Raw genomic sequence first — 341014 nt, 5'->3', positions numbered from 1 at the left:
TTTGTGACGGAGACGATTGGGATCGAGGACGTGGAGAAGGCGTTCGCGCGGATGCATGAGGGCGACGTTCTGCGTTCGGTGGTGGTGCTCTGATGGCGGCGCGCATCGAACACCTCGTCACCTCCGGCACGTTCTCCCTCGACGGGGGCACGTGGGACGTCGACAACAACGTCTGGATCATCGGGGACGACAGCGAGGCGATCGTCATTGACGCGGCGCACGACGCCGACGCCATCCTGGAAGCCGTGGGCGGCCGACGCCTGTTGGCGATCCTCTCCACCCACGCGCACAACGACCACATCGACGCCGCACCCGAACTCGCCGAGCGCGCGGCTGCCCCCGTCCTGCTCCACCCGGACGACTGGCCGCTGTGGAAGCAGACCCACCCCGAGCGGCTGCCGGACGGCGAGCTGGGGGACGGGCAGATCTTCACGGTGGCCGGTACGGAGCTGACCGTGCTGCACACGCCGGGACACGCGCCGGGTGCCGTATGCCTGTACGCGCCCGCGCTGGCGACCGTCTTCACCGGTGACACGCTCTTCCAGGGCGGGCCGGGCGCGACGGGCCGCTCGTTCTCGGACTTCCCGACCATCGTCGAGTCCATCCGCGAACGGCTGCTGAGCCTCCCGCCCGAGACGAAGGTGCTGACCGGGCACGGCGACAGCACCACCATCGGGGACGAGGCACCGCACGTGGAGGAGTGGATCGCCCGCGGCCACTGAGCCGCCACCGGCTCCCTCGTACGGACCGCTGCCGCTCCCTCGTACGGACCCGGCACCGCTCCCTCATACGGACCCGCTACCGCTCCCTCATACGGACCCGCTACCGCTTTCTCACGCGGGCCCGCTGCCGCTCCCTCACACGGACCCGCAGGACGTCAGCCGCTCCACCCGCCGCATCACCTCGCGGCAGAAGCGGCCGACGTCCTGCGGGTCGTCGGTGAACTGGGACGGCTTGATGCAGAACGTGCTGAAGCCCTGGGCCATCTGTTCCGGCACGCTCTCCAGCGCGCGGCCCAGGTCCGCCACCGCGTCCGGCCCGGGGAAGACCGCCCGGGTGCCGCCGACCATCTCCAGCTCGTCCATCGAGCGTCCCGCCTCCGCCATCGCCGCGCGCAGCTTGTCCAGCTCCTCCGGGGCCGGGCGGCCGAGCGGGTTGAAGCCGTGGCCGTGGCGGACCAGGCGGCGCAGCAGCGGGCCGTGCAGCGAGCCGCCGCCGAACCACAGCTCCGGGCCGCCGGGCCGGTACGGCTTGGGCTCCAGGTAGACGTCGGAGAAGGCGTAGTGCTCGCCCTCGAAGGTGGCGGGGGAGGGGCGCCAGAGGGTCTCCCAGGCGGCCAGGTGCTCGTCGAGCAGCTTGCCGCGCCGCGCGAACGGCACGTCGAGCGCCGCGTACTCGTCGCGGCTCCAGCTCACCGTCGGGAGGACGATCAGCCGGCCCTTGCTGAGCAGGTCGAGGGTGGCCAGCTCCTTGGCGAGGACGAGGGGGTGGCGGAGCGGGGCGAGGATCGCGCCGGCGACCAGCCGCAGGCGTTCGGTGACGGCGGCGATGGCGCTGAGCAGGACGACCGAGTTGGGCCACGGGGTGTGCGGGGCCTGGTTGCCCGGGAGGGCGTACTCGCGCGGGTTGGGCATGACGCCGAGCGCGCCGGAGTCGGGCCCGAGGACGAGGTGCTCGCTCAGCATGACGGAGTCGAACCCGGCGTCCTCCGCCTCACGGGCCCAGCGGACGAGCGCGTCGAGGTCGCAGCGGCCGCCGGTCATGGTCCAGTTCTCGCTGAGCACGAGCAGCATGCGGGGGGACGGCATACGCGGCCTCCAGGGCGGCATCGTTCGGCGTTATTGTTTGAGGTCAAACAATATGTGGGGGAGGCGGTGTGCTCAAGGGGGGCAGGCGTGCGGGCGTCGGTAAATTTGATCCCAAATGATTAGCCCGATGAGTCGAGTGAGGTTGCCGTGACGAAGCGCGCCCTGGTCATCGCCCACGATCACCTGTCCACCGCCGGCCATGTCGGAGACCGGCTGGCGCAGCGCGGATACGCGCTCGACGAGCTGCTCGTGGTCCCCGCGGAGCGGTACGCGACCCCGGACGTCGAGCCCCGATTTCCGTCGGTCGCCGAATATGACCTGATTCTGTCGCTCGGCGCGCCCTGGTCCGTGAACCGCATGAACGCCTGGATACGGGCCGAGCTGGACCTGCTGCGGGACGCGCACCGGCTGGGCGTGCCCGTGCTGGGCATCTGCTTCGGCGGGCAGCTGCTGGCCGCCATGCTCGGGGGCTCAATTGAGCGCGCCCCGCGCTTCGAGCTCGGCTGGACGGAGATCGAGGCGGACGAGCCGGAGCTGCTCGGGCCCGGCCCGTGGTTCCAGTTCCACGGCGACCGCTGGCTGTTGCCGCAGGTCGAAGGGGGTGGAGCGGGGGCCGCGATCCGGGAGCTCGCACGTAATGAGGTGGCTTCCCAGGCCTTCGTGTGCGGGCGCTCGCTCGGCGTGCAGTTCCATCCGGAGCTGACACCGGAGGTGCTGCAGGCCTGGTTCGACGGTGATGACGAGGGGACGGCGGACGAGGTCGGGGTCGATCCCGAGGCGCTGGTCAAGGAGGTGCGGGCGGCGCTTCCCGAGGCGCGGGAGCGGGCGTACGCGCTTGTGGACGCCTTTCTGGCGAGGGTGGCGGGCGGAGGCGTGTCGGCGGAGTGACGTCGGCATGACACGTCCGCCGGCGGGTCCGGATCGTGGGATCGGGGGTCGCCCCGGCGCGTGATTCTCGCCACCCTTGATCAGGGGTCCGCTCAGATGAGCAGTTGGCAAGGTGCTCCATCTCCTCAAGGCTGGCACTGGGTGCCAGCCTTCATTGATTCAGATGATTAAGATGTGCATCGCTCTCCGTAGAGAATCGGCCATGATCCTCCGCACTCTGCGGAGTCATTCCTTCGAAAGATGAATGCATGTCGCCAAGATCGTCAACTTTCGATCTGTTGGCTGACGCCGGGTTACGGGCGTATGTCGACCGAGTGGACGTACCCAGATGCCTTCGATCTGGGTATGTTCCTCGCCGTCAGGGCAGCCCGTCCGCGAGGAGTTCAGTCCCGTGTCGGAAACACAAGATCCCCACGTAACCCAGTCGGCCGAGGCCGTGAAGTCGACGAAGTTCGTCTACGACTTCACCGAAGGCAACAAGGATCTGAAGGATCTGCTCGGCGGGAAGGGTGCGAACCTCGCCGAGATGACCAATCTGGGACTTCCCGTCCCGCCCGGCTTCACCATCACCACCGAGGCCTGCAAGGAGTACCTCGACAGCGGTGCGGAGCCGGCGGCACTGCGTGCCGAGGTCACCGAGCACCTGGACGCGCTTGAGCGCCAGATGGGCAAGAAGCTCGGCCAGGCCGACAACCCGCTGCTCGTTTCGGTGCGTTCCGGTGCGAAGTTCTCCATGCCCGGCATGATGGACACCGTCCTGAACATCGGGCTCTCGGACGAGTCGGTCAACGGCCTCGCCCAGCAGGCCGGTTCCGAGCGCTTCGCGTGGGACTCGTACCGCCGCCTCATCCAGATGTTCGGCAAGACCGTGCTCGGCGTGGACGGTGACCTCTTCGAGGAGGCGCTGGAGGAGGCCAAGCAGGCCAAGGGCGTGAAGGTCGACGTCGAGCTGGACGCGGCCGACATGAAGAAGCTCGTCGGCCAGTTCAAGGAGACCGTCTCCAAGGAGACGGGCCGGGAGTTCCCGCAGGACCCGCGCGAGCAGATGGACCTCGCGGTCCGCGCGGTCTTCGAGTCGTGGAACACCGACCGGGCCAAGCTGTACCGGCGCCAGGAGCGCATCCCCGGCGACCTCGGCACGGCCGTCAACGTCTGCTCGATGGTCTTCGGCAACCTCGGCCCGGACTCCGGCACCGGCGTCGCCTTCACCCGCGACCCGGCCAGCGGCCACCAGGGCGTCTACGGCGACTACCTGCAGAACGCGCAGGGCGAGGACGTCGTCGCCGGTATCCGCAACACCGTTCCGCTCGCGGAGCTGGAGCAGCTCGACAAGAAGTCGTACGACGAGCTGATGCAGATCATGGAGACGCTCGAAACGCACTACAAGGACCTGTGCGACATCGAGTTCACCATCGAGCGCGGCAAGCTCTGGATGCTGCAGACACGCGTCGGCAAGCGCACCGCGGGCGCCGCCTTCCGCATCGCCACCCAGCTCGTCGACCAGGGCCTGATCGACGAGGCCGAGGCGCTGCAGCGGGTCAACGGCGCGCAGCTCGCGCAGCTGATGTTCCCGCGCTTCGACGAACAGGTAGCGGGAAGCGGGGAGGTGCGCCTGATCGGGCGCGGCATCGCCGCCTCGCCGGGTGCGGCCGTCGGCAAGGCTGTCTTCGACTCGTACACCGCCGTGAAGTGGTCGCGTTCGGGCGAGAAGGTCATCCTGATCCGCCGCGAGACCAACCCCGACGACCTCAACGGCATGATCTCCGCCGAGGGCATCCTCACCTCGCGCGGCGGCAAGACCTCGCACGCCGCCGTCGTCGCCCGCGGCATGGGCAAGACCTGTGTCTGCGGCGCCGAGGAGCTGGAGGTCGACACCAAGCGGCGCTGCCTGACCGCGCCCGGCGGTGTGGTCATCGAGGAGGGCGACGTCGTCTCCATCGACGGCTCGACCGGCAAGGTCTACCTCGGTGAGGTGCCCGTCGTGCCCTCGCCGGTCGTGGAGTACTTCGAGGGCCGGATGCACGCCGGCGCCGACGACGCCGACGAGCTGGTCAAGGCCGTGCACCGGGTCATGGCGTACGCGGACCGGGTACGCCGGCTGCGCGTACGGGCCAACGCCGACAACGCCGAGGACGCCGCGCGCGCCCGCCGGTTCGGCGCCCAGGGCATCGGCCTGTGCCGTACCGAGCACATGTTCCTCGGTGAGCGGCGCGAGATGGTCGAGCGCCTGATCCTCGCCGACACGGGCGAGGAGCGCGAGGCCGCGCTCTCCGAGCTGCTGCCGCTGCAGAAGGGCGACTTCGTCGAGCTCTTCGAGTCGATGGACGGGCTGCCGGTGACGGTGCGCCTCCTCGACCCGCCGCTGCACGAGTTCCTGCCCGACATCACCGAGCTGTCGGTGCGCGTCGCGCTCGCCGAGTCCCGCAAGGACTCCAACGAGAACGACCTGCGGCTGCTCCAGGCCGTCCACCGGCTGCACGAGCAGAACCCGATGCTGGGTCTGCGCGGCGTCCGCCTCGGCCTGGTCATCCCCGGCCTGTTCGCCATGCAGGTACGGGCGATCGCGGAGGCCGCTGCCGAGCGCCGGGCCGCCAAGGGCGACCCGCGTGCGGAGATCATGATCCCGCTCGTCGGCACCGTCCAGGAGCTGGAGATCGTCCGCGAGGAGGCCGAGCAGGTCATCGCCGAGGTCGAGCGCGCCCACGGTGTGGACCTGGGGCTCACCCTCGGCACGATGATCGAACTGCCGCGTGCGGCGCTCACCGCCGGGCAGATCGCCGAGTCCGCCGACTTCTTCTCCTTCGGCACGAACGACCTCACGCAGACCGTGTGGGGCTTCTCCCGGGACGACGTGGAGGCCAGCTTCTTCACCGCGTACCTGGAGAAGGGCATCTTCGGCGTCAGCCCGTTCGAGACCATCGACAAGGACGGCGTGGGCTCGCTCGTACGCAACGCCGCCGAGGCCGGCCGGGCCACCCGTCCCGACCTCAAGCTCGGCGTCTGCGGCGAGCACGGCGGTGACCCGGAGTCGGTGCACTTCTTCCACGAGGTGGGCCTGGACTACGTCTCCTGCTCGCCGTTCCGCATCCCCGTGGCGCGGCTGGAGGCGGGCCGCGCGGCGGCCGAGTCCAAGGGCAGCGACAGCCGCTGACCCGAGGACGAGGGCAGCGGTGAGCCGCTGACCCCCTGAGCACGTCTGCCGGTCGGTGCACGAAACACCGGCCGGCAGGCGGTGAACGGCCGGTTCGCCGGCCGTGGACGACCGGAGCCGCTGGATGGGCCCCCGACCCTCAGCCCGATCGAAGGGGCTCCGGTTCGTGCGAAACGAGGGCGGCACCTGTGCGGAGGTGCCGCCCTCGCCTTTTCCGGACTCCCCCCTCGGGAGCTGCCGCCGCCAGCTCGGCCCGGGCGGCGGCCTTCGGCGGGTAGCGGGACGGCCGGTGATGGCTCGTCACCCCCCACGGGTCCGAGCAATCCGTGCCGTCCGTATCGCCGCCGAATTGAGTATCAGCATTCCGGGAGTTCGGTCCCGGCGCGACCCTTTTCAAGACTGGCCAAAAGGACGTGGTGACGCCGCGTGGCCGTGTGCATACTCGGGTGCTCGGGGGCCGACGACTGATGGCGATGGTGGGGTTTCGGTGCTGCGCGTCCATTTCAGTGGACCGGATCTGGCCCGCGTGCGGATTGCCGCACGCCCTGATGTGCTCTGGGAGACCGTTTTAAGTTTTCACCGACTTCGTGACCGGCAAGGTGGTACGGCGCTCAACGAATGGCGTACGGAAACCCGCTCCCGGTTGAATGGTGAAACACGGTACCTCGCCCCGCTGATACCGGCCAAGGGATATTTTCCCGATTTCCTGACGCCCCCCGAAGGGCTGCTCGGAATCGATGACGCACTCGACGCGCTGAAGGCCACTCCGGCCCCGCGGCTGCACCGGGACCTCACCCGGCTCGCCGACGGCCGCCCGCCCCAGCCGTGGCTCGCCGACCTCGCCCAGGGCGACACCCGGCCGCTGCACCGGCTGACGGGCGTCCTGCGGCACTACCACGACGCGGCCATCGCGCCGTACTGGCCGCACGTACAGGCCCGGATCGAGGCCGACCGCGCTGCCCGCGGCCGGGCCCTGCTGGACGGCGGCGCCGACCGGCTGCTCGGCTCGCTGCCGCCCATGATGCGCTGGCGGCCGCCCGTCCTGGAGGCGGACTACCCCGTCGACCGGGACCTGTACCTGGACGGGCGGGGGCTGCTGCTGGTCCCGTCGTTCTTCTGCCGGCGCACCCCGGTCACCCTGTACGACCCGGACCTCACGCCCGTCCTGGTCTACCCCGTCGAGCACCACGCGCCGCGGCCCACCACGGCGGCGGCGCCGGGCCGTTCGCTCGGCCGGCTGGTCGGCCGCACCCGCTCCGCGATCCTGCGGGGCATCGGCGGCGGCTGCACCACCAGCGAACTGGCCCGGCGCGCCGAGGTGTCGCTGGCCTCCGCCAGCCAGCACGCGACGGTCCTGCGGGAGGCCGGGCTGCTGGTCACCCTGCGGCAGGGCAACGCCGTCCTGCACACCCTGACCCCGCTGGGCGCAGCGCTCATCCGCGGCGGCGCCGAGCCCGAGGCGCCGGTGGCCGTGCCGCTCGCTACGCCCGGAACGGTCCGGTGACCTCGTAGGTGATGCCGGCCGACGAGCTGTTGGTGGTGCCGCGCTGGCTGGAGAAGTACAGCCGCTTGCCGTCCGGCGAGAAGGCGGGGCCGGTGATCTCCGAGCCGGAGTGCCCGTTGATCCGCAGGAACGGAGCGACCACGCCGTCCGGCGTGATGACGCAGATCTCCATGTTGCCGCCGTCCTCGGCGATGAACAGGTCGCCCGAGGAGGCGCCGGTGACGTTGTCGACACCGGTGAGCGGCGCGCTGCCGCCGGTGACCAGGGAGTCGTCGTACGCCAGCTCGTACGTGCCGCTCGCCAGGTTCAGCCGCCAGACCCGGTTGTCGCCCTTGGTGGTGAACCACACGGTGTCGTTGGCGTAGTGGCAGCCCTCGCCGCCGTTGAAGCGCTTGGCGCCGGAGACCTGACGGCGGGTCACGGTCGGCGAGCCGTCCGGGTCGGGCACGTCCGCCCAGCCGAACGAGCCGGCCGTGGCGGACCCGGCGGTCAGCACCTGGAGCCTGCCGGCCGACAGATCGCCCCACGTGGTGGGCAGGAAGCGGTAGAAGCAGCCGTCGGTCTCGTCCTCGGTGAGGTAGACCGCCTTGCGCACCGGGTCGGCGGCGGCCGCCTCGTGCTTGAACCGGCCCAGCGCGTCCCGGCGCACGGCAGCCTTCGCCCCGAACGGGTCCGTCTCGTACACCGCGCCCAGGCTGACCTCCTCGCAGGAGAGCCAGGTGTTCCAGGGGGTTCTGCCGCCGGCGCAGTTCTGCCGGGTGCCGGACAGGATGCGGTACGCGCCGGTGATCGCGCCCGTCGCGGCGAACTTCACCGCACTCACCCCGCCGCCGGGGTTGATCTCGGAGTTGGACACATAGATCCAGCCTGTGCCGTCGGCGAAGCAGGCCCCGCCGTCGGGCGCGCTGTGCCAGGTGTAGCCGGTGCCGGCCACCTGCTGCCCGGACCGGGCGATGACGCGGCTGCCGAAGCCGGCCGGCAGCTGGATCCCGTTGGCGTCGGCCGCGCCGAGCGCGCCGTACGGGCCGGTGCCGGGCTGTGCGGGCGCGGCGTAGGCGGCGCCCCGCATCAAGGTGCCGCCGAAGGCGGCGGCCGAGGCGCCGATGACTGCTCCGCGCAGGAAGGTACGACGTTCCACGGTCACTCCACGTGTGGTGGGGGCCGCGCCCGCCGGGCGGCGGGCGCGGTCGCGCGAAGCGGACTGTAGAAGCGTTGAGTTGACGCGGATACAACAACCGGTGTCCGGCAGCCGGACAGTGCCGGAGCCGGTTACTCGGGCCGGTCGCCCGCGATGGCCACCCGCTCCGCCACCCGGCCGTGCGGCGCGTAGTCGGCGACCGCGTAGTGCTGCGTCGCCCGGTTGTCCCAGAAGGCGATGTCGCCCGGCTGCCAGCGGAACCGCACCTGGTACTCCGGCACATGGGCCTGCTGGAACAGCAGCCGCAGCACGCGGTCGCTCTCCGCCCGCTCCCAGCCCACGATGCGGGTGGTGAAGGACGTGTTCACGAAGAGCATCTTCCGGCCGGTCTCCGGGTGCCGGCGCACCACCGGGTGCTCGACCGGCGGGAACTGCTCCTGGAGCGGGGCGAGCCGCTCGGCCGGGTAGAAGCGCTCGAAGCCCGGGATGAAGTCGTGCACCGCGCGGGCCCCGTCGATGCGCTCCTTGATGTCACGCGGCAGGTTGTCGTACGCGGCGGCCATGTCCGCCCACATCGTGTCCCCGCCGAACGGCGGCACCTCGCGCAGCTGGAGCACCGCACCCAGCGCGGGCCGCTCCCGGAAGGTCACGTCCGTGTGCCAGACGTTCTCGAAGGTGGGCGCCGTGGGGTCCTTCTTGTCGAACCGCACCACGTCCTCGGAGTCACCCCGCGCGAGCAGCGGGTTGGTCTCCAGCTCACCCCAGTTGCGGGCGAAGTCGCGCTGCTGGGCGGAGGTGAGGTGCGCGCCGCGGAAGAAGAGCACCTTCCACTCCAGCAGTGCCCGGTTCAGCTCCGCGCGCAGCCCGTCGTCCAGCGGGCGCGAGAGGTCGACGCCGCGCAGCTCGGCGCCGATGGTGCGGCCCTGCGGGACGACCTCGAAGCGCTCGTACGGGCGCTCCTCCCAGCCGCCGGGCAGCCGGTGCAGGACCCGGTTCCCTTCGTAGAGGCCGTCGGCGGGGATGCGGTGGTCGCGCAGGAGCGGGGCTGCGGGAGCGGTGGTGGGTTCGGCGATGGCCGTCATCTGATCCTCCTTGGGAACAGGGAAACGCGGAGGCGTGGTGAACGCGGTGAACGCGGTGAATGCGCGAAGAGACCGTGACCGCGGTCAGCGGGTCACGGGTGAAGGGGGGCGGTGAAGCGGAAGATCACCGACAGGAGCGGGCCGGGGGAGACCCCACCCGGCCGCGGCGGCGCAGGAAGCTCAGGCCGCGGGGCGCGCACTCACCGTGGGGGCCGCTGTGTCGCGGACCCGCCTCACGGGAAAAGGAAAGCGCCTGCATGCCGTGCACCGTACAGCAATCTCCGGCGCCGGCGCGATGGCGTCCGTCACGGCCGGCGGGGTCAGTCGTCGATCCCGGTCCGCTCCACCCCCGCGACGATGTACCGCTGGAGCAGGAAGAACACCAGGATCAGGGGGAGGATCGAGACCGCGGCCGCCAGGAACAGCTCGTGCAGATTGACGTTCTGCGCGGTGGTGAACGTCGACAGCGCCACCTGCACCGTCCACGCCTCCCGGTCCTGGCCGATCACCAGCGGCCACAGGAAGGCGTTCCACGCCCCGATGAAGACGATCGTGCCGACCGCGGCGAACACCGGCCGCGAGTTCGGCACCACCACCCGCCAGTACGTCCGCCAGTACCCCAGCCCGTCCACCCGCGCCGCGTCCTCCAGCTCACGGGGGAAGCCGAGGAAGTACTGCCGGAAGACGAAGCAGGCGAAGGCGGAGAAAAGGGTGGGGATGATCAGGCCGCGCAGGGTCGAGATCCAGCCGAGGGAGGAGACGAGGACGAAGCTCGGTACGAAGGTGACCGCGGCCGGGACCATGAGCGTGCCGAGGATCGCGTAGAACACCGCGTTCGCGTGCCGGTACGGGATGCGGGCCAGGCCGTACCCCGCCAGCGAGGCCAGCAGCAGTGTGCCCAGCGTCGTGGCCACCGCGATCACCGTGGAGTTCAGCAGCGCCCGCGCCATCGGCAGGTTGGGGTCCGCGAACAGCTCGCCGATGTTGCCCCACTGGAGCGAGCGCGGGAAGAACGTCCAGTCCGGGGCCGTGATGTCGGCCTCGGTCGCCAGCCCGTTGCGCAGCAGGAGGTAGAACGGGATCAGGAAGAGCAGCGCGAGGGCGGTCAGCAGGACCAGCCGCAGGGCCCGGCCCGCCCGGATGAGTGCCTGGTCCACCGGTCAGTCCTCCTTGCGGCCCAGCCCGAACCAGCGGGCCTGGACGATGGTCGCCACCGCGATGATCAGCGCGAGGATCACCGCGCCCGCGCTGCCGAGCCCGAGGTTCTGCTCGCTGCCGAGTGCGATGTAGTACAGGTAGACCAGCGGCGGCCGGGCGTACGGCGGGTAGCCGCGGGAGTCGGAGAGCAGGTTGTAGAACTCGTCGAACGCCTGGAAGGCGTTGATGACGAGGAGCAGCACCACCGCCACCGAGGTCGCCCGCAGCTGCGGGAAGGTGATGTGCCGGAAGACCTGCCAGCCGGGCTTCGCGCCGTCCACCGCGGCCGCCTCGTACAGCCGCGGCGAGATCCGCTGGAGCCCGGCCAGGAAGAGGATCATGTAGAAGCCGGCCTGGAGCCAGAGCCGTACGGTGACGATCACCAGCCAGTACCAGGGCGGGTGGGTCGTCGACAGCCACGCCGTCTGGTCCGCGCCGAGCCACCCCAGCACGGTGTTGGCCAGCCCGAACCGCACCCCGTTGAAGATCGACAGCTTCCACACCAGCGAGGCGACGACGTAACTGCACGCGGTCGGCAGGAAGAAGACCGACCGGAAGAACGCCTGCGCGAACCGCACCCGGTTCACCATCAGGGCCAGCCCCAGCGACAGCGCGTACGTCGCGGGCACGATGAACGCCGAGAACAGCAGGAACGTGCCGAGGCTGCGCAGGAACGCGCCGTCGCCCAGCATCGAGGCGTAGTTGTCCAGCCCGACGAACTCCGTGGGCGTGACGGTGTTGTGCGCGTCGAAGAAGCTGAGCCAGACGCTCCACACCAGCGGTACGTACGTGAACAGTGCCAGCCCGACCGCGAACGGGCCGACGAACACCCAGAACCACAGGTTGCGGTTCTGGGGTCCCAGCAGCGTGCGGATCACTTCTTCTTGACCCGGTCCAGCTCGGTACGGGTCTTCCGGACGACCGCCTTCAGCTCGCTCTCCGGGTTCGCGCCGTCCTTGATGATCCGGCTGACCGCGTCCTGGTAGGCGGTCTTCGACGCGGTGGTCCACAGCAGCGGCTCGGCGTGGCCGAGGTCGGTGGCGTAGGCGACGGCGTCGGCCGCGGGGCCGGAGCGCAGCTCCTTCGCCTTCTCGGCGAGCGAGATCCGGGCCGGGATGTGGAAGCCGTAGGACAGCGCGAAGTCCCGCTGGTGGTCCGTGCGGTCGATCCACAGCCACTTCGCGAAGGCCGCCGCCTCCTTCTTGTGCTTGCTGCGCGCGCTGACCGCCGAGCCGTACGCGCCGACCGGTACGGCGTTCTTGCCGCCGGAGCCGTCCTCGGGGAACGGCAGCACCCCGAAGTCGTCCCCCAGCGCCTTCTTCACCTGCGGCAGCGCCCACAGCCCCGACCACTGCATCGCGGTCAGGCCCTGCGTGAAGGCGGCCGGGTCGGACCAGTCGGTGGGCGCGCCGAGGAGCAGCGACCTGTCGGCGTACAGGGCGTGGATCTTCGCGAGCGTGCGGGCCGCGGCCGGGTCGTCGAAGCCGACCTTGCCGTCCTCGGTGACGATCGAGAGGCCGGCGGCGTACAGGGGAGTGCCGCCGAGCGCGCCCGCGCCGCCGTCGTTCCCCAGGAACAGCCCCTTGACCTTGTCCTTCTTGCCCTTGGCGGTCAGTTCGCGCGCCGCGTCGACCAGTTCGTCGAAGGTCCGGGGCGGCTGCACGCCGGCGTCCTTCAGCATGCTCTTCCGGTAGTAGAGCAACTGCATGTCGACGACCTGGGGAATCGCCCAGATCTTGTCCTGCCAGATCTTCGGCGCGAGGACGGCCTGGTTGAAGTCGTCCTTGACGGGCTCGACGGCGGACGTCAGATCGGTGACCTGGCCGCCGCGGATCTGGTCCAGCGTCGGACCGTTGACCTCGAAGACGTCCGGGCCCGAGTCGGTCAGCAGGGCGGCGGAGGTCTGCCGGTCGTAGTCGCCCGGCCGCCACTGAACGGTGACATCGGCCTTGTCGTACGCGTCGGCGTACCGTTTCACCGCCTGTTCGGTCCCGGTCTCGCCGTACTGGTGGTACCACTGGCTCAGCGCGGGTCCCGAACCACCGCCACCGCGCCCGGTGTTGGAGCCGCAGGCCGCCAGGGCGCCGGTGAGCGCGATACCGCCGCCGGCCGCCAACAGCCGCCGTCTGCCGATGTCCGTCATGCCTGCTGTCCCCCAGCGCTCGTCAATGATCGACCGGTGCGGCGACCACTCTGCCGCACCGGTGTGATGCACGCATGGCAACAACGTGAAACGCGCGGGGGATCATTCCGGCCGGGGCGGTGACACCCCGGGGCGCGCACGTCACTCCAGCTCGGCCAGCACATCCTGGGCGATGCCGAAGGCGGTGTTGGCGGCCGGGACGCCGCAGTAGATGCCGCTCTGCAGGATCACCTCGCCGATCTCCTCGGGGGTCAGGCCGTTGCGTACCGCGGCCCTTACGTGCATGGCCAGTTCGGCGTGGTGGCCGTGGGCGATCAGCGCCGTGAGCGTGATGCAGCTGCGGGTACGGCGGTCCAGCGTGGAGCCGGTCCAGATCTCGCCCCAGGCGTAGCGCGTGATGAAGTCCTGGAAGCGCGCGGTGAACTGCGTCTTCTTCGCCTCGGCGCGGTCCACGTGCGGGTCGCCGAGGACGGCTCGGCGGACGGCCATGCCCGCGGCGCGGCGGCCCGCGTCGTCGGCCGGGGCCTCGGCCGCCTCGGCAGCGGCGTCCGGCTCCGGCGCGAAGTGCGCGGCCAGTGCGGCGGTCACCGGTCCCGGCCGGTCCACGCCTGCGAGGTGGTAGGCGCCGCCGACCTCGGTCAGGCTCGCGCCGGGGACGGAGTCGGCGATCTCCCGGGCGTGCGCGGGCGGCGTCGCCGGGTCCTCGCGGCCCGCGACGACGAGCGTGGGCACGGTGATCCCGGCGAGCCGGTCCCGGACGTCGTACGAGGCCAGCGCCTCGCAGCAGGCGGCGTACCCGGCCGGGTCGGTGTCCAGCAGGTCCTTGATGAGCGCCTGCCCGCGCGGCGCGGCGGCGAACTCGGGTGCGAACCAGGTGCCCGGACGGCTCGCCGCCATCGCCTCCGTCCCCTCGGCGCGGACGAGCGCGGCCCGCTCCCGCCAGGTGTCCGCTCCGCCGAAGCGGGCCGAGGAGCACACCACCGCCAGCCGGGTCAGCCGCTCGGGGTGATCGGCGGCCAGCGTCAGGCCGACCGCGCCGCCGATGGAGATCCCGGCGTACGCGAAGGTGTCCCAGCCCTGCGCGTCGGCCAGCCCCAGCACGAGGCGGGCGAGGTCGGTCATGGCCGGCTCGTCGGAGACCAGCCCGGCCGCCGAGCCGCCGTGCCCGGGCAGGTCCCAGCGCAGCACCCGGTGCGTCCGCGTCAGGGCCGCCAGCTGCGGCTCCCAGACGTCGAGCGAGGTGCCGATGGACGGGCCGAGGATCAGCGGCGGGGCGTCCTGCGGTCCGTCGAGTCGGTGGTGGGGGAGCTCGGTCACGGGGTCTCCTCGGGGGAGTGACGGGTACGGGTGGGGAGAGGCTGCCCGGCGGGGCGGCGGTCAGGCGGCCGGGCCGGGGCGGCGTAGGGCCCGGTCGGTGAGGAGGGCGGCCGAGCCGGTGTAGGCGGCCGGGTCGGCCAGCGCGGCCAGCTCCTCCGGGGGCAGCGCGCCGGTCACCTCCGGATCGGCGCCGAGCACCTCGGCCAGCGTGCGGTCCTCCTCGACGGCGGTGCGGGAGGCGCGGGCCAGCGCGGCCTTGGCGGCCTGCCGGCCGAGCGCCGGCGCGAGCGCGGCCGACAGCCGCTCGGCTGCCATCAGGCCCTTGGTGCGCATCAGGTTCGCGCGCATGCGGTCGGGGAAGACCCGCAGGCCCCTGGTCAGCTCCGCGGCCTGTTCGGCGGCGCCGCCGGCCAGCCGCAGGAGTTCGCGCAGCGGCTGCCACTCGGCGTGCCAGGCGCCGGCCGGGCGTTCGTCCTCGGCGGCCAGCGAGCCCAGTACGGTCGCGGCGAGGTGAGGCGCCTGCCGGGCCGCGGCGGCGAGCAGCGTGGCGCGTACCGGGTTGGCCTTGTGCGGCATCGCGGAGGAGCCCCCGCCGCTGCCCTCGGCGGCCTCGCCGCACTCGGTGCGGGAGAGCACCAGCACGTCCGCGGCGATCTTGCCGAGCGCGCCGGTGGTGAACGCGAGCGCGGACGCCAGGTCGGCGACGGGCGTGCGCAGTGTGTGCCAGGGGAGGGCCGGCTCGTCGAGCCCGGCCTCGGCCGCGTACGCGGCCATCAGCCGCGCCCCGTCCTCGGGCGCGAAGGTCTCCGACAGCGCGCCGAACGCGGCCAGAGTGCCGGCCGCGCCGCCCAGCTGTACCGGCAGCCGGACCGCGGCCAGCCGCTCGTGCGCGTCCAGGACCAGCGCCCGCCAGCCCGCCGCCTTCAGCCCGAAGGTGGTCGGCACGGCGTGCTGGGTGAGGGTGCGGCCCGGCATGACCGTCTCGCGGTGCGCGTCCGCCAGCCCGTGCAGCGTCTCCGCCGTACGGGCCAGATCGGCCAGCACCGTCGCCACCGTCCGCCGCGCGACCAGCATCGCGGCGGTGTCCCAGATGTCCTGGCTGGTGGCGCCCCGGTGGACGTACCCGGCGGCGTCCGGCGCCGACTCCTTGACCGCCGCGGTCAGGTCGGCGACCAGCGGGATCACCGGGTTGCCGCCGGAGCGGGCGCGCAGCGCCAGGTCGCGCACGTCGAACCGGTGCACGTCGGCCGCGGCCGTCACGGCGTCGCCCGCGGCGCCCGGGGCTTCGCCGAGCGCGGCCTGTGCGCGGGTGAGCGCGGCCTCCGCGTCCAGCATGGCCTGGAGGAACGCGGTGTCCCCGGTCGCGGCCTCGGCGGCCGTGCCGGCCCGGACGGGGGCGAGCAGCCCCACGTCCTCCGGCGCTGCAGCCGCGGGATCAGTCGAAGGCAAGGAAGACCGTCTCCTTGTCGCCCTGGAGGTGGATGTCGAAGCGGTACGTACGGTGCTTGTCCGCCTCGGACCTGGCGAGAAGAGTCTCCCGCCGCGCGGGCTCCAGACCCGACAGCAGCGTGTCGCCGGCGGGTTCGGCGAGGTAGGCGCGGGTGAAGAGGTGGTGGGTGAGGCCGCGCGCGAAGACGCAGACGGAGAGGTACGGGGCGCCGCCCGGCGGCAGCGTGCGGACCGCGTAGTGGCCGTCGGCGTCGGTGGGCACCCGGCCGAAGCCGGTGAAGTCCACGCCGTTGCGGCCGTAGTGGCCGCCGGTCACCGGGTCGCGGCGGAGCGAGCCCGGCGCCCCGGCGAGCGAGCCCGAGGGGTCCGCCTGCCAGAACTCCAGCAGCGCGTCCGGGACCGGCTCACCGGCGCCGTCGTACACGCAGCCGTGCACGGTGATCGTGTCCGGGTGGCCGGCGGGCGCGATCTCCCCGCCGTCGGGGAAGGGCAGCGCGTAGCCGTAGAAGGGGCCCACGGTGTGCGAGGGCGTGGGGGCGAGCGCGGGGGAGTGCTGCTCGGTCATCAGCGGCCTTCCTCGATCCAGGTGGCGGACGGGCCGTCCAGGACGATGTCCCAGCGGTAGCCCAGCGAGAACTCCGGCTGCGACAGGTCGTGGTCGTAGGCGGCGATCAGCCGCTGCCGGGCGGTCTCGTCGGTCACCGAACGCAGGATCGGGTCGTACGGGAACAGCGGGTCGTTCGGGAAGTACATCTGCGTCACCAGGCGCTGGGTGAACGCGTTGCCGAACAGCGAGAAGTGGATGTGGGCCGGGCGCCAGGCGTTCTCGTGGTTCCGCCAGGGGTAGGCGCCGGGCTTGACGGTGGTGAAGGAGTAGCTGCCGTCGTCCCCGGTCAGCACGCGGCCGACACCGGTGAAGTTGGGGTCCAGCGGCGCCGGGTGCTGGTCGCGCTGGTGGGCGTACCGGCCGGAGGCGTTGGCCTGCCAGATCTCCACCAGCTGGCCGCGCACGGGACGGCCGCCGCTGTCCAGCAGGCGCCCGGAGACGGTGATCCGCTCGCCGAGCGGCTCGCCGTGGTGCTGCTTGGTGAGGTCGTTGTCGAGCGCGGTGACGTCGGTGTTCCCGAACGCCGGACCGGACAGCTCCACGGTCTCCGGGTCGCCGTGCACGGGGACCAGCGGCTGCTTGGGGTGGCGCAGGGTGCTGGAGCGGTAGGGGGCGTAGTCCCGCGGCGGGTGGTGCGCTGCGGGGGCGCCACCGGCTCGCGCCTTGTCATACGCCTCCTGCAGCTCGCTGACTTCGCGGTCGATGTCGGCCTGTGTGAGTGCCATCGTGGTCTCCTAGCTCTTCCCTGCAGCCTTGAGTGCGCGCAACGCGGCCAGCTCCCCGGCGCTGGGCGGCGCGGTGGCGCCGACCTCGTCAGCGACCCGCAGCTCCCAGCCGGTGGCGGCCCGTACCTGCTCGACGGTGACGCCGGGGTGCAGCTCGGTGAGGACCAGTTCGGCGGTCTCCGGGTCGGGCCGCAGCACGCCGAGGTCGGTGATCACGGCGGTGGGTCCGGCGCCCGGCATGCCCAGCGCGGCGCGGTCCTTGGGCCCGGCGCCGTGGCCGAGCGTGGTGACGAAGTCCAGCGCCCGGACGAAATTGCGCGTCGAATGGCGCAGCACCATCAGCACCCGGCCGCAGTTGGACGCGATCTCGGGCGCGCCGCCCGCGCCGGGGAGCCGGCCCTCGGGCCTGTCCTCGCCGCGGCTGACGACGGTGGTGTTGATGTTGGCGTACCGGTCGACCTGGGCCGCGCCGAGGAAGCCGACGTCGATCCGGCCGCCCTGCAGCCAGTAGTTGAACATCTCCGGCACCGGCACCACCGCGTCGGCGGTCTCGGCCAGTTCGCCGTCGCCGATGGAGAGCGGCAGGGCGGTGGGCTTGGAGCCGATCGTGCCGGACTCGTAGATGAGGACGAGGTCCGGGTTGACGGTGGCGCGGGCCAGGTTGGCGGCGGTGCTGGGCAGGCCGATGCCGACGAAGCAGGTCTTCGCGCCGGCCAGCGCGCGGGCCGCGTTGACCTCCATCAGCTCGTCGCGGGTGAACTCCGCCTCGGGGGCGCTCGCTTCGGACATCAGGCGTTCGCTCCTTCGGCCGTACGGGCGGCGGAGCCGGCCCCGCGTACGTGCGATTCGATCCACTGCGTGAAGGCCTCGCGGTCCCGCGCGATCGGGTCCCAGGCCTGATAGAAGGCGTTGTCGCGGACGGAGTAGCCGGTGGCGTACGAGGGGTGGGCGCCGCCGGGCACCTGGGCGACCGCGTCCAGTACCCAGGTGGGCAGGGTGACGCCGCCGGGGCGCGGCTCCAGCTCGTCCACGATCTCCTCGACGGTGACCAGTACCCGGCTCGCGGCGAGCGCGGCCTCCTTCTGTACGCCGGTCAGGCCCCACAGCTGCACGTTGCCGGCGCGGTCGGCCTGCTGGGCGTGGATGACGGTGACATCGGGGTTGAGCGCCGCGACCGCCGCCAGCTTCTCGCCGGTGAACGGGCAGGTCACGGTGGAGACGGTGTCGGTACGGCTCGGGATGTCGCTGCCGCGGTAGCCGCGCAGCACGGCGAACGGCAGCTTGGAGGCGCCCGCGACGTAGCGGTTGGCCATGCCGGCGTGGCTGTGCTCGTCCAGCTCCAGGGGGCGCGGCCAGCCGTTCTCGACGGCGTCGCGGAAGCGGTGCAGCGAGCCGACGCCGGGGTTGCCGCCCCAGGAGAAGACCAGCTTCCTGACCAGGCCTGCGCCGATCAGCTGGTCGTAGATGACGTCGGGCGTCATCCGGGCGAGGGTCAGGTCGGTGATGCCCTGGCGGATGATCTCGTGCGCGGCGGCGAACGGGATCAGGTGGGTGAAGCCCTCCATGGCGACGGTGTCCCCGTCGTGGATGAGGTCCGCCACGGCGTCGTGGAGGCTGCGAATCTCGGCCATCATCACTCCGCGGGTGTGGGTCAAAGAACGGTGCCGACGGTGGCGCACTGCCGAAGAAATGCTCAGTGCACTGATTAATTCGTCGATGGGCCGTAGACTTCCACCCACTTCCTCATTCGTCAATGGGTCAATGGGAGGCCCCATGGCCGCGGTCGATCTGAACACCCACCCCGGACACCTCGCCCGGCGTCTGCAGCAGGCGCACTCGCTGCTGTGGGGCGCGATGGTGTCCGAGGAGACCACCTCCCCGCAGTTCGCGGTCCTCAATGCGCTGGTGGAGAAGCCGGACATCGACCAGCGGACGCTGAGCGAGCATGTGCACCTGGACCGCTCGACCATCGCCGACGTGGTCGCCCGGCTGGTCCGCCGCGGCCTCGTGGAACGGGTGCGCGACCCGCACGACGGCCGCCGCAACGTCCTGAAGCTCTCCGAGGAGGGCGCCCGGCACCACCGCAAGCTCGTCACCCGCACGGCCCGGATGAACCGGGTCTTCCTGGCCCCGCTGGCGGAGGACGAGCAGGAGACGCTGCTCCGCCTGATCGCCCGGGTCGCGGACGCGGCGGAGGAGCTGCGGGGGTAGGAGGAGCTGCGGGGGCAGCGGGGTGCCGCGAGGCCGCTCACCGGGCCCCGGGCCGTACGTCGGACCGCGGCCCGGGCCGTACGCCGAGCCGCGACCCGGTCCCTGCGCCTGGCCGCGGCCCGGTCCGGTACGCCGCCGGGTCGTGGCCCGGCCCGTCAGCCCGTGAGGGGCAGGCCGCCGCTCACCGTGCGGGCGGCCGCCGTCAGTGAGGACACGAAGCGCGGCAGCCGCTCGGCGGTGAAGCGCGCCGACGGGCCCCCGAAGGACAGCGTGGCGACCACCTCGCCGCCGCGCGAGCGCACCGGTACGGCCACCGACGACAGCCCCTCCTCGTGCTCGCCGTGGCTGACCGCGTAGCCGGCACGGGCCGCCTCCGCCGCCCATTCGGTCAGCGTGCGGGCGTGCCGCGTGCCGTGCGGGGAGCGGCGTGCGACCCGCTCGACCAGCGCCGGGTCCGCGCCGATCAGCAGGACCTTGGACGGCCCGCCGGCCCACAGCGGCAGCTCGTCGCCGACGCGGACGACGTGCCGCAGGGCCTGCGGGCCCTCCTCCTGCGCGATGCAGATCCGGTGCACGTCGCGCCGTACGTACAGGTGCACCGTCTCCCGGTGCTCGGCGGCCAGCTCGCGCAGCGCGCGCCGGGCGGTGGCCGGGAGGCGCCAGCCCTGGTCCGCCAGCCGGACCCAGCGCAGGAAGGTCGGGCCCGCGGTGTATCTGCCGTGTTCGTCCAGCCAGAGCAGGCCGTTCAGGCGGAGCGTCTGGAGCAGTCGGAGCGCGGTGGTCTTGGGCAGGCCGCTGCCCTCGACGATCTCGCGGAGGGTCAGTGCGGGGCGCTCCTCACCGAAGAGCCCCAGGATGTCGATGGCCCGCTGAACCGTCCGCATGCCGCCGCGCTCGCTCTCGCTCATGGCGACAGTATGGGATGAGGTCCGCTCCGCGGACCAGGGGCGCCGCGGCGTGCCCGCAACGGCCCGGTTACTCGCCGGCAACCTCTTGTAGATGATCAGCACACGTTCTATTGTCGCCGTCACATGGACCCATCGGTCCACTCAGCGGACCACCCCACCGGGCCACCCCCGACGGCGCCGCCCCTCGCACCCGCACCCCCACCCCTTGCCGCCTCCCGCCCCGCCCCGGGACCTCCCCGCGCGCCCCCTCGCGCTCCCGGCCGGGGACCCGAGACGAAGGAGTCTCCGTATGAGCACGACCGTGCGCCCCGCGCCGCCCGTCGTGGACGATTCCGCCCGCCCCGCGCTCAGCCGTGCCCGCTACGGACTGCTCGCCTGCCTCTTCGTCATCACGGCGATCAACTACCTGGACCGTACGAACCTCTCGGTCGCCCTGCCGCACATCAAGGACGAGCTGCACCTCTCCGGCACCCAGCAGGGCCTGCTGCTCTCCTCCTTCGGCTGGGCGTACCTGCTCCTCCAGGTCCCGGCGGGCCGGCTCATCGACCGGATCGGCGCCAAGCTCGCCTTCGGGTACGCGCTGGTGGGCTGGTCGCTGGCGACGATCGTGGTCGCGGCGGCCCGCAGCTTCGTCCCGCTGGTCGGCATCCGCGTGGCGCTCGGTGCCTTCGAGGCGCCCGCCTTCCCGTCCAACAACCGGCTGGTCGTGAACTGGTTCCCGGGCCGCGAGCGCGGCCGCGCCACCGCCACGTACACCTCCGGCGAGTACATCGGCCTGGCCGTCGCGGCCCCCGTCCTCTCCCTCCTCACCGTGCACTTCGGCTGGCGCTCGGTCTTCGTCGTCACCGGCGTCGTCGGCCTGCTCTTCTCCGTGGTCTGGTTCGCCAAGGTCTACGACCGCCCCGAGCACAGCCCGAAGGTGAGCGCGGCGGAGCTGGCGCACATCCGGCAGGCCGACGAACTGGAGTCCGCCGAGGAGATCGCGGCGGCCAAGGAGGAGGCGGCGGTGCTGGACACCAGCATCCGCGCCGACCTGCGGGTCCTGCTGAGCGACCGGCGGCTGTGGGGCATGTACATCGGCCAGTTCGCCAGCGCCTCCGTGCTGTTCTTCTTCCTCACCTGGTTCCCCAGCTACCTGGTGGAGGAGAAGCAGATGGGCATCATCAAGGCCGGCTTCTGGGCCTCGGCGCCCTACCTCGCCGCGCTGGTGGGCACGCTGGCCGGCGGCGCCTGGTCGGACCGCATGCTGAACTCGGGCAGGTTCTCCCGTACGTTCGCCCGCAAGGCCCCCGTCATGATCGGCTTCGTTCTCGCCTCGGTCATCGTCTGCGCGAACTTCACCGACTCCGTACCGCTCGTCATCACCTTCATGTCCATCGCGTTCTTCGCGCAGGGCCTGATGCAGAACAGCTGGGCGCTCTTCTCCGACGCGGTGCCGCGCCGCCTCACCGGTACCGGCGGCGGCGTCTTCAGCTTCGCCGCGAACGCCGGCGGCGTGCTGACCCCGCTGGTCATCGGCGTCATCGTGGACCGGACCGGGTCCTTCGCCTGGGCGCTCGGCTACATCGCCGCCGTCGTCCTGGTCGGCCTGCTCGCATACGCCCTGCTCATCGACAAGGTCGAGCGGGTCGAGGGCTGACCCGGGACCGGTGCCCCGACCGGTACCCCGTTTCTGTCGGCATTCCGGCTCGTTGGGTGAAGGAGCGGGTCCGGGCCATGGCCGCCCCGGCCGCGCGAGCGACATGGCAACTGACAGGCGACGGAAAGAGCCATAGTGCTGCAGGTACCCATCGGAGATGTGGAGATCGCCCCGGGACATGTCTTCGAGTGGTCGGTGGTGAGCGCGCGGATGCGCGCGGCCGACCCCTCACCGCCGTACGAGACGACGACGTACAACCAGGCGAAACACTTCGCGGTGGCCCACGAGACCTACGGTGACGAGGACGCCGTCTGCGCCTACGTGGCAGGCACGTTCGAGATCCCCGGACCGCTCGACCGGGCCGCGCTGGATGCCGCACTGCTCCACTTCGTGCGCCGCCACGAAGTGCTGCGCTGCACATTCCAGCAGCTCTCCGGCGACCTGTCCTGCGACGCGCTGGCGCCGGAGGACATCGAGCTGAAGTGTGTCGACGCGGGGCCGACCGGCTCCGCCGAAGAGGTCCGGGAGTACGTGCACCGGTTCTTCCAGCGCGTCGACACGCTCTCCTGGCCGCTGATCACCATGGGCGCGGTGGTCAGGGACGACTCCACCACCGTCTACTTCGCCTGCGACCACCTGGTGACCGACGGTCTGTCGACGCCGATCGCGGTGAACGACATCGCCACCGCGTACGAGGCGTACGCCCGGGGCGAGGAGCCCGGCCTGCCCGAGGTGGGCAGCTACCTCGAATTCAGCCGGGCCCAGCGCGACGCCACCGACACCATGGACGCCGACGACGAACGGCTGGACCACTGGAAGGAGTTCGTCGCGCGCGGCGACTGCTTCTTCCCGCCGTTCCCGCTGGACCTCGGCGTCGAACCGGACCGGCTGTACCCCTCGGTCAACGTTACGGAAACGCTTCTGCACGACCGGGAGGCCGACGAACTGGCGGCCCGTTGCGAGGCGGCCGGCGGCAGGCTGTTCATGGGAGTGCTGGCCGCGGTCGGAGTGGCCCTGCGCAAGGAGGGCGGGCCCGACGTCTACCGGGGCCTGATGCCGGTCAACGAACGCGGCCGGGGCGCCTACGCGCACACCATGGGCTGGTTCATCAACACGATGCCCATCGAGTTCTCGGTGGGCGAGGACAAGGACTTCCCGGAGGTCCTGCTCGGCGTGCGGGACGCCTTCGCGGAGATGCAGCGCCACGCGGACGTGCCCTTCGTCAAGGCGTGGCACCTGCTCGCGCCGCAGGAGGACACCGCGCTGCGCTACTGGCCCTACGCGGTCAACTTCTTCTCCTACCTGGACTTCCGCAAGTCCCCCGGCGCTGAGCAGCACGTCGCCCGCGACGCCAAGAAGCACCTCTGGGTGTCCCGCTGCAACGGCATCTGCTTCTGGTTCCACCGCAACGACGCCGGCCTCCACATGAACTCCATCCACGTGGACACCCCACAGGCCCGAAAGACGGCGGCAGCACTCGGCAGCACGCTGGAGTGGACGCTCACGAACATGCGAACGGCCGGCACCTTCTGAGCAGCGGGGCGCCTTCGGGTGCGGTGCGTCTTCGTGTGAGGGGATAGGTCCGCTCAGCGGACCACGAGGCCCGGCGGGCGGTCCGGCGTCGTTACGCTGGTTTCATGACCCTGACACCGGAACTCCCCGCCGCCACCGCCGGCGACTGGTGGGTCACCACCGACCAGTCGCTGGGCCTCGTCCAGCAGCACGGTGCCGCCGCGCACACCGCCCCCGACCTGCTGGCCACCCTCGCCGAGATCGGGCGGGTGCGGGCCGCCGCCGACTCCGCGCTCGGCGCCGCCGTACGTGCCCTGCTGGCCTCCGGGCACGATTGGGAGGAGATCGCCGCCGCGCTCGGGCTGCCCGGCGCGGACGCCGCCCGCCGGGCCACCGCCGACGCGGTCCACCAGGCGGACCGGGCGCTCGGCCGGCGCCTCGGCCGCCACGGCTGACCCGCCCGCCGCACCCCTCCCACCGGAACCGCCCGCTGACTGATGATTCAGTCAGCGGGCTCATTGACATGCCCGGTTCCCGCTCCAAATACTGAATCACGATTCAGTAAGGTGCCGCCGTCGCCGCGTTCGGCGCGGCCGTCGCATCCGGAGAGGGAGAGCCCATGCCAGAGCTGCCCACCGAGCTGGTCCCGCTGAGCGACGAGCAACGGGACATCATCGACCTCACCCGCGCCTTCGCCCGCGACGAGATCCGGCCCCGGGCCCGCGACGTGGACGAGGCGGACACCCGGACCCCCTGGGACCTGTGGCGCAAGGCCGCCGAGGTCGGCATCACCGGCTTCATGCTCCCGGCCGAGTACGGCGGCGGCGGCTTCACCGACGTCTTCACCCAGGCGCTCGTCCAGGAGGAGCTGTGCGCCGGTGATCTCGGCATCGGCAACCTCCTCTGCTCCAACGGCTTCTTCGCCGACCCGGTGCTGGAGCTCGGCACGAAGGAGCAGCAGCGCACCTGGCTCACCCCGCTCACCGGCCCCGACACCCCCATGACCGCGCTCGCCACCACCGAGCCCGGCGCCGGCTCCGACGCCGCGTCGATCACCACCACCGCGGTCCGCACCGCCGGCGGCTATCTGCTCAACGGCCAGAAGGCATGGATCTCCAACGCGGGCGAGGCCGAGAGCTACGTCGTCTTCGCCAAGACCGATCCGGCCCAGCGCTCTCGCGGCGTCACCGCTTTCCTGCTGCGCAAGGACACCGCAGGTGTCGAATTCGGCGCGCCCATGCGGAAGATGGGGCAGCGCGCGATCGTCTGCCGCGAGATCTTCTTCCGCGACGCTTTCGTACCCGAGGAGAACCGGCTCGGTGACGAGGGCCAGGGCTTCCACGGCCTCATGCGCACCTTCGACATCTCGCGGGCGGTCCTCGGCGCGGCCGCGACCGGCATTGCCCGCGCCGCCTATGAGTACGCCCGCGACTACGCCGCCACCCGGCGCCAGTTCGGCAAGCCGGTCATCGAGCACCAGGCCGTCGCCTTCCGGCTCGCGGACATGCGGACCCGCGTCGAGCAGGCCCGGCTGATGACCTGGCGCGCGGCCAAGCGGCTGGACGCCGGGCTGGACGCGACCTCCGAGGCCGCGATGGCCAAGCTCACCGCCTCGGAGACCGCCGCGTACTGCACCTGGGCGGCCGTCCAGACGCTCGGCGGCTGGGGCTACTCGCGGGAGTACCCGGTCGAGCAGTGGATGCGCGACGCCAAGCTGGAGGAGATCGAGGAAGGCACCTCGGACATCATGCGCCTCGTCATCGCGCGGGGCATGTGATGACGACGGACATGACGGGCGGCCGTGCCCTCGTCCGGGCGCTGGCCGCGCACGGCGTCACCCAGACCTTCGGCATCCCGGGCACGCACAACCTGGAGATCTACCGCCACCTCGACGCGTACGGCATCGCCCACCTCAACCCCCGCCACGAGCAGGGCGCGGGCTACGCCGCCGACGCGTACGCCCGGGTCACGGGGCGCCCCGGCGTCGCGATCACCACGACGGGCCCGGCCCTCCTCAACATCGCGGCGGCCGTCGGCCAGGCGTACTCCGACAGCGTCCCGCTGCTCGTCGTCTCGCCCGGCATGCCGCTGCGCCACCCCCGCCTGGCGACCGGCCTGCTGCACGAGATGCGCAGCCAGACCGACGCGCTGCGGGCGGTGGCGGCGTTCAGCCACCGCGTCTCGACGGTCGAGGAGATCGGCGCCGCGGTCGCCCGTGCCTGGACGCTGTTCCGTACGGAGCGGCCCCGGCCGGCGCACATCGAAGTGCCGCTGGACCTGCTCACGGAGACGGCCGCGGCCGGCCCCGTACGGCTCGCGCCGCCCGCCGTACCCGCGACGCCGGGCGCGGGCGCGTCCGCCGCAGCGGTCGAGGCGCTGCGGGGCGCCCGCCGCCCGGCCCTCGTCCTCGGCGGTGGCGCCCGCGCCGCGGCGCCCGAATGCCGGGCGCTGGCAGAGGAGTTGGACGCCTGGGTGGTCACCACCGCCAACGGCAAGGGCATCCTCGCCGAGACGCACCCGCTCTCGCTGGGCGTCTCGCTGCACAGCCCGGTGGTCCGGCGCCGGCTGGCGGAGGAGTGCGACGCGCTGCTCGCGGTCGGCACGGAGCTGGCCGAGGCGGACCTGTGGACCACCGAACCGCTCGCCCTCCGAGGCCCGTTGATCCGCGCCGACCTCGACCCGGCGCAGATGTACGCGGGCCTCCCGGCCGACATCGCGCTGGTGGGGGACGCGCGGGAGACGGTACGGGCGCTGCTCGCCGGGCTGGGCGCCGACCGGGAGGCGGGTGCTGCCGCGCGTACGGCCGCGGCGCTGCGTGCCGAGCGGGACGCGGCGACGGCCGGGCGGGACGCGCGCTGGCTTCCGTACCTGCGGGCGCTCCGCGAAGAACTGGCGGCGGACGCCGTGCTCACTTCCGACAGCGCCCAGTGCTGCTACTACGGCGCGCTCCCGCACCTCCCGGTCGGCCCCGAAGGCCGCTATCTGCACCCCACCGGCTTCGGCACCCTCGGGTACGCGCTGCCCGCCGCGATCGGCGCCAAGGCGGCGGCCCCCGAGCGCCAGGTCGTCGCGCTGAGCGGCGACGGCGGCCTCCAGTTCTCCGTGCAGGAGCTGGCCACCGCCGTACAGCTCCGGCTGCCGCTCCCCGTCGTCGTGTTCGACAACGGGGGGTACGGCGAGATCCGCGACGAGATGGCGGCCCGCGGCGACCGTCCGGTCGCCGTCGACCTGCCGCCGCCCGGCGTACCGCCCGTCGACCTGTCCGCGCTGGCCCGCGCGTACGGCGGGCACGGGGCACGCGCCGGCACCCCCGCCGAACTCGCCGACGCCCTCCACAAGGCGCTCCGTACGCCCGGCCCCACCGTCATCACCGTCCCCGAGGAGCCCGTCGTACGACCCGAGGAGCCCGTCCGATGACCCGAGGAGCCCGCCCGATGAGCAGCACCGCACCCGTGACACCCGACGTCCCGCTCGTCTCCCTCACCTGGACCGACCCCGAGACGGGCCATCAGGGGCACCTGGTCATCGACCGCCTCGTACGCGGCGTGGCCAGCGGCGGCCTGCGGATGCGGGCCGGCTGCACCCTCGACGAGGTCACCGGACTGGCCCGCGGGATGACCATGAAGGAGGCGCTGCACTACAACCCCGAGGGCCGGTACATCCCGCTCGGCGGCGCCAAGGGCGGCATCGACTGCGACCCGCGCGCGCCGGAAGCGTACGGCGTTCTCGTGCGCTATCTGCGTGCCATGCGCCCCTACATCGAGCACTTCTGGACGACCGGCGAGGACCTGGGCCTGACCCAGGACCTGGTGGACAAGGCCGCGGCAGAAGCCGGGCTGGTCTCCTCCATCCAGGCGGTCTACCCGCTGCTGGACGACGAGACGGCCGCCCGGCAGCGGCTCGCCGACGCGTTCCGGATCGACGTGGACGGCATCGGGCTCGACGAGCTGGTGGGCGGCTGCGGCGTCGCGGAGGCCGCGCTCGCCGCGCTGGACCGCGCGGGCGTCCCGTACGCGGGCACCCGGGTGGCCGTGCAGGGCCTGGGCACCATGGGCGGCGCGACGGCGCGCTTCCTCGCCCGTGCCGGGCTGCGCGTCGTCGCCGTCGCCGACATCAAGGGCACGCTCGCCCACCCCGACGGGCTGGACGTCGAGGCGCTGCTCGTGGCGCGCGACGCGCACGGCACCGTGGACCGTGCCGCGCTGCGCCCCGGGGACCGCGAACTGCCGCGCGACGCCTGGCTGTCGGCCGACGCCGACGTGCTGATACCGGCGGCGGTCTCGTACGCGATCGACGCCGGGAACCAGGCGGACATCACCGCGCGTTGGGTGATCGAGGCGGCGAACATGCCGGTACGGGAGGAGGCCGAGGCGCTGCTCACCGCCCGCGGGGTGACCGTTCTGCCCGACGTGGTCGTCAACTCCGGTACGAACGCCTGGTGGTGGTGGACGCTCTTCGGGGACATCGGCGCCGACGCGGACGAGGCGTTCGCGTACACCCGCCGCTCGATGCGCGCCCTGATCGACCAGATGCTGGCCCGCGCCGAGGCCGTCGGCTGCACACCGCGCGCGGCCGCCCACGGCATCGTCGCCAACCGGCTCCCGGTGATCGCGGAGCGGTTCGGGTGGTACCGATGACGCCCGAGCCCGAGCCGTGCCCACCGGCCGCCTCCCTGACCTCGCTCTTCGACCCCCGCTCCGTGGCCGTCGTCGGGGCCTCGGCCAACCCTGAGAAGTGGGGGTACTGGCTCGCCTCCGGGGCGCTCGCCGGACGGGCGCGCCGTACGGTGCACCTGATCAACCACCGGGGCGGCGAGCTCTCCGGCGTGCCGTTCCTGCCGGACCTCGGCGCGCTGCCGGAGCCGCCGGAGCAGGTGGTGGTGGCCGTACCGCCGCCCCAGGTGCGGGCGGTCGTCGCCGAGGGGCTGGCGGCCGGTGCCCGCTGCTTCACCGTCATCACCTCGGGCGGCCCGGCCCCCGAGGCGGAAGAGGAACTGTCGTCCCTGGTCCGGGCACACGGCGCCCGGCTCCTCGGCCCGAACTGCATGGGTGTCGTCGACACCACCAGCGACCTCCGGCTGAGCTGGGGCGACTTCCCGGCCGGACAGGTCGGCCTGGTCTCCCAGAGCGGCAACCTCGCGCTGGAGATCGGCCGTCTGCTGGCCCGCGCCGGCCAGGGCTTCTCCCGCTTCGTCTCCCTCGGCAACCAGCGGGACATCGACGCCGCCGACGCCCTGGAAGCGCTGGTGCGGCACGGCCCGACGCGCGTCATTGCCGCGTACGTGGAGGACTTCCGCGACGGCCGCCGGCTGGCCCGCGCCCTGGCCGCCGCCCACGCGGCCGGCAAGCCGGTCCTCCTCCTCACCGTCGGCCGCAGCGCCGCCTCCGGCCGGGCCGCGGCCTCCCACACGGGCGCCCTGGTCAGCCCCCGGGCCACGGTCGAAGCCGTCTGCCGCGACGCGGGCGCGATGCTGTTGGACACGGCGGGCGAGGCGGTCGACGCGACGGTGGCGCTGCTGGCGGCGCATGCCCGCGCGACAGGTACGTCCCCGGCGCCGCCGCAGGCCGCCTCTCTGCGGCAGGCCGACTCTCTGCGGCAGGCCGACTCTCCACCGCAGGCCGACTCTCCGCGGCAGGCCGCGTCCGCGCCCCCGTCGGCTGCCGCGTGCCCATCGAGGGGCGCGTCTCCGTCGCAGGCCCCGGCCTCGCCGCAGGCGGCCCAGCCGGGGTCGGCCTCCCCGCCGCGGCCGGCCTCCCCGCCGTCGTGGCCGCTCGCGCAGTTCCCCGCGCCCCTGGGGAGCCGTCCCACCGTCGCCGTCCTCGCCGACAGCGGCGGCCAAGGCGCCCTGGCGGCCGACGCGTTCGCCGCCCGGGGCGCGGACGTACCGGCCTTCTCCACCGCCACCGCCGCAGCCGTGGCCGCGCACCTCCCACCCGGCGCCGGCTGCGGCAACCCCGTGGACCTGGCCGGCGCCGGCGAGGCCGACCTCGCCACCTACGCACGCCTCGCCCGCACGCTCCTGACCTGCGGCGAAGCCGACGCCGTCGTCCTCACCGGCTACTTCGGCGACTACGCGACCGACAACCCGGCCCAGGCGGCGCGCGAGACGGAGGTGGCGCGCGAGCTGGCCGAAGCCGCCACGGTCTCCGGCCGCGCCCTCCTCGTCCACACCATGGCCCGCGACACCCCGGCCCTGGCCGTCCTACGGCAGCGCGGCGTCCCGGTCTACGAACGGATCGAGCAGGCCGCGGCGGCCCTGTCCTGCGTGGCACGCCTGCGCGCGGCGCGGCTCAGGCCGCCCTCGCCACTTCCACCGCCGTCCCCGTACCGGGTGGCAGCCGGCGACTACGAGACCACCCGTGACCTGCTCTGCTCCTACGGACTGGCCTTCCCCGCCGCCGAGTTCGTCCGTACGGCCGACGAGGCGGCGGCCGCCGCCCACCGCGTCGGCTACCCGCTCGCCCTGAAGGCGATGGGGCTGGCCCACAAGACGGAGGCGGGCGGGGTGGCGCTCGGCCTGGCCGACGAGACGGCGCTGCGGGCCGCCTTCGCCCGGATGGCCCGGGCGACGGGTGCGCACCGCTACGCCGTCGAAGCCATGGCCACACCCCCGTACGCGGTCGAACTGATCGCCGGCGTACGACGCGACCCGGCCTTTGGCCCGGTCCTCATGGCCGGTATCGGCGGCGTACGGGCCGAACTCCTCGCCGACACCGCCCTGGCACTCGCCCCCCTCACCCCCGACCACGCCCGCGACCTCCTGCTCTCCCTGCGCCACGCCCCCCTTCTCACCGGCTGGCGCGGCACCCCTGCCGTCGACCTCGACGCGACCGCGACCGCCCTCTGCGCCCTGGCCCGCTGCGCCACCGAACACCCCGAACTGGCCGACATGGAAATCAACCCCCTCCTCGCCCACCCTGGGGGAGCGGTGGCACTGGACGCGGCGGCGGTATTGGGCTAACCGCCGTGTTTTGCCTTGGGCAGGACACTCCGCCGCTACGGCACATGCGGTACCGCAAGGCTCGGCGCGCGCCGCGGGCAAAATCAAGCGGGTGGGTTCGGTGGGCTCGTCTCCGGAGCCGTGCGGTCCCTGGCCGACTGCTGATTGTTGGGGTCGAGTCGTGGGAAAGGCACTGATCGCAGGAGTCGTCACCACCCTGGTCCTGTTCGGCCTCGCACACTTCCTGTGGCCGGACATGGGTGAGCCGACGCAGTTGATCGCGGGGCTCGTTGTCGGTGCGATCGTCGGTGGAATATTCCGGCTCTCCGCTATACGCACCAGAAGCAAGTGAGCAAGAAGGCCGCGGGCAAGTAGCCAAGAAGGCCGTGAGGGGTGGGGGCCGATGCGTCGGCCCCCACCCCTCGGTCGTACAGGTGGTCCCTTACCCCTCCTACCCCTTACCCCTTTGCGCGCCGGGTCCGTGTCCCGAGTGCGTAGAAAGCCAAGCCGATGGCGAGGAACAGTGCCAGCGGTACGACCTGGCTGAGGGTGTAGGCGAGGCGTTGGCCGGCGAAGGACGGGGGGAGGGAATCAGCAGCGTTTCCTGTTGTGCCGAACCAGCCGACGCCGAAGCCCGGCCAGATCAATACCACGACCGTGAAGGCCACGAGGCCCGTCGCCAGCGTGGTGACCGTCCACAGTCCGAGCCGCCCGCCCGGCACCGCGTACGGGCGAGGCGTGTCCGGGTACTTCCGGCGCAGTACCGCCAGGCTCGGGAACGTGATGACGTACGAGATGAACGTCGTGGAGATCGTCAGTCCGAGGCCCGCCGCGAAATACTTCTCGCCGTCCCCCTCGGTCAGATTCAGCGCGAGCACGAAAAGCACCGAAGCGATGACGGCGGACAGCATGTTCACCCGTACCGGCGTGCCCCGCCGCTCGTCGATCTTGCCGAGCCAGCCGGGCCCCGCGCCGTCCGCGCAGGCCACCGCCTGTGCCCGGTGCGCCCCCATCGCCCAGGTGACCCCGCTGGTCAGCAGCCCCACGATCAGTCCGGCCGCCGCCACGCCCCCGAAGACGGCCCCCGCGCCGCTGAGTGTCACGGTCCCGTCGCGTGCGATGTGCCCGCCGTAGACGGTGAAAACGGCCTTGCAGGCATCGATGAATCCCCCGAGGCTCCCGATCTCTTTCCCGGGCAGCACGAACAGGATTCCCAGGATCGGCCCGCCGTACAGCACCAGCGACGCCAGCCCGGACCGCAGGATCGACAGCGGAATGTCCCGGCGCGGGTTGGCCATCTCCTCCGCCGCCGAACTCGGCAGCTCGAATCCCACGTAATTGAAGATGAGTACGGGCACGAGCGCGATGAAGCCGGCGTATGTCGGCGTGAATTCCCCGGCAGGTAGTGTGTGCACGCCGTTTTCCATCGCGAATACGGCCACCGACACCAGGAAGAAGCCGAGCAGCACGATGCGTGCGACGGCCCCCGCGATCGGTACCCATTTGCCGAACCGTACGGCCTGCACCACGGCCAGCGCCCCGCCCCAGATGAACACCAGCCCGGCGACGTATTTCCACGCGCCCGGCAGCGGCGTGAAGAATTCCTCCCATGTCGTCAGCGCGATGATGCAGAGGCTGCCGCCGACCCAGACCGGATTGGATATCCAGTACAGGATCTGATTGAGGCCGGCCGTCAGCCGCCCGAACGCGAGCCGCGTCCAGACGTACGGCCCGCCCTGCACGGGGAACGCCGAGCCCAGCTCGGCGACCAGCAGCCCGTACGGCAGGAAGAAGGCGAGCGCGAGGATCGCCATCCAGGTCAGCCCCTGCGGGCCCTGCGCGGCGACCGACCCGATCGTGTCCAGCCCGACCAGCGTGCAGATCAGGAAGAACAGCACGTCCAGCCGCCGCAGGTCCTTCCGCAGCCGGCCCCGCTGCTCGCCCCACCCCTCGGAGAGGTCGGGGGCATCAGGCCCGCTGCGGGCGCCTCGGGACGGTGGCGCGGACTGCGACGGCGTCTCTGTCTGTCTCACGGCTGACTCCCTGCGACGGCCCGGGCGATGACGAACGTGAGCACTCCAACTAACTGAATGCACAGTCAGTAGTGGGTAGGGACTGTGGCCCCGCCGAGGCGTGGTGTCAAGGGTTCTCGCACGCCCCCGCCTGTAGGCTGACCACGTGGCAAGAGTCCGGTTGAACGTGGCGGAGCGGCGCGAAGAGCTGCTGCGCGCCGCCATCGAGCAGATCGAGGCACGCGGCGTCGCGGCGGTCCGCGTCTCCGATGTGGCCTCAGCGCTGGGCGTCTCCAACGCCCTGGTCCTGTACCACTTCGCCACGAAGGAGAATCTTGTCGCGGCGGCCTTCGCGCACGCCGCCGAGGCCGACCTCGCCCACCTGCGCCGCCTCCTCAACCGCCGCACGACCGCGGTGCGCCGGCTGCGCGCGGCGGTGCGCTGGTACGCCCCGACCGGCCAGGCCAAGGGCTGGCGGCTGTGGATCGAGGGCTGGGCGGCGGCCCTCCGCGACCCGGTCCTCCGGGAGACGGCCGGCGGCCTGGACCAGGAGTGGAAGGCCGCCCTCGCCGACGTGATGGCGGAGGGCGCGGCGGCCGGCGAGTTCGACTGCCCCGACCCCACGGCCGCGGCCTGGCGCCTCACCGCCCTCCTGGACGGCCTCGCCGTCCAGATGACCTCCTACCAGGGCCCGCTTCCGCGTACGACCATGCTCCAGTGGGCGGAAGAAGCCCTGGCCCGCGAACTGGGCCTGTCACGGGAATCCCTCGCGGGCACCGGGTGAACCTCCCGCGCCCGTTCCTCGTCTTCACGTGCGCCCACGCCCCACGCCCCACGTCCCACGCACTGGAGAACGCGCCATGACCGACGAGCACGTTGAGCGCCGCTACGACGCCGAGCCGTGGTGGGCCGGGCTCGGGGCGGTGGGCGCGGTCGGTCTGATCGTGCTCGGCGCGGTACTCGCCGTGTGGGTTTTCTTCCGTCTCCCCGGCACGCCGGAGAATCTGGCGGGCGGGTATTACGGCGCCGCCAAGGTCATCGCCATCGGTCTGGTGGTCGCGGGGAGCGCTCTGTTGGGGCGCGGGCGACGCTGAAGACGAGACCGCCGTCGCCGAAGTGCGGCTGCCCCGGCGTGGTGGTGTCTGCGGCGGGGATTGCCCGGGGCCGGGGGTGGCGGGAGGGTGGGGGTAAGGGCCGAGAGCCCCGGAGTTGGGCTTTGGCCAAAGGTGCGATGCCATGGGGGCGGCCATGGAGGCGGGGACTCTGGGAGCGTTGCGGCAAGCGGTGCGGGGACCGGTCGTGGGGCCGGAGGACGGCGGGTACGACGAAGCCCGGAAGGTCTACAACGGGATGCTGGACAAGCGGCCGGGGGCCGTGGTGGCGTGCCGGGACGTGGTGGACGTCCGGGATGTGGTGGCTTTCGCGCGGGAGCGGGGGGTCGATCTCGCCGTGCGGGGCGGGGGTCACAGCGCGCCCGGGCTCGGGGTCGTGGACGGCGGGATCACCGCCGATCTGGCGCCGATGCGGTGGGTGCGGGTCGATCCGGAGGCCAGGACCGCGCAGGCAGGGGGCGGGAGTCTGCTCGGGGACCTGGATCACGCGACGCAAGGGTTCGGGCTCGCCGTGCCCACCGGCATCAACTCGACGACCGGGCTCGGCGGGTTGACGCTGGGTGGCGGGCACGGCTACCTCACCCGCAAGTACGGCCTGACGCTGGACAGTCTGGTGGCGGCCGACGTGGTGCTGGCGGACGGGTCCCTGGTCACCGCGAGCGAGGACGCGCACGAGGACCTGTTCTGGGCGCTGCGCGGCGGGGGCGGCAACTTCGGCGTGGTGACGTCGTTCACGTACCGGCTGCACCCGGTCGACACGGTCGGCTTTGGCGTCACCGTGTGGCCGGTGGAGCGTACGCGCGAAGTGCTGGGCTGGTACCGGGAGTTCACGCCGGCTGCTGCCGAGGACGTGTACGGGTTCTGCACGGTGATGGCCGTGCCGCCCGGGCCGCCGTTCCCCGAGGAGCTGTACGGGCGGAAGATGTGCGGCGTGGTGTGGTGTCACACCGGAGAGGCCGCGCGGACGGAGGCGGTGCTCGGGGACGCGGTCGCGGGGGCCCGCGAGGCGGGCCGGCCGGCCTTCCACTTCTCGACGCCGATGCCGTACGTCGAGATGCAGCGGCTGTTCGACGAGCTGCTGCCCGCTGGGCTCCAGTGGTACTGGCGCGGCGCCTTCTTCGACCGGGTGCCGGACGAGGCGCTCGACGTGCATCTGCGGTTCGGCGAGGCGCTGCCGACCGGACTGTCCACGATGCACCTGTACCCGGTGGACGGCGCGGCCGGACGCGTCGGCCGGGAGGACACGGCGTGGAGCTACCGGGACGCGCTGTGGTCCGGGGTCTTCGCCGGCATCGACCCCGACCCGGCCAACGCACGGGCGGTCCGGGAGTGGTGCGTGGCGTACTGGGAGGCGCTGCACCCGTACTCCATGGGCGGGTCCTACGTGAACTTCCTCGGCGAGGGCGAGGGGGAGGACCGGGTCCGGGCCACGTACCGGGACAACTACGACCGGCTGGCGCGGGTCAAGCGCCGGTACGACCCGGACAACGTCTTCCACGTCACCCAGAACGTCAGGCCGGCGCCGGGGAAGTGAAGTCGTAGGTGACGCCGGTCAGCTGTTCCGAGGCGGCCCACAGGGCCTCCGACGTGGCGTCGTCCGTCGTCCGGCGGGCGCGGAACGAGGGGGCCGGCGCGCCGCGGAGGCCGCCCTGCGGGCCGAGGAACGCGTCGGGGCGCATGCCGGGCGCGGTCGCCGCGCAGAGGCTGGGCAGCGCGCCCGCCTCGGCGGGCTGGGCGACGAGACGGTTGCCGAGGGCGGCGTAGCGCTCGGCGCGGGTGCGGCCCTCCATGCGGACGCCGGCCGTCTGGAGGTTGGTGTCGGCGTAGCCGGGGTGTGCGGCGGCGGCGAGCACGTCGGAGCCGGCGCCGCCGAGCCGGGCGGCCAGCTCGTGCGTGAAGAGGAGGTTGGCCGACTTGGAGCGGGCGTAGGCGATCCAGCGGCGGTAGCGGTTCCGCTCGTAGTTGAGGTCGGTCAGGTCGACGTCGGCGAGGGCGTGGAAGCCGCTGGAGACCGTGACGACGCGGGCGCCGGGGGTGGCGAGCAGCGCGGGCAGGAGCAGGCCGGTCAGCGCGAAGTGGCCGAGGTGGTTGGTGCCGAACTGCATCTCGAAGCCGTCGGCGGTGCGGCGGTGGGGGAGGGCCATCACACCGGCGTTGTTGATCAGCAGGTCGAGGCGGGTGGTGGCCAGCTCGTCGGCGAAGGCGCGTATGGAGGCCAGGTCGGCGAGGTCGAGCGTGCGCAGCTCTATCTCGGAGGCAGGCAGCTCGGAGTGCAGCCGGGCGACGGCCGCTGCGCCGCGGTCCTTGTCGCGGCAGGCCAGGATCACCCGTGCGCCGCGGCGGGCGAGCTCGCGCGCCGTGACGTAGCCGAGACCGCTGTTGGCGCCGGTCACGACGGCCAGCCGGCCGGTCTGGTCGGGAATGTGGGACGTGTTCCAGCGGCGGGCCATTGCCTGAACCTCTCGGTACGTGTGGACTCGGCGGTACGTACGGACTCGGTACGCATGCAGGAGGGTGCCCACGTACGCGGTGCGTATGTACTCATCAGTAGAGCCGGGTCCGGCGTACGCCGCCACATCGGACCGTCCGTACGCGACCGCCCCGCCGCGCGCCGGGCAGGGCAGGGATGGCGCGGGACGGGGCGGCCGGGCAGGTGGGGCGGCGGGCGCGGGGCGCCGGGCCGCCGGGCGGGCGGGTCAGGCGGCGGCCGCGGACGCCGGGGCCAGCCGGGTCTCGTAGACCGGGACCGAGCGGGCCGGGTCGTCCAGGCAGGCGCCCGTCTCCAGGTCGAAGCGCTGCTTCAGGAGGGGGGAGGCGACGTACGGGCGGCCGTCGGCGGAGCCGGTGAGGCCGCGGGAGAGGACGCAGGCGCCGGTGAACGGGTCGCGGTTGCCGATCGCGTACGGGCGGCCGGTGCGGTCCAGGAAGACGGCGGACTGGGTGCCGTCCGGGAGGAGCACGGCCACGCCGCGTCCCGGGACCAGCGCGGAGGAGGCGCAGACGGCCAGCCAGCCGCGGTCCGTGCGCAGTTCGATGGTGCCGGTCGTCAGCGGGCGTTCGAGCGTCTCGGTCATCGGGAAACGGTCCCTTCGAGGGTGCGTACGGGGAGGGTGGGCCCGGCCAGCAGGTCCAGGTCCGGCTTCATCTGGTCCCGCTCGGGGACGAAGCGGACGGACGGGTCGGGCGCTTCGGGCGCGTTGACGAAGGAGACGAAGCGGGAGAGGCGCTCGGGGTCGTTGAGCGTCTCGGCCCACTCGTCGCGGTAGTGGGCGACGTGGTCGGCCATCAGGGCCTCCAGCTCGGCGCAGAGGCCGAGGGTGTCGTGGACGACGACGTCGCGTACGTGGTCCAGGCCGCCCTCTATGCGCTCCAGCCAGGCCGAGGTGCGCTCCAGACGGTCGGCGGTGCGGATGTAGAACATCAGGAAGCGGTCGATCAGGCGGATCAACTCGGCGTCGGAGAGGTCCTGCGCGAGGAGGTCGGCGTGGCGCGGGTCGGCGCCGCCGTTGCCGCCGACGTAGAGGTTCCAGCCGTTGGAGGTGGCGATGACGCCGAAGTCCTTGCCGCGGGCCTCGGCGCACTCGCGGGCGCAGCCGGAGACCGCGGACTTCAGCTTGTGCGGCGAGCGCAGGCCCCGGTAGCGGAGTTCGAGGTCGATGGCCATGCGGACGGAGTCCTGGACGCCGTAGCGGCACCAGGTCTGCCCGACGCAGGACTTCACCGTGCGCAGCGCCTTTCCGTACGCGTGCCCCGACTCGAACCCGGCGTCGACCAGGCGGGCCCAGATGCGGGGGAGCTGGTCGACGCGGGCGCCGAACAGGTCGATCCGCTGGCCGCCGGTGATCTTCGTGTAGAGGCCGTAGTCGCGGGCCACCTCGCCGATGACGATCAGCTTCTCGGGGGTGATCTCGCCGCCGGGGATGCGGGGCACGATCGAGTACGAGCCGTTGCGCTGGAGGTTGGCGAGGAAGTGGTCGTTGGTGTCCTGGAGCGCCGCCTGCTCGCCGTCCAGGACGTAGCCGCTGGCGCCGAGGGTGGGGGCGAGCGAGGCGATGATGGAGCCGACGGTCGGCTTGCAGACCTCACAGCCGTGACCGTCCCTGGCCTCCGGCCTGCCGTGTGAGGCGAGCAGCTGCTCGTACGAGGTCAGGCGCAGGGTGCGGACGATCTCGTACAGCTCGGCGCGGGTGTGCGGGAAGCAGCCGCACAGGCCCTTGTCGACGGTGACGCCGTTGAGCTCCAGCTCGTCGTTGACCAGGGTGGTCAGCGCCTTCACGCAGGAGCCGCAGCCGGTGCCGGCCTTGGTGCACTTCTTGACCTCGGGGACCGTGCCGCAGGAGTGCTCGGTGACGGCCGCGCGGATGGCGCCCTTGGTGACGTTGTGGCAGTTGCAGATGACCGCCTCGTCGGGGAGCGCGGAGGGGCCGAGGGCGACGGGCGCTCCGGCCCCGGCGGGGAGGACCAGCTGCTCGGGGGAGACCGGCGGCACGGTGCCGGTGAGCGGGCGGAGCGTGCCGTACGCCTCGGCGTCGCCGACCAGGACGCCGCCCAGCAGCGTGCCGTCCTCGCCGATGACCAGCTTCTTGTAGACGCCCGAGCGGGAGTCGGCGTAGACCACGTCCAGACAGCCCTCGGCGGTGCCGTGCGCGTCGCCGAAGGACGCCACGTCCACGCCGAGCAGCTTGAGCTTGGTGGAGGTGTCGGCGCCGGTGAAGCCCGCGGTGTCGGCCGAGGCGATCGCGGCGGCCGCCGTCTCCGCCATCTCGTAGCCGGGCGCCACCAGGCCGTACACCCGGCCGTCGACGGCCAGCGCGCACTCGCCGATCGCGTACACGGCCGGGTCGGTCGCCGTGCGGCACGCCGCGTCGACCACGATGCCGCCGCGCTCGCCGACCTCCAGGCCGCAGTCGCGGGCCAGCTGGTCGCGCGGCCGGACGCCGGCCGAGAAGATCACCATGTCGGTGTCGATGCGGGAGCCGTCCGACAGCTCCATGCCGGTCACCGCGCCGTCCGCATCCGCGGTGATCTCCTTGCCGCCGACGCCGGTGTGCACGGTCACGCCCATGTCCTCGATGGTGCGGCGCAGCGCCTCGCCGCCGCCCTCGTCGACCTGTACGGGCATCAGCCGCGGCGCGAACTCCACGACGTGCGTGTCCAGCCCGAGGCCCTTGAGGGCGCCCGCCGCCTCCAGGCCGAGCAGCCCGCCGCCGACGACCGAGCCGCGGGTGACGTCCTTGGCGTATTCCTCGATCTCCAGCAGGTCCTCGATCGTCCGGTAGACGAAGCAGCCCTTGCTGTCCTTGCCGGGGACCGGCGGGACGAAGGGGTAGGAGCCGGTGGCCAGGACGAGCTGGTCGTACTCGACGGTGAAGCCGGAGCGGGCGGTCACCGTACGGGTGGCGCGGTCGACGGTCTCGGCCGGGTCGCCGAGGCGCAGTTCGATGCCGTGCTTCTCCATGAAGCCCGCCTCGGCCAGCGACAGATCCTCGGGGGTGCGGCCGGAGAAGTACGAGGTGAGCTGGACCCGGTCGTACGCGGCGCGTGGCTCCTCGCACAGGACGACGACGCGCGCCGACCCGGTGACACCGCGGTCCGCGAGAGCCTCCAGGAAGCGCTGGCCGACCATCCCATGGCCGATGAGCACGATCGTGGGAGTGGCAGTCATGGTCAGTGGCCTCCATCATTGGTGAGCAGGTGGAGCACGGGAGCGGCGGACAGCGGCTCGTCGCCCTCCCAGGTACGGGCGAGCGCGCCGACGGTGCCGAGATCGCCGAGGAGAATGCCGCCGACCAGCCGGTCCCCGCGGACGACGACCCGGCGGTACGCGCTGCGGGTGGCGTCGCTGAGCCGTATGACGTCGTCGCCGGGGGCCGGGGTGGTCTCGCCGAAGGCGGCGAGGTCGAGGACGGCGGCGGGGCCGGAGCCGGTGCCCGAGCCGCCGAGGGTCAGCCTGGTGAGGGCCCGCGTACCGCGGTAGTCGCGCGCCGCGTCGTCGAGCAGCCGGGCCGCGAGCAGGTCCGCCTGGTCCAGCGCCGGGCCGGCCAGGCCGTACGTCACGCCGTCGTGCTCGGCGCAGTCGCCGATCGCGAAGACGCGGGGGTCGTCGGTGCGCAGCGCGTCGTCGACGACGATGCCGCGGCGCACGGTGAGGCCGGCGGCCGCGGCCAGGCCGGTACGGGGGCGTACGCCGCAGGCCAGCACGGTCAGGTCGGCGTCGAGCGCGTATCCGTCGGCCAGTTCGACCGCGCGGACCGCGCCGTTCTCGGTGCGCAGGCCGCGGACGCGGCATTCGGTGTGCACCTCTACGCCGAGGTCGTGCAGGTGGTCGCGGAGGAGGCCGCCCGCCGCCTCGTCGAGCTGGCGCTCCATCAAGTGCTCGCCCTGGTGCGCGAGGACGACCTGCGCGCCGCGCTCGGCGAGCGCCCGGGCGGCCGAGACGCCGAGCAGACCGCCGCCGATGACGACCGCGCGGCGGCCCTCGGCGGCGGCCAGCGCCCGGCAGTCGTCCAGCGTGCGGAAGGGGTGCACGCCGTGCGGGAGTTCACCGCCGCCGGGTGCGAAGAGGCCGCGCAGCGGCGGCAGCACGGGGTTGGAGCCGGTGGCCAGGACGAGGAGGTCGTACGGGAGGGCGTGGCCGTCGTCGCAGTGCACGAGGCGCTCGTCGCGGTCGACGCGGACCGCCCGTACGCCGCTCAGCCACCGCGCCCCGTCGACCGCGGGCAGCGCGATCACCTCGGGGGCGTAGCGGCCGGCCAGCACCTCGGCGAGCAGGACGCGGTTGTACGGGGTGTGCGGCTCCTCGCCGATCACGGTCACCGCGTACCGGGCCTGCCGCCCGCCGTCGCCGTCGCAGAGGCGGCGCGCGAGCCGGGCGGCGGCCATGCCGCCGCCGATCACCACCACGCGCTGTTTCGAGGTCATGCCAAGAAGCGTGCGGGGCGGCTGTTACCCGGCCGCATCCCGCCCGTTTCCTGAAAGGAACGCTGCTCTCCTCACACGGCCGGGTGCCGTGTGAGGAGTATCCGGCCTTACGCCGCCTTCGCCAGCCGCCGTGCCGCCAGCTCCGCGTAGACCGCGGCGCCGTCCGCGAGGACCGCGTCGTCGAAGACCGCGAGCGGGGAGTGGTTGTTGGGGGAGGTCTCCGGGTCCGCTCCGGCCGGCGGGGAGCCGAGCGTCAGCATCGCGCCCGGCACCTCGGCGATCACCCGGGAGAAGTCCTCCGAGCCGTGCAGCGGCTGCGGCAGCGGCGCGTAGAACTCCTCGCCGAGCGCCTCCCGCACGGTGTGCGCGACGAAGTCCGCCTCGGCGTGGTCGTTGACGGTGACCGGGTACTGCTCGACGAATTCCGCGTCCACCTCGACCCCGTACGCCCGCGCGATGCCGCGGCAGACCTCCGGCGTGCCCTCCCTGACCTTGCGCTGGGCGGTGGGCGAGAAGCTGCGGACGGTCGCGTGGAAGGTGGCGGTGTCGGGGATGACGTTCTGCTGGGTGCCCGCGTGGAAGGTGCCCACCGTCAGCACGACCGGGTCGAAGACGTCGAAGGTACGGGTGATCCACGCCTGCAGCGCGGTGACCATGGCGCAGGCCGCCTGCACCGGGTCCTTGGCGCGGTGCGGCATCGAGCCGTGCCCGCCCTCGCCGTGCACGGTCACCTTCAGCACGTTGGACGCGGCGAGCGCCGGGCCGCCGCGGGTGCCGAAGACGCCGCTCTGCAGGCCCGCCGACATCACGTGGATCGCGTAGGCGGCGTCGGGACGGCTGCCGGAGGCGTCCAGGACGCCCTCGGCGAGCATCTGCCCGGCGCCGTCGAAGCCCTCCTCGCCCGGCTGGAACATGAAGACCACGTCGCCCGCGAGGCGGTCGCGGTGCGCGGAGAGCAGCTTCGCGGCGCCCGCCAGCATCGAGGTGTGCAGGTCGTGGCCGCAGGCGTGCATCCGGCCGCTGTCGGCGGCGAAGTCCAGGCCCGTCTTCTCCGCGACCGGCAGCGCGTCCATGTCACCGCGCAGCAGCACCGTCGGCCCGTCCTGCGCGCCGCGCAGCACCGCCGTCACCGAGCTGAGGCCGCTGCCGGTGCTGACCTCCAGCGGCAGCCCGTCGAGCGCCGCCAGCACCGTCTCCTGGGTGCGCGGCAGGTCCAGGCCGACCTCGGGGATGCGGTGCAGCGCGCGGCGCAGCTGAACGAGGTCGCCGGAGAGGGCGCGGGCGTCGTCCCGCAGATTCATTTGTGCTCCTTCGGAGTGGGGGTGGCAGCAACGAGAGGACCGCAACGCGGGGGCTTCCACAAGAGGGCCTCCGCGGCGGGAGGGCTCAGCCCTCCGCAGTCCGGGCCGGGCGGATCAGGAAGGTGCCGGCCAGCGAGACGGCGGCGGCGCCCGCGGCCCACCAGGGCACCAGCGTCAGATGCCCGGCCTTGGCCAGGCCCTGGGCGAGCAGCGGGAACGTGCCGCCGAACAGCCCGATCGCGAGCGTGTACGGCACGCCCATCGCGACCACCCGCACCGCGACCGGGAAGAGCTGCGCGAACAGCACGTTCGTCAGCCCGATGGGCGCCGCGATCAAGGCGAGGTACACCACCGTGACCAGCCACATCGGGACGGCACCGTGCGCCAGCGCCAGCATCAGCGGCACGGTGGCGACGGCCAGCAGGCACAGGCCGGCGCGCAGGGTGCGCAGCGCGCCCAGCCGGTCGGCGAGCCGCCCGGCCACGACCATCGCCGCGATCAGCAGCACCAGCGGGCCCAGCATCGAGGCGGCCGACTCGGTGCCGGAGACGACGCCGAGCTGCTGCGCGTACTGGGGGAGGTAGGTGGTGCCGTAGTAGTACCCGACGGTCGCGCCGACCGAGATCAGGAAGACGGCCGCCATGTTGCGCAGGTTCGACCGGTACAGCGCGCGCCGCTCGGCGCCCTTCGGGCCCTCCGCGCCGGCCTCGGCGAACTCCGCGCTCTCCTGCACGCCCCGCCGGATCCACAGCGCCACCAGGCCGAGCGCCGCCGCGACCAGGAAGCCGATCCGCCAGCCGCCGCCGCGCACCCCGTCCTCGCCGAGCGTGACGAGCAGCAGCGTCAGCACGCCGAAGGAGAGGATGTTGCCGATCACCACGCCCGAGTACGAGATCGAGCTGTAGAGGAAGCGCAGGTGGCGCGGGGCGGTCTCGGTGACGTACGCGGCGGCGCTGGGGTTCTCGCCGCCCATCGAGAGGCCCTGGACCAGCCGCAGGACGATCAGCAGGACGGGTGCCGCGGTGCCGATCAGCGCGGCGGTCGGCAGTACCGCGATCAGCACGCTGGCGCCGGAGATGATCGTCATGCTGAGGGTGAGCGCGAACCGGCGGCCGCGGGAGTCGGCGAACCGGCCGACCACGTAACTGCCGAAGGGCCGGACGACGAAGCCGACGGCGAAGCCCAGGTAGGCGGCGAGCAGCTTGGTCACCGGGTCGTCGCCGGGGAACATCGCCGCCGCGAAGTACGGGGCCAGTACCGCGTAGATTGCCCAGTCGAAGGACTCCACGACGCCGCCCACGGTGGCGGCGGCCAGCGCCTTGCGTCCGTTGCCGGACCGGTCCCGGGTGGGTCTCACGGCCTGCGCCGCCACTGGTGATGTCATCGCCAACCTCTTCTCATAGGCCCGGACGGTGTCCGGTTTCCGGCGGTGCCGAATGGCTCGAATGGATCGCTATGCTGGCCAGCGGCCGAACAGAGAGAAACGGATTCCCCTCAGGACGCAGGAAAGCGTCGAGGAGGCGTTGATCGTGCAGGAAAGCGCATCCGGCGGGCTCAGCGAGCTCGACGCCGAGCTGATCCACGCCCTGCAGATCTCGCCGCGCGCTTCCTGGCAGACCATCGCGCCGGTGCTCGGCATCGATCCGGTCACCGCGGCCCGCCGCTGGAGCCGCCTGGAGCGGGCCGGGCTCGCCTGGGTCACCGCCTATCCCGGCGCCCGGCGGCTGGACCGGATGTGCGTCGCGTTCGTCGAGATCGACTGCGTGGCGGGCAGCGTCGAGACGGTCACCCGGACGCTCGTGGGGCTGCCGCAGGTGGCGACCGTCGAGCAGATGGCCGGCGGCCGGGACCTGGTCATCACCGTCTTCGTACCGGGCCTCGCGGCCCTCTCCGAGCTGCTCCTGCGGCGCATCGCCGAACTGCCGGGCGTCACCGCCACCCGCGCCGCCATCGGCACCCGGGTCTACGGCGAGGGCAGCCGCTGGCGGCTGCGTGCCCTGGACGCCCGCCAGCGGGAGGCGCTGCGTACCGCGGAGGCGCCGGGGAGCGCGGCCGGGCCGCTGGACGCGCAGGACCGGGCGCTGATCACCGAGATGTCCCGGGACGGGCGGGGCAGCGCCGTGGACATCGGGCGGGCGGTCGGGCTGAGCGCGCCCACGGTGCGGCGCCGCCTCGGACGGCTGCTCGCCGACCGGGACATCGCGCTCCGCTGCGAGGTGGCCCGTGAGCTGACCGAGTGGCCGATCACGGCGACCCTGTGGGCGAGCGTGCCCGCCACCCACCTCGCCGAGACCGCGCGGGTCCTGCTGGGCCTGCCCGAGGTGCGGCTGTGCGCCGCCGTCACCGGGCGGCAGAACCTGCTCTTCACGCTCTGGCTCCAGTCGGTCCAGGACGTGCAGCGGCTGGAGATCCAGCTCGGCGAGCGGCTGCCGCACCTCCAGCTGCACGACCGGGCGATCGTGCTCAAGCAGTCCAAGCTGATGGGGCGCGCGCTGGACGACCAAGGGCGGGCGCGGGACGTCGTACCGGTCGATCCGTGGGCGGGCTGAGGCGGCCGTACCACCGGCGACCCACCGGCCCCGCGACCACCGGCCCGCCGACGGCCGCCCGGCCCTGCGGCTACCGGTCCGCCGGCGAGGCCCGGTCCGCGGCTACCGGTCCGCCGCTTCCTCCAGCAGGTTCATGTCCGCCGGGCCGAGGACGAGGTCCGCGGCGGCCAGGTTCTCCTCCAGGTGCGCGAGCGAGCCGGTACCGGGGGTGGGCAGCAGGACGGGGGAGCGGTGCAGCAGCCAGGCCAGCGCGATCTGCCCGTGGCTCGCGCCGTGCCGCTCGGCGGTGATGTCCAGGGCGCGCGCCGCGCCGCCGGTCAGCCCGCCGTTGCCGAGCGGGAACCACGGCAGGAACGCGATCCCCTGCCGCTCGCACAGCGTCAGCAGCTCCTCCGAGCCCCGGTCCAGCAGGTTGTAGCGGTTCTGCACGGAGGCGACCGGGGCCAGCGCCAGCGCGGCGGTGAGTTCGGCCGGGCCGACCGAGTCCAGCCCGAGGTACCGGATCTTGCCCGCGTCCCGCAGCTCCAGCAGCGTGCCCAGCTGGTCGGCGAGCGGCACCTTCGGGTCCAGCCGGTGCAGCTGGTAGAGGTCGATGGTGTCCCGGCGCAGCCGCCGCAGGCTCGCGTCGCACATCGCGCGCAGCGACTCGGGGCGCCCGTCGATGTGCCAGGCGTCCGCGCTCGTCCGCACCACGCCGCCCTTGGTCGCGATCACCAGGCCCTCGGGATACGGGTGCAGCGCCTCGGCGATCAGCTCCTCGGCCACCGCGGGGCCGTAGTTGTCGGCGGTGTCGAGGAGGTTCACCCCGCGCTCCACCGCACGCCGCAGCACGGCCACCGCCTCCCGCGGGTCGGCGTGCCGTGGACCCCAGTAGCCCGGTCCCGCCAGCTGTGCCGTGCCGTACCCGAGCCGCCGTACCGGCAGCCCGCCGCCCAGGGTGAAGATCTCGGAGTCCATAACTCCCCACCCTAGAGCGGCCGGTGGTCCTTAAGATCACCTGGTGCCTGACATATCCCTGACGACCCTGCTCCTGCTCTGCCTGGCCGCGCTGGCGGCCGGCTGGATCGACGCCGTCGTGGGCGGTGGCGGGCTGATCCTGCTGCCCGCGCTGCTCGTCGGTCTTCCGCACGTGCCGGCCGCGTTCGTGCTCGGCACCAACAAGTCGGCGGCGGTGGTCGGCACGACGGGCGCGGCGATCACCTACGTCCGCAAGACGCCGCTGGACGTCCCGGCGGCCGTCCGCATCGGGCTGGCGGCGGCGGGCGGTTCGCTGGGCGGCGCGTTCCTCGCGGCCGGGCTGGACAGCGCGGTGCTGCGCCCGCTGATCATGATCGTGCTGGCCGGGGTGCTCGCCTTCGTGCTGCTGCGGCCGTCCTTCGGGACCGCGCCCGCGCCCTCCGGTCCGGTGACCCGGCAGCGGGTGCTCGCCGCCGTGCTGATCGCCGGGCTCGGCATCGGCTTCTACGACGGGCTGGTCGGCCCCGGCACCGGCGCGTTCCTGGTCATCGCGCTGGCGGCGATCCTGCACATGGACCTGGTGACCGCGTCGGCGACCGCCAAGGTCGTCAACGTCTGCACCAACCTCGGTGCCCTGGCGATGTTCGCCTACCAGGGCACCGTGCTGTGGGGACTGGGCGCGCTGCTCGCGGCGTTCAACCTCGCGGGCAGCACGGCCGGCGCCCGGATGGCGCTGAAGAAGGGCGCCGGCTTCGTGCGCGGCGTACTGGTCGTGGTCGTCGTGGCGCTGCTGTGCTCCATGGCGTACGACCAGTGGCTGTCCTGAGCCGGGGCCGGACGCGGCCCCGGCGGGCGGCTCAGAGCTTGTTGAGCGCCTGGCGGACGGTGGCCTTGAACGCCGGTACCGGCGCGTGCTCGAAGGTGCCCATCTCGCCCCACTGCACGACCGTGACCGTGCGGCCCGAGCGGCCCACGCCGAAGAGGTGGATGCCCGGCTCGGACTCGGGGATCGAGGTGTGGATGCCGTACACCCGGCCGCCGTTCGCCGCGTCGACCGTGCCGTAGTCCTTCCAGGACGCGGTGCCGCCGGGCTTGTCGTGCAGCCAGTCGCCGGCGCAGCGGGCGACCTTCTCGCGCAGCTGCGCGGCCAGCCGGCGAGCGCTGTCGTCGCTGGAGGTCACCACGCTGACCTGCCCGGCGCCGGTGTCGTACTCGGTCCAGTAGCTGCGGTGGTACGTGCCGTCGCCGCCCGGCACCACGCCGCCGTCGAGGCAGAACGGCTCCGGGTCCGGCAGCCCCGGCGTGACCTTCGAGGCGTACCAGGGCGAGGAGGCGTGCGGCGGAAGCTCGCCGGGCGCGAGGAAGCGGGGCGGCGTGCTCGCGGCAGGGGCCGCGACCGCCGCTGTCGTTCCCACGGCAGTGGCGGCCAGGACGGCGGCGGTGGCGGTGAGCGCGGTACGGCGGCGTGCGGAACGGCGGCGTACGGAACGAATATGCATGGACGAGACCTTTCCCCCGTGGCGGTACGTAACAGAAGCCGCAGTACCTAGCGGAACTGCGGTACGTATCGGAACTCTCGCCTGTCAGACCGCCGGAACGGGACAAAGGTTGTGCCGCCCGCGGTGCTCACATGCCGTCGACGCGGGTCACCGAGGTCAGCAGCAGGGCGGAGTTCTCGACGGCCGTCACGCCGTGCTTCTCGCGGGGGATCTGCGCGACCTGCCCCGCGATCATGTCCTGCTTGGCGTTGCCCGTGGTGATCTGCACATGCCCGTGCAGGATCTGCATGCTGCCCGCGGGCGGCGAGACGTGCTCGTCCAGCGAGGCGCCGCCGATCAGCGCGATCACGGTCTGGCGCAGCGGCCCGTCGTGCAGGAAGAGCCGGGCGCTGCGGCCGTGCGGGTCGGCCTTGGCGTCGTCGAGCTGCTGGCGGGCGAGGGCGGTGAGGTCGTCCATGAGGGGCCCTTCGGTCGCGGAGTGCCGGCGTTCCGGTGGCATGGTCCTGCCCCCATCCTCGCGGGTGCCCGGGGCGCCGCAAGTCATCGGCGCGCCGTGGTACCCGTGGAGGGGAAGGATCAGGTACCCGCCCGCCCCCGACCTAAAAGGACCCGTACTCGTGACCGATCAGCCCGTCGAGACCGCACCGCCCGCGTTCCTGACCGTGATGACGACGACCGACGCCGCGGAGAAGGCCGAGGCGCTGGCCCGCGGCGCGATCGAGGCGCGCCTCGCGGCATGCGCCCAGGTCAGCGCGCCGGTCACCTCGGTGTACCGCTGGGCGAACGCCATCGAGACCAGCCAGGAGTGGCAGGTGCTCCTCAAGACGACCGGCCACCGGTACCAGGAGCTGGAGGAGTACCTCCGCGGGGCGCACGACTACGACACCCCGGAGATCATCGCGACACCGGTCGTCCACGGCGCCGCGGACTACCTGGCCTGGATCCAGGAGGAGACCCGCTAGCGGCACCGGTCTCCGCGCAGGGCCCGCGGGGGCTCAGCGCAGGGCCCGCGCCACCCCGTCCTCCCGCGGGCCGAGGAAGTGCGGGTCGGGGCGCAGCGCCGCGTCGGCGGCCGCCTTGCCGGCCGCGAGGATCTCCCGGGTGGCGCCGTAGTACCAGGTCACGTCGTGCGGGTCGGTGGCACCGACGCCGTACACGTCGATCCCGGCCGCCCCGCAGAGCGCCAGCGCCCGCCGGACGTGGAACCCCTGGCTGACTAGGACCGCCCGGTCGACCCCGAAGACGCGGCGGGCGCGGCTGCACGAGTCCCAGGTGCCGAAACCCGCGTAGTCGCTGACGATCTTGCGTGGCGGCACCCCGCGCGCGGTCAGGTACCGGCGCATGGCGTCCGGCTCGTCGTAGTCGTGGGTGCTGTTGTCGCCGGTCACCAGGATCGCCCGAACCCGGCCCGCGTCGTACAGCGTGGCCGCCGTGTCCAGCCGGTGCGCGAGGTATGGGGACGGCTCGCCGTCCCACAGACCCGCGCCGAAGACGACCGCCACCGGCGCCGCCGGTACGTCGGCCACGGTCCGCACCCGGTCACCGGTCGTCAGCCGCAGCCACGTCGCGGGCAGCAGCGCGAGTACGCAGAGGGCCATGGCAGTTTGCGTTGCGCGCCGCCGTCCACGGGGCGTACGTGGCGGGCGCAGCCACCCCGCCACTCGCCGCACCAGGCCGTTCGCCCGCACTCCCATGACGCCCCCGTTCCGTCGCTCTCCGGACAGTTGTCCGACCTACCGGACAGCGACGCGCCGCGGCCTGGCATGGTTGCAAGCGGGAAGAACGCACAAAGAGGAGAACCGACCCATGAACGACCGGCCCGCCGAGCACGAGCGGCTGCCCTTCTTCGTCTACGGAACGCTGCGACCGGGGGAGGCCAATCACGCCTGGGCCCTGCGCGGCCGTACCGCCGCCGAGCAGCCGGCGACGGTCCACGGGGCGCTGCTGTACGACGGGCCCGGCTATCCGTACGCCGTCCAGGGACCCGACGGGGCGGTGGTGCACGGCCATGTCGTCACGCCCCACGAGGCGGCGTACGAAGAGGTCCTGGCGGTCCTGGACCGGCTGGAGGGCTACACGCCCGGCGCGCCGGACAACGACTACGACCGGGTCGCCTGCGACGCCGTCCTCCCGGACGGCACCACGGTCGGCGCCTGGGTCTACCTAGCCGCCGAACCCCTGGCCGGCCGCCTCCGCGCCGCCGGCACCCCGATCCCCGGTGGCGACTGGCTCGCCACCGGCCGACGTGCCGCCGGCCCCGTGGGCCCCGGCGTCGCCGCCAACGAAGGCCGCGCCTTCGCCGCCGCACAGGAAGGTGCCTGAGCCGACCATGAACACCCCCCACCCCCCGGTCCCCAAGGCCGAGCTGCACCTGCACATCGAGGGCACGCTGGAGCCCGAGCTGGCGTTCGCGCTCGCCGCGCGCAACGGCATCGAGCTGCCGTACGCCTCCGAGGAGGAGCTGCGCCGCGCCTACTCCTTCAGCGACCTGCAGTCCTTCCTGAACCTGTACTACGCGCTGATGGCCGTGCTGCGCACCGAGGAGGACTTCGCCGACCTGGCGCACGCCTACCTCGCGCGGGCGAAGGAGCAGGGCGTGCGGCACGCGGAGATTTTCTTCGACCCGCAGGCCCACACCGCGCGCGGCGTGCCGATCGGCACCGTCATCGAGGGCCTGGGCCGCGCCCTGGACGCCGCTCAGGAGACCTACGGCATCACCACCCGCCTCATCATGTGCTTCCTGCGGGACGAGAGCGCGGAGTCGGCCCTGGAGACGTTCGAGGCGGCCCGCCCGTACCTGGACCGGATCACCGCCGTCGGCCTGGACTCCGCCGAGGTCGGCAACCCGCCGTCGAAGTTCCGCGAGGTGTACGCGCTCGCGCGGGAGGCCGGGCTCAAGTGCGTGGCGCACGCCGGTGAGGAGGGCCCGCCCGCGTACGTGTGGGAGGCGCTGGACGTGCTCGGCGTGGACCGCGTAGACCACGGCGTGCGGTCCCTGGAGGACCCGGAGCTGGTGGCGCGGCTGGCCGCCGAGCAGGTGCCGCTCACGGTCTGCCCGCTCTCCAACGTCCGGCTGCGGGTCATCGACGACCTGGCCGAGCACCCGCTGCCGGCCATGCTGGACGCCGGCCTGCTGGTGACTGTCAACTCCGACGACCCGGCCTACTTCGGCGGCTACGCGCACGACAACTTCACCGCCGTGGGAGAGGCGCTGGGCCTCGACGAGGGCACCCTGCGCCTGCTGGCCCGGAACTCCTTCCAGGCGTCCTTCCTGGACGAGGAGACGCGCACGGCGTACCTGAAGGAGGTCGACGCCCACCGCAGCGCCTGAACCCGCGCCCGCTACGGGCCCAGCGGGGTCAGCCGGACCGCGCAGACCTTGAACTCCGGCATCCGGGAGGTGGGGTCGAGGGCGGGGTTGGTGAGGGTGTTGGCGCGGCCCTCGCCCGGCCAGTGGAACGGCATGAAGACCGTGTCGGTACGGATGCCGGTGCTGAGGCGGGCCGGTGCCACGGCCCGCCCGCGCCGCGACTCCACCGCGACCCGGTCGCCCTCGGCGATGCCGTACCGCTCCGCCAGGCGCGGGTGGAGCTGCACGAAGGGGCCGGGGGCCGCCGCGTTCAGCTCGGCGACCCGCCGGGTCTGCGCGCCCGACTGGTACTGCGCCAGCACCCGGCCGGTCGTCAGCAGCACCGGGTACTCCGCGTCGGCCTCCTCCGCGGCGGCGCGGTGCGAGACCGGCACGAAGCGCGCCCGGCCGTCCGGGGTGGCGAACCGGTCGAGGAAGAGCCGCGGGGTGCCGGGGTGCGCCTCGTCGGGGCACGGCCAGAAGACGCCGTCCTCGGCCGCGATGCGCCGGTAGCTGATCCCGGAGTAGTCCGCCGGGCCGCCGGCCGAGGCCCGGCGGAGTTCGGCGAAGACCTCCTCGGGGTCGGCGGGGAAGCCCTTCTCGTGGCCCAGGCGCGCCGCCAGCCCGCCCAGCACCGCCAGGTCCGTGCGGACGCCGGGCGGCGGGTCCACGGCCCGGCGGCGCAGCAGCACGCGGCCCTCCAGGTTCGTCGTGGTGCCGGTCTCCTCGGCCCACTGCGTCACCGGCAGGACGACGTCGGCGAGCGCGGCCGTCTCGGAGAGGACGACGTCCGCGACGGCCAGGAAGTCCAGCGCACGGATGCGCTCCTCGACGTGCGCGGCGCGCGGCGCGGAGACGACCGGGTTGGACCCCATCAGGAGCAGCGCGCGGACGTCCGTGCCGAGCGCGTCCAGCAGCTCGTACGCGCTGCGCCCCGGACCCGGCAGGCTGTCCGCCGGGACGCCCCAGACGGCCGCGACGTGCTCCCTGGCCGCCGGATCGTCGAGCTTGCGGTAGCCGGGCAGCTGGTCGGCCTTCTGGCCGTGCTCGCGGCCGCCCTGGCCGTTCCCCTGGCCGGTCAGGCAGCCGTACCCGGACAGTTCCCGGCCGGCCCGCCCCGTGGCCAGGCACAGGTTGATCCACGCGCCCACCGTGTCGGTGCCCTTCGCCTGCTGTTCGGGGCCGCGCGCGGTGAGCACCATCGAGGACGCGGCGTCGCAGAACATCGAGACGGCCGTACGGAGTTGCGGCACCGGCACTCCGGTGATCCGCTCCACCAGCTCCGGCCAGTGCGCCATCGCGGCGGCCCGCGCCTCGGGCCAGCCGGTGGTGCGGGCCGCGATGAACTCCTCGTCCGTACGGCCCTGCGCGACGACGAGGTGGAGCAGCCCGAGGGCCAGCGCGAGGTCCGTGCCGGGGCGCGGCGCGAGGTGCAGGTCGGCGGCCTCGGCGGTCTTCGTGCGGCGCGGGTCGACGACGATCAGCTTCCCGCCGTTCTCCCGGAGTTCGGTGAGGTAGCGCAGCGCGGGCGGCATGGTCTCGGCGAGGTTGGAGCCCACCAGGATCACGCACCCGGTGCGCGCCACGTCCGCCAGCGGGAACGGCATGCCGCGGTCCAGCCCGAAAGCGCGTCCGTGCGCGGCGGCGGCCGAGGACATGCAGAACCGGCCGTTGTAGTCGATCTGCGAGGTGCCGAGCGCCACCCGCGCGAACTTGCCCAGCGCGTACGCCTTCTCGTTGGTCAGCCCGCCGCCCCCGAAGACACCGACCGCGTCGTTCCCGTGGGCCTCGCGGGTCCGGCCCAGCCCCGCCGCCACGCGGTCCAGCGCCTCGTCCCAGGTGGCGGGGCGCAGCTCCGCGCCGTCCCTGACCAGCGGCTCGGTCAGCCGCACCCGGTGGTCCAGCACCTCCGCCGCGGTACGGCCCTTGCCGCACAGCGCGCCGCGGTTCACGGGGAACGCCGGGCGCTCGACCACCCGGACCCCGCCCTCCCCGGGGCGCAGCGACATCCCGCACTGCAGGGAGCAGTACGGGCAGTGCGTGTCGACCGTGCCGGTCGTGACGTCGGCTTTCATGCGGTTACCGTGCACCGCGCGCGTTTCCGGAGCCGCGCCACGGTGTTACGCGCCCGGCACGGTGCCCTCCCCGGTGAGCGGCCGGCCGCGTGAGGGCGGAGAAACGACTCGTCACCCCTGCGCAACGCCCCGGCAACTCTCCGCTGCCAGGGTTCCTTCATGACGGCGTCGCAAGCGCACCTTCCCGCTTCGGTTCCCTTCGACAGTACGGCGCAGCTCATGACAGAGATCACCGCACAGCTCAGCACGCAGCTCAGCCGGGTCAGACTCCACAGCCGCCGCACCCTGCCCGGCGGCAGCGGCGCCGCCGGGACGCCGACACTCGTCGCGGTCGCACACGGCAGCCGTGACCCCCGCGCCCTGGAGACCGTCACCGCCCTGCTGGACCGGATACGGGAGCACCGCCCCGGACTGCCGGTGCGTCTCGGCCACATCGAACTGAACGCGCCGTTGCTGCCCGACGTGCTGGCCGGCCTGGACGGCGACGCCGTGCTCGTCCCGCTCCTGCTGGGCCGCGGCTACCACCTCAAGTACGACATACCCGCGACGGCCGCCGCGGCGCCCCACCTCCGGACCCGCGTCGCCGGGGCGCTCGGCCCGCACTCGCTGCTCGCCGAGGCGCTGCACGAGCGGCTCACGGAGGCCGGCACCCGGCCCGAGGCGCCGGGCACGGGGATAGTCCTGGCGGCGGCCGGCTCCCGCGACCCGGACTCCGCCGCGGACACCGCCCACACCGCCCGCCTGCTGTCCGCCCGGCTGGGCGGCGCACCCGTCGTACCCGGTTACGCGGCGGGCGCCGGGGCCACCGTCGAGGAGGCCGCCGCCGGCCTGCGCACCCGTGGACTGCGGCCCGTCCTGGCTTCGTACTTCACCGCGCCCGGCCGCTTCGCCACCGCCTCCGCCGCCGCGCTGGAGGCCGCTGCGGCGCCCCTCGGCGACCACCCGGCCCTCGCCCGTCTCGTCCTGCACCGTTACGACCAGGCGCTCCGCTCGCGTACCGGTTCCGACCGAGAGGGGGCCGGTGCGGCTACCGTCGCGGTATGACGGGTACGCCCTTTCAGCCCACCGGCCGTCCGCCGCACGAGGACGGCGCCGGTCCGGTGCCGCACGCCGCAGCGCGCCCCGACCGGGCGCCGCACCCCGACGCGCGCCCCGGTGCGCCGCGTCCCCCGTACGACGCGCACCCCGACGCGCCGCCGAGTCCCACGGATCCGGCGGCGCCGGTGCTGCCCGCGTACACCGGCTACACGCCCGCCGACGCCGAGCGCTGGGTGCCCGAGCCGGACAAGCGGCCGGGCCGCACGGCCTTCCAGCGGGACCGCGCGCGCGTGCTGCACTCCGCCGCGCTGCGCCGGCTGGCCGGCAAGACCCAGGTCGTCACTCCGGGGGACGCCGCGTCCGGTGCGGACCGGCCGCACGCCTGGGACGCCACGCCACGGACCCGGCTCACGCACTCCCTGGAGTGCGCGCAGGTGGGGCGGGAGCTGGGGGCCGCGCTCGGCTGTGACCCGGACCTGGTGGAGACCGCGTGCCTGGCGCACGACCTGGGCCACCCGCCCTTCGGGCACAACGGTGAGCAGGCCCTGAACGAAGTGGCCGAGGCGTGCGGGGGCTTCGAGGGCAACGCGCAGTCCCTCAGGCTCCTCGCCCGGCTCGAACCGAAACGGTTCGTCACCGCCGACGACGGCCGCGTCGTCAGCGTCGGGCTCAATCTCACCCGCGCCGCCCTGGACGCGGCGACCAAGTACCCCTGGCGGCGCGGCGGCCACCCCGAGGACCCGCGCTCGACGAAGTTCGGGGTGTACGCCGACGACCTGCCCGTCTTCAGGTGGCTGCGGCAGGGCGCCCCCGAAGGCGCGCGCAGTTTCGAGGCGCAGGTCATGGACTGGTCGGACGACGTGGCCTACTCGGTGCACGACGTGGAGGACGGGCTGCACGCCGGGCACCTGGATCCGGCCGTCCTGTACGCGGACCCCGAGCGCGCCGAGATCTTCGCGGTGGCCGCCGACCGGTACGCGCCCGGCGCCGGCGACGCGGAGCTGGGCGCCGCCCTGGACCGGCTGCTGGACCAGGAGTGGTGGCCGCACGGCTACGACGGCTCCGCGGTCGCCCAGGCCCGCCTGAAGGACGCCACCAGCCAGCTGATCGGCCGGTTCTGCCTGGCCGCCGAGACCGCCACCCGTGACGAGTACGGAGACGGGCGGCTCACGCGCTACCGGGCCCAGCTGGTCGTCCCCGAAGAGGCCCGCCTGGAGTGCGCCGTGCTGAAGGCGGTCGCCGACCGCTATGTGATGCAGCGCCCCGACCAGGAGGCGCTGCGCGCCGAACAGCGGGTGATCATCGCCGAGCTGGCCGAGGCGCTTCTCACCCGTGCGCCGGACGGCCTCGACCCGCAGTTCCGGTCGCTGTTCGACGCGGCCGGGGACGACACCGCCCGGATGCGGGCCGTGATCGACCAGATCGCGGCTCTCACGGACGCTTCGGCGCGCACCCTGCACGCCCGCCTCACCCGCCCCAGGGGCCACGCACCGGCGGATCGTCCGCCCGCGCGTGACAACTAAGGGTGACGCATCAAGGGCCTGCCCTCTTCCCCCATCACGCTCTGTGCGGGACGCTCGAAGCCCGGCGGTGCTGAGAGCCCGAACGGGGGTATGGCTTTTTCGAACGGGGTGTCAACGGGGGCCGAACGGGGGGCGTTCAAGGCGCAGACGCACTGCGCCGCAGCGAGGAGGAAGCAAGTGGTCGACGCACACCAGACGTTCGTCATCGTCGGCGGTGGCCTGGCCGGGGCGAAGGCGGCCGAGACCCTCCGGTCGGAGGGGTTCAGCGGCCGGGTGATCCTCATCTGTGACGAGCGCGACCACCCGTACGAACGGCCGCCGCTCTCCAAGGACTTCCTGATCGGCAAGGCCGAGCGGGACAGCGTCTTCGTGCACGAGCCGGCCTGGTACGCGCAGAGCGACATCGAGCTGCACCTCGGCCAGCCCGCCGTGGCCCTGGACCCGGTCGCCCGCACGGTACGCCTCGGTGACGGCACCCTCATCGCGTACGACAAGCTGCTCCTGGCCACCGGCGCCGAGCCGCGCCGCCTGGACATCCCCGGCACCGACCTGGCCGGCGTCCACCACCTGCGCCGCCTCGCGCACGCCGAACGGCTGCGCGGCGTGCTGGCCTCCCTCGGCCGCGACAACGGCCACCTCGTCATCGCGGGTGCCGGCTGGATCGGCCTGGAGGTCGCCGCGGCCGCCCGCTCCTACGGCGCCGAGGTCACCATCGTCGAGCCCTCGCCGACCCCGCTGCACGGCGTGCTCGGCCCCGAGATCGGCGGGCTCTTCACCGAGCTGCACCGCGAGCACGGCGTCCGCTTCCACTTCGGCGCCACGCTCACCGAGATCACCGGCCAGGGCGGCGTCGTGCTGGCAGCGCAGACCGACGACGGCGAGGAGCACCCGGCGCACGACGTGCTCGCCGCCATCGGCGCCGCGCCCCGCACCGCCCTCGCCGAGCAGGCTGGGCTGGCCCTCGTGGACCGTGCCGAGGGCGGCGGCATCGTCGTGGACGCCTCGCTGCGCACCTCCGACCCGCACATCTTCGCGGCGGGTGACGTGGCGGCGGCCGCCCACCCGGTCCTGGACACCCGGCTGCGCGTCGAGCACTGGGCCAACGCGCTCAACGGCGGCCCCGCAGCGGCCCGCGCCATGCTCGGCCAGGAGGTCTCCTACGACCGCATCCCGTACTTCTTCTCCGACCAGTACGACGTCGGCCTGGAGTACTCCGGATACGCGCCGCCCGGCTCCTACGAGCAGGTCGTGCTCCGCGGCGACGTCGGCAAGCGCGAGTTCATCGCCTTCTGGCTGGACGGCGGCGGCCGGCTGCTCGCCGCGATGAACGTCAACGTGTGGGACGTCACCGAGCCGCTCCAGGCCATGATCCGCTCCGGGCGCGCCCTGGACGCGGAGGCGCTGGCCGATCCGACGGTGCCGCTGGAGACGTTCCTGTCGTAGCGTGCGGGCATGCAGATCCGCACCGCGCCCGCCCCGGTGGCGGAGATCTTCGATCTCCGCCGGTCGGTCCTCCGCCCCGGGCTGCCCGCCGACGCCGCCGTGTACCCGGAGGACTCCGACCCCGGCGTCTTCCACATGGCCGCGTACGACGGGGACACCGCGGCGGCCTGCGCGACCTTCTTCCCCGACCCCGTGCCGGGCGAGGAGGACGTCCCCGCGTACCGCTTCCGCGGCATGGCCAGCGCGCCCGAGGTCCGCGGGCGCGGCTTCGGGGCCGCCGTGCTGCGCGCCGGCATCGAGGAGGCGGCGCGGCGCGGAGCGGCGTACCTGTGGTGCAACGGGCGCGTCGTCGCGCGCGGCTTCTACGAGCGGATGGGCTTCACCACGGACGGCGAGACGTTCGAGATCGCTCCGAGTGGCGCGCATCACCGCTTCGTCCTGAAGATCACCGCTGCCGGCTGAGGAGCGAGGGGGCAGGACGGGACCGGCGGGGGAGCGGACCCGGGAGTTGTCGGTGGTCCCCCGTAGAATTCTCGCGTGGCAGGCAGGATCAACGATGACGACGTGCGGGCGGTGCGGGACGCGGTCCCGATCGACGCCGTCGTGTCCGAGTACCTCCAGCTCCGCAATGCCGGCGGCGGCAATCTGAAGGGGCTCTGCCCCTTCCACGACGAAAAGTCCCCCTCGTTCCACGTCAGCCCGGCCAAGGGGCTGTACCACTGCTTCGGCTGCCAGGAGGGCGGCGACACCGTCGACTTCGTCATGAAGGTCGACCACCTCTCCTTCGCAGAGACCATCGAGCGCCTGGCCTCCCAGGCAGGCATCACCCTGCGGTACGAAGAGGGCGGGTACGCCCCGGGACGGCAGCAGGGCGAGCGGACCCGGCTGGTCGAGGCCCACAAGATCGCCGCGCAGTTCTACGTCGACCAGCTGGACGGCCCCGAGGCCGAGATCGGCCGGAAATTCCTCGCCGAGCGCGGCTTCGACCAGGCGGCGGCCCAGCATTTCGGCGTCGGCTACAGCCCGGCCGGCTGGGACCACCTCACCCGCTTCCTGCGCGGCCGCGGCTTCACCGACAAGGAGCTGATCCTCTCCGGCCTCTCCCAGGACGGCCGCCGCGGCCCCATCGACCGCTTCCGCGGCCGACTGATGTGGCCCATCCGCGACATCGCCGGCGAGGTCGTCGGCTTCGGCGCGCGCAAGCTCCGGGACGACGACAACGGCCCGAAGTACCTCAACACCCCCGAGACGCCGATCTACCGCAAGTCCCACGTGCTGTACGGCATCGACCTGGCCAAGAAGGAGATCGCCAAGGGGAACCGCGCGGTCGTGGTCGAGGGCTACACCGACGTCATGGCCTGCCACCTCGCGGGCGTCCGCAGCGCCATCGCCACCTGCGGCACGTCCTTCGGCGAGGGCCACATCAAGATCCTCCGCCGGCTCCTGATGGACAACAGCGGCTCCGAGGTGGTCTTCACCTTCGACGGCGACGCGGCGGGCCAGAAGGCGGCGCTGCGGGCGTTCGAGGACGACCAGAAGTTCGCGGCCGAGACCTCCATCGCGATCACCCCCGGCGGCATGGACCCCTGCGACCTGCGGCTCGCCAGGGGCGACGAGGCCGTCGCCGACCTGGTCGAGTCCCGTACCCCGCTCTTCGAGTTCGCCCTGCGCCAGCTCGTCGCCCGGCACAACCTCGCCACCCCGGTCGGCCGGGCCGCGGCGCTGGACGAGGCCGCGCCCATCGTCGCCAACATCAAGAACAGCTCGATCCAGCACGAGACCGCCGTCCAGCTGGCCGGGCTGCTCGGCATCCTGGACACCCAGTTCGTGGTCCGCCGCGTCTCCCAGCTGGCCCGGTGGGCCCGCGAGCGCGGCCGGGACCCGCGGGAGGCGCGTGACCAGGGCAGGCCGCAGCGGCGCGGCGCCGAGCCGGCGCAGCCCGCGGCGCCCGCGGCCCCCCGCGGCCCCGCGCTGAACCTCCGCAGCCCCGCGCACCGCGTCGAACGGGAGCTGCTCAAGCTTGCCCTGCAGCGCCCCGACCTGGTCGCGCCGACCTTCGACGCGTACGGCGTCGACGAGTTCACCGCCCCGCCGTACGCCGTCGTGCGCCGCTGCATCGAGGACGCCGGCGGCACGGCAGCGGCGGACGCCGGCTTCCTCACCCGCGTCCGGGAGGCCGCGCCCGACGACACGGTGCGCTCGATGGTCACGGAGCTGGCCGTCGAGCCCCTGCACACCCGTAGGGACCCCGACGAGCTGTACGCGGGCGTGCAGCTCGTCGCCGTACGGCTCGCCGCCGTACGGCAGCGCTGCGCCGAGATCCACGGCGCGCTCCAGCGCCACGACCCCCGGTCCGGCGACGACGCCTACACCGCCCTCCAGCACGAGCTGTGGGTCCTGGAGCAGTACGCCCAGTCCCTCCGGGAGCGCGGCGCCGCGGCGCTCTGACGGCCCGCGCCGCCGCCTCCGACGCCCTCCGGCGTCCCGCACGCCCCTGCGGCGGGCCCGGATCGTCCGAGTAACCGCCCGGTCACCCACTGAATGCAAAAAGTCGTCGCACGCCCCTCGTGGCGGGAGTGTGTCGTACTCCACACTGAGAAACGGTGCCTGAGTCCTCGGAGCGCGGCGGATCCGGACGCAACGACCCGGAGTCCGACGCGAACCCGCTCTTGATGTACGGGACGGACGGCGGCTCGGCCGCAGCCGTACCCGACCTTTGTGCCGCCTCAGCAGCGATCACCCTGGAGGTCGCCCCCGTGCAGACCCCGAGCCTCGCCGACGCGCCGGCCGCAGCGGCCGCCACCGTGCCCCAGCAGGCCGAGCCGCCCGCCCCCGAGATGCTGGCCGACGAGCCGGACCCGGCACCCGAGACGCCGGCCGAGCCACCCTCCAGGCCCGACGCGGCCGGCCCCTCCTCCGACCTCTTCCGCCAGTACCTCCGGGAGATCGGCCGGATCCCGCTGCTCACGGCCGCCGAGGAGGTCGAGCTGGCCCGCCGGGTCGAGGCCGGCCTGTTCGCCGAGGCGAAGCTCGGCAACACCCCCGACCTCGACTCCCAGCTCGCCGTCGACCTCGACAAGCTGGTGGTGCTGGGCCGGATGGCCAAGCGCCGCCTGATCGAGGCCAATCTCCGCCTGGTCGTGTCGGTCGCCAAGCGCTACGTCGGCCGCGGCCTGACCATGCTGGACCTCGTGCAGGAGGGGAACCTCGGCCTGATCCGCGCGGTCGAGAAGTTCGACTACGCGCGCGGCTACAAATTCTCCACGTACGCGACGTGGTGGATCCGGCAGGCGATGTCCCGCGCCCTCGCCGACCAGGCCCGCACCATCCGCGTCCCGGTCCACGTCGTCGAACTGATCAACCGGGTCGTACGGGTCCAGCGCCGCATGCTCCAGGAGCGCGGGTACGAACCCACGCCCCAGGAGGTCGCCGCCCACCTGGAACTGCCCGAGGAGCGCGTCAGCGAGGTACTGCGGCTGGCCCAGGAGCCGGTCTCGCTGCACGCCCCGGTCGGCGAGGAGGACGACGTCGCGCTCGGCGACCTCATCGAGGACGGCGACGCCGCTTCCCCCGTGGAGTCCGCCGCCTTCCTCCTGCTGCGCGAGCACCTGGAAGCGGTGCTCTCGACCCTCGGCGAACGCGAGCGCAAGGTCGTCCAGCTCCGCTACGGCCTGGTCGACGGCCGGCCGCGGACCCTTGAGGAGATCGGCCGGATCTTCGGCGTCACCCGCGAACGGATCCGCCAGATCGAGTCCAAGACCCTCAACAAGCTCCGCGACCACGCCTTCGCCGACCAGCTCCGCGGCTACCTGGACTGACGCCGCGCCCCGCGGCGGCTCAGTCCGCCGAGGCCGCCTCGAAGGCCCCCGGGTACGTCTCGTCCCGCACCGTCGCGTACTGCTGCCGCACCGCCTGGCCCACGGCCAGCTCCTCGCCCGGCTCGAACACCTGGCAGGCGGCGGCCGGCCAGGCCGGCGGCTCCTGCGCCGTGTGCGTCCCGTGCGCGAGACCCAGCGCCCACGCCGCCTGCCGGGCCGCGCCCAGCGCCGCGTAGTCCGCCGGCTGCGGCACCACGACCTGCGCGCCCAGCAGCGCGGGGGCCGCGGCCTGGACGACGCCCAGCTCGGCGGCGGCGCCCAGCAGGAACACCCGCCGTACCTGTACGCCTCTGCCGCGCAGCACGTCCAGCGCGTCCGCGAGCCCGCACAGCATGCCTTCGACGGCGGCCCGCGCCATGTGCTCGGGCTTCATGCTCTCCCGGCGCAGCCCGTGCAGCGAGCCCGCGGTGTGCGGCAGGTACGGGGTGCGCTCGCCCTCCAGGTACGGCAGCAGCACCATCCCGTAGGCGCCGGGCGTCGACTTCAGCGCCAGGTCCGACAGCCCCTCCAGGTCCGTGCTGAGCGCGTCCGCCATGCCGCGCAGCACGCGTACGGCGTTGGTGATGTGCACGACCGGCAGATGCATCCCCGTCGCGTCAGCGAAGGACGTGATCGTGCCCGTCGAGTCCGCCAGCGCCTCGTGGTGGATGCCGAAGACCGAGCCGGAGGCGCCCAGCGACACCACCGCGTCACCGATGCCGACGCCCAGCCCGAAGGCCGCCGACATCGTCTCGCCCGTACCGGCGGAGATCAGCAGGCCCTCGGGCGTCACCCCGGCCGCGTCGGCCGGGCCGAGCACCTCGGGGAGCCGCACCTGGTGCCCGAGCGCCAGCTCGACCAGGTCCGGGCGGTACGTACCGCTCGCCGCCGACCAGAAGCCGGTGCCCGAGGCGCCGCTGCGGTCCGTGGTGCGCCGCGCGGGGCGTCCCAGCAGCTGCCAGACCAGCCAGTCGTGCGGCTGCATGATCTCGGCGACGCGGGCGGCGTTCTCGGGCTCGTTCCGCGCCAGCCAGCGCAGCTTCGCCACCGGCTGCGCGGCGTGCGGCACCGAGCCCACGTCCTGCGCCCATGCCGAGCGCCCGCCGAGCGCGTCGATCAGGTCGGCCGCCGCGCTCTGCGCCCGCTTGTCGTTGCCCATGAGGGCGGGGCGCACGAGGGAGCCGTCGCCGTCCAGCGGCAGCAGACCGTGCTGCTGGGCCGAGACGCCGATGGCCTGGACTCCCTCCAGGAGCCCGTCGGCGGCCGCCTCGCCGAGTGACATCAGCCACGTCTGCGGATCGACATCGGGTCCCTTCCCGTCAGGATGCGGGGCGTACCCCTGCCTGACGACGGCACCACTCTCGGTGTCACAGACGACGATGCGTGTGCTTTCGGACGAGCTGTCCAACCCGGCGACTATCCCCATGGGGCCTGATGATGCCGCATCGCGGGGCCGGTACGGAAAGCGGTCTCCCCGGGCCGCGCGGCGGCGGCCCGGGGAGACCGGCGGGTCCGGCCGGGTGTCCTCCGGCGGTGCGGGTCAGGTGTTGCTGGTACCCCAGTCGTCCTCCGCGCCCGGACGCTGCTCGCGCAGCGAACGCACCCGGTCCGTCACGGAGTTCGGCATCTTGTCGCCGACCTTGGCCGACACCGCGTCGTACGCCTTGGTCGCGGCCTCCCGGCCGGTCTGCGCGGCGGACTCGGCGGTGTTGCGGACGGCGGGGTTCTGCGCGACCCTCTGGGCGCTCTTGCGCAGCTGTTCGTACCGCTCCCGCCCGGCCCGCGTGCCGAGCACGTATCCGATGGCCAGTCCCGCGATGAACGTGAGCCGGTAGCGCATCGCTCCACCCTTCTGTCTGGTCGTTCCCGCTCTCCGGTACCCGCCGTCGAAGCGGTGAGTCGCCGGGCTGTGCTCCGTCTACCCGCGGGCCCGCTGATCACCCGTGGCCATACCGATTGGCGAAGCACCCCCCTGCTTGCGCTAATGTATGTGTCGCAGCGAGCGCACGCCGTCCGGGAGCCCGGAGCGGAGTGCATTCGAGGCACAGAGAGCAATCCCGCGTAGCTCAATTGGCAGAGCAGCCGGCTGTTAACCGGCAGGTTACTGGTTCGAGTCCAGTCGCGGGAGCGCAGTCCCCTGTAGCTCAATTGGCAGAGCATTCGGCTGTTAACCGGAGGGTTACTGGTTCGAGTCCAGTCGGGGGAGCAGGTGGAAGAGGACCCCGCGAGGGGTCCTTTTTCGTGTCCGGTTCCGCGTCCGGCGCGGCCGTCGTGGGCCCCGCCAGGAATCGAACACCCGGACCACTCCAAAGAGTGATGCTCTGGGTGGAACCGAACGGTGGGTGATCGCAGTCTTCACGATCGCACGCAGTGATCCGCTCCACGCTCGACACCCACCCGCACGGGCAGCAGATCGTATGAGCGGCTATGCTGCGGCAGACGGCGCGCACAAATGTGCGCGGCGCGCCGTGACGGGGGCGGTAGCTCAGCCGGTTAGAGCAGCGGACTCATAATCCGTCGGCCGTGGGTTCGAGTCCCACCCGCCCCACCACAGCAAAATCGATCTGACCTGTGAGGACGATCGGAGCGCCGGCCGCCGCCCGAGGGCACCCTTCGCCCTCGGCGAGCGGTGTTCGAGGAGCGGTGAGCGAGCGTTCGAGGAAACCGCCCCGCACGGCAGCGCTCAGGCGTGTTCCAGCGAACCGGATGCTCGGTCGCGGAGCCGACAGCCCCCGCGATCCAGTCGGGCCCGGCCCCGGGCGCGGGCAGCGGCCTGGACGGCCGTGCTGACGGCCGTGGGGCTGGTCCTGGCGACCGGGGGCGCGGACGCGGCGTTCGCCCGCGCCACGACCCAGGAGGCCGCCGTCCTCGTACTCACGGCACTGGCCGCTCTCCGGCTGCGGCCTGTTTCGCCGCTCACCGCTGAAGCGATCGGCCGTCGGCCACGTCAGTCGAAATAACCACTGGGCGCCGCGAGAGCGTAGTGGACGTGGACGGGCAGATCGTCGTGCGGGCCGAGTGGCACCTCGCGGCTCGTTTCGCGGGAGGACAGCAGCGCGAGATCTCCCCTCCTGGGGCGGGTTCACCCACCTTGACGTCATCCCACGCGGAAGCAACGTCCGTGGCCTCGGCGATCGGCATGCCGAAGCGCAACGGGCCGGCACCGGTGGGCGGGTTGAGGTTCAGCCGCATCCCGCTCCCTACTCGGTCAAGCGCGCCTGGCTGAACGCAAGGAGTTCGTCGAGGCCGATTTCCTGGGGCTCGCCGGATTGTGTGGTCCAGTCGGCGATGTGCCAGCCGTCGTACCACATCACGCGCCAGGCCCTGCCGTGCCGGTTCTCGAACTCGACGATGCTCTCGTAGCCGCCCTCCATGTCGCGCAGCTCTCGGAACAGCACCTCGGGTTCTGCGAATCCACGGTCGGTGCCCGTGCTCCTGGCGCGCGTCTTCGTGTTGATGAAGCGCATTTTGAGGAACGGCTGCGGCTGCCGGTCGAAGTGGTTCAACCGCACCATGCGGTAACGCGTCTCCGCCTCCGTTAGGTCCTCCTTGCCGGAGAACTCGCACGAATACGCCGGGAAGGCCAGGGTGACGAGCGGGGCGAGGGACGGCTGGTCGATCTTGTAGTGCCGGTGCACCTCGGGCCGCAGGGCCACGACGGTATCGAACGCATAGCCGTCGGGGGGCGTGAATCCGCCCGTGGCGCCGAGGTAGGGGTTGTCGGAGAAAAGCTCTTCTTCGTGCGACCGGGCGAACCGCAGGACCGCGGTGGCCAGCCCCTCGTCGTAGCTGTCGCGGGCGCTCAGCTGGAGCAGCCGCTTGAGGTCGGAGGAGAGGGCTCCGGCGAAGTCGAGGCCGGGAGCGGGAGACCAGTGCCAGGCGTCCTCCAGTCCGGGGAGGGGCGTCGAATTGCGGAAGCTGCCAACTGTCTCTCGAATATCCATAGTGTCTCCGTGTTCGGCAGCCTCAGCTGCACGAATATCCGTTCCCGACTTGCTGGATGTACGTGGTATTCATGCGTGCGCCACCGCTGGAATTTTCGCTCCAGTGCATCGGTTCCATGTGACTCACGTCGTTGTAGAAATTGTTCCGGGTGGCGCGGTCGGTGAACCTGCCGTTCTGGTTCCAGTGGTCCACCACGGGGTCTCGGTGCTCGTAGGTGACGGTCCGGTGGAATGGCCTCGAATTGTTGGCTCGCGGATTCCAGATCACCTCGTCCCGGCCGTTGTACCAAGTCAGCTGATCCCGGGGGATACGGTTCCCACTGGCATCCAGCGGTGCCCTTCCCTGGGCGCGGCCTTCATCGGTGTAGTGCCGGGTCATGTGATCGTGAGTGGACTGACGGTACCCGCCAGGGTACTGGTTCTCGCGCGTGTACTGGCGGGGGCCCGGGGGGAGGCTCGGATCCCGGCCGAAGCGCATGCCGTTGTTCGGATCCTGCCAGGCCAGCCCGAGGGGATCGATCCAGCTGTACGGATTGGCGACATAGGCGGAATCGTTCGCGCCGGGGGCCAGGCCGAGTGGGTCCGGCGAGGTGTACTGCGCGGTCCGGGGGTCGTAATGACGCTGGTAGTTGTAATGCCAGCCCGTTTCCGCATCCGCGTACTGGCCGGGGAATCGAAGCGGGCAGTCGACTCCGTCTGCTGAGACGTTCTCCTGCAATGTCTCCGGCAGCGGGGCGCCCCAGAGTGTTGCGCGATGCTGCCAGGCCACCTCGCCGGTAGCGGAAATGAGTTCCGAGGGTGTTCCCGAAATATCCGCGACGATGGCGTGGAATTCGGCGTCGAGCTCGGGATCGTTGCCACTGGAGTGGTGGTCGAGCTGCGCCAGCGGAAAGTGGGTTCCCGGCGAGTAGTCCCACGAAGTGGTGTGGCCTGCGCGCGTGGTCTGCTCGATGAGACGGTCTCCGTCCCAGACGAAGAGGACTTCGTCGCAGACCCCGCCGTGCTCGTCGAGCCGCTGCTTCGCTATTCGGCGGCCGGCGGGATCGTACGCGTACCGCCACTGAGTGCCGTCCGGCGTGACGGTACCGACGAGTTGGTTCTGGCTGTTCCAGGCGTACGACCGGATCCGCTTCTGCCCGCTGAGCGTCCTGCGGACGGTGCGGACGATGCGGCCCTCACCGTCGCGCTCGTACACGGTCCGGCCACTGCGCCGGACCCGGGTGCCGGAGTGGACGCGTTCCTGGTCGCCGTCGTCCATGCCCGGGGCCTGGGCCCGGGTGATGTTGCCGATGCCGTCGTAGGTGTACCGCTCCGTCCACCTGCCGCCGTCGACGTCCGTCACCCGGCCGAGCGGGTCGAGCGTGAAGCTGCGGGTGCCGGTGGCGAGCTCCGACACCGAGGTGGGGATGCCGTCGGCCCGGTAGGAGTACGTGCGGTGCTGGAGCAGGGTGGCTTCGTCCCCGGCGCCGCGGCCGGCCTGTTGTTCAGTGAGGCGGCCCGCCCCGTCCCAGGTATGGGTCAGGGTGACGTCGCCCGGGAGGCTGCGCGAGATCTCCCGGTGTGCCGCGTCGTAGGAGAAGGCGATGCGGTGGCCGGCCGTCTCCAGCGCCTGGGGCTGACCGGCCGGGTCGTACGACCAGGTGGACTCGATCCCCGTGGGCGTCACGCGGCTGGTGCGGCGGCCGAGGGTGTCATAGCCGTAGCGCGTGACACGCCCGTTGACGCTCTCGGAAAGAAGAAGGCCGAGCGGGCTGTACTCGCGCTCGACGGTGACTCCTTCGTTGTCCTCCCGGACGATGTTGTCGAAGTCGTCGTACGCGAAGTGCGCCGTCTGCCCGTCGTACGCCATCTCGACCGTGCGGCCGAGCCGGTCCCGCCGGAAGCGGATGGACTCACCGGCACCATTGGTACGGGACACCAGCCCGCCCATGGCGTCCACCTCGAAGGTGAGAGCCCGGCCGGAGAAGTCGCGTTCCGAGATCACCCGGTTCGCGGCGTCGTAGGTGTACTCCCAGCTCTGGCCGTGGGGGTCCGCCACCCGCAGCAGATTCAGCTCGGTGTCGTAGGTGGAGGCATACGCGGTGCCGTCCGGCTGGATGCGCTGCGCCACCTGATCGAAGGGGCCTACCAGGTACTGGTGCACGTTCCCGGCCGGATCCGTCTCCGCCGTCAGGTTGCCTTCGGCATCCCAGTCCCAGGACTCCAGGCGGCCGTCCGGATGCCGACGCCACGACAGCTTGCCCTCGACGGTCCAGGACATCTCCGTCGACCGGCCTTGCGCGTCGGTGAACTCGGCCGCGCGGCCGAAGGCGTCGCGGATCAGCCGGCTGCCGGCCCCGTGCACGTCGATGAACTCCGTCGGGAGACCGGCGGCGTCGCACCGTGCCCGGCTGGTCCTGCCGTCCGCGTCGGTCACGGCGACGAGGGCGCCGGTGGAGTCGTACGCGTACTGGACCGCTGTGCCCGACGGGTCGGTGGTGGCGGTGAGGTTGCCGCGGTTGTCGTAGGCGTGCTCCCAGACCTGGCCGCCGGGGGTGACGGCGCGCACGAGCCGGTGGAGTTCGTTGTAGGCGGCCTCTGCGGTGCTGCCGTCGGCGCGGGTGATGCGCGTGATGTTGCCGGCAGCGTCGTACGTGTAGCCGGTCGTGTTGCCGAGGGCATCGGTCTGGGACAGCAGCCGGTCGTTGTCGTCCCACTCATTGGTCAGCGAAGCACCGAGCGCGTTGGTGCTGGAGACGAGCTGCAGCCGCTCGTTGTGGCGATAGGTGGTGGTGTGGCCGAGGGAGTTCGTGTACCGGGTGACGTTGTTGTCGGTGTCGAAGCTGAGCGTGCAGCTCAGGATGTTGTCGATGCCCTCGCCGCTTGTGCAGCGGTCCTCGTCGTCGTAGGTGAAGCGGTACCAGGAGCCGTTGCGGTCGGTCCAGGACGTGATACGCGTGTGCTCGTCGTAGGCGAGCCGGAACGGCCGGCCGGAGGAGTTGTAGATCTCGGCGAGGTTGCGGTCGTCGTCGTACGCGTAGCGCAGGATCCGGGTGCCGTCGGGGTCTTCGTCCGTGCTGAGCAGGCGCAGTCCGGTGACGCGGCCGTCGGCGGTGTCGACGGCGATGTGGTAGCCGCCGGTGTGCCGTACAGCGGTCGGCAGGCCGGCCTCGTCGTACTCGAAGGTGACCTCGTTGCCGTTCCTGTCGGCGACCGACTGCAGGGGCAGAACCAGGTGCTCCGGGGAGTGTCCCGCACTCGCCGCGGGCGGGGCGAAGCGGCGCGTGAGGCCGGTGCGCGGGTCGGAGATGGTGATCGCGCCATTGCCCGTGCCGTCCCACTCCAGCGGCCAGCGCGGGCCTTCCGCGGGCATGACGGGGTGGCCGGGCCGGGGCACGGGGTAGGCCAGGAGCATCCCGTCCTCGGTGGCGAAGACGGCGCCCTCACCGTCGAGTTCCAGGCGCTGGTCGAGCGTGGAGGCCCAGGACTCGCCGAAGCAGCGGCCCCAGCGGTAGGTGGACAGATGCGTGCGCTGCAGGAAGAGCGACAGCACACCCGGCAGTACGACGTCGGTCTGCTCCATGAGCATTTCGCCGGAGACCATGTCGATCGGGTCGCCGTTCTTGCACCGGCCCTTGGCCGGCTTGGCCTTGCCGAGAAGGTTCTTGCCGCCCGCGCGCACGGCATTGCGCAGCTCGCCGGAGCGCAGGGTCTTGGCCGCTCCCTTGAGGCCCTTCGCGGCTCCCGCGACGGTGGTCAGGCCCTTCATGCCGGGGATGCAGTCCAGGGCCGCCATGCCGACGTCGAAGAGGCTGGCTTTCCCCTTTGCGAATTTCGATAGCGTGTCGGCGAGTACGACCACTGCCGCGACGACCACGATGGCGGCGAGGATCGGGCCACCGACGATCATCGCGATGATGCCGACGACGGCGACGATGACCTTGCAGACGGAGACGATCGCGTCCCAGCTGTCGGTGACGAACTTGACGATCTCCTCCCACCAGCTGCGGTTCTGGATGCCGGCGTCGGAGGCTTCCTCCAGCTTGTCCTGACAGACCCGGGCGGCGTCCTCGCGCAGCTCCTTGGCCTCCGCGGCCATCGCCTTGGCGGCGTCCAGGGCCGACTGGGCGGTGTCGACCGATCCCTGAGCGTCGCCGCGGGCGGAGGAGGCCTGCTGGGCGTTGCGGGTGGCGGCACGCACCTTGGACTCGTCCGGGGCCTCGGGGCCCTTGGCCTTGTCGTAGGCGTCGGTCCTGGCGGTGGCGGTCTTGACCCAGTCGGTGGCCGAGTCCAGCCGGCCCTGGGCGGCGGTGAGGTCGGCGCGGGCCTCGCGGCCCTTCTTCAGGGCGCGGTCGGCCAGGGACTGGGCGCGTTCGAGTTTCGGCCAGTAGGCGGCGATGGCATCGCCCGCCATGTCGTAGGAGGTCCGCAGCTTCCGCAGGTTGCCGGGGACGCCGTCGAACTCCTCCTTGAACTTCTTCGCGGAGCGGCCGGACCACTTCAGGACCGCGTCCTCGGACGCCATGTTGGTGATCTGGCGCAGCGCGGTGCCGACGTCCTCGGCGAAGTCGTGGAGTTCGCGGGCGAGTTTGCGCACCCGCTCCGGATCGCCGGGGGTCGGGTCCCCCTCCAGGTCCAGAACGTCCCAGTCCGTCGGCCGGTGGCCCACGTCAACTCCCCCGTAACGCACTCGATTCCAGTCAACGTGATCTTGCAGACGACCCTAAACCCTCATCACTCACATGAGCGAAGTGAGGTTCGGCGGGCCCATGGATCCGAGCGGATACGGGTGGAAACGGGCTGGTCGGCGAGGTGCGGGACGGTTGCGGAGGTGCGGTGGAGGCGTCATGCGAGCGTCATACGAACTCGTCACACGAGCGTCATACGAAGCGGAACGTGGAGGTGATGGCGTCGAACATGTCGAAGAACGAGTCCGCCAGGCCCAGCACCTGGCTGCTGCCGGACACCAGCGCCACCGTGCCCTGCTGTTCGGGGACGGGAATGAAGGTCTGCATCAGCACCGCCCGCACGGTGCGCTCGTCGCCGGGGACGGCGATGTCCTCGATCCCGCGGGTCCGCGCCACGGTGCCCACCTGCGGAATCTCGACGGTGGTGACCTCGCGCCACGCATCGCCCTCGCGCTTCGCCTGCCGGGGGGTGATCTGCTGGGCGATCAGCTGAGGATCGGTGGGCAGGATCTCGCCGTCGTCGGTCTGTGCGCCGATCACCGACACGGTCACCGACGCGGTGACGGGTGCCTCGCCGCCGAAGGACTGCGCCATGCAGCCGCAGTACAGCGCACCGGACTGCCAGGCGTCGCGGGAGGCCTTCCGGAGGAACGTGGTGAAGGCGTCCCGGTGGCCGGCCAACTCCGGGTGCTGCCGGATGCGTTCGTTGACCAGCTGCCGGATGGTGTCGTCGCGCGACGCGGGGCGGATGTCGAACTCCCACCAGGACTTGGGCACCTTGATGTGGAACCCGCTGCGCTCGATGGTCTGTGCTTCGTTCCCACGGCTCATCGTCCGCTCCCCTCCCGTAACCCGATCTTGTACCGGGGGCCGCCGCACACCTTACGGCCGCGCAGGTCAGCGCTGGCGCGCCGGTGGGTGCGTGTGCCTACGCTGGCTGCTCGCACGACCGCGTGAGAGCACTGCTGCAGGGGAGGTTCCGGGTGAGCGGCGACGAGGAGCGGCTGGCGATACCGCTGAGCGAGCTCGAAGGCTTTGGCGACCGGCTGCGGTCCATCAAGGGCCGTATGAACGGCACCAAGAAGATGTTCGATTCCTATGCGGACGACCTCGGCGACGACGGCGTCGTGGGAAGCCTGGAGAGCTTCGAGTCCAACTGGGAGGACGGCCGCGGCGACATCGACAAGCAGCTGACCGGGCTGGGGGACATGGCCGACAACGTGTACCGCGAGGCGACGAAGACCGACCTGGACCTCGCCAAGCAGCTGGAGAAGGGGACCAAGGGCAAGGGGTGATGCGCCCGGGGGCGGCGCCCGGCGACTACGCCTCCCGGGCCGCCCGTACGTCCACTCGGCCCGCCCGTACGTCCACGTCCCGGCGCAGCAGGTCCTCGTAGGTCTCGCGGCGGACGACCTCGTGGGCCGTGCCGTTGTCGCAGAAGACGACCGGGGGGCGGCGGGCGCCGTTGTAGTTGTTGGAGAGGGAGTAGCAGTACGCGCCGGTGACCGGTACGGCGATGACGTCGCCGGGGCGAGGGTCGCGCAGCGGCACGTCGCGGATCAGGGTGTCGCCCGACTCGCAGTGCCGGCCGACCAGGTCGCAGGGGTCGCCGTCGCCGACCCGCGCGGCGACCGTGGCCTCGAAGCGCTGCCCGTAGAGCATCGGCTCCAGGTTGTCGCCCATGCCGCCGTCGACCGCGACCAGCGTGCGCGGCCCCGGCTTCACGGTCACCGTGCGGTAGAGGGTGAGCGCGGCGCCGGCCACGAGGGAGCGGCCGGGTTCGATGATCAGCCGGGCGGTGTCCGGGAGCTGCGCGCGGGCGGCGTCGGTGAGGGCGCGGACGTACTCCTCGACGCTCGGCGGGGCGTCGTCGTAGGTGTAGCGCACGCCGAGACCGCCGCCGAGGTCGTACACCGCGTGCTCGCCCAGTTCGCCGAGGGCGCCCAGCGCCTCGACGGCCCGGGTGAACGGCGCGGTCTCCAGCAGCTGCGAACCCACGTGGGCGTGCAGCCCCTCCAGGCGCAGCCGGTCGCTGTCCCGCAGTCGAGCGGCCGCGCGGACCGCGTCCGGTACCGCCAGGCCGAACTTGGCGCCGCGGTGCCCGGTGGCCATGGCGGCGTGCGTGTCCGCCTCGACCTCCGGTATCACGCGGAGGAGGACGTGCTGTTCCGCGCCCGCGGGCACCAGCCGCTCCAGGCGGTCGATGTCGTCGTGGTTGTCCACCACGATCGTGCCGGCGCCCGCCTCGACGGCCATGGCCAGTTCCTCGTCGGTCTTGGCGTTGCCGTGCACGACGATGCGGGCCGGGTCGGCGCCGGCGGCGAGCGCGGCGGCCAGCTCGCCGCCCCCGGCCACGTCGACGCCCAGGCCCTCCTCGGTCAGCACGCGGATCACCGCCGTGCAGGGGAAGGCCTTGGAGGCGAAGACGGCTTGGCTGTTCGGCCAATGCGCGGCGAGGGCGCGTACGTACTCCCGGGCGCGGGCGCGCAGGGCCGCCTCGTCCACGATCACGGCCGGGGTGCCGAACCGCTCGGCGAGGTCGGTCAGCTGGCAGCCGCCGACCACCAGCTCACCGTCCCGGTCCAGGTGGGAGCCGGTCGGGAAGAGGTCCACGAGGTCGGCGGCGGAGGCCGGAACGGGCCGGTCGGTCACGGTCACGGGTACGGACTCCTGTCACTGCTGCGGCGGGGGGCGGTGGGCTGCGCGGCTATCGTGGCAGCCCGCACGGGCCGGCACCCCGGCCGATCGACGCAGGAAGCGAGGGGTACGTTGTCCGATCCGACAAAGGGTGACGTGAGGGCCGCTGCTCCGGGGGGCGAGGGGGCGTCCGGCAGGGGGTCGGGCACGGCTGCTGCTTCTACGGCTGTTGCGTCGGGAGCCGCGGCGGGCGGGCTGTCGCTCGCGGGGCCGCTGGGGGAGCGGGTCGCCGGTACGTTGCGGCTGCTCGTCGAGGGCGCGCCCGGTGTGCTCGTACGTGTGCGGGCCGCCCCCGCCGGGCTGGACGTCCCCGTACGCGGCACGGTGATCCACGACCCGGGCGACCCGCTGCCACCCTCGCCCGCCGCGGTCCTGCTGCTCGTCGGCACGGACGTGACGGACCCGCGGGCCTGCGCGGTGGTGCGGCGCGCGGCCGAGCGCGGGTTCACCGCCGTGGTGGTCAAGGAGCGCGGCCAGGACCCGGCCCGGCTGACCGAGACCGCCGTGGCCTGCGGGATCGCGGTACTGACGGCCGGGAACGCGATGCCCTGGCGGCAGGTGGACGCGGAGCTGAGCTGCGCGCTCGCGGCGTACGGGATCGGCGGCGCGGCCGGCGCGGCACCGGCCGGCGGTGCCGAACTGTTCGCGCTCGCGGACACCCTCGCGACCGTGGCCGGCGGCTCGGTGGCCATCGAGGACCTCGATCAGAACGTCGTCGCGTACTCCAAGGTCACCGGCCAGCGCATCGACACCCTGAGGGAGCGCGGCATCCTCCAGCGCAGGGTCCCCGACATCCCCGAGCAGCGCCGCCAGTACCGCGAGGTGCTCGCGGCCCCGGGCGTCGTCCGCTTCCCGGCCTGCGGCGACGAGCTGGCGCGCGCCGCCGTCGCGGTACGGGCCGGGGCGCTGCCGCTCGGCACGCTCTGGGCGATCGAGCCGGCCGACGGGCTGACCGACGAGGCCGCCGCCGCGCTCCGGGACGCCGCCCGGCTCGCCGCACCGCACCTGCTGCGGGCGCTGCACTCGCCGGAGACGGAACGCCGGCTGCGCCGGGACGCCTTCCGTGCGGTGCTGCACGGCGCGGGACCGCCGGCGGACGAGGCGGCGGAGCGGCTGGGGCTGCGGCCGGGCGAGGAGTTCTGCCTGACGGCCTTCGGGCCGGAGCCCGGCGCGGGTCCGGCCGGCGCCGCGCTGCTCGGCCATCTCGAATCGGTGCTGGTGCGGCACTGCGCCGCGCATCGGGAGGCGGCGACCGTGGCCGCCACCGTCGACGCCGTGTACGTGCTGCTGCCCGCCACCGGGGCCGCGGCGGCCCGGCGGTTCGCCGACGCGGCGCTGGCCGTCGTCCGCCCGGCGGTCGGCGACGGCGTACGGGCCGCGGTGACCCGCCCGCACACCGACCTGCTGCAGCCCGCCGCGCTGCGCCGGGAGGCGGACGACGTCCTGCGCGCGACGGCCCGCGCCGGACACGCGCGCCCGGCGGCCGCCTCCGACGACGTCCGGCACCGGATCCTGCTGGACCGGCTCGGGGACGAGCTGGTCCGGGACCCCTGGCTGCGGCTGCCGGGTGTCACGGCTCTGCTGGCGCACGACCGCGAGCAGGGCACGGATTACGCGGCGACGGTCCTGGCGTGGCTGGCCGAGGTCGGCGATGTGGCCGCGGCCGCCGCCCGCCTGACGGTGCACCCCAACACCCTGCGGCACCGCCTGCGCCGCGTCCGCGAACTGTTCCCGCTGGACCTGGACGATCCGGACGTACGGTTGACGGTGTGGCTGGAGCTCAGAGGGGTGGCGTCGGTCCCCGGGTCGCGGAGGCCGTGACCCCGTGGGTCCGCCGGGCGAGCAGCTCGGCAGCCCCTTGAACCGTGTGCTCGAAGCCCTCTGAATCGTGTGCGCGGGAGCCTTTTGAGTCGTGTGACTTTCGCCTGCTTTGGGAGGTGACGTTACTTTTCGCCGCGCCGACCCGTTGACGGAGCAATCGATGATCTTGTCTGGAGGAAAGACATGCGTGCTCGGCTCGGGTTCACCACCGTTGCCGTCTCGATCGCCGCTGCGGCGTTCGCGGGAAACGTGGGAGACACCGTGGGAGACATGGCCGCGACGGACGGCGCTGAGGTCGTCGCCCAGCAGCGGGACGGCGCAACGGGAGACACGTGCGCCGCGCAGGACGTCCATGTCCTCGACGTGCCGGTCAGGGCCGTCAACGACGTCTGCCGGATCAAGGGCCATGTGACCGACGGGCTGACCGAGATCGTCGGCTGACGCGGGTGCCCGGCCGCACCGTCGGCGTGCGGCGCGGCCGGGGCTCACTTCACCGGGGGCGGCCGCTCGGTGGTCGCGTGAAGCCACCGGCCGGGCATCAGCTGTCGAAGTCGACCGTCAGGGTGTCGGAGGCCGGGAAGGTCTGGCAGGTGAGGACGTAGCCGGCCTCGACCTCGTTGGTCTCCAGGGCGAAGTTGCGGCGCATGTCCGCCTCGCCGTCGCGGATCAGCGCGCGGCACGTGCCGCAGACGCCGCCCTTGCAGGCGAACGGGACGTCCGGGCGGGCCTGCTGGGCGCCGTCCAGTATGGCGCGGTCGCGGGGGAGCGGGGAGGTGGTCGTCCGGCCGTCGAGGGTGATGGTGACCTCGCTGACCGGGCCGTCGGCCGCCGCCTCTTCGTGCCGCGCCTCTCGCACCGGCTCGTCGTCGGCGTAGAACAGCTCCTGGTGCACGCGGTCCTCGGGCACGCCGAGGCCGGACAGCACCTGCTGGGCGTCGCGGACCATGCCGTGCGGCCCGCACAGCCACCAGTGGTCGGCGTCGGCCACGTCGACCAGCGAGCCGATGAGCGCGGCGAGGCGGTCCGCGTCCAGCCGTCCGGAGAGCAGCTCGGCCTCGCGGGGCTCGCGGGAGAGGACGTGCCCCAGCTGGAAGCGTGTGGGGAAACGGTCCTTCAGGTCGGCCAGCTCGTCGGCGAACATCACCGTGGACGTACGGCGGTTGCCGTAGAAGAGCGTGACCCGCGAGGCGTCGTCGGCGGCCAGCACGGACGCGGCGATGGAGAGCATCGGGGTGATGCCGGAGCCGGCCGCGATCAGGACGTGGTGGCCGGGCACCGTGAGGTCCGGGGTGAAGAAGCCGGTGGGCGCCATCACCTCGACCACGTCCCCGGGGCGCACGTCGTTGACCAGCCAGGACGAGAACAGCCCGCCGGGTACGACGCGTACGCCGATACGCGGGGTGTCGCCCGCCGGGGCGCAGATGCTGTACGAGCGGCGCTCGTCCCGGCCGTCGATCTCCCGGCGCAAAGTCAGCGACTGGCCCGGCGCGAACGCGAACTCCCCGGCCAGCTCGTCCGGTACGTCGAAGGAGACGGCGGCGGAGTCCTCGGTCAGCGGCTCGACGGCGGCGACGCGGAGGGAGTGGAACGCCGGGCGCCGGCGGGCCGGGGCCGCCGCCGGGGCGGAGGAGGCGGGCGCGGTGGGGGCGGTCATCAGATCTCCTTGACGTGCTCGTACGGTTCCCGGCAGCTGCGGCAGCGGCGCAGCGCCCGGCAGGAGGTGGCGCCGAAGCGGGAGAGCTCCTCGGTGTCGGCGGAGCCGCAGTGCGGGCAGGGCACGGCCCGGCGGGTCGGCGCGAGGTCCAGCAGGACCGGGCCCTCCGGGCGGCGCGGGGCCGGCCCCGGCGGGGCGATGCCGTGCTCGGCGAGCTTGCGGCGGCCCTCCTCGGAGATCCAGTCCGTCGTCCACGGCGGGTCCAGCACCGTCTCGATACGGACGTCGGCGTACCCGGCGGCGCGCAGCCGGGCCGCGAGCGTCGCCCGCATCTCGGCCATGGCCGGGCAGCCGGAGTAGGTCGGGGTGAGGGTGGCGGTGACCGAGCCGTCCTCGGCCACCTCGACGCCGCGCAGGACGCCCAGTTCGGCGAGGCTGATCATGGGCAGCTCGGGGTCGACCACCTCGCGCGCGATCCGCTCGGCGCGGGTCACGGGCGTCTCCGGCGCCACGCGCAGGGCTGCGGCGTCGCGCGCCGACCTGCCCCGAGCGGCCGTACCGTGCGGTGTCGTGCGGCGGTGAGCCGTGCTGCCGTGCGGTGCCGTACCCATCGTCACCACGCGGCTTCCGGGTGGGCGCGGGCGAGCTCCTGCAGCTCCGCGAGCAGTGGTGCCAGCTGTTCCGTATGGTCCCCGGCCCGGCCGGAGCCCGGTACCGGCGCGGCCTCGGGGGGCGTCAGCCCGGCCGCCTCCGCGACCTGTGCGAGCACCGCGCGGGTCGCCTCGGCCGCCTCCGCCGCCGGTGCGCCGAAGCCCTCGCAGGTCCGGTCCGTGTACAGCTCGTCCAGCCAGGGGGCCAGCTCCGTCCAGGCCGCCGTCATCCGGCGGTGCGACTCCGCCGTGCCGTCGCCGAGCCGGACGACCCACTCCGCCGCGTACTGCCGGTGGTACGTCAGCTCCTTGACGCCCTTGGCGGCCACCGCCGCCAGCACCGGGTCCGCACAGCCGGCCAGCCGCTCGAAGAGGGCCAGCCGCCACGCGGACTGCACCAGCAGCCGGCCGACGCAGAACGCGAAGTCGCCGCGGGGCAGTTCGGCCAGGCGTACGTTGCGGAAGTCCGCCGCGTCCCGGAAGTAGGCGTACGCGTCCTCGTCCCGGCCGGTGCCGTCGGCCTGCCCGGCGCGGGCGTACAGCAGCCGGGCCTGGCCGAGGAGGTCGAGGCCGATGTTGGCCAGGGCCATCTCCTCCTCCAGCTCGGGGGCGCGGGTGCACCACTCGGCCAGCCGCTGCGCGGTGACCAGCGCGTCGTCCCCGAGGGCCGCACAGACCGCGGCCAGCTCCGCGGCGTCCACGCCCTCGGGCAGCGCCGTCGGCACGCCGTGCAGCGGGTCGGCGAAGCCCGTGCCGAAGGCCCAGCGGGCGTCGCCCTCGTCGCCGTCGGCCAGCGAGAGGTACACGTGTTCGTCGGCCGCTTCGTGGGCTTCACTGATGTCGGCTGCCATGTCTCAGCTGCTCCTGGTCGGGTCCTGATCGCGTGACGGCGGGCTAGATGTGCGGGACGTCCGCCGGGATGTCGTAGAAGGTGGGGTGGCGGTAGACCTTGTCGCCGCTGGGCTCGAAGAACGGGTCCTTCTCGTCCGGTGCGGACGCCGCGATGTCGTCGCTGCGCACCGCCCAGATGGAGACGCCTTCGTTCCGCCGGGTGTAGAGGTCCCGGGCGTGGGTGAGCGCCATGCGGTCGTCGGCGGCGCGCAGCGACCCGACGTGCACGTGGTTCAGCCCGCGCTTGCTCCGTACGAAGATCTCGTACAGCGGCCACTGGCCCTTGGTGCCCTGCTCCCCGCTCATGCGGCGTGCTCCTTCTCGTTCTCGCGGGCCCGCTCGGCCTGCTTCGCGGCGTGTGCCGCCGCTGCTTCGCGCACCCAGGCGCCTTCCTCGTGGGCGCTGCGGCGCCGGGTCATCCGCTCGGCGTTGCACGGCCCGTCGCCCTTGATGACCCGCATCAGCTCGGCGAAGTCCGGCGTACCGAAGTCGTGGTGCCCCCGCTCCTCGTTCCACCGCAGCTCGGGGTCGGGGAGGGTGACGCCGAGCAGCTCGGCCTGCGGCACGGTCATGTCGACGAACTTCTGGCGCAGCTCGTCGTTGGAGTGCCGCTTGATGCGCCAGGCCATCGACTGCTCGGAGTTCGGCGAGTCGTCGTCCGGCGGGCCGAACATCATCAGGGACGGCCACCACCAGCGGTTCACCGCGTCCTGCACCATGTCGCGCTGCGCCTGCGTGCCGCGCATCATCGTGCGCAGCAGCTCGTACCCCTGGCGCTGGTGGAACGACTCCTCCTTGCAGACCCGCACCATGGCCCGCGCGTACGGGCCGTACGAGCTGCGGCACAGCGGGACCTGGTTGCAGATCGCGGCGCCGTCCACGAACCAGCCGATGACGCCCACGTCCGCGAAGGTCGGGGTCGGGTAGTTGAAGATCGAGGAGTACTTCTGCCTCCCCTCCAGCAGGCGCTGGGTGAGGTCGTCGCGGTCCGCGCCGAGGGTCTCGGCGGCGGAGTACAGGTACAGGCCGTGGCCCGCCTCGTCCTGGACCTTCGCGAAGAGGATCGCCTTGCGGCGCAGCGAGGGGGCGCGGGTGATCCACGCGCCTTCCGGCTGCATGCCGATGATCTCGGAGTGGGCGTGCTGGGCGATCTGCCGGACCAGCGTCCTGCGGTACCCCTCCGGCATCCAGTCCCGCGGCTCGACGCGCTGGTCCCGGGCGATGGTGCGGTCGAAGTGCGCCTGGAGGTCCTGCTCCGGGAGCGGCGCCGCGGTGTCGCCCGGCGACGAGGATGCAGAGCTTGGCATGTCCATCCTTCCCAACCGACCGTTCGTTCGGTCAATAGTCTCGTGTATCGCGCCGCCCATGGCAAGAGGCGGCCTTGAATCGTTACGGGGCGGGGCGGTGGGCGGGCGGTGGAGCGCGCGGCGGCGGGCCGCGGGGCGACCCCGAGCCCGCGGCGCCCCGCGGCACTCGGTGGGCGTCCGGCCCCGCGGGCGCACGGCGGGCAGCAGCCGTCCCGCCCCGCGGCACCCGGCGGCCGGCTCCGCCGCCGCTCACTCCCAGGTGTAGAAGCCCTGGCCCGTCTTGCGGCCCAGCTCGCCGCGGGCCACCTTTTCGCGGAGCAGCGCGGGCGGCGCGAAACGCTCGCCCAGCGTCGAGCACAGGTACTCCGCGATGGCGAGGCGGACGTCCAGGCCGACCAGGTCGGTCAGCCTCAGCGGCCCCATGGGGTGCTTGTAGCCCAGGCTCATCGCGGCGTCGATGGCGGCGGGCTCGGCCACGCCCTCCTCGACCATCCGGACCGCCTCCAGGCCGAGCGCCAGGCCCAGCCGGCTGCTGGCGAAGCCGGGGGAGTCCTTGACCACGACATCGGTCTTGCCGAGCGCGCGCGTCCAGGCGAGCGCCGACTCCAGCGTGGCGTCCGCGGTGTCCGGGGCGACGACCAGCTCGATCAGCGCCGAGGCGGGCACGGGGTTGAAGAAGTGCATGCCGAGGAAGCGCGCCGGACGCCGCAGCGCCGTGCTCAGCTCCGTGACCGACAGGGAGCTGGTGTTGGTGGCCAGGACCGTGTCGTCGGACACCGCCCGCTCCGCCGCGGCCAGCACCTTCGCCTTGAGCGCCGCGTCCTCGGGCACCGCCTCCACGACCAGCCCGATCTCGCCCGGCAGCTCCTCGGGGGAGGCGGCCGTGGTCACCCGGGCCAGCACCGTCTCCGCCGGCTCGGCGAGCCTGCCGCGCTCGGCGGCGCGTGCCAGCCCGGTGGCCACCCGGTCCAGCGCGGCGGCCGCGGCTTCGGCGCCGCTCTCGACGACGGTGACCCGCGAGCCGGCCGCCGCGAACGACTGCGCGACCCCCGCTCCCATCCGGCCGCCACCGATCACGCCCACCGCCTGCGGTGCCGCGGTCTCCTTCCCGGTCTCCCCGGTCTTCTGCGCCGCCGCGCTCACGTCCGCTCTCCGTTCTTCGCCGGGCCGCTCCGCTCCGGGCCCTGCTCCTCCGGGCCCCTCTTCTCGGGGCCCCTTTTCGCCAAGACGTGCGTCATCCGGTCTTCTCCAAGAACTGCGTCATCCGGTCCTTCTTGTCCTGGCCCTCGAACAGCACCGCCTGCGCGAGGTCGTCGGCGACCGGATGCGCGCCGGGCGCGTCCACCACGAGCTTGGTCAGCCGCAGCGCCGCCGCCGAGGAGCGGGCCATGCGGTCCAGTACGGCGTGCGCCCGGCCCAGCAGCTCGTCGGCCGGTACCACCTCCATGACCAGGCCCGCTGCGAGCGCCGCCGCCGCGTCCAGATTCCGCCCGGCGAGCAGCACCTGCTTGGCGACCGACTCGCCGACCAGCTCCGGGAGCCGCCAGGAGGCGCCGGCCGCGGCGAGGATGCCGAGCCCGGGCTCCGGATTGCCGAACACCGCGTCCGGCCCGGCCATCCGGATGTCGCAGGCGTAGCTCAGCTCGGCGCCGCCGCCCAGCGCCCAGCCGTCCACCGCGGCCACCGTCGGCATCGGCAGCCGCCGTACCCGCTCGAACAGCCGGCTGTTGATGCCCCGCAGCGCCTCGTCCCTGCCGCGGCGCAGCAGCTCGGCGATGTCGGCGCCGCCCGCGAAGACGCCGCCGTGCCCGGTGAGCAGCAGCAGCTTCGGGTCGCGCTCCAGCAGGTCGCAGACCGCGTGCAGTTCGGTGATCATGCGTCCGCTGATGGCGTTGCGCGCCTCGGGCCGGTACAGGGTCACCACGACCCGGTCCGCCCGCTCCTCGACCCGCAGCGTCTCGTACGGCTCGTCCGTCGCCGCCTCGTGCACGCCGGCTGCCGCGCGCTCCTGTGCCGTGTCGCTCATATCCGCTCCACCAGCATCGCGACGCCCTGGCCGACGCCGACGCACAGGGTGGCCAGGCCCTTGCGGGCGTCCTCGCGCTCCAGCCGGCCGAGCAGCGTCAGCAGGATGCGGGCGCCGGAGCAGCCGAGGGGATGGCCGAGCGCGATGGTGCCGCCGTCGGCGTTGACCCTTGCCTCGTCCAGGCCGAGCCGTCGGATCACGGCCAGGGACTGCGCGGCGAACGCCTCGTTCAGCTCGACCGCGTCCACGTCGGAGAGCTTCCAGTCGGCGCGGGCGAGCGCCTTCTCCGTGGCCGGTACGGGGCCGAGGCCCATGAGGTTCGGCTGGAGGCCCGCCGAGGCGGAGGTGACGACGCGGGCCCGGGGCGTCAGGCCGTACCGCCGGACCGCCTCGCCGCTCGCCACCAGCAGCGCCGCCGCGCCGTCGGACAGCGGCGAGGACGAACCGGCCGTCACGACGCCGTCCTTGCGGAAGATCGTGCGCAGCGAGCCGAGCTTGTCGAGCGTGGTGCCGGGGCGCGGGCCCTCGTCCCGGGTCACCTCGGTGTCCGTACCGCCCCTGCCGCCCTTGACCGGCACCGGAACGATCTCGCGGTCGAAGTGGCCGGCCTCCTGCGCGGCGACCGCCCGCTGGTGGCTGCGGAGCGCGAAGGCGTCGGAATCGGCGCGCGTGATGCCGTCGAGGGCCGCGACCTCCTCGGCCGTCTCGCCCATGGAGAGTGTCAGCTTGGCGGTCTCCGGCCCGGACCCGGCCACCTCGCGGTCGGCCGCCGCGAACCGGGGGTTGGTGAACCGCCAGCCCAGCGAGGTGTCGTGCACCTCGCCCGGCTTCGCCCAGGGCGCACCGGGCTTGGCCATGACCCAGGGGGCACGGGTCATCGACTCCACGCCGCCCGCCACCACCAGGTCCGCTTCGCCCGCCCTGATGGCCTGCGCCGCCGAGGCGACGGCGGTCAGGCCCGACGCGCAGAGGCGGTTGACGGTGTATCCGGGCACGGTGTGCGGCAGGCCGGCCAGCAGTACGGCCATCCGCGCCACGTCGCGGTTGTCCTCGCCGGCCTGGTTGGCCGCGCCGAGTATGACCTCGTCCACCGCCTCGGCCGGGGCACCGGCCCGGCGTACCGCCTCGCCCACCACGAGAGCGGCCAGGTCGTCGGGGCGTACGGAGGCCAGCGCGCCGCCGTACCGGCCCTGCGGCGTACGGGCGCCGTCGACCAGAAAGACCTCGTCCGACACGTCAGTTCCCCTCGGTCGCGGTGGCATCGGGGGCGACGTGGCGACGGGACTGGAGCACGTCGAACCGGCCGGTGATGAAGGCGGAGTCGGTGAGCGTGGCGGAGGCGGCCGGGTTCGCCGCGCTGCCGTGGAAGTCGCTGAACGCGGCGGTCTGGTTGGGGAAGACCGCACCCGTGAGGTTCTCCGAGAGGTGGACGCCGGCCTCGAAGGCGGCGGCCCGGGTGGCCTCCAGGACGTCCTCGCCGGTGGCGTGCACGGTGGCGGTGAGCGCGCCGTGGGCGCGGACCGTCTCGGTGAACAGCCGCAGGCTGTGCTCGGTGGAGTCGGTGGCGATCACGAACGAGACCGGCCCGAACCACTCCCGGGTGTACGTCCCGGCGTCCTCGGCCGCGTCCAGCAGCGCGACGTGCGGCGTGCTCAGCGTGGCGCCGTCGTACTCCGGGTGCGGGACGGTCCGCGAGGGGTGCGCGGCCCGGCCCAGTCCGGCCGCCTCGGCGAGCCGGGCCCGTACGCCGTCGTTGACGAGCGCGCCGAGCGTGCCGGCCGCCCGCTGCGGGTCGCCGAGCAGCTTGTCCAGCGCGCCCGCCAGGTCCTCGGCGAACTCGGCGGCGGTGCGGGTGCCCTGATCCGTCCGGATGCCGTCCCGCGGCACGAGGAGGTTCTGCGGGGTGGTGCACATCTGGCCGCTGTAGAGGGACAGCGAGAAGGCGAGGTTGCGCAGCAGGCCCTCGTAGTCGTCGGTGGAGTCCAGCACGACGGTGTTGAGGCCGGCCTTCTCCGTGTACACGACGGCCTGGCGGGCGTGCTCCTCCAGCCAGTTGCCGAACTCCTTCGAGCCGGTGAAGTCCACCACCCGGACGTCCGGGTGGAGCGCCAGCTCGGCGGCGGTGCGCTGATCGGCGGTCTCGGCGGCGAGCAGCAGCACGTCCGGGTCGAAGCCGGCCTCGGCCAGCACCTCGCGGGCGATCCGGACGGTGATCGCCAGCGGCAGCACCGCGCCCGCGTGCGGCTTGACGATCACCGGATTGCCCGTGACGAGGCCGGCGAAGAGGCCCGGGTAGCCGTTCCACGTGGGGAAGGTGTTGCACGCGATCAGGAGGTTCACCCCGCGGCCCACGGGGGTGAAGGTCTTCTCCATGACCAGCGGCTCGCCCTTGCGCTGCGGCTTGGTCCAGCGGGTCACCGCCGGGAGCCTCCGCTGCTCGGCCCAGGCGTACGCCACCGCCTCCAGGCCGCGGTCCTGCGCGTGCGGCCCGCCCGCCTGGAACGCCATCACGAAGGGCTGGCCCGTCGTGTGGTGCACCGCGTGCGCGATCTCGAAGCCGGCTGCGTTCAACCGGGACAGGATCTCCGCGGCGACGCCCGCGCGGACGTCCGGGCCGGCCGCGCGCCAGCCCGGGGCCGCCGCCTTCGCCGCGGCCACCGCCTCCCCGGGCGTCAGCCGCGGATACTCGACGTCCAGCGGCAGGCCGTACGGAGAGCGCTCGGCGACGGCGACCGTGCCGCTCTGCGGGTGCCCCGGGAGCTTGAAGGCGCTGCTCAGGTGGGCGCGGAACGCGGCCTCGCCGGTGTCCGCCGCCTCCGCGCCGTACACCTTGGGGCTCGGGGACTCCGGATGCGGCGACCAGTGGTCACGGTCACCGGCCGCGGCGACGGCCCGCTCCAGCAGGTCCTTGTGGCGGGCGAAGAAGTCGGGACGGTCAGTGGCGCGACCGGAGGATCGGTCGTCGGCTCGGTCAGTGACGCTCTCGGACAAGGCAGTCCACCTCTTGACAGGCGTTTCAGATGCTGATTGTTTAACCGCGTCGTTACGCTAACCGAATGTTCGGTCGGGCAGCAAGGGTGGTTGATGTCCTGTGGAAAACTCCGGTCCGGCCCAGCGGATGTTCGCCGCTGACCAGGCGTCTCAGCGGCTCGGCATCGAACTGCTGGAAGCCGGTGAGGGGTCGTCGCTGCTCCGCATGGCCGTCGGCGAAACCATGGTCAACGGGCACGGCATCGCCCACGGCGGCTACCTCTTCCTGCTCGCCGACACCGCCTTTGCCTGCGCCTGCAACAGCCACGGCCCGGTGACCGTGGCCGCCGGCGCCGACGTGACCTTCGTGGCGCCGGCGAAGCAGGGCGACGTCCTGCTGGCCCGGGCCGAGGAGCGCGCGCGGTACGGATGGAGCGGCATATACGACGTGACCGTCCGGCGGGGTACGGAAGTCATTGCGGAGTTCCGGGGGCGAAGCCGCGCGATCCGAGGTGTGGAGGAATGAGCAGCATGGGCAGCAACCTGAAAGCCGCGGCGGGCGCACGGAGGACCGGCGCCCCGCTCCCCGCCGAACTGCTGGACGCGGGCGAACGGATGAGCCTCGACGAGCTGCGGGCGCAGCAGCTGGAGAACCTCCGGGCCACGCTGCGCCACGCCTACGAGAACGTGGAGCTGTACCGCAAGAAGTTCGACGCGGCCGGCGTCCGCCCCGAGGACTGCCGCAGCCTCGCCGACCTCGCGCGCTTCCCCTTCACCACCAAGGCCGACCTGCGCGACACCTACCCCTTCGGGATGTTCGCCGTGCCCATGGCGGACGTCCGCCGGGTGCACGCCTCCAGCGGGACGACCGGCCGCCCCACCGTCGTCGGGTACACCGAGGCCGACCTGGACATGTGGGCGGACGTGTTCGCGCGCTCCATCCGCGCGGCCGGCGGCCGGCCGGGCCACAAGGTGCACAACTCCTACGGGTACGGGCTGTTCACCGGGGGCCTCGGCGCGCACTACGGTGCCGAGCGCGCGGGCTGCACGGTGATCCCCGCCTCCGGCGGCATGACCGCCCGCCAGGTGCAGATCATCCAGGACTTCCGGCCGGAGATCATCCTCGTCACCCCCTCGTACATGCTCACCCTCCTCGACGAGTTCGAGCGCCAGGGCATCGATCCGCGCACGTCCTCGCTGCAGATCGGCATCTTCGGCGCCGAGCCGTGGACCGAGGAGATGCGCCGTGAGATCGAGGAGCGGATGGACATCCACGCGGTCGACATCTACGGCCTCTCCGAGGTCATCGGTCCCGGCGTGGCCCAGGAGTGCGTGGACACCAAGGACGGGCTGCACATCTGGGAGGACCACTTCTTCCCGGAGGTCGTCGACCCGGTCACCGGTGAGGTGCTGCCGGCGGGCGAGGAGGGCGAGCTGACGTTCACCTCGCTGACCAAGGAGGCGATGCCGGTGATCCGGTACCGCACCCGCGACCTCACCCGCCTGCTGCCCGGTACGGCGCGGCCGAACTTCCGCCGGATGGCGAAGGTCACCGGGCGCTGCGACGACATGATCATCCTGCGCGGGGTGAACCTCTTCCCGTCGCAGATCGAGGAGATCGTGCTGCGCACCCCCGGGGTCGCCCCGCACTTCCAGCTGGAGCTCTCCCGGCGCGGCCGGATGGACCACCTGACCGTACGGGTCGAGGCGCGCCCCGACGCCGCCACGGACGCCCGTACGGAGGCCGCGGCGACGATCGCCAAGGGCGTCAAGGACGGCGTGGGCGTGACGGTGGGCGTGGACGTGGTCGACCCGGAGACGCTGCAGCGCTCGGTCGGCAAGATCAAGCGCATCGTCGATCTCCGCGACAAGGGCTGAGACCCTGCCCCCGCGTCCGGCGTGTCACAGTGAGGGAATGATCAGACGACCCGACCGGAACCCGGGGGCACGGCAGGGCCGGACCACCTACGACCGCGCCTCCCTCGTGGAGGTCGCGGTCGCGGTGTTCAACGAGCGCGGCTACGACGGCACCGGCATGGAGGAGCTGGCCCGCCGGCTGGGCATCAGCAAGTCCTCGATCTACCACCATGTGTCCGGCAAGGAGGAGCTGCTCGACCTGGCCGTCGGCCGGGCGCTGGACGCGCTCTTCGCCGTGCTCGACGAGCCCTGCGGCGCGCACGCGGACGCCACGGCCCGGCTGGAGCACACCGTACGGCGCAGCGTCGAGACCCTGGCCGCCGAGCTGCCCTACGTGACGCTGCTGCTGCGCGTGCACGGGAACAGCGAGGCCGAGCAGCGGGCCCTGGAGCGGCGGCGTGAGTTCGATCACCGGGTCGCGGAGCTGGTGCGGCGGGCGGCGGACGAGGGCGGGGTGCGCGGTGACATCGAGCCGGGGCTGGCCAGCCGGCTGATCTTCGGCACGGTCAACTCCTTGATCGAGTGGTACCGCCCGGACGGCGGACTCTCCGTCGCGGTGCTCGCCGACGCGCTGACCAGCATGGTCTTCGACGGACTGCGGGTGCATCGCCCCTAGCCGGCGGGCCCGCGCGGCGGGCGGGGAAGACCGGTCGCGGGTCCGCGACACGCCCGGGCGCCGACCGCGTCAGGATTCGGTGGATTGCGGATGTCTAGGACGGCGCAACGTGGGCAGGGGAGCCGGGCGGCCGCGTGGCGCGGGCCGCGGAGCGGGGCATCTGGGACACCCTGGAGGAATACGCCGCTCCGCGTCTCCCGTTGACGCGGCTGAATACCGACGACCGGACCGGAAGCAGGGAAAGTACATGAGCACGGTAGAGCTCACCAAGGACAACTTCGACGAGATCGTCTCCGGGAACGACTTCGTCCTCATCGACTTCTGGGCCGAGTGGTGCGGTCCGTGCAAGCAGTTCTCGCCGGTCTTCCAGAAGTCCTCCGAGAAGCACGAGGACCTTGTCTTCGCCAAGGTCGACACCGAGGCGCAGCCCGAGCTGGCCGCGGCCTTCCAGATCCAGTCGATCCCCACGGTGATGATCGTCCGGGAGAACATCGCGGTCTTCTCGCAGCCCGGCGCGCTTCCCGAGGAGGCCCTGGAGGACGTCATCGGCCAGGCCCGCAACCTGAACATGGACGAGGTCCGTGCCTCCGTCGAGGAGGCTCAGAAGGAGCAGCAGGCCGGCAGTGAGTGAGCTGCTGCTGATCCGGCACGGCGAGACGGAGTGGAGCCGTTCGGGACAGCACACGAGCTGGACCGACCTCCCCCTCACCGCGCGCGGTGAGGAGCAGGCCCGGGAACTGGGCCCGCTGCTCGCCGGCCGGACAGTGGCGCTGACGCTGGTCAGCCCCATGGGACGGTCCCGCAGGACCGCCGAGCTGGCCGGTCTCACCCGTACCGAGGTCGATCCCGACCTGGGCGAGTGGGACTACGGCGGCTACGAAGGCGTGCGCACTGCGGACATCCACCGCACCCGCCCCGACTGGTTCCTCTTCACCGACGGCGTTCCGCCCGGCCCCGAAGGGCACCCGGGGGAGTCGCCCGAGGAGGTGGGGGCGCGCGCCGACCGGGTACTGGCCCGGCTGGCGCCCCGGCTGCGGGCGGACGACGGTGACGTGGCCCTGGTCGGGCACGCGCATTTCCTGCGGGTGCTCACGGCCCGGCGGCTGGGACTGCCCGCGTCCGCCGGCGCGCTGTTCACCTTCGAGACCGGCGCGGTCGGCGTGCTCGGCACGGAACACGACCGCCCGGCGGTGGTGGCCTGGAACACCCGGACGCCGTAGGCGCGGCCGGGCGCCCGCCGCACGTACGAGTGCGTGCGGCGTATTCGTGCGTGTACGTACGCGTGGCACGTAGCGGCAGCGGGTCGTGCCCCCGACACGTACGGGGCGGCACGCCGTACACGTGGCGGCCGAAGCGCGGCACACGGCTGCCGCCGCAGCCCTTCAAGGGGCGTGGTCCCGCTCTACGGGGCGCGGGCCTCTCAGACGTACGGAGCCCGCGAGCCGACCGGCTCGCGGGCTCCGCCGCGTCCACGGGGACGGCGTTTCAGGGGGCCAGCGGGGCCAGCTCCAGTGGGGAGACCTGGCCCTCGATCATCGCGGCCAGTCCCTGTACGGCGCAGGTGTCCGGGCGTTCGGCGACCTGTACGGGCATCAGCGTGCCCTGCCGGATCATCGGCTCCAGGCCCGGGACCAGCGCGCTGCCGCCGGCCAGCATGATGCCGCGCTCGGCGAGGTCGGCGACCAGATCGGGCGGGCAGCGCCGCAGTACGTCGCTGATGGCGTCGAGGATGCCCGTGAGCCGGGCGGAGATGGCGCGGCGCACGCGGTCGGGCTCCACCTCGACGCGGCGGGCCTCACCGCTGACGACGTCCCGGCCGTGCACCTCGGTGGAGCCCGGTTCGGGGATGCCGTCACGGGCCAGCATCAGATGCAGCGGCCGGACGTTCTGGCTGGCCACCATCAGCTCGTGATGCAGGCGCAGATGCTGGACGACGGCGTGGTCGATGGCGTCGCCGCCGACCGGAACCGTCTCGGCGGCCACGATGGAGCCCAGGGACAGGACCGCGACCTGAGTCGTCCCGGCCCCGCAGACCACGATCATCGTGGCCTCGGGCTGCTCGACCGGCAGGCCGCAGCCCACGGCCGCCGCCACCATCGTGTCGACCAGTTCGACCCGCCGGGCACCGAGCCCGGTGAGCGTCTCCACGGCGGCCCGCTGGGTCAGCGGCTCGCTCCCGGAGGGCAGGCAGACCGCTGCCCGCATGGTGGGTTTGCGCCGCCACGCGCGGCGCAGTTTGTCGCCCACGAGCTGCCGCAGCAGCCGTTGGGCCATCTCGATGTCCACGATCGTGCCGTGGGAGACCGGCCGGACCACCCGGATGTGGTCCGGGGTGCGGCCTGCCATGTACTCGGCGCGGGCGCCGACGGCTATGAGCGCGCCGGTACGGATGTTGACGGCTGTGACGGTCGGTTCGTCGACGATCAGGCCGTGGTTCTTCACGTACACCCGGGTGCGCGCCGCGCCGAGGTCGACGGCGACCGAGCAACGACGCAGCTGCGCAACGCTGGTGGTCATGGGGTTCCTCCGCGGGTGGGCCGGTTGGGGCAGGAGCGGCAGCACACCTCTCGACCGTCATCCTTCTGCCGTACGCGCCCGGCTGCCCGCTGAACGGGGCCGTGCGAGGGACCCCGGAGCCGTCCCGCCCGCCTACTCGACGAGGCGTTGCAGCAGGCCCCAGGTGAACTCCGCGATCCGCTGCTCCGGGCGCCCGGCAGGCCCCGGAGCTGCGAATCCGAGCCGCCAGCGGGTGGGTGCCGAGCCCTCCATCGGACGGGCCGGTGGGAACGCGCGTGCGACCTCGTCAACGGTGCAGCACCACGGTTCCAGGTCCTCGGCCGTTCGGAGTACGGGGCCCGGCGCACCCGGGGCGCGCACCAGCCACTCGTTCCACACGGCGCCCCCGGGTGCGGTCAGCACCTCGAAGCGCAGATCGGGCCAGAGCGGCACCGGCCAGGTCAGCGCCCGGCAGGTCAGGTCGCCGATCCGGCGGGCGGTGTCGGTCTCCGGGGGCCCGAGGACCGAGCGGTACCGCTGGAGCGCGCCGCGGGACCGGGAGGAGTGGCTCATCGCCTGCCAGCGGCGGTTCGCCTCGCGCATCTCCGGGCGGGTCGTGCCCAGGGTGTGCAGCGCGTCCTCCACCAGTCCCGGCTGGTGATCGGCCATCCGGCGCAGCAGCACGAGCTGGAAGCCGAGCCGGCCCGGCACTCCGAGCGGCCCCTGAGAGCCTCCCTCGGGCTCGTGCAGCCGGCTCCGCGGGGTACGTGGCCCCCCGCGCCCGCCGGGGCCGGGAACGTCCGTGCCGGGCCCGTCGGCGGGTTCTCCGGGGCCGGGCTCATGGGTAGGGCTCATGGCGCACATCGTCGCGCAGTACGGGGCGGGTCGCGGCCGGGTTCGTGCGGTACGCCGCGTCTCCGGGGCCGTGGCCGCGCGGCAGGAAGAGCACGGAGTTGACGTAGCGGCGGTGCGGCACGAGCGTACGGCGCACCAGCCCGTGCTCCGCCACGTAGGACGTGCGGGCCTGATGCCCCGGGAGGTCGAAGGCGGCCAGCGGCAGCCAGCGGTCACCGGGCAGCACCCAGCCCCGGTAGTCGCGCGCCGCGAACCACTCCAGGACCGGCCCGAGCGGCTGGATGCGCGTCTCCAGCTCCACGAAGAGCGCCGGCTGCTCCCGTTCGACGGTGCGCTCGGCGCCGCGCAGCACGGCCGGTTCGCCGCCGTCCACATCGATCTTGATGAGCGTGACGTCGGACAGCTCCAGCTCGTCCAGGGTGAGGCAGCGGACCTCCAGATGGCCGCGGTGCAGCCGACGGCGGACCAGGGAGGCCACGCCGCGGTCCCCGCGCCCCCCGGGGGGCAGCCACAGCGTCGCGGTCCCCGTGCGGTCACCGGCCGCGGCCGCCACCACCTCGACGTTGTCGGGCGTCACGGCCCTCAGCAGCCGCGCCAGATGCGGCACCGGCTCCAGGGTGACGACCCGGTCCGCGCGACGCGCCAGATGCCGCGCCCAGGGGCCGTACCAACCGCCCACGTCCACCGCCGTGCCGCCGGGCCGGCAGAAGTCGCCGAGCCGGCGCAACTCGGGCTCGAAGCGCGGGTAGAGCAGCGTCGTGGCGGCGGAGAGCAGCCGCGGCGGCAGGTGCGGGGCGAACCGGGCGGCAAGGGTCACGGCCGGCCCTCGCCCTCGGGGAGGCCCGCCGCACCGGGCACGCCGCCGGCCGTCTCCATACGGGCCAGCAGCCGCTCGTGCTCTTCGGCGGAGACCTGCTCCCCCGAAGCGGGCAGTAACTGCGGGACGCCGTCCACGATGGGATAGCGGCGGCGCAGCCGGGGGTTGTAGAGCGCGTCGTCCGCGGTGATGAGGACCAGTGGCCCCTTGTCGAGCGGGCAGGCGAGGATCCGCAGCAGCGGGTCGTCCGGCTTCATGTGTCAGCTCCCTGTTACGCGTCCGGTGGCGGGAAGGTGTCGGCCGTCGTGCGCCGGCGGGTGACGGAGACGGTACGCCCGGACACCACGACCGGCGCCCGTGCGGACGGTTCGGGCGCGGGCGGGTGCGCTGGCGGACGCCGGTCCAGGGCGAGCAGCGCGGCAAGCGCCAGGGCCGTACCGCCCAGCCGCAGGGCCAGCCGTACCGGATCGGCGGGCAGCGGCTCCCCGAAGGCGACCGTGCCGCACACGACGGCGACGACACCGCTCACGGCCGAGCACACGGGGACGAGCAGCGACGCCCGGCAGCGCTGCAGCGCCGCCTGCGACAGCACCAGCCCGGCCGTTCCCGTGCACACCAGCAGGTACGGGTACGGCGTGGCCCCCACGGCGGTGAGGGCGACGAGCGCCGTAGGGACGTCCGAGGGCCAGGCCACCCCGGGCCCGGCTCCGTCCGCGGCCTCCGGCAGCCCGGCCAGCCCCTTGATGGCCAGCGAACTCACCCCGTACAGCAGCCCGATGGCCACCCCGTAGGGCACGCCCGCACCCGCCGCCCGGTGGCGCCGCCGGGCCCTGCGCCCGGCGGCCGCGTACAGCCACAGCCCGGCGGCGAGCGCGGGCAGCGCGCACCACAGCAGCGTGCCGGCCGGCGCCGTACGGCTCACCTCCGCCGCGTCCGCGCCGCGCAGCGAGCCGGCCACCATCACCAGCGCGGCCACCACCGCCACCGTCGCCAGCCGCTCGCGGCCGGTCGTCCGCTCCCCGAGCACCACCGAGGCCAGCAGCAGGACCAGCACCAGACCGGCCGCGAACAGGCCCTGGGCGGCCGCCACGGGCAGCGTGCGGTAGACCACCAGCTGCGCCGCGAAGCCGGCCGCCAGCGCCAGCGAGCCGGCCAGCCACAGCGGACTGCCCAGCAGTCGCCGCACGACACGGAACGGCCGCCGGACGCTCAACGGGGGCAGCCGGCCCAGCGCCCGCTTCTCCAGCACGAAGCCGCAGCTGTACAGGACGTTCGCCAGCAGCGCCGCCGCGACGCCCCACCCCGGCACGGTCACCGCGCCGCCCGGCGGGCGTGCACCAGCAGGATCGACGCCAGTGACGGGACGTGGCAGGCCAGCCGGTCCAGGGGGCGCAGCGGGCGCGGCACATCGTGGTACGGCGCGCCCGCCATCCGTACGACCTCGAACCCCGCGGCCGTCAGGAAGCCGCGCAGCGCACGGGCGGTGTAGAGCCGGAGGTGGCCGACGACCTGGCTGCCGGGGCGGCCGTGAATGCCGCGCAGGCTCACCTCCGAGAACACCGGCTGCACGCCCGCCAGCAGCAGACCGCGGTTGTACCAGGCGGCGAGGTTGGGTGTGGAGAGCAACAGATGGCCGCCGGGGCGCAGTACACGCCGCAGCTCGTCCAGGGCCGCGTCGGGGTCCACCAGGTGCTCGACGACCTCACTGAAGAGCACCGCGTCGGCCGCCCCGTCGGCGAACGGCAGCCCGGCACCGGACAGTTCGCCGCGCACCACGAGCGGTATCCGGCCCGTCGCGCGGCGCAGCGCGTCCTGGGACCAGTCGACGCCGACGAGCTGGTGGCCGGAGAGGTACGGCAGCGCCGTGGCCGCCGCGGTGCCGTCCCCGCAGCCGACGTCCAGGACGGTGGCCGGGGCCCGCCCGCCGCCGGCCGGGCCGAGCGCACGGGCCAGCATCAGCGCCTGCCGCCGCCCGCGTTCGGCCCCTGAGGAGACGGGCACCAACGGGTTCTCGTAGAAGTCGCGCAGGCCCCCGGGGCCGTGCCGTGCGCCGGTCGTGGTCATGTGCCGCTCCAGGAGGTCGCCGCGAGAGCTTCTTCGAACAGGGCGCACAGCGCCGCCGCCGCAGTGTCGTCCAGCAGCGCCCGGGACCAGCGCAGCGTGAGCTGGATCCGGCCGCCGGTGGCGAGTACCCCGAAGGACAGCCCGCGCGGCACACGGGCCGGCGCGGAGAACCACACTCCGGTGGCCCGGCCGCCCGCGGCGCCGAAGTCCAGGGGGTAGGGCAGCCGGCCGATGTTGGACAGCAGGGCGGTGGACGTCCAGGGCGCGGCGGCGGCACGCGCCCCACGGGTCACCGCGGCCCGCACGCCGACCGGCAGCACGGGTGCGGTCAGGAGGGCGCCGGACAGGCCCAGTTGAGGCCCGCGGGACGCTTTCAGGGCGCGGGTGCGGACCGCGGTGCCGCGCAGCAGCCGGGCCACCGCCGCCGGTTCCGGTGGCCAGGAACCGGCGGACGGCGGCGCACCCCGCGGGGCCGCCCCGAAGCCCACGGAGACCAGCCGCGTCCCGTTGCCGAGCGGCATCTCCGTACCGCGGGGCCGGTCGTCGACGGGCATGGTGAGGACCACGGGGGCGGAGCGGGCCCCGTGCAACTGGTTCCAGCGCGTCACCGATAAGCAAGCGGCCACGAGGAGCTGGTCATTGACGGTGTACGGGGCCTGCGCTCCGGGAGCGCGGGGTGGGCGGCCCGGTACGGGCAGCTCGGTGAGGAGCAGGCCGTTCCCGTGGCCCTGGGCCTGGGCCGCAGGGCAGCGGTCGGCGGCCACGCGGGCCGGGCGGCGCGGGCCGAGGCGCACCGCTGCGTCGGGGGCCCGGGAACGCCGTACGGGGCTCTCAGTGCCGCGTGCGGGCGGTGGCGCGGGGGAGTTGTCCGCGCCGCCGTACAGCTCCGCCGTGGTCGCCAGCAGGCGCAGGCAGGACGGGGCGTCCAGCGCGGTGTGGTGGGCGGTGAGGAGCAGCGCGGTGCCGGGGCCGCTGTCCGGGGCGGTGCCCGGTCCGGTCGTCGTCCGCTGTGCGATCACCTCCAGTCGTAAGGGCGGGGCGGCGTCCAGGGAGGGGCACTCGGCGAGCGCCCGTTCCCGGGCACGGCGCAGCGCTTCGGGGCCCGGCTCGGGGAAGGAGACGGGCTCCCTGTCGGGCGCACCGGCCGGCTGCCATGTGTACCGCCGGTGCCACCAGCGCACGGGGGCCTGCCGCAGCAGTGCCTTCGAGTGCCGCGCCAGCGCCCGGCCGAACGCGTCCCGAAGGCGGGCGCCGTCCACCTGCCCCGGCAGGTGTGCCTCCACGTGCACGGTCTCCGGCTCCGCCTCCTGTGCGCAGTGCCGGGCGACCTCGTCCACGAGGGGGAAGGGCACCGGCCGGAGAGCGCGCGGGGCGGGCCCCGGTGCGCGGACCGGATGGAGGGCGGTCATGCGCTGGGCCCCTTTCCCCCGGTGGGTCCCTCTCCCTCGACGGGCCGCTCCCCGTCGGTGGGTTCCCTTCCTCCGGTGGATGCGTCTCCTTCCGTGGATTCGTCTCCTTCGGGCGATGCGTCGGCCCCTTCGGGCGGTGTGCCGGCGCGCTTCCTCCGGCGGGGGAGCGGGGGCCGACGGCGGGTATCGGTGGTGGGCGGCTTCCCGGCGGCGGGCGGCCTGTCGGTTGTGGGCTGCCCGGCGGCTTCACCGGCTGCGGGTCCGCCGACCGGGGGGCCACCGGGCTCGGGCTCCCCGGCGGCGGGCGGTCCCTCAGTGGTGGGCTTCCCGGCGGCTTTCCCGGCCGAGGGGCCGCCGGGTTCGGGTTCGCCGGTGGAGGGTGGCTGCCCGGTGGTGGTTTCCCGGGCGGGTTCACCGGCCTTCGGCTCCCCGGCCACGGGTCCTCCGGTGGCCGGCTCCTCCGGCGTCACGGGCGGCAGGACGGCCGTGTCGTCCTCGGAGCCGGGCGGAGGCGTGGCGCACGGCGGAGGCGGCTGCTCGTCGCCCGCTCCGGCCGGGAGCGGCTTCGTGGTGCCTTCCTCGGCCGCGCCTCCCTCGCCCGCGTCCTCCTCGGGTGGCCGGGGCTTGCGGCGGTGGGGGCGGAGCGCCGCGGGCCACAGGCGGCCCGGTGGCACCGTGACCACTGCCGCGGTCAGCGCGAGCAGTGCGAGGCCCTGGGCCGGGGCGCTGAACGGGCCGCGGCCGAGCGAGGCCGGGAGACCGGCTCCGAAGGACGCGGCGACGCCGGCCGCCGCCATCGCGAGGAAGGCCAGCGGCGCGAGCAGTGCAGGGCGGGCCCGGGCGAGCAGTGCGAGCACCGGCACGGCCACCGCGAACGGCCCGGCGACGAGCCCCAGTACGGCGGCGAGCACGATCGTGCCGAGTACCCAGGAAGGCGCGGGCGGCGCCACCGGTACCGGTGCTTCCCCTGCCTCCCGGCGCCGCCCCACCAGGGCGCACGCCGCGACCAGCAGGACGCCGACGACCCCGGTGATCAGCGCCAGCCGGTACTGCGCTGCCGGCGCGTAGTACAGATGCACCGTTCCGCCCCCGCCGGCCGGGACAAGGAACGCCTGCTGCCAGCCGTCCACCCGTACCGGGGTGAGCTCACGGCCGTTCAGGGTCGCGTGCCAGCCGGCGTTGGCGTTCTCGTACGTCTGGAGGTACACCGCGCGCCCCGGGCCGATGTACGCGTCGCGGCTGTCGCCCGACCAGCCTGCCCCGGCGATGACCCGGCGCGGCGCGACGGTGGTCCGTTCCGCCGTGCCGCGGCGGAGGGTGACGTCGGTCAGAGCGAGGGGCCCGCGGTCGCCCGCCTCCACCCGGTGGCGCCCGGCGGGCAGGGCGATCCGGCCGCCCTGCGCGCGGCACAGCTCGACCTTGATCGGGCGGCGCTGCACCAGATCACGGACCGGTCCTGCGGCCTTCGTGGCGTACCGGACGCCGTCCACGGTGAGTTCGGGCCCTTTGCCACAGGGGACCGAGAAGCGCGCGCTCTTCTTGGGCGGCGGGGTGCGGTAGTTCTTGAGCGCCGGGAGGTAGACCTCACTGAGGCCGACCGGGAGCTGGAGCGGCTGCCCTGCCACGGGGTTGTGGATGGTCAGCGGCTTGACCCGGGAGACGGTGATGTCGAGGCGGTCGGTGGTGATCGGGTCGAAGCGGGCCATGCCGTTCTCGTCGACGCCGGCGGTCGCCGCTCCGTAGGGCGAGTTGATCAGGATCTGTTCGGGACGCGTGGAGATGCCGCCGGCGGCGGGCAGCACGATCGTGTCGATCTTCTTCTTGCCCGGCCAGCGCAGATGCACCGTGGGCTTGTCCCCGGCGACCCAGGCGGTGGTCAGATCGCCGTCCACGAGGTTGCGCGGGCTGAGGGACTGCCCGGTACGGCTGGTGGAGTCGGCGGTGGCGGTGATCCGGTCACGCTGATCGGGCGCCGCCTTCGTGAGCAGCGCGTCCAGGGCGCGCCCCGGCACGGCCAGCGCCTCGGCGGAGACCCGGTACACCGCGTCGGCGCCCGTGCGGAACTGGCGGTGCAGGCCGGTCTCGGCGGACACCGGGGAGAGGCCGCCGGGGTCGCTGCCGCGGTGCAGTGCGTACGTGGTGGCGGGCGCCTCCGTGTACTCGGAGTCCTTGGGCACCTGGAGGAGCCGGGTGACCCGTACGCCGGGGATGGTGATCTCCGAGATGCCGGCCCCGGAGACGCCGGCGCGCGGCAGCTGGGAGCCCAGGATGGTGACCTTCAGCCACTTCGCCCGTCCCGGCGGTGACTTGACCGGCTGGCGGCTGCCGTCGGTGCGCAGCTGGCTGACGGCGCTGCCGCGGTCGGTGGACACGCGGACGGCCGTCGGAGCGGCGCGCAGCCCGTCGCCGGGCAGCGGGGTCAGTGCGAGCGTCGCGGGGACGTCCACGGGCCGGTGGAAGGCGACCTTCAGCCACTGGCCGACCGGGTCGCCCGCGCTGCCCTCCGCCCAGGCGGTGTCAGGGTCGCCGTCGAAGGCGTGCACCGGGTCGTACTGGGGCAGGTGGAAGAGCCAGCTGCCGCTGGAGGACGCCGTGACGGAGCGGGCGCCGCGCAGCACGGCGGTCGTCTGGTGCTCGATGCCGCGGACGGGCAGGATCTGGCGCGGCGGGCGGCCGGGGTCCTGCACGCTGTCCGGGCCGTTCCGCTCGTCCGCGGTGTACGTGTACGACGTGTTGGTGTTGACCAGCCCGAAGCGGGTGTCGGTGCGGCGCAGGCCGTCACCGGTGAGCTGGAGGGCCGGGGACTGGACACCCGGGAGCGCGTCGCCGGTGAGCACCGTGGGCCGGTCGCGCAGCGCGGGGTCGGCGGCGAACTGCAGCAGCGCTTCGGGGCCGCCGCTGAGCCGCGCCGTATCGGCGGCGGCCCGGGCGGTGACCCTGCCGGGGCGCGGCGTGTCCACCGGTTCGTAGATCTCCACCGCGCGCTGCCTCGGGTACAGCCCCTGCACCTGTACCGGGGTGTCCGCGGCGATCCGGCCTGCGGTGGTCAGCGGCCCGAAGGAGGCCACCTTGCGGTAGCCGGACGCCACGAGGGTGCGCCGCACGGTCTGCGGGGGAACGTAGCCGATCTGATCGGGGTCCAGGTCGTTGCGTACCACCACGTTGTACAGCCCGGCCCGGCTCAGGAAGCCGCGCAGCCCCGGCACTTCGGAGCCGGTCATCAGGGCCTGCTCCACGGCGTCCATCGTGCGCCGGGAGCCCTTCGTACCGAAGGGGACGAAGTCGCGCTGCGCCCAAGGGGACTCGGCGAGCACGTCGAGCGGCTGGTCGATGGGGGAGCCCCAGGTGTACAGGCCGTGCGCGGTGGCCGGGACGACCAGCGCCCGGTCGTCGGGGCTGCGGTCCGCGAGCCAGTCGGCGGTCTGCTGCCAGTGGGCGGGCAGCTTCTTGAAGGCGCCGGGCTGCAGGACCGTGCCGTTCAGGTACGGCAGGGCGAGGGCCGGCAGCAGGAGGAGCGCGGCCACCAGGGGGACGTACCGGCCGCCGGGCAGCGGGCGGCCGGCGCGCGGCCGGGAGGCCAGGCCCGTGAGGTGCGCCAGCCCGAAGGCCAGCGCGAGCGCGAGGCCGGGCGCGAACTTGTAGACGTTGCGGAACGGCTGCAGTGGGCCGTCCAGCCAGTCCCGCACCATCTCGTGCAGCGGGCCGCCGAGGGCGCCCCCGTACCCGGCCAGCGCGACCGCGGCGACGATCAGCACGGTCAGCAGCAGCCAGCGCCGCTCGGGCAGGTCCCGGCGGGCCAGCCCGGCCAGGCCCAGCGCGGCGGTGAGCGCGGTGCCGATCACGGTGAAGACGCCCGCCACCAGCGTCCATCCGGCCGGCAGCCAGGGCTCCCCGAAGTTCAGGTACCCGACCCAGTTGCCGGCGCCCCGCAGCAGTTCGGTGGCCGACATGGTGCTCGTGGTGGCGTCGGCCTGCTCCACGTACGGCATGAAGTTCTCGCCGTGTACGCCCAGGAGGAGCAGGGGGAGTGACCACCATGCGGTGACCAGCAGGACGCCCGGCAGCCACCAGCCGAGTAACCTCCACCGCCGCGAGCCGGTACGGGTGAGCACGTACAGCAGGGCGGGCAGCAGCGCCGCAATCGTGCAGGCCGCGTTGACGCCGCCCATGAAGGGGATCAGCACCGCCGAACGGCACGCCGCCAGCCGCGCGTTGCGCCGCGGGTCGGCCAGCGGCAGCAGCACCCAGGGCAGGACGGCGCCGGGCAGCGCGGCGGCCGAGGTGGAGCCGATGACGATGGTGAAGGCGGGCCACAGCGCATACGTGGCGGCCCCCAGCAACCGGGAGGCGGGACTGCCGACCTGCAGGCGCTCGGCCAGCCGCAGCGCGCCCCAGAAGGCGGCGGTCACCACGAGGGACAGCCAGAGGCGTTCGGCGATCCAGACCGGCAGGTGTGCCAGGTCGGCCAGCGCGTAGTACGGGAGCATCGGGAACGCGTAACCGATGTACTGGTCGGCGAGGCCCCCGAAGCCGGCCCGGTCGTGCCAGAGGGACCCGAGGTCGCCGAGGAACTTCCACGGGGCCAGCGCCACGCCCAGTTTGGTCTCGAACGTCATCCTGCCCGGGGACGGCGCCAGGAAGGCGACGAAGGACACCGCCCAGAAGGCGAGCAGCCGGCTCCGCCTCCGTGGCCGTCCCGGTGGTGGCCCCCCGGGTGCGGACAGCGGGGTGCTCCCGGGGACGGGCGAGCCCGGAGAGCGCGAGGTGGCGAGCGTCTGGGTCATGGCAACCGCCGGAGTATGAGAAGGAGGTTCCAGGTGGCGACCTCGCGCACGCCGGGCAGGCGGGCGACGGCGCCGGCCAGGAACGGCGCGTAGCGGGACCGGGCGGCGAGCACCTCGACGTCCCCGCGGGCGCGTACCTGGCGCAGCGTGGGCCCGACGTGGAGCGCGAAGAGGTTCTCGCCGAGGGTGTGCTTGGGGCTGCGTCCGGTGCGCCGCCGGTAGCGGTCGCGGGCCCGCCGCGCCCCCAGGTAGTGCCAGGGCGCCGTCTCGTGGCCGCCCCAGGGGGACAGCCAGTTGGTGAAGGCGACGTAGATCAGGCCCCCGGGGCGGGTGACGCGCACCATCTCGCTGAGGAAGGTGTGCGGGTCGGCGACGTGTTCCAGGACGTTGGAGGAGAAGCAGACGTCGGCCGCGCCGTCCGCGAGCGGCAGCAGGTAACCGTCGGCGAGCACCGCGCCCTCGGGGGGAGCGCCGCGCGCGTACAGCTCGGCCGGGTCCGGTTCCAGGAGCACGGCGAGCGCGCCGCGGCGGCGGAACTCCGCCGTGAAGTGCCCGGCCCCGCCGCCCACGTCGGCCACCACGGCCCCGGACAGCGGACCGTAGCGCTCCAGCTGGTCGGCGGCGTCCCGGGCGAGCAGCCCGTAACAGCCTTCGGGGTCGGTCTGCTCGCGCAGGAACGCGCGGAAGAGCGCGACGGACCTGCGCAGGGAGGGATCACGCACCGCGCGCGTCACCTCCCCGGCGCCGTGCGGGCGGCCTCTGCGGCCACCGCGCGGAAGCTGCGGACCGTGGCACTCCAGCGGAAGCGGGCGGCGCGCAGCTCGGCCGCTCGGCCCATCGCGTGGCGCCGCTGCCCGCTGAGGGCGAGCGCGCACCAGTGGGCGGCGAAGGCGCTCTCCCCTCGTGCGAGCAGGCCCGTCACCCCGTCATGCACGGAGTCCCGCAGGCCCGGTATGTCGAAGCCGACGGCCGGGGTGCGCCGGGCGGCGGCCTCCATGACCACCAGGCCCCAGCCCTCGATCAGGGAGGGGTGCAGCAGCAGCCAGGAGCGGCAGAGCAGTTCGTGCTTCTCGCGCTCGCTCACATGGCCCGTGAAGCGGACGCCGGGGCCCGCCAGGTCCTCCAGGCGGCGGCGCTCCGGCCCGTCCCCGACGATGACCAGGCGGCCGCCGGTGACCGGCCGTACGCGCTCCCACAGACGCAGGAGCAGGCCGATCCGCTTGTACTCGACGAGTCTGCCCATGGCCAGGAACAGCGGTTCGGGGGACTTCGGGAGCAGCGGGCCCGGCTCCTCGACGCCGTTGTGGACCAGCCGGATGCGGTCCCCCGGTACGCCGAGGTCCCGCAGCGCCTCTGCGGTGGAGTCGGAGACCGCGACCATCAGGTTGCCGCGATGGGTGCCGGCCAGCGCCCAGCGCTCCAGGCTGCGGCCCAGGCGCGCGGCGGGGGCCGGATAGCGCAGCCCCCACAGGTCGGTGTGGACGTGGTTGACCAGACAGAGCGTCGGCCCGCTGTGCCACAGGGGCGCCAGGTAGGGCATGCCGTTGCACACCTCGACCAGCAGGTCGCAGTCGCCGACCTGGCGGGCGAACTGCCTGCGGACGCGCAGGAAGTGACCGGCGTCGCCGCCCGCGGAGACGACCCGGTAGTCGCGGTGTGCGGCGGGCCCGCCGCACAACAGCGTGACCTGGTGGTCCAGGGCGGTGAGCCCTTCGGCGAGCCGGTCGACGAGCAGTTCGGAACCGCCCGCCGCGGGGTTCCCGAGGTCGCGGCGGGCGAGGAAGACGATGCGGCGTGGAACGGGCGGCGCGGCGGTACGGGACGGTCTGCGGGCGTGCGGACGCACCGGCTCGCGCCAGGGGCGTACGGGCTCCAGGGCAGGGGCGTGCGGCAGCGGCGGCACGTGCTGGGGCATCAGCGCTCCAACTCGTCTCAGGGTGCGGTACCTAGGGTGGGGGACGTACTGCGTACTGAGCCGTGCGGAACGAGCCGACCGGAAAGTGCCGGTGGCCCGTGGGGTCGTCAGTGTTCGCCGCGCGCCCCGCTCTGGCCACTCACCGGAGTGACAAATTCCGGCCCCGCTGCGTCCGGTTGTTCGTCACCGCGCGCAGTATCGGGGCGCGGCCGCCGCCCGATCGCCACCAGGACGGCGCCCGCCAGGGCCAGTACGCCGCCCGCCCCGGCCGTCCACGGCGGGACCGTCTCACCGGCCAGCCGCAGCTTCGTGGCGTCCGCGTCCGCCAGCGCCACCTGGGCGCGGCGGGTGGCGGGCGTGAAGCGCAGCCGGCGGCCGTCCAGCAGGGTGACCACGTCCCGCTGCCCACCGGGCACCCGCAGCGTCCTGCGCGGCGAGATCACCGCGTCGATGATCCGGCCGGTGCGCCGGTCCACGACCAGCTCGATCCCGGCGTTGGCGTACCACTCCTCGGCCTGGATCTGCGGCTGCTTCGGCCGGCCCACGAGCTTGCCCGGCACCTGCCTGCTGCCGGTCCTGGCGGGCGGCACGGACCCGGTGAACGCATAGCCCTCGTAGCCCGCGACGCGCCGCTTCCCGGCGTACTCCAGCGGGACCGCCGCCTGCAGTGTGTCGTCCCACCAGCGGTAGGTCCGCCGCTGCACATCGAAGGGGAACTTCAGGTACGCCTCGCCCTCGTAGTGCGCGGGGGACTCGCCACAGCAGTGCACCGGCTCGTTCGTCCGCCGGTCGGAGACCCAGCGCGCCGTGGTCCACAGCAGCGACTTACGGGGGTCCTTCAGCCGCAGCGTCCGAGGGGTGTCGACGGTGGTGGACACGTCCCACACGGCTTGGCCGCTGCGCTCACTGGCCGCCACGTCGCCGAGCACGTGACGGGTGACGGTGATCCGGCCCTTTCTGGTCTCCAGGTCCGCCGTCTCGAAGTAGCGCCCGGTGCCGGTGAAGACCGTGGTGACATCGACGTCCACGGGGGTGCGTGCGGCGCGCGGCGCCACGTACCAGGCGAGCATCGCCGCCAGTACCAGCAGGAACACACCGCTGCCCAGCAGGGCCAGGGAAAGGGGTGAGGCAGTCTTCCGCATACGGGCACTCCTGTGGTGAGGCAGGGGCGGGGGGCAGTGCACGTGGAGCGACTTCGGTGGCCCGGGACCCGGGCAGGCCGGCCGGGCTGCGGCGCTGTACGAGGACGGGCGCACGGGCCCGGGCGGGACACGGTAGCGGCGGCCCCGCGGGGGCGCGTGGCGGTGTACGGAGGCGGGCCGAAGGAAAGCCGGAAGCGGGCCGAAAGCGTCCCGGAGGCGGTTCCCGGCCATCGGCCCGGGAACCGTAGGGGAGTACTTGACAGCCCGTCAACTCCCTTTCAGACTCGGCACATCGCGCCAGCCGTCAGACCGTGCCGGGCGCCGCGCCCGCCGCCACGACGAAGGGTCAGCCGCGCCATGCCGAGACTGCTCGCCGCCACCCTGACCTGTATCGCCGCCGCCGCGCTCGCCGTCGGCGCGGGCCTGGGCGCCGCCGCGCTGAACGCCACACCGGAGCAGCCGAACGTCCCGCTGGTCACCTTCGACCGGACCGGTGAGTAGGCGGGCGGCGACCGCCGTGGGCCCGGCCTGGCGGGACGTGCCGCGCCTCCAGGTGCACCGCTTCGCCACCCTGGCCATGGACCGGGTTCCCACCCTCGCCGAGGAGATCCTGTGCGAGATCCGGCGCGAGTTCCCGCAACTGCCGGTCGTCCTGGACGAACTGGGCGAGCCCAAGGCGCTGGTCGGCATCCGCCGGGCGCTGGAGCACTTCGTCACGCACGTCACCACGGGCGGTGAGCGGCCCCAGGTGCCGCCGCAGGACTTCCAGGACTTCGGCCGGGGCGAGGGGCTGCACGGCCGCAGCCTGGACGCTCTGCAGGCCATCTACCGGCTCGGCGTACGGCTGGCCTGGCGGCGGCTCGCGGAGATCGGCCAGCAGGCGGAGATCCCGGCCCCCGCGATGTACGAACTGGCCGAATCCGGCTTCGCGTACCTGGACGGGCTGGTCGCCCAGTCCGTACGCGGCCACGCCGAGGCCGCCGCCCGGCAGGCCGGCGAGCGGCTGCGGCTGCAGCGGCAGCTGATGGCGGAGCTCCTGGACGGCGGCCCGGCCGTCGCGGAGCGCGCCGCCCGGATCGGCTGGCCGCTGCCCGAACGCGTCGCCGTCGCCGTGCTCACCCGGCCCGCCCGGGAGGCCGTGGCGCCGGCCGTCGGGCCCGGCGTCCTGCTGGACATGGAGCGGGAGCGGCCGTGCGTGATCCTGCCCGAACCGGACGCGGCGGGCCGCCACGAACTGCTGGCGCGGGCCACGTACGGCTGGTCGGGCGCGGTCGGGCCGCCCGTACCGCTCGCCGCTGCCGCCGCTTCACTGCGCTGGGCGGAGGCCGCGCTCGCCCTCGTGGAGCGCGGCCTGCTGCCCCCGGGGGAGCTGCTGCGCTGTACCGAGCACACCGAAGCGCTCGTCCTGCTGCCCCCCGAAGAGCTGATCGCCGACCTCACCCGGCGCAGCCTCGCGCCCCTGGAGAGCTGCGGCCCGGGTCACGCCCGGCGGCTCGCCGACACCCTGCTCGCCTGGCTGGAGACGCGCGGCGGCGCCCCCGAGGTGGCCGCCCGGCTCGGCGTGCACCCGCAGACCGTCCGCTACCGGCTGCGCCAGCTCCGCGACCTGTGGGGCGCGGACCTGGACGACCCGGACCGCCGCTTCGCGCTGGAACTGGTGCTGCGCGCGCGGCGCTTACAGGAGGGCGCGGCGGCGGGCGGGACGGCCACCGAAGGGCGCCGGGTCAGCTGAAGTCGAGATCGCCGGTGCGGGTCCGCTTGAGCTCGAAGAACTTGTCGTAACCGGCGAGCAGCCGGGCGCCGTCGAAGACGCGTACCGCCTCCTCGCCGCGCGGGATCGCGGACAGCACGGGCCCGAAGAAGGCCACCCCGTCGATGTGGATCGTGGGCGTGCCGACCTCGGAACCGACCGGATCCATGCCCTCGTGGTGGCTCTTGCGCAGCGCCTTGTCGTAGGCGGTGCTCTGCGCCGCCTCGGCCAGCTCGGCCGGGAGCCCGGTCTCGGCCAGCGCCTCCGCGATCACCGCGGCCATCTCCTCGCCGCGGCCCTCGTTGTGGATACGGGTGCCGAGCGCGGTGTACAGGTCGCGCAGCACCTCCTCGCCCCGCTGCTGGGCGGCGGCGATGCAGACGCGGACCGGGCCCCAGCCCCGCTCCAGCAGTTCCTTGTACTGGTCCGGGAGGTCCTCGCGGTCCTCGTTGAGGACGGAGAGGCTCATGACCCGGAAGCGCAGGTCGAGGTCGCGGTGGCGCTCCACCTCCAGGATCCAGCGGGAGGAGATCCAGGCGAAGGGGCAGAGCGGATCGAAGTAGAAGTCGACGGCAGGCCGGCTGTTCTCGGTGGTCATGGCCTCAGATTAGAGCGCGGTGGTTCATCCCGCGTCGGTACGGGCGCCGCCGCCCGTGTCCGGTGCACCGCCCGTGTCCCGTGCGCCGTCCGCGTGCTGCGTGCCGTCCGTGTCCGGTGTGCCGACCGCGGCGTCGGCGTCGGCGTCGTCCAGGCCCAGCATCCGGCGCAGCAGCTCCTTGAGCACCGTGCGCTCGGTGACCGTCAGGCCGCCCAGGGGCTCGCGGGCGAAGCCGAGCGCGGCCCGCAGCTCCCGCGCGGTGGCCCGGCCCTCGTCGGTCGGCGCAGCGAGCTTGACGCGGCGGTCGGCCGGGTCGGGGCGGCGCTCGACCAGGCCACGGGACTCCAGGCGGTCCACGATCCCGGTGATGTTCGACGGCTCGCACTTCAGGCGCTGCGCGATGCGGCGCATGGGCAGCGGCTCGCGCGCGAGCAGACCCAGGACGCGGGCCTGGGCGCCGGTCAGCGCGTACTCGGCGGCCGCGTGCTCGTACTCCTCGTGATAGCGGGCGACGACGGTGCCGATCAGTTCCACGACCTCAAGGGTCAACGGGTCGGTGCGAGGCGTCATGCACACGAGGATAGCGCGTTGCTTGACAACGTGAAATATTCAGGAGCATGGTTGTTTCAGTAACTGAAACATCTTCCGTATCTGGAGGCTCCGGGCATGTCCGCACTCCCCACGACCGGCCGTGAATGGCACCTCGTCGCCCGCCCGCAGGGCTGGCCGACCCCGGCCGACTTCGCTCTGCGCGAGGCTCAGGTCCGTGAGCCCGGCGAGGGCCAGATCCTGGTCCGCAACCGCTACTTCTCCGTCGACCCGTACATGCGCGGCCGGATGAGCACCGCGAAGTCCTACGTCGAGCCGTTCGAGCTGGACAAGCCGATGCAGGGCGGTGCGGTCGGCGAGGTCATCGCCTCCAACGCCGAGGGTTTCGCCGTCGGCGACCAGGCGCTGCACTTCGCCGGCTGGCGCGAGTACGCCACGGTCAACGCCAAGACCGCGGTGAAGGTGGACCCCGACGCGGCCCCCCTGAGCACCTACCTCGGCGTGCTGGGCATGCCGGGCCTGACCGCCTACGCCGGTCTGCTGCGCGTCGCGGACTTCAAGGAGGGCGACGCGGTCTTCGTCTCCGGCGCCGCGGGTGCGGTCGGCGGCCAGGTCGGCCAGATCGCCAGGCTCAAGGGCGCCTCCCGGGTGATCGGCTCGGCCGGCTCGGACGAGAAGGTCAAGGTCCTGCTGGAGGAGTACGGCTTCGACGCGGCGTTCAACTACAAGAACGGCCCGGTGAAGGACCAGCTCAAGGAGGCCGCGCCCGACGGCATCGACGTCTACTTCGACAACGTCGGCGGGGACCACCTGGAGGCGGCCATCGGGCGGCTGAACCTGCACGGCCGGATCGCCGTCTGCGGCATGATCTCGCAGTACAACGCGACCGAGCCGACCCCGGCCCCGCGCAACCTCGCCCAGATCATCGCCAAGCGCTTCCGCATGGAGGGCCTGCTCGTCGGTGACCACTACGACCTCCAGCCGCAGTTCGTCGAGGAGGTCTCGGCGTGGGTGCGGTCCGGCGAGCTGAAGTACCGCGAGACGTTCGTGGAGGGCGTGGAGAACGGCGTCGAGGCGTTCCTCGGCCTGCTCCGCGGCGAGAACACCGGCAAGATGGTCGTCAGCCTGCCCGCCTGACCGGGACGGCGAGGCGCGCCCGGCGCGGTCCGGGGCGCCGGTCAAGCCCCCTGGCCGGCGGGACCCTTGCGGAGGACCGCTAGGCTCGGGGCAAGCCGTCGCGATCGTGGGCGCGAGTCGCGGCGTACGTACGAGAGGAATCCGTATGTCCATCCAGCCCGTCGACGTCGTCTACACCGCTGTCGCCACGGCGGAGAACGGCCGTGACGGCCGTGTCGCCTCCGACGACGGCAAGCTCGACGTCGTCGTCAACCCGCCCAAGGAGCAGGGCGGCAGCGGCGCCGGCACCAACCCCGAGCAGCTCTTCGCCGCCGGGTACAGCGCCTGCTTCCAGGGCGCGCTCAGCGTGGTGGCGCGCCAGGAGAGCGCGGACGTCTCCGGCTCGACGGTGACCGCCAAGGTCGGCATCGGCAAGACCCCGGCCGGCGGCTTCGGTCTCAAGGTCGAGATCTCGGCCTCGATCCCGAACGTCGACGCGGACACCGCCAAGGCGCTGGTGGAGAAGGCGCACCAGGTCTGCCCGTACTCCAGCGCCACCCGCGGCAACATCGAGGTCACCCTGACCGTCGGCTGACGCCGCGCGTCTCCCGGAGCCGCCGTACGCCGCGAGGTGTGCGGCGCCTCCGCCCAGGAGCTCGGCCTTGAGGGCCGCATCCTATGAAGGGCCGCACCCCACGCAGGGGTGCGGCCCTTCGGCGTACGCGCACGAAGTGCCGCAGCGCCCCAGACTCGGACCGCCCCGCGCCGGCCTGCCCCGCGCCGGAGGGGCACGCGGCCTTCGCGTGCCCGCGAGTTCGTACGCCGCGGCGGGCCCGTACGCCGGGGCCCGTACGCCGCAGCGAGTCCGTGTCCGCTGTCCGGCGCGAGCCCGGCCCGTACCCTCGCGTGCCCGTCCGCCCCGATGCGGGGTGTCGGGGCCGTCGCCGCAGGGGTGAGGCGGTCTTCCCGTTGTGCGCAGGGACGGGCACCATGTGTCCGGTGTGACGCAGGCTACTCGTGCGATGCCTTGACGGGAGGGTCATGAAATCGATTACGTAGGCGCCGCAGTCACGCACGTAATCGATTTCATCGCGGCGGCCGGGCGGAGTCCCGCCGTCCGTGCTCCACGGCAGAACGGGATGGCAAAGGCGCCATGGCGAACATCAAGGACGTGGCCGAACGGGCCGGCGTGTCCGTCGCCACCGTCTCGCGCGTCCTCAACGGCAACTCGCCGGTCGCGGCCACCCGGGACCGCGTGCTCGCCGCCGTGGCCGAGCTCGGCTACCGGCCCAACAACGTCGCCCGCGCCCTGCGCACCGCCCGTACCGGCGCGCTCGGCCTGATCATCAGCGACCTCACCAACCCGTTCTTCACCGAGCTGGCCGACGCGGTGGAGGACGAGGCCCGCAGCCTTGGCTACAGCCTGGTGATCGGCAACGCCGGCGAGAGCCCGCAGCAGCAGGACGATCACATCCGTACGCTCGTCGACCGGCGGATCGACGGCCTGCTGGTCTCCTCGGCCGGTACCGGCTCGCCCGTGCTGCGCGAGGTCGCCGCGGCCGGCACGCCGCTGGTGCTGCTGGACCGTGCCGTGGACGGGCTCGACGTGCCCTGTGTACGGGCCGACGGCCGGGACGCGCTCGTCGACCTCGCCGCCCACCTCGCCGCGCTCGGCCGCCGCCGCCCCGCGATCATCGTCGCGCCGGCCGGTACCCGCACCGGCACCGACCGGCTGCGTTCCTTCCGGGAGGCGCTGTGGGCGTACGGCATCGAGCTGCCCGACGAGCGGGTCGGCTCGACGCCCGACCTCCAGCACACCGGGGGCCGCCGGGTGATGCGCGGCTTCCTGGACCTGCCGGAGCCGCCGGACGCGGTGCTGGCCACCGACAACCTGATGGCGCTCGGCGCGATGGACGAGCTCCGGGCGCGGGGGCTGCGGGTGCCGGACGACGTGGCGCTGGTGGTGTACGACGACGTGCCGTGGTTCGCGCACACCGATCCGCCGCTGACCGCCATCGCGCAGCCGACACGCGAGCTGGGCCGGGCGGCCGTCCACACCCTGCTGGCCCGCATCGAGGGCAGACCCGCCGAGTCCGTCCTGCTCCCCGCCCGCCTCGTACCGCGCCGCTCCTGCGGCGAACCGGACGAAACACCGCGCCCCGGAGCCACGGAGCCCCCCACCCTCGGCGCCGAAGGCGGCCCCGCTTCCACCCATGGCGCCGCCTCCACCGGCCGCCCGGACCCCACCGCCAGCCAAGGCCCCGCCTCCCCCCACGGCCCCGGCTGCGCCGAAGACCCCGGCCGCGCCGGAGGCCCTGCCTCTACCGACGGCCCCGCCGCCACTTCCCCGGAGGGCGTCGAGTCCTCCCACAGTTGCGAGACCTCAGACGACAGCCACAACGAGAGGGGCAGCGCATGACCGGCGTCAACGATGACGTACCGGGCGGCCGCGAACTGCTGCGCGTGGAGGGGGTGACGAAGTCGTTCCCCGGAGTGCGGGCGCTGGACGGCGTGGACATGAGTCTGCGCGCCGGCGAGGTGCACGTACTGCTCGGTGAGAACGGCGCGGGCAAGAGCACCCTGATCAAGATGCTCTCCGGCGCCCACCGGCCCGACGGCGGCCGCATTCTGGCCGACGGCGGTCACGTCAAGGACGGTCACCGGGCCGCGGCCGACGACGGCGGCGCGGGCCTGCGCGAGGTGCACATCCGCTCCGCGCAGGACGCCGAACGGCTCGGCATCGCCACCATCCACCAGGAGTTCAACCTCGTCCCCGGCCTGACCGTCGCCGAGAACGTCTTCCTCGCCCGGCAGCCGCGCACCGCGCTCGGCCTGGTCGACAAGAAGACGATGCGGGCCCGCGCCGCCGAGCTGCTGGCACGCGTACGGCTGGACGTCTCCCCGAACACGCCCGTCGCCGAACTGGGCATCGCCCGGCTCCAGATGGTCGAGATCGCCAAGGCGCTGAGCCTGAAAGCGCGAATACTGATCATGGATGAGCCGACCGCCGTGCTCACCTCCGAGGAAGTGGAAACGCTCTTCGGGCTCGTCCGCGAGCTGCGCGAGGCCGGCGTCGGCATCATCTTCATCACCCACCACCTGGAGGAGATCGGCGCGCTCGGCGACCGGGTCACCGTGCTGCGCGACGGCCGCTCGGTGGCCGAGGTGCCCGCCGGCACCGACGAGGACGAGCTGATCCGCCTCATGGTGGGCCGGGACATCGCCGAGCAGTACCCGCGCGAGCGCCCCGAGGAGCCGGGCGCGCCGCTGCTGCGGGTGCGTGGGCTGAGCCGTAACGGGTCCAAGGGCGGGCCGGTGTTCCAGGACATCGGCTTCGAGGTGCGGGCCGGGGAGGTCGTCGGTGTCGCCGGGCTGGTGGGCGCGGGCCGTACCGAGGTCGCCCGCGCGATCTTCGGGGTGGACGCGTACGACGCCGGCACCGTCGAGATCGACGGCAGGGAGCTGGCCCGCGGCGACGTGCGCGCGGCGATGCGCGCCGGGCTGGGCCTCGTACCGGAGGACCGCAAGGGCCAGGGGCTGCTCCTGGACGCGTCGCTCCAGGACAACCTCACCCTCGCCCGGCTGCACCGCGACACCCGCGGCGGCCTGGTGGACCGGGGTGCGCAGCGGCGCGAAGCCGCGCGGGTGGCGGGGCAGTTGAAGGTACGGATGAGCGGGCTGGGCCAGAGCGTCCGCACCCTCTCCGGCGGCAACCAGCAGAAGATCGTCATCGGCAAGTGGCTGCTGACCGACACCCGGCTGCTGATCCTCGACGAACCGACGCGCGGCGTCGACGTCGGCGCGAAGGTCGAGATCTACCGGCTCATCAACGAACTGACCGCGTCCGGCCGGGCCGTGCTGATGATCTCCAGCGATCTGCCGGAGGTGCTCGGGATGAGCGACCGGGTGCTGGTGATGTCCCAGGGCCGGCTGGCCGGTGAGCTGCCGGCCGCCGAGGCCACCCAGGACGCGGTGATGGAGCTGGCGCTCCAGGCCGCGCCCGGGACCACGAACAACGACGAGAGCGCGATGGAGGGCTCCGATGTCCACTGAGGTGAAGACGGGAGCCGCCGCGGAGGCGGTGGGGGAGGCGCCGGCCCGGGACGGCTTCGGACCGTGGTTCTCCCGCGCGGTGCTGCGGAACGGGCCGCTGGGCGGCCTGATCGCGCTGGTCGTGGTGATGGCGGTGCTGTCCGGGGACTTCCTGAACGGGCAGAACCTCCTCAACGTCGGCGTACAGGCCTCCGTCACCGCGATCCTGGCGTTCGGCGTCACCTTCGTGATCGTCTCGGCCGGCATCGACCTGTCCGTCGGCTCGGTCGCCGCGCTCTCCGCGACGGTCGTCGCCTGGGCGGCCACCACCGAGGGCCTGCCGATCGTCGTGGCCGTGCTCCTCGGGCTGCTGGTCGGCGCGGTGGCCGGCCTGCTCTCCGGCGCGCTCGTGGCGTACGGCAAGCTGCCCGCCTTTATCGCCACGCTCGCGATGCTCTCCGTGGGCCGCGGCCTCGCGCTGGTGATATCCGGCGGTTCGCCGATCGCGTTCCCCGCCTCGGTCAGCAAGCTCGGCGACACCCTCGGCGGCTGGCTGCCCGTACCGGTCCTCGTCATGATCGTGATGGGGCTGATCGCGGCGCTGGTGCTGGCCCGTACGTACACCGGGCGCGCGATGTTCGCCATCGGCGGCAACGAGGAGGCGGCCCGGCTCTCCGGCATTCACGTCAAGCGCCGCAAGCTGGTCATCTACGCGATGTCCGGGCTGTTCGCCGCGGTCGCCGGCATCGTGCTGGCGGCCCGGCTGACCTCCGCCCAGCCGCAGGCCGCCACCGGTTACGAACTGGACGCCATCGCGGCCGTCGTGATCGGCGGCGCCAGCCTCTCCGGCGGCGCCGGCAAGGCGTCCGGCACGCTCATCGGCGCGCTGATCCTCGCGGTGCTGCGCAACGGCCTGAACCTGCTGAGCGTCTCGGCGTTCTGGCAGCAGGTCGCGACCGGCCTGGTCATCGCCCTCGCGGTGCTGCTGGACACGTTGCGGCGACGGAGCGCGCGGTGAGGGGGAACGCGATGAAGCGGCGTACGACGCGCGGGCGCACCGGAGCGCTCGGGGTGGTGGGCGCCGTACTGGCCGCCGTCGCCCTCAGCGGCTGCGACCGGGGCGGGGACACGGACCTGGGCCTCGCCCTGTCCACCATGAACAATCCGTTCTTCGTGGGCATCAAGGCGGGCGCGCAGGCCGAGGCCGACCGGCGCGGGGTGAAGATCAACATCACCGACGCGCAGAACGACCCCACCCAGCAGATCAACCAGATGGAGACGTTCACCAGCCAGGACGTCAAGGCCGCGATCATCAACCCGGTCGACTCCGACGCCGCCGTACCGGCCGTGGGCGTCGCCAACCGCGCCAACGTCCCCGTCATCGCCTTCGACCGCGGCGTCAACGGCGGCAAGGTCGGCTCGACCATCGCCTCCGACAACGTCGCGGGCGGCCGGCTCGCCGCGAAGACCCTCGCCGAATCGCTCGGCGGCAAGGGCAAGGTGGCGTTCCTCGAAGGGCAGGCGGGCACCTCGGCGGCGCGCGAACGCGGCCAGGGCTTCGAGGAGGGCATCAAGAAGTACCCCGGCATCGAGGTCGTCGCCCGGCAGCCCGCCGACTTCGACCGCGCCAAGGCGATGGACGTGACGACCAACATGCTCCAGGCCCACCGCGACCTCGGCGGGATCTTCGCCGCCAACGACGAGATGGCGCTCGGTGCCTCGAAGGCGCTCGGCGCGAAGTCGGGCAAGTCCGTGCGGGTCGTGGGCTTCGACGGCACGCCGGAAGGCATCGAAGCGGTACGGAATGGGACCCTGACGGCGGTCGTCGCGCAACAGCCCGAGCTGCTCGGCAAGCAGGCCGTGGACTGGGCGCTCAAGGCCGCCAGGCACCAGCCGCTGCCCAAGGCGGTCAAGGTGCCGGTGGTGCTGGTGACGGAGAAGAACGCGGCGCGGTTCGACGGATGACCGCGGCGCGGCAGCAGGACACCGGGCGGCGGCACACCGCCGCCCGGCAGTGAACGAAGAATGGAAACGGCGGACGTGGACGCACACAACTACGACTACGACGTGCTGGTGGTGGGCTCGGCCAACGCCGACCTGACGGTCCGGGTGGACCGGCGGCCGGACGCGGGCGAGACCGTGCTCGGTACCGACCTCGTCGAGTCGGCGGGCGGCAAGGGCGCCAACCAGGCCGCAGCCGCTGCCCGGCTCGGCGGCCGGACCGCCCTGCTGGCACGGGTCGGCGAGGACTCCTACGGCGAGCTGCTGCTGAACGCGCAGCGCGCGGCCGGCACGGACGTCAGGCACGTCATCGCCGACCCGCAGGCCCGTACCGGCACCGCGATGATCATCGTCGGGGACGACGGGGACAACAGCATCGTGGTCTCGCTCGGGGCCAACGCGGCGCTCAGCCCGGAGGACATCGCCGCGGCGCACAAGGTGATCGCGGCCGCCGCCGTGGTCTCCCTCCAGCTGGAGATCCCGATGGAGACCGTGGAGGCCACGGTCACCGCGGCCCGCGAGGCCGGCACCCGCGTCGTGCTCAACCCCTCCCCGGCGCCCGAGAGCCTGGCCCCCCAACTGCTCGCCGCCGCCGACCCGCTGGTGGTCAACGAGCACGAGGCACGCCGGATCTCCGGCGCCGCGGACGGCGGCCCGGCCGACTGGGCCCGTGCGCTGCGCGCGCTCGGCGCCCGCTCGGTCGTCGTCACCCTCGGCGGCGACGGCGCGTACGTCCTGGACGCGGACGGGGCAGCGACCGTACCGGGCGTGCGGGTGACGGCCGTGGACACGACGGGGGCGGGCGACGCCTTCACCGGTGCCCTCGCCACCCGGCTCGCCCGCGGCGAGTCCCTGGCGACGGCCGCGCGCTACGCCGTACGCGTCGGCGCCGCCGCCGTCACCAAGCCCGGAGCGCAGCCCTCCTACCCGACGCCGGACGAACTCCCCGGCGCCTGAGGCGGGCCGCCGGCGCCCCGAGGGGCCAGCTCCGCCGCCACCGCGACCTCCGTACCGGCCAGTCCCACCGACGAGAACAGGGTGATCTGACCGGCGGAGGCGCGGCCCGGCGCCTCGCCCGCCAGCACGGCCCCCAGCTCGGCCGCGGCGGCCGGGTCGATGAGATGGTCCGGGCCGTACGCGACGGTCTGCGCCCGGGAGTCCGTGACGAGCACGTCCGCGCGCGCGATCAGCTCCGGCGGGATCTCCGAGCCCGTACGGGTCTTGGTGCCCAGCGTCGATATGTGCGTGCCGGGCGCGACCCAGTCGGCCTCCAGGACGGGGGAGCGGCTGGAGGTCGCGGTGATCACGACGTCCTGGCCGCGCACCGCCGCCTCGGCCGCCGGGGCCGCCACCGCCGCGAGGCCCAGCTCCGCGCGGACCCGGGCCACGAACGCCCGCAGCCGCTCCGGGCGGCGGGCGAAGACGGTCACCTCGGCCGGCCTCCGTATCTGCGCGAGCGCCCACAGCTGCGCGTACGCCTGGGTGCCCGCGCCGATCACCCCCAGCCGGGCCGCGTCGGGCCGGGCCAGCGCGTCCACCGCCACCGCGCCGATCGCGCCCGTGCGCCGCGGGCCCAGCTCCTGACCGTGCACGACGGCGAGCAGCGCGCCCCCGGCGCTGTCCCAGACGGCGACCAGCTGTGCTCCGCCTCGGGTGTCGTACGCCCGGAAGCCGTGCCGGGCGCCGGCGGTGTCGGCGCCCGCGGTGAACACCAGGTCGCGGTCGCCCACGGGCGCTGCAAGCCGGGCCGGCGCCGCCAGCTCCTTGCGGTGGTGGGCGAGGAGCGCCCGGCGCACCGCCGCCACCGCCGTCCCCGCGTCCAGCCGCGCCCGCACCTCCTCGTCACCGATCAGCAGCGGCGTCGTGTCCCGCGTCATGTGCTCAGCTCCTTCGGGCCGTACAGGCAGTGCTCCGCACCGGTCATCAATGCCCAGTAGCGGTCGCCGTACGACCAGTGCCACCACTCCGTGGGGTAGTTGACCAGGCCAGCGCCGGAGAGCGCGGCGCCCAGTATCCGGCGGTGGGCACGGGCCTCCGGGCTCAGGCCGGGTGCGTTCGTGTAGCACGCGCCGCCGCTCTCCTCGGGGTCGGCGTTGAGGCGTGTCCCCATGTCCGGCTCCGTGCCGTCGGCCGCGACCAGCAGCAGGTCCACCGCGCCGCCCGCGCTGTGCGGGGCGATCTCCGGCGGGGAGACGTACCGGCCGGCGGCGTCCCGCAGGCGTGCGGGCGGCCACTCCGGATACGCGGCCCGCAGCTCGTCGGTGTACTCCTCGAAATAGCGGCGCTGCAGGGCAGGCGGGCGGTACCCCTCCGCCAGCCGCAGCCGCAGGCCGTCGGGGAGCGACTCCTGGGCGCGCAGCAGCCGCTCCAGCACGCCCGCGCGCAGGAACGCGAAGGCGCCCGCCGGGTCCTCGCGGATCTCCGAGACCAGCAGCTCCGGCGCCGCCGTCCGCACGTCGACCAGCGGCTCGCCGCACTCCACGACCGGCACGGCCGCCACCGCCGGGTCCGTCATCAGTGTGATCCGCTCCCGCAGGTCGGCGAGCGCGAGGCCGGTCCCGGCACCCGCGTCGGCGATCCGCCCGCCGGCCGGGGACCACGCGCCGCTCAGCCCGCAGGCGGGGCCGGGGCTGCCGGGGCCGAGGCCATTGGCCAGGACCACGTGCAGGCCGTACCTCCGGGCGTCGGCCGCGTACTCCTCGGTCCGCTCCGCCGCACCGTGGAACGCGCTCGCCAGCAGCACCCCGCAGCCGTCCGCCGCGGCCCGCTCCCACACCTCGGCGTGCGCGGTGTCGTAGCACGTCGCCAGGGCGATGCGGAGGCCGCCGAGCGTGCACCGGCCGTCCGCGCGGCCCGGCGTGAAGACCGCCTTCTCCGGGCCGTACAGATGCTGCTTGTCGTAGCGGGTCAGCAGCGCGCCGTCCGGGCCGAAGACGTACGACGCCAGGGCCGGGCCGCCGTCCGCCGCGGGCGCCGGGCAGCCGACCACCGCCGCGGTGCCCGTCGCCCGGCAGGCGGCCGTCACCGGCGCGAGGACCGGGTCGTCCGCCGCGTACGCGAACCGGCCCGGCGCCGCCGCGATGCCGTCCAGCTCATAACCCGTCAGGGCCAGTTCGGCGAAGACGACGAGCCCGGCGCCGCGCCCGGCGGCCTCGGTGATCAACCCGGCCATCCGCGCGGCGTTGGCGGCGGCGTCCAGCGGGACGGGGGCGAACTGCGCTGCTGCGACGATCATTTGTCCATCATGCATCCGCCCACTGACAACCGGCACGACACGGCCTTCCGCACCAGCTCACGCACCTGGCCGACGATCGCGACGCGGTTGCGGACGAAGACCGGGTCGGTGACCGTGCCGGTCGCCGGATCGGTGTTCCCGGGCCCGAACTCCAGGACCGGGGTGTGCAGATGGCCGCCGGAGAGCGACGGATCCACCGCGTCCCGCAGCAGCGTCGCCCGGTAGGCGATCTCGTTGGAGAGGTAGTCGCCACCGCCGCCCGCGCGGGCCGTGGACCCCGGCGTCGGGCCGTCGGGGCGCTTCACCGGCTCGCTGCCGCCCGCCGGGATCTCGGTGACCTCGGTGTTGTCGTGCACCGGGTACGGGCCGGTCGCGCTGCCCGCGAGCGCCGCGTACGGCAGCGTCGTGCCCGTCCACTGGGGCTGCGGGCGGACCGTGGGCACGCCGCGCGGGACGGGCACCGTCTCCGTGCGCGACTCGCGCGCGTTGTCCGGGTAGCCGCCCCGCCAGGCCCCGTTGGTGCGCTCCACGTCGAAGCGGCCGGGCCTGCCCTGGCTGATCGTGGTGAAGAGATCGACCTGGCGCGGTCCGGGCCGGAAGCGCGGCAGCAGCGTGTGCTCCACGGTCCCCGCGGCGAAGTCCGACCAGCGGACCGGGAAGACCGCCGTCTCGATCCGCACCGTCCTCCCCGAAGCCGTACGCACCGTCGTCCCGTCCAGCGCCAGCGCCGCGGCGCCCGAGGGGTTGCTGCGCCGCGGATCGGCGTCCAGCTGGAACGGGTCGAAGCCGGTCACCACGACGCGCGTGACCCGCCGGCCCGCCGGAAGGCCGATCGAGTCCTCGCCCCGGGAGGCGCGCTCCAGCGCACCGGACAGCGCCGCACGCCGCGCGTCGGAGAGCCCGAAGGACGGCTGCCACTCCCGCAGCGCACGCGTCATCTCCAGCCGCGCCCAGTACAGCGGCCGGTCGTCGTCCCGGCTGAGATTCCCGCCCGCCGGGCCACGCCCCTGGACCCGGTCCACGGCCCGCTCCCACAGCGCCTGTCCGGCCCGCGCGACGTACCGCTTCGCCGCCCCGTAGGACCGCGTCGCAGCCAGCCCCCGGGCGAACTCCGGCCCGGCGTCGCCGAACCCGCTGCGCCGCAGGATCTCCCGCGGCGCCTCCAGGGCGAGCCGCTGCTCCTCCACGGCGACCGGCGACGGGCCCGTGTCCGGAGCCCGGTCCAGGGCGGTGGCCGGTGCGGTCAGGACCAGGGGGAGCGCGGTGGTCAGCGCGGCCCCGAGGGCGAGGAGCCTGGTACGTATGCGTCTCATGGGGCGAGTAAAGCGGGAGGGGTCCATGTGCCGGTAGAGGGCAACCGGACGCCGCTGCCTCACTCCGCCGTGAACGCGTACACCGTCCGCGACCGGAACACCTGTCCCGGGTGCAGCACCGTGCCCGGGAAGTCCGGACGGTTGGGCGAGTCGGGGAAGTGCTGCGTCTCCAGGGCGAGGCCGGCGCCCGCCTCATAGGGACGGCCGGTGGTGCCCGCGTACGTACCGTCCAGGTGCTCGGCGGTGTAGAGCTGTACGCCCGGCTCCGTCGTGGCCAGCCGTACGACGCGCCCCGAGGAGGGGTCGCTCAGCTCGGCCACCGGGCGCGGCGCGGGTGCCTCCTCGGAGGGCGTGCCGATCGTCCCGGAGCCGTCGCCGACCATGAACGTGTGGTCGTAGCCGCGGCCGACCGTACGGCGGGCCCGGAAGTCGAAGCGGGTGCCCGCCACCGGGGCCGGCGGCCCGGCGGGGATGCCCGTCGGGTCCACGGGGAGGTAGTGATCCGCTGCCATTCGGAGGCAGTGGGTCTCCGCGCCGCCGCTGCCGTCCCCGCTGAGGTCGAAGTACGTGTGGTTGGTGAGGTTGAGGACGGTCGGCGCGTCCGTGGTGGCGCGGTAGGCGCAGGTCAGCTCGCCGGCCGCGGAGAGGGTGTACCGGACGCGGACGTCCAGCGCCCCCGGGAAGCCCTCCTCGCCGTCCGGACTGGTCCGCCGCAGTTCCACCCCGTCCGGGCACGGCGCGGCGTCCCACACGGCCGTGGAGAAGTTCGCGACCCCGCCGTGCAGGCAGTTCGGGCCGTCGTTGGCGGGGAGGACGTACCGCTTCCCGCCGAGGGGGAAGGCGGCGCCTCCGATGCGGCCCGCGTACCGCCCCACCAGCGCCCCGAAGTACGACTCGCCGTGCGCCTCGTACCCGGCGGCGTCCGGGAAGCCGAGGGCGATCTCGCCCCGCTCGCCGTGCCGGTCCGGTGTCTCGATGCTCTGCACGACCCCGCCGTACGTCAGGATCCGTACCCGGACTGCGCCTGCTTCGAGTGTCCAGCGGTGGACGATACTGCCGTTTTCCAGGGTGCCGAAGGGCTCTTCGGCGGCGTGCGTCGCGCTCATGCGGTGACCTTATGCCCGCGCGCGCCCGCCCGTGCGCCGGGTCAGCTCCGGCCCTCGGCACGGGTGACGGTGCGGTAGGCCATCTCGGCCAGTTGCCGCTGGCCCCGCTTGCTGGGGTGGAACCAGTCCCATTCGCTCAACTCCCGACCGGTGAAGCGGTAGTCGAAAACCGCCTGGTCGAACCGGCAGCGGCGGTCGGACTCGCAGACCTCGCGCAGCGCCTCGTTGTACGCCACCACCTGGTCCCGCACCTCGGCTCTGCGGCTGTTCGCCGCGGACGAGACGTCGTCGGCGTCGCGCAGCATCGACTGGCAGATCCCGAGCTTCCACACCTGCTTGCCCACCGGGTTCTGCCTGCCCTGCGACCACAGACGCAGCAGATCGGGCACCGCGGCGACGTAGACCTGCGTCTTGGGCAGCGCCTTGCGCAGCTTCTGGAGGGCCGTCCGGAAACCGGCGCGGAAATCGGCCGTCGGCGTCATGGCGGAGGCGTTGTTGCGGCAGGCGTCGTTGGCCCCGACCAGGATCGTGACAAGTTCGGGTTTGTGCGGAATCGCGCGGTCGATCTGGCGTGGCAGATCGACCATGAGCGCTCCGGTGCGCGCGAAGTTCCAGGCGTGCCCGGACTGTTTCGCGACCAGGCGGCTCGCCAGGCTGCGGACCGCGGGGTCGGTGCCCGTGGCCCAGGAGGCGGCCGAGCAGTCGGCGAGCAGCCCGCAGGCGTCGAAGCCTGCCGTTATCGAGTCACCGAGCGCGGCCACCGAGTCCGGACGGGTGTCCCAAACCGGTGTGGGGGACGGGTGCGGACGGGCCGGTTCCGTGCGCCCGTGCGCGCCTGGGGAGTTGTCGTCGCCGGCCCCGGAACCGCAGGCCGGGACGGTGAGGAGCAGTGCCGTCACGAGTGCCGCCGGCAGCGTTACCGGCCGCCGGCGGGGGCGTGCGGCGGCCCGTTCGATCTTTGCCATCCCCTGTCCCCCTCCGACGTGCGAGTGATATCTCTTCCGTGAGCGACGGTACGTCACTCCTCGGCGGTCACAGCGCGGTAGCTTTGCCCCGTGGCCGTCGGGCGGCGACACGAAGGAGTAGCGCACTCCGTACGAACAAATTACAACACGTCATTTCCTGTCCCTTTTGTGGCGAATTGAGCCCCATGGTGTTTACTGTAGGTAACCTTGCGTGCTGGTGCCGAAGTGATCATTGGGGCAGAATGTCAGCAGCTGTCCCGGCCGCGACCGGAACGGGCACGAGGCCGCTGGGGAAGGCGAACCTCGAACCGTACTGGAGGTCCCGGTGACGACACGTGGAGTTCTGTACGTCCACTCCGCTCCGCGCGCGCTGTGCCCGCACGTCGAATGGGCCGTCGCGGGCGTCCTCGGCGTGCGCGTCAATCTCGACTGGATCCGCCAGCCCGCCTCGCCCGGCACCTGGCGCGCCGAGTTCTCCTGGCAGGGCGAGTCCGGCACGGCCTCCAAACTGGCCTCCGCGCTCCGCGGCTGGCACCTCCTGCGCTTCGAGGTGACCGCAGAGCCGTGCGCCGCCGCCGAGGGTGAGCGCTACAGCTCCACCCCCGACCTGGGCATCTTCCACGCCGTCACGGGAATCCACGGCGACATCCTGATCCCCGAGGACCGGCTGCGGGCCGCGCTGGCCCGCTCGGCGCGCGGCGAGACCGACCTGGAGGCCGAGGTGGCCAAGCTCCTCGGCAAGCCCTGGGACGACGAGTTGGAGCCCTTCCGGTACGCCGGCGAGGGAGCCCCGGTCCGCTGGCTGCATCAGGTCGTCTGAGGGGCGGCGGGACGCGCCGCGCGCCGTTGCCTTCGAGCGCACTCCAGCGCCTACGGTGCCCGCATGGCTGACAACACCTCAGTGGCAGTGCTCGGCACCGGGATCATGGGCGCGGCGATGGCCCGCAACCTCGCCAGGGCGGGCCTGGACGTCCGAGTGTGGAACCGCACCCGCGCCAAGGCCGAACCCCTCGCCGAGGACGGCGCACGCGTCACCGGCACCCCCGCCGAGGCCGTGGACGGCGCCGACGTCGTCCTGACGATGCTGCACGACGGCCCGGCAGCGCTGGAGACCCTGCGCGCCGCCGGTACGGCGCTCAGCCCCGGCACGGTCTGGGCCCAGTGCACCACCGCCGGCATCGAATCCCTCGGCGAGCTCGCACGCTTCGCCCAGGAACACGGCCTGGTCTTCGTCGACGCGCCCGTCCTGGGCACCAAGGCGCCCGCCGAGGCGGGACAGCTCGTCGTGCTCGCGGCCGGGCCGGGTGCCGCACGCGAACTGCTCGCGCCCGTCTTCGAAGCGATCGGCAGCCGTACGAACTGGATCGGCGAGAACGGCGACGAGGGCGCCGCCACCCGCCTCAAGCTCGTCATCAACAGCTGGGTGCTGACCGTCACCCACGGCGCTGCGGAGGCGATGGCCCTCGCCAAGGGCCTCGGCGTCGCCCCGCAGGAGTTCCTGGACGCCGTCGCGGGCGGCCCGCTCGACATGGGCTACCTGCGCGCCAAGACCCAGGCGCTGGTCGCGGGGGACCTCGACCCCAGCTTCGCCACCCGCACCGCCGAGAAGGACGCCCGGCTCATCGTCGAGGCCGGCGAGGCGGCCGGCGTCCGCCTGGACGTCCAGGCCGCCGGCGCGGAACGCTTCCGCCGCGCCACGGAACGGGGCCATGGCGACGAGGACATGGCGGCGTCCTACTTCGCGAGCTTCGACGAGAAGTAGGGACGCGCGCCGGCCAGTACGCGAGGAGGCCCGCCCCGGAGAGCCGGGGCGGGCCTCGTCACGTACGACTCACGTACGACGCGTGCGTCAGACCGTACGGAAGGCGAGGACCACGTTGTGGCCGCCGAAGCCGAACGAGTTGTTGATCGCCGCGATGGTGCCCTCCGGCAGCTGCCGGGGCTCGTCGCGCACGATGTCCGCGTCGATCTCCTCGTCGAGGTTGTCGACGTTGATGGTCGGCGGGGCCTGACGGTTGTACAGCGACAGGACCGTCGTGACGGTCTCGATGCCGCCCGCACCGCCCAGCAGGTGGCCGGTCATCGACTTCGTCGCGGAGATCGCGATGTGGTCGACCTCGTCGCCCAGCACCCGGCGCAGCGCCTTGATCTCGGCGATGTCGCCCAGCGGTGTGGACGTGGCGTGCGCGTTGAGGTGCACCAGCTCGGCCGGCTTGAGGTCGGTGTCGTCCAGCAGGTTCTGGACGGCGGCCGCGATGCCGCGGCCGGTCGGCTCCGGCTGCGCGATGTGGTGGCTGTCGGCGGACAGGCCCTGGCCCAGCGCCTCGCAGTACACACGGGCGCCACGCTTGGCGGCGTGCTCGGCCGACTCCAGGATCACCACGCCGGCACCCTCACCGAGGACGAAGCCGTCCCGGGCGGTGTCGTACGGGCGCGACGCCTTGGTCGGCTCGTCGTTGTTCTTCGACATCGCCATCATGTTGGCGAAGGCGACGAGGGGCAGCGGGTGGATCGCCGCCTCAGTGCCGCCCGCGACGACCACGTCGGCACGGCCGGTGCGGATCATCTCGATGGCGTACCCGATGGCCTCGGCGCCCGAGGCGCAGGCGCTCACCGGGGTGTGCACGCCCGCCTGCGCGCCGACCTCCAGGCCGACGTTGGCGGACGGGCTGTTGGGCATGAGCATGGGCACGGTGTGCGGGGAGACGCGGCGTACGCCCTTGTCCTTCAGCACGTCGTACTGGTCGAGCAGGGTGGTCACGCCGCCGATGCCGGAGGCGATCACGGCGCCCAGGCGCTCGGGGGTGACGACGGCCGAGCCGTCCTCGGTGGTGTCCTCGCCGGCCGGGCCGGTGAAACCGGCGTCGGCCCACGCCTCGCGCGCGGCGATCAGCGCGAACTGCGCCGAACGGTCCAGCTTGCGGGAGACGGGACGGGGCAGGACCTCACCCGGGTCGACGGCCGCGGTGGCGGCCATCCGGACGGGGAGGTCGGCGAAGCGTTCGTCTTCCAGGGGCCGCACGCCGGAGCGGCCCGCCAGCAGACCTTCCCAGGTCGAAGCGGTGTCGCCACCCAGCGGTGTGGTTGCGCCGATACCGGTGACGACCACGGTGCGATTGGTCGCGTTCACGGGAATTCTTGTCTCCACAGGTAGAGGGGTCGAGAATCGACGGCGCCACCGCGGGGTGGCGACATGCGGAGCTGGGTCAGCTCTGGTGCTCGAGGATGTACTTGGTGGCGTCGCCGACCGTCTTCAGGTTCTTGACGTCGTCGTCGGGGATCTTGACGTCGAAGCGCTCCTCGGCGGCGACGACGACCTCGACCATGGACAGCGAGTCGACGTCCAGGTCATCGGTGAAGGACTTGTCCAGCTTGACGTCCTCGGTGGGGATCCCGGCGATCTCGTTGACGATCTCGGCGAGACCTTCGACGATCTGCTCCTGAGTGGCGGCCATGATGGCGCTCCTTCGGTGTTTTTCGAGTGAAACTGTGCTTTGTGGTGAAGTTCCGCACAGCGGCCGGAGCGTACGGGACGCCCGTGCTGTGTAGATCTTGCCTAGGGGAGAGTAACGACCGTGGCGGCGTACACGAGACCCGCCCCGAACCCGATGACGAGTGCGGTGTCGCCGCTCTTGGCCTGACCGGTCGCCAGGAGCCGCTCCATCGCGAGCGGAATCGAGGCGGCCGAGGTGTTTCCGGTGGTCTCCACGTCACGGGCGACCGTGACCGACTCGGGCAGCTTGAGCGTCTTCACCATCGAGTCGATGATCCGCATGTTGGCCTGATGCGGGATGAAGACGTCCAGATCCGCCGGGCTGACGCCGGCCACGTCCAGCGCCTCCTGGGCGACCTTGGCCATCTCGAAGACCGCCCAGCGGAAGACCGCCTGGCCCTCCTGGGTGATCGCCGGGTAGCGGATCTCGTCCAGGGCCAGCTGGTCGCCGGGGCCGTCGCCGCCGGGCACCGGGGTGCGGCGGTAGGCGTCCCAGCCCACGGTCTGCTTGATCGTCTCGGACTTGTCGCCCTCCGAGCCCCAGACCGTCGGGCCGATGGCCGGCTCCTGCGCGGGACCGACCACCACGGCACCGGCACCGTCACCGAAGAGGAAGGCCGTCGCGCGGTCCTCCAGATCGGTCAGGTCCGACAGCCGCTCCACGCCGATGACCAGCACGTATTCGGCCGAGCCCTCGGTGACCATGCCCTTGGCGAGGGTCAGGCCGTACCCGAAGCCCGCGCAGCCGGCGGAGATGTCGAACGCGGCCGGCTTGCCGGCACCGATGCGGTGCGCGATCTCCGTGGCCACCGCCGGGGTCTGCTTGAAGTGCGAGACCGTCGAGACGATCACGCCGCCGACCTGCTCCGGCGTGATGCCGGCGTCGGCGATCGCCTTGCCCGCGGCCTCCACCGACATCGCCGCGACGGTCTCCTCCGGGCCCGCCCAGTGCCGCGTGGAGATGCCCGAGCGCGACCGGATCCATTCGTCGGAGGAGTCGATGTACTTGAGGATCTCCTCGTTCGGCACGACATTGACGGGGCGGTAGCCGCCCACGCCCATGATGCGCGCGTACGGGGCGCCCTGCGAGGGCTTGATCTTCGAGGTCATGCTCGTGGTCTCCTTATCCGGCCGAGTTCTCGGCAGCGGGAGAAGCGTGCTCGGCGATCAGCTCGCGGGCCGCGTCGAGGTCCTCCGGCGTCTTCAGCGCGAGGGTCTTCACACCCGGCAGCGCGCGCTTGGCCAGGCCGACGAGGGTCCCGCCGGGAGCCGCCTCGATCATCGCGGTGACGCCCAGCTCCTTGAAGGTCTCCATGCACAGGTCCCAGCGCACCGGGTTGGCCACCTGGCCCACCAGGCGGTCCACGACCTCCTGGCCGGAGGCGACGGCCGCGCCGTCCTTGTTCGAGACGTACCGGGTGTGCGGAGCGGTGGCGGACAGCTCCGCCACCGCGGTCTCCAGCACCGAGACGGCCGGGGCCATGTGGACCGTGTGGAACGCGCCGGCCACCTTCAGCGGGACGACCCGCCGGGTGCCCTCCGGCTTGTCCTCGGCCAGCGCGGCCAGCTGCGCGGCGGTGCCGGCGGCCACGATCTGGCCCGCGCCGTTCACGTTCGCGGGGGTCAGGCCCAGCTTCTCCAGGTGCGGCAGCACGACGTCCGGCTCGCCGCCCAGCAGGGCGGACATGCCGGTCTCGGTGACGGCCGCGGCCTCGGCCATGGCCAGGCCGCGCTTGCGCACGAGCGCCATCGCGGCCTCGTCCGGCAGCACGCCGGTGAGCGCGGCGGCGGCCAGCTCACCGACGCTGTGGCCGGCGGCGGCGCCGACGCGGGCCGCGAAGTCCTCCGGCGTCGCGAACAGCTGCCGCGAGGAGATCAGCGCGGACGCGACCAGCAGCGGCTGGGCGACGGCGGTGTCGCGGATCTCTTCCGCGTCCGCCTTCGTGCCGTAGTGGACCAGGTCCAGGCCGATGGCGTCGGACCAGGCACGGAGCCGGTCCTCGACACCGGGAAGGTCGAGCCAGGGAGTCAGGAAGCCGGGCGTCTGAGCGCCTTGGCCGGGAGCGACGAGTACGAGCACCCTCACACTCTCTCTTGTGGGAGGTCCCGCCCGCCCGTGGGGACAGGGACGAAGAACCATCTGGGTAATTGTTGGTGTCCGACAAAAGCTTAGGGCTGCGCCTCACCGTCTGCCAGGCGCCCCAGGATGAGGGCGATACGCAAGGTGAACGCCGAGCGGACGTCGGACGGCGACCATCCGGTGACGTCCGTCACACGTCGCAGCCGGTAGCGCACGGTGTTGGGGTGCACGAAGAGCATCCGCGCCGCCCCTTCCAGGCTGCTCGCCTGCTCCAGATAGACGCTCAGCGTCTCCAGGAGGGCGCTGCCCGCCTCCTCCAGTGGTCTGTAGATCTCCTCCACCAGCTGGTCGCGGGCCGCCGGGTCACCGGCCATCGCGCGCTCCGGCAGCAGGTCGTCGGCCAGCACCGGACGCGGCGCGTCCGGCCACGCGGCACACGCCTTCAGCCCCGCCGCCGCGGCCTGCGCCGACCGCGTCGCCGCCAGCAGGTCGGAGACCACCGGGCCCGCCACCACCGGACCCGCGGCGAACGGCCCGATCAGCGCCTTCGCCGCCTTCAGCGGCTCGTCCGAACCGCCCGCGATCACCACCAGGCGCGTCCCGAGCACCCCCGTCAGCACCTGCAGCTTCGCGTGCCGCGCCGCCCGCCGGATCGCCTCCACCGTCAGCTCGCTGTCCCCGTCCGGGGCCGTACCGAGGACCACCGCCACGTGCTCGGGGGAGTTCCAGCCCAGCGCCGCGGCGCGGGACACCGCGCCCTCGTCCGCCTCACCGGACAGCACGGCGTTGACCACCAGCGACTCCAGCCGCGCGTCCCACGCGCCGCGCGCCTCGGCGGCCTGCGCGTAGACCTGCGCGGTCGCGAAGGCGATCTCCCGCGCGTACACCAGCAGCGCCTCACGCAGCACCGACTCGTCACCCGGAGCGGCGACATCGTCGATCGCCGTCTCCATGACCTCGATCGTGGTGCGCACCATCTCCACGGTCTGCCGCAGCGTGATCGCCCTGGTCAGCTCGCGCGGCGCCGTACCGAAGACGTCCGTGGAGATCGCCTGTGGAGTCTCCGGATGCCGGAACCACTCCGTGAAGGCCGCGATGCCCGCCTGGGCCACCAGACCGATCCAGGACCGGTTCTCCGGAGGCATCGCCCGGTACCACGGCAGTGTCTCGTCCATGCGGGCGATGGCATGGGCCGCGAGCTTGCCGGAGGACTTCTCCAGCCGGCGGAGGGTCGCGGAGTGCGGGTGGGCGTCGTGCGATGCGGGTTCAGACACGGGCACAAGCCTGCCTTATCGGGGCGGGGTGATGGCGCGGTGGGGCTACGGTGGCCGAATGATTCAGGTGCGCAGAGCCCAGGAGCGCTACCCCGGCGGGGACCCGCAGGCCGGCATCGAGACCCGCCACGCCTTCTCCTTCGGCCACCACTACGACCCGGACAACATCAGGTTCGGCGCGCTGATCGCGTGCAACGAGGAGCGGCTGGCGCCCGGCGCCGGTTTCGACGAACACCCGCACAGCCACACCGAGATCGTCACCTGGGTCGTCGAGGGCGAACTCACCCACCGCGACAGCACAGGACACGAAACCCTCGTACGGCCCGGCGACGTCCAGCGGCTCGGCTCGGCCCGCGGCGTACGTCACGTGGAGCGCAACGACGGCCCGGAACCGCTGCGCTTTGTCCAGATGTGGCTGGCACCCACGGAGCCCGGCGGCGAACCGGACTACGAGGTGGTGCGCGGGATCGCCGACGGCACCCCGTACGCCGTGCCGCGCGCCGACTCGATGCTGCACGTACGGCGGCTCGCGGCGGGCGACCGCACGGCCGTACCGGACGGCGCCCGGGTCTGCCTGCACGTCGTACGGGGTGCCGTACGTCTCGGCGACGCGCTCACCGACGGCGGCCAGAAGCTGCTGGAGGCGGGCGACGCGGCACGCGTCACCGACGCCAAGGAACTGGAGCTGACCGCCGAATCGGCGGCGGAGGTCCTGATGTGGGAGATGCCGGCGGAGCCCACGTACGGCTGAGTGCCGGGGCGGGGCCGGGCTCAGGCGGCGCGCAGGTCCGCGAGCACCGCGTCCGTGAAGGGCGGCCACGCCTCGATGGCCCAGGGACCGAAGGCCCGGTCCGCGAGTGCGGCGCAGGCGGCGCCCGCGTCCGGGTCGACCCACAGGAACGTGCCGGCCTGCCCGAAGTGCCCGAACGTACGCGGCGAGGACCCCGCACCCGTCCAGTGCGGCGTCTTGCCGTCCCGGATCTCGAAACCCAGCCCCCAGTCGTTGGGCTTCTGGTTGCCGTACCCCGGCAGCACACCCGACAGCCCCGGGAAGGCCACCGACGTCGCCGCCGCCAGCGTCTCGGGCGCGACCAGCCGCGGCGCGAGCAGCTCGGCCCCAAAACGGGCCAGGTCGGCGGCGGTCGACACGCCGTCCTTGGCCGGCGACCCACCCGCAGGCAGCTCGGTCGCCGCCATGCCCAGCGGATCGAGCACGGCCTCCTTCAGATACTGCGGGAAGGGGATGTCGGTGACCTTCGCCAGGTGCGCGCCGAGCGCCTCGAAACCGGCGTTGGAGTAGATCCGGCGGGCCCCCGGCTGCGCCATGATCCGGTCCTCGTCGAACGCCAGGCCCGACGTGTGCGCCAGCAGGTGCCGGACCGTCGCCCCCTCAGGACCGGCCGGCTCGTCCAGCTCGACCGCGCCCTCCTCCACCGCGAGCAGCACTGCGTACGCGGCCAGCGGCTTGGTCACGGAGGCCAGCGCGAAACGGTGCTCCTGCGGCCCGTGCGTACCGGCCACCGTGCCGTCGGCTCGTACGACGGCCGCCGCAGCGGTGGGCACCGGCCAGTTCTCGATCATCCGCAGGCTCTCCATGGCCCCGAGCCTAAGGGACGCCCCGCGGGCCCCCGCCGCGTGCCCCCGGCGCCCGCCGACCGGTCACGCACGGCCAAAGATTGCGCCAAGTCTCCGCTTGCTTGGAGTGCACTCCAGCTCTCTAGCGTTGGAGACGTCGTGAGGGAAACGGCGAACGGGAGTAACGGCATGTCGGTGATGGAGAGCGCTCCGGTCACGTCCCGGGCGAGGCCGCGCAACTGCGCCGGCCTGCGGGTGGGCCCGCGACGGCCGGACGGCCAGGACCGGTACACGATCAGTGAGGTCGTCGACTTCACCGGCCTCAGCGCCCACACGCTGCGCTGGTACGAACGCATCGGACTGATGCCGCACGTCGACCGGACGCACACCGGCCAGCGCCGCTTCACCAACCGCGACCTGGACTGGCTGGACCTGGTCAGCAAGCTGCGGCTGACCGGCATGCCGGTCGCCGACATGGTCCGGTACGCCGAACTGGTCCGCGAGGGTCCGCAGACCTTCCCCGAGCGGGAGGAACTGCTGACGGCCCACCGCGAGGACGTCCGGCACCGGATCGACGAACTGCGCAGCACGCTGGAAGTACTCGACTACAAGATCGACCTGTACGCCGACGCACGCCGGGCGGCGGAACGGGAGCACGAACGTGGCTGACCGCCCGTGTACGAGCCCGGCGACGAGGGAGCGGGAACAATGACAGAGAAGATCGCATCCGTCGAGCTGGGCACGGGCGGACCGCGCGTCGGCGTCCAGGGCCTCGGCTGCATGGGCATGAGCTGGGCGTACGGCCCCGGCTCCGATGCGGGGCAGGCCCGCGCGACGCTGGAGCACGCGCTCGGCCTGGGCGTCACGCTGTACGACACCGCCGATGTCTACGGCAGCGGCGAGAACGAGAAGCTCATCGCGCCGTTCATCCGGGCGCACCGCGACGAGGTCGTCCTGGCGACCAAGTTCGCGATCGTCAGGGACCCGTCCGACCCGTACAGCCGCGGCGTACGCAACGACCGGCCCTACATCCGGCAGGCGGTCGAGGGCAGCCTCACGCGCCTCGGCGTCGACACCATCGACCTGTACTACATGCACCGCCGCGACGTGACCGTCCCCATCGAGGAGACGGTCGGCGCGATGGCCGAGCTGGTCGCCGAGGGCAAGGTCAAGCACCTCGGCCTGAGCGAGGTCACGGGCGAGGAACTGCGGGCCGCGCACGGCGTGCACCCGATCGCCGCCGTCCAGTCGGAGTGGTCGCTGTTCAGTCGCGACGTGGAGCGCGGCGCGGTACCGGCAGCGGCGGAGCTGGGCGTCGCCTTCGTGCCGTACTCGCCGCTCGGCCGCGGCTTCCTGACCGGCTCGTTCGTCAGCGCCGACAAGGAGCTGACCGAGGACGACTTCCGCCGTACGCAGCCCCGCTTCACGGGGGACAACGCGACCGCCAACGCCGGACTGCTCGCGCCCGTACGGGAGATCGCGGAGACGCGCGGCGTGACGCCCGGCCAGGTCGCGCTGGCGTGGGTGCAGCAGCGGGCCGAGGTCCACGGCCTGGCCGTCGTCCCGATCCCGGGCACCCGCCGCGCCGAACGCGTCACGGAGAACGCGGCGGCGAGTGGCCTCCGGCTTTCTTCCGACGAACTGTCGCGGCTGGACCCGATCGCCGCGCGGGTCGCGGGCGACCGTTACGCGGACATGGCGTTCACGTCGGCGGGTCGGGAGTAGCCCCCGACCGACCAGCCACTTGAGCAGCGAGCTCAGCTCCCACGCACCTGTCTTTTCCACCCGCCCCCTCCCGTCGGTGGTGGGTGAAAAGACGGGGCGGGGCCGAGGTTTGAGGGTGGGGGTGGGGGCCTACTGGGGCTGAGGGGGAGGGCCCCACTCAGCCCATACCCAGGGCGAAGAGCGCGAATCCGGCGGCAAGGGCCGCCACCGTGGCGCGGAGGGCGCGGCCCGCGCCCCAGGGGGCCTCGAAGCGGCGGGTGAAGGCGCCGATGGCCACCAGGAGCAGGGCGAAGAGGGGGAGCCAGGCCAGGCGGGTCAGCAGCCAGGCCGCGGAGTCGGGCGGCGTGGTCAGGCCGGGTACCGGACCGGCGTACGCGGACGGGACAGCGGCCATGAGCATCGCGGTCTGGTGCCAGCAGAAGATCGTCATCGCGCAGAGGTTGATCACTACCACCGGCGCCCAGAGCGCCGGGCGGCGCAGCAGGGCGGCGATCCGGTCCCGGAGCAGGACCGCGGCGCCGCACTGGGCCGCCGCCAGCGCCAGGACCAGCAGCGACGGCGGGTGCGAGTTGGTCCGGTCCGCGCCGGGGACGCCGACCATGCTGGCGGGGTACTGGAAGACCAGCAGGAGGACGGCGAACAGGGCGGTGCCGCCGGCCAGCAGAACCCATGCGGCACGCCGCCCGAGCCGGCGCTCGCCCCAGCACACGCCGAGCTGGTACGCGAAGAGCCAGCCGGGGAGCAGGTTGAGGAGCGCGAGCCAGGACGGTACGGCCGCCGCGTACGGGCCGTAGCGCAGGAAGTCGACCACCGCGACGGATGCCAGGAGAGGCGCGGCCGCCCACGGCCCGAGACGGGCCGCGGCCCGCACGCAGTACGGCGTGAGCGCGGTGACCCCCGCGTACACCCCCACGAACCACAGGGGTTGAACGACCAGCGTCGCGCCCGTACGGAGCGTCGCCTCGGGGACGCCCGCCGCGGACAGCACCCCGATGAGCAGCGCCCATACGGCCGTCACGGCGAGCACCGGGCGGCCCAGGCGGGCCAGTCGGCCACCCAGCCAGTGTGCGGTGGACTGCCCGCGCTCGGTCGCGCGCCGGTAGGAGAGGACGGAGGAGCAGCCGCCCACCAGGAAGAAGATCCCCAGCAGTTGGAGCCCCCAGCTGACCGGTGCGAAGAAGCCGAGCGTGGAGAGTGGGCTGGCGTTGTGCAGTGCGCCCTCGGCGTCCAGGGTGAAGCCGCCCACCAGCCAGTGGCCGGTCGGCACGGCGAGCAGGGCGAGTGCGCGCAGGCCGTCGATCGCGCGGTCGCGGTGGGCCGGGGTGCGGTCGTCGATGGAGCGGACCGCGCGGCCCGCCTTGCGGAGGAGCGTGCGCGGCGCGCCGCGCGGGGACGGCGGCGTGAGGTCCGGTGCGCCGCGCGGAGGTGCGGGACGGTCGGCACCGCCGGTGCCGCCGGGGTGCAGGAACGCGAGGGTCATGGCGGGTCCTTGGATGAGAGGCGCGCGCCCCGCGCGCGACGTTTCGGCGTGCTCGGCGCACGCCCGTGGTGACGGCCCGGCGGGCGCTCAGCGCACGTCGGCGTAGCGGCCGAGCACGATGTCGGCGAAGCCGGCCAGGGAGTCGGTGCCGGGGACGAGATAGCCGGTGTGGCCCTCGGCGCGGTCCGCGGCGACGCGGCGCGCGCCGAACGCGGGATCGGTGGGGTCGGTGCCGTGCCCGAGGCCCAGCACCTCGACGTTCGGGATGCGCCCGATCCAGTCCGAGGCGTCCCGGGCGGCCCATACCCGGCCGCCGGCGTGCAGGTCGGCGGCCCGTTCCGTACGGGCGCCGGGCGAGCCGAAGAGGATCACGTCACCGACCGCGGCACGCCCGGCCCGGGGCGCGGCCAGGCCGCAGACGACCGAGCCGTAGCTGTGGCAGAGCAGCGCGGGCGCGGGGGCGCCGGTCGCGGCCAGCCCCGCCAGCAGCCGGGCCAGCCGGCCGGCGCCGGCCTCGGCGAGCCGCCCGGTCGCCGCGTCCGGGCCGAGGCCGACCGGGGTGGTGTAACCGGCCCACGCGATCACCGCGGTGGGCACGGCCGGCGCCTCGGCGGTCAGCCGGGCCCGCAGCGAGGCGGCCATGCCGGTCGGCGTGCCGTACCGGTCCCGCTCGCGGTCGAAGGTGCCGGCGTCGATGTCCGAGCCGGGCACCACCACCGCCGTGTGCCGGGCCGCGCCGAGGTCCCCGTACACCTCGGCGACCTGCCCCCGGCCGCGCGGGTCGAAGAAGAGGATCTGCCGCCCGGGGGCGAGGAGTTCGGTGTAGCGGCCGGCCAGGGCGCGGGCTTGCGCGCGGTCCTCGGCGGTGCGTGCCGGGTCGTCGGCGCGGGAGTGCTGGCGAGTGCGTTCGGCGCGCAGGGCGTGGGCGTTCGCGCGGTAGCGCAGTTCAACGGGCGCGCCGTCCAGGGTGCCCACGGTCATGGGGTGCCGGTCGGCGAGCCGGTTCCGTTCCGCGTCGGTCAGCCCCGCGAAGAAGCGGGCAACGGCGGCGGGTGAGGCGGTCGCCGGGTCGGGCAGCGGCCGGCCCAGCGTGTGGTCGGCGCGCCAGGCGGCGGCGCCCGGCGCGGGCCCGGTGACGGCGGTCTGTTCCGAGCCGGCCGCCCAGCCCCCGGTACCGGCGACGAGCGTGGCGGCCACGGCGAGCGCTGCCCACCCCCGGCGCCGCCGACGGGCGCCGGACCGCGCGCCGGTGCGCGGTGTGCTGCTGCGCGGCGTGGCGGTGGTGTCGGCGGTACGCGGCGGAGTGCGCAGCGGCATCGTCGGTCTCCCTCTCCCAGTGGCGTGGCGGAGGGAAACGTAGGAAGGGGGTGCCGGGCGCGGCGTCACACCGCGGGGCCAAGTGGCAGGTGATACCGGGGTATTGGGCCCTCGTCCGTACGGAGGAGAAAGGGCGGTGCCGCGCCTCGCAGCTCCCCATGGCGGTCATCCACCTCTGAGCGGCGCGGCACCTGTGCCCGGTCCGGTCACCGGGCCATCAATGAAACGGTTCTTCAGCCGGTGGGCACGGTCCGGATGGCGGCGATGTCGAACTGGAGGCGCACCTTCTCGCTCACCATGGCGCCGCCCTCGGCCAGCTTGGCGCTGTACGTCAGGCCCCAGTCGGAACGGTTGATGGTCGTGGTGCCGTCGAAGCCGGCCCGCTGGTAGCCGAACGGATCGGTGACCTGCCCGATGTAGGTCAGCTCCAGCACGACCGGGCGGGTGACGTCCCGGATGGTGAGGTCACCCGCCATCCGGTAGACGTCCTTGCCCACGATCTGTACGTCGGTGCTCTTGAAGGTCATGCGGGGGAAGTTCGCGGCGTCGAGGAAGTCGCGGCCCATCAGGTGGTCGTCGCGCTGCTCCACGCCGGTGTCGACGCTGGCGGTGGCCAGCGCGATCTGGGCGTTGGAGCGGGAGGGGTCCACACCGTCGAAGTACAGCCGGCTCTCGAACTCCGTGAAGGCGCCGCGCACCGTGGTCACCATGGCGTGCCGTACGGAGAAACCGATCCTGCTGTGCGCGGGGTCGATCATCCACTCGCCGGTGAGGTGGGCGAGAGCGGGGTCCAGCGGGCCGTCGGGCGCGTGCGCTGCCGGAGCGGCGGGCGACTCCGGAGAGTATGTCTCCGGGCGCCGGGGGGAGGAGCTGCGGCTGAACAATTTCATGAGAAACGTTGTTACTAAGAACGCGCGCGATGCCGCAAGTGCTGCTCAGGGGCCGGAACAACCCCTGCTCAAGGGCTACGCAGGTGCTTCACCGGTCCGCCGCGAGACTGTCTTTCGGTCCGTCAGCGGTCACCGGGAGTGACCAGTCCGGACTCGTACGCGAAGATCACTGCCTGTGCGCGGTCGCGCAGGTCCAGCTTGGCCAGTACCCGCCCGATGTGCGTCTTCACCGTCTGCTCGGCCAGCACCAGATCCGCCGCGATCTCCTGGTTGGACAGGCCGCGCGCGATCAGCTCCAGCACCTCGGTCTCGCGCGGCGTGAGCCCGTTCAGGCGCAGCGCCGTACGGTCCTTGCGGGGCGCTGGCCGCTGCCGCGCGAAGTCGGCGATCAGCCGGCGGGTGACCGACGGGGCGAGCAGCGCCTCACCCGCCGCCACGACCCGCACCGCGGAGATCAGGTCGGCCGGCGGCGCGTCCTTCAGCAGGAAGCCGGACGCGCCGGCGCGCAGCGCTTCGTACACGTAGTCGTCGACGTCGAAGGTGGTGAGCATCAGCACCTTCGGACGGTGCGTCACGCCCGGGGGCGGGGACAGCAGCTGCCGGGCCGCCTCCAAGCCGTCCATCTCCGGCATCCGCACGTCCATCAGCACCACGTCGGGGTGGGTGCGGCGGCTCAGTTCGACGCCCCGCAGGCCGTCCGCCGCGTCGCCGACGACGTCGATGTCGCTCTGCGCGGCGAGCAGCGCGGCGAAGCCCGCCCGCACCATGGCCTGGTCGTCGACGATGATCACGCGAGTGGTCATGCGGGCGTGGGGTCCTTTTCCGTCAGGGGCTCCGTGAGCGGGAGCCGCGCGGCGACACGGTAACCCCCGTCCGCCAGCGGGCCGGTGTCGAGGGTGCCGCCCAGCAGCCGTACGCGCTCGCGCATGCCGACCAGACCGTGGCCGGTCCCGGTGGTCTCCAGGGGCGCGGCGGGGCGCGGCGGCGGGCCGTTGACGACCAGGACGGTCAGGCCGGTGCGGTCCGGCGTGACCGAGACCCGGGTGGGCGCGCCGGGCGCGTGCCGTACGACGTTGGCCAGCGCCTCCTGCACGATCCGGTACGCCGACAGGTCGACGGCGGGCGGGAGTTCGCCGAGCGCCCGCGACAGCGTCAGCTCCACCGGCACACCGGCCCGCACGGTCCCCTCGACCAGCCGCGTCAGCTGGTCCAGGCCCGGCTGCGGCGCCTTCTCGGGGCCGCCCTGCCGTTCGCTCTCCTCGCTGCGCAACACGCCCAGCAGCCGCCGCATTTCGGCCAGCGACTCGCGCGCGGTCGCGGCGATCGTCCCGAACTCCTCGGCGGCCTCGGCGGGGAGCCCCTGGAGGCGGTACGGCGCGCTGTCCGCCTGCACCGTGATCACCGACATGTGGTGCGCGACGACGTCGTGCAGTTCACGGGCGATGCGGGTGCGCTCCTCCAGCAGCGTGCGCCGGGCCCGCTCCGCCTCGCTGATGGTCGCCTGGGCCGCCAGTTCCCGGCGGGCTTCGCCGCGTTCCCGCAGTGCGCCAGCGAGCAGCAGCACCGCGCCGGACAGGACGAACATCAGCAGCCAGGTGCCGTCGCTGCTGCCCGGCCTCAGGGCCGTGAAGAGGAGGCACGCGGCGCCGGTCGCCAGCCAGACGGCGACGAGCGTGCGACGCCGCTCACGGAGCCCGAGCGCGGCCATCAGGAGGAGGTAGCCGATGATCGTCTGCGGCGGCCAGGGGTACGGCGGGCCGGGCAGCGTCGCGGTCACGGACAGCACCAGCGCGCCGGCCACATCGGCAGCGAAGATCACCCACCAGGCCTGCAACGGGCGGGTGACGGCGAGCAGCAGCGGCACGGTCTGGGCCACGCCGAGCGCACCGGAGATCCCCCCGTTCACGCCGTAGTTGTTGCTCAGTACGACGACGGTGACGGGCAGCAGCGCCGCGGTGAACACGCAGGCGACGAGGTACGGCAGCCGGCGCACCCACGGGCGCGCCGCGGTGCCGAGGAGGGGTTCGCCGGGCCGGGTCGGGGTGCCGAGATCGACGGTGAGGGTGCGCAGCGCCTGCCGGGCGGCGCGCTCCGCGCGGGCGCGCCGGTCCGCACGCGCGGAGCGGGGGCCGGCGGACTCGGGCCCGGGAGCGTCGGGGGAGGGGGAGGAGGGTGACGTGGACATCGCCCGTTCAGCGTAGGCGGCGGGGGCCCGGCGGGGCGTCATACCGGAGTCGCGGGCCGCGGGTCATACTCCGGTATCACGCGCCACGCGCCGCACCTCGGTATCCGGCGCGGGCGGTCCGGGCGCCGTGCCCGCAGCCGCCCCCGCGGGGGTCCCGTGCCCGCAGCCGTCACCCGCGGGCCCCGTGCCCGCAAGCGCCGTGCCCGCAGTCGCCCGCCGTCTACAGCTCCGCCAGCAGTTCCGCCTTCTTCGTGCTGAACTCGTCGTCCGTCAGCAGCCCCGCGTCGTGCAGCTCGCCCAGCTGCCGTATCCGGTCGGCGATGTCGGCGGGGCCGCGGTGCGGCTCCAGCTGGCGGCGTGCGGGGGCCGGCGCGGGGGCCGGTCCCGTGCTGCGTACGGCCTGCAGGACGGCCGCGGCGAACGGCAGCGACTCGTGGACCGGGCCGTAGCCGAGCCCGAAGATCACCGAGGCGGGGTCCTGGTCGGCCCCGCGCCCGTCCTCCTCCTCGTCGCCGTGCGCCAGCAGCCGCAGATAGCCGCTGTGCCAGGCGCCGGGCGCGGTGGGGGCCGAGGAGCCGTTCTCCGGGGAGCGCCAGACCACGCCGGCCAGCCCGTCGACGGCGAAGCTCTGGTCGCCGGACTTCCACTTCGCGGTCGAGGCGCCGGTCCAGAACCAGCGGAACGCCACCGAACTGCCGTCGAAGGTCGCCTTGCCGTCGTACGCCTTGAAGGTCAGCGGCGCCTCGGGGGCCGCGACGAGATACCGGTCGGCGGGGCCGTCCGCGTCCCGGCCGAGCAGGCCGTCGAGCTGGTCGCGGTAGTACCCGGCGCGGTCGGCGCGGTCGGCCGGGAGCACCAGGCGGTAGGGATCGGCATCGTCCTTGAGCTGCCCGTCGGCGGCGTCCATCAGCGGATCGGCGCCCGGCCTCGGCCGGGCGTGCAGCACCACCGTCCCTCGCCTGCCCCGCGAGACCTCCACCGACCTCAGCGCTTCGTAGGGGATACGGCGCTCACCGAGCGCCTGGAACAGCTTGGGCTTGCGGATCCCCCGTTCGAAGCGGATGAGTACGGAGTCCGTGTCGAACTCCCAGACGGCATGAAAACCGGCCAGCACATCACCCATGCGGTTCATCGTAAGCGGCGGGCGGCCCGCCCGTCCCCCTTCCGTGCAGCACGCGCTACGCGCGTCAATCCCTTACCCGCCCACGGGCGCCCGCACTCCGGCCGGCCGCCGCGCGGGGCGTCCGGCCCGGCCCTCACGCCAGATCGGCCGAGCAGTCGCCGTCGTCGGAGGCGCAGCTCACGCCCGCCACCGCGCCGACGCCGACGAGGGCGAAATTGGCCAGACTCTGCGTGCCGCGGGCGAAGTACCCCGCGTGTCCGTCGGCACCCGCCGCGGACAGCACCCGGGAGCCGAACGCCGGGTCCACCGGGTCGGCGCCGTGCCCCAGCCCGCCCAGCTCCAGGTACGGCACGTCCTGGATCCAGTCGTCGGCGTCCCGCATCGCCCAGACCCGCGCGTCGGTGTGCAGCGCAGCGGCGTCCCGGGCGCGCATGCCGGGGCTGCCGGCCACCACGATGTCGCCGACCCGGGAGGGCAGCTCGCGGGCGGCGACGCCGCACACCACGGAGCCGTAGCTGTGGCAGAACAGGGAGACGTCGGCGGCGGCCGGCAGCGCGCCGACCATCGAGGTGAGGCGCTGGGCGCCCGCCTGCGCCATCTGCCCGGCGGCCGCGTCCACGCCGATGCCGGCGGGCGCGGTGTAGTCGGCCCAGGCGATCACGGCCGTACGGGCGTCGGGGCGCACCGCGCGCTCCGCGTCGTACAGCGCGGAGGCCATGCCCACCGGGGCGCTGTCGGCCCGCTTGGTGCGCTCGAAGTTCACCAGATTGGTGTCGACGCCGGGCACCACCACCGAGACGCGGCGGGCGTGCGTCAGGTCGCCGAAGACCTCGGCGGCGCGGCCGCCGGCGGCCGGATCGAAGGAGAGGACCTGGCGCCCGGGCCGCATCAGGGATTCCAGCCGGTGCATCAGCCGGCCGGCGTCCTGGCGGCCCTCCGGGGTGAGCCGGCCGTCGTGCGAGCGGCGCTCGGCCTCGGCCCTGGCCCGGTCCAGCGCGCGGTGATTGGCGTGGTAGCGCAGCGTGGCGGGGGCGCCCGCCATGTTGCCGACGGCCAGCGGATAGCGGTCGGCGAGCCGCAGCCGGTCGGCCTGGCGGAGCTTGGCGAAGAATGCCGCTATGCGGTGCGCGCCGGCGTCCGGGGACGGCAGCCGGTGGCCGTGGAAGGTGCCGCCCGCCCAGGCGGCGCGGGAGGTGCCCAGCGGGTCGGTGTCGCCCTTCGTGCCTCTGATCCCCGTCCAGCCGGTCACCGCAAGCATCACGAACACCACCACCAGGGCGAGTGCCATGCGCCAGGCGGAGGACTGCAGAAAACCGGGAGGAGCGCCGAGCTCGGAGAAAGAAGTCACCGCGGGCCAGCCTAGGAGACGGCGCGCGGCGCTCGTGGATTGGGTGAGGCAACTCACGTTTCACTGTGGGTCATTAGGGTCACAACGGACACTTCGCACCCATTTGTCCCGCTCTGACGTGCAGCGAAACGCTCATACGGTCGACTTAAGGGGCCTTTTTGCGCCACTCGCCCGCGACCGCCGGAACGATGCCGTCCAGATGATTCTCCGTGATGGCGCGGATGGACTCCACGCTGCACTCGCCGGCCTCGCCCCACAGCCGTCCGGCCAGCCGCATCACGCCGCTGAAGGCCGCGACCACGATCCGCGGCCGGGGGTCCGTGTCCAGGTCCAGGCCCTCGCGCCGGGCGATCACGCCCGCGATCAGCTCCTCCAGCTCGGAGCTGCGCCGCAGGTGCGCGGCGACCAGTCCGGGGGTCGACTCGATCATCTGGTACGTCCGCATGTGCAGCTCGACCGGGATGATCGACTCGATCATCCGGCCGAGATCGTCCCAGGCGAGCAGGACGGCGTTGCGCAACGCCTCCAGCGGGGTCTCGGCGGCCGGGCGGGCCTGCAGCGCCTCCACGAAGCGCGCCTCGACGATCTCCTGGACGGCGAAGACCACGTCCTCCTTGGTGGTGAAGTACCGGAAGAAGGTCCGCTGGGAGACGTCGACGGCCTCGGCGATCTCGTCGATCGTGGTGCGGTCGTACCCCTGCTCGGTGCAGAGCTCCAGCGCCGCGCGGATCAGGGCGTCGTGCGTACGCCGCTTCTTCCGCTCGCGCAGTCCGCACCGCACACCGCCACGCGGCGTCACCTCGGCCGCCATGCGCCGCCCTCCCTCGTCGTATCGGTGCTGCTCACGATACCTGTGAGTTAACTGACAGTTACCGACTCATGAAACGCTTTGTCAACTGTCAGTCGCTGACATTATTGTCGGAAGCATGAGCTCACAGACCCCGGTCGCCGACCCGATACCGGACATCACCGAACCGGAGCCGCGCAGGGGACTGCGTGGCCACCCCTGGCTGACCCTCTTCTCCGTGGCGATCGGCGTGATGATGGTGGCGCTCGACGGCACCATCGTCGCCATCGCCAACCCGGCCATCCAGAAGGACCTCGGCGCCTCGCTCGCCGACGTCCAATGGATCACCAACGGGTACCTCCTCGCGCTGGCCGTCGCGCTGATCACGGCCGGCAAGCTCGGTGACCGTTTCGGCCACCGGCAGACGTTCCTCATCGGTGTGGTCGGCTTCGCCCTCGCCTCCGGGGCCATCGGCCTGTCCGGCGAGGTCTCGCTGGTCATCGTCTTCCGCGTACTGCAGGGCCTCTTCGGCGCCCTGCTGATGCCGGCCGCGCTCGGCCTGCTGCGCGCCACCTTCCCGGCCGAGAAGCTCAACATGGCCATCGGCATCTGGGGCATGGTCATCGGCGCCTCCACCGCCGGCGGCCCGATCGTCGGCGGCCTGCTCGTCGAGCACGTCAACTGGCAGTCCGTCTTCTTCATCAACGTCCCCGTCGGCATCCTCGCCCTCGTCCTGGGACTGGTGATCCTGAAGGACCACCGGGCGAAGAACGCCCCGCGCTCCTTCGACGTCCCGGGCATCGTGCTGCTGTCCGGCGCGATGTTCTGCCTGATCTGGGCGCTGATCAAGGCCGGCGAGTGGGGCTGGGGCGACGGGAAGACCTGGGCCTTCCTGATCGGCTCGATCGCGCTGTTCGCGGCCTTCGGCGTGCTGGAGACCAAGGTCCGTGAGCCGCTGATCCCGCTGCGCATGTTCCGCTCCGTGCCGCTCACCGCCGGCACGGTCCTGATGGTGCTGATGGCCTTCGCCTTCATGGGCGGGCTGTTCTTCGTCACCTTCTACCTGCAGAACGTGCACGGGATGAGCCCCGTCGACAGCGGCCTGCACCTCCTGCCGCTCACCGGCATGATGATCGTCGCCTCGCCGGTCGCGGGCGCCATGATCACCAAGTTCGGCCCGCGCGTCCCGCTGGTCGGCGGCATGGTCTTCACCGCCGTCGCGATGTTCGGCATGGCCACCCTGGACACCGGTACCGGCACCGGCGCCATGTCCCTCTGGTTCGCCCTCCTCGGCCTGGGCCTCGCGCCCGTCATGGTCGGCGCCACCGAGGTCATCGTCGGCAACGCGCCGATGGAGCTCTCCGGTGTCGCCGGCGGTCTCCAGCAGGCCGCGATGCAGGTCGGCGGCAGCCTCGGCACGGCCGTCCTGGGCGCCGTCATGGCCTCCCGGGTCAACCACGAGCTGCCCGACAACTGGAACGCGGCGCACCTGCAGCCCATCCCGGCCGCCCAGCTGGACAAGGCCGCCGACGCGGTCGCCGTCGGCATGGCACCGGTGCCCAAGGGCACCCCTGCCCCCTTCGCCGAGAAGATCACCGCGGTCGCCCACGACACGTTCATCTCCGGCATGGGCCTGGCCTTCACGGTCGCCTGCGGCGTCGCTGCTGTCGCGGCGGTGGTCGCGTTCCTGACCAAGCGCGGCGAGAACGAGGTCGAGGGCGGCGTCGGCCACATCTGACCCGTCTTACGCGGTGCCCACGTGCGGCGCCGTCGTGGTCGCTCGCGCAGTTCCCCGCGCCCCTCTTACGGGGCGCGGCCCTGCGGCGCTGCGCCGTGACGTGCCGCGGAGCGCTGTTCCACGCCACCACCGGGCCCCGTTTTCCCCTATCAGGGGGACGGGGCCCGGTTGCGTTCGCCACGCGGCGGCGGGGGCGGGAGCGTGTCCTCGGACCGGTCATCGGACGATCACCGACACGGGGGTACCCATGCGTACGACACTTCTCGCGGCCACGGCAGGCGCGGCCGTTCTGCTGACCTCGGCGGCAGCGGCCCACCCGGCCCCTGCCGCCTGCGCCGCCGGCCGGCTCTGCCTCTGGCCGAAGCCCGGGTACGAAGGCCCGCGCACGACCCATGAGCTGGCCGACACCGACATCGAGAGCTGTGTGCCGCTGCCCACGGGCCGCGCCGCGCACTCCTTCGTGAACCGCACCGGGCGGCCCGTCACCACGTACCAGAGCGCCGAGTGCGCCGAGACCGGCGAGTACGACACGTATCCCGGTGGCGGCACCTACGTGCCGGACTCGCCGTACGAGGTGCGGGCGGTCAAGATCTGGGAGCGCTGAGCCGGGCGCAGGAAAGGGCGAGGGCCCGGGCAGCGTGCTGCTGCCCGGGCCCTCGCCCGGAAGAACCACCGCGAGCGGTTACGCGTCGCCGCCCGCCTCGCCGGCCTCCGCCGCCGTGACGTCCAGCAGCTGGTACCGGTCGATGGCCTGCTTCAGCGCCGAGCGGTCGACCTTCCCCTCCTTGGCGAGCTCGGTGAGCACGCCGAGGACGATCGACTGCGCGTCGATGTGGAAGAAGCGGCGCGCCGCGCCACGGGTGTCGGCGAAGCCGAAGCCGTCCGCACCCAGCGACTGGTACGTGCCCGGCACCCAGCGCGCGATCTGGTCCGGAACCGAACGCATCCAGTCGGAGACGGCCACGAACGGCCCCTCGGAGTCGGAGAGCTTCCGCGTCACGTACGGGACGCGCTGCTCCTCCTCCGGGTGCAGGAGGTTGTGCTCCTCCACGTCCACGGCCTCGCGGCGCAGCTCGTTCCAGGAGGTCGCCGACCAGACGTCCGCCTTGACGTTCCACTCCTCGGCGAGGATCTTCTGCGCCTCGATCGCCCACGGCACGGCCACGCCGGACGCCATGATCTGCGCCGGGATGGAGCCCGCCGTGGCCGGCCGGACCTTGTGGATGCCCTTGAGGATGCCCTCGACGTCCACGTCCTCCGGCTCGGCCGGGTGCTGGATCGGCTCGTTGTAGACGGTGAGGTAGTAGAAGACGTCCTCGCCCGGCTGCCCGTCGGCGGTCTCGCCGTACATCCGGCGCAGGCCGTCCCGGACGATGTGCGCGATCTCGAAGCCGAACGCCGGGTCGTACGCGACGCACGCCGGGTTGGTCGAGGCCAGCAGCTGGGAGTGGCCGTCGGCGTGCTGCAGGCCCTCACCGGTCAGCGTCGTACGGCCCGCGGTCGCACCCAGGACGAAACCGCGCGCCAGCTGGTCGGCCATCTGCCAGAACTGGTCGCCGGTCCGCTGGAAACCGAACATCGAGTAGAAGACGTAGACCGGGATCAGCGGCTCGCCGTGCGTGGCGTAGGCCGAGCCCGCCGCGATCAGCGAGGCCGTGCAGCCGGCCTCCGTGATGCCGTCGTGCAGCATCTGGCCGGTCGGCGACTCCTTGTACGCCAGCAGCAGCTCGCGGTCGACCGACTCGTAGATCTGGCCCAGCGGGTTGTAGATCTTCGAGGTCGGGAAGAACGCGTCCATGCCGAAGGTGCGGTACTCGTCCGGGGCGATCGGCACGAAGCGCTTGCCGATCTCCTTGTCCCGCATCAGGTCCTTCAGGACGCGGACGAACGCCATGGTCGTGGCGATCTTCTGCTGGCCCGACCCCTTCTTGGCGGTCGCGTACGCCTTGTCGCCCGGCAGCTCCAGCGGCTTGGCGCGCACGACACGGGTGGGCACGTAGCCGCCGCACTCCTTGCGGCGGTCGTGCATGTACTGGATCTCTTCGGAGTCCCGGCCCGGGTGGTAGTACGGCGGGTTGCCGTTCTCCAGGTCCTTGTCCGGGATCGGCAGGCGCAGCCGGTCTCGGAACATCTTCAGGTCGTCGACCGTCAGCTTCTTCATCTGGTGGGTCGCGTTGCGGCCCTCGAAGTTCGGGCCGAGCGTCCAGCCCTTGACGGTCTGCGCGAGGATCACCGTCGGCTGGCCCTTGTGGGCCTTGGCCGCCGCGTACGCCGCGTAGATCTTCTTGTGGTCGTGACCGCCGCGGCCCAGGTGCAGCACCTGGTCGTCGGTCATGTTCTCGACCATGGCGCGCAGCCGGTGGTCGCTGCCGAAGAAGTGGTCGCGGATGTACGCGCCGGTCTCGGTGGCGTACGTCTGGAACTGGCCGTCCGGCGTGGTGTTCAGCTTGTTGACCAGCACACCGTCGCGGTCCTGGGCCAGCAGCGGGTCCCAGGAGCGGTCCCAGACCAGCTTGATCACGTTCCAGCCGGCGCCGCGGAACTGCGACTCCAGCTCCTGCATGATCTTGCCGTTGCCGCGGACCGGGCCGTCCAGGCGCTGCAGGTTGCAGTTGACGACGAAGGTGAGGTTGTCCAGGCCCTCGCGCGCGGCGATGGACAGCTGGCCGAGCGACTCCGGCTCGTCCATCTCGCCGTCGCCGAGGAACGCCCACACGTGGCTGTCGGAGGTGTCGGCGATGCCGCGTGCCTCCATGTAGCGGTTCATCCGGGCCTGGTAGATCGCGCCGAGCGGGCCGAGGCCCATCGAGACGGTCGGGAACTCCCAGAAGTCCGGCATCAGCCGCGGGTGCGGGTAGCTGGACAGGCCGTGCGGGGCCTTGGACTTCTCCTGGCGGAAGGCGTCCAGCTGGTCCGAGGAGAGCCGGTCCAGGAGGTAGGCGCGGGCGTAGACGCCGGGGGAGGCGTGGCCCTGGAAGAAGATCTGGTCGCCGCCGCGGCCGTCGTCCTTGCCCCGGAAGAAGTGGTTGAAGCCCACGTCGTACAGGGAGGCCGAGGAGGCGAAGGTGGCGATGTGGCCGCCGACGCCGATACCGGGGCGCTGGGCGCGCGAGACCATGACGGCCGCGTTCCACCGGGTCGCGTTCAGGACCTTGCGCTCGATCTCCTCGTTGCCGGGGAAGAACGGCTCGTCCTTGGTGGCGATGGTGTTGACGTAGTCCGTGCTGCGCATCTCGGGCACGGCCACGCGCTTCTCGCGGGCCCGCTCGATGAGGCGGAGCATGAGGTAGCGGGCACGTTCCCGGCCTCGCTCATCGACGGCTGCGTCGAGCGAGTCGAGCCATTCCTGGGTCTCTTCAGGATCGAAGTCCGGGACCTGGCTGGGAAGGCCGCCAATGATGATCGGGTTGCGATCGGATCCGGAAGCCACGCTGTTCCTTCGCTGTTCTGGTCGTGTCGTGCTCTGACCATTCGTGATGCGTACATGAGGCACACGGATGTCGAGCCCGAGGTCAGATTTCTGTCTCTGCTGGTGTCGCGCCGTCTTCCATCGTGTACCGAGGCACGCGGATACGTCATCTCTACCTGCTGGTAACCGCCCCCTGGGAGACGCGGCCGGCGGGTGCGCTCCGGGGAGACCAAATCGCAACCATACGCCCATGTCACACACCTGCGGCGGTCGGCCGTACGGATATCGAACATCGGCCCGTCGTCGCCGCGGCCCCGCAGCCCGGGCCGGTCGCGCGCGAGTACCCCACGGAGCCGGTGCGACGCTGTGGCGTGAATCACCGCAGCACGGGGTAGAAGGGGTCGCAGTTGCGGCGAGACGGCCGTATCCGTCACCGTTTCGGCGGTCCGGAGGGCCGGGTACTTGCGCGATTCGCCCCGCCCGTGTGGACTACGCCCAATGCCCCGCGCACGCGCGAGGGGATATGGCATATCCACAAGACATGACAGGAGGCAACCCGTGAGCGCGACCGCGGACCACGCGGAGGAGCGGACCAACCCGGCGGCCAAGCTGGGGTTCGAGCCCGATCAGGTGGTCCAGGAGATCGGCTACGACGATGACGTCGAGCAGGAGCTCCGTGAAGGCATCGAGGCCGTGACCGGCCAGGAGATCGTCGACGAGGACTACGACGACGTCGCCGACGTCGTCCTTCTGTGGTTCCGGGAAGACGACGGCGACCTCACGGACGCGCTGGTCGACGCCATTGGTCTGATCGAGGACGGCGGCGCCGTATGGCTGCTGACGCCGAAGACCGGGCGCGACGGCTACGTCGAGCCGAGCGACATCAATGAGGCCGCGCAGACTGCGGGTCTGTCTCAGACGAAGAGCATCAACGCGGGCAAGGACTGGAGCGGCAGCCGGCTGGTGACGCCGAAGGCCGCCAAGTCCGGCAAGCGCTGAGCCGTCACGCCGGCACGTCCCGAGCCCCCTTCCGGCCCCTTCCCCCGCCTCTTGTGCCCGGGGAAGGGCTGCCGGGAGGGGGCTCGACCCGTAGCGGCCCGAGGGGCGCGTCGTAGGGTTGACGGGTATCTGTTCAGCATCTGCGAAGGGAAACAGAACCCATGGCGATCGAGGTCGGCGCGAAGGCTCCGGAGATCGAGCTGAAGAACCAGCACGGGGAGACCGTCAAGCTCTCCGACTTCCGCGGCGAGAAGAACGTCGTGCTGCTCTTCTACCCCTTCGCTTTCACCGGCGTGTGCACCGGCGAGCTGTGCGCCCTGCGTGACGAGCTGCCCCAGTTTGTCAACGACGACGTGCAGCTGCTCGCCGTTTCGAATGACTCGCCCTTCTCGCTGCGCGTCTTCGCCGAGCAGGAGGGCCTGGAGTACCCGCTGCTCTCGGACTTCTGGCCGCACGGCGAGGCCTCCCGCGCCTACGGCGTCTTCGACGAGGAGAAGGGCTGCGCGGTGCGCGGCACCTTCATCATCGACAAGGAGGGCGTGGTCCGCTGGACGGTCGTCAACGGGCTGCCGGACGCCCGTGACCTGGAGGAGTACGTCAAGGCGCTCAAGGCCCTCTGAGCAACACCCGGCGCCCGCCGCCGCAACATCGGGTAATCGGTGGGAACCGGTCACTAGGATCAAATCGTTGTTCTGATGCCATGCACGACGGGGGCGATTGTGTACCCCTCGAATCTATGGGAGGACTCGTGGGAGTCAGCCTCAGCAAGGGCGGCAACGTCTCGCTGACGAAGGAAGCCCCCAATCTGACCGCGGTGATCGTCGGTCTGGGCTGGGACGCGCGTACCACCACCGGTACCGACTTCGACCTGGACGCCAGCGCCCTGCTGACCAATGACCAGGGCAAGGTCGGCAACGACCAGAACTTCGTGTTCTTCAACAACCTGAAGAGCCCGGAGGGGTCGGTCGAGCACACCGGCGACAACATCACCGGTGAGGGCGAAGGCGACGACGAGCAGATCAAGGTGAATCTGGCCGCCGTGCCGGCCGACGTCGCCAAGATCGTGTTCCCGGTGTCGATCTACGACGCCGAGACCCGCCAGCAGAGCTTCGGCCAGGTCCGCAACGCCTTCATCCGCGTGGTGAACCAGGCCGACGGCAACGAGCTGGCGCGCTACGACCTCAGCGAGGACGCCTCGACGGAGACCGCCATGGTCTTCGGCGAGCTGTACCGCAACGGCGCGGAGTGGAAGTTCCGCGCCATCGGCCAGGGCTACGCCTCGGGCCTGCGCGGCATCGCGCAGGACTTCGGCGTGAACGTCTGACCGAGGACGTACCTCCGCCCGGCGCCGTACGCCCCCCAGGGGAGTGCGGCGCCGGGCGCGCTTGGGACCACTGAACCGACACCGGGGAGGAAGCGAAGAACATGGGCGTCACACTCGCCAAGGGGGGCAACGTCTCCCTCTCGAAGGCCGCACCCGATCTCACGCAGGTCATGGTCGGCCTCGGCTGGGACGCGCGCTCCACGACGGGCGCGCCGTTCGACCTGGACGCCAGCGCCCTGCTGTGCAGCAGCGGCCGGGTGCTCGGGGACGAGTACTTCGTCTTCTACAACAACCTCAAGAGCCCGGAGGGTTCCGTCGAGCACACGGGCGACAACCTCACCGGTGAGGGCGACGGCGACGACGAATCGATTCTCGTGGATCTCAGCACGGTCCCGGCGCAGGTCGACAAGATCGTCTTTCCGGTCTCGATCCACGACGCCGATGCCCGCAGTCAGAGCTTCGGGCAGGTCAGCAACGCCTTCATCCGCGTGGTGAACCAGGCCGACGGCAGCGAACTGGCCCGCTACGACCTCAGCGAGGACGCCTCGACGGAGACCGCGATGATCTTCGGCGAGGTTTACCGGTACGGCGGTGAGTGGAAGTTCAGGGCCGTCGGACAGGGGTACGCGTCGGGCTTGCGGGGCATCGCTCTAGACTTCGGGGTCAACGTTTCGTAAAGCGCCGTCCACCCGTGCGCGGGGGACCCCACACAACGAGGGAATGGGTAGGAAGTGCTCCTGAAAACCTTTGGCTGGTCATTCGCCGTAACGGCGGCGGGCCTGGCGTTGGCCGGTGTCCTCTGGGGGTGGCAGGGGCTCGCGGTCGTCGGGATCCTCTCGATCCTGGAGATCTCGCTCTCGTTCGACAACGCGGTCATCAACGCCGGCATCCTGCGGAAGATGAATGCCTTCTGGCAGAAGATCTTCCTGACCATCGGCATCCTGATCGCCGTCTTCGGCATGCGCCTCGTCTTCCCGGTCGTCATCGTGGCCATCACGGCCAAGCTCGGTCCCATCGAGGCCGTCGACCTGGCGATCAACGACAAGGCGCAGTACGAACACCTCGTCACCGCCGCCCACCCGGCCATCGCGGCCTTCGGCGGCATGTTCCTGCTCATGATCTTCCTCGACTTCATCTTCGAGGAGCGCGAGTACAAGTGGCTGGCCTGGCTGGAGAAGCCGCTGGCCAAGCTGGGCAAGCTCGACACGCTGTCGATCATCATCGCGCTGGTCGTCCTGCTCGTCTCGGCCATGACCGTGGCCACCGACGTGGCGCACGGCGGTGGTGACAAGAGCGCCACCGTCCTGCTCTCCGGTGTCGCGGGTCTGCTCACGTACCTCCTCGTCGGCGGCATCTCCGGCTACTTCGAGGACAAGCTGGAGGAGGCCGACGAGGACGCGGAAGCCGAGGAGGAGCGCGCGCCGGCGAAGAAGAACGGCAACGGCTCGGCCGTCGGCCTGGCGGGCAAGGCCGCGTTCTTCATGTTCCTCTACCTGGAGGTCATCGACGCGTCCTTCTCCTTCGACGGGGTCATCGGCGCGTTCGCCATCACCAACGACATCTTCGAGATGGCGCTGGGTCTGGGCATCGGCGCCATGTACATCCGGTCGCTGACCGTCTTCCTCGTCCGCAGGGGCACCCTGGACGACTACGTGTACCTGGAGCACGGCGCGCACTACGCGATCGGCGCCCTGGCCGTGATCCTGCTCGCCACCATCAAGTTCGAGATCAACGAGGTCATCACGGGCGGGATCGGCGTAGCCCTGATCGCGCTGTCCTTCTGGTCCTCGGTGCGCAAGAATCGCCAAGAGGGCAAGCCGGGCGCGGGATCGGCGTCAAAATCCGAGGTCAGCTCGGGAGTGTGACACGCGACCGCGTGTGACCGGCGTCCGAATGAGGAACGCTTCTCTGCGGGGCGGCCACGAGAGCCGGGACCGGGGGCATCGCCTCCGGCCCCACTGGCTCCTCGGGGCCGCCCCGCGGCAGTTGGCGGTGAGTGACCCGTAAGCGAGGGGTGGGGCGAAGTGTCGTTCTTGGGGAACTGGCGACGCGGCGGTACGCCGCAGTTCGACAACGGCGGAGCGTCGTACGTCGTCAAACTGACCAAACGCGACCCCGTGGTCTCCCTGACCAAACAGGGCGCGGCCAGCGGCAATCTCCGGGTCAACCTCTCCTGGCAGATGCGCACCACCGACTTCGCGGAGTTCGGCGGCCGCAAGAAGAGTCTCTGGCGGCACCCGGGCCAGATCTTCAAGCCCGAGGTGGTGCAGGCGCAGGGCCCCGCGGTCGTCAAGATCGACCTCGACCTGGCGTGCATGTACGAGCTCAAGGACGGCACCAAGGGCGTCGTGCAGCCGCTGGGGAACTTCCTCGGCGACCTCAACGCCCCGCCGTACATCCAGCTCAGCGGCGACGACCGGTTCGGCTCGGGGTCCGGCGAGACGCTCTACATCAACCTCGACCACCAGGACGAGTTCAAGCGCCTGCTGATCTTCGTCTACATCTACGACGGCACCCCCGCCTTCGACCGCACCCATGCCATCCTCACGCTCTACCCGAGCAGCGGGCCGCGCGTGGAGATCGGCCTCGACGAGCGGGCGCCACAGGCCCGCTCCTGCGCGGTCTTCATGCTGGAGAACGTCAAGGGCGAGCTGACCGTGCGCCGCGAGGTGCGGTACGTCTACGGCTTCCAGGCCGAGCTGGACCGGCTGTACGGCTGGGGCCTGCAGTGGGGCCGCGGGTACAAGAGCAAGGTGTGAGGGACGGGCGCCCGCGGTGCGTGCGCCCGTCCCCGGGAACGGCTCAGCGGCGCTTGCTCAGCGGCGCTGGAACTGCGGTCCCTGCGGCGGCAGCACCAGCGGCGCGCTCTCCGGCACCGGCCCGGTGGGCTGCGGGCCGGGCGCGGGCGGCGGGTAGCCGTAGCCGTCGGCCGCGGTCTGCGGCTGCGGATAGCCGTACGCGGGCCGGGCCCCGCCCTGCACCGGGCCCGGGTAGCCGTACGCGGGACCCGGGGGCGCCTCGGGCGGCGGTCCCGGATAGCCGTACGCGGGCGGGCCGGGCGGGCCGGGCGGCATCGGAGGCGGCGGGGGCACGTTCTCCGGATAGCCGTAGCCGCCCGCCGGAGCGCCGGTGGACTGCGGCGGCGCGAAGGCCGCCGCGGCGGCCCCGGTGGGCCCGGCGGTCCCGGCGGCCGGTTCGGGGAACGGCACCGGCTCCGGCACGGCCTGTGTGACGTCCTCGGAGCCGGCGGAGGGCGGCCCGGGCACCGCGCGGGTCGCGTCCTCCGACCCCGGCGCGGCCGTCGCCCCCTCGCGCGGCCGTACGGCCCCGTCCCCGGCGTCCTCGCCGTCGTCCACCGAGATGCCGAACTCCGTCGCCAGCCCGATCAGTCCGCTGTCGTAGCCCTGGCCCAGCGCCCGGAACTTCCAGGCGTCCGCGCGCCGGTACAGCTCGCCGCAGATCAGCGCGGTCTCCTCGCCGGTCTCCGGCTCCACCTCGAACACCGCCAGTGGCCCGCCGTCTCCCCGTGCCGCGTCGTAGAGCTCCAGCCGCAGGTCCGTCACCCGCCCGAAGGGGGCGCCGTCCGAGGACGCGCCCAGCACCACCCGGTCCACCGACGGGTCCAGCGCGGCGAGGTCCGCCTCGATGGTGTCGGTCAGCGCGTCGGCCAGCTGCTTCTTGGGGAGGTGACGCACCAGGCCGCTGGGGTGCCGGGGCTGGTTGTAGAACACGAAGTCCGCGTCCGCGCGCACGCGCCCCTCGGGGCCCAGCAACAGCGCCGAGGCGTCCACATCGGGCACTCCCGTGCCCGGTGTCCAGCGGAGGACGGCCCGTACGGCAGTGGCGTCGAGGGGTACGTTCGACCCCTTCTGCATGGCGTGCGTCATGGCGTCATCCTGCCTGCTGAGCGGGGTGACGGACAACGCGGGGGCACGCCGGCGCGGGGAACGGCGGCGTCGCGCACCCGTTTGCCGGGCACATGACACGTGATTTTCACCCGCGCGGGAACTTTCCGCAGGGGCCCACACGTACGATTACCGGCCGGATCCGGACACCGGACACCGAGGAAAGAACCACAGGGGTGGCCGAATCCCGCCCGCACCCGGGGAGTTGTATGCGTCATTTCGGACACCTGCCACCCGACGTACGCGCCACGCTGTTCCACCAGGAACCGGCGGAGTTCACCGCCGACTCCCCGCAGCGGCTGCTCGCCGTCGCCCTCGGCGCCACCCTCTACTCGCCCGCGACCAGGCAGCGGCTGGCAGCCGACGTGATCAAGCAGGCGAAGCGCGGCGTGGTGTCGATGGTGCTGTGCCTGGAGGACTCCATCGGCGACGGCGACGTGGCGGCCGGCGAGGACAACCTCGTACGGCAGTTCGCCGAGCTGGCCGAAACCGGATCTTGTCACCCCGGCACCCCGCTGCCCCTGCTCTTCATCCGCGTCCGCACCCCCGACCAGATACCCGACCTGGTGCGGCGGCTCGGCCCTGCCGTCCGGCTGCTCACCGGATTCGTGCTGCCGAAGTTCACCGCGCTGCGCGGCGTCCCCTTCCTGGAGGCCCTCACCGCCGCCGAAGCGTCCTGCGGACGGCGGCTGTTCGCGATGCCGGTCCTGGAGTCCCCCGAGCTGCTCCACCTGGAGAGCCGGACGGAGACCCTGCAGGGCATCGCCCGCACCGTGGACGCCTACCGGGACCGCGTCCTCGCGCTGCGGCTCGGCGTCACGGACTTCTGCTCCGCCTACGGCCTGCGCCGCGCGCCGGACATGACCGCGTACGACGTACGGATCGTCGCCTCCGTCATCGCCGACGTCGTCAACGTCCTCGGCCGCGCCGACGGCACCGGCTTCACCGTCACCGGACCGGTCTGGGAGTACTTCCGGCTGCACGAGCGGATGTTCAAGCCCCAGCTGCGGCAGAGCCCCTTCCTCGGGCGCGCCGAGGAGCTGCGCACCTCCCTCATCGAGCACGCCATGGACGGCCTGCTCCGCGAGATCGAGCTGGACCGGGCCAACGGCCTCCAGGGCAAGACCTGCATCCACCCCTCGCACGTGGCCCCGGTGCACGCGCTGTCGGTGGTGAGCCACGAGGAGTTCAGCGACGCGGCCGACATCCTGCGCCCCGAGCGCGACGGCGGCGGCGTCCTGCGCTCCTCGTACACGAACAAGATGAACGAGGTGAAGCCGCACCGCGCCTGGGCGGAGCGCACGCTGCTGCGCGCCGAGGTCTTCGGGGTCGCGCGCGAGGGCGTCAGCTTCGTGGAACTGCTGGCGGCGGGGCTGTCCAGGACGGACGCATGACACAGAAGAAGGCGAAGGAGAACAACACGGTGGTGTGGACCGGCGAGTGGGTCGCGCGGCGGCTCGGGGTCGAACTGAACGGTGCGGCCGAGCTGCCCGGCCTGGTGGGGCTCGCGCTGCGGCGCAACCCCAAGCGGGCCCACCTGCTGGTGTCGCAGGTGCTCGGCAAGCACGTGCCGCAGCGCCCGTCGGTGGTGCACGACGCCGGGCACGGCCTGGGCCGCCGGGTACGGGCCCTGCTCGGTGACGAGGCGGCGGCCCGGGCGGTGGTCCTGGGCTACGCCGAGACCGCCACCGGCCTCGGGCACAGCGTCGCCGACGGCCTGGCGCTCGCCCCCTACGTGCACTCCACCCGGCGCCCCGTGCCCGGTGTCGCGCAGGCCGGCGGCTTCGAGGAGGAGCACAGCCACGCCACCTCGCACCTCCTGCTGCCCGAGGACACCGGCCTGCTCACCGGCGACGGCCCGCTGGTCCTGGTCGACGACGAGTTCTCCACCGGACGCACGGTCCTCAACACCATCGAGGCCCTGCACGCCCGCTTCCCCCGCCCGCGGTACGTGATCGTCGCGCTGACCGACATGCGGTCGGCGGCGGACCGCGCCCGTCTGGAGAAGTTCGCCGCCGACCTGGGGACGCGGGTCGACCTCGTCGCCCTGACGGCGGGCACGGTGGCGCTGCCGGACGGGGTACTGGAGCGCGGACAGGAGCTCGTGGCGCGTTACGAGCCGGCCGGCGCACCCGAACCGGCCGCCCCCGCACCGGCCGACCTCACCCGCGTCGAACTGGCCTGGCCCGCGGGACTCCCCGACGGCGGACGGCACGGCTTCACCCCTGCTCACCGCGCCCGCCTGGAGGCCGCACTGCCGGACATGGCGGCCCGGATCGCCGCGGCGCTGGGGGAGACCGGGCGCAGGACGGACGCCCGTGTTCTGGTCCTCGGCAACGAGGAGCTGATGTACGCGCCGCTGCGGCTGGCCGGCGCACTGGACGAGGTGCTGCCCGCCGAGGTCCGCTTCTCCACCACCACCCGCTCCCCGGTGCTCGCCGTGGACGACCCCGGCTACGCCATCCGCACCCGGCTCGCCTTCCCGGCCCACGACCGCCCGGTGGACGGCCCCGGCGAGCGCTACGCCTACAACGTCGCGCCCGGCGCCGACCCGGCCCGCCGCTTCGACGCCGTTCTCGTCCTCGTCGACTCGGCCGGTGACACCCCCGAACTCCACGCCCCCGGTGGTCTCTTGGCCGCCCTCGCCGCGCACACCGACCGCGTGCTGCTCGGCGTCGTCCCCTCGTACGTACCGCCGTCGCCCGCGGCGCCGGACGTGCCCCGTCCCCGTACGGAGGTCCGTACCGACATGCAGGCGCCCCTGCGCGGCCCCGCCTTCTCCTCCTACGCCCCCGACGACGTCGGCTGGCTGCTCCAGGACTTCTCCGACGTCACCCTCGAAGCACCGACCGAGGAGCGCGAGGAGGCCATCCAGCGCGGCGGCGCGCACTACGCCGAGTCGCTGCCCGTGGAGTACCAGCCCAGCGAGGAGTACCAGGCCCTCTTCCACGCGGCGCTGGAGACCTCGGCGGCCCGGATCGCCCGCGCCGTCGGCGCGGTCACCGAGACCGTCCTCGCCGAGCGGTCTCCCCGCCCGGTGCTGGTCTCCCTGGCCCGCGCCGGCACCCCCGTCGGCGTCCTGATGCGCCGCTGGGCCCGGCACGCGCACGGCCTGGACCTGCCGCACTACGCCATATCGATCGTGCGCGGCCGCGGCATCGACACCGCCGCGCTGCGCTGGCTCGCCGCCCACCACGACCCGGCCGACGTGGTCTTCGTCGACGGCTGGACCGGCAAGGGCGCGATCACCCGCGAACTGGCGCAGGCGCTCCGCGACTTCCCCGGCGGCGCCGGATTCGACCCGCGGATCGCGGTCCTCGCCGACCCCGGCGGCTGCGTGGACACCTACGGCACCCGCGACGACTTCCTGATCCCCTCCGCCTGCCTGAACTCCACCGTCTCCGGCCTGGTCTCCCGCACCGTCCTCCGCGCCGACCTGGTGGGCCCGGACGACTTCCACGGCGCGAAGTTCTACCGCGAGCTGGCGGACACGGACGTCTCCCAGCACTTCCTCGACACCGTCGCGGCCCGCTTCGACGAGGTCGCAGCGGACGCCCGCGCCGACGCCGCGGCGCTGCTCGCCGCCGACCGCGCGCCCACCTGGGCGGGCTGGGCCGCCGTGGAGCGGATCAGCGAGACGTACGGCATCCACGACGTGAACCTCGTCAAGCCCGGCGTCGGCGAGACCACCCGCGTGCTGCTGCGCCGCGTCCCCTGGAAGATCCTCGCGCGCCGGGGCGCGGGCGCGGACCTGGAACACATCCGGCTGCTGGCCGCGCAGCGCGGCGTGCCCGTGGAGGAGACCGACGACCTGCCGTACAGCTGCGTCGGGCTGATCCACCCGCGCTACACCCGCGGCGCGACCGGCGCCGACGGCCGGGCGGTGGCGGCCAAGTGAGCGGCTCTCCCGTGCTGGTCGCCAGCGACCTCGACCGCACCCTCATCTACTCGGCCGCGGCGCTCGGCCTGACCGGGCCCGACGCGCGGGCGCCCCGCCTGCTCTGCGTCGAGGTGTACGACCACAAGCCGCTGTCGTACCTCACCGAGACCGCCGCCGCGCTGCTCGCCACCCTGGCGGCCGCCCGCGGCGCCTGTTTCGTACCGGCCACCACCCGCACCCGCGAGCAGTACGGGCGCATCCATCTCCCGGGGCCCGCGCCCCGGTTCGCGGTGTGCGCGAACGGCGGCCACCTCCTGGTCGACGGCGAGTCCGACCCGGACTGGCAGCGCACGGTCGCGGCCCGGCTGGCCGCCGAGTGCGCCCCGCTCGACGAGGTCCGGGCACACCTGCTGCGCACCGCCGACGCGTCCTGGCTGCTGAAGGAGCGCACCGCCGAGGACCTCTTCGCGTACCTGGTCGTGGACCGGGAACGGCTGCCGGAGACCTGGGTGAAGGACCTCGCCGGCTGGGCCGAGGGGCGCGGCTGGACCGTCTCCCTCCAGGGCCGGAAGGTCTACGCCGTGCCGAAGCCGCTCACCAAGAGCGCGGCGGTCCGCGAGGCCGCCCGCCGCGCGGGAGCCGACCGCGTCGTCGCGGCCGGCGACTCCCTCCTGGACGCCGACCTGCTGCTCGCGGCCGACCGCGGCTGGCGCCCCGGCCACGGCGAACTGGCCGATGCGGGCTGGTCCGCGCCGCACGTCACCGCGCTGGAAGAGCGCGGCGCGGTGGCGGGGGAGGAGATCGTCAGGGCGTTCCTGGGCGAGGTGGCGGACGCCCGGGGCCGCTGAGAACGCAGCTGTGGCGGGCGGCTCAGCCGCAGCAGCCGCCCCCGCAGCAGCCGCCGCCCCCGCCACCGCCGCTCGGGGCCGGCGCCGCGGCGGTACCGCCCACCGCCACGGCCGACAGCAGCTTCACCGTGTCCGCGTGCCCCTCGGGGCAGGGCGCGGGCGCGGCGGACTCGGCCATCGGCCGGCTGACCTCGAAGGTCGACTCACAGGAGCGGCAGCGGTACTCGTATCGGGGCATGGCCCAAGAATACGGCGGCCCGCCGCGGCACAGGGCGGCCTCAGCGCACGACCGTGCTCCCGGCCAGCGCTGTCCGCACCGCTCAGGCCAGTCCCTCCGCGCCCTCCATGCCGCTCAGGCCAGCCCCTCCGCGCCCTCCGCGCACACCGTCAGGAAGTCCGCGGCGCGGCGGCGCAGCCCCGCCAGGTCGCCGCCGTCCGCCGCGTCCCCGGTCAGCGGCGAGCCGACGCCCACCGCCACCGCGCCCGCCGCCAGGTACGCGCGGGCCGCCGCCGCGTCCACCCCGCCCACCGGGACGAACGGCAGCTCGGGGAAGGGCGCCCGCAGCGCCTTCAGGTACGCGGGCCCGCCGAGGTAGGCGGGGAAGAGCTTCAGCGCCGTCGCGCCCGCTGCCTTCGCAGCGATCACCTCGCTCGGCGTCAGCACCCCGGCCACCACCGGCAGCTCACGGCGTACGCACTCGTCGACGCCCGCGCCCAGCCCCGGCGTGACCGCAAGATTCGCGCCGGCCTCGGCGGCCCGTACGACGTCCTCGGCGGTGGTGACGGTGCCCGCGCCCAGCCATGCGTCCGGCCCCAGCTCCTGCCGCGCCCGCCGGATGACGCCGAGCGCGTCCGCGCCGCTGAGCGAGACCTCCACCAGCCGCACCCCCTCCTCGGCCAGGGTCATGACCGTGCGGAAGGACGCCTCGGGGTCCTTGCCGCGGATGATGGCGATGAGTCGCCCGGCCCGGAGCGCTGTGCTGAAGTCCATGATTCTCCCGGTGGGTGCGGCGTGCGGCCTTGCTGCCGACCGTTCTCGAACACCGGCCCGGAGCGGTCACCGGCCCGCCGTGGGCCCCGGAGGGTGCGCCCCGTCGTCCCGCCGCGCGCGCCCGACCTTCTGCCGGAGCCCCGCCTCCCGGCTGTACCGCCGGGCCGTCCGGCCGCGGTGCTCACGGTTCAGCAGCTCCCGCTGCGCCGCCTCCCGCTCGGCCTTCCGCAGCAGGGCCGCCTGCTGGGGCGTCGGGCGGGCGGCGAGCGGCACCGCCTCCGGGTGCCGGGCGCGCCAGTACGGGTTGTTGTGCGGCAGGCCGCCGCTGACCCGGCCGTACATGCCGAAGACCAGCAGCAGCAGTCCGACGGCGAAGCTGAAGAGGACGTTCTGGAGTCGGAAGGCGAGATAGTTGAAGCCGGTCTCCAGGATCGCCAGGTTGACGAAGCCGCTCAGCAGGAAGGCGACGCCGAGCACGGCGTTCAGGGTGGAAGCGAAGTTCCCGCCGATCACCGTCCCGGCGAAGAGCAGCAGGCCGATGAGGACGGACAGCACGCTCAGCGCGCCGTTGGTGTTCAGCCCCGCGACCGTGTCGCCCCCGGTGTCGAAGAACCCGATCCGGTCGATCAGGCCGAGGATGCCGAAGGCGACGAGCACCAGCCCCATCAGCCCGGCGCCGAACCGGTAGAACCTGCTCAGCCGGTGGTCGACGGGCAGATGCTCATCGAGCGTGATGCGCCGCCGGTGGCGCGGGAAAGGCCCGCGAAGGGCGTGGCCGACAGCCATGACCGGCCTCCTTTGCACAGACGTACGCGGCAGGACCGCCGGAAAGCCGTACGCCCTCCAGCTTCCGCCAGGGGGCGCGCGGGCGCCATCGCACGGGCGCCATCGCATGGGCCGGATGCCGGTCGTCGGAGCCGTCCCCGTAGACGGCCGCGGGATCAGCCGCTCGTGCCGCCCCGCTCCTCGCGGATCGCCTGGACCACGCCCGCGGCCGTCTCCCGTACCGCGTCCGTCTCCGTCAGGAAGTGCCACCAGTCCGGGTGCCGGCTGCCCTCCAGGCCGGCCTCGGCGCGCTCCAGCCGCGCCACCGCCTCGTCCAGCGGACGCGCGTGCCGCGGATCCGGCGTACTGCGGCCCGCCATCGCCAGCCGCTGCGCGTCCCGGATCGCGAACCGCGTCCGCTCGACCTCCTTGCGCCGGTCGAAGGAGACCTCGTCCAGCCGCCGCAGCCGGTCCCCGGCGGCCGTCACCGCCTCGTCGGTCGTATTCAGCAGGGCCCGTACGGTCGCCAGCAGGCTCGTCGCGTCCGCCCACCGCTGGTCGTCCCGCGCGCCCTGCGCCTCCCGCAGCTTGGCCTCCGCCCGGCGCACCGAGTCCGCCGCCTGGTCCGGCACCTGCTGCAGGTCCTGCCAGCAGGCCGCGCTGTACCGCCGACGCAGCTCGCTCAGCACCGGCTCCACGCCGCCGGCCCGCGTCGTGATCGCCTGCGCCCGCGTCCGCAGCGACACCAGCCGCTTGTCGATCTCCGCGGCCTTCTCCGGGAGCCGCTCCGCCTCCGTACGGATCGCCTCGGCCCGCCGCAGCACGTCGTCGGCCCGGTGGATCGTCTCCGGCACGCCGTGCTGCCCGGCCCCCTGGTTCAGCTTCGTCAGCTCCGGCGACAGCGCCGCCAGCCGCGCCGCCAGATCGTCGGCTCTCAGCCCGCGCGCTCTGACCGCGTCCAGCGCCTGCGTCGCGGCCAGTAGCGCCTGCCGCGCCCGCTCCACCGCCGGCGCCAGCCGCGCGAGCTGCGTCTCCGCGGTCCGCAGCAGCGGCCCGAGCCCCTCGGCGAACCGCTCCAGCTCCTTGCCGACCGCCGTCAGCTCGTCCTTCGCGCGCGTCAGATCGGCGCGCGCCCGCGAGGCGGCTCCGCCGTCGAGGTCATCGCGATCCAGATCGTGCGCGTCCACGGCGGCGATGTACGTCCGGCTGACCTCGTCGATCCGCCGCCCCAGGCCCGCGTACCCCTCGGCGGCCCGCCGGGCCCCGGCGGAATCGTCCACCGCCGTGATCGTCTCGATCGAGATCCGCAGGTCCCGCTGCGCGGTGTCCAGCTCGTAGAACGCGGCCGCCGCGGCGTCCTTCGCCGCCTGCGCCTCGGCCCGCTGGCTCTCTCCGCGCCCGAACCAGCGTCGTGTACCGCCCCCGGCGAACGCCATCATCCCCCCACCGGCCACCGCCACGGCCAGTACCGGCACCGGCAGCAGCACCAGCGCCACCACGTCCCGCACCGCCGCGGCCGCCCGGGCACTCCGGCCCACCCGGAAGCCCCCACCGGCCTGACGACGTGCTCGCTGCGCGTACGGCCGCGTGTATGTCGCCGTCACAACCCTCTCCCGATCGCGTCGCCCCAGGCCCGAAGCCATTCTCCCACCCTGTACGGACGAACACACCGGCCGGTCGGTTCACCATCCGGACGCATCCCGTAAGGCATTTGCGAACCATCCCCGCAGGCAAGGTAGTCTGTCGGTTCATCCGGGCGCATAGCTCAGCGGTAGAGCGCTGCTCTTACAAAGCAGATGTCACAGGTTCAAATCCTGTTGTGCCCACCAGCGAAAACGCCCCCGCAGTGATCTTCTGCGGGGGCGTTGACGGTAGATTTTGACGGCAGTGGGTCAATTCGACCGGCGGCGCCGCTTCAAGAGCCGGTCCATATGCCCCATCGCTTCGCGTCGGCTGTCGTCCGACACATGGGTGTAAATGTTCATCGTCACGGCGATCTGGGAGTGCCCCAGGATCTCCATCACGGTGCGCGGCGCGACGCCGGCCGCGAAGAGCAGCGTGGCGCATCCGTGCCGAGTGTCGTGCAGCCGGATGCGCGGAAGGCCAGCCCCCTCCGTGATCCGCTCGAAAGAGCGGCTGATGTTCCGCGGCTCGATCGGGCGACCCGTCCGGGTCGTGAAGACGTAGTCGCTCTCCTCCCACTTTTTCCCGGCGGCGAGACGCTGCGCGCCTTGCCGCAGACGTTGCCAGCGGAGCGGAGCGACACACATCAGGGGAACAGGGACCGTGCGCGCCCGTCGGTTCTTGGTGGTGTCCGCGTACAGCTCCTTCTGTACGCGCTGAAGCTGATTCCGCACCGTGAGGGTCCGGCGTTCCAGGTCGATGTCGGACCAGCGCAAGCCGAGGATTTCTCCGCGGCGCAGTCCGAGAGCCACCGCCAGGACGAACGCCGCGTAGAGCGAGTCCGACCGGGCAGCTTCGAGGAAGGCCGCGGTCTCGTCCAAGGTCCACGGCTTGAGCTCTCGCGGCTGTACACGAGGCGCGGGGACCAGCTGGGCTACGTTCCTGCTGATCAGCTCTTCGCGGCAGGCGGCAGATATGGCGCTGCGAAGGACCCGATGCGATTCCTTAGCCGTCGCTGCCGACGCCTGAGCGGTCACCGCCTTCAGCATGCGGCGGACGTCGGAGACGCCCAGGGATTCCAGCCGCTTCGAGCCAAGGAGCGGGACGAGGTAGCGCCGCACGTGCGTCTCGTACTTCGCGTACGTAGTCTTCTTGCGCTCGCCCTTGACGAACTCCTCCAGCCAGTACGGCAGCCATTCGGAGAGCTTGTCGGACCGGGTAGGTGTTGGGATGCCCTGACGGTCGCGCCGAACGAGTTCCTGGCGCTTCTCGTCACAGTCTTCCCAGGTGACGCCGTAGATGGTCTTGCGCTTGCGGGTGCCGTCGGGCTGCGGGACGTAGACGCGTCCTTCCCAGCGGCCATCTTTGCGCTGCCAGATGCTGCCGGCGCCGTTGGGGTTCCTCTTTCGGGCTGCCATCAGGCGGCGTTCTCCTCGATTCGTTCCTGCATGTAGTGGCGTACGGCATCGACCGGGATGCGGCGGGCACGGCCGGACGTGTAGCTCGGGAGCTGCTTGGACCGGATCAGGTCGTAGACCTTGCTGCGGCTGAGCCTCAGAGCGGTCATGACTTCCGGGACGGTGAGAGCTTGGGGGTCGCTTGTGACGACGGTCAGCACGATGAGACCTCCGGGAGAGGGCGGGGCCTGCGAGTGGAGTGGGACCGGGGCCCAGGGCCCGCGTCTGTCCGAGGTGCGGATTTCTGCGTCATTGCGTCATCAGCGTCATTCGGGCTTCTGACCTGCTGCTTTGCGTGGCGCAGTGGTTCGGCGTGCGTCATGGGTGCGTCATGGGCTGCGTCACCGCATGACGCAGATGACGCAGAATGACGCAGAGGCGGCCGTCTGCGTCATGGCCTTCGTCGCAGGTCAGGTGCTGTTTTTTCGCCTGCATGACGCAGATGACGCAGCGTTTTCCCTCTTAGGACAAAAGAGGGAGCGTCTGTTGTAGAGCGGCGGTCTCTCAAAGCGAGAAGAAGGAGCCGCTGCGCGGCGCGACCTTCGGGCGGCGTTCCGCCGAACAGCAAGAGGAGCACGCCTCGCCCGGGTGGTGCTCTTCTTGCTTGTTCGAGCCCATGGGGCCGCGGGGCGCGGTCAGAACATCGGCTTGTGCTCGTGCGGAGTCGGGGCCTCTGTGCGGGTCATTTCGAGGTAGCGGCCTTCGCTGGTGCGGCCGGAGTCGATGAGGACACCGCGGGCGGCCAGGGTCGGCTGGAGTCGTTTGAGCCGGTCGGAGAGGACCTTGCCCGTGGTCGGCCACCCTCTGGGCAGGGGACGGAAGTCCTCGCCGCTGTAGAGCCCGCTGAGGAGGTGCAGCCACTCGGTGGAGGTCATCCGCCGTTGGGTGCCTGGTGTGAGGCTCTCGGCGTGCTTGAGGACGGTCTGCGCGAGCAGGTCGCCTTCGATCACGTCGTCGTTGAGGTCGTCCAGGCTGGCCCGGTAGGCGTCCAGCGTCCGGAGGCCGGTTGCCGCGTCCAGCTGCGCGCACAGGTGCGCGAAGTCGGCCATGCGCAGGTCGGTCGGGGTCTCCGCGTCGGCCGCGCGGACCTTGACCGTGAGGTCCAGGAGTGAGCCGAGCACGATGGGCAGAATTTCTGCGTACTCCGCCCACAGCTCGGCCTCGGTGCGCCGGACCTTGGGCCGCTCCAGACGCAGCGGCAGGAGCCGTTCCGCCAGGTCGCCCCGGATGAGTCCCACGTCGATGCCGGTCAGCAGCAGGGGGCGGCGGTAGCCGACGCGGAAGACGTCCCCGTCCGTGAAGAGGGCGCGCTTGACGTTCTCGGCGCCGGTGACGACGCAGCACACGGCGTCGGACAGGTCCGGCGTCAGGTGGGACAGGTTGTCCAGGGCGGTGACCCACCCGGCGGCCACGGCCGCGATCAGGTTCTCCTCGTCCTTCGGGGCGCGGCGCAGGTCGCCGCTCATGCCCTCGATGATCCGCACGAGCATGCGCCCCGCGGTGGACTTGCCCGCGCCCTGCGGGCCGGTGAGGAACGGGGCGGGGACGGGCACGGACGGTCCCAGGCAGCCGATGAGCCAGGCGATGGCCAGGCATTCGGTCTCGGCGCTGGCGAAGTTGCACAGGCTGAGCAGCAGGTCGATGCCCTTGCCGTCGGTGTCCTTGGCCGGCAGAGGCAGTTCGCCGGTGAGCTGGGTGCGGCGCCAGCACACCTCGCGCGGGTCGGGGACGCGGATGTCCCAGCCGGTGGGGTGGATACGGACCGACTGCCCGTCGTCGCGGCCCAGGTCCAGCCAGGTCGCCCCGTCGAAGCCGGGGGCGACGCGGATGTGCACGGGCTGGATGTCCTCGCTGAGCGCGAGTGCTTCGATCAAGTCCAGCGCCTCCTTGAGGGCGGTGCCGTTGAACACGCCGACGCCGTCCTTGTACAGGCCGACCATGAGTTCTTGGCGGTGGCTGCCGGTGGTGCCTTGGGAGCGGATGGGGCGGGCGACGGGGTGGCCGTTCTTCTGCGCGTAGACGGTCCCGTCGGCGGTGCGGAAGTACCGGAAGTGGGCCTGCGCGTAGTCGGCGATGATCTCGCGGGCCGGGGTCTTGTCGTCCTCGGACATGTCACAGTCCCAACGTGGTGCGGGCGTTGGTCCACGCGTCGGTGCAGTGGCGGGCCTTCTCGCCCTTGGCCTGCGCGGCGGTGAACAGCCGCTCGACATGGGCTTCGGTCAGGCAGCCGCACCGGCCGTGGGCGGACAGCACGGCAAGGAAGGTGCGGTAGACGGTGGTGTGGATCGCTTCGCGGGCTTCGGTGATGCGCTGCTCGGCCATGGCGATGCCCCGCTCCAGGTAGACGGGCGTGCGGTGGCGGCACTCCCCACCCCCGGCCGGCACGCCGACGGGCTGCGGCGCGGGCCGGGCGGGGGAGGGTTCCTTCACGATCAGCGCGCGTACCTGGTCCGGCAGCGCCGTCATGGCGCCGGTGCCGGTGCCGAGCCAGCGGGCGTAGGACATGGACGACTTGATGTCCACGCCCGGCCGGACACCGTTGGAGGACTGCATCGTCCCGCGGTAAATCCAGTGCTCCCCACGGGTCGTCGGCACCGAGCGGGTTAGCGGCAGGGTCTGCCGTGCCCAGGTGACGGCAGCCGGGTTGTCGAGGTCGACGACGGTCAGCCCGGTGCCGGCCGGGTGGTAGGCGACGGCCGCGGCCTGCCGCCACGCCGCAGCCCAGGCGGGCGAGGTGAGTACGCGCGGGTCGGTGGTGGCGGCGGCCCAGGCGTGGCAGGGAGCCGGGCACTGGCAGGGCCCGGCGGCCAGCATGTTCGGCCGGTCGCCACAGGCGCTGCCGGCGCAGGCGCGGCAGTTGCCGAACGGGAGCTTGCCCGCCCGTAGCGGCAGCACCGGTACCCCGGCCTGCGCCAGTTCCAGGGCGGTGTGCAGGTGCTGGCTCATGCCGCCGCCTCCAAGCCGTGGGTGAGGAACTGCTGGCCGACCCACTGGCTGTAGGCCGGGGGGACGGCCTTGCGGGCCTCCAGGTTGGTCATCCAGGTGCAGCCCATGGCGTCGGCGTAGGCGCGCTCGCCCTTGTGCTCGAAGGAGAGCAGGCCCTTGCGATGCCAGCAGGGCGGCACCAGTTCGCCCCCGCCGCCCCAGGAAGTCTCAAAGACCCGGTGGCGGCGGATGGGGAGGCCGAACTGGGTGCCGCACAGCAGGTAGTCCGGCCGCAGCAGCCCCGCCCAGGCAGTCTCGGGGACGTTCTCCAGGACGTACGGGCGGCCGGTGGCCTGCATGGCTTCCCGGCCCGGGGCGAGCAGGTCGGGGTGGTCCTCGCGGCGGCCGCGCCAGCGGGTGACACGGGCGTAGTGCTCGCAGGGCCAGGAGCCGTGGATGAGATCGTACTCGCGGCCGTGGGCGCGGACGAAGTCCAGCGCGTCGGCCTGGTGGAAGGTGAAGGGGAAGTTGGGCTGGGGGCGGATGTCGACGCCGGTGACGTCGAACCCGGCCCGATGGTAGCCGACGGCCAGGCCGCCGGCGCCGCAACACAGGTCCAGTAAGCGCGGCCGGGGCCCGTCGAAGGCTCGCCGGATGTCAGTGGGTTGGGTCATGCTGGAGATCTCCAGTTCTGTGAGTGGGCTGGATGGCGGGGTGGCCGCGGCTTTGGTGAGCGAGGCGGCCACCCCGCCGCTGCATGTGGCGAAGGGGGAGAGATGACAACGGCGTGGCTGGTGCTGGCGGTCGGGAACGAGCGGCAGCACGGGGGCAACGACGGCTACGACGACGACCCGGCCCGGCACTACAGCTGGGACAGCACCGTCCCGAACCACGCACGGCTGGCCGTGGGGGACGTGATCGCCCTGTGGGACAAGAAGGAGCTGATCGGCCTCTCGGTCATCGAGCGCATCGACACCGACCGGGTGAAGAAGAAGCTGTACTTCTGCCCCGAGTGCGGGAAGGCGGACTTCAAGCGACGCAAGCGCCTGCAGCCGGTCTGCCGCTGCAACAAGTGCGACGCGCTCTTCGACGACCCGGACCACAAGATCGAGCCGGTGACGACCTACACGTCACACCACGGCTCGGCCTGGATGGACGGGCGGGGCCTGCTGCCCGGCTCGGTGTTGCGGGGCCTGTGCGATTCGCCGAAGTCCCAGCTCAGCATGCGCCCGGCCCGCTGGGAGAAGCTCCGCGACGCCCTGCTGGAGACCGGACGAGTGGGCTCCTTGGAAGTGATGGAGGGGGCCCGGGCGGTGCTTCCCGGCGGCCACCGGGAGGCCAAGGTTCGAGTGCGGGTGGGTCAGGACGCCTTCCGCAAACGCCTGCTGCAGGAGCAGGGCGAGCAGTGCGCCGTCACCGGTCCCGCCCCCATGGTCGTCCTGGAGGCGGCCCACCTGTACAGCTACGCCGACAGCGGCGAACACCACGACTACGGTGGGCTGCTGCTGCGCCGCGACATCCACCGGCTCTTCGACCAGGGCCACATCGCCGTGGACCCGGAAACCGGCCTGGTCGATGTCGACCAGGCCACCCGCACCTACCCCCTCTACAACCAGCTGCACGGGCAGCCGCTGACCCTCACCCTGCGGCCTGAGCATCGGGTCTGGCTCACCGCGCATTGGCAGGCCCACCGAGCCGAGGGGTAAGCCGCGCTGCTCCCTGGTGGTCAGCGGTGGTTGTCGATGTGGACGGTGCCGTTGGCGCGGGCGAGGAAGCCGCTGGAGTGGACGTGCTGGGTGATCTGCGGGCGTTCCAGTCGGGCGCGGAAGGCGCCGATGAGCTTGCGCAGTACGGAGGCGGCGGCCATGGCGCAGGTGGCGCCGCCGATGACGACGGCGGCCAGGGCGTAGAGGGCCTCTTCGAGGTAGGGGCCCCAGGCGGCGGTCTGGCCGATGCCCCACCCGGCGAGACCGATGGCGCCGCCGGTGCTCAGCGCGAGGGCGCTGTAGCGCCACACCCACACCGGGACCGCCGGGACGGCGGGCGGCCCCGGCCGCGCCCAGTCCGGGGCCTGCGGGCCGGCGACGACTGGCCCGGGGTGCTCTTCTTGCTCGCGCTCGCGGATGTGCTGCCACAGGGCCGCCATGTAGGCCGAGTCGTCCACCGTCTGCTCCGGCACGGGGCCCGTCTCGGCGGGCGGGACCGCTGGGGTGGGCTGGTTGGAGGCGCTGAGCAGCCGGGTGGTGGTGTCGTCATCCAGCAGGCGGCAGATGTCGGTGTGGTCGAGCAGGTCGGAGATCTCGGTGTAGCTGTAGGGCGTCAGCGTCATGACGGGTCCTATCCGAAGGAGTGGCCGACCGCAGAGAGGCCGGAGGCGACGGCGGAGAAGAGGCCGTTGATGGCGGGGGCGGCGCCGCTGGCGGCGAGGAAGTAGCCCAGGCACGCCGCGGTCAGCGCGCCGCCGACCGGCAGGTACCGAGAGCGCAGCATCACCGCGGTGAGGAACAGGGCGAGGACGAGTCCGCTGATGGAGAGAACCACGGGCGTCACTTTCTGTAGAGCGACAGACGGGCTTGGCGTGGGACTCCCACGCCGGAAAAGAGAAGGGCCCCGGGAGGCCGCCAGAGGGCCTCTGAGGGGCTTTGAGGGGACATTTTTTGTGGGAGTCCCACACCCACACATGCAGGTCAGCGCCCACTACAGGCGTGTGGGAGTCCCACAGGCTGTGGTGGGGTCTGTGGTGGGTGGCGTGTGGGAGTCCCACACGCCACCCACCACTTACGCAGCGTGATGGTTGGCGTAGGCCCGGAGGGCGGCGGCCAGGGTCTCCTCCTGGTAGCCGGGCTTGGATTCGTTGTCGGCTCCGGCGCGGACGGTGCCCTTGCCGGGCCGCTCGATCCCCACCGCACGAAGCAGCTTGCCCAGCTCGGTGCCGAGCACGAGCGGGTCCATGTCCAGCCGGGCGGCGAGGTCGGCGGTGTGCATCCGTCCGCCAGCGGCCACAACATGCTGGTGGGCGTCGGCCAGCAGCCGCGGGACCGGGTTCGGACGCTCGGTGAGGTTGCCGGCCTGCTCCAGGACGCGACCGAACTCCGCCCGGATCACCTCCGGCCCCTCTGCGGCTTCCGGCGCCGGAGCTCCCTCGGTGGCGGTAACGGCTGGAGCCCTCAGCAGCGAGGCCAGCGCGTCCGAGCCGAACCGCGCCGGCCGCTCTGCCGGGGCAGCCCCGGTGCTGGTGCCGGATGACTGCGGAGTGCTGGAGGAGGTGGGGCGCCCCTTGTCGGTGACGGGGATGCCCTTGGCCTCGTCCAGCGGGGGCCGCAGGATCTCCAGCTCGGTGTACGGCAGCGTGGCCGCGGAGAGCTTCTTGTCCTTGTACAGCCGCGGCAGGATCCGCCCCCAGCGCGACGCGTAGTACCGCCCCGGCGCTGTATCCAGCGAGATCGCGTCCACCGCTGGCCGCCGGTCGGCGAGCTTGGGGGCGATGGTGTTGATGACCTTGGGCTTGATGCGGAAGCACTTGAACGGCGTCGGCTCGGAGTCCACATCGTCCTCATCCGGCGCGGAGAGGAAACCGGAGCCCTTGTGGGCGGCGGCCTTGGGGTTCAGCCTCGTGCCGCCGGTGGGGAAGAGGTGGTTCAGCTCCTCCGGGTCCGAGACCCGCATGCCGATCCGCACCCGGGACTGCTTCTTCATCGCGGCGGTGATGACGTCCTGCGTCGCACGCAGGCCGGAGATCACCGTACGGACCCGGGCGGCGCGGCCGGTGTCGACCACCGTGTCCAGCTTGTTCAGCAGCTCGTAGGGCAGTTCGGCGATCTCGTCGACCACGATGATGACGGCCGGTACCTGCGGGCTGACGGGGATCTTGTCGTCGTCCGCGTCGTGCATCAGGTCCTGGTAGGCGGCCTTGCGGGTGTTGATCGCCGCAATGGCCACATCCAGCATGATGTGCGCCTCTTCAATGGTGTCGGCGGTCCAGTCGATCAGCGGCCGATCCACCGTGCCGTCCACAGCCCAGGAGCGCAGCCAGGGCAGGCTGATGCCCGCGCCGGTGACGTCCAGGTGCCAGACCACGGCGTCGACGGTGCGCAGGAGCTGGTAGTTGGTGACGTTGATGGTGTTGGACTTGCCCGAGCCGGTCTGCCCGATCTCCAGCGCACACACATCCGCCAGCGGGAAGTCGGCGGGCTCGGCATCGGGCAATAGCCCGAGCTGGACGCGCTGGTAGATGCTGGTCTCGGTGACGTCCTCAGGGACATCGATGGTCTCGGCTAGGACGTCCTTGGCGGTGACGCGGATGAGGATCTGACCGTAGACCTCGCCATCGAGGATCTGGATGCTGCCGCCCTTGGGCAGCTTCAAATCCACCGCCAACTTGCGGATCGCATCCGCCGGCAGCTCCGGGGCCTCGGAGGGCATCAGGACGCGGACGGTGTAGCCGACGTCCCCGGCCCAGGGCTTGACACCCTCGATCTCATGGCCGTCGAGGCGGAAGAGGCGGTGCAGGCGCTCGTGCCAGTCCTTGGCCTGCCCGTTGGCCCACTTCTGCAGACGCCGGGAGGCGCGTTCGGTGCGGGCGGTCTCCTCGGCGCGGACCAGGCCGCGGGCGAGCGTCATGCCGGCGGCGGTGCCGGCCGCCCACCAGCCGGTGGCTGCCCAGGTCAGCACCGTGTGCTCGGCCAGGGCGATGGCGGTCCAGCCGCCGGTGGCCAGCCACCCGGCGCAGCGGGCGGCGATGTGGCCGGTGGGGCGGCGCTGGTAGAGGTCGGCTCCGGCCTGGGCTGCGGCCCCGGCCGCGCCGACCAGGAGGGCATAAGAGGCGGGCAGGCCGGTCGCGGCGCCGACCGCGGCGGTGCTGTAGGCGCCGCCTGCGACCAGGGCTGCAGCGGTGGCGGGAGTGGTGCCCCAGGACCAGTCCAGGGCAGGGGCGTTGCTGGAAGCCATGCGGAAAACTCCTTCGGCAGGGATGCCGGAGACAAGCGGAGGGGGAATGCGGCGGGCTCCCTCCGGCCGCATGTTCGTGCGGCCGGAGAGAGCCCATTTGGCTGTCGCCGGGGCGATACTGCGGTATGACAACTGGGCCAGCGGCAGATCGGCCAGACGAGATGCCGACGAGCGGAAGTGGCCCCCGCGGGGGGGCGAGACGGCCCTTGGCCGACGCGAACGCCTGCTGACGGAGCGAAAGCAGGCCGCAGACGAACGCCAACGGCGCATCGATGACTTGGAGCGCTCCCTGATTCACCGGGCCTTGCACAACCGCCCTGGCGGGCCGCAAAGCGAAGGAGCACTGGCGCGATCACGCGTCTTGCTCGAAGCCAGCGCCATGCTGCTCGAAGCAAGCCGGGAGATGGTGCGCCGCGGCGAAGAAAGGAGGGCCGCCAGGCAATCATCCGCCGCTTGGTGATACCCGCCCGTCACCGACGGGAGACACCGCCTTCGTGCAGGTCAGACGTCCCACATGCCTTCGGCCTCGGCGCCGTTGCGCGGGGCCTCGTGCCGGGCGATGTCCGGGGCGTGCAGCCTGCGGAAGTTCGGCATCAGGTCCTGCGCTGCGGAGGCGGCCTTGAGCAGCAGGGTGTGCACGTCCGCAAGGGCGTCCACGATGGCCTTGTCGACCGGGTACTTCTCGTTGCTGCGGACCTGCAGCAGCTGGACGGCGGCGGCGACGTTGTCGATGCCGGCGGGGATGCCCTCGAACTCCGCGGCGACCTGGTTCATGTGGCCGGGCTCGTAGCGGGCGTAGACGTGGGCGATGTCCTGGGTGACGGCCACGAAGTGGGAGGGCTGGCGCTGGTCGAAGCTGCCGTCCTGGCGCCGCTCCAGGATGTTCCACATGTGCTCGCCCGGCCGCGGCTCCTCATAGCGCCGCAGGTCGTGCTCGTGGACCTTGGCGAACAGCGGGCCGACCTCGGCGGCCTTCTGGCTGGCCTGGTGCAGCAGGGCGTAGACCTCGGCGACCAGATCGGCCATGCGGGCATCGGCCGGGTACCGGTCCGCGGTGTTGATGGCCAGCTGCCGGATCGCCTCACCGGTGGAGGTCAGGCCCTCCGGGAGGCCCCAGTACTCGGCGGCCACCGCCAGCATCATCGGCGGCTCGTAGCGGGCGTACGCCTCGCGCATGCCCTCGGTCTCCAGCTGGAAGACGGACACCAGATTCCCTCCGAAGTGATCAGTCGGCCAGATGCTCTTGGTGCGGCGGCCGGGCTCGGGAAAGTCGGTCAGGACATCCGCGCGGACCGCGTCGGCGTACTTCGCCTTCGCCCGCCGCATCAGCTTGACGAACACCCACTTGGCGACCGTCACCGACCAGTGGGTGAAGCGGACGCCCCACTTCTTGCCGTTGCGCGGGGCCAGGCGCAGCCAGCGGAACAGCCCGCCGAAGGTGGCGGCGATGCCGCGGAGCAGCAGGCCGGGGATGTAGACCAGGGCACCGAGCGTGCCGGCGGCCAGCGTGGCGCCGGCGGTGCGCAGCAGGAACGGAACGGCCGCCTTCCCCCTCTTCGCCAACTCCCGACGCGCCGACCGGATCCGCTCCCGCAGCCGCTGACCGGCAGGGGAAGAGGCCAGCCCGGCGGTCTTCCGCCCGGCCGCCGACAGCCCGCGAGCCGCAGCGCGAGCGGCGCGGCCGGTGGCGGCGGCCACCGTGGACCGCACCCCACGCCGCGACCCGCCACCAGCGGAGGGCTTCCCCGCGCTGCCCGGCAGACCGCTACCGGCGGTCCCGTCGGCGGAGGTGCCATTGCTCCCAGAGGCTCCGCCCTTGCGACCAGCGAGGCGGTCCAGCAGGCCTCGCCTGCTGCCCGAACCGCCCGCCGCCCTGGTGGTGGGGCTGGTGTTGCCGCGCTGAGGGCTGCTTGCTCCCGTCGAGGCCGGGCCCGCACCGCCGGAGGCGGCGCGCTGGGCACGGTTCTTGGCTAGCGACAGCCCGCTCGCACTCCCCGCACCCATGCTGCCGTGACCGCGCTGCCGGTCGATCCCGGACGTGCCGTGACCAGTACCGCCGCGCGACCCGCGGGTGCCTCCGGAGAGCGAGCCGCCGCCGGAGGCACCGGAGCGGTGCGAACGTGCGCCGCCGGAACCGAGCGCCCCGTGCGAGCGGCCTGCGCCACGGGCACCGTGGCGGCGAGAGCCAGGGGTGTTCCGGCGGGTGCGGCGGGCCTTGCGGACCGCGACCCCGGCCCCGGCAAGAGCTGTGGCGCCGACGACGACGCCGGCCGCGGTCATCGTGCCCACCAGGCCGGTCGCGGAGTACAGGGCGGCCGCCCCGGTGGACAGCGCCTCCGCGCCGAACGCCGCAGCCGGCAGCGCCCGCAGCCCCGGCCCGGAGCGCGCTCGGGTGGTCTTTTCCTGCTCGGCGGTGGGCTGGGTGAGGGTGAATTCGATCGGCACCGAAGTGCCATCGGCCGCCGTGACGGCGGCGGTTTCGGGGGAAGAGGTCGTGGCCTCGGTGGTGGTGTCGGACACTGGTACAGCTCCTTCGGAGTGCACGAGAGAGCGCCCCGGCCGGGCCCTGGAAAGCGGGCCGGGGCGCTCTGCGTATGGAGGGGTGAGTCAGGCGGCCAGGGCGGGAGTGTCCGCGCAGGGCACACACATGCCGAGTGAGGAGGGGACGACGTAGCCCGCGTCCTGATGGCAGCGCGGGCAGGTGCGGCGGGCGGTGTTCGCCTTCTCCAGCGCCACCAGCTTGGCCAGGGTCATCGGCCGGACGGGTAGCGCCAGGTCGAGGCGGTAGAGATAGGCGACGCGGACGCCGCCGCGATGATGGCGGGTGCGCCACAGGATTTGCGCGGCCACTTCCTGGCCGCCCGGCCGCAGCCCCTTGGTGCGGAGCTGGCGCCGGGTGGCCAGCCCTTCGGGAGCGAGGCGGAAGGGGTAGGTGGGGATGCCGTACCGCAGGCCCTTGGGGTCGTAGAACCGCATCAGGGCCTACCGGCCAGCGCGGTGCCGTTGACCGGGCGGGGCGCCTCGCGCAGCTCCTTGTAGTGGTTGGTGACCCAGCCGGTGGACCATCCGGTCAGCTCGGCCGCGGCCCGCACCGACAGCTCGGCCGCGAACGCGGCCCGCACGGTGGACAGGGCCTGAGCCTCGGGGAGCTTCTCGGTGGCCGGCCCGGCGGCCAGGAGAGCCTCGCGTTCACGCGCGGCCTGCTCCTCGCGCTGCTGGCGTTCACGGCGTTCACGCTCGACGCGCTCCTGCCGCTCGCGTTCACGGCGCTGTACGGTCTCGCGTTCACGGCGTTCACGCTCGCGCTCGGCCTGTTCACGCTCCCGTTCACGGCGTTCACGAGCCTCCCGTTCCTCCCGCTCCCGGGCGGCGGCCTGCTCGCGCTCCTCACGCCGGTGACGCTCTTCGCGCTCAGCCTGTTCACGGGCGAGCTGAGCTTCGTGCTCGCGCTGTTCACGGGCCAGCGCGGCAGCGTGCTCCCGCTCCTCCGCCCGCTCCCGGCGTACGGCCTCCGCCCGCTCCCGGGCCACCTGTTCCCGGCGCTCGCGCTCGGCCTGCTTCTTGTCCTCCAGCGCGGTCACCGCCCGAGTGATGGCACGCCGGTAGGCAAGGCCGGTCTCGGCGGTGACGATCAGCAGGAGCGGCGCCACGGAGTGGACGGCCACGCCGACCAGGTCTTTCTTCAGGGCGGAGTCGGCGATGTTCAGTGCCAGGGTCATGGCGCCGGTCATCCACCGCAGGGCGATGGGCCACCGGCCGCCGTGCCCGCCCAGGCGGGCCAGCACCGAGTCCAAACGGACCACGATGACCACCGCGGCGTCGACCACCAGCGGCAGGATGGGCGCCGTCCAGGCCCACGCCTTGGGGGTGTGGGCGGACATCAGCGGGGTGACGGTCAGGATCGAGTAGAGCATCGCGCCGCCCACGATCAGCCACGTGCCAGCCGACAGAGCGCGCTCGGCTGAACGCACATGAACATCGTTCATCCCGCACCTCCCGACGGCTCGATGGCGGGCGCGGTGACGCTGCGGAAGTGGTCGCCGTCGGCGTCGTAGATGAACGGCAGGCACCGCCACTGAACATCCGCCGCAGGGCGTTCATCCGGCGGGCCCCAACCGCTCAGCGGGACCCCCAGGGTGGCCGCGTAGGCGTAGGCGGACTCCCGGTCGGGGTGGACGCTGTGGGGCTCTCCGTAGTGAATCAGCAGCATCATGGACGCATCCGCCGGCGTCTGGCTCAGCTCCTCCAGACGCTTCTTCATGTCGGCCAGCTCGGCGCGAGCCTCATCCAGCTTGGCGACCGTCTCATCCAGCGTGCGCTGGGTCATCCGAGCGCACATCCTGGCGATATTGGCGTCCTTCTCGGCGTCCTCGGCGCGGGCGGTGAGCTCGAACGTCTCCCGGATGTGGGAGCCGTACGCGGCGTTGGCCTGCTGCTCCACCTCGCGAGTCCGATCGCGGGCAGCGTCCAGCAGGGCGGCCAGCTGCGTGAGCCGGGCTCGGGTGACGATGCGGATCATGCCGCGTCCCCCATCCCGGCCTGGTTGGCCAGCTCGCGGCGGGCGGCCAGCACCTTGTTGGCGGCCCGGCGCAGACGGCGGGCGTCCAGCTCGGTGGCCGGCCGGTCCAGCAGGCTGATCTGCACGTCCAACAGCTCGACGTCCGCGTCGATGACGGGCATCTCCTGCTCGATGGCGTCCAGCTCGGCGTCAGTCGGCTCCAGCCAGGGCGCAAACGCGGTAACAGCCTGCTGAACAGTGACGATGGATTCCATGGGTCGTGCTCCTCTTTGATCGGTGGAACGGCCCGACAGCGGCCCCGGGGTGCCACCCGGGGCCGCGCCGTTTCGGGGAAAGAGCCACCCGCAGAAGGCGGGCGGCGGGGCTGTCAGCGCTGGACGACGGGCTTGTCCAGGTCGCGGTGGCAGACGGTGACGCTGTGCCCAGCCGAACTCAGCACCTCGGCCAGGACGCGGGCGAAGACCGGGGCGCGGTGCCGGCCGCCGGCGCACCCGTCGGCGACTGTGATGACCCCGGCGCTGGGGCCGGAGGCGAACGCGGCCACCGCCGTGACGGTGGCCGCGATCAGGTCGAGGATGCCGGGGGTGCTCAGCACCAAGGCGCGGACCGGCGCGTCCTCCGCGGTCATGTACCGCAGCTCCGGACGGACGTGCGGGTCGCGGAAGTGGTGCCGCAGGTCGATGGTCAGGTGGGCGGCCGGCGGCTCGTCGTGCAGGTAGCCGAACGACACGATCTCCACAACAGCAGGCATGAAGGCTCCTCAGAAGCGAAGGAATGTTCCGGCTCCCCTCGGCCCCGCCCGTACGGAGACGCACGAATGCGGGCCGGACGGGCGGAGGAGGCAACCGGCCGCAGCGCTAGCCGCTGCGATGGCAGGAAGAAGGGCGACCGGCTTGTCCGTCGGCGGCAATCTCGGCTCGCGAACTGGGGTGATGCACAGGCGTCGCCGGCCGGTCGATCACGGCGGCGCCCAGAGATGTCTTTGATTCACCTGCCCTCTCCTTCCGGTGTTGCGGACACGGAACTTGCACTGCAAGGGGGACCTCGTCCCCACTCTCCGGCCGTTGCTCGCGGTCACCGGGCCACCTCGCCAGTCGGGCCGAAGCCCTGTCCCCTGGCCTTCAGCGGGATCGCAGCGTCCCCGCCTTCTGCTCCGGCGCCCAGACAGGCGCCTTCACGTCCAACATGGAATACATGTTGAACATGTCTCTCATCGTGCCGACGAAGATACGGGCCGTCAAGTCATTCGCTGATTTCGCCCCGGGCCCTCGTGCCGCCTGATGTCCTCAAGAGTGGCCTGAGCTGGGCTGACGACCCACACACGACTGGGACGACTCCGTTCCGGCTTCAGTCGTCCTAAGCCGTCCCGGGACGTTCCGTTGATCGACGCGAGGTGGTGGACCTGGCGAGCCTGTCTCGCTACGGTCGAAGTCGTCCCAAGTCGTCCCGGGGTAAGAGGGGGAAAACAACGTGGCGAACGAACGGCTCCGCGGCGCGATCGTCGACCTGGGCCTCACACATGAGCAGGTTGGCGAGCGCGTGGGGGTCGCGGCCAAGACCGTGGATCGCTGGATCAACGAGCCGAACCGTAAGCCCTATCGGAAGTTTCAGTACGCGCTGGCGAACCTGCTGCGGTGCGAGGTGTCGTACCTCTGGCCCGACGAACGGACATCGGAGGAGGTGACCTCCTCCGGTAACGCCGAACTCGTCAAGCTCTACCCGCACCGCTCGGTGGTGCTCCAGAGCCTGTGGCCGAAGCTGTACGCGCAGGCCACGCACCACTTCGACCTCGTCGCCTACTCATGCTTCTGGCTCACGGAAGACCCTGCGTTCCTGCGCGTGGTCAAGGAGAAGTCCGCCGACGGCGTGCCCATGCGCTTCATGCTCGGAGAGCCGGACTGCGCGGCCGTGGCCCAGCGTGGCGAGGATGAGGGAATCGGCGCTGCCATGGGCTCCAAGGTCCGCAATGCGCTCGCGAACTACGGCCGACTGTTCGGCCTGCCCGGCGTGGAGTTCCGGCTGCACAGCACGGTGCTCTACAACTCTCTGTACCGGGCGGACGAGGAGATGCTGGTGAACGGTCACGTCTACGGTGTCGGCGCCTACCTGGCCCCGGTTCTGCATCTCCAGCGCGTTCCGGGCGGCGAGCTTTTCGACACCTACGCCGAGAGCATCGAGCGGATCTGGGAAACCGCCCGCCCGATCTCCTCCCCTGACGAAGCCTGAGGACCCACATGCCCCGCGTGGACTACTTCCGTGACCCGGCCGCCCCGCCGGCCAACTCCGTCGTGCCCTCGGTGACCGCCGTCGTGCGCGACCACGACGGCCGCGTCCTGGTCATCCACAAGACCGACAACGACCTGTGGGCCCTTCCCGGCGGCGGCCACGACATCGGCGAGCGTATCGGCGACACCGTGGTCCGCGAGGTTCAGGAAGAGACCGGCATCGACGTCGAGATCGATGCCGTCAGCGGGCTCTACACCGATCCTGAGCACGTCATGGCGTACGACGACGGTGAAGTCCGCCAGCAGTTCTCCATCTGCTTCCGGGCCCGGCCTGTCGGGGGCGAACTCCGTACCAGCTCGGAATCCAAAGAGGTCCGCTGGGTCGCCCCGGCAGAACTAGATGCCCTGAACATTCACCCGTCCATGCGCCTGCGCATCGACCATGCGCTGGACGAGTCGCGCACGGCTCCCTACATCGGCTGAGGAGCCGACTCCAGCCGCTCCAACACTCGCTCTGCTGCCGCTCGGATCTCAGGGCCGGCCTGTTGGATGAATGCGGTCACCAGGTGCTCAGGCCCGTAGCGGCTGGCGATCTCGGTGAGGCGCTGGTCGACGTCGGTTGGGTCGCCGTACGGAGTGGTGGTCATGTCGCAGTAGATCATCGCGTCGACCAGGTCCGGGGACTCCAGAGCGAACTCAGTCTCCAGCTCGTGCCGCAGTCCGCGCAGGTCCGCCTCCAGCAGGGCGCACGAGTGGTGAGCGACGATGCGGACCAACCGCTCGTCGGCGCGCTCCTGGTGCCGCAGGAAGCGAGCCCCGTCCAGTGGATGGAAGCCGGTGGAGGCGATGGACGGCGAATACCCCACATCGTGCAGGACTGCGGCGGCCTCCATCAGCTCTGCATTGTCGCCGAGGATCGGCGCGAGCGTACGTGCCTTGCTGGCAACCCCTAGGGAGTGCGCCCACCGCCGGGGCAGGGGCTCAGCCAGCATCCGCTCTGAGGTCTTGTAAGCCCAGTCCTTCAACTGCACAGAGCACCTCTCCAGTGTCATCGGCTGGGGAGCGCAATGACGGTGCGCCCCTTGCCGTGGGTGGACTTCAGATACCCCTGGCTCTCCAACTGGGCCAGGGCGCGCCGTACGGGGGAGCGTTCGCAGTCGGTCCGCTCCATCAGCTTCGACTCAGAAGGAAACGGGTCACCTACCGTGAGGCCGTCCTCGGCAAAGACTCGCGTGACCTTCTCCAACGGCCGCTCGTGGCCGACCAGCCACCAACCAACACCGGGCTCTGGCTCCACCAGTTTCTCTTCCGCGAGCGCCTTCAACGCCCGCTGCACCGTCGTACGCGCCACGCCGAACCGCTTGCGGAGTCCAGCCTCGGTGAACATCCCGCCCGGCACATCTCCGGCGGCGATGTCGTTCCGCAGCGCGTCAGCGACGGCCAGATAGGTGTTCCTCGGGTTCGCCTGCGGCACGTCCACTCCTCCACGCTCAGGGCCATCCCTTCCCAGGTTCCCATGCCATCGTTGGTGGTGGACCGAAGGAGTCTCGGCCTGCACTCTGGGGTACTGCCGACTTCATGGAGCGCCGTGCATCTGACGGCAGCTGTTGACGGCAACGCCGGTGCACTTCGCTGGACCTCGACGATCTCCGGCGTACTTCACGGGCGGGGCATAGCTCCCGAGCGCCTGGCCCCAGGGGCCTCAGGCGGAACTTACAAAGCAGATGTCACAGGTTCAAATCCTGTTGTGCCCACCAGTGCGAAGACCCCTCGTCGATCTTGACGGGGGGTCTTTCCCGTTCGGGGTGGGCGGGGAGGGGGAGGGAGTGACTGTGTCCGGTCGCGGGCATTAGGCTGGATGTGTGTTCGGTACCGTACAGAGGATGGACGGCGGGGCCGCCTTTGACGTGGTGTGTCTGGCCGCTTCGCTCGGGGGCGTGAACGCCTACCGCGAGATCCTGGCGGCGTTGCCCGAGGGTTTTCCCGCGGCTGTGGTGCTGGTGCAGCACCGGCCCGTGCGGGAGTACGACTCGCTCCTGAAGGTGCTCGCGTACCGCTCCGCGCTGCCGGTGCGGATGCTGGCCGAGGGGGACCGGCTGACGGCCGGTGTCGTCCATGTGGTGCCGGCGGGCCATGCGGCTTCTTTCACGGCCGAGGGGAAGGTGGCGCTGAACATCGTGGACGGCAAGAACCCGGCGGACCTGGTGTTCGCCTCGGCCGCCGCGGCGTTCGGGCCCCGGCTGCTGACCGCGGTGCTGACCGGCCGGATGGACGACGGGGCGCTCGGTGTGCGGCACGTACGGGGAGCCGGCGGGCGGGTGCTCGCCCAGGACATCACCACCTCGGAGGCGTTCGGCATGCCCCGCGCCGCGATCGCCACCGGCTGCGTAGACTTCGTACTGCCCCTGCCGGTGCTGGCTCACGCGCTGGTCGGCCTGGTGATGGTGCCGGGCGCGGCGGGCCTGATGCGGGTGTCGTTGCCCCCGTGGGCGGCGACCCTTCCGCCGGCAGCGGCCGGCTGATCACTGACGAAGGCGAGCGGGTCATGGCGGGCGGCGCGGTCAGTCGGCAGGACCTGCGGGCCAACCGGCTCCTGGCCACCCTGCCGGAGGCGGAGCAGGAGCGGCTGCTCCCCCAGCTCAAGCCGGTCGAACTGGCACTCTCCGAGGTGCTGTACCGGCCCGGCGAGCGGATCGACGCCCTGTGGTTCCCCGCGCGCGGCGTCTGCTCGATCATCGCCGAGCTGGAGGCGGGCCCGGACGTGGAGGTCGCCACCGTCGGCGACGAAGGCGTGGTCGGGCTCCCGGTCTTCCTGGGTATCGGCATCCCGACCGAGCGGGCGATCGTCCAGGTCTCCGGGTGGGCGCTGCGGATGGACGCGGACCTCTTCCGGCACGAACTGGCCGTCGTGGACGGCGCGCTCCAGCAGGTCATGCAGCACTACACCCAGACGATGTTCACCCAGCTCGCGCGGAACGCCGCCTGCAACCGCAGCCACCGCGTCCGGGAGCGGTGCGCCCGCTGGCTGCTGATGACGGCCGACCGGATGCACAGCGACGAGTTCGAGCTGACGCAGAAGTTCCTCGCGCAGATGCTCGCGGTACGCAGGTCCTCGGTGAGCGAGGTCGCCGGTGAGCTGGCCGACGAGGGATGCATCAGCTACCGCCGCGGCATCATCACCGTGCTGGACCGGGAGCGGCTGGAAGCGCGGGCGTGCGGTTGCTACCGGGCGCTCCGCGAGGTCATCGACACCGCGTTCCCGCCTGCCGGGACCCCGCCGGAGCTCCGCCGGGCGCCCTGGGGAGGGGGCTGAGCGGCACCCGGCGACGCCAGAGCCGTACGCGCTTGTGCGGGAGGGCTGGCGGGGGTGGCGCGCGGCGCTACGCTCCGGGCACGGGGGATTCGGCCGGATGCGTACCAGGGGGTATCCGATGGCATCCCGTGAGGTGAGCGGTGCGGCGGTGACGGGTCTGCGGGCCGGGTTCGCGGGGGAAGTGACCGTGCCGGGGGATCCGGCGTACGACGTGCGGCGCGGTGTGTTCAACGCGATGATCGACCGCCGTCCCGCGGTCATCGCCGGGTGCGCGCACGCCGGGGACGTCGCCCGGGCGGTGCGGTTCGCGCGGGAGCACGGGCTGGAGATCGCGGTGCGCGGCGGCGGGCACGGCGTGGCCGGGCGGGCGGTGAACGACGGCGGGCTCGTCGTCGACCTGCGGCGGATGAACGCCGCGACGGTCGACGCCGGGAGCCGCACGGTACGCGTCGGCGGCGGCGCGACGATGGGAGACCTGGACCGGGCGGCCGCCGCGCACGGGCTGGCGACGACCGGCGGCCGGGTCTCGACCACGGGCGTGGGCGGCTACACGCTGGGCGGCGGCTCCGGCTGGCTGGAGCGCAAGTACGGGCTGACCTGCGACAACCTGGAGGAGGTCGAGCTGGTCACGGCGGCCGGGGAGGCCGTACGGGCGAGCGCGACGGAGCATCCCGAGCTGTTCTGGGCGCTGCACGGAGGCGGTGGCAACTTCGGCGTCGCGACCTCCTTCACGCTCCGGCTGTACGAGCTGCCGGAGTTCAGTTTCGCCCTGCTGGTGTGGCGGCCGGAGGCCGGCCCCGATGTCATGCGCGCGTACCGCGACTTCATGGCGGCGGCGCCGGACGAGGTCGGCGGCGGGCTGCTGTATCTCACCGGGCCCGCCGAGCAGTTCGTGCCCGCGCACCTGGTGGGACGGCTGACCTGTGCGTGCCTCTTCACCTACGCGGGGCCGCTGTCGGCGGCGCGGGAGGTGGTCGCGCCGATGCTGCGCCTCGGGCACGAGGGCGAGCTGCTCGCGGACATGCCGTACGCGGAGTTCCAGTGCCTGCTCGACGACCCGCCCGGCTACCGGAACTACTGGTCGGCCGAGTACCTGGCCGAGCTGCCCGACCCCGCCGTCGAGACGTTCTGCACGCGCGCCGGTGACATGGTCGTGCCGTCGCCGTCCCAGCATCTGCTGCTGCCGCAGGGCGGCGCGGTCGCGCGGGGCGCGGCGGACCACCCGGTGCCCTGGCGGACCGCGCCGTGGGCGGTGCACCCGCTGGGCCTGTGGGAGGACCCCGCCGACGACGAGCGGGCCCGGAGCTGGGCGCGCGGCCTGCGGGACGACATGCGGCCGTGGTCGAGCGGGGCCGTGTACCTGAACTTCATCGGGGACGAGGGCGGCGAACGGGTCGTCGCCGGGGTCGGCGCCGACAACCACCGGCGGCTCGCCGCGGTGAAGGCCGCGTACGACCCGGACAACGTCTTCCGGCTGAATCACAACATCGCTCCGGCGCCGGCCGCCGCGTAGCCGTACCGCGCGGTCCGGTACCGGACTGTCCCTTCTGCCGGTTATGCAGGCGTGGTGACTTACCGCGCCGGACGTGGGCGGGGAGGGGCGGATGTGGTGTGCCGACGGCGCACGGGGCGGATGTGGTCGGCATGGGGGCACGTGGCCGGAAATGGCAGGTTCCGCGTCGATCGTGAGTTCTAGGGTGAGGCCCAGTGGCCCCGGACCCCGGTCATGGGCTGTTCAGCGCGTTCACCGTGGACAGCAGCCCCGCAGAGAAGTCCGCTTCCGAAGGAGAGCAGGGTCCGGCCATGGAGCAGAGTACGGCCGTCTCCCGTATGTCCCCGGCCGCCGGCCGAGTTCCCGCGTTCCGCTGGGCACTCAGCGCGCGACGACGCCCCGGTGGTGACAAGGAGGCCACCGTCCTCGCCTGTGCGGTGCTGGACGCGCTCGGTGTCGTGGGGGAGGGGGCCGCGTCCGTGGCCTCGGACCTCGCCAGGGCGACGGCCTACGTGATGTCCCACGGCAGCGCCGACGCGTACCGCCTCACGATCGAAGTCGACGGCGGGCAGTGCGCGGTACGGATCGATGACCGGGACGAGGGTGACCGGGGCGAGGGTGACGGGGAGGGGAGCCGGGCCGTGGGCGGGCCCGCCCCGGACGGGCCGGCGGCGCGGGAGCCGGCCGACGAGGCCACCGGGCAGGTCGCCGCCGATCTGTACGGCGGGCGGCTGCGGGTGCAGCACCGTACGGACGGCTCCCTCGCGGTGTCCTTCCGCCGCCCGTTCCCCCTGGTCGCGGCGCTGGCGGCGGCCGGGGACCGGACGGGCGCCGCAGACGTCGTCCAGCTGCCCGTCGTGGCCTGCGGCATGGCGGCGGAGGCCGTCGCGACGGACCTGGTCGCGGAGGGCTGAGCCGCCCGCGGCGGGGCGGCGCGCACACCCGACGGGCGTACCGCCGGGGGCCGCGGTGGATGCGGCCCCGCAGGGTGAAACACGGTGGCCGCGGCCTCGAAAGGGTTGACCGGCCGCCGTGGGCCCTTATGCTTTCCCCCGTCGGGGATTTCTTGCATAAATGCAGAGTTCCAGTGCTTCCCGTGGCTTTTTCCGATGTCATTCGGCCGCCGCGGGAACTTGGCCTGCCGTCAAGCGATGTGGCGAAAATTCACCCGACAGAGGCGTTCTGTCCTGGCTGATCGATTCTGCGTCACAAAGCCCGGTTACGGTGCCTGTGCATCCCAGACCCTGGTGCGCATCGGCCCATCGCCGTGTTCGATACGGCCTTAAGCACAACTGGGGGTGACGTGGGGGGAAGCGACGCCGACGTGCAGGTAACCGTTCGCCAGGGAGGCGACACGGTGGTCCTGGCACTTCATGGCGAACTCGACCTGGCCATGGCACTACGCATCGAAGCCGACGTCCTGCTGGCGTTCAACGCGCTCTTCGCGCTGCGCCGGTCGGTGATATTTCCCGCTCCCCGGTCCCGTACGGTACCGAGCGGACCGAAGGGTATGCCGAGACTTCTTCCGAAGGTGCCCGCGCTGCCCGAAGCACGTCCCGAAGCCCGCCCCGAAGTCCTTCCCGAGGCGCCGGCCGACGTGATCCCGTTGCCGGACGCCTTTCCCGTGACGCTTTCCGGATTTCCGACCTCGCCGCCGGGCGTGCTGCCCGACGGGTTCCCGGACACCGGAAGCGGCGGCAGGGTCGGCGCGGTGCCCGAGAAGACCATGATGATCGACCTGCGGCACGTCACGTTCATGGACTGCAGCGGTCTCGACCTGCTGTGCCGGGTACGGGACCGGCTGGCGGAGCGCGGCGGCCGGCTGGTGCTCATGAACCTCCGGCCCGTCGTCATCCGGCTGCTCAAACTGGCCGCGCTGCGCGAGCCGTTCGAGCTGGTCGGACAGGTGGACGGCGACTCTTCCGGCGTCTGACGCGGTCCCCCGTGGCGCGTGCGTGGCCACGGGGGACGGGAGAGGCGGACAGGGCCCCGCCGGGACCGGCGGCGGCACGGCCCGGGCAGGGGCGCAGGCGCCGGTGGTCAGTACGCGGCGCCCCGCAGGAATCCGGCCAGTTCGCGGTCGAACTCCTCGGCGTTCTCCAGGTTCACCATGTGCCCGGCGGCGGGGATGCGGGCGCGCCGGGCACCCGGCACGGTGAGCGCCACCGCGTGCGCGTTGGCCGAGATGTCGGTGCTGTCGAGGTCGCCGTCCATGACCAGGGTCGGTACCCGGATCTCCGCCAGCCGGTGCGCCGCGCCGACCTCGAACGCCGCGCCGCGGCCCATCCCTTCGGCGTGCGCGGTCACCGTGGCCTTCGCCGTCGCCCGGACGCGTTCCCGCAGGGCCGGGTCGACCTGGGCCGGCTCGCGGTGCGGCCCGTCCACCCACATCCGCAGGAAGTGCTCGATGAAGCGCGTCACGCCGCCCGGCGCGCTCACCGCGGCCACCTGCTCCCGGATGTGCTGGAGCAGGAACGGGTCGGAGAACGTCCGGCCGCTGATGCCGGGCGCGGCCAGGACGAGGGCCGCCACGGTGTCCGGGTGGGCCAGTGCGCTGTCCAGCGCGACGCGCGCGCCGTGCGAGTGACCGATCAACGTCGCGCGGCCGACGCCGAGATGGGCGAGCAGCGCCCTGAGGTCCTCGTGGTGGGCGTAGTCCCCCTCGACCGGGGAGGAGCGGCCGTGGCCCCGGGCGTCGTACCGGATCACCCGGTGGCCGGCGCGCGCGAGCCACTCGAACTGCTCGTCCCACATGGTCAGGTCGAGCATGCCCTCGTGCAGCAGCACCAGCGCCGGGCCCGAGCCCGCCGCCTCGTAGTACAGCTCGCCGCCCGCGACGGGCGCGGTGCCGGTCTCGACGGCCGGTCCCGTGCCGGCCGGGTCCGGCGCACCGGACCCGAAGTCCGCGGACATCCTCATATCGCTGCTCATGGTGCCATGATCACATTTTTGCCGTGGACAGGGGAAGGGTGGGGTGGATCGGGCGGAGTCGGTCACTTCGGTGCGTCTCGCCGGTGGCGCCGCGCCACAGCCGTACCGCCGACAGGCCGGCCGCCGTGAGCAGCAGGAGGTTGCGGGCCCAGAGGTTGGCGATGGCCAACCAGTCGGCGTCGTCCCGCAGTTCGCGGTAGAGCAGCGGGAAGTCCAGCGTCGTGCACAGGCAGGCGGCCAGCAGCAGCCGGGCGACGGGCCGTTGGGTGGTGCCGGGGCGCAGCAGGCAGACGGCCGCCAGGCCGACCAGCCAGATCAGGTACTGCGGACTGATCACCCGGCTGGTGACCACGAAGAGGAGCGTCGCGGTGAGCGCCGCGTCCGGCAGCACCCAGGGCGCGTCGGCCGCCGTCCGCCGGCGCCGCCACCACAGCAGCCACGCCAGGCTCAGCACGGTCAGCGCCTGCATCGCGACGGTGACCTGCGGGACGTACGGGCCGACGAACTCGTGCGAGCCGTCCCTGGCGGCCCAGGTGCCGCGCCACCCGAAGTGCCGGGCCAGGTGGAACGGCAGCGATCCGACCGACTCGATCTGCATGCCGCGTTCGCTCTGCGCCGTGAGGAACGAGAAGGCGTGCGGCATGGCGAGCGCGAAGCCGGCGGTGAGCACGGCCGTGCCGACGGCCGCCGCGGTCCGGGCGGTACGCGTACGGCGTCCCCGCTCCGTACCGAGGAGCAGCAGCACCGACCACACCTTGATCAGCGCGGCGAGCGCGGTCAGTGCCCCGAACGCGCGGTACTTCCGGGCGCCCCCGGCCGGCCGGGAGGCCATGGCCGCCACGGCGAGCGCGGCCATGGCGGCCGCGGTGACGTGCAGGTCGAAGCGGTTCCACGGGACCGTGCTGAGCAGCGCGAGGCCGACGGTCCACATCCAGGGCCCGGCGAGGGGGCCGGTGAACGCCCGGCCGCGGCTGCCGGTGGGCGCCGGGCCGCCCCGCTCGCGCCGGACGGCGGTACGCAGCAGCAGCGCGAACACCGTCGCGTCGCACAGGGCCGCGCCGATGACGAGGCGTGCCCGTAGTCGAGGCGCGGCGCGAGAGCGGGCGAGAGCAGGGGGAGGGCCGCGTCCGGCGGGTACTGCCAGCTGACGTCGTGCTCGGGGAAGGCGCCGGAGGACAGGACCGCGAACCAGGAGCGGTAGACCCGGCCCACGGACGGGTCGAGGCCGCCGTCCCCGTGGAACCGGCCGAGCTTCAGCGCGGCGGGCACGAGCCACAGACGGGTGAGCACCCAGGCGCGGAGCACGGTGACCAGCGGGGCCCGGCCTTTCCTCACGGGGCGTTTTCCTTTCCTCGGCAGCGTGGAGACGGACTCGTATAAACTGTGTGTATACGTGGAGTGTAGAGTGCCGTCCGTGTCCGCAGATCTCGCCTCTATACCGACTCGTGCGGTCCGAGCCCCTGCGCGGGCGGACCGCACGACGGCCCGGCCCGTCCTCCGTCGTACGGCGCCCACGGGCGAACGGACCGCACCCCGTTCCGCGCTGGTCCCCGTCCTCCCCGCGCTGCTCGCGCTGGCGCTCGGCTGCTGGGGCCTGACCCGTCAGCACAGCCTGTGGCGGGACGAGGCGGCGACCTGGCAGGCGGCCCGGCGCTCGGTGCCGGAAATCTGGGCGATGCTGGGGCAGGTCGACGTCGTGCACGGCCTGTACTACCTGTGCATGCACGCCGTCTTCGCGCTCGGCGGGCCGGGGCTGGTGGCGCTGCGGCTGCCGTCGGTCCTGGCGATGGCGGTGGCCGCCGCGGCGACGGCGGCCACCGGGCGGCGGCTGGCGGGGCCGTGGGCCGGACTGGCCGCCGGCCTCGTCCTCGCGCTGATTCCCAACATCCAGCACTACGCGCAGGAGGGCCGGGCCTACGCGCTGGTGACCGCGTCGGTCGCCGTCGCCACCTGGCTCCTGGTCCGGAGCGCGGGCACGCACCGGGACGGGCCGGAGCCGGGCGCGCGCCTCCGGCGCCCGGGGCGGTGGGCGGGGTACGCCGCCGCCGTGCTGTGCGCCGCCCTGCTGAACTGGTTCTCGCTGCTGGTGCTGCCCGCGCACGCGGTGACGGTGCTGCTGGCCCGCCGCCGTGGACAGCGTGGGATCCTCGGCCGCTGGCTCGTCTCCGCCGCGGTCGCCGTGGCCGGGGCGCTGCCCCTGGTGCTCGCCAGCCGCGCGCAGGCCGACCAGGTGTCATGGATCAAGCCGGTCGCCCGGACCACACTGCTCGGCGTCGCGGCGCTGGCCGTGATCGGCCTCTGCTGCGCGCGGGTGCCGTACCGGCGTGGCCGTCGCGCCGGAACCGGGCAGCGGCCGCCCGCGCTCTCCCTCGGGTCCGTCGCGCTGCCGCTGCTCGTCGTCCCGCAGGCCGGTCTGCTGCTCGCCTCCCTCGTACGGCCGCTCTACATCGACCGCTACGTCCTGTTCACCAACATCGGCTTCGCGCTGCCGGCCGGGGTGGCCCTCGCGGCGGCCGTAGGGGCCGTCGCCGCGCGCCGGCACCGCCTCCGTACCGGTGTGCTGCTGGCCGGCGTGACCGCCGTCGGGTTCGTGGCGCTGCTGCCCGTGGAGACGGGGCTGCGGACGGCGGCGAGCCGGGTGGACGACGTGCTCAGGCCGGCCGAGGTGGTGGCCGCGCAGGCACGCGCCGGGGACGGGGTGCTCTTCCTCCCGGCGGCCCGGCGCGACACGGCGCTGGTGAGTCCGGCCGCGTTCCGGGGGCTCGACGATCTCGCGCTGCGCGAGGGGCCGGTGGCCGGCGGCACGCTCAAGGGCACCGAGCACACGCCCGCCCGGATCCGGGCCGGGATGCGCACCCACCGCCGGATCGTGCTGGTCACGGACGCGGCATCGGTCTCCGCCCGGCCGGTACCGGCGCGCGAGGCCATGAAGAAGCGGGTGCTGGCGGAGGAGTTCGCACGTGTCACATCGACCGAGACCCGCGGCCGCCGCGTCGATGTCTACGTACGCAAGGACTCCTGAGCCGCACGAAGGCGGGCCGTACGGGGCCGGGGGAGGGCCCGGGCCGTCGTCAGCTGCCGGCGGGTCCCAGGCGCCACAGCGACGTCACCTCCGCCGCGCGGGCGGCGTGCAGCGGGTCGGCGGCGTCGCGGGCCTTCGGGTGCCGGGGGGCGATGTCCAGCCGGTCGCGCACGGTCAGGCCGGCCGCCTCGAAGAGGGCGAGGAGATCGGCGCGGGTGCGCAGCCCGAGGCGCTCGGCGAGGTCGGACAGGATCAGCCAGCCCTCGCCGCCGGGCGTCAGGTGGTCCGTGAGGCCGGCGAGGAAGCCGCGCAGCATCCGGCTGTTCGGGTCGTAGACGGCGTACTCCACCGAGGAGGTGGGCTTGGCCGGCAGCCACGGCGGGTTGCAGACCACCAGCGGGGCGCGCCCGGCGGGGAAGAGGTCGGCGGCCACGGCCTCGACCCGGTCGGCGATGCCCAGCCGCTCGGCGTTCCGGCGCGCGCAGGCCAGCGCGCGCGGGTCCTGGTCGGTGCCGAGGACGCGCCGTACGCCGCGCCGGGCCAGCACCGCGGCCAGTACGCCGCTGCCGGTACCGATGTCGAAGGCCAGCTCGGTCGGGTCGGCGGGCAGCGGGGCCCGGGCCACCAGGTCGACGTACTCGCCGCGCTGGGGCGAGAAGACGCCGTAGTCGGGGTGGATCCGGTCGCCCCCGAGGGCCGGGATCTCGACGCCCTTGCGGTGCCATTCGTACGCGCCGACGAGCCCGAGCAGTTCGCGCAGGGCGACGACCGAGTGGGTGTCGCCCGCCGCGCCGCTCGCCGCGGGCGCGGGGCCGTACGCCTGGGCGCAGGCCGCGCGGACGTCGGGGGCGCGGTGCAGCGGGACGCCGTACTCGGCATCGAGGGGCACCAGCAGCATGCCGAGGATGCGGGCGCGCTGGCTTTGCGCGGCGCGGTGCAGGTGGAAGGCGCGGGCCGGGTCGTCGGCGGGCGCGGGCTTGCGGGGGCGGCGGTCGATCCGCCGGGCCAGCGCGGTCAGCAGCTGGCGGGCGTTGTGGAAGTCGCCGCGCCACAGCAGCGCGGTGCCCTCGCAGGCCAGCTTGTACGCGGCGTCGGCCTTCATGCGGTCGTCGGCGATGGTCACGCGGCGCGGCGGCAGCGCGCCGTTCTCCGAGCGCCAGTGGGCGGAGCGCGGCCCCCCGGCCTCTTCCCAGGTGAGGACGGGGGCCGGCGAAGCGTCCTGCGGGACGGCGGCGGAGGAGGCGGCGGTGATGCGCGGAGCGGGCGGCCGGTGAGCGTTCATGGCGTCCTGGATCAGGCGGCACGGCCGGCGGAGGCGCGTCCCGGAGGAGGGCAACGCCCAGGAGCCGGGCGGTGCGGGGAAGTTCGATTTTACCGGCTTCGGGGCACCCGCTCAGTTGCTGATCATGCCGTCGCCGTTCCGGGCGCCTGCCCGGAAAACTCGCCCAAATCGCCTGTAATGCGTACTGGCCGGATCGCTCGCCCGGGTGGTACCGATCGCAGTGGCCGCGACGGCCGCGGAAATCGGCGGGCCGTGGCAGCCGTGCGGCCCACCGGCTGATCGTAGGGAGGCACAGATGGACAGGATGCCGGTCATCGTCGGGGTGGACGGGTCCCCGGACAGTGAGCGGGCGCTGCACTGGGCGGCCGAGGCGGCGCGGCTCCGGTCGGCGCCCCTCCAGGTCGTGCACGTGTGGCCGTACGTCACCTCGGCGCGCGCCGCCGACGCCGAAGTGGGCACCGGCGACCCCGTGCTGGAGGAGCTGCGGGCGCAACTGGCCGCGGGGCCCGAGCTGCCGGAGGTCGAGTTCCGCAGCCTGAGCGGGCTCACGGACGTGATCCTGCCCGGGCTCGGCGACCAGGCGGAGCTGCTGGTGCTCGGCTCGCGCGGGCGGGGCGGCTTCGCGAGCCTGCTGCTCGGCTCCAACAGCATGGCGTGCGCCGCGCACTCCACTTCCCCCGTCGTGGTCGTCCCGCGCCCGGACCGGGCCGGCGTGCGGCCGGAGGAGGCGGACGAGGCGCGGCCCGGAGGGGCGCACGGGCGCGTGGTCCTGGGGCTCGACCCGACCTCGGAGGAGGTGGGGGAGAGCAGCGCGATCGACTTCGCCTTCCAGGAGGCGGCCCGGCGCGGAGCCGTCCTCCAGGTGATCGCCGCGTACATGTGGCCGATGGCCGTACCGGTCGCCTTCGACTACATCGTCGCCTACGACACGACCCAGCAGGAGTACGAGGGCGCGCTGGTCAAGCAGGTGTCGCAGGTGCTCGCGCGGTACCGGGAGCGGTATCCGGACGTCGCGGTCGAGGCCGAGCTGCGGCCCGCGGACGCGGCGGGGCAGCTGGTCGAGGAGTCCGCGCGGAGCGACCTGGTGGTGGTCGGGCGGCATCGCCGGAAGCTGCCGATCGGCCGCCGGCTGGGCTCGGTGGCGCACGCGGTGCTGCTGCACGCCCTGTGCCCCATCGCGGTGGTGCCGGAGGCGGCGCGCGAGGAGTCGGAGGCGGCGGCGGAGTGACGGCCCTTCGGGGGTTATCCGGAGTGCGCCGCGCCGCGCTCCGGCCGGCGCATCACGTACAGCGCGGCGGAGCCGGCGGCGAAGAGGGCGAAGACCGAGACGGCCGTGCTGAACCAGGTCGCGCCGAGCAGGTGGCCCCCGAAGTAGCCCAGGGTCACGCTGTACGCGGCCCAGGCCACGCCGGCCAGCATCGACCAGGGCAGGAACTCGCGGACGGTGCGGTGGGCGACGCCCGCGCCGAGGCTGACCACCGAGCGCCCGGCGGGTGCGAACCGGGCGAGGACGACCACGATCCCGCCGCCCCGGGTGAGCGCGGTGCCGAGACGTTCCTGCGCCGCGGTCAGGCGGCGGGAGCGGGCGATGGCGCGGTCGAAGCGGTCGCCGCCGCGCCAGGCCAGCCGGTACGCGGCCAGGTCGCCGAGCACGGAGGCGGTCGCGGCGCACAGCGCCAGCGCGAACAGGTCGGCCACGGCCGAGCCCCCGCTCATCGACGGGACGCCGACGGTGGCGGTGCGGGTGCCGGCGGCGGTCGCCGCGGCGATGAGCAGCACCCCGCTGGGGAGGAACGGCACGAAGACGTCGAGGAGGACACACAGCCCGACGATCAGATGAATCCACGGAGGGTCGGCCAGCGCCCCCAGACTTTCCAGCACCTCGTCACTCCAAGTCGTCCCCGGCCGCGACGTCGCATGGCAGCGGCAGGGGCGGCTTGTCGCTCGTACAGCCATACAGCGTACGCCTGACATGTCCTGAGATTGGGCCGCTGGGCCTCAGGTGTTGTCCGAATCACGCGTTTCCTGCCAGGCAGATCGCCTGCTGGGCTACATGGTGGGCCGCCCGGGGGCCCGCGTTCGGCGCCCGCCCGGCGTCCGGCACGGCTCGCGCGACGGCCGGCCGGCGGCGACGGTGAGGTCATGGCGCGCGTCGCGCGCTTCGGTTACGGGGAGTGACGAGGAGACGAGAATGGCGGCAGGAATCCTGACGGGAGCGGCGACGGCGCTGCTCATGGCGGTGCCCGTCGTGGCGGCACCCGCGTACGGCGGCACGCCCGGCGGCGGAGACCTCGCGGTGGGGAAGGAGAGCCGGTTCGCCCCGGTGTCGAAGTTCGATCCTTCCGAAGCGGTCACGTACGACACGAAGAAGGTGCCGGCCAAGGCGCGGATCGTGGTCGCGCAGTGGAAGAACGATCACGGGATGACCATCCGGCTGAAGGTGAAGGGGCTGCAGCCCCACCGCACGTACGGCTCGCACGTCCACACCAAGCCGTGCGGCCAGAAGCCGGACGACTCCGGGCCGCACTACCAGAACCGGAAGGACCCGCGTCAGCCGTCCACCGACCCCAAGTACGCCAACCCGGAGAACGAGGTCTGGCTGGACTTCACCACGGATTCCGACGGCGACGCCTCGGTGTCGTCGAAGCACTCGTGGTGGTTCCGGCAGGGCGAGGCGCGGTCCGTGGTGATCCACGACCACAAGACCCACACCGGGCACGGCCATGCGGGCATGGCGGGCGACCGGCTGGGCTGCCTGACGGTGCCGTTCAAGCACGCGGCGAAGTAGCGGGGCCGGGAACGACCTGAGGGCCGCCGGGACGGGCGGCCCTCAGGGCTGAGCGGAGAGCGGGTGGGGTCCGCGCGGCGGGTCAGGCCGCGCTGGGCTCCCGGGCGGGTGCCGCCGGGGTGCCGGCGTCCTCGCCGCGGCTGCCGGAGCCGAAGAGGACCCGGTCCAGGGCCCACGTGCCGGGGCCGGTGAAGACCAGCAGGAGGAAGGCCCAGGAGAACATCGCGGAGGGCTCTCCGCCGTTCTGGATCGGCCACAGCGCCTCGCCCTGGTGGACCGAGAAGTACGCGTACGCCATGGAGCCGGAGCTGATCAGGGCGGCGGTGCGGGTGCCCAGGCCGAGCAGGACCAGCAGACCGCCGACGAGCTGGATGACGGCCGCGTACCAGCCGGGCCAGGTGCCGGTGGGGACGGTACCGCCGCCGGCCGCGCCGCCGAGCACGCCGAAGAGCGACGCGGCGCCGTGGCAGGCGAAGAGGAGGCCGGTGACGACGCGGAAGAGTGCTGTGGCGTGCGGTCGGCTGCGTTCGGTGAACGCCGAGAGGGAAGCGGACATGACAAGACTCCTGCGGTCGGGGACGGAACCGAGAGGCCTGAAGGTTAGGCGTGCCTTATTCGTGCTTGCAAGTTCAAGTGTTTTTCGGGCCGCTTGGTCTGAACCAATGGCGTGTCGTCACCATGGTCCAGACCAATGCGGCCGTCAAGGGGGTACGCAGCCCCCGGTTTTCCTTCGTGCCGCTCCCGGTTTCCCCGGGGATCACGTCAGCGAGCGCTCCAGGACCCGCTCCAGACGCGCCATCCGGCCCGGCGTCCGGCGCCTCCGCCCGGCGCGCCGGCCGTCCGCGCGGGCCTGGTCCAGGCTCAGCCGGGCGTCCCGGCCGCGCAGGGTCAGCGTCATCAGCTGATTGCCGAACCACGGCCCCCCGGTGCGCCGCCAGGACACCGGCGGACGGCCGGCCGCCACGTGCCGGGCGAGCGCGCGGCCCAGCCACCGGCCCACCCGGCTCCAGCCGAAGCGGAAGCCCACCCGCATGGCTGCCGGAATGCTGTTGTGCACCGGCGAGCAGGTCAGCTGGAGGACCCGGCCCGCCGGCTCCTCGCCCGCCGGCCAGTGCGGCTCGGCGATGTACGCGTGGTGCACGTCCCCGGACAGCACGCACACCGTCGCGGGCGCCCCCGGGCCGGAAGCCGCCTCCGAGAGCAGCTCGGCCAGCGCCGCGAACGACTCGGGGAACGCGGACCAGTGCTCCAGGTCGGCCCGCTGCCGCAGGGTCTCGCCGCGCCGCGCCCAGCGCGGGCCGCGGGCCCCGCCGCACAGCGCCGCGTTCCACACCTCCGCGTCGTGCACCAGGTGGGGCAGCAGCCAGGGCAGCGAGCTGCCGATCAGCAGGTGGTCGTAGCCGCCGGGCGCGTCCAGCACCTCCTGCCGCACCCACTTCGCCTCCGCCGCGTCGAGCATCGCGCGGCGGCCCTCGTCCAGGACGCGGGTGGCGCGGGTATCGATCATGACCAGGCGTACCCGCCCGAAGTCCCGCCGGTAGCTCCAGCGCGCGCAGGTGGGATCGGCGTCCGCGGCCGCCGCGAAGGCGCGTACCGGTTCGGTGCCGTCGGCCGCCGTCCGCACCCGCGCGTACAGCTCGTCGCGCGCCAGGTCGGCGGGGGAGAGGTTCCCGAGGTGCTGGTGGACCCAGTACGACATCAGGCCGCCGAGGATCCGGTCGCGCCACCACGGGGTCGCGCGCATCCGGGCCTGCCAGGCGGCCGAGGTGTTCCAGTCGTCGATCACGTCGTGGTCGTCGAAGATCATGCAGCTGGGGACCGTGGAGAGCAGCCAGCGCACCTCCGGGTCCAGCCAGGACTCGTCGTAGAGGTGGGTGTACTCCTCGTAGTCCGCGACCTGCGTCCACGGCGGCTCCGCGGTGTCCCGGCGGCGGGCCAGCAGCGCCGCGGTCGCCTCGGAGGTCTGGTCGGCGTAGACCTGGTCGCCGAGCAGCAGCAGGACGTCGGGGCGGGGGCGGTCCGGATCGCGGGCGAGGGTGGCGGCGAGGGTGTCCAGCGCGTCCGGCCCCACCGGGTCGTGGCTGTCGCCCGGAATGCCCGGCACGGCCGCCAGGTGGCTCCTGCTCCCGGAGGGCGGGGCCGCCCAGCGGCAGGAGCCGAAGGCCACCGCGAGCGGGCCCCGCCCCTCGGGCGGCAGCGTGCGGATGACGGAGGGCGGGTACGGACTGTCCGGCAGCGGCCAGACCTGCTCGCCGTCCAGCAGCACCCGGTAGGGCGTCTCGCCGCCCGGCGTCAGACCCTCGACGGGAACCAGCGCGTAGTGGTGCCCGGCGACCTGCCAGGTCCGGTCGGTGCCGGTGGCGCCGCTGTCGCAGGCCACGGTCACCTCGCACGGCGCTTCGGTCTCCATCCACACCGTCGCGCTGTCCTCGTCCACGTAGCGCAGCAGCGGTCCGAGCCGCAGTCCGGTCATCGCGGTCCTCCCTCGCGCGGGCCGGTGCCCGCACCTCAGTACGGGCAGCCGCCCGCGCCTCGGGTCCGAGGATAGGAGGAGCGCACCGGCTTCCCCGAGGGGCCCGGGCCGCGGCCGGAAGGCGGGGCGGGCGGCTCCGCGGGCATGGGGTGGAGAGCGGAACCGCCCGGGTGGGTGGGGCGCCGGGTCAGCAGCCGTCCAGGATCTTCTTCAGCGCGGCCTTCTCGGCGGAGTCGGCGGTCATTCCGTACTCGTGCTTGACCCACACCCACATCCGCGCGTACTCGCAGTGGAAGGAGGTCTTCGGCGGCAGCCACTCGGCCGGGTCCTGGTCGCCCTTGGACTGGTTCACGTTGTCGGTGACCGCGAGCAGCTGGGCGTGCGTGAGGTCGTTGGCGAGCTGCTCACGGCGGTCCGTGGTCCAGTCGGCGGCGCCGGACTTCCACGCCTCGGAGAGCGGCACCATGTGGTCGATGTCCACGTCGGAGGTCTGCGTCCAGGTCTCGCCGTCGTACGGGGAGGTCCAGGAGCCGCTGGTCGCGGCGCAGCTGCCGTCGGTCTGGACGTCCTTGCCGTCGCGCTTGAGGACGACCTCGCGGGTGTTGCAGCTGTCGCCCTGGTCGCTCCAGTGCGGGAACTTGTCGCGGCTGTAGCCGTCCTGCGACCCCTCGGCCTGCTCCTTGATCTCGCCGAGATAGGTACGGGCGGTGGCGGCGCTGGGCGGGGAGGGCGGCGCGGCCTGGGCGGACTGGCCGCTGAACAGCAGTGTGCAGACGAGCGCGGCGGCCGAGCCGGCGGCGAGGGACACGCGACGCGCGTAGACCTTGGACATCGGAACTCCCGTTGGTGTGGGGGGGTGAGGAAGTCGTGATCGGTCGGGCCGGCCGGTCGGGGCGACCGGCCGGGCCACACGATGGCGCGTGGGGGTTGCCGCCGTGTGGGCTCCAGGTAACAGAGTGACGACATGCTCACGTCAGATCAAGAGGTGACGCGCCGCCAGAACTCCTCGAACGCGCGTCCGTTGGGTCCTCTCCCGGCTCCGCCGTCCTAAGGTGATCGTGTGCTGTTGCCGGTGAACGTCACCCTCGGGGCCGTGCTCGCGGTGCTGCTCGCCGCCGCCGTGACGGTCGCCGCGCTGTGCCGGCTGGGCCATGCGCGGGGCATCGCCGTCGCCGGGCTCCGGGCCGCCGTCCAGCTCGCCGCCGTCTCCTTCCTCATCGGCTGGGTGATCCGCGCCGTCCCCCTGCTGGTCTGCTTCCTGCTGCTGATGTTCCTGGTGGCGGTGCGCACGGCGGGCCGCCGGATCACCCCCAACCGCACCTGGTGGTGGGCCGCGGCACCGATCGCCGCCGGGGTGCTGCCGGTGGTGGCCGCGCTGCTGCTGACCGGCCTGGTGCCGCCGCGCGGGGTCACCCTCATCCCCGTGACCGGCATCCTCATGGGCGGCGCGCTCACCGCCACCGTGCTCGGCGGGCGGCGCGCGCTGGACGAGCTGGAGACCCGGCACGGGGAGCTGGAGGCGGGGCTCGCGCTGGGGCTCCCGAACCGGGAGGCGCGGCTGGAGGTGGCCCGGCCGGTCGTCTCCGAGGCGCTGCTGCCGGGGCTGGACCAGACCCGGACGGTGGGGTTGGTCACGCTGCCGGGGGCGTTCGTCGGCATGCTGCTGGGTGGCGCGTCACCCGTTCAGGCGGGTGCGGTGCAGCTCTTCGTCCTGGTGGCCCTGCTCGCCGTGCAGGCGGTCGCGGTGGCGGTGGTGCTGGAGCTGGTCGCGTGCGGACTGCTGCACCGCGTACCCTTGATCCCAGCAGAAGGGGAGTAGCTCTTCGCCGGACCGTCGACATACTGCGCACTCCTGTAGTGCGCCGGCGCCCGGAGCGTACGGATTCCGTCCGTACGCCAGCGAGACCTTCGGCCGCAGTGTCCGACGCTGCCGTGCCGAAGCGACCCCTTTTCCCCGGGCCCCTTTCGGTGCGGCCCTATCGAACGAGGTATTCCACCCCGTGTTCAGCTTCTCCGTCGCAGCCGTCGTCTTCGGCGTCGTCTTCCTCGCCGAGCTGCCCGACAAGACCGCACTGGCCGGGCTGATGCTCGGTACGCGCTACAAAGCGTCCTACGTCTTCGCGGGCGTCGCCGCGGCCTTCGTCGTGCACGTCGCGCTCGCCATCGCCGCGGGCAGTGTGCTCACGCTGCTGCCGCACCGTCTGGTCCAGGCGATCGTCGGCGTGCTCTTCCTCGCCGGCGCCGCCGTCCTGCTGTTCAGGAAGGACGACGACGAGGAAGAGGTGAAGAAGCCCGCCGACCAGAGCTTCTGGAAGGTCTCCGGGGCCGGCTTCATGATGATCCTGGTCGCGGAGTTCGGCGACCTGACCCAGATCATGACCGCGAACCTCGCGGCCCGCTACGGCGACCCGGTCTCCGTCGGCATCGGCGCCGTGCTCGCCCTGTGGGCGGTGGCCGCGCTGGGCATCCTGGGCGGCCGCACGCTGATGCGGTTCGTGCCGCTGAAGCTCATCACGAAGGTCGCGGCCTGCGTGATGATCGTGCTCGCCGGGTTCAGCCTGTACGAGGCGATCGCGGGCTGAGTGCCCGGACAGCGGCGAGGGGCCCCACCCGTACGGGTGGGGCCCCTCGTGGTTCCCGGCGTGGTGTGTGCTCCGTGTGCGCTCAGGCGGCGATGTGCAGCCGTACGCCGCCCTCGGGGAGCGGCTCGACGCGCAGCTGCGTCAGGTCGTCCACCTGCACGGTCGGCCCGAAGGCCGCGGCCCGCTCACCGACGCCCACGACCCGCATCCCGGCCGCCTGTCCGGCCCGGATGCCCGCCTCGGAGTCCTCGAAGACGAGGCAGTCCTCGGGCGCGAAGCCCAGCTCGGCGGCGCCCTTGAGGAAGCCCTCCGGGTCCGGCTTGCTGGCGCTCACCGACTCGGCGGTGATCCGTACGCCGGGCATCGGCAGCTCGGCGGCGCCCATCCGGGCCTCGGCCAGCGGCACGCTCGCGGAGGTCACCAGGGCGTGCGGCACGGCGGCGATCGCGGTCATGAAGACGGGCGCGCCGGGCACCGGCACGACACCGTCGGTGTCCGCGGTCTCCTGCTCCAGCATGCGCCGGTTGTCCGCGAGGTTCTGCTCCATCGGGCGGTCGGGGAGCAGCGCGGCCATGGTGGCCCAGCCCTGGCGGCCGTGCACGACCTTCAGCACCTCGTCCGCGTCCATGCCCTGCTCGGCGGCCCAGCGGCGCCAGCAGCGCTCGACGACCGCCTCGGAGTTGACGAGGGTGCTGTCCATGTCGAGGAGCAGGGCGCGGGCGGTGAGGGTGCGGGTTGCCGTCATCGGCGGACTCCTGTGCTGGAGTGGTGGGACAAGAGCGGCCCCGCCCGCCGGTCAGGGGAAGCGGGCGGAACCACTTTGTTCATCCACGATACAAAGCGGTCCGGCCACACGCCAAGCCCCCCTGGTCAGCAGGCCAGGGGGGCATGGTGATAAAGGGGGCGAACGGGGCCGGTCAGGGCTCGTCCGTGAGGAACTCCAGGGAGGTGCGGGTCGCGGATCCGTAGACGCCGTACGGGTCGCCGGTCTCGCCGTACGTCCGCTGGTACCTCGCCACGGAGGCCGCCACCCCGGCGTCGTACCGGCCGTCCGCGGGCCCGGCGTACAGCTTCAGCTGCGCGAGCCGCCGCTGCAGCTCCGTCACCTCGGGGCCGCTCGCCCCCTCGGACAGCACCGCCGGGCCGGTGTCCGAGCCCGTGAGGAAGCGCCGGACCTCCTCGCGCGTGCGCTCGGCGGAGCGCGTCGTCGGCGCGTCCGGCGGGCGGGTGAACGGCGTCTCGGCGGCGCTGGCGGCGGCCCGTGCGCCGGGCAGTCGCGTGGCCGAGCGGGACGCCGCGCCCGGGTCGGTCGGCCGGGCCTCGGCGGCCCCGTCGGGCAGATCGGCGACGTGCTCGCCGCGGTCGGCGAGCACGTCGCCGGCTCCGCCCCCCGCGTGCAGCTCGCCGCCGAAGAGCGCGGCGCAGACCGAACCGGCCGCCGCGGTGACCATCAGCCCGGCCAGCAGCACCGGGCGCCTGCGCCGCTCCGGCTCGGACCGGTCACCCGCCTGCCCGACCTCCCCGCCCGGCGGGTCCATGAACGCCACGGGGCCCGCGACCGGCAGCCCGTCGGGCCGCCGGCCCGGCGACCGGCGGTGGCCCGGCCCGGTCCCCGCCCCGCCGCTCTGCGGGGCGTACGGCGGGAGGTGCGGCGCCGCGGCGGGCGGCTCATGGGCCGTGGGTGACTCCCCGGGAGGCGCGGCGGGCGGCTGCGCGGTGCGGGGCGGGGCGTACGGGGGCCGGGGCACCCGGACGTACGAAGGCGGGGGGAACGCCGGCGGACCGTAGGCGCGCACCGTGAAGGCGCGCGGTCTGCGGGGCGGCTGCGGCGGATCGTCGGGATCGGGCGCGTCCGGCAAGGAGACGTACGGCCGGATGTGCAGCGGGTCGAAGTCCTGGGCGGCCGCCTGCTCGCACCGGCAGCCGGGGTGGCCGCCGGTGCGAGCGGGGGCTAAGCAGGTCGGGCAGTTCCTGGCCGTCACGCGCGTCCCCTCCCTAGTTGTCGGCTGCGATTATGCATATGCCGTCGCCTCCTGCACAGGGCCCCAGGACGTGAAGAAGCGGAGTACGACACATCGCTCAACGTGTCATAGCGGGGCAAAATGAGCGGGACGGGAGTGCGGCTCCGCTCCCGGACGCGGTGCCGGAGCCCGCCCCGCTCCTCGCCGCGGTACCGACGTAAGGAGACGTCCATGGCGCAGGACACCGGCGCTCCCGCCGTCCCCGCCGAGGCCCGGCCGCAGCGGACCGTGCTGGTGGCGATCGGCGCGCTGCTGCTCGGCATGCTGATCGCGGCGCTCGACCAGACCATCGTCTCGACCGCGCTGCCCACGATCGTCAGCGAGCTGGGCGGCCTGGACCACCTCTCCTGGGTGGTCACCGCCTACCTCCTGGCGTCCACGGCGGCCACCCCGCTGTGGGGCAAGCTCGGCGACCAGTACGGGCGCAAGAAACTCTTCCAGGCCGCCATCGGGATCTTCCTGATCGGCTCCGTGCTGTGCGGCATCGCGCAGAACATGCCGCAGCTCATCGCCTTCCGCGCGGTCCAGGGCCTGGGCGGCGGCGGACTGATGGTGCTGTCGATGGCGATCGTCGGCGACATCGTGCCGCCCCGCGACCGCGGCCGGTACCAGGGCCTCTTCGGCGCGGTCTTCGGCGCGACGAGCGTGCTGGGGCCGCTGCTCGGCGGGGTATTCGTGGACCACCTCAGCTGGCGCTGGGTCTTCTACATCAACCTGCCCATCGGCGCGGTCGCGCTGATCGTCATCGCCGCCGTGCTGCACATCCCGTCGAGCCGCACCCCGCACCGCATCGACTACCCCGGCACCGCCCTGATCGCCGCGGTCGCCGCCTGCTTCGTGCTGATGACCTCGCTCGGCGGCGTCAGCTACCCGTGGGGCTCCTGGCAGATCATCGGCCTCGGCGTCCTCGGCGTCCTGCTGCTCGTCGCCTTCGTACTGGTCGAACGGCGGGCCGCGGAGCCCGTCCTGCCGCTGCGCCTCTTCGCCGGCCGTACGTTCGCGCTCTGCTCGGCGATCGGCTTCGTCATCGGCTTCGCGATGTTCGGCGCGATGACGTACCTGCCGACGTTCCTCCAGGTCGTGCACGGTGTCTCGCCGACCATGTCCGGCGTGCACATGCTGCCGATGGTCATCGGCATGCTGCTCTCCTCCACGGTCTCCGGCCAGCTGGTCAGCCGGACCGGACGCTACAAGATCTTCCCGATCGCCGGCACCGGCGTCACCGCCGTGGGCCTGCTGCTCCTGCACAACCTCGACCGGTCCAGCGGCGTCGCCGAGATGAGCGGCTACTTCTTCGTCTTCGGCCTCGGGCTCGGCCTGGTCATGCAGGTACTGGTGCTCATCGTGCAGAACGCCGTGCCCTACGCCGACCTGGGCGTCGCCACCTCGGGGGCCACGTTCTTCCGCTCGATCGGCGCGTCCTTCGGCGTCTCGATCTTCGGCACGATCTTCGCGAACATGCTCGGCCCGCGGATCGCCGAAGCCCTCTCCGGCCGCCGGCTCCCGCCGGGCGTCGACCCGGGCAAGCTGGCCGAGGACCCGCGCGCGGTGTCGCAGCTGCCGCCCGGCGAGGCCTCCGGCGTACTGGACGCCTACGCGACGTCGATCACCAACGTCTTCCTCTACGCGGTGCCCGTCGTCCTGCTGGCCTTCGTGCTGGCCTGGCTGCTCAAGGAGGAGCCGCTGCGGGGCTCGGTGACGGCCCCGGACACCACCGAGGTGCTGTCCTCGAACCCCGTCGAACGGTCCTCGCACGACGAGTGCGCCCGCGCCCTGTCCAAGCTGGGCTCGCTGGAGGGCCGCAAGAAGCTCTACGAGACGATCACCGCGCGGGCCGGGTGCGACCTGAGACCGGCGGCGAGCTGGATGGTGCTGCGGATGTACCGGTACGGCTCCGTGGAGCCCGCGCTGCTCGCCGAGCGGAGCGCCGTACCCCTCGGCGTGATCTCCGAGGCCACCCGGCAGCTGGAGGCACGGGGGCTCGCCGAGCGGCAGGGCATGCCGATGGTGCTCACCGAGGCCGGGCGGCGGGTCGCGCACCGGCTCGCGGCCGCCCGCCAGGAGACCCTCGCCGAGCTGCTCGGCGACTGGTGGACCAAGGACCGCCCCACCGACCTCACCGAACTGGTCCAGCAGCTGACCGCGGAGCTGGGCGGCTCGGACGGCGAATGCCCGCGCAACGGGGACGCCCGGCCCGTACAGCGCCGCCCGGCGGGCCCGCGCCCGGTATGACAACGCGGGCCGCGGCCGCTCACCCGGAGCGCCGCGACCCGCGCGGGCACCCGGCGGCGGCCCGTGGCCGGGCCGGTGGCCGGGCGGCCGTACCGGCTCAGGCGGTCTTCGGGGCGGCCTGCTGGACGACGTCGAAGGACCAGACGGTGGAGCCGGAGGCGGCCGGCTTCGGGCGCTCGGCGTTCTCGCCGCCGCCCTGGTGCGCGGCCTTCATCGGGCCCTCCATCCACGCCTGGAAGGCCGCCTCGTCCCGCCAGCGGGTGTAGACGAGGTACTGGTCGGTGCCCTCGACCGGGCGCAGCAGCTCGAACCACTCGAAGCCGTCCGAGGACTCCACCGCGCCGGCGCGGGAGGCGAAGCGCTTCTCCAGCACCTCGCGCTGTTCCTCGGGGACGGTCAGCACATTGATCTTCACGATGCTCATGCCGCCATCCTGCCGCATCGCGCGGGGCGGTCCCCGGGCGCCCCGGGGACGGATCCGGACACGACGGGGCCCCCTGCCGCGGAGCAGGGGGCCTCGTCGTGCAGTCGCGCGTGAGCGGCGGGGTCAGGCCGCCTTGCTCAGCTCGCGGGCCTCGGCCTCGCTGGCCACCGCGGGCTTGGAGCCCGGCAGCGGCCGGCCGGCGCTCTCGGACATCTTCCACACCGCGATACCGCCGATGACGCCGGCCGCCATCATGTAGTACGCGGGCATCATCTTGTCGCCGGTGGCGCCGATGAGGGCCGTCACGACCAGCGGGGTGGTACCGCCGAAGAGCGAGACGGAGACGTTGAAGCCGATGGACAGCGAGCCGTAGCGCACCTTGGTCGGGAAGAGCGCGGGCAGCGTGGACGGCATCGTCGAGGTGAAGCAGACCAGCAGCAGGCCGAGCGCGGCCATGCCCAGGCCGATCGCGGCCAGCGAGCCCTGGCGGATCAGCAGCAGCGCCGGGACGGACAGGACGAAGAAGCCGATGCAGCCGGCGGCGATGACCGGGCGGCGGCCGAAGCGGTCGGAGGCGCGGCCCGCGAACGGCTGGACGCACATCATCACGGCCATCACGGCCAGCACGACCAGCAGGCCGTGCGTCTCGTCGTACTTCAGCTCCGAGGTCAGGTAGCTGGGCATGTACGACAGCAGCATGTAGTCGGTGACGTTGAAGACCAGGACCAGGCCGATGCAGAGCAGCATCGCGCGCCACTGGCCCACGACCATCTCGCGCAGGCCGGTCTTCTTCTCGGCGGTGCGGCGCTGCTTCTCCTGCTCCGCCGCCTCCTTCTCCATCGCGGCGAAGGCCGGGGTCTCCTCCAGGCGCATCCGCAGGTAGAGGCCGATGATGCCCATCGGACCCGCGATCAGGAACGGGATCCGCCAGCCCCAGGAGATCAGGTCGTCGTGGCTGAGCAGCGCGGTCATCAGGGTGACCAGGCCGGCGCCGCCGATGTAGCCGGCGAGCGTGCCGAACTCCAGCCAGCTGCCGAAGAAGCCGCGCTTCTTGTCGGGCGAGTACTCGGCGATGAAGGTGGAGGCGCCGCCGTACTCACCGCCGGTGGAGAAGCCCTGCACCAGGCGGGCGATCAGCAGCAGGACGGGGGCCCAGACGCCGATGGCGGCGTACGAGGGGATCAGGCCGATCGCGAAGGTGCCGATCGCCATCATGATCATGGTGATGGCGAGGACCTTCTGGCGTCCGATACGGTCGCCGAGCGGACCGAAGACCATGCCGCCGATGGGGCGCACGAGGAACGCCGCGGCGAACGCTCCGAACGTCGACAGCAACTGCGCGGTCGGGTTCCCGGACGGGAAGAACACCTGTCCGAGGGTGACCGCGATGTAGCTGTAGACGCCGAAGTCGAACCACTCCATCGCGTTGCCGAGCGCGGCCGCCGAGACCGCTCGCTTGGCCATGGCCGGGTCGACGACCGTGGCACCGTGCCGCTCCTCGCTGGAAGGAGCCCGGTCTTTCGCACGGGCACCGGGGCCCGGGGCGACGGAGGTGTGCGTCGGCACGTGTTCGCTCGCCTGCGCTCTCTGGGACGACTGCATTGCAAAGCCCGCCGGGCCACCGACGGGCGAATGTCGACCTTAGGGGCAGAACGGATCGTCACGGAGGGTGATCTTCCGCGTACGGGAAGGGGGTGAAACCCCCTCGTTGCAGGGGCGATGCGGCGGACAGAACGGACACGGAAAAAGTATTCCTGTGATCCTTATCGCTGCGATCACCTGCAACTGAGGGCCCTGATGTGACCCATCCCACGTGACGGCGCGGCATTCCGGGGAACGCCGCGCCGTCGGATCGTCGCCCGTCCAGCATCCGTCCGGCGGCTCCGCGGCGCCACTCGGACGGATGTGGACCGTCACGTCAGGACGGCCGGTGCGGGCGGCCTCCCGGTCAGCCGGTGACGGTGATCTGCGACGCCGGGTCCGTCGTGTCGGACACCGCGTACGTGGCGCCGAACGTCGAGGCCGTCGCGCTCGTCGGGCAGCCGAAGCCGCCGGTGACGGTCACCGGCACCGAGGCGCCGGAGAAGGTGAGCGTGGACGGCGCGCCGTTGGTCCAGCTGCCGTTGACGGTGGCCGGGCCGCTGGGCGCCGCGGTGACCGTGCAGGTGGCGAGGCCGCTGGTCTTCACGACGACACCGCCCTGCGGAATGTTCATCACGGCGGTGCTGGGCGAGCCGTTCTGCATGGACACGCCCCACGCGCCGCTGGTGGTGACGGTGGCGCTGACGCCCGGCATGCTCGTCGTGCAGGAGCCGTACGTCGGCGCGCTGATCGAGCTGGACACCGGTCCGGCGTCGTTGTGGTTGCCGGGCGCGGCCGGCACCTGGCCGGTGGAGTTGGACGCCGAGCAGGTCACGGTCACCGAACCGGCCTTGAAGGTGGCCTTGCCGGTGAGCTTCGCGGCGAAGGCGTGGCCCGCGGGGGTGACGGTGGTGGAGCCGGCGGCCGCGCCCTGGGCGGGGGCTGCCGCGGTGGCCGGTGCGGTGACGGCCAGGCAGAGCGCGCCCGCCGCCGCGACGCCGGTGCCGGCGGCGAGCAGCGTACGGGCATGCGTACGGGGTCTGAGCTGCATCATCGAGGGTCTCCTTGCGGTTGCCGTTGCGGGTGATCGAGTGATCGTGCGGTACCGGTACGGAGTGCTGGTGGTGCAGAAGTGCTGGTGATTCAGGCAGTGCTGGTGGTGCGGTGGTGCGGTGGTGTGCAGTGATGTGCGGTGGTGCAGGGCGTCCTCGGCCACGGCCGAGGCGGCCGAGGACGCCGTTCTTGGGAGGGGCGGCGGAGCCGCCGCGCTAGACGGCCGGGTCTGCGGCCGTGGGCGCGCCGTCGGCGGCCGGGTCCGCCGGCGAGGGGTCCGCGGCGGCCGGTTCCGGCTCCGGGACGGGCTGCCACGCGAACATCAGGGCGCCGCCGAGGATGCCGAGCACGGTGCCGATGAAGAAGCCGCCGAGGTTGGACATGACCAGCGCGGCGGCCGCCATCAGGACGGTCAGTACGCCGGCCAGCCCGCGGTAGTGCGGCGCGAACCAGGCGGTCAGGCCCATCACGATCATCACCAGCCCCATCAGCACGGACGGGATGCCGGCGATGCCCTGCTGGAGCATGATCTTCAGCGGGGCCAGCGGGATCACGCAGATCTCCAGGCCCGCCAGGACCGTGGCCAGCCCGCCCCAGAAGGGCCGCGCCTTGCGCCAGCGCCACCAGGCGGAGCGGGGCCGTGATGCATCGCCCCGCGCTGCCCGGCGGCCGCCCGCGCGCCGGGTCAGAAGCATTCCTTCTTGCCCTTGCTGATCTTCATGCTCAGGCCGGAGAGCTTGAAGGTACCGGCGTTGGTCGCCCACGCGGTCTGCTTCAGGTCGGTGATGTTCACGTCGTCGGCCTGCTGCGCGAAGGCGTCCTGCATGCCCTGCGCCTCGGCCGGACCCTTGTCCAGTGTGGAGGCGTCCCGGCCGATCTCGATGTTGTTGAACGAGGCGTTGCCCGAGAGCTGGGTGGCGTCGACGTAGAGGTTCTTGGCCTCGACGGGCTTGCCGCCCTTGCCCGCGGTCAGGTTCAGCGAGATGTTGCCCAGTACGGGCAGCTTGGTGACCACCGACTGGCAGAGGTTGTTCAGTTCCGCCTGTTTGATGGCGGTCACCGCGACCGGCAGCAGCTCGCCGCGTGCGTTGGCGTCCACCCCGCCGTACTGCGCGAAGCCGTCCCCCTTGAGGCTGCTCGCCGAGACCTTGAACTGCTGGCCCGAGACGGCGAACGAGGCCGCCAGCGCGCCGTTGGCCAGGGCGATGGCCAGGGCCGCCGTGCCCGCGAAGGCCGGGACGGCCAGCACGGCGAACTTCCGTGCGCTGACCCGTCCCGTGACCGGTCTGCCGTGTGCGTCTTTCATGGCTGCTGTCCCCTTCGATGCGTGGATCGATAGCTGGCTCACCGACCGGCGACGCGTCGGCCCGGGAGCGGCCGGCGCAGGGCTGATCGATGCGTGGGGGGCGAACGAGGCGCGTGGGGGGCGGACGCGGCGGGTCGTGGCCGCGTGCCGAGTGTTACCGCCGGTGTTACCGGCGAGTTGAGTTGAATGTAAGTGCGCCAGTGGGGGTTGGCAAGGTTCCGGGTCGGGCGGTTTTCCGCCAAAAGGAAAGACGGTGGCCACCGGGGGTCCGGCGGCCACCGTCCGTGCAGGGCACGGGAGTTACCCGTAGCTGACCCGCAGCTCCTTCACGCCGTTCAGCCACGCCGAACGCAGCCGCCGGGGGTCGCCGCTCAGCGCGATGTCCGGTACGGCGTCGGCGATGGCGTTGAAGATCAGGTCGATCTCCAGCACGGCCAGCGACTTGCCCAGGCAGAAGTGCGGGCCGCCACCCCCGAAGCCCAGGTGCGGATTGGGGTCACGGGTGATGTCGAAGTCCTCAGGCCGGTCGAACACCTCGGGGTCGTTGTTGGCCGACGCGTAGAAGATGCCGACCCGCTGGCCCTCCTCGATGTGCGCGCCGCCCAGCTCCGTGTCCTGAGTGGCGGTGCGCTGGAAGGAGACCACCGGGGTCGCCCAGCGCACGATCTCCTCGGCGGCGGTCGAGGGGCGCTCCCTCTTGTACAGCTCCCACTGTTCGGGGTGGGTGAGGAAGGCGTGCATGCCGTGCGTGATGGCGTTACGGGTGGTCTCGTTGCCCGCCACGGCCAGCAGCAGCACGAAGAAGCCGAACTCGTCGCTGCCGAGATTGCCCTCGTCCTCCGCCGCCACCAGCCGGCTGACGATATCCTTCGCCGGGCACTCCTTGCGCGCCGCAGCGAGGTTCATGGCGTACGAGATCAGCTCCATCGCCGCGTTGACGCCGACCTCTTCGGTGATCGCCAGCTCGGGATCGTCGTACGCGACCATCTTGTTCGACCAGTCGAAGATCCGGGACCGGTCCTCCTGCGGGATGCCGATCAGCTCCGCGATGGCCTGGAGCGGCAGCTCGCAGGCGATGTCGGTGACGAAGTCGCCGCGGCCGTTCTTCTTCGCCTCCGCGACGATCCGGCCGGCCCGCTCGCGCAGCGCGTCCTCCAGGGCGCGGATCGAGCGGGGGGTGAAGCCGCGCTGGACGATCTGCCGGACCCGGGTGTGCTCGGGCGGGTCCATGTTCAGCATGATCAGCTTCTGGACGTCGATCTGGTCGCGCGACATGGACTCGTTGAAGCGGATGATCGAGGTGTTGCGGTTCGCCGAGAACACGTCGGGCCGGGTGGAGACCTCCTTGACGTCCGCGTGCCGGGTCACCACCCAGTAGCCGTCGTCCCCGAAGCCCGCGATGTTGTGCGGCTGGGCGTTCCACCACACGGGCGCGGTCCGTCGCAGCTGGGCGAATTCGGGGAGGGGCACGCGGTCTCGGTAGACGTCGGGGTCGGTGAAGTCGAACCCGTCGGGCAGCGCTGGACAGGGCATCGGCGTCTCCAGGTCCGTCTCTCCGGCTTCGGCGGCCGGCTCTCCGGTACTCCTGACGGGCCATCAGAAGGTGCCGCGAAGGTAGTAACGAGTTCTACAAGTGGCAAGGCTCACGCGGGAAATACTTGCGAATACGGCCGACGCAGCACTCTTGCGCGGGCGCGTGAGGCTCGTGAGACTGGGCGCGGAACTAGAACGCGTACTAGTTCTGCCCGGGTGCCGGGCCGCCCGGACAGCCAGGAGAGGACGAGTCATGGCCGCTGAACCCGTCATCGTCGAAGCCGTCCGCACCCCGATCGGCAAGCGTGGAGGCGCGCTCGCCAACCTCCACCCCGCCTACCTACTGGGCGAGACGTACCGCGAACTCCTGGAGAGAACGGGCATCCAGCCGGACTGCGTCGAGCAGATCGTCGGCGGCACGGTCACCCACGCCGGCGAACAGTCCATGAACCCCGCCCGCAACGCCTGGCTCGCGGTCGGCCTGCCGTACGAGACCGCCGCCACCACCGTCGACTGCCAGTGCGGTTCCTCGCAGCAGGCCAACCACATGGTCGCCAACATGATCGCGGCCGGCGTCATCGACGTGGGCATCGGCTGCGGCGTCGAGGCGATGTCCCGCGTCCCCCTGGGCAGCGGCTCCAAGCACGGCCCCGGCAAGCCCTTCCCCGACGAATGGCACGTCGACCTGCCCAACCAGTTCGAGGCCGCCGAACGCATCGCCCGCAGACGCGGCCTGACCCGCGAGAACGTCGACGCGCTGGGCCTGATCTCCCAGGAACGGGCGGCGCAGGCCTGGGCAGAGGAACGCTTCAAACGCGAGACCTACGCGGTCCAGGTGCCCACCACCGAGGAGGAACAGGCCGCCGGGCAGGGCATGTGGCGGCTGGTCGACCACGACGAAGGGCTGCGCGACACGAACATGGCGGCGCTCGCCGGGCTCAAGCCGGTCATGCCCACCGCCGTCCACACCGCGGGCAACTCCTCCCAGATCTCCGACGGCGCCGCCGCCGTCATGTGGGCGTCCAAGCGGATGGCCCGGGCCCTCAGACTGAAGCCGCGGGCCCGCGTCGTCGCCCAGGCCCTGGTCGGCGCCGACCCGCACTTCCACCTGGACGGCCCGGTCGACGCGACCCGCGCGGTGCTCGGCAAGGCCGGCATGTCCCTCAAGGACATCGACCTCGTCGAGATCAACGAGGCCTTCGCGTCCGTCGTCCTGTCCTGGGCCCAGGTCTTCGAACAGGACCTGGAGAAGGTCAACGTGAACGGCGGCGCCATCGCCCTCGGCCACCCGGTGGGCGCCACCGGTGCCCGGCTCATCACCACGGCCCTGCACGAACTGGAACGCAGGGACAAGGAATTCGCCCTGATCACGATGTGCGCGGGCGGAGCACTGGCGACCGGGACGATCATCCAGCGGCTGTGACGGTCATCCAGCGGTTGTGACGACCGGCCGGCTCCCGTGACGCCCCGGCGGCGCCGCGGCCGGCGGCCATTGTCAGTGGTCCCTGTCACACTTTTGCCATGACGACAGAACCGACGGGACCGGCAGAGCCGGCTGACTCCACGGCTCCCGCAGCACCGCCCGCCATCCCCCCGGAGAACTTCCCGCCGGAATGGGCGGGGCCCGAAGAGCGCCCCGCCCCGCCGCTGGTCGGGGACGAGCGGGAGATCCTCACCTCGTTCCTCGACTGGCACCGCAGGACCTTCGAGCTCAAGTGCGCCGGGATAGACGCCGAGCGTCTCTCGGAGAAGAGCGTCCCGCCGTCCGGCCTCAGCCTGCACGGACTGATCCGCCACCTCGCCGGCGTCGAACACTGGTGGTTCCGCGTCCAGTTCGCCGGTGAGCGGGACGACTTCCCGTACTACTCCGACGACCACCCCGACCAGGACTTCGAGATGCTGGACGGGGACGCGGCGGAAGAGCTGGCGTTCTGGCGCGCCGAGTGCGCGCACTCCCGCAAGCTCGTCGCCGCCACGCCCTCGCTGGACGCCACCGGCACCCACGCGGCGAGCGGTCAGCCGGTCTCGCTCCGCCGCATCCTGGTCCACGTCATAGCCGAGTACGCCCGGCACAACGGCCACGCCGACCTGCTCCGCGAACGCCTCGACGGCGCGACCGGGGTCTAGGACCCGGTCACGCCGCCGGAGGAAAGCGGGGAGCGGAGCCGGAGCGCCGCTCGTGCTCAGTACCAGTTGTGGGACTGCCAGAAGGACCAGGCGCCGCAGGGGCTGCCGTAGCGCTCGTTCATGTAGTTCAGGCCCCACTTGACCTGGGTGGACGGGTTGGTCTTCCAGTCCGCGCCGGCCGAGGCCATCTTCGAGCCGGGCAGCGCCTGGACCAGTCCGTAGGCGCCGGAGGAGGCGTTGGAGGCCTGCGGGTTCCAGCCGCTCTCGCGCTCCACGATGTTGCTGAAGCACTGGTACTGGCGCTGGTCCGGGATCTGCTGGTGCGCCGCGGCCTGCGCCTCGCTCGCACCGGCCCGCTCGGCGGCGTGCGCCGGGGTCGCGGCGACGGCGGCGGTGGCGGCGGCGCCGAGCGCCACGGCACCGGCGGCGGCAGCGCCAGCGGCGCGGCGACGGGTGACGAGACGGGGGGCGGTACGGCCGGCGGCAGAGGACACGGTGGACAGCACGGAGGGAGGACCTTCCGACGGGGGCACGGGGCGGGGTGCGTCGCCGGGCAGCGGTGAGGTTTGCGGACCCGGCGACCACTTCACCGTGCGAGGCGGCTCGGGGGCCTGGCAAGCACGGCCGTTACGTACGGGCTTCGTACAGGGGCGCGCGACGGGACCGACGACAGGGGTTCCGCCACTGGGCAGAGGCCGGGCAGGGAGCCGGTACCGCTCCCTGCTACCGGGCTTCGTATGTGACCAAGGTCCCTGTGCGTGGCTTCACAGAGCGGCACGGAAAAACGGGGGTGGAGGGGTGGGGCGGGGGAGGGGGGAGGGGCCCCGGAGGGAGTTAGGGAGGTTCGGCAGCCCCCTGGAGGATGAGTTCCCCGGGGCCTCCTCAGCTCGCGCCTGCCGAGCCCGAGCCCGAGTCCGTGCCCGCCGAGTCCGCGCCCGCCGAGCCCGTGCCCGCTGAGCCTGCGCCCGCCGAGTCCGTGCCCGGTGAGCCCGTTCCCGCGCTCGCCGCGCCCGCTGTGTCCGCGCCCGCCGTATCCACGCTCGCCGAGCCCGCGCCCGCCGAGTCCGCGCCCGGCTTCTTCGTGCTCGGTTCCTTCGTGGCCGGTTTTCTCGTGGGTGTGAAGGACACCGGGGCCTCGAAGGCCGCGCGGCGGGTGGCGCGGCGGAGGGCCTTCAGGAGGACGGGGCCGACGGTGAGGGTCAGCACGATCGTGACCAGCGCCCGGGGGAGGTCCCAGCCGAGGGACGTGGCCAGGCAGTACGCGACGAAGCGGGCGAGGTTGTCCGGGAGCGGGTCGCCGGGGACGAACGAGACGCCGGAGGCGAGGCCCGCGATGTACGGCCAGCCCTGGAGGTTCATGACCAGGCCGTACAGGAGGGACGCGACCGTGCCGTACGCGGCCAGCAGCAGCATCTCGCGCCGGCCGCGGAGCCGGTCGGCCCCGGGGAGCAGGCCCGCGCCCATCGACACCCACCCCATCGACAGCATCTGGAACGGCATCCAGGGGCCGACACCCCCGGTGAGCAGCGCTGACGCGAACATCGACACCGCGCCGAGCACAAAGCCGAAGCCCGGCCCGAGCACCCGCCCCGACAGCACCATCAGGAAGAACATCGGCTCGATGCCCGCCGTGCCCGCGCCGAGCGGCCGCAGCGCGGCGCCCGCCGCCGCGAGCACGCCGAGCATGGCGATGGCCTTGGCGTCCAGGCCGACGTCCGCGATGGTCGCCACGACGACCGCGAGCAGCAGCGGGAGCAGCGCGGCGAACAGCCAGGGCGCGTCCTTGGAGTGCGCGAGGCCGGACGCGGAGTCCGCCAGCAGCGGCCAGCCGAAGGCCATGACGCCGACGGCGGAGACGAGGACGAGGGCGGCCACCGACCGGGGGCCGAGCCGGATCGCCCGGACCTGCCGCTGCGCCGCACCGGCCGCCCGCGCGGTGCGGGACGGCCGGGCCGTACCGGAGGCCCGCGCCGTGCCGGACGAGCCGGAGTTCCGCGTCGTGCCCGGGCCCCGCCTCATGCCGTGCGCTCCAGTGCGGCCAGGGCGTGGGTGACCTGGGGGACGGTGAGCCAGGGCAGCGGGGCGAGGACCTTGGTGACCTGCGGCGCGAAGGACGGAGAGGAGACCACGACCTCGGCGGTCGGGCCGTCCGCGACGACCTCGCCGTCGGCGAGGATGACGACGCGGTGGGCGAGTTCCGCGGCGAGTTCCACGTCGTGGGTGGCGAGGACGATGGCGTGGCCCTCGGCGGCGAGGCCGCGCAACACCGTCACCAGCCGGGCCTTGGCCGCGTAGTCCAGGCCGCGGGTCGGCTCGTCCAGCAGGAGCAGCGATGGCCGGGCGGTGAGGATCACCGCGAGCGCCAGGGCCAGGCGCTGGCCTTCGGAGAGGTCGCGGGGGTGGGTGTCGTCGGGGACGTCGGGGAGCAGCCGGGTGACCAGGGCGCGGCAACTGCCGGGGGCCGCGCCCGCGTCGGCGTCGGCCGCCGCGCACTCGGCGGCGACGGTGTCCGCGTACAGCAGGTCGCGCGGCTCCTGCGGCACCAGGCCGACCTGGCGGAGCAGCTCGCGCGGGCCGGTGCGGTGCGGTACGGAGCCGCCCACCCGGACCGAGCCGGCGGCCGGTTCGTGCAGGCCGACCAGCGTGTTCAGCAGCGTCGACTTGCCCGCGCCGTTGCGGCCCATCAGGGCGACGGTCTCGCCGGGGCGTACGGCCAGGTCGACGCGGTGCAGCGCGTCGATGCGGCCGCGGCGTACGGACAGCCCGGTGGCCTCGGCGACCGGGGTTTCGGCGGACGGCACGGGCGGGGCGCCGGCCGCCGCGGCGGGGGACGCCGGGGACTGCCCGGCCAGCCGCTCGCGCAGCGCGCCGGCCTTGCGGCGGGCGTCCCGTACGGTCAGCGGCAGCGGTGACCAGCCGGCGGCCCGGCCGAGGGCGACGACCGGGGGGTGGACGGGGGAGACCGCCATGATGTCGGCGGGTTCGCCGATGACCGGCGCGGCCCCGGGGGCGGGCAGCAGGATGACCTGGTCGGCGTACTGGACGACGCGTTCCAGGCGGTGTTCGGCGAGCAGGACGGTCGTGCCGAGGTCGTGGACCAGCCGCTGGAGCACGGCCAGCACCTCTTCGGCGGCGGCCGGGTCCAGGGCCGAGGTCGGCTCGTCCAGCACCAGCACCTTCGGGTGGGTGGTGAGGACGGAGCCGATGGCGACGCGCTGCTGCTGGCCGCCGGAGAGGGTGGTGATGGCGCGGTCACGGAGGTCGGCGAGGCCGAGGAGGTCGAGGGTCTCCTCGACGCGGCGGCGCATCACGTCGGGGGCGAGCCCGAGCGACTCCATGCCGTACGCCAGCTCGTCCTCGACGGTGTCGGTGACGAAGTGGGACAGCGGGTCCTGGCCCACCGTGCCGACCACGTCGGCCAGTTCGCGGGGCCGGTGGGTGCGGGTGTCGCGGCCGTCGACGGTGACCCGGCCGTGCAGCGTGCCGCCGGTGAAGTGCGGTACGAGACCGGAGACGGCGTTCAGCACGGTCGACTTGCCGACGCCGGACGGGCCGACCAGCAGGCAGAGCTCGCCCTCGGGGACGGTCAGGTCGATCCCCTGGACGGCGGGCGTGCCGGCGTCCCCGTAGGTGACCGACACCTGCTCGAACCGGATCACGGCGTCCTCTCCTTCGCGTTCTTCACGTTCTCCGCCGCGCTGTCCGGGCGCGGCTCCACGCTCTCCGGGCGCGGCCCCGCCTTCTTCGTGGGCCGCTCGGCGGGCGGGCCGGGGGAGCCGGCCGGTACCGGCGCTGCGAACGCCGGTACCAGCCCCACCAGGACCGACAGCGCGGGCCAGAGCGGGAGTGCCGGCGCGGTCAGGGGCACGGCGGGCGGGTGCAGGGCCGTGGGCGCGTAGGAGTTCGCCCAGATCATCAGCGCGGCCACCGCCACGCCGGAGCCCGCGACCAGCCAGGCGCGCGGGCCCCAGCGGTCGGGCCGGTAACGGGTGCGGACCGAGCGGCGGCCGCCGAGCCACAGCCCGGCGAGCGCGGCGGCGAGCCCCGCGGCCAGCACCGGCAGTCCGTATCCGGCGCCCTGGGCGGCGAGCAGCCCGTACGTACCGGCGCAGATGCCGAGGAGGCCGCCGAGGGTGAGCGCCGTGGTGGTGTGCCGGACGGCGCGCGGTACCTGCGCGGTACGGCCGTATCCGCGGGCGTCCATCGCCGCCGCGAGCGCGACCGAACGCTCCAGTGCGCCTTCCAGCACCGGCAGGCCGACCTGGAGCAGCGCCTTGAAGCCGCGGTCGGCCCGGCCGCGGAGCCGGCGCGCGGCACGCAGCCGCTGGACGTCGGCGACCAGGTTCGGGGCGAAGGTCATCGCCACGACGACGGCCACGCCCGCTTCGTAGAGCGCGCCGGGCAGGGACTTGAGCAGCCGGGCCGGGTTGGCGAGCGCGTTGGCGGCGCCCACGCAGATCAGCAGCGTGGCCAGCTTCAGCCCGTCGTACAGCGCGAAGACCATGCCCTCGGCGGTGACCCGGCCGCCGATCCGCACGCCGCGCGCCCAGTCGGGCAGCGGCACTTCGGGGAGCGTGACCAGGGTGTGCGTACCGGGGACGGGCGAGCCGAGCACGAAGGCGAAGACCAGCCGGATGCCGATGACGACGAGGCCGAGCTTGACGAAGGCTCCGTAGGAGCGGGCCCAGGGCGCGTCGGTGCGGCGGGCCGCGACCACGTACCCGGCGACGCCGACGAGCAGCCCGAGGAGGAGCGGGTTGGTGGTGCGGGACGCGGCCGTCGCCAGGCCCAGCGCCCACAGCCACCACGCGCCGGCGTGCAGCGTGCGCCCCCGGGTGGCGAGGGGAGCGCGCAGCCGGCCGGGGGCGGTCATCCGCGCCGGCGCCGGGCCTGCCACACCGCGGCGGCGCCGAGCACGGCGACCGCGGCGATGCCGCCGATCAGACCGGCGGAGGGCCCGCCGGCGCCGGAGTCCCCGTCGGACGCGCCGTCGTCGGCCGCACCGGCGCCCGGCGAGGCCGCGTCCGAGGACTCCTTGCCCGTCCCGCCGGCCTGCTCGGCGCAGCCCTTCGCCGGGAAGCCGGAGATGGCGCAGAGCAGCGCACTGGAGTCGTACCGCAGCGGTGCGGCGACCGCGGCGAGGGCCTCGCCGGCGCTCGCGTCCTCGGGGACCCGCGCGCACTTCTCGCGGGCGGCGGGCGGCGACTGGCCCTTCGGGGCGTCGGCCGCGGTGCCGAAGTCGACGACGACGGCGACGCGCTTGCGGCCGTCGGCCGCCTTCGTGCCGCCGCAGACCGCGTCGAAGTCGGCGGTCGCGCGCGGTGTCGCGGCGCGCGCGGAGTCGGCGCTGACGGTGAAGCGGAAGCCGACCGCGCCGCCGTCCTCGGGGCGGGCGGTCGAGGGCCCTTCAGTGGCGTACGACCAGGCGCTCTTGCCGTGCGCCGGCGCGTCCGCCGTCCAGAAGGACCAGTAGCGGTACTCGTCGGCGTGCGCGGGGACGGCGGCCAGGCCCGTGGCCGTACCGGCCAGGACCAGGGCGCCGGCGCCGCGTGCGATCCGGGCGGCGTGCCTCACAGCTGGTTCTGCTTCCTGCGGCCGCTCAGCAGGAAGCCGATGCCCGCGCCCACCGCGAGGCCGACGAGCACGACCCACCACACGGAGATGCCGCCCTCGTCCTTCTGCTCGGCCTCCTGGCCCTGCGCGTTCTGCTGCGCCGCCGGCTTCGGGCCGGTCGCGTTCAGCTTCGCCACGAGGTCCGTGCTCCCAAATTCGCGCGGGTCGGCACCGGTGGCGTGCGCGGCGAGGATCAGCTGTGCGTAGGCGGCCGGGCCGCTCTGCTTCGCCCAGGCGGCGGAGTGGCCGCGGAGCCACTCCAGCGGCCGCTTCGCGTCGTCCGGCCGGCCGGCGGCGGCCAGCGCGACCACGGCGTCGGCGGTGTTGCCGACGTCCGGCTGGTCCTCGGCGCCGGGCATGGCGGACATCAGGTGGTGGCCGTGCGCGGCCATGGCGGAGACGAGGTGATCGGCGCCGCCGCTCGCGGCGCCGTGCGCGTCCTCGGCCGCTTCCTCGCAGGACGTCTTCTTCGCGGCGGGCCCGTCCGGCGCGACGACGAAGCCCTTGCCCATGGCGCCCGTCACCGCGGCCGCCGTCGCGTCGTCGTTGGCCGCGAGCTTCCCGTCCTTGGCCTGGAACGCGAACGCGCCGCGGTCCGCCTTCCGCACGTCGCAGCCGAGCCGGAGGGCGAGCAGCCCGTCGTACGGCGACCTGCCGTCCTTCTTCGGCAGCGCCGCCTCCTTCGTGCCGGTGGCGGTCAGCGCGCCGATCACGACCGAGGTGGAGTTGGCGTCGCTGTCGGCGCCGGCCGCCGAGCCCCAGCCGCCGTCGTCGTTCTGCGCGGACTTCAGCCAGGAGACGCCCTTGCGGACCGCGTCGGAGTGCCCGCCGACGGCGGCCAGCGCCTGGACGGCGGCGGACGTCTGGTTGGTGTCCCGCAGGGTCTTCGCGTCGCAGTCCTGCTTCGGGTCGGCGCGGTACGCGGTGAACGCGCCGTCGGCGCACTGCTGCCCCACGAGCCAGTCCACCGCCTCGTCCGCCGGGCGCACGCCCGTGGCGTCCTGGGCCAGCAGTGCCAGCGACTGCCGCCAGACGCCGTCGTACTTGGGGTCCGTGCTGCCGTACAGGCCCTTCGGGAGCTTCGGGGAAGCGCCGGGCGCGGGGGTGTCGGCGAACGCGGCGGGGGCAGCGGCCGCGCACAGCACGGCGGCGGCCAGGGCCGCGGCGCAGCGGCGCGCCGGGGCGGCGAGGGAGCGGGCCGTGATGGCCATGGGGTCGGTGCCTCTCGGTCGGTTCGCGGGGTGCGCGAGGTGGGAGGTCACGCAGCCGCACTCCGCCGCACCACGTCCGCGACTCGCGCGCGGCGCGGTGGCACCGGGCTCAGCTCCGTATACCTCGACGGTGCCGCGTGCCGGGCGGCCGCCGAAGGGCGGCCGGCGGTACGCGGGAGCCTTGGGTGTGCCCCGCCGGGCGTTCCGGCTCGCTCCGGCGCGCGGATGCGCACCAGGGCTCACGGCTGCGGGTCAGCGCCGGTTTTCCACCGGCTTCCCCCGGTCGGGCACGAATGAACTTGTCGCAACACTTTAACCGGCGGGTAGCGGCCGGCTCCCGGCACGTACGGGATGCGTACGGCCGCCCGTACGCCCTCGCGTCCGGACGGCCGGTGCCGCACCCCGCCCCCGCCGGCGGGTCACACCGCCACGTACGCCACCGGGTCCGAGCCCGGCACCGGCTCCGCCAGCCCCCGCTTCACCAGGCGCCGCAGATGGGCCTCGGCCTCGGAGAGGGCGATGGTGCGCGAGGCGTACGGGATCCGTTCCCAGGGGCGGTTCCACTCCATGGCCTCGGCGAGCTGCCAGGGGGTACGCGGGGTGGCGAGCAGTGCCCGCAGGCCGCCGAGCCGCTCCTCGTGGTGGGTGAGCAGCTCCGCCACCCGCTCCGCCGCGCCCGTGAAGGCGTGCTGGTGCGCGGGCAGCACCTCGGCCGCGCCGAGCCGCCCGATCCGCTCCAGGGAGTCGAGGTAGTCGCCGAGGGGGTCGGTGACGGTGGCGTCGTCCGGGTCCTCGTACAGGCCGACGTGCGGGGTGATGCCGGGCAGCAGGTGGTCGCCGGAGAAGAGGCGCCCGTTCCCCGGGTGCGCCGCCGGGTGTGCCTCCTCCAGGTGCAGACAGACGTGGCCCGGGGTGTGTCCCGGCGTCCAGACGGCCCGCAGCCGCCGCCCCGCGAGGTCCAGCAGCTCGCCGGGGACGATCTCGCGGTCCGGGAGCGCGGGGCGGTTCTCGGGGAGTGCGCGGGTGCGCCCCTTGGAGCGGGCCGCGTACAGGGGCGCGAGGTGTTCCTCGGGCGCGCCCGCCGCGGCCAGCTTGTCGATGAGGTACGCCAGCCAGCTGCCAGGCTCGGCCTCGCGGGTGCGCCGGACTACCGCGGCGTCGGCGGCGTGCATCGCGATCCAGGCGCCGGACGCCTCCCTGACCCGCGCCGACAGGCCGTGGTGGTCGGGGTGGTGGTGGGTGACGAGCACGCCGTGCAGGTCGGTGACGGTGGTGCCGCAGGCGGCGAGCCCGGCGGCGAGCGCGTCCCAGGAGTCCGGGTCGTCCCAGCCGGTGTCGATCAGCACCGGGCCGCGGTCCGTCTCCAGCAGGTGCACGAGGGTGTGCCCCAGCGGGTTGTCCGGTATGGGCACGGCGATGCTCCACACCCCGCCCCGGTGGTCGATCACGTGCGGCATGCCATCGCCCCTCTCGGCCCGCACGCCGTCGCGTGCATTGCCCACCATAACTGGAACTGGTATCAGTTCTGATGCAGCGTCAGATATTGCTTCGGGGAACGCGTCAGGTAACGGCGACCGCAGGAGGCGGAATCGATGACTGGCCCGATCGAGCACGGACAGCTCTACATAGGTGGTGAGCTGGTCGATCCGGCCGGCCGGGACACCATCGAGGTCGTCTCCCCGCACACCGAGCAGGTCATCGGCCGGGTGCCGCACGCCTCCCGGGAGGACGTGGACCGTGCCGTCACGGCGGCGCGCGCGTCCTTCGACTCCGGGGTGTGGGCCAACGCCCCGCTCGAAGAGCGGATCGCGGTCGTCACGCGGATCAAGGACGCGTTCGCCGTGCGAAGCGAGGAGTTCGCGCGGCTCATCAGCGCGCAGAACGGCACTCCGTACACCTCCGGGATCATGGTGCAGTCGCTGGCCGCGATGATGGTCTGGGACGCGGCGATCACGGTCGCCCGCGACTTCACCCACGAGGAGCGGCGGCAGGGCGTGCTCGGGCCGCTGCTGGTCCGCCGTGAACCGGTCGGCGTGGTCGCGGCCGTGGTGCCGTGGAACGTCCCGCAGTTCACCGCCGCCGCCAAGCTCGCCCCCGCGCTGCTGGCCGGATGTTCGGCGGTGCTGAAGGTGTCGCCGGAGACGCCGCTGGACGCGTATCTGCTCGCGGAGATCGCCACCGAAGCCGGGCTGCCCGAAGGGGTGTTGTCCATCCTCCCGGCCGACCGGGAGGTCAGCGAGTACCTGGTCGGTCACCCGGGCGTGGACAAGGTCTCCTTCACCGGCTCGGTCGCGGCCGGCAGGCGCGTGATGGAGGTGGCGGCCCGCAACCTCAGCCGGGTCACGCTGGAACTGGGCGGCAAGTCGGCCGCGGTGATCCTGCCGGACGCCGACCTGGACGCGGCGGTCGCCGGGATCACGCCCTTCGCGTGGATGATCAACGGTCAGGCCTGCGTGGCCCAGACCCGCATCCTCGCGCCGCGCTCGCGCTACGACGAGATCGCCGAGCGGTTCGCCGCCGCGGCCTCCGCGCTGAAGGTCGGCGACCCGCTGGACGCGGCCACCGAGGTCGGCCCGCTGGTCGCCGAGCGGCAGCGGCGCCGCTCGCTGGAGTACATCGCCGCAGGGCAGCAGGAGGGCGCCAAGGTGCTCGCGGGCGGCGGCAGGCCGGCGGACCAGGAAACCGGCTGGTACGTGGAGCCCACCCTCTTCGGTGACGTCACCCCCGGCATGCGCATCGCCCGCGAGGAGATCTTCGGCCCGGTGATCTGCCTGCTCCCGTACGAGGACGAGGCGGAGGCGGTGCGGATCGCCGACGACTCCGACTACGGCCTGTCGGGCTCGGTGTGGACGGCGGACGTCGAGCGCGGCATCGAGGTGGCGCGCCGGGTGCGCACCGGTACGTACTCCGTGAACACCTTCAGCCTCGACATGCTCGGGCCGTTCGGCGGCTACAAGAACAGCGGTATCGGGCGGGAGTTCGGCCCCGAGGGATACGGCGAGTACCTGGAGCACAAGATGATCCACCTTCCGGCGGGGGCGTGAGCCATGGGTTCCCGGTGGCAGGTGGAGGTGGACCGCGGCGTCTGCATCGGCTCGGGGCTGTGCGTGAGCACCGCGCCGGACGGGTTCCGGCTGGACTCCGCGCGTCAGTCCCACCCCGTGACGGACGAAGTGGACTCCCAGGAAGCGGTGTTGGCGGCCGCCGAGGGGTGTCCCGTCGAAGCGATCGTGATTACGGAAGCCGACTCCGGGGAAGCTGTCTTCCCGCCGGAGGAGTAACGCCGAACGAACAGCCGTGCGACCAGCTGGTTCGTACTTAGGGTTACTCGTGCGTTCCTCACGGTGACCTCATGACGTCTGTGACTGTCCGCCCCTCCCCGTACGTGGAAATCTCTGTTCCACGCCGCCGAGGGGGGAGACGATGGACAAGCGGTACGAGGTGTACTGCCTAGCCGGCAGGTATTTCTACGAAACCCCGGACCGTTTGTCCGTCGGGGAGGACGCCGCAGCCGACGACAGCGCGGTGTACGAAGCGGCGCAGCGCGCAGTCCCCGAAGGGTGGCGCTGTTTCCTCTCCGGGGACTGGCTCCACGTGAATCCCGTGGACAGCGAGGGGAACCCGCGTCCGGGCAGGCCCGCACAGGGGTGGAAGGTACATGTGTCGGCCTGCCCGGACAATGCGGAGAAGGTTGCCTCCAAGGTCTGGGACTACTGCGTCTCCCATTCCCTGCCGTTCAAGTTCGTGCCGGGTCCGCGCCCGCTGCGGCTGCGGAATTCCAAATACGCGGACCGGACGGCCGGCGGTAAATTCGCCACCATTTACCCGGCGGACGTCGAGGAATGCCACCGCATTCTGGAGGAGCTGGGCTCGCTGCTGGACGGCGAGCCGGGCCCGTACATCCTCAGCGATCTGCGGTGGCACGACGGCCCGCTGTACGTGCGGTACGGCGGGTTCACCCGGCGGCACTGCGTCGACGGCAGCGGGGCGCTGGTGCCCGCCATCGAGAACGCCGAGGGCCGGCTGGTCCCCGACCGCTGCGAACCGGCCTTCCGGCCGCCGGAGTGGGCCGAGCTGCCGGGCTTCCTCGCCCCGCACCTCAAGGCGCGCAACGCCACCACCGTCGCGGACCTGCCGTACGCCGTCGAATCGGCGCTGCGCTTCGCCAACGGGGGCGGCGTCTACCTCGGCCGCGACCGGGACACCGGGGAGCGGGTGGTCCTCAAGGAGGCCAGGCCGCACGCCGGGCTCGCCGCCGACGGGGCCGACGCGGTCACCCGGCTGGAGCGCGAACGCGCCGCGCTGCGGCGGCTCTCGGGCCTCGGCGTGGCCCCGGAGGTGCGTGACTGGGTCACCGTCGGCGACCACCGTTTCCTGGTCGTGGACCACGTCCCGGGCAAGACGCTGCACGCCTGCCTCACCGAGCGCCACCCGCTGCTCACCGCCGACCCCGAGCCGGCGGCGCTGACCTCCTACACGGAGTGGGCGGTGGGCATGCACGCCGCCGTCGAACAGGCCGTCACCGCGGTGCACCGCCGCGGCCTGGTCCTCAACGACCTGCACCTGTTCAACGTCATGGTCGCGCCCGACGAACTGAGCGTCACCCTGCTGGACCTGGAGGCCGCCACCGACGCCGCCGGCCCGGCCCGGCAGTCCCTCGCCCACCCGGCCTTCGCCGTCCCCCGCGACCGCACCGGCTACGACATCGACCGGTACGCGCTGGCCTGCCTGCGCCTCGCGCTCTTCCTGCCGATGACGGAGCTGCTGGCGATCGAGCGGGACAAGGCGACCGACCTGGCCGAGACGATCGCCCGCGAATTCCCCGGCGTACCGCCCGGGTTCCTGGAGGAAGCCGTGCGCACCATCTGCGCGCCCCAGCCCGTCAAGGCACGGATCCGGCGCCCCGCGCAGGCCCGCCACCTCGTCGCGGTCGACACCCGCGAACCGTACGTCTGCGACCCGGCCGACTGGCCGCGCAGCCGCGAGTCCATGGCCCGGGGCATCCTCGCCTCGGCCACGCCCGAGCGCACGGACCGCCTGTTCCCCGGCGACGTCGCCCAGTTCGCCGACGGCGGCGGACTCGGCATCGCCCACGGGGCGGCCGGTGTCCTGTACGCGCTCTCCGAGACGGGTGCCGAGGGGTTCGAGGAGGGTGAGGAGTGGTTGTTGCGGCAGACCGCTCCGCCTCCCCTCGGCACCCCCCTCGGGTGCTACGACGGACTCGCCGGCGTCGCCTACGTACTGGACCGGCTCGGCCACCGTGAACGGGCCGACGAACTGATCGAGCGGGTGCTCGCCGAGAAGTGGTACCGGCTCGGTCCCGACCTGTACGGCGGACTGGCCGGCATCGGCCTCACCCTGGACCACCTGGCGCGCGAACGCGGCGCACGCGAACTGCGCGACCGGGCGCTGGAGGCGGCCGGGCACGCCGCCGACCGGCTGGAGAGCTGCGCCAACCGGGCCGGGCTGCTGCGCGGCGCGAGCGGCCCCGCCCTTCTCTTCCTGCGCCTGTACGAAGGCACCGGGGACCCGGGGCTGCTCGACCTCGCGGCGCAGGCGCTCCGCAGCGACCTCGCCCGGTGCGTGCGCAACGCACGCGGCACGCTGCTGGTCGACGAGGGCTGGCGCACCATGCCGTACCTCGGCGCCGGGTCGGTGGGCATCGCGATGGTCCTCGACGACTACCTCACGCACCGCGCCGACGCGGAGTTCGAGGAGGCGCGGATGGCGATGCTGCCGGCGGCGCAGGCCCGCTTCTACGCGCAGCCCGGCCTCTTCAGGGGGCGCGCCGGCATGGTGCTGCACCTGGCCCGCACCACGACGCCCGACCCGGAGGTCGAGGCCGCGCTGGCGTCGCAGATCGCCGACCTGAGCTGGTACACGATGCCCTACCGGGGTGAACTGGCCTTCCCCGGCGATCAGTTGATGCGGCTGTCGATGGACCTGTCCACCGGCACGGCCGGCTGCCTGCTCGCCCTCGGCTCGGCGCTGCACGAGGAACCGGTGCAACTGCCGTTCCTGCCACCGCTGCCCGAACCGGACGCGTTGCGCCTCTGACCGGCGCACCGCCCCTGATCAGGTTCGTTCCGGAACCTGTCGGCCGAGACCGTGAGGTGATACAGGCCGGCGACAGCACGGGAGGCGGCCGTACCCGTACCGGACCGTGAGGTCCGGCCCGGTGCGGCACGGCCCACCGCCCGTGTCCGCCGGTCTGCTTCGGCAAGGCCGACCCGGTACGGACCGGTGTGCGTGCGGCTCGCACGAGCCGCACGCACACCATTTCCCCGCACACCACGCCTGCGTACCGCCCGCGCGGCGGCCACGTCTGCGTACCGCCCTGTCAGGTACAGCTCAGCCTTTTCGCTCCAACTGATCGTCAGCTCGTCCGGGAGGAAGAACCGTGACCGCCAAACCCGCCGACCGGCTGCTGCTCGGCGCGCTGCGCCACAGCGCCCCCCGGGCCTCGGCAGTCCTGCTGCTCACCACCGGCGGCGCCGCGGTCGGTCTCGCCCTCCCCGCCACCCTCGGCCACACCCTCGACCTGCTGCTCGACGGCCGCCCCGCACAGTCCTGGCTGCTCGCCTGCGCCGGACTCACGGCGCTGCTCGTGCTGCTCGGCGCGCTCGACGGGCTGCTCACCGGTACGACGGACGCGCGCGCCACCGCCTGGCTGCGCCGCCGGGCGCTCCGCGGCGTACTGGCCGCCGGGCCCACCGCCACCGAGCGCCACGAGACCGGCGACCTGGTCGCACGGGTCGTGGGCAACGCCGCCACGGCCGGCACCGCGCCCACCGCGCTCGCCGCCACCGCGGCCATGGCGCTCACCCCGGTCGGCGCGCTGGTGGCCCTGGCCCTGGTCGACCCGTGGACCGCGGCCACCTTCGTCCTCGGACTGCCGCTGCTGGCGCTGCTGATGCGCGCGTTCGTCCGCGACACGGGGGACTGCGTGGCCCAGTACCAGCGGATCCAGGGCGACATCGCCGGGCGGCTGCTGGAGGCGATCGGCGGCGCCCGCACCATCGCCGCCGCCGGCAGCCACGAACGCGAGGCCGGCCGCATCCTGTCGCCCCTGCCGGCCCTCTCCCGGCAGGGCCACCGCATGTGGCGGGTGCAGGGCCGCTCCACGGCCCAGGCCGCCGCCCTGGTCCCGCTGCTCCAGATCGCCGTGCTCGCGGTCGGCGGGCTGCGGCTGCTGGCCGGCGCCCTCACCATCGGCGACCTGCTCGCCGCCTCCCGGTACGCGGTCCTCGCGGCCGGCGTCGGCACGCTCGTCGGCCACCTCAACGGCCTGGTCCACAGCCGCGCCGCGGCCCGCCGCCTCACGGAACTCCAGGACCTCCCGGCCATCGAGTACGGGGAGTCGGAGGCCACGGGGGCGAGTGCTGCGCCTGCGGGGACCGCCGAGGGGGCCGGTGCTTCCGGTACGGGAGCGGGCGAGCCGGGCGCGGGTGCGGCCGCCGGCGGGGAAGAGGGCGCAGGGGCGTGCACGGGCGCGCTCGAACTGCGCGGCATCACCGTACGGAAGGCCGGCCACCTCGTCCTGGACAGCCTCGACCTGACCGTCCCCGGCGGCTGCACGATGGCCGTCGTCGGCCGCTCCGGCACCGGCAAGTCCGTCCTCGCCGCCGTCGCCGGGCGGCTGATCGAACCGGACACCGGCGAAGTCCTGCTGGACGGCGAGCCGTTGCGCGGGCTCAGCCACTACGCGCTGCGGCGCTCCGTCGGCTACGCCTTCGAACGGCCCGCGCTGCTGGGCGGGACGGTGCACGACACCATCGCGTACGGGGTGTACGAGCCGGGGCCGGGCGACGTGGAGGCGGCGGCCCACGCGGCGGGCGCGGCCTCCTTCATCCGGCGGCTGCCCGAGGGGTACGCCACGCCCTGCGCCGACGTACCGCTGTCCGGCGGGGAGATCCAGCGGCTGGGGCTGGCCCGCGCGTTCGCGCACGCCGAGCGGCTGCTGATCCTCGACGACGCGACCTCCAGCCTCGACACGGTCACCGAACTGCGCGTCGGCCGTGCGCTGCTGCGGGACGTGCGGGCCGGGACCCGCCTGATCATCGCGCACCGGGCCGCCACCGCCGCCCGCGCGGACCTGGTCGCCTGGCTCGACGCGGGCTTCATCCGCGCGCTGGCGCCGCACGACACGCTCTGGGAGGACCCGCGCTACCGGGCCCTGTTCGGGCAGGACGAGCCGGCGCCGCTCGCGGAGGAAGGCGGGCCGGCGCCCCGCCGCTGGCAGATACCGGTCGCGGGCGACGGGACGGCGGAGCAGGACCGGACGACGGCCAGGCTCCCGGTGCGGAAGCGCCCGGCGGACGGCCCCGCGGTGGGGAGGCCGACGGCCGGCGGGCCCGGCTCCCGGCCGCGCCGGGCCATCGGCCATGGCGCGGCCGCAGCCCAGGACGAGGAGCCCGGCCCCGGTACGCCGGGCGGCAGGCCCTCGGGCGTCAGCACGCCGGGCGGTGGCGCGTCGGGCGACGGGGCGCTGCGCGGCGGCGGCCGTCCGGGCGACCGGGGTGCGCGCGGCGGCTCGTCGGGCGGTGACTTCCCGGGGCGGGGGGCCCGGCGTATCGGAGGGCCCGCCGGTGCACGGCCGGCCGACGCGCGGTCGGAGGGACCGACACCCGTGGACGCGCAGTGGCCGCCGTCGGCGCCCGGCGCCGCGAACGTCCCGAGCTGGGCCCACGGCCAGGGCCCTGCGGACGGCCCCGCGCAGGCCCCCGAGGGGAGGCCGGGGCCGGCGGGGAGGCCGGTCCCGGGCGGGTGGCCGGTGCCCGAGGGCATACCGATACCGGAGGGCATGCCCGTCACCCAGCGCCGCCGCCGTGCCCTGGCGGACCTGCTCGCCCAGACCGAGCCGCAGACACGTCCGCAGTCGCAGTCGCAGCAGCAGCCGTCGGTACCGGATCCCCGGTCCTCGGCGGCCGGCCCCCGGCCCTCGGATACCGGCCCCCGGCCCTCGGGCGACGGACCGGCCCCGGCCCCACGCCGGGCGCTGCGCTCCGGGCCCGGCGTGACGGCTCCGGGCCGCGACGCGACGGCTTCCGGCGCGGCGGCCCCGTCCGGCCCGGTGTCCCCCTTCGGCCCGGCGGCCCCGCGTCCGGCCACTCCGGCTTTCTCGGCCAGTCCGGCCAGTCCGGCCAGTCCGGCCACTCCGGCTACCTCGGCCACTCCGGCCTCGGCGGCGCCCGACCCGCGGGTGGGCCGTCCCACGGCGCCCGGCCGAGAGCCGACCGGCCCGGCGACGCCGGGGCCGGAGGGTGCGGCCCCGGCGCCTCCCGCGGCTGAGGCCCCAGGCTCAGTGGCCCCCGGCTCAGTGCCTCCCGATCCGCAGGCGAGCGGCCCGCAGGTCAACGGACCGCAGGCGAGCGGTCCGACGCCTCCAGGCCCGACCCCGCCCGGCCCGACATCTCCCGGCCCGACGGCTCCCGGCCCGGCCCCGTCCGGTCCGCAGCAGGTCGGCCCGGCGGTGCCCGGCCGGCAGGTGGCCGGGCCGCAGCGGGGCGGGCCCGGGGCCCGGGCCGAGATGACCGCGGCGCGGGTTGTGGCGCTCGGGGAGCGGTGGGCCGTGGAGCGGCGGGGGGACCAGTGAGCGCGGACGGTGTGCGGGGTGCTCGGGAGGGGCGGTCCGCGGCGGGAGAGGTACGGACGGCAGTGACCGGCAGGAACGGGAGCGACAGCGGCGTGCGCGGCGAGGGACGACGAACGGACGGCGGGATGCGGCTGCGGGACGGGGCCCGGCGGTTCCTGGGCCGGCGGCGGGCCGTCGTGGCGCGGCTGGCCGCCTGGTCCGTGGCCGAGGCGGCCCAGACGTTCCTGCTCGGCTTCGCGCTGGCCAGGGCCATCGACGACGGCTTCCTCGCCGGCCGGCTCACCGTCGGGCTCGGCTGGCTGGCCGCCGCGGCGCTGGCCGTCGCCGTCGGCTCGTACGGTACGGGCCGGGTCTACCGCTCCGTCGCCGACCTGGTCGAACCGCTCCGCGACGAGCTGCTCCGACGGGTCGTCACCCGTGCGCTGCGGGAGGCCGACCACGGTGCGGTGTCCCGCGCCGCGCACCAGGTGGAGATCGCCCGCGACACCTTCGGCGGGCTGGTCATGGTGGTCCGCGGCTTCGTCTTCACCGCCGCCGGCGCGCTGATCGGCCTGGTGTCGCTCGCGCCGGTACTGCTGCTCGTCGTCCTGCCGCCCCTCGTGCTCGGCCTCGGCCTCTTCGTGGTGACGCTGCGTCCGATGACGCGCGGCCAGGAGACGTACCTGGCGGCCGACGAGGCCATCGTCCACGCGATGGGCGTGGCGGCCGGCGGCCTGCGCGACGTGACGGCGGCCGGCGCGGAGGAGCGGGTGGCGCGCGAGGTGGGGGAGCGCTTCGACGCCGAGTGGCGGAGCTCGCGCACCCTCGCCCGCTGGAACGTCTGCCGCACCCTCGCGCTCGGCGTGGGCGGCCGGCTGCCGGTGGTCCTGCTGCTGGTCACCGCGCCCTGGCTGCTGGACAACGGTGTGACCACGGGCGCGCTGGTCGGCGCGCTGGCCTACCTCACGCAGTCGATGCTGCCCGCGCTGCACGCGCTGCTGCTGGGGCTGGGTACGTCCGGTACGCGGCTGACCGTCGTGCTGCGCCGGCTGACCGGGGCCGGACGGGACGCGACGGCGCCCGACTCCGCTGACCCGGCCGCGTCGGGGCGGTCGGCGACGGCCGGGGCGGAGCGGGCGATGGAGATGACGGAACCGACGGAGGCCGCGGAGGCGAACGGCGCCCTGCCGGCTCCGCGCCCGCCCGGCCCCGCCGGCCCCGGCCTCCCCGTCGTCGCGCGCCCCGCGCTCCCCAGCGGTACCGGTACGCAGCGCTGGTTCGCCCTCCCGCCCGCCCCGGAACCCCCGGCCCTGCCCCCGGCCGTGGGCGCGCCGACCCCGGCCACCCCGGCCCTGAGCGCTCAGCTCCCCGGGGCGTCGGCCCCGGGTATCCCGGCCCGGCCGACCGTGCCACCGGCCCCCCGGCCATCGACCCCCGAGCCATGGACCGACCCCTCGTCGACCGGCCGGCTGCCGGCCGGACTGTCGCCCGTCCCCCGCCCGTTGGCCGCCCCCTCGTCGGCAGGCCGACCGCCGGCCGCTCAACGGCCTGCTGCTCAGCCGGCCGAGCAGCAGGCGGGCCCCGCGGTCCGCGGCGGGGCGCGGCACGCCAAGCGGCCGCGGCACGCGCTGCCCGCCAAGCGGCGGACACTGCCCGGTGGGATCCCGGTACGGGGCCTCACGGCCGGCAACCGCACCGCGCGAGCGGCGGCGCAACCGTCCGGTGAGGCGATGCAGCCGTCCGGTGAGGCGATGCAACCGTCCGGCGAGGAGACGGCCGGGCTCTCCGGGTACGACGCGGCCGCCCCCTTCGAGGCCGGGGCGACCGAACTCGCCCAGGGCGTCGCGCACGCCACGGACCCCGGACACGGTCCGGACGACGCGGCCGACGCCCCCGTCCCGCTGCCCGCCTGGGCGACGCCGCCTGCCGGCAGTGGGCTGGCGGTGGCGGCGCGCGGGGTCTCCTTCGCGTACGGCGAGCACGCGACGCCCGTCGTGCAGGGGCTGGAGCTGACCCTGCCGGTCGGCGGGCACCTGGCCGTCGTCGGGCCGAGCGGTATCGGTAAGTCGACTCTCGCGGCGCTGCTCGCGGGGGTGCTGGTCCCCGACCGGGGAGAGATCCGGCTGGGCGGGAACGGCGCGGGGTCCAGGCGCGTTCTCGTGCCGCAGCAGGCCTATGTGTTCTCCGGGACGCTCCGGGAGAACATGCTGTACCTCTGCCCGCGTCCCGAGGCCGTGCCGGACGCCGCGCTGCGGGCGTCGGCCGTGGCGGTGGGCGCCGCCGAACTGGTACAGCGGCTGGGCGGGTTCGGCGCGCGGGTCACGCCGGGCACGCTCTCAGCGGGCGAGCGGCAGCTGATCGCGCTCGCCCGTGCCCATCTCGCGCCCGCCCCGCTCGCCATCCTCGACGAGGCCGGCTGCCATCTGGACGCCGCGACGGAGGCCCGGGCGGAACGGGCCTTCGCCGCCCGGCCGGGCGGCTCGCTGATCGTCGTGGCACACCGCATCAGCTCGGCGCTCCGCGCGGACCGCGTGCTGGTGATGGACGGTACGTACGCGCTGTGCGGGCGCCACCGCGATCTGCTGCGGCGCTCCGGGCTCTACCGCGACCTCGTGGGGGAGTGGGCGGACGGCGGCGCGCGGCCCGCGCTCGCGCGCTGAGCCGGACGGGCCCGGGCCGCCCCCTGTGCGGGGCGCGGCCCGGGCCGTTGTCCGGTGGTCCGGTCACAGCCAGCCCTCCCCCTGGGAAATGCGGATGGCGTCGACCCTGTTGCGGGCGCCGGTCTTCCGCGTGATCGCGGACATGTAGTTGCGCACCGTGCCGTTGGACAGGTGCAGCGTGCCGGCGATCTCGGCGACCGAGGCGCCCTCCGCCGCGAGCGAGAGCACGCTCAGCTCCCGCTGGGTGAGCGGCATTTCGGCGGCCTGGAGGAAGCCGAAGCCGAGCGAGCCGTCGATGAAGCGCCGGCCCGCCGCTACCTGCCGGATCCCCGCGGTCAGCTGCCGGGGCGAGCCCTCCTTGTCGACAAAGCCGAGCGCGTCCGCCTCGAACGCCCGGCGCAGCGGCCCCGGCCGGCCGGCGGAGCCCAGTACCAGCAGCGCGGGCCCCCGGCGCGGTGTGTCAGCGCCCTCCCGCGCGCCGCCCGCCGCGCACTCCGCACCGCAGGGCGGGGTGCCGGCCGTGCCGTGCGCGGGGTGCTCGCGGCATCTGGTGGCCTGCTGCGGGATGTGCGCGATGGGGCCGCGGCCCGTCGCGCCGTGCCCCGGGAGGGTGCGGCCGCCGTGCGCGTCCGGCACCACCTGCGTGGTGCCCGCCGGGGCTCCCCATCCGTTCGTCCCTCTGCCGGGCACCACGGCGCCGTGTGTCCCGGCCGTGGTTCTCGCCCCCCGGCCCGCCCGGTGCGTGTCGGCGCTCCGATACGCACCGTCACCCCAGCCGGAGTCCTCTCTCGGAGTTTTACCTTCGGCATGTGCCGTTGGCGCGCCCCCACTGTCCGATAGCTTTCGCAACGCATTCAGTCCGATCGGCACGGCGGAGTCCACATCGACCACGCAGACGTCCGGCTGCAACGCGCGCACCCGGCTCACCGCGCCGTCCGGCGTGGACACCGCCACCTCTATGTCGTTTTCCCTGCTGAGCACCTCGGCCAACGCCCATCGAAACAGGCAGACGTCGTGCACCAGCAGCACCCGGATCACTGCAGTCCCCCTCCAGACCCCCGTGTACCGGCATATTTGTCAACCACCCCGAATTCATACCTGTAATGGGCTCGCCGTGGGGCCGCAGATCAGGCCAAGAGGGGGCAAGGGGGCGCACGGGTGCACGGCGTGATGCATGTATGCACGCCGTGAGGGGTTGTGACCGGGGGAGCGAAAGGGGAACTACCGGAAGAGAAGGGGCTATTCCGGGCGCTGGGGAGACGTCAGCTCGATGAGCCGGCACACCGTCTCGATATCGATCTTCACTTGCGCAATCGAAGCCCGCCCCGACAGCCAGGTGATCAGTGCCGAGTGCCAGGTGTGTTCGATCACTCGTACGGCCGAGAGCTGCTCGGGGGTGGCGGCCGAATCCAGCCCCATGGCGTCCAGGATGATCGCCGTCGTCAGCCGGGAGACGGTGTCGACCTCGGGGCTCACCGACCGGTCGGCGAAGGTGAGCGCGCGCACCATGGCGTCCGCGAGGTGCGGCTCGCGCTGCATCGCGCGGAAGGCCCGCATCAGCGTCTGGGCCACCCGCGCTCCGGGATCACTCTCCGTCGGCGGGCGTTTGCGCAACGTCGCGTGCATGTGCTGCAGCTGGTCCTGCATGGTCGCCACCAGCAGGTGGATCTTGGAGGGGAAGTAGCGGTACAGCGTCCCCAGCGCGACGTTCGACATCTCGGCGACCTCGCGCATCTGCACGGCGTCGAAGCCGCCCCGCCCGGCCAGCTGCGCGCTGGCGTGCAGGATGCGGCGGCGGCGCGCTTCCTGGCGCTCGGTGAGGGCGGGACTGGCGGGAAGCGCCGACTGGGGTTCGGAAGTCATGTGTCCCATTCCGTGGCGGTCCGTCCGTGCTCCGGGGTACGTCGAGCTGCTGATCGGGTCAGCATGGCAGGGGGTGGGTCGTGGCGCGAATCACCTGGTGCGGCCCTTTCCGTCGGTTCCCCGCCCGGTAGATTCGAGCTGGGTGAACTCGTCGGTAACCGATCCGTTCTGTAACTTGTTCTAGATTAGCGCCAGCGGTTACGCTCCGGCGAAAGTCCAGTGAGAGAGGGGCCGAGAGTGTCCGCTGAGGCCGTCCAGGCAGCCGCCGCTCGCCCCGCCGAGGCCACCGGCGACCGCCCCCTTCGGATCGCCCTGCTCACGTACAAGGGAAATCCGTTCTGCGGCGGCCAGGGCGTCTACGTACGCCACCTCTCCCGCGAACTCGCCGGGCTCGGCCACTCCGTCGAGGTCATCGGCGCCCAGCCCTACCCCGTCCTCGACGCCGGGGTACCGCTGACCGAGCTGCCCAGCCTGGACCTCTACCGGCAGCCGGACCCCTTCCGCACGCCGAGACGCGACGAGTACCGGGACTGGGTCGACGCCCTCGAAGTGGGCACGATGTGGACCGGCGGCTTCCCCGAGCCGCTCACCTTCTCCCTGCGGGCGCGCCGCCATCTCGCCGCGCGCCGCGGTGACTTCGACGTCGTCCACGACAACCAGACGCTCGGCTACGGCCTGCTCGGCGACCTCGGCGCGCCGCTGGTCACCACGATCCACCACCCCATCACCGTCGACCGGCAGCTGGACCTGGACGCCGCCGACGGCTGGCGGCGGCGCGCCTCGGTCCGCCGCTGGTACGGCTTCACCCGCATGCAGAAGCGGGTCGCGCGCCGGCTGCCCTCGGTCCTCACCGTCTCCGGCTCCTCCCGTCAGGAGATCACCGACCACCTGGGCGTCCGTCAGGACCGCATCCACGTCGTCCACATCGGCGCGGACACCGATCTCTTCTCGCCCGACCCGTCGGTCCCCGAGGTGCCGGGCCGCATCGTCACCACCTCCAGCGCCGACGTACCGCTCAAGGGTCTGATCCATCTGGTCGAGGCGCTCGCCAAGGTCCGCACCGAGAACCCGGAGGCGCACCTGGTGGTGGTCGGCAAGCGCGCCGACGACGGCCCGGTCGCGGCCGCGATAGAGCGGTACGGGCTCGGCGACGCCATCGAGTTCGTGAAGGGCATCAGCGACGCCGAGCTGGTGGACCTGGTGCGCGGCGCCCAGGTCGCCTGCGTGCCCTCGCTCTACGAAGGCTTCTCGCTGCCGGCCGCCGAGGCCATGGCCACCGGCACGCCGCTGCTGGCCACCACCGGCGGCGCCATCCCCGAGGTCGCCGGACCCGACGGTGAGACGTGTCTCGCCGTGCCGCCGGGCGACGCGGGCGCGCTCGCCGCGGGCCTGAACCGGCTGCTGGGCGACGCGGACCTGCGCCGCCGGCTCGGTGCAGCGGGCCGCGAGCGGGTGCTCGCCCGGTTCACCTGGCGGCAGGCGGCCATCGGCACCGCCGAGCGCTACCGCGAGGCCATCGCCCGGCAGGCGGCACACCGGCCGCAGGCCGCCCGTCCCGCCACCGTGCCGGCCGCCGAGCCCGCCGCGCGCGCCTGAAACGGCCCCCGCACCTCTGTCCGCCGAGACCGCCGTGACCGCCATACCGTCCCCGCCGTCCCCGTGCGGCCGGGGCCTCCCCAGGACGAAAGCTGAGAGGCCGTGCTGACCGTCGACTTTTCCCGATTCCCGCTCGCACCGGGCGACCGCGTGCTCGATCTGGGCTGCGGCGCGGGCCGGCACGCCTTCGAGTGCTACCGGCGCGGCGCGCAGGTCGTCGCGCTGGACCAGAACGCCGAGGAGATCCGCGAGGTCGCCAAGTGGTTCGCGGCGATGGAGGAGGCCGGCGAGGCCCCGGCCGGCGCCACCGCGACCGCCATGGAGGGCGACGCGCTCGCGCTGCCCTTCCCCGACGACTCCTTCGACGTCGTGATCATCTCCGAGGTCATGGAGCACATCCCGGACGACAAGGGCGTGCTCGCCGAGATGGTCCGGGTCCTCAAGCCCGGCGGCCGGATCGCCGTCACCGTGCCCCGCTACGGCCCCGAGAAGGTCTGCTGGGCGCTGAGCGACGCGTACCACGAGGTCGAGGGCGGCCACATCCGCATCTACAAGGCCGACGAACTGCTCGGCAAGATGCGCGAGGCGGGCCTGCGTCCGTACGGCAGCCACCACGCGCACGCGCTGCACAGCCCCTACTGGTGGCTCAAGTGCGCGTTCGGCGTGGACAACGACAAGGCGCTGCCGGTCAAGGCGTACCACAAGCTCCTGGTCTGGGACATCATGAAGAAGCCGCTGGCCACGCGGCTCGCCGAGAACGCGCTGAACCCGCTCATCGGCAAGAGCTTCGTCGCGTACGCCACCAAGCCGCACGAGCCCGCGCGAGCCGCCCTGTGACGAGCCCCGGGCGCACCGAACGACTCGTCCTGCCCGGAGTGCTCACCGCGGAGCAGGCCGCCCGCACCGTCGCCGGCATCCTCGCGGTCCAGCGCGCGGACGGCGCCATCCCGTGGTTCCGGGGCCACCACCTCGACCCCTGGGACCACACCGAGGCCGCGATGGCGCTGGACGCGGCCGGCGAGCACGCCCGCGCCGAGGCCGCCTACCAGTGGCTGGCCGACCATCAGCTGCCCGACGGCTCCTGGTACGCCGCGTACGCCGACGGGGACGCGGAGCGGCCCACCGACCGCGGCCGGGAGACCAACTTCTGCGCGTACCTCGCCGTCGGCGTCTGGCACCACTACCTCTCCACGGGCGACGACACCTTCCTGGACCGCATGTGGCCGGCGGTGTACGCGGCCGTGGAGTTCGTCCTCGCGCTCCAGCAGCCGGGCGGCGAGATCGGCTGGAAGCGCGAGGACGACGGCACGCCCGTCAACGACGCGCTGCTGACCGGCTCCTCCTCCGTCTACCAGGCGCTGCGCTGCGCCCTGGCCATGGCCGACCAGCGCGGCGAACCGCAGCCGGACTGGGAGCTGGCGGCCGGCCGGCTGGGCCACACGATCCGGCACCACCCGGAGCGTTTTCTGGACAAGTCCCGCTACTCGATGGACTGGTACTACCCGGTGCTCGGCGGGGCGCTGCGCGGCCAGGCGGCCAAGGAGCGCATCGAGGCCCGGTGGGACGACTTCGTCGTGCCGGGCCTGGGCGTCCGCTGCGTCCTGCCCAACCCCTGGGTCACCGGCGGCGAGAGCGCCGAACTGGCCCTGGCGCTGTGGGCGATGGGCGAGTCCGACCGGGCCGTGGAGATCCTCCGCTCGATCCGGCACCTGCGTGCCGAGGACGGCATGTACTGGACCGGCTATGTCTTCGACGACGACGCGATCTGGCCGCGCGAGCTGACGTCGTGGACGGCGGGCTCCCTGCTGCTGGCGGTGGCGGCGCTCGGCGGCGACGAGGCCACCACGGCCGTCTTCGGCGGCGAGCGCCTCCCGGCGGGGCTGGAGCCGGACTGCTGCCGTTGATCGCCCCGCCCCGGAAAATCGGGGCGGGGGCCCGGGAAGCGCACTAGCGTGCGGGTATGACACGCCTTGGGCACGAGAGGTACTGCGAAGAGATTCTGGTGCAGACCGGACTGTTCCGGGAAGCACTGCGGGGGGCGGACCTGAAGGCGACGGTTCCCACCTGCCCGGAATGGACGATCGGCGAGCTGACCCGGCACCTCGGCGGAGCGCTCCGCTGGATGGGGACGACCGTGCGGACCCGGGCGCGGGACGTCGTCCCCGATGAGGACGTACCGGATTTCCGGGGACCGGGGGACGGGGACCCGGCGGCGCTGGACGCCTGGCTGGGCGAGGGCGCGGAGCTGGCGGTCGCGGCGCTGCGGGACGCCGGGCCGGACGCCCGGGTGTGGACCTGGGTGGACGAGCAGACCGCGGGGTTCTGGGCGCGGCGCGCCACGCACGAGATCGTGATCCACCGGGCGGACGCGGCGATCGCGGCGGGCGCCGCGTACCGGCTCGCTCCGGACGTCGCCGTGGACACGCTGGAGGAGTGGCTGGAGATCGGCACCTCCCCGCAGGTGCTGGCGCGGCGGCCGGACCTCGTGCGGCTGCTGGGCCCGGGACGCACGGTCCGCCTGCACGCCACGGACGCCGGGCCGGCCGGCGCCCGCTGGATCATCGACCTGACCGGCGACCGGCTCGACTGGCGGCGGGCCGGCGCGGACGAGCAGGCCGCGGTCACGCTCAGCGGCCCGCTGACGGACGTCCTGCTGGTCTTCTACCGGCGGCTGCCGCACGACATCCCGACGGTCACCGTCGAGGGGGACCGCGGCCTGTTCGACGAGTGGCTGGGCCTGGTGAGCTTCGGCTAGCGACCGAGTGTCCGGGGACCGCGCGCCTAGGAGTTGAGCTCGGCGAGTACGCGCAGGGTGTGCGGGTCCGGGGCCATGACCAGGAGGTCGGTGACCGGGCCCGCGCGCCACAGTTCCAGCCGCTCGGCGATGCGTTCACGCGGGCCGACGAGGGAGATCTCGTCGGCGAAGGCGTCGGGGACGGCGCGCACCGCGTCCTCCCGCCGCCCCTCCCTGAAGAGGTCCTGGATCCGCCGGGCCTCCTCCTCGTACCCCATGCGCGCCATCAGGTCCGCGTGGAAGTTCTTGCCGGCGTGCCCCATTCCGCCGATGTAGAAGCCCAGCATCGCCTTGACCGGCAGCAGTCCCTCGCCGACGTCGTCACAGACCACTGCCCGCGCCATGGGTGCGATGCGGAAGGACTCCGGTGCGTCGGCGAGGGAAGCCGCGTACACCTCCGTGCGCTGCGGTGACCAGTACAGCGGCAGCCAGCCGTCCGCGATGCGGCAGGTCTGGGCGATGTTCTTCGGGCCCTCGGCGGCGAGGAGGACCGGCAGGCCGGCGCGGAGCGGATGGGTGATCGGCTTGAGCGGCTTGCCGAGGCCGGTGCCGTCCGGGCCGCGGTACGGGTGGCTGTGGAACCGCCCGTCCAGCGTCACCGGCCCCTCGCGGCGCAGCACTTGGCGTACCACGTCGACGTACTCCCGGGTCGCGGTCAGCGGACTCTTGGGGAACGGCCTGCCGTACCAGCCCTCGACCACCTGCGGCCCGGACAGCCCCAGCCCCAGCAGCACCCGGCCGCCGCTGAGGTGGTCCAGGGTGAGCGCGTGCATCGCGGTGGCGGTGGGCGTGCGCGCCGCCATCTGCGCGATGCCGGTGCCCAGTTCGATGCGTGTGGTGTGGGCGGCGATCCAGGTCAGCGCGGTGAACGCGTCCGATCCCCAGGACTCCGCCGTCCATACGGAGGTGTAGCCGAGCCGTTCCGCCTCGCGGGCGAGGTCGAGATGGCGGGGGTCCGGGCCCCGTCCCCAGTAGCCGAGCGCCAGGCCGAGCCGCATGCCGATCCTTCCTGACGTACCGTCAGAATGTCGTGCGGCGACTGTACGAGGCGGGTGCGGCCATGGCAACGGCCCCGCACCCACGAACGGTGGGTACGGGGCCGTGCGATGCCGTCGGCGCGCGGACTCAGCCGCGCTGGATGCCGGTGGTGTCCTGCAGGAGGCCGCGGCGGCCGTCCTGGGTCTGCGCGATCAGCGCCTGGCCGCGCTGCTCGACCGCGAGGTACCAGGTGCCGGGGGCCAGTTCGGCGATCGGCGTCGGGCTGCCGTCCTCGCCGTACAGCGGGCGGGCGACCGGAACCGCGAACCAGAACGGCGCGAAGTCGGCGGCCGGCGCACCGGTCTGCTGGTCGGTCGCGGCGGGCGCGGGCTGACCGGCCTGGCCGCCCTGCGTCGGCTGGGGCTGGCCGCCGTACGAGGGCTGGCCGCCCTGCTGCGGGCCGCCCGGGTAGCCGTAGCCCTGACCCGGCACCTGCTGCTGCGCGCCCGGGTAGCCGTACCCGGCGTTGGCGCCGGTGTGGTACGGGGACGGCGAGGCGGCGGGGGCGGTGATGAGCTTGGCCTGCAGCGCGGGGACGAGCGGCGAGGCGATGGCGGCGGCGGCCAGGATCAGCGCGGCGATGAGGCCGATGATGATGCCGGGGCCCGCGCTGCCGACGCTGATGATCGTCCAGAACGCCGTCCAGGCCGCGAAGATGCCGAGCGCGACACCGAACTGTCCGAGGTCCAGACCGGCGACCTTGCGCGGCTGCGGCAGCGCGCGGCTCACGACGATGAGCACGGCAGCGATGACACCGGCCAGGTAGATGCTCATGACGGTGGCGAGCGAGTCCCAGGCGTTCGAGCTCTCGGCGGCGGCGCAGTACTTGGCCATCTCGCCGGAGCAGTCGGGGCTGCCGGTGAAATCGAGGAACGAGGCGATGAACAGCAACACCGCTGCTCCGATCACCACGCCGTCGCCTCGTGTGAGGGATCGGATGTTCACGTAAGGAGTCCTTTGCCGTTTTTCGTCATGGGTCGTGCTGTCGCCGATTGCGCACGGCGCGAGGCGCGGGGGTGGCCCCCCATCGTAAGGGGGAACCTACCGCCCCATCCGCTGGGCCGTCTCGTCCCCTTATGAGGGGCCTCCGGGCGCCGGACGGGCCGGTTCGCGCGGGTGCCGCCCGGCGCCGGCCGGCCGTCAGCGGCGCAGGAAACCGGTGATGCCCTCGGCGATGCCGGCGGCCGCCTTCTGGCGCCACGCGGGGTCGGTGAGGCGCGCCGCGTCCTGCGCGTCGCGCATGTTGCCGCACTCCAGGAAGACCTTCGGCACCCGGGAGAGGTTGAGCCCGCCGAGGTCGGTACGGGTGTCCAGGCCCTTGCCGTCACCGATGTAGTTGGCCGGTGCGCTGCCGGTCGCCGCGACGAAGCGGCCCACGACGTGGTCGGCGAGGTCGCGCGACGGGCCGGTGATCTTCCGGGTGTCCGCGCCGCCGGCGTGCACCGCACCGGGCCGGATCACGTGGAAGCCGCGGTTCCCGGTCCCGGCGCCGTCCGCGTGGATCGAGAGCGCGGCGTCCGCGTGGGCCTTGTTGCCGATCTCGGCGCGCTCGTCCACGCACGGCCCGTACGGGCGGTCGCCGTCCTGGGTGAAGACGACGCGCACACCTTCCTTCCGCAGCAGCGTGCGGGCGCGGCGTGCCACGTCGAGGGTGAAGGAGGCCTCCGCGTACCCGGCCCGGGTGGAGGTGCCGGTCGTGTCGCACTCCTTGCGGGCGTTACCGACATCGACCTGGCGCGCGATCTCCGCCGTGTGGTCGCGGTTGGTGGGGTTGTGGCCGGGGTCGATCACCACGACCTTGCCCTTGAGCGGGCCGCCGCCGGCCGCGGGCCCGCGCTCCCGGCCCGTGTCCTTGCCGTCCTTCCGCGCCTCGCCGTCCTTGTGTGCCGTATCGCCGTCGTCGGCCCCGGAGCCGGGAGTGTGCTGCCCGGCAGCGGCGGGCCGGTCCGGGCCCGGCCTGCCCTCGGACGCCGTACCGCCGCCGGTGGCGCCGCAGCCGGCGCAGCCCAGGGCGGCCAGTACGGCCGGCACGAGGAAGAAGGCGCGGGCGTAGCGGCGGGACGTGGGGGGAGTACTGCCGTTCGACACAGCGCGATCGTAACGTCACCCGGCCGGAAGCCGGTGCTCCTGCCCGTGGCGCGTCCGGCACCGGGCCCGATCGGGCCCCTCAGATCCCGTCGCCGGTCCGCCGCAGGACGCGCAGCGACCGGTGCGCCGAGACCTCCGTGAAGGCGCCGGACTTCAGCGCGCGCAGGTAGATGCGGTACGGGGCCTGGCCCGTCCACTCGTCCACCGGGTCGGGGAACACATCGTGGATCACCAGCAGGCCGCCCGGCGCCACGTGCGGCGCCCAGCCCTCGTAGTCCGCCGTGGCGTGCTCGTCGGTGTGGCCGCCGTCGATGAAGACCAGGCCCGCCGGGGCCCGCCACAGCGCCGCGGCCTGCGGGGAGCGCCCGACCAGCGCGAGCACGTGCTCCTCCAGCCCTGCCGCGTGCAGCGTCCGGCGGAAGGCGGGCAGCGTGTCCATCCGCCCGACCTCCGGGTCGACGACCTCCGGGTCGTGGTAGTCCCAGCCGGGCTGCTGCTCCTCGCTGCCGCGGTGGTGGTCCACGGTGACCGCGGCGACCCCGGCCGCCCGCGCCGCGTCGGCGAGCAGCAGCGTGGAGCGCCCGCAGTACGTGCCGATCTCGATCAGCGGCAGCCCGAGCGCACCGGCCTCGGCGGCCGCCGCGTACAGCGCCAGCCCCTCGTCCACGGGCATGAAGCCCTTCGCCGCCTCGAACGCGGCGAGCGTCTCCGGCTGGGGAGCGGCGGTCATCGGTTACCTCCTGGTGGCGGGCGCCGGAGACCCGTTACCGGCGCGTACATCCCGCTCATCGTGGCGCACGCCGCCCTCCCCGGCGCGCGCGGGGGGCGCCGACGAAAACTGACTGGCCGTCAGTTCTGGTCTTCCGTCCGACTGGAACCTGTTCTACTGTGCCCGGCATGGGCATCGGAATCACGCGGGACCACCGAGAGCTGGCCGCTGCGGTGCGCGGGTGGGCGACCCGCGCCGTGCCGCCCGAGGACCGGCGGAAACTGCTCGACGCGGCGCCGGGACGGGCCGGCCGGCCCGGCTGGTGGGAGGAGGCGGCCGCGCAGGGACTGCTCGGTCCGCAACTGCCGGCGGAGTACGGCGGAGGCGGCGGGGAACTGCTGGACCTCGCGGTCGTCCTGGAGGAGACCGGCCGCGCCGCGCTCCCCGGCCCGTACCTTCCCGGCGTGCTCGCCGCCGAACTGCTGCGGCGCGGCGCCCGCGCCGAACCGGTACGCGCCCTCGTACGGGAACTCGCCGCGGGGGAGCGCGTCGGGGCCGTGGCACTGACGCCCGGCGGACTGACCGCGATCGAGTCCGGGGACGGCTACGTCCTGGACGGCACGGCCCCGCCGGTCCTCGGCGGCGGGGAAGCGGACGTGCTGGTGCTGGGGGCCGCCGCGGCGAACGGGACGGTCTGGCTCGCGGTGGACGCCGAAGCGCTGGACATCCGGGTGCCGGCCGGGGCCGATCCGACCCGGCCGGCCGCCGAGGTCACCGCCGCCGGGGCCCGCGTCCCCGCCGACCGGCTGCTCGCGCTCGACACCGGGCTGGTCCGGGACCTGGCCGGGACCCTCTTCGCGGCCGAGGCGTGCGGCACCGCCGCCTGGGCGCTGCACACCGCCACCGAGCACGCCGGGGTCCGCGAGCAGTTCGGCCGGCCCATCGGGCAGTTCCAGGCGGTCAAGCACCTGTGCGCCGAGATGCTCGTACGGCTCGAACAGGCCCGGGCGCTCGCCTGGGACGCCGCGCGGGCCATGGACGAACCCGCCGAGGTGCGCGGCCTGGTGAGCGCGCTGGCCACCGCGACCGCCCTGGAGACCGCCGTCGGCTGCGCCAAGGACTGCATCCAGATACTCGGCGGCACCGGCTTCACCTGGGAACACGACGCGCACCTGTACCTGCGCCGGGCGATCGTGGCGCGGCAGTTGCTGGGCGGCCCGGCGGGGCACCGGCAGCGCGCGGCCCGGTACGGCGCCGCGGGCGCCCGGCGCGAGCTGCGCATGGAGCTGCCGGCCGCGGCGGACGCCCACCGCGCCGAGGCCCGGGAGGCGATCGCACCGGCCGTGGGGCTCGACCCGGCCGCGGCGCGCAGGGCCCTGGCGCCCACCGGCTACGCGGCGCCGCACCTGCCCGAGCCGTACGGCCTCGGCGCCGGTCCGCTGCGACAGCTCGCCGTGCAGGAGGAGCTGCGGGCCGCCGGGGTGAAGGTGAGCGACCTGGGTATCGCGACGTGGGTGGTGCCGTCCCTGATCAGCCACGGCACGCCGGAGCAGCGGGAGCGCCACCTGCTGCCCACCCTCCGGGGCGAACAGCTGTGGTGCCAGCTGTTCTCCGAGCCGGAGGCCGGGTCGGACCTGGCGTCGCTGCGGACCCGGGCCGAGCGGACCGCGGACGGCGGCTGGCGGGTCAACGGGCAGAAGGTGTGGACGTCGGCGGCGCAGTGGGCGCGGTACGGCATCCTGCTCGCCCGTACCGATCCGGACGCGCCCAAGCACAAGGGCCTCACCTACTTCCTCGTCGACATGAGGACACCGGGCATCGAGGTCAGGCCGCTGACGGAGATCACCGGAGACGCGCTCTTCAACGAGGTGTACTTCGACGACGTGCTGCTGCCCGCGGACGCGGTGGTGGGGGAGGCCGGGGACGGCTGGCGGGTCGCCCGGCACACCCTCGGCAACGAACGCGTGCACATGGCCGACCAGATGACCTTTGACACCGGCCTCGAAGTGCTGCTCGCGCGGGCCGGCGCGGACGATGCGGACGGCGCACTGCGTGCCCGCGTCGGCGAGCTGGCCGCCGAGGCGCACGCGCTCGGCTGCATCGGGCTGCGCACCACCCTCCAGCAGGTCGACGGGCTGGAGCCGGGCGCCGGGGCCAGCGTCCGCAAGCTCGTCCAGACCCGCCACCAGCAGGCCGTCGCCGAGCTGGCGCTCGAACTCCTCGGCCCGGCGGGCGCGGTGCGCGAGGGCGCGGGGGAGCGGGCGCTGCACGGCTTCCTGATGTCCCGCTGCCTGACCATCGCGGGCGGCACCACGCAGGTACAGCTCAACGTCGTCGCGGAGCGGCTGCTCGGGCTGCCCAGGGACCCGGAGCCCCGCCCGATCATCTGAGCCCCCGGAGGACACGTATGACTGGCAAGGCGTACATCGTCGGCGTCGGCATGACGAAGTTCGAGAAGCCCGAGACGCGGGAGTGGCAGTACTGGGACATGGCGAAGGAGGCGGGCGGCGCGGCGCTCGCGGACGCCGGTGTCGCGTACGAGCAGGTCGAGCAGGTGCCGGTGGGCTACTGCTACCAGGCGTCCACCGCCGGACAGCGGGCCGCTTACGAGCTGGGCCTGACCGGCGTCCCCGTCTACAACGTCAACAACAACTGCGCGACCGGCTCGACGGCCTTGATGATGGCGCGGCAGTTCGTCGCCTCGGGGCTCAACGACTGCGTGCTGGCGCTGGGCTTCGAGAAGATGAAGCGCGGCGCGCTCGGCGGCGGCGCGGATGCCGGAGACTTCAGTACCTCGCCGGTGGCCCGGCACTACGGCGTGATGGCGGCCCGGCACGGTTTCGAGATGACCCCGCCCACCGCCCAGATCTTCGGCAACGCGGCCCGCGAGCACATGGAGCGGTACGGCACCACGGCCCGCCAGCTCGCGGCCGTCGGCGCGAAGAACCACCGGCACTCGGCGGACAACCCGTACGCCCAGTTCCAGGACGCGTACACCGTCGAGGAGATCCTCGCCGCCAGGACCGTCCACCGGCCCCTCACCAAGCTCCAGTGCTCGCCGACCTCCGACGGTGCCGCAGCGGCCGTCGTCGTCTCCGGGCGTTTCGTCCGCGAGCACGGCCTCGGGGACCGGGCCGTGGAGATCGCCGCGCAGGCCATGACCACCGACACCGAGGAGTCCTTCGCGTCCGGCTCCTGCATCGACGTCGTCGGCAGGCCGATGTCGCGCGCCGCGGCCCGGCAGGCGTACGAGGCGAGCGGGCTCGGCATCGAGGACGTCGACGTCGTCGAGCTGCACGACTGCTTCTCCGTCAACGAACTGCTCACCTACGAAGCGCTGGGCATGTGCGCGGACGGCGAGTCCGGCAAGCTCGTCGAGGAGGGGGCGACCACGCACGGCGGGCGGTGGGTGGTGAACCCCTCCGGCGGCCTGATCTCCAAGGGTCACCCGCTCGGCGCCACCGGGCTGGCCCAGTGCGCCGAGCTGACCTGGCAGCTGCGCGGCGAGGCGGGTGCCCGGCAGGTGCCGGGGGCCGGTGTGGGGCTGGCGCACAACATCGGGCTGGGCGGCGCCGCCGTGGTGACGCTGCTGCGCCGGGCGTAGCGCGCACGCCTGCCGGTCCTCGTACGGTTCGACGGCCTGCCCCGTACGGCCCGACGGCCGGCCCCGGGACGTGCGGCCCCGGTCCCGGTGCCCGTGGACCTAGGACCTCCGGTCCGGGACCATTGGGCAGATAATCCGATGCCCCGGGCATCCATCGGATGACACGATGACCAGCATGCCCCCGCTCATGACCACCGACCCGCAGTCGTCCAGAATCACGGCCCGCAAGGCCCCGCCCGCCTGGGCGGTGATGCTCGCGGTCTGCGCGGGGCAGTTCCTCGTGGTGCTCGACGTCTCCGTGGTGAACGTCGCGATGCCCTCGATGCGGTCCTCGCTCGGCCTGAGCGAGCTGGGCCTGCAGTGGGTGGTCAACGCGTACGTGATCACCTTCGCCGGGTTCCTGATGCTGGGCGGCCGGGCCGCCGACCTCTTCGGGCGCAAGCGGGTCTTCCTCATCGGTCTCGCGCTGTTCACCGCGGCCAGCCTGGGCGGCGGGCTCGCCCAGGAGCCCTGGCAGCTGATCGCCGCCCGGACGGTCCAGGGCATCGGCGCCGCCGTGCTCGCCCCGGCCACCCTCACCATCCTCACCACCTCCTTCCCGCAGGGCCCGGCCCGCACCCGGGCCGTGGCCACCTGGACCGCGGTCGGCGCGGGCGGCGGCGCGGCGGGCGGCCTGGTCGGCGGGCTGCTCACGCAGTTCCTGTCCTGGCGCTGGGTGCTGCTGATCAATGTGCCGATCGGCGCGCTGGTACTGGCCGGCGCCGCTTACTGCCTGACCGAGAGCCGGCAGGAGGGGCGCCGCCGGCTGGACGTGCCCGGCGCGCTGCTGGTCACCGGCGGCCTCGCGCTCGTCGCCTACGGCATCGTGCAGACCGGCGAGCGTGGCTGGACGGCCGCGGGCGCGCTGCTGCCGCTGCTCGCCGGGCTGGCCGTGCTCGGTGCCTTCGTGGCGGTCGAGGCCCGCTCGGCGGCGCCGCTGATGCCGCTGAGCGTCTTCCGGCCGCGCTCGGTCTGGGCGACGACCTCGGCGATGGTCGTGGTCGGCGCGGGAATGTTCTCCATGTGGTACTTCCTCTCGCTGTACACGCAGAACGTGCTCGGCTACAGCGCGCTCCAGGCGGGTCTGTCCTTCCTTCCGCACTCCTTCTCGATCGTCATCGGCTCCAAGGTCGCGCCCCGGCTGATGGCGCTGCCCCGGATCGGTGCCAAGACCGTGGCCGTGGCGGGCGTGCTGCTCGCCACCGTCGGCATGGCCTGGCAGTCGATGATGGACGCGCACGGGACGTACCTCGGCACGATCCTCGGCCCCGGCATCACGATGGCGCTCGGCGCGGGCCTCTCGGCCACCCCGATCGCCGCGATCTGCACGGCGGGCGCTGCGGCCGGCGACGCCGGGCTGGTCTCCGGGCTGATCAACACCTCGCGGCAGATGGGCGGCGCGCTCGGCCTTTCGATCCTCTCGACGGCGGCGGCCGGGGTCGCGGGCAGCGGCCGGGTGGCCCTGGCCGACGGGTACGCGCTCGCCTTCCGCGTCGCCGCGGTGGTCCTCCTGGCCGGCGTCCTGCTGATGCTCTTCTCCCTCCCGGGCCGCACGAAGCGGGACGGCGCTCGGGCCTGATGCTTGCTTGGACTTGATGCCTGCTTGCGCCTGACGAGTGCTTGCGCCTGACGTCCTTTCGCGGCTGACGCCTGCTTGCGTCTGACGCGTGCTCGCGCCTGACGCCCCTTCGCGGCTGACGCCTGCGCGCGGTGGGGCGGTGGAGCGGCGCGCGGCGGGGCGGCGGGCGGCCGTCGGTCCCGCGCCCGGTCCGCTGCCGTCCGGGGCCGTGCGAGAGGATGCGATCATGGCTGACACCGCATCGACCTCGACCGCCTCTCCCGCCACGGGGTTCCCCGCCACCGGCCGTCGCGTCCTGGTCAGCGGGGCCTCCCGTGGCCTGGGCCGGGCCGTCGCCCTCGCCTTCGCGGAGAACGGTGACCGGGTCGCCGTGCACTACGGCTCGCGCCGGGCCGATGCCGAGGCGACGCTGGCCGCGCTGCCCGGCGACGGCCATGCCCTGCTGCATGCCGACATCGCCGGCCCCGAGGGCGCCGCGGGGCTGGTGGACGCGGCGGACGCCGCACTCGGCGGCATCGACGTGCTGGTGAACAACGCCGCGGTCAACACCCCGCACCCGCCCGCCACCACCTCCTACGCCGACTGGACCGCCGCCTGGCAGCAGCACGTCGCGGTCAACCTGCTCGGCACCGCGCACCTGAGCCACGGCGCGGCACAGCGCATGATCGAGCAGGGCACGGGCGGGCGCATCGTCAACGTCGGCTCGCGCGGCGCCTTCCGCGGCGAGCCGGACCACCCCGCGTACGGCGCGACCAAGGCCGCGGTGCACGCTCTCGGCCAGTCCCTCGCGGTCGCCCTCGCGCCGCACGGCATCGCGGTGGCATCCGTGGCGCCCGGCTTCATCGACACCGAACGGGTCGGCGGCCGGCTGGCCGGCGAGCAGGGCGCCGCGATCCGCGCCCAGAGCCCGTTCGGCCGGGTCGCAGAGCCGGCCGAGGTCGCGGCCGCGGTCCGCTGGCTCGCCTCTCCGGAGGCGCAGTGGAGCTCGGGCACCGTGCTCGACCTCAACGGCGCCTCCCACCTGCGCACCTGAGCACCGGAGCGCGGCCCCTCCGCCGCGGGCACCGGCAGCCCGGTTTCCGCCTTGTCGGCCCGGCGGCGGCAGTGCCACCGTCATCGGCATGGTGAAAATCCCCGCGGACCTGTCGTACAGCAAGGACCACGAGTGGCTCCGCCTGGAGGGCGACCGGGCCACGATCGGCATCACCGACCACGCGCAGCGGCAGCTCGGCGACATCGTCTACGTCGAACTGCCCAAGACGGGTGAACGCTTCGACGCCGGTGACCCCTTCGGCTCGCTGGAGTCGGTCAAGGCCGTGAGTGAGGTCTATCTGCCGCTGGCGGGGACGGTGCTGGCGGCCAACGACTCGCTCGCCGACTCTCCCGAGCAGATCAACGACGATCCCTACGGCGACGGCTGGCTGCTCGTCTGCCGGTTCAGCGGCAGCACCGCAGAGCTGCTCAGCGCGGAGGAGTACGAGGCCTACCTGCGGGAGGAGGCGTAGGGCCGCTCGTCCGGATCCTGCCGGGCCCGCGGGCTACAGCCAGCCGTTGCGCCGGGCCGCCCGTACCGCCTCCATGCGGTTGCGGGTACCGGTCTTGCCGATGGCCGCCGAGAGGTAGTTGCGCACGGTCGCCTGGGAGAGATGCAGCCTGCCCGCGATGTCGGCCACCGTCGCGCCGTCCACCGCGGCGGTCAGCACCTCCTGCTCGCGCGGCGTCAGCGGGTTCGGCCCGGCGCTCAGCGCGGCGGCGGCCAGCCCGGGGTCGATGACCCGCTCCCCGGCCAGCACCCGCCGGATCGCCGCGGCCAGCTCCTCCACCGGCCCGTCCTTCACCAGGAATCCGCAGGCCCCGGCCTCCATCGCGCGGCGCAGGTACCCCGGCCGCCCGAAGGTGGTCACGATCAGCACCTTGCACTCCGGCAGCGCCTCCCGCAGGTCCGCCGCCGCGTCCAGGCCGCTGCGCCCGGGCAGCTCGATGTCCAGCAGCGCGATGTCCGGGGAGGTCTCCAGCGCGGCGTCGACGATCCGGTCCCCGGCCGGTACCTGGGCCACCACCTCCATGTCCGTTTCCAGGTTCAGCAGCAGCGCCAGCGCGCCGCGCATCATCCCCTGGTCCTCGGCCAGCAGGACCTTGATCACTCGGGTCTCTCCTCCGCGTCCGCCAGTACGCCCGCGTCCTCGGGCAGCTCGGCCACCAGCCGGAAGCCGCGCCGCCCGTCGGGCCCCGCGTCCAGCGTGCCGCCCGCCGCGGCCAGCCGCTCGGCGAGCCCGGTCAGGCCCGTGCCGCCGCTGTCCCCGGCGAGCGCCTCGGAGCCTACGGGACCGCGGCCGTCGTCGGTGATCGTCAGCCGGGCCCGGTCGCTGTCGACGCGCACCTCGATCTCGCAGCGGGTCGCGCCGCTGTGCCGTACGGCGTTGGTGACCCCCTCCCGCACCACCCAGCCCAGCAACGCCCCGGCCTGCGGCGACAGCGGCGGCCCCGACTGGCGTACGACCGGCTCGATGCCGCCCGCCTCCAGCGCCGAGCGGGCCCGGTCCAGCTCGGTGGCCAGGCTGCCCTGGCGGTACCCGGTCACCGCCTCGCGGATCTCGGTGAGCGCCTGCCGGCCCACCGCCTCGATGTCGGCGGCCTGGGCCAGCGCCGCGTCCACGTCCCGCGGCGCCAGCCGGCGCACCGCCTCCGCCTTCACCACGACCACGGAAAGGGTGTGCCCCAGCAGGTCGTGCAGGTCGCGGGAGAACCGCAGCCGCTCCTTCTCCACCGCCGAACGCGCCAGTTCGCCCTCGGTGGCCCGCAGCCGCTGGTTGGCCTCGAAGAGGCCGAGGACGGCCGAGGTGACCATGCCGGAGATGAAGGTGCCGTAGCCGATGGTCGAGGCGTCCCAGGGATCGCCGCTGCCGTGGCCGGCGAGCGAGCCGGCCGAGGCGCTGGCGATGAAGAGCGCCACGAACAGCGCCCGCCCCCGCAGCAGGGTGCCGGCGGCCAGCGTCATCAGCGGGAAGAACAGCGTCCAGGCCCCGCCGTAGACGATCGCCAGTGCGTACGTCACGGCGGCCAGCGCGGCCAGCAGGCCGTACGGCACCCAGGTCTCGCGGGCCCGGGGATTGAAGGCGGTGCGCACCACCCCGACGTAGAGCGAGTTGAAGACCAGCAGGCCGGCTCCGGCCACCCAGGGATTGCCGGCCTTCCCGTTGATCGTGTTGGAGATCGCGCCCACGCCCATGACCAGCCAGGGCATGAACGTGGCGGCCGTGGGGCCCTTCCGGAAGACCATGCGCGCGTCGTTCCGCGTCCCCCAGGTCATCCAGGAGGGCCCCGTGCCGCAGCCCTTCTTCCGGGTCCTGCCGTCCCGTTCCGCCATCTCGTCCTCGAACTCCGGGACGCGCACCGCCGGGGCGCCGCCTCGTCCCACCTCAGGCGGTCCGGGCCGCGCGCCGGTACGCGTACACCGCGTAGCCGCCGAAGGCCGCCAGCCACGCCACCAGCACCAGGACCGTACCCGCCGACGGGCCGTGTCCCGCGGTGACGCTCCAGCCGAGGTCCGCGAAGCGGTTCGACGGGGTCCAGCGGGATATTTCCGCCAGCCAGCCGGGGAACGCCCCGACCGGGAACCACAGCCCGCCGATGATCGCCAGCACCATCATCATCCCGGCGTTCACCATGCCGGCGGCCTGCGACGAGAGGCGGTAGCCGTTGCCCAGGCCGAGCAGGGTGAACGGGGTGGTGCCCAGCCACAGCAGCAGCACCAGTCCGGCCCACTGCGCGGCCGACAGCCGTACGCCGTTGACCAGCGCGCCCAGCAGCAGCACCACGACGATCGCGGGCAGCACCGTCACCGAGGCGCTCAGCCCGCGGCCCACCACCACCCGGGCCGGGGACAGCGGCGTGATCCGCAGCTGCCGCAGCCAGCCGAGCTTCTTGTCCTCCGCGACGCCGTTGCCGGTGCCGAGCGCCGCGCCCAGCGCGCCGTACGACGCCATGCCGACCATGGCGGTGACCTTCCAGGCGTCGGCGTCCTTGCCCGTGCCCACGCCGATGTTGGTCAGCAGGAGGTACATCACCACCGGCATCCCGATGCCGAAGATGACGAAGCCCTTGTCGCGGAGGGTCCGGCGGATCTCCAGCCGAATGTAGTCGATCATCGCAGGGCTCCTTCGCCTACCGCGGCGGCGCCTTCCGGGGCACCGGTGCCACTGTCCGCCGGACCGCCGTCCCGGGCGTCCGTGCGGGAGGAAGTGAGGGAGAGGAACGCGTCCTCCAGACTGGCCGGGGCCACCTGGAGGCCCCGTACGAGGTCCAGCCGGGCCAGCGCGAGCACCGTCGCGTCGGAGTCGCCGGACCGCAGCAGCGCCCGGTCGCCCCGTATCTCCAGGGACGTCACCCCCGGCAGCTCGGTCAGCCCGTCGGTGGGCGCGCCCGCGAGGTCGAAGGAGACCAGCGCGCCGCCGACGGTGCGCTTGATCGCCTCGCCGCTGCCGTCGGCCACCACCCGGCCGTGGTCCACGACCACGATCCGGTCGGCGTTCTCGTCGGCCTCGGTGAGGTAGTGCGTGGAGAACACCACGGTGTTGCCGCGGCGCGCGTACGCCCGCATCGCCCGCCAGAAGTCCCGGCGGCCCTCGACGTCCAGCGCGGTGGTCGGCTCGTCGAGCACCACCAGGTCCGGATCGCCCGCCAGCGCCACCGCGAAGCGCACCCGCTGCGCCTGGCCCCCGGAGAGCTTGTCCACCCGCTGCCCGGCCAGCTCCTCCAGGCCGGCCAGCGCCAGCGCCTCGGGCACCGCCATCGGCTTCGGATACGTGGCCGCCACAAAGGCGACCAGCTCCCGCACCGTCACGCGCGGTATCGGCCGGCCGTCCTGCAGCATCGCGCCGATCCGCCCCTGGCGCACCGCCCGCTCCGGAGCCCCGCCGAACAGGCGTACCTCGCCCGACGTGGGCGGCAGCAGCCCGAGCAGCATGCTGATCGTGGTCGACTTGCCGGCGCCGTTCCGCCCCAGCAGCGCGACGGTCTCGCCGCGGTGGACCGTGAGGTCCAGCCCGTCGACGGCCCGCACCTCGCCGTAGGTCTTCACCACGCCCGAGAACGCCACCGCCGTGGCGTCCCGGGCGCTCCCCGTTGTCCCCGTTGTCCCCGTCGTCCTCATGTCCATGAATCTATGGAGACGAGGGTGATCCCGGTAGAAGGGAATGTCGTCGGCCGGGAAGGACAAATGTCACGGGTGCGGCGGCCGGGGCGCGCGAGGGATGCATCTGACGATGCGTCAGGGGGTTCCGGGCTGAGCCCGGATGGGCTATACATGGCCCATCGGTAGAACGCGTTCTAGTGCGCTGTGCGGCGTCGCGACGTGCCGCGCGTCCCGCCTCGCCGGCGCGTCACCGACCGCTGACGACCCCGGCCGGCCGACGGTGCGGACGCCCGGCCGGGGTCCTGCCGTCCGCCGTCCCCGCCCTCCGCACGCCACCCCGTACACCCGCACCACGGCGAAGGAGCCCCGCACCATGCCCATCGACGCCGACAAGGCCGTTGCCGCCGAGCCGCGTACCTCCGAGATCGCCTGGGACCACAAGGACGTCCAGCTCTACCACCTCGGCATCGGCGCGGGCGCCGCCACGGAGGAGCGGCCCGCCGCCGCCACCGACCCCGACGAGCTGCGCTACACCCTGGAGAGCCGGCTGCACGTCCTGCCCAGCTTCGCCACCGTCGCGGGCGCCGGCATGGCCGTCGTCGGCGGGCTCTCGTCCCCCGGCATCGACGTGGACCTCGCGGCCGTCCTGCACGGCGCCCAGAAGATCACCCTGCACCGGCCGATCCCCCTCAAGGGCGCGGCCCGCCAGACCGCGACCGTCCCGGCCGTCTACGACAAGGGCAAGGCCGCGGTGATCGTGCTGCGTTCGGAGACCGCCGACGAGGACGGCCCGCTCTGGACCAGCGACACCCAGATCTTCGTCCGGGGCGAGGGCGGCTGGGGCGGCGAACGCGGCCCGTCCAGCCGCCTGGAGCTGCCCGAGCGCGCGCCGGACCGCACGGTGACCCGGCTGATCCGGCCCGACCAGGCCCTGCTGTACCGGCTCTCCGGCGACTGGAACCCGCTCCACGCCGACCCGGAGTTCGCCGCGCTCGCCGGCTTCGACAAGCCGATCCTGCACGGCCTCTGCTCGTACGGCGTGACGCTGAAGGCGGTGGTCGACACGGTGCTGGACGGGGACGTCGGCCGGGTCCGCAGCTACGCCACCCGGTTCGCCGGCGTGGTCTTCCCCGGCGAGCCGCTGCGCATCCGCATGTGGCGCGACACCCCCGGGCCCGGGAGCGTCCAGGTCTCGGTCACCGCGCCGGACCGCGACGACGCGCCGGTACTGGGCGACACCGTGGTCGAGCACGCCTGACCCGGGCCGCCGGCTGCCGCCGCCGGCTGTCCGGCCGTCCGTGACCCCGCACCCACGAGCCACCCGCACCACCGCACCTTCCGTACCGACCGTACGCAGAGGAGCCGCAGATGCGCGCAGCCGTACAGCACGAGACAGGGCAGGACAAGCTCGAAGTCCTCGACGACGTGGAGGCCGTCGGATTCGGGCCGGGGAAGGTGCGGATCCGGATCAGGGCCACCGGGCTGTGCCACTCCGACCTCTCCGCGATGAACGGCGTGCTGCCGCAGCCCGCCCCCTTCGTCCCCGGGCACGAGGGCGCGGGCGAGATCGTGGACGTCGGGGACGGCGTCACCGGGCTCTCGCAGGGCGACCGGGTGCTGATGTGCTGGCTGCCCGCCTGCGGCGGCTGTCCGTCCTGCCGGCGCGGCCAGACCCATCTGTGCCTGGCCGGCTTCATGAACGCCGGCACCCCCAACTTCAAGCGCCCCGGCGGGGACGTCTTCGGCTTCGCCGGCACCGGTACGTTCGCCGAGGAGGTCGTGGTCGCGGCGAACTGCGCGGTGCCGGTCCCCGACGACGTGCCGTACGACATCGCCGCGCTCATCGGGTGCGGCGTGACCACCGGGCTCGGCGCGGCCCTGAACACCGCCGAGGTCGAGGCCGGTTCGTCGGTCGCCGTCATCGGGTGCGGCGGCGTCGGCATCTCCACCATCCAGGGCGCGCGGGCGAGCGGCGCCGCGCAGATCGTCGCGGTGGACCCGGTGGAGGCGCGCCGCGAGGCCGCGCTGCGCTTCGGGGCGACCGAGGCGGTGGCCCCCGATGAGCTGGCCGACGCCAAGCAGCGGATCACCGGCGGCGAGGGCTTCGACTACGTCTTCGAGGTCGTCGGCAAGTCCGCCACCGCCCGCACCGCGTACGAGACGACCCGGCGCGGCGGCACGCTCTGCATCGTCGGCGCGGGCGCGATGGACGACTTCTTCCAGGTCAACATGTTCGAGCTGTTCTTCGACGAGAAGCGCGTCCTGCCCTCGCTGTACGGGGGCGGCGACGTGGTCCGGTCCTACGAGCGCGCCATCGCCCTCTGGCGGGCCGGCCGCATAGACCTGGAGAACCTCATCACCCACCGGGTGCCGCTCGCCGGTATCAACGACGCGCTGGAGCAGATGCGTACCGGTACCGCGCTGCGCACCTGCATCGAACTGTGAGGCGCCCGCCCGGCCGGGGACAGGGCCGGCGGGCGGCACGGACAACGGGAGGCACGGATGGTGCTGCACGGCAGGACGGCCGTCGTCACCGGCGCGGGCCGCGGCCTGGGCCGGGCCGAGGCGCTCGAACTCGCCCGGCTGGGCGCGCATGTGATCGTCAACGACTACGGGCAGCCGGGGCGGGACGGCTCGGGCGAGGCCTCGGCGGCGCCCGCCGAGGAAGTGGCCGCCGAGATCCGGGCCGCGGGCGGGCAGGCCACCGCGCACCTCGGGGACGTCGCCGACTTCGAGACGGCGCGCGCCCTCGTGGAACTGGCCGTGGACACCTACGGATCGTTGGACATCCTGGTCAACAACGCGGGCATCCTGCGGGACCGGATGGTCTTCTCGATGACCGAGGACGAGTGGGACTCGGTCATCCGTGTGCACCTGAAGGGGCACTTCAATACGACGCGCTTCGCCGCCGCCCATTGGCGCGCGCGGTCCAAGGCGGCCGGCGCCCCGGTGTACGGCCGGATCGTCAACACCTCGTCCGAGGCGTTCCTCGCCGGTTCCGCCGGGCAGCCCAACTACGCGGCGGCCAAGGGCGGCATCGTGGGCCTGACCACCTCGACGGCGGCGGCGCTGGCCAAGTACGGGGTGACCGCCAACGCCATCTGCCCGCGGGCCCGCACCCGGATGACCGAGGACGTCTTCGCGGGCTTCGGGGAGTCGGGCGAGGGCGGCCTGGACGCGCTGGCACCCGAGCATGTGTCCCCGCTCGTCGGCTATCTCGCCGGGCCCTCGGCGGGCGGCGTCAACGGCCAGGTCTTCGTCGTGCACGGCGGCATGGTCGCGCTCGTCGAGCGGCCACGGGTGGCGGCGCAGTTCGACACCGCCAAGGACGTCTTCACGTACGAGGAGCTGGACGCGGCGCTGTCGCCGTACTTCGCCGGCCGGGCGCCGGGGGAGAACTTCGCGGCGGCGGAGGTGCTGGGCCTCAAGAAGGGCTGAGCCGCCCGCCCTTCGGGGCTGCGGTCCGTGCCGCACGACGGCCGTGGCCGCCACGGGAGACCTCTCTCGTGGCGGCCACGGCCGTCTCGGTACTGCCCGGGCTTTCCGCTCAGGCGTTCCAGGAGTTCGAAGGCCGGCGGTGCCGCCCGGCGCTGGACGCCGCCGCGTCCTCGCTCGCCGCCGGGCCGCGGTGCTTGCCGGAGCCTGCGGCCGGGGCGGCCTGGGCGGAACCCTGCTGCGGGCGCGCCTCGGTCGTTTCGGTTCGGGCTTCGGACATGGAAAGTGTCACTCCGTCAGATCGCTTACAGGTGTACGCGTCGGGACCTCCCCCAGCTCCGCCGGGGATGCCCCCGGGCATCACCGTCGGTGGCCGGGTCAACCGGCTGCGTAGCCCCTTGCAAATTCTAACGGGGCGCTCATTCTCGCTCTACCGGGCCTCCCGGGCCGCCAGTGGCGCTTGTTGCAGCGGCACTGGCCTGCAGGGTTGAGGATGCGCCGCGCTTTCGTACGGTTCCCGCTCCGCCGGGCTCGAATGTGTGGATGTTGTGCAGCCGTTCGGATGCGCCAAGGGGGAGGTGCGGATTCCGGCGGTGGGCGGCAGCGCGGCCGAGGTGTTCCAGGAGAACCGTCTCAGTCGTTGCGAGTGCGATTCGGGGGCCCGCGCCCCGGCCGGTACCGCGAGGGCGGCCGACGACGTCACCGGCGCGTCCGCGGGGCCCGCCGACGGGGCGCCGGCTGTCGCGTCCCACGGCACCCCGGCCCGCGCCACACCGCACGGGACGCCCGGCGTCGCGTACGGCAGGCGGAGCTCGCCCGCCGGCGTCCAGTGGCCCGTGCCGGGCAGCCAGCCCACCGGCGCGGCCGGCTGCCGCAGCCGCCTCTCCGCAGGCCGCCACGCGGCGAGCCAGGTGCCGGCCGCCGAGTCCACCCGGAAGGCGACCGCGCAGCTCTCCGGGGCCAGCAGTTGACCCGGCTGCACGGCGAAGGGGGTCAGCGCGGCGTCCGCGGCGTGCAGCGCCTCGGGGAACCGCACCGGGAGCGTGCTGCCCAGCACGCCCCAGCCCATCCGGTCGTACCCCGGCGCGTCCGACCGCAGCAGCACCAGGCCGCTGTCGGGGTCGGCCAGCAGCAGCCGGTCGTTGCTGCGCTCGGTGATCTCCAGCAGCGGGCTGACCCCGCCGCCCCGGCCGAGGTCGACCGCGACGGTCTTGGTCAGCCCGTCCAGTTCGCGGTCCAGGGCGAGCAGCCGGCCCTCGCGGTCCAGCCAGGCGCCGCCGGTGCAGCGCCCGGGGACCAGGGCGATCCGCTGCGGCCCGTCGCCGCCGTGCAGCAGCCAGACCGCGGTTGCCCGGCGTGCTCCGTCGCCGCCCACGGGGGCGAGGGCGTGTGCCAGCGTGCCGCAGGGGGCGGGCGGCAGCAGCGTCAGCTCCTCGGTCTCCACGCCGCCCAGCGGGAGCTCACCGGTGCCCGGGCCGGTGGGGTAGAGGAGGGCGACCGTGCTGTGGCCTTCCGCGCGGCGCACGATCAGCACCCGGCCGTCCTTGAGCGGCAGCAGCGCGCTGTCCGGGCGCTCGGGCCGGCGGCCGGGGAGCGGTACGGCGTACGGTTCGCAGCCGTCCAGCGTCCAGCGCTCGGGGAACCAGCCGCCGCCCGGGGCGGGAACGAGCCGTGCGGCGTACGAACCGTCGGCGGCGAGGGTCAGCGGGGCGGGGCGGTGGGGCGGTCCGGTGAGGCTCCTGAGGCCGGGGTGTCCCGGCGCACCGGGAGCGGCACTCTCCGTGACAGTGAAGTCCTCGGTGTGGCCGCCGGTTCCGGCGGCGTTCCCGCTGGTCCGGACGCTTTTCCCGTCGGTCCTGACCTGCTCGGTGGCACAGGCTGTCATCGAATGGTCACCTCCAGTCACGAAAGAAGCTAGTTTTCGCACTTCCTGCCGATCAACGAGTGATGGACCACTTCACGCGTATGAGTGGCGGGTGTCCGATTCGCCTGCGAACAGTGCGACGTATGTGCCGACGGGTGCCGCCGGGCCGGGACCGCGCGCGCCCCTCCGCGGTCCGGCCGCGGGTGCGGCCGGTGTCCCGCGGCCACCGCGGCTGGGCGTTCGGCGGCGGGTGGGAGGTAACCTTCCCCCGTGCCCGCACTGTCTGAAGTCCTCTCCGCCCTCGACGCCCTGTGGCCCGCCGAGCGGGCAGAGGCGTGGGACGCCGTCGGCACCGTCTGCGGCGACCCCGAAGCCCCCGTCCAGCGCGTGCTCTTCGCCGTCGACCCGGTGCAGGAGATCGCCGACGAGGCCGTGAAGCTCGGCGCCGACCTGCTCGTCACCCACCACCCGCTGTACCTGCGGGGGACCACGACGGTCGCGGCGTCCACCTTCAAGGGCAAGGTCGTGCACACACTGATCAAGAACGACATCGCCCTGCACGTCGCGCACACCAATGCCGACACCGCCGACCCCGGCGTCTCCGACGCCCTCGCCGGCGCCCTCGACCTGCGCGTGCTGCGCCCCCTCGTGCCGGACGCGAGCGACCACGCGGGCCGCCGCGGCCTCGGCCGGATCTGCGAACTCGGTCATCCGATGCCGCTGGGCGACTTCGCCCGGTACGCCGCCGAGCGGCTGCCGGCCACCGCGCAGGGCATCCGCGTCGCGGGCGACCCGGACCGCACCGTCCGTACGGTCGCGGTCTCCGGCGGCTCCGGCGACAGCCTCTTCGACGACGTGCGCGCGGCGGGCGTGGACGCCTTCCTCACCGCCGACCTGCGCCACCACCCGGCCTCCGAGGCCACCCAGAAGAGCCCGCTCGGGCTGCTGGACGCCGCGCACTGGGCCACCGAGTGGCCGTGGTGCGAGCAGGCGGCCGCGCAGCTCGACGAGATCTCCGACCGGCACGGCTGGGACCTGCGCACGCACGTCTCCCGTACGGTCACCGACCCCTGGACCGCCCACGCGGCCTCCCGCACCTCAGACGAATCCCTTGGAGCCCCCAACTGAACGCCGCGCCCGCAGACCAGATCCGCCTCCTGGACGTCCAGTCCCTGGACCTCCGTCTCACCCAGCTCGCGCACAAGCGCAACAACCTCCCCGAGCTGGCCGAACTCCAGACCCTGGAGGGCGACCTCACGCAGCAGCGCGACCTGCTCGTCGCCGCGCAGACCGAGGAGAGCGACACCGCCCGCGAGCAGACCAAGGCCGAGCAGGACGTGGACCAGGTGCGCCAGCGCGCCGCCCGCGACCAGCAGCGGCTCGACTCGGGCGCGATCACCTCGCCGAAGGACCTGGAGAACCTCCAGCGCGAGATCGCCTCGCTGGCCAAGCGCCAGGGCGACCTGGAAGAGGTCGTCCTGGAGGTCATGGAGCGCCGCGAGTCCGCGCAGGAGCGCGTCGCCGAGCTGTCCGAGCGGGTCGAGGCCATCCAGGCCAAGGTCACCGACGCCGTCGCGCGCCGGGACGCCGCGTACGCCGAGATCGACGGCGAGGCCGCCACGGTCACCAAGGAGCGGGAGCTGACCGTCGCCGACGTCCCGGCCGACCTGCTCAAGCTCTACGACCGGCTGCGCGAGAAGCAGGGTGGCGTCGGTGCCGCCCGTCTCTACCAGCGCCGCTGCGAGGGCTGCCGCCTGGAGCTGGACATCACCGAGCTGAACGACGTGCGGGCCGCCGCTGCCGACAAGGTCGTGCGCTGCGAGAACTGCAGCCGCATCCTGGTCCGTACGCCCGACTCGGGCCTGTAAGCCGCGATGCGGCGTACGTTCATCGTCGAGGCGGACGGCGGGTCGCGGGGCAATCCCGGGCCCGCCGGGTACGGCGCCGTCGTCATCGACCCCGAGACCGGCGAGACGCTGGCCGAGGCCGCCGAGTTCCTCGGTACGGCCACGAACAACGTCGCCGAGTACAAGGGGCTGGTGGCCGGTCTGCGCGCCGCCCACGCCCTCGACCCGGAGGCGGAGATCCGGGTCCGGATGGACTCCAAGCTGGTCGTCGAGCAGATGTCCGGCCGCTGGCAGATCAAGCACCCGGACATGCAGCCGCTCGCGGCCACCGCCAAGGCGGTCTTCCCGCCGGACCGGGTCACGTACGAGTGGATCCCGCGCAAGGAGAACAAGCACGCCGACCGCCTCGCCAACGAGGCGATGGACGCGGGCGCCGCGGGCCGCCAGTGGGAGCCGGGCATGTCGAAGGCGGCGCTCGCCTCCGGACCGCGGCGGCCGGCGGGCGCGACGGCCGCGGACACCGCGGTCGCGGAGGCCGACGAGGCCGCGGGTGCCGCCCCCGCCTCGGGGGCGACCGCCGAGCCGCGGGACGCCGGCACCGCCACGGCCACCCCGCCGTCCGGCTGGGCCGTGCCCGCCGACCTGGGCGCGCCGACCACCTTCGTACTGCTGCGGCACGGCGAGACCCCGCTGACCCCGGAGAAGCGGTTCTCCGGCAGCGGCGGCTCGGACCCCGAACTCTCCGCCGCCGGCCGCCTGCAGGCCCGCGAGGCGGCCGCCGCGCTCGCCGTACGCGGCACGGTCCAGGCGATCGTCAGCTCCCCGCTGCGCCGCTGCCGGGAGACCGCCGAGGCGATCGCGGCCCGGCTGGGTCTGGACGTGCGGATCGAGGACGGGCTGCGCGAGACGGACTTCGGCGCGTGGGAGGGCCTGACCTTCTCCGAGGTGCGCGAGCGCCACCCGGCCGACCTGAACGCCTGGCTGGCCTCCGACAAGGCGGAACCGACCGGCGGCGGCGAGTCGTTCGCGGCCGTGGCCCGCCGGGTCGGGCTCACCCGGGACAAGCTCCGGGCCCGGTACGCCGGGAAGACGGTCCTGCTGGTCACCCACGTGACGCCGGTCAAGACCCTGGTACGGCTGGCGCTGGGCGCCCCGCCGGAGTCGCTGTTCCGGATGGAGCTCTCCGCGGCGTCGCTGTCGGCGATCGCGTACTACGCGGACGGGAACGCGTCGCTGCGGCTGCTGAACGACACGTCTCACCTGCGGTAGGCGGCGCAGCCGCCAGGGGCGCGGGGAACTGCGCGACCAGCCACGACGCGGCCGCAGTCGGCCACTGCAATGCCCACCGTGGCGGGGCATGTCTCGCCACGCGGCCGCGCCGCCGCGGTGGTTGCGCGCGCAGTTCCCCGCGCCCCTGAGAGTGCGCCCCTCCGGGCGCCCCTTCAGGCGCCGAGCGCCGCCGCCTCGGTCGCCAGCCGTGCGACCCGGTCCCAGTCCTTGGTGCGTACGGCGTCCGCCGGGAGCATCCACGTGCCGCCCACGCAGGCGACGTTCGGCAGGGCGAGGTACTCCGGCGCGTTGGCGGCCTTGATTCCGCCGGTGGGGCAGAACCGGGCCTGGGGGAGCGGCGAGGCCAGCGACTTCAGGTACGGCGTGCCGCCCGCGGCCTCCGCCGGGAAGAACTTCATCTCCGTGATGCCCTCCTCCAGCAGCGTCACGACCTCGGACGTCGTGGAGACGCCGGGCAGGAACGGCACGCCGGAGTCCTGCATCGCGCCGAGCAGCCGCGGCGACCAGCCCGGGCTCACCAGGAAGCGGGCGCCGGCCGCGACCGTTTCGGTGACCTGCGCGGGCGTGATCACCGTGCCCGCGCCGACCACCGCGTCCGGGACCTCGGCCGCGATCGCCCGGATGGAGTCCAGCGCCGCCGGGGTACGCAGCGTCACCTCGATCGCGGGCAGGCCGCCCGCGACGAGCGCGCGGGCGAGCGGTACGGCGTCGGTGGCGTCCTCCAGGACGACGACGGGGACGACGGGGGCGAGCCCGAGGACGGAACGCTCGGGAACGGCGGAAGCAGAGGCAGCACTAGTCACGGGTTCATAGTGCGCCTCGGCCGCACTCTTCGCAACGCGCGTTGCGCATGCTGCAACGTGCGGAGCTGCTTCCGTTGGGCTCCGGTCAGAGCTCGGTGACGATGACGTCCAGCGACCACGGCCTGCCGGCCTTCGCCGGGGCCTGTGCCTCGACCGCGTAGTCCAGCCCGCGCAGCGCCTCCACCAGCTCCTCGGGGGTGGCCGGCTCCAGCCCGGCGGAGAGCAGGTCGCGGACCATCCGGCCCTTGGTCGCCTTGTTGAAGTGGCTGACCACGGAGCGCTTCTCCACCCCGTTCACGATCTTCGACTGGAGCACCCGCACCGTCGCCGTCCGCTCGGCGACCTCGCCCTTCGGCTTCCAGGCCGACGCGTACGCCGACGAGCGCAGGTCCAGCACCAGGCCGTCCCCGGCCGCCGCGGGCATGACCTCGGCCATCGGCCCGCGCCAGTACGCCCCGAGCGCGCCCGCTCCGGGCAGCTTGATGCCCATGGAGCACCGGTAGGACGGGATGCGGTCGGCGATGCCCACCGCGCCCCACAGTCCGGAGAAGACCAGCAGCGACCGCTCCGCCAGCCGCCGCGCCTTCTCGTCGAGCGTCGCCAGGCCGAGCGCGTCGTACAGCACGCCGGTGTAGATCTCGCCCGCCGGGCGGGCGCCGGCGGTGCGCAGCCCGGCGTTCTTCGCCACCTCGCCCTTCAGGCCCTCGCTCAGGCCCAGCACCTCCTGCGCCTTGCCCGCGTCCGCCGCGCACAGCTCGACCAGCTCGGTCAGCACGGCCTCCCGGGCGGGCGCGAGGCCCGGCAGCGACAGCGCGGCCACGTCCAGCGGGGCCGCGCCGTCCTGTCCTTCGGCCTTGCCCTCGGACGGCGGCAGCAGCGTGAGCACGGTCGGTCTCCTTACGGCGGTACGGGCACGAGAGCGGGCCGCGCCTCACGGGCGGCCCCCGTGAACCCTATGCCGTCGCCATGCCGGCGCTTGACGGTGCCCGGAGGGGATTTGTCCTAGTCTCGTGCCATGCCCCGTCGCCCGATGCGTGTGACCGACGAATCGCTGGAGGACACCGCCCCGCTCTGCGACGCGCTGCGGGAACTGCGGACGCGCCTGGAGATCCCGGCGGACTTCCCGCCCGAGGCCGTGGCGGAGGCCGACCGCGCCGCACGGAGCCCCCGGATGCCGGCCGAGGACGCCACCGGCCTCCCGCTCTTCACCATCGACCCGCCCGGCGCCACCGACCTCGACCAGGCGATGTACCTCGCCCGGCGGGAACCGGGCGGCTTCCGCGTGCACTACGCCATCGCCGACGTCGCCGCGTTCGTCGCCCCCGGGAGCGCACTGGACGCCGAGGCGCACCGCCGCGTGACGACCCTGTACTTCCCCGACGGGCGCGTGCCCCTGCACCCGCCCGTCCTCGGCGAGGGCGCCGCGAGCCTGCTGCCCGACCAAGATCGGCCCGCGGTCCTCTGGCGGCTCGACCTGGACGAGTACGGTGCGCTGGTCGGCACCGACGTACGCCGGGCCGTGGTCCGCTCCCGCGCCCGGCTCGACTACGAGGGCGTGCAGCGCGCCATCGAGTCCGGCACGGCCGCCGAACCGCTCTCCCTCCTCCGCGACATCGGTCAGCTCCGCGAGGAGCGCGAACGGGACCGCGGCGGCGTCTCGCTCAACGTGCCCGAGCAGGAGATCGTGGCCCGGGACGGCGGCTACCGCCTCGACTACCGGGCCCCGCTGCCCGCCGACGGCTGGAACGCCCAGCTCTCGCTGCTCACCGGCATGGCGGCGGCCAGCCTCATGCTCGAAGCGGGCACCGGCATCCTCCGCACCCTGCCGTCCCCGAACCTCGCCACCCCGTTCGCGCCGGAGGAGTCCCCGCCCCCGGACGGCGCGGTCGGCCGGCTGCGCCGCACCGCCCGGGCCCTGGGCATCGACTGGCCGCACCACACCTCGTACGCGGAGCTGATCAGGGGCCTCGACCCGCACCTCCCCACGCACGCCGCGTTCCTCCAGGAGTGCACCTCCCTGCTGCGCGGCGCGGGCTACACGGCCTTCGACGGCACGCCGCCCGCACCCGGCGACGTCCTGCACTCCGCCATCGCCGCGCCGTACGCCCACGCCACCGCGCCGCTGCGCCGTCTCGTCGACCGGTACGTCGCCGAGCTGTGTGTGTCGGCGGCCGCGGGGGAGGACCCGCCGGAGTGGGTGCGGGCGGCGCTGCCCGCACTGCCGGAGGAGATGGCGGCGGGCGGGCGGCGCGCCCACCGCGTCGAGCGGGAGTGCGTGGACCTGGTCGAGGCGGCCGTCCTGCGGGACCGGGTCGGCGACCTCTTCGACGGTTACGTCGTCGACGTCCACCCGGACCGGCCCCGCCGGGGCACCGTCCACCTCTGTGCCCCGGCGGTCGTCGGCCGGGTGGACGCCGCCCCCGATGCCCCGCCGCTGCCCCTCGGCCGCCCCCTGCGCGTCCGCCTCACCGCGGCCGATCCGGGCCGCGAGCCGGTCCGCTTCGTACCGGCCTGAGGCCGCGCCTTCAGGGGCCGGCCGGCTCCGGCTCGGCGGTACGCGACTCCCGTACGGCGTCGGCCGCTTCCCGTGCCGCCTCGGCCGCCTCGCGCAGGGCCGTCACCGCCGCCCGTGAGTCGTCCGCGTGGAACCGGACCGTACGGACCTCCTCGGGCGGCGCGAGGAACCGTCGTACGACCGTGACCGGCTCGGACAGCTCCACCGTCACCGTCGTCTGCCCGGCGATGGCGGCCTCCAGGACGCCGGCGGGCGGCTTCCCGTTGGGGAAGCGGAGGTCGCGCCGGACGGTGGCGATCAGCGCCACGGGAATCGCGGCGTCGAGCCGCGCGCCGTTCCGTACGCGCAGCACCTCGGGGCCCAGCAGATGCGGCCGGGTGACCGCGGCGGTGTGCATCCCGAGCGCCATCAGGACCGTGTAGACGTCCAGGACGAGCAGGATCCAGTGGAGGGTGGGGCAGTCGGCGAGCAGGAAGGACACCCCGACCGTCTCGACCAGGCACACGAAGGCGAAGCCCAGCACCAGTGGGGCCTGCGGCCGCGAGTATCCGAAGGCGCGCACCCCCGGCCCGGCTCCGTCCTGCCGCCGTGCTGCCCAGAGCACGAGGCTCGCCAGCCAGCGGCCCTCGTGCGCGAGCAGCAGGCGCAGCACGTGCCCCCGGTTCATCGCGCACGCTCCGTGAAGAGCCGGATGGCCTGCCGGACGGCAGCGGCCTGGGCCGGGGCGAAGTGCGCGTAGAAGACCTCCATCAGGGCCTGGGCCCCGGCCGCGTCCCCCGGCCGGGCCTCCTCGGCGGCCAGCGCCTCCTGCGCCCCGGCGGCCAGCTCGGCGGCCACGTGGTCCGGCAGGGAGTCGCAGATCGCCTGTGCGGCCCGTGCCACTCGGGGGTCGTCCACGTCTGCCTCCGCCAGCTCGTCCAGCAGCGCGTACACCTCGTACGCGCGGTCCATCGCTTCGGGGTCGTCCAGTGCCGTGCCGAGCAGCGTCGACACCTCCGCCGTCGCCGTGCCCATCGACTCGAACATGGCCATCAGCTCCCGTTCCTGCGCGGCCATCGCGGGCTCCGGGCCCGGCCGGGCGGCCGAGGCGCGGGCCATCCGCCCGAAGACGTCCGCCAGTTCCTCCGACACCGGCCCCTCGGCGGGCAGGCCGCCGTGTTCCTCGGCCCGGCGCAGCAGCGTGCGCAGCCGCTCCCGCCGCTCGCGGATGTCCGCCTCCTGCCGGGCCAGGTCCGCGTCCAGCTCGGTCAGTACCTCGTGCAGCTCGCGTCCGGCGTCCTCGGCCAGTACGTCGCGCACCTCGTCCAGGCCCAGCCCCAGCTCCGTGAGGCGCCGTACCCGGGACAGCAGGACGGCGTCGCGCAGCCCGTACTCCCGGTAGCCGTTGGCCCGGCGCTCGGGCTCGGGCAGCAGCCCCAGGTGGTGGTAGTGGCGCACGGTGCGGGTGCTGACGCCGGCCAGCGCCGCCAGCTCGCCGATCCTCATGCCGGACGCCCGGTGAGTGTGCTTCTTCCCGTCTCCATGGCGACAAGTAGAAACGTTGACGCTGCGGCAAGGTCAAGGAACCGGTGGGGGCCGTGGCCGGGGACGGAGCGCCGTGCCGGACGGGTAGCATGGTCGGCACGGCGGACGAGCCGGCCGGGCGGTCGCGTGGGGGTCTTCGGACCTCCCCGAGGAACGTCCGGGCTCCACAGGGCAGGGTGGTGGGTAACGCCCACCCGGGGTGACCCGCGGGACAGTGCCACAGAAAGCAGACCGCCGGTGCCGCAAGGCGCCGGTAAGGGTGAAACGGTGGTGTAAGAGACCACCAGCCTCCGAGGTGACTCGGAGGGCTAGGTAAACCCCACCTGGAGCAAGGTCAAGAGGGGCCGTCCTCGGACGGCCCTGCGCGGATGATCGAGGGCTGCCCGCCCGAGTCCGCGGGTGGACCGCACGAGGCTGCCGGCAACGGCAGCCCTAGATGGATGGCCGCCTCCCCGCGGCCCGCAAGGGCCCCGGGAGACAGAACCCGGCGTACAGGCCGACTCGTCCGCCGCCCTCTCGCCGCGTGGCTCAAGCCCGGCGAAGAATTCTTTCTGCGACGTAATTCGGCATGTCTGTGACCGAGCTCACGAGCGCCGGAAAACGGCAATGCCGACGCCCCGTCACCAGGGTGCTGACGACTTCGGTCACAAGGGGCAGAAGTGTCATCAATCAGGACAGGGGCCGATATCCGGGGTCTTCTCTTCCCCTATGGTGATGCGTTTTCGATTCCGCTTACTGCCGCCGGTCCACCGGAGCTTGGCGCATGTGAATACTCTGTGTATGTGCCGTAAGAGATGTGACGATAGTGGAGAGCTTTTCGGTGCCGCCGAAAACAAGAAAGGGGTGAGGGTGACGCCGGCCCGTACGGGCCGACACCCCCCTCACCCCCAGCGCTGTGCGCAGCAGGCTCGAACGCGGCAGTCGCCGACTTACTTGCCCAGCTCCATGTCGAGGTTCTCGAAGGAGTCCGCAGCCTTCTCCAGGTACTGCGCCAGGCCGTCGAGACCCTCGTTGGTCTTCGACATACCCGTCTTGAACTCCTCGAAGTCGTGACCGAACTTCTTCGAGGCCTGCCGGGTGACGAAGCCCTTCTCCAGCAGTCCGTCGATGTAGCTCTTGAGGTCGTGGAGCTTCTCCTCGATGCGCTCCTTCTCGCGGTTCATCTTCTTCGCCGCGGCCCGCATGTCCTCATATGTGACATCAAGGTCTTTAGCCATGACGTTCCCCTTCCCTCCGTTGACCGCGAGGTCCCCCTCCCGGCATGCGCTCGGCGCGCACCGCTTCGGTACGCGCCGTTGGGCACCCTAGTCGCTGACCTTCGTAGGCGCACATAAGCGCAGTCGCAACGGCCAATGAATCCCGGTAAATCGGGACGTTATTGAGACATGCTGCAGGTACGCGGCCGAGTTGCCGGGACGATATTCTCTTCCCCGTAGAGAGGCATTTCGAGGAGGAGCGTAAGTGCGTTTGAAGCTGACCGTTGTCGACCCCTATGCGCAGGCCAGCACAGACCTCGTCCTCGACGCCGACCCGGAGACCCGAATCGACGCCGTCGCCTGGGAGTTGGCGCGTCGCGTACGGGGCGGGGCCGGCGCAGGGCAGCCCGTCCCCGTGCTCTACGTCGACCACTACCCACTGGACCCGGCGCACACCGTCACCACCTCCCCGCTGCGCGACGGCGCGGTGGTGAGCCTGGACGACCCCTCCGGCTCCTTGCCCGGCGAGCAGTCCGGTGTCATCGAGATCCGGGTGGCCGGCGGGCCCGACTCCGGCGCCGTGCACCGGCTCGGCATCGGCCGGTACGACATCGGCTCTCACCCGAACTGCCAACTGGTCGTCAACGACCCGGAACTGCCGCAGCGCGCGATGACGCTCTACGTGGTCTCCGCCGACGACCTCCGCCTGGTCGTGCACGGCGGCGGCCAGCCGGAAGGGCAGCCCGGCGCGGCGACGGCGGCGCCCGAGAACGCGGAGCCCAAGCTGGAGGTGCGCGTCGACGGCAAGCCGTTCGACGGGCAGCAGCTGCCCGTCGGCTCCCAGCTCGCCCTCGGCAACACCCTGCTGGACGTGGCTCATTACCTGCCGCCGGACGCGGCCCTGAAGTGGTCCGACGACGGCTCCGCGCTCGACTACAACCGCCCGCCGCGGCTGCGCCCACCGGAGCGCACCACCAAGTTCCGGCTGCCCTCGCCCCCGAAGGAGTACGAGGCCCGGCCGCTGCCCTGGCTGATGGCGGCGTCCCCGCTCGTCATGGCCATCACCATGGCGATGGTGATGGGGCGCGCGACGTACCTGGTGATGGCGGTCTTCAGCCCGCTGATCATGATCGGCAACTACTTCTGGGACAAGAAGCACGGCCGCAAGTCCCACGCCAAGCAGGTCGAGGAGTACGAGGAGCACAAGGCCCGGATCGAGCGCGACGCGCAGGAGGCGCTGGTCCTGGAGCGCGGCGACCGCCACCTCGACCACCCGGACCCCGGCACGATCTGGGCCGGCGCCACCGGCCCCCGCACCCGGCTGTGGGAGCGCCGCCGCAGTGACGCCGACCACCTGCTGCTGCGGGTGGGCACCGGCCGGCTGCCCTCCGCCGTCGTCCTCGACGACCCCGAGCAGGACGACCACCGCCGCCAGGTCACCTGGGACATCGCCGACACCCCCGTCGCCCTGCACCTGGGCAAGCTCGGCGTGATCGGCTTCGCGGGCCCCGACGAGACCGCGCGCAGCCTGGCGCGGTGGACGGTGGCGCAGGCGGCTGTCCTGCACAGCCCGCTGGACGTGCAGTTCTACGTGCTCACCGACGCGCACGCGCAGGCCGGCTGGGACTGGGTCCGCTGGCTGCCGCACGCCCGTCCGACGGCGCAGGACGCCAACGTCCTCATCGGCAACGACGCCGAGACCGTCGGCGCCCGGATCGGTGAACTCACCCAGATCCTCGACGCCCGGCAGAAGGCCGCCCAGGAGAACCGCGGCCAGGCGGGCTTCTCCGACCCCGACATCGTCGTGGTCTGGGACGGCTCGCGCCGGCTGCGTTCGATGCCCGGCGTCGTACGGCTGCTCCAGGAGGGCCCGGCCGTATCGATGTACGCGATCTGCCTGGACGCCGAGGAGCGCTTCCTGCCCGGCGAGTGCAAGGGCGTCGTGATCGCGGAGCCGCGCAACGCCCGGCACGCCCGGCACGAGCGGCAGGTCGGCGGCGGCGCGAGCGACGCTTACGAAGCGCTGCGGCGGGCCGCCGAGGACGAGCAGCGGAAGAAGGCGGCCGAGGCCGGCAGGTCGCGCCGCAAGGGGAAGGGCAAGCGGAAGAAGAAGTCGGCCGCTGCCACCTCGCCGGCGCTGACCAACACCGCCGCCGTGATGCTCTCCCTGGACAACCAGAGCGGCGCCCCCATGGCCGCGGTGCCGACGGCCGGGGAGCAGATCGACCCCTCCGTGCTGCGGCTGCGCGTGCAACAGGAGGGCGCGGCCAAGATCCTCGGCGTACGGCCCGACTTCGTGTCGCCGGCCTGGTGCGCCCGGGTGGCCCGGTCCCTCGCCCCGCTGCGCGACATCAGCGGCGAGACCACGGACAGCGCGCTGCCGGACGCCAGCCGGCTCCTCGACGTCATCGGGATGGAGCCGCCGACGGCCAACGCGGTGGCCGCCCGCTGGCAGACCGGCGGACAGTCCACGCTGGCGATGGTCGGTGAGTCGTACGACGGACCGTTCGGCATCGACATCCGCAAGGACGGGCCGCACGGCCTCATCGCCGGTACGACGGGCTCCGGCAAGTCCGAGCTGCTCCAGACGATCGTCGCCGCGCTGGCGGTGGCGAACACGCCGGAGAACATGACCTTCGTGCTCGTCGACTACAAGGGCGGCAGCGCGTTCAAGGACTGTGTCCACCTGCCGCACACCGTCGGCATGGTCACCGACCTCGACGCCCACCTCGTCGAGCGCGCCCTGGAGTCCCTCGGCGCCGAACTGCACCGCCGTGAACACATCCTGGCCCAGGTCGGCGCGAAGGACATCGAGGACTACCAGGACCTGGTGCGCCGCAACCCGGGCATGGCACCGCTGCCCCGACTGCTGCTCGTCATCGACGAGTTCGCGTCCATGGTCCGCGACCTGCCGGACTTCGTCACCGGTCTGGTCAACATCGCCCAGCGCGGCCGTTCCCTCGGCATCCACCTGATGCTGGCCACCCAGCGGCCGTCCGGCGTGGTCTCGCCGGAGATCCGGGCCAACACCAACCTCCGTATCGCCCTGCGGGTCACCGACGGCGGCGAGTCCTCGGACGTCATCGACTCGCCCGAGGCCGGCAACATCTCCAAGAACACCCCGGGCCGCGCCTACGTGCGCACCGGCGCGGCCTCGCTCATCCCCTTCCAGTCCGGCCGCGTCGGCGGCCGTCGTCCCGGCACCGTGGACCCGATGGCCATCGCCCCGTGGACCGGGGAGCTGGACTGGGCCGGCCTGGGCCGCGCCGCGCTGGCGAAGCCCGCGGCCGCCAAGAGCGAGGAAGAGGAGATCACCGACCTGAAGGTGCTGGTCGACGCCGTCCGGGAGGCCAACGCGCACCTGCGCATCCCGCAGCAGCACAGCCCGTGGCTGCCGGCCCTGACGGAGAAGCTGCTGCCGGAGGACCTGCCGCCGGTGCGCGGCCAGGGCGCACTGCCCCCGGCGCCGTACGGCATCGAGGACCTGCCGTCGAGCCAGGCCCGCCGCGCCGCCGCGGTCGACTTCGCGACCTTCGGCCACCTGCTCATCGCGGGCGCGCCGCGCAGCGGCCGCTCCCAGGTGCTGCGGACGATCGCGGGCTCGCTGGCCCGCACCCTCTCCTGCGCCGACGTCCACCTGTACGGCATCGACTGCGGCAACGGCGCGCTCAACGCGCTGACCAAGCTGCCGCACTGCGGCGCCGTGGTGGGCCGCAACCAGAGCGAGCGGGCCGTCCGCCTGGTCCGCCGGCTGTCGGCGGAGGCGGGCAAGCGGCAGGAGCTGCTCGCGGAGTACGGCTTCGCGGACATCGGCGAGCAGCGCGCCGGGACGGCGGAGGACCAGCGGCTGCCGCACATCGTGGTGCTGCTCGACCGCTGGGAGGGCTGGGCCACCTCGCTGGGCGAGCTGGAACACGGCGAGCTGACCGACGAGTTGCTGACCCTGATGCGTGAGGGCGCGAGCGTCGGCATCCACCTGGTGATCACGGGCGACAGGACGCTGCTGACCGGCCGGATCTCCTCGCTGACGGAGGACAAGTACGGCCTGCGCCTCGCGGACCGTACCGATTTCTCGATGCTGGGCATCAACAGCCGCAAGGTGCCGGACGAGATTCCGCCGGGCCGCGCCTTCCGCAACGAGACGGGTACCGAGGTCCAGTTCGCGCTGCTGAGCGAGGACGCCACCGGCCAGGGCCAGAACGCGGCCCTCGCGGCGATCGGGGAGGGGGCGACCCGCCGGGACGCGGCGGTGCCGCGCGGCCTGCGCCCGTTCCGGGTGGACTCGCTGCCCAGCCGCATGACCTTCGACCAGGCGTGGCAGCACATCGACCCGGTGGCGTTCGCCTCGCCGCTGTGGGGCCTGGTGGGCGTCGGCGGCGACGACCTGACGGCCTTCGGCCCGGACCTGGCGACGGGTTCGTTCGTGATCGCGGGCCCGGCGAAGTCGGGCCGCTCCACGGTGCTGATGAACCTGGCACGTACGTACGTGGGCCGCGGCATCCGCCTGGTCGTCGCCGCCCCGCGAACCTCCCCGCTGCGCGAACTGAAGGGCCTTGAGGGCGTCCTCGCGGTCTTCACGGGCAGCGACATCGAGGAGGACGAGCTGCAGCAGGCCGTGGCGACGGCATCCGTGGATCACCCGATCGTCATCCTCATCGACGACGGCGAACTCCTGGAGGACTGCGACGCCGAGGACGAGTTCAAGCGACTGATCTCCAGGGGCTCCGAACGCGGCATCGGCATCGTCATCGCCGGCGACGAGGACGACGTCTGCTCGGGCTTCAGCGGCTGGCAGGTCGACCTGAAGAAGTCCAAGCGCGGCCTGCTGCTCTCCCCCCAGGACACCTCCAGCGGCGAACTCATCGGCGTCCGCCTGAGCCGCAGCTCGGTAGGCGGCCCGGTAACCCCGGGCAAGGGCCTCCTGCACCTGGGAAGCGGGGAGGCGTTCTCGGTGGCTGTGCCGGTGGGTTAAGAACTCTCGATCCAGCACGACGCCTGCCGCCCCGCGGGGCGGCAGGCGGTCTCATACAAGATCAAACAACGGGGAGGGTGAGCGAATTGAGCGACGTAATTGTCGACTACGACGAGCTCAACACAATGAAGAGCCACTTCGGCAGGCTCAGTAAAGAGTTCAACAACTGCGGGGCGAATCAGGGGGCGATGTCGGACGCCTACGGCCATACCCGCATCATCAGCGCCATGGAGGAGTTCGCGGACAACTGGGACGACCACCGCAAAGAACTCATGGAGCAGATGAAGGGCACGGAGGACCACGTGAAGAAGGTCATCCGGGGCTTCGAGAAGATCGACAGCGAGTAGGGGCGAAGACACATGGGCAACCGACCTGTCGATTGGTCTCCTATCTCCGACGGCGATCCGACGCCGGGCGACCCGCACGACATCCGTGAGGAGGCGCGCCGCCTCGAAAACATCGCCACCACCATCAAGGACCAGGCGCGACTGCTCCGCCAAGCCGGGAACAACCAGAACCTCAAGGGTAAGTACGCGGACAAGCTCAAGGAGGGCTCCGGCGACCTCGCCGACAAGCTCAGCAAGGTCGAGGGCCGGTACACCAAGGTGAGCGGCCTGCTGCGCGAGTGGGCCAAGGAGCTGGAGTACGCGCAGGAGGAGACGCGCAAGGCGCTCAGCCAGGCCAAGGTCGACGAGAAGGACGAGGACAAGGTCGACGATGCCAAGGGCCGCATGTCCGATGCGGTGAGCCACTACCTCCGGCTCGGCAACAAAATCGCCGGCGACATCGAGGACGCACTCGACGACGACATCGAGGACAGCCTCTGGGACGATGCCGTCGGCTGGGTGGCGGAGCACGCCGAGGGCTTCAAGCTGTTCCTCGACATCCTCGGCTGGATCGGGACGGCACTCGCCATCGTGGGGATGTTCATCCCCGGAGTGAACCTCCTGATCTGGGCCGGCTTCGCCATCGGCCTTGCGGTGGTCGCCGGCAGATCAATGTTGGTGGCCGCTGGCAAGGCCTCCTGGATGGAGGTGGCGTTCGACTGCATTGGTCTGGTGACGTTCGCCGCTGGTGGGCTCGCCGCGAAGGGGCTGAAGATAGCGAGTTCGAGCGCGCGTGCCGCGGCCACCACGAGTCGCGTCGCGCGTCTGAAGGAAGGTCTTGCGGCCACCAAGTTCATGCGCAACCAGCTCTCCCGAGGGCTCGCCAACGCCGGTGACGATGCCACGAAGGCAGCCTTCAGGTCGGAAATGAACACCCTGCGGAAGCTGATTTCCGAAGATGCCGGAAAGGTCGCGAAGGGCGAGGCCGACATCGGGAAGCTGGGCAAGGCCCTCAACCAGGGGGACAAGGGGCCCATCAGCGACCTCATGAACCTCCGAGCGAACGCCGCCGCGCACGGGGATTCCGTGTCATCAGCGAGTGTCATCGGTGGACATTTGGCATACGGTGGATCGACCGCCATGGCATGGGGTGGATTCGGCGCGGACGTCTTCGACAAGGCTGCTGGCGACAATGACACTCTCAACGCGGGCACTAAGCTGGCCAACGAATGGTTCGATACGGACTTTGACCCCAAGCCCAGTTGGGGCGCCTACAACGGTCTCAAGTCCGAAACCTGGAAGGTGCCTGCTGCGTCGGCCTGGTAATCGTCTCCCGCAAAAAACGAGAAATGAGTACCGTGGAAACCCCTAAGATGGCGGTCGGCGGCTACACGCTCCTGATGCCCCCGGGGTGGGACCGCATCCCACTGAGGTCGAAGTCCGAGACGCAGGACGCGATCAAGGGGATCGTGGATCACTCCGTCAAATTCGTGGATCCGGCGACCCCCAAGGACAAGGTGACGCAAGCCCGACTTGAGCTGCACGGTCGGCTCAACCGGGCCGTCGCCGACGCCAGGCGTCGGAACGGCGTCGACATCTACCTCCCCGTGGAGCCGATGCACGGAATGGTGGTGCCCGCCTCCTTCCTGGTCTCCAAGGCCTCCCCAGGTCTTGGCGCGCAGACCTCGCCGAGCGAGACGATGCGCCACCTGACCAAGGACTTCGGGCCGTCGGAGGACATAACGCTGGACGAAGTGCCTGGCGTTCGTTGCCAGCGAGCTGTCCCCGCCAACCCGAAGAAGGAAGACTCGGTTCCCAGCCGGCAAGTCAACTACGTGGTGCCGGTGCCGGACCCCGGGGAGGTGAGTGAATGGCTCATCGTCTCGTTCACCACACTCACGCCCGAAGGCATTCCGCAGGAGTTTCTCGAGATCCTTACCGAACTCTTCGACGCCGTCATGACCACCTTCCGCTGGAGCGCAGAATGACCCTCCGATACTCACTCGACTTCACCGAAGATCCGGCCCCGGAGGCGTGGATTGCCGTCCCCGTCCTCGAGGGGAGAGGCGCTGACCGGCAGCGGCGGAAGTGGGCGAAGAAGACCGCCGAGTTGCGCTGGGCTCTTGAAGACGAGGGCCCTCGTGACAAGTCGCAGGTGAAGGAGCTGGCGCGCTGGCTCGAAGGTTTCTCCGAGCGGCTTCCGCAGAGCACCCCTCTGCAGCATCTGTTCGCGTACGCTCCGGATCTCAGCCAGGAGCTCTTGCCGTTCTTCTTCTACGCGGTCGAGTCGGAAGGACCGGTGGAGCCGGTCCTGGACACGCTGGTGCAACGCGATGCGCCCGGAGCCGTGCAGGATCCACAGATCGTGGATTTCACCACCGACAATCTCGGCAAGGGATTGCGCTCCATCCGCCACTACGTGCACGAGGAGGGGGGAGCTCTCTGCATCTCGGTCAACTACGGATGGCGCGTCGAATCCTGTGGAATCGATCTGTCCATGCGTACCGTCAGCGACAACATCGGCTGGGTGTCCGCGAATATCGACGCTTTCGATGAATTCGCCCGACTCCTGAAAGTCGTCGGGCACTCGAACGGCGTCACAGTCGATTGATAAGGATCGGGTGAGCCCGTAAGGAGTGGGGCGATTCCGGTTTCGGCTCGCGTGTTGACAGCTTCGGAGTTTCGAAGGTTGTGTACGCGGCTTGCATCTGAACCATGAGTGGGCGCACAGGGAGAAGGCGAGAAAATGGCGCGCGGGGAAAGCGAGTTCACCGCAGGGGCGGGGCTTGCTTCCGAGAAGCAAGCCCGGGTAGGTCGATCAGTTTTTCTGCGATGGCTGTCGTTCTACCTCGTATGTTTGGTCGCGATCATCGGGATCATGTGGTCGGCGCCTGCGGTCCCGCTGGCTCCGTGGATCAGCGGGGCCGCAGCTCCCGTACTGGGATGGTTCCTCATCCCGTTTGCCTCGTTTATGGTACCGGTCTTCGCGATCCGGCGTGTTCCCTACAGTCAGCGGAAGTTGGCGTGGCAGGTATTGCTGCCACTTGTCATCGGCTCGGTGCTGGGTTTTGTGGCACAGGGAGCAGGCGAGGATTCGGCGTTGAAGGAGCGCGGCCGTTGGGTCAACGCCAAGGTTGTGGCGGTAAAGAATGACAACTCCAACAAGACCCGTAAGTGCACCCTGCAGAAGCTGAATGGGCAGGGGATAAGGCCGGAACTCACGGAGGGTGCCGGCTGTGAGGACGGGGATGAGCGAGGCCAAGTTGTGCGGGTTCGGTATGACCCCGAGGGAGTAGTCAGCCCGGAAGATGAGTCCTGGGAGCCGGGGTCTTCGGTCGGCGCGATCGCCGTCCTGGCGACGCTGTTTGTGGGCTTTGGTATGTGGGGCTGTATGCGGATGTCCCGGCAGGATCGCGCGTAACCGTCGCAGGATATTTCCGCGCAACTTGCGTCAATGTATTACCGCAGAGTGAAGCGCTTGGCGTTCAAGGGTGCTGGCCGACGCGGTCCGGACGTACGGTCCCCGATGTCATACGGCGTCGGGGACCTGCCGTTGAGCCAGGCCCGCAGCCGCGCTGACGTCCACCTGTACGGCAACGGCAAGATAAGGGGCCGCTTTCGCCACCGGAAACTCGCCCATAACGCCAGAGAAGCAGTGTGGAACAGTCCACGACTCGTCCCCTGCCCCAGCAATCCAACGCTTCGCCATCTCGCGTCACCGAGGACACTGCCTGGCGGCGCCCGGCAACTCGTCGTAGCTGGTTGGTCGGCTTCGCGCGACATTTTCTGAGCGTCCCTCTGGGGCTTGCGGCGAGCGTCGTCGTGTTCTTCGTGCTCCTGCCTACCCCGGTGTGGTTGATCTGGTTGCTGATGATGGTGCATCTCATCGCCGGAATATGCGAAGTATTTTTCCCGCAAGTCCCCCGAGTTCGCCGGTTGTTCCGGACGCGCCGTGTCCTGTGCGTCTATTCGTGACAGGTTCACGAGAAGAGTCTTCCGCGCTCGGTCGGGCAGCGCTATTCCGCTCATGGGGGCAGGCCCTGGTTCGAGATCCCAGATCCGGACAAGCCGACGTCCTCGGTCGTGGTCTACGTGGACGAAAACCGGCGCACCCGGTGGTGGAAGGAGCGGATTTCTCCCCAGGCTGATCCTGCAGACAAGGCGGAGATTCGTACGCTGTGGTTCCTCGGGGGCCCGCGGTTCCTGGGCATTCTCGCGGTGCCGGGTAAGCGCGGTCCCCACCGCATGCTTGAGCTCCCGGAAAGACGCTTCGGGCATCTTGCCGATGCCGCTCCCGGAGCGCTGACGCGGGCCGTCGAGGCTGGTGTTCGGCTGCCCGAACTCGCCATCCCGGCCATGGCATCGGGTCGTGTCCCGGTAGTGCCGGCCCCCGCGCCGCTGGCGGGCCCGGCCTGCTCATTTCCGGCCACGCGTCGTTCGGTGCGGCTACGGCTGCTCCGAGGGGTGGTCTTCTGGCAATCTCGCAGGCCCCCTTCCTCTTGCTCCTCCCGGGCGGGCATCAGGGATTTCACGCCGGAAAGGAGCCCGGATTCGTGCCGGCCATCACGATGATCCCGACCTTTCTGCGGGTGCGGATCAGCGTCACCCTGTGGCGGAAGTTGCGCAGCAGAGCCACGCCAAGGCGGACGATGGATGTGGAGATACGGCACCGTGGGCGGGGCCTCGTGCTGGTCACCGGCAACGAGGCACTGCGTACGCGGCTCGCTCTTCGCCGGCCACCGGCCGGGCGGGCGCAGGTCTGGTACGTGGGCGATATCTACGGGGACGGCATGGTGTCGCTGCGTGCCGACGGTGCCGTCATGCCCGTGCGCTGCATTGAGCACGGACGTCCCGCTACGAAGGCGAAGGCCGCGGCGAGTGGCGAGCGGCCGCGTACTCGTCGGTGGGGGCCCGTGGGCTGAGCGCAGGGGCCCCACGCCCGTCGCCCCGCGCCCTGCTGCCAGGTGTTGGACGGGCCGGCACGGTCTCCCGCCGTTCGCCTGTGGCGGGCGGGCGTCCGAGCGACGGGGAATCCGCACACCCCCGCCCGATCTCCCTCACAAACCCGTCTCCACAACTGCACGAAAAAACGTGGGGTGGCGGGGGTGCTGGGGGTGGTGTGTCAGAGGAGGAACGGGGTGGTGAGGCCGAGGGCGATCATGCCTGTGCACAGGAGCCAGAAGCTGATGCGGGTGCGGCCGCGGCGGCTGAGTTCGGCGGAGACGACGCACAGGGTGATCAGGGTGAGATAGGCCGCGATGGTACGGGCCGAGGTGTGCGTGTCCACGTGTTCGACGAGGGCGCCGATGCCGCCGGCCAGGAAGAGCAGGGAGACCACGAGCTGGGTGATGCGGGCCTCGCGCGGGGTCGACGGCCGGTGGCGACGGCGGCGCAGTACCGCGCGCCGCTCCCGGGGCGTCGTGGCGGACTCCAGGAGGAGCGCGGTCCCTTGGTCATCCAGGTCGTTGTGGGGAGGCATGCGCGGGATCGTACCGAGCGGTCGGCCGATGTGGGGCCCGGCGCGGAAAGGGCGGTGGAGGTTGTCGGAGCGGGTTGTGGGGGACGTGTGACGGGGGTGTGGTCACCCGAGTTCACGCCTCCGGCGCCGACCCGTCTCCTGCCCCTGTGCGCCCGTTCCGCGCCGTTCCCCGCCCGTCCCGACAGCCCCCAGCGGCCTCCCCGTCCTCGGTGGTGCCCGGCCCCCTCACCCCCTCCCGATTCGGTGGCGCCCGGCCCCCTCACCCCCTCCCGATGTACGGCATGGCCGTCGCCATGACCGTGGCGAACTGGATGTTGGCCTCCAGGGGGAGTGCGGCCATGTGCAGGACCGTGCGGGCCACGTCCGCCGCGTCCATGACCGGTTCGACGGCGAGTTCGCCGTTGGCCTGGCGGATGCCGGTCTGCATGCGGCCCGTCATCTCGGTCGCCGCGTTGCCGATGTCGAGCTGGCCGCAGGCGATGTTGTACGGCCGGCCGTCCAGGGAGAGGGACTTGGTGAGGCCCGTCATGGCGTGCTTGGTCGCGGTGTACGCGATGGAGTTCGGGCGCGGCACGTGTGCGGAGATGGAGCCGTTGTTGATGATGCGGCCGCCCTGCGGTGATTGGTTCTTCATGGCGCGGAAAGCCGCTTGGGCGCACAGGAACGCGCCGTTGAGGTTGACGTCGACGACCGACCGCCAGTCCTCGTAGGAGAGGTCCTCCAGCGCTACGGGCGGGCCGAACGTGCCGGCGTTGTTGAAGAGCAGGTCGACCCGGCCGAAGCGGTCGCGTACGGCGGAGAAGAGCGCGGCGACCTCGTCGGGGTCGGAGACGTCGGTGGCGACGGCGAGGGTCTCCGCGCCGTCGCCGGCCAGGGCGGCCGTCTCGTCCAGGGCCTGCGCGCGCCGTCCCGCCAGCGCCACCGACCAGCCGGCGGCCGCCAGCGTCAGTGCCACCGCGCGCCCGATGCCGGAGCCCGCGCCGGTCACCACTGCCGTCCTCGTCGTACCGGCCGCCGTACCGGTCGTCGTACCGGCTGTCGCATTGGTCGTCGTATCGCTCATGGCGGCAGCGTAGGACGCGGGCTCCGCCGCACCCGCGGCGACCTGCCACTTCGGGGAGCGGGCGGCCCGTACGGTCGCCGCTCGTCCCGCCACCTCGCCGCCGCACCCCCCCACACACCCCACCCCCCCCACACCCGCCGCCCGTCCGCTACATCCGGGCGTACGGGAATTGTCCGTTGCGGGTGCAGTCCTCATCCCGCCGTCATCGTTGCGTCGTACATCGGATGCCACGGCGCCGTCCCCTGCCTCTGCAATCACTGCTGACAACGAGAAGTCCGGGAACACTTCAGGCAGGGCAGGGGCAGATGACTCAGCACTCCCAGCACGACCAGCAGTTGCGGGCCGCGGCCGAGCACCTCGGCCGCCGTCGCTTTCTCACCGCCGCCGGGGCCGCCGCGACGCTCGCCTTCGCGACCAACCTGCCGTTCGGCGGCGCGGCGCACGCCGCCGAGGCGGACGCCAAGCGGCTCTCCGAGGACCCCTTCACGCTCGGCGTCGCCTCCGGCGACCCGCTCCCCGGCTCGGTCGTCCTGTGGACGCGGCTGGCGCCCCGCCCGTACGAGCCGGGCAACGGCATGCCGGACGCGCGGGTCGCGGTCCGCTGGGAGATCGCGCACGACGAGAAGTTCCAGCGGATCGCGGGCCGCGGCAAGGCCGACGCGCACCCGGAGTTCAACCACTCCGTACACATCGAGGCGACCGGCCTCGGCCCGGACCGGGTCTACTACTACCGCTTCCGCGCCGGCGACTGGATCAGCCCGGTCGGCCGCACCCGGACGGCCCCGGCGCGCGGCGCGCAGCCGCAGAGCCTGCGTCTGGCGGCCGTCTCCTGCCAGGCGTACCACGACGGTTACTTCACCGCGTACCGGCACCTCTCCGAAGAGGACCTGGACGTCGTCTTCCATCTCGGCGACTACCTCTACGAGTACCCGGTGAACGCCGTCGGCGGCGCCCGCAACTACACCGACCGCACGCTGCCCGCGCTCTTCAACAAGGAGACGGCCACGCTGGAGGACTACCGGCTGCGGTACGCGCTCTACAAGTCCGACCCGGACCTCCAGGCGGCCCACGCGGCGCACCCGTTCATCGTCACCTGGGACGACCACGAGGTGGAGAACAACTACGCGTCCGACGTCAGCGAGGACGAGCTGCCGCCGGCCGAGTTCCTGGCCCGCCGTGCCGCCGGCTACCGCGCGTACTGGGAGAACCAGCCGCTGCGCCGCCCGCAGCAGCCCAGCGGCTCCGACATGCAGCTCTACCGCCGGGTGCAGTACGGCCGGCTCGCGCAGTTCGACATCCTCGACACCCGGCAGTACCGCTCCGACCAGGCGTACGGCGACGGCTGGCACGCGCCGGGCCCGGAGTCCACGGACAAGAGCCGGACGCTGACCGGCGCCACCCAGGAGCGCTGGCTGATCGACGGCTGGCGCGGCTCCAGCGCGCTGTGGAACGTCGTGCCGCAGCAGGTCACGTTCTCGGAGCGGCGCTCCGTTCCCGGCGACGCCTACAAGGTCAGCATGGACTCCTGGGACGGCTACTCCGCCTCCCGGGACCGGGTGCTGGCCGGTGCCGAAGCCGCGGGTGTGGACAACCTCGTGGTCCTCACGGGCGATGTGCACGTGCACTACGCGCTCGACATCAAGAAGGACTTCGCCGACCAGGACTCGCGGACGCAGGGCGTGGAGTTCGTGACCACCTCCATAGCCAGCGGCAAGGACGGCGCCGACAAGCCCGCCAACTGGGACGCCTATATGTCGGCCAACCCGCACATGAAGTTCTACAACGGCCGCCGCGGCTATGTGACGGTCGAGCTGGACCAGGAGAAGGCGCGCGCGGACTACCGGACCGTGTCCGCCGTGACCACCCAGGGCGCGCCCGTCACCACCTCGGCGTCCTTCGTCTCCGAGGCGGGCGACCCGGGGCTGAAGCCCGCCTGACCCGGGCCCGTACGAACCGCCCGACCGGGGCCGTACGAAGGCCCGCACGAAAGGGACCGGCGTACAAAAAGGGGCCGGAGTCCGCGCGGACATGACACCATGGTGCGTACATCTACAAACCATGGAGACACTCATGTCGGACCCCGGCCCCGCCACGGCCGAGAGCCATCAGAGCCGCCCCAGTCCCCGAATACCCGTCGCGAGCGACGGACCGGCGCCTGCTCCCGCCGCCGTCGCCGCCCGCCGCACCGGCCTCCTCGTCACTCTCATCCTGGGCGGCCTCACCGCGGTGCCGCCGCTCTCCATGGACATGTACCTGCCGGCCCTGCCGGCGGTCACCCAGTCCCTGCACAGCCCCGCCGCCACCGTCCAGCTGACCCTCACCACCTGCCTCGCCGGCATGGCCCTCGGGCAGATGGTCGTCGGCCCGATGAGCGACAAGTGGGGACGCCGCCGCCCGCTGCTCATCGGCATGGTCGTCTACATACTGGCCACGGCCGTGTGCGCGGTCGCCCCCAACGCCGAGTTCCTGATCGCGGCCCGGCTCGTCCAGGGCCTGGCCGGCGCCGCCGGCATCGTCATCGCCCGCGCCGTGGTCCGCGACATGTACGACGGCGTGGCGATGGCCCGCTTCTTCTCCACCCTGATGCTGATATCCGGCGTCGCGCCGGTCGTCGCCCCGCTCCTCGGCGGGCAGATCCTGCGGGTCACCGACTGGCGCGGCGTCTTCGTCGTGCTCACCGTCATCGGGGTGCTGCTCACCCTCGTCGTCTGGCGCAAGCTGCACGAGACCCTGCCGCCGGAGCGCCGGCACGCGGGCGGCCTGGGCGCCGCGCTGCACACGATGCGCGGGCTCATCACCGACCGGGTCTTCGCCGGGTACCTGCTGGTCTCCGCTTTCGCCTTCGCCGCGCTCTTCGCGTACATCAGCGCCTCCCCGTTCGTGATCCAGGAGATCTACGGCGCCTCGGCGCAGACCTACAGCATGCTCTTCGGCATCAACTCCATCGGTCTGGTCCTGCTCGGCCAGATCAACGGAAAGGTGCTGGTCGGACGGGTCTCGCTGGACAAGGTGCTGGCGGTCGGACTGGGCCTGATCACCCTCGCCGCCGTCGCGCTGCTGCTGATGTCCGCCGGCGTCTTCGGGCACGTCGGCCTGGTGCCGATGGCCGCCGGGCTGTTCGTGCTGATGGCCTCGATGGGCCTGGTCATGCCGAGCACCAACACCCAGGCGCTGCTGCGCACCTCGCACGCGGCCGGCTCCGCCTCGGCCCTGCTCGGCACCTCCACCTTCCTCATGGGCGCGGTGGCCTCCCCGCTGGTCGGCATCGCGGGTGAGGGGACGGCCGTGCCGATGGCCGTCGTCCAGTGTTGCTGTGCACTTCTGGCGGTCGCGTGCTTCCTGGGACTGTGCCGTCCGTGGCAGCGTAGGGAGGAGTCCACGGAGGACGGCACGAACCGCGAAGGGAACCGGCTCTGAACGCACCCGCACCACTGCGCCACGGCACCCCCGCTCAGGCGGGGCTCGATCCGGCCTGGACCCGGCGGCTCGTCGCGGAGATCCGCGCGCTTCCCGAAGGGCCCGCTCCCTGCTGCGCGGGCGTCGTGGCGGTGGCCGGGCGCGGCCCCGTCGTCGCGGTCGAGGAGGCCGCCGGGTGGGCGCTGCGGTACGGGTCGTACGACGTGGACCGGGGGCGCGGGGTGCCGCTGGCCCGCGAGCGGTGGGAGCCGGTGCGGGCCGGCACGGTCTTCGACCTCGCGTCGCTGTCGAAGCTGTTCACGGCCATCGCGGTGCTCCAGCGGGTGGAGCGCGGGGCGCTCGGCCTGGACGATCCGGTGGCCCGGCACCTGCCGTCCTTCGCCCCTGCCGTAACGATCCGCCACCTGCTCACCCACACCTCCGGGCTGGCGGCCGAGCTGCCGCTGTACGACGGGCCCCTCACCGGGGACGACCGGCTCGGGCCGCTGTGGGCCGAGGCCGCCGGCGCCGTACCGGGCCCGTTCCGCTACTCCGACCTCGGCTTCATCACGCTCCAGCTGCTGCTGGAAGCGGTCGAGGGGGAGCCGCTGGACACCCTCGTCCGGGACGGGATCACCGGCCCGCTCGGCATGATCAGCACCTCGTACGGGCCGCTGGCGCCGGCCGGGGTGGCCGCCACCGAGGCCGAAGCACTGCTCAAGGCCCGGCGGCCCTCCTGCGCGGGCGGTGTGGTGCGCGGCGAGGTGCACGACGAGAACGCCTACGCGCTGGGCGGCGTCGCCGGGCAGGCCGGGCTCTTCGCCACGGCCCAGGACCTCGCGGTGCTCTGCCGGGCGCTGCTCACCGGGGGCGGACCGGTCCTGCGCCCGGAGACCGTGGACCTGATGCTCGCCCCGCCCGGCCTGGGCTTCCGCGTCGCGCAGCCCGGCTTCATGGGCGAGCTGGCGGAGCGCGGCGCGGCGGGGCACACCGGCTTCACCGGCACGAGCCTGGTGCTGGACCGGGCCTCGGACACGTTCTTCGTGCTGCTGACGAACGCGGTGCACCCGCGCCGCGGCGGCGAGCCGGTGCCCCGGGCCCGGCTCGCGACGTATCTGGCGCGCGCTTCGGCGGGCTGACCGCCGGGACGCTCAGGATCCGCCGTCCCCGGCCTTCTTGTCGGTCCAGCGGGAGTCGTTCTCCCACTCGGCGTTCCGCTCCCGGGCCGTCTCCATCGCGTGCGAAGCCTCCTCGCGGCTCGCGTACGGGCCCATGCGGTCGGCCGCCCGGCATTCCGGGCCCTCCTCGACGGTGCCGTGCTTGAGGCAGTAGTACCACTCACCGGGCTTTCCTGCCGTACCCCGCTTGAACAGTGCCATCCCGGCCTCCTCCGCCAGTGGGCGCCTTGCCTGACGCCATCCTGCCCGATGGCTCGCGGATACACTCGCTGGCATGTCTGGCCAGTCTCTTCTTGTCCCGGGGACCATCTCCCCGCAGCGCCCCGTCCCCGCCTCCATCCCGCGCCCCGAGTACGTCGGCAAGCCCGGGCCCACCCCGTACACGGGCCCCGAGGTGCAGGACGCCGACACCATCGAGCGGATGCGCGTCGCGGGCCGGATCGCGGCCCAGGCGATGGAGGAGGCGGCCAAGCTCATCGAGCCGGGTGTGACCACCGACGAACTGGACCGCGTCGCGCACGAGTACATGTGCGACCACGGTGCCTACCCCTCCACGCTCGGCTACCGCGGATTCCCCAAGTCGCTGTGCTCCTCCGTCAACGAGGTCATCTGCCACGGGATCCCGGACTCCACCGTCCTGCAGGACGGCGACATCGTGAACCTCGACGTCACCGCGTTCATCCACGGCGTGCACGGTGACAACAACGCCACCTACCTCTGCGGCAACGTCGACGAGGAGTCCAAGCTCCTGGTCGAGCGGACCCGCGAGTCGCTGAACCGCGCCATCAAGGCCGTGAAGCCGGGCCGGCAGATCAACATCATCGGCCGGGTCATCGAGTCCTACGCCAAGCGCTTCGGCTACGGCGTCGTCCGCGACTTCACGGGCCACGGCGTGAACACGTCCTTCCACTCCGGCCTGATCGTGCCGCACTACGACAGCCCGCACCACACCACCGAGATCAAGACCGGCATGACCTTCACGATCGAGCCGATGCTGACCCTGGGCAGCTACGACTACGACATGTGGGAGGACGGCTGGACGGTCGTCACGAAGGACCGCAAGCGCACCGCGCAGTTCGAGCACACCCTCGTCGTCACGGACAGCGGCGCGGAGATCCTCACGCTGCCCTGAGCGGAGATCCACGGGCTGCCCCGAACCAGGGGACTTCGGGCGCGGTCACGGGTAGGCTCTTACCGACAGGCTGTCGGGAACTGGTTGACTTAGGTAAGCCTAAGTTGCCACAATCGGTTCCCGGCCGCTACCCATCGGTCCTTGGAGGCCCGCCATGGACGCGCACAGCTCCGCCCTGCCCACGCCCTTCTCGACGCTGATCCGCACGGCGTCGCACGAGGCCCACACCGAGGCGGAGAACTCCTCGTTCATGGGCGACATGCTCGGCGGGCGCCTCGGTGTCACGGCGTACCGCCGCTACACGGAGCAGCTGTGGTTCGTCTACCGCGCCCTGGAGCGGAGCGCCGACGCCCTCGCCGCCGACCCGGTCGCGGGCCCCTTCATCCGCCCGGAGCTGACCCGCACCCCCGAGCTGGAGCGCGACCTCGCGCATCTGGCCGGGCCCGGCTGGCGCGAGGCCGCCCGGCCGCTGCCGGCCACCGAGGCGTACGCGGCCCGGGTCGCCGAGTGCGCCCGCGACTGGCCGGCCGGCTATGTCGCGCACCACTACACCCGCTACCTCGGCGACCTCTCCGGCGGCCAGATCATCCGCGGTACGGCCGAGAAGACCTGGGGCTTCGCGCGCAAGGGCGACGGCGTCCGGTTCTACGTCTTCGAGGGCATCGGCAACCCGGCCGCCTTCAAGCGCGAGTACCGCGAGCTGCTCGACGCGCTGCCCGTCGACGACCTGGAGAAGCACCGGGTGGTCGACGAGTGCAAGAGAGCGTTCGCGCTGAACACCGCGGTCTTCCGCGAGCTCGGCGAGGAGTTCGGCGGCGACGGCCGCAGCCCGCTGAGCGCCTGAGGCGGGTACGGCGCCGCTAGCCGAGCTGCCGTACCTCGCGGAGCGCCACCCGCCCGCCGAGGTCGATCCACCCGCCGGCCGCCGGCCGCGTGATGATCTGTGAGCCGCGGCCCTGGCGTACGTCCAGGGCGCGGCCCAGCTGGTGCGTGAGCTGAAGCGCCGCGGCGCCCGTCGCCTCGTCCTCCACGATCGTCCCGGTGCGGGCGCCGGCTCCACGGGAGCGGCCGGCGCCGCGCTCCTCGGCACGGCGCGGAAATCCCCGCGCCCGTACCCGTCCCGCCGCCTCGTCGGCCCAGGCCCACGCGTACAGCCACCCCTCGCCCGGCGGTGGCGCGGGCAGCGCTTCCACCTCGGCGGCCGAGGCGTACTCCCGTGGCGTCCGCCCCGTGGCCCACTCCGCGTGGCCGCGCACCCAGGTGATCTCGCCGTCGTACCGCACCGCCACGTCCCCGGCCGGCGGCCGTAGCACGTCCACGGGCTCCCCGAGGTGCCGCAGCAGCCAGGCCGTGCCGACCAGCGGATGGCCCGCGAACGGCAGCCGCAGCGCGGGTGTGTAGATGTCGACGGCGCCGCGCCCGGCGTCGTCGACGAACACCGTCTCGCTGAACCCCAGCTCCCCGGCGAGCGCCTGCCGCGCCTCCCGGCCGGGCACCGCGCCACCGTCCCGCACCACCCCCAGCGGATTCCCGCCCCCGCCGCCCGGCCCGCAGAACACCCGCACCACATGAAGATCGGTCATGGGTCCATTCAAAAGGGGTCCGAGATCATCGGGCCCATCGACCCTTACCTTGACCAGCGCATTACCAGGCCATTGCCCCTTGCTGGGAGGCCCGTTATGCCCCCGTTCTCCGTGAGAGAGGGATCACTGGACAGTCGGGTTGCGTTCAGGTAAGCCTCAGATAAGTTAGGCGCGCCTTAGTAAGAGACAGACGCGCGCCGGACCCGTCCCCCCTCGTCCGAGCGCCGCCCGAGCCTGCCTGGAGCCCGCATGCGAGCACTCCGCTCCGCCACCATTGCCGCGATCACCGCGGCCGCCGCCCTCACCGCCGCCGGCTGCGCCGCGAAGAGCGACGTCGCGGGATCGGGGAAAGCCGGCGCCGTGCAGGTGACGGCGTCCGACGACGCGTGCAAGGTGTCCCGTACGAAGCTCCCGGCCGGGCATGTCCGGCTCGCGGTCGAGAACAAGGGCAGCAAGGTCACCGAGGTGTACGTCTACGCGCCCGGCGACCGCATCGTCACCGAGCGGGAGAACATCGGCCCCGGCACCAAGGCGGCCATCACCGCCGAGGTGAAGGCCGGTTCGTACGAGATCGCCTGCAAGCCCGGCATGAAGGGCGACGGCATCCGGCAGAAGATCACCGTCACCGGCAAGGGCGCCGCCGCGCAGCGGAACCCGAAGCTGGACGCGGCGGTGGCCGACTACCGCAAGTACGCGCAGCAGCAGGCCGACGAGACGCTGCCCAAGGCGGAGGAGTTCGCCGAGGCGGTCAAGAGCGGTGACCTGGCGGCCGCGAAGAAGGCGTACGCGCCGTCCCGCGTCGGCTGGGAGCGCACCGAGCCGGTCGCCGAGTCCTTCGGCGACATCGACCCCAAGGTCGACGTCCGCGAGGACGGCCTGGAGGACGGCCAGAAGTGGACCGGCTGGCACAAGCTGGAGCAGTCCCTGTGGGAGAAGAAGAAGATCTCCGCGGCCGACAAGAAGCTCGCCGACCGGCTGATCAAGGACCTGAAGGACTGGCAGCAGCGGGTCGGCAAGGCCGAGATCACCCCCACCAGCATGGCCAACGGCGCCAAGGAGCTGCTGGACGAGGTCTACACCGGCAAGGTCACCGGTGAGGAGGAGCGCTACAGCCACACCGACCTGGTCGACTTCCAGGCCAACGTCGAGGGCGCGCAGAAGGCGTACGAGCTGCTGAAGCCGGTCGCGGGGAAGAACGACCCGGCCCTGGTCAAGGAGCTGGACAAGCAGTTCGAGGCGATCGGGAAGCAGCTGGACGAGTACCGCGAGGGCGACGGCTTCGTCGCCTACGACACCGTCTCCAAGGGCGACCGCAAGGACCTGTCCGACGGCGTGAGCGCGCTGGCCGAGCCGCTGTCGAAGCTCGCCGCCGCCGTGGCCGAGTAGGAGGACCCCATGGCAGCACCGGAATCCGAGGAGATCACCCGGAGCACGGAGGAGGCCCGGGACACCGCCCCGCGCACCCCGTCCCGCCGCGCGCTGCTCGGCTGGGGCGGCGCCGGGCTGGCGCTCGGCGCGGTCGCGGCCGGCGGTACGGCCGCGGCGCTGAACACCGGCGACGACCCCGCGCCGGCCGCCGGGAACGCCGTACCCTTCCACGGCACCCACCAGGCCGGCATCGCCACCGCCGTCCAGGACCGCCTGCACTTCGCCGCGTTCGACGTCACCACCGACGACCGGGAAGCGCTGACCGACCTGTTGAAGGAGTGGACGGCCGCCGCCGCACGGATGACCGCGGGGCGGCCGGTCGGCGAGGGCGCGGTCGGCGGCCTCGCCGAGGCACCGCCGGACGACACCGGCGAGGCGCTGGACCTCAAGCCGTCCCGCCTCACCCTGACCTTCGGCGTCGGCCCGTCGCTCTTCGAGAAGAAGGGCGAGGACCGCTTCGGCCTCAAGGACCGGCGGCCGGCGGCCCTGATCGACCTGCCGGGGTTCCCCGGCGACAACCTCGAAGCCGCCCGCAGCGGCGGCGACCTGTGCGTCCAGGCCTGCGCCGACGACCCGCAGGTCGCGGTGCACGCGATCCGCAACCTCGCGCGCATCGGCTTCGGCAAGGTCGCGGTGCGCTGGTCGCAGCTCGGCTTCGGCAAGACCTCCTCCACGACGCCGGACGCGCACACGCCGCGCAACATGTTCGGCTTCAAGGACGGCACCCGGAACATCGCGGGCACCGACACCGCCGCGCTCGCCGCGCACGTGTGGGTGGGGGAGCGGGACGACAAGGGCGCCGGGGCGTGGATGACCGGCGGCTCGTACCTCGTCGCGCGCCGCATCCGCATGCACATCGAGACCTGGGACCGCACCTCGCTCAAGGAGCAGGAGGACGTCTTCGGCCGCAGCAAGGGCGAGGGCGCCCCCGTCGGCAGGCAGCGGGAGTTCGACGCGCCGCACCTGAAGTCGATGCTGCCGACCGCACACGTACGGCTCGCGCACCCCGACTCCAACAGCGGCACCCGCATCCTGCGCCGCGGCTACTCCTTCACCGACGGCACGGACGGCCTGGGGCGGCTGGACGCGGGGCTGTTCTTCCTCGCGTACCAGCGGGACGTACGGGACGGCTTCGTGCCGCTGCAGACGAACCTGGCGCGCCACGACGCGCTCAACGAATACATCCAGCACGTGGGTTCGGCCGTGTTCGCCGTCCCGCCGGGCGTCCGCGACAAGGACGACTGGTGGGGCCGGACGCTCTTCGCCTGACTTCCGTCGCACACGAGAGGGAACCGACGTGTTCGGCAACTATCTGATCGGCCTGCGCGAGGGGCTGGAAGCCGGCCTTGTCGTCTGCATCCTCATCGCCTACCTGGTCAAGACCGACCGCCGCGACGCGCTGAAGCCCATCTGGCTCGGCATCGCCACCGCCGTCGTCCTGGCACTCGGCTTCGGCTGCGCGCTCCAATTCGGCTCGCAGACCCTGACGTTCGAGGCGCAGGAGGCGCTCGGCGGCTCCCTGTCGATCATCGCGGTCGGCCTGGTGACGTGGATGGTCTTCTGGATGCGGCGCACCGCGCGGCACCTGAAGGCCGAGCTGCACGGCAAGCTCGACGCCGCGCTTGCGATGGGCACGGCGGCGCTCGTCCTCACCGCCTTCCTCGCGGTGGGCCGCGAGGGCCTGGAGACCGCGCTGTTCGTCTGGGCGGCGGTGCAGGCGAGTTCGGACGGTACGCCCAAGCCGCTCGTCGGCGTCGTGCTCGGCCTGCTCACCGCCGTACTGCTGGGCTGGCTGTTCTACCGCGGCGCGCTGCGGATCAACCTGGCGAAGTTCTTCACCTGGACCGGCGGCATGCTCGTCGTGGTCGCCGCCGGCGTCCTCGCGTACGGCTTCCACGACCTCCAGGAGGCCCGCTTCGTCCCGGGCCTGGGCAGCAAGGCGTTCGACATCAGCGCGCAGATCCCCGCCGACAGCTGGTACGGGACCCTGCTCAAGGGCGTCTTCAACTTCCAGCCCGACCCCACGGTCGTCCAGGTCGTCGTCTGGTGCCTCTACCTGATCCCCACGCTCGTCCTCTTCCTCGCCCCCGGCAGGGCCGCGCCCCGTGCCGCGGAGGCCGCCGTCCCGGGTGCCCGTGGCGAGGACGACCGCGAGCGCGGCGCCGTCGAAGGCTGAGGCCGGCCGGGGTCAGCGGCCGATGGGCCAGGCCGCCGACTCGTGCTCGTGCTCGTGCTCGCCCGCGTACGTGGCGCAGGCGTCGGTCAGCGCCTCCAGGAGGGACAGCGGGTCCGGCAGCGGGCGCTCCGGGCCGCGCAGCCAGGACACCGGCGGCTGGTCCCCGCCGAGCCGGGAGGGCGGCAGCAGGACGTAGCTGCCGCGGCAGTGCCAGCGCAGGCCCGGATGCTCGTCCATCGTCTCCGGATGGCAGTCCAGCTCGCACGGCCACCACTCGTCCTCGTCGTCCGGGGTGCCGCGGGTGGCGGTGAAGAACAGCATCCGGCCCTGGCCGTACCCGGCGCCGCTCAGCGCGACCGGGCCGACCTCGACGCCCTCGCCCTCCAGCCGCTCCAGGGCCGCCCGGCCGGCGTCCAGCGGCACGTCCAGCACGTCGTGGGCGATGCCGGTGGCGGTGACGAAATTGGCCTGCGGGTGCTTTCGCAGCCACTGCTGGACCTTCTCGCGGTCGGTCGTGGCGACCGTCTGCCAGCCGAAGGAGACGGGGTGCCGGCCCGGAGTGGGACAGCCGATGCGTTCACAGGAACAGCCGTAGCCGGAGGGGTGCGCCGCCGGGGCCAGCGGGAATCCCGCGTCGGCCGCTGCCAGCAGCAGGTCCTCGCGGCCGCCGCCGGCCGCGGATCCCGTGTCCGTATCGACGCCGTCCGTACCGCTCCTCGGCCGGCGCAGCCACTGGGAGAACCTGCTCTTGCGTTCCATCTATCCCCTCACTTCGAGCGGTGGTCTGGGATCAATGCTGCCACCATCCTCCTCCTGGGGTGACCGGAGCGGAGATTCGGGGTGTACGGGACGCGTTGTAAAGGGGGCGCACCCGGCGCTCAAGAGGGGCGCGGACGGAAGCCCGCGAGCGCCGTATCGACAAGGCTGTCGGTGAACGCGTACGTCAGTTCGCCGGTCCGCATGAGCCAGCGCTGTGAGAAAGGACTCAGCAGCATCTCCGCCGCGATCCGCAGATCGACCCCGGCCGCGATCTCCCCGGCCTCCTGCGCCACCCGCAGCCGCTCGACGTAGACCCGCACGCCGGGCTCCAGCAGCCGCTCGACGAAGCGCGCCGAGAGCTGCTCGTCGGCCGCGCCGGCGACCGCCAGCGCGCGGTACGGCGCCTGGAAGGCCGGGTCCCGGAACTCGTCCACCGTGGCCCGCAGCACGGCCTTCAGATCCGCCGCGAGGTCCCCGGTGTCCGGCAGCCCGGCCGCGTGCCCCTCGGCCTCCCCCTCCGCGGTGAAGGCGTCCAGCAGCACATCGGCCTTGGAGGGCCACCACCGGTAGATCGTCTGCTTGCCGACGCCGGCCCGGGCGGCGATGCCCTCGATCGTGAGCCGCTGGTAGCCGACCTCACCGACCAGCGAAAGAGCGGCATCGAAGATCGCCCGCCGCGAGCGCTCACTACGGCGCGCGGCGTCCGGGGCCTTCCTGTCCACGCCTACTCCTCACCCGGCACGGTGCCACCCCACGAGGCGTCCCGCGCCGCGCGGTAGACGGCCCCCTGCCGCTTGGTGACCGTACGCCGCCCCAGCCCCTCGGCCGTGCACACGTCCAGCAGCACCTGCCCCTTGCGCAACTGCGGCTTCCGCACGATCCGGGCCGCGGCCGGCTCCGCCGCCACACGGGTCGCCGCGACGTACGCGTACTTCTCGTCCTCGTACGGCAGCGATCCGCCCTTCACCTGCCGGTGCAGCGAGGACCGGTTCACCCGGGCCGAGAAGTGGCACCAGTCCTCACCGGGCGTGATCGGACACTCCGCGCTGTGCGGGCACGGCGCCACGACCCGCAGCCCCGCCGCCACCAGCTGCTCGCGGGCGGCACGGATGCGCGCGTACCCGTCCGGGGTGCCCGGCTCGATCAGTACGGCCGTACCCGCCTGCCCCGCGGCCGCCACGACCGCCTCCCGGTCCCCGGCCGTCAGCTCGCCGAGCACGTACGAGACGGTCACCAGGTCGGTGTCCTCCGGAACGACCAGCCCCGCGCCGATCACCCGACGCTCCCAGCGCGTCTCCGACAGCTGCCCCTCGGCCAGCTCCCGGCCGAGCGCGAGGGCCGGCTCGGCCCAGTCCCACACGGTCGTCCGCAGCCCCGGCCAGACATCGGCCGCCGCCCAGGCCGCCGCGCCCGTACCGCCGCCGATGTCCAGGTGCGAGCCGGGCGCCCAGCCGGGCACCCGCGCCCCGAACTCCACCAGCGCGGCCCGTACGGCCTCGAACGTCGCGGGCATCCGGTACGCGGCATACGCGGCGACGTCCGCCCGGTCCCGCAGCACCGGCGCGTCGGTCGGCGTACGCCCCCGGTAATTGGCGATCAGCCGCTCCACGGCCGCCGAGGCCTGCTTCGCAGGCAGCCCGTCGAGAAGCCCGCCCAGGGCCCCGCGCAGTTCTTCGTGCATTTGAGGAATTCTACGGTGAGCGAACAGCTCACCGTGTGGCGCAGACCCCAGTGGACGGGGAGCCGGCATACGACGGGAGGGGGCGGGCCGGAGCGGGTGGGGTACCGGACGTAAAGCGAAGCAGTCCGGTACCCCACCCGCGGAGGACCGTCACCGCCACCACCGACGACAGAGGCGCCCCGCACCACCGACGACAGAGGCGCCCCGCAGCACCGACGACAGGGGCGCCCCGCACCACCGCAAGCCGGGCAAGCCGGTCACTCGCCCCCCCGCCAAAGGCGGGCCCGTCACCACCGAGCCGGCGGCGGCGCGGTCAACTGATCCGCAAGCCGGGACAGCCGGTCACGGAACCGCCGATGCCGCCGCGGAGCCGGCAGGCTGTTCTCCCCGGCAGCCGCGCTCACCAGATGCTGCACGGTGTCCAGGTCCAGATCGGCGGGCACCGCCGCCAGCGGCACGGACAGCGCGTCGTGCGCCAACGCCCCCAGCTCCCGGTCGCCCGAGTCCAGCGCCAGCACCGTCGCACCGTTGCGCCGCGCGTCGTGCACCCGCTCCAGCAGCCCGCCCCCCGGCGCTTCCGGTGCCACGACCAGCAGCGTCTCGCCCCGCCGCGCCGTCTCCAGCCGCCCGAGCCCCACCGACAGATGCGCCGGGACGCCCAGCGGCACCCGGTGCCGCACCAGCGTGGGGGAGAGCTCCGGCAGCCCGGACCAGGCGGCCTCGTCGTCCAGGTGCGCCGCCAGGTGCCACGGCTCGTACTCCGCGCTGCCGACCAGCAGCAGCCCGCCGCCGTGCGGCGCGACGGACGCCCGCAGCGATCCGGCGAAGCGGCGGGTGGCCTGGATCCACTCGGTCCCGGCGAGCACTTCACGCAGCAGCGCGACACGTACGGCATCCATGCCGGCATCCTGCCGCCGCACGCGCAGCGCCGCCGCACCGTTCGAACACCGTCACCCGTACGAGGCGTGCCCGCGCGGGACGGGGCAGCGGGCCCCAGCCCGTGCGGGACGGGGCAGCAGGCCCCTACGCCTGCTGCCGGACGTCGTCGGCAGCACCCGCCCCGGGCCCCTCCACCGCCGACTCCTCCGCCGCCAGGTGGTCGCGGGGGGCTTCGGGGTCGAGGAGGCGGTTCAGGCGGGCCGGTACGTCGAAGCCGACCAGCAGGACGACCAGGACCGTGCCCGCGAAGGTGAGCAGCGCCAGCGAGCTGCCCAGCGAGCGGCCCTCGGCCAGGCTCGCGCCCAGTACCGGTGCCACCGCGCCGCCCAGCGCCCCCACGTTGTACGTGAAGCCCAGGCTCGCGGCGCGGCTCTCGGTCGGGAAGTGGCCGCCGATGTAGCGGGGGAGCAGGCCGGAGATGCCGAAGCTGAGCGCCTGCAGGACGAAGAGCAGGGCGCCGAGGACCAGCAGGCTGTCGCGCGCGGCGAAGACCGGGAAGACGAAGACCAGCGAGGCGAGCAGGGTGAACGCGTACGCCTTCTGCGCCCCGATCCAGTCGCCGACGAACCCCGCCAGCCAGCAGCCCGCCATGGTGCCGAAGCCGGCGAAGAACAGCACGTTGGTGACCTCGCCGGGCGAGTAGTGCAGCTCGGTCTTCAGGTACGTCGGCAGCAGCGCCTGGATGGGCCAGGTGTAGAGGAAGGCGACGAAGACGGTGACGATCAGGGAGAGGTACAGCAGCCACCCGCGGCGCCCGCCGAGCTGGACCGCGAGCCCGCCGAGGGCGAGCGTCGCGACCACGGCGAGCACCGGTATCGCGCCCGCGCCCACCGGCGTGAAGACGCCGAAGAGGGCGAGCGTCGCGACGACCGTGAGCACGGTGTTGGCCGTGGCGCGGAGCGGAGAGGCGAACAGCGGCCGGAAGGGGTTCGGCCGTGTCTCCCGCTCGGCGACCGTCGCGCTCCACTCCTCGGCCTCCGGCAGGGCCCGCCGTACCCACAGCGCGATCAGGATCGGTGCCAGGCCGATGTAGAACATCCAGCGCCAGCCGAGCGCCGGCACGACCCACTTGTAGCACTCGGCGGCCAGCACCGAGCCCATGGAGAAGCCGGAGATCAGGAAGCCGCTGGCCCGCCCGCGTACCCGGGACGGCCAGCTCTCCAGCACGTACGTCGCGCTGGCGCTGTACTCGCCGGCCATGCCCATGCCGATCAGCAGCCGGGCCACGAAGAGGCTGGTGTAGTCCCAGGCGAAGCCGCACGCGAAGGTGCCGAGGGAGTAGAGCAGGATGCTCGCGACCATCGACGCCTTGCGGCCGAAGCGGTCGCCGAGCGCGCCGAGGGCCGCGCCGCCGAGCCAGCGGGTGATGAAGGCACCGGAGATCAGGCTCGCGCCCTGCACGGTGCTCAGCTCGAACTCGGCGCTGATCTCCGTCAGGACCAGGGTGATCAGTACGAAGTCGAAGCCGTCGAGGACGTACCCGATCCAGGCGGCGAAGAAGGCCTTCCAGCGGGCCGGGGTGACCTCCCGGTACCAGGGCAGGGCCGCGCCCTTGGACGCCGGGCCCGCCGGCCGCGCCGGGCCGGTCATCGGACCGGCTCCAGGCCGGCGGCGGTCAGGTGACGGGCGACCTCGGCGACGGCCTCGGGGCCGAGGGGGAGCTGCGGCGCCGCGGTGGCGGGGTGGCCGATGACGCCGAGCAGGTGCAGGGCCGCCTTGAAGGAGCCCAGCGCGGAGGAGCTGCGGCCCATCTCGGCCTCGGGCCCGGCGTCGACCATGCCGAAGAGCGCGACCAGCCGCTCCTGCTCGGCCGCTGCCGCCGCCCAGTCGCCCGCGCGGCAGGCGTCGTAGAGGCGGACGTACGCGGCGGGGTCGACGTTGCCGATGCCCGGGACCACTCCGTCGGCGCCGGCGAGCAGCGCCGCGTCCACGGTCAGCTCGGAGCCCGTGAGGACGGCGAAGCCGGGCGCCGGGCCGGTGCGCCGGCCGTCCCGGCCGCCCAGTTCGACGAGGAGCCTGCGCAGCCCGCCCTCGTCGCCGCTGCTGTCCTTGAGCCCGGCCAGTGTGCCGTCCTCGGCCAGCTCCCGGACGAGCGCGGGGGAGAGCTTGCTGTGCACCGCCACCGGGATGTCGTACGCGAAGAGCGGCAGGTCCACGGCGGCCCGGAGCGCGCGGAAGTGCCCGGCGATCTCCTTCGGGTGCGTACGGGTGTAGAAGGGCGCGGTGGCCACCAGCGCGTCGGCGCCCAGGCCCGCCGCGGTGCGGGCGTGCTCGACGACCCGGGCGGTGGTGGTGTCGATGACGCCGGCCAGTACCGGCACCCGGCCGTCCGCCGCCTTGAGCACGGCTTCCAGCGCCGTGGCCCGCTGCGCGTCGGTGAGGTAGGCGACCTCGCTGGTGGAGCCGAGGGCGAAGAGACCGTGCACGCCGCCGTCGACCAGGTGCTCCACCAGCCGCCCGAGGGAGCCGGTGTCGACCTCGCCGCGCGGGTCCAGGGGGGTGCAGACCGGCGGTACGACACCGGTCAGCGGGGTGGGCAGTGCCATGACGGGCTCCAGGCGGTGTGGTGCGGGACCGCCGGCCGAGATCCGGTGACGAAGGGAAGAACGGCCGGCGAACAACGGGAACGGCAGGTGATCGGACGTTGGACATGGGATGTCCTATGTCTGGGTCACAATAGACCCGCAGCGAAGGGATCGGTCAAGAGGTCGCGGGGCAGGTCACCCGCCCCGCCGCCGGTCCGGGAGCGGGGTCCGGTCGTGGCCCCCGCGGGGAGACGGAGAGGCAGACACATGGCGCGCGGCACGATGTCCGAGGGGGTCCAGGCACAGATCAAGCGGCTCATCCTGCGGCGGAAGCTGGTGCCCGGCGACCCTCTGCCCACCGAGGCCGAGCTGGTCGAACTGCTCGACGTCAGTCGCAACTCCGTCCGCGAGGCGCTCAAGGCGCTCCAGGCCATGCGCATCGTCGAGATCCGGCACGGCTTCGGCACGTACGTCGGGTCGCTCACCCTCGACCCGCTCGTGGAGGGCATCGCCTTCCGGGCCGCGGTCCGCCACCACCAGGGCGAGGCCGGCCTGTACGAGCTGATGGAGGTCCGGGAGGCGCTGGAGGCGGGGCTGGTCGCGTCGGTCGCGCGCAGCCTGCCCGCCGAGGACCTGGCCGTCCTGCGCGGCCTGGTCGACCGGATGGAGAAGGAGGCGGCGGCCGGCCGGGTGGAGAGCGCCACCGACCGGGCCTTCCACCTCGCGCTGTACCGCTCGCTCGGCAACCACCTGCTCAGCGAGGTGCTGGACGCCTTCTGGGACGCGCTGCGCCGGGTCCGCAAGGATCTGGACGACAGCAGCCAGGATCCCGACGTGACCTGGCGTCAGCATCGGGAGATCGTCACCGCACTGGAGACGGGTGACGGCGACCGCGCGGTCGAGGCGATGCACCGGCACTTCGACGGCATCCGGGAGCGCCTGAAGAGCATCGCGTAACGGGCCGGAGGGCGGTGCGCTCCGCAAAGCCCGCCATGGCCCGCCCCCTTGCGTACAGCCGCGGTTCACCCGCAGTTCCCCTCGATGTGGCATCCGCGCGAGGCGGGCGACACGGGCCATGTCGGGTGCCTTGACGCCCCGTTGGGCGCTCCCTATGGTCGCCGCAAGACAAGGGACGTCCTACGTCTGGTCGTTGCATCCGGCCGTTAGGGGCTGTCGTGGCGTACGAGACTTCGCAACCCTTCCAGGCCGGTTCCGGTGGTTACGCCAGTTACCGCATCCCGGCCGTGGTCGTGACCGGGCCCGGCACCCTGCTGGCCTTCGCCGAGGGGCGTGTCGCCTCGGCGTCCGACACCGGCGACATCGACCTCGTCCTCAGACGCTCCACCGACGGCGGCCGCACCTGGGGCCCGCTCCTCGTCGTCGACCACAACGGCACCGGCACCGCGGGCAACCCGGCCCCCGTCGTGCTGCACAGCGGCCCGCACACCGGCCGCACCGTCCTGGTCCACGTACGCAACGCGGGCACCGCCACCGAGGGCGCCATCCGGCGGGGCGAGGTGTCCGCCGCCGACGGCCGCCGGGTCTGGATCCAGCACAGCGACGACGACGGCACCACCTGGAGCACCCCGCGCGAGATCACCGCACAGACCAAGCGCGCGGACTGGCGGTGGTACGCCACGACACCCGGGCATGCGCTCCAGCTGCGCCACGGCCCGTACGCCGGCCGGCTGGTCGTCCCCGGCAACCACTCCCTCGCCCCCACCGTGCCCGGCGACACCGGGGCCGAGGGCCGCTACGACGGCGGCCACGCCCTGCTCAGCGACGACTCCGGCGAGAACTGGCGGATCGGCTACACCGACTCCAACCCCAACGGCTACATCAACACCAACGAGACCACCGCGGCGGAACTCCCCGACGGCCGCCTCTACTTCAACGCCCGCAACGACTCCGACGCGCCCGGCACCCGCGTCGACGCCTACTCCGCCGACGGCGGCGCACGCCTGGAGAGGCCCTTCCGGTCCCAGGCCGGCCTCGCGGCCCCCGTTGTCGAGGGCAGCGTGCTCCACCTCGGCACCCCGGACGTGCTGCTCTTCTCGTCCCCCGCCGACCGCGAGTCGCGCGCCCTGATGACCGTGCGCGCCAGCCGGGACCGGGGCCTGACCTGGTACGACGCACACACCGTCAGCGGCCTGCCGGCCGCCTACTCCGACCTCGTGCGGATCGATCCCGACACCGTCGGACTGCTCTACGAAACCGGCGACTTCAGCGCCTACTCGACGATCACCTTCCGCCGCATCCCCGTGGAGGAGCTGGCATGAGGACGAACGACACGACCCCTTCGGGCGGCACCCGCCGCAGATCCGTGCTCGGCGGCGCGGCGGCCGTGGCCGCCGGCTTCGCGCTGGCCGGGTGCGGAGACGGCACCGACGACGAGAAGGCCGCGCCCAAGGAGCGCAAGAAGGGCCAGAAGATCACCCTCACCTTCTGGTCCTGGGTCCCCGGCATCGACAAGCCCGTCGACCTGTGGAACAGCAAGAACCCCGAGGTCCAGGTCCAGGTCGAGAAGGTCTCGGCGGTCAACGGCGCCCAGTACGCCAAGATGCACGCCGCCATCAAGGCGGGCAACCCGCCCGACCTCGGCCAGATCGAGTTCCCCGTCGTCCCCAGCTTCCTGCTGGACAACGGGCTGCTGGACCTGACGACCGTGGGCGGCGAGCGGTACAAGAAGCAGTTCGTCGGCTGGCAGTGGCAGCAGTCCGTCTTCGGCAAGGGCGTCTACGCCGTACCCCAGGCCTCCGGCCCCATGGGCCTCTTCCTCCGCCAGGACCTCTTCGACAAGTGGGACATCGAGCCGCCCGCCACCTGGGACGACTACGAGGCCGCCGCCAAGAAGATCCGCAAGAAGGGCGCCTGGATCGAGACGTTCGCGCCCACCAACGGCAACCGCTTCGCCGGATACGCCTGGCAGGCCGGCGCCAAGTGGTACGCCGCCGACGGCGACACCTGGACCGTCGCCCTCGACGACGAACCCACCCGCAAGGTCGCCGACTACTGGGAGGGACTGGTCAAGCAGAAGCTGATCAAGACCATCCCGGACCGCCAGAACGCCTGGTACAAGGACATCCAGACCGGCGCGATCCCGGCCTGGCTCGGCGCCAGCTGGGGCGACGCGCTGCTCGTCGGCAACGCGCCGGACACCAAGGGCAAGTGGCGCGCCGTACCGCTGCCGCAGTGGACGAAGGGCGCGGACGCGCAGGCCAACTGGGGCGGCTCGACCACCGCGGTGTTCGCCGGTGCCACCTACCCCGAGGACGCGCTGGACTTCGCCGTCTGGCTCAACACCGACCCCGAGGCCATCGCGCTGCTCATCGAGGGCGGCTACGGCTTCCCCAGCGCGAAGACCGGCTACCGGACCACCGACCTGGACGTGCACAAGGAGTTCTTCGGCGGCCAGGCGTACAGCAAGGTCTTCAAGGAGGCCGGCGACCACGTCGACACCAGCTGGCAGTGGGGCCCCGGCGTCGACACCCTCTACCAGCGGCTGGGCGACGCCTTCACCGAGGCGCTGAGCAGCGGCGACTCCTTCCGCTCGGTGCTGAAGAAGGTCCAGGCGCAGACCGTGAGCGACCTCAAGGGCAAGGGCCTGAAGGTGGAGAGCGGCGGGTGAGACGGCCGACCCGTACGGAAGCCCGCAACGCCCGCGCGGCCGCCGGCTTCCTCGTGCCCTTCCTCGTGCTCTTCCTCCTCTGCTTCATCGCGCCCATCCTGTACGCGGTCCGGCAGAGCCTGCACAAGACCGAGCGCACCGGGCCGCTGGGCCTCGGCGGCGCGGAGCGCGAGGTCTTCACCGGGCTGTCCAACTACGCGCAGGCGCTCGCCGACGACCGCTTCCTCTCCGGCTTCGGCCGGGTGCTCCTCTTCGGTGCCGTGCAGATCCCGCTGATGATCGTGCTGGCGACGGTCCTCGCGCTGCTCCTGGAGAGCGCGAGCGCCCGCTGGGTGACGTTCTTCCGCAGCGCGTTCTTCCTGCCGTACGGCGTGCCCGGCGTGATCGCCTCGATCCTCTGGGGCTTTCTGTACGTCCCCGGCATCAGCCCGCTCGTGAAGATGGGCGAAGCGGTCGGCTGGGACGTGGACTTCCTCTCCCGCGGCACCGTCCTGTGGTCCATCGCCAACATCGTCACCTGGCAGTTCACCGGCTACAACATGCTCGTCCTGATCGCCCAGCTCAAGGCCGTCCCCCAGGAGCTGTACGAGGCGGCCCGCATCGACGGCGCCAACGCCCGCCAGGTCGCCCTCCACATCAAGATCCCGCTCATCCGCCCCGCACTCGTCCTGACCTGTGTCTTCTCCATCATCGGCACGCTCCAGCTGTTCGCCGAGCCGATGGTGCTGCGGCCGCTTGCCTCGTCGATCGACTCCGGCTACACGCCCAACCTGCACGCCTACAGCGAGGCGTTCGTCGGCAACAACCAGCACCTCGCCGCCGCCGAGGCGGTCCTGCTCGCGCTGGTCGCCTGCGTCCTGTCGTTCGGCTTCCTGCGGCTGGTCGGACAGCGGGGGAAGGGGGACGGCCGATGACCCCCTCGGCGCTCCGCTACCGCATCATCACCTTCGCCCTGCTGACGATCGCCGCCGTCTACTTCCTCGTACCGGTCTACTGGCTGGTGGTCTCCGCCACGAAGAGCAGCGGCGACCTCTTCGGCAGCTTCGGCTTCTGGTTCGCGAACCCGCGTCCGCTCCAGTACCTCGGGGATGTGCTGACGTACGACAACGGCATCTACGTCCGCTGGTTCGCCAACTCCCTGCTCTACGCGGGCATCGGCGCGCTCGCCGCTACGCTGCTGTCCGCCGCGGCCGGCTACGCGCTCGCGAAGTTCCCCTTCCCGGGCCGGGAAGTCCTCTTCAACGTCATCCTGGCCGGCGTGCTGATCCCCGGCACGGCGCTCGCCCTGCCGCTGTACTTCCTGTTCAGCGGCTTCGGCATGTCCAACACCTACTGGTCCGTGCTGATCCCCAGCGTGGTCAGCCCGTTCGGCGTCTACCTCTGCCGGATCTACGCGGCCGCCGCGGTGCCCGACTCGCTGCTGGAGGCGGCCCGGATCGACGGCGCGGGGGAGGGGCGGATCTTCGCGGGGCTGGGCCTGCGGCTGATGACCCCGGCCCTCGTCACCGTCTTCCTGTTCCAGTTCGTGCACATCTGGAACAACTACTTCCTGCCGCTGGTGATGCTCTCCGACTCCGACCTCTACCCGATCCAGCTGGGCCTGACGTCCTGGACCGGCTACGCCGACCGGCAGCCCGAGCTGTACCAGTACACCGTCGGCGGCGCGTTCCTCTCCGTCCTGCCGCTGATGATCCTGATGACGGTGCTCCAGCGGTACTGGCGCACCGGGCTCACCGAGGGCAGCGTCAAGGCGTGATCAGGCGGGGGACCGTGATCATCGGCACGCCGCGCCCCGCTGCCCGGTGCGGACGGGGCGTGCCAGTATCGCTGTCATGACTACTCCTGACGACGCACGGCCCGTGAATGTCGCGACCGAAGCCAAGAAGGCGCTCCAGCGGGACCCCTGGGACCTGCCGGACGTGTCCGGGCTGGTGATCGGTGTACTCGGCGGCACCGGGGACCAGGGCCGGGGGCTGGCGTACCGGTTCGCCCGCGCCGGGCAGAAGGTGATCATCGGCTCGCGTGCGGAGGAGCGGGCCCGGACCGCCGCCGAGGAGCTCGGCCACGGTGTGGAGGGCGCGGACAACGCCGAGTGCGCCCGCCGCTCGGACGTGGTGATCGTGGCGGTGCCCTGGGACGGTCACGCCAAGACGCTGGAGTCGCTGCGTACGGAGCTGGCCGGCAAGCTCGTCGTGGACTGCGTGAACCCGCTCGGCTTCGACAAGAAGGGCGCCTACGCGCTGAAGCCGGAGGAGGGCAGCGCCGCCGAGCAGGCCGCAGCGCTGCTGCCGGAATCCCGGGTGACCGCGGCCTTCCACCACCTCTCGGCCGTGCTGCTGCAGGACCCGGAGATCGCCGAGATCGACACGGACGTGATGGTGCTCGGTGAGAAGCGGGCCGACACCGATGTCGTGCAGGCGCTGGCCGGCCGCATCCCCGGCATGCGCGGCGTCTTCGCCGGCCGGCTCCGCAACGCCCACCAGGTCGAGTCCCTGGTCGCCAACCTCATCTCCGCCAACCGCCGCTACAAGGCACACGCGGGACTGCGGCTCACGGACGTGTGAGGGCAGGGGCGGGCCGGGCCTCCGGTCCGTACGACGGGGCGGCGGGCCCGGTCTCCGGGCCGGGTGGCGGGCCGGAGACGGACGGAGCGGGGCATGGGGGACACTGGAGGGGACCGCAGTACCGCAGTACCCCGACAGGAGCCCCGTCTCATGCCCGCCCTGCCTCCGTCCGGCCCGGCCCGGCGTCTCGCCGTCTTCGCCCTCGTCGTCTGCGTGCTGGCGGTCGTCGCTGCCGTCGTGTCCTTCGTGTCGGGCAACCTCATCGGCATCGCGTGGGTGCTGATGGCGGGCGTCTCCAGCAACATGGCGTGGTTCTACGTGCGCCGGGCCAAGATGGAGCGCGCGGCGGCGGAGGAGCAGGCCGCGGCCCAGGCGGAGACCCGGGCACAGGGCTAGGACTCGGGACGGGCGACCCGGGCCCCGGCACGGGCGACCCTGGCCCCGGGACAGGAGCCGGGCCAGGCCCCTGAGCGGGGGCTCGCCGGGCCGTCGGCGTCAGAAGACCTGCGGCTCGCCCTGCCAGAAGCGGAAGAACTCCTGCCCGAGGTAGGAGTCGAGGTCCGAGACGCCCAGCGCTCCCAGGATCGCGTGCACCGCTTCAAAGAACACCTGGTTCACCCCCGGCACCCACAGCAGTCCGAACACCGCGATCAGCCCGAAGGGCGCGAACGGCTCGACCTGCCGCCGCACGCCGTACGGCAGCCACGGCTCGATCACGCCGTACCCGTCCAGCCCCGGCACCGGCACGAAGTTCAGGATCGCGGCCGTCACCTGGAGCAGCGCCAGGAACGCGAGCGCGTACCGGAACGGCTTCGGCACGCCGTCCATCGCGCCCAGCCAGAAGGGCGCGGTCACGACGGCCGCGAACAGGATGTTCGTCAGCGGGCCCGCCGCCGAGATCAGGCTGTGCCGCCAGCGGCCCCGGATCCGCCCGCGCTCGATGAAGACGGCGCCGCCCGGCAGCCCGATACCGCCCATGATCACGAAGATCACCGGCAGCACGATGCTGAGCAGCGCGTGCGTGTACTTGAGCGGGTTGAGCGTCAGATAGCCCTTGGCGCCGATCGAGATGTCGCCGCTGTGCAGCGCCGTACGGGCGTGCGCGTACTCGTGCAGGCAGAGCGAGACGATCCACCCCGAGACCACGAACAGGAACACGGCGAAGCCGGTGTTCGCGGCCAGCCTCCCCGTCCACACGGCCCAGCCCGAGACCGCCATGACGGCGACGAGCGCGAGGAAGACGGGACTGACGCGCTGCTCCGCGCGCCGGACTGCGGTGGTCATCGTGCGGTGCTCCTGAGGGGGAAGGGAGTGGGGCGGGTCGTACTCGGAAAACGACGAGCGTGATGCGGGTAGTTCCAGGCAGTCTGGTCGCATGCCCGGTCCCGAGTCCGCATCCGCCATGGACGTCCCTCCCCCGCACACCGCCGACGATGCACGGCCCGCCGCTTCCCGTCCCCGCGAGGCCGGTGGCGACATCCGGCGGGTGTGTTACGAGGACTGGGAGATGGAGTGCTGCGGCACCCCCTTCGCCGTGGGCGACCGGGTCACCTGGACGCTGGGCCCCGTGACGGACCCCCTGTGGGACTGGCGGGTGAACAACCACTGTGACGCGCACGGTGGCCCGGCCTCGGTCACCGGCCGGGTCCGCTCGATCCAGCTCGTCACCCAGGGCTACCGCCGGCCGCCGGGCACCCGTACGTACGAGCCGGTGCCCGGCGGGCGAAGCCTGCGCCCGGTCCTCAGCTGCCCGAAGTGGTTCGCCCGCGGCCGGTCCGGGGCGGACGACCGGCCCGGCCACCGCACGGACGAGATCGGCGCCCTGGTGGAACTGGAGGTGGCTCCGCCGGGCGACGGAGGATGACGGGACGACGGGGACGACGGGGACGACGGGGACGACGGGGACGACGGGGACGACGGGGACGACGGGGACGACAGGGCTGACGGGGCTGGCAGGGCTCACGGGGAAACGGACACGGGTGGGGACAGTGGTGGGGGTTGGGCGAGGCGGCCGGGCCGTGGACGACAATGGGCCGGTGCGCTACGGAATCCTCGGGACGACCCAGGCACGCCGGGACGACGGCACCGACGTCGCCCTCGGCGGCGCCCGCCTGCGCGCACTCCTCGCCGCCCTCGCGCTGACGCCGGGGCGCCCCCGTACGCCCGACACGCTGATCGCGGACGTCTGGGGGCCGGGGCCGGACGAGTACGCGACGCCGGGCGTGGCGGCCGGTGGCGGCCTGCCGAGGGACGCGGGCGCGGCGCTGCAGGCGCTCGTCGGGCGGCTGCGGCGGGCCCTCGGCCACGCGGCCATCGTCTCCGTGACCGGCGGCTACTACCTCGCCGCCGACCCCGACGACGTCGACCTGCACCGTTTCGAGCTGCTGGCGGGCGAGGGCGAGCGCGCGCTCGCGGACGGCGACCCCCGGAAGGCCGCCGCCCTGCTGGACGACGCGCTGACGCTGTGGCGCGGGCCGGCCCTCGCCGATCTCCCGGACGCGGTCGCGGAGGCGGCCGGGGCCGAGCGGCTGCACCTGGACGCGCGGCGGGCCCGGCTCGCCGCCGACCTCGCGCTCGGCCGCGCGGACGAGGCGCTGCCCGCCCTCACCGCGCTCTGCCGCCGGCATCCGCTGGACGAGCCGCTGCACGAGCTGCGGCTGCGCGCCCTGCGCGACACCGGCCGCACGGCCGAGGCACTGGACGCGTACGCCCACCTCAGCGCCGACCTCGCCGACCGCCTCGGCACCGACCCGTCCCCGTCCCTCCGCGCCCTGCACGCGGAACTCCTGAGGGCCCACGATTCGGCGGACGCGCCGGACGCGGCGGGCGCGGCGGATGTGGCGGACACGGTGGGTGTGGCTACACATGCCCGGATGCCCGGTCCGGGGTCCAGCGAGTCGGCTCCCGGCCGGGGGCCGGCCGCCGGTCCGGCTCCCATGCCAGGCCCGTTCGCCGGTCCGTTCGCCGGTCCGGCTGCCGGGGTGGCGTCGGGTCCCCGCTCGGGGGCCGGTCCGGCGGACGTGGATGCGCGGCCGGGAGCCGGCCCGGGGCCGCTCGGCGAGCCGTGGTCGGCCGGGGCACCCGGGGATCAGCGGTCCGGACAGGATCAGGGCCGGCAGCCCGGACAGGTGCGGGAGCAGCGGTCCGGGCAGGCGCAGGCGCGGCGGGCCGGGAATCTGCGGGCGCGGCTGACGTCGTTCGTCGGGCGGCAGCGGGAGCTGCGGGCCCTGCGCGACGACCTGACGGCGCATCGCCTCGTGACGCTGCTCGGCCCCGGCGGCGCCGGGAAGACGCGGCTCTCGCAGGAAGGCGCGGAGGCCGCGGCGGCCGGTGCGCCCGAGGCGTGGCCGGACGGCGTGTGGTTCGCGGAACTGGCCCCCGTCCAGGACCCCGGTACCGTGCCGGAAGCCGTGCTCACCGCGCTCGGCGCCCGCGAGACCGTCGTACGCGGCAGCGCCGCCGAGGGGCTGCGGGCCGCCGCCGACCCGCTCGCCTTTGACCCGCTCGCGCAGCTCGCCGAGCACTGCGCGGGCCGCCGCATGCTGCTCGTGCTGGACAACTGCGAGCACGTCATCGACGCGGCGGCCCTGCTGGCGGAACGGCTGCTGGCCGAGTGCCCTGAGGTAAGCGTGCTGGCCACCAGCCGGGAGCCGCTGGCGGTCCCCGGCGAGCTGGTCCGGCCGGTGGAACCGCTGCCCGACCCCGTCGCGCTGCGCCTGCTCGCCGACCGGGGCGCCGCGGCGCGGCCCGGTTTCCGTATCGAGGACGATCCGGAGGCGTGCGCGGAGATCTGCCGCCGGCTGGACGGTCTGCCGCTGGCCGTCGAGCTGGCCGCGGCGCGGCTGCGGTCGCTCTCGCCGCGGCAGCTCGCCGACCGTCTGGACGACCGCTTCCGGCTGCTGACCAGCGGCAGCCGTACGGTACTGCCGCGCCAGCAGACGCTCCGGGCGGTCGTCGACTGGTCCTGGGACCTGCTCGACGACCGGGAACGCGCCGTCCTCCGCCGCCTCTCCGTCTTCTCCGGCGGCGCGGACCTCACCGCGGCGGAGACCGTCTGCGCGGACACGCGGGCAGCCCACTCGGCGCCCCCCACCGCCTCGGCCACGCCGGCCGGGGCGGGTGTGCCGGCCGATCCGGCCACGCCGACCGGGGCGGCACGCGCCCGCGGCACCGTGGTGCCGCTCGTCGTGCCCGGGGACGTGGCGCCGCTGCTCGGGTCGCTTGTCGACAAGTCGCTTGTGGTGGCGGGCCCTTCGGCGAACGGGGAGATGCGGTACCGGCTGCTGGAGACCGTCGGGGAGTACGCCGGGGAGCGGCTGGACGAGGCGGGGGAGCGGGCCGCGGCCGAGCGGCGGCACCTCGTGGCCTACCGGGAGCTGGCCCGTACGGCCGACCCGCTGTTGCGCGGCCCCCAGCAGCGCCACTGGCTGGACCGGCTGGAGCAGGAACACGACAACCTGCGTACCGCCCTGCGCCGTGCCGTCGCCGCCCGCGACGAGCACGAGGCGCTCTGCCTCGTCCTCGCCCTGCAGTGGTTCTGGACGCTGCGCGACCACCGCGCCGACGCCCGCACCTGGTCCCTGGCCGCTGCCGAGCTCGGCCCCAACCCCTTCCTGCCGCCGGCCGTGCCCGCCCCGCCGCTGTCGGCGCGCCCCATCGACGCCCCACCGCCGCTGCCGCCCGAACAGCTCCTGGAGGCGCGCCGGGAGGTCCGGCTCGTCGCGCTGGCCGGCCGGGACAGCGACATGGACACGCTGCTGGAGCCCGAGCAGCAGGAGGAGCTGCGGGGGGTCGCCGCCGTCTACCGTGGCGGGCTGCCGCAGACCTGCCGGGTGCCGGGCGTGATGTGGTTCTACGCCGTCATGCTGACGGGCCGGTTCGAGGAACTGGTCGAGCTGATCGACGAGACCGTGCGCGGCTGCCGGGAGTTCGGTTACGACTGGGAGCTGGCGTTCGTCCTCCAGCTGCGGGCGAAGATCCAGAACGACCGGCCCGGCGGCCTGCCGCAGGCGGCCCGCGACGTCGACGAAGCGCTGGAGATCTTCCTCAGGATCGGCGACGCCTGGGGCGTGGCCGAGGCGTTGGCCGGCCGCGGCGAGTCCCGCGAGAACCACGGGGAGTACGGCCCGGCCGCCGACGACTACCGCGCCGCGATGCGCTACGCCGCGGACCTCGGCGCGCACGGCCAGCTCCCGCTGCTCAAGGTCCGGCTGGGCGGCGTGCTCATCGAGGCGGACGAGGAGGAAACGGGGCAAGGGCTGCTGCGCGAGGTACTGGAAGAGGGACAGCACAGCAACCGCGACGCCGTGCCGTTCGCCCGGATCCAGCTCGCCACCTGGCTGGCGACGGCCGGCCGGACCGCCGAGTCCCGGGAGCATCTGCGGAAGGTGCGGGAGGAGTTCGCCGAGCGGTCGACGCCGCAGCTGTTCCTCGGCGTGGTCGAGGGATCGCTGGCGGCGCTGGACGCGGACGAGGGGCGGTACGACGGCGTGCTGGAGGCCGTGCGCGGGGCCGTCGCCAGGATGGACGACCGGCTCACCCGGGCCATCGCGCCCGACGCCCTGCTGTCCCAGCTGCTCGTCGCCGCGCGGGTGCTGGCCGTCACCGGCGGGCCGGCCGGGGCGGCGGACGGGGCGCGGCTGATCGGCTCGTTCGACGCGCTGCGCGCACCCCGGCCGCACGCGCCGCGCATCACCTGGCACTCCCGCACGGCGGCGGAGGAGGCCGTATGTGCCGTGCTCGGCGAGGCGGAGTACGCGTCGGCCCACGCCGAGGGTGCCGCCCTCACCCTCGACGAGGCCCTCTCGCTCATCTGACCCCGGGCCCCGCATCCCCGGTCGGTCTCCGACGGGGAATCGAGGCCCTGTCCCTCCTCAGGCCTTCTCCTGTCAGGTCTTCTTCCGTCAGGTCTTGGAGCGGAACTTCCGCACCGCCAGGGGCATCGTGACGGCCGTGATGGCTATGGCCCAGGCCAGGGTGACCAGCGCCGGGTGGGCGATGGGGCCCTGGCCGCCCAGCAGGTTGCGGGCGGCGTCGGCGAGGTTCGAGAGGGGGTTGACCTTCGTGAACCCCTCCAGCCAGCCGGGCATCGACGCGGTGGGCGCGAAGATCGACGAACCGAACTGGAGCGGCATCAGCACCAGCATCGCCATGCCCTGCACGGCCTGCGGCGTCTTCACCGTCAGCCCCAGCAGAACGAAGATCCACATCAGCGCCGCACCGAAGACGGTCGACAGCACGATCGCCGCGACGAACTCCAGCGCCGAGCCCCTGATCTCCAGGCCGAGCAGGAAGCCCATGCCCAACAGGATCGCGGTGGCGATCAGCATCCGGCCGATCTCGACGACGATCTTGGCTATGAGGACCGAGGACCGCGCGATGGGCATCGTGCGGAAGCGGTCCATCACGCCCTTGCGGAAGTCCTCGTTGACGCCCGTGCCGACCGCCATGGCGATGTTCATGCCCATCATCGCCATCATGCCGGGGACCAGGTACTGGACGTACTCCTGCTGATTGCCCTTGCCGGCGATCGCGCCGCCGAAGACGTACACGAACAGCAGGATGAAGATGATCGGCATCAGCAGGACGTCGAACATCGACTCCGGGTCCTGCTTGATCTGCAGGGCGTTGCGGCGCACCAGCGCGCCGATGTGGCGGAGATTGGCCCGCAGGCCGATCCGGCCCTCGTCGGCTCCGGGCTTCGCGGCCGGCGCCGTGATCACTGCGGCGCTCATGCCGCGACCTCCTCGTAACGGGCGTCCGCCGGCTCGGCGGGCGCGTCGGCCTCGGACGTCTTCTGGCCGGTGATGGCCAGGAAGACCTCGTCCAGGCTGGGCAGATGGGTGTTGATGCCGGCGAGTGCGAAGCCGCGCTCGCCGAGGACGGTGACCACCGCGGTCAGCTGCTCGTCGCTGACGATCGGGACGTTCACCACGCCGTCCTCGTGGTCCGCCGTGGCCCCCGCTATGCCGTCCAGACCGGCCTGCGCGATCGCGCCGACCATGCGGTCCAGCTCGTCGCGGAGCGCCGGGCGGATCTGCAGCGTGCGCCCGCCGACCTTGGCCTTCAGCTCGTCCACCCGGCCCTCGGCGATCACCCGGCCGCGGTCGACGACGGTCAGCTCGTCGGCCAGCTGCTCGGCCTCTTCCATGTACTGCGTGGTCAGCAGCACCGTGGCGCCGTCGCGGACCATGCGGTTGACCTCGTCCCAGACCTCGTTGCGGGTGCGCGGGTCGAGGCCGGTCGTCGGCTCGTCCAGATACAGCACGGAGGGCTTGCCGATCATCGAAGCGGCCAGGTCGAGCCGGCGCCGCATACCGCCGGAGTACTTGCCGGCGGCGCGCTTGGCGGCCTCGGTGAGCGAGAACCGCTCCAGCAGCTCGTCGGTGCGCGCCCGGGCGTCCTTGCGGGAGAGGTCGAGCAGCCGCCCGATCATGTAGAGGTTCTCCCAGCCGGAGAGCTTCTCGTCCACGGAGGCGTACTGGCCCGTCAGGCCGATCGTGCGCCGCAGGGCGCGGGGCTGGCGCACGACGTCGTACCCGGCCACGACGGCCGTGCCGCCGTCCGGCACCAGGAGCGTGGAGAGGCAGCGGACGAGGGTGGTCTTGCCCGCGCCGTTCGGCCCGAGCACGCCCATGACCGTGCCTTCCCGCACGTCCAGGTCCACCCCGTCGACGGCCTTCACCTCGCCGAAGTGCTTTACCAGGCCACGTACTTGGACGGCCGGGCGGCCGCCGGCGGAGTGTGTCTTCTGCGTCATGGGTCCACAGTGACAGGCACCACTGACAACGCTCCGACAGAGCGCCGACAGCCCTGCTCGGCCGGTGTCGGTACGCCTGCAGATCACCGACAGGGGCGGGGCGCCGGAAGCCCGGCCCGCCCGCCCGACGGCCCGCCCGCCCGCCCGACGGCCGGACCGCCGGGCGGCAGGGCGCCGGCACGGACTGCCGGCGCCCCGGAGACCGCGAGGGCAGCACCGCGGCGGTGAGTTCCTACAGGCCCCCAGCGGCAAGCCCTCAGCGACAGGGCTCTCACAGGCCTCAGCGGCGGGCCCTCGCAGCCCCAGTGGCAAGCCCTCAGTGGAAGGTGTGCTCCTCCGCCGGGAACGTGCCGCCCACGACCTCCTCGGCGAACTCCTTCGCCGCGCCGCCCAGCGCCGACCGCAGCTCCGCGTACTGCTTCACGAAGCGCGGCACCCGGCCCTTGGTCATCCCGGCCATGTCCGTCCAGACCAGGACCTGCGCGTCGCACTCCAGGCCGGCGCCGATGCCGACGGTGGGGATGTGCAGGGAGCGGGTGACCTCGGCGGCCAGCTCGGCCGGTACGGCCTCCAGGACCACCGAGAAGGCGCCCGCGTCCTGCACGGCCTTGGCGTCCCGGAGCAGCTGCTGGGCCGCCTCCTCGCCGCGGCCCTGCACCGGGTAGCCGCCGAAGGCGTTGACCGACTGCGGGGTGAGCCCGATGTGGGCCATCACCGGGATGCCGGCGTCGACCAGCAGCTTGATCTGGTCGGCCGAGCGCTCGCCGCCCTCCAGCTTCACCGCGCCCACACCGGCCTCCTTGACCAGCCGGGTGGCGTTGCGCAGCGCCTGGACGGGGCCTTCCTGGTACGCGCCGAAGGGCAGGTCGGCGACGACGAGGGCGCGCTCCGTGCCGCGTACGACGGCGGCGGACAGCAGCGTCATCTCGTCCATCGTGACCGGGACGGTCGACTCGTACCCGAGGTGGCAGTTGCCCATGGAGTCGCCGACGAGCAGGACGGGGATGCCCGCCTCGTCGAAGACGGACGCGGTCATCGCGTCGTACGCCGTGAGCATGGGCCACTTGTCGCCGCGGGGCTTGGCGGCGGCGATGTCGCGGACGGTGACGCGGCGGGACCGGGTGCCGCCGTACAGCGACTTGTCCGATGCGGGCTTCGTGGCGGGCTGCGCCGCGGTGCCGGACGTCCGGCCCTGCGCGCCCTGCTGCTTGTCCTGCGCCCGGGCAGGCGAAATCTGCGTCATGACGACGGCTCCTTCAGGTCATCTCGAGGCGCCCTGACGGCGTCCCCGGACTCACTGCCCATGCTGACACGCCGGTGCGGAGTGGTGGAAGAGGACCCGAAGCGGGTGCGTGCCCGATACAAGCAACGATACGGAACGGTGCCGTATCGAAAATGGCGTACGCTGGTTCTTATGGCACGTTCATCCGAATCTCCGCCCGGCGGCGGGGCCGCCGGCGCTCCGTCCGGCGCGGGCATACCCGCGACCGCCACCGCCCGCCAGGTCCCCGAGCACATCCACCGCCGCCGCTGGGCGATCCTCGCGGTGCTGATGCTCAGCCTGCTCATCGTGGTGCTGGACAACTCGATCCTGAACGTGGCGATGAAGACGATCGCCACCCCGGCCCCCACCGGCCTCGGCGCGAGCCAGAGCCAGCTGGAATGGGCGATCAATTCCTACACACTGGTCTTCGCGGGCCTGCTGTTCACCGCGGGGCTCCTCGGTGACCGGCTGGGCCGCAAGAAGGTCCTGCTGACCGGCCTGGTCATCTTCGGCCTCGGCTCCGTGCTGGCCGCCGTGTCCGGCTCGCCCGGCGAGCTGATCACCTTCCGTGCGGTGATGGGGCTCGGCGGCGCGCTGGTCATGCCGGCCACCCTCGCCGTCCTCATGAACGTCTTCGAGCGGGACGAGCAGCCCAAGGCCATCGGCATCTGGGCCGGTGGCGTCGGCCTCGCCATCGCGATCGGCCCGATCGCCGGCGGCCTGCTCCTCTCGCACTTCTGGTGGGGCTCGGTCTTCCTGGTCAACGTGCCGATCGTGCTGATCGCGCTGGCCGCGATGGTGCTTCTGGTCCCGGACAGCAAGGACCCGCGGCCCGGCCGGCTCGACCCGGTGGGCGTGGTGCTGTCCGTCGTGGGCCTCGTGCTGCTGGTGTACGGCATCATCAAGGGCGGCCAGCTCGCGGACTTCACCGACCCGCAGGTGGTCGGTACGGTCCTCGGCGGCCTGCTCGTCCTGGCCGGTTTCGTGCTCTACGAGAAGCGCATCGATCACCCGTCGATCGACATCGGCTACTTCCGCAAGCCCGCCTTCTCCGCGGCCGTCGCCGCCATCGCGCTGGTCTTCTTCGCGCTGATGGGCGTCACGTTCTTCATGGTCTTCTACATCCAGAGCGTGCGCGGCTTCACCCCGCTCCAGGCCGGCCTGCTGCTCCTGCCGCTGGCCGCCGCCCAGATGATCTTCGCGCCGCGGGCCCGGCACGTCGTCGACCGCTTCGGTGCCAAGGCCGTCTGCACGGTCGGCATGCTGCTGGTCGCCGTCACGATGTCGGGCTTCGTGCTGATGGGCACCGACACCCCGATCGTCGTGCTGGAGGTGCTCTTCTTCATCCAGGGCACCGGCATGGCGCACATCATGCCGCCGGTCACCGTCTCGATCATGCAGTCCCTGCCGCGCGAGAAGGCCGGTTCCGGGTCGGCGCTGAACAACACGTTCCGGCAGGTCGGCGGCACGCTCGGGGTCGCCGTACTGGGCTCCGTGCTGTCCGCTACGTACCGCAACGACATCGAGGGCACGCTGAACGCCGTACCGGGTCTGCCGGACGCGGCGCGGCACGCGGCGGGTGAGTCCATCGAGGCCACGCTCGGCGTCGCCGACCGGCTGGGGCCCGCTGGACGGCAGCTGGCCGCCGCGGCGAACGACGCGTTCGTGCACGCCATGCACGTCACGGCGCTCGGCTCCGCCGCCGTCGCGGTCCTCGGCGCGCTCGTCGTCGGGCTGTTCCTGCCCGGCAGAGCGGCCGCCCGGCCTGCCGGACCGGACCGGGAGACGCCGCGAGAGACTTCTCCCGCGGGGCGGCGGCCGTAACGGCCGGCAGTGCTCGGGGCAGGGCGGTACGAACGAGAGGCGGACCAGGCGTGACGCGCGGGAAACGGGACGGGGCACCGGCCGAGGGGGCACGGCGGCCACGAGAGGCCGCGGCGGAGCCGCCCACGGACGCCGCCGGGCCTTCCGCGGGGAAACCGTCCGCGCCCGCCGCCGAGGCCGGGCCCTCGGGGACCGGGCGGCGGCCCGGGCGGCCGCGGAACGAGGCGCTGGAGTCCACGATCATCGAGAGCGTGCTGGACCTCCTGGAGCGCGACGTCCCGCTCGCCGACCTGTCGATGGAGCGCATCGCCCGGGAGGCGGGCGTGGGCAAGGCCACGGTGTACCGGCGCTGGTCCGGCAAGTCCGGCCTGATGCTCGACGTCATGCGCTCCCTGGAGGAGGAGAGCCCCGAGCTGCCGGGGGAGTCGGTACGGGACGACCTGGTCTCGCTGCTGGAGTTCCTGCGCCGCCGCAGCCTGGCCAAGCGCAACTCCGCGCTGATGCGGACGGTGATCACCCAGTTCAAGGCGCAGCCCGAGCTGTGGCGGGAGTATCACGAGACGGTCGTCCAGGCCCGCCGGGACGCGCTGCTGGCGGTCCTGCGGCGGGGCATCGCGAGCGGCGAGCTGCGCGGGGACTGCGACATCGACGTACTCGCCGACCTCTTCGCGGCGCCGATGCTCTCCCGGGCGCTGCTGCACGAGTGGAAGGAACTGCCCGAGGGGCTCGCCGAGCAGATCGTCGACACGGTCCTGGACGGCGTCCGGCCGCGCGCCTGAGCCCGCGGCGTGCGCGGTCGGGCGACGTTGCGGCCCGTCCGGGGCGGCGTGCAGAATGATCTTTCCGTCGCCCGAATCCGACCGCTCGATGAGCGGTTCATGCCCGTTCTGTCACAGCACCTGTCGGCGCGGGTGCCCGCGGAACTCACGGCCATCCGTGCGTCGTCCCCTGAGGGGACAGCACAGGCTGAGCATCGCCTATGGTCAAGGGCACGGAAGCCAGGGGCCAGGCGGGGCGCACGAGCACGGCAGTGAGGGCATCGGGATGACGCAGGCGTACATGTCGGAGGCGGGGCGGGGCGCGGGCCCCGGCGGGACCGGCCGCCGGGCGGGCCGTGCGACCGGCTGGTGGCGTCGCGAGGGCATGTGGCGGCGCGGCATCGTGCTGGCCGTGCTCGCCGTGCTGCTGGGCCTGCTGATGGTGCTCCACGCCGATGTGCCCAATTCGGTGGGCAACCTCGGCAGCCTGCTGGAGACGTTCCTGCCGTGGGTGGGGCTGGGCATCCCGGTGCTGCTCGTCGCGGCCCTGCTGCGGCGCTCGGCGACCGCGCTGGTCGTGCTGGTGCTGCCGGCGGTCGTCTGGGCGAACCTCTTCGCCGGGCAGCTCACCGACAAGTCCGGCGGCGAGGGCAATCTGACGGTCGCCACGCACAACGTCGACGCCGAGAACCCCGACCCGGCCGGCACCGCCCGCAAGGTCGCGGACTCCGGGGCCGACGTGATCGCGCTGGAGGAGCTGACCGGCGAGGCGCTGCCCGACTACCGGACGGCGCTGGCCAAGAAGTACCCGTACCACTCGGTCCAGGGCACGGTCGGCGTGTGGAGCAAGTACCCGCTCTCCGACGCGCGCCCGGTGGACATCAAGATGGGCTGGACGCGGGCCCTGCGCGCCACGGTCACCACGCCCGACGGGGAGCGGGTCGCGGTCTACACCGCGCATCTGCCGTCGGTCCGGGTGAAGGTCAAGGCCGGGTTCACCGCGAACCAGCGGGACCGGAGCGCCGCGGCGCTGGGTGAGGCCATCGCGCACGAGCCGCTGTCCAAGGTCGTACTGCTCGGCGACCTGAACGGCACGATGAACGACCGCTCGCTCGCCCCGGTCACCGCGCAGATGCGGTCGGCGCAGGGTGCGGCGGGCGACGGCTTCGGCTTCAGCTGGCCGGCCGCGTTCCCGATGGCCCGGATCGACCAGATCATGGTCAAGGGCGTGGACCCGGCCTCGGCGTGGACGCTGGCGTCGACCGGCAGTGATCATCTGCCGCTGGCGGCGTCCTTCAAGATCTGAGCCGCCGGGGCCGCGGGAGCGTACGGCCGGGCACGGCACCTGTGCGGTGGGGCGGGGTCACGGAGGTGGCCCCGCCCCACCGTGCGTGCTGGGGGTTCCCTCATTTTCCCCTCTTCCGGGGTCAGGACTTGTCCCTGTAACGCCCTGTTCGCGTGCGGGAATGAAAAGCCTGCGACACTTTGTTCCGGGAGAGAACTTAAGGCTGTCCCTGTCTCGTGCGCGCCACTGCGGGCGCGCCCCCCTTGATCCTGAAAGGTCACTCATGCCCTTGGCTCTGCTCGCGCTCGCGATCTCGGCCTTCGGTATCGGCACCACCGAGTTCGTGATGATGGGCCTGCTGCCCAACGTCGCGAACGACCTGGGCACCTCCGTGCCCACCGCCGGCTACCTCGTCTCCGCCTACGCTCTCGGCGTCGTCATCGGCGCCCCGCTGCTGACCGCACTCGGCTCGCGCATCCCACGCAAGCGGATGCTGCTGCTCATGATGGCGGTCTTCACGGCCGGCAACCTCGCGTCCGCACTCGCCCCGAACTTCGGCCTGCTCATCGTCGGCCGGCTGCTGGCCGGCCTGCCGCACGGCGCGTTCTTCGGCGTCGGCGCCGTCGTCGCGGCCCGGCTGGTGCGGGAGGGCCGCCAGGCCCGCGCGGTCGCCACGATGTTCCTCGGCCTGACCGTCGCCAACATCGTCGGCGTACCCGCCGCGACCCTGCTCGGCCAGCACCTCGGCTGGCGCGCGACCTTCCTGGTCGTCGCCGCCATCGGCCTGATCGCCATGGCCTCGCTGGCCAAGCTCGTCCCGCACGTACCGCGTGACGAACAGAGCGGTGTGAAGCACGAGCTGCGCGCCCTCGGCAACCGCCAGGTGCTGCTCGGCCTGCTCACCGCCGTCTTCGGCTTCGCCGGCGTGTTCGCCGTCTACAGCTACCTCGCGTCGATGATGACCAAGGTCACCGGCTTCAGCGAGGGGACCGTGCCCGTCGTGCTGGCCCTCTTCGGCATCGGCATGACCCTCGGCGCACTGGCCGCGGGCCCGCTGACCGACCGGGCGCTGCGCCCGACCCTGTACGGCTCGCTCGCGGCCCTCGCCGTCGCGCTCGTCGCCTTCCACTTCACCGTTCACGTGCAGTGGGCGGCCCTGGTCACCGTCGTGGTGCTGGGCGCGGTCGGCTTCATGACCACCACGCCCCTCCAGATGCTGGTGATGAACAAGGCCGAGCACGCCCCGACGCTCGCCTCCGCCTCCAACCACTCCGCGTTCAACCTCGCGAACGCGGGCGGTGCCTGGCTCGGCGGCGTCGCCATCGCCGCGCACTGGGGCTGGACCTCCCCGACCCTGGTCGGCGCGGTCCTGGCGGTCGTCGGCCTCGCCATCGCGGTGACGGCGGGGCTGCTGGACCGCACCCCGACCCGCTCCCGCATCGTCGCCGCCAGCGACGACAAGGTCCGGCACGAGCCCGCCCGGCTCGGCTGAACCGCCCGGTCCCGACGGCCGGCCCGGCGCCCGCGCGGCGCCCGGCCGGCCGTTGCCGTTTCCGGCGGCCGGACCGCGGCACCGGTCCCGGCGCGTACGCCCTCGGGCAGGTCCGGGGGCTGCCCCGTGGTCCAGATCGCCTCGACGGCCATCCGGGAGATCCGCCAGCCGCCGTCCGTGCGGCGCAGCCGCGCCTCGTAGTGGCCGCCCACGGTGAACAGGGGGTCGGCGCCGGGGCCGCGCCGTTCCAGGGTGGCCGGGTGGTGCACGTGGGTCATCAGCGCGTTCCAGGACGCGGTGACCTCTCCCGTGGCGGGGTCGGTGGCGAGCAGGAGATCGCTGGAGACGTGCTGGGTGCGCGCGAACCGCCCGATCGCCTCCTCGGTGTGGCGCACCGCGGCCGCGCCCTCGGCCGGGCCGATGGGCGTCACCACGCCGATGTCGTCCGTGAGGTACGCGTCGGCCCAGCCCGTGTCGAACTCGCGTGCGTCCAGTGCGCGGAAGAAGCCGCTGACGAGCAGGGAGATCTCGGTGTGATCCGGTGTCGTGGTCATGATCCGAGCCTGCTCCCTCAAGCATGGTTGAGGTCAAGCCCGGCCGGCCGTCAGCGGGAGAGGGGCTCCCCGCCCTCCCGCCACCGGCTGGTCACCGGCAGGCGGCGGTCCTTGCCGAACCCCTTGGCGGAGATCTTCGTGCCCGGCGGGTACTGGCGGCGCTTGTACTCGGCGGCGTCGACCAGCCGCAGGACGCGGGTGACCAGCTCCGGGTCGTAGCCGCGGGCGAGGATCTCGGCATGGCCGAGGTCGCGGTCGACGTACAGGTCCAGGATCGCGTCGAGGGTGGGGTAGTCGGGCAGCGAGTCGGTGTCGACCTGGCCGGGCCGCAGCTCCGCGCTGGGCGGCTTGGCGATCGAGTGCTCCGGGATGGGCGGTGTCTCGCCCCGTTCCGCCGCTGACCGGTTGCGCCACTCAGCGAGCTGGAAGACGACCGTCTTGTAGACGTCCTTGATCGGTCCGTACGCCCCCACGGAGTCGCCGTACAGGGTCGAATAGCCGCAGGCCAGCTCGGACTTGTTGCCGGGGGCCAGCACGAGGTGGCCCTCCTGGTTGGAGATCGCCATCAGCGTCGTGCCGCGGATGCGGGACTGGAGGTTCTCCTCGGCCAGGCCGGTGAGCGACAGGGACTCCATGTACGCGTCGAACATGGGGCCGATGGGGACCGTGCGGTAGCGCAGTCCGGTACGGCGGGCCAGTTCGGCGGCGTCGTCCCTGGAGTGCCCTGAGGAGTAGCGGGACGGCATGGAGACGCCGTACACGTTCTCCGCGCCCAGGGCGTCGACGGCGACGGCCGCGACCAGCGCCGAGTCGATGCCGCCGGAGAGGCCGATCACCACGCTGCGGAAGCCGTTCTTGGTGATGTAGGCGCGCAGGCCCATGACCAGCGCGCCGTAGATCTCCTCGGCCGCGTCCAGCCGCGGTGCCGGCGCCGGCAGCGGCAGCGGCTCGTACGGCGGCAGCGGATCGGCGGAGAGCGTGACGTGCTCGATGCGGAGCCCGTCGTCGACGACGCCGGACGGCGGCCGGTCCGCCGCGGCCGGCAGGTCGAGGTCGAGGAGCAGGCACTCCTCGCCGAACTGCCGGGCCCGGGTCAGCACCTCGCCGTGCGCGTCGACCACGATCGAGTCGCCGTCGAAGACCAGGTCGTCCTGGCCGCCGGTCATCGCCAGGTACGCCGTCGTGCAGCCGGCCTCCTGGGCGCGCTTGCGCACCAGCTCCAGCCGGGTGTCGTCCTTGTCCCGCTCGTAGGGGGAGGCGTTGACGGAGAGCAGCAGGCCCGCGCCGGCCGTACGGGCCGCCGGGACCCGGCCGCCGTCCTGCCACAGGTCCTCGCAGATGGCGAGGGCGATGTCGACGCCGTCCACCCGGACGAGGGGGAGCGTGTCGCCCGGGACGAAGTACCGGTACTCGTCGAAGACGCCGTAGTTCGGCAGGTGGTGCTTGGCGAAGTTGAGCGCCACCCGGCCGCGGTGCAGCACCGCGGCGGCGTTCTGCGGGGCGCCGGCCGGGCGTCCGTACCGCGGCTCGGCGTGCTCGCGGCGGTCCAGGTAGCCGGTGACGACGACGGTCCCGCCGAGGCCCTCGTCGGCGAGGCGCGCGGCGAGGGCGCGCAGCGCGTCGCGGCTCGCGGCCACGAAGGAGGGGCGCAGCGCGAGGTCCTCCACGGGGTAGCCGGTCAGCGCCATCTCGGGGAACGCGGCCAGCCGCGCTCCCCGTCCGGCCGCCTCCCGGGTCCGGCGCACGATCGCTTCGGCGTTCCGGGCGAGGTCGCCCACCCAGAAGTCGGCCTGGTGCAGAGCGAGGCGGAGTCGAGGCACGGGGCCGAGTGTAGGCGCCGGGGTGACGTGCGGTGCGGCGTGCGTGTTTCGGGGACGTTGCCGTTCCGGGACGGGCCTCCGGCGGGTGCCGGAGGCCCGTTTCCCCTGCGGGAGGCGCTACTTGCGGTAGCCGAGGACGGTCATCATCCCGGACTCCGAGTGGTAGACGTTGTGGCAGTGGATCATCCACAGGCCGGGGTTGTCGGCGTCGAAGTCGGCGTGCACGGTCTTTCCGGGCAGCACGATCGCGGTGTCCTTGCGCGGGCCGCTGCCGCCGCCCAGCGCGAAGGTGTGGCCGTGCAGGTGCATCGGGTGCCACATCGTCGTCGTGTTGCGGAAGGAGAGCCGTACGCGTTCCCCCGAGCGGACCGGGTAGCGCTGGTCGGGGTCGTACGGCCGGCCGTTGAGCGCCCAGTCGTACTTCGCCATCGAGCCGGTGAGGTCGAACGTCACGGTGCGGTCCGGCCTGCGCGGCCGCAGCCGCACGGCGGGATCCGCCGTCAGCCGGTCAGCGGTGAGCAGCTTGCCGGACAGCTCGGCCGGGCGTACGGACGCGTCGGGCGCCGCGCCGCCGCCGGTGCGCAGCACGGCGAGACCGGCACGCTTCTTGCCCTCGGCGACCGCGGTGAGCGGGAAGGCGCCGTCCTTGACCGTGACCAGCACGTCGTAGCGCTCGCCCATGCCCAGCAGCAGTGCGTCGGCGTCCCGGTGGCGCACGGGGAAGCCGTCGGTGTGGGTGACGGTCATCGCGTGGCCGCCGAGCGCGACGCGGAAGGCGGTGTCGCCGCCCGCGTTGATCAGGCGGATCCGGATCCGGTCGCCCGGCCGGGCCCGGAACGTCTCGGGGTCCGTCGGCGTACGGCCGTTGACCAGGTAGTACGGGTACGCGACATCGCCCGCGTCGCCGCCGAGCAGCTTGCTGGCGGCGCCCATCATCATCCGGGAGGGGCCGTCGCCCGAAGCCGGCTTCGCCGCGGCCGTCATCGACATGTTCGACATGTCGTGGCCCATGTCGCCGTGCTCCATGTCGCCGTGCTTCATGTCCTTGTGGTCCATGGAGCCGTCGCCGTGGTCCATGCCGCCCATGCCCTTGCGGAGTTCGGCCAGCACGGCGTCCGGGGTGGAGCCGTCCACCCCGTCGACCCAGTCGTCCAGGACGACCACCCACTCCTTGTCGTACTTCAGCGGCTCCTTGGGGTCCTCGACGATCAGCGGGGCGTACAGGCCCCGGTCCTGCTGGGTGCCGGAGTGCGGGTGGAACCAGTACGTGCCGGGGTGGGCCGCGGTGAAGCGGTACGTGAACGACGCGCCCGGCCCGACGGCGCGCTGGGTGAGGTCCGGCACCCCGTCCATGTCGTTGCGGAGGGCGAGGCCGTGCCAGTGCATCGACGTGGCCTGCGGAAGGTGGTTGGCCAGGGTGAGGGCGAGGGTGTCGCCCGCGGTGACCCGGACCTCCTTGCCGGGCAGCGCGTCGCCGTATGCCCAGCTGCGGACCGTTCGGCCGCCGAGGTCGAGGCGGGTGGCGGCGGCGGTGAGGGCGACCTCCCGGACGGTGCCGCCCTTGCTGGCGCGGGCCTTCTCGGCCGCGGTGACCTCCGCGCCGTCGGGGGAGACGAAGCCGCCGGGCCCATCGGGGCGGCTCACGGTCCGGCCGGCGTGATCCTTTCCGGAAGTGCCGGCGGAGCCGGACGAGCAGGCGGCGAGAAGGCTGCCGCCGGCGGCGGCGATGCCCGCGCCGAGGACGGCGCGGCGGGTGTGCGTACGCATGGAACACCTCGTGATGTGGTGCGGGTGAAGGAGCAGGGCACGCGGACCGCTGACGGGTACGGCGAGGTGCCGGTACGCGACGGCGGCCGGGCGCTGCTACACGCGCAGCACGGCGAGACGGGCGAGGCGTTTCTGCCGGGGGAGGGGCGGCGGGATCGGCCACAGGGCACGCAGCAGGCGGGCCAGGGCGGCGGCGGAGAGTCCGGCGGGACGCCGCCGGACGAGCAGCCCGGCGGCGGCCAGCAGCGCGAGCGACCAGACCGAGAGCACGGCCAGGCAGACCGAGCCGGGGTCCATGCCGTGCGGACCGGGTGCGGCGGCGTACCGGTGGCCGTCGTGCGGCGGGGCCTGCGCCGCCGGGGCGCCGGCCGCTGGAGTGTGCGCCGCGGGGGCGTGCCTGGCCGTGGCGTGGGCCGGCCGGGCGTGGCCCGAGGGGGCGTGCGCCGCAGCGGTGTGGTCCGCCGGGACCGGGCCCGCCGGGGCGGCGGCCGTCGTCCGCGCGGCGGTACCGTGCCCCTCGCCCGGCATGGGGTGACCGAAGGTGTGCATGGTGACGATGCCGGCCACCAGCGCCGCGAACAGCAGCAGCCGGCCGCACCACGCGGCGGCCTTCCACTGTGCGCGCATCGGGTCTCCCACGGGGGCAGGCGTACGGTCGGAGGTTACCGCAGCACCTTACCCCCGCGGGGTATCAGGGGCGTGCCCTGGGTTCAGCTCCCCTGCGCCTGGTCGTACAGCTTCTTGGCGTCGTCGCCGAAGTAGGGCCCGAACATCGTGTTGGGCAGGAAGGTGTAGCCGAAGCTGTTCACGGAGGCCTGGAGCCCGGTGCCGGTCTTCTCGTCGAACGTCCGGAACCACGGGCCGCCGCTGGAGCCGCCGGTCATGTTGCAGGGCAGCGCGTGGTCATTGCTGAACAGCGGGTCCTTGGTGGTGTTGCCGCTGCAGTAGATGAGCTTGCTGCCGTCGTACGGGTCGGCCGCCGGGTAGCCGAACGCGTACATCTTCTGGTTGTAGCCGGAGTTGAAGGACACGCCCTGGCCGCCGACGGTGTCCGTGAGCCGCTTGCCGCTCAGCGGGGCGACGACCGCGGCGCCGACGTCGTAGTTGATGTCCTCGCTCGCCGTCCACTGCGGGGTGGAGAGGGTCTTGGTCGCCGCCCACTTGCCGTACGGGGCCGCGCCGTCCTTGTAGCCGGGCACGAAGACCCAGTTGGTGTGCCAGGCGCCGTCCAGCTTCACGCAGTGCCCGGCGGTGAGGACCGTACTGCCGTTCTGGCTGGTCACCGCGTCACCGGAGCAGGAGGCCTGGCGGCCCTGGTAGGTGAAGAAGACCCGGCCGGTCGTCTTCACGACCTGGCCGCCGCCGGTCCACGGGGCGCCGGCCTGCGGGAACGCCTTCAGCGCCGGCAGCGGCAGGGACGGCAGGGTGGGCGCGACGGCCGCCGCCCTGCCGCGCGGCACCGCGTACGTGGTGGCGCGGGACGCCGCTTCGGAGAGCTGCTGCCGCGCCCGCGACAGCAGGCCGAGTGGCTTCGCGGCGCGCATACGGGCGGCGGTCCAGTAGGCGGCCGCCTTCTTCGCGTCGTGCTTCTTCGCCGCTGGCGGCTTCGCGTCCTGCGCGTACCCGGCCGGTGCGCTGCCGGGCCGGTCGGCGGCCACGGCCGGTGCCGCGAGCGCCGTGGCGCCGAGCGTGCCGGCGGCGAGCAGTGCTGTAACGGTTCTGCGGGCCGTTCGGGCGGACGTGCGGGAGCGGTGGCGCCGGGCGGTGCCGGTGCGCAGGTCGGTGTGTCTCACGCGTACCCCCTGGTGCGATGGCCGCGCGGGTGCCGCGGGCCACGACGTACGGGCCGCCGGCCGGCGACCCGGAGCGGAGCGGGCGGTGCGGATGTACGACGCCGTGCAGAGGCCGTGCAGAGGCAGGGTCCCACCGCCCCGGCTTCGCTGTCAGGAGCGCGTCAAGGGTTTGGCCGGAACGGCGGGGGAACCACGAAACCCCGTGCGTCCCCCGGGCCTGCCCGAAGGGGCCGCGACAACGTAATGTGACGGTAACCCCCGCACGCGATACTGGCGTGCCGCGCCCCGCTCCGGGGCAAGGGCGTGGACAGGCCGTTCGACCTGCAAGGATTGGTGAACATGGACAAGCAGCAGGAGTTCGTGCTCCGCACGCTGGAGGAGCGCGACATCCGCTTCGTACGGCTGTGGTTCACCGATGTGCTCGGTTTCCTGAAGTCGGTCGCGGTGGCCCCCGCAGAGCTGGAACAGGCCTTCGACGAGGGCATCGGTTTCGACGGCTCGGCCATCGAGGGCTTCGCCCGGGTCTACGAGTCCGACATGATCGCCAAGCCGGACCCCGGCACCTTCCAGATCCTGCCGTGGCGCGCCGAGGCCCCCGGCACCGCCCGGATGTTCTGCGACATCCTGATGCCGGACGGCTCCCCGTCGTACGCCGACCCGCGGTACGTCCTCAAGCGGATCCTGGCCAAGACCTCCGACCTCGGGTTCACCTTCTACACCCACCCCGAGATCGAGTTCTTCCTGCTGAAGGACAAGCCGGTGGACGGCGGCCGGCCGACCCCCGCCGACTCCTCGGGCTACTTCGACCACACCCCGCAGAACGTCGGGATGGACTTCCGGCGCCAGGCGATCACGATGCTGGAGTCGATGGGCATCTCGGTGGAGTTCAGTCACCACGAGGGCGCCCCGGGCCAGCAGGAGATCGACCTCCGCTACGCCGACGCGCTCTCGACCGCCGACAACATCATGACCTTCCGGCTCGTCATGAAGCAGGTCGCGCTGGAGCAGGGCGTGCAGGCGACCTTCATGCCGAAGCCGTTCTCGGAGTTCCCCGGCTCCGGCATGCACACCCACCTCTCGCTCTTCGAGGGCGACCGCAACGCCTTCCACGAGTCGGGCGCCGAGTACCAGCTCTCCAAGGTCGGCCGGTCCTTCATCGCGGGCCTGCTGCGGCACGCAGCGGAGACCTCCGCGATCACCAACCAGTGGGTGAATTCCTACAAGCGGATCTGGGGCGGCGCCAACCGCCCGGCGGGTGCGGGTGGCGAGGCCCCCTCGTACATCTGCTGGGGTCACAACAACCGCTCGGCACTGATCCGGGTCCCCATGTACAAGCCCGGCAAGATGGGCTCGACGCGGGTCGAGGTGCGCTCCATCGACTCCGGCGCCAACCCGTACCTGACGTACGCGGTGCTGCTGGCCGCCGGGCTCAAGGGTATCGAAGAGGGGTACGAACTCCCCGCGGGCGCCGACGACGACGTGTGGGCCCTGTCGGATGCCGAGCGGCGCGCGATGGGCATCGAGCCGCTGCCGCAGAACCTCGGCGAGGCCATCTCCCTCATGGAGCGCAGCGAACTGCTCGCGGAGACCCTCGGCGAGCACGTCTTCGACTTCTTCCTCCGCAACAAGAAGCAGGAGTGGGAGGAGTACCGCTCGGAGGTCACGGCCTTCGAGCTGCGCAAGATGCTGCCGGTGCTCTAGCGGCGCGGGCACGGCACGTTCATCTGAAAAACCGATCCGGCAGGTTCTCCGAGAGGCAACCGCCCGATGGCACTTCCCGCTCCGCAGGGACGGCGGAGCAGCACGTTCACCCGGCTGCTGCGGCACGGTTTCACCGATCCGCAGGCAGCCGGGAAGCTGCTGGACGCCCCCGAACTGTCTTCCGTCCGGTCCGACTCGGTGCTGCTCGAAGCGCTCGGGACCACCGCCGATCCGGACCAGGCGCTCAGAGGACTGGTCCGGCTGGCCGAGGCGCAGCCGGAGGAGGACCAGCAGCGGCTGCTGTCCACCCTGGTCACCGCCAAGCCGCTGCGGGACCGGCTGCTCGGCGTGCTGGGCGCCTCCGAGGCGCTCGCCGACCACCTCGTCCGGCACCCGGGGGACTGGGAGACGCTGGCCACGTACGAGTCGGTGGACCTGCACCCCACCACGCCGGAGTTCGAGCAGGCGCTCGCCGAGGGCATCTGGGGCGAGCGGGGCGCCGAGCTTTCCCGCGAGGACGCGCTGCGGGCCGCGTACCGCCGGGCGCTGGTGGGCATCGCGGCGCGTGACGTGTGCGGCACGACGGATGTGGCGCAGGCCGCGGCGGAGCTGGCGGACCTGGCCACCGCCACGCTCCGGGCGGCGCTGGAGATCGCCTCCGAGGAGCAGCCCGGGGACGCGGCCGTCAGCCGGCTCGCCGTCATCGGCATGGGCAAGTGCGGCGGCCACGAGCTGAACTACGTCTCCGACGTGGACGTCATCTTCGTCGCCGAGCCCAAGGAGGGCGTCGAGGAGGCCGACGCGCTGCAGGCCGCCACCCGGCTCGCCGCCCGCATGATGCGGGTCTGCTCCGACGTCACCCCCGAGGGCACGATCTGGCCCGTCGACGCCAACCTCCGCCCCGAGGGCCGCAACGGCCCCCTCGTCCGCACCCTCAGCAGCCACCTCGCGTACTACCAGCGCTGGGCCAAGACCTGGGAGTTCCAGGCGCTGCTGAAGGCCCGGCCGGTGGCCGGCGACCCGCAGCTGGGGCAGGAGTACGTCGACGCCGTCACCCCGCTGGTCTGGCAGGCCGCCGAGCGCGAGAACTTCATCACCGACGTCCGCCACATGCGCCGCCGGGTCGTCGCCAACATCCCCGCCGGCCAGGTCGACCGCGAGCTCAAGCTCGGCCCCGGCGGCCTGCGGGACGTGGAATTCGCCGTGCAGCTGCTGCAGTTGGTGCACGGCCGCAGCGACGCCACGCTCCGCAGCGCCACCACGCTCGACGCGCTGAAGGCGCTCGCCGCCGGCGGGTACGTCGGCCGCCAGGACGCCACCGCGCTGGACGCCGCCTACCGGTTCCTGCGCACCCTGGAGCACCGCATCCAGCTGCACAAGATGCGCCGTACGCACCTGATGCCGGAGGAGGAGGCCGACCTGCGCCGGCTCGCCCGCTCGCTCGGCATGCGCACCGAGCCGGTCGACACCCTCCGCAAGGAGTGGCGGTGGCACGCCCGCGAGGTGCGCCGGCTGCACGAGAAGCTGTTCTACCGCCCGCTGCTGGACGCCGTCGCCGTGCTGGAGCCGGGCGAGATCCGGCTCTCCGCGAAGGCCGCCGGGCAGCGCCTGGAGGCACTGGGCTACGAGGACCCGGTCGCCGCGCTGCGCCATCTGGAGGCGCTGGCCTCCGGCGTCACCCGCAAGGCCGCCATCCAGCGGACCCTGCTGCCGGTGCTGCTGGGCTGGTTCGCCGACTCCGCCGACCCGGACGCCGGGCTGCTGGGCTTCCGCAAGGTCTCCGACGCGCTCGGCAAGACCCCCTGGTACCTCCGGCTGCTGCGCGACGAGGGCGCGGCGGCCGAGAACCTCGCCCGGGTGCTGTCCGCCGGCCGCCTCGCCCCCGACCTGCTGCTGCGCGCCCCCGAAGCGGTCGCGCTGCTCGGCGCGGCCGACGGGCTCCAGCCGCGCGGCCGGGCCGCGCTGGAACAGGAGATCCTGGCCGCCGTCGGCCGCGCGGACGGCGCGGAGCAGGCGGTGGCGGCGGCCCGCGGGGTGCGCCGGCGCGAGCTGTTCCGCACCGCGGCCGCCGACCTGATCGGGGCGTACGGCACCGAGGCCAGCCCGGCCGAGGAGGACCACGGGCAGGCGGTGGACGCCGTGGGCTCGGCGCTGTCCGACCTGAACGCCGCGACGATCGCGGGCGCCCTGCGGGCCGCGGTGCGGGAACAGTGGGGCGACACCCTGCCGACCCGCTTCGCGGTGATCGGCATGGGCCGCTTCGGCGGGCACGAGCTGAACTACGGCTCGGACGCGGACGTGCTGTTCGTGCACGAGCCGCGCGAGGGCGCCGACGAGCAGGAGGCCGCCAAGGCCGCGTTCGCGGTGGCCAACGAGGTGCGACGGCTGCTCCAGCTGCCCTCCTCCGACCCGCCGCTGATGATCGACGCGGACCTGCGCCCGGAGGGCAAGACCGGCCCGCTGGTCCGCACGCTCGCCTCGTACGCCGCGTACTACCGGCGCTGGTCGCTGGTCTGGGAGTCGCAGGCGCTGCTGCGGGCCGAGCCGGTCGCGGGCGACGCCGGGGTCGGGCAGCGCTTCATCGAGCTGGCGGACCCGCTCCGCTACCCGCGCGAGGGGCTGGGCGAGGACGCGGTGCGCGAGATCCGCCGGCTCAAGGCCCGGATGGAGTCCGAGCGGCTGCCGCGCGGCGCCGACCCGACGATGCACACCAAGCTGGGGCGCGGCGGCCTGAGCGACGTGGAGTGGACCGTCCAGCTGCTCCAGATGCGGCACGGCCACGAGCTGCCGGAGCTGCGCACGACCCGGACCCGGGTGGCGCTGGCCGCGGCGCGCGCCGCCGGGCTGATCGGCGAGGAGGACGCGCGGACGCTGGACGAGGCATGGGTGCTGGCCACCCGCGTACGGAACGCGGTGATGCTGGTACGCGGCCGGCCCGGCGACACCTTCCCGGGCGATGCCCGGGAGCTGGCCGCGGTCGGGCGCTACCTCGGGTACGAGGAGGGGCACGTCGGCGAGATGCTGGACGACTACCGGCGGACCACGCGGCGAGCGCGGTCCGTGGTGGAGGAGCTCTTCTACGGCGGCTGAGCCCCCGGGCCGGTCAGCCGGCGTCGAGCAGGCCCCGGCAGTGCGCGAGGAAGCCGGCCAGGGTCAGGTCGAACGCCTGGTCCGCTCTGGCCGTGCCCGTGGCGGCCTGCGCCGCCGCCAGGCGGGGCGCCTCGGTGCCCTCGCTGACCTCCCACATCGTGTCCGGCGCCGACATGTCCAGGGCCGAGCCCAGCACGATGTTGTCCAGACCTGTGATCATCGGCAGGACGAGGGGCGGGGCGAAGCCCGCCGCCAGCAGCAGCCCGGCCACGGACTCGTACTGCGCGAGCACCCGCGGCGCGCGCACCGGTGAGGTCATGAGCATCGGGATGGCACGCGGATGGGCGGCGAACGCCGCGCGGTAGGAGCGTGCCCAGCTCTCCAGGGCCGTGTCCCAGGGCACGCCGTCCAGCGTGCCGGCGTCGATCGCGTCGGTGACCCGCTCCCGCAGCAGTTCGATCACGCCGGCCCGGCCGTCCACATGGTGATACACCGAGGCGGTCTGCACACCGAGCCTGCGGGCCATCTCCGGCACGCTGAAGTCGCCCTTCTCGTCGACGAGTTCGAGCGCCGTCGCGCCGATGCGTTCCCGGTCCAGCAGGGCCTTCCGCGGCCGCCCCATCTTCTGATCTCCCGCCCGTGAGGTCTTCCGGAATCGTACGGCGGCGACTACATTGCCGAAACCGAAAGGCTTTAGGTTTTTTTCGCCCGCGGTCGAGCTGCCGTCCCACCCGTGTTCGTGCCGGACCGCTTCACCCCTCTCCCGCAGCAGAAGGGCAAGAGAGCGCATGGCCGTAGAGTCCGGAGCCCGTGACGGGGCGCCGCAGCACACCGCACCACCACCCGGCGAGGGCGCCCACGCGCTGCGCACGGGCACCCTCGGCGTCGCCGACATCGCCTTCTTCGTGGTCTCCGCCGCGGCCCCGCTCACCGTCATGGCCGGCGTCGCGCCGCTCGCCATCGGCATCGGCGGCATCGGAGCCCCGGTCGGCTACCTCCTCGCCGGCGCCACCCTCGCCCTCTTCGCGGTCGGCTTCACCGCGATGACCCGGCACGTCCGGCACGGGGGCGGCTTCTACGCGTTCATCACCCGCGGCCTGGGCCGCCCCGCCGGCTTCGGCGCCGCGACGCTGGCCCTGCTCGCCTACAACGGCATGCAGATCGGCGTGTACGGTCTGCTCGCCACCGGCACCCAGGACGCGCTGGAGGCCCTGTGGGGCATCCACGTGCCCTGGCCGCCGATCGCGCTCGGCGGCGTCTTCGTCATCTGGTACCTGGGCCACCGCTCCATCGACTTCGGCGCGAAGGTCCTCGGCGTCCTGCTGGTCGCCGAGACCGGCATCCTCGTGCTGCTGGCCGGCGGGGTGCTGCTGGACGGCGGCGCCGACGGCCTGGCCCTGGACTCCTTCACGCCCGGCCACGTTCTCGTGCCCGGCACCGGCGCCGTCCTGGCCTTCGCCTTCGCCGCCTTCACCGGCTTCGAGTCCACGGCCATCTACCGGCGGGAGGCCCGCAACCCCGGCCGCACCATCCCGCGCGCCACCTACATCGCCGTCGGCTTCCTCGGCCTCTTCTACGCGTTCAGCGTCTGGATCGTCATCCAGGCGTTCGGCAGCACGAAGGTGCTGAAGGCGGTCGCCGCCGACCCGGCGGGACTCTTCTTCACCGCCACCACGCACTACGTCGGTGGCTGGGCCGCCGACCTGATGCACGTCTTCATCGTCACCAGCATCCTCGCCTCCCAGCTGGCCTTCCACAACGCGATCAACCGCTACGGGCTCTCGCTCTCCCAGGAAGGCGTGCTGCCGCCGTTCCTGGGCCGGGTGCACGCCAAGCACCGCTCCCCGTACGTCGCCGGAGCGCTGCAGAGCGTCCTCGCGCTGCTGGTCGTCGCGGGCTTCGCGCTCGCCGGCGCGGACCCGTACCAGCAGCTCCTGCTGTGGATGAACACCCCCGGCATGCTGGGCCTGTTGACGCTCCAGGCACTCACCGCCGTGGCGGTGCCGTTCTTCTTCCGCCGCATCCGGCACACCGAGGGCCGCTGGCGCACCCGGGTCGCGCCGACCGCCGCAACCGTGCTGATGGCGGGCGCGCTCTGGCTGGTCGTCGCGAAGATCGGGCTGATGACCGCGGCGCCCCTCGCCACCAACACCGCGCTGGTCCTCACCGTCCCCGCCGCCTTCGCGGCCGGCGTGCTGCTCGCCCTGCGGATCCGCCGCAGCCGCCCCCGGGTGTACGAGGCGTTCGCCGCCGAACCGCCCGAACCGCCCGAGCCGCCGGAGCAGTCCGAGCCGCCCGGGCAGCCCGAGGCGTCCGAGCAGTCCGAGGCGTCCGAGCAGTCCGAGCCGTCCGAGGCGGAGGCTCCGGTCCGGCCCCCGGCCGGCTGACGGCCGCCGCCCGTACCGCCCCCGCACCACCCCCTCCCGTAAGGAGAAACCGTCGTGTCCCAGCCCCTCCCTGCCGCCGCCGACACCGTCCTGACCGGCGCCCGCGTCCGTACGCTCGATCCGGAACGGCCCTGGGCCTCCGCCGTCGCGGTCAAGGACGGCCTGATCACGGCCCTCGGCGAGGAGCGCGACGTACGGGACTGGCGCGGCGCGCACACCGAGGTGATCGACCTGGCCGGGGCCACCCTCACCCCCGGCCTCGTCGACGGGCACAGCCACCCCGTCTGGGGCGTGGAGATGTCCGCCGGGCTCGACCTCTCCGGCTGCCGCGACCTGGACGGGCTGCGGGACGCGCTGTCCGCCGCGGCGCGCGCGGCCGGCCGCGGCGCATGGGTCGTGGCCTGGGGCCTGGACCACAACGTCTTCGGCGGCCGGCCCGTGCACCGCGAGCTGATCGAGCCCGCGCTCGGCGGGGTGCCTGCCTTCATCCGCCTGTACGACGGGCACTCCGCGCTGGCCAGCGGGCCCGCGCTGGCCGCCGCGGGGATCGACGGACCGCGCGTGTTCGACCAGCGGGCCGAGGTCGTCTGCGACCCGGACGGGCGGCCCACCGGACACCTCGTCGAGCATGCCGCCATGGACCTGATGGGCCCCGTGCTGCCCCGCCCGACGGCGGCCGAGCGGCGCGCCCGGCTGCTCACCCTGCTGCGCGGGATGGCCGCGACCGGCCTGACCGGCGCGCACGTCATGGACCTGGAGGGCACGGACGTACTGGACCTGCTCACCGGCATCGAGGCCGACGGCGACCTCCCCGTACGGCTGCGGATCGCCCCCTGGTGCATGCCGGGCGCGGACACCGAGGCCCTGGACGAGCTGATCGCCCTTCAGACGCGGGCCGGGCGGCACTGGCGGGTGGGCGGCGTGAAGTTCTTCATGGACGGCACCGTCGAGGGCGGCACCGCCTGGCTGGAACACGCCGACTGCCACGGCCAGGGCACCGAGGCCTTCTGGCCGGACCCCGCCACGTACACCCGCGCCGTCCACCACCTCGCCCGGGCCGGCGTACGCACCGCCACGCACGCCATCGGGGACGCCGCGGTCCGGCACGTGCTGGACACCGTCGAGGCGCTGGCCGACCCGGGACAGCGCGGGCGACACCGCATCGAGCACATCGAGACCGTGCCGGACGCGCAGCTGCCGCGGTTCGCCGCGCTCGGGGTGGCCGCCTCCATGCAGCCCACCCACACCGCGTACACCCGTGCCGACCACACCGACGAGTGGTCCAAGCGGGTGGGCGAGGAGCGGGCCGGCCGGGCGTGGCGGTGCCGGGACCTGCGGGACGCGGGCGCCGTGCTGGTGCTCGGCTCCGACTGGCCGATCGCGCACTACGACCCGCGGGGCGTGCTCGCCACCGCCCGGCTGCGCCGCCCCGCCGGCTCGCCGGACACCGCGCCGGTCACCGTCGAGCAGGCGCTCACCGGGGAGATGGCGCTGGAGGGCTGCACCTCGCACGCCGCGCTGGCGGTGGGAGAGGAGACCTGCGCGGGGCGGATCGCGCCCGGCTTCCGGGCCGACCTCACCGCGCTCGGGGTGGACCCGGTGACGGCCCCGGCCGACGAGCTGGGGGAGGCGCCCGTGGCGCTCACCATGACCGGCGGTGTCGTGGTGCACCGCGCCTGACGTGGACCCCCGGCCGCCCGCCGGGGTGCTCTCACGCGCCGGACGGGCTCGGTTCCGACGGACGGGTCGGGGCCGGGCCCGGACGGGGCAGCCGGGCGAGGGACGTGCCGTACCAGAGGCGGGCGACCGTGAAGGCGAAGGCCAGGCAGAGCACGCCGCCCACCGCGTCCAGCCAGAAGTGGTTGGCGGTGGAGATGATCACCACCAGGGTCAGTACCGGGTACAGGACGCCCAGCGCCCGCACCCAGGTGGCCCGCGCCAGCAACGCGATGGTGACACCGCACCACAGGGACCAGCCGATGTGCATCGAGGGCATCGCCGCGTACTGGTTGGACATGCTCGCCAGGTTGCCCGAGGCCATCGAGCCCCATGTGTCGTGCACCAGCACGGTGTCGATGAAACCGCCGCCCGGCATCAGGCGGGGCGGCGCGAGGGGGAAGAAGTAGTAGCCGAGCAGGGCCACCGCGGTGGTGAGGAAGAGGACCAGCCGGGAGGCGGCGTAGCGGCCGGGGTGCCGGCGGTAGAGCCAGACCAGGACGCCGACGGTCACGATGAAGTGGAGCGTGGCGTAGTAGTAGTTCATCGCCACGATCAGCCACGTCACGGCGTTCATCGCGTGGTTGACGGTCTGTTCGACCGCGATGCCGATGCTGTGCTCGGTGCGCCACACCCAGTCGGCGTTCCTCAGCGCCTCGGCCTTCTGCTCGGGCACGGCGTTGCGGATCAGGGAGTACGTCCAGTAGCTGACCGCGATCAGCAGGATCTCGAACCACAGCCGAGGTCTGGCCACGCCGCGCACCCGGGCCGCGGCCACCCGTCCGCGCGCCGGTACGGTGCGCTGCGACGGTGGCGGCGGTGCGCCTCTCCGGCCCTCCAGAATCCTCGCCTTGGCATCACCCATAGTGCGACAGTTTGCCAGAAAGCGGGATAGACCGGATCATCCCGGAGTCGGGTCCTGGACAGCCCGTCTCGCCCTGGAGGGGGAGGGTATACCCCCGCTCGCGTCGGGGCCGGTACGCCGCGCCGAGGCCGTCGAACCCCGCACCACCAACTCCGGATGGAAGACGAACTCGCTCCGCAGCGGCGCCCGCGAGGACTCCTGCGGCCCCTCCGGCAGGTCGGCGCCGACCTCCTCCAGCAGGGCCCGCACCGCCGCCTGCCCCATGGCCTGCACCGGCTGCCGGATCGTGGTCAGCGGCGGGTCGGTGAACGCGATCAGCGGGGAGTCGTCGTACCCCACCACCGAGACGTCGTCGGGCACCTCCAGGCCGCGCTGCCGGGCCGCCCGGATCGCGCCGAGCGCCATCATGTCGCTCGCGCAGACCACCGCCGTGCAGCCGCGCTCCAGCAGCGCGCCGGCCGCCGCCTGCCCGCCTTCGAGGGTGTAGAGGGAGTGCTGCACCAGCTCACCGGCCTCGCCCGGAGCCATGCCGAGCTGCTCGCGCATGCTGCGCACGAACCCCTCGATCTTCCGCTGTACCGGCACGAAACGGCGCGGGCCGACCGCGAGGCCGATGCGCGTGTGGCCGAGCGCCGCGAGGTGGGTGACCGCGAGGGAGATCGCCACCCCGTCGTCCGGCGAGATGAACGGCGCCTGCACCTTGTCGGAGAAGCCGTTGATCAGAACGAACGGCACGCCCTGGCCGCGCAGCGCCTCGTACCGGCCCGTGTCGGCCGTGGTGTCGGCGTGCAGGCCGGAGACGAAGATGATGCCGGCCACCCCGCGGTCCACCAGCATCTCGGTCAGCTCGTCCTCGGTCGAGCCGCCGGGCGTCTGCGTGGCGAGCACCGGGGTGTACCCCTGGCGGGTCAGGGCCTGACCGATGACCTGCGCGAACGCCGGGAAGATCGGGTTCTCCAGCTCGGGCGTGATCAGCCCGACCAGCCCGGCGCTGCGCTGCCGCAGGCGTACCGGGCGCTCGTAGCCCAGGACGTCCAGTGCGGCGAGTACGGACTGGCGGGTGGTGGCGGAGACGCCGGGTTTGCCGTTGAGCACCCGGCTGACGGTGGCCTCGCTGACACCCGCCTGTACTGCGATGTCAGCCAGGCGCGCGGTCATGGAACGCGACCTTACCGGTCGGGATCCGGCTTGCCCACCACACGCAGGATTCGCCGGGCAGGCGTACCCGGCCGTCCTCGGCGTGGAGCGGCGCGCTGGCGAGCAGCAGTTCGCCCTCGGCCGACACCTCCACCGGCCGGGTAAGGGTGTTGAGTACGCAGAGGAACCCGTGCCGGCGCAGCGCGAGCACCCCGTCCGGCGCGTCCAGCCATGTCATCGGGCCGTCCCCGAGGCCGGGCAGGGCGCGGCGCCAGGCGAGCGCGGCGCGGTACAGCTCCAGGGTGGAGGCCGGGTCGCCGGTCTGCGCCTCGACGCTCAGTTCCGCCCAGGCCGCCGGCTGCGGCAGCCAGCTCCCGCCGGGCCCGAAGCCGTACGGGGCCTCCGTGCCGGACCAGGGGAGCGGCACCCGGCAGCCGTCGCGGAAGCCGTCCTGGCCGTCGCCGCGGAAGAACGCCGGGTCCTGGCGCACCGCGTCGGGGAGTTCGGTGACCTCGGGCAGCCCCAGCTCCTCGCCCTGGTAGACGTAGGCCGAGCCGGGCAGCGCCAGCATGAGCAGGGCGGCGGCGCGGGCCCGGTCCCGGCCGCCGAGCCGGGTGGCGTGGCGGACGACGTCGTGGTTGGAGAGCACCCAGGTGGTGGGCGCGCCGACCAGGGCGGTGGCGGCGAGCGAGTCGTCGATGACGGTGCGGAGCGCGTCGGCGTCCCATTCCGCTTGCAGGAAGTGGAAGTTGAACGCCTGGTGGAGCTCGTCGGGGCGTACGTACCGGGCCAGCCGGCGGGCGTCGGGGGCCCAGGCCTCGGCGACGCCGATCCGCTCGGCCGGGAGCGTCCCGGGCCGCACCTCCCGGGAGTAGTCGTCCAGCAGCCGGCGCCAGCGGCGGTGGATGGTGTGCACGCCGTCCTGGTCGAAGAAGGGCAGCACGTCGGTGCCGATGAGGCGGGCCTGCTGCCGGCGGCCGACGTCGGGCAGCCCCGGCGCCTTGACCATGCCGTGCGCGACGTCGATGCGGAAGCCGTCGACGCCGCGGTCCAGCCAGAACCGCAGGATCGCGTCGAACTCCGCGTGCACTTCGGGGCGGTCCCAGTCCAGGTCGGGCTGTTCGGGCGCGAAGAGGTGGAGGTACCAGTCGCCGCGGTCGGTGCGGGTCCAGGCGGGGCCGCCGAAGACCGACTCCCAGTCGTTGGGCGGCAGCTCGCCGTAGGCGCCGCGGCCGGCCCGGAAGACGTACCGCTCGCGGGCGAGGTCCGGGTCGCGGAACCACGGGTGCTGGTCGGAGGTGTGGTTCGGGACGATGTCGACGATGACGCGCAGGCCCAGTTCGTGGGCGGTGTCCAGGAACGCCTGGGCGTCGTCGAGGGTGCCGAACAGCGGGTCGACGGCGCGGTGGTCGGCGACGTCGTACCCGCCGTCGGCCTGCGGTGACGCGTAGAAGGGCGTCAGCCAGACCGCGTCGGCGCCCAGTTCCTTCACGTAGGGCAGGCGCGCGCGGGCGCCGGGCAGGTCCCCGACGCCGTCCCCGTCGCCGTCCCCGAAGGAGCGAACGTAGATCTGGTAGATGACGGCGTCGCGCCACCAGCCCGTGCCGGGCCGGTCGGGCGCCGGCGGCGCGGTGGGTGTGGGAAAGGTCAGCTCATCGGTCATCGGCCGTCCTTCGGTCGATCGGGCTACAGGAAGATCAACGCCCGGACAGGCCCGGGGGTGACGGGCCGAGGTAACCGGGCTGCAACATCTTCCGGTGTCCTTGCAGAAATTTGCCGCAAGCTCTTTCGGTTTCTTTTCGCCGCTGTTACGTTCCTGACGCCCTCTCGGGCTTTTCCCTGCGGATCTCGTGCGTATCTCGGCCCTTTTCAGAAGGAGTTCACATGCGACGACGTGGCATAGCGGCCACCGCCCTGGTCGCTGGTCTGGCACTGACGGCGACCGCGTGCGGCGGCGACGACGGCGGCGACCAGCAGAGCGGGGGTGAGCTGTCGGGCACCGTCACCTTCTGGGACACCTCCAACGACGCGGAGAAGGCCACGTACAAGCAGCTCGCCGAGGGCTTCGAGAAGGAGCACCCCAAGGTCGACGTCAAGTACGTGAACGTGCCCTTCGGCGAGGCCAACGCCAAGTTCAAGAACGCGGCGGGCGGCAACTCCGGCGCCCCCGACGTGATGCGCACCGAGGTCGCCTGGGTCGCGGACTTCGCCAACCTCGGCTACCTCGCGCCGCTGGACAACACCCCCGCGCTGGACAAGAACGAGGACTTCGTCGAGCAGGCGGCCGGCTCCACCCGTTTCAAGGGCAAGACCTACGCCGCCCCCCAGGTGATGGACACCCTGGGCCTCTTCTACAACAAGAAGCTTTTGAAGGAGGCGGGCGTCGAGGTCCCGAAGACCTTCGACGACCTCAAGGCCGCCGCCAAGAAGATCAAGTCGAAGACCGGCGCCACCGCGCTCTACCTGCGCGGCGACGACCCGTACTGGTTCCTGCCCTACCTCTACGGCGAGGGCGGCGACATGGTCGACGCCAAGACCAGGAAGGTCGTCATCGACGACCCGGCCGGCGTCAAGGCCTTCGCGACGATCAAGGACCTGGTGGACTCCAAGGCGGCCGTCACCGACGCCACCGACGGCCAGGAGAACCAGCTCAAGGCCCTCAAGGACGGCGACGTCGCGATGGCGGTCGACGGCCCCTGGGACATCGAGGGCGCGCTGGCCGGCAAGGAGTTCAAGGACAAGGCCAACCTCGGCGTCGCCCCCGTGCCCGGCGGCAGCAAGGCACAGGGCTCCCCGCAGGGCGGCTGGAACCTCTCCGTCTACGCCGGGTCCGGAAACCTCGACGCCTCCTACGAGTTCGTGAAGTACATGAGTTCCGCCAAGGTCCAGCAGCAGACCACCGAGAAGCTGAGCCTGCTGCCGACCCGTACGTCGGTCTACGACGTGCCCTCCGTCAAGAGCAACGAGATGGTGAAGTTCTTCCGGCCCGCCGTCGAGAAGGCGGTCGAGCGCCCCTGGATCGCCGAGGGCAACTCCCTCTTCGAGCCGATCAAGGTCCAGATGAACAAGGTCCTGACCGGCAGCGCCACCCCCGACCAGGCCGCCAAGGCCACCGGCGACGCCTACCGGAAGCTGCTCAAGGACTACAAGTGACCACGCTCGCTCCCACCAAGCCCCAGGGCAAGGCGGCGCCTCCCGCGCCGCCCGGCCGGGTGCGCCGGGCCCTGAGCACCCACTGGTACGCCTGGACCATGGTCGCCCCGGTCGTGCTCGTCATCGCGGTCATCATCGGCTACCCGCTGGTCCGCGGCCTGTACCTCTCGCTCACCGACGCCACCGAGGCCAATGTCGCCCGCGACATCGGCATGAACCACATCCCGGCGACCTACCAGTTCGTCGGCCTGGACAACTACACGTCCGTGCTGAGCGACGGCGTCTTCTGGAGCCGGCTCGGCTGGACCGTGACGTGGACCGTCGCCTGCGTCGGCATCACCTTCACGCTCGGCCTGACCCTCGCCAACCTGCTCAACCGGAAGCTGCGGGGCCGTACCTTCTACCGGCTCGCGCTGATCCTGCCCTGGGCGATCCCGGCGTTCATCTCCGTCTTCACCTGGCGGCTGCTCTACAACGAGAAGCACGGCCTGCTCAACAAGCTGCTCCAGGGCGGCGGTATCGACGCGATCCCGTGGCTCAACGACCCCACCTGGGCGAAGCTCTCCGTCATCGCCGTCAACGTCTGGCTCGGCGTGCCGTTCATGCTCGTCGCGCTCCTCGGCGGGCTCCAGTCCATCCCCGGCGAGCTGTACGAGGCCGCCGAGATGGACGGCGCCACCGCCTGGCAGCGGTTCCGGCACATCACCGTGCCCTCCCTGCGCTCCGTGTCCAGCACGGTGATCCTGCTCAGCACGATCTGGACCTTCAACATGTTCCCGGTGATCTTCCTGCTGACGCGCGGCGGGCCCGGCGACGCCACCGAGATCCTCGTGACGTACGCCTACCGGCTCTCCTTCGTCGACAGTCCGCGCAACTTCTCCTCCTCCGCCGCCTGGGGCGTACTGATCCTGCTGCTGCTCTCGGCCGTCGCGGTGGTCTACCGACGGGCGCTGCGCAAGCAGGGAGAGGTGTGGTGACGATGCGCGACAAGAAGCGGAGCCCACTGGCCTCCACCGGACTGCACGCCACGCTGATCGTGGCCGCCGCGATCGCGGTCTTCCCGCCGCTGTGGCTGCTGGTGACCTCCTTCAAGCCGAAGAACGACGCCTTCACCACCGCGCCGGTCACCCACTTCACCTTCGGCAACTACACCCACGTACTGGCCGAGACCTCGTTCCTGACCTGGTTCGGGAACTCCGTGGTGGTGGTCGGCGTGACCACCGTGCTCGGGGTCTTCCTCGCCGCGACCACCGGCTACGCCGTCAGCCGCTTCCGCTTCCCGGGCATGCGCCCGCTGATGTGGCTGCTGCTGATCACCCAGATGTTCCCGGTGGCCGTGCTGATCGTGCCGCTGTACAACCTGCTGGCGGGCCTGGGCCTGCTCAACCAGCCGGCCGGCCTGGTCGTCACCTACCTCACCATCGCCGTGCCGTTCTGCGCCTGGATGATGAAGGGCTTCTTCGACACCATCCCGGTGGAGATCGACGAATCGGGCCGGGTCGACGGGCTCAACCCCTTCGGCACCTTCTGGCGGCTCGTGCTGCCGCTGGCCCGGCCGGGGCTCGCGGTCACCGGCTTCTACACCTTCGTCACGGCCTGGGCCGAGGTCGCCTACGCGTCGGCCTTCATGACCGGCGAGGAGAACCTCACCCTCGCCGGCGGTCTGCAGACCTTCGTCAGTCAGTACAACAACGACTGGGGGTCGATGACCGCCGCCGCCGTGATCGTCGCGGTGCCCGCCGCGCTCGTCTTCGCCTTCGCCCAACGCCACCTCGTCGCCGGACTGACCGCCGGCACGACCAAGGGCTGACCCTTCAGGCCCGGGCTCTCGACCACACCAAGGGATGACATGACCCAGCAGCACAAGGCCACCGCCACCCCTGCCGCAGCGCCCGCCACCGGCTGGTGGCGCGACGCGGTGATCTACCAGGTGTACCCGCGCAGCTTCGCCGACGGCAACGGCGACGGCATGGGCGACCTGGCCGGCATCCGCGCGCGCCTGCCCCACCTGAAGGAACTGGGCGTCGACGCCGTCTGGCTCAGCCCCTTCTACGCCTCGCCGCAGGCCGACGCCGGCTACGACGTCGCCGACTACCGCGCCATCGACCCGATGTTCGGCACCCTCGCCGACGCCGAGGCCGTGATCCGCGAGGCCCACCGCCTCGACCTGCGCATCATCGTCGACATCGTCCCCAACCACTGCTCCGACCAGCACGAATGGTTCCGCCGCGCGGTGGCCGAGGGCCCCGGCTCGACGCTCCGCGACCGTTTCCACTTCCGCAAGGGACGCGGCGAGAACGGTGAGGAGCCGCCCAACGACTGGGAGTCGATCTTCGGCGGCCCGGCCTGGACCCGGCTCCCGGACGGCGAGTGGTACCTCCACCTCTTCGCCCCCGAGCAGCCGGACTTCAACTGGGACCACCCCGCCGTACATGACGAGTTCCGCTCCATCCTGCGCTTCTGGCTGGACCTCGGCGTCGACGGCTTCCGCGTCGACGTGGCGCACGGCCTGGTCAAGGCCGAGGGCCTGCCCGACATGGGCCACGGCGAACAGCTCAAGCTGCTCGGCAGCCAGGTGCTGCCCTTCTTCGACCAGGACGGCGTGCACGAGATCTACCGCTCCTGGCGGCAGGTCCTCGAAGAGTATGCGGGGGACCGGATCGCGGTCGCCGAGGCCTGGACGCCCACCGCCGACCGCACCGCGCTGTATCTGCGCCCCGACGAGCTGCACCAGGCGTTCAACTTCCACTACCTCAACACCGGGTGGAGCGCCGCGGAGCTGCGTACCGCCATCGACGAGTCGCTGGACGCCATGCGGCCGGTCGGCGCGCCCACCACGTGGGTGCTCTCCAACCACGACGTGGTCCGGCACCGCACCCGGCTGGGCGGGGGCCTGCCGCGCGCCCGCGCCGCCGCCCTGCTGATGCTCGCGCTGCCCGGCTCGGCCTACGTCTACCAGGGCGAGGAGCTTGGCCTGCCGGAGGTCACGGAGCTGCCCGACGAGGTCCGCCAGGACCCCTCCTTCTTCAAGGAGAACGGGCAGGAGGGCCTGCGGGACGGCTGCCGGGTGCCGCTGCCGTGGTCCGGCACGGAAGCCCCGTACGGCTTCGGAACCGGTGGCAGCTGGCTGCCGCAGCCCGAGGAGTGGGCGGAGCTGAGCGTGGCGGCGCAGACCGGCGACCCGGACTCCACGCTGGAGCTGTACCGCACCGCGCTCACGGTCCGCCGCGAGCACCCGGCGCTGGGCGCGGGCGACGCGGTGGAGTGGCGGCCCGCGCCCGAGGGCGTGCTCCACTTCCGCCGCGCGGGCGGCTTCACCTGCGCGGTGAACACCACGGCGGAGCCCGTACGGCTCACCGTGCCCGGCCGTCCTGTGCTGTCCAGCGGCGTGCTCCCGGAGGAGATCCCGGGGAGCGCGGACACGTATGAGCTGGCGGCCGATACGGCCGTGTGGTGGGCGGAGTGACGCTGCCCCCGAGGCTCTCCGACATCGCGGCGCAGGCCGCCGTCAGCGAGGCCACCGTGAGCCGGGTGCTCAACGGGAGGACCGGGGTGGCGGTCGCCACCCGGCAGCGGGTGCTGGCCGCACTGGACGTGCTCGGGTACGAGCGTCCGGTGCGGCTGCGGCGGCGCAGCGCGGGCCTGGTCGGGCTGGTCATCCCGGAGCTGACCAACCCGATCTTCCCGGCGTTCGCGCAGATCATCGAGCAGGCGCTGGCCGGGCACGGCTACACGCCCGTGCTCTGCACGCAGATGCCGGGCGGCGCCACGGAGGACGAGCTGGTCGAGCAGCTGGAGGCGCGCGGCGTCACCGGCATCGTCTTCCTCTCCGGCCTGCACGCGGACACCGGTGCCGACCCGTCCCGCTACACCCGGCTCACCGCGCGCGGTGTGCCGTACGTCCTGATCAACGGCTACAACGCGCACGTCCAGGCGCCGTTCGTCTCGCCCGACGACCGGGCCGCGGCGCGGATGGCCGTCACCCACCTCGCCGCACTGGGACACACACGTATCGGGCTGGCCGTCGGCCCGTCCCGGTACGTGCCGTCCCGGCGCAAGGCGGAGGGGTTCGCCGCGGCCATGGAGGAGCTGTTCGGCCTGTCCGGGGGAGAGGCCGAACAGCTCGTCCAGCACACGCTGTTCAGCGTCGAGGGCGGGCACGCGGCGGCCGCCGCGCTGCTGGACGCCGGCTGCACGGGGGTGGTGTGCGGCAGCGACCTGATGGCGCTGGGCGTCGTACGGGCCGCCCGGCAGCGCGGGATCGCCGTGCCGGGGCAGCTGTCGGTCGTCGGCTTCGACGACTCCCAGCTGATAGCTTTCGCCGATCCGCCGCTGACCACCGTGCGCCAGCCCGTACAGGCGATGGCGACGGCCGCGGTCGGCGCACTGATCGAGGAGATCCAGGGGAACCCCGTGCAGCACACGGAGTTCGTCTTCCAGCCGGAGCTGGTGGTGCGGGGCTCCACGGGGCCGGTCCCGAGGGAACCGGCCCGGCCGGCCGGGCGCGTGGGGCCCGCGTGACAGCGGGCCCCCGGCCGGCCGGACCGGAGCTTGCGGGATTGACGGTAACACCGTTGCAATGTCTTGCGTAAGGTCTTGCAACAGTGGGGTGTCCGGGCTACAACTGCAACGGCCTTACGGGCATGGCGCGTTGCCGGGCAAGGCCTTCCACCCCCTCAGGAGGAACCATGCCCCACCGCAGACCCCTCGCCCGCTGGTGCGCGGCGGCCGCCGTCACCCTCACCACGGCCGCCCTCGCCACGCCCGCGAACGCCGCACCGCCCGGCACCAAGGACGTCACCGCCGAACTCTTCGAGTGGCGCTACGACTCGGTCGCCCGGGAGTGCAAGGACACCCTCGGCCCGGCCGGCTACGGCTACGTCGAGGTCTCCCCGGCCACCGAGCACATCCAGGGCGGCCAGTGGTGGACCTCGTACCAGCCGGTCAGCTACCGGATCGCCGGCCGGCTCGGCGACCGCACCGCCTTCAAGAACATGGTCGACACCTGCCACGCGGCGGGCGTGAAGGTCGTCGCCGACGCCGTCATCAACCACATGTCCGCCGGTTCCGGCACCGGCACCGGCGGCTCGTCGTACAGCAAGTACACCTACCCCGGCATCTACCAGCCGCAGGACATGGACGACTGCACGGCCCAGATCACCAACTACCAGGACCGCGGAAACGTCCAGAACTGCGAACTGGTGGGCCTGGCCGACCTGGACACCGGTGAGCCGTACGTCCGCTCCCGCATCGCGCAGTACCTGAACGACCTGCTCTCCCTCGGCGTCGACGGTTTCCGCATCGACGCCGCCAAGCACATGCCCGCAGCGGACCTCGCCGCGATCAAGGGACAGCTCAGCAACCCGGGCGTGTACTGGAAGCAGGAGGCGATCCACGGCGCGGGCGAGGCGGTCTCGCCGACCGAGTACCTCAACACCGGCGACGTCCAGGAGTTCCGCTACGGCCGCGACCTCAAGCGGGTCTTCCAGAACGAGAAGCTGGCCTACCTCACGAACTTCGGTGAGGGCTGGGGCTACATGGCGAGCGGCAAGTCCGGGGTCTTCGTCGACAACTGGGACACCGAGCGCAACGGCTCCACGCTGAACTACAAGAACGGCGCCGACTACACCCTCGCCAACGTCTTCATGCTGGCCTGGCCGTACGGCTCCCCGGACGTGCACTCCGGCTACGAGTTCTCCGACAGCGACGCGGGTCCGCCCAACGGGGGCACGGTGAACGCCTGCTGGCAGGAGGGCTGGAAGTGCCAGCACAAGTGGCCCGAGATCAAGGCCATGGTGGCGCTGCGCAACACCGCCGCCGGCACCGCCGTCACCCACTGGTGGGACAACGGCAACGACGCGATCGCCTTCGGACGCGGCGACAAGGCGTACGTCGCGATCAACCACGAGGGCTCCGACCTGAACCGTACGTTCCAGAGTGCGCTGCCCGCCGGGAACTACTGCGACATCCAGAGGGGCCGGACCGTCACGGTCGACGGGTCGGGACGGTTCACCGCCACCCTCGCCCCGAACACCGCCCTCGCCCTGCACACCGGCGCCCGCAGCTGCGGCTGACCCCCTGAAGGAGAACCACGACGTGACCGGCACCCTCCGCCGAACCGTCACCGCGATCGCCGCGGCGCTCTGCGCCGCGGCGGCCGCCGCCCTGCCCGGCGCCGCCCCCGCGCAAGCGGCGCCGCCGCCCTACCCGGCCAGGGCCGAAGCCCAGTGGATCGACCGGGACACCGTCGTCTGGAAGGGCGCCCCCGACCCGGCCGGCGGCACCCTCCAGCTCGAATCCGGGGCCGACGGCGACCGGCGGCTGCGCCTCGCCCCCGGCACCCTCACCCCCGCCGAACACGCCAAGTACCCGCACCTGAAGGACTTCCCCGCCTTCACCGTCGACCCGCGCGACCGGGCGGAGGCCGCCCCCGCGCTCCGCGACCGGCTCGTCGCCACCCGCCGGGCCGCCGACGGCAGCCTCCGCGAGACCACCGGCGTGCAGATCCCCGGCGTCCTGGACGACCTCTACGCCGCCGCCTCCCGCGCCCGGCTCGGCCCGGTCTTCGACCACGGCCGCCCCACCCTCGCCGTCTGGGCGCCCACCGCGCGCACCGTCGCCCTCGAACTCGACGGCCGCACCGTGCCGATGACGCGCGACGACCGGACCGGGGTGTGGAGCGCGCGCGGCGAACGCGGCTGGACCGGCAGGCCGTACCGCTACGCCGTCACCGTCTTCGCGCCCGCTGCCGGGAAGACCGTCACCAACAAGGTCACCGACCCCTACGCCACCGGCCTCACCGCCGACTCCGAGTACAGCCTGGTCACCGATCTCGCCGACCCGCGCCTGGCGCCCAAGGGCTGGGACCGGCTGAAGAAGCCCGCGGCCGTCCCGCTCCGCGACGCCCGCATCCAGGAGCTGCACATCCGCGACTTCTCGATCGCGGACCGCACCTCGAAGCACCCCGGCACGTACCTCGCCTTCACCGACCGGTCCTCCGACGGCATGAAGCACCTGCGGAAGCTGGCCCGGACCGGCACCAGCCACGTCCATCTGCTGCCCGCCTTCGACATCGGCACCATCCCCGAGAAGCGTGAAGACCAGGCCGGACCGGACTGCGACCTCGCCGCCTACCCGCCGGACTCCGACAAGCAGCAGGAGTGCGTCGCGAAGACCGCCGGGAAGGACGCCTACAACTGGGGCTACGACCCGCTGCACTACACCGTCCCCGAGGGCTCGTACGCCTCCGGTCCGGAGGGCACCGCCCGTACCCGGGAGTTCCGCGGCATGGTGCAGGGGCTGAACGGCGCCGGCCTGCGCACCGTCATGGACGTCGTCTACAACCACACCGTCGCGAGCGGTCAGGACCCGAAGTCCGTACTGGACCGGATCGTTCCCGGCTACTACCACCGGCTGCTGGACGACGGCACCGTCGCCACCTCCACCTGCTGCGCCAACACCGCGCCCGAACACACCATGATGGGCAGGCTCGTCGTCGACTCGATCGTCACCTGGGCGAAGCAGTACAAGGTCGACGGCTTCCGCTTCGACCTGATGGGCCACCACCCCAAGGCCAACATCCTCGCCGTGCGCAAGGCCCTGGACGCCCTGACCGTGCGCAAGGACGGGGTGGACGGCAAGGCGGTCGTCCTCTACGGCGAGGGCTGGAACTTCGGCGAGGTCGCGAACGACGCCCGCTTCGTGCAGGCCACGCAGCAGAACATGGCGGGCACCGGCATCGCCACCTTCGACGACCGGGCCCGCGACGCCGTCCGCGGCGGCGGCCCCTTCGATGCCGACCCGCGCGTCCAGGGCTTCGCCTCCGGCCTGTTCACCGACCCCAACTCCTCGCCGGCCAACGGGACCCGCGACGAGCAGAAGGCCCGGCTGCTGCACTACCAGGACCTGATCAAGGTGGGACTGACCGGCGGCCTCGCCGACTACACCTTCACCGACAGCGCGGGCCGCACCGTCAAGGGCTCCCAGGTCGACTACAACGGCGCACCCGCCGGCTACGCGGCAGCCCCCGGCGACGCGCTCGCCTACGCCGACGCCCACGACAACGAGACCCTCTACGACGCCCTCGCCTACAAGCTCCCGCAGGGCACGAAGACCGCCGACCGGGCCCGTATGCAGGTGCTCGCGATGGCCACCGCCACCCTCTCCCAGGGCCCGGCGCTCTCCCAGGCCGGCAGCGACCTGCTCCGCTCCAAGTCGCTGGACCGCAACTCCTTCGACAGCGGCGACTGGTTCAACGCGCTGCACTGGAACTGCGCCGACGGCAACGGCTTCGGCCGCGGCCTGCCGCCCGCCGCCGACAACAAGGACAAGTGGCCCTACGCCCGGCCGCTGCTGGCCGACCCGGCGCTGCGCCCCGGCTGCGACGCGATCACCGCCGCCTCCGCCGCGTACCGGGACCTCACCCGCATCCGCGCCACCGAACCGGACTTCGGCCTGGCCACCACCGGCGAGGTGCAGCGGGCGCTGTCCTTCCCGCTGTCCGGGGCCGGCGAGACACCCGGGGTGATCACCATGCGGCTCGGCCGGCTGGTCGTGGTCCTCAACGCCACCCCCGAGCGGCAGCGGCAGACCGTACCGGCCGCGGCCGGAGCGCCGTACGCGCTGCATCCCGTCCAGGCCCGCGGTGCCGACCCGGTGGTGCGGACCGCCGCGTACGACAGCGGTACCGACACCTTCACCGTGCCGGCGCGTACCGTCGCGGTCTTCACCCGCGGCTGACGCCCTGCCCGGCCCCGCGGCCGCCGACCAGGCTCAGGCCCACTCGCCCGTCCGTTCCCCCGGTCCGTGTATCGCGGGAACGGACGGCAGCACGGCCCGGACACCCGGCTGGCACAGCATCATCGCCAGGTCGTCCCGGAGCGGTGCCGCCGTGTGCGTCATCAGCAGGGCGTGCAGCGCCTCCAGCGCGTCGTCGAGCGTGGGCCGGGCCAGCGCCTCGCGGACCCGCTCGTCGAGCGGAAAGGGCTCACCCCGCGCGTCGAGCGCCTCGATGAGCCCGTCGGTGTAGAAGAGCAGCCGCTCGTTGGAGGCCAGCCGCACCCGCTGCTGGAACGGGGCGGGCCGCAGGCCGAGCGGCAGGCCGGGCTCGTCGGGGTCCAGCGACTCCAGCCGGTCGCCGATCCGCAGCGGCGCCGGATGACCGCAGTTGACCAGCCGCACCTCGCCCGGCGCGAACTCGGCGAGCACGGCCGTGACGAACCCCTCGGCGTCCAGCTCGGCGGCGAGCCGGGTGTCCAGGAGCCCGGCCAGCCGGATCAGGTCGGGCGCGGTGAAGGCGTGGTCGCGGAAGCAGCCGATGGTGATCGCGGCGAGCCGCGCCGCCTCCAGGTCGTGGCCGCGCACGTCACCGATCAGCACCCGCAGGCCGTACGGGGTGTGGGCGGTGTTCAGCAGGTCGCCGCCGACCAGGACGTTCTCCGCGGCGGGGAGATAGCGGGCGGCGATGCTGATGCCGCCGAGGTCACCGGAGAGCGGCCGCAGCAGCGCCTGCTGCGTGCTCTGCGCGACCGCGACCAGCGCGGCTTCGTGCGCGCCGCGGGTGTCCGGCAGCGCGGGAGGCGGAGGCGGGGCCGGGAGCGGGGCCGGGGTGATGGCCCGGCGGGAGTTCCATGAACGCCGTGCGGTGCACAGACCGCAGACCAGGCCGGAGGCGAAGCCGCAGCCGTATACGAGCAGCGTGCCCATGAACTCCATGCCGGTCACTTCACGTCCTTCCCACGCACCGCCGTGGGAAGGCCACTCTGGCATCGCCGCAGACGGCGACGAAAGCGAATGCAAGAAGCTGGTGAGAGTCGATCGCGCAGCGGTCGGATGTGTCGACGAGTGACGCCCAGTCGGTCGTTTTCGAAGGCCAGGGCGGTCGCAGCGGTGTTCAGGCGTCGGTCGGGACCAGGGACAGGAGCCGCGCAGCGAGTTCCGCGAAGGGGCCGTCGATCGGCTCGGCGGCGAGGATCGCCCGCAGCGTCTCCGCCATCCCCTCGTCGTACGCGGCGCTCACCGCGGCCAGCGCGGCGAAGTCGTGCACCAGCTGCCGCTCCAGCTCGGCGCGCGGGATGCGCTTGCCGTCCAGCCACTGGAGGGCGGTGGACTCCGCGAGCGAGATCCAGGAGCGGATCACCAGCTCCATGCGCGGCGCCGGGACCGCCAGGCCCAGGTGGTCGACGATCTGCTCGTAGGCGGACTGCCGGACACCGTTGATCATCGCGCTGGTGCGGCTGGAGCCGACCGCGGGACCGCCGCGCATCAGCGCCGAGAAGCCGGGCCCGTGCTCGTCGACGAAGTCGAAGAAGCGGCCCATCACCCGCAGCAGCCGCTCGCCCAGCGGCCCCTCGCGCGGCTCGACGAAACGCGCGGCGAGCTCGTCGGCGGCCCGGCCCAGCGCCGCTTCGTACAGGCTCTGCTTGCCGGGGAAGTAGTGGTAGACCAGCGGCCGCGAGATGCCCGCGGCCTCGGCTATCTCGTCGATGGAGACGTCCTCCGGGGCGCGGTGGCTGAAGAGGCCCAGAGCCACGGAGATCAGCTGTTCACGGCGTTCCTCGACACCCATCCTGCGGCGCACCCCGGTCGTCATGCGAACACCCTAACGACCGGGGTGCGGCAGCGGTATGCCACCGTCGGTGACCGGCCGGACCCGCGCCGGTTCCGGCTACAGGTCGAGCACCAGGCGTGTGCCGTGGCACCGCGAGACGCAGATGAGCATCCGGTCCTCGCGCTCGGCGTCGGTCAGCAGCTCGTCGCGGTGGTCGATGTCGCCCTCGACCACGCTCTGCAGACAGGTCCCGCAGAAGCCCTGCTCGCAGCTGTACGGCAGGTCGGGCACGGCCTGTTCGCGGAGGGCGCGCAGGATGCTCCGGTCCGCGGCGACCGCGACCGTACGGCCGGTGCGCCGCAGCTCCACCTCGAAGGCGCCGCCCGCCGTGCCGGCACCCTCGGCCACCGGCGCGAACGCCTCGGTGCGCAGCTCCAGCCCGGCCGGCAGCAGTGCGGCGACCGCGTCCATCAGGGGCTGCGGGCCGCAGCAGTAGACGGCGGAGCGCGGCGGTGCGCCGGCGAGGGCCGCGGCCAGGTCCGGCCGCCCGTCCTCGTCCTCGGCGACGACCGTCACCCGGTCCCCGCCCGCCCCCGCCAGCTTCTCGATCTCGGCGAGGAACGGCATCGAGGCGCGCGACCTGCCGCCGTACACCAGTTGCCAGGGCACGCCCTCGCGCTCGGCCCGGCGGAGCATCGGCAGGATCGGCGTGATACCGATGCCGCCCGCGACGAAGAGGTAGGCGTGGGACTCGTCCAGCCGGAAGCGGTTGCGCGGCCCGCGCACCTCCACGGCCGTGCCTTCCTGGAGCTGCTCGTGCACCTCGCGGGAGCCGCCCCGGCCGTCCTCGATCAGCCGGGTGGCGATGGTGTACGCCCCGGTGTCGGCGGGGTCGCCGCAGAGCGAGTACTGGCGCACCGTGCCCGAGGGCAGCACCAGGTCGATATGGGCGCCCGGCTCCCAGCCCGGCAGCGACTCGCCCTCCAGGCGCAGCCGTACGACGCCCTCGGCCTCCTCGGCGCGTTCGACGACGAGGAGTTCGCGGCGCCCGCTGCCGCGCCGCCCGGTACCGGATATCGGCTCCTCCAGGGCCGGCATCGGCCACAGCGGGGATTCCTCGACCCGGCGGCGCAGGGCCCGGCCGACGAGCAGGGCGGCGCCGGCGGTGACCACGGCGGCGCGGACGCGGCGGGAGCGGAGGATGGCGGTCATGTCAGGCGGCTCCACGGGTGCGGGCGTCGGCCGCGGTCGCGGCGGGGGAGTCGGCCAGGTAGGCGGCGGCCTGCGCCGTGCTGCCGTACTGCGAGGGGTGGTACGTCCGGTGCAGGTACTGCGGGATCGTGCGGACCACGGCCCCGGTGGTCGGCAGGACGCCCTGCCGCCCGGCGCGGAAGAACTCCTTGAAGGAGGCCTTGCCGTCGAGCAGCGTGGGGTCGTTCGTCATGAAGAAGCGCACGCCGCGCTGCCACAGGAAGACCAGCGCCGCGAAGGCGGTGGCCCAGGTGCGGGTGCGGCGCCGGTATCCGCCGTCGAGGTGCACGAAGAGGTCGAAGGCGACCGAGCGGTGCTCGACCTCCTCGGCGCCGTGCCAGCGCAGCAGGTCCAGCATGGTCGGGTCGGCGCCCTTGGCGTCCAGCGCCTCGGCGTTGAGCACCCAGTCGCCGAGGAACGCGGTGTAGTGCTCGATCGCCGCTATCAGCGCGACCCGCTCCAGCAGCCACCAGTGCCGGGCCCGGCCCGGCGGCAGGGTGCGGTCGCCGAGCAGCTTCTCGAAGAGCCAGTCGACCTGTGCCGTGTACGGAGTGGGGTCCAGGCCCTGCGCCTTGAGGTGCGGCAGTACGTCGTCGTGCGCCTGGGAGTGCATCGCCTCCTGGCCGATGAACCCGATGACGTCGGCGCGCAGCCGCTCGTCCCGTATGTACGGCAGCACCTGCTTGTAGACGTGCACGAACCAGCGCTCACCGGCCGGCAGCAGGAGGTGCAGCACGTTGATGGTGTGGGTGGTGGACGGGTCACCGGGGACCCAGTGCAGGGGCGTCCCGCTCCAGTCGAAAGCGACGTTGCGGGCCTTCAGCGGAGTGTGTTCCGAGGCGACCGGCGCGGGCCGCAACGGGGCCTTGTTAGACATGGCGTCAATGTACTGGGCGGTAAGAAGGAGCGACAGCCCCTTGCAGAGGATTTCCCGCCGGCAGGCGAAAGGGGCCACGGGACCCACCCGCGACCCCCGCACCCGCCCGTCCTCAGTGCAGTGCCGTGAACCTGCCGCCGTCCGGCAGCCGCGCGGACAGCCGCGCGTGCGCGCCCGCCTTCGCCCGCACCGCCAGCAGCCGGCCCTTCGTACGGCCGGACACCCCGCCGCCCGCGGTCACCCCGCGCACCTCCGCACTGCCCGCCGCCACCAGCCACCAGTGCCCGGCCGCCGACTTCCACAGCACCCCGGCCAGCGCGTGCGGCGACCGCGGCCCGCAGGCCCGCCCGCCCTCCGTACGGGCCGCCACCGCACCCGGCGGATACCGGCGGGCGCCCGGCCCGTCGCCGTCGCCCGCCACCGGCGCCTGGAACTGCGCCATCGCCCGGCTCCCCGAGCCGCGCCAGGTCTCGGCGCGCGTGCACAGCCAGGTCGCCGTCCCGCCGCGCTCCGGCAGCCGCTGGCGCGCGTACTCCCAGGCGTTCACCTCCCGCACGCCCAGCGCCCGGACGGCCGGCAGTTGGCAGGCCGTCCGCGCCCACGCGGTCCGCGCGTCCCGCCCCGTCGGCTCGGCGGCGCGGCCCGGCTCGCCGTACGTCAGCCGGGCCGGGGTCAGTTCGCCCAGGTCGGTGTAGAGCCGCCCGGCCATCGTCAGCGCGGGCCAGCGGGTGCAGGACGGGCCGCGTCCGGGCGCCGGGGCCGGATCGGTCACGCCGTCCGCCGCGCGGTGCAGCACCGCCGCCCGCTCCTCCGGGCCGCCGGTCAGGTCCGCGAGCGTCACCTCACGCACCCAAGGGGCCGTCAGATAGCGGACGTTGCCGTCCGTACGGCTGACCACCAGCGCCGCAGCGCCGGCCGCCTCCGCGCCGTCCGTGCGCGCGAAGTCCAGCACGGCGCCGCCGCCCGGCCCGTCCACCGACTCCGCGTACCGCACCACGCGCAGCCCGTCGTAC

The 341014-nt window shown here is 72.9% G+C and carries 291 protein-coding genes, 4 tRNA genes, 1 other RNA gene, 5 pseudogenes and 1 riboswitch (1 of these 302 running past the window's edge); of the genes and pseudogenes, 140 read left to right on the top strand and 161 right to left on the bottom strand.

The features are described from left to right. The first annotated feature begins 92 nt into the window (after positions 1-92). The gene (locus ACZ6WH_RS12835) at positions 93-722 is read left to right on the top strand and encodes an MBL fold metallo-hydrolase (RefSeq protein WP_469727985.1); all 630 of its coding nucleotides are present in this window, start codon (positions 93-95) and stop codon (positions 720-722) included. A gap of 135 nt (positions 723-857) precedes the next feature. Here the strand turns inward: ACZ6WH_RS12835 and ACZ6WH_RS12830 are convergent, their stop codons facing one another. Beyond that, positions 858-1808, bottom strand: a complete 951-nt coding sequence (locus ACZ6WH_RS12830; protein WP_469727983.1) for a TIGR03619 family F420-dependent LLM class oxidoreductase — start codon at positions 1806-1808, stop codon at positions 858-860. A gap of 147 nt (positions 1809-1955) precedes the next feature. Between ACZ6WH_RS12830 and ACZ6WH_RS12825 the strand changes: the two genes are divergently transcribed. The 3 genes from ACZ6WH_RS12825 to ACZ6WH_RS12815 all read left to right on the top strand — a co-directional run bounded on the left by ACZ6WH_RS12825 (position 1956) and on the right by ACZ6WH_RS12815 (position 7351). After that, on the top strand, positions 1956-2696 hold the full coding sequence (locus ACZ6WH_RS12825; protein ID WP_469727981.1) for a type 1 glutamine amidotransferase: 741 nt from the start codon (positions 1956-1958) through the stop codon (positions 2694-2696). A gap of 391 nt (positions 2697-3087) precedes the next feature. Beyond that, positions 3088-5847: a pyruvate, phosphate dikinase gene (gene ppdK / locus ACZ6WH_RS12820; RefSeq protein WP_469727979.1), complete on the top strand. Its 2760-nt coding sequence runs from the start codon at positions 3088-3090 to the stop codon at positions 5845-5847. Positions 5848-6334: 487 nt separating this feature from the next. Further along, on the top strand, positions 6335-7351 hold the full coding sequence (locus ACZ6WH_RS12815; RefSeq protein ID WP_469727977.1) for an ArsR/SmtB family transcription factor: 1017 nt from the start codon (positions 6335-6337) through the stop codon (positions 7349-7351). Here ACZ6WH_RS12815 and ACZ6WH_RS12810 read toward each other — a convergent pair. The 11 genes from ACZ6WH_RS12810 to ACZ6WH_RS12760 form a co-directional block, all read right to left on the bottom strand. Then, complete coding sequence (locus ACZ6WH_RS12810) at positions 7329-8489, bottom strand: alkaline phosphatase PhoX (protein WP_469727976.1); 1161 nt, start codon at positions 8487-8489, stop codon at positions 7329-7331. The genes ACZ6WH_RS12815 and ACZ6WH_RS12810 overlap by 23 nt on opposite strands. Before the next feature lie 131 nt (positions 8490-8620). Next, positions 8621-9571, bottom strand: a complete 951-nt coding sequence (locus ACZ6WH_RS12805) for a TauD/TfdA dioxygenase family protein (protein ID WP_469727975.1) — start codon at positions 9569-9571, stop codon at positions 8621-8623. Between the two features lie 320 nt (positions 9572-9891). Then, on the bottom strand, positions 9892-10728 hold the full coding sequence (locus tag ACZ6WH_RS12800) for a carbohydrate ABC transporter permease (RefSeq protein ID WP_469727974.1): 837 nt from the start codon (positions 10726-10728) through the stop codon (positions 9892-9894). Between the two features lie 3 nt (positions 10729-10731). Next, positions 10732-11646 carry a carbohydrate ABC transporter permease gene (locus ACZ6WH_RS12795; protein ID WP_469727972.1) on the bottom strand — a complete coding sequence of 305 codons (915 nt, stop codon included), beginning with the start codon at positions 11644-11646 and terminating at the stop codon, positions 10732-10734. Further along, the gene (locus ACZ6WH_RS12790) at positions 11643-12911 is read right to left on the bottom strand and encodes an ABC transporter substrate-binding protein (RefSeq protein ID WP_469727971.1); all 1269 of its coding nucleotides are present in this window, start codon (positions 12909-12911) and stop codon (positions 11643-11645) included. Before ACZ6WH_RS12790 ends, ACZ6WH_RS12795 begins: the two co-directional genes overlap by 4 nt. A 141-nt stretch (positions 12912-13052) precedes the next feature. Continuing rightward, the gene (gene pcaDC, locus ACZ6WH_RS12785; RefSeq protein WP_469727969.1) at positions 13053-14228 is read right to left on the bottom strand and encodes a bifunctional 3-oxoadipate enol-lactonase/4-carboxymuconolactone decarboxylase PcaDC; all 1176 of its coding nucleotides are present in this window, start codon (positions 14226-14228) and stop codon (positions 13053-13055) included. Between the two features lie 60 nt (positions 14229-14288). Next, positions 14289-15677 (bottom strand): 3-carboxy-cis,cis-muconate cycloisomerase, encoded by a 1389-nt coding sequence (pcaB, locus tag ACZ6WH_RS12780; protein WP_469727967.1) that lies wholly within the window; start codon positions 15675-15677, stop codon positions 14289-14291. After that, positions 15664-16242, bottom strand: a complete 579-nt coding sequence (pcaG, locus tag ACZ6WH_RS12775; RefSeq protein WP_432854046.1) for a protocatechuate 3,4-dioxygenase subunit alpha — start codon at positions 16240-16242, stop codon at positions 15664-15666. The genes pcaB and pcaG overlap by 14 nt, the downstream gene beginning before the upstream one ends. Continuing rightward, positions 16242-17009, bottom strand: a complete 768-nt coding sequence (gene pcaH, locus ACZ6WH_RS12770) for a protocatechuate 3,4-dioxygenase subunit beta (protein WP_469727965.1) — start codon at positions 17007-17009, stop codon at positions 16242-16244. Before pcaH ends, pcaG begins: the two co-directional genes overlap by 1 nt. A gap of 9 nt (positions 17010-17018) precedes the next feature. After that, positions 17019-17798 carry a CoA-transferase subunit beta gene (locus tag ACZ6WH_RS12765; protein ID WP_469727964.1) on the bottom strand — a complete coding sequence of 260 codons (780 nt, stop codon included), beginning with the start codon at positions 17796-17798 and terminating at the stop codon, positions 17019-17021. Beyond that, on the bottom strand, positions 17798-18640 hold the full coding sequence (locus ACZ6WH_RS12760) for a CoA transferase subunit A (protein ID WP_469727963.1): 843 nt from the start codon (positions 18638-18640) through the stop codon (positions 17798-17800). The genes ACZ6WH_RS12765 and ACZ6WH_RS12760 overlap by 1 nt, the downstream gene beginning before the upstream one ends. 142 nt (positions 18641-18782) lie before the next feature. Here ACZ6WH_RS12760 and ACZ6WH_RS12755 point away from each other — a divergent pair, with 142 nt between their 5' ends. Next, positions 18783-19220 carry a MarR family winged helix-turn-helix transcriptional regulator gene (locus ACZ6WH_RS12755; protein WP_432854037.1) on the top strand — a complete coding sequence of 146 codons (438 nt, stop codon included), beginning with the start codon at positions 18783-18785 and terminating at the stop codon, positions 19218-19220. A gap of 155 nt (positions 19221-19375) precedes the next feature. On the opposite strand, the gene ACZ6WH_RS12750 is transcribed toward ACZ6WH_RS12755, so the two are convergent. Further along, a complete protein-coding gene (locus ACZ6WH_RS12750) occupies positions 19376-20128 on the bottom strand; it encodes an IclR family transcriptional regulator (protein ID WP_469727962.1) in 753 nt (250 codons plus the stop codon). 289 nt (positions 20129-20417) lie between these two features. Here ACZ6WH_RS12750 and ACZ6WH_RS12745 point away from each other — a divergent pair, with 289 nt between their 5' ends. From ACZ6WH_RS12745 to ACZ6WH_RS12710, 8 genes are all read left to right on the top strand, one after another. Continuing rightward, the gene (locus tag ACZ6WH_RS12745; RefSeq protein ID WP_469727961.1) at positions 20418-21767 is read left to right on the top strand and encodes an MFS transporter; all 1350 of its coding nucleotides are present in this window, start codon (positions 20418-20420) and stop codon (positions 21765-21767) included. 135 nt (positions 21768-21902) lie between these two features. Continuing rightward, the gene (locus ACZ6WH_RS12740) at positions 21903-23300 is read left to right on the top strand and encodes a condensation domain-containing protein (RefSeq protein WP_469727960.1); all 1398 of its coding nucleotides are present in this window, start codon (positions 21903-21905) and stop codon (positions 23298-23300) included. A gap of 104 nt (positions 23301-23404) precedes the next feature. Further along, a complete protein-coding gene (locus tag ACZ6WH_RS12735) occupies positions 23405-23734 on the top strand; it encodes a hypothetical protein (protein WP_469727958.1) in 330 nt (109 codons plus the stop codon). A 164-nt stretch (positions 23735-23898) separates the two neighbouring features. Beyond that, positions 23899-25056 (top strand): acyl-CoA dehydrogenase family protein, encoded by a 1158-nt coding sequence (locus ACZ6WH_RS12730; protein WP_469727956.1) that lies wholly within the window; start codon positions 23899-23901, stop codon positions 25054-25056. Continuing rightward, positions 25056-26696 (top strand): 5-guanidino-2-oxopentanoate decarboxylase, encoded by a 1641-nt coding sequence (locus ACZ6WH_RS12725; RefSeq protein WP_469727954.1) that lies wholly within the window; start codon positions 25056-25058, stop codon positions 26694-26696. Before ACZ6WH_RS12730 ends, ACZ6WH_RS12725 begins: the two co-directional genes overlap by 1 nt. 17 nt (positions 26697-26713) lie before the next feature. After that, positions 26714-27916, top strand: a complete 1203-nt coding sequence (locus ACZ6WH_RS12720; protein ID WP_469727953.1) for a glutamate dehydrogenase — start codon at positions 26714-26716, stop codon at positions 27914-27916. Further along, positions 27913-30240: an acetate--CoA ligase family protein gene (locus ACZ6WH_RS12715; protein ID WP_469727951.1), complete on the top strand. Its 2328-nt coding sequence runs from the start codon at positions 27913-27915 to the stop codon at positions 30238-30240. The genes ACZ6WH_RS12720 and ACZ6WH_RS12715 overlap by 4 nt, the downstream gene beginning before the upstream one ends. 160 nt (positions 30241-30400) lie before the next feature. After that, entirely contained in the window at positions 30401-30571 is a 171-nt protein-coding gene (locus tag ACZ6WH_RS12710) for a hypothetical protein (protein ID WP_469727949.1), read from the top strand. 106 nt (positions 30572-30677) lie between these two features. Here ACZ6WH_RS12710 and ACZ6WH_RS12705 read toward each other — a convergent pair whose 3' ends face one another. Further along, positions 30678-32252, bottom strand: coding sequence for an APC family permease (locus ACZ6WH_RS12705; RefSeq protein ID WP_469727948.1), 1575 nt, complete (start codon positions 32250-32252; stop codon positions 30678-30680). Between the two features lie 145 nt (positions 32253-32397). Between ACZ6WH_RS12705 and ACZ6WH_RS12700 the strand changes: the two genes are divergently transcribed. The 3 genes from ACZ6WH_RS12700 (at position 32398) to ACZ6WH_RS12690 (ending at position 34877) form a co-directional block, all read left to right on the top strand. Further along, positions 32398-33015, top strand: coding sequence for a TetR/AcrR family transcriptional regulator (locus ACZ6WH_RS12700; RefSeq protein ID WP_469727947.1), 618 nt, complete (start codon positions 32398-32400; stop codon positions 33013-33015). 76 nt (positions 33016-33091) lie between these two features. Beyond that, complete coding sequence (locus ACZ6WH_RS12695; protein WP_469727945.1) at positions 33092-33325, top strand: hypothetical protein; 234 nt, start codon at positions 33092-33094, stop codon at positions 33323-33325. Between the two features lie 154 nt (positions 33326-33479). Further along, the gene (locus ACZ6WH_RS12690; RefSeq protein WP_469728024.1) at positions 33480-34877 is read left to right on the top strand and encodes an FAD-binding oxidoreductase; all 1398 of its coding nucleotides are present in this window, start codon (positions 33480-33482) and stop codon (positions 34875-34877) included. Here ACZ6WH_RS12690 and ACZ6WH_RS12685 read toward each other — a convergent pair. From ACZ6WH_RS12685 to ACZ6WH_RS12660, 6 genes are all read right to left on the bottom strand, one after another. Continuing rightward, entirely contained in the window at positions 34855-35793 is a 939-nt protein-coding gene (locus tag ACZ6WH_RS12685) for an oxidoreductase (protein WP_469727944.1), read from the bottom strand. The genes ACZ6WH_RS12690 and ACZ6WH_RS12685 overlap by 23 nt on opposite strands. 246 nt (positions 35794-36039) lie before the next feature. Beyond that, the gene (nirD, locus tag ACZ6WH_RS12680) at positions 36040-36417 is read right to left on the bottom strand and encodes a nitrite reductase small subunit NirD (protein WP_432854000.1); all 378 of its coding nucleotides are present in this window, start codon (positions 36415-36417) and stop codon (positions 36040-36042) included. After that, positions 36414-39008, bottom strand: coding sequence for a nitrite reductase large subunit NirB (gene nirB, locus ACZ6WH_RS12675; RefSeq protein WP_469727942.1), 2595 nt, complete (start codon positions 39006-39008; stop codon positions 36414-36416). Before nirB ends, nirD begins: the two co-directional genes overlap by 4 nt. A gap of 2 nt (positions 39009-39010) precedes the next feature. Further along, on the bottom strand, positions 39011-40264 hold the full coding sequence (locus tag ACZ6WH_RS12670; protein ID WP_469727940.1) for an NAD(P)/FAD-dependent oxidoreductase: 1254 nt from the start codon (positions 40262-40264) through the stop codon (positions 39011-39013). Between the two features lie 107 nt (positions 40265-40371). Continuing rightward, positions 40372-41565, bottom strand: a complete 1194-nt coding sequence (locus ACZ6WH_RS12665; RefSeq protein WP_469727939.1) for a M20 metallopeptidase family protein — start codon at positions 41563-41565, stop codon at positions 40372-40374. Positions 41566-41650: 85 nt separating this feature from the next. Beyond that, positions 41651-42949: an MFS transporter gene (locus tag ACZ6WH_RS12660; protein ID WP_469727937.1), complete on the bottom strand. Its 1299-nt coding sequence runs from the start codon at positions 42947-42949 to the stop codon at positions 41651-41653. A gap of 145 nt (positions 42950-43094) precedes the next feature. On the opposite strand from ACZ6WH_RS12660, the gene ACZ6WH_RS12655 reads away from it, so the two are divergent. Next, positions 43095-44114: an Lrp/AsnC family transcriptional regulator gene (locus ACZ6WH_RS12655; RefSeq protein ID WP_469727935.1), complete on the top strand. Its 1020-nt coding sequence runs from the start codon at positions 43095-43097 to the stop codon at positions 44112-44114. 102 nt (positions 44115-44216) lie between these two features. Here ACZ6WH_RS12655 and ACZ6WH_RS12650 read toward each other — a convergent pair whose 3' ends face one another. Further along, positions 44217-45071, bottom strand: a complete 855-nt coding sequence (locus tag ACZ6WH_RS12650) for an aldo/keto reductase (RefSeq protein WP_469727934.1) — start codon at positions 45069-45071, stop codon at positions 44217-44219. 40 nt (positions 45072-45111) lie between these two features. Here ACZ6WH_RS12650 and ACZ6WH_RS12645 point away from each other — a divergent pair, with 40 nt between their 5' ends. After that, a complete protein-coding gene (locus tag ACZ6WH_RS12645) occupies positions 45112-45897 on the top strand; it encodes a TSUP family transporter (protein WP_469728023.1) in 786 nt (261 codons plus the stop codon). A gap of 31 nt (positions 45898-45928) precedes the next feature. On the opposite strand, the gene ACZ6WH_RS12640 is transcribed toward ACZ6WH_RS12645, so the two are convergent. Together ACZ6WH_RS12640 and ACZ6WH_RS12635 are read right to left on the bottom strand one after the other, a co-directional pair. Next, complete coding sequence (locus tag ACZ6WH_RS12640; RefSeq protein WP_469727933.1) at positions 45929-46570, bottom strand: hypothetical protein; 642 nt, start codon at positions 46568-46570, stop codon at positions 45929-45931. Between the two features lie 127 nt (positions 46571-46697). Then, a complete protein-coding gene (locus tag ACZ6WH_RS12635) occupies positions 46698-47027 on the bottom strand; it encodes a cupin domain-containing protein (protein WP_432853976.1) in 330 nt (109 codons plus the stop codon). A 208-nt stretch (positions 47028-47235) separates the two neighbouring features. On the opposite strand from ACZ6WH_RS12635, the gene cutA reads away from it, so the two are divergent. After that, positions 47236-47532, top strand: a complete 297-nt coding sequence (gene cutA, locus ACZ6WH_RS12630; protein ID WP_469728022.1) for a divalent-cation tolerance protein CutA — start codon at positions 47236-47238, stop codon at positions 47530-47532. A 33-nt stretch (positions 47533-47565) separates the two neighbouring features. Here the strand turns inward: cutA and ACZ6WH_RS12625 are convergent, their stop codons facing one another. Then, complete coding sequence (locus tag ACZ6WH_RS12625) at positions 47566-48264, bottom strand: SanA/YdcF family protein (protein WP_469727931.1); 699 nt, start codon at positions 48262-48264, stop codon at positions 47566-47568. Positions 48265-48376: 112 nt separating this feature from the next. On the opposite strand from ACZ6WH_RS12625, the gene ACZ6WH_RS12620 reads away from it, so the two are divergent. Beyond that, the gene (locus tag ACZ6WH_RS12620; RefSeq protein ID WP_469727929.1) at positions 48377-48892 is read left to right on the top strand and encodes a gamma-glutamylcyclotransferase family protein; all 516 of its coding nucleotides are present in this window, start codon (positions 48377-48379) and stop codon (positions 48890-48892) included. A 7-nt stretch (positions 48893-48899) separates the two neighbouring features. Further along, positions 48900-49901 carry an adenosine deaminase gene (locus ACZ6WH_RS12615; protein ID WP_469727928.1) on the top strand — a complete coding sequence of 334 codons (1002 nt, stop codon included), beginning with the start codon at positions 48900-48902 and terminating at the stop codon, positions 49899-49901. An 11-nt stretch (positions 49902-49912) separates the two neighbouring features. Here ACZ6WH_RS12615 and ACZ6WH_RS12610 read toward each other — a convergent pair whose 3' ends face one another. After that, positions 49913-51994 carry a molybdopterin oxidoreductase family protein gene (locus ACZ6WH_RS12610; protein ID WP_469727927.1) on the bottom strand — a complete coding sequence of 694 codons (2082 nt, stop codon included), beginning with the start codon at positions 51992-51994 and terminating at the stop codon, positions 49913-49915. A 219-nt stretch (positions 51995-52213) separates the two neighbouring features. Here ACZ6WH_RS12610 and ACZ6WH_RS12605 point away from each other — a divergent pair, with 219 nt between their 5' ends. The 6 genes from ACZ6WH_RS12605 to ACZ6WH_RS12580 all read left to right on the top strand — a co-directional run bounded on the left by ACZ6WH_RS12605 (position 52214) and on the right by ACZ6WH_RS12580 (position 59816). Then, complete coding sequence (locus tag ACZ6WH_RS12605) at positions 52214-53038, top strand: sirohydrochlorin chelatase (RefSeq protein ID WP_469727925.1); 825 nt, start codon at positions 52214-52216, stop codon at positions 53036-53038. Further along, a complete protein-coding gene (locus tag ACZ6WH_RS12600) occupies positions 53035-54555 on the top strand; it encodes a deoxyguanosinetriphosphate triphosphohydrolase (protein ID WP_469727923.1) in 1521 nt (506 codons plus the stop codon). The genes ACZ6WH_RS12605 and ACZ6WH_RS12600 overlap by 4 nt, the downstream gene beginning before the upstream one ends. Positions 54556-54732: 177 nt before the next feature. After that, a complete protein-coding gene (locus tag ACZ6WH_RS12595; protein WP_469727922.1) occupies positions 54733-55998 on the top strand; it encodes an NAD(P)/FAD-dependent oxidoreductase in 1266 nt (421 codons plus the stop codon). A 9-nt stretch (positions 55999-56007) separates the two neighbouring features. After that, entirely contained in the window at positions 56008-56460 is a 453-nt protein-coding gene (locus ACZ6WH_RS12590; RefSeq protein WP_469727921.1) for a GNAT family N-acetyltransferase, read from the top strand. A 75-nt stretch (positions 56461-56535) separates the two neighbouring features. After that, a complete protein-coding gene (dnaG, locus tag ACZ6WH_RS12585) occupies positions 56536-58446 on the top strand; it encodes a DNA primase (protein ID WP_469727919.1) in 1911 nt (636 codons plus the stop codon). A 155-nt stretch (positions 58447-58601) separates the two neighbouring features. Then, positions 58602-59816 (top strand): RNA polymerase sigma factor, encoded by a 1215-nt coding sequence (locus ACZ6WH_RS12580; RefSeq protein ID WP_432853953.1) that lies wholly within the window; start codon positions 58602-58604, stop codon positions 59814-59816. Positions 59817-59835: 19 nt separating this feature from the next. Here the strand turns inward: ACZ6WH_RS12580 and ACZ6WH_RS12575 are convergent, their stop codons facing one another. Then, the gene (locus ACZ6WH_RS12575) at positions 59836-61281 is read right to left on the bottom strand and encodes an FGGY family carbohydrate kinase (protein WP_469727917.1); all 1446 of its coding nucleotides are present in this window, start codon (positions 61279-61281) and stop codon (positions 59836-59838) included. A gap of 114 nt (positions 61282-61395) precedes the next feature. Beyond that, complete coding sequence (locus ACZ6WH_RS12570; protein ID WP_362207309.1) at positions 61396-61695, bottom strand: YtxH domain-containing protein; 300 nt, start codon at positions 61693-61695, stop codon at positions 61396-61398. 215 nt (positions 61696-61910) lie between these two features. Here ACZ6WH_RS12570 and ACZ6WH_RS12565 point away from each other — a divergent pair. From ACZ6WH_RS12565 to ACZ6WH_RS12555, 3 genes are all read left to right on the top strand, one after another. Beyond that, positions 61911-61983, top strand: a tRNA-Asn gene (locus ACZ6WH_RS12565). Between the two features lie 5 nt (positions 61984-61988). Further along, positions 61989-62061 (top strand) — tRNA-Asn (locus ACZ6WH_RS12560). A 268-nt stretch (positions 62062-62329) separates the two neighbouring features. Beyond that, a tRNA-Ile gene (locus ACZ6WH_RS12555) sits at positions 62330-62406 on the top strand. A 649-nt stretch (positions 62407-63055) separates the two neighbouring features. Here the strand turns inward: ACZ6WH_RS12555 and ACZ6WH_RS12550 are convergent. From ACZ6WH_RS12550 to ACZ6WH_RS12540, 3 genes are all read right to left on the bottom strand, one after another. Then, a complete protein-coding gene (locus tag ACZ6WH_RS12550; RefSeq protein WP_469727916.1) occupies positions 63056-63799 on the bottom strand; it encodes a hypothetical protein in 744 nt (247 codons plus the stop codon). A 22-nt stretch (positions 63800-63821) separates the two neighbouring features. Further along, complete coding sequence (locus ACZ6WH_RS12545; RefSeq protein WP_469727914.1) at positions 63822-68447, bottom strand: DUF6531 domain-containing protein; 4626 nt, start codon at positions 68445-68447, stop codon at positions 63822-63824. Positions 68448-68658: 211 nt separating this feature from the next. Then, positions 68659-69297, bottom strand: coding sequence for a hypothetical protein (locus ACZ6WH_RS12540; protein WP_469727912.1), 639 nt, complete (start codon positions 69295-69297; stop codon positions 68659-68661). Positions 69298-69449: 152 nt separating this feature from the next. On the opposite strand from ACZ6WH_RS12540, the gene ACZ6WH_RS12535 reads away from it, so the two are divergent. After that, on the top strand, positions 69450-69761 hold the full coding sequence (locus ACZ6WH_RS12535; protein WP_469727910.1) for a hypothetical protein: 312 nt from the start codon (positions 69450-69452) through the stop codon (positions 69759-69761). Between the two features lie 25 nt (positions 69762-69786). Here ACZ6WH_RS12535 and lysA read toward each other — a convergent pair whose 3' ends face one another. Further along, complete coding sequence (gene lysA / locus ACZ6WH_RS12530) at positions 69787-71124, bottom strand: diaminopimelate decarboxylase (RefSeq protein WP_469727909.1); 1338 nt, start codon at positions 71122-71124, stop codon at positions 69787-69789. 135 nt (positions 71125-71259) lie between these two features. Between lysA and ACZ6WH_RS12525 the strand changes: the two genes are divergently transcribed. Beyond that, on the top strand, positions 71260-72984 hold the full coding sequence (locus ACZ6WH_RS12525; protein ID WP_469727908.1) for a PucR family transcriptional regulator: 1725 nt from the start codon (positions 71260-71262) through the stop codon (positions 72982-72984). A gap of 183 nt (positions 72985-73167) precedes the next feature. Then, positions 73168-73425: a hypothetical protein gene (locus tag ACZ6WH_RS12520; protein WP_469727906.1), complete on the top strand. Its 258-nt coding sequence runs from the start codon at positions 73168-73170 to the stop codon at positions 73423-73425. 97 nt (positions 73426-73522) lie between these two features. On the opposite strand, the gene paaE is transcribed toward ACZ6WH_RS12520, so the two are convergent. From paaE to paaN, 9 genes are all read right to left on the bottom strand, one after another. Continuing rightward, positions 73523-74638 (bottom strand): 1,2-phenylacetyl-CoA epoxidase subunit PaaE, encoded by a 1116-nt coding sequence (paaE, locus tag ACZ6WH_RS12515; protein ID WP_469727904.1) that lies wholly within the window; start codon positions 74636-74638, stop codon positions 73523-73525. Next, the gene (paaD, locus tag ACZ6WH_RS12510) at positions 74638-75081 is read right to left on the bottom strand and encodes a 1,2-phenylacetyl-CoA epoxidase subunit PaaD (protein WP_469728021.1); all 444 of its coding nucleotides are present in this window, start codon (positions 75079-75081) and stop codon (positions 74638-74640) included. Before paaD ends, paaE begins: the two co-directional genes overlap by 1 nt. Before the next feature lie 170 nt (positions 75082-75251). Continuing rightward, positions 75252-76139 carry a 1,2-phenylacetyl-CoA epoxidase subunit PaaC gene (gene paaC / locus ACZ6WH_RS12505; RefSeq protein WP_469727902.1) on the bottom strand — a complete coding sequence of 296 codons (888 nt, stop codon included), beginning with the start codon at positions 76137-76139 and terminating at the stop codon, positions 75252-75254. Positions 76140-76182: 43 nt separating this feature from the next. After that, a complete protein-coding gene (paaB, locus tag ACZ6WH_RS12500) occupies positions 76183-76485 on the bottom strand; it encodes a 1,2-phenylacetyl-CoA epoxidase subunit PaaB (RefSeq protein ID WP_432853915.1) in 303 nt (100 codons plus the stop codon). Further along, entirely contained in the window at positions 76482-77486 is a 1005-nt protein-coding gene (gene paaA, locus ACZ6WH_RS12495) for a 1,2-phenylacetyl-CoA epoxidase subunit PaaA (RefSeq protein WP_469727900.1), read from the bottom strand. The genes paaB and paaA overlap by 4 nt, the downstream gene beginning before the upstream one ends. A 249-nt stretch (positions 77487-77735) precedes the next feature. Continuing rightward, complete coding sequence (locus ACZ6WH_RS12490; RefSeq protein WP_469728019.1) at positions 77736-78545, bottom strand: 3-hydroxyacyl-CoA dehydrogenase family protein; 810 nt, start codon at positions 78543-78545, stop codon at positions 77736-77738. A 175-nt stretch (positions 78546-78720) separates the two neighbouring features. Beyond that, entirely contained in the window at positions 78721-79512 is a 792-nt protein-coding gene (locus ACZ6WH_RS12485) for an enoyl-CoA hydratase/isomerase family protein (protein ID WP_469727898.1), read from the bottom strand. Then, a complete protein-coding gene (locus ACZ6WH_RS12480) occupies positions 79509-80774 on the bottom strand; it encodes a thiolase family protein (RefSeq protein ID WP_469727897.1) in 1266 nt (421 codons plus the stop codon). The genes ACZ6WH_RS12485 and ACZ6WH_RS12480 overlap by 4 nt, the downstream gene beginning before the upstream one ends. Continuing rightward, entirely contained in the window at positions 80749-82503 is a 1755-nt protein-coding gene (paaN, locus tag ACZ6WH_RS12475) for a phenylacetic acid degradation protein PaaN (protein WP_469727895.1), read from the bottom strand. Before paaN ends, ACZ6WH_RS12480 begins: the two co-directional genes overlap by 26 nt. Positions 82504-82630: 127 nt before the next feature. Here paaN and paaI point away from each other — a divergent pair, with 127 nt between their 5' ends. The 5 genes from paaI to ACZ6WH_RS12450 all read left to right on the top strand — a co-directional run bounded on the left by paaI (position 82631) and on the right by ACZ6WH_RS12450 (position 86235). Then, entirely contained in the window at positions 82631-83008 is a 378-nt protein-coding gene (gene paaI, locus ACZ6WH_RS12470; protein WP_469728017.1) for a hydroxyphenylacetyl-CoA thioesterase PaaI, read from the top strand. A 5-nt stretch (positions 83009-83013) separates the two neighbouring features. Further along, the gene (gene paaK, locus ACZ6WH_RS12465; RefSeq protein WP_469727893.1) at positions 83014-84360 is read left to right on the top strand and encodes a phenylacetate--CoA ligase PaaK; all 1347 of its coding nucleotides are present in this window, start codon (positions 83014-83016) and stop codon (positions 84358-84360) included. 37 nt (positions 84361-84397) lie between these two features. Beyond that, positions 84398-85015 carry a TetR/AcrR family transcriptional regulator gene (locus ACZ6WH_RS12460; protein ID WP_469727891.1) on the top strand — a complete coding sequence of 206 codons (618 nt, stop codon included), beginning with the start codon at positions 84398-84400 and terminating at the stop codon, positions 85013-85015. Between the two features lie 79 nt (positions 85016-85094). Continuing rightward, the gene (trxA, locus tag ACZ6WH_RS12455; RefSeq protein WP_432853898.1) at positions 85095-85646 is read left to right on the top strand and encodes a thioredoxin; all 552 of its coding nucleotides are present in this window, start codon (positions 85095-85097) and stop codon (positions 85644-85646) included. Then, entirely contained in the window at positions 85639-86235 is a 597-nt protein-coding gene (locus tag ACZ6WH_RS12450; protein ID WP_432853895.1) for a histidine phosphatase family protein, read from the top strand. The genes trxA and ACZ6WH_RS12450 overlap by 8 nt, the downstream gene beginning before the upstream one ends. Positions 86236-86500: 265 nt before the next feature. Here ACZ6WH_RS12450 and ACZ6WH_RS12445 read toward each other — a convergent pair whose 3' ends face one another. From ACZ6WH_RS12445 to pgfA, 11 genes are all read right to left on the bottom strand, one after another. Further along, positions 86501-87532 carry a rod shape-determining protein gene (locus ACZ6WH_RS12445; protein ID WP_361557016.1) on the bottom strand — a complete coding sequence of 344 codons (1032 nt, stop codon included), beginning with the start codon at positions 87530-87532 and terminating at the stop codon, positions 86501-86503. A 132-nt stretch (positions 87533-87664) separates the two neighbouring features. Then, entirely contained in the window at positions 87665-88375 is a 711-nt protein-coding gene (locus ACZ6WH_RS12440) for a hypothetical protein (protein WP_469727890.1), read from the bottom strand. Then, on the bottom strand, positions 88350-89183 hold the full coding sequence (locus ACZ6WH_RS12435; protein WP_432853892.1) for an FkbM family methyltransferase: 834 nt from the start codon (positions 89181-89183) through the stop codon (positions 88350-88352). Before ACZ6WH_RS12435 ends, ACZ6WH_RS12440 begins: the two co-directional genes overlap by 26 nt. Then, entirely contained in the window at positions 89180-89440 is a 261-nt protein-coding gene (locus ACZ6WH_RS12430; RefSeq protein WP_469727889.1) for a Trm112 family protein, read from the bottom strand. The genes ACZ6WH_RS12435 and ACZ6WH_RS12430 overlap by 4 nt, the downstream gene beginning before the upstream one ends. A 14-nt stretch (positions 89441-89454) precedes the next feature. Continuing rightward, positions 89455-90492 (bottom strand): DMT family transporter, encoded by a 1038-nt coding sequence (locus ACZ6WH_RS12425; protein ID WP_469728016.1) that lies wholly within the window; start codon positions 90490-90492, stop codon positions 89455-89457. 2 nt (positions 90493-90494) lie between these two features. After that, a complete protein-coding gene (locus ACZ6WH_RS12420) occupies positions 90495-91247 on the bottom strand; it encodes a class I SAM-dependent methyltransferase (protein WP_469727888.1) in 753 nt (250 codons plus the stop codon). Then, the gene (locus ACZ6WH_RS12415) at positions 91244-92656 is read right to left on the bottom strand and encodes a condensation protein (RefSeq protein WP_469727887.1); all 1413 of its coding nucleotides are present in this window, start codon (positions 92654-92656) and stop codon (positions 91244-91246) included. Before ACZ6WH_RS12415 ends, ACZ6WH_RS12420 begins: the two co-directional genes overlap by 4 nt. Further along, positions 92653-97440 carry an alpha-(1->3)-arabinofuranosyltransferase domain-containing protein gene (locus ACZ6WH_RS12410; protein ID WP_469727885.1) on the bottom strand — a complete coding sequence of 1596 codons (4788 nt, stop codon included), beginning with the start codon at positions 97438-97440 and terminating at the stop codon, positions 92653-92655. The genes ACZ6WH_RS12415 and ACZ6WH_RS12410 overlap by 4 nt, the downstream gene beginning before the upstream one ends. Beyond that, entirely contained in the window at positions 97437-98162 is a 726-nt protein-coding gene (locus tag ACZ6WH_RS12405; protein WP_361556995.1) for a class I SAM-dependent methyltransferase, read from the bottom strand. Before ACZ6WH_RS12405 ends, ACZ6WH_RS12410 begins: the two co-directional genes overlap by 4 nt. A gap of 8 nt (positions 98163-98170) precedes the next feature. After that, positions 98171-99355: a glycosyltransferase family 4 protein gene (locus tag ACZ6WH_RS12400; RefSeq protein WP_469727883.1), complete on the bottom strand. Its 1185-nt coding sequence runs from the start codon at positions 99353-99355 to the stop codon at positions 98171-98173. Positions 99356-99462: 107 nt separating this feature from the next. Continuing rightward, the gene (gene pgfA, locus ACZ6WH_RS12395) at positions 99463-100497 is read right to left on the bottom strand and encodes a cell envelope lipid trafficking protein PgfA (protein ID WP_469727881.1); all 1035 of its coding nucleotides are present in this window, start codon (positions 100495-100497) and stop codon (positions 99463-99465) included. A 357-nt stretch (positions 100498-100854) separates the two neighbouring features. On the opposite strand from pgfA, the gene ACZ6WH_RS12390 reads away from it, so the two are divergent. Both ACZ6WH_RS12390 and ACZ6WH_RS12385 read left to right on the top strand, forming a co-directional pair. Next, entirely contained in the window at positions 100855-100998 is a 144-nt protein-coding gene (locus tag ACZ6WH_RS12390) for a hypothetical protein (protein ID WP_469727880.1), read from the top strand. Further along, on the top strand, positions 100991-102229 hold the full coding sequence (locus tag ACZ6WH_RS12385) for a PucR family transcriptional regulator (protein WP_469727878.1): 1239 nt from the start codon (positions 100991-100993) through the stop codon (positions 102227-102229). Before ACZ6WH_RS12390 ends, ACZ6WH_RS12385 begins: the two co-directional genes overlap by 8 nt. On the opposite strand, the gene ACZ6WH_RS12380 is transcribed toward ACZ6WH_RS12385, so the two are convergent. After that, entirely contained in the window at positions 102222-102845 is a 624-nt protein-coding gene (locus ACZ6WH_RS12380) for a mycothiol-dependent nitroreductase Rv2466c family protein (protein WP_469727876.1), read from the bottom strand. The genes ACZ6WH_RS12385 and ACZ6WH_RS12380 overlap by 8 nt on opposite strands. Positions 102846-102995: 150 nt before the next feature. Next, a pseudogene (locus tag ACZ6WH_RS12375) lies at positions 102996-103415 on the bottom strand (MarR family winged helix-turn-helix transcriptional regulator); the annotation flags it as partial. A 96-nt stretch (positions 103416-103511) separates the two neighbouring features. Here ACZ6WH_RS12375 and ACZ6WH_RS12370 point away from each other — a divergent pair. From ACZ6WH_RS12370 to rbsK, 6 genes and pseudogenes are all read left to right on the top strand, one after another. After that, positions 103512-104531 (top strand): NADP-dependent oxidoreductase, encoded by a 1020-nt coding sequence (locus ACZ6WH_RS12370; RefSeq protein WP_432853864.1) that lies wholly within the window; start codon positions 103512-103514, stop codon positions 104529-104531. Between the two features lie 145 nt (positions 104532-104676). Continuing rightward, entirely contained in the window at positions 104677-105105 is a 429-nt protein-coding gene (locus ACZ6WH_RS12365; RefSeq protein ID WP_432853862.1) for an organic hydroperoxide resistance protein, read from the top strand. A 558-nt stretch (positions 105106-105663) separates the two neighbouring features. Next, positions 105664-106653: pseudogene (locus tag ACZ6WH_RS12360) on the top strand (LacI family DNA-binding transcriptional regulator); the annotation flags it as partial. A gap of 272 nt (positions 106654-106925) precedes the next feature. After that, positions 106926-108563, top strand: a complete 1638-nt coding sequence (locus tag ACZ6WH_RS12355) for a sugar ABC transporter ATP-binding protein (protein WP_469727875.1) — start codon at positions 106926-106928, stop codon at positions 108561-108563. After that, positions 108553-110507, top strand: a pseudogene (locus ACZ6WH_RS12350) (ABC transporter permease/substrate-binding protein). Before ACZ6WH_RS12355 ends, ACZ6WH_RS12350 begins: the two are co-directional and overlap by 11 nt. A gap of 60 nt (positions 110508-110567) precedes the next feature. Then, a complete protein-coding gene (gene rbsK, locus ACZ6WH_RS12345; RefSeq protein ID WP_469727874.1) occupies positions 110568-111500 on the top strand; it encodes a ribokinase in 933 nt (310 codons plus the stop codon). Here rbsK and ACZ6WH_RS12340 read toward each other — a convergent pair. From ACZ6WH_RS12340 to ACZ6WH_RS12320, 5 genes are read right to left on the bottom strand one after another with little or no spacing between them, the layout of a single operon-like run. After that, complete coding sequence (locus tag ACZ6WH_RS12340; protein ID WP_469727872.1) at positions 111467-112420, bottom strand: ornithine cyclodeaminase family protein; 954 nt, start codon at positions 112418-112420, stop codon at positions 111467-111469. The two genes, rbsK and ACZ6WH_RS12340, sit on opposite strands and share 34 nt — an antisense overlap. Continuing rightward, complete coding sequence (locus tag ACZ6WH_RS12335) at positions 112417-113778, bottom strand: nitrilase-related carbon-nitrogen hydrolase (protein ID WP_469727871.1); 1362 nt, start codon at positions 113776-113778, stop codon at positions 112417-112419. The genes ACZ6WH_RS12340 and ACZ6WH_RS12335 overlap by 4 nt, the downstream gene beginning before the upstream one ends. Then, entirely contained in the window at positions 113775-115091 is a 1317-nt protein-coding gene (locus ACZ6WH_RS12330) for a pyroglutamyl peptidase (RefSeq protein ID WP_469727869.1), read from the bottom strand. Before ACZ6WH_RS12330 ends, ACZ6WH_RS12335 begins: the two co-directional genes overlap by 4 nt. A 59-nt stretch (positions 115092-115150) precedes the next feature. Next, positions 115151-116197, bottom strand: coding sequence for an aldose epimerase family protein (locus tag ACZ6WH_RS12325; protein WP_469727867.1), 1047 nt, complete (start codon positions 116195-116197; stop codon positions 115151-115153). A 41-nt stretch (positions 116198-116238) separates the two neighbouring features. Beyond that, the gene (locus ACZ6WH_RS12320; RefSeq protein ID WP_469727866.1) at positions 116239-117162 is read right to left on the bottom strand and encodes an SGNH/GDSL hydrolase family protein; all 924 of its coding nucleotides are present in this window, start codon (positions 117160-117162) and stop codon (positions 116239-116241) included. Between the two features lie 325 nt (positions 117163-117487). Between ACZ6WH_RS12320 and ACZ6WH_RS12315 the strand changes: the two genes are divergently transcribed. Continuing rightward, positions 117488-117982, top strand: coding sequence for a DUF3145 domain-containing protein (locus ACZ6WH_RS12315; protein ID WP_030618245.1), 495 nt, complete (start codon positions 117488-117490; stop codon positions 117980-117982). Between the two features lie 63 nt (positions 117983-118045). Further along, positions 118046-118924 carry an NAD(P)-dependent oxidoreductase gene (locus ACZ6WH_RS12310; protein WP_469727864.1) on the top strand — a complete coding sequence of 293 codons (879 nt, stop codon included), beginning with the start codon at positions 118046-118048 and terminating at the stop codon, positions 118922-118924. A gap of 87 nt (positions 118925-119011) precedes the next feature. On the opposite strand, the gene ACZ6WH_RS12305 is transcribed toward ACZ6WH_RS12310, so the two are convergent. From ACZ6WH_RS12305 to ACZ6WH_RS12285, 5 genes are all read right to left on the bottom strand, one after another. Further along, on the bottom strand, positions 119012-120292 hold the full coding sequence (locus ACZ6WH_RS12305; protein ID WP_432853836.1) for a beta-ketoacyl-[acyl-carrier-protein] synthase family protein: 1281 nt from the start codon (positions 120290-120292) through the stop codon (positions 119012-119014). Between the two features lie 76 nt (positions 120293-120368). Next, positions 120369-120617, bottom strand: a complete 249-nt coding sequence (locus ACZ6WH_RS12300; protein ID WP_469727862.1) for an acyl carrier protein — start codon at positions 120615-120617, stop codon at positions 120369-120371. Positions 120618-120718: 101 nt separating this feature from the next. Then, positions 120719-121765: a ketoacyl-ACP synthase III gene (locus ACZ6WH_RS12295; RefSeq protein WP_432853830.1), complete on the bottom strand. Its 1047-nt coding sequence runs from the start codon at positions 121763-121765 to the stop codon at positions 120719-120721. A 13-nt stretch (positions 121766-121778) separates the two neighbouring features. Beyond that, entirely contained in the window at positions 121779-122735 is a 957-nt protein-coding gene (locus ACZ6WH_RS12290; RefSeq protein WP_469727860.1) for an ACP S-malonyltransferase, read from the bottom strand. Between the two features lie 89 nt (positions 122736-122824). Beyond that, positions 122825-124009 carry a PucR family transcriptional regulator gene (locus ACZ6WH_RS12285; RefSeq protein ID WP_030249149.1) on the bottom strand — a complete coding sequence of 395 codons (1185 nt, stop codon included), beginning with the start codon at positions 124007-124009 and terminating at the stop codon, positions 122825-122827. Between the two features lie 58 nt (positions 124010-124067). Between ACZ6WH_RS12285 and ACZ6WH_RS12280 the strand changes: the two genes are divergently transcribed. Then, positions 124068-124760 carry a pirin family protein gene (locus ACZ6WH_RS12280; RefSeq protein ID WP_469727858.1) on the top strand — a complete coding sequence of 231 codons (693 nt, stop codon included), beginning with the start codon at positions 124068-124070 and terminating at the stop codon, positions 124758-124760. A gap of 20 nt (positions 124761-124780) precedes the next feature. On the opposite strand, the gene ACZ6WH_RS12275 is transcribed toward ACZ6WH_RS12280, so the two are convergent. Next, a complete protein-coding gene (locus tag ACZ6WH_RS12275) occupies positions 124781-125605 on the bottom strand; it encodes a serine hydrolase domain-containing protein (RefSeq protein WP_469727857.1) in 825 nt (274 codons plus the stop codon). A 168-nt stretch (positions 125606-125773) separates the two neighbouring features. Between ACZ6WH_RS12275 and ACZ6WH_RS12270 the strand changes: the two genes are divergently transcribed. Both ACZ6WH_RS12270 and ACZ6WH_RS12265 read left to right on the top strand, forming a co-directional pair. Further along, the gene (locus tag ACZ6WH_RS12270; protein ID WP_432853820.1) at positions 125774-126253 is read left to right on the top strand and encodes a MerR family transcriptional regulator; all 480 of its coding nucleotides are present in this window, start codon (positions 125774-125776) and stop codon (positions 126251-126253) included. 39 nt (positions 126254-126292) lie between these two features. Continuing rightward, entirely contained in the window at positions 126293-127309 is a 1017-nt protein-coding gene (locus tag ACZ6WH_RS12265; protein ID WP_469727856.1) for an aldo/keto reductase, read from the top strand. A gap of 157 nt (positions 127310-127466) precedes the next feature. On the opposite strand, the gene ACZ6WH_RS12260 is transcribed toward ACZ6WH_RS12265, so the two are convergent. The 8 genes from ACZ6WH_RS12260 to ACZ6WH_RS12225 all read right to left on the bottom strand — a co-directional run bounded on the left by ACZ6WH_RS12260 (position 127467) and on the right by ACZ6WH_RS12225 (position 136463). Continuing rightward, entirely contained in the window at positions 127467-128789 is a 1323-nt protein-coding gene (locus ACZ6WH_RS12260; protein WP_469727854.1) for an acyltransferase family protein, read from the bottom strand. 87 nt (positions 128790-128876) lie between these two features. Beyond that, a complete protein-coding gene (locus tag ACZ6WH_RS12255; RefSeq protein ID WP_469727853.1) occupies positions 128877-130106 on the bottom strand; it encodes an alpha/beta hydrolase in 1230 nt (409 codons plus the stop codon). Positions 130107-130339: 233 nt separating this feature from the next. Then, a complete protein-coding gene (locus tag ACZ6WH_RS12250; RefSeq protein WP_469727852.1) occupies positions 130340-130996 on the bottom strand; it encodes a YceI family protein in 657 nt (218 codons plus the stop codon). A gap of 122 nt (positions 130997-131118) precedes the next feature. Next, positions 131119-131799, bottom strand: a complete 681-nt coding sequence (locus tag ACZ6WH_RS12245; RefSeq protein WP_469727851.1) for a response regulator — start codon at positions 131797-131799, stop codon at positions 131119-131121. Beyond that, positions 131796-133181 (bottom strand): sensor histidine kinase, encoded by a 1386-nt coding sequence (locus ACZ6WH_RS12240; protein ID WP_469727850.1) that lies wholly within the window; start codon positions 133179-133181, stop codon positions 131796-131798. The genes ACZ6WH_RS12245 and ACZ6WH_RS12240 overlap by 4 nt, the downstream gene beginning before the upstream one ends. 220 nt (positions 133182-133401) lie before the next feature. Then, complete coding sequence (locus ACZ6WH_RS12235; protein ID WP_469727849.1) at positions 133402-134304, bottom strand: DUF4429 domain-containing protein; 903 nt, start codon at positions 134302-134304, stop codon at positions 133402-133404. A 133-nt stretch (positions 134305-134437) separates the two neighbouring features. Next, positions 134438-135652 (bottom strand): alpha/beta hydrolase, encoded by a 1215-nt coding sequence (locus ACZ6WH_RS12230; RefSeq protein WP_469727847.1) that lies wholly within the window; start codon positions 135650-135652, stop codon positions 134438-134440. Positions 135653-135797: 145 nt separating this feature from the next. Continuing rightward, entirely contained in the window at positions 135798-136463 is a 666-nt protein-coding gene (locus tag ACZ6WH_RS12225; protein ID WP_432853793.1) for a TetR/AcrR family transcriptional regulator, read from the bottom strand. A gap of 115 nt (positions 136464-136578) precedes the next feature. On the opposite strand from ACZ6WH_RS12225, the gene ACZ6WH_RS12220 reads away from it, so the two are divergent. Further along, complete coding sequence (locus ACZ6WH_RS12220; RefSeq protein WP_469727845.1) at positions 136579-138177, top strand: MFS transporter; 1599 nt, start codon at positions 136579-136581, stop codon at positions 138175-138177. 247 nt (positions 138178-138424) lie between these two features. After that, on the top strand, positions 138425-138781 hold the full coding sequence (locus tag ACZ6WH_RS12215; RefSeq protein ID WP_432853787.1) for a peptidase inhibitor family I36 protein: 357 nt from the start codon (positions 138425-138427) through the stop codon (positions 138779-138781). 78 nt (positions 138782-138859) lie between these two features. On the opposite strand, the gene aceE is transcribed toward ACZ6WH_RS12215, so the two are convergent. Further along, positions 138860-141607: a pyruvate dehydrogenase (acetyl-transferring), homodimeric type gene (gene aceE / locus ACZ6WH_RS12210; RefSeq protein ID WP_469727844.1), complete on the bottom strand. Its 2748-nt coding sequence runs from the start codon at positions 141605-141607 to the stop codon at positions 138860-138862. 537 nt (positions 141608-142144) lie between these two features. Here aceE and ACZ6WH_RS12205 point away from each other — a divergent pair. The 6 genes from ACZ6WH_RS12205 to ACZ6WH_RS12180 all read left to right on the top strand — a co-directional run bounded on the left by ACZ6WH_RS12205 (position 142145) and on the right by ACZ6WH_RS12180 (position 146668). Then, entirely contained in the window at positions 142145-142585 is a 441-nt protein-coding gene (locus tag ACZ6WH_RS12205) for a DUF3052 domain-containing protein (protein WP_432853782.1), read from the top strand. A 161-nt stretch (positions 142586-142746) separates the two neighbouring features. Beyond that, entirely contained in the window at positions 142747-143205 is a 459-nt protein-coding gene (locus tag ACZ6WH_RS12200; RefSeq protein WP_361556865.1) for a peroxiredoxin, read from the top strand. Positions 143206-143333: 128 nt separating this feature from the next. Further along, positions 143334-143909: a TerD family protein gene (locus ACZ6WH_RS12195; RefSeq protein ID WP_361556862.1), complete on the top strand. Its 576-nt coding sequence runs from the start codon at positions 143334-143336 to the stop codon at positions 143907-143909. 101 nt (positions 143910-144010) lie between these two features. After that, entirely contained in the window at positions 144011-144586 is a 576-nt protein-coding gene (locus tag ACZ6WH_RS12190) for a TerD family protein (protein WP_469727842.1), read from the top strand. Positions 144587-144640: 54 nt separating this feature from the next. After that, the gene (locus ACZ6WH_RS12185) at positions 144641-145774 is read left to right on the top strand and encodes a DUF475 domain-containing protein (protein ID WP_469727841.1); all 1134 of its coding nucleotides are present in this window, start codon (positions 144641-144643) and stop codon (positions 145772-145774) included. A gap of 159 nt (positions 145775-145933) precedes the next feature. After that, positions 145934-146668, top strand: a complete 735-nt coding sequence (locus ACZ6WH_RS12180; protein WP_432853774.1) for a TerD family protein — start codon at positions 145934-145936, stop codon at positions 146666-146668. Between the two features lie 57 nt (positions 146669-146725). Here the strand turns inward: ACZ6WH_RS12180 and ACZ6WH_RS12175 are convergent, their stop codons facing one another. Continuing rightward, a complete protein-coding gene (locus ACZ6WH_RS12175) occupies positions 146726-147796 on the bottom strand; it encodes a TerD family protein (RefSeq protein WP_469727840.1) in 1071 nt (356 codons plus the stop codon). Between the two features lie 227 nt (positions 147797-148023). On the opposite strand from ACZ6WH_RS12175, the gene ACZ6WH_RS12170 reads away from it, so the two are divergent. The 3 genes from ACZ6WH_RS12170 to ACZ6WH_RS12160 are packed head-to-tail and all read left to right on the top strand — an operon-like array spanning position 148024 to position 152542. Further along, positions 148024-149208 carry an HpcH/HpaI aldolase/citrate lyase family protein gene (locus tag ACZ6WH_RS12170; protein ID WP_469727839.1) on the top strand — a complete coding sequence of 395 codons (1185 nt, stop codon included), beginning with the start codon at positions 148024-148026 and terminating at the stop codon, positions 149206-149208. Then, the gene (locus ACZ6WH_RS12165; RefSeq protein WP_469727838.1) at positions 149205-151712 is read left to right on the top strand and encodes a phosphoribosyltransferase; all 2508 of its coding nucleotides are present in this window, start codon (positions 149205-149207) and stop codon (positions 151710-151712) included. The genes ACZ6WH_RS12170 and ACZ6WH_RS12165 overlap by 4 nt, the downstream gene beginning before the upstream one ends. After that, on the top strand, positions 151709-152542 hold the full coding sequence (locus ACZ6WH_RS12160; protein ID WP_469727836.1) for an HAD family hydrolase: 834 nt from the start codon (positions 151709-151711) through the stop codon (positions 152540-152542). Before ACZ6WH_RS12165 ends, ACZ6WH_RS12160 begins: the two co-directional genes overlap by 4 nt. Before the next feature lie 22 nt (positions 152543-152564). On the opposite strand, the gene ACZ6WH_RS12155 is transcribed toward ACZ6WH_RS12160, so the two are convergent. From ACZ6WH_RS12155 to ACZ6WH_RS12140, 4 genes are all read right to left on the bottom strand, one after another. Then, positions 152565-152780, bottom strand: a complete 216-nt coding sequence (locus tag ACZ6WH_RS12155) for an FmdB family zinc ribbon protein (protein ID WP_432853759.1) — start codon at positions 152778-152780, stop codon at positions 152565-152567. Positions 152781-152894: 114 nt separating this feature from the next. Next, positions 152895-153533 carry a bifunctional 4-hydroxy-2-oxoglutarate aldolase/2-dehydro-3-deoxy-phosphogluconate aldolase gene (locus tag ACZ6WH_RS12150; RefSeq protein ID WP_469727835.1) on the bottom strand — a complete coding sequence of 213 codons (639 nt, stop codon included), beginning with the start codon at positions 153531-153533 and terminating at the stop codon, positions 152895-152897. A gap of 66 nt (positions 153534-153599) precedes the next feature. Continuing rightward, a complete protein-coding gene (locus ACZ6WH_RS12145; protein WP_469727833.1) occupies positions 153600-154319 on the bottom strand; it encodes a DUF4383 domain-containing protein in 720 nt (239 codons plus the stop codon). Positions 154320-154474: 155 nt separating this feature from the next. Next, positions 154475-155902, bottom strand: a complete 1428-nt coding sequence (locus tag ACZ6WH_RS12140; RefSeq protein WP_469727832.1) for a hypothetical protein — start codon at positions 155900-155902, stop codon at positions 154475-154477. A 150-nt stretch (positions 155903-156052) separates the two neighbouring features. On the opposite strand from ACZ6WH_RS12140, the gene ACZ6WH_RS12135 reads away from it, so the two are divergent. After that, positions 156053-156127 (top strand) — tRNA-Val (locus tag ACZ6WH_RS12135). A gap of 63 nt (positions 156128-156190) precedes the next feature. Here the strand turns inward: ACZ6WH_RS12135 and ACZ6WH_RS12130 are convergent. The 5 genes from ACZ6WH_RS12130 to ACZ6WH_RS12110 all read right to left on the bottom strand — a co-directional run bounded on the left by ACZ6WH_RS12130 (position 156191) and on the right by ACZ6WH_RS12110 (position 160977). After that, positions 156191-157339, bottom strand: a complete 1149-nt coding sequence (locus tag ACZ6WH_RS12130) for a tyrosine-type recombinase/integrase (protein WP_469727830.1) — start codon at positions 157337-157339, stop codon at positions 156191-156193. Next, the gene (locus ACZ6WH_RS12125) at positions 157339-157539 is read right to left on the bottom strand and encodes a helix-turn-helix domain-containing protein (protein WP_469727828.1); all 201 of its coding nucleotides are present in this window, start codon (positions 157537-157539) and stop codon (positions 157339-157341) included. Before ACZ6WH_RS12125 ends, ACZ6WH_RS12130 begins: the two co-directional genes overlap by 1 nt. A gap of 474 nt (positions 157540-158013) precedes the next feature. Beyond that, positions 158014-159489 carry an ATP-binding protein gene (locus ACZ6WH_RS12120; RefSeq protein WP_469727826.1) on the bottom strand — a complete coding sequence of 492 codons (1476 nt, stop codon included), beginning with the start codon at positions 159487-159489 and terminating at the stop codon, positions 158014-158016. A 1-nt stretch (position 159490) separates the two neighbouring features. After that, entirely contained in the window at positions 159491-160324 is an 834-nt protein-coding gene (locus tag ACZ6WH_RS12115) for a bifunctional DNA primase/polymerase (RefSeq protein WP_469727825.1), read from the bottom strand. After that, on the bottom strand, positions 160321-160977 hold the full coding sequence (locus ACZ6WH_RS12110; RefSeq protein WP_469727823.1) for a methyltransferase domain-containing protein: 657 nt from the start codon (positions 160975-160977) through the stop codon (positions 160321-160323). Before ACZ6WH_RS12110 ends, ACZ6WH_RS12115 begins: the two co-directional genes overlap by 4 nt. Positions 160978-161079: 102 nt before the next feature. Here ACZ6WH_RS12110 and ACZ6WH_RS12105 point away from each other — a divergent pair, with 102 nt between their 5' ends. Then, positions 161080-162009: an HNH endonuclease gene (locus ACZ6WH_RS12105; protein WP_469727821.1), complete on the top strand. Its 930-nt coding sequence runs from the start codon at positions 161080-161082 to the stop codon at positions 162007-162009. Between the two features lie 20 nt (positions 162010-162029). Here ACZ6WH_RS12105 and ACZ6WH_RS12100 read toward each other — a convergent pair whose 3' ends face one another. The 9 genes from ACZ6WH_RS12100 to ACZ6WH_RS12060 all read right to left on the bottom strand — a co-directional run bounded on the left by ACZ6WH_RS12100 (position 162030) and on the right by ACZ6WH_RS12060 (position 170520). Then, positions 162030-162632 carry a hypothetical protein gene (locus tag ACZ6WH_RS12100; RefSeq protein WP_469727819.1) on the bottom strand — a complete coding sequence of 201 codons (603 nt, stop codon included), beginning with the start codon at positions 162630-162632 and terminating at the stop codon, positions 162030-162032. A gap of 8 nt (positions 162633-162640) precedes the next feature. Continuing rightward, positions 162641-162844 carry a hypothetical protein gene (locus ACZ6WH_RS12095; protein WP_469727817.1) on the bottom strand — a complete coding sequence of 68 codons (204 nt, stop codon included), beginning with the start codon at positions 162842-162844 and terminating at the stop codon, positions 162641-162643. Between the two features lie 237 nt (positions 162845-163081). After that, the gene (locus ACZ6WH_RS12090) at positions 163082-165250 is read right to left on the bottom strand and encodes a hypothetical protein (protein ID WP_469727815.1); all 2169 of its coding nucleotides are present in this window, start codon (positions 165248-165250) and stop codon (positions 163082-163084) included. Between the two features lie 501 nt (positions 165251-165751). Beyond that, positions 165752-167770 carry a hypothetical protein gene (locus tag ACZ6WH_RS12085; RefSeq protein WP_469727813.1) on the bottom strand — a complete coding sequence of 673 codons (2019 nt, stop codon included), beginning with the start codon at positions 167768-167770 and terminating at the stop codon, positions 165752-165754. Between the two features lie 87 nt (positions 167771-167857). Then, positions 167858-168226 carry an RRQRL motif-containing zinc-binding protein gene (locus tag ACZ6WH_RS12080; RefSeq protein ID WP_469727812.1) on the bottom strand — a complete coding sequence of 123 codons (369 nt, stop codon included), beginning with the start codon at positions 168224-168226 and terminating at the stop codon, positions 167858-167860. Continuing rightward, entirely contained in the window at positions 168226-169236 is a 1011-nt protein-coding gene (locus ACZ6WH_RS12075; RefSeq protein ID WP_469727810.1) for a DUF2637 domain-containing protein, read from the bottom strand. The genes ACZ6WH_RS12080 and ACZ6WH_RS12075 overlap by 1 nt, the downstream gene beginning before the upstream one ends. Next, positions 169233-169769 (bottom strand): hypothetical protein, encoded by a 537-nt coding sequence (locus ACZ6WH_RS12070; protein WP_469727808.1) that lies wholly within the window; start codon positions 169767-169769, stop codon positions 169233-169235. The genes ACZ6WH_RS12075 and ACZ6WH_RS12070 overlap by 4 nt, the downstream gene beginning before the upstream one ends. Beyond that, the gene (locus ACZ6WH_RS12065; protein ID WP_469727807.1) at positions 169766-170023 is read right to left on the bottom strand and encodes a DUF6284 family protein; all 258 of its coding nucleotides are present in this window, start codon (positions 170021-170023) and stop codon (positions 169766-169768) included. Before ACZ6WH_RS12065 ends, ACZ6WH_RS12070 begins: the two co-directional genes overlap by 4 nt. A gap of 113 nt (positions 170024-170136) precedes the next feature. Then, positions 170137-170520: a RapZ C-terminal domain-containing protein gene (locus tag ACZ6WH_RS12060; RefSeq protein ID WP_469727805.1), complete on the bottom strand. Its 384-nt coding sequence runs from the start codon at positions 170518-170520 to the stop codon at positions 170137-170139. Between the two features lie 719 nt (positions 170521-171239). On the opposite strand from ACZ6WH_RS12060, the gene ACZ6WH_RS12055 reads away from it, so the two are divergent. Then, positions 171240-171995 (top strand): helix-turn-helix transcriptional regulator, encoded by a 756-nt coding sequence (locus ACZ6WH_RS12055; protein ID WP_469727803.1) that lies wholly within the window; start codon positions 171240-171242, stop codon positions 171993-171995. An 8-nt stretch (positions 171996-172003) separates the two neighbouring features. Beyond that, a complete protein-coding gene (locus ACZ6WH_RS12050) occupies positions 172004-172477 on the top strand; it encodes an NUDIX domain-containing protein (protein ID WP_469727802.1) in 474 nt (157 codons plus the stop codon). Here ACZ6WH_RS12050 and ACZ6WH_RS12045 read toward each other — a convergent pair. Continuing rightward, positions 172465-173046 (bottom strand): HD domain-containing protein, encoded by a 582-nt coding sequence (locus ACZ6WH_RS12045; RefSeq protein ID WP_469727801.1) that lies wholly within the window; start codon positions 173044-173046, stop codon positions 172465-172467. The genes ACZ6WH_RS12050 and ACZ6WH_RS12045 overlap by 13 nt on opposite strands. Further along, positions 173043-173468 (bottom strand): GntR family transcriptional regulator, encoded by a 426-nt coding sequence (locus ACZ6WH_RS12040; RefSeq protein WP_469727800.1) that lies wholly within the window; start codon positions 173466-173468, stop codon positions 173043-173045. The genes ACZ6WH_RS12045 and ACZ6WH_RS12040 overlap by 4 nt, the downstream gene beginning before the upstream one ends. A gap of 409 nt (positions 173469-173877) precedes the next feature. Here ACZ6WH_RS12040 and ACZ6WH_RS12035 point away from each other — a divergent pair, with 409 nt between their 5' ends. The 5 genes from ACZ6WH_RS12035 to ACZ6WH_RS12015 all read left to right on the top strand — a co-directional run bounded on the left by ACZ6WH_RS12035 (position 173878) and on the right by ACZ6WH_RS12015 (position 178732). Next, positions 173878-174516, top strand: coding sequence for a chemotaxis protein CheB (locus tag ACZ6WH_RS12035; RefSeq protein WP_469727799.1), 639 nt, complete (start codon positions 173878-173880; stop codon positions 174514-174516). Beyond that, positions 174480-175307, top strand: coding sequence for a Crp/Fnr family transcriptional regulator (locus ACZ6WH_RS12030; RefSeq protein WP_469727797.1), 828 nt, complete (start codon positions 174480-174482; stop codon positions 175305-175307). Before ACZ6WH_RS12035 ends, ACZ6WH_RS12030 begins: the two co-directional genes overlap by 37 nt. A gap of 118 nt (positions 175308-175425) precedes the next feature. Continuing rightward, positions 175426-176820 (top strand): FAD-binding oxidoreductase, encoded by a 1395-nt coding sequence (locus ACZ6WH_RS12025; RefSeq protein ID WP_469727796.1) that lies wholly within the window; start codon positions 175426-175428, stop codon positions 176818-176820. A 290-nt stretch (positions 176821-177110) separates the two neighbouring features. Further along, positions 177111-177713, top strand: coding sequence for a hypothetical protein (locus ACZ6WH_RS12020; RefSeq protein ID WP_469727794.1), 603 nt, complete (start codon positions 177111-177113; stop codon positions 177711-177713). Between the two features lie 353 nt (positions 177714-178066). Then, the gene (locus ACZ6WH_RS12015) at positions 178067-178732 is read left to right on the top strand and encodes an STAS domain-containing protein (protein ID WP_469727792.1); all 666 of its coding nucleotides are present in this window, start codon (positions 178067-178069) and stop codon (positions 178730-178732) included. A gap of 107 nt (positions 178733-178839) precedes the next feature. Here ACZ6WH_RS12015 and ACZ6WH_RS12010 read toward each other — a convergent pair whose 3' ends face one another. Then, the gene (locus tag ACZ6WH_RS12010) at positions 178840-179730 is read right to left on the bottom strand and encodes an alpha/beta fold hydrolase (RefSeq protein ID WP_469727790.1); all 891 of its coding nucleotides are present in this window, start codon (positions 179728-179730) and stop codon (positions 178840-178842) included. A 10-nt stretch (positions 179731-179740) separates the two neighbouring features. Beyond that, the gene (locus ACZ6WH_RS12005) at positions 179741-181006 is read right to left on the bottom strand and encodes a glycosyltransferase 87 family protein (RefSeq protein WP_469727788.1); all 1266 of its coding nucleotides are present in this window, start codon (positions 181004-181006) and stop codon (positions 179741-179743) included. 381 nt (positions 181007-181387) lie between these two features. Between ACZ6WH_RS12005 and ACZ6WH_RS12000 the strand changes: the two genes are divergently transcribed. After that, the gene (locus ACZ6WH_RS12000) at positions 181388-182752 is read left to right on the top strand and encodes a glycosyltransferase family 39 protein (protein ID WP_469727787.1); all 1365 of its coding nucleotides are present in this window, start codon (positions 181388-181390) and stop codon (positions 182750-182752) included. A gap of 49 nt (positions 182753-182801) precedes the next feature. On the opposite strand, the gene ACZ6WH_RS11995 is transcribed toward ACZ6WH_RS12000, so the two are convergent. Then, positions 182802-184034 (bottom strand): 50S ribosomal protein L11 methyltransferase, encoded by a 1233-nt coding sequence (locus ACZ6WH_RS11995; RefSeq protein ID WP_469727786.1) that lies wholly within the window; start codon positions 184032-184034, stop codon positions 182802-182804. A gap of 295 nt (positions 184035-184329) precedes the next feature. Here ACZ6WH_RS11995 and ACZ6WH_RS11990 point away from each other — a divergent pair, with 295 nt between their 5' ends. Beyond that, a complete protein-coding gene (locus ACZ6WH_RS11990) occupies positions 184330-185262 on the top strand; it encodes a universal stress protein (RefSeq protein WP_469727785.1) in 933 nt (310 codons plus the stop codon). Positions 185263-185276: 14 nt separating this feature from the next. On the opposite strand, the gene ACZ6WH_RS11985 is transcribed toward ACZ6WH_RS11990, so the two are convergent. Continuing rightward, positions 185277-185915: a DedA family protein gene (locus ACZ6WH_RS11985; RefSeq protein ID WP_469727784.1), complete on the bottom strand. Its 639-nt coding sequence runs from the start codon at positions 185913-185915 to the stop codon at positions 185277-185279. Positions 185916-186225: 310 nt separating this feature from the next. Here ACZ6WH_RS11985 and ACZ6WH_RS11980 point away from each other — a divergent pair, with 310 nt between their 5' ends. Continuing rightward, on the top strand, positions 186226-186822 hold the full coding sequence (locus tag ACZ6WH_RS11980; protein WP_469727782.1) for a superoxide dismutase family protein: 597 nt from the start codon (positions 186226-186228) through the stop codon (positions 186820-186822). Between the two features lie 82 nt (positions 186823-186904). Here ACZ6WH_RS11980 and ACZ6WH_RS11975 read toward each other — a convergent pair whose 3' ends face one another. The 3 genes from ACZ6WH_RS11975 to ACZ6WH_RS11965 form a co-directional block, all read right to left on the bottom strand. Beyond that, positions 186905-187378 carry a DoxX family protein gene (locus ACZ6WH_RS11975; RefSeq protein WP_469727780.1) on the bottom strand — a complete coding sequence of 158 codons (474 nt, stop codon included), beginning with the start codon at positions 187376-187378 and terminating at the stop codon, positions 186905-186907. Positions 187379-187579: 201 nt separating this feature from the next. Beyond that, a complete protein-coding gene (locus ACZ6WH_RS11970) occupies positions 187580-189295 on the bottom strand; it encodes an alkaline phosphatase D family protein (RefSeq protein ID WP_469727779.1) in 1716 nt (571 codons plus the stop codon). A 187-nt stretch (positions 189296-189482) separates the two neighbouring features. Continuing rightward, a complete protein-coding gene (locus tag ACZ6WH_RS11965) occupies positions 189483-190127 on the bottom strand; it encodes an HNH endonuclease family protein (protein ID WP_432853710.1) in 645 nt (214 codons plus the stop codon). A 228-nt stretch (positions 190128-190355) separates the two neighbouring features. Here ACZ6WH_RS11965 and ACZ6WH_RS11960 point away from each other — a divergent pair, with 228 nt between their 5' ends. After that, positions 190356-191114 (top strand): ABC transporter permease, encoded by a 759-nt coding sequence (locus ACZ6WH_RS11960; RefSeq protein WP_469727776.1) that lies wholly within the window; start codon positions 190356-190358, stop codon positions 191112-191114. A 181-nt stretch (positions 191115-191295) separates the two neighbouring features. Next, positions 191296-191877: a TMEM165/GDT1 family protein gene (locus ACZ6WH_RS11955; protein WP_432853695.1), complete on the top strand. Its 582-nt coding sequence runs from the start codon at positions 191296-191298 to the stop codon at positions 191875-191877. 82 nt (positions 191878-191959) lie between these two features. Here the strand turns inward: ACZ6WH_RS11955 and ACZ6WH_RS11950 are convergent, their stop codons facing one another. Both ACZ6WH_RS11950 and ACZ6WH_RS11945 read right to left on the bottom strand, forming a co-directional pair. Beyond that, on the bottom strand, positions 191960-192622 hold the full coding sequence (locus ACZ6WH_RS11950) for an HAD-IA family hydrolase (RefSeq protein ID WP_469727775.1): 663 nt from the start codon (positions 192620-192622) through the stop codon (positions 191960-191962). A gap of 172 nt (positions 192623-192794) precedes the next feature. Then, positions 192795-193859, bottom strand: coding sequence for a peptidoglycan-binding domain-containing protein (locus ACZ6WH_RS11945; protein ID WP_469727773.1), 1065 nt, complete (start codon positions 193857-193859; stop codon positions 192795-192797). A 210-nt stretch (positions 193860-194069) separates the two neighbouring features. On the opposite strand from ACZ6WH_RS11945, the gene ACZ6WH_RS11940 reads away from it, so the two are divergent. Further along, positions 194070-196130: an MFS transporter gene (locus ACZ6WH_RS11940; protein ID WP_469727772.1), complete on the top strand. Its 2061-nt coding sequence runs from the start codon at positions 194070-194072 to the stop codon at positions 196128-196130. 97 nt (positions 196131-196227) lie between these two features. On the opposite strand, the gene ACZ6WH_RS11935 is transcribed toward ACZ6WH_RS11940, so the two are convergent. From ACZ6WH_RS11935 to ACZ6WH_RS11910, 6 genes are all read right to left on the bottom strand, one after another. Continuing rightward, complete coding sequence (locus ACZ6WH_RS11935; protein WP_432853684.1) at positions 196228-196554, bottom strand: antibiotic biosynthesis monooxygenase family protein; 327 nt, start codon at positions 196552-196554, stop codon at positions 196228-196230. Positions 196555-196677: 123 nt separating this feature from the next. Next, positions 196678-198156: a glycine betaine/L-proline transporter ProP gene (gene proP, locus ACZ6WH_RS11930; protein ID WP_469727770.1), complete on the bottom strand. Its 1479-nt coding sequence runs from the start codon at positions 198154-198156 to the stop codon at positions 196678-196680. Between the two features lie 346 nt (positions 198157-198502). After that, positions 198503-199186 (bottom strand): hypothetical protein, encoded by a 684-nt coding sequence (locus ACZ6WH_RS11925; RefSeq protein ID WP_469728014.1) that lies wholly within the window; start codon positions 199184-199186, stop codon positions 198503-198505. Between the two features lie 217 nt (positions 199187-199403). After that, positions 199404-199883, bottom strand: coding sequence for a DUF6114 domain-containing protein (locus ACZ6WH_RS11920; RefSeq protein WP_469727768.1), 480 nt, complete (start codon positions 199881-199883; stop codon positions 199404-199406). Continuing rightward, positions 199874-200494 (bottom strand): DUF6230 family protein, encoded by a 621-nt coding sequence (locus ACZ6WH_RS11915; RefSeq protein WP_399708539.1) that lies wholly within the window; start codon positions 200492-200494, stop codon positions 199874-199876. Before ACZ6WH_RS11915 ends, ACZ6WH_RS11920 begins: the two co-directional genes overlap by 10 nt. 300 nt (positions 200495-200794) lie before the next feature. Beyond that, a complete protein-coding gene (locus tag ACZ6WH_RS11910) occupies positions 200795-202027 on the bottom strand; it encodes a cytochrome P450 (RefSeq protein ID WP_469727766.1) in 1233 nt (410 codons plus the stop codon). 253 nt (positions 202028-202280) lie between these two features. On the opposite strand from ACZ6WH_RS11910, the gene ACZ6WH_RS11905 reads away from it, so the two are divergent. Together ACZ6WH_RS11905 and ACZ6WH_RS11900 are read left to right on the top strand one after the other, a co-directional pair. Beyond that, positions 202281-203450 carry a steroid 3-ketoacyl-CoA thiolase gene (locus ACZ6WH_RS11905; protein WP_469727764.1) on the top strand — a complete coding sequence of 390 codons (1170 nt, stop codon included), beginning with the start codon at positions 202281-202283 and terminating at the stop codon, positions 203448-203450. Between the two features lie 98 nt (positions 203451-203548). Then, on the top strand, positions 203549-204154 hold the full coding sequence (locus tag ACZ6WH_RS11900) for a DinB family protein (protein WP_469727762.1): 606 nt from the start codon (positions 203549-203551) through the stop codon (positions 204152-204154). A gap of 56 nt (positions 204155-204210) precedes the next feature. Here the strand turns inward: ACZ6WH_RS11900 and ACZ6WH_RS11895 are convergent, their stop codons facing one another. The 7 genes from ACZ6WH_RS11895 to ACZ6WH_RS11865 all read right to left on the bottom strand — a co-directional run bounded on the left by ACZ6WH_RS11895 (position 204211) and on the right by ACZ6WH_RS11865 (position 212435). After that, positions 204211-204657: an aggregation-promoting factor C-terminal-like domain-containing protein gene (locus ACZ6WH_RS11895; RefSeq protein ID WP_432864326.1), complete on the bottom strand. Its 447-nt coding sequence runs from the start codon at positions 204655-204657 to the stop codon at positions 204211-204213. A gap of 379 nt (positions 204658-205036) precedes the next feature. After that, complete coding sequence (locus ACZ6WH_RS11890; protein WP_469727761.1) at positions 205037-206173, bottom strand: ECF transporter S component; 1137 nt, start codon at positions 206171-206173, stop codon at positions 205037-205039. Next, the gene (locus ACZ6WH_RS11885; RefSeq protein WP_469727760.1) at positions 206170-207813 is read right to left on the bottom strand and encodes an ABC transporter ATP-binding protein; all 1644 of its coding nucleotides are present in this window, start codon (positions 207811-207813) and stop codon (positions 206170-206172) included. Before ACZ6WH_RS11885 ends, ACZ6WH_RS11890 begins: the two co-directional genes overlap by 4 nt. Then, positions 207810-209027: a CbiQ family ECF transporter T component gene (locus tag ACZ6WH_RS11880; protein ID WP_469727758.1), complete on the bottom strand. Its 1218-nt coding sequence runs from the start codon at positions 209025-209027 to the stop codon at positions 207810-207812. Before ACZ6WH_RS11880 ends, ACZ6WH_RS11885 begins: the two co-directional genes overlap by 4 nt. Then, the gene (locus ACZ6WH_RS11875) at positions 209024-209728 is read right to left on the bottom strand and encodes an SCO2322 family protein (RefSeq protein WP_469727757.1); all 705 of its coding nucleotides are present in this window, start codon (positions 209726-209728) and stop codon (positions 209024-209026) included. Before ACZ6WH_RS11875 ends, ACZ6WH_RS11880 begins: the two co-directional genes overlap by 4 nt. Then, positions 209725-210978 (bottom strand): prenyltransferase/squalene oxidase repeat-containing protein, encoded by a 1254-nt coding sequence (locus ACZ6WH_RS11870; RefSeq protein WP_469727756.1) that lies wholly within the window; start codon positions 210976-210978, stop codon positions 209725-209727. Before ACZ6WH_RS11870 ends, ACZ6WH_RS11875 begins: the two co-directional genes overlap by 4 nt. A gap of 177 nt (positions 210979-211155) precedes the next feature. Then, a riboswitch (cobalamin riboswitch) is annotated at positions 211156-211295 on the bottom strand. 102 nt (positions 211296-211397) lie between these two features. Continuing rightward, positions 211398-212435 (bottom strand): MBL fold metallo-hydrolase, encoded by a 1038-nt coding sequence (locus ACZ6WH_RS11865; RefSeq protein ID WP_469727754.1) that lies wholly within the window; start codon positions 212433-212435, stop codon positions 211398-211400. A 135-nt stretch (positions 212436-212570) separates the two neighbouring features. Here ACZ6WH_RS11865 and ACZ6WH_RS11860 point away from each other — a divergent pair, with 135 nt between their 5' ends. The 5 genes from ACZ6WH_RS11860 to ACZ6WH_RS11840 all read left to right on the top strand — a co-directional run bounded on the left by ACZ6WH_RS11860 (position 212571) and on the right by ACZ6WH_RS11840 (position 223212). Continuing rightward, entirely contained in the window at positions 212571-214022 is a 1452-nt protein-coding gene (locus tag ACZ6WH_RS11860) for an aldehyde dehydrogenase (protein WP_469727753.1), read from the top strand. Between the two features lie 3 nt (positions 214023-214025). Further along, a complete protein-coding gene (locus tag ACZ6WH_RS11855; RefSeq protein ID WP_469727751.1) occupies positions 214026-214259 on the top strand; it encodes a ferredoxin in 234 nt (77 codons plus the stop codon). Between the two features lie 142 nt (positions 214260-214401). Then, positions 214402-217035, top strand: coding sequence for a class III lanthionine synthetase LanKC (lanKC, locus tag ACZ6WH_RS11850; RefSeq protein WP_469727749.1), 2634 nt, complete (start codon positions 214402-214404; stop codon positions 217033-217035). A gap of 343 nt (positions 217036-217378) precedes the next feature. Next, positions 217379-220573, top strand: a complete 3195-nt coding sequence (locus tag ACZ6WH_RS11845; protein ID WP_469727748.1) for an ATP-binding cassette domain-containing protein — start codon at positions 217379-217381, stop codon at positions 220571-220573. A gap of 125 nt (positions 220574-220698) precedes the next feature. After that, a complete protein-coding gene (locus tag ACZ6WH_RS11840; protein WP_469728013.1) occupies positions 220699-223212 on the top strand; it encodes an ATP-binding cassette domain-containing protein in 2514 nt (837 codons plus the stop codon). Between the two features lie 63 nt (positions 223213-223275). On the opposite strand, the gene ACZ6WH_RS11835 is transcribed toward ACZ6WH_RS11840, so the two are convergent. After that, positions 223276-223905 (bottom strand): response regulator transcription factor, encoded by a 630-nt coding sequence (locus tag ACZ6WH_RS11835; RefSeq protein ID WP_469727746.1) that lies wholly within the window; start codon positions 223903-223905, stop codon positions 223276-223278. A gap of 546 nt (positions 223906-224451) precedes the next feature. Continuing rightward, on the bottom strand, positions 224452-225075 hold the full coding sequence (locus ACZ6WH_RS11830) for a TetR family transcriptional regulator (RefSeq protein WP_469727744.1): 624 nt from the start codon (positions 225073-225075) through the stop codon (positions 224452-224454). A 237-nt stretch (positions 225076-225312) separates the two neighbouring features. On the opposite strand from ACZ6WH_RS11830, the gene ACZ6WH_RS11825 reads away from it, so the two are divergent. From ACZ6WH_RS11825 to ACZ6WH_RS11810, 4 genes are all read left to right on the top strand, one after another. Beyond that, positions 225313-226671 carry a glycosyltransferase family 4 protein gene (locus ACZ6WH_RS11825; protein ID WP_469727742.1) on the top strand — a complete coding sequence of 453 codons (1359 nt, stop codon included), beginning with the start codon at positions 225313-225315 and terminating at the stop codon, positions 226669-226671. A gap of 102 nt (positions 226672-226773) precedes the next feature. Continuing rightward, positions 226774-227508: a class I SAM-dependent methyltransferase gene (locus ACZ6WH_RS11820; protein WP_432853640.1), complete on the top strand. Its 735-nt coding sequence runs from the start codon at positions 226774-226776 to the stop codon at positions 227506-227508. Beyond that, entirely contained in the window at positions 227505-228575 is a 1071-nt protein-coding gene (locus ACZ6WH_RS11815) for a prenyltransferase (RefSeq protein ID WP_469727740.1), read from the top strand. Before ACZ6WH_RS11820 ends, ACZ6WH_RS11815 begins: the two co-directional genes overlap by 4 nt. 56 nt (positions 228576-228631) lie before the next feature. Further along, positions 228632-229426, top strand: a complete 795-nt coding sequence (locus tag ACZ6WH_RS11810; RefSeq protein ID WP_469727739.1) for a maleylpyruvate isomerase N-terminal domain-containing protein — start codon at positions 228632-228634, stop codon at positions 229424-229426. A gap of 26 nt (positions 229427-229452) precedes the next feature. Here the strand turns inward: ACZ6WH_RS11810 and ACZ6WH_RS11805 are convergent, their stop codons facing one another. From ACZ6WH_RS11805 to ACZ6WH_RS11790, 4 genes are all read right to left on the bottom strand, one after another. Beyond that, positions 229453-230463 (bottom strand): LLM class F420-dependent oxidoreductase, encoded by a 1011-nt coding sequence (locus tag ACZ6WH_RS11805; protein WP_469727737.1) that lies wholly within the window; start codon positions 230461-230463, stop codon positions 229453-229455. A 127-nt stretch (positions 230464-230590) separates the two neighbouring features. Beyond that, positions 230591-231448 (bottom strand): hypothetical protein, encoded by an 858-nt coding sequence (locus tag ACZ6WH_RS11800; protein WP_432853629.1) that lies wholly within the window; start codon positions 231446-231448, stop codon positions 230591-230593. Positions 231449-231643: 195 nt separating this feature from the next. Then, a complete protein-coding gene (locus ACZ6WH_RS11795; protein ID WP_469727735.1) occupies positions 231644-232591 on the bottom strand; it encodes an N-acetylmuramoyl-L-alanine amidase in 948 nt (315 codons plus the stop codon). A gap of 79 nt (positions 232592-232670) precedes the next feature. Next, complete coding sequence (locus tag ACZ6WH_RS11790; protein ID WP_432853623.1) at positions 232671-233321, bottom strand: class I SAM-dependent methyltransferase; 651 nt, start codon at positions 233319-233321, stop codon at positions 232671-232673. Between the two features lie 167 nt (positions 233322-233488). Between ACZ6WH_RS11790 and ACZ6WH_RS11785 the strand changes: the two genes are divergently transcribed. The 5 genes from ACZ6WH_RS11785 to gcvH all read left to right on the top strand — a co-directional run bounded on the left by ACZ6WH_RS11785 (position 233489) and on the right by gcvH (position 240027). Beyond that, positions 233489-235690, top strand: coding sequence for an acyl-CoA dehydrogenase (locus ACZ6WH_RS11785; RefSeq protein ID WP_469727734.1), 2202 nt, complete (start codon positions 233489-233491; stop codon positions 235688-235690). 17 nt (positions 235691-235707) lie between these two features. Next, on the top strand, positions 235708-236904 hold the full coding sequence (locus ACZ6WH_RS11780) for a lipid-transfer protein (RefSeq protein ID WP_469727732.1): 1197 nt from the start codon (positions 235708-235710) through the stop codon (positions 236902-236904). A 166-nt stretch (positions 236905-237070) separates the two neighbouring features. After that, a complete protein-coding gene (locus tag ACZ6WH_RS11775) occupies positions 237071-238522 on the top strand; it encodes an MFS transporter (RefSeq protein WP_469727730.1) in 1452 nt (483 codons plus the stop codon). Between the two features lie 226 nt (positions 238523-238748). Continuing rightward, positions 238749-239555, top strand: a complete 807-nt coding sequence (locus ACZ6WH_RS11770) for an SDR family NAD(P)-dependent oxidoreductase (protein WP_469727728.1) — start codon at positions 238749-238751, stop codon at positions 239553-239555. An 88-nt stretch (positions 239556-239643) separates the two neighbouring features. Beyond that, positions 239644-240027: a glycine cleavage system protein GcvH gene (gene gcvH, locus ACZ6WH_RS11765; protein WP_432853608.1), complete on the top strand. Its 384-nt coding sequence runs from the start codon at positions 239644-239646 to the stop codon at positions 240025-240027. A gap of 33 nt (positions 240028-240060) precedes the next feature. Here the strand turns inward: gcvH and ACZ6WH_RS11760 are convergent, their stop codons facing one another. The 4 genes from ACZ6WH_RS11760 to ACZ6WH_RS11745 form a co-directional block, all read right to left on the bottom strand. After that, a complete protein-coding gene (locus tag ACZ6WH_RS11760; protein WP_361556649.1) occupies positions 240061-240666 on the bottom strand; it encodes a response regulator transcription factor in 606 nt (201 codons plus the stop codon). After that, positions 240663-241832 (bottom strand): sensor histidine kinase, encoded by a 1170-nt coding sequence (locus ACZ6WH_RS11755; RefSeq protein ID WP_432864317.1) that lies wholly within the window; start codon positions 241830-241832, stop codon positions 240663-240665. The genes ACZ6WH_RS11760 and ACZ6WH_RS11755 overlap by 4 nt, the downstream gene beginning before the upstream one ends. Positions 241833-241941: 109 nt before the next feature. Beyond that, positions 241942-242670, bottom strand: a complete 729-nt coding sequence (locus ACZ6WH_RS11750; protein ID WP_469727727.1) for an ABC transporter permease — start codon at positions 242668-242670, stop codon at positions 241942-241944. Continuing rightward, the gene (locus tag ACZ6WH_RS11745) at positions 242667-243674 is read right to left on the bottom strand and encodes an ABC transporter ATP-binding protein (RefSeq protein WP_469727726.1); all 1008 of its coding nucleotides are present in this window, start codon (positions 243672-243674) and stop codon (positions 242667-242669) included. The genes ACZ6WH_RS11750 and ACZ6WH_RS11745 overlap by 4 nt, the downstream gene beginning before the upstream one ends. A gap of 355 nt (positions 243675-244029) precedes the next feature. On the opposite strand from ACZ6WH_RS11745, the gene ACZ6WH_RS11740 reads away from it, so the two are divergent. From ACZ6WH_RS11740 to ACZ6WH_RS11730, 3 genes are all read left to right on the top strand, one after another. Continuing rightward, a complete protein-coding gene (locus ACZ6WH_RS11740; RefSeq protein ID WP_469727724.1) occupies positions 244030-244914 on the top strand; it encodes a MaoC/PaaZ C-terminal domain-containing protein in 885 nt (294 codons plus the stop codon). 110 nt (positions 244915-245024) lie between these two features. Continuing rightward, complete coding sequence (locus tag ACZ6WH_RS11735) at positions 245025-246101, top strand: Zn-dependent alcohol dehydrogenase (protein ID WP_469727723.1); 1077 nt, start codon at positions 245025-245027, stop codon at positions 246099-246101. Positions 246102-246158: 57 nt separating this feature from the next. After that, complete coding sequence (locus ACZ6WH_RS11730; RefSeq protein ID WP_469727721.1) at positions 246159-247094, top strand: 3-oxoacyl-ACP reductase; 936 nt, start codon at positions 246159-246161, stop codon at positions 247092-247094. 109 nt (positions 247095-247203) lie between these two features. Here ACZ6WH_RS11730 and ACZ6WH_RS11725 read toward each other — a convergent pair whose 3' ends face one another. Further along, the gene (locus tag ACZ6WH_RS11725) at positions 247204-247371 is read right to left on the bottom strand and encodes a hypothetical protein (protein WP_469727720.1); all 168 of its coding nucleotides are present in this window, start codon (positions 247369-247371) and stop codon (positions 247204-247206) included. A 150-nt stretch (positions 247372-247521) separates the two neighbouring features. Beyond that, positions 247522-248976 (bottom strand): hypothetical protein, encoded by a 1455-nt coding sequence (locus tag ACZ6WH_RS11720; protein ID WP_469727718.1) that lies wholly within the window; start codon positions 248974-248976, stop codon positions 247522-247524. Between the two features lie 249 nt (positions 248977-249225). Here ACZ6WH_RS11720 and ACZ6WH_RS11715 point away from each other — a divergent pair, with 249 nt between their 5' ends. The 3 genes from ACZ6WH_RS11715 to ACZ6WH_RS11705 are packed head-to-tail and all read left to right on the top strand — an operon-like array spanning position 249226 to position 252071. Further along, positions 249226-250083 (top strand): Nif3-like dinuclear metal center hexameric protein, encoded by an 858-nt coding sequence (locus ACZ6WH_RS11715; protein ID WP_469727717.1) that lies wholly within the window; start codon positions 249226-249228, stop codon positions 250081-250083. Next, positions 250080-250823, top strand: a complete 744-nt coding sequence (locus tag ACZ6WH_RS11710; RefSeq protein WP_432864314.1) for a zinc ribbon domain-containing protein — start codon at positions 250080-250082, stop codon at positions 250821-250823. The genes ACZ6WH_RS11715 and ACZ6WH_RS11710 overlap by 4 nt, the downstream gene beginning before the upstream one ends. A 6-nt stretch (positions 250824-250829) precedes the next feature. After that, a complete protein-coding gene (locus tag ACZ6WH_RS11705) occupies positions 250830-252071 on the top strand; it encodes a bifunctional RNase H/acid phosphatase (RefSeq protein ID WP_469727716.1) in 1242 nt (413 codons plus the stop codon). Positions 252072-252244: 173 nt separating this feature from the next. On the opposite strand, the gene eda is transcribed toward ACZ6WH_RS11705, so the two are convergent. Both eda and yaaA read right to left on the bottom strand, forming a co-directional pair. Then, positions 252245-252895: a bifunctional 4-hydroxy-2-oxoglutarate aldolase/2-dehydro-3-deoxy-phosphogluconate aldolase gene (gene eda, locus ACZ6WH_RS11700; RefSeq protein WP_469727715.1), complete on the bottom strand. Its 651-nt coding sequence runs from the start codon at positions 252893-252895 to the stop codon at positions 252245-252247. Positions 252896-252980: 85 nt separating this feature from the next. Further along, complete coding sequence (gene yaaA / locus ACZ6WH_RS11695) at positions 252981-253781, bottom strand: peroxide stress protein YaaA (RefSeq protein ID WP_469727714.1); 801 nt, start codon at positions 253779-253781, stop codon at positions 252981-252983. A 129-nt stretch (positions 253782-253910) separates the two neighbouring features. On the opposite strand from yaaA, the gene ACZ6WH_RS11690 reads away from it, so the two are divergent. Next, positions 253911-255410 (top strand): RNB domain-containing ribonuclease, encoded by a 1500-nt coding sequence (locus tag ACZ6WH_RS11690; protein WP_469727713.1) that lies wholly within the window; start codon positions 253911-253913, stop codon positions 255408-255410. A 10-nt stretch (positions 255411-255420) separates the two neighbouring features. On the opposite strand, the gene ACZ6WH_RS11685 is transcribed toward ACZ6WH_RS11690, so the two are convergent. Continuing rightward, on the bottom strand, positions 255421-256077 hold the full coding sequence (locus tag ACZ6WH_RS11685; protein ID WP_469727711.1) for a hypothetical protein: 657 nt from the start codon (positions 256075-256077) through the stop codon (positions 255421-255423). Continuing rightward, positions 256074-256895: a MerR family transcriptional regulator gene (locus tag ACZ6WH_RS11680; RefSeq protein WP_469727710.1), complete on the bottom strand. Its 822-nt coding sequence runs from the start codon at positions 256893-256895 to the stop codon at positions 256074-256076. The genes ACZ6WH_RS11685 and ACZ6WH_RS11680 overlap by 4 nt, the downstream gene beginning before the upstream one ends. Before the next feature lie 145 nt (positions 256896-257040). On the opposite strand from ACZ6WH_RS11680, the gene rnpB reads away from it, so the two are divergent. Further along, an RNA gene (gene rnpB, locus ACZ6WH_RS11675) (RNase P RNA component class A) lies at positions 257041-257442 on the top strand. A 421-nt stretch (positions 257443-257863) separates the two neighbouring features. Here the strand turns inward: rnpB and ACZ6WH_RS11670 are convergent. Next, the gene (locus ACZ6WH_RS11670) at positions 257864-258151 is read right to left on the bottom strand and encodes a WXG100 family type VII secretion target (protein ID WP_469727708.1); all 288 of its coding nucleotides are present in this window, start codon (positions 258149-258151) and stop codon (positions 257864-257866) included. A 244-nt stretch (positions 258152-258395) separates the two neighbouring features. Between ACZ6WH_RS11670 and ACZ6WH_RS11665 the strand changes: the two genes are divergently transcribed. The 7 genes from ACZ6WH_RS11665 (at position 258396) to ACZ6WH_RS11635 (ending at position 268350) form a co-directional block, all read left to right on the top strand. Beyond that, entirely contained in the window at positions 258396-263102 is a 4707-nt protein-coding gene (locus tag ACZ6WH_RS11665) for an FtsK/SpoIIIE domain-containing protein (RefSeq protein ID WP_469727707.1), read from the top strand. Positions 263103-263188: 86 nt separating this feature from the next. Next, positions 263189-263449: a hypothetical protein gene (locus ACZ6WH_RS11660; protein ID WP_469727706.1), complete on the top strand. Its 261-nt coding sequence runs from the start codon at positions 263189-263191 to the stop codon at positions 263447-263449. A 12-nt stretch (positions 263450-263461) separates the two neighbouring features. Further along, positions 263462-264754 (top strand): putative T7SS-secreted protein, encoded by a 1293-nt coding sequence (locus tag ACZ6WH_RS11655; protein ID WP_469727704.1) that lies wholly within the window; start codon positions 263462-263464, stop codon positions 264752-264754. 23 nt (positions 264755-264777) lie between these two features. Further along, the gene (locus ACZ6WH_RS11650; protein ID WP_469727703.1) at positions 264778-265416 is read left to right on the top strand and encodes a hypothetical protein; all 639 of its coding nucleotides are present in this window, start codon (positions 264778-264780) and stop codon (positions 265414-265416) included. Beyond that, the gene (locus ACZ6WH_RS11645) at positions 265413-266039 is read left to right on the top strand and encodes a hypothetical protein (protein ID WP_469727702.1); all 627 of its coding nucleotides are present in this window, start codon (positions 265413-265415) and stop codon (positions 266037-266039) included. The genes ACZ6WH_RS11650 and ACZ6WH_RS11645 overlap by 4 nt, the downstream gene beginning before the upstream one ends. Before the next feature lie 108 nt (positions 266040-266147). After that, positions 266148-266849: a hypothetical protein gene (locus tag ACZ6WH_RS11640; RefSeq protein ID WP_469727701.1), complete on the top strand. Its 702-nt coding sequence runs from the start codon at positions 266148-266150 to the stop codon at positions 266847-266849. Between the two features lie 1132 nt (positions 266850-267981). Continuing rightward, positions 267982-268350 (top strand): hypothetical protein, encoded by a 369-nt coding sequence (locus ACZ6WH_RS11635; protein ID WP_469727700.1) that lies wholly within the window; start codon positions 267982-267984, stop codon positions 268348-268350. Between the two features lie 200 nt (positions 268351-268550). Here the strand turns inward: ACZ6WH_RS11635 and ACZ6WH_RS11630 are convergent, their stop codons facing one another. Next, positions 268551-268907, bottom strand: coding sequence for a hypothetical protein (locus ACZ6WH_RS11630; RefSeq protein ID WP_469727699.1), 357 nt, complete (start codon positions 268905-268907; stop codon positions 268551-268553). 259 nt (positions 268908-269166) lie between these two features. Then, positions 269167-269970: an SDR family oxidoreductase gene (locus tag ACZ6WH_RS11625; protein ID WP_469727698.1), complete on the bottom strand. Its 804-nt coding sequence runs from the start codon at positions 269968-269970 to the stop codon at positions 269167-269169. A 305-nt stretch (positions 269971-270275) separates the two neighbouring features. Between ACZ6WH_RS11625 and ACZ6WH_RS11620 the strand changes: the two genes are divergently transcribed. From ACZ6WH_RS11620 to ACZ6WH_RS11610, 3 genes are all read left to right on the top strand, one after another. Further along, on the top strand, positions 270276-271907 hold the full coding sequence (locus tag ACZ6WH_RS11620) for an alkaline phosphatase D family protein (RefSeq protein ID WP_469727697.1): 1632 nt from the start codon (positions 270276-270278) through the stop codon (positions 271905-271907). A gap of 133 nt (positions 271908-272040) precedes the next feature. Beyond that, positions 272041-273387 (top strand): multidrug effflux MFS transporter, encoded by a 1347-nt coding sequence (locus tag ACZ6WH_RS11615; RefSeq protein ID WP_469727696.1) that lies wholly within the window; start codon positions 272041-272043, stop codon positions 273385-273387. A gap of 14 nt (positions 273388-273401) precedes the next feature. Further along, positions 273402-274505 (top strand): serine hydrolase domain-containing protein, encoded by a 1104-nt coding sequence (locus ACZ6WH_RS11610; protein ID WP_469728012.1) that lies wholly within the window; start codon positions 273402-273404, stop codon positions 274503-274505. Between the two features lie 12 nt (positions 274506-274517). On the opposite strand, the gene ACZ6WH_RS11605 is transcribed toward ACZ6WH_RS11610, so the two are convergent. Further along, complete coding sequence (locus ACZ6WH_RS11605) at positions 274518-274745, bottom strand: hypothetical protein (RefSeq protein WP_399708380.1); 228 nt, start codon at positions 274743-274745, stop codon at positions 274518-274520. A gap of 73 nt (positions 274746-274818) precedes the next feature. Between ACZ6WH_RS11605 and map the strand changes: the two genes are divergently transcribed. Further along, on the top strand, positions 274819-275676 hold the full coding sequence (map, locus tag ACZ6WH_RS11600; protein WP_399708377.1) for a type I methionyl aminopeptidase: 858 nt from the start codon (positions 274819-274821) through the stop codon (positions 275674-275676). A gap of 154 nt (positions 275677-275830) precedes the next feature. Further along, the gene (locus ACZ6WH_RS11595) at positions 275831-276520 is read left to right on the top strand and encodes a biliverdin-producing heme oxygenase (RefSeq protein WP_469727694.1); all 690 of its coding nucleotides are present in this window, start codon (positions 275831-275833) and stop codon (positions 276518-276520) included. Between the two features lie 16 nt (positions 276521-276536). On the opposite strand, the gene ACZ6WH_RS11590 is transcribed toward ACZ6WH_RS11595, so the two are convergent. Beyond that, positions 276537-277259: a PhzF family phenazine biosynthesis protein gene (locus tag ACZ6WH_RS11590; RefSeq protein WP_469727692.1), complete on the bottom strand. Its 723-nt coding sequence runs from the start codon at positions 277257-277259 to the stop codon at positions 276537-276539. A 249-nt stretch (positions 277260-277508) separates the two neighbouring features. On the opposite strand from ACZ6WH_RS11590, the gene efeO reads away from it, so the two are divergent. Genes efeO through efeU form a run of 3 tightly spaced genes read left to right on the top strand, consistent with a single transcriptional unit; the run spans position 277509 to position 280863 of the window. Continuing rightward, positions 277509-278645 (top strand): iron uptake system protein EfeO, encoded by a 1137-nt coding sequence (gene efeO, locus ACZ6WH_RS11585; RefSeq protein ID WP_469727690.1) that lies wholly within the window; start codon positions 277509-277511, stop codon positions 278643-278645. A gap of 9 nt (positions 278646-278654) precedes the next feature. Beyond that, positions 278655-279956 (top strand): iron uptake transporter deferrochelatase/peroxidase subunit, encoded by a 1302-nt coding sequence (gene efeB / locus ACZ6WH_RS11580; RefSeq protein ID WP_469727689.1) that lies wholly within the window; start codon positions 278655-278657, stop codon positions 279954-279956. Positions 279957-279984: 28 nt separating this feature from the next. Continuing rightward, positions 279985-280863 (top strand): iron uptake transporter permease EfeU, encoded by an 879-nt coding sequence (gene efeU, locus ACZ6WH_RS11575; RefSeq protein ID WP_469727687.1) that lies wholly within the window; start codon positions 279985-279987, stop codon positions 280861-280863. Between the two features lie 12 nt (positions 280864-280875). Here efeU and ACZ6WH_RS11570 read toward each other — a convergent pair whose 3' ends face one another. The 6 genes from ACZ6WH_RS11570 to ACZ6WH_RS11545 form a co-directional block, all read right to left on the bottom strand. Then, entirely contained in the window at positions 280876-281622 is a 747-nt protein-coding gene (locus ACZ6WH_RS11570; protein WP_469727685.1) for a bifunctional DNA primase/polymerase, read from the bottom strand. 119 nt (positions 281623-281741) lie between these two features. Next, positions 281742-282344, bottom strand: a complete 603-nt coding sequence (locus ACZ6WH_RS11565; RefSeq protein WP_469727683.1) for a TetR/AcrR family transcriptional regulator — start codon at positions 282342-282344, stop codon at positions 281742-281744. 2 nt (positions 282345-282346) lie between these two features. Further along, entirely contained in the window at positions 282347-283303 is a 957-nt protein-coding gene (locus ACZ6WH_RS11560) for a small ribosomal subunit Rsm22 family protein (protein ID WP_469727681.1), read from the bottom strand. A 287-nt stretch (positions 283304-283590) separates the two neighbouring features. Beyond that, complete coding sequence (locus tag ACZ6WH_RS11555) at positions 283591-284202, bottom strand: hypothetical protein (protein ID WP_469727680.1); 612 nt, start codon at positions 284200-284202, stop codon at positions 283591-283593. 124 nt (positions 284203-284326) lie between these two features. Continuing rightward, a complete protein-coding gene (locus tag ACZ6WH_RS11550; RefSeq protein WP_469727678.1) occupies positions 284327-285832 on the bottom strand; it encodes a sialate:H+ symport family MFS transporter in 1506 nt (501 codons plus the stop codon). Further along, on the bottom strand, positions 285829-286788 hold the full coding sequence (locus ACZ6WH_RS11545) for a dihydrodipicolinate synthase family protein (protein ID WP_362207078.1): 960 nt from the start codon (positions 286786-286788) through the stop codon (positions 285829-285831). Before ACZ6WH_RS11545 ends, ACZ6WH_RS11550 begins: the two co-directional genes overlap by 4 nt. A gap of 246 nt (positions 286789-287034) precedes the next feature. On the opposite strand from ACZ6WH_RS11545, the gene ACZ6WH_RS11540 reads away from it, so the two are divergent. The 7 genes from ACZ6WH_RS11540 to ACZ6WH_RS11510 all read left to right on the top strand — a co-directional run bounded on the left by ACZ6WH_RS11540 (position 287035) and on the right by ACZ6WH_RS11510 (position 293355). After that, entirely contained in the window at positions 287035-287724 is a 690-nt protein-coding gene (locus ACZ6WH_RS11540; RefSeq protein WP_432853499.1) for a FadR/GntR family transcriptional regulator, read from the top strand. Positions 287725-287942: 218 nt separating this feature from the next. Further along, positions 287943-289046 (top strand): sialidase family protein, encoded by a 1104-nt coding sequence (locus ACZ6WH_RS11535; RefSeq protein ID WP_469727676.1) that lies wholly within the window; start codon positions 287943-287945, stop codon positions 289044-289046. Then, the gene (locus ACZ6WH_RS11530) at positions 289043-290395 is read left to right on the top strand and encodes an ABC transporter substrate-binding protein (protein WP_469727675.1); all 1353 of its coding nucleotides are present in this window, start codon (positions 289043-289045) and stop codon (positions 290393-290395) included. The genes ACZ6WH_RS11535 and ACZ6WH_RS11530 overlap by 4 nt, the downstream gene beginning before the upstream one ends. Further along, a complete protein-coding gene (locus ACZ6WH_RS11525; RefSeq protein WP_469727674.1) occupies positions 290392-291309 on the top strand; it encodes a carbohydrate ABC transporter permease in 918 nt (305 codons plus the stop codon). The genes ACZ6WH_RS11530 and ACZ6WH_RS11525 overlap by 4 nt, the downstream gene beginning before the upstream one ends. Next, positions 291306-292151 carry a carbohydrate ABC transporter permease gene (locus tag ACZ6WH_RS11520; protein ID WP_469727672.1) on the top strand — a complete coding sequence of 282 codons (846 nt, stop codon included), beginning with the start codon at positions 291306-291308 and terminating at the stop codon, positions 292149-292151. The genes ACZ6WH_RS11525 and ACZ6WH_RS11520 overlap by 4 nt, the downstream gene beginning before the upstream one ends. Before the next feature lie 76 nt (positions 292152-292227). Beyond that, the gene (gene npdG / locus ACZ6WH_RS11515) at positions 292228-292959 is read left to right on the top strand and encodes an NADPH-dependent F420 reductase (RefSeq protein ID WP_432853487.1); all 732 of its coding nucleotides are present in this window, start codon (positions 292228-292230) and stop codon (positions 292957-292959) included. A gap of 150 nt (positions 292960-293109) precedes the next feature. Beyond that, the gene (locus tag ACZ6WH_RS11510) at positions 293110-293355 is read left to right on the top strand and encodes a hypothetical protein (RefSeq protein ID WP_469727671.1); all 246 of its coding nucleotides are present in this window, start codon (positions 293110-293112) and stop codon (positions 293353-293355) included. 99 nt (positions 293356-293454) lie between these two features. Here the strand turns inward: ACZ6WH_RS11510 and ACZ6WH_RS11505 are convergent, their stop codons facing one another. Further along, positions 293455-294243: a site-2 protease family protein gene (locus ACZ6WH_RS11505; RefSeq protein ID WP_432853481.1), complete on the bottom strand. Its 789-nt coding sequence runs from the start codon at positions 294241-294243 to the stop codon at positions 293455-293457. Between the two features lie 91 nt (positions 294244-294334). On the opposite strand from ACZ6WH_RS11505, the gene ACZ6WH_RS11500 reads away from it, so the two are divergent. Continuing rightward, positions 294335-294823, top strand: a complete 489-nt coding sequence (locus tag ACZ6WH_RS11500; RefSeq protein ID WP_469727669.1) for a DUF6578 domain-containing protein — start codon at positions 294335-294337, stop codon at positions 294821-294823. Positions 294824-294995: 172 nt separating this feature from the next. After that, positions 294996-298775, top strand: a complete 3780-nt coding sequence (locus tag ACZ6WH_RS11495) for an AfsR/SARP family transcriptional regulator (protein ID WP_469727667.1) — start codon at positions 294996-294998, stop codon at positions 298773-298775. An 87-nt stretch (positions 298776-298862) separates the two neighbouring features. Here the strand turns inward: ACZ6WH_RS11495 and ACZ6WH_RS11490 are convergent, their stop codons facing one another. From ACZ6WH_RS11490 to panB, 3 genes are all read right to left on the bottom strand, one after another. Further along, positions 298863-299693: an ABC transporter permease gene (locus tag ACZ6WH_RS11490; RefSeq protein ID WP_469727665.1), complete on the bottom strand. Its 831-nt coding sequence runs from the start codon at positions 299691-299693 to the stop codon at positions 298863-298865. Next, on the bottom strand, positions 299690-300718 hold the full coding sequence (locus tag ACZ6WH_RS11485) for an ATP-binding cassette domain-containing protein (protein WP_432853473.1): 1029 nt from the start codon (positions 300716-300718) through the stop codon (positions 299690-299692). Before ACZ6WH_RS11485 ends, ACZ6WH_RS11490 begins: the two co-directional genes overlap by 4 nt. Positions 300719-301034: 316 nt before the next feature. Continuing rightward, positions 301035-301961 carry a 3-methyl-2-oxobutanoate hydroxymethyltransferase gene (gene panB / locus ACZ6WH_RS11480; protein WP_469727663.1) on the bottom strand — a complete coding sequence of 309 codons (927 nt, stop codon included), beginning with the start codon at positions 301959-301961 and terminating at the stop codon, positions 301035-301037. A 171-nt stretch (positions 301962-302132) separates the two neighbouring features. On the opposite strand from panB, the gene ACZ6WH_RS11475 reads away from it, so the two are divergent. The 4 genes from ACZ6WH_RS11475 (at position 302133) to ACZ6WH_RS11460 (ending at position 307341) form a co-directional block, all read left to right on the top strand. Continuing rightward, complete coding sequence (locus ACZ6WH_RS11475; protein WP_469727661.1) at positions 302133-303806, top strand: MFS transporter; 1674 nt, start codon at positions 302133-302135, stop codon at positions 303804-303806. Positions 303807-303856: 50 nt separating this feature from the next. Next, the gene (locus tag ACZ6WH_RS11470) at positions 303857-304585 is read left to right on the top strand and encodes a TetR/AcrR family transcriptional regulator (protein ID WP_469727659.1); all 729 of its coding nucleotides are present in this window, start codon (positions 303857-303859) and stop codon (positions 304583-304585) included. A gap of 364 nt (positions 304586-304949) precedes the next feature. Continuing rightward, the gene (locus tag ACZ6WH_RS11465; protein WP_469728010.1) at positions 304950-305870 is read left to right on the top strand and encodes an endonuclease/exonuclease/phosphatase family protein; all 921 of its coding nucleotides are present in this window, start codon (positions 304950-304952) and stop codon (positions 305868-305870) included. A 262-nt stretch (positions 305871-306132) separates the two neighbouring features. Further along, positions 306133-307341: an MFS transporter gene (locus ACZ6WH_RS11460; protein ID WP_469727657.1), complete on the top strand. Its 1209-nt coding sequence runs from the start codon at positions 306133-306135 to the stop codon at positions 307339-307341. Between the two features lie 209 nt (positions 307342-307550). Here ACZ6WH_RS11460 and ACZ6WH_RS11455 read toward each other — a convergent pair. The 5 genes and pseudogenes from ACZ6WH_RS11455 to ACZ6WH_RS11435 all read right to left on the bottom strand — a co-directional run. Beyond that, positions 307551-307895, bottom strand: a pseudogene (locus ACZ6WH_RS11455) (nuclear transport factor 2 family protein); the annotation flags it as partial. Positions 307896-307945: 50 nt separating this feature from the next. Continuing rightward, entirely contained in the window at positions 307946-309715 is a 1770-nt protein-coding gene (locus ACZ6WH_RS11450) for an NAD+ synthase (RefSeq protein ID WP_469727656.1), read from the bottom strand. A 117-nt stretch (positions 309716-309832) separates the two neighbouring features. Continuing rightward, on the bottom strand, positions 309833-311482 hold the full coding sequence (locus ACZ6WH_RS11445; RefSeq protein ID WP_469727654.1) for a multicopper oxidase family protein: 1650 nt from the start codon (positions 311480-311482) through the stop codon (positions 309833-309835). A gap of 96 nt (positions 311483-311578) precedes the next feature. Continuing rightward, entirely contained in the window at positions 311579-312109 is a 531-nt protein-coding gene (locus ACZ6WH_RS11440) for a hypothetical protein (protein ID WP_469727652.1), read from the bottom strand. Between the two features lie 83 nt (positions 312110-312192). Then, positions 312193-313275: a trypsin-like serine peptidase gene (locus tag ACZ6WH_RS11435; protein WP_469727651.1), complete on the bottom strand. Its 1083-nt coding sequence runs from the start codon at positions 313273-313275 to the stop codon at positions 312193-312195. A gap of 339 nt (positions 313276-313614) precedes the next feature. On the opposite strand from ACZ6WH_RS11435, the gene glnA reads away from it, so the two are divergent. Both glnA and ACZ6WH_RS11425 read left to right on the top strand, forming a co-directional pair. Continuing rightward, entirely contained in the window at positions 313615-314976 is a 1362-nt protein-coding gene (gene glnA / locus ACZ6WH_RS11430; protein WP_030256929.1) for a type I glutamate--ammonia ligase, read from the top strand. 66 nt (positions 314977-315042) lie between these two features. Continuing rightward, on the top strand, positions 315043-318066 hold the full coding sequence (locus tag ACZ6WH_RS11425) for a bifunctional [glutamine synthetase] adenylyltransferase/[glutamine synthetase]-adenylyl-L-tyrosine phosphorylase (RefSeq protein WP_469727648.1): 3024 nt from the start codon (positions 315043-315045) through the stop codon (positions 318064-318066). A 13-nt stretch (positions 318067-318079) separates the two neighbouring features. Here the strand turns inward: ACZ6WH_RS11425 and ACZ6WH_RS11420 are convergent, their stop codons facing one another. Continuing rightward, entirely contained in the window at positions 318080-318688 is a 609-nt protein-coding gene (locus ACZ6WH_RS11420; protein ID WP_469727647.1) for a TetR/AcrR family transcriptional regulator, read from the bottom strand. Positions 318689-318854: 166 nt separating this feature from the next. On the opposite strand from ACZ6WH_RS11420, the gene ACZ6WH_RS11415 reads away from it, so the two are divergent. After that, a complete protein-coding gene (locus ACZ6WH_RS11415; RefSeq protein WP_469727646.1) occupies positions 318855-320453 on the top strand; it encodes an APC family permease in 1599 nt (532 codons plus the stop codon). A 54-nt stretch (positions 320454-320507) separates the two neighbouring features. Beyond that, on the top strand, positions 320508-322133 hold the full coding sequence (locus ACZ6WH_RS11410) for an amidohydrolase (RefSeq protein WP_469727645.1): 1626 nt from the start codon (positions 320508-320510) through the stop codon (positions 322131-322133). 31 nt (positions 322134-322164) lie between these two features. Here the strand turns inward: ACZ6WH_RS11410 and ACZ6WH_RS11405 are convergent, their stop codons facing one another. The 3 genes from ACZ6WH_RS11405 to ACZ6WH_RS11395 are packed head-to-tail and all read right to left on the bottom strand — an operon-like array spanning position 322165 to position 325834. Continuing rightward, complete coding sequence (locus tag ACZ6WH_RS11405; RefSeq protein WP_469727644.1) at positions 322165-323034, bottom strand: phosphatase PAP2 family protein; 870 nt, start codon at positions 323032-323034, stop codon at positions 322165-322167. 36 nt (positions 323035-323070) lie between these two features. Next, positions 323071-324192 (bottom strand): LacI family DNA-binding transcriptional regulator, encoded by a 1122-nt coding sequence (locus tag ACZ6WH_RS11400; protein ID WP_469727643.1) that lies wholly within the window; start codon positions 324190-324192, stop codon positions 323071-323073. Next, positions 324173-325834: a glycoside hydrolase family 13 protein gene (locus ACZ6WH_RS11395; RefSeq protein ID WP_469727642.1), complete on the bottom strand. Its 1662-nt coding sequence runs from the start codon at positions 325832-325834 to the stop codon at positions 324173-324175. The genes ACZ6WH_RS11400 and ACZ6WH_RS11395 overlap by 20 nt, the downstream gene beginning before the upstream one ends. 221 nt (positions 325835-326055) lie before the next feature. Here ACZ6WH_RS11395 and ACZ6WH_RS11390 point away from each other — a divergent pair, with 221 nt between their 5' ends. The 7 genes and pseudogenes from ACZ6WH_RS11390 (at position 326056) to pulA (ending at position 336063) form a co-directional block, all read left to right on the top strand. Next, complete coding sequence (locus tag ACZ6WH_RS11390; protein ID WP_469727641.1) at positions 326056-327324, top strand: extracellular solute-binding protein; 1269 nt, start codon at positions 326056-326058, stop codon at positions 327322-327324. 98 nt (positions 327325-327422) lie between these two features. Next, the gene (locus tag ACZ6WH_RS11385; RefSeq protein ID WP_469728009.1) at positions 327423-328301 is read left to right on the top strand and encodes a carbohydrate ABC transporter permease; all 879 of its coding nucleotides are present in this window, start codon (positions 327423-327425) and stop codon (positions 328299-328301) included. A 2-nt stretch (positions 328302-328303) separates the two neighbouring features. After that, the gene (locus ACZ6WH_RS11380) at positions 328304-329134 is read left to right on the top strand and encodes a sugar ABC transporter permease (RefSeq protein WP_469728007.1); all 831 of its coding nucleotides are present in this window, start codon (positions 328304-328306) and stop codon (positions 329132-329134) included. 39 nt (positions 329135-329173) lie between these two features. After that, positions 329174-330790, top strand: a complete 1617-nt coding sequence (locus ACZ6WH_RS11375; protein ID WP_469727640.1) for a glycoside hydrolase family 13 protein — start codon at positions 329174-329176, stop codon at positions 330788-330790. Beyond that, complete coding sequence (locus ACZ6WH_RS11370; protein ID WP_432853434.1) at positions 330778-331845, top strand: LacI family DNA-binding transcriptional regulator; 1068 nt, start codon at positions 330778-330780, stop codon at positions 331843-331845. The genes ACZ6WH_RS11375 and ACZ6WH_RS11370 overlap by 13 nt, the downstream gene beginning before the upstream one ends. 167 nt (positions 331846-332012) lie before the next feature. After that, a pseudogene (locus tag ACZ6WH_RS11365) lies at positions 332013-333392 on the top strand (alpha-amylase); the annotation flags it as partial. A 28-nt stretch (positions 333393-333420) separates the two neighbouring features. Next, on the top strand, positions 333421-336063 hold the full coding sequence (gene pulA, locus ACZ6WH_RS11360; protein ID WP_469727639.1) for a pullulanase-type alpha-1,6-glucosidase: 2643 nt from the start codon (positions 333421-333423) through the stop codon (positions 336061-336063). 33 nt (positions 336064-336096) lie between these two features. Here pulA and ACZ6WH_RS11355 read toward each other — a convergent pair whose 3' ends face one another. From ACZ6WH_RS11355 to ACZ6WH_RS11335, 5 genes are all read right to left on the bottom strand, one after another. Continuing rightward, on the bottom strand, positions 336097-337038 hold the full coding sequence (locus ACZ6WH_RS11355; protein WP_469728006.1) for a PP2C family protein-serine/threonine phosphatase: 942 nt from the start codon (positions 337036-337038) through the stop codon (positions 336097-336099). A gap of 178 nt (positions 337039-337216) precedes the next feature. Then, complete coding sequence (locus ACZ6WH_RS11350; RefSeq protein ID WP_469727638.1) at positions 337217-337915, bottom strand: TetR/AcrR family transcriptional regulator; 699 nt, start codon at positions 337913-337915, stop codon at positions 337217-337219. Positions 337916-337990: 75 nt separating this feature from the next. Then, positions 337991-339085 carry a PDR/VanB family oxidoreductase gene (locus ACZ6WH_RS11345; protein ID WP_469727637.1) on the bottom strand — a complete coding sequence of 365 codons (1095 nt, stop codon included), beginning with the start codon at positions 339083-339085 and terminating at the stop codon, positions 337991-337993. 1 nt (position 339086) lies between these two features. Then, the gene (locus tag ACZ6WH_RS11340; RefSeq protein WP_432853425.1) at positions 339087-340001 is read right to left on the bottom strand and encodes a metal-dependent hydrolase; all 915 of its coding nucleotides are present in this window, start codon (positions 339999-340001) and stop codon (positions 339087-339089) included. A 112-nt stretch (positions 340002-340113) separates the two neighbouring features. Continuing rightward, a protein-coding gene (locus tag ACZ6WH_RS11335) for a hypothetical protein (RefSeq protein WP_469727636.1) crosses the window boundary here: on the bottom strand, positions 340114-341014 show its final stretch. The gene runs 1082 nt beyond the window's last position; only the last 901 of its 1983 coding nucleotides appear in the window; its start codon lies beyond the right edge, outside the window; its stop codon occupies positions 340114-340116.

This window comes from Streptomyces sp. NPDC050806 (assembly GCF_055586425.1).
This window is presented reverse-complemented; position numbering and strand designations above follow the sequence as displayed.

Bases quoted from the DNA above. Each gene is read 5' to 3' on its own strand.
- ACZ6WH_RS12370 (WP_432853864.1), top strand. From the start codon at position 103,512: ATGTCCGCACTCCCCACGACCGGCCGTGAATGGCACCTCGTCGCCCGC.
- ACZ6WH_RS11900 (WP_469727762.1), top strand. From the start codon at position 203,549: ATGACGACAGAACCGACGGGACCGGCAGAGCCGGCTGACTCCACGGCT.
- ACZ6WH_RS11950 (WP_469727775.1), bottom strand. From the start codon at position 192,622: ATGACGGCAACCCGCACCCTCACCGCCCGCGCCCTGCTCCTCGACATG.
- ACZ6WH_RS11725 (WP_469727720.1), bottom strand. From the start codon at position 247,371: ATGTCCGAAGCCCGAACCGAAACGACCGAGGCGCGCCCGCAGCAGGGT.
- ACZ6WH_RS12340 (WP_469727872.1), bottom strand. From the start codon at position 112,420: ATGACGCGGGACACGACGCCGCTGCTGATCGGTGACGAGGAGGTGCGG.
- ACZ6WH_RS12725 (WP_469727954.1), top strand. From the start codon at position 25,056: ATGACGACGGACATGACGGGCGGCCGTGCCCTCGTCCGGGCGCTGGCC.
- ACZ6WH_RS11990 (WP_469727785.1), top strand. From the start codon at position 184,330: ATGGACAGGATGCCGGTCATCGTCGGGGTGGACGGGTCCCCGGACAGT.
- ACZ6WH_RS11910 (WP_469727766.1), bottom strand. From the start codon at position 202,027: ATGCCCTGTCCAGCGCTGCCCGACGGGTTCGACTTCACCGACCCCGAC.
- ACZ6WH_RS11655 (WP_469727704.1), top strand. From the start codon at position 263,462: ATGGGCAACCGACCTGTCGATTGGTCTCCTATCTCCGACGGCGATCCG.
- ACZ6WH_RS12270 (WP_432853820.1), top strand. From the start codon at position 125,774: ATGTCGGTGATGGAGAGCGCTCCGGTCACGTCCCGGGCGAGGCCGCGC.
- ACZ6WH_RS12165 (WP_469727838.1), top strand. From the start codon at position 149,205: ATGACACAGAAGAAGGCGAAGGAGAACAACACGGTGGTGTGGACCGGC.
- ACZ6WH_RS11520 (WP_469727672.1), top strand. From the start codon at position 291,306: ATGACCCCCTCGGCGCTCCGCTACCGCATCATCACCTTCGCCCTGCTG.
- ACZ6WH_RS12220 (WP_469727845.1), top strand. From the start codon at position 136,579: ATGAGCTCACAGACCCCGGTCGCCGACCCGATACCGGACATCACCGAA.
- ACZ6WH_RS12255 (WP_469727853.1), bottom strand. From the start codon at position 130,106: ATGCCGCTGCGCACTCCGCCGCGTACCGCCGACACCACCGCCACGCCG.
- ACZ6WH_RS11475 (WP_469727661.1), top strand. From the start codon at position 302,133: ATGGCACGTTCATCCGAATCTCCGCCCGGCGGCGGGGCCGCCGGCGCT.
- ACZ6WH_RS12325 (WP_469727867.1), bottom strand. From the start codon at position 116,197: ATGAGCGCGACGCACGCCGCCGAAGAGCCCTTCGGCACCCTGGAAAAC.
- efeO (WP_469727690.1), top strand. From the start codon at position 277,509: ATGCGAGCACTCCGCTCCGCCACCATTGCCGCGATCACCGCGGCCGCC.
- ACZ6WH_RS11920 (WP_469727768.1), bottom strand. From the start codon at position 199,883: ATGCTTCTGACCCGGCGCGCGGGCGGCCGCCGGGCAGCGCGGGGCGAT.
- ACZ6WH_RS12600 (WP_469727923.1), top strand. From the start codon at position 53,035: ATGACGGGTACGCCCTTTCAGCCCACCGGCCGTCCGCCGCACGAGGAC.
- ACZ6WH_RS12715 (WP_469727951.1), top strand. From the start codon at position 27,913: ATGACGCCCGAGCCCGAGCCGTGCCCACCGGCCGCCTCCCTGACCTCG.
- ACZ6WH_RS11425 (WP_469727648.1), top strand. From the start codon at position 315,043: ATGGCACTTCCCGCTCCGCAGGGACGGCGGAGCAGCACGTTCACCCGG.
- paaA (WP_469727900.1), bottom strand. From the start codon at position 77,486: ATGCCAAGCTCTGCATCCTCGTCGCCGGGCGACACCGCGGCGCCGCTC.
- ACZ6WH_RS12100 (WP_469727819.1), bottom strand. From the start codon at position 162,632: ATGACGCTGACGCCCTACAGCTACACCGAGATCTCCGACCTGCTCGAC.
- ACZ6WH_RS11840 (WP_469728013.1), top strand. From the start codon at position 220,699: ATGCGGCTGCGGGACGGGGCCCGGCGGTTCCTGGGCCGGCGGCGGGCC.
- ACZ6WH_RS12420 (WP_469727888.1), bottom strand. From the start codon at position 91,247: ATGACCACGACCGGCGCACGGCACGGCCCCGGGGGCCTGCGCGACTTC.
- ACZ6WH_RS11685 (WP_469727711.1), bottom strand. From the start codon at position 256,077: ATGAACCGGGGGCACGTGCTGCGCCTGCTGCTCGCGCACGAGGGCCGC.
- ACZ6WH_RS12430 (WP_469727889.1), bottom strand. From the start codon at position 89,440: ATGAAGCCGGACGACCCGCTGCTGCGGATCCTCGCCTGCCCGCTCGAC.
- lanKC (WP_469727749.1), top strand. From the start codon at position 214,402: ATGGACAAGCGGTACGAGGTGTACTGCCTAGCCGGCAGGTATTTCTAC.
- ACZ6WH_RS11400 (WP_469727643.1), bottom strand. From the start codon at position 324,192: ATGACCGCGCGCCTGGCTGACATCGCAGTACAGGCGGGTGTCAGCGAG.
- ACZ6WH_RS11605 (WP_399708380.1), bottom strand. From the start codon at position 274,745: ATGGCACTGTTCAAGCGGGGTACGGCAGGAAAGCCCGGTGAGTGGTAC.
- ACZ6WH_RS12605 (WP_469727925.1), top strand. From the start codon at position 52,214: ATGACAGAGATCACCGCACAGCTCAGCACGCAGCTCAGCCGGGTCAGA.
- ACZ6WH_RS11540 (WP_432853499.1), top strand. From the start codon at position 287,035: ATGGCGCGCGGCACGATGTCCGAGGGGGTCCAGGCACAGATCAAGCGG.
- efeB (WP_469727689.1), top strand. From the start codon at position 278,655: ATGGCAGCACCGGAATCCGAGGAGATCACCCGGAGCACGGAGGAGGCC.
- ACZ6WH_RS12790 (WP_469727971.1), bottom strand. From the start codon at position 12,911: ATGACGGACATCGGCAGACGGCGGCTGTTGGCGGCCGGCGGCGGTATC.
- ACZ6WH_RS11460 (WP_469727657.1), top strand. From the start codon at position 306,133: ATGCCCTTGGCTCTGCTCGCGCTCGCGATCTCGGCCTTCGGTATCGGC.
- ACZ6WH_RS11560 (WP_469727681.1), bottom strand. From the start codon at position 283,303: ATGCACGAAGAACTGCGCGGGGCCCTGGGCGGGCTTCTCGACGGGCTG.
- paaE (WP_469727904.1), bottom strand. From the start codon at position 74,638: ATGACCGCCCCCACCGCGCCCGCCTCCTCCGCCCCGGCGGCGGCCCCG.
- ACZ6WH_RS11770 (WP_469727728.1), top strand. From the start codon at position 238,749: ATGGCTGACACCGCATCGACCTCGACCGCCTCTCCCGCCACGGGGTTC.
- ACZ6WH_RS11485 (WP_432853473.1), bottom strand. From the start codon at position 300,718: ATGACGCAGAAGACACACTCCGCCGGCGGCCGCCCGGCCGTCCAAGTA.
- ACZ6WH_RS11995 (WP_469727786.1), bottom strand. From the start codon at position 184,034: ATGAACGCTCACCGGCCGCCCGCTCCGCGCATCACCGCCGCCTCCTCC.
- ACZ6WH_RS12335 (WP_469727871.1), bottom strand. From the start codon at position 113,778: ATGATCGTCGCAGCAGCGCAGTTCGCCCCCGTCCCGCTGGACGCCGCC.
- ACZ6WH_RS12685 (WP_469727944.1), bottom strand. From the start codon at position 35,793: ATGGCCCGCCGCTGGAACACGTCCCACATTCCCGACCAGACCGGCCGG.
- ACZ6WH_RS12145 (WP_469727833.1), bottom strand. From the start codon at position 154,319: ATGGCTGTCGGCCACGCCCTTCGCGGGCCTTTCCCGCGCCACCGGCGG.
- ACZ6WH_RS12240 (WP_469727850.1), bottom strand. From the start codon at position 133,181: ATGTCCACGTCACCCTCCTCCCCCTCCCCCGACGCTCCCGGGCCCGAG.
- ACZ6WH_RS12460 (WP_469727891.1), top strand. From the start codon at position 84,398: ATGATCAGACGACCCGACCGGAACCCGGGGGCACGGCAGGGCCGGACC.
- proP (WP_469727770.1), bottom strand. From the start codon at position 198,156: ATGCAGTCGTCCCAGAGAGCGCAGGCGAGCGAACACGTGCCGACGCAC.
- ACZ6WH_RS12490 (WP_469728019.1), bottom strand. From the start codon at position 78,545: ATGGGAGCGGGGGTCGCGCAGTCGTTCGCGGCGGCCGGCTCGCGGGTC.
- ACZ6WH_RS11880 (WP_469727758.1), bottom strand. From the start codon at position 209,027: ATGACCGCCCCCGGCCGGCTGCGCGCTCCCCTCGCCACCCGGGGGCGC.
- ACZ6WH_RS11505 (WP_432853481.1), bottom strand. From the start codon at position 294,243: ATGACCACCGCAGTCCGGCGCGCGGAGCAGCGCGTCAGTCCCGTCTTC.
- ACZ6WH_RS11905 (WP_469727764.1), top strand. From the start codon at position 202,281: ATGGCCGCTGAACCCGTCATCGTCGAAGCCGTCCGCACCCCGATCGGC.
- ACZ6WH_RS12365 (WP_432853862.1), top strand. From the start codon at position 104,677: ATGTCCATCCAGCCCGTCGACGTCGTCTACACCGCTGTCGCCACGGCG.
- ACZ6WH_RS12590 (WP_469727921.1), top strand. From the start codon at position 56,008: ATGCAGATCCGCACCGCGCCCGCCCCGGTGGCGGAGATCTTCGATCTC.
- npdG (WP_432853487.1), top strand. From the start codon at position 292,228: ATGACTACTCCTGACGACGCACGGCCCGTGAATGTCGCGACCGAAGCC.
- ACZ6WH_RS11490 (WP_469727665.1), bottom strand. From the start codon at position 299,693: ATGAGCGCCGCAGTGATCACGGCGCCGGCCGCGAAGCCCGGAGCCGAC.
- ACZ6WH_RS12120 (WP_469727826.1), bottom strand. From the start codon at position 159,489: ATGTCCGAGGACGACAAGACCCCGGCCCGCGAGATCATCGCCGACTAC.
- ACZ6WH_RS12310 (WP_469727864.1), top strand. From the start codon at position 118,046: ATGGCTGACAACACCTCAGTGGCAGTGCTCGGCACCGGGATCATGGGC.
- ACZ6WH_RS11745 (WP_469727726.1), bottom strand. From the start codon at position 243,674: ATGAGGACGACGGGGACAACGGGGACAACGGGGAGCGCCCGGGACGCC.
- ACZ6WH_RS12835 (WP_469727985.1), top strand. From the start codon at position 93: ATGGCGGCGCGCATCGAACACCTCGTCACCTCCGGCACGTTCTCCCTC.
- ACZ6WH_RS11440 (WP_469727652.1), bottom strand. From the start codon at position 312,109: ATGCGCGCACAGTGGAAGGCCGCCGCGTGGTGCGGCCGGCTGCTGCTG.
- ACZ6WH_RS12805 (WP_469727975.1), bottom strand. From the start codon at position 9,571: ATGACGGCCATCGCCGAACCCACCACCGCTCCCGCAGCCCCGCTCCTG.
- ACZ6WH_RS12485 (WP_469727898.1), bottom strand. From the start codon at position 79,512: ATGAGCGACACGGCACAGGAGCGCGCGGCAGCCGGCGTGCACGAGGCG.
- ACZ6WH_RS12765 (WP_469727964.1), bottom strand. From the start codon at position 17,798: ATGTCCGAAGCGAGCGCCCCCGAGGCGGAGTTCACCCGCGACGAGCTG.
- ACZ6WH_RS12830 (WP_469727983.1), bottom strand. From the start codon at position 1,808: ATGCCGTCCCCCCGCATGCTGCTCGTGCTCAGCGAGAACTGGACCATG.
- ACZ6WH_RS11550 (WP_469727678.1), bottom strand. From the start codon at position 285,832: ATGACCGGCCCGGCGCGGCCGGCGGGCCCGGCGTCCAAGGGCGCGGCC.
- ACZ6WH_RS12650 (WP_469727934.1), bottom strand. From the start codon at position 45,071: ATGGACTCCGAGATCTTCACCCTGGGCGGCGGGCTGCCGGTACGGCGG.
- ACZ6WH_RS12265 (WP_469727856.1), top strand. From the start codon at position 126,293: ATGACAGAGAAGATCGCATCCGTCGAGCTGGGCACGGGCGGACCGCGC.
- ACZ6WH_RS12275 (WP_469727857.1), bottom strand. From the start codon at position 125,605: ATGGAGAGCCTGCGGATGATCGAGAACTGGCCGGTGCCCACCGCTGCG.
- ACZ6WH_RS11915 (WP_399708539.1), bottom strand. From the start codon at position 200,494: ATGAAAGACGCACACGGCAGACCGGTCACGGGACGGGTCAGCGCACGG.
- ACZ6WH_RS12575 (WP_469727917.1), bottom strand. From the start codon at position 61,281: ATGGGGATAGTCGCCGGGTTGGACAGCTCGTCCGAAAGCACACGCATC.
- map (WP_399708377.1), top strand. From the start codon at position 274,819: ATGTCTGGCCAGTCTCTTCTTGTCCCGGGGACCATCTCCCCGCAGCGC.
- ACZ6WH_RS12730 (WP_469727956.1), top strand. From the start codon at position 23,899: ATGCCAGAGCTGCCCACCGAGCTGGTCCCGCTGAGCGACGAGCAACGG.
- ACZ6WH_RS11415 (WP_469727646.1), top strand. From the start codon at position 318,855: ATGGCCGTAGAGTCCGGAGCCCGTGACGGGGCGCCGCAGCACACCGCA.
- ACZ6WH_RS11345 (WP_469727637.1), bottom strand. From the start codon at position 339,085: ATGACCGCCATCCTCCGCTCCCGCCGCGTCCGCGCCGCCGTGGTCACC.
- ACZ6WH_RS12635 (WP_432853976.1), bottom strand. From the start codon at position 47,027: ATGGACGACCTCACCGCCCTCGCCCGCCAGCAGCTCGACGACGCCAAG.
- ACZ6WH_RS12090 (WP_469727815.1), bottom strand. From the start codon at position 165,250: ATGGCTTCCAGCAACGCCCCTGCCCTGGACTGGTCCTGGGGCACCACT.
- ACZ6WH_RS12250 (WP_469727852.1), bottom strand. From the start codon at position 130,996: ATGAAATTGTTCAGCCGCAGCTCCTCCCCCCGGCGCCCGGAGACATAC.
- ACZ6WH_RS11510 (WP_469727671.1), top strand. From the start codon at position 293,110: ATGCCCGCCCTGCCTCCGTCCGGCCCGGCCCGGCGTCTCGCCGTCTTC.
- ACZ6WH_RS11570 (WP_469727685.1), bottom strand. From the start codon at position 281,622: ATGGAACGCAAGAGCAGGTTCTCCCAGTGGCTGCGCCGGCCGAGGAGC.
- ACZ6WH_RS11625 (WP_469727698.1), bottom strand. From the start codon at position 269,970: ATGAGCGATACGACGACCAATGCGACAGCCGGTACGACGACCGGTACG.
- ACZ6WH_RS12110 (WP_469727823.1), bottom strand. From the start codon at position 160,977: ATGACCCAACCCACTGACATCCGGCGAGCCTTCGACGGGCCCCGGCCG.
- ACZ6WH_RS11385 (WP_469728009.1), top strand. From the start codon at position 327,423: ATGGTCGCCCCGGTCGTGCTCGTCATCGCGGTCATCATCGGCTACCCG.
- ACZ6WH_RS12025 (WP_469727796.1), top strand. From the start codon at position 175,426: ATGGCATCCCGTGAGGTGAGCGGTGCGGCGGTGACGGGTCTGCGGGCC.
- ACZ6WH_RS11340 (WP_432853425.1), bottom strand. From the start codon at position 340,001: ATGTCTAACAAGGCCCCGTTGCGGCCCGCGCCGGTCGCCTCGGAACAC.
- ACZ6WH_RS12720 (WP_469727953.1), top strand. From the start codon at position 26,714: ATGAGCAGCACCGCACCCGTGACACCCGACGTCCCGCTCGTCTCCCTC.
- ACZ6WH_RS11735 (WP_469727723.1), top strand. From the start codon at position 245,025: ATGCGCGCAGCCGTACAGCACGAGACAGGGCAGGACAAGCTCGAAGTC.
- ACZ6WH_RS11790 (WP_432853623.1), bottom strand. From the start codon at position 233,321: ATGACCGCCGCTCCCCAGCCGGAGACGCTCGCCGCGTTCGAGGCGGCG.
- ACZ6WH_RS11975 (WP_469727780.1), bottom strand. From the start codon at position 187,378: ATGTCCGCTTCCCTCTCGGCGTTCACCGAACGCAGCCGACCGCACGCC.
- ACZ6WH_RS12750 (WP_469727962.1), bottom strand. From the start codon at position 20,128: ATGAGCGAGAGCGAGCGCGGCGGCATGCGGACGGTTCAGCGGGCCATC.
- nirD (WP_432854000.1), bottom strand. From the start codon at position 36,417: ATGACCGAGACGCTCGAACGCCCGCTGACGACCGGCACCATCGAACTG.
- ACZ6WH_RS12755 (WP_432854037.1), top strand. From the start codon at position 18,783: ATGGCCGCGGTCGATCTGAACACCCACCCCGGACACCTCGCCCGGCGT.
- ACZ6WH_RS11670 (WP_469727708.1), bottom strand. From the start codon at position 258,151: ATGGCTAAAGACCTTGATGTCACATATGAGGACATGCGGGCCGCGGCG.
- ACZ6WH_RS11780 (WP_469727732.1), top strand. From the start codon at position 235,708: ATGACTGGCAAGGCGTACATCGTCGGCGTCGGCATGACGAAGTTCGAG.
- ACZ6WH_RS12060 (WP_469727805.1), bottom strand. From the start codon at position 170,520: ATGCCTGCTGTTGTGGAGATCGTGTCGTTCGGCTACCTGCACGACGAG.
- ACZ6WH_RS12035 (WP_469727799.1), top strand. From the start codon at position 173,878: ATGGACGGCGGGGCCGCCTTTGACGTGGTGTGTCTGGCCGCTTCGCTC.
- ACZ6WH_RS11405 (WP_469727644.1), bottom strand. From the start codon at position 323,034: ATGGGTGATGCCAAGGCGAGGATTCTGGAGGGCCGGAGAGGCGCACCG.
- ACZ6WH_RS11680 (WP_469727710.1), bottom strand. From the start codon at position 256,895: ATGAGGATCGGCGAGCTGGCGGCGCTGGCCGGCGTCAGCACCCGCACC.
- paaB (WP_432853915.1), bottom strand. From the start codon at position 76,485: ATGAGCGGGGAGCAGGGCACCAAGGGCCAGTGGCCGCTGTACGAGATC.
- ACZ6WH_RS12570 (WP_362207309.1), bottom strand. From the start codon at position 61,695: ATGCGCTACCGGCTCACGTTCATCGCGGGACTGGCCATCGGATACGTG.
- ACZ6WH_RS11775 (WP_469727730.1), top strand. From the start codon at position 237,071: ATGACCAGCATGCCCCCGCTCATGACCACCGACCCGCAGTCGTCCAGA.
- pcaG (WP_432854046.1), bottom strand. From the start codon at position 16,242: ATGACCGAGCAGCACTCCCCCGCGCTCGCCCCCACGCCCTCGCACACC.
- ACZ6WH_RS12330 (WP_469727869.1), bottom strand. From the start codon at position 115,091: ATGAGACGCATACGTACCAGGCTCCTCGCCCTCGGGGCCGCGCTGACC.
- ACZ6WH_RS11420 (WP_469727647.1), bottom strand. From the start codon at position 318,688: ATGGGGCGGCCGCGGAAGGCCCTGCTGGACCGGGAACGCATCGGCGCG.
- ACZ6WH_RS11865 (WP_469727754.1), bottom strand. From the start codon at position 212,435: ATGCCGCACGTGATCGACCACCGGGGCGGGGTGTGGAGCATCGCCGTG.
- ACZ6WH_RS12295 (WP_432853830.1), bottom strand. From the start codon at position 121,765: ATGACCTCGAAGATCAAGCCCTCGCAGGGCGCCCCGTACGCGCGCATC.
- ACZ6WH_RS11935 (WP_432853684.1), bottom strand. From the start codon at position 196,554: ATGAGCATCGTGAAGATCAATGTGCTGACCGTCCCCGAGGAACAGCGC.
- ACZ6WH_RS12640 (WP_469727933.1), bottom strand. From the start codon at position 46,570: ATGCATATTCGTTCCGTACGCCGCCGTTCCGCACGCCGCCGTACCGCG.
- ACZ6WH_RS11595 (WP_469727694.1), top strand. From the start codon at position 275,831: ATGGACGCGCACAGCTCCGCCCTGCCCACGCCCTTCTCGACGCTGATC.
- ACZ6WH_RS12620 (WP_469727929.1), top strand. From the start codon at position 48,377: ATGAACGACCGGCCCGCCGAGCACGAGCGGCTGCCCTTCTTCGTCTAC.
- ACZ6WH_RS11785 (WP_469727734.1), top strand. From the start codon at position 233,489: ATGGGCATCGGAATCACGCGGGACCACCGAGAGCTGGCCGCTGCGGTG.
- ACZ6WH_RS12190 (WP_469727842.1), top strand. From the start codon at position 144,011: ATGGGCGTCACACTCGCCAAGGGGGGCAACGTCTCCCTCTCGAAGGCC.
- ACZ6WH_RS11445 (WP_469727654.1), bottom strand. From the start codon at position 311,482: ATGCGTACGCACACCCGCCGCGCCGTCCTCGGCGCGGGCATCGCCGCC.
- paaI (WP_469728017.1), top strand. From the start codon at position 82,631: ATGTTCGCCGCTGACCAGGCGTCTCAGCGGCTCGGCATCGAACTGCTG.
- pgfA (WP_469727881.1), bottom strand. From the start codon at position 100,497: ATGCGGAAGACTGCCTCACCCCTTTCCCTGGCCCTGCTGGGCAGCGGT.
- ACZ6WH_RS12045 (WP_469727801.1), bottom strand. From the start codon at position 173,046: ATGACACTGGAGAGGTGCTCTGTGCAGTTGAAGGACTGGGCTTACAAG.
- ACZ6WH_RS12670 (WP_469727940.1), bottom strand. From the start codon at position 40,264: ATGACCTCGAAACAGCGCGTGGTGGTGATCGGCGGCGGCATGGCCGCC.
- pcaH (WP_469727965.1), bottom strand. From the start codon at position 17,009: ATGGCACTCACACAGGCCGACATCGACCGCGAAGTCAGCGAGCTGCAG.
- ACZ6WH_RS12380 (WP_469727876.1), bottom strand. From the start codon at position 102,845: ATGACCACCGAGAACAGCCGGCCTGCCGTCGACTTCTACTTCGATCCG.
- ACZ6WH_RS12520 (WP_469727906.1), top strand. From the start codon at position 73,168: ATGCGTGCTCGGCTCGGGTTCACCACCGTTGCCGTCTCGATCGCCGCT.
- ACZ6WH_RS11630 (WP_469727699.1), bottom strand. From the start codon at position 268,907: ATGCCTCCCCACAACGACCTGGATGACCAAGGGACCGCGCTCCTCCTG.
- ACZ6WH_RS11965 (WP_432853710.1), bottom strand. From the start codon at position 190,127: ATGTCCAAGGTCTACGCGCGTCGCGTGTCCCTCGCCGCCGGCTCGGCC.
- ACZ6WH_RS12320 (WP_469727866.1), bottom strand. From the start codon at position 117,162: ATGGCAAAGATCGAACGGGCCGCCGCACGCCCCCGCCGGCGGCCGGTA.
- ACZ6WH_RS12550 (WP_469727916.1), bottom strand. From the start codon at position 63,799: ATGGATATTCGAGAGACAGTTGGCAGCTTCCGCAATTCGACGCCCCTC.
- ACZ6WH_RS11940 (WP_469727772.1), top strand. From the start codon at position 194,070: ATGGCGCAGGACACCGGCGCTCCCGCCGTCCCCGCCGAGGCCCGGCCG.
- gcvH (WP_432853608.1), top strand. From the start codon at position 239,644: ATGGTGAAAATCCCCGCGGACCTGTCGTACAGCAAGGACCACGAGTGG.
- ACZ6WH_RS12175 (WP_469727840.1), bottom strand. From the start codon at position 147,796: ATGACGCACGCCATGCAGAAGGGGTCGAACGTACCCCTCGACGCCACT.
- ACZ6WH_RS11925 (WP_469728014.1), bottom strand. From the start codon at position 199,186: ATGCAGCTCAGACCCCGTACGCATGCCCGTACGCTGCTCGCCGCCGGC.
- ACZ6WH_RS11555 (WP_469727680.1), bottom strand. From the start codon at position 284,202: ATGGATGCCGTACGTGTCGCGCTGCTGCGTGAAGTGCTCGCCGGGACC.
- ACZ6WH_RS11590 (WP_469727692.1), bottom strand. From the start codon at position 277,259: ATGACCGATCTTCATGTGGTGCGGGTGTTCTGCGGGCCGGGCGGCGGG.
- ACZ6WH_RS12245 (WP_469727851.1), bottom strand. From the start codon at position 131,799: ATGACCACTCGCGTGATCATCGTCGACGACCAGGCCATGGTGCGGGCG.
- ACZ6WH_RS11750 (WP_469727727.1), bottom strand. From the start codon at position 242,670: ATGATCGACTACATTCGGCTGGAGATCCGCCGGACCCTCCGCGACAAG.
- ACZ6WH_RS12105 (WP_469727821.1), top strand. From the start codon at position 161,080: ATGACAACGGCGTGGCTGGTGCTGGCGGTCGGGAACGAGCGGCAGCAC.
- ACZ6WH_RS11890 (WP_469727761.1), bottom strand. From the start codon at position 206,173: ATGAGGCGGGGCCCGGGCACGACGCGGAACTCCGGCTCGTCCGGCACG.
- ACZ6WH_RS11545 (WP_362207078.1), bottom strand. From the start codon at position 286,788: ATGGCACTGCCCACCCCGCTGACCGGTGTCGTACCGCCGGTCTGCACC.
- ACZ6WH_RS11830 (WP_469727744.1), bottom strand. From the start codon at position 225,075: ATGACTTCCGAACCCCAGTCGGCGCTTCCCGCCAGTCCCGCCCTCACC.
- ACZ6WH_RS12170 (WP_469727839.1), top strand. From the start codon at position 148,024: ATGCGTCATTTCGGACACCTGCCACCCGACGTACGCGCCACGCTGTTC.
- ACZ6WH_RS11390 (WP_469727641.1), top strand. From the start codon at position 326,056: ATGCGACGACGTGGCATAGCGGCCACCGCCCTGGTCGCTGGTCTGGCA.
- ACZ6WH_RS12615 (WP_469727928.1), top strand. From the start codon at position 48,900: ATGAACACCCCCCACCCCCCGGTCCCCAAGGCCGAGCTGCACCTGCAC.
- ACZ6WH_RS12020 (WP_469727794.1), top strand. From the start codon at position 177,111: ATGGAGCAGAGTACGGCCGTCTCCCGTATGTCCCCGGCCGCCGGCCGA.
- ACZ6WH_RS12130 (WP_469727830.1), bottom strand. From the start codon at position 157,339: ATGGCAGCCCGAAAGAGGAACCCCAACGGCGCCGGCAGCATCTGGCAG.
- ACZ6WH_RS12300 (WP_469727862.1), bottom strand. From the start codon at position 120,617: ATGGCCGCCACTCAGGAGCAGATCGTCGAAGGTCTCGCCGAGATCGTC.
- ACZ6WH_RS12400 (WP_469727883.1), bottom strand. From the start codon at position 99,355: ATGCCCCAGCACGTGCCGCCGCTGCCGCACGCCCCTGCCCTGGAGCCC.
- ACZ6WH_RS12280 (WP_469727858.1), top strand. From the start codon at position 124,068: ATGATTCAGGTGCGCAGAGCCCAGGAGCGCTACCCCGGCGGGGACCCG.
- ACZ6WH_RS11730 (WP_469727721.1), top strand. From the start codon at position 246,159: ATGGTGCTGCACGGCAGGACGGCCGTCGTCACCGGCGCGGGCCGCGGC.
- ACZ6WH_RS12610 (WP_469727927.1), bottom strand. From the start codon at position 51,994: ATGAAAGCCGACGTCACGACCGGCACGGTCGACACGCACTGCCCGTAC.
- ACZ6WH_RS12070 (WP_469727808.1), bottom strand. From the start codon at position 169,769: ATGATCCGCATCGTCACCCGAGCCCGGCTCACGCAGCTGGCCGCCCTG.
- panB (WP_469727663.1), bottom strand. From the start codon at position 301,961: ATGACGCAGATTTCGCCTGCCCGGGCGCAGGACAAGCAGCAGGGCGCG.
- ACZ6WH_RS11805 (WP_469727737.1), bottom strand. From the start codon at position 230,463: ATGCGGCTCGGCCTGGCGCTCGGCTACTGGGGACGGGGCCCGGACCCC.
- ACZ6WH_RS12445 (WP_361557016.1), bottom strand. From the start codon at position 87,532: ATGACCACCAGCGTTGCGCAGCTGCGTCGTTGCTCGGTCGCCGTCGAC.
- ACZ6WH_RS11870 (WP_469727756.1), bottom strand. From the start codon at position 210,978: ATGGCCATCACGGCCCGCTCCCTCGCCGCCCCGGCGCGCCGCTGCGCC.
- ACZ6WH_RS11690 (WP_469727713.1), top strand. From the start codon at position 253,911: ATGCCCCGTCGCCCGATGCGTGTGACCGACGAATCGCTGGAGGACACC.
- rbsK (WP_469727874.1), top strand. From the start codon at position 110,568: ATGGAAACGGCGGACGTGGACGCACACAACTACGACTACGACGTGCTG.
- ACZ6WH_RS11860 (WP_469727753.1), top strand. From the start codon at position 212,571: ATGACTGGCCCGATCGAGCACGGACAGCTCTACATAGGTGGTGAGCTG.
- ACZ6WH_RS11810 (WP_469727739.1), top strand. From the start codon at position 228,632: ATGACACGCCTTGGGCACGAGAGGTACTGCGAAGAGATTCTGGTGCAG.
- ACZ6WH_RS12390 (WP_469727880.1), top strand. From the start codon at position 100,855: ATGCCGAGACTGCTCGCCGCCACCCTGACCTGTATCGCCGCCGCCGCG.
- ACZ6WH_RS11380 (WP_469728007.1), top strand. From the start codon at position 328,304: ATGCGCGACAAGAAGCGGAGCCCACTGGCCTCCACCGGACTGCACGCC.
- ACZ6WH_RS12355 (WP_469727875.1), top strand. From the start codon at position 106,926: ATGACCGGCGTCAACGATGACGTACCGGGCGGCCGCGAACTGCTGCGC.
- ACZ6WH_RS11705 (WP_469727716.1), top strand. From the start codon at position 250,830: ATGCGGCGTACGTTCATCGTCGAGGCGGACGGCGGGTCGCGGGGCAAT.
- ACZ6WH_RS11855 (WP_469727751.1), top strand. From the start codon at position 214,026: ATGGGTTCCCGGTGGCAGGTGGAGGTGGACCGCGGCGTCTGCATCGGC.
- nirB (WP_469727942.1), bottom strand. From the start codon at position 39,008: ATGACTGCCACTCCCACGATCGTGCTCATCGGCCATGGGATGGTCGGC.
- ACZ6WH_RS11530 (WP_469727675.1), top strand. From the start codon at position 289,043: ATGAGGACGAACGACACGACCCCTTCGGGCGGCACCCGCCGCAGATCC.
- ACZ6WH_RS12410 (WP_469727885.1), bottom strand. From the start codon at position 97,440: ATGACCCAGACGCTCGCCACCTCGCGCTCTCCGGGCTCGCCCGTCCCC.
- ACZ6WH_RS12150 (WP_469727835.1), bottom strand. From the start codon at position 153,533: ATGGACTTCAGCACAGCGCTCCGGGCCGGGCGACTCATCGCCATCATC.
- paaC (WP_469727902.1), bottom strand. From the start codon at position 76,139: ATGGCAGCCGACATCAGTGAAGCCCACGAAGCGGCCGACGAACACGTG.
- ACZ6WH_RS12215 (WP_432853787.1), top strand. From the start codon at position 138,425: ATGCGTACGACACTTCTCGCGGCCACGGCAGGCGCGGCCGTTCTGCTG.
- ACZ6WH_RS12690 (WP_469728024.1), top strand. From the start codon at position 33,480: ATGGAGGCGGGGACTCTGGGAGCGTTGCGGCAAGCGGTGCGGGGACCG.
- cutA (WP_469728022.1), top strand. From the start codon at position 47,236: ATGACGACGACCGACGCCGCGGAGAAGGCCGAGGCGCTGGCCCGCGGC.
- ACZ6WH_RS11355 (WP_469728006.1), bottom strand. From the start codon at position 337,038: ATGGAGTTCATGGGCACGCTGCTCGTATACGGCTGCGGCTTCGCCTCC.
- paaD (WP_469728021.1), bottom strand. From the start codon at position 75,081: ATGATCAGCCTCGCCGAACTGGGCGTCCTGCGCGGCGTCGAGGTGGCC.
- ACZ6WH_RS12200 (WP_361556865.1), top strand. From the start codon at position 142,747: ATGGCGATCGAGGTCGGCGCGAAGGCTCCGGAGATCGAGCTGAAGAAC.
- ACZ6WH_RS11395 (WP_469727642.1), bottom strand. From the start codon at position 325,834: ATGACCGATGAGCTGACCTTTCCCACACCCACCGCGCCGCCGGCGCCC.
- ACZ6WH_RS12745 (WP_469727961.1), top strand. From the start codon at position 20,418: ATGAGCACGACCGTGCGCCCCGCGCCGCCCGTCGTGGACGATTCCGCC.
- ACZ6WH_RS12225 (WP_432853793.1), bottom strand. From the start codon at position 136,463: ATGGCGGCCGAGGTGACGCCGCGTGGCGGTGTGCGGTGCGGACTGCGC.
- glnA (WP_030256929.1), top strand. From the start codon at position 313,615: ATGGACAAGCAGCAGGAGTTCGTGCTCCGCACGCTGGAGGAGCGCGAC.
- ACZ6WH_RS11645 (WP_469727702.1), top strand. From the start codon at position 265,413: ATGACCCTCCGATACTCACTCGACTTCACCGAAGATCCGGCCCCGGAG.
- ACZ6WH_RS12695 (WP_469727945.1), top strand. From the start codon at position 33,092: ATGACCGACGAGCACGTTGAGCGCCGCTACGACGCCGAGCCGTGGTGG.
- ACZ6WH_RS12065 (WP_469727807.1), bottom strand. From the start codon at position 170,023: ATGGAATCCATCGTCACTGTTCAGCAGGCTGTTACCGCGTTTGCGCCC.
- ACZ6WH_RS11650 (WP_469727703.1), top strand. From the start codon at position 264,778: ATGAGTACCGTGGAAACCCCTAAGATGGCGGTCGGCGGCTACACGCTC.
- ACZ6WH_RS11970 (WP_469727779.1), bottom strand. From the start codon at position 189,295: ATGACCGGACTGCGGCTCGGACCGCTGCTGCGCTACGTGGACGAGGAC.
- ACZ6WH_RS12080 (WP_469727812.1), bottom strand. From the start codon at position 168,226: ATGCGGTTCTACGACCCCAAGGGCCTGCGGTACGGCATCCCCACCTAC.
- ACZ6WH_RS12660 (WP_469727937.1), bottom strand. From the start codon at position 42,949: ATGACATCACCAGTGGCGGCGCAGGCCGTGAGACCCACCCGGGACCGG.
- ACZ6WH_RS11615 (WP_469727696.1), top strand. From the start codon at position 272,041: ATGTCGGACCCCGGCCCCGCCACGGCCGAGAGCCATCAGAGCCGCCCC.
- ACZ6WH_RS12735 (WP_469727958.1), top strand. From the start codon at position 23,405: ATGACCCTGACACCGGAACTCCCCGCCGCCACCGCCGGCGACTGGTGG.
- ACZ6WH_RS12075 (WP_469727810.1), bottom strand. From the start codon at position 169,236: ATGAACGATGTTCATGTGCGTTCAGCCGAGCGCGCTCTGTCGGCTGGC.
- ACZ6WH_RS12665 (WP_469727939.1), bottom strand. From the start codon at position 41,565: ATGAATCTGCGGGACGACGCCCGCGCCCTCTCCGGCGACCTCGTTCAG.
- ACZ6WH_RS12260 (WP_469727854.1), bottom strand. From the start codon at position 128,789: ATGACCCTCGCGTTCCTGCACCCCGGCGGCACCGGCGGTGCCGACCGT.
- ACZ6WH_RS12050 (WP_469727802.1), top strand. From the start codon at position 172,004: ATGCCCCGCGTGGACTACTTCCGTGACCCGGCCGCCCCGCCGGCCAAC.
- ACZ6WH_RS12480 (WP_469727897.1), bottom strand. From the start codon at position 80,774: ATGCCACCGCGACCGAGGGGAACTGACGTGTCGGACGAGGTCTTTCTG.
- paaK (WP_469727893.1), top strand. From the start codon at position 83,014: ATGGGCAGCAACCTGAAAGCCGCGGCGGGCGCACGGAGGACCGGCGCC.
- ACZ6WH_RS12010 (WP_469727790.1), bottom strand. From the start codon at position 179,730: ATGAGCAGCGATATGAGGATGTCCGCGGACTTCGGGTCCGGTGCGCCG.
- ACZ6WH_RS12540 (WP_469727912.1), bottom strand. From the start codon at position 69,297: ATGAGCCGTGGGAACGAAGCACAGACCATCGAGCGCAGCGGGTTCCAC.
- ACZ6WH_RS12760 (WP_469727963.1), bottom strand. From the start codon at position 18,640: ATGGCCGAGATTCGCAGCCTCCACGACGCCGTGGCGGACCTCATCCAC.
- ACZ6WH_RS11740 (WP_469727724.1), top strand. From the start codon at position 244,030: ATGCCCATCGACGCCGACAAGGCCGTTGCCGCCGAGCCGCGTACCTCC.
- ACZ6WH_RS12235 (WP_469727849.1), bottom strand. From the start codon at position 134,304: ATGGGTGATGTGCTGGCCGGTTTTCATGCCGTCTGGGAGTTCGACACG.
- ACZ6WH_RS11465 (WP_469728010.1), top strand. From the start codon at position 304,950: ATGTGGCGGCGCGGCATCGTGCTGGCCGTGCTCGCCGTGCTGCTGGGC.
- ACZ6WH_RS11350 (WP_469727638.1), bottom strand. From the start codon at position 337,915: ATGACGACCGGGGTGCGCCGCAGGATGGGTGTCGAGGAACGCCGTGAA.
- ACZ6WH_RS11500 (WP_469727669.1), top strand. From the start codon at position 294,335: ATGCCCGGTCCCGAGTCCGCATCCGCCATGGACGTCCCTCCCCCGCAC.
- ACZ6WH_RS12625 (WP_469727931.1), bottom strand. From the start codon at position 48,264: ATGGGAGTGCGGGCGAACGGCCTGGTGCGGCGAGTGGCGGGGTGGCTG.
- ACZ6WH_RS11980 (WP_469727782.1), top strand. From the start codon at position 186,226: ATGGCGGCAGGAATCCTGACGGGAGCGGCGACGGCGCTGCTCATGGCG.
- ACZ6WH_RS11620 (WP_469727697.1), top strand. From the start codon at position 270,276: ATGACTCAGCACTCCCAGCACGACCAGCAGTTGCGGGCCGCGGCCGAG.
- ACZ6WH_RS12155 (WP_432853759.1), bottom strand. From the start codon at position 152,780: ATGCCCCGATACGAGTACCGCTGCCGCTCCTGTGAGTCGACCTTCGAG.
- ACZ6WH_RS12415 (WP_469727887.1), bottom strand. From the start codon at position 92,656: ATGACCGCCCTCCATCCGGTCCGCGCACCGGGGCCCGCCCCGCGCGCT.
- ACZ6WH_RS12115 (WP_469727825.1), bottom strand. From the start codon at position 160,324: ATGAGCCAGCACCTGCACACCGCCCTGGAACTGGCGCAGGCCGGGGTA.
- ACZ6WH_RS11720 (WP_469727718.1), bottom strand. From the start codon at position 248,976: ATGACAGCCTGTGCCACCGAGCAGGTCAGGACCGACGGGAAAAGCGTC.
- ACZ6WH_RS11755 (WP_432864317.1), bottom strand. From the start codon at position 241,832: ATGACCTGGGGGACGCGGAACGACGCGCGCATGGTCTTCCGGAAGGGC.
- ACZ6WH_RS12440 (WP_469727890.1), bottom strand. From the start codon at position 88,375: ATGTGCGCCATGAGCCCTACCCATGAGCCCGGCCCCGGAGAACCCGCC.
- ACZ6WH_RS11375 (WP_469727640.1), top strand. From the start codon at position 329,174: ATGACCCAGCAGCACAAGGCCACCGCCACCCCTGCCGCAGCGCCCGCC.